This is a genomic window from Pseudalkalibacillus salsuginis, from assembly GCF_021646685.1.
Lineage (GTDB): Bacteria > Bacillota > Bacilli > Bacillales > Fictibacillaceae > Pseudalkalibacillus > Pseudalkalibacillus salsuginis.
This window is the reverse complement of sequence record NZ_JAKJHW010000001.1, coordinates 173,015-634,387: the sequence shown is the minus strand read 5'-3', so window position 1 is coordinate 634,387 and position 461,373 is coordinate 173,015. Positions and strand designations below refer to the sequence as shown.

The following is a 461,373-nucleotide window of genomic DNA, read 5'->3' as shown; positions in this document are numbered from 1 at the left end:
GACCACAACTAGAGGTTTAGAAGGCATTGTAGCCACTACATCTTCGGTAAGTTCCATCATCGACGGTGTGTTGACTTACCGCGGCTACAATATTGATGATCTTGCAGATTATGCAAGTTTTGAAGAGGTTGTTTACCTGCTTTGGTATGGTAAGTTGCCTAACCGAAAGGAACTGGATGACTTCAATGCTGAGTTATCCAAGCACTATGCTTTGCCAGAACAAGTATTGGATATGATGAAAAGCTTTCCGCTTGATGAAATCCACCCAATGGCCGCGGTGAGAACTGCAGTATCAGCGTTAGGATTATATGACAGCGAAGCTGATGAAATGAGTGAAGATGCGAATTTCACGAAGGCGATCCGCCTTCAAGCGAAGCTTTCATCCATCGTCGCTGCATTATCCCGCTTACGTGATGGGCAGGAAGTCATCCAGCCGAATTCAAAACTTAGCTATGCTGCAAACTTTTTGTACATGCTTAACGGAAAAGAGCCTGATGAGATTTCCGAAAAAGCGGTCAATAAAGCATTAGTACTTCATGCGGATCATGAGCTAAACGCTTCTACATTTACAGCCCGTGTTTGTGTGGCAACACTATCCGATGTATATTCAGGTGTAACAGCTGCAATCGGTGCATTGAAAGGACCTCTTCACGGCGGAGCCAATGAAAGGGTCATGAAGATGCTTACGGAAATCGGTGACCCGGAAAATGTAGAATCCTATTTGAAAAAAGCGCTTGAACGCAAGGAAAAAATAATGGGATTTGGACACCGCGTCTATAAGGATGGAGATCCTCGGGCAAAACACCTTCGTGAAATGTCTAAACAATTGACGGACATCACGGGTGAATCAAAATGGTACGATATGTCTGTGAAACTTGATGAATTGATGAAAAATGAAAAGGGCTTACTACCTAATGTCGATTTCTATTCAGCATCCGTCTATCACAGCCTGGGTCTAAAACATGATCTTTTTACACCGATTTTTGCAATGAGCAGGGTTTCCGGCTGGCTTGCACACATCCTAGAACAATATGAAAATAACCGTCTAATTCGTCCGCGTGCTGAGTACACAGGACCATCAAAGCAAAAGTATGTTCCGATCGAAAACCGCTGATTGGAATGAACGTATCGGCTCACTTCAAAAGTGTCGGATGAGATTGAGCATGGGAAGTCCAACTTCATCAGATACCTTTTATGAGTCATTTCCAAGTGTTTTTGTTACGATAATAAATGAAAAATTAGATTTCTTAGCAGGAGGTAATTAACTTGTCAAACGGAGAACGTATTACAGTAGATAATGGGGTACTGAATGTACCGGACAAGCCGATCATTCCTTTCATCGAAGGAGACGGTATTGGACCGGACATTTGGGCTGCAGCGTCTAAAGTATTGGAAGCAGCAGTTGAAAAAGCATATAACGGAGAAAAAGAAATTGTTTGGACGGAAGTCCTTGCAGGACAGAAAGCTTTTGACCAAACTGGTGAATGGCTCCCTGACGAAACTCTTGATATGATTCGTGAATACATACTCGCGATCAAAGGACCATTGACAACTCCTATTGGTGGCGGTATCCGCTCATTGAACGTAGCATTACGCCAAGAATTGGATCTTTTCACTTGCTTGCGTCCGGTTCGTTATTTCACTGGAGTTCCATCACCACTTAAAAAACCAGAAGATACTGACATGGTTATTTTCCGTGAGAACACTGAGGATATCTATGCTGGAATCGAATTTGCCAAAGGGACGGATGAAGTCAAGAAAGTCATCAAATTCCTTCAAGAGGAAATGGGTGCAAATAAAATCCGTTTCCCTGAAACATCTGGAATCGGGATTAAACCGGTATCAGAAGAAGGGACGAAACGTCTTGTGCGTGCTGCAATCCAATATGCATTGAATGAAGGACGCAAGAGCGTAACACTTGTCCATAAAGGAAACATCATGAAGTTTACGGAAGGAGCATTCAAGAACTGGGGTTATGAAGTAGCCGAACAGGAATTTGGAGATAAAGTGTTCACATGGGCTGAATATGACCGTATTGTAGAGGCAGATGGTAAAGAAGCTGCAAACAAGGCACAAGCTGATGCTGAAGCTGCTGGCAAGATCATCATCAAGGATGCGATTGCGGATATTTTCCTTCAACAAATCCTTACACGCCCTGCAGAATTTGATGTTGTAGCAACTATGAACTTGAACGGTGACTATGTGTCTGATGCCCTTGCTGCCCAAGTAGGTGGAATCGGTATTGCACCAGGAGCAAACATCAACTATGAAACCGGACATGCAATCTTTGAAGCGACACATGGAACAGCTCCAAAATATGCTGGGTTAGATAAAGTGAATCCATCTTCAGTCATCCTTTCAGGTGTTTTATTATTAGAACATATCGGATGGACTGAAGCAGCCGAATTAGTTATGAAATCAATGGAGAAGACGATTGCAAGCAAAGTCGTCACATACGACTTCGCACGTCTTATGGAAGGCGCTACTGAAGTGAAGACTTCTGAGTTCGGTAATGAACTTATCAAAAATATGGCGTAAGGGGAGATGGACATGGCAAACAGACGTAATAAAATTTCCGTAATCGGCGGCGGCTTTACTGGAGCCACTACAGCATTCATCACTGGTCAAAAAGAACTTGGTGATGTTGTCCTTGTAGATATTCCCGACATGGAAAACCCTACGAAGGGTAAAGCGCTTGATATGCTTGAAGCAAGCCCTGTTCAAGGGTTCGACGCGAAGATTACAGGGACTGCAAATTATGAAGATACTGCCGGTTCTGACATTGTCGTAATTACTGCAGGTATTGCCCGCAAGCCAGGTATGAGCCGTGATGATCTGGTCAATACGAATGCTAAGATCATGAAGAGTGTAACGCAGAAGATTGTAAAATATTCTCCTGATTGTACGATCATCGTATTGACGAATCCGGTTGATGCTATGACTTACACAGTGCTTAAAGAATCTGGTTTCCCTAAACACCGAGTGATCGGTCAGTCTGGCATTCTTGACACTGCTCGTTTCTGTACTTTCGTTGCGGAAGAACTCAACCTTTCAGTAAAAGATATCCGTGGATTCGTCCTTGGTGGACATGGAGACGATATGGTTCCATTGATCCGTTACTCCAATGCCGGAGGAATCCCATTAGACAAGTTGATCAGCAAGGAGCGTTTGAATGCAATCATCGAGCGTACACGTAAGGGTGGAGGGGAAATCGTACAATTATTAGGTAACGGCAGTGCCTATTATGCACCTGCTGCCTCTCTTGTTGAAATGATTGAAGCGATCCTCAAAGACCAACGACGTGTACTTCCTGCCATCGCTTATCTTGAAGGTGAGTATGGATACGATGGAATCTGCTTAGGTGTACCGACTATCCTCGGCGGGAATGGCTTGGAAGAAATTATCGAGCTTGACCTTACAGAAGATGAGAAAGCTGAATTGGATAAATCGGCAGACTCAGTCCGTACCGTCATGAATGTTTTAGCTTAATAATGGAACACTGAAAAGGAGGAATTCGGGAATCTTTCTCGAATTTTTTCTTTACACCTTAAGAAAGTATAACTTTTCAGCGATGTAGCTAACCGACGTAGCAGAAAAGTTTACGAACTAAGTATAAGTGTAACTAAGGCTCAGCCTTCGCCTAGGCTTGGCTTTACCAAGTATTCTATACACGATAAGAAAGCATAAATATTTTGTTGCAATGAAGCAATGTCCAGCTCAGCGCCCAGCCACTTGGATCATTTCAGTCCTCCTTCGTGGCTGATCAGGGCGTTTGCGCATTTCTTACACCACAATGTCAGAATGTTTCTATTCATCTGGCATTTCCTTTTTTAAAATGGTGTAAACGCTTACTTCACGAGGAGGGAACTGACATGCTACTAGGTAAAAAACGCAAGCTTGGAAGAAAAATTGATGAAATGAACGTTGGGGAAAAACTAGAAATCACGGAAACAATTCATGATAAAGATCTTCTCCTCTATCTAGGTTTGACGGATGACAATAATCCGCTATATATCCAACATGATTATGCTTCACTGACACCGTTTAAAAAACCAGTCGTCCCGCAGATCATGCTGACCGGTTTCATAACTTCTGCTGTGAGTAAATACCTTCCAGGTCCGGGAAGTTCAATTTTAAAACAGACGATTTCATTTCCGAAGCCTGTCTACCATTATGCAACGATTGTACTCAAATTCGAAATCACGAATGTAGATTCGGAGAAACATCTTGTGACAGTCATAGTCAAAGGTTATGATGAGGACGAAACTCTCGTCATCGACGGAGAACTCGAAGTATGTCCGCCTTATGCACCACGCTCGATCACATCTAGAACCTTCGATAATTTTTAAGCCAGTGTAAAAATTCGGTAACAAAAGAGACGTTTTCGTCTTTTTTGTTTTTTTTTCGGCTCTAATGTGTAAAAATAAAATCAAAATTATGTCCAATATGAGGTGGAGCTTAAGATGAAAGAGAAAATACTAGTAATTGAAGATGAGGAGTCAATCAATACCTTATTACAATTCAACCTTGAACAAGCAGGTTTCGAAGTGATCACGGCTATGGATGGTGTTACCGGACTTGAGCTAGCTCGTGAAGAACACCCTGATTTGATCGTATTGGACTTAATGCTGCCCGAAATGGATGGATTGGATGTCTGTAAGAATCTCCGTCAATCACAGCATCTTATTCCTATTCTTATGTTAACTGCTAAAGATGATGAGTTCGACAAGGTTTTAGGTTTGGAGCTTGGGGCTGATGATTACTTGACCAAGCCATTCAGTCCTCGTGAAGTTGTAGCTCGGGTTAAAGCGATTTTAAGAAGAAGTCAATACGTTTCTTCTCAAAACCAAAACCGGGATGATCTTGAGTCTATGAAAGTCGGGGAATTGAAGGTGTTTCCTGACAATTATGAAGCCTTTTTTGAGGGAGAGCCGCTTGAACTTACACCAAAAGAGTTTGAACTTCTCGTCTATCTGGTCAAAAACCGTGGAAGAGTCCTTTCCCGTGAACAATTGCTGAATGCGATCTGGGATTATGATTTTGTCGGGGATACGAGGATTGTCGATGTGCATATCAGCCATTTGCGGGAAAAGATAGAGCATAACACAAGGAAGCCAATTTATATTAAAACAATTCGCGGGTTAGGGTATAAATTGGATGGGCCTCAATAAATGGTTAATTTTCGCGGAAGGATCTTAAATTCTTTCATCATTTTTACAAGCGGTATTTTCTTATTGCTAAGTTTTGCGATTGCTAATCTCTCAATAGGAGCAATGGAGCGAGAGCAGTTTGAGTCCTATGTCACCCAGCTTGAACTTGTTTCTCGTGCTGTCGATCCTGAAACAGAACAGCTGCAGTCCGCATTGACTTGGTATAAGGAATACATTGATGGAGAGATTTCTTACATAACAAAGGAGGGAGAGGTTTCGGCAACGACATTTGAGAAGCCTCCTTTCACCAATCAAGATCTATTCAGTCCATCTGATCACGTAGAGAGAGTCGAGAGGGATGACAGGGTTGATTTTGTTTTGACCCTTTCACCTGGACAGCCATCTTCTGATTACCTGGTCATTTCCACTGAGAAGCGCAAGTTGACGAATGAAGTACGTCGTTATTGGATTCCGATCTTATTGACCATCCTGGTTAGCTATGCTCTGTTGATCGCTGTCACCTTCCGATTGACTGGTAAGCTTGCAAAGCCTGTCGATGATGCAATGCGGGTGGCGAAAGAACTGGCTCGTGGTAATTTCAAAGCCAGGACGCATGAATATCAGTTGAAAGAGACTGGTGAACTGAACCATTCCCTTAATATCCTTGCCCGAAATTTGGAGCAGATCACGGAATTGAGGGAATCGGAACAAGAACGGATGTCCACCGTTATCGAGAATATGGACAGCGGATTATTATTGATTGATTCTAAAGGTTATATCAATTTGATGAACAGAGCCTACAAAACCATTTTTGGAATTGATTCGAAGGCATGGAATGATAAGCTGTATCATGAAATCATTCCGAACAAAGATGTCATTGGTCTGGTCGATGAAGCGTTCCTTACAGAATCGACTGTCAGAAAACAGGTGACATTGTCAATCGGGATTGACCGAAAACATTTTCATATCACGTGCGTTCCGATCCTTGGGCATAAAGATAAAATCAAAGGAATCGTTCTGGTTTTCCATGATATCACGGAATTAAAGAACCTTGAACAAATGAGGAAAGATTTTGTAGCGAATGTATCCCATGAGTTGCGTACCCCAGTCACGTCGCTGAAAGGGTTTACTGAAACCCTATTGGATGGAGCAATGGAAAGCAAAGAGTTGCGGAAGAAGTTTTTAACGATCATCTGGAAAGAAAGTGATCGTCTTCAAAATCTAATACAGGATTTGCTTGAATTCACGAAAATGGAGCAATCCAATTTCCAATTGAACTGGCAGTCGATCAATTTGGAAACGATCGTCAATGATACGGTTACGTTGCTTGAGCCGAGTGCGGAGGAGAAACAGATCAAGGTGTTCGTCGAGTTAGAGGGGGACCTTAGGATCGAGGGTGATTCTGCGCGTCTTAAACAAATCTTGATCAATTTGTTGAACAATGCTTTTTCCTATACTCCGAATGGCGGGACTGTATGGATTACTGGAAAAGATGATCATGAAAAGGTCTACCTTGAAGTTAAAGATACGGGGATTGGTATCAATGAAGATGAAATTCCTCGTGTCTTTGAACGATTTTACAGAGTCGATAAGGCTCGGAGCCGTAACTCTGGTGGAACAGGACTAGGTCTTGCGATCGTCAAGCACTTGGTAGAAGCCCATAAAGGGCAGGTCAAGGTGACGAGCAAGAAGGATGTTGGCACAACGTTTACATTAGCCTTTTTCAAAATGAGACAAGACTGAAAATTTACACAACATTAACACCCATGAGATTCGTGCTTCATAAACCTTTGCTAGACTGAATTTGAAAATCCTTTTCAAAAGGATCCCCTTATTGATGGCGAGAGTGTACCTACGGACTCTCGTCTTTTTTTTTTGGTTATAAATGGATAAAATTTGTATCGATGAAGGAATGTCTAGCTCCAACGCCCAACCACTTGGATCACTTCAGTCCTCCTGCGGCGGCAACAGCCTCCTCGTCGGACTTCCAGTGACCTTCGTGGCTAATCAGGGCGTTTGCGCTTTTCTTTAGGCGTAGACATTTATACTAGTCGGACAATTGTGTCCAAACGTGCTCGATCATCCGCCATGTATTTTCCAACTTCGCTCATAGACTTACTCGATACACTCTAAAATCTACTCGACATAGTTTGGACAGCACAGTGGACGGAATCATCCCTTGACACTCCCTTTTTCCCTTCTAAATCCAAACATGATAAAATGAAATTAGTGTTGAACGAGGAGGAAATCGAATGAGCAAAAAGAAACTCGTTTTAGTAGATGGGAACAGTATCGCATACCGTGCATTTTTTGCATTACCCCTTTTGAACAATGATAAAGGAGTTTACACGAATGCAGTGTACGGGTTTACAACGATGTTATTGAAGGTGCTTGATGATGAAGCACCAAGTCATATGCTGGTTGCATTTGATGCCGGAAAGACAACGTTTCGTCACAAGACCTTTAATGAATATAAAGGCGGACGGCAAAAGACACCGCCAGAACTTTCAGAACAATTACCTTTGATCCGTGAATTGCTGGATGCATTCGGTATCAAGAGATATGAATTGGAACAATATGAGGCGGATGACATCATCGGTACATTATCGAAACAAGCAGATCCTAAGGAATGGGATGTCAAAGTCATCACCGGGGATAAGGACTTGCTCCAATTAGTGGACGAGCATGTCCATGTTGCATTGACGAAAAAGGGCATAACAGATATGGATACATATGACATGAAGCTTGTCGAAGAACGCTATGGCCTCACACCCGATCAGATCATCGACATGAAAGGACTTATGGGGGACAGTTCGGACAACATTCCTGGAGTTCCAGGTGTCGGTGAAAAGACTGCGATCAAGCTGTTGAAGGAATTTGGGACAATTGAAGAAGTGCTGGATTCAATTGATAAAGTTTCTGGTAAAAAGCTGAAGCAAAGGCTTGAAGACAACAAAGAACAGGCTGAAATGAGCAAAAAACTTGCTACGATTGAAATAAAAGCCCCGGTAGATGTCAAGCTCGACAGCTGTGAGTTTGTGAATGAAATCTCTGACAAAGTCATTAAACTGTTCAAAGAGTTAGGATTCAATTCACTTCTTGATAGGGTTGACAGCGGAGAATCAGAAGAAGGGGATACACCGACTGATGAGATTGATTATGAAATTTTAGAAGAGGTTACGATGGCAGATTTCGGTTCAGACGCGGCGGTGGTCATCGAATGCTTAGCTGAAAACTATCATCATGGGGATATTCTAGGGATGGGTATTGTCAGTGAAAAGGGAAAATACTTTATTCCAACTGACGTAGCTTTAAAGTCAGAAGCCTTCATTGAATGGCTTGAAGATGAAAAGATAGAAAAGTATGCAGCCGATGCAAAGCAGGCAACTGTATCGCTTGCTTGGAAAGGCATCGACCTGAAAGGGGTCAAATTTGATGCTCTTATCGCTTCTTACTTGTTGAATCCTTCTGACTCCTCACATGATATTGCTTCGATAGCAAGCCGGTTTGGATTGAAAGGCGTATCAAACAATGAAACGATTTATGGAAAAGGGGTAAAGCAGAAAGTTCCAGAAGGAAAGTTTTTAAGTGAACACATTGTACGCAAAGCGAATATGCTTCTTCAAGTCGTCCCTCGTCTTCAAGAGAGCCTTAAAAAGAATGAACAAGATCAGTTGTTCTATGATTTGGAGATGCCGCTGTCCATTGTCCTCGGTAAAATGGAGCAGCAAGGTGTCCAGGTCGATGTGAAGCGGCTGGAGGAGATGGGCACCGAGTTGAATGACCAATTGGAAAAGATCGAAGCGAAAATTTTCGAACTTGCCGGAACCGAGTTCAATATCAATTCCCCTAAACAGCTTGGTGAAATCTTATTTGAAAAAATGCAGCTTCCAGTCATCAAAAAGACAAAGACAGGATATTCAACGTCAGCTGATGTTTTGGAAAAACTGAAGGATAAGCATGAAATTGTTGAGGAAATCCTTTACTACCGCCAGCTTGGCAAGCTCAATTCGACTTATGTAGAAGGGCTTCTGAAGGTGGTGAACCGTGCTACGGAGAAAATCCATACACGTTTCAATCAAGCGCTGGCACAGACTGGCCGCTTGAGTTCTATCGATCCGAACCTTCAAAACATCCCGATCCGTCTGGAGGCGGGAAGAAAGATCCGCCAGGCATTCATACCATCAGAAAAAAATTGGGTCGTGTTCGCCGCGGATTATTCACAAATCGAGCTGCGAGTCCTTGCTCATATCGCACAGGACGATAAATTGATCGATGCATTCAATAATGAAATGGATATCCATACGAAAACAGCAATGGATGTCTTTCATGTTGAAAAAGATGAAGTGACGTCGGATATGAGAAGGCAAGCGAAAGCTGTCAATTTCGGAATCGTATATGGAATCAGTGATTATGGACTTTCGCAAAGTCTTGGCATTACCCGGAAGGAAGCTGGGCAATTTATCGAACGGTACCTCAAAAGCTTCCCAGGCGTCAAACAGTACATGGATGATATTGTCCAACAGGCGAAACAGGAAGGCTATGTGACGACGATGTTGAACCGTCGCAGATATCTTCCGGAAATCACAAGCCGTAATTTCAACTTAAGAAGCTTTGCTGAACGTACAGCCATGAATACACCGATACAAGGCTCAGCAGCAGATATCATCAAAAAGGCTATGGTGGAGATGGCCAAACGATTAGAGAAAGAAAAGTTGAAGACAAGGATGCTGTTGCAGGTGCATGACGAATTGATTTTCGAAGCACCGAAAGACGAGCTTGAAAAACTGGAGAAGATTGTACCGGATGTCATGGAGCATGCTGTACAACTGGATGTCCCTTTGAAAGTCGATTATTCATATGGGGACACCTGGTATGATGCGAAATAGTAAATTGGATAGAAGCTAAGTCTGCCCCTGCTGCAGGCAGGTATTAGAGATAGGGAGATCAGAAATGCCAGAATTACCTGAAGTGGAAACTGTCAGACGTACCTTGGAAAATCTAGTGCTTGGTAAAAAAATCGAAAATGTAACGGTCAAGTGGGCGAAAATCATCAAACATCCAGATGATTTGGGAGATTTCAAATCCTTGTTGATCGGCCAAACGATCCGCTCCATCGGAAGAAGAGGAAAATTCCTGAAAATCATTCTCGATGATGTAGTTCTTGTTTCGCATTTGCGGATGGAAGGACGATATATTTATGTTGAGGGCGGTGAAGAAGCTGATAAGCATACGCATGTGATCTTCGCTTTTAGGGATGGATCTGAATTGCGTTATCGTGATGTACGTAAGTTTGGAACGATGCATGTATATCCGATCGGGAAAGAAGAGGAACATCTACCTTTATCCCAATTAGGCCCAGAACCATTCGATCCGGACTTCAAACCAGTAGAGCTCTGGAATAAGCTTCAAAAGACGACTCGTAAAATCAAGCCTGTTTTACTGGATCAGACGGTATTAGTGGGACTCGGCAACATTTATGTGGATGAAGCCCTTTTTAAAGTCGGACTCAACCCTGAAGCTGAAGCAAGATCGTTATCGAAAAAGAAGGCAGAAGCGTTGCATCAAGCCATCGTCGAAACATTGAATGAGGCCGTGGATCAAGGTGGAAGCACGATTCGTTCTTATGTGAATTCCCAAGGAGATATGGGGATGTTTCAGCAAAAGCTTGCTGTTTATGCTCGGAAAGGTGAACCCTGTCTCAATTGCGGCTCAGAAATCGTGCGTATTGTTGTAGGGGGGAGAGGTACACATATTTGTCCAAGCTGCCAAAAGTGATGAGAAATTCATGAAAAAGTCGTACGTCGGATAGGCCCTATCCATATACTATCCTAGCGTTTGAAGCAAGGAGGATGTGTGGAAGTGACAGGATGGATAGCCTTACTGACTTTGACGATTGCTGTGAGCATGGACAGCTTCGGGGTCGGTGTAACATACGGTGTACGACGAATGAAAATCACTTACTTCTCCATTATTCTGATTGCAATATGTTCAGCTTTGATGTTGCTGTCTGCTATGAATGTAGGGACAATCATCAGCACATTCATTTCTCCTGTTTTTGCAGGCAAGTTGGGTGGAATGTTGCTGATCGGTTTAGGGATGTATGTCTTATGGCAATTCTTTAAAACCAGCGATGAACGTGAAGAGGCATCAATCAAAAAGCATGAATCGGAATATATTTGGAACATGGAGATCCGATCGTTAGGTATCGTCATTCAAATTTTACGTACCCCTGCAGCCGCGGATATTGACCGTTCTGGAACCATTACAGGATTAGAAGCATTGTTACTCGGCCTGGCTTTATCGTTAGATTCGTTTGCTGCTGGACTTGGGGCATCACTACTCGGTTTCCCCCATCTGATGACAGCCGTATTTGTAGCAGGTATGAGTGTACTGTTCCTTGTGATTGGTATGAAGCTTGGAAGAGTGTTGTCTGCCATACCATCCATGAGGTTGATCAGCTTTTTGCCAGGTGTCATGTTGATCGTGTTAGGTATATTCAAACTGTGAGGTGTTATAAATGATTGTAGGTTTGACCGGTGGGATTGGAAGTGGGAAAAGCACGATTTCCGTTATGATTCAAGAGCTGAATATCCCTGTAATTGATGCCGATAAAATCGCCCGGGAAGTTGTATCGCCGGGCGAAGCAGCATATGCGCAAATCGTAGAATTCTTTGGCGGAGATATTTTGGAGGAAGATCGGAGCATCAACCGCAAAAAGTTAGGTGCAATCATATTCAATGATGAAGAAAAGCGTCTAAAGTTGAACAGTTTTGTCCATCCTGCTGTCCGGGAACGAATGCTTGCTCGCAAAGATGAATTGCTGGAAGTACAGGAGTCCGTCGTCATGGATATACCATTATTGTTTGAGAGTAAATTATCCCATATGGTGGATCGTACATTACTTGTCTATGTGGATAAAAAAACACAATTGGAAAGATTGATGAAACGTGATCAATCTTCCTCTGCGGATGCACTATCCCGAATTCGCTCCCAAATACCGTTGGACGACAAGACAAAATGGGCAGATGGAATCATCGACAACAATGGGACGGTGGAAGAGAGCCGTCAACAGTTGATACATATATTCACGAAATGGGACATACTCTAATTCTGAGTTAGAACCAGCAGGTTAATCGACAAAAGAGACAATGAATTCCGATCAACCGACACACTAATAGCAGAATGTGTAATGTTTTTGTCGATTTTTTGAACTTTAGGGGCCAGGCACCGGCCTCTTTTTTTTATATTGATAAATTTAGTGTTCCCTTTTACATATAATATGTTATACTAATTTTAGATTTTTAGAAAAAAGTATAGCACTTTATATAGTGGAGGGATTTCAACATGAAAGCTAAAGTAGCTATTAATGGATTTGGACGAATTGGACGGATGGTATTCCGTAAAGCGATGAAAAACCAACAATTAGATGTTGTTGCGATAAATGCAAGTTATCCTTCTGAGACATTAGCTCATCTTATCAAATACGATAGCATTCATGGTACTTACGATCTCGAGGTTGAAGCGAATGAGAATTCTCTGTTTGTAGATGGTAAAGAAATCAAGTTGCTCAGTAATAGGGATCCTAAACAATTGCCATGGGGGCATTTGGGCATTGATATCGTCATTGAAGCAACAGGCAAGTTCAAATCAAAAGAGACTGCCGCTTACCATTTAGAAGCTGGTGCCAAGAAGGTTATCATCACTGCTCCAGGTAAAGATGAAGATCTTACAGTCGTGATGGGTGTAAATGATGACGCTTACATTCCGGAAGAGCACCATATTCTTTCCAATGCCTCATGTACGACAAACTGTCTCGCACCGGTAGTAAAAGTTATTGATGAACAATTTGGGATCGAAAACGGTGTGATGACGACCGTTCATGCCTATACAAATGATCAGAAGAATATCGATAATCCTCACAAAGACCTAAGACGTGCTCGTGCTTGCGGTCAATCGATCATACCTACATCAACCGGTGCAGCGAAAGCAATCGCGAAGGTTATGCCTCAATTAGAAGGTAAACTTCACGGGATGGCGCTTCGGGTGCCGACACCGAATGTATCTCTAGTTGATCTTGTTGTCGACGTGAAGCGTGATGCGACGGTTGAAACTGTCAATGCAGCCCTCGAAACAGCGTCTAAAGGAACTTTGCAAGGAATCCTGGGTTATACGAAAGATCCACTTGTCTCAATCGACTTCAACGGAAATGAAAATTCTTCAATCATTGATGGGTTGTCTACAATGGTGATCGAAGATCGAAAAGTTAAAGTTCTTGCCTGGTATGACAACGAATGGGGATATTCTTGCCGAGTAGTCGATCTTGCGGAGAAAGTTGGAGAAACACTTGGTGCGTTATCCAATAAGCGCTTGTCCGGAACTGCGTAACAATCCTTATAATCAGAAAGTGGAACGGGGTAGACCTTCATGGTCAACTCCGTTTTTTATATTGTGTAAAAGACTGCTTAGTCTGCTGCCAACGGATTAACATTGCTTGTGGGAAACATATGATCATCCATACTTGAAGGGATTATATGTTTTTTATTTCTTTCATTGTGGAATGAGGAAGTACAAGGGTGTATTTTTTATGGAGGTGGAAAATCGAAAAATCAACTTGCAAAAAATGATGAAAAGCAGTATACTGTTCTTCGTGAACTTCATGTTATAAGCAATTCAGGAACTGGATACTACTTAAAGGGTTAGGACCTCTTTGGACTAACTTTCCCCCGTGGTAAAATTCCATTTCCGCATGCTTTTGAAGGCATGATTAATTTTAAAGGGGGACTATGCAAATGGATACAATGGGACGTCATGTGATTGCTGAGTTATGGGGTTGTGATGTTGAGAAATTGAACAATATGCCTTATATTGAACAACTTTTTGTAGAGGCTGCACTTAAATCAGGTGCAGAGGTAAGAGAAGTTGCTTTTCATAAATTTGCACCTCATGGAGTTAGTGGAGTTGTGATCATTTCTGAATCACACCTAACCATTCACAGTTTTCCAGAGCATGGTTATGCAAGCATTGATGTTTATACATGCGGTGACCTTGATCCAAATGTCGCTGCTGATTATATTGCAGAGGCCCTTGGTGCTACGTCCAAAGAGAATGTAGAACTTCCAAGAGGTATGGGTCCGGTTAAAGTTGACCAGAAAAAGGTCTCGGCATATTTGTAATCACAAAAAACCAACAAGGTGTGCAGCTGCACACCTTTTTTAATCGTTAAGAAAGTATAACTTTTCAGCGCTGTAGCTAACCGAAATAAACAATAACCTGTAACAGAGCCAAATGGAAAAACGGCGAGGACCTCAGTTGATTTGAAAATATCTTGTCACAGGGACACCTTTCTACTATCATTATAGTTGAGGATAATTTTACAATTCGACTATATATGACAGGATATAAAGCAAAGTTTATCGATATGGGGTTGGTTACATGCGTTGTCCAAATTGTCAAAATAATGGTACCAGGGTGTTGGATTCTCGCCCGGTTCATGGTGGACGTTCGATTCGCAGACGTAGAGAGTGCGAAAAATGCAATTATCGGTTCACCACTTTTGAAACAGTTGAAGAGATTCCTCTTGTCGTTGTAAAAAAAGAGGGTACCAGAGAAGAATTTAACCGGGACAAGCTGTTACGTGGTTTGATAAAGGCTTGTGAAAAACGTCCAGTTCCGCTTGAGGTTTTAGAAGAGGTCGTAAATACTGTCGAAAAGGAATTACGGAATGATGGCTCTTCAGAAATCCAAAGTAAAGAAATTGGTGAACGTGTAATGGACCATTTAGCAAAGATCGACGAAGTCGCTTATGTCCGTTTCGCGTCCGTTTACAGGCAATTCAAGGATATCAACGTATTCATCGATGAACTGAAAGATCTATTAAAACGAGAGAACGAGTAAAGAGCTTACCTATACATAAGCTCTTTTTTCACTTGCACATTAGAAAGTATAAATCCTTTCTTTAGAATAAACGTAACTATGCTCGATTAACCCAATTATGGGATGATAAAGGTGAAGTAAATGCAAAACCATTGGAAAGAACTACTTCCTGTCGACCGCTTTCAAGTATATAGCAGGGGAAGGATACAAGCTGAAGAATTGAAGATGGTTACCCTATTATATCAACCATTGGTAGGTGCGAAAGCATATAGCCTATACATGACTCTTTTCAGTGAAAACCTAAATGGAATGACTTCTCATCATACATTGATGAACCACACGCAAATGAATATGCAGCAGATTTTTGAAGAGCGAAAAAAACTTGAGGCAATCGGACTTTTAAAAACATATCGGAAACGAACTGACGATGACCGGATTTTCATATATGAACTACAACCGATAATAAAGCCAGAGCAGTTTTTCCAGGACGATGTTTTAAGTGTCTATTTATATGGACGTTTAGGGAAGCAAAGATATCTTGAAGTAAGAAACCGTTTTGTCCTGAAAACAGAACAACATGACGAATTCGATAATATTACAGCTAGCTTTAATGATGTGTTCTCATCATTACATGAATCTGAGATCAGAGCGGCAACAGACTCTGAAATCCATCAGGCTATCTCGAATACCCAAAATGGAAATGTTACGGGAAGTGCGCCCAACTTTTCTGAAGATGACTTCGATTTCAATGCGCTTGAACGGGACTTGAGCAGTTTCATCATTCCTTCAGAGGTGTTGACGGATACCATCCGTGAATCCATTCATCGACTTGCGTTCATTTATCAAATATCTCCGATTGAAATGAGCAGTATCGTCCAACAGGCTTATTTCAGGGATGAGCAATTAACACCTTACTCTTTAAGGCAAGAGGTGCAACGGTGGTATAAAATCGAAAAGCCAGGGCATTTGCCACGATTAAGTGAACGGAGCCATACGAATGCTCCGCCTCAAAAAAATTCGGAGCATCTATCACCAGAAGAATTGATGATCCAGACGTTCGAGACGATCTCACCGCGAACCTTACTTGAAAAATACAGCGAGGGTGGGCGTGCTGCGAGCGCTGACCTTAAACTGATCGACTCCATCATGTTTGATCAGAAACTTTCAGCAGGGGTCATCAATGTACTGATCGATTATGTATTAAATACTAATGATATGAAGTTGATTCATGGGCATGTAGAAAAGATCGCAAGCCAATGGAAACGCAAAAAGATATCTTCAGTCAGAGAAGCGATGGAACTGGCGAAAGCGGAGCATAAAAGTTATCAATCCTTTAAACAGCAAAAAACAAAATCAGGCAGACCAGCCCAACAGAAGAATGTCAGAAAGGACAAACTTCCTAAATGGATGGACTCACCTAAACCAGATAAGGAAAAACAAAAAGTTTCAGAAATGGATGAAAAATGGCTTGAAGAATATTTGAAAGGGCTATAGGGGGTGACAACGTGAAATCCATATCAGAATCGATGAAAGGTTTTACCGAGCGTTCGAATGTAGAAAGAGAATTAATCGAACTGAAGAAGAAGGTGTTGTCGCACCCTGATTGGAAGGCGTTCCATCAAGCAAACCCAGAAGTTACGATTGATATGATCAACAGGAGCCTTCCGAGACTAGTGGAGTTTATAGAAGGAACAAGGGATTGTAAAGGATGTGTGGACCTGAAAAGTTGCCGAAACATGATCAAAGGGTACGAGCCCCAGTTGTTCATTAAAGGTCAGATCATTGATGTTACGTACACTCGGTGTCCTAGTAAAGTGGCTAACGAAGAGATGGAAAATTTACAGTCGTTAATCAAAAGCTATTTCATCCCAAAGGACATCCTGACTGCCACCTTTGATCAATTTGATAAGAAGGACCAGGAGAGATATCAAGCGACTCTGAAGGCTGCAGAGTTTGTGAAATCAGTCTCTGGCCCTGAAGGCCCTGCCCAAGGCCTCTATGCACACGGTGAATTCGGGGTGGGAAAGACCTTTCTTATGGGGGCGATTGCAAACGCTCTGGCTAAAAAGAACATCCAAACAATTCTCGTCTATACACCTGACTTTTTTAGAGAAATGAAATCCTCTATCGGGGATCAGACCGTAGATGAAAAGTTGAATGTGATTAAAAAAGCACCAGTATTAGTACTTGATGATATCGGGGCTGAAACGATGTCCAGCTGGATACGAGATGAAGTATTAGGTTCAATCTTACAATATCGGATGATGGAGAAACTGCCAACCTGCTATACATCAAATTACGATTATGAGGAACTTGAAGATCATCTCGCCTATTCCCAAAAAGGCGGTATAGAACAATTGAAGGCAAAGCGTATTATGGAACGGATCAAGCACTTCACAACGCCAATTTCACTCGGCGGGGGAAATCGACGTCAAAGATAAATAGAACAGGCTCTGTCATTCTTACAGGACAGAGTCTTTTTCTTTTGACAGCTTTCGTTAGAATAATCTTTCTTGATGTTCATATATTGTAACAATGATTGTGGACAAGGAGGATTAAGGTTGGTTACGATTCACTTTTTGGATGAAAAGGAAGGCCATTATTTGTTTGAACGAATCAATAAACTACTTAATAACCAAAACATATCCAACCGGTCGACTCCCATAAGGATTCAATATACAGATGAAAACGCATTGGAAATTGATATGGATCACCGGGATCCGGTCAGTGACATGTTAAGGCCGACGATTTTACTTTTTCTGGCGAAGCATATCATTCGTACAAGGGAAGCAGCCTGGATAATAAGAATCTTGGAAAGTAATTTTTATTTTACGGATATAGATGAACAACTCCAAATTTTATCCATCGCTCAATCCCTTATCGAAGGGAATTCCGAAAATATACCATTAGTCAGCAAGTTCCCATCAAGAGAAGATATGATCGTCGATGCATTGGAGGACTTTTTTGATTCTGAAATGATTTTTTCCTATGAATCATTTTTGCAATTCCGCTTGAAGCCATACCAGGAACTATTAACAAGGTATATCGAATGTGCGATCGATGAATTTAAGTACGAACAAGAGTACCAGGATTTCATCAACCAATTGCGGCAATTTGTCAAATCAAGGGTCTCTTTGTTTTCAACTGTGCATCTTAAGCATGAGCGGAATCAGTTCAAGATTTATAATGAACATTATTATGAATTAACTAAACAAGATATCGAACAGCTTACAAAGGGGAAAGGAAAAGCCTATTTACAGTCCATATTTTCGGATTTATTGAAGATATTGGTCGAGATCGCTCCAGAGAGAATTTATCTGTATACCGATGCTGAAGACGACTCGATGAACCGTACCATTCAGAATGTATTTCAAGAACGCGTCCACATCCTTCCTAACCGTAAATTTTTAGTTAGATAACAAAAAACTTATATTTGGTATTTTCAGGCTTGATTTTCTTTGGTAGACTGCATATAATACTACATAACAATTAACAATACCAAAGTAATGACGAGGATATGGGCCTTTGGATACTGGTTTCCAGAGAGAAGAGAATCAGCTGAAATCTCTTCACCAAGTAAAAAGTGCTTACCACCTCTGAACTTCAACGGGGAAATCGTAAAATAACCGTTGACGGTAAATGACCGTTAAATGATTCCAAGTGCCGGCATGTGAGTCGGAACGAGGGTGGAACCGCGAGCAAACACTCGTCCCTTTTCCAGGGATGGGTGTTTTTTTAATTCCATTTTGTTTGACGGGAGAAAGTGTTTTTCTGGTTTACGCAAAGCTAGTTGACTAATAGTTGTATTAATTAATGTAGGAGTGTGAACGACCATGTCTAAGGTGAAAATTACTTTCCCGGATGGAGCAGTAAAGGAGTTTAAAAAAGGCGTGACAACAGAAGAAATAGCCGCATCAATCAGCCCAGGCTTGAAAAAGAAAGCCATCGCCGGAAAACTTGATGACCAGTTGCTTGACCTGCGTCAACCGATTGAGCATGACGGAACAATCACAATCATCATGCCCGATTCTGAAGAAGGGCTTGAAATCATCCGTCACAGTACAGCTCATCTGATGGCACAAGCAATTAAGCGCGTTTTTTCAGATCAGAAAGTCAAACTTGGTGTAGGACCGACGATTGAAAATGGGTTCTACTATGATATCGATATGGAGCACCGCCTCACTGAAGAGGATTTTCCTAAGATTGAAAAAGAAATGAAAAAAATCGTAGATGAAAACCTTGAAATCACTCGCGAGGAAGTGAGGCGGGAAGAAGCAATCCGCCGGTATGAGGAAATCGGGGATGATCTTAAAGTAGAGTTAGTCGAGGCGATTCCAGAAGGAGAAAAGATCACTTTCTATCATCAGGGAGAATTCTTTGATCTTTGCCGGGGTGTCCATGTCCCGCAAACAAGCAAACTGAAGGTTTTCAAACTGATGAACATCTCTGGGGCTTATTGGAGAGGTGACAGTGATAACCAAATGCTTCAACGAGTTTACGGGACAGCGTTCAATAAAAAATCAGAACTTGAGGAGCATCTGTACTTCCTCGAGGAAGCGAAGGAACGTGACCACCGTAAACTAGGAAAAGAATTAGAGATTTTCACAATCTCACAAAAGGTCGGCCAAGGACTGCCGATCTGGCTTCCTAAAGGTGCAACAATCCGCCGGGTCATCGAACGATATATCATCGATACGGAAGTAAAGCTCGGCTATGACCATGTATACACACCTCATCTTGGCAGTGTTGAACTATACAAGACTTCCGGCCACTGGGACCATTACCAGGAGGATATGTATCCGGCAATTGAAATGGATAACGAACAGCTCGTTCTCCGTCCGATGAACTGTCCGCATCATATGATGATTTATAAAAACGCATTGCACAGCTACCGTGATCTGCCTGTCCGTATTGCTGAGCTCGGCACTATGCATCGCCATGAAATGTCTGGAGCACTTGCAGGGCTACAACGGGTACGCTCCATGACGTTGAATGATGCCCATATTTTCGTAAGGCCAGATCAGTTGAAAGAGGAATTTATCAGGGTGGTGCAACTTATCCAGAAAGTTTACAAGGACTTCGGAATCAAGGACTACAAATTCCGTCTATCCTATCGTGACCCTGAAGATAAAGAGAAGTATGTGGATAACGATGAAATGTGGGAAAAGGCACAAGCCCTCTTGAAAGAGACAATGGAAGACATGGATCTGAATTATGTGGAAGCAGATGGGGAAGCAGCCTTCTACGGGCCGAAACTGGATGTCCAGGTGAGGACAGCGCTTGGAAAAGAGGAGACGCTCTCTACTGTACAGCTTGACTTCCACTTGCCAGAACGCTTTGATCTTACTTACAAAGGCAGCGACGGCCAAGACCATCGCCCGGTCGTCATCCACAGAGGAGTCGTTTCAACAATGGAACGCTTTGTCGCATTCTTGATTGAAGAATATAAAGGTGCGCTTCCTACCTGGTTGGCTCCAGTCCAAGCGAAAATCATCCCTGTATCTGCGGTGCATATGGACTATGCATATAAAGTACAGGAAGAACTGAGGACGAGTGGAATCCGTGTCGAGGTAGATTCCCGTGAAGAAAAGATCGGATATAAGATCCGTGAAGCACAAATGCAGAAAGTCCCTTACATGTTGGTAGTGGGAGACCAGGAAATCGAGTCCAACGCTGTTAATGTTCGTAAGTACGGGGAACAAGATTCCGAAACAGTTTCACTAGAGGACTTCAAAGCAAGTCTTAAAGCAGAAATAGAGCATAGTTGAAGGAAGAGGGAGATGACTGAATCGGTCATCTCCTTTTCCTAGAAGGATAAGAAAGCATAAAAATTTGGTTGCGATGAAGTGATGTCCAGGGTTCACCGCCCAACCACTGGATCACTTCAGTCCTCCTGGGCGGTCGACACATTGATTTAAGTCGAAGTGTTTACCCACGCAGAACCGAACTTTGTTTGGTTCGAGCCTCCTCGTCTGACTTCCAGTGACCTTCGTGGCTAACCAGGACGCTTGCACTTTTCTTTTGTAATTCAAAAAACGATTTGTTATTGCCTTTCACAAAATAATCCTTGATTTTTCACATGAAATCATTTACGCTATAAAGGTTGAAACGAAGCCAGAGGGCTTGACATCAATATGACATCGATGATATGATTCTAATGTAAATATAATCGTATATTCTTGTAAACAAGCAGAAGCACCCGCTTCTCACCTGATTGGCGTACAAAAGTACAGCTGACAGGTATAAATGATACAGTTTTCGACAATAGTTGGAACCTTTCAGTGTGGGTGTGGTATGCGCCGACGCTTTTTCTATTTGTTTTGTATTAAATTGAAATAGATTTGCTTTACTTTACAAGAAAAGATTAGGTTGTAAAAATCGATGGAGGTGGCTCATTATTAGTAAGGACATGATGGTCAACGACGGCATTCGCGCCCGCGAAGTTCGCCTGATTGGCGCTAATGGAGATCAAATTGGCGTAAAATCTCGTCAAGAAGCACTTGAAATTGCAGCAAATGCAAATCTAGATCTTGTTCTTGTTGCACCTGGTGCGAAACCGCCAGTCTGCAGAATTATGGACTATGGTAAGTATCGCTATGAGCAACAGAAGAAAGAAAAAGAAGCGCGTAAGAATCAAAAGACTATTACGACGAAGGAAGTTCGTCTTAGCCCGAATATTGAAGAACACGATTTCAACACAAAACTTCGTAATGCGAGAAAGTTCCTTGAAAAGGGGAACAAAGTCAAAGCGTCCATCCGTTTCCGAGGACGTGCGATCACTCACTCTGAATTAGGACGTGACGTGCTTATGCGTATGGCCAAGGAATGTGAGGATTTTGGAACGATTGAATCCAAGCCTAAAATGGAAGGCCGCAGTATGTTCTTGATCTTAGCTCCGATTGAAAGTAAGTAACTTTTGATAACGGTAGGGATCTTGAACGAAATTTCTTTGAACTAGTAATTAAAGGAGGAACTTTTACCATGCCTAAAATGAAAACTCATAAAGGGACTGCTAAGCGATTCAAGAAAACCGGAAGTGGCAAATTGAAGCGTTCACACGCATTCACCAGCCATATGTTCCGTAACAAGTCTCAAAAGCAAAAGCGTAAGCTCCGTAAATCTGCACTTGTGTCCAGCGGAGACTACAAGCGTATCAAAGACATGATCTAAATCATCATATGTTCAGAAAGCTACTGTACGCCTGCTTTTTGAACAAGAAATAATAACTGAAAAATCTAGGAGGGATTACAATGCCAAGAGTAAAAGGTGGCTATGTAACACGTCGTCGTCGTAAACGCGTCTTAAAACTTGCTAAAGGTTATTTTGGTGCGAAACATAAATTATTCAAAGTTGCTCAACAACAAGTATTCAAATCATTGCGCTATGCATACCGTGACCGTCGTCAAAAGAAGCGTGATTTCCGTAAATTATGGATCACACGTATCAACGCGGCAGCTCGTTTGAACGGAATTTCTTACAGCCGTATGATGCACGGTTTGAAGCAAGCCGGAATCGACGTTAATCGTAAGATGCTAGCTGAACTTGCTATAAACGATGAAAAAGCTTTCTCGGAACTTGCAAACAAAGCTAAAGATAGCCTTAAAGCATAAATAACAAAGGGGTTGACTATATAAATAGTCAGCCTTTTTTATATATGCAGGTCTCTAAATACTTTACGAGGCGGAAAAGTTGGGATAAGTTACTCAGTAATGCGATCTGAGACCCTGAAAATGCGAAAAATGAATTTTGGGATACTCATTAAGCCGTCAAACGCGAAATAAGTGAGTCCAGATGTTTATTTTTTCTAAATAAACGAAACACAAAGGAACAGGGAGATCAATTATGGCTTCAATTACATCATTATGTGAACTGTACGGCCGAATGAAGAACTAGCCACCTTATATCAAAAATTGATATCCTTTCGTACAAAACGGGCAAATACATAAATGCGTAAAGCGGGTCTGCAAAACCAGCCTGCAATCACCAGTCCGATAACTAAAAATCCAACGAGAAGAAAAAGGAAGCGTAAACGATGATCATTTATACATTGATTTTGATAAATTTATATGGTCTAATCATCATGTTCATTGATAAACAAAAAGCAAAGAGACAGCAATGGAGGATCTCTGAAAGTCATTTATGGATCGTTTCCATAGTGGGCGGCGCGATCGGAATTTTTGCAGGTATGCATCTCTTCCGTCATAAAACGAAGCACCTCTCCTTCCGAATAGGACTCCCGGTCTTGATCATCCTCCAGATCAGTCTTTACCTATACTTGTCTGCCAACAGGCAAGGTCTAAGTCCGTTTCCCTTTTCATAAATTGTTTATGGGGGGGATGGAGATGGAACAGCATGCAATGCAACTCATCCATTGGCTCGGTAAAAGCGGTGCATTGGCCCCAGTCCTGTTTATTTTCCTGCACATTTTACGGCAATTTTTATTTATTCCAGTCGGATTCATCTGTATTCTTGGCGGTGTCGTTTTTGGTGTGGTTTTCGGAACGATCTATTCCATCATTGGTGTAACATTGGTCAGTGTCTATTTTTATGCACTCGTAAAATCGTTGCCGAAATCTTTCAGTAAAGTCATGTACATGAAAGAAAAATGGTTTGGAAAACGTTCAGAACTCTCAATCGGACAAATCACCATCTTACGCTTGGTCCCCTTTCTTCATTTTCATCTCATTTCTCTCTGTATCATTGAGATTGCAAGAAATTTCAAGGACTACACCAAGCTTTCCATATTTACGAATGTGCCTTTAGCTATTGTCTATACATCGTTTGGAAGCTGGTTGAACCAATTGACGCTCTATTGGATGATCAGTATCCTCTGTATCTTAGCAGTGTTGTTTTATGCACTAAGGCGTAAAGAATGGGTCTACAAATGGCGGGATTTCTTTGCGGAAGCACGCTGAGGGTATAGTGCCGGTATACTCTTAAAAAGAGGTTCCGGCTTTTTTAAAAGGTAAGAGATGAAGGAATGTCCAGCTGCAACCCCTCACCACGGGTCTCTTCAGTTTCCTGTAGCGTCCAGGGGTTTACCCACGCAGAACCGAACTTTGTTTGGTTGAGTCTCCCCGTCGGACTTCCAGTGACGTTCGTGGCTGAACAGGGTGTTTACACTTTTCATATTAAGAAGAATTCTTTAAGGTTCATGATGTTCCTTGTTATACTGGAGAAAGTATAAAGAGAGGGGATATTCTATGGACCTGGAACTTCAACAAATGTATAAGATGCAAAATGAATTGGATCGACGAATTGAATCTGAAAGAGGCTTGGAGAAAGAAGATTTATTAGATGAAAAAGTACTCGCATTACTTGTGGAAATTGGTGAACTCGCGAATGAAACGCGATGCTTCAAATTCTGGAGCTCCAAGCCGCCTTCACCTAAAGAAACCATCCTGGAAGAATACGTGGATGGAGTCCATTTTTTGCTTTCAATTGGGTTGATTCTTCCTTATGAAGTACCACAGCAAGTAACTCTACCCAAAGTTGCCGACATAAATCCTGTCCATGCTTTCTTGAAGGTTTATGAGAGTGTGTCCATATTTAAAAACAATGAGGATGACATCAATAATTACAATCGATTAATGGAAGACTATCTGATGATCGGACGGGTTTTAGGTTTTACTATTGAAGAGATAAAAGATGCTTACTTATCAAAGAATCAGGTGAACCACGCACGTCAAGATGAGGGGTATTGATACATCACGATTAGACATCAGGAGGGTCTTCATGAATAATTCAGATGAAACACTTACCATGCTGAAGGAATTGACAGATGCAAACGGAATCTCAGGGGACGAATCAGAACCGCGGGAGGTTATGAAAAAATACATCAAACCCTATGCTGATGAGGTATTTTACGATAATCTCGGAAGTTTGGTTGCTAAGAAGAAAGGTTCCAAAAATGGCCCGAGCATCATGCTGGCAGGACATCTGGATGAAGTTGGATTTATGGTTACAAGAATCGATGATAAAGGCTTTTTGCGTTTTCAACCTGTTGGGGGCTGGTGGGAGCAAGTTTTGCTCGCCCAGCGTGTCACAGTTAAAACGAAAAAGGGAGACGTTGTAGGAATAATTGGTTCTAAGCCGCCACATATCCTTTCACCTGAAGCGAGGAAGAAGCCTGTACCGATCAAGGATATGTATATTGATATTGGTGCTTCGGATAAGGAAAATGCCTTGGAAATTGGAGTGCGGCCAGGGGATTCCGTCATACCTTACTTCGAATTTACAGTCATGAGCAACCCGAAAATGCTGCTTGCCAAAGCTTTTGATAACCGGATTGGATGTGCAATCGTAATTGATACGTTGAGGCAGTTGAAAAAGATCAAGCATCAGAATACCATTTATGGTGTAGGGACTGCCCAGGAAGAAGTAGGTTTACGTGGTGCTAAGACGGCAGCTCATATGATCCAGCCTGATATTGCATTCGCCATTGATACAGGCATTCCGGGTGACACTCCTGGGGTGACAGAGCGAGATGCACTATCCAAGCTTGGGGAAGGACCACAGATTATCATTTATGATGCAAGGACGATTTCTCATAAAGGGTTACGGGACTTTGTCATTGAAACAGCAGAAAAAAATAAAATACCTTACCAGATCGATACAACACCTGGAGGAGGTACGGATGCAGGAAATATCCATATCAGTCATGAAGGAGTACCCACCATTTCAATTACGATTGCTACGAGGTACTTGCATACTAATGCATCGATCATCCATAGAGATGATTATGAACAAGCTGTACGTTTGATGGTAGAGCTTATCAAAGGCCTGGATGAGAAAATGGTACGCCAAATCAAAGAATCCTGAAATGAAGAACAGGACTCCTTTTTATGGAGTCCTGTTCTTCATGACTTTCTAATTCTAATTATTGAAGACCTTCTGCAAGAATTTCAAGTATTTCGTTTTTCTCTGATTCGTCACAGTTCTGCCAGATGACTTCAAAAAGTACACCGAGTCCAGGGAGCATCTTTTCTTCTCCGCTGTTGATCGCTTCAACAATCGTACTTTCAAGCTCTTCGTGGCTATTCCCAGAAACATTCGCTAAAACTGCTTTCCTTAGGTTTAGATCCATACTTTTTCACCTCATATTTTCGTTTAGGAGTGATGTACATAGCATTTGTATGTTGATAGTTTTTATCCAGTTGTATTGGATTATGTATGATTATCACGTATAATAGCATTATTATTTTGGTAAGGAATGAAAAAGATGAATCGAATTACATCACCTAAAAACAGCAGGGTAAAGGAATGGAATAAATTAAAAAGAAAAAAGGGCCGGGACAAAGCCGGTGCTTTCATTATCGAAGGACCTCATTTGATTGAGGAGGCTTTAAAGCATAAAGCTGAAGTAACTGATCTGATCATCGATAAATCATTCCGTATCCCATCTGATTGGCATACAGGGAATATGACGACCTGGGTTGCAACATCTTCTGTGATCGAGGAACTGGCAGATACTGAGACTCCACAGGGTGTGGTAGCGATTGTCCAAGCGGGATCCAAGGAAATGGAACTCAGTTCTGATGGGAGCTACCTTCTACTTGACGGGATTCAGGACCCAGGTAATTTAGGGGCGATTATCCGGACTGCAGATAGTGCAGGTGCTGACGGGGTGATTCTCGGAAACGGAACGGTGGATCTATACAACAGTAAGGTTCTGAGATCGACACAAGGATCTTTATTTCACTTGCCTATTGTAAAAGGAAATTTACTAGAGTGGATTCCGCGAATGAAAGAGAAAGGAATCCAGGTATTCGGGACCTCTCTCAAGGGCGGCATCCCTTACACTTTATCCGACAGAATAAGCGGTTATGCCCTGATTTTAGGGAATGAAGCGAACGGTGTGCATGAAGACCTTCTGGCATCCTCGGATCAGAATCTTTTCGTACCGATTTATGGGCAGGCAGAATCACTAAATGTGGCTGTGGCTGCGGGGATTCTGTTATATGGTCTAAAAGAGGGTAAATAAGACGATAATAGTTGCAGGAACGTTATTGATTCCTTATAATACAGTATAGTTAACAAAATAGTTGAAAATGACGATGATGGAAACTAGTACATCATAGGTCGCCATTCAGGGAGAGGACGCCATAGACTGGAAGCGTGCTTATGGTAGAGATGGTGGAATTCATTCCGGAGTTGCCTTTCGAACACTGATCGGATTTCCGATGAGCTAAGATTGTGCCGGGAAACCGTTACATAATGGAGTGAACAGCTTCTTGATTTAATGCTGTTAATTAGGGTGGTAACGCGATACCTTCGTCCCTTTCTGGGATGAAGGTTTTTTTATGGCATTTTTACTCCCTATCATGGCTCTTTCGTATCAGCAAGGTTTTACATGGGAGGCTGACACCCTTGCCTTTCCTCAGAGTCCTATTGCACCGCCACACTTGGATAGGGCACAGAGAAGCATACTTGCTCATAAGTATTCGAAGGTTATGACACAAGATTAAAATGAAAGGCTTATCCAGGAAATTTATGAACCTTTTATAGGTCAAGTTTACGAAGATAAAGGAGGAACAAGTTATGCAAGAGCGTTTGATGACCCTGCAAGAGGAAGCTGTTGAAAAAATTGAACATGCCTCTTCATTAAAGGAATTGCAGGATATCCGGGTTGAATATTTAGGCAAGAAAGGCCCAATCACAGAAGTTTTACGAGGTATGGGCAAGCTGCCAGCTGAAGAAAGACCGAAGATGGGCCAATTAGCAAATGAAGTAAGAGAAGTCATCACGACAAAAGTGGATTCCAAACAGGAGAAGCTTGAGAGGGAAGAACTTGATCGCCAATTAAGTAATGAAACGATCGATGTAACTTTGCCTGGACGTCCAATCCGTCAAGGGAACGCACATCCGCTTACAGCAGTAATTGAAGAAATTGAAGATCTTTTTATCGGCATGGGTTTTTCAATTGCTGAAGGTCCGGAAGTTGAAACGGACTACTATAATTTTGAGGCGTTGAATCTACCGAAGAACCACCCTGCACGAGATATGCAGGATTCTTTTTTCATCACGGAAGACCTTCTCTTACGTACACAGACATCACCGGTACAAGCCCGCACGATGGAAAAACATGAAGGGAAGGGTCCTGTCAAAATCATCAGTCCTGGTAAAGTCTATCGCCGAGATACAGATGATGCGACACACTCTCATCAGTTCATGCAAATTGAAGGACTTCTCGTCGATAAAAATATCCGAATGAGTGATTTGAAAGGAACATTGACGTTGTTTGCACAAAAGCTGTTTGGAGAAGAACGTGAAATCCGACTCCGGCCAAGCTTCTTCCCATTCACTGAGCCATCTGTTGAAGTCGATGTGTCTTGTTTCAAATGCAACGGAGCAGGATGTTCAATCTGTAAAAGGACCGGTTGGATTGAAATTTTAGGAGCTGGGATGGTTCACCCGAATGTACTTGAAATGGCTGGGTTCGATTCTAAAGAGTATACGGGCTTCGCGTTTGGTATGGGTCCTGAAAGAATCGCCATGTTGAAGTTCGGAATTGATGACATCCGTCATTTCTATACGAATGATCTTAGGTTCTTGGAACAGTTCAAACGGGCATAAATTCGAAATGATGATGGAACAAATCTATATGGGGAGTGTAAATCATGTTAGTATCCTATAATTGGTTGAAAGAATATGTTGATCTCGATGGTATTCAACCAGATGAGCTTGCTGACCGGATCACGAAAAGCGGCATCGAGGTTGAAGGAGTCGAATCTTTGAGTCAGGGTATTTCCGGTGTTGTTGTCGGCCATGTGGAAAAGTGCGAACAACATCCGAATGCTGATAAATTGAATGTGTGTCAGGTGAAAATCGGAGAAGGAGAGCCAGTTCAAATCATCTGCGGAGCCCCAAACGTCGGTACGGGCCAAAAAGTCCCGGTTGCCACAGTCGGAGCGGTTCTTCCAGGTAACTTCAAAATCAAAAAAGCGAAACTCCGTGGGGAAGTTTCGAACGGGATGATCTGTTCCTTAGAAGAACTGGGAGTAGATGTGAAAATGGTACCGAAGGAATTTGCGGATGGCATATATGTCATGAAGGAAGATGCAGAAGTCGGGAAGAACGCACTTTCCTACCTCAACCTCGACGATCATATTTTAGAATTGGGTCTTACTCCGAATCGTGCTGATTGCTTGAATATGATCGGAGTGGCTTATGAAACAGCCGCTGTATTTGAACGAAAATTGACGTTACCAAAGCCGTCATTGAATGAAAACAATGAATCTGCATCTGATTGTATCTCGGTCAAGGTGGACGACTTTGGGGATAATCCGTATTATGGTGCGAAAGTGATCCGTAATATTAAAGTGGGACCGTCTCCTGAATGGATGCAAAGTCGTTTGATTTCAGCAGGGATACGTCCGATCAACAACGTGGTGGATATCACAAACTATGTACTGCTTGAATACGGTCAACCTCTTCATGCTTTCGACTATGACCGATTCGGATCCAAAGAAGTACTCATAAGACGTGCGGAAGCTGGAGAAGAAATCAGGACATTAGATGATGAAATGCGAAAGCTTGAAGCACATCATCTCGTCATCACTAACGGGATGAAACCCGTAGCTGTAGCTGGTGTAATGGGAGGCGCATATTCAGAAGTTTCAGATGAGACGACGACGATTTTACTTGAAGCTGCTTACTTCAACCCATCTATTGTCCGTCAAGCTTCGAAAGACTTGGGGCTTCGAAGTGAATCATCTACACGATTCGAAAAAGGGATCGACCGCAACCGTGTTTATGAGGCGGCCAATCGTGCTGCTGAATTGATGGCTGAAATAGCGGGAGGCGAGGTTCTAGAAGGGATTGTAGAAGCAGGACCAAGGTTCGTGGACCCAGAAAAGGTCATTGTGCGCGGTGAGCGGGCCAATAAAGTATTAGGGACAAATATCGAAACGAAAGAGATTCACGAAATATTGGAACGACTCAGGTTTTCGTATGAACATGAGAATGATGAAATTACGGTTGAGGTTCCGGCCAGACGCCCGGACATCACACTGGAAGAGGATTTGATTGAGGAGATCGGGCGTATTTATGGCTATGATAAAATTCCTGCAACACTACCAGAAGGTGCCACTACAACGGGAGGCTTGACCCCATCCCAAATGAAAAGACGTAAAGTACGCCGCTATTTGGAAAGCGTAGGCCTTTATCAGGCACTCACATACTCACTGACGACAAAAAAGAAAGCGAACGCCTATCATGGCCTGGCTACAGAGGAAGAACCAGCTTTCATTTCTGTCTCGATGCCAATGAGTGAGGAACGAGCAGTCTTGCGCCGTACGATATTACCTCAACTACTTGAAGTGGTCCAGTACAACCAAAATCGCCAGTTGAACGATGTGGCTGTATACGAAATCGGTTCTACTTATTTGACGGATGAAAGGAACCTGGAAAAGCTCCCGAATGAGCATCAAAAACTAGCCGCTGCTTTTTCAGGATTATGGCACTTCCACCCATGGCAGCAGGAGAAGAAACCTGTAGATTTTTATGTCGTAAAAGGAGTGCTGGATGGTTTGTTCAAAAAGCTTGGAGTCAGTGAACGAATCGAGTTTCAACAAGTGAAACGTGAAGGGTTCCATCCTGGCCGAACGGCTATCGTGTTGCTTGATGGGAAACAAATCGGAGTTATCGGACAACTGCACCCTGCAGATCAAAAAGAATGGGACATCAAGGAAACATACCTGTTCGAACTTGACCTCGATATCGTCTTCGATATAGATGTGGAACCAGTGGTGTACTCTGCTTTACCACGATATCCATCAATTTCACGTGATATTGCGTTGATCCTTGAACAGGATGTAAGTGCTGGAGAGGTACAATCTGGTATTAAAGCTGCAGGCGGCGAATTGTTGAAAGAAGTATCGATCTTCGATTTGTATGAGGGAGAACATATGGATGAAGGGAAGAAGTCAGTCGCATACTCTCTCACCTATTACAATCCAGAAAAAACACTGACAGACGACGATGTGGAAAAAGTCCACAGCAAAGTGCTCGGCTACGTGAAGGAAAAGTTTAACGCAACCATGAGAGGTTGATAGGAAACAGGGTAGGCACCAAGTTGGGGCCTACCCTGTTTTATAGGACAAATTCACTCTTGAAAAACATTTTATGTGTAAGCCCACGCAAAACCAAGTCTTTGTTTGGTTCGAGCCTCCTCGGCTGTTTTCCAGTGACCTACGTGACTAATCAGGTCGTTTCCGCTTATCTTTAGCCTCAGGAAAGGGAGTGGAATCTGTAAAACGGATTCTAGGCTCTTAGTTCAGCCTTTCCGCTTCTGTTGCGCAAGTTTGATCGCCTTTTGGGTGTTGGCAAAGTGGGCTTTGCTCACTTTTTTCAATCCTTCGAGCCCATGATTGAAAATGATCCTTGCAGCAGCTTCGTCAACGAGTGATCCAGCTCCTTTCGGCAGTGGAAGTCCGAGAGAATCAGAAAGTTCATCCATTTTTTTTAAGAAAGCATAGCGAGCGATGATGGAAGCTGCTGCGACAGAATGGTGGAGCGTTTCCGCTTTCGTTTCGAAAAAGTAGGGCGGATTTTTGCCAGGCTGTGAATTCGTATGCTTGAAATAAATGGTCGGTTCACAAAATTGATCGATCAAAATACCTTCCACAGCAGCAGAAACTGATACTTTTGAGAGTACGTTGCCGATCGCCTTATGATGGAGCATCGCCTTCATTTTTCCTTGTGACATTCCTTTACTCTGAAGATCATTGTACTTGGGATTACCGAGCACCAATAGACTATAGGGGATGCTTTGGATCAGGTCTTTTGCAATCTCAATGATTTGCGGATCCTTTAAAAGCTTAGAATCCTTGACACCCAGTTCTTTTACAAGCGGAAGCTGTTCTTTTGATACGTAAGCAGCTACGACAGTGATCGGTCCAAAGAAATCTCCTGTTCCTACCTCGTCTGAACCGATCAAAGACATTGAGCCGACATTTTCTGGTGGAAGATAGGCGTGTTTTTTTCGAGCTTTTGATTTTCCTTGGGCGTTTGAGTTCGTTTCTCCTTCACCCCAACGAGAGGATTCCTGTTCTGCAGCCGGTCCCTGGAAAAGGATTTTTCCTGATTTGTAAGCGGTGATTGTACAGCCTTCCACTTTTGCAACGAATAAGCCGCCCTGGGGAACGTTCGATTGTATGTATGGTTGATATTCATTTTTAATTTTATCGATTTGAGCTTGATCCAATTTTAGTACAGCATGAGACATTTCATCTGTCACCTTCGTTCCTATGAAATTAATGACTTTAAACTTGATAGCCCCAACACCATTATAACGGAGGCAGGCGAAGCACGCGAATAGAAAATAGGTTGAAATCATATTCACATATTCAGTAAAATAAAATGGAAGGGTTATCGTTTTGTAATAATATGTAAAACCTTGGAGTCTCATTATTCCCATTCTCGGTAGTTCGTGTTAATATTATGATTAGTTATTTTCGAGTTAGGAGGCTTGTGGGTGTCTAACGGTAATCGAACAATTGTCCATATTTATGGTCAGCAATATACTATTGTAGGTGAAGAGGACCCAGGGCATGTCAATAGAGTGGCATCAATAGTCGATAAAAAAATGAGAGAGATTCGACATCAAAGCAATAACCTTGATGCTAAACAATTAGCTGTCCTTACATCGGTCAATATTACGAGTGATTATTTGAAATTACAGGAACGTGTCAGACATTTAGAGAAACAGAAAGAGGAATAATATATGATTGATTTGATTTTAATAGGGGTACTGGTGGTCGGCTTTCTGATCGGGTTAAGAAGGGGATTGATCCTGCAGCTTGTTCACTTGACTGGGTTCATCGCTGCATTCATCATTGCTTACCTTTATTTCGATGAATTGGCTCCTAAATTGAGGCTTTGGATACCTTATCCTACAGTCTCAGAGGAAAGCAGCCTAGCCATGTTTGTGAATGCTGGGTTTTTAGAAGATGCGTATTATCGTGCCATTGCATTTGCAATGTTATTCTTTGCAACAAAAATAATTCTGCAAATATTAGGTTCGATGTTAGACTTCCTGGCGGATCTTCCTATATTGAGGACGATCAATGGCTGGTTGGGAGGAATCCTTGGATTTGTAGAGGTATATTTGGTCATCTTCCTTTTCTTATATATTGCTGCGCTTGTTCCGCTTGCATCAATACAAACAGCCATTGCTGATTCTGTTGTAGCTAAAGCAATGGTAGAACATACGCCGGTTTTTTCTGAAAAAATAAAAAGTATGTGGATTGCTGAAATCAATACGAAGATCTAATTGAGAGTCCGGGGGCTGACGCTTTTGAAGTCACGCCCTTTTCTACATTCCGGCCTTTTTTGACATACCGGCAAAGGGAGGGGTCATCTGATGAATAAAAAGCAAATTGTCAGGATACTCGAGCAGATTGCTCTTTATATGGAAATAAAAGGTGAAAATAGTTTTAAAATATCAGCATATCGGAGAGCTGCACAGGCGTTGGAAAGTGATTCAAGAACGATTTCTGAAATGGACGACCTTTCGAAAATCAAAGGCATTGGGAAAGGGACATTATCGGTAATTGAGGAGATTTTGGAAACAGGTGAGTCTTCCCTTTTGGAAGAATTGAAAGAAGAACTGCCTGCAGGCTTACTTAGCTTGGTCCATTTGCCAGGGTTAGGAGGCAAGAAGATCGCCAAGCTTTATCATGAACTTGGAGTCACAGATATCCAATCATTGAAAAAAGTATGTGAACAAAATCGAGTACAGGAAATGCAGGGGTTCGGGAAGAAGACTGAGGAGAAGATCCTTGTAGCTATTGAAGACTTCGGAAAACGACCTGAACGTCTCCCGATTGCGGTGATGCTGCCGATCGCTGAAAGAATTGAAGAACAACTCTCAATGCTTGAAGGGATCGAACGTTATTCACGTGCAGGGAGTATACGGCGTTTCAGTGAAACGATTAAAGATATCGATTTCCTCATTGGTACGAATACCCCGGAAAAAATCGCTCCCGAGCTTGAGAAGCTTGAAAATGTTACGGAGGTCATTGCATCAGGATCGACGAAAGTGTCTGTGGTCATCACGTATGATTATGACATAGCCGTCGACTTCCGTCTTATAAAGCCTGAGGAATTTGCCAGTGCTCTGCATTATTTTACAGGCTCCAAAGATCACAACATCAAAATGCGCCAGCTCGCTAAGAAGCGCGCTGAAAAATTGAGTGAATATGGCGTGGAAGACACAGAGTCTGGAAAAATCAAGACTTTTGAGACCGAGGAAGCGTTTTTTGCCCATTTTGGATTGGAGTTCATTCCTCCTCAAGTTAGGCAAGGGAGAAATGAGCTTGAACTTTTTAAAAACAAAGTCGACTACCTGAAGCGTGACGATATAAAAAGCGATCTCCACATGCATACGACATGGAGTGATGGTGCGAATTCGATTGAAGAGATGGCAGAGGCTGCACGAAATAGAGGATATAGCCATATCGTTATCACCGACCATTCACAATTTTTACGTGTTGCGAATGGTTTGACACCAGAGAGGGCCAAGGAACAACAGGCAGAAATCAGACGGGTTAATGAAAAATGGGATGACTTCACTATTTTTTCCGGTATCGAGATGGATATCTTACCTGATGGTTCCTTGGATTATGATGATGCTTTTTTAGCAGAGCTTGACTTTGTGATTGCATCGATCCATTCCTCTTTTTCACAAAGTGAAGGGATGATCATGAAACGTTTGGAAATGGCATTCCGTAATCCTCATGTCGACCTGATTGCTCATCCTTCTGGAAGAATCATCGGACGCCGTAAAGGTTATCCAGTGGATTTTGATCGATTGATAGAAATGGCAGCAGAAACGGACACAGCATTAGAATTGAATGCGAACCCAAACCGGCTGGATTTGGCACCGGAATGGTTGGAAAAAGCCCAGGAACGGGGTGTTAAGCTGTCCATCAATACAGATGCCCATGTCAAGGAGACCCTTGAACATATGGGCATCGGTGTATGTGTCGGTCAACAAGCGTTATTAAGAAAAGAAAACGTTTTAAACGCTTATAGTTTGGAAGAGTTCCGTACTTTCTTAGACCGGCATAAGTAAGTGAACTGTTAACAGGAGGCTTTCAAGTGAACGAACGAATATTAAGAGTTTTGGAATATACGAAGGTTAAAGAACAATTACTCGAGCATGTCTCCTCATCCTTAGGAAAAGAAAAGATCAACGCATTGGTGCCGTGGACGAATTTTAAAGATGTTGCCCATCAACAAAGCAGTACGGACGAGGGTGTCCAGGTTCTGCGGTTGAAAGGGAATGTGCCATTAGGTGGGATACGTGACATACGTGCTTCTGTCAAACGAAGTGAAATCGGAGGCATTCTCAATCCAGAAGAATTAGTTGATATTTCAACGACTATATATGGGGGCAGAAGGTTCAAAAGATTCATAGAAAGTATGCTGGAGGATGAAATCGAACTACCGATCCTGCAAGATCTTGTTGAACAGATCGATCCTTTGATGGAGGTCGAAACGAAAATCAAAGATTGCATCGATGACCAAGGGCATGTGATGGATACTGCAAGCCCGGCCCTAAGGACGATCCGGCAGCAGTTGAGAAGCTATGAGTCTCGAATTCGTGAAAAATTGGAATCGCTCATCCGTTCTTCAAAATCCCAAAAGATGCTTTCTGATGCAATCGTTACCATTCGAAATGATCGATATGTGATCCCGGTCAAACAGGAGTATCGTTCCGCATTCGGTGGGATGGTCCACGATCAATCCGCTTCAGGAGCTACATTATTCATCGAACCACAGGCAGTTGTGACGATCAACAACCAGTTGAAAGAAGCAAAGAGTAAAGAATATCAAGAAATCCAACGGATTTTAAAAGATTTGACCGAGAGGGTTGCTGAAGTATCCGGCTTCCTGACCCATAATGTTACGGTCCTTGCTGAGATTGACTTCATTTTTGCAAAAGCTCGTTATGGTCACTCCATCAAAGCGACGAAGCCGGTTTTGAATAACAAAGAGTTTATCCGTCTGAAACGTGCACGGCATCCTCTGATTCCAGCTGAAGAAGTTGTACCGATCAATGTTGAACTAGGCGGTGAGTATAACGCTCTTGTCATCACAGGTCCGAACACTGGCGGGAAGACGGTTACACTTAAGACGATCGGCCTTCTTTCATTGATGGCTCAATCCGGCTTGCAAATACCGACAGAAGAAGAATCTGAGGTGACAGTCTTTGATGCGATCTATGCGGATATCGGGGACGAACAATCGATTGAACAAAACTTGAGTACGTTCTCTTCCCATATGACCAACATTGTTAATATTTTGGACAGGGTGGATTTCAAGTCCCTTGTGCTTTTCGATGAATTAGGAGCTGGAACGGATCCTACAGAGGGTGCTGCCCTCGCCATCTCAATCTTGGATTATGTAAATGACCGTGGGGCAAAAGTTGTCGCTACGACCCATTATAGTGAATTGAAAGCTTATGCATACAACCGTACGGGTGTTATGAATGCGAGTGTTGAATTTGATGTGGAAACTCTACGACCTACGTATCGATTATTAATTGGAGTTCCCGGTCGGAGTAATGCCTTTGAAATTTCGAAACGGATCGGGTTGAATGATAAGATCATTGAAAATGCCCGTAGTCATATTAGTGCCGACAACAATAAAATCGATGTTATGATCGCATCCTTGGAAGATGTTCAGAAAAAAGCGGAACGTGAACGTTCGGAAGCAATCGAGTTCCATCAGGAAGCCGAGGCATTGAAAAAGGATTTAGAGAATAAATTGCATGAGTTCGAACGGTTCAAAGATAAGCTCTATGCGAAAGCTGAACAAGAGGCTCAGCAATCGGTGGAAAAAGCACGTAAAGAAGCCGATGCTATCTTAAAAGAGCTCCGAGCTTATCAGAAAGAATATGGGAATGTGAAAGAACACAAATTGATCGAAGCACAAAAACGTTTAGACGAAGCGATGCCGGATTTTGATCCGAAAACGAAAAAGCAAGTAAGGCAAACGGACAAAACACTGGAAAATCTTAAACCAGGCCAAGAAGTGAAAGTGTTGAGCGTAAATCAGAAAGGCCATATTGTTGAAAAAGTCGGAACAGATGAATATCAAGTCCAAATCGGAATCATGAAAATGACAGTTAAAGCGAACGAGCTGGAGCCGATCAAAACAAAAAAGAAACGTGAACCTAAACCATTCGTAAAAGTAGAAGGTTCATCTGTCACCAAGCCGGAATTGGACTTGCGAGGCGAACGTTATGAAAATGCACTGCGAGCAGTTGATAAATTTTTGGATGAATCCTTATTAGCAGGTTATCCGCAGGTTTCGATCATCCATGGGAAAGGGACTGGGGCTCTCAGGAATGGGGTCCAATCCTTGCTCAAGGAACATCCGAATGTGAAAACGACTCGGTTAGGTTCTGCAGGTGAAGGCGGAAGCGGTGTAACAATTGTTGGATTGAAATAGAAGGTGGGGCGGAAATGGTTAGTTGGTTGACGAATCCATACATTGAGACCGTAGCAAACTATAGTGTAGTCGTTTTAAGTTTAGTTGTTTTCCTGGCTGTTTTTGAGGTTGTAACCAAGTATAAGAATTGGGAAGAAATCAGTAAAGGGAATCTCTCAGTTGCAATGGCGACTGGAGGAAAAATATTCGGGATAGCCAACATTTTCCGCTACTCGATTGAGCATAACGATACGATCATTGATATGATGGCATGGGGTGCCTATGGATTTTTATTGATGTTGATCGGATATTTCATATTTGAATTTCTGACACCCCGCTTCCGTATCGATGAAGAAATTCAAAAGGACAATAGGGCTGTCGGTTTGATTTCCATGATCATATCTGTTGGATTATCATTTGTGATCGGCAGTGGAATCGGATAGGTGAAAGCATATGGAAACATTATGGAAGGTTCTGTTGGTTTGTTGTGGGTTGTTCATTTTGGCAGGGGTGATCTACCTCTTTTTTTAGAGGAATTTTAAAAGCCCAACAAATGAAACTTTCTTTTGCTGAGAAGACCTTTACTAGGTATTTATGCCTGGGAAGGTCTTTTTTATCGACATTTTCATATATTTAAATTAGGAGTAGTGGCTGCTATAAATCTCCTTAAAATGGAAATGGTAAAAACTATAAATGAAAAAATATTCTAAAAATATGTAAAAATGAATCCGTTTTCATTATAATGGGAATAGAGAGTGAGTTTTTAATGGAAAGGAGCGGTATAAAGGAGGAGATTAAGGTGGAGAAAAGATGGTTACAGCAATATCCCGAAGAGATCCCTCAAGAAGTCGAAATCGACGAGAAGCTGTTGCAATTTTATCTGGAGGATGCCGCTAACAAGCATCCTGGAAAACCTGCTTTGGAGTTTTTGGGCAAAAGGATGACATATGGCGAGGTGTACGGAAGTGCCCTGAGAATGGCGAATCAACTGCGTTCGCTCGGTATTCAGAAAGGTGACAGGGTAGCAATCATGCTGCCGAATTCTCCACAATCCGTCATCAGTTACTATGGTGTATTGATTGCTGGCGGAATCGTTGTACAAACGAACCCGTTATACACAGAACGGGAGTTGGAGCATCAATTGATCGACTCTGGATCGAAAATCATCATCTGCTTGGATCTATTATTTCCGAGAGTAGAAGCTGTAAAAAACCGCACGGAATTGACACATGTGGTTGTGACTGGGGTAAAGGATTATCTTCCGTTTCCGAAGAATCTCATCTATCCGTTCATCCAAAAAAGACAGACCAACATCGTCGTCAATATCAGTTACAGCGATAAGGTCCATGCTTTTAAAAAATTGATGGATGAAGGCTCATCGAACCCTATTAAACTTGACATCGATCCCAAGGAGGATCTCGCCCTACTGCAATATACAGGAGGTACTACAGGACCTGCAAAGGGTGTCATGCTGACGCATTACAATCTTGTTGCAAATACCATGCAATGCCGGTCGTGGTTGTATAAGGCTAAATATGGAGAAGAGAAGATCCTTGGAGCACTGCCTTTCTTCCACGTTTATGGGATGACCTGTGTCATGAACTTTTCAATCATGTACTTGTCAGAAATGATCATTCTCCCTAGGTTTGATCCGAAACAGGTTTTAAAAGCAATCGGAAAGCACAAGCCGACCATGTTTCCAGGTGCACCAACCATGTACATTGCTTTATTGAATGAACCGAATATCAAATCCTATGATTTATCCTCGATTGCAAGTTGTATCAGTGGATCAGCACCACTGCCTGTGGAGATTCAAGAGAAATTTGAATCCATTACAGGAGGAAATCTTGTAGAAGGATATGGTTTGACTGAAACTTCACCTGTTACGCATGCTAACTTCCTGTATGATAAGCGTATGACAGGAAGTATTGGTGTACCTTGGCCGAATACCGAAGCAGCGATTTTGTCCGCTGAAACTGGTACGATAGCTGACGTTAATGAGGTAGGCGAACTGATGATCAAAGGACCACAAGTGATGAAAGGTTACTGGAATCAGCCTGAAGAAACGGCTTCAACCTTCCATGATGGCTGGCTTTTGACAGGTGATATGGGGTATATGGATGAGAAAGGATACTTTTATATCGTGGATCGGAAAAAGGATATGATCATTGCCGGCGGATTCAATATCTATCCCCGTGAGATTGAAGAGATCCTGTTTGAACATCCGAAGGTAAAGGAAGCAACCATCATCGGTGTTCCTGACCCATATCGTGGCGAAACGGTGAAAGCTTTCGTCGTATTGAAGGATAACACCGAATGTACCGAACAGGAACTGGATGAACATTGCAGAAAACACCTGGCTTCATTTAAAGTACCGCGCCTTTACGAATTCCGAGACGAACTTCCGAAGACAATGGTAGGTAAAGTATTACGGAGAGTGCTTGTAGATGAAGAAAAAGAAAAGCAAAAGCAAAAACAAAATGCGTGAAGGAATATGAAGGCCTCACAAAGGTGGGGTCTTTCTTTATTTGTTTGCGAACATTTACATATTAGAGATATTTTTGCAGTTGTAGAGGTAATTTTGTAGTTGTCGAGATAAATTCTGAGTTGTCGAGACTAATTCTGAGTTGTTTAGATAATTTCAAATTTGTAGTGGTTTGATCCTTAGTTGTAGCTGGTCGATAGCTTTATCAGGATAAAGTCGTTCTTTTTAAGCGTCTAATAAGGTGGAAACATGTATAAATCTCCAAAAAATCAGGTACACGACCAAAATGGGATCAACCAAAATCATCTTACCATCTTTATCAAAAAATTCATCATAAATCTGGAATTCATCGGTAGTCTTATAAAATTGACTAAATATAAAAAAGGACCTATAACTTTTGCCATGTCAAACAGTTGGTTGTATACTTGAAACAGGGTGCGAAAAATTCTGAAAAATACGAAAGATTCGTTGACTTTTCACCTTCAATTACAGTACAATTAACCCGAGTGAATGTTCATTCATTTTTTGTCACTTGAAGAAAGTATGTATCCTTTCTTCAATATAAGGATAACTAAGGCTCATCCTACGCCAAAGGCTTGATCTAGCCAAGTTTTCTTTACTGTGGAGGTAAAACAAATGACCGTAAAACGTAAAGGACCCAAATATGAAAAAATAATCGATGCAGCTGTAACGGTCATAGCAAAACATGGCTATCACCAATCACAAATTTCAAAAATTGCACGCGAAGCTGGTGTAGCTGATGGAACGATCTATCTCTATTTCAAAAACAAGGAGGATCTCCTCATCTCTTTGTTCCGCGAAAAGATGGGACGTTTTATCGACACGACAATAGATGAAATCGAACATCAGAAATCTGTTGAAGATAAGCTGTTAACTTTGATTGAAATGCACTTCAAACAGCTATCAGTGGACCATGGACTTGCAATCGTCACCCAGCTGGAGCTCCGTCAGACGAATCGGGAATTACGGGCGAAGATCGGGGAAGTGCTGAAGCGGTATTTGGAATTGGTCGACTCGATCATCCTTGAAGGCATCGATCAAAAGGTTTTCCAACCGGACCTTGATATCCGTATCGTCCGTCAAATGATTTTCGGCACGATAGACGAGACGACTACGAGCTGGGTGATGAATGATCATCGTTTTGATTTGATAGCGCTTGCAAAACCGGTCCACGATTTACTGATTAATGGCTTCCGTTATAGACCAAGTTAGAGGAGGAGAGATTTTGGAGTACTTATCCTATTCAAAAGAACACAACATATGCACGATCCTACTGCAGCATGCACCTGCAAACGCTCTCTGTTCCCCGATGATCAAAGAACTGAACTCGGTATTTGATGAATTGGAGAATGATTCAGAGGTAAAAGCGATTGTCATTCGGGGAGAAGGAAGATTCTTCTCTGCGGGTGCAGATATAAAAGAATTTACAACCGTCAAAGATGCGGATGGATTCTCGGAACTCGGAGCTTTCGGACAAAAGGTGTTTGATCGGATCGAACAATTCTCAAAACCTGTCATTGCTGCAGTACACGGTGCGGCACTTGGTGGGGGACTTGAACTCGCAATGTCTTGCCATATGCGGATTGTAACGGAAAATGCCAAACTAGGCTTGCCTGAACTGCAGCTTGGTTTAGTACCAGGGTTTGCCGGCTCTCAACGTCTTCCGCGGTATGTCGGTGCAGCTAAAGCGACAGAAATGCTTTTGACCAGTGAGCCGATTACCGGTACTGAAGCCCATCGTTCAGGTTTAGCCAATCACGTCGTTTCAGAGGATGAACTACTGGATAAGGTTTATGGACTGGCAGGTAAAGCAGCAGCTAAAAGTGCTGTCGCAGTGGACTTTGCTTTGAAACTGGTGGACTATGCTAGAAAAGGTAAATATGAAGCAGGAGCTGAAAAGGAAGCTGAATTTTTCGGTAGAGCCTTTTCCTCGCATGATGGACAAGAAGGGATCCAAGCTTTCATAGAAAAACGAAAACCAGAATTTAAAGACCGTTAATACTGGAGGGGAAGAATAATGAACATTTATGTGATTCTAAAACGTACATTCGATACGGAAGAGAAGATTGTAATCGAAAACGGCAAAATCAGTGAAGATGGTGTGGAATTCATTATCAATCCTTATGATGAATATGCCGTAGAAGAAGCTATCAAATTACGTGATGAGCATGGCGGAGAAGTGACTGTCGTTACTGTCGGTGAAGAGGAAAGTGATAAACAGCTTCGTACTGCACTTGCGATGGGGGCTGATAAATCAGTATTGATCGATGACGAAGATGTGGAGGATGGAGACCAATTCTCAACTGCAAAAATCCTTGCTGCATACTTCGAAGATAAGGAAGTAGATATCATCATTGGCGGAAACGTGGCGATAGACGGAGCATCAGGACAAGTCGGTCCGCGTCTCGCAGAATTACTGGATATTCCCCATGTAACGACGATCACAAAACTGGAAATTGATGGTACGAATGTTAAGATCGAAAGGGATGTAGAAGGGGACGTAGAAGTGATCGAAACTTCTTTACCAGTACTTGTTACTGCACAGCAAGGTTTGAACGAGCCCCGTTATCCATCACTTCCAGGGATCATGAAAGCAAAGAAGAAGCCGCTTGAAGAGCTGGAAATTGATGATCTCGACCTTGATGAGGACGAAGTGGAAGGAAAGACAAGAACACTAGAAGTATACTTGCCGCCTGAAAAGCAAGCAGGTAAAGTCCTTGAAGGGGAACTTGATGATCAAGTAAAAGAACTAGTGTCATTGTTACGTTCAGAAGCAAAAGTGATATAGAAGGGGAGAGGAACCATGGCTAAAAAAGTATTAGTATTAGGAGAAGTCAGAGACGGAGAACTACGCAATGTATCCTATGAAGCGGTTGCTGCAGCAAAAGAAATCGCTGAAGGCGGAGAAATCGTCAGTGTCCTATGCGGTGAATCTGTGAGCGGGTTAGCGGATAATTTGATCCATTATGGAGCAGATCGTGTATTGGTTATTGAAGACGAAAAATTAAAAACGTATACAACAGATGGATATGCACAAGCACTGTTGCAAGTGATCGATCAGGAAGATCCAGAAGGAATCGTTTTCGGCCATACAGCAATGGGGAAAGACCTCTCCCCGCGTCTTGCAGCCAAACTTGGGTCCGGGCTGGTTTCAGATGTCACTGGCATTGAAAATACCGGGGGAAACCTGATCTATACCCGTCCAATCTACTCTGGGAAAGCGTTCGAAAAGAAAATCATCACAGATGGGATTTCCTTTGTGACGATTCGTCCAAACAACATTGCAGCTCTTGAGAAAGATGAAAGCCGTTCAGGCGATGTAACGAATATAGACGTCTCAATCAAGGATCTCCGTACGATTGTTAAAGAGATCGTTCGGAAGACGACGGATGGTGTCGATCTTTCAGAAGCGAAAATCATTGTTGCAGGCGGACGCGGTGTAAAATCTGCAGAGGGATTCGGACCGTTGGAAGAACTTGCAGAAGTTCTCGGAGCGGCTGTCGGTGCATCCCGCGGTGCTTGTGACGCGGAATATTGTGACTATGGCTTACAGATCGGCCAGACAGGTAAAGTCGTGACTCCGGACCTTTATATCGCTTGTGGTATTTCAGGAGCCATCCAGCATTTGGCTGGTATGTCCAACTCGAAAATCATCGTAGCGATCAATAAAGACCCTGAAGCGAACATCTTCAATATAGCTGACTATGGTATCGTAGGGGATCTCTTTGAAGTCGTACCGAAGCTGACAGAAGAATTCAAGAAGGTACTTGTCTAATCCAGTTTGGTTCAATGAAGAATTGGGATCACAATGGTGGTTCACGAGATCGGCTCAAATATAGCTCTTTTACTCCTCACAACGTTTCTTATAATGTATAGGATGGAGTAACAGACATAGATGAGTCGATTCTTTTTCTTTGCTCCACGGATACAACCTAATGAAAAGGGTGTCTGAGTTAGGAAGAATCGGGTATGCTACAAGTGAAAACAAATTATTGGGAAGTTTTTTTGTAAGGTGATATACTTTGCATTGTAGCGAAATGATGAGGAGGCATTAATATGGCAATCGTGAAAGCAACAGACCAAAATTTCACTTCAGAAACAAGTGATGGCCTTGTATTAGCTGACTTTTGGGCCCCATGGTGCGGACCTTGTAAAATGATTGCACCAGTATTGGAAGAGATTGATAGTGAAATGAGCGATAGTGTTAAAATCGTAAAACTTGATGTAGATGAAAACCAGGAAACTGCAGGGAAGTTCGGCGTAATGAGCATTCCGACCCTGATGCTTTTCAAAAATGGTGAAGTAGTTGATCAAGTTGTCGGTTTCCAACCGAAAGAAGCACTAGTCGACTTGATCAACAAACATCAATAATCCATACAACCAACCAAATGGGGCTGTTTCCTTCCAAGGACCAGCCTCTTTTTCGTGTTTGAAGGTTATCTTTTTCCATATAATGTTCGAGAATGATACAATCAAATCAATGGTTAGATTCGGGATTAATACATATAAGGTTTTGCTTGAATTTCTTTAAGCAGAACTCGCGATATTCCTATGGGGAAGTTAGCCAGGCTAGACCCCACAGTTTAGATGCGGAGAAGTGATGTCCAGCTCAGAAACCAGTTACTTGGATCACTTCAGACTTCCTGTGGCGCTCGACACATTGATTTACATCTTATGTGGGAGCCCGAACGAACCGAACTTTGTTTGGTTTAAGCCTCCTCGGCAATTTCCAGTGACCTACGTGACTAGGCGGGTCGCTTCCGCTTTTCTTATGTCTGTAGAAAGGAAGTGAATCTTCCAATAAGCAGTTGGGTATGACAAGACCATATAATAAAGCAATGCCACTCCTTAAGGAGGTTGAAAGATGAATCAACGGTTGAAGCAAAAGCTTTCCGTCCTTCCAGACCAGCCTGGGTGTTATTTGATGAAGGATCGGAACGGCACGATCATATATATTGGAAAAGCCAAAAATCTACGGAATCGAGTCCGCTCCTATTTTTCCGGATCACATGACGGGAAGACACAACGGCTCGTCCTGGAAATACAGGATTTTGAATATATCGTCACGACCTCAGATCTAGAAGCCCTTGTCCTGGAGATGAATCTGATTAAAAAGCATGACCCCCGCTACAATGTAATGTTGAAGGATGATAAAAGCTATCCATATATCAAGGTCACGAATGAGAAACATCCTAGATTGATCACGACCCGAAAAGTGAACAAAGGAACTGGAAGATATTTCGGTCCATATCCGAATGTGTATGCCGCCAACGAGACAAAAAAGCTACTCGATCGGATCTATCCATTGAGAAAATGCAAAACGCTTCCTGATCGGGTTTGTCTCTATTATCATATGGGGCAATGTCTTGCTCCATGTGTCCATGAGGTCACGAAAGAGCAGAACCAGGAGATGGTCGAAGGGATTTACCGTTTTCTTAACGGCGGCCATAAAGAAGTCAAGCGCGACCTGCAACGGAAAATGGAAGAGGCTGCTGAAAAGCTTGAATTTGAACGGGCCAAGGAACTTAGAGATCAAATCAGGCATATCGAGTCGGTCATGGAGCAACAAAAGATGGTTCATACCGACCAGAAGGACCGGGATGTTTTCGGATATCATGTGGATAAAGGCTGGATGTGTATCCAAGTATTCTTTGTCCGCCAGGGAAAGCTGATTGAACGTGATGTTTCACTTTTCCCTGTTTACGGTGATCCTGAGGAAGAATTTCTCTCTTTTGTCGGACAGTTTTATTTGCAAAAGCACCATATCATGCCAAAAGAAATTTTCGTACCAAAACATGTTGAGCATCATCTGTTGGAGGAACTGCTTGAAATTCCAGTATCCCAACCCCAACGAGGAAAAAAGAAAGACCTCGTTAATCTTGCAACGAAAAATGCCGAGATCGCTTTAAGTGAAAAGTTCGAGCTCATCCAGAGAGATGAGGCCCGGACGATCAATGCGGTTGAGGGGCTAGGGGAAAAGCTGGGAATTGCAACCCCCCATTTAATTGAAGCCTTCGATAACTCAAATATCCAAGGAACCAATCCTGTTTCTGCCATGGTCGTGTTTACGGACGGGAAACCGAACAAAAAGCAATATAGGAAGTATAAAATCAAAACTGTAGAAGGCCCGGATGATTATGCATCAATGAAGGAAGTTACACGAAGAAGGTATTCACGTGTTTTGAAAGAAGACCTGCCGCTTCCTGATCTGATCATCATTGATGGAGGAAAAGGCCAGATCAGTGCAGCCATCGACGTTCTCGAAAATGAGCTGGGTTTATCCATCCCAGTATGTGGGCTGGTAAAAGATGAAAAGCATAATACAGCCCAATTGATGATGGGCGATCCACCTGAAACCATCCCCCTTGCAAGGAACAGTCAGGAATTCTACCTGCTGCAACGAATCCAAGATGAGGTACATCGTTTTGCGATTACCTTTCATCGTAAAATCCGTGAAAAGGGAATGGTGCAATCAAGCCTTGATAAGATCCCTGGAGTCGGTGAAAAACGCCGTAAAGCTTTGCTGCGTCACTTCGGTTCTTTTAAAAAAATCAAGCAGGCGTCCGTTGATGATTTACGAGACGCGAAGATCCCTACATCAGTTGCAGAAAGTATTGTCTCTTATTTTACAGACCAGGAAAAGGAAGAGGAAGAGACTGAATCTGAATGAACTTGGGTAGACGGAAGCGCAGGCGATTTCCTATAAGAAAGGAATCACCTGCGTTTTTTACTTTCACTTAAAGTATGTGTGGTAGATATTACTCTTCATGCCCTTTATTTAGTAGATAAGCTCAAGCTTAATAAAAGAAGCTCCTAAAGAAATTGAATTCTTTGGAGCCTCTCATATGTAAACCCAATCAACTTCAGACACTGGTCGAGTCCGATATTTCATCTTTCCGATCCCATTGGACGGTGAAAATAATCTTGTCTTCCTTGCCCCGCTTGATTTCTTCAAACGATTCAGTGATTCTCTCTTTTTTCCTTTGGATTTGCTCAGCCAGGAAACCTGCTTCCAATTGAAATCCCTCGTGCCTTCTTTTCCTCAGCAAGTCAGAAATCCGATCGGAAGTCAACTCGAAGGTTATCGTCTTAGAGGTTTCTTCTTTAAGACGCAACTCTCCGAAGTTGGCAGCAGCAAAGAATTGTATCAGTTCCTCTGATGTATCCATAGGGTATTTACGCGCAAGGGTCCTGCCTGCCCAATAGAGAAGACTATGATCTTCTTTACCTAACAGCTCAGGCAATAAAACATCCCTCATTAATTCGTAGCCGAACAAATAACCCTCTTTTTCATTCGTCGGTTGCGGAAGGACATCATTGTCTTTTTTCATATGCTTTCCCCTTTCCTTCACTCATCATTATTTCATTATACTATCTTTAAGGTGATTGACAAAGGTTAAACTTTCTGTGACACATTAAAGGATCAAAAGAAAGGTAAGGCTTTACATAAAGAGAAATAATCCCGATTCTTCAAGGATTGAAAGGGTTTTCGCCTTCAAGAAATTTCTGAAATCCAATGTATTCGTTTTCTTGACGGTCCTAAATGATGGGAGTACAATAGACATGTTATCAATTCTTGTCGGAGCTTGTCTTCGATTAACAGTATTCTGAACGTATGATCGGCTTTTCACATGTTGTATTTTGCAGCGGCAACACTTATTTAGAAGGGAGCACAGACATGGCAGACACAAGAGATTTTGCTTTAAGAAGATTACATTCGTTACTTGGTGTTATACCAATTGGTTTATATCTGATCCAGCACTTGACAGTAAACCATTTTGCGACCAGAGGTCGTGAATCATTCGATGCTGCAGCACATTTTATGGAGACACTTCCATACCGCTATTTCCTTGAAATTTTCATCATCTTTTTACCGATCATTTTTCATGCTGTTTTCGGATTGTACATAACGTTCCAAGCTCGCAACAATGTAAGCCGTTACGGTTATTTCCGTAACTGGATGTTTCTATTGCAACGTGTAACTGGGATCATTACACTTATCTTCATTTCATGGCACGTATGGGAAACACGTGTACAAGCCGCATTCGGGGCGAAAGTCAACTTCACCATGATGGAAGAGATTTTAGATAATCCTTTCATGATTGGATTCTATGTTGTTGGCGTACTCTCTACTATCTTCCATTTTTCGAACGGATTATGGTCATTCCTAGTAACGTGGGGAATTGTTCAATCACCACGCTCTCAGAGAATCGCAACGTTTGTAACGATAGGAGTCTTCTTCGCAGTTTCAATCGTTGGAATGAGAGCTATTTTTGCATTTGTAAATCCTGAATGGTTTGCTTTTGCAACAAACCTACCAATTTTATAAGGAGTGAGTCACGATGAGCAAAGGAAATATCATAATTGTAGGCGGAGGACTGGCCGGCTTGATGGCTGCCATCAAATCCGCTGAAGCAGGAACACATGTTGACTTGTTCTCACTCGTGCCTGTAAAACGTTCTCACTCCGTTTGTGCACAAGGCGGAATAAACGGAGCAGTTAACACAAAAGGTGAGGGAGACTCTCCTTGGGAACATTTTGACGACACAGTATATGGTGGGGACTTTCTTGCAAACCAACCTCCTGTTAAAGCAATGTGTGATGCCGCACCTGGAATCATACATCTATTAGATCGTATGGGTGTCATGTTCAACCGTACACCCGAAGGATTATTGGATTTCCGTCGATTTGGCGGAACACAGCACCATCGTACAGCATTTGCCGGGGCTACAACAGGCCAACAATTACTTTATGCTCTGGATGAGCAGGTCCGTCGTTATGAAGTGCAAGGACTTGTTACAAAATATGAAGGCTGGGATTTCCAATCAGCTGTACTTGACGGGGACAATGTATGCCGCGGTATCGTAGCCCAATATTTGAAGACATCTGAAATCAAGAGTTTCAAAGCTGATGCAGTCATCATGGCTACTGGTGGTCCTGGTGTCATATTCGGTAAATCCACGAACTCTGTCATCAATACAGGTTCAGCAGCTTCTGCCCTTTATCAACAAGGTGTCCACTATGCTAATGGAGAGTTCATCCAAATCCATCCAACCGCCATTCCAGGAGACGATAAGCTCCGGCTCATGAGTGAATCTGCTCGTGGAGAAGGTGGACGTGTATGGACATATAAAGACGGTAAACCGTGGTATTTTCTTGAGGAGAAGTATCCGGCTTATGGAAACCTCGTTCCGCGTGATATCGCAACACGTGAAATCTTTGACGTCTGTGTAAGGCAAAAGCTCGGTATCAACGGGGAAAATATGGTTTATCTTGATCTATCACATAAGGATCCGAAAGAACTTGATATCAAGCTAGGTGGTATCATTGAAATTTATGAAAAGTTCATGGGTGATGATCCTCGTAAGGTACCAATGAAGATCTTCCCTGCTGTCCACTATTCAATGGGTGGTATGTGGGTTGATTATGATCAAATGACGAACATTCCTGGCCTTTTTGCTGCCGGTGAATGTGATTATTCCCAACATGGGGCAAACCGCTTAGGGGCGAACTCGTTGTTATCTTCCATCTTCGGTGGTATGGTAGCTGGTCCTAAGGCAGCAGAATATGTCAGCGGCCTCGAAAAAACAATCGAGGATATTCCTGAGGACATTTATGAACGTCAAGTGAAAAAAGAAGAAGATCACTTAGCTCAAATCATGAAGATGGATGGTACCGAAAATGCCTATCAGCTTCATAAAGAGTTAGGTGAGTGGATGACAGATAACGTGACGGTTGTCCGTCACAACGATAAGTTGAAAGAAACAGATGACAAGATAGTAGAGTTGATGGAACGTTATAAGAACATCAACATCAACGATACATCAAAATGGAGCAACCAGGGTGTGTCGTTCACGCGACAACTGTGGCATATGTTACAATTGGCACGTGTCATCACACTTGGTGCACTGAATCGTAACGAAAGCCGCGGTGCACACTTCAAGCCGGACTTCCCGGATCGTAACGATGAAGAATGGTTGAAGACCACTATAGCGATTTTCAATCCAGAGAAGAACGGCCCAGACTTAGAATATGAACCTGTCGATACTTCTCTCATCAAACCACGTAAGCGTGACTATTCTAAGAAGAAGGGAGAGAAATAATTGTCATGGCTGAAGAAAATAAAGTGATCCAATTTATTATCAAACGTCAAGATGACCCCGATTCTGCAGCTTATGATGAAAAATTCGAGATCCCTTACCGTCCGAATATGAATGTGATTTCGGCTTTGATGGAAATCCGTCGAAATCCTGTAAATAGTAAAGGCGAGGCAACTACCCCAGTCGCATGGGAAATGAATTGCCTTGAAGAGGTATGCGGAGCTTGCTCGATGTTGATCAATGGAAAGCCCCGTCAATCTTGTACGGCGTTGGTTGATCAGCTTGAACAACCGATCCGACTAGAGCCGATGGCGACATTCCCGGTCGTACGTGATTTACAAGTCGATCGCAGCCGTATGTTCGATGCTTTGAAAAAGGTTAAGGCATGGATTCCAATCGATGGCACATACGATCTCGGTCCTGGACCTCGTATGCCAGAAAGCAAGCGACAATGGGCTTATGAATTATCTAAATGTATGACATGTGGGGTCTGTTTAGAGGCATGCCCGAACGTCAATGATAATTCTGACTTTATCGGTCCAGCTGCACTCTCGCAAGTTCGTTTGTTCAACGCACACCCAACTGGAGAAATGAACAAAGCCGAACGTTTGACTTCACTTATGGGAGACGGTGGACTTGCTTCTTGCGGAAATTCCCAAAACTGTGTCCAATCATGTCCGAAAGGGATTCCATTGACGACATCGATTGCTGCGCTCAACCGTGATACATCATTGCAATCTTTCCGGAATTTCTTCGGATCGGATGCACAATAATAGCTAATGATCTTCTGAGGACTGGCCTAAAAAGTGTCAGTCCTCATTTGCCGCCAAAAATGAATAATCATTCATTTTTGGGAATACATTGATCCGGAGGGGACCATGAAAGGGATAGATTACATACAAGACTGGAAGAGCTGGAGAACAGGTTTTCACTTTTATACCACGGTAGATGTCCGATTTTCTGAAGTTGATCCATTTAACCATTTGAATAATACGATTCCATTTGTCTATTTTGAAGATGCGCGTATACAGTTGTTCAAAGAGTTAGGGTTCATGGAAGAGTGGAACAAGGCAGGCAGCAAAACGATTCCAGTGGTAGCGGACCTTCAATGCAATTATCTGAAACAAATCTATTTTGATGAAACGTTGAAAATCTATGTAAAAATCGCCCATATCGGAAAAACGTCGGTCGATCTGCACTATCTGGCAGAGAACTCGGAAGGTGAGTCCTCTCTTGTAGGCAGGGGGCGTATCGTCCATATCGATAAACATAAAGGCGTTCCTGAAAAATGGACAGGCGATATGATCGAACGCATGGAGAGAATGAAGAGGTAAATCACGTTTTCTCAATTATTTTCATTGTGTCAAGTCACGACCGATTTCATCCCTTCATATGATATGTTGACTAAATATCTTTTCTGCATGAACCGCAGCTCGTTAGCCCATGCAAGGAGGGGTGAAATTCATTGAAAGATAAACACTACCGACCGAAGCCTCTACTTACAAAAAGGGAGAGAGAAGTATTCGAACTTCTTGTTCAAGACAAGACGACCAGGGAGATTGCCGAACAACTTTTTATAAGTGAAAAAACTGTTCGGAATCACATTTCCAATACGATGCAAAAACTAGGTGTCAAGGGGCGCTCCCAGGCTGTCGTCGAGCTATTGCGGCTTGGCGAGTTGGAAATTTAGAGGTTTGCGGCTTTCAACAATGAAAGCCGCTTTTTTCTTTGCTTAGTTAAACTTTAATGTTTCAAGTTACGGACTATAACTAGAACATTACTGTCAGACTGTTATAATGAATATTGACGGTAATTGTATGATCAGGTATGATGTTGTCGTTTGGAAACATGACGGACAGGTGAAAGGGGATGGCAGTGCATGGATAGGAAGTATACCATTTTAAAAGTATTGAACAACAACGTTATCATTGCACGTGATCCCGCTCTTCAGGAAGTCGTGTTGATTGGCAAGGGTATCGGATTCTCGAAAAAAAGCAATGATATCCTTGATGGTCCAAGTGTAGACAAGCTCTATATATTGCATGATATGGAGGAACAACAACAATACAAGCAATTGCTCTCACAAGTCGACGAATCCTTTATACTTGTCATGAATGAAGTGATCTTTTATAGTGAGAATCAATTAGGAGTGAAGTTCAACGAGCATATCCATATCGCATTGACCGATCATATTGCTTTTGCCCTTAAACGAATCCAGCAAGGTATCGATATTACGAACCCTTTTTCAAAAGAAACGGAACTTCTTTATCCGAAAGAATATACAGTAGCAGAAGAAGTCGTTAAGTTGATTGAGGAAGAAACCGGTGTTCATCTTCCGGAAGGTGAGATTGGATTCATAGCTCTCCATCTTCACAGTGCAGCGACCAATCGTTCGATCTCTAAGTTGAATCGTAACTCTCAATTGATCAATTCACTGATCCAGCTTATTGAACAGCACTTGGATATTTCGATTGATCGTTCAAGTATGGATTATTTAAGACTCGTTCAGCATTTGCGGCATGGCATCGACAGAATCGAAAGAGAGGAACAAGTTGGTAATCAAGATAAACTTGCAAAAGTGTTGAAAGAAGAATATCCAGTATGCTACAATCTTGCATGGAAGCTGATGAAAGTCATGCAGCAAAAGGTAGGCAAACATGTTTCTGATGCAGAAGCGGTATACTTGACTATGCATTTGCAAAGGCTTTCACCTCAATAGAATAAGAAAAGCTACACTTTACGTGTTACTGATACGATCAGGCATGAGTAAAGAAGATTATTGAAATGCTCAAAATAGGGGTAGTATATACCTTAGGTGCATTTTGGTCTTGTTTACTCATGTCTTTTTTTCTTTCATGTAACCGTATTCTTAAGCTATTGCGGACTACAATAACAATGGAGGTTTAGAAAATGCAAAAGGCTTTTGGCACTTTACAAAAAGTCGGTAAGGCATTGATGCTACCGGTTGCAATTTTACCAGCTGCAGGTCTTTTACTTGCGTTTGGTAATGCATTGCAAAACCCTACATTATTGGAAATGACACCTTTCCTGGATAATGGAGTGGTTGAAATGATTGCATCAGTCATGGAAAGAGCCGGGGGGATTATTTTTGATAATCTAGCATTGCTCTTTGCTGTGGGGGTAGCCATAGGTTTAGCGGGCGGTGATGGTGTTGCTGGTCTTGCAGCGACTGTCGGGTTCTTGATCATGAATGCTACGATGAGCGTCATCCAAGGACTTGAGATTGCAGATGTAATTGGTAAAAATGCTGACCCGGCATTTGCGCTCGTATTGGGGATCCCTACTTTACAAACAGGTGTGTTTGGAGGGATCATACTCGGTATAGTTGCTGCGTACATGTACAATAAATTTTATAACATTGATTTACCATCGTACTTAGGATTCTTTGCTGGGAAACGATTCGTACCGATTGCAACAGCAGCGAGTGCAGTCATCCTCGGTGTCATCCTGACATTCATCTGGCCTCCGGTACAGAATGGTTTGAACGCATTCTCTGAAAACATGGTGCATGCGAACCTGACGTTATCTGCGTTTGTATTCGGTGTCATTGAACGTGCGTTGATCCCGTTTGGACTCCACCATATCTTTTATGCTCCATTCTGGTTCGAATTCGGTTCTTATACCAATGAAGCAGGTACTCTCGTACGTGGAGACCAGCGTATTTTCTTTGAACAGATCAAGGATGGTGTACAAAACTTGACTGCCGGGACATTTATGACTGGTAAGTTTCCATTCATGATGTTCGGACTTCCTGCAGCAGCACTCGCCATCTATCATGAAGCACGACCTGAGCGAAAAAAAGTTGTTGCTGGTATAATGGCTTCAGCAGCACTGACATCGTTCTTGACTGGTATAACTGAACCTATTGAGTTCTCATTCTTATTCGTAGCTCCTATATTGTTTGGAATCCATACGATTTTTGCCGGATTATCATTCATGACAATGCATTTGCTGGATGTTAAAATCGGTATGACTTTCTCAGGAGGACTGATCGACTACATCCTGTTTGGCGTCATCAACCCTCAAACAAACTGGTGGCTTGTCATTCCAGTAGGACTAGTTTTTGCGTTGATCTATTATTTCGGATTCCGCTTTGCGATCCGTAAATTCAACCTAATGACACCAGGACGGGAAGACATCGCTGAAGATGATGAAGATACGACACAATCGAGCACTTCCGAGTTGCCGTACAACATACTAGAAGGACTTGGTGGACAGGATAACATCTCCCATTTAGATGCATGTATCACCCGTCTCAGAGTATCTGTAAATGATGTGAAAAAGGTGGACAAATCAAGATTGAAGAAATTAGGTGCTTCAGGTGTGCTTGAAGTAGGGAATAACATTCAAGCGATCTTTGGACCAAAGTCTGATTCCATTAAATCTCAGATGCAAGACATCATGAAAGGGAAGCGTCCTCGGAAAGTCGAAACAGATACCGGCGAGGAAGTTCAAGAACAAATAGAAGATGTGACTCCTGGTGCTTTGAAAAACCAAGTTGAGGTGGACAAAGAAACGATTGTATCACCAATCAAAGGAAAGATTCTTGAAATAACAGAAGTTCCAGACCAAGTCTTCTCTGGCAAGATGATGGGTGACGGCTTTGCAATTAAACCAGTGGAGGGAACCGTTGTTTCACCGGTCGATGGTAAAGTGGTCAATGTATTTCCGACAAAGCATGCTATCGGATTAGAAACTGCTGGCGGCCGCGAAATATTGATCCATTTTGGAATTGATACCGTCAACTTGAAAGGGAAAGGTTTCGAAATAATGGTTGAGCAAGGGGACGAAGTAAAAAAAGGTCAAACATTGATGAAGGCAGACCTTGATTACATTTCCAAACATGCAGCCTCGATCATTACTCCAATAGTGTTTACAAACCTCCAAGAAGGAGAAAAAGTGAGAATAAAGAAGTCTGGTTCAGTTGATCACAAAGAAGAAGACATTATCTCAATCGAAAAATAGGAAGGAAGATGGAAAATGGCAGAGAAAACTTTTACAGTAACGAGTGAATCAGGAATACATGCACGACCTGCGACCACATTAGTAAATAAGGCTGGGAAATTCAGTTCTGACATTGAGCTTGAGCACAAAGGGAAAACAGTAAACTTGAAATCGATCATGGGTGTCATGTCTTTAGGAATTCAACAAGGTTCTGAAATTACAATTAAGGCAAACGGAAACGATGCGGACGAGGCACTTTCTGCTTTGACAGATGTATTAAAACAAGAAGGGCTTGCTGAGTAATGAGCCAGCGCATCACAGGAATTGGAGCTTCTGCAGGAATCGCCATCGCAAAAGTATTCAAGCTTGAAAATCCTGCTCTTGAAATAGTAAAAACAACGATAAATAATCCGGAGCAAGAAGTAGAGCGATTTAAAGAAGCGATCAGCCAATCGAAAACTGAACTCGAAGTTATCAAAGACCATGCAGAAAAAGAGCTAGGAGAAGACAAGGCAGCAATATTTGCTGCCCATCTTCTTGTTCTGCAAGACCCAGAATTGATCGATAACGTAACGAGCAAGATCAATGAGGATAAGACCAATGCAGAAAGTGCTTTGGATGAAGTTTCAGGTATGTTCATCTCTATGTTCGAAAATATGGACAATGAATATATGAAGGAAAGAGCAGCAGACATCCGTGATGTTCGAAAAAGGGTGCTGGCTCATTTGATGAATGTTGAATTCAATACGCCAAGTATGATTACTGAAGAAGTGATTATTATTGCTGATGACTTGACTCCTTCTGACACAGCCCAATTGAACAGAACATTTGTAAAAGGTTTCGCCACTGATATTGGAGGAAGAACATCCCATTCAGCAATCATGGCTCGCTCAATGGAAATCCCATCTGTAGTTGGTACAAAGGAAATCACTGGATCAGTTGAAAATGGAACGACTGTTATCATCGATGGTATAGATGGCGTTGTAATCATCGATCCAACAGAAGATGAAAAGGCATCGTATGAGCAAAAGCGAGTACGCTACGAAGAGCAGAAGAATGAATGGGCGAAGCTAGTCGATGAATCGACAAAATCGGCAGATGATAAACATGTTGAGCTTGCTGCAAATATCGGTACTCCAAAAGATCTCCCAGGCGTATTAAACAACGGGGCAGAAGGAATCGGGTTATACCGGACGGAATTCCTATATATGAATCGGGATCAATTGCCGACTGAAGAGGAACAGTTCGAAGCGTATAAAGAAGTTCTCTCTAAAATGGAAGGTAAACCTGTCGTCATCCGTACATTGGATGTAGGAGGAGACAAAGAATTACCATACTTGAACCTTCCGAAGGAGTTGAATCCATTCTTAGGCTACCGGGCCATCCGGCTTTGTCTCGATCAACAATCGATTTTCAGGACACAACTTAAGGCATTGTTACGCGCAAGTGCTTTTGGTAATTTGAAAGTGATGTTCCCGATGATTGCCACACTGGATGAATTCCGTCAAGCGAAAGCGATTCTTTTAGAAGAAAAGGAAAAACTTGAGCAAGGTGGAGTTGACGTATCAGATTCAATTGAAATCGGAATGATGGTGGAAATCCCATCCACTGCAGTAATGGCAGACCTTTTTGCGAAAGAGGTGGATTTCTTCAGCATCGGTACAAACGACCTGATTCAGTATACGATGGCAGCTGACCGTATGAATGAGCAGGTATCCTATCTTTACCAACCATATAACCCTGCTATTTTAAGATTGGTGAAGAATGTGATCGATGCAGCTCATAAAGAAGGCAAATGGGCTGGCATGTGTGGCGAAATGGCTGGTGATGAAATCGCTATCCCTATCCTGCTTGGATTAGGATTGGATGAATTCAGCATGAGCGCAACATCGATTCTACCTGCTCGAAACCAGATTCGAAGATTGAGTAAAGGGGAAACTGAGACTCATATGGGAGATCTCCTGCAACTCGATACAGATGAAGCAGTAAAGCAATATGTCCAACAACATTTCCTAAAGTAAAGTAAACAGATGACCCATGAGGAGTATCCTTTAGGGTCATTTCTTTTATGGATAACCGTATTTTAAAAATAGTTTTTGATTTTCAGATCTTTGCCAAGATTTTATATACGTTAAAACCTATTGTTTAAGGGGATTCAGGATTTTGTATCATTTTAAGAGGAAAAATGCAGTCTTATTCTTACCTTTAATGACGAAATATTGCACATTAACAGGAATTGTAGTTGAAAAAAACCACTAAAGACCGCAAAATAGAAAATAACAGTTTGTTCAGGAGGTTACATAGTTGGAGCTAGCTAAACAAGAAAAAATCAATGAGATGGAAAAAGCACTAAGAATGATTTCAGCACATATAAAACAGAAGGGTAGGGAAATCTTGAATGATTTCTCTATTACACCGCCGCAATTTGTGGCATTGCAATGGTTATTTGAACAAAATGAAATGACGATCGGGGATCTTTCAAACAAAATGTACCTTGCATACAGCACGACTACGGACTTGATCGACCGTATGGAAAACAACGGACTCGTAAAAAGAATACGGGATCCGAAAGATCGTCGTGTGGTCCGTATTCAGAAACTTGATAAGGGCTACGAAATAATAGAAGAGGTTATTAAACGGAGACAGAATTATCTTAAGGATTTGACTGAGCAATTTTCCGATGAAGAAATTGAAAATCTTCACCAAAGCTTGCATCTCCTTTATGACAAAATGAATTCACATACTACCAACTAGACTTAACAGAGAAATTGAGGGGATTTTTTGAATAGTCCTATAGGAATTATTGATTCTGGTGTTGGGGGGATGACTGTAGCTCGGGAAGTCATGAGGCAGCTTCCTAAAGAAAAAATTTATTATTTAGGCGATACTCTGCGTTGTCCATATGGTCCAAGACCCATAGAGGAAGTCCGAACGTACACTTGGAGAATGATCCATTACTTTTTAGAGAAAAATATCAAGCTGCTTGTGATCGCCTGTAATACAGCTACTGCTGCAGTATTGGAGGAGGCTCAGGAAAAACTTCCGATTCCTGTGGTAGGTGTCATTCATCCAGGGGCTAGAGCGGCAATAAAGAACACCTTGAACCGAGAAATAGGTGTAATCGGGACAGAAGGAACTATCAATAGCCGGGCTTATGTAAAGGCATTACGAAATATTGATAGCGAGGTCAATGTCCATGGTCTTGCGTGCCCTGAATTCGTGCCCCTAGTTGAAAGTGGAATGATCGACAGCCACGAAACATTGCAAGTGGTCTATGAAAGGCTAGCCCCTTTGAGTGATTTTCCGATCGATACGTTGATTCTCGGCTGTACACATTATCCGATTCTGGCGCCTGTCATTGACAAAGTGATGGGAAGTAATGTCCGGATCATTTCATCTGGAGCTGAAACAGCGAGGGAAGTAAGTACACTCCTATATTATAGTAATCGTCTATACACAGGCAGCCGAACACCTGAACATCGTTTTTTCACTACAGGTTCCAGTCAGATCTTCAATCGTCTGAGCAATGAATGGTTTGACCAAAGTGTAAAACATATTGAGCATATCGAATTATGAGGCGGCACAGCATTCATTGTGCCGTTTTTCTTTTTGAGTCCTTTTATCGGATATTTTTATAGAGAAAATTGTTTTTAGTGAAATTCGCGACACTCCTGCGGTAAAAGCGAGATCCTATGAAAGTGATCCAGCTCAGCGACCAGTCACTTGGATCACTTCAGACTTCCTGCGGCGGTCGACACATTGATTTACATCTTATGTGAGAGTCCACGCAGAACCGAACTTTGTTTGGTTCGAGCCTCCTCGTCAGTCTTCCAGTGACCTGCGTAACTAGGCGGGTCGCCACTTTTCATTAGTCCGCGCAAAGGTCAAGAAAATAGACAATCAGATCCCTTCCTTCCATTTCCTTAAAATTATAGAACGATGGTCTAATTGGACGGATAGCTCGTATATATAGTAGTACAAACCATTGTAGGAGGGAATGGAATGAGGAAGAAGCAGAGGAAAATAATCTTTGTTTCTCTTTTAACAGGTCTATTACTGCTTATGTCTGGGTGTGGCTTGTTAACAGAAAAAACAAATAACGAAATCGATCCACCCCAAGAAGTCAACTTTCTGGATGATGGCGAGTCTCTGGAGGAGACTGGTGAAGACAAAGATGCTTTGGCAGATGGGAAGGATGCCCCAGCAGGTGCTACTGAATCGCACCAATTACAAGTATACTTAATTGATGAAAATGGGCTGGTCGTTCCACAAACGATGAAAATGCCGAGTGCGGAAGATCCAGCAAAGCAGGTTGTCGAGTACTTAGTGAATGATGGAAAAGCGTCCAATTATATTCCAAATGGTATGCGAGCCGTTTTACCTGCAGGAACCGAAGTCTTAGGCATGAACATAGACCAGGGGACGGCAACGGTCGACTTTTCTAAGGAGTTTAAAGAGTATGCAGCTGAAGATGAACTTCGCATTTTGCAATCTTTGACCTACACGCTTACACAATTCGATAATGTGCACGCAGTCAAGATCAAGATTAACGGAGAAGACCAGAAAGTCATGCCGGTCAACCAGACTCCAATCGGTGAAAACATGACTCGGGCAGATGGAATCAATATTGAAACCAATGGGGTCGTCGATGTAACAGGAAGCAAGACCGTTACGGTTTACTTTATCGGTCAAAATGGTGATGATGAATTCTACTATGTTCCTGTCACAAGAAAGGTGAATTCCAATGAAAATTTGGTGAAAGCCACTGTTGATGAATTGCTGAACGGCCCATCCATTCAATCCGGCCTGCTGACCGATATGAGAAACGAAGCTGAACTTGTAAGTGCCCCAGTTGAAGAGGGGGGAGTCGTAACATTAGACTTCAATGAGGCGATCCTCGGTGAACAGAAAAATACAGCTATATCTGACGCTGTCCTGAACTCACTGGTCTTATCATTGACTGAGCTTACAGGTATCGAAAAGGTACAAATCAAAGTGAATGGCACGAATGAAGTCGTCAGCCAAGATGGGAAATTACTGACTGAGCCTGTTTCTAGACCAGTGAATGTGAATACTGTAGAATTTTAAAATGAATAGAAAAGGTAAATGTGTTACGATAATAGAGTCAGGCGGTTAACAGCCGCCTTTTTCTTTTGCCGAACACAAAGGATCACCGGGATACTTTATAGATTGTGTTGGTCATACTAATCAATAGTGTAAGTTACAGAGGAGGAATTTCATATGAGAACAGATGGTAGGTTGAAGGATCAATTAAGAAAAATACATATCGAAACGAATTACATTAAACACCCGGAAGGCTCTGTATTGATCTCAGTGGGGGATACAAAAGTTATTTGTACAGCCAGTATTGAAGATCGTGTTCCACCCTTCATGAGAAATCAAGGGAAAGGTTGGATTGCAGCAGAGTATTCTATGCTTCCACGTGCTACAGAGCAACGGAACATCCGTGAGTCGAGTAAAGGGAAAGTATCCGGACGAACAATGGAGATTCAACGGTTGATTGGTCGTGCACTCCGGTCGGTTGTAGAGCTGGATAAATTCGGAGAACGCACATGCTGGATCGATTGCGATGTCATACAAGCAGATGGAGGCACCCGTACCGCAAGTATAACTGGTGCATTTGTTGCTATGGCATTGGCTTTCAACAGACTCATTGAGCAAGATGTCATCAAAAAATTGCCGATAAAGGAATTTTTGGCTGCAACATCTGTAGGGGTGGTACCAGAGAACGGGGAAATCTTAGACCTTTGTTATGAAGAGGATTCTAAAGCCCACGTGGATATGAACGTCATCATGACTGGCGGGAAAGAATTTGTCGAATTGCAAGGTACAGGCGAAGAAGCAACTTTCTCATACAGTCAATTACAGACAATGCTTAACCTTGCAGATAAAGGAATTACTGAACTTATAGAATACCAAAAAGAAGCATTGGGGAAAATTCATAATCTGATCGGTGAAAAGTAGGTGCCATAATGGAAAAGATTATCATCGCTTCCCATAATGAAGGGAAGGTCAAGGAATTTCGAGAAATGTTTGAAAAGTTTAACGTAAAGGTGGTTTCTTTAAGGGACCTGGATTTTCACGATGAAATCGAAGAAAATGGTTCCACTTTCAAAGAAAATGCCAGTATTAAAGCGGAAACCATCGCCAACCATTTCCATGAGCCTGTCATCGCTGATGACTCCGGCCTTGTAATTGATGCACTGGATGGCAGACCGGGAGTCTATTCAGCACGGTATGCAGGGGAAGAGAAAGACGATAAAGCCAATCTACATAAAGTATTAGCGGAAATGGAACATGTTGCGGAAAAGGATCGATCTGCTCGATTTATTTGTGTTTTAGCGGTTGCACAACCAGGGAAAGAAACAAGTAGTGTGGAAGGAAAGTGTGAAGGATTCATCCTTCACGAAAAAAGAGGTGATCACGGTTTTGGCTATGATCCGATTTTTTATATTCCGGCATTGGGAAAAACATTGGCTCAATTGGAACCTGGGGAAAAAAACAGAATCAGTCACCGCGCCAACGCTTTGAAGGAGTTACGTTATCATTGGTCTGATATCTTTTCTTAAAGGCAAATAAAGCTCAGTCTTTGCCATAGGTGTGGCTTTGCTAAGTTTCTTAGCTTTTAAAAGGAGGACCTTTCATTGAATGTACTAGTCGTAAGTGATAGTCATGGACTGACAAAGGAACTGAAGGAACTCGCTGAATTGCATAAAAACCATATTGATGCGATGATTCATTGTGGTGATTCTGAATTGCCTTCCGACGATCCGATGCTAAAACCTTTTTACAATGTTCAAGGGAATATGGATCTCGGACATCATGATTTTCCGAATGAAACATTGGTTGAAGAACAGGGTTATCGCTTGTTTGTCACACATGGACACTTATACAATGTGAAAATGTCCTACATGAATTTAGCCTACAAGGCTGAAGAACAAGGAGCGGACCTGGTTTTCTTCGGGCACTCTCACATCGCTGAATCGTTCGAGGAAAATGGCATGATTTTTGTTAATCCAGGAAGTTTCCGTTTGCCAAGAGGGCGGAAAGAAAGGTCTTATGCAATCTGTGAATGTAAAGATCGTCATAACATACGGGTCCGTTTTTTTGAATTTGATGGGGACGAACTAACAGATTTATCAACTGAATATCAGCTATAATGGAAATAAACTCACGATCACCAAAAAAACCTTGACATTTATATCAGAATTCGGTATATTAAATACTGTCGCTGATTGATGCGGGTGTAGTTTAGTGGTAAAACAAGAGCCTTCCAAGCTCTGGTCGTGGGTTCGATTCCCATCACCCGCTCCATTACATGTCCCAGTAGCTCAGCTGGATAGAGCAACAGCCTTCTAAGCTGTCGGTCGGGCGTTCGAATCGCTCCTGGGACGCCATACTTCATACATACGATCGCTTCTTTGCATAGCAGCAGAGAAGCGTTTTTTTTATTATGCTGCTGATTCTTTCATTAGACAACTCGGGTACGAAAATTCAAGTGATGGAATCCGTATAATTGTCCGTATGAAAGATCCGGATCGGCATGATGACATCGTATGCAGTTGAATGAATTTGTAAAGACAAGTGTAATATAGACTTAATGTGTTACGATTTGTTTTTAGGAAGTTAAACTGCTAAACTTGCTTTAAACGATTGATAAAAAGCGGGGAGATTGATTTGGAAAAAGACCATAAAGGGCCGCGTGAAAGTAAAATCGTTTACTTCCCAAACCTTACTGCAAAGCTTGTGAATAAGGGAATGTCAGCCCTCAAACAAAAAAAATTCAAAGAATCGCTGAATTTTTTCCAACAGCTGATCGAGATGGAGCCGGATCATCCACAAGGGAACGTTGGCGTTGTCTTAAGTCTGGTTGAACTTGGTGAATTAAGCGAAGCAAAGGAAAAGTGTGATGCGATTCTGAAAAAAGACATCGGTGAGTATTATGATGTCCTGCAAATTTACATATCCATTCTCATCCAATTGGGTGATTATGAAGAAGTTGTCGATATTCTCGAAGCAGTCATTCAAGAGCAAAGCCTGCCGCCGCAAATGGCGGAGAATTTCTATCAGCTTTTGTATTTCAGTCGGAAAATGGCAGAGGATGAACCGAGTGATGACTTTGTTTTTGAAGCAAAATTTTCAGAGCAGGAGATAGACCATCTTTCAACACAATTGAAATCAACTGACTCTAAGAAACAATGGCAAGCAGTCCAATCGATTGAAAAACCAGATCAACCAGCAGTACGTAATGAGTTGAAGAATTTTCTTACATATCCTGACGCCAATCCATCTTTAAAAACAATTGTGCTACAAATGCTGAAAGAGGGAGACGCGTCAGAATCGATCAGTATACATAAGTTCGGCAAAACGATGACGGTCAGTACAGATCAACTTCACGACATACCGGATGGACAATTTTATAGACTGGTTAAAACAATCATCGAACATCAATTGGAACAGCAGAATCCAACATTGTTAGAAATGGCTGTGCAAATCTGGGACCATTACTTATTTATGATCTACCCGTTTCAGCCAGAGCCCCTTAATGAACAATTATGGGCAGTCGCTGTTCTCGAAGTTGCACATAGGCTCAACGGTATAGATTTTGATGGAGATGACCTTCAAGTTGCTTTTTCATTAGATGAAGAATTACTTGAGGATGTTGTCGGAAAGATTTTGGAAATTGAACGATTATCTATGAAAGAAGTCGGTCTTTCTGATGACCAGTCGAACTAGTTGAAAACCGATGTTCATGTGTTATAATGTAGTGGTTGTAAACTCATTCGGACGTTAATGTAGTTTAAGAAGATAAATGTTGGAGGGAATTATAGTCATGAGTGCAAAATGGGAAAAACAAGAAAGCAATCAAGGTGTATTAACCATTGATGTTGATGCTGAACGTGTAAATGAAGCATTGGATCAAGCGTTCAAAAAGGTCGTTAAAAAAGTGAACGTTCCAGGATTCCGTAAGGGGAAGGTCCCGCGTTCAATGTTTGAAAAGCGTTTCGGAGTGGAAGCACTTTATCAGGACGCTTTAGATATCCTGCTTCCTAGCGCATATACTCAAGCAGTTGAGGAGGCGGGTATCGAGCCAGTCGACCAACCTGACGTTGATATCGAACAAATGGAAAAAGGGAAAAACCTCATTTTCAAAGCAACTGTTACAGTAAAACCTGAAGTGAAACTAGGCGAATACAAAGGCCTTGAAGTAGAAAAACAAAATACAGAAGTGACAGATGAAGACGTCCAAGAAGAATTGACATCACTTCAAAAAAAGCATGCTGAACTAGCAGTCAAAGAAGAAGGTAAAGTTGAAAAAGGCGATACAGTCGTAATCGACTTTGCTGGATATGTTGACGGTGAGGCCTTCGAAGGCGGAACAGCAGAGAATTACTCTCTTGAAATCGGTACTGGATCATTCATTCCTGGTTTTGAAGAGCAGCTCGAGGGTGAAGAAGCAGGTGCTGAAAAGGATGTTGAAGTAACATTCCCTGAAGAATACCATGCTGAAGAGCTTGCAGGAAAACCAGCTACATTCAAGGTGAAAATCCACGAAATCAAGCAATTGGAACTACCGGAGCTCGATGACGAGTTTGCTAAGGACGCAAATGAAGAAGTGGAAACACTTGATGAGTTGAAAGCTCAAATCAAAGAGCGTCTTCAAAATGATAAAACAACACAAGCTGAAAATGAAATGAAAGATCAACTTGTACAAAAAGCATCTGAAAACGCTGAAATTGATGTTCCTGAAGCGATGGTCAATTCCGAACTTGATCGTATGATGAAGGAATTCGACCAACGTCTCCAAATGCAAGGCATGAACTTGGATATGTACTACCAGTTCTCAGGTACTTCCGAAGATCAGTTGAAAGAGCAAATGAAAGAAGATGCAGAAAAGCGTGTTCGTACAAACTTGACTCTTGAAGCGATCGCTGAAGCTGAAAACATTGAAATCACTGAAGAAGAAATAGAAGAAGAAATCAAGAAAATGGCTGAAATGTACCAAATGGAAGTTGAAAAAATGAAGCAAATGTTAGCGATGCAAGGTGGACCTGATCTCTTGAAGGGTGACCTGAAAGTTCGTAAGGCAATTGATTTTCTTGTGGAGAATAGCAAAACTGTTGCATAATATACAGTAAGATGTAAAACAAGGCGCGGAATTTCGTGCCTTGTTTTGTACAAAAATACCTTTATTTATATGTATGGGGATTTTATGTGAGTCAATTCGAGAATATTTTTTTAGCAGGAATCGCATATCTGAATTATGACTATACTGATATATATCGGACTTGGATTTTACATAGCAAAGCGTTATTATTTTTGTTTTACGGCTCTTCATGATAAAATCGTATGTACATAATAAAATGGAAGCCATCGACCAGATTTGTTACTCTGAAAACATATTGTAAATCTTTCAATGTGTAAAATACACGTGATGACAAATAACTAAAAGTAACAATTCATCCAAACCATTCTTAGGGGTGATTCAATGTTTAAATTTAACGAAGAAAAAGGACAATTGAAGTGTTCTTTCTGTGGCAAAACACAAGATCAAGTACGTAAACTGGTTGCCGGACCAGGTGTCTATATTTGTGATGAATGTATTGAATTGTGTACAGAAATCGTAGAAGAGGAACTCGGTACTGAAGAGGATGTAGAATTTAAAGATGTACCGAAACCTCAGGAAATCCGGAAAATACTCGATGATTATGTCATTGGTCAGGAGCAGGCGAAAAAATCGCTTTCCGTTGCGGTTTATAACCATTACAAGCGTATCAACGCTTCTAAGAAGTCGGACGATGTAGAGTTGGCTAAAAGTAATATTGCAATGATCGGACCGACTGGTAGCGGTAAGACGTTGCTGGCCCAAACGTTGGCACGTATCCTGAATGTACCGTTCGCAATCGCTGATGCTACATCATTGACTGAAGCAGGTTACGTAGGTGAAGATGTGGAAAACATCTTACTCAAACTGATCCAGTCAGCAGATTATGATGTGGAAAAAGCAGAGCGCGGTATCATTTACATTGACGAAATCGATAAGATTGCACGTAAATCCGAGAACCCATCCATCACTCGGGATGTATCTGGTGAAGGGGTGCAGCAGGCCTTGCTTAAGATTTTAGAAGGAACTGTTGCAAGTGTTCCTCCTCAAGGGGGTCGTAAGCATCCACATCAAGAGTTCATCCAGATCGATACCACGAATATTTTATTCGTTTGTGGTGGAGCGTTCGATGGAATTGAACAGATCGTCAAGCGTCGTCTTGGTAAAAAGGTTATCGGATTCGGAACTGAGACTACCGAAAAAGCGGATCTTAATCAAGGTGAGTACCTTTCAAAAGTATTGCCTGAAGACTTGCTTCGTTTCGGGCTTATTCCAGAATTCATCGGTCGTTTGCCAGTGACAGCAAGCTTGACGCCGTTGGATGAGGAAGCATTGGTAGAAATCCTTACAAAGCCGAAAAACGCTCTTGTAAAACAATACAAGAAACTGTTGCAGTTGGATGATGTTGAGCTTGAATTTACGGAAGACGCATTGAGCGAAATCGCAAAACAAGCGATTGAACGTAAAACTGGTGCACGTGGTCTGCGTTCCATTATTGAAGGGATCATGCTCGATGTCATGTTTGACCTTCCTTCACGTGAAGATATCAACAAATGTGTCATCACTGCGCAAACGGTTACGGATAAGGTTCCGCCACAACTTATTCTTGAAGACGGAACTGTTATCGATGAAAAGAAACCAAAAGAAAGTGCTTGATCAATTGTGTAAAAACACTCCGCGTGCATTCGGCGGGGTGTTTTTTTAATGATAAGGAAGTACAAAAGTTTTGTTTCGATGAAGAAGTAATGTCTAGCTCCATCGCCCACCCACTTGGATCACTTCAGCCCTCCTGTGGCGGCGACAGCCTCCTCGTCGGACTTCCAGCGACTTTCGTGGTTGAACAGGGCGCTTGCGCTTTTTTTGATGATTTAAAAGTACTTTTGGCCTAACATTATTTGAATACGATCATTCAAGGAGGGTGAACCTTAATTTTTAATCTGAAGTTAATCCTTTTCTTGTATTTGATCGAATAGCACCTCGACTAATACTCTGATTCAAATTCCTCGATTCATTTCTTAAAATAACGTTTAGTCCAACACATGCTCGGAGATACTAATGGATACGAAAACATACATATAGGAGGGGAAAGCATGAGTTGGACAGGAATAGCACTGGTCATCCAGCTGTTCTTCGGAATCATCATCGGTCTCTACTTCTGGAATTTATTACGAAACCAACGGACACAGAAAGTCTCGATAGATAAGGAATCACGAAAAGAAATGGATCAGCTTCGTAAGCTGAGAAATATTTCGTTAAGCGAACCGTTATCAGAAAAAGTCCGTCCTTCTCGTTTTGATGAAATTATTGGTCAAGCTGAAGGAATACGTGCGTTACAGGCAGCTCTATGTGGTCCCAATCCGCAACACGTTATCATTTATGGACCACCAGGAGTAGGGAAGACAGCTGCTGCGAGAATTGTACTGGAAGAAGCTAAGAAAAATAGACGGTCTCCATTTAAACCGACTGCTGTTTTTGTGGAACTGGATGCCACGACAGCCCGTTTTGATGAAAGAGGTATTGCCGATCCCCTTATTGGTTCTGTGCATGATCCGATCTACCAAGGTGCGGGGGCGATGGGCCAAGCAGGAATTCCACAGCCTAAACAAGGAGCGGTTACGAATGCGCATGGGGGTGTACTGTTCATTGATGAAATCGGTGAGCTTCATCCGATCCAAATGAATAAGCTGTTGAAGGTTCTTGAAGATCGAAAAGTCTTCCTGGAAAGTGCCTATTATAGTCAAGAAAACACTCAAATCCCCCAGCATATCCATGATATTTTCCAAAATGGATTACCTGCAGATTTCCGCTTAATTGGTGCGACTACTCGTACACCAGAAGAGATCCCACCAGCCATTCGATCACGGTGTCTTGAAATATTCTTTAAAGAACTGACTGCTGAAGATATCATCCGAATTGCAAAAAGAGCGGTGGAAAAAATCAGCTTTACAATTGAGGAAAGTGCTTTGACCCTCCTATCCCAATATGCGCGGAATGGACGAGAAGCTGTCAATAGTGTACAAATTGCAGCAGGGTTAGCAATCACGGAAGATCGAAACCATTTAACCAAAAATGATATCGAATGGGTTCTTCACTCAAGCCAGCTGTCCCCTAGGATGGAGTCAAAGATCCATCCGGTCCCGCGAGAGGGTTATATCAATGGGCTAGCTGTTTATGGACCGAATACAGGTGCATTACTCGAGATTGAAGCGACGGTGATTCCTACAAAAGAAAAAGGCTCGATCATGATCACAGGGATTGTTGAAGAGGAGAGTATCGGAAGTCAATCAAAATCGATAAGAAGGAAGAGCCTCGCAAAGAGCTCAGTCGAAAATGTATTGACAGTTCTTAGAAGAATGGGTGTCCCGTCCAACAATTATGATATCCATATCAATTTCCCTGGTGGCGCTCCAGTTGATGGACCTTCCGCAGGAATAGCGATTGCAACAGCCATCTATTCAGCGATAAAAGGGATCAAGGTCGACAACCAAATTGCCATGACAGGTGAAATCAGTATACATGGAAGTGTCAAACCAGTCGGAGGCGTATTTGCAAAGGTTTCAGCCGCAAGTCAGGCAGGCGTTCAGACCGTCTTTGTCCCTAAAGAGAACCAACAATCGATTTTAAAGGAAATCAAAGGAATCGAAATTGTTTATGTCGATCACCTAGATGAGGTTTTCGAACACGTCTTCAAGGAAAAGTATAATAAAGAAAGAGTCGATAGCATCACTGCGCAAGAGTCCTCGCCAAAGGTCGTTTGAGGCGGGGCTTTCTTTTTTAATTTGATTAGTGAAAACGTATTTCCTGGACATTGAATAATTCTAGAAATCATCTAAAATAAAGGCTGAATGGAATAGTACTTATTAGACAAAGATGTGATTTACGGGTAGAATTGATAAGATGAAATACCTATTTCAACTCATGATAATCAAGCTGATGTTCATCCACTCCGATCCCTGTATCATTGAAGAATATTTCGTGACTACTAGTATGGGTGAAGTTTTTTCAAATCAGTTTGTCAAATAGAATTTGGAGGTGTGTTTCTATGGCTCAAACGAGAACAATACCATTGTTGCCACTAAGAGGACTGCTTGTTTATCCAGGAATGGTACTACACTTGGATGTGGGACGCAAGAAGTCTGTTCAAGCCCTTGAACAAGTAATGATGGATGACCAGCACATATTTTTATCCACTCAAAAAGAAGTGGCCATAGAAGATCCAACGGAAGATGAAATTTATAAATTAGGGACGATTGTTAAAGTCAATCAGATGCTGAAGCTCCCGAATGGAACGATCAGGGTACTAGTTGAAGGTGTACAACGCGGAGAAGTCACTTCTTATAAAGACGATGATGAAATCGGATATATCGAAGTGAATGTAAAATTGATCGAAGAACGCGTAGAGGCAGATGCTGAAGAAATGGCATTGATGCGTACATTGCTGCACTATTTTGAACAATACATAAACCTATCAAAGAAAGTGACAGCCGAGACCCTCGCTTCTGTTCAAGACATTGAAGAGCCCGGCAGACTAGCTGATATCGTTTCTTCACATTTACCGTTAAAAATAAAACAAAAACAAGAAATTTTAGAAACACTTGAAACCAAAGAACGGCTTAATAAAATCATTAAGATATTGAATAACGAAAAGGAAGTACTCGGTCTTGAGAAGAAAATCGGCCAGCGTGTCAAAAAGTCGATGGAACGGACTCAGAAAGAATATTACCTTCGTGAACAAATGAAGGCGATCCAAAAGGAACTTGGTGACAAGGAAGGTAAAGCAGGGGAAGTCACATCATTAAGGGAAAAAATTGAAGAGTCTCAAATGCCTGAAAATGTCCAGAATACCGCGCTTAAAGAATTGGACAGATATGAAAAGATGCCGCAAAACTCTGCTGAAAGCGGTGTAATCCGAAATTACATCGATTGGCTGCTTAACATACCTTGGGTGAAAGAGACAGAAGACAACCTTGATATCAATCATGCCGAAAAAATCTTGAATGAGGACCATTATGGCCTTGAGAAAGTGAAGGAAAGGGTCCTTGAATACCTTGCAGTCCAACAGCTTACAAATTCTTTGAAAGGACCGATTTTATGCTTGGTCGGACCTCCTGGGGTTGGAAAAACCTCCCTTGCAAGGTCGATCGCGCGTACACTTGGACGGAATTTTGTAAGAATTTCACTGGGGGGTGTACGTGATGAAGCGGAAATTCGCGGTCATCGCCGCACATATGTAGGTGCGATGCCTGGACGGCTTATCCAAGGGATGAAAAAAGCAGGCTCTGTGAATCCTGTGTTCTTACTTGATGAAATTGATAAAATGTCTAATGATTTCCGCGGGGACCCTGCATCAGCTTTACTAGAGGTGCTAGATCCTGAGCAGAATAATACGTTCAGCGATCACTTCATCGAAGAGCCTTATGATCTATCAAAGGTTTTATTTGTAACGACTGCAAACAACATTTCAACCATACCTGGTCCGCTGCTGGATCGTATGGAATTGATACAGATCGCTGGATATACTGAAGTGGAAAAGCTTCATATAGCGAATCAATATCTTGTAAAAAAACAAACAGAGGCACATGGTCTTACCAAAGGCAAGCTTCAGATCCGTGATGAAGCGTTGATGCAAGTCATCCGTCGCTACACGCGTGAAGCGGGGGTCCGTAACCTGGAACGTCAAATCGCATCCTTATGCCGAAAAGCGGCAAAAGAAATCGTGGGTGGCGACAAAAAGCGTGTCATTATTACAGAAAAAACGCTGGGAGATTATCTCGGCAAACCTAAATTCAGGTATGGACAAGCTGAAGTGGAAGATCAAATCGGAACTGCCACAGGTCTCGCTTATACGACAGCTGGCGGTGATACACTTTCGATCGAAGTCTCAGTTTCACCAGGTAAAGGCAAGTTGATCTTGACTGGAAAACTTGGCGATGTCATGAAAGAATCGGCGCAAGCAGCATTCAGTTATATCCGTTCACGTGCTGAAGAATTGAATATCGATACAGAGTTTTCCGAAAAAAATGATATTCATATCCATGTCCCGGAAGGTGCAACACCAAAGGATGGCCCCTCTGCAGGGATTACGATGGCAACAGCGCTCATTTCAGCAATGACAAACCGTCCTGTGCGCAAAGAAGTCGGCATGACCGGGGAAATTACCCTTCGGGGACGTGTGTTGCCGATTGGCGGATTGAAAGAAAAGACACTGAGTGCCCATCGAGCAGGACTTGAAAGAATCATTTTCCCTAAAGAAAATGAAAAAGACTTGGATGATATTCCGGATAGTGTAAAGAAGGATCTTATCTTCATTCCAGTTTCTCATTTAGATGAAGTATTAAAAGAAGCATTGATAGGTGGACAAGAATGAAAGTAAATACAGCTGAACTGATTATCAGCGCCGTAAAAAAGGAACAATACCCGAATGACATGAAGCCGGAAATCGCACTCGCTGGCCGTTCGAATGTAGGTAAATCCTCTTTCATAAATAAAATGATCAATCGTAAAGCTCTTGCCAGGACATCTTCCAAACCAGGTAAGACACAAACTTTGAATTTTTACCTTTTGAATGAAGTAATGTACTTTGTCGATGTTCCAGGGTATGGATTTGCAAAAGTCTCGAAAAAAGAACGTGATGCCTGGGGGCGGATGATAGAGACCTATTTGAAGGAAAGCAAGAAATTGAAGGCTGTTGTTTTGCTAGTCGATCTACGCCATGCGCCAACCAAGGACGATCAATTGATGTTTGATTGGTTGAAGCACTTTGAAATCCCCGTAATTGTCGTTGCGACAAAAGCGGATAAGATTCCAAAAGGCAAGCACCAGCAGCATATCAAACAGATCCGTGAAACCCTTCAGATGGAAAAAGGGGAGTCAGTACACCTTTTTTCTGCAGAAACATCATTCGGTAAAGAAAAAGTCTGGTCAACAATCGAAAGCCTTTTATAAAGTGACAAAAACCTCCCTGTTTTAAAAAACAAGGAGGTTTTTTTGTTTTTATGTAGAAGGTATACAGTGGATACTTTAATAGAAAGCAGGGCTTTGGTGCTGTTTAGTTCGTCGCAGTTAAGGGAAATGTACAGTGGTGGAGAGAAATGTAGAGTGTGTGAAGTAGGCTGAAAGAATAAATGCCTCGTCTACATACTCTTTGAAAAATAATAGGATCGTTTTTTGTGACTGTTTACCACTGTATGTTTCTCTCGTAAGTAGTATCCAAAATTCTACAGAAAGAGGGTCAAAACAGAATGAGAAAAGTTAGCTTATGGGCAGTCATGATCTTATTGTTTTCAATGCTTCTGGCAGCCTGTGGAGGCGGTTCAGAAGATGGGGACGGAGCAAATGGGGAATACGATCTCAAGGAAGATGGAAAGTTCACTTACGCATCTTCGGGTGAGTTCAAACCATTCAGTTCAACGGATGCAAATGGTGAAATGACTGGATTTGATATCGAAGTAGCAGAGGCAATAGCCAAAGAATTAGGATTGGAGCCTAATCCACAAAAGTTCAAGTTTGCAAGTATCGTTGAAGGGGTAAAGACTGGACGATTTGATGCTGCGGTTGCAAGTCATACCATTAACGAGGAACGAGCAGAGCATGTGGATTTTTCCATTCCATACTACTATTCTGGTCCACAGATTTTCACAAGATCAGATAGTGATATTGAAACAAAAGATGACTTGAAAGATAAGGAAATCGCTGTCTCAAAAGGGTCGACATATGCAAAATCAGCGGAAGAAATGACCGATAACATCAAAATTTATGACAGTGACGTGACAGCACTTGAAGCTTTGAGTGAAGGGAAGCACGACGCGGTCATCACTGATTTTATTACTGGTAAAGAAGCGATCGGGAATGGCTTCAATATCGAAGGAAAAGAACTTTTAGGACGAAGTGAGCAAGCAATCGCTGTTGCCAAAGACAACGATAAACTACTTAAAGATATCAATGCAGCTTTAGAGAAACTTAGAGAAGATGGTACATTGAAAAAGCTAAGTGAAAAGTACTTCGGGGATGACATTACATCTGATCCTGAAGGTAAATAAATTTTGACTAGGAAAGAATGACGAATGTGCGCAGCTTTGCGCACATTTGTTTCTTATCATATGTATTGCATAACTTTTCCAAAGGCATGAACCATACAATCATACCAGCTTGATATCGGTGCTTTAAGGAGATGATACACCTTGCCAAGTTTTTCGCATTTTTTTGAAACGTTCATCGATAGTTATCCAGTCTTTTTCAAGGGGATGCTTTTAACCCTTCAAGTTACGGCAGTTTCTATCTTGATTGCAATATTTATAGGTCTTTTCTTTGCATTTTTGAAGATTTCTAAAATCAAAGTATTGGAAGCAATAGCGAATGTTTATATTTATATCGTCCGAGGGACACCACTGATCGTCCAAATCTTCATTTTTTATTTCGGGTTATCAGAATATAATATTTCAGGGTTCTGGTCTGCAACATTGGCACTTGCCTTTCACAACGGTGCCTATATAGCAGAAATCTTTCGAGGCACGATCCAATCGATCGATAAAGGCCAAATGGAAGCTGGGCGTTCATTAGGTATGACGAATGCTTTGACTATGCGAAGAATCATTCTTCCGCAAGCTTTCCGTAGAGCATTGCCTCCACTCGGTAATCAGTTCATCATAGGATTGAAAGACTCCTCATTAGCAGCCTTCATCGGTATGTATGAATTATTCAATGTTGCTACAACAGCTGGATCGAATAACTTTGATTCTATGACCTATTTATTGATTGTAGCTGTTTACTATCTGATTCTTGTCTTCCTATTAACAACCATTGTCAGCTTGATGGAGAAAAAGCTATCTGCGAGTGATTAAGGGAGTGAATGATATTGAGTGAAAAACGTGAAATGATCAAAATAGAAAAGCTGAACAAGAGCTTTGGTGATCTACATGTTCTGAAGGATATTGATATGGAAGTCAAAGAAAATGACGTTGTCGTTTTGATCGGGGCAAGTGGGTCTGGGAAAAGTACCCTGCTCAGATGCCTGAATTTCTTGGAAATTAAAAACGGTGGAAAAATTATCGTTGAAGGAAAAGAAATTGATCCTAAAAAAGACAATTTGAATAAAGTTCGTGAACAGATCGGAATGGTATTCCAGCACTTCAACCTGTTTCCTCATAAGACGGTACTTCAAAACGTCATGGAAGCACCACTTGTCGTAAAAAGGAAGAACAGATCCCAGGCTGAGAAAGAAGGGAAAGAATTACTGGAAAAAGTCGGGCTCGCTGAAAAAGCGGATGTCTATCCATCTAAACTTTCTGGTGGACAGAAACAGCGTGTAGCTATTGCAAGGGCATTGGCGATGAAACCGGACATCATGCTTTTTGACGAGCCTACATCAGCATTAGATCCTGAGCTTGTCGGGGAAGTCTTATCGACAATGAAACAGCTGGCGAGAGAAGGGATGACGATGGTCGTCGTTACCCATGAAATGGGCTTTGCCCGTGAAGTAGGTGATTGGGTCTTTTATATGCATGATGGACGAATTGTTGAACGGGGCGAGCCGCAAGAACTTTTCAACAACCCGAAAGAACAACGTACGAAGGATTTCTTAAGTTCCATACTCTAAAGTAAAAGGTGTGACCATCACTGGTCACACCTTTTTTCAAAGATAAGAAAGCAAAAATTTCGGTGAAGTGATGTCCAGCTTCACCGCCCAACCACTCGGATCACTTCAGTCCTCCTTCGCCGGTGACAGCCTCCTCGTCAGACTTCCAGTGACCTTCGTGGCTAACCAGGGGCGATTCCGCTTTTGATGTCCAGCTTCACCGCCCAACCACTCGGATCACTTCAGTCCTCCTGCTGCGGCGACAGCCTCCTCGTCGGACTTCCAGTGACCTTCGTGGCTAAACAGGGCGATTCCGCTTTTATAGGCAAGAGTCATTTTTTTCGTTTAATCAAATAAAATCCGATGACAATCAGGATTACTGCCCAAAATTGTTCGGTATAATTGATGATCGTACGGATGATTCCCTTTGTATTAGTTGAAAAAAGTGCAATCAGGGAAATGATAGTCAGGACTGCACCGATCCATAAGCCGCTCTGCTTCGTTCGATTATATTGCAGAAGAAATCCTGTGCCGATACTAAGAAAATATACGATCCATAAGGCTGGCCAATTGGCGATATTACCGCTGGCATAGTAATGGAAAGCAATACCGCAAATGACTACACCGGAAAACAGAGCGTAAGGTTCATTCCTTTGTAATAGGAATGCTATCCCGATGATCAATAAGAATGCAGGAAGGGCATCGATCTCACTAATAAAAGGAACAGACCATTGCTTTGACAAAAAATAGACACCTAAACCTGCAATCAATGTTCCTGGAAAAATACCTTGTTTCATAATCTCCTCCTCACAGAGCTCAAAAATCATGCTGTTCTTTTGCGAAAACCTTCGAAATTTGGTACATTAGATTTGTATGGAGCTTGGAAACCTATGAGATACTAAAATTTGGTGTAAAAGGGAATGCTGATTTTATCTATTAAAAATCATACCATAAGACTTTCAAACACTGTTCACATTTGTTTCGAATAATAATTGATTGGACATGCTATAATGGCTATTGGGAAATTATATATACTCATTTACATAAATACAGGGGGTGACGGACGATGCACATTTTAAAAGTTGGGCTGAACCATAAGACAGCTCCGGTTGAAATACGGGAAAAAGTATCTTTTCAACCTGGTGAATTGGAGTTGGCTTTACAGTCGCTTAGAAACACGAAAAGCGTACTGGAATGTGTGATCGTATCGACCTGCAACCGTACTGAAATCTACGCCGTCGCTGATCAGTTGCATACAGGGCGATATTATATAAAAGCATTTTTAGCGGATTGGTTTTCATTAGATAAAGATTTGTTGAACCCATACTTACAAATTCGTGAACGGGAGGATGCCATAGACCATCTCTTCAAGGTGGTTTGTGGACTGGACTCGATGATCCTGGGGGAAACCCAAATCCTTGGACAAGTGCGTTCAAGCTTTTTGACTGCACAAGAAACAGGGACAACCGGTACTGTGTTCAACGAGTTGTTCAAAAAGGCGATCACGTTGGCAAAGCGCTCTCATTCCGAAACTGAAATTGGAGAGAATGCAGTATCTGTGAGCTATGCTGCAGTCGAACTGGCTAAGAAAATTTTCGATGGACTTGAAGGAAAGAATGTATTGATCATTGGTGCCGGGAAGATGGGTGAACTTACTGCAAAACACCTATGCAGTAACGGTGTCGATCAAATTTCCGTCCTCAATCGGACATATGCAAAAGCGCAGGAAGTAGCAGCTCGTTTTAATGGGCAAGCTTCTACTATGGAAGAGCTGGAATCTTCGTTGAAGAAAGCGGATATTGTGATCAGTTCTACTGGTTCAACAGAGTTTGTGCTTACGAAAGCGAACGTTGCCCCAGTTTTGAAGAAACGAAAAGGGAAACCGTTGTTCATGATGGACATTGCGGTACCAAGAGACCTTTCTCCAGATCTGCAGGAGCTTGAAGGTGTCTTCCTATATGATATTGATGATTTAGAAGGAATTGTCGAGGCGAACTTAGCTGAGCGACAAGAAGAAGCGGCTAAGATCCGTTTATTTATTGAAGAAGAACTGCTTGCATTTTTGAACTGGATCAATACCCTCGGAGTTGTTCCTGTCATCACAGCCTTAAGACAGAAAGCACTTTCCATCCAGGCTGAAACGATGAAAAGCATCGAACGTAAAATACCTGATCTTACGGAGCGTGAACGGAAGGTACTCAGCAAACATACAAAAAGTATCATCAATCAATTGCTTCGTGATCCGATCACACGTGTGAAAGAGTTGGCAGCTGAACCTGATTCCAATAAGCATATAGATCTTTTCACACAGCTGTTCGGAATTGAAGAAGAGTTGGAACAGGTATTAAAAGAGGAGCGTCTTGCTCGCGAACAAAAGTTGCCTGAGGTAGAAGGAGAGAAGTCTTTTCAAACGATCTCCAACCCAGCGACGAATTAGTCTTGCTCCCAGGAGAGGAGTTGTATCGTGAGTATTATCAGGTGGATTTACGATATTACAATCATTTTATATGCACTCAGTGTACTAGGATATTTCATGGATTTCCTGCAAAACAACCGGAAGGCGAACCGAATAGCCTTCTGGTTGCTTTCTATTGTCTGGGTATTGCAATCATTCGTTCTAATATTACGGATTTTTGAAGCTGACCGCTTTCCGATACTCACACCTACGGAAGGGTTATTTTTTTATTCCTGGGTAATTGTCACACTTTCCCTTTTGATCAACTGGTTTTTCAGGGTACATTTCTTCGTGTTTTTTACGAATATCATCGGATTCATACTCATGGCTGTCAGCTGGTTTGCTCCGAACAGCCAAGTATCTGAAGCATTTTCAGATCAACTGATCAATGAATTAGCGATCATACATATTACGATGGCATTCATTGCGTATGGCGCTTTTACGGTATCGAGTATCCTATCGGTCATGTACCTGGTTCAATACAACCTGTTGAAAAAGAAGAAAGTAGGGAAATGGCTATGGCGTTTCGAAAGTCTTACACGACTTGAAAGGTTGCCTTTCATATTGAATATGATCGGTGTCCCGATCCTGTTTCTCAGTCTGGTACTAGGCTTGATTTATGGATACAAAGTATACATGACACTAGCAATCTTCGTAGATGCAAAAGTGATTAGTTCGTTCATTGTATTATCTGTATATGGAATCTATTTGTATCTGAAAGTAGGAAAAGAGGCGTACGGGAGGCAGCTGGCTTATTGGAATGTCGCCGGTCTTCTCGTCATCCTCATCAATTATTTTTTAGCTGCTACACTTACGGAGTTTCACCTATGGTATTAGAAGGTTTAGCGGATATCCACCACACTGGATAAGCTGATACTGTCTTTGTCATAGGACATGACGCATGTACCAGGCACTTTTCTGGATCGCTTGGGGCACAAGGGTCAAATTGTCGTGCCTGGCACCGTCTGAAATTCGAATCTACATTTGGAGGTCAATTATGCGCAAGCTCATTATCGGTTCTCGAAGAAGTAAACTTGCTCTTACTCAAACGCGTTGGGTAATCGATCAATTGAAAAAAGCGGGGGCGCCATTCGAGTTTGAAATCAAGGAGATTGTAACGAAGGGAGACCAGATTTTGAACGTCACCCTTTCAAAAGTCGGCGGAAAAGGTCTTTTCGTCAAAGAAATTGAACAGGCGATGATGGATAAGGAAATCGATTTTGCTGTCCACAGTATGAAAGACATGCCGTCTGTCCTTCCGGAAGGGCTTGAATTAGCTTGTACACCACCGAGGGAGGATGATCGCGATGCGCTCATTTCAGAGAATCATGTTCCTTTTGAAAAATTACCTGATGGTGCAATCGTTGGAACGAGCAGTCTTAGAAGAGGAGCACAATTACTTGCGAAACGTCCGGACCTCTCTATAAAATGGATCAGAGGAAACATTGATACAAGGCTTGCAAAGCTTCAGAATGAAGACTATGATGCCATTGTGTTAGCAGCTGCCGGGTTGAAGCGTATGGGATGGTCAGATGATGTGGTCACTCAATATTTGGAGAAGGATGTTTGTATCCCCGCTGTTGGGCAAGGTTCTCTTGCCATTGAATGCCGGGAAAGTGATCAGGAATTGAAAGATTGGTTGGAAAAAATCAACTGTCCTGATACCTTCGATACAGTCCGTGCTGAAAGAGCGTTCCTACGTACACTTGAAGGTGGCTGCCAAGTACCGATCGGTGGTCTTGCAGAATTGGCTCATGACTCAAGAACGATCACCCTGACAGGATTCGTTTCAACTCCAGATGGAAAAACGATAATTAAAGATACCATTCAAGGCACTAATCCAGAGGAAATCGGCATCGAACTAGCTAACAGACTAAGTGAACGGGGTGCCAAGGATATTTTAGATCGAGTAAAAAAGGAGCTTGATCAGTAATGGATACAGGATCGCCGTTTTCAGGTCATAAAATATTAATAACAAGATCTGAAGAACAGGCTCTTCCGCTTGTCCATTCAATTGAACAAAGAGGAGGGGAGGCTGTCGTGGTTCCCCTGCTCTCTTTTAAGACTCCAAGTGATAATACAGCATTAAGAAGAGCGATCCACGAGATTGAACATTTCCAGTGGGTCGTTTTTACAAGTCAGAACACGGTCCGGTTTTTCAAGAGTCAAATGGAGAAAGAAGGACGTCCGTTTGAACTTCTGGATACAGTGAAGATAGCTGCGATAGGCAAAAAAACCGTAGAACTTTTAGAGAAGTGGGGTATAGAAGTTGACTTCGTCCCTACTAAATTTGTAGCAGAAATATTTACAGAGGAATTCATCAATCATACGAAAATTGGCGACCGCATTTTGCTCCCACATGGGAATTTATCGCGCAGCATCATCATTGATAACCTGGGTGAGGCAGGAAGAAATGTTGAAGCCGTCATCACTTATGAAACTGTGCCGAACGATAATATGCGAATAGATCTGAAAGAGATGATGAGAAGGGGTGATGTCGACATTCTTACTTTCACTAGCCCATCAACCGTTCATTTTTTCTTTCAGTTGGGGGAAGAAGAAGTCATTCTGAAGGATCGGATATGGGCGTGTATCGGACCGATTACAGCTGAGACACTCAAAGGATATGGAGTAACTGCAGATATTGTTGCAGACGAATATACAACTGAAGGCTTGGTTGCTTCGATCGAGTCTTATTTGCAAAAGGAGGAACGACGATGAACAATGCCTTTCAGCGACATCGCCGATTAAGAAGAACTGCAAGTATGCGTTCGTTAGTACGAGAAACCTTTTTACGAAAAGAAGATATGATTTACCCGCTTTTTATTGTAGAAGGTGAAGGGATAAAAGAAGAGGTTGGTTCGATGCCAGGCGTTTTCCATTATTCCTTAGACCGTCTTCATGAAGAGCTTGATGAGATTACAGGAGTAGGTCTTCAATCCGTCATCGTTTTCGGGGTTCCGAAGCATAAAGATGAACGTGGTACTTCTGCTTACGAAGTAAATGGGATCGTTCAACGCTCAATCACGTACATCAAGGAAAACTATCCATCATTGACAGTGATTGCCGATACGTGCCTCTGTCAGTACACAGATCACGGCCATTGTGGTGTCATCCATGATGGAGATGTTTTGAATGACCAGTCGTTGGAGTTATTGTCACAGACCGCAGTCTCACAAGCTCAGGCTGGAGCAGATATCATTGCACCCTCCAACATGATGGATGGGTTCGTAGCGGCTATACGTGCAGGACTTGATGAAGCCGGATTTGAAGATATCCCGATCATGTCCTATGCGGTCAAATATGCATCTGCTTTCTACGGTCCATTCCGTGATGCTGCACATAGTTCACCACAATTCGGTGATCGTAAAACCTATCAGATGGATCCGCCTAATCGTCTCGAAGCGATTCGCGAAGCTCAATCGGATTACGAAGAAGGGGCAGACTTTCTTATGGTCAAGCCTGCGCTCGCTTATCTCGATATTCTGCGCGAGTTAAAGGATCGTTTCCCGCTTCCTCTTGTAGCTTACAATGTCAGCGGGGAGTACTCGATGATCAAAGCCGCCTCACAAAATGGCTGGATCGATGAAAAGGATATTGTCCTTGAAAAGCTTACGGGGATGAAACGGGCTGGTGCAGACTTGATTATTACTTATTTTGCAAAAGATGCAGCACGATACATTGATGAAAGATAATGGATAGGAAGGGTGTTAAGATGAATAATCGTACATTTGAAAAATCAAAGGAAGCTTTTTCAGAAGCGACACCGCTTATGCCAGGAGGAGTGAACAGTCCAGTCCGTGCCTTCAAGTCTGTTGATATGGATCCGATTTATATGAAACGCGGAAAAGATTCGAAGATCTATGACTTGGATGACAATGAATACATCGATTATGTGTTGAGCTGGGGACCTTTGATCCTCGGTCATGCGGATGATCAAGTTGTTGAAGCATTGAAAAAAGTGACTGAGTTTGGAACAAGTTTCGGTGCCCCACATGAAATGGAGACCAAATTGGCCGAATTGGTGATAGAGCGTGTCCCATCTATTGATGTCGTAAGAATGGTGAACTCAGGAACCGAAGCTACAATGAGTGCTCTTCGTCTGGCGCGCGGTTATACTGGCCGAAACAAGATTTTGAAATTTGGAGGGTGTTATCACGGGCATGGGGATTCCCTCCTTATCAAAGCTGGCTCTGGTGTAGCAACACTTGGATTGCCGGATAGCCCGGGTGTACCTGAATCGATTGCACAAAATACGATTGCGGTCCCTTACAATGATCAAGAAAGCGTACGTTATGCTTTTGAGCAATACAGTGATGATATTGCTGGGGTCATCGTTGAACCTGTAGCAGGGAATATGGGCGTTGTTCCTCCTAAAGATGGTTTCTTGGAATTCTTACGGGAAATCACCACGGACCACGGCACCTTATTGATTTTTGATGAAGTAATGACTGGTTTCCGTGTCGGTTATCAATGTGCACAAGGCCATTTCGGTGTGACACCTGACTTGACCTGTCTTGGAAAAGTGATTGGTGGTGGTCTTCCGGTTGGAGCGTATGGCGGTAAAAAAGAAATCATGGATCAAATTGCCCCGAGCGGACCGATCTACCAGGCTGGAACATTATCAGGAAATCCATTGGCGATGACAGCAGGTTATGAAACCCTTCGCCAGTTGACTGAGGAGTCTTATATCGAATTTGGGAAGAAAGCAGATCGTCTGGAACAGGGTCTTTCTGAAGCTGCAGAAAAGTATGGGGTTCCTCATCATATCAACCGGGCAGGTTCAATGGTCGGACTGTTCTTCACTGACAATGAAGTCATCAACTATGAAACAGCCAGTTCATCAAATCTCGGAGCATTCACCGTCTATTTCAAGTCGATGATCAATCAAGGCATCTCGATTCCTCCATCACAATTTGAAGGCTTATTCTTATCTACAAAACACTCCGATGAAGATATCGAACGTACGATCGAAGCAAGCGAAAATGCATTCAAGGCAGTCGCAGAATTTTTGCAAAAGTGAATACTAAAAATAAAGCAGGCAGGATATCAATGGTATCCGGTCTGCTTTTTTGTTTCAAGGGTCACACGAAGTCATTATGAGTACCTCAAATTCCGATTTTCGAGGGTCCTATGAGGCTGTAAGACATCATGGGGAGTTTATTCACCTAATCACCGAGAAGGCAGGGACAATCTATCTTCTCTATGTCATTTTTAAGCATAAAATCTTAGCTCATACATACACCTGTATTGTACAGGAATAATTGTGTTGAGAGGGGGAGCTTGCTTTGACAGAGCGTAATCAGTCTACGTTAGAGTTTTCAATAGAGGAATCAGTATGGCTCAATAAGGGACAGGAGGTTGAGGAACTTTACACGGTCGATTTGAATCCTGAAGTTACAATCGAAGAGGTGGATGATCAAATATGCATTAAAGGCTATCTCTGCTTAACGGGGGAATACAGGTGTGCGGATCAAACTGAGGAAGAGACTGCCTCAGAAGAATCTACTTATCTTGGTTATCGTTCATTTTCCCAATTGAATGAGGTCTCCGATGATGTAGTGAAACTGGACCACCGTTTTCCAGTGGATATCACCCTGCCGAAAAATCGCGTGCTTGATAAAGATGAACTTACCGTTACAGTTGATGATTTCAATTATGAAATGCCTACTCCTTCGTGTATTGAAGTTTTTGCAGCCGTCAGTGTATCAGGTGTATATGAAAATCAAGGATATGTTAGTGAAGGATTCGAGAACCAAGAATCGGTTTATGAAAATGATGACGTGTATGAGACTCGTGAAGAAGATGACGAGGACGATCATGAGTTATACGAAGGTGGATCAAATCCATTCCCGATTTTAGAGTTCGAATCACGCAGGTCTCCGGAACCTGACGAACACGAAGAAGAGATGGAGTATAAGGCCGAAAGAAGAGAACCTCAAGTAGAATTTTTAAGCAGAAGCGAAGAGCGCTATGATTATTCTGACGCATATGGCCATCTCAGTGACCTGCGTAACTCGGATACCTCTGAATATGAGGAAGAGTATGAAGAAGAGGAAGAGCCTTATCGTCCTGATGAGTATGAGTACGAGGAAAATGACGAGGAGTATGATTACGAGGAAGAAATTGAAGAAAATGATGATCATGAGGAAGTGGAGAGCTCCTCGCATCGTCCGCCGCGTGAAGAGAATGCACTATATTTAACAAAAATGCTGACAAGGGAAGATGAAGAACTAACGAAAATGAAAATGTGTATCATCCAAGCAGGCGATTCATTGGATTCAATCGCTGGAAGATATGATATCCCGGCAAGCCAACTTATGAGGGTCAATCGCTTGGAGAGCGAAGAGATTGAAGAAGGACAAATTTTATATATACCAGTCTCCGTACGTTAGGACGGTGTTGTTATGAGCATGGATATACTGGAGCTCATCGAAAAACACTACCCATTAAAACCTTTACATTGGAAACATAAAAATGAAGTTCTTGAAACAGATGCCGGTACGAAAAGAGTCCGCATCTGGACAGATGAGAGGACGATGACTTGGCATTTTAATTGGAGGGAGCAGCTGGAGAGCAATACATTGTTGACAGATCGTATGATACGGACATTGGATGCGAATTGGTTCCTCCCTTTTGAAGACCATTTCCTGACCCTCCATGATGAACGGTATGAACCTTTTCCGAAGCATAGCCATGAACAAACATGGGGTATGTTGCTCGGGAAATTATTGTCCCAGGGGATTGAACAACCAATATATGAAAATGAGCATTTCTCTGAAACAAGGGAACAAATGGTGCAGCAATATGGTGTAGACCGCTCAGACCTGAACATACCGATTCTTAACCGAAGCTTACCTGAGGCGAAGAGACGAATCAGGACCGTTGAAACGATAAGAAACCGGTATAGACATTTGAAAATCCCGTCATTAGAGCCTTCAATCCTGACCCATCAAGGAAAGCGTGTCCATGGAAGATTGTTTTGGCAAGGTGGTAATGAGCCTCCTGAGAGAAGCATGTACGGTTTATGCGATTTTCTTTCAGATTGGCGGTTAGCCACTGATACCAAATCTATGTATAAATTGTTGGATGCCATTCATGATCACTTTCCGCTTGAAGGCGGTTATGATCAATTGTTGGCTGCTGACCTTATTGCTCCACGAGAGGTGCAGAGGTGTGTACGTCGGCTCGACTCGACAGATGATCATTCTGTCAGTGAGATCTTGGATCAGTTTGAAAGGGAATGGGAATCGAATCGGACCCTCGTTGAAGAAGTTTGTCGCTGGATAGAGCACAGGGCAAAGAAGGTGATACGATGAAAGCAGCATCAATGTCAGTAGACGGAATCATCTTATATTATTATGATCTGTTCCCTGAAAAGATCGAGTCCTATGGTCGAGTTCAGCGTATCACCACAAAGCGGGGGACTTTTGCTCTTAAGGAAACGACGATGAACAAAGAGCAGATGGATTGGTTTTTACATTGTATGGATCGGCTCAATGAGCTTGGATACGACCATGTTGTTCCATTGACCTTGACTAAATATGGTGATCCCTATGTCATTGCGAAAAACCGTTACTTTTATGTGACAAGGTGGTATGAAAGCGACTCCCGTTCAAGCTTCCCATATGAAGATTTCATTATAGATGAGCTCGGAAAACTACATGCGAATACGGTTAAAGCCCAGTCGTTTACTGTAGATGTGATCAAGGATTCTTTCAACGGACTTTCAACACGTTTTGAACAACGGCAGCTTGAAATGGAGAGATTCACAGAATTAGCCGAGCGACAAACGTATATTTCTCCATTTGAACTTCGATATCTTTCGCAGTTTCATAAAATGATGCGGATTGCTGAAGAGGCGAAACAGAAAGTCTCAGAATGGTATAAAGGTTGCGAGGAGAATGAACGCTATCGAAGTGCCTTATGCCATGGACGTCCATTCAGAGGGCACGTCGTCCAGGATGGACTTGGCGAAGGAAGTTTCATCAATTTCGAAAGGGCAATTCTGGATACCCCGGTCAGGGACCTGGCATATTTCTTCAGAACCGCTGCCCAGTATCCGGAATGGAGTGAGCAAAGGGCTATAGAGTGGCTAGGGCGATATGAATCCCATCTCCCATTATTGCCGGAAGAAAAAGTCTTATTAGCAAGTTACTTGAAGTTCCCGGAACCAGTATTCTCGACAATCCAGCTGTACCAAGGTTCTTCTGACATCTCCCAGCTTGAACTTGTCCGTAAATTGGACCGGAAACTGAATGTGATGAAATCACTCGATCGATTTGCCGATCAATTCCTTTATACGATACCAAATTAATAACTCTGCTTATGGCAGGGTTTTTTGGTGTCTATAAAGAGAATAGGTTTGGATTGGAATTCAGACAGGCGTGTCACCAGAATTCATAATAAATCGCTAAATGGAGCGCTAAAAGGATAACCACAAGGATGATATCGAACGCAGAGGGGAATAGGAGGGTCCGGATCGCTTGGAAAATCAATAGTGGAAAGACAAATTGTTCACAGATGCTCCGAAACTGGCGTAGATGATATTGAAAACGATATTTGTTGAATCCTCGGCGTTTCCTCATCGGAATGCTCCTTTCTCTATTTAGTGGCTATACTATATGGTATGACACCTACCCATTTTCCGTACCATTTTCGTTTAAAAGAGAAAATTTGTGGAAAGCCTATTGACGATAAGACAATTCAAAAGGTAAACTATATACTACTAATAAATCCTAAATAGTAAGCTTCGATAGGGAAGAGTAAATTGTGAAACCTAAAGAGAGAGAAATCATCTGCTGAAAGATTTCTCAGGAGGTAACAGTTGAACGTCGCCCTTGAGCAACTTCTCTGAACCAATCAGTAAGAGGAGTCGGTATTGAAACCGTTATCGATTTGAGGTGTGCAGCCTAATATGATTTGTGCTGTAAACAAAGGTGGTACCGCGAACTTCTTTCGTCCTTTGAGGATGCGAAAGAGGTTTTTTTGTTTTTTGGCTCTGTTATTCTTGATCGTTGAACACTGGCTTCGCTGTTCCAGCAGGAGTGTCGCATATTTTGCTTAAAAAATCCCAATTAAAAAGTCAACAGGATCTACTATAGTTTCAACCCTTCCAGTATTTCAAAAAAATTTTAACAGTGTAGAAAGGTTTTAAGGAGGAGTAAAAAATGGCTAAGCAGGAACAAGAGATATCGATGCCGACTAAATATGATCCACAAAAGACAGAAGAAAAATGGTATCAATATTGGTTGGATGGAAAGTTTTTCGAAGCAAAGGGCGGTGAAGACAAGAAGCCTTACACCATTGTCATACCACCCCCGAACGTAACAGGAAAGCTACACCTAGGGCATGCATGGGATACGACGTTACAAGATATCATGATCCGTACCAAGCGTATGCAGGGCTATGATGCATTATGGTTGCCAGGGATGGATCATGCAGGAATCGCTACACAGGCGAAGGTTGAAGGGAAACTAAAGGAGGAAGGAACCTCTAGATACGATCTCGGCCGCGAGAAATTTCTTGAGGTATCTTGGGAATGGAAACATAAATATGCTGAGTTCATCCGTAAACAATGGTCGAAATTAGGGCTGTCCCTTGATTATTCACGTGAACGTTTCACGCTTGACGAAAGATTATCTGACGCGGTTAAAGAGGTTTTCGTTTCACTATACGAAAAGGATCTTATTTACCGAGGTGAATACATCATCAACTGGGATCCTCAAACAAAGACAGCTTTATCAGATATCGAGGTTATTTACCAGGACGTACAGGGTTCTCTTTACCACATGAAATACCCGTTAGCGGATGGAAGCGGTCATATTGAGGTAGCGACTACCCGTCCGGAAACGATGCTTGGGGATACTGCGGTAGCTGTCCATCCTGAGGATGATCGGTACAAGGATCTGATCGGCAAGAAAGTCAAGCTGCCGATTACGAACCGGAAAATAGAAATCGTAGCGGACGATTATGTCGATATGGAATTCGGATCAGGTGCTGTAAAAATTACGCCAGCACATGATCCAAATGACTTTGAAATCGGAAACCGTCATAAACTTCAAAGAATCCTTGTCATGGATGAAGGAGGAACGATGAATGAAGAGGCGGGGCCTTATCAGGGATTGGATCGCTTTGAATGTCGAAAGAGGATCGTCAAGGACCTTCAAGATCAGGGAGTCCTTTTCAAAATTGAAGAGCACATGCATTCAGTAGGACATTCAGAGAGAAGTGGGGCTGTTGTAGAACCTTATCTTTCCACACAATGGTTTGTCAAAATGCAACCATTAGCTGACCAAGCAATCCAGCTCCAGAAAAAAGAAAACAAAGTTCATTTCGTTCCGGAACGCTTCGAAAAGACTTATATGCATTGGATAGAGAATATCCGCGATTGGTGTATCAGTCGTCAATTATGGTGGGGACATCGAATTCCAGCCTGGTACCATAAAGAAACTGGTGAAATCTACGTTGGTCGTACAGCTCCAGAGCATCCGGAAAAATGGAATCAGGATGAAGATGTACTCGATACATGGTTCAGTTCTGCCCTTTGGCCATTTTCGACGATGGGCTGGCCGGATGAAAACGCTGCTGATTTCAAGCGTTATTATTCAACTGATTTATTAGTGACAGGTTACGATATCATATTCTTCTGGGTTGCACGTATGATTTTCCAGGGACTTGAATTCACCGGGGAGCGTCCGTTTAAAGATGTTCTGATCCACGGATTGGTACGGGATTCTGAAGGGCGCAAGATGAGTAAATCACTTGGTAACGGCGTCGATCCGATGGATGTCATTGATAAGTATGGTGCTGACTCATTACGTTTCTTCCTTTCTACAGGAAGCTCACCTGGAAACGATCTTCGTTTTTATTGGGAGAAGGTTGAGTCGACTTGGAATTTCGGGAACAAGATTTGGAACGCGTCTAGGTTTGCATTGATGAACATGGAGGGGATGACAGCAGACGAAATTGACCTCAGTGGTAAGAAATCACTTGCTGATGAATGGATCCTGACCCGTTTGAATGAAACGATCGAATCCGTTACGAAATTGATTGATGCCTACGAGTTCGGAGAAGTTGGCAGAGCCTTGTACAATTTCATCTGGGACGATTTCTGTGATTGGTATATCGAAATGGCGAAGCTTCCTCTTTATGGTGAGGATGATGGAAGAAAGAGAACGACCAGATCTGTTCTTGCTTATGTCCTCGATCAAACGTTACGATTGCTTCATCCATTCATGCCATTCATCACAGAAGAAATATGGCAGCATATCCCACATAAGGGCGAATCCATTACTGTCGCTTCCTGGCCGGAAAAGCGTAAAGATCTACATTTTGAGGAGTCGGCGAAAGAAATGAAGATCCTAACTGAAATTATCCGTTCGGTTCGTAATACGCGATCAGAAATGAACGTACCTCCAAGTAAACCGATCGAAATCCAGCTTAAACCACATAATGGGGACGTCCTTGAGCAGCTAGAGAAAAACCGTTCGTATTTGGATCGTTTTTGTAATCCAGAACCTTTGACCATGGGGCTTGAACTAGAGGCACCAGAAAAGGCTATGACCTCTATCGTAAGTGGTGTAGAAATCTTTTTACCCCTCGAAGGACTGATCGATATTGAAGAAGAAATAAAACGGTTGGAAAATGAATATAAGAAATGGGATTCGGAAGTTCAACGTGTTCAGAAAAAACTGAGTAACGAAGGATTCATCAAGAAAGCACCTGCAAAAGTCGTGGAAGAAGAGCGTCAAAAAGAGAAAACGTATCTTGATAACCGACAAAAGGTTGAGGAAAGAATCAAAGAATTAAAGAATTAAGTGTAGGGAGGCGGATCATATGATTCGTCTTCTTCACAGTTGCAAGGAGAAACGGGAAAATGAAAACATATGAAGAGACATTGCATTGGATTCATGAACTCCTGGCATTCGGTATGAAACCAGGGCTGCTGAGAATGGAATGGATGCTGAAAGAACTTGGCCATCCTGAAAAAGAATTGACGTCCATACATCTCGCAGGCACCAATGGAAAAGGTTCTACATTGACCTACATGCGTTGTATTTTACAGGAGGCTGGATATACTGTCGGTACGTTCACCTCCCCTTATATAGAACGGTTTAATGAACGAATCTCCATAAACGGTGAACCGATTACAGATGAAGAGCTTGTTATGGTTGCAAACGATGTAAGACCGATAGCGGAAACGCTGGCTGCTACTGATTTGGGAACACCCACAGAATTCGAAGTGGTCACGATCCTCTCGATTGTTTATTTCGCAAGGTATCGGAAAGCGGACATTATCCTATTCGAAACAGGTCTCGGAGGCAGGCTCGACTCAACAAATGTAATCCATCCGATTCTAACTGGAATCACCAATGTAGGGTATGACCACACTGCGATTTTAGGAAATGCCTTACATGAAATAGCCTACGAGAAAAGCGGCATCATCAAAAAAGGGGCTCCATTAGTTACTGGGGTCGAACAGGAGGAAGCCATTCAAGTCGTTGAAGAAAAGGCGAAGGCGAAAAATGTTCCTGTCACCCGGCTCAATAAGGATTATTTCATAAAAGGACATGAGGTGTTACAAGACGGGGAATTGTTTACACTTTGGACCCAAAATCGGACCTATGAAAATCTGCACATCAAAATGAAGGGCTTTCATCAGGTTAAAAATGCGGCAATGGGAATCATCATGATTGAGGTGTTGAAGGAACATTCCGAGTTTGATATCCAACACAATCATATTCAGAACGGATTGCTTCAAGCCGAATGGCCAGGCCGGTTCGAAAAGATGAGTCAGGAACCCTTGATCATATTGGATGGCGCTCATAATAAAGAAGGGATTGCAAGTCTGAGGCAAACCTTGATCACCCATTATCCTGAGCGGCGTAAAAGAATGATCTTCAGTGCGTTATCAGACAAACCGGTTAATGAGATGCTTTCAGAACTTTATGATTGTATTGATCACATCATGTTCACCTCATTCAACTTTCCGCGCGCAAGTTCTGCATCATCTTTATATGATAGATGTATTTATGATTCAAAAGACCTAGAAGAAGATTTTGAAACTGCATTGAGGAAGGAATTGGACCGAATGGAGAGGGAGGATGTCCTGATCGTAACCGGTTCCCTGTATTTCATATCAATAGCAAGGGAAATTTTGAAAAATATGAAATAAATAGAATATTTTAATTACAATTCCAAAGAACATTTGATAAAATATGATTAAGGTTAACTAGGACGTTAGACTTAAGTGGATGTTAGGCATAAAGGCGAAGGGGGATGAACATGGCGAAAGGTGCAAAACAAATACTCATCATAGTCTGTACGTTAGCTTGGGTCATGGTCCTTTGGGCATTTTTTTCATCCTCGGTTCCTTCGCTGGAAGGTTATTGGTTGGATATTATCGGCATGTTAATCATGATGGTGGTCGTGGCTTTGTTTCCGATCCACGTGAAAGGGACAAACATATCGTTGATCCAAGGAATTTCCCTCGCCGTATTCCTGCATTTCGGGCTATTAGTTGAATTGGTCCTCGTACAGGTTACGATCGTGGCTTCGATGATCCGTCTAAAATACCCTTTATACCGGATTGGTTCAAGTTCTATCATGTTCATGATCGTCTCTGCTTCTGCTGCATTGGTTTATTACTTGCTTGGTGGTGAGGTCGGCGGATTGGCTATGAATGAGTACCCGAAAATTTTGCCGGTTATCGGGTACTCCCTTACTGCCATCCTTACGAATCATATCATTCTTTATTTACTACGAAGATACATATACCAAGAATCGAGTTCATTGTTTGATAAGGATTTCCTTTGGGAGATGTTCCTGGAATCTTTCATCCTTCCTGTGGGAATCACCTTCTATATTCTTTATTCCCAGCTTGGTACAACTGCAATTCTATTTGTCGGTATCCCGTTTGTGGTCATCTCATTATTCATGAATATGTATCATTCCAGCCAAAAAATCAATCACCTGCTGAAGTTTACTAGTAAAATCGGTCAAGAATTGACGGAAAGCTTAAAAGTGGATGAAATACTAGATATCTATTTGAACCGGATTACAAGAATGTTGAAGGTGGATCATGCTTACATTTTGGATATCAAGGATACAACACAGCTTAGGGTCATCCGTAAATATGAGTCAAAGAAAGCACAAAATGTAAATCTTCCTTACTTGTTCAAAGGTGAAGGAATCAGTGGAAAGGTATGGGAGAGCGGTCACAGTCTTCGTTTTACTGCCCGGCACCAATGGCGGAAATATTCAAAAGGCCATCTTCCTATGATATCGCAATCAGTACTGTCCGTACCTATGATCCGGAATCATGAAGTCGTAGGTGTCATCACATTTGCTTCGAATCAAAAGAAAGCTTATGACAAAGCTCATGTTATGATACTAGAAATATTATCAAATTATCTTGCTGTCGCGATCGACAAGGCAAAGAATTATGAGGCAACAAAAAATAAAAGTGAGCGGTGTCATCTGACAAACCTTTACAATTACCGGTATTTTGAAGATATGCTATCGGAGATGTATGTGAATTATGAAAAGTCACATGAACCTTTTTCACTCATCTTGCTTGATATTGATCATTTCAAACGAGTCAATGATACGTATGGCCACCAGTCAGGAAACATCGTGTTATGCCAGGTGGCGGACAGGCTCGTGGAAATCATAGGTAAATATGGAACTGTTGCCAGATATGGGGGTGAAGAATTTGTCATCGTCCTCCCGAATATGGATCATGAAGAGAGCCTGGACTTTGCAGAGGCCATCAGGGAAGACATTTCAATTACACCATTCACCATTAAAAATGACCTTGGAGACATGCGTATTAAACGGATCCGCCTAACAGTCAGCATTGGTGTCTCAACTGCACCGTTACAAGGTGAGGATCCATTGACATTGATCAGAAATGCTGACAGAGCGATGTATACAGGTGCAAAACAGCAAGGCCGCAATAAAGTTGCAAGCTATAGCGGCTAGAAAAAGTGTTGAATAATTAAAACATCCTTTCCAACGGAGAGGCTAATTGTTAACTATGGAGTAGATAGAATGTACATGTTGTTTTTTATTTTAGGATTGGTGATGGGATCGTTTTTTAACGTTGTTGGATTAAGAGTTCCGAAAAAGCAATCAGTTGTACATCCAGGATCACATTGTGCCTCCTGTAAGAGAACATTAGAACTGATCGACCTTATTCCAGTTTTATCTTATATCTTAACAAATGGAAGATGCCGTCATTGCCAGAACCGAATCTGTCGTATTTATCCTATAACTGAATTGTCGACTGGATTGCTATTTGCCTATAGTTACTACCAATTTGGATGGTCTTCGATGCTTTTCGGTAGTCTCATTTTAGTTTCTCTTTTAATGATTACCTTCGTTAGTGATCTTTCCTATATGTTGATTCCGGATAAAGTGCTACTATTTTTCGCGCCATTTATTATTTTCTACAGGTTATGGTTACCGACAGACCCTTGGGTGGATGCGTGGTTAGGAAGTATCTTAGGATTCCTCCTGTTATTTTTTATTGCAATAATTAGTAAAGGCGGAATGGGGGGCGGTGATATTAAATTATTTGCGCTTTTGGGCATGATGTTCGGTGTCAAAGGAATTTTGCTTGTTTTATTTTTAGCATCCCTGTCTGGATCCGTTATAGGAATCGCCCTTTTCATGATGAAAAAGGTCAAACGTAAACAACATGTCCCGTTTGGCCCCTTCATTGTACTTGCTTCAATCATAACTTTGTTTTGGGGTGATCCAATTTTACGATGGTACTTAAATTGAAAGGAAATTGACGATTAAACGTGCATTTCAATATGAGAGGCTGTCAAAAAAACTCGAACGCTTTTAAGGACAAGACGACAGAGGTCTTGTTCTTTTTTAATTCCGATATGTTATGCTCACCCTACTACTCTACCATCCGAGTTCTAACAGGGGACTCTTGTACATAGAATGACATTGAGCATAGAAGGAGTTGATAGGGATGCAGAATGATCCGAACAAAATATCGATCAAAGTGAACGGGAAGGACAGGCCTGTGACCGAGATAAAGCAAGAGCAGGAAATAGCAGCAGCAATTGATCGAGAATCCATTGATACTCCCTTTGAATGGGTTCTCCCAAAAGATATACAATCATCGAATGCCTATTTTTTTCATCAAAGCCGCAGTGAAAAGCAATTGGAAGATTACGAGCCGATATCTTATGACCGTAAACCAGGTCTGCCGATCCATAGAAAGAAACAGCACATGTCTTTCAAAGGACAGCTTCCGACTCCAAAAGTACCTTTCCAATTTCCGAGACGCATGCTATTCCCTATTGGAGGCGCGGTCATCATCGGATGTATGATCGGATTGATCGTTTTGATGATTTTCACGGGAGAAGAGTTCCAGTCACAATCCCAAACTCAACCAGCTATGGTAGAACAGGATGATTCTGGTATCGCTACAGGATCATCCGAGACTCCAGCCGGGACTGCTGCCATGGATGTCAATGTCTCTACTTATATAGTTCAAGGGGGGGTGTTTTCTACAAGTGAAAATGGTAAAGAGTTTGTTGAGAAAATAAAAGCAAGTGGCTTTGCAGCCGCTATGGACCCAGAAGATAACCGAGTCTTGATCGGAGTCGGTGGGTCAATGGATATTGTGAAAAGTCTTGCTTCTGATTATCAGGCAATCGTTGAAGATGCCTATGCAAAAGAATGGACCATTTCAAGGGACGTTATTTCAGTTACAGGTGAGAATAAACTTCAATGGCTCAAAGGGGGAAAAGAACTTTTTGAGAAACTATTGATTGCAGAGGCGTCTGAAATCAATAATTTGCAACCAGAATTATTGAAGTGGAAGGATGAATCGTTGGACTCGATCTCTGTCCTTTCAACTGGACAACAGCAAAAATCAGTGGCGTTTATCAATGCCCTGAACACAATATCCGAAAATACCAACAACAAATGGGACCTCCAGCAGGCAAAACTGGATGCAGTCATCCACTATAAGTCCTTGATTAAAAGCTTTGACTAATCTCCCACGACATTTACAGTCGATAACCTCCAAAATTCTTTTATGATTCGACAAAAATATAGTCATAAAGCGGCCCTCCTTTACGAATTATAAAAAAGGAGGGTAATGACTAATTTTGGTTGTCTAACTGGAAGAGATTTGATATTCTGTAAATAATCCCTTCAATAGTAGTGAAATGACAATCATAACCTCTACTCTAAGACGTAAAGGGTGATTGCATGAAAAGCCTCATTTTAGCCTCAGGCTCACCTCGACGTAAAGAATTACTCGAAATTGCCCACCTATCTTTTACTGTCCAAAAAAGTTCTGTATCCGAAAACATAACTGGTGACTTCACTCCGGCGCAATTTGTCGAACTATTGGCTCTACATAAAGCTCAAGACATCTACAGGAAGAACCCGTCTCATGTTGTATTAGGGGCGGATACTGTTGTTGTGTTCAATAATCAGATTCTAGGGAAGCCCGAAAACGACAAAGAAGCTTTCGACATGCTGGCGGAGTTATCGGGGCAAACCCATCATGTATTCACAGGAACTGCTATTATTTCTGAAGAAAAAGAGATAATTTTTCATGGAATAACTGAAGTGAAGTTTTGGAATCTTACTTCGGAGGAAATAGAAGAATACGTGAGTACTGGAGAAAGCTCGGATAAGGCAGGAGCATATGGGATTCAAGGCTATGGTTCAACCTTGGTGAAAGAAATCAAGGGGGATTTTTTTAATGTAGTCGGTTTGCCATTAGCACGGACAGTGCGTGAATTGAAAAAATTCGGAATAACCAATGATCTTAGTCAGTCACGGAATAAATCCTAAGGAGGATGTATATTTGGGAATCAAACCCCTTACAATCCGTGATTTTCCATTGAGCGAAAGGCCAAGAGAGCGTATGCTGAAAGAAGGTGCCAGCGTCCTCTCTAACCAAGAACTGCTTGCAATCATATTACGTTCAGGAACAAAAGAAGAATCTGTTCTTCAACTCTCACATAGATTGATCCAGCAGTTTGAAGGATTAAACCTTTTGAAGGACGCCACGATCGATGAACTTATTGCTGTCAGAGGCATAGGGAATGCAAAAGCAGTTGAAATTCTGGCGTCTCTTGAACTTGGAAAACGAGTAAACAGGCTTCAGATTGATGAGCGATATATCATTCGTTCACCTGATGATGGAGCCAAGTATGTAATGGATGAAATGCGTTTCTTGTCACAAGAGCATTTCGTATGTATCTATTTGAACACGAAAAATCAAGTGTTGCATAAACAGACGGTTTTTATCGGAAGTTTGAATGCATCGATCGTACACCCGAGAGAGGTATATAAAGAAGCGATGCGCCGTTCAGCGGCTTCAATCATCTGTTTCCATAATCATCCGAGTGGTGATCCGAATCCGAGTCGTGAAGATATTGAAGTGACTCAGCGATTGGCAGAGTGCGGAAAAATCATCGGAATCGATTTGTTGGACCATATAATCATCGGTGATCAAAAATTCGTAAGTCTTAAAGAAAAAGGCTACGTTTAGACTGTTCAAGCTTTACTGTTTGGAGTATAATCAAAGTTATGAGTTTTGCTAGTTATGAAGGGAGATTTACATAAATGTTTGGTGGATTTTCAAGAGATATGGGAATTGATTTAGGTACAGCAAATACACTTGTATATGTGAAAGGGAAGGGTGTAGTTGTACGTGAACCTTCCGTAGTCGCAATCAATACGAAAAGCGGGGATATTGAAGCCGTCGGTAATGCTGCAAAGAATATGATAGGACGTACACCTGGAAACATCGTTGCTCGACGTCCGATGAAAGACGGAGTCATTGCAGATTATGACACGACTGCCACGATGATGAAGTACTATATTCAACAGGCTCAGAAGAATCGTTCGGTCTTTTCGAGGAAGCCATTTGTCATGGTTTGTGTACCATCCGGAATCACACATGTGGAAGAGCGTGCAGTGAAAGAAGCGACAAAGCAAGCAGGAGCTCGCGAGGTCGAAACGATTGAAGAACCTCTTGCAGCTGCTATCGGTGCCGATCTGCCAGTTTGGGAGCCTACTGGAAGTATGGTGGTAGATATCGGTGGAGGAACAACAGAAGTCGCGATCATCTCCCTTGGCGGGATCGTTGAAAAGCAGTCGATTCGTGTTGCTGGTGACGAAATGGATGATGCCATCATCCAATACATCAAGAAGACATATAATGTCATCATCGGTGAACGTACAGCAGAAACCATCAAGCTCGACATCGGCTCTGCAGATGTATCAGACGGTGCAGAAGAAATGGACATCCGTGGGCGAGATCTCCTCACAGGATTACCGAAAACGATTACGATTTCTGGGGAAGAAATTGCTGGGGCGTTGAAGGATACAGTCGATACGATTATGGATGCAGTCAAACTCGCACTAGAAAAGACTCCACCTGAGCTTGCAGCTGATATCATGGATCGTGGTATTGTGTTGACTGGCGGTGGTGCGCTTCTTCGTAACCTTGACCGTGTCATCAGCGAAGAAACTAAAATGCCTGTCATCGTTGCTGAGAACGCATTGGACTGTGTTGCGATTGGCACTGGTCGTGCAATCGAAAACTATCAACAAATCAGCAGTAAACCAGGATTTGGCGGCGGCCGATCTAAATTAAAATCGTAAGAGGTGTAAGCCGTGCCGCAGTTTTTCTCTAATAAACGATTGATTATTTTACTTGTAAGTATGATTGTCCTGGTGGCTATGATCGGATTTTCAATGAAAGAAAGGGAAAACATTTCATGGCCCGAACAATTTTTGCATGATACCGTTGGATGGACTCAATCTGTCTTTTATAAACCCGCACACTTTGTAGCGGGTTTCTTTGGGAATGTAGTAGAGATGAAAGAAATCTATGAACAAAACAGAGTCCTGAAATTACAGTTGAATGAATATGATAAACTCGCAAGTCGTGTGAAAGATTTAAAAAAAGAAAATGAGACGTTAAGAGATACGCTAGAGAAAGAGGAAAGCCTGACAGATTATACAGTTTGGCAAGCAACCATCGTCGGAAGGTCCCCAGAGAGATGGTACCAATCCGTCAAAATCAATAAAGGGAAGCAGGCTGGAATTGAACCGAATATGCCTGTGATTTCCTCCAAAGGGTTGATTGGAAAGATCGATAAGGTATCAGCCTTCCATTCAAGTGTCGAGCTCGTTAGCAGTCATGACCCGAACAGCCGTATTTCAGCTGTGGTCAACACTGATAAAGGCCGAGTCCATGGCCTGATCCAAGGATTCGATGAGAAAAAGAAAGTATTGTTGATGAAAATGATTCCGATCGACAGGGAATTGAAGGAAGGCCAAACGGTCACGACATCCGGTATGGGCGGCATCTTTCCAAAAGGCTTGGAGATCGGTAAAATCGTCGAAATAATACCTGATAAGGTTGAACCTACGCAAACTGCTTACATAGAGCCTGCTGCAGATCTTTATGATATCGATCATGTGATGGTGGTCAAGCGGAAGATGGAAGAAGTGGATATCGAACTTGATGATTCCGATCAAATAGAGGAGGAAGAAATGCCATGATCCGATTTCTTCTTCCTTTTGTTACATACCTTGTTTTTATAAGTGAAAGTACGGTCATGCAAGTGTTCACCCCGCAACATATGGAAAATGAGACAATTCTAATACCTCGTTTCGTTGTGGTCATGGTTTGCTTTATCGCCATGTATATTTCACCGATCCGGGGTGTTGTTTACGGGATTGCTTTCGGATTGTTATACGATGTGATCTTCACTGATTTGATTGGCGTATACATGTTTTCCATGGGTTTGACAGCATATGTGACAGCTTTCATAGCCAGGTATTTTCATAGAAACATATTTGTGACATTGTTCATCATGCTTATAGGCCTTTCTGCGTTTGAATTCTTGGTTTATGGATTATATAGCTTAATTGGTGTATCGAAGGTTATGTTGGAAACCTTCATCTATCAGCGTTATCTTCCAACCTTGATTTTAAATGGCGTATTCGTCGTTTTGGTCTATTACCCACTCCGGAAATGGCTGCTCGATATAGCCATGGAACTTCAAGAAAAATAGAGTGGAAAAAAGGAATCCCATTTGACATTGTCGAATTTGTGTATGTTGAGGTGAACAGGGTAATGGCACAGAAACAAAGACAAAAAAAATCAAATACGCATTACGTAACCATAAAGGGGACGAAAGAAGGACTCATCCTTCATCTTGATGATACCTGCTCATTTGATCAGCTTCTTGAAGAGCTTGAAACGAAGCTGATCCATCCAGGGACCGAGGATTCTTCAGAGAGCCCGAAAATCACCGTAAAAGTGAAAGTGGGTAAGCGATATTTGAATAAACCTCAAGAAGAGATCTTGAGAAATATCATTTATCAGAAGAAGAATCTGATCGTCGATATGGTCGAATCAGATGTTATTACGCGTGAAGAAGCAGAGTTCATGAAAAAAGAGAATGAAATCACTTCTGTATGCCGGATGATACGGTCTGGTCAGATATTGAAGGTCCAGGGCGACTTACTATTGGTAGGCGACGTGAATCCTGGAGGGACCGTCGCAGCTACCGGAAATATATTTGTGATGGGAACTCTGAAAGGAAATGTACATGCTGGCTGTGAAGGACGTAAATCAGCCGTTATTACAGCTTCTGTATTGAATCCAACCTTAGTTCGTATAGCAGACCAATTTATAAATGAGGAAGAAAATGATCAAGCGTATTCTGGTGAGTGTGCCTATTTAGATGAAGAGGACAATACGATCAAATTCGATCGTTTGCACATCTTACACCAGATGAGACCGGGTTTAAACCGATTGTAGGGAAAGGGGAATGTTTTGTGGGTGAAGCTATCGTTATTACATCTGGAAAAGGCGGAGTTGGAAAAACCACAACCACAGCCAACATTGGGACATCACTTGCACTTCTTGGAAAGAAGGTTTGTTTGATCGATACTGACATCGGCCTTCGAAACCTGGATGTGATCATGGGGCTTGAAAACCGTATCATCTATGATTTGGTAGATGTTGCTCATAACCGTTGCAAGCTGCATCAAGCTTTGATAAAAGATAAGAGATTTGAGTGTCTATATCTGTTGCCGGCAGCTCAAACAAAGGATAAAAGTGCCGTTAAACCTGAGCAAATGAAGAAAATGGTCACAGAACTAAAACAGGATTATGATTACGTCATCATCGATTGCCCTGCAGGTATTGAACAAGGATTCAAGAATGCAATTGCAGGAGCCGATAAATCAATTGTCGTGACGAATCCTGAAACCTCTTCGGTCCGGGATGCCGATCGAATTATCGGTCTGTTGGAACAAGAGGATATCGAAGCTCCTAAGTTGATCATTAACCGATTGAAGGCACATATGATGGAAAATGGGGACTCCTTGGATGTCGAGGAAATCGTATCGATTTTAGCAGTGGAACTATTGGGAATCGTAACGGATGATGAACTTGTGATTCGTGCCTCAAACCGAGGAGAACCGATTGCACTAAATCCGGATACGAAAGCCTCACAGGCATACCGGAACATTGCGCGCAGGATTCTTGGTGAATCCGTTCCATTAATGTCTTTAGAGGAAGATAAAGGACTATTGAAAAAAGTGAAGCAATTCTTTGGAATGAGAACATAAACCTAAGCCGGATCCTGCAGGATATCCTGATGATCCGGCTTTTGTATTTGGGTCATGGAAGGTTGAAAGATAAACAGTTAAACATATTGATTCCGCAATCCTTGGCACTACCAGTAATTCACATACGGAATAATGATGATGAAAAATGAACTAACGTATCCCGGTTTATTCTGGCTTCATCGTTGAAGTGGCATTTTATCCGGTCCTGAACGATATCGTCTTCTTAACCTGTCATAAACACTCCGGACAAGTCATAAACATGTACAAACTTGATGTAGAGGATGGGTGTTTATGAAAAGCAGAGCAGATGAGATACGGAAAAAGTATCACAATCATATAAAAAGCCAAAAGCCTGGTACCAATCATTCCTACCCAAACTATGACAAAGGTCCAAATAATGGGGGACACCCTTTATTTTCATCTCAAGGGTTCCTTTTTCGAGTAATGGCAGCCGTTTGTTTATTTTTGATTGTAGGAATTGTATTTAGGAACCCATCCGAAAACCTTAATCCTGTGCGTACTTTTGTCCATAATTCATTTGAACAGGAATTTCAATTTGCCTCCATTGCAAGTTGGTACGAAGATCGGTTCGGTCAGCCGATCGCCTTGTTTCCCACTGAAAACAAAGATAAAAATGTTGCCGGCACGAGTAAGAAGATGCAAAGTTACGCATTACCTGCAAACACGAAAGTCCTTCAATCCTTTGAAGACAACGGACAAGGCATTTTGTTGGAGACAGGGAACCAAACCGATGTCTCGGCCATTAAAGAGGGCTTTGTCATTTTTGTAGGTGAAAAAGATGAATTAGGTAAAACTGTTGTTGTCCAACATTTTGACGGAAGTGAATCGTGGTATGGAAAGTTAGATAAAATTGCCGATAGCATCAAACTTTATAATTACATCGATTTGGGTACGAATATTGGTAAAGTGACAAGAGAAGAAGGTTCAGAAGCGGGGATGTTCTATTTTGCAATCAAAGATGACGGCGGGTTTGTAGATCCTTTGAAAGTACTGTCATCTGAGTAATGTTATCGGTACTCAAATTAATTCGAATAAACCCGCTTCTTTGGCTGATTGCTTTGATTGGCGTCATCACCGGTCATTTTCGTGAATTCCTTATCTTATTTCTCGTAATTCTTATTCACGAGCTCGGTCATGCTTTAGCTGCAAGCTTTTTTAAGTGGCGATTGGTTAAAGTCGAATTGCTCCCCTTTGGCGGAGTAGCAGAAATGGATGAATACGGAAATCGTCCTTATCATGAGGAGATCATTGTAACAGCAGCCGGACCTCTCCAGCATATATGGATGATTGCAGGTGGTATGACCTGTCTCTCTGCTGGCATTGGGGATCCTCAATTGCTTGAACTTCTCATAGAAATGAATTGGATGATATTTTTGTTCAACCTTCTTCCGATCTGGCCGCTGGACGGTGGGAAACTCCTGTTTCTATTGCTTACATTGTTTTTCCCTTATAAAAAAGCAAAGGAATCCATGTTGATGCTCTCTTTCGGATTTCTTCTTATTTTTGCAGTGGTGTCATTTATTTGGTTTACCGTCCACTTGAACTTGATCATCATTTTATCCTTCTTGCTTTATGCCCACTATTTTGAATGGAAACACCAGCCGTATGTATATATACGCTTTTTGCTTGAACGGATGACTGGAAAGGAAAAAACGATGCGATCCAAGATCCTTACTGTGCAGCCGACGACAACTGTAGAGAATGTGCTGTCAGGATTCTATAAAGGCTGCAGTCATGATATATTAATAAAATCTGCTTCTCCTTACATGTGCAAAGAAAAAGATATATTGACTGCTTATTTCAAGCAGAGTGCTGGCACATGTGCAATCGAAGATCTTTTTCGTTAAAATATAAACAGATTCATATTTCAAGTAAACGTTGACTTTTAGAAGTGAGGAAGCATATTGATGCAGATTTTATTTAATGTAACGACATCTGAAAAGAGAGCTGCGATTGTCAAAGATGGAAAATTGATCGAAGTGATGATTGAACGACCCAATGCCTATCCAAAAGCAGGAAATATTTATTTAGGCCGTATTGCAAAAGTTTTGCCTGGTATACAAGCTGCCTTTGTGGATGTTGGTTTTGAGCAAAATGGTTTCATCCATGACACTGATCTGGTTGATAAAAATAAAGGAAAGAAAACGGACTCTATATCTGAAAAGATTCATGAAGGCCAATGGATCATAGTACAAGTTAAAAAGGAAGCTTCAAAAAGCAAGGGACCTCTCCTTACAGAAAACATCACACTGCCCGGGGAAAACCTTGTTTATTTGCCGTTCGGGAACTATACAGCGGTTTCTAAAAAGCTCTCAGATGAGGAAACAATTCGTATGAAAGACGTTGGGACTAGTCTTATAACCGGTCAAGAAGGGTTGATTATGCGGACATCAAGTACAGAAACATCTGTTGACATCCTAGAGCAAGAAGTATCGAGACTCAGGGAGCAATGGACCTCATTATCTGGAAAAGCGCGAAACATGAAGCGGGTTTCGCTCTTGTTTGAAGGGAACACGCTGATTGAGCGCGCTTTGGCACATACATCTAATGAGCAAGCAGCATATATTTTTGATGATTTCACCTATTACCAATCCTTTAAACAAAATTATCCGGAATTCTCTAAGCAGACCCAGCTATATAAAAGATTCGAGAATATTTTCTCCCATTATGATATCGAGCAGTCGATACATAAAGCTCTGCAGTCAGTTGTTTGGCTGAAGAATGGCGGGTATATCAATATCGATCCGACTGAAGCTTTAACGGTAATTGATGTGAACACTGGAAAGTATATTGGTAAACAAGATCGTAGCCAATCGATTTTAGAGACGAATCTATACGCTGCAGACGAGGCCGCGAAACAGTTGCGGCTTCGCAATATAAGCGGTATGATCGTCATCGATTTCATCCGGATGGACAATCAAGATCAACAAAAGAAAGTCCTCCAACTTCTTGAAGATCGGCTTAATCAAGATCCAATTCGAACGAGAGTACATGGATTTACAGCACTCGGATTATTGGAACTCACCCGACAGAAGGTAAAAGACAGCCTCTCTGCATTAATGACAGAAAAATGTCTTCTCTGTAAAGCAAGTCATAGACAGCTGTCGGTGGAATCGGTCTATTATGCATTTGAACGGACATTATTCGAACATCGGAATACAGATGAGGAAGGCATTTGGATCGAAGCGACGAATCCATTGCTGCTTTTTATAACAGATCCAGGAGAAAACAGGGAGGATAGACTCTCGAGCCTGGTATCTGCTAAACTGTATATAACTGAAAAAAAGGATGTTGAATATCCCATGTTCCATATCCGTCAAATTGGTCGATGCGGTGAGATTGAATCTCGTATAAGTATGGAATAGCATTGACAATACCTTTTGTTTTATGGTATGATTTTTTCGTTAGTCTTTGGAGCCTCATGCTCCAACCGCACAAAGCAGGTTTTCAAGCTTAACCCTTAAATTGAGCACAGAATTCGACGCTCAATTTATGTGAAATTGAACCAATAGAATCGAGTAGTTCGAGGTGCGAAAGTTGAGGACCAGATAATAGGAAGCTCTATTTGAGGACCGCAGTAACGGCGCATCAACGAAATACGATGGCTATATTGATTCAGAAGCACCTGCGATGGCGAGTCTGAGTAAAACAGGAGGTGCAAATAATGTACGCAATTATTGAAACTGGCGGAAAACAATTCCGTGTCCAAGAAGGACAAGAGCTTTACATTGAGAAAGTGAGTGCAGAAGCTGGTGACACAATTACATTCGACCGTATATTGATGGTAGGTGGAAATGACGTTAAAGTCGGAAGTCCGCTAGTAGACGGAGCGACTGTAACAGCAAAGGTCGATAAGCAAGGTCGTGCGAAAAAAGTGGTTGTTTACAAGTTCAAGCCTAAAAAGAACTATCGTCGTAAACAAGGACATCGCCAACCATACACTAAAGTTGTGATTGAGAAAATCAACGTTTAATCATGTTAAATGTCAATGTAGTTCGGGATCAGCGTAAAATCGTATCGTTCAGCATAACGGGGCATGCGGAATCTGGTCCATATGGCCATGATCTCGTCTGCGCAGCGGTTACAGCTGTTTCCTTCGGTGCTGTCAATGCCATTGAAGAGCTCTGCGAGGTTGAACCTGAAGTGGAGACCTTGGAGGACGGCGGCTATTTCACATTCAAAACACCTTCCTCTGTAAGTAAACAGACATCAGAGAAGATACAGCTTTTACTTGAAGGTATGCTGATAGCATTGAAGTCAATCGAACGTGACTATGGACAATATATTAAAATTAATTAGGTTTTAAGGAGGTGCATCTCATGCTTAAAATGAACTTGCAGTACTTCGCATCCAAAAAGGGTGTTGGTAGTACAAAGAACGGTCGTGACTCAATCTCTAAGCGTCTAGGAGCTAAGAGAGCTGACGGACAAACTGTTACAGGTGGTTCAATTCTTTTCCGTCAACGCGGAACAAAGATCTACCCTGGTAATAACGTTGGCCGCGGCGGGGATGACACTTTATTCGCTAAGGTTGACGGAGTCGTTCGTTTTGAACGCCTTGGACGTAACCGTAAGCAAGTAAGTGTTTACCCAGTAGCCAAAGAAGCGTAACACTTAAACTCTAACCGGACTGGTTAGAGTTTTTTTCTTCTTATACAGTTTTGATCATGAAGCTTGTTCGTTTATTTGATTTTCAGCTCCTTCGTGTGAATATATATTTTTTTTACGCGTCTTTCATCATGGTTGATCGTTACTGGAATTAGAAAAAGATCTTCATGGTGATGAAATGGAGCGTGAATGGGCTGAAATCAAAAAGTCACAGCATGACTTTCAATGACCAGATGGGAAACGATTAATTGTTTGGGAGTGCTGATATGAAGGGAAATTGGGATCCTGTAAGTCTATTGCGTCATGCACGGCATGATTGGCTGAACCATCTTCAATTGATAAAAGGGAATTTGGCACTGGACCGTACTGACCGCGCTAAAGAAATAATTGACAAGGTTGTCCGAGAGGCGAAAAACGAAGCGAAGGTTTCTAACCTTCGAATGCCCAAAATGGCTGAATTTTTATTGACGTATAATTGGCAGCAAAATGCCTATCGAATGGATTACGAAGTGATTGGTGAAGAAAAGGACCTATCCACGTTTGATGACGCCATATATGATTGGACGAAAGAATTCATCGGGCATCTTGACAATTTGGTGGGGGATGACGGTGAACCACATTTGATGATTACGATCCAGTTGGTGCATGACAGGACAAGAATTGCATATGATTTCGCTGGAAAGATCAATATGGATCATGGGAAGGCGTTAGACTCACTGAATACATTACATAATTCAATCAGAATCGTCGAAAGCTACTGTCAGGAAAATGAACTGTTGTATATCCTTGAGATAGGATAAAAAGGTGAGGTGAAAATATCATGTTTGTCGATCAGGTAACGGTTTTTATAAAATCTGGGGATGGCGGTAATGGAATGGTCGCTTTCCGAAGAGAGAAATATGTACCCGACGGTGGCCCGGCAGGAGGAGACGGGGGAAAAGGCGGAGATGTCATTTTCCAAGTGGAAGAAGGGTTAAGGACATTAATGGATTTCCGTTACAACCGTCACTTCAAAGCTCCCCGTGGAGAAAATGGAATGTCTAAAAATATGCATGGCCGCAATGCGGAAAATATGATTATTAAAGTTCCCCCGGGCACAGTCGTGACGGATGCCAGGACAGGGAAGGCTATTGCTGATCTCGTCGATCACGGCCAGCAAGCAGTTATTGCAAAAGGCGGCCGTGGTGGACGCGGGAATACACGTTTCGCAACTCCTAAAAACCCAGCACCAGAACTGTCTGAAAATGGTGAACCAGGTGAAGAAAGAGAAGTTACGTTAGAATTGAAGCTGCTTGCAGATGTTGGGCTTGTAGGCTTTCCTAGTGTAGGGAAATCCACGCTCTTATCCGTTGTTTCAGCAGCTAAACCCAAGATTGCAGAGTACCATTTTACAACTTTGAGCCCAAATCTAGGTGTTGTTGAAACAGATGATAACCGGAGCTTTGTCATGGCTGATTTGCCAGGTCTGATTGAAGGAGCGCATGAAGGAGTAGGCTTGGGCCATCAATTTTTAAGGCATATCGAACGGACACGAGTCATCGTGCATGTCCTTGATATGTCAGGGATAGAAGGTAGAGATCCTTACGAGGACTTTTTGAAGATCAATGAAGAGCTAAGGCAATATAATTTACGGTTGACCGAACGGCCGCAACTTGTGGTTGCAAACAAAATGGATATGCCGGATGCACAGGAAAACTTGGAACTATTCAAAGAACAGGTCGGTGATGAATACCCAGTTTTCCCAATCTCCGCGATTACAAAAGATGGGGTCAGGGATCTGTTATTTGAAATTGCGAATAAGCTGGAAACGACCCCAGAGTTTCCATTGATTGAAGATGAAGAAGAAAAGGATGATAGAGTCCTATATAAGCATCAACGTGAAGAGCAGCCATTTGAACTTTCCAGAGAAGATGATGGAACCTTTGTCATCTCCGGATTGAAAATTGAACGTCTCTTCAAAATGACGGACTTTTCTAGAGATGAATCGGTTCGACGATTTGCTCAACAAATGAGAAGGATGGGAATTGATGAAGCGCTGAGGAAACGCGGTGCTGAAGATGGGGATATCGTCCGGATAATGGATTATGAATTTGAATTTATCGAATAGACTGTCGCTATGACAGTCTTTTTTAAAGATAAGAAGTATATAAATTCTGTTTCGAAGGGCGTTTACGCTTTTCTTATTGTCTAGCTCCATCGCCCAACCACTTGGATCACTTCAATCCTCCTGCGGCGGCCGACACATTGATTTAGTTTGAAGTATTTGCCCACGCAGAACCGAACTTTGTTTGGTTCGAGCCTCCTCGTCGGACTTCCAGTGACCTTCGTAGTTGATCAGGGCGTTTGCGCTTTTCTTGATGCTTGCTAACAAATGCTAATCATTTTATACTGAAGTAATAATTCCTGACAGGAGGCTTTAAGATGAATTATAAAGGGGAACGTTTTTATCTGGTAAGGGAGGATGTCCTTTCAGAAGCCATGACGAAAACTCTTGAAGCGAAAATGCTATTGGAGACGGGAAAAGTAAATACAATCAATGAAGCAGTTAAAGCTGTAGATTTAAGCAGGAGTGCATTTTATAAATATCGTGATCGGATTTTTCCTTTTGAAACGATGGTCCAAAAGAAAATCGTATCGATCTCCATTCATTTAGAAGATCGTTCTGGATCTTTATCGTCCTTATTGGGGATTCTAGCTGAGTTAGGTTGTAATATATTGACGATTCACCAGACAATCCCACTGCAAGGAAGAGCGAATATCACGATGTCGATTGAAACAGCTTCTTCTAAGGAAGACATAAACGGCATTCTTAAATCGCTTGAAAAGCTGGAGCATGTAAGGCAAGTAAATATAATCGGGTCTGGAGCATAGAGTGTTTCAATTGGACCTCTGTCGGTTGAAAATTGAAAACACCCCCTTATCCATTCAAAATTATGAACGTGGCAACAAATAACCTTTATCCTCTAATGCAAGGCATACTTGATCAAGTTGATCTTCTGAATCTGCTTCTATCGTGTGCAAGTGGACTCCGCCTGTCAGTTCAAGCAGATATGAAGCGTTCGTCTCCTGTACCTTATTTATGAACTGTTCAACATCATGTCGATTTTTGAGCATGATCGCCCCTGTCAAATCTCCATAAACAGGATGTTCAATCGTCACATCTTTTACAGTTGCGCCAAAATCTACAATCGTGTTCAATTCATCCATTGTTTCTTCAGAAGAATGCTGGCATGCGATGATCCTTGTATATTTTTGATTTGTAGGACCTGCCTGAAAGTATAGGTACCCATGCGAAGTAGCCATGATTGGTTCATTTCTAGCCTTCAACAACGAGATATCTTGAACGATCACCTGCCGGCTCACATTTGTTTGCTTTGCGAGATAACTACCAGTCAACGGTGAATTGCTTTGTTTCAGCCATTGTAGCAAAAGGTCCCTCCGTTCTTCACCTAGGACCTTGTCTCCTCTTTCTTTCATCGTATCTCCTCCCAAAACAACAGTTTCGTTTTTAGAATACCATAACTCTTATGGGAATCACGAGCTTTACCAACAAAATTGAATATGAATTTCATGGGAATCATATATTGATTATGGTGAACAGCGCGTTTGTAAAATTGTAGCAAGATGCCCAATCTCTCATATACTGTGTAATGAATTAGGCAGGGAGGAGATCGTTTTGAAAATTCACATTGTGAAAAAAGGGGATACACTCTGGAAAATATCTAAAATGTACGGTGTTGAGTTACAAGATGTCATTAAAGCAAATCCCCAAATCAGTACACCTGATATCATTTATCCAGGTGCTAAAGTAAATGTACCGGCAAGTAATCCGCACGGAAAAGCGAATAAACCTGGCAATCTGAATCCCCATATCAAGCCTCATATGAAAATGAAAGAAAAGCCAATTGCAAAGGAAATACCGATTCCTAAACCAAAAAAAGAAATGCCAATACCTAAACTGAAAAAAGAAATGCCTATTCAAAAGCCTGTGAAAAAAGAAATGCCGATTAAAAAGGAGATGCCGATCAAAGAAAAACCGATAAAGGAAAAGCCGATTGTGAAGGAGAAACCGGTTCCTAAAAAACCTAAGGCACCGATTACAGAGGAAGAGTTTCAAATTACATTAGGCATACAACAGGAAGAAAAAACGACCACTTATGAAATTCCAAAGCCAAAGCCTATAGAGCCATGTCCTCCAGTTGAATGTGTTCCATATGACGATTATTGCATGCCGGATCCTTGTTCAGGTCCATGGGGCTACCATGATTCATACGGAATGATGGATCCTTGCTGTGATCCGATGATGCAACCATACGGATATTCGCCTCATCATATGGGTGATTACTCTATGTATGGGCATATGGACCATTACGGAGAAATGCCAACAGGTTACATGGGGCATCAAGGAATGTACGGTATGGAAGAAATGGCTCCAGATGATTATCAATGGATGAGCCAAGGTCATGGCGGAATGGGTCAATCATGGATGCAACATGGCCAGCAGGGAGCAGGGCAGATGCCATGGATGCAACATGGCCAGGAGGGAGCAGGGCAGATGCCATGGATGCAGCAAGATCAACAGGGAGCAGGGCAGATGCCATGGATGCAACATGGCCAGCAGGGAGCAGGGCAGATGCCATGGATGCAGCAAGATCAACAGGGAGCAGGACAGATGCCATGGATGCAACATGGGCAAAATAATGAAGCACAAAATCCCTGGCTAACCCAGGACCAAGCGGGAATGGGGCAGTTCCCAACGATGGGTCAAGGCCAGCAAGGCACAGGTCAATCGCCATGGATGCAACAAGGGCAAGCGGGAATGGGTCAGCTCCCGACGATGGGTCAAGGCCAGCAAGGCACAGGTCAATCGCCATGGATGCAACAAGGGCAAGCGGGAATGGGCCAGTTTCCGACGATGGGCCAAGATCAAGCAGGAGCAGGCCAAATGCCGTGGATGCAGCAAGGGCAAGCGGGAATGGGCCAGTTTCCGACGATGGGCCAAGATCAAGCAGGAGCAGGCCAAATGCCGTGGATACAGCAAGGGCAAGCGGGAATGGGCCAGTTTCCGACGATGGGCCAAGATCAAGCAGGAGCAGGCCAAATGCCGTGGATGCAGCAAGGGCAAGCGGGAATGGGTCAATTTCCGATGATGGGCCAAGACCAGCAAGCGGGACAAATGCCGTGGATGCAGCAAGATCAGGGCGGAATGGGTCAGCTTCCATTTATGGGCCAAACTCCTGGGAGAGATCCTTATTGGGACATCGACATCCAGATGCAGCCTCGAAAAGAAAAGAAAAAAGAACCTAAGGGCAAAAACAAAAGTTAATCATTTCCATTGTAATTGAGATTATTTTAAACCTCTGATTGCCATTCTAAATGGTGAAAGGAGGTTTATTTTATGAAAAAATCAATGGTTTTGACTTCGGCACTTATGCTGACAGTTACGATGTCAGCCTGTAATGCAGACGGTAATGAGGCAATGGATACCCGTTACAACAATGATACGCGGCCAATCGGGTACTACTCCAATAATACTGATGGTGAAGGTCCTTTAACTGAGATAGCTGATCGTGACCGCAACCGTAATGACTTGGATAGAGCAGAAGTCAATTATGCAGACGATTACAACGGTGGAGATCTAGCGCAGCGGATCCGTGATAGAGTCAAGGGCATGAATGACGTTAATGACGCTCGTGTCGTCGTAAATGGGGATACAGTTCTAATAGGTATCGATACGAACGATCGTAATGATCAAACGATCAGGGACAAAGTCAAAAACACTGTGCAACAAATGACAGATAAAAATGTTCGTGTAACAACGGATGAAGATATGTTTACAAGAATCAGAAACGTCGACGATGACTTAAGGGGCGGTAATGGTTTCGCTGAGGTGCGTTCAGATGTCAATGGAATTATGAACGATCTTGGCGATGAAGTACAACGCCCTTTTGGAAACAATCGTTAATCGGATGTTGATCGGGAGGTGGCACTTAGTGTGTCACTCCCATTTTCTTTTTACAGATAAACATATGTGCTATATTGATACTGAAGTGCATCAAAAGGGGAGAAACATTATGGCAGGACATTCTAAATGGAAAAATATACAGCGGCGGAAAAATGCACAGGATGCGAAACGCGGAAAAGTATTCATGAAGCTTGCAAAAGAAATTTTCGTAGCAGCGAAAGAGGGTGGAGGCGATCCAGAAACGAACCCATCGCTGCGATTAACCATTGATAAAGCCAAATCCGCGAATATGCCGAATGAAAACATCGATCGAGCCATCAAAAAGGCAACTGGGAATATAGAAGGTGCCAATTACGAAGAAATCGTCTATGAAGGGTATGGTGTCGGAGGGACAGCAGTGATGGTAGAAGTGTTGACTGATAATAAAAACCGTACTGCAGCTGAAGTGAGACATGCGTTTTCTAAAAACGGAGGAAACCTTGGAGAATCCGGATGCGTCGCTTTCATGTTTGATCGAAAAGGATTGATCATCATTCCTCAAGAAAATGTTTCATTATCTGAAGATGAATTCATGCTGGAAATCATTGAAGCAGGTGCAGAAGAGTATGAAGTAAAAGAAGACACCTATGAGATCCATACTGATGCAGAGAACTTTTCCAGTGTGAAAGAAGAACTGCTGGCAAAAGGTTATACACCTTCTATTTCAGAAATTACAATGATCCCTCAAACACTCACAAAGCTTGAAAGTGAAGATGCTAAAAAGATGTTTGGTTTGATTGATGCGTTGGAAGATCTGGAAGATGTACAAGAAGTGTATCACAACTTGGAAGTAGATGATGAAGAATACGAGGCGCATTTCTCTTGAACAAGATGGATAAATTATCCTAATACGGTAAAACTATTACTGAATGTATAATTGTCTGAAGAAGACAACGAGAGGTGATAGTTGGTGAAAGCCTTCTCCATGAAAACAGCATGGGTGTTTCCATTAGTTGTGACCGTTTTAGGGGCAGTTTATGTACTCTTGTTTCATTCGTTTGAGGATGAGGTGAAAGCAAATTTACCTTCGCAGGTTCAAACAGGAAGTCCAAAAGCACAAACTGTTTCCGGGCCACTTACGGTCGAAGTTCTTCTACAGCGAACTTATTTAGACGGGGAAAGCAGTCAAGAAGTCATCTATGAAACGATCTGGTCAATGGATGACTTTTGGGCAGCATATGCAGACTGGCAATTGGTTGACCAAGATTTGAGTCGAATCATATTTGAACAGGAAATAGACGATATCTCGCCACTATTGAAAGTAAATGGATATTTTGGTTTGACCGAAGATGGTATCCTTACGATCTTCAACGGTAGACCCCATGAAGACCAAGTTATTCAATCGTTCTATCAAATTGATGTCCATAAACTTGAAAGCAACCTTCTGAAAAAGTTAAGAGAGGGTATTCGAGTTGAGACGAAGACAAATTATCAAGAAGTAATCAATCAATATAAACCCTATGCAATAAAAGAATAAAGGGCTGATAACCTGGAGCCTTGGCCTACTGCCTTATTAGCAGTAGGTCTTTTAATGTTCATTATAAGGACTGAACTGGATATTAAATTGATTTTATGAGTGATCATACTTGGGTCGTTTTACATCTAGAGAATCCATCCTATCCAGGTCTATATTCCATCGACTTTTCTTCAACTGATATGCTACAATAAAAAATAAGAAGAAACGTTCGTATTTTCAATAGGAGAGAGATCATACGCACTACATAGGGGAGAAGGTTACTACCATTGATTGATTATATTACTGGTCAAGTAAAATACATACATACAGATCATGTCGTCATTGAATGCGGAAACATCGGTTATAAAATAAATTGTCCAAATCCGTTCGTTTATCAAAAGCAAATCGGAAACACTACAACAATTTATACCTATCAGCATGTCCGGGAAGATATTCTTGCGTTATACGGGTTTGAAAATCTGGATGAACGTGATCTTTTCATGAAATTGATTCAAGTTTCGGGAATCGGGCCAAAGGGAGCACTTGCCATTTTAGCTTCAGGGAAACCGGATCAGGTTGTTTCTGCGGTTGAGAATGAAGATGAAAAGTTTTTGACACGTTTTCCGGGAGTTGGAAAAAAGACAGCAAGACAGATGATTTTAGATTTGAAAGGGAAGTTGACGACTTGGACAGAAGTGAAGATTGAGGAAAGGCCAAGGGTCGAGGTTCCTCAAGATGGTTTGCAAGATGCGTTTGAAGCGCTTGAGGCCCTAGGATATGGTCATAGAGAAATCAAAAAGATTGCACCTCAGCTAGAAGGTGAAGGTGAATTGACAACCGATCAATACATCAAGAAAGCTTTACAATTATTATTGAATTAAACCTGAGGTGGGTGTGAGATGGAAGAACGGATTATTTCAAATGAACTCAATCAGGATGATGAAACACTTGAATTCAGTTTACGTCCGCAGTATCTCCAGCAATATATCGGACAACAAAAGGTGAAGGAAAACCTTAAAGTATTTATAGAAGCTGCGAAAATGCGTAGTGAACCGCTCGATCATGTGCTCCTTTATGGACCGCCAGGATTGGGAAAGACGACTCTTTCCTGCATCATCGCGAATGAAATGGGGGTCAATATACGAACGACCAGTGGTCCTGCCATTGAGCGGCCTGGTGATCTAGCAGCGGTTTTGACTGCGCTTGAACCTGGTGATGTCCTATTCATTGATGAAATTCATAGACTTCATCGTTCTGTGGAGGAAGTGTTATATCCTGCAATGGAAGATTTCTGCCTTGACATTGTTATTGGAAAAGGTGAAACTGCAAGATCTGTACGCTTGGACCTCCCGCCGTTCACGTTGGTAGGTGCGACTACCCGGGCAGGTTTATTATCTGCGCCACTTCGTGACCGTTTTGGTGTCCACAGCAGGCTTGATTATTACGAACTGGAAGATTTGACAGAGATCGTCATCCGGACAGGGGATTTCTTTGAGATACAAGTACAGTCTGATGCTGCTGAAGAGCTGGGGCGAAGGGCAAGGGGGACACCACGAATTGTGAACCGGCTTTTGAAAAGGGTCCGTGACTTCGCACAAGTACAAGGTGAGGGGATCATAACAAAGGATATTGCGGTCCAAGCACTTGAAAGACTGCAGGTGGACCGTTTAGGATTGGACAACATTGACTATAAATTGTTAAGAGGGATGATTGAAAATTACAAGGGAGGTCCTGTCGGTTTGAATACCATCGCTGCAACAATAGGGGAAGAGCCTCAAACCATTGAGGATGTATATGAACCTTACTTGCTCCAAATTGGGTTCATTCAACGTACACCAAGGGGGCGCATGGCCACGGGACTTGCTTACAAGCATTTTGACTTGGAGGAACCGAAAAGATCATGAGTAAAATTTTCATCGTAATCGGGATCGTATTTATTCTTTTTGGTATCATCGGCAGCTTTATCGGTAAGCTGCCAGGCGACATTGTTTTCAAAAAAGGGAATACGACCTTTTATTTTCCGATTGTTACCTCAATCGTCGTGAGCATTGTCCTATCGTTGATCTTTTATTTGATCGGACGATTCAGATAATGCTCTCTCTTGACCACATCAATGAAAAACAAAAAGCTTATGAATAAGGTGAACGATTATGAAAGTAAATGAATTCGACTTTGATTTGCCCGAACATTTGATTGCGCAGACACCGCTTAAAGATAGGACAAAATCGAGAATGTTGGTCGTCGATCCTGAATCAGGCAGTTTAGAACATAACGCATTCAGTGATATTACGAAATATTTGAAGCCTGGAGATTGCCTGGTTTTGAATGATACACGAGTTTTACCTGCAAGATTGTATGGTATAAAGCCTGATACAGGTGCGAAAATTGAGGTCTTGCTTTTAAAAGAAGAAGACGACGATACTTGGAAAACCCTTGTAAAACCAGCCAAACGTATAAAATCCGGAACCACTCTTTCTTTCGGAGATGGCCAGTTGAAAGCAACATGTCTTGAAGAAGGTGCTCAAGGGGAACGTTTATTAAGTTTTGCCTATGAGGGGAACACCTTTTATGAAATTCTCGACAGACTAGGTGAAATGCCTCTCCCACCTTACATAAGGGAGCAGTTGAATGATAAAGAACGGTATCAGACCGTCTTTTCAAAGCACATCGGTTCAGTGGCTGCACCGACGGCCGGTTTGCATTTTACGGAAGAGTTGATTGAGAAGCTTCAAGACCAAAAGATCCATGTTGCTTATATTACGTTACATGTCGGTCTAGGAACGTTTCGTCCAGTTTCTGCAGAGCTGGTGGAAGAACACGAAATGCACGGGGAATATTATCAGATATCCAAAGGCACCGCGAATCTATTGAATCAAGTAAGGGAAGATGGCGGTCGTATTATCGGGGTCGGCACAACATCTGCGCGGACTCTCGAAACAGTAGCCAATAATAGCCCAAAAGGATTCGAGGAACAATCAGGTTGGACAGATATCTTCATTTATCCTGGGTATACGTTCAAGGGAATTGATGGACTGATCACAAACTTTCACCTTCCACAATCAACATTGATCATGTTGGTAAGTGCATTAGCAGGAAAAGATTTGATTATGAGATCTTATAAAGAGGCTGTGGATGCTGAGTATCGTTTCTTCAGCTTCGGGGATGCAATGCTGATTCTAGAAGGGAGTATCAGTCACCGATGAGCGCCATACGCTATGAACATATCAAAACATGTAAACAATCAGGAGCTCGCCTTGGGAAAGTCCACACCCCGCACGGTACGTTCGAAACACCTGTATTTATGCCTGTAGGGACACTAGCGACGGTCAAGACCATGAGCCCAGAGGAACTTGAGGAAATGGGTGCTGGCATCATTCTTAGCAATACGTATCACTTATGGCTCCGGCCAGGACACGATATTGTCAGAGAGGCGGGTGGCCTACATAAATTCATGAATTGGGACGGGGCGATATTGACAGACTCCGGTGGATTCCAAGTATTCAGCTTAAGTGATTTAAGAAAAATCACAGAAGAAGGCGTCCACTTTAGGAACCATCTTAGTGGGGAAAAATTGTTCCTTACCCCAGAAGGTGCAATCGATATTCAAAATGCATTAGGCTCAGATATCATGATGGCGTTCGATGAATGTCCGCCCTACCCTGCTGAAAACTCCTATATGAAGCAGTCCGTAGAGCGGACAAGTCGCTGGGCAGAACGTTGTTTGGAAGCCCATCAAAGACCTGGAGACCAAGGATTGTTCGGGATCGTCCAGGGCGGAGAATATGAAGATCTTCGGAAACAAAGTGCCAAAGATCTTGTATCGCTTGACTTCCCGGGGTATGCAATCGGCGGATTGTCTGTCGGAGAACCAAAAGATGTCATGAACCGCGTATTGGAATTCACTGCACCTTGGCTTCCGGAGGATAAGCCAAGATACTTGATGGGAGTCGGGTCACCTGACTCACTTATCGATGGGGCGATCCGGGGCATCGACATGTTTGATTGTGTTCTTCCTACGAGGATTGCCCGCAATGGGACGTGTATGACGAGCGAAGGAAGATTAGTCGTACGGAATGCGAAGTTCAGCAAGGATTTCCGACCTCTTGACGAAAATTGTGATTGTTACACATGTCGAAACTATTCAAGAGCCTATATCCGGCATCTTGTGAAAAGCAGTGAAACATTCGGCTTCCGGCTAACGACTTATCATAATCTTTATTTTCTGTTAGAATTGATGGAGCGGGTCAGACAGGCGATACAAGAGGATCGATTGCTTGATTTCCGGGAAGAGTTTTTTGAACAATATGGTTTCAATAAACCTGATGCAAAAAACTTTTAACATATACTATGATTTGAAAGGGGGGAACAGCACATGGAAGGTTTAGGTGGATTGATACCAATTATTCTAATGTTTGTGATTTTCTATTTCATCTTGATCAGACCTCAACAAAAGCGTCAGAAAAAGACGGCTCAAATGCAGGCGAGTCTTGAGAAGGGAAATCGCGTCATTACGATTGGTGGTTTACACGCTACAGTCGAAGCGATTGACGAAGAAAACAACTCAGTCGTCCTTCGTGCAGGAGATGGATCGAAACTTACATACGATCGCTCTGCAATTCGCGAAGTGGTCGATAATAATCAGTAATCTAAAAAAGAGGCTGAAACAAAGCATGTGCCTAAAAGGTCAAGCACATGGTGAATCAGTCTCTTTTTTTGTTGCTGTCTTTTCGTTATGGTACCTTAATTTTTATGGGATGAGAGGTTCACCCCCATCATCCCCCCTAAAGCGGATGCAAGCAAATAGCCGAGATGATGCATGTATTGCTGTGGATCGAATTTGATCTGGTATCCAAGGTATTGGACAAGGAAGACTACAATCGTAAACAGCAGTCCTGTACCTGCCCCAAGCAGCCAGCCTTTTTCCTTTCCTTTTCTCCCCGAGACAATCCCTCCTATGAATAAAGCTATGACCGATAGTCCTAGAATTACCCAGGTCAAAGATTGCTCCGTCAAGCTGGAAAAACGAAGGATCATGGAAAGTATGAAGCTGCTGGACATGATGATCGCTAATACGACGATAAGCCCGAACCCCATTGCTGAAATCATACGTCTGGACATATTCCTCACCCCTTATAGGCATGTATATTCTTTAGTACAACTTATTCAGCCTCAGGATAAATTAGAAGTCGAACATGTTTACTTGATTCCTTACATACCATGTACTATTACGGACAAGTAGAGGATGGGAAATGTGAGCGTAACTTTAGCGTTTATCATTTTTTTAGCTAGTTATATTGGAATTATGACTGAAAAAATCAATCGTGCTCTTGTAGCTTGCTGCGGTGGCGTAATCATGCTCGTTCTTGGTCTTTTAGAGGTCGAACAAGCTTTTTTCGAGCATGTCGATTGGAATACGATCGCATTGTTATTCTCAATGATGGTTCTCGTCTCGATCACAAGCCAGAATGGCGTTTTTGAATACATAGCGATCCTATTGGCCCGACAAGTTAAAGGAAAGCCGATACCGTTATTGATCGTCATGTCCACGATTACGGCTATCGGCTCAGCGTTTTTAGATAATGTTACAACAGTATTGCTGTTAGTACCTATCATCATTACATTGACGAATATGTTGAATGTGTCCAGTACTCCTTTTTTGATCAGCGCTATCTTATTTGCGAATATCGGAGGGACAGCGACGTTGATTGGGGACCCTCCCAATATAATGATTGGTCAGGCTGTCGATCATTTGGACTTCAATGATTTTATCATGAACCTTGGACCAGTTGTCTTTCTTATCTATATCGTGGTCATCGGAGGGATCTCCCTTTTTTATCGGCGTTCATTGTTCATATCTAGTGAAAAGCGGTTACAATTGATGCAGCTTGATCCAAAAGAATTTTTGAAGAAAGGGCCGATGCTTTATAAATCAGTCACAGTCCTATTATTGACGATATGCGGATTTCTCCTTCATCCGCTCCTTCATTTGGATTTGACGACTGTAGCCATGAGCGGTGCGTTATTATTATTACTGATTACAACGGAAGAACAAGAGATCGAAGAGGTTTTTCGTTCAATTGAATGGGTGACGCTCTTTTTCTTTATTGGGTTGTTTATCCTGGTAGGAGGTTTGATCGAAGTCGGAATCATCGATGAGATGGCAAGAGGAATATTGTCATGGACAGAAGGGGATATCCCTAAAACTGCGATCATCATTTTATGGGGATCCGGTTTGCTTTCAGGTTTTGTCGATAATATCCCGTTTGTAGCGGCTATGATACCTGTCATCATGGAGTTCGAGGAATACGGGATCCAAAATCTGGACCCGCTCTGGTGGGCGCTGGCCTTAGGTTCATGTCTAGGTGGAAATGCAACACTGATCGGTGCATCAGCGAATGTCATTGTTGCAGGATTAGCGTCAAAGTCTAAACAGACGTTCAGCTTTGTACAATTCTTTTTGATCGGATTTCCAGTAGTGATCGTTTCATTAATCATTTCCACGATCTATTTGGTTTTACGCTATTTGTTGGCTTACTTCTAAAATTTTACCATTTGGAACTTTTCATATCTTCTCCTTAGTCGGTGAGACTATGTAAAGAAAGGAGAAGACTTCCATGGAAATCGGGATTATAATGTTTCGGACCCTATTCATTTATTTCATCATCATCGTTGTTTTCCGTCTAATGGGGAAGCGAGAAATCGGACAGCTTTCGATTGTTGACTTTGTCGTCTCCATCATGATTGCGGAAATGGCGGTCATATCAATTGAAAGTCCGGAAAAACCGATGATGCACTCACTGCTCGGAATCGGCGTCTTGTTGGTTCTACAGGTGTTTTTTGCCTATGTTTCCTTAAAAAGTGAAAAGATGAGGCATATTATCGATGGGAAGCCTTCCGTCATCATCGATCGGGGCCAGATTGATGAGGCACAAATGAAAAAACAACGATACAACTTCGATGATTTATTGATACAGTTACGTGAAAATGGAGTAAATAAAGTTTCGGATGTCGAGTTTGCGATTCTTGAGCCGACAGGAAGGCTTTCAGTAATCAAGAAGGAAGAGGAAGAAAAAGAGGAGGACCCTGGCAGTAATCTCTTTCCATTACCATTGGTTTTGGATGGGAAAATCCAGGGAGATCATTTGGAAAGGTTAGGTAAAACAGAATTTTGGTTACGCCAAGAGCTTAAGAAATTAGGTTTCCGAGATTTAAAAAAGATTTCTTTTTGCTCTTTAGAGTCCGATGGCATCTTTTTCATCGACCTCAGAGAAAACGATTGAAAAAATCAACCCTGGAATCGAATGCGGGTTGATTTTTTTTGACCGTACTATCGTACGATTTTCTTCAAAACAGGGATGTACTGGACATCTTCCTTCTTGACTAATTTGAGGCCGATCACAAGGAGCAAGTACAATAAAAGTGTGAAAGCGATCGTCAGTAGTGTCCGGAAAAGCAAGTCCAGGTCCAACATTTGATAAAAACCTGTAACGGCTACAGCTGTAATGGAAATGGCCATGATTGCTTTCAAATAATCCTTGACGACAACCGTGTAACTGATTGCTTTGACGATTGTGGCAAAATGAAGCAAGGTCACAAGAACGACATTGATGACAATGGCAAGCGCGACACCTATGATGCCTAAATCAGGACGTGATGCGAGAAGGAAGATTGCTGCCATTTTGATGATCGCTCCGACGATACTATTGATCATTGCTGCTTTGGCCAGGTCAAGGGCCTGGAGTACCGCCTGAAGAGGACCTTGGAAATAGAGGAAGAAGAAAAATGGGGCCATCAATTTTACATAGATCGCAACTCCAGGTGTGTTATACATCAGATCCATTAAGGGAGCGGCTAGGACATACGTAATGACGACTGACACTCCACCTGAGAGCATGGATATCCTAAGTGCCTGATTAAGCCTGTATTCCACGACGTGATGCTTTTGTTGGGCAGCAGCTTCGCTGATCGCAGGGACGAGTGAAACAGATAGGGAATAGGTGATGAACATCGGCAGAGTCAAAAAGGGAATGACATAACCTGCTAATGCCCCGTATTGCTGGGTAGCTACTGTTACACTGATACCAGCCAGAAGTAAACTGTTTGCTACGACAATCGGTTCGAAAAAATAAGAAACAGATCCGACCAACTGACTGGCCGTGGTCGGTAAGGAAATCTTCATCAATTGATTGAACGTTTCTTTCCCTTTTGTCACATAATTGAAAAATCCTTTCCTTATTCGGATACGCTTTTGGAGTTTGAATGCCGAAAACATATAAAGGAGGGATGCAAACTCACCGATCACCACAGAAATCATAGCGCCTGCAGCCGCATATTCGACCCCATATGGCAGCAATGCGCTTGTTAACAATGCCACAAGTGTTATCCGTACGACTTGTTCAATCACTTGTGAATATGCTGAAGGCTTCATATTCTGTCTTCCCTGGAAGTAGCCGCGCAAGACAGAGGAAAGGGCGACAATAGGGACGACCGGTGCAATTGCGATCAGCGGGTAATAAGTTCTGTGGTCAGTTAATAAGGTTCGTGATAAAATAGGTGCAAGTGCAATCAGCGCTAATGTAAAAATAAGACTTAGGATTCCTGTTATTGTCAACGACACGACGAGGATTTGTTTGATTTTTCTTGGATTTTTCTGGGCTTCAGCCTCTGCGACCAGTTTTGAGATCGCTACAGGCAGGCCAAGTCGAGTAAGAGCGATCGTAAGCAACAAGGTCGGGACTGCCATCATATATAATCCTACGCCTTCAGGTCCCATGATCCTGGCGATGACGATCCGGTTGATGAATCCTAGGACTTTTGTGATCAAACCAGCTACAATCAATATCACTGTTCCTTGTATGAACGTTTGTTTTGACATGAATTCGCCCCTGCCTTCTTTTACTGCATACTTCGTACATAGCAGTTATCGTGACTGAACATCCTTTTCTTTTCATGTATATGCAGAAAAGTGGGCCAAGCATGACAAGTATAAATTTTGAGGTGTAGACATTGAAGGAAGCTATTAAACAGTTTTTGGTAGAGAATCTCAGTTTTCTGCCGAATGAATTGATCGTGGTAATTGTATCTGCAATGCCGATACTAGAGTTACGTGGTGGTCTCCCGCTCGCCTATGGTTTTGGATTTGATTTCTGGCCAGCATTCAGCTTGGCGGTGCTTGGTAATCTGTTGCCGATCATCCCATTATTGATCTTGTTCCGTCCATTGAGCACCTTTCTGATGCGATATCGCTGGTACAAACGTTTTTACGATTGGCTATATGAACGAACATTGAAGAACAGCAAGAACGTCGAGCGATTCGGTGCAATCGGTTTGATTTTGTTTACAGCTATACCTCTTCCTACTACCGGTGCCTACAGTGCCTGTGTAGCCGCTGCCCTGTTCAACATTCGTTTCCACTATGCTTTTCTAGCAGTAGCGACGGGTGTTTTGATCGCAGGATTAGGGGTCGGTCTCGCCATCTATTCTATTTTTTAGGACGAATAAAAAATCGACAACCCTTAAAGTAAAGGAGGGAAAACATTGTGTCTGAGAAAAACAGTGAAACGATGGTTCTTGAAGAATGGTTACCTAAAGTGAGCCCTGCATTGGCTAGTAAAAAAGAAGAAATTCATTTCATGGGTTATGAGAGTGTGACAGAAGAAGAAATCTGGAATTGTGTCATCTCCCGTGCCAAAAAAACGAAAGATGATGATTGGATGATCCACCAGGTGGTCAACCAAATTTTAACCCTTTCGACGAATGATTTTATGAATTGGCTGACTATACAGGCTGTCACTGATGATAATTGGTATTCATTTGATACGCTGAAGGAAAATTGACATGCAATTTATCTGATGGATATAATAGGGTGTATTGTCATTACATAACATAAGGACGGACATCCAGATTGTCGGCATAATGGGAGGAAAATACATATGGTTAAAAGAGGACGGATTGTCGCCTTTTTCCTTCTTGTCATCTTGATTGCTGGAGCAATCGGGGGGACGACGAAGGACATCGTCAAGAACATCAAACTTGGTCTTGATCTACAAGGCGGATTCGAGGTTCTATATGATGTGGAACCAACGAATGAAGATCAGGAAGTAGACAAGCAATTATTGAACAATACTGTAAGTGCCCTTAACAAAAGGGTAAATGTACTCGGGGTCTCTGAACCTAATATCCAAATCGAAGGCAATCGGATCCGTGTACAACTTGCAGGTGTTGATGATCAGAATAAAGCACGTGAATTGTTATCTACACAAGCGGAGCTTACTTTCCGCGATGTGAATGATAACGTCATGTTGAAAGGTTCTGATCTGAAAGAAGGCGGAGCGAAAGTCGAGTTTGCACAGCAAGCGAACCGCCCGATTGTAGCCCTGGAGTTGAAAGACGGGGATAAATTCGGCCAAGTTACCAAAGAAGTCATGGAGATGGGACCGCCGGATAACCGTCTCGCCATCTGGCTTGACTTTGAAGAAGGCAAGGATTCCTTCAAGGAAGAAGTTAAAAAAGAAGGTAACGCTCCAGGGGAACCTAAATATATATCTGCTCCAAAGGTAACAGAGGTCATTAATTCAAAACAAGCAACCATTACAGGAATCGAATCTGTAGAAGAAGCACAAAAGCTTACAGATCTGTTAAACGCTGGATCCCTTCCAGTCAAGTTGACAGAGGTGTATTCGACTTCTGTCGGTGCGAAATTCGGGCAAGACTCTCTAGATAAAACAGTGACTGCTGGTGCGATTGGTATTGCGGTCATCTTCCTGTTCATGATCCTCTATTATCGTGTTCCAGGAATCATCGCGGTTGTTACCTTATCTACCTATATCTATCTGATCCTGCTTATTTTTGAATGGATGGAGGGTGTACTCACACTCCCTGGGATTGCAGCCTTGATCCTCGGGGTCGGTATGGCTGTCGATGCGAATATCATCACATATGAGAGGATCAAAGAAGAACTTCGTTCAGGAAAGTCGGTCATGTCTGCTTTCAAGGCAGGAAATAAACGGTCATTATCGACGATTCTTGATGCGAATATTACAACGATACTTGCAGCAACGGTCCTTTTCATTTTTGGAACAAGCGCAGTCAAAGGGTTTGCCCTTGTATTGATCATCAGTATTTTGACAAGCTTTTTGACAGCAGTCTATGGATCACGACTTTTCCTCGGTTTATGGGTGAAAAGCCGTATCCTTAATAAAAAGCCTCGATTGTTCGGAGTTAAAGAAGAACAAATCAGTGATCTGGATGATACAGACCGTCTTGATATTTCGAAAAATAAATTCAAGAACATCAATTTTGTAAAGCATCGCAAGAAATTCTTTACACTATCAGGCGTATTACTCGGACTTGGTTTGCTTTCCCTTGTGATCTTCCAGCTGAACCTGGGCATTGATTTTGAGAGTGGGAGCCGTGTTGAAATCACTGCAGATCAGGCCCTTGATAAAGAAACGATTGATGATCAGCTTCGTTCATTAGGTTTAGAGGCAGAAGAAGTCATTATTTCAGGGGAAAATCAAAATATTGCAGTAGCACGATACGTAGGTGTTTTGAAACAAGATGAAATTGGTGAATTGAAGTCATACTACAATGAAAAATATGGGCAAGAACCGAACGTAAGTACAGTCGACCCTACAGTCGGAAGGGAACTAGCAAAGAATGCCCTTTATGCAATTGCGATTGCGTCAATTGGGATCATCATCTATGTGACAATCCGTTTCGAATGGTTGATGGCTTTGTCGTCGATCATTGCCTTGCTGCACGATGCATTCTTCATTGTAGCGATTTTCAGTTTATTGAGGCTCGAGGTGGATCTTCCGTTCATTGCTGCCGTGCTGACCATCGTCGGTTACTCGATCAATGATACGATCGTCACTTTCGATAGGATCAGGGAAAACATGAAATACTCGAAGGTAAAGACATTCGAAGATTTATCAAGGATTGTAAACGTGAGTCTTGTACAGACCTTCGGCCGATCCATCAACACTGTTCTCAGTACGGTCTTTGCAGCGTTAGCCCTTATGATTTTCGGAAGCCCGGCAATCACGAATTTCTCATTTGCCCTGTTGATCGGATTGGTTGCAGGTACTTATTCTTCTCTCTTCATTGCTGCTCAAATATGGCTGGTATTAAAAGCGAAGCAATTGAAAAAGAAACGTGTGAAACCAGCACAATCTACTGATTAACTAAAAGAAGGTTGACCAGATTGAACTCTTCGGTCAACCTTTTTGGCTTTTCCCGCAGGAGTGTGGTGAATTTCGCGTAAATCCATTTTCTATATGTAAACACTATTAAAATTTAACAGAGCCTCCAAAAAGGACAGTGGCTCTTTGCCGTGTAGCAAGACATGTTTAAAATCATCTGCGGTAGCGTAAGTTATTATGGAGATTGTTGTTTGGAGTGGATATCGTGGACAATCAGAACAAAGAACGTTTCCGTCAAGGAGAATTTGCCGCTTGGGTAGGCATTGTGGGAAATCTTATCCTGGCAGTCATAAAAGGAGTGGTCGGGTATATCTCGAACAGTCGTGCATTGATGGCTGATGCGGTTCATTCTGCATCGGATGTTGGGGGGTCATTTGCGGTATTGCTAGGTCTTAGGGCTGCAAAGCTTCCTCCTGACCGTGATCATCCCTATGGACACGGGAAAGCTGAATCGATCGCTGCCATAATCGTAGCTGTCCTTTTATTCATCGTTGGTCTTGAAATTGGTTATTCATCGGTTGAATCCTTCTTCCATCCGATCGAAGCCCCCAGGATCTGGGCGATCTATGCTGTCATATTTTCGATCATCTCAAAAGAATTGATGTTTCAATATAAGTACCGTCTGGGTAAAAGAATAAATAGCGACGCGATCATCACAAATGCATATGAACATCGATCAGATGTCTTTTCTTCCATAGCAGCACTTATTGGTATCGGTGCAGCTGTCCTCGGAGGAAAATTAGGCGTCAATTGGCTCGAATATGCCGATCCGATCGCTGGATTAGCTGTTTCTCTTCTTGTTCTAAGGATTGCATGGAAGCTTGGGGCGGAATCGATTCATAATACGCTTGATCATGTCCTTCATGACGAAGACACAGTAGAAATGAGGAAAATCGTTGAAAGTGTCGAGGGTGTCATGAACCTCGATGAATTTTTTGCCAGGGAACACGGGTACTATGTCATCATTGATATCAAAATAGCGGTCGATCCTGAGATTTCAGTACAACAGGGACATGATATTGGGAAAGAGGTGAAAAGACGGTTAATTGAACAATCGTTGGTCCGCGACGTTTTTGTACATATTAATCCGTATCAGGAAGAAAAGGATGGTGATTGATGGTGAGAAAAGAATGGAGCTTCATCATTGTATTGCTCTTTTCAATTATTGTCGCTGTATTCGCTGTCATTAACGTGAAGGCAGTTGAAGTGGATTATTTAGTCGGGACCGCCCATTGGCCGTTAGTCCTGGTCATATTGGGCTCTGCTATGCTAGGAGCGCTGGTTGTCGGCTTTGCAGGCTCAGCAAGACTCTATTCCATGAAAAAAGAAATAAGGTCATTGCGTAAAAGGAACGAACATTTGATCAATGACCAGAGAAGCTCTGACCATAAAACTAAAAAAGACCGTGTATCAAAAAAGAATACGTCTCAGACTGCAAATTCTTCCGATAACTCAATATCATAGTCCAAATTACAATTTGCCACCTCTTGAAACACTCTTGTATAATGAGTGAGTTAAGAGGTGGTTTTATGTTGAATTCGAGGACACGATGGTGTGTCGCGGAAGTAGACCAGTCAAAAAGAAATGAACTGGTGGATAGTCTCGGTCTATCACCGCTAGTAGCGGGATTGTTAGTCAATAGAGGTAAGCAAGATATAGAGGAAGTCACGAACTTTTTACATACGGAAAATGTTGATTTTTATGACCCCTACCTGATGGATGGAATGGACTTAGCAGTTGAACGGATTAAGAAAGCAATCGAGCAAGAAGAAAAAATATTGATTTTTGGAGATTATGATGCAGATGGTGTCAGCAGTACATCGGTCATGATTTATACATTGCGTGAGCTTGGAGCCGATTTTGACTATTATATTCCCAATCGTTTCACGGAAGGATATGGTCCTAACGAAGCCGCTTTCAGATGGGCTCAGGACCAGGGATATACGTTGATCGTTACGGTCGATACGGGTATATCTGCGATTCATGAGGCAGAAGTAGCGAAGGAAATCGGACTGGATTTGATCATAACGGATCATCATGAACCTCAGCCTGAACTGCCGGATGCATATGCTACGATCAATCCGAAGAAACCGGGATGTACATATCCATTCAAAGGACTGGCTGGGGTAGGGGTGGCGTTCAAGGTATCTCACGCCCTATTAGGAGAAGCCCCGTTGCATTTACTTGATATTGCTTGTATTGGAACAATTGCCGATCTTGTCCCTCTTGTGGATGAGAACCGTTTAATTGTAAAGGTCGGTATACAGAAACTAGAAACCACACCTAAGCCTGGTTTACGAGCTTTATTGAAGGTCTGTGGATTAGTAGATAAACAACTTTCCTCTGAACACATCGGGTTCGGGATCGGTCCACGTGTCAATGCGGCTGGAAGACTGGACTCAGCTGATCCAGCTGTTGACCTGTTTACCACTTCAGACACGGATCAAGCTAAGATGATCGCTCAAGAAATAGATGCAGTGAATAAAGAAAGGCAAGACCTGGTCAATGGAATCACGAAAGAAGCTGTGGAAATTGTAGAAAAACAATATCCTCCAGACGACAATTCAGTGTTGGTCATTGCGAAGGAAGATTGGAATCCTGGTGTGATCGGCATCGTCGCCTCTCGTATCGTCGAGAAATTCTATCGGCCCACGATCATTTTGAGTATCGATCCGGAAAAAGGTGTCGCAAAAGGATCCGCTCGGAGCATCACAGGATTTGATATGTTTGAGAATTTATCAGAATGCCGGGATATCTTACCGCACTTCGGCGGGCATCCAATGGCAGCAGGTATGACACTTCAGCTTGAATACCTAGATCAGTTGAGGGAAAGGCTCAATCGGCAGGCGAAAGAAAAATTGACAGAGGAAGATTTTTCGCCGACAACCTCGATCGACCTTCAATGTTCTGTTGATGACATTTCACTTGATGTCATAGAAGAACTAAAAGCGTTGGAGCCCTTTGGAGTTGACAATCCTAAACCGAGGTTTCTCATCGACCAATGCAGATTGAAAGAGATTCGTAGGATAGGAAGCGACTCCAAGCATTTGAAACTATCGTTAAAAGGGGATCGTTCCAATTTGGATGTAATCGGTTTTCATTTTGGGGAGGTGTTCGAAGAGATCACTCCAAACGCTTCGATTTCAGTCGTAGGCGAGTTGTCGATCAATGAATGGAATGGTTTTAGAAAGCCGCAATTGATGATACAGGATATCGCAGTCAAGGAAAAGCAGCTTTTCGACTACCGTGGCATCAAAAATCTTACGAGTCGATTGGAGCTCCTTGATCGGAACAAGGTCCAATTGCTTTCTTTTAAAGAAGAAACGATAGAATCATTAAGCTTGAAGAATTGGGAGGATCGAATAATACAAATTTCTGAGGAAGTTTCCCTTGAATCACTTGAACTGGAAGGCCGATATTTGATTATTCTTGATTTGCCTTCCAGTAAGGATCAATTGAAGCAACTGATGAACTATGGTTCCTCCGTAGAACGGGTCTATACGGTTTTCCACCATGAAGAAGATCATTATTTCAATCCGATTCCGACAAGGGATTCTTTCAAATGGTATTATTCCTTTTTAAAAAAGCAGGGTACTTTTGATTATAAGACACGTGCAGCAGATCTGGCAGCTTATAAAGGTTGGACGAAAGAGTCTGTCTATTTCATGTCACAGGTGTTTTTTGAGCTTGAATTTGTTACAATAGACAATGGTGTTATAACAGTGACAGACCAACCAATGAAACGACCGCTTACTGAATCCGCGACGTATAGGAGAAAACAAGAGCAGGCAAGTCTTGAGAATGACTTATGTTACTCCTCCTATCGTGATTTGAAGCGATGGTTTTTTGAAGATGAAAAAGATGCTGTTCGATTTGAGGAGGCTTACTAGAAAGATGGATTATAAACAATATATCGAAGTTGTTGAAGATTTCCCTCATAAAGGAATTCGTTTCAAGGACATATCTACACTTATGCAAGAAGGTCAAATCTACAAACAAGCGATGGATGATATCGTTACATATGCAAAGGAAAAACAAATTGATGTGGTTGTAGGACCTGAAGCAAGGGGATTCATCGTCGGATGCCCGGTTGCATATGCGATGGAAGTCGGATTCGTGCCGATTCGTAAAGAAGGGAAATTGCCCCGCGAAGTGGTAAAGGTCGACTACGGGAAAGAATATGGTAAAGATGTATTGACAATCCATAAGGATGCGATTAAACCAGGCGAACGGGTTTTGATCACAGATGATCTCCTTGCGACAGGCGGGACGATTGAAGCCACGATCCAATTAGTAGAAAAGCTTGGCGGGATTGTAGTTGGAATCGCATTCATGATTGAATTGACTTACTTGAACGGACGGGAAAAATTGGACGGGTATGACATTTTCACACTCATGCAATATTAAATTCGATGACAAACAAACGGGCTCGTAGCAGGGCTCGTTTTTCTAATACTCGAAACTCCGGATTTCACAGTAAGTGAGGGGAAAATCCTTTAAAGCTGATTTCTGCAAAATTCGTGACACTCCTGCGGTGGCGACAGCCTCCTCGTCAGTTTTCCAGTGACCTATGTGACTAAGCAGGTCGCTTCCGCTTTTCTTTTTGTCTAGCTCAGCGACCAGTCACTTGGATCACTTCAAACTTCCTGCGGCGGTGACAGCCTCCTCGTCAGTTTTCCAGTGACCTACGTGACTAAGCAGGTCGCTTCCGCTTTTCTTTTAGCCAGCATAAAAGCAACATAAATTATCGGAGCGTTCCCATTTCACAAAGAATGATTCGACAAATTTCTCTTTTCGCTTTACAGGAAGTCAAATTTTAACGATAATAGAATTTATATACCAATCAACATATGATAGGTGATTGCATGGCCATTCAAGAAGTAATGAAAAAAGCGGCAAACTATTTGCCGAAAAAAGATACAGATTTTTTGCAGAGGGCGTATGTGTTTGCCAGAGATGCTCATGAGGGGCAATTTCGGAAATCAGGCGACCCTTATATTGACCATCCTGTTGAAGTAGCAGACATCCTTGTGAACCTGGAAATGGATGCACCTACGATTGCAGCAGGGTTTCTTCATGATGTCGTTGAAGATACAGACGTTACCCTTGAGGAACTGACTGAAACTTTTACTGAAGAGGTCGCCATGTTAGTCGATGGCGTCACAAAGCTTAAGAAAATCAAATTCAAATCAAAAGAAGAACAACAAGCTGAGAACCACCGCAAAATGTTTGTAGCGATGGCTCAGGATATCCGTTGTATTCTGATCAAGCTTGCGGACCGTCTTCATAATATGCGTACGTTAAAGCATATGCCCAAGGAGAAACAAATTCAAAAGGCGAATGAAACGCTTGAAATATTTGCACCGCTTGCCCATCGGCTCGGTATTTCAACAATCAAGTGGGAGCTTGAAGATGTTGCACTACGTTATCTTAATCCCCAGCAATATTATCGGATCGTAAACTTGATGAAACAGAAACGTAATGAGCGGGAGCAGTATGTCCAGGAAGTTATAGATGATATCCAATCCAAATTGAGTGAAGTGAACATTGATGCGGATATCTGGGGAAGACCGAAACATATCTACAGTATTTATCGCAAAATGACGAAACAGAATAAGCAATTCAACGAAATCTATGATTTGCTTGCTGTACGTGTGATTGTCGATAATATTCGTGATTGCTATGCCGTCCTTGGGATCATCCACACATGCTGGAAACCGATGCCCGGCCGATTCAAAGACTATATCGCGATGCCTAAGGCGAACATGTATCAATCCTTGCATACGACTGTCATTGGACCAAAAGGCGATCCGCTTGAAGTACAGATCCGCACAGAGGAGATGCATCGTGTTGCAGAATACGGGATTGCAGCCCACTGGGCGTATAAAGAAGGTATAAACAACGAGAATCATACATTCGAAGAGAAACTTACCTGGTTTCGTGAAATTCTCGAATGGCAGAATGATGCGACAGATGCTGAAGAATTCATGGAATCCTTGAAAGTCGATCTTTTCTCCGATATGGTTTTCGTCTTTACTCCAAAAGGAGACGTCATCGAACTTCCATCAGGTTCCGTCCCTTTGGATTTCGCTTATAGGATTCATACTGAAATCGGCAACAAGTGTATAGGTGCGAAAATCAACGGAAAAATGGTTCCCCTTGATTATAAACTGAAAACCGGTGATATCGTTGAAGTGTTAACATCTAAGCATTCCTATGGTCCGAGCCAGGACTGGTTGAAGTTGACACAAAGTTCACATGCAAAAAATAAGATCCGTCAATGGTTCAAGAAAGAAAAAAGAGATGAGAATGTAGCCAAAGGAAGAGATTTGGTAGAAAAAGAGATCAAAAATGACGGCTATGAATTGAAAGATATCCTTACTCAAGAAAACTTGAACAGGGTGGCCCAGAAATATAACTTCTCAAATATTGAGGATATGTACGCAGCAGTGGGATATAGCGGAATTACTGCCTCACAAATTGCAACCCGCCTTGCTGATAAAGTACGAAAGAAGAAGGATCAAGAAACCGAAAGCCTGATCCATTCGATAAATGAAACGAAAAGTACACCACAGAAAAGGAAAACAGAAGTTGGCGTCCAGGTAAAGGGTATCGACAACCTTCTGATCCGTCTCTCAAAATGCTGCAATCCGGTTCCCGGTGATGATATCATCGGCTATATTACGAAAGGCCGTGGTGTTTCGATTCACCGTAAAGATTGCCCGAATATCAGAGTTGAAGATGATGAGAGCCGCTTTTTACCAGTTGAATGGGAAGGCAGTACGGGCCAATCGAAAAATTATAGCGTCGATATTGAAATTAATGGATTTGATCGCAGAGGTTTGTTGAATGAAGTACTTCAGGCAGTTGCTGAAACGAAAACGAACATCAGCGCAGTGTCTGGGCGATCAGACAGGAATAAAATGGCTACCATCAGCATGACGATATCCATTCATAATGTCAGTCATCTACAAAAGGTGGTCGAGAGGATCAAGCGTATCCCTGATGTGTACGCAGTCCGAAGAGTTATGCAATAGGAGGTTACACATAATGCGAATTGTCGTACAGCGGGTGACGAGCGGAGAGGTCATTGTGAAAGACCAAACAGTAGGTCAAATCGAACAGGGACTTGTCCTTCTTGTCGGTATCTCACATGAGGATACGACAGCGGATGTTAAATCCTTGGCTGAAAAAATACCCAATCTGCGGATTTTTGAAGACAGGGAAGGAAAGATGAATCTCTCCCTGATCGATATTGGGGGGGCGATCCTTTCTGTATCACAATTCACACTCCATGGGGATTGCAGGAAAGGAAGACGTCCGAATTTCATGAGTGCAGCTAAACCGGAGAAGGCACAAGAACTTTATGAAGAATTCAATTCACGATTACGGGATAAAGGGATCCAGGTGGAAACAGGTAAGTTCGGTGCATTGATGGATGTCCGGATCCACAACAATGGCCCAGTCACCTTAATTTTAGATACCGTTGAAATGAAAAAATAAGCGAAAAAAAGCATGAGCTATAGGATGAAGACAACATGCTTTTTTATGTGGGAAAATCGTCATAAAACAATCAAATAAAGAACGAGCTTGATCAACAAGCCCGTTCTTGTTATTTATTTAGATGAAAAATATTTTGCAAGACCCCTGTAAATCGCATGTCCTGCTTTATCTTTATAGGTGGCAGTTCGTAAATAATGTTCTTCCTGTGAATTGGACAGGAAGCCAAGCTCTAATAGTACAGCAGGTTGACGGTTGTTCCTCAAAACTTGAAAATCCCCATGTGCGACTCCACGATTCGATAATCCCGTCTGTCTTACGAGCTCGTCCTGTAAGGAACTTGCAAGCGGTGCATCTTTCGATTTTGAATAATAAAACGAGTTGATGCCTTTCGCGCTTGGGAATATGGATGAATTGAAATGCAAGCTGATGAACGCATCGGCACTATTCGAATGGGACAAATAAACTCTGAATGGCAAACTTACAAATTGATGATCATTTCTCGTCATAACCACTTTTGCACCTGCAGCTTGTAATTTTGAAGATACGGTTTTCGCAACACTTAAATTCAAATCTCTTTCAATTGTACCATAAGTGATGCCAACTGCTCCTCCGTCATATCCGCCATGACCGGAATCCAATACGATGGTTTTCCCTTTCAAGTGGTCCCCTACAGTCGGATGAGTCACTTCTGGCATCGAAGTCCCGCTCAGTGAAACGATCCAGCCTGCAACATAAGCTTCCTGCTGCTTTGAAAGCTTAATTTTATACCAATCGCCTTGCTTCGAAAGAACCGGAAACTGATCTCCTTTATTTCCACGAGCTACAGCTTTATGACTAGTTGATGGTCCGTTCCTAAGGTTAGTTCCATCATAAAGTAAAGATACCGATGGGTTATTGGATAAATTTCTTTCAGTAGAAGGAGTTGTTGATGATTTAAGTTCTTCTAGAAACCAGGAAGCGACCCATCCCTTCTTGTTTCCATATTCGATATATGCCCAATCGTGTTCTTTTTTCACGATTTTGACTTCGGAATCTTTCATTACCTGACCAACGACTTTTCCATTCAAGGTTGCTTTGTCTCTTACATTCAATATCTTTGCAGTCACTTTTGCTTTGGCAGCAAGTGATGAAGCAGGGGGTGCTGATGGTGTCCCTGAAGAACGACCCGGGTTCAGTGCCTTTGTTACATATTTGCCTGCAACCCATCCTTTCCCTTGTTTCAGCTTGATCTCATACCAGCCGTTTTGTATATTCAGTATTTCAACCCCATGACCTTTACTGATCGACCCAATTACATTGTAATTTGTTCCTGGGCCACTCCGTACATTGAGGTTCGGTATATTGACGACAGACTGTCCCGTTGAGGTTGGATTTTGTTTGGTTGATCGTTTATTAGCAGATTCGGTCAGCCATGAAGCAAGCCAACCGGTAGAGTTTTTGTAACGGATTTTTGTCCATGATTCTTTAGTCTCGATTGCTTGATACTTTTCATGTGAGTGTATCTGCCCGAGAATCGAAAAGGATGTATCGGGCCCTGAACGGACATTTAATCCATCCACTATAGACGAGACCCATTGATCAGTTGGACTGCCAGTGGATTCATTGGAGGATTTATTGACTTTCCTTGCAAACCACCCGGCAATCCAACCTTTTTTATTGCCTACCTGGATTTGAAGCCATTCCCCTTTTTCGGAAAGAATCAGGTACTCCTTATTCTTATGTACTTGAGCAACAACAGAGTTGTCGAGTCCAGGACCTGACCGCACATTCAATGTATCGACGTTGATTTTTACATATCCCTGATTTGCTGCTGATACTGAACTAGTAAAAGCAGGGGTTACCGCTCCGAAAACCAGCCAACTCACGATAAAAACATTCCAAAACCTTTTCACCTATACACCTCCATGACTTGAGCTCTATTCCTTATATCGGTCCAGACCGGGGTGGTTTTGATATATGGGATTCTCCAATTTCATTAAAATACCTTTCTAATATGTAAAAAAATCAGATGAAAAGGCAATGATAGGTAGTAAATATAAAAACAGGTGGTTAAAGAGGATGAGGAAAAGCTTAAAACATGATGTGCTGGAACAACGTTCAAATTCATTGTTCGGTCTGGATTTCCATAAATTCATTGAAAGAGAACATTTGATGACGAATGACGAATTGGCCGAAGAGTTCGGAGTCAGCCTGGAGGCAGTTAGAAAATTAAGACAACGATTGAATAGATAACCGACTAAATTTATTTAGATTAAGCATGGGATAATTTAAAATGGAAAATACTCTTGACATCAGGAATAAAGGTCCGTATGATAGTAATCAATTCGAATGATACGAAAACAACCATGGATGGAGAAAAGTACTTCAGAAACTCATGTCTAGAGAGGAAATGCCATTGGCTGGAAGCATTTCCACAGAGAGCCTGGACGAAAGACACTCCGTAGGTTTTATCCCGAACCATACATAACATGCTCTTGCAGTAGGGGTCAAACGTAAGCAGGCGTTAACTGCAGCTTGAGTGGGAGCAATATTTGCTTCAACTAGGGTGGTACCACGGGTAAATACTCTCGTCCCTTCTAATTTATTTATTAGGGGCGGGAGTATTTTTAGTTTTAGGCTTTGTTACACTTGAAGAAAGTATAAAATACTTTCTTCAGTATAAGTGCAACTATGACTCAGCCTACACCTATGGCTTGGCTTTGCCAAGTTTTCTTTATCCTTTAAGGCTGTTTTTATTTGTCGCGAACTTCGCTTAATATAGAAGCAAATTACATTTAACTAATGAATCACAACCAATCATTTATCGTTTTCAAAAAAGTTGAGGAGTGAAATGGGATGAGTTTTCAAATTCCTAGAGGAACCCAGGATATTTTACCAGGGGAAGTCGAGAAATGGCAGTTGATCGAAGAAAAGGCGAAGGAGCTTTGCCGTAAATATAATTACCATGAAATTCGCACACCTATTTTCGAGTATACGGAGTTGTTCCAACGTGGTGTCGGGGATACGACTGATATTGTACAGAAGGAGATGTATACGTTCAAGGATCGGGGAGAACGTAGCTTGACATTGCGGCCAGAAGGTACCGCTTCCGTGGTCCGTTCTTTTGTACAAAACAAACTATTCGGCGAAGCCCAGCAACCGACGAAACTTTATTATATCGGCCCGATGTTCCGTTATGAGCGGCCACAGAAAGGACGCACAAGACAATTTGTACAGTTTGGAATCGAAGCGCTGGGAAGTAATGATCCAGCGATTGACGCCGAAGTCATGGCACTTGCGATGGAGCTTTATCAGGAGCTTGGTTTGAAACATCTGAAGCTGATCATCAATTCACTTGGTGATAACGAAAGTCGTACAGCTCACAGGAGAGCGCTGGTTGATCACTTCAAACCTGTATTGGATGAACTTTGTGAAGACTGTCAGAATCGGATCAATACGAATCCACTCAGAATCCTGGATTGTAAAAAAGATCGAAATCATCCGAAAATGCAGTCAGCACCTTCGATCCTCGATTATTTGAATGAGTCATCCCGGTTATATTTTGAAAATGTAAAAACTTATCTGGACGAACTAGGTGTTCCGTATGAAGTGGACCCGACATTGGTAAGAGGCCTGGATTACTATAATCACACTGCTTTCGAAATCATGAGCGAAGCACCAGGATTCGGGGCAATCACCACATTGAGCGGTGGAGGCCGTTACAATGGTTTAGTTGAAGAGATCGGCGGTCCTGAAACACCAGGCATCGGTTTTGCAATGAGCCTAGAACGTTTTCTAGTCGCACTAGAAGCTGAACAAATTGAATTGCCTGTTCAAAAAGGAATTGACTGCTACCTTGTTTCAATAGGTGAAAAGCCGAAGAAACGGAGTATGTCGATCCTGAATGAACTCCGTAGTGCCGGATTGACGGCTGACAAGGATTTCTTAGATAAAAAGATGAAGGCGCAGTTTAAAGCAGCAGATCGCTTGAACGCTAAATATGTTCTTATTTTGGGTGAGGATGAACTCGACAACGGAATCATCAATGTAAAAGATATGGCCACAGGTGAACAAGTGGAAGTACAACTCACAGATGCTAAAGACTATATATTGAAACAACTTGAGGGAGGATCACAATCATGATTGGAAGAACGCATCATTGCGGGAAACTAACAGAACAAGAAATCGGAGTGGAAGTACAATTGAAAGGGTGGGTTCAAAAACGAAGAGACTTAGGCGGGCTCATCTTCATCGATCTTCGTGATCGTTCCGGTATTGTACAGGTCGTGTTCAATCCCGAAACCTCCAAGGAAGCAGCAGACCTTGCAGAGCGTGTCCGTAGCGAATATGTCCTTGATGTCGTAGGGACAGTGGTCGGACGTGATGAATCGACGATCAATGAAAATATCGAGACGGGTAGAATTGAAATCCGAGCAGAAAAAGTAGAGATTCTCAATGCTGCCAAGACCCCGCCTTTTGTTATTTCAGATAAGGAAGAAATAACGGAAGATGTCCGGTTGCGATATCGTTATTTGGATCTTCGTCGTCCGTTCATGCAAGAGACACTCAAGACCAGAAGTAAAGTGACGAAACTGATTAGAGACTTCCTTGACGGATATGAATTCCTTGAGATAGAAACACCGATGCTTACGAAGAGTACACCGGAAGGAGCGCGTGACTATCTTGTGCCAAGCCGTGTGAACCCAGGTCATTTTTATGCGTTGCCACAATCCCCACAAATTTTCAAGCAATTATTGATGGTGTCCGGCATTGAACGCTATTACCAAATTGTCCGTTGTTTCCGGGATGAAGATCTTCGTGCAGATCGCCAACCGGAATTTACCCAGGTCGATATCGAAACTTCTTTCATGGATAAAGAAGACCTTTTCAAGATGACCGAAGAAATGATACGCAAAATCATGCAGGAGACGAAAGGAATTACCCTTGAAACTCCGATACCACGCATGACATATGAAGAAGCGATAGGTCGATATGGTTCTGATAAACCGGACACACGTTTTGGAATGGAACTGGTGAACGTTTCATCCCTGGTGGAAGGATCAGACTTCAAAGTATTTGTCTCTACTGTTGAAAACGGTGGATTTGTAAAAGGAATCAATGTAAGTGGCCATGCAGACCAATTCTCAAGAAAAGATATCGATCAATTGACCGACTTCGTAAAAGTATATGGTGCAAAAGGACTTGCATGGTTGAAGGTCGAAGAGGAAGGCCTAAAAGGTCCGATCGCCAAATTCTTTGATGAAGGATTGCAAAAAGAATTGATCAGGGCATTCAATGCAAAACCTGGAGACTTGCTGCTGTTTGTTGCCGATCAGCCAAAGGTGGTTGCAGAAAGCCTGGGGGCTTTACGCTTGAAGCTAGGAAAAGAATTGGATTTGATCGATAAAGAAAAATTCAATTTCTTGTGGGTTGTAGACTTCCCACTCTTGGAATTCGATGAAGATGCAAATCGTTATGTGGCAGCACACCATCCATTTACCATGCCGAAAGTGGAAGACGTCCATTTACTTGAAGAAGATCCAGTGAGGGTTCGGGCACAAGCATATGACCTTGTTTTGAACGGTTATGAATTAGGCGGCGGCTCACAGCGTATCTACCAAAAAGAAGTTCAAGAACGCATGTTCAAAGCGCTAGGGTTTTCGTTAGAGCAAGCTTATAAAGAGTTTGGATTCCTGTTAGAAGCATTCGAATATGGGACCCCTCCACATGGTGGAATCGCGCTTGGGCTTGACCGCCTCGTCATGTTGATTGCTGGCCGTAGCAATCTCCGGGATACGATCGCTTTTCCGAAGACAGCAAGCGCAAGCGATTTGTTAACCAATGCGCCAAGCAAAGTCAGTGACCAACAACTCTCTGACCTTCATCTTAAAGTAAAAGAAAAGACAGCAAGTGACAAATCATGAGTCCATGGTCACCTTCCTTTTGGAGGGTGGCTTTTTTATGGATTACCTTTAAACGGTTATATGATCATGGTCCTGGGAAACATAGGATTTGAAGGCATTGGACACTTTAGTGGACTACTTAGTAAAGAAGTTTGATTTTTTAGAAAACATTGATAAATGGATTGAAAGCGGTAAATTTCTATGCTATCCTATAACTACAATATCAAAGAGTCCTGGGGTGTACGTTTCTGCCGAACGTTTGAGCCAACACTTTATAAATGGGAGTCTGAGTTTATGATTTTGCGTGCAAGCCTTCGGTGAAAGGACGCATAAGGATTGTAACAGGACACCCACCTTTTCAGGCAGGTTCAACACAGAAGGATTTCGACGGCACATATGGGACTCTTGTAAGTTCAATCACTGAAGCAATCAGGTATAACTGGTTGCTTTTTAATTTGCCTTGGGGTATTGCAATCAAGTTCGGCTTTCGTATATGCTATTATGGACATTTGTTTGGAGTACTGGAGGAATATACAACATGTTACATCAGTTTTCACGTAATGAATTAGCAATAGGTAAAGAAGGGTTGGATGTACTTAGAGGTTCAACTGTTGCAGTATTGGGCGTTGGAGGCGTAGGGTCCTTTTCAGCAGAAGCGCTGGCTCGGTCAGGTGTCGGGCGGCTGATTCTGGTCGATAAGGATGACGTCGATATCACAAACGTCAACAGACAGCTTCATGCTTTATTATCAACCGTCGGCCATCCTAAGGTTGATCTGATGAAGGATAGAATCGCAGACATCAATCCTGACTGTAACGTAGAAGCTCTCAAAATGTTCTATACAGAAGAAACTTACGAGCAGTTTTTCAGTTATCCGCTTGATTTCGTAATCGATGCTTCAGATACAATCTCTTATAAAATCCATTTGATGAAGGAGTGCTTAAGAAGGGAGATTCCGATCATCTCAAGTATGGGTGTTGCGAACAAGATGGATCCGACACGCCTGCGAATCGAAGATATATCGAAAACAAGCTACGATCCGATCGCTAAAGTCATTCGTACAAGGTTACGGAAGGAAGGCGTCCATAAAGGGATCGACGTTGTTTTTTCTGATGAAAAACCCGTCCAAATCCGCGAAGAAATACGTAAAAGCATCGTTCCTGATGAAAATGCAAAAATCCGTAAAGCGAAAATGCCGCCGTCGTCAAACGCTTTCGTCCCATCGATTTCTGGATTGATGATGGCGGGACATGCGATCAATAGGATTCTGGTCAAGAACCACATTGAAGTAGAACGGATCAGATGAAAATATTTGAAATGTAGAAAGTGTGAACCGAAAAAGGAGCGCACTTTTTTTCTGGGTGTTTTCTAAAGGTTTGTTGCTAATTGAATGATGCCAAGGAGATGGAAACTGGAAATATGCCACCTTCGGGAAAGCAGGCTAAATGAGACCACACAAGCGAGTAAGGTCTCTGTTGTCCACTAAATATGAAATGGAAAAAGGGACTGCCCCATAAGTATCAGACATTTACGGTATCGAATAACATGATGGAAAACCGTGGTCTGGTGTCTGGCACTATTGTTATGGGCAGCCCCTTTTGCTGTGTCTATCGGTTCTTACTTTGCTACTTTTTCCAAATTACCGTTTTTATCCATTTTGAACTTGGATGCAGAAATTTCTTCCTGATCTTGAAGCAGGACCATACGCCTTGCACGATCCATGATTTGGAGGAGTGCTTGATAGTCTTCTTTCAATGATGCGAAGCTATCTTTCAATTCCTTCAATTCTGCTTCATACTCTTTATTTTGATTTTTCAGCATTTCACATTCTTGTTCTAGGCGTTCATTTCTTTCCTTTACCGATTGAGAACCAGTATTGTCACTCTTCAATTGATTCAAGAAGTGAATAACGGTATCAAGATCGATTGATTGTGGTTCAGCCTGCTGCTTGATTACAGGTTCTTGCGGTCTTGAAGCCGGTACCGGTGTCGGTGAAGTTTCAGGTTTTTCTTCGGCTGTATAATTTTTATGCTTACGTTCAGAAAGAGGATGATAGTTTTCAAAATCCATAGGCTCATCAAAGCGAGTTTGATAAGTCGTGGTATTGTCCGTCTGTTTCGGTTTTTGTGAATTGCTCGTAGCTGCGGCCCGTTTACGTTCCTTGCGTTGACGACGAGCGATTTTCAGTGCTTGTTCATACTTTTTTCGAACGATCGCATTCCATCTGAAACCGACTGCGGCAGATGTCCGATCCAATTTGTCACCAACTTCTTCAAAAGCTTGAAGCTGTGTGCTTCCTTCACGAACATGCCTTAACACCGTCTCAGCTAATAATAGATCGTCTTCTTCTGACCATGCATCTTGTCTTTGATTCGACATGAAAAATTCTCTCCTTTTTATCCCAGAAGGTTTTTAGCCTTATGTTGGACAAAAAAGAGAGAAACTATACAAGATTACTATATTATTTTTTGTAAAAGATTGATTGATAGGTTATTCAGCTGTATTCATCCCGGCTTTTATAATAATCAAGCCTTCTGGTGACTGTCTTTTCATACCCGCGTTCACTCGGATGATAGAACGATTTATGTTTGAGATGGTCGGGAAGATATTGTTGCGGCACATAACCATCTTTATAGTCATGAGGATATTTATACCCCACTCCCGAACCTAATTCCTTCGCCCCACTGTAGTGGGCATCTCTCAAGTGTGTCGGAACTTGCCCGGCTTTTTCATTTTTCACCGTATTCAATGCTCGGTCTATTCCTGTAATCACTGCATTGCTTTTAGGCGCAGTTGCGATATAGAGAGCTGCTTCTGCAAGTGGGATACGGGCTTCTGGCATACCGATGAAATCGACTGCCTGGGCTGCAGCTTGAGCGATGAGCAAAGCATTCGGATCTGCTAGACCAACATCTTCGGCCGCATGTACATAAAGTCTTCGAGCGATGAACTTCGGATCTTCACCGGCATAGATCATTTTTGCGAGCCAGTAGAGTGTGGCGTCAGGATCCGACCCCCGGATGCTTTTGATGAAGGCTGAAACCGTATCATAATGGTTGTCCCCTTGTTTATCGTATTGCAGGACACGCTGTTGAATCGATTCTTCTGCAATCTCCAAAGTAATGTGGATATTTCCTTCTGAATCAGGAGGAGTCGTCAGAACAGCTAGTTCCAGTGCATTCAATGCTGTACGTGCATCTCCGCCGGCTACATCAACCAGATGGTCAAGCGCTTTTTCCTCGGCGTTGATCGAATGGTTGCCGAACCCTCTGTCAGGAACCTTGATCGCTGTTTCCACTACTTTTTTCGTATGCTCTTCTGTCAGCGGCTCGAAACGGAACAATCTTGATCGCGATAATAGGGCCCTATTGATTTCGAACATCGGACTTTCTGTCGTGGCACCAATCAGGATGATCGTTCCATCCTCTACATATGGTAGAAGGGCATCCTGTTGGCTTTTATTAAAACGATGGATTTCATCTATGAACAATAAGGTTTTTTGGTCTTCCATCTTCAACCGTTCCCTTGCCTGGGTCGTAATGGTACGGATATCTCCTACACCAGAGGTGACCGCGTTGATTTGTTCAAAGTGGGCTGCTGTCGTATTCGCTATGATCTTTGAAAGAGTTGTTTTCCCAGTACCAGGGGGCCCGAAAAAGATCATTGCTGATAACTGATCAGCTTCAATTGCCCGCCGGAGCAGTTTGCCTTTTCCGACAATGTGTTCCTGTCCGATGAACTCATCCAGATTTCTTGGCCTCATCCGATCAGCAAGAGGTTTCCCATTTGGTCCATCTTCCATAGACACATCGAATAGATCCATATTTCCACGTCCTTTCAGGGACTATCTCTTCGAATCCGTTGTATCAATTCAACTGAACGATACTATACGACTCGATTCAATGCAAGAAGAACCTTATTCGTGCTATAATGTCATAGGTAAAAAATTCAGATACGATAATCGGAGAAACAAACACCAAATCATGGAATTATAGGATACGATAGAGGTATAACTGACCTTTTGGGTGTAGTAGAGTTGTCAATCGAGGAGGAAATTATGAAAATTTCAACTAAGGGACGTTACGGATTGACCATCATGATGGCATTGGCAAAAAAACATGGTGAAGGGCCAATCTCCCTCAAATCAATTGCAAAAGACCACGGATTATCCGAGCACTATCTTGAACAGTTGGTAGGTCCGCTCCGTAATGCAGGGTTAGTGAAAAGTGTACGAGGGGCATACGGCGGGTATACTTTAGCCCGGGATCCGGAAAATATAACAGCAGGAGATATCATCCGTGTACTCGAAGGCCCGATCACACCTGTTGAAATCCTGGATGACGAAGAACCAGCAAAAAGGGACCTTTGGATCAAAATCCGCGATGCGGTGAAAGGAGTCCTTGACAGCACCACTCTTGAGGAGTTGGCTTCTTATAGTGGCGGGGAGGATGATCAGGAGTCTTACATGTTCTACATTTAATGTGAGTTCAAAAGCGAACAATTGATAAACGTCGTCAATTGACGACCGTGGTTTAAAATAATCGTAAATGTTCCGGAGAATGTGAACATTACAATACAGGTGATTTTTATGAGTGCGATTTATTTGGATCATGCTGCAACCTCTCCTACGCGTGAGGAAGTTGTTGAGGCGATGGTTCCATACTTTACAACACAATACGGAAACCCTTCGAGCATCCATCAATTCGGCCGTAATACAAGACAAGCATTGGATGAAGCAAGAAGGGTGATCGCTTCGAGCATCAATGCCAATTTCAAGGAAATCATTTTTACGAGCGGTGGAACTGAATCCGATAATATGGCGATTATTGGAACAGCGCTTGCGCTACAGGAGAAAGGGAAACATATTATCACGTCGAAGGTTGAACATCATGCTGTTTTACATGCTGTTCAATATTTAGAAGAGAACGGGTTCGAAGTGTCGTACCTTTCTGCCGATGAGGAGGGGAGAATTGATCCTCAACAAGTTGAAGATGCGATCCGTGACGATACGATCCTGGTAACCATCATGTATGGAAATAACGAAGTGGGTACCCTTCAACCAATTGAAGAGATTGGAAAGATTACGAGTGAAAAAAAAGTACTTTTCCATACGGATGCGGTACAAGCATATGGAAGTGTCAGCATTGATGTGAAGCATTTAGGGATTGATCTATTATCGGTATCTGCTCATAAAATCAATGGCCCTAAAGGGAATGGGTTCTTATATGTACGTGAAGGTCTATGGCTAGAACCGAGAGCATTCGGGGGCGAGCAGGAACGTAAAAGAAGAGCGGGCACAGAAAATGTCCCGGGCATCATGGGCATGAAAAAAGCGGTCGAGTTAATTCAGGAAGAGAAGATCGGCCGTCATGAACAGCTTCTGAATATGAAAAAAAGGATGCTTGAAATTTTTGACGGAGAAGGTATTGAGTATATATTGAACGGATCAATCAATCTTTCGCTTCCGCATGTACTGAATGTGAGTTTTCCAGGTACGAATGTGGAAGCTATGCTTGTGAACCTGGACTTGGCTGGAATTGCAGCATCAAGCGGCTCTGCTTGCACTGCGGGTTCGATCGAACCTTCCCATGTACTGGCAGCGATGTTTGATGATCATGAGCGCATGACTTCAGCAATCCGATTCAGCTTTGGTCATGGCAATACGATGGAAGAAATCGAACAAGCAGCCAAAGAGACGGTCCGGATTGTCAATCGATTGACATCAATGTGATTTGATTTGGAGGTGAGATAAATGGAAAAAAGACCCGAAGATATACGTGTTGTCGTTGGAATGTCAGGAGGGGTCGACTCTTCAGTAGCGGCATTGCTTTTAAAGGAACAAGGGTATGATGTGATCGGGATTTTTATGAAAAACTGGGATGATACCGATGAAAATGGTGTATGTACGGCTACCGAGGATTATGAAGATGTCATCCGTGTCTGTAATCAACTAGACATTCCCTACTATGCTGTGAATTTTGAAAAGCAATATTGGGATAAAGTGTTCTCTTATTTCCTTGAAGAATATAAAGCAGGGCGTACGCCAAACCCTGATGTCATGTGTAACAAAGAAATCAAGTTCAAGGCTTTCCTCGATCATGCGATGAGCCTTGGAGCGGATTATGTTGCCACAGGCCATTATGCGAGGATCGGGGAACGCAACGGAGAAAAAGTCATGCTCCGCGGTGTGGATGACAACAAAGATCAGACGTATTTCTTGAATCAACTCAGCCAGGATCAAATTTCAAGAGTCATGTTCCCGATCGGTGAATACAAAAAGCCGGAAATCAGGGAAATGGCTGAAAAAGCGAACCTGGCGACCGCAAATAAAAAGGATAGCACAGGAATCTGCTTTATCGGAGAACGGAACTTCAAAGAGTTCCTCAGTCAATATCTTCCGGCACAACCTGGTGAGATGCAGACGCTATCCGGTAAGGTGAAAGGAAAGCATGACGGCCTCATGTATTATACGATCGGTCAACGCCACGGACTTGGCATTGGCGGCGACGGTGATCCTTGGTTCGTTGTCGGAAAAAGTCTTGAGAAGAATGTCTTATTTGTGGAACAAGGATTCCACAATGAACTCCTCTATTCGGATAAGCTTAATGCAACAAAGGTTAGCTGGATGACTGGTGAAGAGATGCCGGAAGAGATAAAGTGCACGGCGAAGTTCAGATACCGTCAGCCGGATCGTGCTGTGACTGTCCGAAAGACTGAAGACGGGACATATGATGTGATCTTTGATGAATCACAACGCGCGATCACTCCTGGCCAATCCGTCGTCTTTTATGATGGGGACGTATGCCTTGGCGGAGGGACGATCGATAAAGTCTACAAAAAAGAAGAAGAGATTTCTTATTTGTAAAATGAGCATGGACAGGAGTGGACCTTTTCAAATGGAAGTTTGACAAGGTCCTTTCCATTTGGATTTCGACATATTGATTCATTGGTTGCAATTCCCGACCGATTCGTGCAATTACAGGATCATTGATTCAATTCGTTTTGACTTGGCGTAATCCAATCTTCAAGCCGCACAATTATTTTTATATTCGTGCAATCATTCTTTGAAATCGTGCAATTATTTTTATTTCCGTGCAAATGCATTTCAAAATCGTGCAAATTGCCGTTCAGACACCTGAAAAGATAGGCTTCAATAAAGAAAAAAGCGCATATTTCCGCTTTTGAGCATAAAAAATCGGTTATGAACCTGGAATGAGCTGATTTGATTCAAACCTTTCACAGTAGATTAAAAGGAGGCTTACGATGGCTGAAAACAATAAACTCGGAATTCAATTGATGAAAGAAGGAAAATACGAAGAAGCAGCGAAGGCTTTCCATAGTGCTCTTGAAGAACAGCCGGACGATCCGGTCATTTATGTGAACTTCGGAAACTTGCTGGAGCTGGTAGGCGAGTATGAAAAAGCGATTGGCTTTTTCGATAAGGCCATCTCTCTGGATGAATCAATGGCTGCTGCCTATTATGGGGCAGGTGTCGTTTTTTATAAGCTTGAGCAGTATGATGATGCACTTGACCTTTTTCAGGAGGCGGTCAAGAAAGGCCTATCCGATGGAGATTCACACTTTATGCTAGGGATGAGTTTCTCACAATTAGGGGACATCAAGCGTGCACTTCCGCATTTCCAATTAGCGGCAGAAAAAAACGACCAGGACGCTGAAGCATGGTTTCAATATGGAATGACGCTAGGAAAGCTGAATCTGTTCGAGCAAGCCATTACAGCATTAGAGAATGTCATCAAGCTCGATACAACCCATTCAGACGCTTACTATAATCTTGGTGTAGCCTATTTGTACAAAGAAAATCTCCATAAAGCAAAAGGGATGTTCAACAAAGCGATTGAATGCCAAAACGATCATTTGCTTGCACATAATGGGATCAAGAAAATCAATGAGATACAAGAGTCCACTGAAACCAAAAAGTAGCGGGGCGAAATAATGGAGTTACAAGGCCATTTTGATTTAAAAACAGATGAAAAACGATATGTGAAAGGTTCTATTCTTCATATCATCTATCAAAATAATGATACTTTTTATTCGGTATTAAAAGTATCAACAAAGGAATCCAATTTAGACAGGATAGAAAAAGAAATGATCATGGTAGGCACATTTCCTGTATTGATGGAAGAAGAGACGTATATCTTCTGGGGGGATGTGAAAGACCATCCAAAATACGGGAGACAGTTTGTCGTGGAATTTTATAGGAAAAATCTGCCTCGGACTGAGGATGGCATGGTTCAATACCTTTCCAGTGATCTGTTCCATGGAATTGGGAAAAAGACGGCGGAAAAGGTTATCCGTACCCTTGGTGAAGATGCTTTTTCAAAAATCATCGAGGATCCTGAAGTATTGAATAAAGTCAAGGATTTATCGGAAGAGCGAGCAAGGACTATTCATGAAACGTTGATGGAACACCAAGGTCTTGAACAGCTGTTAAGTACATTGCATCGATACGGAATCGGTCCAGCCATTGCAATGAAAATCTACCAGTCGTATAAAGAAGAAGCCATTTCAGTCATCCAGTCGAATCCATATCAACTGATTTATGATATAGACGGAATCGGTTTCCGAAGGGCAGATGAACTAGGGAATGCTTTAGGGATCGAGAAAACATCATCAGAGCGTGTTCAAGCCGGTCTTCTCTATAACCTAAAAGAACTTTGTAACCAGCACGGACATACATACATAGAGGTTGAAGAACTGATAGAAGAAACAAAAAAGTTGCTCTTTAATAATCCGCGGGACATTGAAATGGATTTTTACAGTGAGATTGTTTCTTTACACAGTGACGGGAAAGTGATCATCAAGGATGAAAACGCTTATCTCCCTCCTCTTTATTTTGCAGAGTATGGCTTGATCCAAAAGCTTGAACGGTTATTGAAACAAGACGAATATGACCGTATAGAACTGTCGGACTTTTACAATGCACTTGGTGTGCTTGAAGAAAACCAGGGAATCGAGTATGCAGAAGCTCAGAAGGATGCGATTTATAAGGCGCTCATTTCCCCAATGATGATTTTGACAGGGGGACCGGGTACTGGAAAAACGACAGTCATTAAAGGCATCATTGAAACATACGCCGAAATTCATGGCCTTTCATTGGATATACAGCAGTACAAAGATGACGAATTTCCCTTCCTGCTTGTCGCGCCGACCGGGCGTGCAGCCAAACGGATGAGTGAATCAACCGGACTTCCGGCAGTAACGATCCATCGCTTACTTGGTTGGAAAGGTGGAAGTGGATTTGAACATCATGAAGAAAATCCGATTGCCGGGCGGCTTTTGATAATCGATGAAATGTCCATGGTTGATGTCCGTCTAGCGTATCGTTTGTTTGATGCTTTACCTGATGAGATCCAGGTGATCATAGTAGGCGATGAAGACCAGCTTCCCTCGGTGAGTCCAGGACAGGTCTTGAAGGATTTCATCAATTCAAAAGTCATACCGACCGTCAGGCTTGATGAAATTTATCGGCAAGCAAAAGGATCTACCATTGTACAGTTGGCTCACGAAATGAAAAAAGGTACTCTGCCAGAGGATCTCAGAGACCCCCAATACGACCGCCGTTTTTTCCCGTGTTCTCATGATCAAGTTACAAAAGCGGTCCTCCAAGTTTGTAAAAGCGCTATGACAAAAGGATACACAGCAAAGGATGTCCAAGTTTTAGCGCCGATGTACAGAGGGCGTGCTGGAATAGATGAACTTAACAAAGAATTACAGGCCATGTTCAATCCTCCCCATGAACAAAAAAAAGAAATCGAGTATTTTCAATCGGTTTACCGTGTAGGCGATAAAGTTCTCCAGCTTGTCAATGTACCAGAAGAGCAGATTTTCAATGGGGATATCGGAGAAATCGTCTCGATCATCTATTCAAAAGAAACGGCTGATAAAGAAGATCAGATCGTCATCTCTTTTGAAGGTATTGAAGTGACGTTCAAAAAGACGGACCTCATCCAGATCACCCATGCCTATTGCTGTTCTATCCATAAATCGCAAGGGAGCGAATTCCCGATCGTCGTATTGCCGATTGTAAAAGCGTATTATCGGATGCTGCGGCGAAATTTGATTTACACTGCAGTGACGAGAAGCAAAGAATATTTGATCCTTTGTGGTGAAATGGATGCGTTGGAAAGAGCAGTACAACAAAATGACTCAGGGAATCGAAACTCACATCTCAGCAAAAAAATAAGAGAAACAGTTGAAACCTCTCTCATCAACGGGTCTAAAAGCAGTAGCGTATAAAATAAAAGAAAGCGGGACATCCTATTCATAGCACTTTTTGATTTATTCAAGAGGAGGAACGAACATGAGATGTCCCAACTGCCAGTGCAAAGACTTAGGCAAAATCGGGGTTGATCAATATTATTGTTGGGGATGTTTCATCGAACTGACGGCTGTTGATGGCAAGCTGGCTCTCAATCAAGTCGAGGAAGACGGCAGTTTGACTTCTTTAGATGATCTGTTCGATGATGACGACCTAAGTATTTCGATGTAACTTCAAACTGGGATGGTGTTAAATGGTGAATCGTACAATCATGACTATAGCAACGACTTGTGCCGGCGCCTATCTTATCAAATCATTATACGGAAAAGACATGAGAAGAAATCGTTTATTTTCAGGTAGGAAAATGAAACGGTTTCGCAAAAGAATTGCTAAAGTGATTTCTTGATAAGGACTTGCGTTCAATTGAATGTCAGGTCTTTTTACTTTAACTTTGTTATTCTTCAATGTTGATTTCTTCCCAATTCACCCTGAAAAACGGAAGCAACCCGTCTGTCACGTAGGTCACTGGAAGACTGACGCAGAGGCTCGAACCAAACAAAGTTCGGTTCTGCGTGGGCTCACACATAAGATGCAAAAAATGTGTCACTGCCGCAAAAAGCTTGAAGTGACCCAAGTGAATAAGTTGCTGAGCGGTACATCCTTCTCTGCATCCAAAACTGCGTAATCTCTCTGGCCACTTACCCAAAGGAGCGTCGTGAACTTTAGCTTTTGCCATGTTTTCTTCATGGAGGTGAATAGGGTGTTCATTTAAGCGTACGTTAAAGGTACGAGAATATTGAGAAGAGATCCGGTGGCGCTTATGAAGAAACTTTTTACAATTGAAGCACTGGTAAGGCTTGGGATGGTCTTATTGGCTTTATTATGTGCCTTTGTCCTTATGAAACTGAAACCTTTTTGGGATCCAATCCTAGATATACTCCTTGTAGTATTCCTGCCTTTTTTCGTTGCACTCTTCATCACGTATCTCTTACATCCTATTGTTGAGTGGATTCATAGAAGGGGGATTCCACGATCAATTGCCATTTTGATCATTTATCTTACCTTTTTTGGCGGTATAGGATTTCTGCTTTTTAAAAGTATCCCTTATCTGATTGCCCAACTGAAGGATCTGAGTGACCAATTGCCTTATTTATCAGAAACCTATCGCACCTGGGTCATGGAATTTTACGAACATACCGACAATCTCCCGGAAGCTGTTCATATCGAGTTTGAAAAGACGTTGAACTCGGTAGAGAAGTACTTGAAAGGATTGATTGCTGGTGTGCTCGGAACGATTAAGGGATTCTGGCGTAATCTGTTCGCCTGGGTCGTCATTCCGTTCCTCGTTTTTTATATGCTTAAAGATTTCAAAGGGATTAGCAGGGCAATGTGGAACATAACGCCGAAAAAGTGGCAGGAACCGGGAAAGAAGATCATTGATGATGTTGATGTGTCGTTGGGGAACTACATACGTGGCCAATTGACAGTAGCTTGTATATTGGCTGTACTCGCAATCGCCTCGTTCTGGATAGTGGGGATCCCTTACCCGATCATTCTTGGTATCATTATTGGTGTCACGGATTTCATTCCTTATTTCGGGCCAATCTTAGGAGCCGTGCCTGTTACCTTGATTGCTGCTACGATTTCAGTCAATAAACTATTGATCGTCATAGGAATCATCATCATCCTTCAATTCATTGAAGGAAATATCCTTGGACCGTTGATCGTCGGTAAAACATTGCACATCCATCCGATCGGAATCATTTTTGCCCTCTTGATCGGTGGGGAAATCGGAGGGATTGTCGGGTTATTGCTTGCTGTTCCGTTGTTTGCAGTTGGAAAAGTCATCTTCCACCATGCAAGAGAACATTTTAGAAATGTTGACAATGCTGAAAATTAAAGTCTATAATTAACGACAGCAGAACATGTATATGTAAAGTGATGATGGAATGAGTAAGTCAAAGCCCTTCCTTGTAGAGAAGAACCTCCCAGGCTGAAAGAGGTTCTGGAATGAAGATTGACTGAACGCTGATCCGGAATGCAGGTAAACCCTGCCGGCGCACACCGTTAATGTGTCGAGGTGATGAATGCACATTTGTATTCATAACCAGGGTGGTACCGCGTGATAACTCTCGTCCCTGTTTTGAGGATGAGAGTTTTTTGTTTGCCTAAAAAAGCTGATTCGATTTCAAAACGAAAATAGGAGGGAATCAATGATGAAAACACTGACTTCAGCTGATGTAAGACAAATGTATTTGGATTTCTTTAAAGAAAAAGGTCATAGGGTCGAACCAAGTGCATCCCTTGTCCCACATGAAGACCCTTCATTACTATGGATCAACAGCGGGGTTGCAACATTGAAGAAATACTTTGATGGCCGTGTGGTTCCAGAAAACCCACGTATCGTCAATGCACAGAAATCCATACGTACAAATGATATCGAGAATGTAGGGAAAACGGCCCGACACCATACATTCTTCGAAATGCTTGGAAACTTTTCCATCGGGGATTACTTCAAAAAAGAAGCGATCCATTGGGCTTGGGAATTCTTGACTGACGAAAGATGGCTCGGAATCGACCCTGAAAAACTTGCAGTAACGATCCACCCAGAAGATGATGAAGCACATGACATCTGGCATAACGAAATCGGCCTTCCGAAGGAAAAGATCATCCGTTTAGAGGAAAACTTCTGGGATATCGGTGAAGGACCGAGTGGACCGAATACAGAGATCTTTTATGACCGTGGTGAGAAATACGGAAATGATCCGAATGATCCTGAACTTTTCCCAGGTGGTGAAAACGAACGTCACCTAGAAATCTGGAACCTTGTATTTTCCCAATATAATCATAATCCTGATGGAAGCTATACACCGTTGCCTAAGAAAAACATCGATACCGGAATGGGGCTTGAACGGGTCATTTGTGCACTGCAGGATGCGCCAACGAACTATGAAACAGACTTGTTCATACCAATGATTGAAGCAACGGAAAGAATTTCAGGGATTGAATACGGGAAAGATCCCGAGCATGATACTGCCTTCAAAGTGATTGCTGACCATATCCGAACAGTCACATTTGCAGTAGCAGACGGGGCATTACCTTCAAACGAAGGACGGGGCTATGTATTACGACGTCTCATCCGGAGAGCGATCCGATTCGCTAAACAATTGAACATCAGCAAACCGTTCATGTTTGAACTTGTTCCAGTCGTAGCTGAGGTCATGAAAGATTTCTATCCGAACGTCCTAGAAAATTCAGATTTCATCCAAAAAGTGGTCAAGAATGAGGAAGAACGGTTCCATGAAACCATCAACGAAGGCTTGGCGATTTTATCCGAAATGATAAAAAATGCAAAAGAGATCGGAAAAAATGAACTTTCAGGATCAGACGCTTTCAAATTATATGATACGTATGGATTTCCTTTCGAATTAACGGAAGAATATGTGGAAGAGGAGGGCTTGAAAGTCAGTCGCGAACAATTTGAGACCGAAATGGAAGCCCAGCGGGAGCGGGCGCGTTCGGCTCGGCAAGACACAGGATCCATGCAAGTCCAGAGCGGGGTTCTAAGTGATATCAAAACAGCGAGTGAATTCATCGGTTATGATCATCTTCATGGTTCCTCCAAGGTAAGTGTGATTGTAAAAGGAAGCGATGAAGTCAGTAGAGCAGAAGCTGGTGAAGAAGTTCTCGTTATTCTTGATCATACACCGTTTTATGCAGAGAGCGGGGGGCAGATTGCTGATAAGGGAACACTGCAAAATGACAAAGTGCAAGCTGTCGTTAAAGATGTCCAAAAAGCACCAAACGGGCAAAACCTCCATACGGTCTATATAGAAAAAGGCGAATTGAAAGTGGAGGATACGGTTGAAGCAACTGTCAATGAAATCAGCCGTGCCGGTATCATAAAAAACCATACTGCAACTCATCTGCTGCATCAGGCTCTTAAAGATGTCCTAGGTAAACATGTCAATCAAGCTGGTTCGCTAGTGACTCCGAGTCGTTTGCGGTTTGACTTCTCACACTTCAATCAGATCAGTCCAGAGGAATTGGAAAAGATCGAATCAATCGTCAATGAAAAAATCTGGAGTACGATTCCTGTAGAAAAAATGGTCAAGCCGATTGAAGAAGCGAAGGCGATGGGGGCAATGGCACTTTTCGGTGAAAAATACGGAAGTGAAGTACGTGTCGTAAAAGTTGGTGATTACAGTCTTGAACTTTGTGGTGGCTGCCACGTTGCAAATACGGCAGAAATCGGGTTGTTCAAAATTATAGCCGAATCAGGTATCGGTGCTGGAACACGCAGAATCGAAGCCGTCACAAGTGAAGGGGCATACCGTCATCTGACAGGACATGTACAAATCTTGAAGGATGCAGCAGAAGCTTTAAAAGCTAATTTGAATGATGTACCAGCAAAAGTCGGGGCAATGCAATCCCAAATTAAGGATTTGCAAAGAGAAAATGAATCACTGAAAGGGAAACTTGCGAATATTGAAGCTGGTTCGCTGATGGATCATGCTGAAGAAATCAATGGTGTAAAAGTATTGGCTAGAAAAGTTTCTGCAAGTGATATGAACAATTTACGTTCGATTGTCGATGATTTGAAAAGCAAAATCGGAAGTGGTGTGGTTGTCCTTGGCTCTGCTCATAATGAAAAAGTGAATATTGTTGCAGGAGTTACGGATAATTTAACGAAAGAAGGCTATCATGCAGGTAAAATTGTAAAAGAAGTAGCCACCCGTTGCGGAGGTGGCGGAGGCGGACGGCCAGACATGGCTCAAGCTGGTGGGAAACAACCTGAAAAGCTGGATGACGCATTAAATTATGTTTACGAATTGGTCAAATCCATTTCCTAAACCTGTATGTATAATGTACAATGAAGGTAGAAAATCAGGGGTTTCCCAATCAAACGCTAAAGAGAGGTGTCAAGATGAGCTCATTTGACAAGACGGTAAAGTTCAATTTTCAAGACGACTCGATGGATGCCAACGTCAAGCATGTTTTGTTGTCAGTATACGACTCATTGCAAGAAAAAGGATACAATCCGATCAACCAGATCGTAGGGTACCTTTTATCAGGCGATCCAGCTTATATTCCTCGCCATAATGATGCTAGAAGCAAAATCCGAAAAATTGAACGGGATGAATTGATTGAGGAACTCGTAAAATCCTATTTGGCACAACACCAGGAAAGTGAGCGATAATCACTGCTTATGCGAAAACTAGGATTAGACGTCGGTACAAAAACGATCGGCATTGCATTAAGTGATGCATTTGGATGGACGGCACAAGGAATCGAGACATACCGGCGTAAGGGAGACATCGACCAGGATTTGCAGTATGTGAAGGAACTTGCAGAGAAACATGAAGTCGACACAATCGTGGTAGGTCTACCGAAGAATATGAATGGTACAATAGGACCGAGTGGAGAAATGTGTCAAGAATTCGCCAGGCATGTTGAGGACACATTAAAAATATCCACAGTGCTGTGGGATGAACGATTGACCACAGCTGCGGCGGAACGGATGCTCATCGAAGCGGATGTCAGCCGTAAAAAGCGAAAAGGGGTCATTGATAAAATGGCAGCTGTGCTTATTTTACAGAGCTTTCTAGACAGCCCAGCAGCTAATTAAAAAAGAGGTGCTTAAAAATGCCAGAGGAAGAAAAAGAGCGTATTATTATCCCGGATGAAAATGGAGAAGAGCACTTATTTGAAGTTCTCTTTACATTTGATGTCGACGAAAAAGAACATTCCTATATGGTACTTGTTCCAGCGGAAACTGGCGAGGATGAGGAGGATGTTGAGGTTTTCGCATTCCGGTATGAGGATAAAGGCGAAAAAGATGACGATATCGAGCTATTTCCGATCGAATCCGATCAAGAATGGGATATGGTTGAAGAAATGTTGAACACTTTCCAAGAATCCGAAGAATTATAAACAGAACGATGTTTGGGCTGACCACAAAATGTGGTCAGTTTTTTATTTAAGGATAAGAAAGTTTAAAAATGTGGTTGCGGTGAAGTGATGTCTAGCTCCAACGCCCAACCACTTGGATCACTACAGTCCTCCTGCGGCGGCGCCAGCCTCCTCGTCGGACTTCCAGTGACCTTCGTGGTTGATCAGGGCGTTTGCGCTTTTCTAGTTGTCTAGCTCCAACGCCCAACCACTTGGATCACTACAGTCCTCCTGCGGCGGCGACAGCCTCCTCGTCGGACTTCCAGTGACCTTCGTGGTTGATCAGGGCGTTTGCGCTTTTCTTGTTCACTTGAAGAAATCAAAAAGGATTCCTTCAGGATAAGGGAGCATTTACGAAATCCTTAATTTGACAAAATCTAAAAAAATTGACGAATTTAAGCCGAAAAAGGACTAACTTATAGTATAATAGAAAAGATGTATTAGAGGGGGGATATTTAGGTGCTTCAACCAAATCTTGATCAAGAAACGATCGTGCGCCGTAATCAGGAGGCAAAGATTGTAAGACGTGTTGTCTTCATCGTGCTCACGCTTCTTGTTTTTTCGATCGTAGGCGTTGGGATCGGTGGCTATGTATATATTAAAGGTGCGTTGGAACCAGTCAATGCTACCAATGATAAGCCGGTAGAAGTAGAAATACCGATCGGGACTTCAACAGGGGGAATCGCAAAAAAATTAGAAGAGAGCGGTGTCATCAAAAGTGCCCTTGTATTCAAATATTATGTTAAATATAAAAATGAAGATGATTTTCAAGCCGGGAATTATGAATTGACCCAAGCTATGGAAATGAAAGATATCATCAATTCCTTGAAAGACGGGAAAGTATATAAGCAAGCTGAAATGGTTGTCCGAATTCCAGAAGGATTACGAATAAACGAAGTGGCAGAAAGAATTGCCGCACAAACGGATTACACAGAGGAAGAAGTACAAGAAAAAATGAAAGACAAGAAGTTCATAGAGTCATTAATGGCCAAATATCCAATCTTGGATGAAAAGATATTAGATGAAAAGGTAATTTGGCCGCTTGAGGGCTATCTTTTTCCTGCGACATATGATTTCTATGAAAAGAATCCTTCATTAGAATCCATCATTGAATCCATGGTCCAAAAAATGAGTAAAATCGTCATGTCCTACCAGGCTGATATACAAGACTCAGGTTATACTACCTATCAGATACTGACGCTGGCTTCCATCATTGAAGAAGAAGCCAAAGAAAAAGAAGACCGCTTTAAAGTGTCCGGGGTCTTCTATAACCGTCTGGCAGAGGGAATGCCCCTCCAGTCGGATGTGACGGTAACCTATGCGCAACAACAGTCTAAAATAACGGTGACGTATAAGGACACAGAAGTTGAGTCACCATACAATACGTATCATGAATCAGGGTTACCGATTGGACCGATTTCTGCACCTGGGGAATCAGCGATCAATGCAGCGGTGAATCCAGAGCCGAATCCGAACTATTATTTTTTTGCACGCCCGAATGGCGAAGTTCTTTATGCAAAAACATTGGACGAACATAATAAGATCAAAGAAAAGTATATCCAGGAGTGGCGTGACCTGGCAAATAAAGATAAAAAATGATACACGATTCAGGGGGAATGGGATTGACTCGCATTCCCTCTTTTCTTATGTTAAAATAGACCGGGTTAAGAGGAGGCTTCCACATGATTTCTGAAGAATTGAAACTCTATTTAGAGAGACTGATCCCTGGAAGGCAACACGAAATTCTACATATGGAGCAACAGGCACAGGAAGGGAACGTTCCAATCATGGATTTGATCGGGATGGAAGCTCTTTTGCAAGTCATGAGACTTCATAAACCAAAACGCATTTTAGAAATCGGTACTGCGATCGGTTATTCGGCGATCCGAATGGTACAAGCTGTTCCGGACAGCCATGTCATTACAGTTGAACGGGACCCAGAGCGGTTTAGCAAAGCCATCGACAATATAATTGAAATGGAATTACAGAGTTCCATACATGTGATTGAGGGGGATGCACTTGAAAAGGTATCCCAAATAGAAGAGGCGGGACCATATGATTTTATTTTTATAGATGCTGCAAAAGGACAATACAAACGTTTTTTCCAGGAGTTTGAGAGTATGCTCGTTCCAGGCGGGGTAATTGTAAGCGATAATGTATTGTTCAGAGGATTCGTCTCGAAAGGAAATGAGGAAATCGAGACGAGAAGGTTTCGGAAGCTGGCTGATAAAATTCGAGATTACAATGAATTCTTGATGGATCAAGATACCTTCCATACGACAATACTACCGGTTGGTGATGGAATGGCGATTAGTATTTTAAAAGATAAAGTATAAGAATGAAGGGGAAGAAGCATGGGTAAGAAACCAGTTGTAATAGGCGTTGCTGGAGGTTCAGGCTCTGGAAAGACGACTGTAGCAAAAGAGATTTTCAGACAGTTTGCTGATCAATCGATTTTAATCCTTGAACAGGATGCATACTATAAAGATCAATCCGATAAATCAATGGAAGAGAGGCTCGAAACGAATTACGATCATCCACTTGCATTCGATAATGATTTGCTGATCCAACATATCGAACTGCTCCAAAACAAACAGTCCATTGAAAAACCGGTTTATGACTATACAGCGCACACAAGAAGTGATAAAATAATTCCAATTGATCCAAAAGATGTTATTATATTAGAAGGTATACTTATTTTAGAGGACGAACGGTTGCGTGATTTGATGGATATTAAATTATACGTTGATACTGATGCAGACGTCCGTATCATCAGACGTCTACTTCGTGATATCAACGAACGGAGACGTACCATCGACTCTGTAATCGAGCAATATACAACGGTAGTTCGTCCGATGCATAATCAATTTATTGAACCGACAAAGCGTTATGCTGATATCATAATTCCTGAAGGTGGTCAAAACCGAGTAGCGATCGATCTGATGGTAACGAAAATCAAAACCATTTTGGAAACAAAAGAAATATTAAAACCATGACAGGGGATCAGTTCACCTCTGTTTTCAATATTTGGGGTGAAGATTTTCAACTCGTAATACACAATGTTTACGTTTACATTTTTTAATAATACGTCATTTGTTTGTATGCATATACTAGTCGGTAACGAGAAGGTTTTAGAGGAGTGAGCACATAATGGCAGAAGAAAAGAAACATTACATGACAGAAGAGGGCAAGCAGAAAATCGAAAATGAATTAGAATACTTAAAAACGGAAAAGCGTAAAGAGGTTGTCGAACGTATCAAAGTGGCGAGAGGTTTTGGAGATTTATCAGAGAACTCGGAGTACGATGCAGCTAAGGATGAGCAGGCTTTCGTTGAAGCGCGTATCCAACAGCTTGAAAAGATGGTCCGGAATGCCGAAATCATTGAAGAGCAAAATCAAAATCCTAACGTCGTCTCTATTGGCAAGTCAGTAAAATTCATCGAGTTACCTGATGGGGATGAAGAATCGTATACTATTGTCGGCAGTGCAGAAGCAGATCCATTCGAAGGTAAGATTTCTAATGATTCACCGATGGCTAAGAGCCTGTTAGGCCGTACAGTCGGCGATGAAGTAGCCGTACAAACGCCAGGCGGGGAAATGAACGTACGCATCGTAGAAGTAGGCTGATTAAAGGATTGACCCGTTTATCGAGTAGATGAACGGGTTTTTTAAAAGGACTTTTCAGCGATGAAGCTAACCGACGTTGTAAAAAAGTTTACCAACCCTGTGTCAACTCATAAAAAACTTTGTTTTAAAAAAAGCAGTTTCAGGTGAGAATGTTGATGAGGTGGATTCCCATGAACATTCCGAAAAGAATTTATCATTTCCTGATTGTACTCAGCCTGATGTTTGCTTTGCTGATCGGCAGGCTTGCTTTTATCCAATTGATTGATACACACTCTTTCTCAAAATACCAGGTAAACCTTGTTGAAGAAAGTGTGAAGCAACGGATCCACTCAATCGCTCTAGACGATGGGAGAGGGAAAATGGAGGACCGTTACGGGAATCTTTTAGTTAAAGTACATGAGCCTTCCATTATCCTTTTTCCTTTTTTAAATGAGAATGAAAAAGCCCTTAAGGAGATCGGCCAGATTATCGGCCGGTCCACTTTTGAATTGAAAAGCCAGTTAGAGAACCGTAAAGATCCACTTGTTATAAAAAATAAAGATATAAATGGCGAAACAGTCGATGAAGTGAATGAATTGAGGATTCAGGGAGCTTTCGGCCAAATGCTCTCAACCAATGAGGGAAGCACGTTTGCGAGGCATTTTATCGGTTCTATTCGAGAAAGTCCTGAAACGATACGGAACAAGTACCCTGAACGTATCGAGAAAGGACTGATAAGCCAATCCACAAAGGTCGGTGTCAACGGGGTACAAGAAGCTTTCGATCCATTCTTGATATCAGAAGGGGAATCGAAGCTCATCTACCATGTTGAACAATCAGGCAAACCGCTTTTTGGGTTTGACGTAAAATATACCGCACCATCCAATCCTTTTTATCCGGTTTCTTTAAAAACGACATTGGATCCAGTCGCGCAACAAATTCTTGAAGATGCAATTGATGAATTCAGGATAAAGAAAGGCGGAGCTGTTTTGTTGGATGTGGCGTCCAGTGACGTTCTGGCCATGGTCAGCCGTCCATTACCTCCAAAACATAACCCGCTTGCTGATGGAACGGAGAATCAGATGCTCTCCTCCCATTTCCCAGGCTCTGTCTTTAAAATAGTGACGGCAGCAGCAGCGATTGAAGAGGAACATCTTGCAAACGATCCGGAACGAACCTTCAATTGCAGCCAAAACACGTATAATGACGGCGAAGGGCAACGTGATCTGGGCTATCTCTCTTTCGAAGAAAGTTTTTTTCAGAGTTGCAACAACACATTTGCAACGCTGCTTAATGAAATGATGGAACAAGATCTGGATATTATAGAAGAATATTCAGGGAAATTAGGAATGGCAGACTATGCTGGTTGGAAAGGCGATGTGTTCCATCTAGAGGACTTCACGCACTTTCCTGATGAGCACCGAACTAAAATATGGAATAACGAACAGGACAAGCATGTTCCCCGGGGAATTGCCCAAACCGCAATCGGACAATTGAATGTGAAGGTTTCTCCTCTTTCTGTTGCAAATATGATGGCGACTATAGCAAGAGGAGGCACAAAAAAACAAGTGCGCTCAGCCCATTCAGTTCTCTACAAGAACGGGACGACACTTGCCGATTTCGAGGAAAAAGAAATGGATGGTGAAACTTTATCTCGCTATACCATCAAAAAGCTTCAAATGTTATTAGAAGGAGTCGTTACAGATCCAAATGGCACAGGACACGTATCCTTTAACGAATTACCCTGGACTGTAGCAGGGAAATCCGGGACAGCTGAAAAAGGGAACAAGGATCTTAAGGTTTACAACAAGTGGTTTGCGGGTTATTTTCCGGCTGATGCTCCAAAATATGCGCTGGCCGTTGTTGACTTGGATGCAGCTGAAGGAGAAACTGCAACGAACAAGACATTTGCACAGATAGTCCAACAGCTGTATGAAAGACAACAACAACCAGACTGAGCAATTATATATTATGTTTTGGTTTGGACAACTTTAACATCATGGTTGGGGAGAACATGGTCCTGAAGATGCTGTTCTTTGTAAGGCGCAAGGATAAATTCAAAGAGCCTTTGTTCAGATACATCAAGTACTTCAAGTGTGGAACCATCATGTAAACAGACATGTAACGTTTGCGTATCTTTTTGATAGCCGATCGTATGAAACGTTTTAAGATTCCAATCTTCTGAATGAAAAGTTGTAAACTGCATACTTCACCCCTCCTTATTACATATATTGGTCATGATATGGCGAAAATCCTCTTTAACGACAAAATTAGTTTCAAAATTACAAATATTCACATTATTAAACGAACAAAATTTTTTTGTACGGTATGAAAATTAATCCTTCATCGAATCTATGTAGAGTGGTAGAATAATATTTAGAATTGGAGGGGAGACCATGAGAGATAATTTTTCCAGCTCAAGATATGCACGGACAAAAAAAAATAAAAAGCAAACGCTTATATTGAATATATTGATCGGTATCGTCTTCATCGGGATCCTTGCCGTCGGCGCGTCTATGCTAATTGGTGATGATGAATCTGCAACTGAACAATCAAATCAAGAAAATTCCGCTTCGGTATCAGATCCAAATGGACAACCTGACGACTCAAGCAATGATGAAAACACAGATAAACAAGCAACAGGGGATGAAGAGAGTAAGGAAAATGAAGATAAAACTGACAGCGAATCCCAGAAAGATGAACCTTCCGTAAAAGAAGAAGAGGATTCATCTGATTCAAGCAGCGAAGATCAGGAAGGCTATAAGACATATAAAGATGAAACGGCTGGACCAGATGGTGATTGGGAGCCTGTAGGTACTGAACAGGAAGGTGCACACCAATCCAGTTTTGAAAAAGGGACAACAGATTGGAAAGAAAAAGAAAAAGCACTTCAATATGCGACTGGTCTATCACCTGATGAAATTGAATACTGGTGGATTGGAAATGGCGGGTCGCCGACTACAGCAAAAGGCATTGTAAGTACGGCGGCAGAGAAAGACAATCCTTACGTCGTCATGTTGGAATGGGTGGAAGGTGAAGGCTGGAAACCGACTTCTGTCACGCGAGAACCTGGAGCAGCAAATTAGTGAAATATGAAAAGAAATGACCCAAAGGATAGTTGGTTCCTAAGGGTCATTTCCTTTTATAAGTATCCAGGCAAGCCCGGCGTGACCTGCAATTTAAAGATCTCCGACTAAAAACAACCATGTCCTGGGGTGGGACGTCGAAGCCAGCACATCCTGTGGAGGTGAGGGCTTGCGGATTGACCGAAAAAATATCAACAATGAACTTTAATAGAGTTTTATATTAAATATCCTAATGCACTTTAATATTTCCGCTTGATACCGATAATACAATAAGGTGTTCTCCTGAACCATGTGTACCTTCAATGACTTTTCGATCCGATGTCTGGTTTTTTAAAGGAAAGTTACAATGAATGGCACCACTGCTCGTTTTTCCTTTCAACTTGAAGTCAGCCTCCTTTGGCAAATCCAGATTGGCAGAACCTGAACTGATCTCGACATCGACATCACCGGTCAATTCTTCCATCTGAATGTTGAAATTCCCAGAGGACATGTCAGCCGTCAATGCGCCAGAAAATTTCTTTACCTTTACATTTCCGGAGCTGATATCGAAGGAAGCTGATTCAGTTTTCAAATTATTGATATCTACATTTCCTGAGGATCCATCATGTATAAACTTTTCTGCATGGATATTTTTAAGATTAAGATTTCCGGAGTTCATATCGATTTCTAAGGTTTTTAATTTAATGGGGTCAGAGGATCCCGCAAATGAGAGGTTCCCTGAGCCGTTATCCAGATTCATTTTTTGATCATACTTTTCAGGTACATGGATGGTCAATTTGGAGCGATCAAATCCAAACCAATGGAACCAGCCTCTTCTTGCTTTCACATTGATATCATCACCGCGTCTATCAACATCTACGCTTCCTTTCCCTTTCAATTGCACCCTTAAGTCATCACGGTTTTCGAGTATGATTTCCGTGTTTACACCAGACACATCGATATCAATCAGCTTTGTATCATCCACTGTTTCTGAAAAGGTCTTGTCATCAGCAAAACCGAACCATTTGAATCTCGTTTCGGTGAATAGGAGATAGACTCCTATTACAATGATTAAGATTGCCAAAAGCATTTTCATAATAAAACCTACTTTCAATGATGTTTGTTAATTTCTTCCTTGTTTTAGATTAAGACAGTTTCAGAAATGAAACAACGAACCTCGGCACTATTTAAAAATCAGACCTGAGCCGTAGAAAAAAGGAGCCGACATGGTTTTGTCGACTCCTACATCTTTTTTCAGCCTTTATATCTGAAATGAATGACAGCTGAATACAAATGCCTCCCACTCGATGGATCGATGGTCACTTGGTGTGATACATGATGTACTCGAAGTAAAAGGGCTTTGTTCTGTTCGATCTTTTCTTGTATAATCGTTTCCAATTTTGAAAGTTCATTAGCTTCAAAGATCTCGACTTTGTCTTCGATGAAATCAAGGTGAAGTTCCATTATTCGCTCACACTCCTAGTCACAAATCTACACTTGGCTAGTTCCTTTTGAAAGGCAGCCAGTTGGCATTCCCGAATAATTTTACCATGACTGGGACGAACAACGGAAGAAGTACAAGTGCGTAAAGGAACAATCCGGTTAAAACGACTGTCGCGATTTGCAAGAGCGAAAGGACACCAGAAGGATACATCGCAGCGAAGGTACCCCCAAGGATCACAGCAGCAGATAAGATCACTGTACCCATATTTTTCATCGATAGGATCATCGCCTCTTTTACCGACAGCTCGTTGTATTCATTGAACCGGTCCATTAAAAAGATACTATAGTCCACACCTAAGGCAACGAGAATGACGAATCCGAAAAACGGTACTGTCCAGTTGATGCCTGGATAGCCCAAAATGTTGACGAAAATCGCTTCTGTCATCCCCATGGAAGTGAAATAGGTGAGAATTAGTGAAGCCACCAAATAGATTGGCATGATGATTGACCTAAGTAAAATGATCAGGATGATTGAGATTCCAATCAACATAAACAGTACTGTACGACTGTAATCAGCGTTCGATATTCCTTCCAAATCATGGTTAATGCTTGTTACACCACCGATGCCATAATCTGCTCCTTCCAGGGCTGTACCCTCAGTCGAATGCTCGATGGCCGATTCAATTTCACCCACCTTATCCATCGAATCGGTGGAATAAGGATTCTCCGAAAAAATGACATCGAATGTCGTGATCGTACGTTCTTTGGTCATATAGGCATCCAGAGATTGTTGGAATTCATTACTTTTTAAAGCTTCATCAGGGATGTACCAACCTGTCGCTTGATTGCCTGACCTACTCAATGAAGATAAATAATCTTGTGCTGAAGTCAATCCATTCGATATTTCGTCTAGGCCATCCACACTCTGGTCTAATCCATCCGTCAATTGATTAATCTGCGTATCCAAGCCCTCAAATCCGTCAAGGAGTTGTTGTTGGCCACTGTTCACTGAACGTAAACCGTTGGAAAGGGCAGGAACTTGATCAATGACCTGTCTTTGACCTTCAGCCGTTTGATTCAAGCCATTTTCCAATTTCCCGAGATGTTGTGAAACTTGATTAAGGCCGTTCACCAAATCCTTTTGCTTGAGGATCAGCTTATCAAAGCCATTGTTAGCTTTGAGGAACTTCGTATTTATGCTGTCTAAGTTTTGATTCAACGTGTTCATGCCAACTGTAAGTTTTTTTGCAGCTCCTGTTGATTGTTTACTCTTTTCCACAGCTGTTAGATATGTTTTGTCATTTTTCAATTCCGGATGATCTTCACCAAGCTTTTCCAAATCACCTTGCAAGGAAGATAGACCTTGGGACAGATCGTTTAAATTCCCTTGAATCAATTCATATTCATTATATAGAAGGGAAACACCATTTGAAATTTGTTGATACCCTTCAAGTAATTCCTTTTGTTTGTCAATCAACAATTGGGTACCAGCTTTAGCTTCTTTGATCGCTTTTTGTAATTCATCTGCACCAGCCGATCCGCTCCGTATTCCTGCTTCAATTTTCTCCAGGGAGCCACCTAGTTGATTGACGCCAGATTGTAAGTCTTGGGTTCCTGTTATGAGACCCTCGATACCAGAAGTTGCTTCTGTCAGTTCCGGTTCTGATTTTTTCAGTTCAGTAGTAGCCTCGGATAAACCTCCTCCGATCTGATTCAGTCCATTTTTCCCTTCACCGATTCCATTGTTCAATTGTTCAGCCTGGTTGGAAACGAAGAAGTCTTCAATTTGTGTGCCTGTTGGTTGAGTTGCACTCCGTACCGTTTCAATTCCGTCGACCCTTCCAATCGACTGTGTGATTTCTTCAATGATTGACAGATATTCTTTTGAATCAAGCTTTTCATCATGTTTAAGAACCACTTTTGTTGGTAATGATTCCCCAGGACCAAAACTATCTGAAATGACATCGAAAGCTTTTACAGAGTCATAATCATTTCCAATCTCATTCAGTGAATTGAAAGAAAGCTTCCCGTCATACGTAAGAAGGAACGGCAAAGTGAGCAAACCGACGATCAATAAAGAGATCATCGGACGGGCAAACGTAAAACGCCCAGCCCAGCCCCATATTCGACTCTGTTTATGTTCAAGATTCCCCTTAGAAGGCCAGAATAACTTTGCTCCGAACAATTTCAAAAAGAATGGAACGATCGTGAGCAAGGCAAGGATCAATACTCCGACACCGACTGCCACTGCAGCAGCAGATTGATACAATTTAAAGGTTGAGAGCCCGATCGATGAGAAACCGATCATAACAGCTAAAGCACTGAAGACAACTGTCCGCCCTGCGTTCTTATAGGTTGATAGGATTGCTCCATCAACTGTTTCATGATGCGGGATCTCTTCTTTAAATCGGCTCAAAAGTAAAATGCAGTAGTCTGTCCCAATCCCAAACAAGATGGCTACCAAGAAGATCTGGGTGAAATTCGATAGTGGAAAGTCGAACCGATCAACGAGAAAGCCGACGATCGATTGGGATGTGATATAAGTCACCCCTACAGTCAATAAAGGAATGATCGGCGCTGCGATTGACCTGAAAACCAGAAAAAGAACCAATAATATAAAGACGATTGTGATGCCTTCCGTCTTCTTCAGTCCTTCTTGTGAACTTGAAATCAAATCTTCATCGATCATCCAACTGCTCGTATAATAATGATCTACCTTTGCTGAATCGATCGTTTCATATAGATCATCGCGTGTTTCCGCTGGTGTACGATCATTGAATTTTACATCGATACCTACTAGGATCGTCTTCTCATCCTTTGCAACGAGTTGATCTTTCAAATCAGGTGTATCGAAATGCGTTGTTATTTCTGTAATTCCTAATTTTTCTTGATTGGTTTTTAATTCTCTTATACTACGTTCTGCCTCCGCTAATTCTTTATCTGTAAGTCCTTGTTCATTATGGAAAACGAGAGCTACCCGAGATCCGGTTTCATCTTCACCAGCCGCATCATCCAATATTTCATCTGCTTTGGAAGAGGTGTAACCGTCAGGAACGCTTATTTGTCCCTTATCCCTGACTAAGTCTTCCATATTGGGAGAAGTGGAGACTAAAGCGAAAATTGTTAGAACCCATAACCCGATGATGAACCATCTCGCTTTAACGACAAATTTCACTTCTCTTCCTCCTCGCCTTTAATCAAGTCAACAAGGTAACCATCCAATTTTTCATAAGTACTAATGAACTGCATGATTTCTTCCTTGTCAAACTTTTGGATAAAGGAAGCTACAAGCTGATGAACTTTTTCTTGTGATAGTTCAAATAGTTCCTCGCCACTCTCAGAAAGGGATAGGTATACGATACGACGATCATCCGTATCCCGCCTCCGCTCGATCAATCCCCGGTTTACGAGTCGATTGATGATGGCCGTAACAGAGCTTTTTTTGACATGGAAGACATCAGCAAGTTCTGTAGATGTACATTCTTCTTTTGAGTGGATGTATCTCAAAACGAAATGCTGATCGCTCGTCAAGTCTTCGCTTATTTCTTCTTTAATCAATGTTTCCGCTTTTTTCTGTACCGAAAAGGAAACACTTTCATAACGTCGAATGATTTCATTCAATAAACAACCGTCCATGAAAAAGACCTCCGTTCCTAAATGATTAGACAATCTAATAATTAACGAATCTAACTATACTCTCCGGACTTGTTTTATGTCAAGAGGTAGATGTCTGTAAAAGTTCGATCGGTAACTATATTGCCAGAGAACAAGGAATGTGGTATGTTGTAGCCATATTGAACTTAATTCATACTATAAAGATAGGAATAATAAAGATTAACAATAGGAGTGTGAATGACGTGGGGAGAGAGTTTATCGATCTCTTTGACAAATGGGCAGAATCTTATGATGAGACTGTTTCCAATAAAGATAACGAATATCATGAGGTGTTTGACCGATATGAAGAAATTCTTGATCGTGTCGCGATCGAATCAACCGGTACCGTTCTTGAGTTCGGGGTGGGAACAGGGAATTTGACGAATGTTTTGATCAATAAAAAGCTGAATGTAATCGGGGTAGAGCCATCACCGGTGATGAGAGAAAAGACACTAGAGCGTTTTCCCGATTTGAAGGTAGTCGATGGAGATTTCTTATCTTTTCCCGACTTTGATGAGACGATTGACACGATTGTCAGTACTTATGCATTCCACCACTTGACAGATAAAGAAAAAGAACAGGCCATTCATAATTATGGAAAGCTCCTTGGCAACAATGGTAAAATTGTGTTTGCAGATACCGTATATGAACATGAAGATGCAAAAAAAGGAATTCATGAACGAGTAAGAAACCAAGGTTATAAAAATTTGCTTCATGATCTGAAGACGGAGTACTACACTACACTGGGCGTACTAACAAAGATCTTCGAAAATAATGGTTTTAATGTAAGCTTTGAGCGTCTAAACACGTATGTATGGCTGATACAGGCTGTAAAAAAAGATATGTAAAGGATTGTTGTTATGAAAGTCGCTATTATCGGAGCAATGGACGAAGAAGTCATTTTGATGCAAGAGTTGATTGAGGATTGTCAAACGGAAACGATTGCAGGTTGCACGTTCTATACCGGAGAACTGTACGGACAGGAAATCATCTTATTGAAATCCGGAATCGGGAAAGTGAATGCAGCGATTGCGACAACGCTATTAAATCAATTATATAAGCCGGATTATGTGATCAACACAGGTTCAGCAGGCGGTTTCAACCCTGACTTGAATGTCGGAGATGTCGTGATTTCAACAGAAATACGTCACCACGATGTCGATGTGACGGCATTTGGATATGAATACGGCCAGGTCCCGCAATTACCAGCTTTTTATATGCCCGACCCATTGTTGGTGCAGGTTGCCGAAGAAAGCGCGAAGGACGTTACAGACATGCAAATCGTCAAAGGTTTGATTGCGTCTGGAGATTCCTTCATGAACGATGCTGATCGTGTGAAAGATATCGGAGGCAAGTTTCCGGAATTGTTTGCTGCCGAAATGGAAGCTGCCGCGATCGCCCAGGTATGCCATCAATTCAAAGTGCCTTTTGTCGTGATCCGTTCTTTATCTGATATTGCAGGTAAAGACGCACCGATGTCCTTTGATCAGTTTTTGAAGGTAGCTGCAAAGAATTCCGCTGAATTGATTTTAAAAATGGTAAAGGAGCTGAAGAAACATGGCTAAAAAAATGAATGTGGAAAGTTTCAATCTGGACCATACTAAAGTACGTGCACCATATGTACGTCTGGTAGGTGTAACGAAAGGGCAACATGGTGATGAAATTTCCAAGTACGATATCCGTTTCAAACAACCGAACAAGGCGTATATGGATATGCCAGGACTTCATTCCCTTGAACATTTAATGGCCGAAAATATCCGGAATCATCATGACCGGGTCATCGACATCGGTCCAATGGGTTGCCAGACTGGTTTCTATCTATCTGTACTGAACCACTCTGACCAAGAAGAAATCATGGACGTGTTGGAAAAGACGTTGAATGATGTCCTTAATGCAGATGAAGTTCCTGCCTGTAACGAAGTCCAATGTGGCTGGGCAGCAAATCACAGCCTTGAAGGTGCCAAAGAGATTGCGAGTGAAATGCTCGAAAAACGCAGCGAATGGAAAGATGTATTTGGAGAGGAATAAGTTGCATGAGGTATTTTAAAAACGTTCAAGAGCTGATTGGTCATACGCCGTTAGTGGAGATATCCAACTTCAACCTCCCTAACGGTGTACGGCTTTTCGCAAAACTTGAGTTTTACAATCCCGGTGGAAGTATCAAGGACCGGCTGGGAAAAGAACTGCTTGAAGAAGCATTCGTAAGCGGAAAACTTAAGACGGGCGGGACGGTTATCGAACCGACTGCGGGCAATACTGGTATCGGGATTGCACTTGCCGCTGTCAACAAGGGGATCAACGTCATTTTCGTCGTGCCTGAAAAGTTCAGCGTTGAGAAGCAAGAATTAATGCGTGCGTTAGGTGCCCAGATCGTGAATACTGAAAATGAAAAAGGGATGCTTGGAGCAATTGAAAAGGCAAAGGAACTTGAAAAGGAAATTGAGAATTCCTATTATCCGGCGCAATTTACCAATCCTGCAAACCCGAATACGTATTACAAAACATTAGGACCTGAAATCTGGGGAGCACTTGATGGAAAAGTGGATGTATTCCTTGCAGGAGCAGGAACTGGCGGCACTTTCATGGGCACAGCCCGTTATTTGAAAGAGCAGAATAAAGATATCAAAACGGTCATTGTTGAACCAGAGGGATCGATCCTGAATGGTGGAGAACCAGGCCCTCACAAGGCTGAAGGGATCGGTATGGAATTCCTGCCGGATTACATGGATACGAGCTACTTTGATGCAATCCATACGATTGAAGATGCGGATGCTTTTGAACGGGTCAAAGAGCTAGCCTCCAAAGAAGGACTGCTTGTTGGAAGTTCCTCTGGAGCTGCGCTTCATGCGGCATTGGCCGAGGCGGAACTGGCGAAGCCAGGAAGCCATATCGTTACGGTCTTTCCAGACAGCAGTGAACGTTACTTAAGTAAAAAGATTTACCAAGGAGGCATTTAGATGAAGCCGAAAACGAAAATGATCCACGCTGGTATCTTCGGTGATGAGCATACAGGTGCAGTAACCACGCCGATTTACCAGGTGAGCACATATAAACAAGAAAGCGTCGGAAACTTTAAAGGATATGAGTATTCCCGTACAGGAAACCCGACCCGCTATGCCCTGGAAGAATTGATCAAGGACCTTGAAGAAGGTGAAGCAGGCTTTGCATTCGGTTCAGGCATGGCCGCTATCAACTCGATCATGATGATGTTCAATACAGGCGACCATGTCGTATTTACCGATGATGTGTACGGCGGAACATACCGGCTCGTTTCGAAGGTACTGAACCGTTTAGGATTGGAATCTACGTTCGTCGATACGAGCAACCTTGATCATATTGAATCAGCAATCCAGGACAACACGAGAGCGATCTATATAGAAACGCCAACGAATCCGTTATTGAAAGTGACGGATATTGCTGGAGCTTCCAAAATCGCAAAAAACCACGGTCTGTTACTGATTGTTGATAACACATTTAATACCCCCTACTGGCAGACACCGATCAAACATGGCGCAGATATCGTCTTGCACAGTGCGACGAAATATATTGGTGGACATAGTGACGTTGTCGCAGGTCTGGCTGTCGTGAACTCGAAAGAATTAGCTGAAGAACTGCACTTTATCCAGAACTCAGCTGGAGCAGTTCTAGGGCCACAAGATTCATGGCTGTTGATCCGCGGAATCAAAACACTCGGTCTCCGTATGGAAGCGACAGAAAGTAATACTAAAAAGATTGCTGAATTTCTTGAATCCCATCCTGCTGTGGAGAAAATTTTCTATCCTGGCTTGCAATCCCACTCAGGTCATGAGTTATCCAAGCGTCAAGCAGGCGGCTTCGGAGGTATGATTTCGTTTGATGTTGGGAGCCAGGAACGTGCCGACCAAGTGTTAAGCAAGACGCGTTACTTTACACTTGCAGAAAGCCTTGGGGCGGTAGAAAGCTTGATTTCTGCACCAGCACGGATGACACACGCTTCCATTCCGAAAGATCGTCGTGATGAACTCGGGATTACTGACGGCCTTTTGCGGATTTCGGTAGGGATTGAAGATGCTGAAGACTTGATCGACGATTTGAAACAAGCATTGGAAGGCTGAGGAACGTAAGGATTTGCCTTCTCATTGAGTGTGAAGAATGCTGGAGGCAGTTCCATTTATCTATACCTTGGTAACTTAAGGAATTTTCTGATAATCTCTTATCCTATCAAACGAATCATGTTACGATGATACGAGTAAGGGGTGGGAGTATGTCAAAGGAAATGATCAAGGATACCAAAGATAAAATTGCGGATTTCAAACGTTTCAGTTTTGTACTCCTATCGTTAAGTGTATTTTTATATATTGGGAGTATGATCCCGTTTGAAGGTAAAGAGACGATAGACCGACTCGCGTTATTGATTACAAGTTATGTATCAATCGGAATCGCACTGCTATTTTATCGGAAAATCTCAAAATGGAAGAAACAATTGAATGAAGGATCATAGACTTATTAGAAAGGACGGTTGGAGTCCTTTCTTTTTTTGGTTGAAATGGTGAAAGTTACTCTCTAAAGCGATGCAATAACACAGAAAACTCAGCTGAAAGTATGGGTACCTTATGCCCGGTTCTTCCTCCTTCAAGGGTTCCATAGCGCTCGTATGAGTACCTTATATCCAGTTTTTCCTCCTTCAAGGGTTCCATAGCGCTCGTATGGGTACCTTATGCCCAGTTTTTCCTCCTTCAAGGGACCTATAGCGCTCGTTCTCGACTTTATAAGTATTTTTCGAAAACAAGCAGGATTTCCCCTGAGAAAAGCTAATAAGTGAATGAATACATATAAAGGAGATCCTAAACGATATGCTATTTTCGCAGTATCTGTTCCAGGACGGTAAACCATTTAAAACGACGATCCGGAACTATAATGAATCTGACTTCGATCAGCTTATCGATATTCAAAAAGAATGTTTTCCTCCTCCGTTTCCATCTGACCTATGGTGGAAGAAAAGCCAATTAGTTAACCACGTGCAAATTTTTTCCGATGGAGCGATCTGTGCAGAAGTGGACGGTGAGCTGGCTGGGTCAATTACTACCCTAATCGTGAACAATCATGGGGAAGATCACACGTGGGAAGAAGTTACGGATAACGGATCGATCGGCACCCATGATCCTAATGGAAATGTATTGTATGTGGTGGATATTAGCGTCCGCCCTAAATACCGGAAGTCGGGTATCGGAAAATTGCTCATGCAATCCATTTATCAGCTTGTTGTACACTTGCAGCTTGAAGCAGTTTTAGGTGGGAGCCGAATGCCTGGTTATAAAAAGGTTAAACATATAATGAGCCCGCAAAACTACATAGATGGAATCATTACTGGTGAACATGACGATCCGGTTGTTTCCTTTTTAATGAAGGCTGGGCGTTCTCCGATAAAGCTTCTTCCCAATTACCTTGAAGATCCGGAATCAGCTGATTTTGGGGTATTGATGGAATGGAAAAACCCATTTCTAAGAAAAAGCAACATTTTTTCTGAAAATTAGTTTACTTTTCATACTTATTTGATTATAATTTAATCCGAAGGTTAAATTTACCAAAGGAGGTCGAGCGACATGATGATCGCATTCACAATTGGAAAAGGCAATTCAGCTCAATTGAATAGTTTAAACGTTCGACCGGGGAAACAAGCGTAATTTTAACCGTTATTAAAACACGTTAAAAACGCCACAGGTCGACGACTGCCTGTGGCTTTCCTATGCCTTTTAGACGTATGAATATGTCTGGATGTGCCTAAAAACGCCACAGGGGGTTAATCCTGTGGCGTTTTTTAATGGGATCAGATGAAAGGAGGCAGACAGAATGTGGGTTGAGACATCAGGGAAAAAATATTGGCTAAAGAGAGGTAGTTCCCGAAACTGAAAGCACTCATAGAAAGGAGGGATCCGCTATGATGCCAGTACATTTATTTTTATTGACGATTTTAAAGAAAACATTGAAATCAAAAATGACATATGAAGATTACAATAAACAAAAGCAAGCAGAAGACTTGTATGACCAAGCTAGGGAAAAAGCATTCTATTACATTTCCATGATGTAAAAATATATGGGAGGTTGAAAACAATGATAAGAGGAAAGGTTTTTCTTGATTGGATAATTACGGAGAAAGATACGACCTGAAAGGAAATCGAAGATGACAGGAGGGATACGGTATGATGCCATTTCAATTATTCATTTTAACGATCATCAAGAAAGTGCGGAGTAATGAAACTGATTCAAATATAATTGAACACAATGCACGCGTTCAGTCTTTAATGGATGCAGCCCATGATAAATCAGCTCAATATATGAATATGATGTAACAAAGGAGCAAGCGGGGGTCGCCACCGCTTGCTTTTAAGTAATAAAATCCAAGTTTGGTTTCAATGAATTAAACTCGGATCTTAATAGATCCTGATACATGAGAAAGAACCTGTACGAACTTTTCGATCTTCATGCAGGTTCTTAAATGGTTTCACTATCGTATTCATTTTGTAATATAGCGTTAACTCAAATCCTGAATTTCATCAAAGTGGATATTTATTAATTGGTTGTTTTTCGGGTTAACCAATACATATACATTTACTTCTCTCTCTTTCGCATTCTGTTTTAGAATGAACTCGAAATTGTATTGGGTCCTCTCCTCAGAAATGATTACTTTTCCATCATACTCATAATTAATGACCTTGTAGTTTGGATACTTTTTCATTGTTTCCTGTAATGCCGTTTTTCCCCATTGAGCATAGTCTGGTTGCTGACCATAACCGACATTGGATAGACTAAACGACAATAGTAAGAGTACAATTACCATTTTGATATTGATCAGTTTTTTCATCATATCACCACCTAACACATTTTTTATAGTATTTTTTATTTATCATTTTCTATTCAGAAATAAATGAACTGTATAAGATAGTCCCATCGGCAAAATTTATCCTGCAATGTGGGAAGGATAGGTTGATGAGGCTCGAACAGAAGCACACCTTTTAACCAAATAACTCAATAAAGAAGAAAGGAACTTGGATCCCTCTCAAAAATGTAATATAATAATTCTTTATAATATCCCAAGAAATACAGTCTTAGTGTCGTTTTTTACATGGGCTGGTAATGACATTAGAATCTCATTTTCTATACACCTCGCTGCATAGGTTGCAAGCTTCGTCCCTTTCCCTCTTGAGTAACTCTCGATCGCCTTGATCAGGCCGATCGTACCGATGGAGATCAGATCTTCTGTATCCTCCCCTGTATTCTCGAATTTTTTACATATATGTGCGACGAGTCTCAAGTTATGTTCGATCAAGCGATTCCGGGCGTCTTCACTACCTTCAGCCATCTCCTTTAGATATTTTGTTTCTTCTTTCGGCGACAATGGCTGTGGGAACGCATTATTCTTCACATAAGAAACGAAAAACATGACTTCTTTGAAGAAATAAGCCAGTGCTGCGATGATGCTTGACACACCCTCACCTCCATAGGCTGCTATCACACATATTTAATCCTATGTATAGTTGGGCTTGGGTGTGTCTGTACAATTAAAAGAATAACGTCAAGCATTTATCCATGAAAATAATGGATGAATGAATAGGGAATTATAAGGATTGACGGAAGTTCTAATATTCTGGTTACCTTGGATCCACACCTAGAAAGGTAAAACGAGTAAAAATAGTTAGAAAGTATAAAATTTTGTTTCGATGAAGTGATGTCTAGCTCAACCCCCAACCACTTGGATCACTTCAGTCCTCCTGCGGCGGTCGACACATTGATTTAGTTCGAAGTGTTTGCCCACGCAGAACCGAACTTTGTTTGGTTCGAGCCTCCTCGTCGGACTTCCAGTAACCTTCGTGGCTGATCAGGGCGTTGACACTTTTTTTTATTGCTCTGAGTAAATTCATTCAAGAAAGCAGGCAAGCTGTACCTGCATACCTTTTAAAGAGGTGATGCGAGGTGCATGTCGAAATTATTGAAGGAAGTTCTACTGACCGGATTCGGTATTCTTGCTACTCTTATCTCAAGGAAAAATATAGAAAGGAGAAACTCAATGATTGCGATATATGCAAGGGTGAGCACAGAGGAGCAAGCGAAGAAGGGATTCAGCCTGGAGGATCAGCTAAAGGAATGCCGGAAGAAAGCAAATTCTGATGAAGTGATTGAATATGTGGATAGGGGAATGTCCGGTGAATTTTTAGATCGTCATGCATTGACTAAATTGAGGAATGACGTTCGTGAAGATCTGATTACTAAAGTAATATGTTTAGACCCTGACCGGCTTTCTCGGAAGCTGATGAATCAATTGATTATTACAGATGAAATTGAAAAACGCGGCGTAGAACTCGTTTTTGTGACGAGTGAGTATACCAAGACTCCAGAAGGAAATCTTTTCTATAGTATGCGTGGTGCGATCGCTGAGTTTGAAAAAGCAAAGATTAATGAGAGGATGAGCAGAGGACGACGTGAAAAAGCAAGGCAGGGCAAAGTCCTAAGAAACTTCCAGATTTACGGTTATGACTATGATAAAGAAACCTCCCAAATCATTATAAACGAAGAGGAAGCTAATGTGGTTAAGCTGATTTTTGACCTGTTTACTAGGCCGAATCACCATGTCGAAGGAATTAATGGAATAGCCAAGTACTTAACTAATAAAGGGATACCTACTAAACGAGGTGCGAAAGTATGGCATCGCCAAGTTGTACGCCAGTTACTGATGAATCGGGTATATATGGGAGAGTTTTATCAGAACCGATGGAACACAGAGGGGATGCTTGGCAATAAGTATAAGTCCAAAGAAGAGCGGGTTCCAATGAGAAAGCGTCCGAAAGAGGAATGGATTCCAATTGAATGTCCAGCAATCATTGATGCTGAAACATTCGAACATGCGCAATCAATACTTGAACAGTCAAGAAGACGTTGGGCAAAAAAAGCGAAACATGACTATTTGTTAAGTGGATTGATCCGTTGTGGAGACTGCAATAATACAATGGTAGGAGTCAAAACAACGAACTGGGGGGAAACCGTCTATATCTATACAGATTATAAAAACTATGCCGGGGCAAAACATCCAGGATGTGGCCGCAGAATCAACGTTTCAAAGCTGGATGGAGAAGTTTGGGAAACGATTCTAAAATGGTTGAATACCCCAGAAGAGATTGCAGCTGCGACTGAAAGGGATGGAGAAAAGGAAACACTGGACTTTGATGAAATCGAAAGTGAAAGGCTTCATTCAGAAATCAACAAAGTAAAAGTCGGTAGAAAAAAATTATTGAATTTATTCTCAGATGGATTGGATGTTTCTGAAGAAGAAATCAGAGAGACTTTAAAGGAGTTGAAGGACAAAGAAGAACGTCTTTCGAAGGATTTAAAAGAACTGGAGAAAGCAAGGGGAAATAAGGAACAGCACATATACGGAAAAAAGTTACTGCAAGAAGCTGTTGAATTCTATTTCTCAAAAGGACAGAATGACTTAACATTTGAAGATAAAAAATCACTTATCCGGCATGTTGTAAAAGAGATTAGGGTATACGAAGACCGTATGAATATTTACACATACTAACTAACATATTTCGAGAAAACATCACTTTTCCAATCCAAAATAAGACTTGTATTTATTTACCTATTTTTTGTGTATAATGTTTATAGGAGCAATCGTATAGGCAGGGTGGACGGTCAGTTATCCCCTAGGAAAGGGGGTGGTGGCCGTGAATCACAGTAATTTTGACCTAGCTACAGCTACGTTTATGATTCTGCTGATAACACTGGTGATTACTTTAATTGAACGAAAAAAGTAATCCACCCTGCCGGCAAGCCTGTGTGGATTACTTTCACTGAGTCTTGACCGTCCTCTAACGGTCTATACGGTTGTTCCGCCCAGCCAATTATACTATAGCTGGTTTTTAGATTATGCATTTTCTAATTATATTATAACCAAATATACCCTGAAAAACAAAATAATTTAAAGTGACATACATAAATATTCCTGCTTTTATTAATGTAAGTATAACATATATTATCGACCTGAATGAAATTTAAACAACGAACAGGCAACCTTGGATATTTCCATGTTGCAATTTGGTGAATGCCCCAGAAGGAATTGCAGCTTGACTGAAAGAGATGGAGAAGATGGTTCATGTAAAGGTTTGACGATAAATCCTTGACATTCCTGTTTTTTTCTATGTCAAATAGAATGACGGGGCTGTCCCATTAGTGTCTGACTCTCACCGTCCCTAGCAACATTTTGAGAAAAAGTGTGTTTTTGAAACAAAATGTTGTGTGGTGGTGTCTGACACTATTGTTTTGGGACAGCTCCGTTGTTAAGAGAATTATTTTGCCAGTTGTTTTTCAGAATAATAATTGTATGCTGTAAAGTCAAGGTTTTGAACACCATAATAATTTTTTAAAGCAACCATAGCTCCACCAAGGGAACATGCGCTCTTACCAAGTTTTGAAGAAAGAATTTTGTCATAGTTGTTAATTCGTGAGGTTAAGCGTGCTTTGACCTGGTCAATTAAACTTTCATTATTATTAAGTATAGAACCATTTAGAATAACCGTTTCTGGGTTAAAGATGTTAATTATATTATTCAAGCCAATGGCAACATTATCAAGAAAATCTCCCATTAATTTTGGATAACGGTTAAAAATATCATCGATTTTTACGTCTTCAATTTCATAAAGATCCAACCCCTGTGCTTTAAGTTCCTTCAATAAAGCTTTTTCGGAAGCATATAATTCCCAGCAGCCTTCATTGCCACATGTACATGATCTTCCGTTCCGCTCTATGGTCATATGACCTATTTCCCCAGCAAATCCATGAAATCCACGATATATTTTACTATTATGAATAATTCCTAATCCTATTCCAGAGTACATTGTAATACAAAATAAATCGGATATTGATGATGTATACACCTGCTCTGCATATGCACAAAGATTAGAATTATTGTCAATGAAAACAGGAACATTAAATTTATTTTCCAATTCAAGCTTGATTGGAAGCTTAGCTAAGTGCATTTTTGGTGTATAAATTATTTTATCATTGTTAGCTACAATTCCATGAATCCCTATCCCTATTCCAATAAGTCCAATTGGCGTGTGTCTGTTATCAAAAATAGTAATAACACTTGTTAATGCAGATGTAACTAGCCTTATGATATCTTCAGGATTATCACTTTTGTGGTTTACCCGTTGTGTATAAATAGAGCTCCCTGAAAGATTAGTGACTTGTATCTGTATTAAACTTTCATCTATATCAACTCCTATGGCATAACCACTCTCTCCACTAATTTCAAGAAGAATTGGCTTTCGGCCTCCACTTGAAACATCCGACTGTTTTTCAATAATTAAATTTTCTCTCATCATCTGTTGAACTTGGGCTGATACAGTAGATTTGTTTAATCCTGTCATGCGGGCAAGGTCACTTCTAGAAATCGAACGGTGTTTAATAATTTTTTCAATTAAAATTCTGCGGTTTAAAGCCTTTATATAGGTAGCATCACCTGTAGTCATCTAATATCTCCTTTCAAATAACACTTGAAAATTAAAGCGGTTTCATTTACTATAATACCAATAGTTTGTTGTCTAGACAAACAAAGTTTCTTGGAAGCGCATACATTCATATGAGAGGGGAATGGAAGTAATGAAAAAATGGTTATCGATGACAATGGTAATAGTAAGCTTATTATTCTTGATGGCTTGCGGGAATTCGGGGTCACAGACGGGTGATGATAAAGAATTACGTTTAGCTCACAACCTTGGCGAAGACCATCCTGTACATAAGGGATTGGAAAGGTTCGCTAAAAATGTAGAGGAAAAAACAAATGGTGAAATCACCATTAAGATTTTCGCTAATGGTGTTTTGGGAGATGAAAAGGAAGTACTTGAGCAATTGCAAAATGGTTCAGTTGACATGACAAAGGTTAGTGCAGGAGCTTTAGAAAGCTTTTCTGACGAATATAAAGTCTTCTCATTACCGTATATTTTTGAAAGTGAGTCCCATTACAGAAAAGTGATGGAGTCAAATATTACAAAAGATATCTATCAATCCACTAGTGATAAGGGATTTATAGGGTTGACCTACTTTGATTCAGGCGCTAGAAGTTTTTATACCAAGAATACTCCGATAAAATCTCCGGAAGATCTAAAGGGTATGAAAATTCGTGTAATGGACAGTCCTACAGCTATCGAAATGGTTAAATTGCTAGGTGGTACACCGACCCCAATGCCATATGGTGAAATTTATACCGGTCTACAACAAGGAGTTATAGACGGGGCTGAAAGTAATCCAACTGCACTTACCACCGGCAAACACGGGGAAGTGGCTAAGGATTTCTCTTTTAATGAGCACACAATCATTCCAGATATTGTAGTTATAAATCAAAATACTTGGGATAACTTATCTGATGATCAAAAAACCGCCTTTGAAGATGCAGCACATGAGGCAACAAAATATCATACAAAGCTTTGGGAAGAAGCAACAAATGAAGCTGTAAGTGAAGCAAAGAATATGGGAGTGGAATTCCATAAGGTTGATAAAGAGCCATTCATTGAAGCGGTTAAACCACTACATGAAGAATTTATGAAGAATAAGGACTTAACCGGGATTATGGAGAAAATTAAAGAGATGAAATGATTAATATAGAAGGTGCTCATTATAGGAGTACCTTCTCCTGTTTATTGGAAATAATGGGATTTTATGTATGTTGAGATAGAGAATTAATACAAATGAAAGGTAACTATAAAAGGTATTAAAGGATCTTTTTTAGGAAGTGAAAGGAGAAAAAATGTGGTCATAAAAATCAAACTTATCTTGGATCGGTTCATTCTTTTTATCACTGGATTCTTTTCCTTAGTGTTATTTCTAGGAGCTATTTGGCAAGTTGCTAGCCGGTATTTATTAAATACACCTAGTACATTCACTGAGGAGCTGCTCCGTTTTTTGCTAATATGGACATCCATCCTTGGAGCAAGTTATGCGTTTGGCTCCAATCAGCACCTGGCGATTACATTCCTTAAGGATAAGTTAAAAGGAAAAAATAAACTAGCAATCAGAATCATTAATGACCTAGTCATATTCGTATTTGCTTATCTCATCATGATTCGAGGCGGAATGGAATTGGTAGGAACCACTATGCTCCAAAAAACTCCAATTTTAAGCATTCCGATGGGTATTGTATATTCCATACTTCCGATTAGTGGGGTTATAATCATTATTTATAAACTACTGCTACTTTCAGAGTATAGGGGAAAAATGCCGTTTAGGGAGGAAAATTAAAATGGATATTTCTTTCCAAGCCGCTTTAATCCTATTTGGGGTCTTCTTTTTATTATTAGTACTTGGTGTCCCGATTTCAGTAGGTATTGGAGTTGCTTCTTTTGTTACAGCATTGACCATTGTTCCTATGGATATTGCCATATTTACTGCAGCGCAGAAAATGGTACAGGGTATTAATAGCTTTACCTTGCTTGCAGTTATTTTCTTTATCCTTTCTGGAAGTATTATGAATAATGGTGGTATAGCCATAAGATTGATCAATCTTGCTAAGCTGGTAGGGGGACGTTTACCTGGTTCTCTAGCCCATACAAATGTTGTTGGTAATATGTTATTCGGTTCGATTTCTGGTTCAGCAGTAGCCGCAGCGGCCGCTATCGGTAAAGTCATGACACCTCTTCAAGCGAAAGAAGGTTATGATAAATCCTATTCTGCTGCTGTAAATATCGCTTCATCACCTGCAGGGTTATTGATTCCTCCCAGTGGTGCTTTGATTCTATATTCACTTGTGAGTGGAGGTACATCAATTTCTGCATTATTCATGGCAGGTTATCTTCCAGGAATTCTTATGGGGTTAGCGGTCATGAGTATCGCATTTATTCTGGCTAAAAAACAAAAATACCCAGTAGCTGAACGCCCTTCATTAAATACAGGAATTAAAATTGTATTAGATGCCATTCCAAGTCTTTTAATGATTGTTGTCGTTATTGGAGGAATTGTGGGTGGGATCTTTACCGCTACTGAAGGTGCTGCTGTGGCTGTTTTATATTCCATCATACTCTCAGCCATCTATCGTGAAATCAAGTTGACAGATATTCCACAGATTTTAAAGGAATCCGTTGTTATGACCGGGATCGTACTCTTTTTAGTAGGAGCTTCTTCCATTATGTCTTGGGTAATGGCTTTTACTGGGATTCCAAGTGCGATTAGTGAGTTATTGTTGGCTTCATCAGATAACCCGATTATTATTTTATTGATTATGAATCTAATACTATTAATCATTGGAACATTTATGGATCTAACACCTGCGGTTCTTATTTTCACGCCAATTTTCTTGCCAATTGCTACAGAAATAGGAATGGATCCTGTTCATTTCGGAATCGTGCTTGTATTCAACTTATGTATAGGTATTATGACTCCACCTGTAGGCAGCTGTTTATTTGTAGGGTGTAGCGTAGCTGATGTTTCAATTGAATCAGTGCTACGTCCACTTACGAAAATCTTCGCAGCCCTGATTGTGGCTTTATTGCTGGTCACATTCATTCCATCCATTAGTTTGGCTATTCCACGATTGATGGGTCTATTGTAACGAGGGAGGCTATTGTATTGATTACCAAACCTAATTTTAAACTAGTCAGTGATCAAAAGAATCATCTTACATTCATTTCTGATAATGAAAAAGTAGATCTATATATTTTGGAAGAAGGGATTTTTCGAGTTTTTATACCTAATGATGAAGATATAAGACTAGAGCGAACTTGGTCAGTTGCACCTGGAATGGAAGATGTACCATACGAAGGTAGAAATCGATTTGATCTTACTCCATTCAGCTTACCTTCATATCAGGTTGTAGAACTTGAAGACAAGGTGGAAGTGTATACAAAGCATTTAAAGGTGGTTGTCTGGCTAGAAGGTTTTTATCTTGATTGGCTTACAAAAGTAGGAGAAAACTGGGTGAAAATAGCTGGAGATCGAAAGACCCAAAGCTATAATTTTGGACATAGCTTAGGTGATTATGTCTATCACTATATGGAACGGGAGCGTAATGAAAAATATTACGGTTTAGGTGAAAAAAGTGGGTTAATGAATCGTCATCACAAACGCTATCAAATGAGAACCATTGATGCAATGGGATATGATGCAGAAACAACAGATCCATTGTATAAGCATATTCCTTTTTACCTGGTGTATAAGCCTGATTTATCAATTTCTTATGGGATCTTCTATGATAACTATTCAGATAGTGTGTTTGATATGGGGGCAGAGCTTGATAATTACCATGGGTTGTATCGTTATTTCCAAGTAAAAAAGGGAGATTTAGATTATTATTTCATTCTTGGACCACGTATAAAAGAGGTTGTCCAAAGTTATACTTGGATGACTGGAAAAACAGCTTTCCCTCCGAAGTGGAGTTTAGGTTTTTCAGGTTCAACAATGACCTATACTGATGCTCCCGATGCCCAGAAGCAATTAAAGAAATTTGTTGATGAATGTCGTAATAATGATATTCCCTGTGATTCATTTCAGCTTTCATCAGGTTATACTTCGATTGGTGACAAACGATATGTATTCAACTGGAACCATTCTAAAATTCCAGATCCGAAACAAATGAATGATTATTTCCATATAAATGGAATCAATGTCTGTGCAAATATTAAGCCTTGTTTATTAGATGACCATCCCCAGTATGACTGGCTTAGTAAAAAAGGATTGTTTGTAAAAAATAAGTATGGAAATTCTCCTGAGCTTTCTCAATTCTGGGATGCATTAGGTTCATATCTGGATTTCACCAATATAGAAACAATTAAATGGTGGAAAAAGCAAATTAAAGAGACATTGCTTCACTATGGGATAGACGCAACTTGGAATGATAATAACGAATATGAAATTTGGGATGAGCAAGCCTGGGTTCACAATTTTGGTAATAAATTATCAGTCCAATACCTAAAACCGATACAAACTTTGTTAATGATGAAGGCTTCTTTCGAAGCGCAGCAAGAACATCAACCTAAATTGCGTCCCTATTCTATATCCCGATCGGGTGGACCTGGTATGCATCGATATGTTCAAACTTGGTCTGGTGATAATTATACAGAATGGAAAACCATTAGATACAATTTGAAAATGGGTTTAAGTCTAAGTATTTCAGGCATTTATAATTTTGGGCATGATATAGGTGGTTTTGCAGGAAAAGCACCTGAACCTGAATTGTTTATCAGGTGGATTCAAAACGGGATATTTCATCCTCGTTTTACCATTCATTCTTGGAATGAAGATAAAACAGTGAATGTTCCATGGATGTATCCAGAGTATAGGGATACAATTGGGAGTTTGATGAAAGAAAGGGTTAAATGGATCCCTTACTTATATCACTTATTGTACAAAGCACATACGTATCACCAACCAATTTTGACTCCAACGTTCTATCATTTTCAGGATGATAAAAATACTTTTGAGGAAAATGATGATTTCATGGTTGGTGAGGATTTGTTGATTGCATCAGTCATGGAGCGGGGGCAAAGAAAAAGAGATGTTTACCTGCCGGAAAATCTGCATGGATGGTATGACATAGACACAGGTATATGGTATGAAGGCGGGAATACGATACAGGTAGATGCACCTCTTAATGTAATTCCAAAATTTGCTCAGGCTGGAGCAGTGCTGCCTATTCGTGATGGAAAAATCACTTTTAACAATAAAAAAGATGAAGAGCAAGGGTTATTAATTTATCCACCACCAAAAGAAGGTAAGAGCATTAAGAAAATTTATGAGGATGATGGAGTTTCTTTAGATTACAAAAAGGGCATCAACTCCTGGATCATTGTAGAAATTGAGTCGATGAAGAAAGTTGTAGGAATAAACATCAGTATTAACGGTGATTACCAACTACCATATAAATTTATAAATCTATATTTCCCAGAGACTGAGAATCGAACAATCATTATTAACCATAACGATATAGGAAAAAACAAGTACTATCGATTGCAAATTTAGTTTTATTAGAAAGGCGGGACTAACAAATGACATTTATAAACGAGGACTTTCTTTTAAGTAATGATTATGCCAGAGAATTATATCATCAATATGCAAAAGACCTACCAATTATAGATTATCACAACCACCTTCCTCCTAGTGAAATTAATAGTAATAGAAGATTTAAAAACATTTCAGAAATTTGGTTGGAAGGTGACCATTACAAATGGAGGCTTTTACGAGCTAATGGCATTGAAGAAAAATACATTACTGGAGAAGCTCCGGCTAAAGAAAAGTTTATGAAGTGGGCACAAACTGTCCCCAACACTATCGGGAATCCGTTATATCATTGGACCCATATGGAATTACTTCGTTACTTTGAAATAGATGAACTATTAAATGAAGAAAGTGCAAGAAGGATATGGGACACTGCTAATGAGAGACTAAAAGATGAAAGTATGCATGCACAAAATCTGCTTATAAAAAGCAAGGTTGAATTCGTCGGTACAACGGATGATCCTACTGATGATCTCTCATTTCATGCCTCTATTAAAAAATCTGATTTTCCGATTATGGTCGCCCCCTCTTTTCGACCAGATAATGCCTTGGATATACAATCAGAAGCTTTCAATGATTGGTTAATTAAATTAGAGGAAGTCACAGGGATCAATGTAGATAAATTCCATAGTTTCTTAGGGGCTCTTTCTATGAGAATAGAATATTTTAATGACCATGGATGTCGAGCCTCCGATCATGGGATAAATGTAATGTTTTATGAAGAGGGTTCAGAAAAAGAAGTATCTGATATTTATGAAAAAAGTCGTAGAGGATGCGTTCTTACCGAAAAAGAGGTACATCAATTTAAAACGTATACCTTACAGTTTCTCGCGGAAAAATACTATGAAATGAACTGGGCGATGCAATTTCATCTTGGACCTCTACGTAATAATAACACCAAAATGTATAAGCAAATCGGTCCGGATAGTGGTTTTGATTCTATTGGAGATCAATTATTAGCTGATCCTCTCTCTAAGTTTCTAGATTCTTTAGAAATAAAGAATAGACTGCCAAAAACCATCCTTTATTGTTTGAATCCGCGTGATAATTATATCTTGGCGACAATAGCTGGGAATTTTCAGGATTCTAGTATTCCAGGTAAAGTGCAATTTGGGACAGCATGGTGGTATAACGACCATATTGATGGAATGAAAAATCAAATGAGCATCCTATCCAATGTTGGACTGATTAAACATTTTATCGGTATGTTAACTGATTCCCGCTCTTTTCTATCTTTTTCTAGACATGAATATTTTCGAAGGGTTCTCTGCAATTTATTTGGAAAGTGGGTGGAAAATGGCACCATTCCCCCAGACATATCACTATTAGGAAGGTATGTTGAGGATATCTCATATAATAATACAAAAAGATATTTCAATTTATAAGGGTTAATTTCATGAAGATTTCGCTATAGTAATGACATTAGAATGGAAATTCTCATGCATTTGCGGGCAATCAAAAAAACGAAGAAGGATGTTTCCTTACAGGACCCGATCGGAACAGATAAAGAGGGGAATGAAATCACCCTTATCGATGTCCTGAAAGCCGATCTCGATGACATTGTAGATACGATTCAGTTAAAGATGGAAAAGAAGCAGATCTACGAACATATCCATATTCTCGATGAGCGTGAAAAAGAAGTCATCGTCGGGCGCTTTGGACTCGATATGGAAAAAGAACGGACCCAACGAGAGATTGCAAAAGACCTGGGAATCTCAAGAAGCTATGTCTCTCGGATCGAAAAACGAGCCCTGATGAAATTGTTCCATGAATTCTACAGACAGAGAAATGACAAAGAAAAAGGCTAGAAAAGAACAGCCCTGGGCACGGTGCCAGGGCTGTTCTCCTTGAATTTATACAGGTATTTCCAGTCGCATTAATGGAGTTACTCGGTTTCCAGATGTCTATATTTGAGGAAGCCCGGGATTCAGCGAATGGATTTTTTCCCTTTTTGATAGTATTCCTCCATCACTTCTTCTGGTACCATGTTACCGCCCGTCCCCCAAATAAGGTGTGTTGCATTATTCATTTTTCCCTGCATGTTGTGCTTTATAAGATAGTTTTGACCTTCATGATGGCTTAGAAGCTGGATTGGTCCAAAAAAGCCAGCAAGAGCAGATGGTTCCAGATAAAGTTGTTCTCGATCAGCAAGTTCAGAGAGGAATGTGTAAAGTCGTTGATCCTGGACAGTAAAGCATCCGCTGAGCAAATGCCCCATCTCTTTCCCTACAAAGCTTGACGGTCTGCCGACTGCCAATCCATCCGCATCAGTTCGATTATCAATACCGAAATCCTGTACCGAAAATTGATCCTGTAATCCTGTCATTTGACCAATCAAGAAACATGGGGAATGTGTCGGCTCCGCAAAAAAGCAATGAACATGTCCACCGAATTCCTTTTTTAAGCCGAAAGTTATCCCTCCAGGCCCACCGCCAACGCCACATGGCAGATAAACAAATAACGGATGTTCTGTATCGACAACGATTCTCATTTCCTCAAGCTGCTGCTTCAACCTGGAAGCGGCTACGGAATATCCTAAAAAGAGATCTTTTGAATTCTCATCATCGATAAAATAACAAGTTGGATCAGAGGATGCCTGTTTCCGTCCTTCTTCCACCGCTTTACTGTAGTCGGATTGATATTCGATCACCCTGACCCCCTTGCTCTGCAGTAGTTCCTTTTTCCATTGTTTTGCATCTGCAGACATATGGACAGTTACTTTAAAACCTAAACGGGCACTGATGATTCCTACACTCAAACCTAAATTACCGGTTGAACCAACTGCTATCGAAAATTGGGAAAAAAACTGTTTGAAAGCTGGATCGTCTAATACCGTATAAGAATCAGAATATGACAGAAGATTGTGCTTGACTGCCAGCTCTTCGGCATATTTTACTACTGCATAAATCCCGCCTCTTGCCTTTATCGAACCTGAAATGGGCAAGTGGCTATCACACTTCAATAGGAGCATGGTTTTCAGATCGATCCCATAGTCTTTTTCCATACAGGTTTTCATATTCTTGATTTCAACCAGCGGAGATTCGATTATACCATTTGTCTTTACAGTTTCATTGAAGGCGACCTCAAAATATGGTGCAAATCGCTGTAACCTTTCTGATGCATCGGAAATATCCTGCCCTGTTAATGAAGTATCTTCGTATTCCGTAGTAACCTTCTGATTGATCCATAATGTTTCCTCTGTATCCATGATTCGTTTTAATAATGGATAGCCTTCAATCCATTCTTCTACACTTTTTCCTTCTATAATCTCTTTAACCATCGAGTTCCCTCCATATCTTGAAAAGGAAAGTAATTTTCATTTTATCCAGTAGTCTGTTAAATGTAAATGACTTATAAAGGGATCACATCAGAAGTTTTTTTGCGTTAAAAAGTTAGATAACGTTTCTGAAAGGGTATTGACTGAAGAACAGAGAGGAGGTTAGACGTGTTACAGTCAAAATTATTTCGTGCACTCATTTGGGTATTATTATTATTTATCATCGTTTGGATCGGGACGGAAATATCTTTTTTATTTAAGCCGATTGGAATCCTGATCACCACTTTATTCTTTCCAATCGTCGTGTCGGGTGTGTTTTTCTATTTGTTCAGGCCGGTGGTCAAATGGATCCAAAAATTAAAGTTACCTAAAGTGTTGGCCATTTTGATCGTATATCTGTTATTTGCAGGGATTGTCACAGGAATCTCCTTGTCAGTCGGTCCAATTTTACAGGAACAGGTGAAAGGTTTGGTGAACGGTGCGCCCGAGTTAGCCGAAGATTTTAAAAAGACTATGGAGGAGTGGAAGGAAAACCCTGCCGTTTCACGACTTCTTAGCAGTGAAATGATGAAAGAAGGGAATCTGCCTGAACGCTTATCGGGATCAATCGGTAATATCTCATCCACTGTAAGCAGTTATATTATTTCATTCTTAAGTATCCTGACGAACATCATCATCGTTCTCATCCTGCTGCCGTTCATTCTTTTCTACATGCTTAAAGATGGAGACAGGCTTCCAGATTCTATCCTTAGGTTTTTACCAGTAAAACACCGCGATGAAGGAATGACGATATTAAGAGATATGGATGAAGCATTGAGCGGATTCATCCAAGGACAGTTGATCGTCAGTTTGTTTATTGGAACATTCGTATATATTTGGTACCTCATCATCGGACTGGACTATGCGTTGATCCTCGCCTTGATAGCTCTCGTATTGAATGTCGTACCTTTCGTAGGCCCAATAATCGGGACGGCACCTGGTGTCATCGTCGGATTGATCCATTCACCGATGACCGCCTTGTACGTCATTCTTGGAGTCATTGTCATCCAGCAAATCGAAAGCAATTTGGTTTCTCCGCAAGTGATGGGTAGGCGCTTGGATGTTCACCCATTGACGGTTATATTGCTGTTACTTGTAGCCAGCGCAATAGGCGGTGTGCTGGGATTAATCCTGGCAATCCCTACTTATGCTGTTGGGAAAGTGATCGTCATCCATACGAAAAGGCTCATCAAATTGTATGGAAATGCTTCATGAAAAGAGAATGGGTTGACCGGTTTGGTCCACCCATTCTTACATCCAGTTCTTTCAAATAAACTATCTAATCGGATAAGATAGGCTCTGCCATAGGTATCCTTGCCTGGATTTGATTATCGGTTTTCAAACGATTTCCTTCAAATCTTCATATAGGGTATGTTCACTTTCTTGCGGTGATAGCAGTGTTATTGACAAGATGGTCACAATCGATACGGGGAGCCCGATGAAGACTGGATGAAGCCCGAAAGGATGTCCTGCTATTTGCCAAATGACAGCAACGACCAACCCGGACCACATCGCTATGATCCCAGCACTTTTGGTTGTCCGTTTCCAAAACAGTCCAAACAACACAGGTGCGAGAAGTCCTGAGACAAGCATCGCCGAACCTGTTATCCACAGAGTGACTAATTGTGGGATATAGAGGGCTAAAAGAAGGGCTATGACTGATACGACGGCAACAGATAAACGGCTGAAATGGAGCATTCTTTTATTATCGATTCCACCCATTCTTGGTTTGACGATGTCATTGACGATTGAGGAGGAGGCTGCTATGAAAAACGAGTCTGCACAGGATATGACAGTAGCCAACAAGGCGATCAGCATGACGATGACCATTGTAAAAGGCAATACAGCCCCAATGACTTCATAATAAATCAAAGCTGGATCTATGTTTGTCATATTCAAGCCGAATTTAGTGAAAACGCCAATTGCCACGACGATCGCAGCCGTCAAGAATCCTAGAATGATTGCTGCCCAATATCCGGATTTAGCTGTCTTGATATCCTTGGCTGCCCAGAAACGTTGCCAAAGATCTTGTCTGACGAATTGATAGGCTCCGATTGTCAGCATATAGATCAAGAAGTCTGATGTGGAAATATTAAAGATGCTCAGCATGTTTCCGTTTTCTGTATTCCTCGCGGTGTCAGCAACAGCCCCCCAGTCACCGACTGTATACAAAATGACCGCAAAAAGGATGAACACTCCGATCGTCTGTATAGTCCCATGGATTACATCCTGCCAGATGACCGACTTAAGTCCTCCGAAGTATGTTTTTAAAGTTAAAAGGACCCAGCTGATGAGGATTCCGACTGTCATGCTCATCCCAAGCGTCAAATTAAGAATGGTCGCGATGGCTACGAATTGCATCCCTGTTATCGCACAATAAGCAACCAAAATGCAGATCACAGTCGGTACTCTTGCTCCTTCTCCATAACGCAGGGCTGTGAAGTCACCAAGCGTGACCATGTTGTATTTTTCACCAAGTATACGAATCCGTTTCAACAAAAAGATTGCCAACACGATGGATGTCAAAGTGAATCCGATTGCCAACCACTGCTGGCCCATTCCGAACAGATAACCATTCGTCATATACCCGAGTAAAATCGATCCACCGATCGCTGTTCCAGTAAAAGTAAGGATAAGGGGGAGCAGGGAGACTGATCGGCTCGCTACATTGTAATCATCATATGTCTTGATTTTTCGATTAACATAGAGGGATAAACCGAATAGGAATAGGAAGTAAACCACTACGATTGAGATTAAAATCAACTGTTGCTGTTCACTAAACATCACATTCATCCTTTCATGGTTTCAAAAATGGTAGAGTCACTATAAATCAATCTTCCTTCCAAGTATGTCCTTTTAACTTTAATATCTGTTAAACTTTTCTACATCCACTTTTAACGGGTGATCCGAAATGACCATGAGATCCGCTTTTGCCAGCGGTTTGATGATCCCTATGGCATGTTCTCCAAATTGAACTGTATGCTTTATCCGTTGTATAAGCTCAAAGCATACGTGTCTCCTGATTTTTTTGATGCAGCCAATATGTGAAAAAGCCAGGAATATGGACAGCACAGGTAAATTTGACATACTTACCCCCAGTACATATAACTGGCTTTTACATCTAACGGGTGCCCTACTTTGCACCAGTAGAGTCGGTTAGACGAACAGTTATTTCGGTATTGGTATTTGAAGATATTAATAACCTATCAAAGATTAGGTTGCAAGGTCAATGTAATAGTTTGATAATTCACACTAAATTGAATATTAAGGATGAAAGTAACATTTGGTTCAGTGTAAATAGGACTAATCCCCGTATATATGGAACTACTTGAATGGTCAGACGTAAGTATATACAGAATAGAGGGAAAAGGAGGAATACATGAATATTCTTTGGGATTTTGACGGGACCCTTGTAGATAGTTATCGACTATTTGTAAAATTGTTTAAGGAAGTGCTACAGGATGATGCCACTGAGGAAGAGATCTTCAGACATTTGAAAATTTCCTTTACACATGCATTTGAATATTACGGTTTTTCAGAAGAGTTGAAAGAAAAGTTTCGGTACCTGGAGGATGAACTGGAACCTTCAGAATTCATTCCCTTTGAAGATTTGGAGAAAGTACTCGAACTTGCCGACCAAAATTTCATTGTGACGCATAACTCGAGAAAAGTCGTTACGGATGTATTGGATCATCACGGCTTGAAAGGGCAGTTCACAAAAATAATCGGCTATGAAGATGAATTTCCGAGGAAGCCGGATCCATCAGCTTATAAACACATTTTGAAAGAGTATTCTATCGATGTGGTTGTAGGTGACCGTGAATTGGATTTGATTCCAGCTAAGGAACTAGGAATTGCGACTTGCAGCTTCCAAAATGACTTGATTGAGGGTATGGATTACTATGTTCATACATATCAAGAACTGTATGATATTTTAAAGGCAAAACTTAGGATGTAACTTCGTACCATCTTTTTCGCTTCCATACTCAGAAGATTATAATGAAAAATTTAATTTATAAAGGGTAAAAGAAGGTTAATCAGCGGTGAATTGTGGAAATATACAGTATAATAATAGAAGAGGGGTGCAATATGGAAATCATATTCAATATAACTATGATATTAATGCTCGTCTACTTCATGTACGCTTGTGCCTATGATTAAAAAGCAGACACCTCAAGTGTCTGTTTTTTAAAAGAATAAAAAGGTATAAAAAATTTTGGTTGCGATGAAGAAATGTCTAGCTCCACCGCCCAACCACTTGGCTAACTTCAGACCTCCTGTGGCGGCGATAGCCTTCTCGCCGGACTTCCAGTGACCTTCGTTGCTGATCAGGGCGTCAGCGCTTTTCTTGTAATATTTTGGATATCGATATAAATAGGGAACTTCATGTCGAATGTATTCTCTTTTTAAATTTATGAATTTTCTTTATAATAAAAAGGTACTACATATTTTTTTAGGAGGATGTCAATGAAATTAACACAATTACCTCAGAAGTGGAATTTGGATAATATTTTTCCAGGTGGTAGTGCTTCCCAGGAGTTAAAGGCATACATACAATCGATCGAAGTACAGATCGTAGAAGCAAAGAACATAATCGATGAATGTAATCCGCAAAATCATCAGGATCTTGCAAAAGTGGTAGAAGAGATGAGTCTATTGTCGTCTCGCCTCCACGAAAGCAGTGCATATGTCGGTTGTCTGGTGGCACAGGATGTGAAGGATAAAGAGGCAGTTGCAATAAGAGGTAAGCTCGACCAAATCGGGGCAAAATATCATTCACTATGGACACAATTTGATGTCAAGCTGACTGAAGTAACCGATAATGAGTTGAAAACGCTACTCCAATACGATGAACTTTATCCATATAGCTACATCCTGAGTGAACGTCGAAAAAATGCGGTGGAAAAGCTCAGTTTCGAACAAGAATCACTCATTAACGACTTAGCGGTTGACGGCTATCACGCATGGTCCAACCTTTATGACTTGGTTGTAGGAAAGATGAGCATACCCTTTGAAGAAGATGGAAAGAAAGAAGAGCTTTCGGTCGGTCAATTGGATAACAAACTATCGAGTCAAAACCCGGAAACCCGCCACCGTGCGTTTGAAGCGTATGAAAAAGCCTGGGCAGAACAAGAAGATTTTTGTTCAGAGGCATTGAATCATCTGGCAGGTTTCAGGTTGAACACGTATCAACATCGTAATTGGGACTCTGTATTGAAAGAACCTTTAACCATCAACCGCATGAGTCAAGAGACGCTGGATACGATGTGGAAGGTCATCGAACAGCATAAAAATACTTTTGTGAAATATTTAGATCGAAAAGCAGAAATGCTTGGCCTGGAAAAGCTTGGCTGGACTGATGTCGATGCACCAATAGGAAAAGCAGTTACGAAAGTCTCTTATGATGAAGCTGCTAATTTCATTATTGAGCAATTCAATCATTACAATCCTAAAATGAGTGAGTTTTCCCGCCAAGCTTTTGAAAAAGCATGGATTGAGGCTGAAGATCGAGCTGGAAAACGTCCTGGTGGATTCTGTACAAGTTTCCCGAATGCGAAAGAAACAAGAATTTTCATGACATTTTCCGGTAATGCAAGCAATGTTTCAACACTCGCTCACGAGCTTGGCCATGCATATCACCAACATATCATGGATGAGCTCCCATACTTAAACCAAAATTATGCGATGAATGTGGCAGAAACAGCTTCTACGTATGCAGAGATGCTCGTTTCAGATGCGGCTGTCGAAGCAGCAAAGACAGAAGAAGAGCGGATCGTTCTCCTTGAGGATAAGATCCAGCGTTCCGTTGCATTCTTCATGAACATACACGCTCGTTACCTTTTTGAGACACGTTTTTACAGCGAAAGAGAAAAGGGACTCGTCTCAGTTACTAGATTGAAAGAATTAATGGAAGAAGCACAAAGAGAAGCTTATTGCGATGCTTTAGGTGAATATCACCCATATTTCTGGGCTTCCAAGCTGCATTTCTATATAACAGATGTACCGTTCTACAATTTCCCGTATACCTTCGGATATATGTTCAGTGCAGGAATTTATGCGATTGCAAGAGAACAGGGAGCAGCATTTGAAGAGAAGTACATCGCCCTGCTTCAAGATACAGGGACAATGTCAGTCGAGGATTTAGCTGAGAAACATCTAGGTGAGGATCTTACTAAACCGAACTTCTGGAAAAATGCAATCCAACTTGCAGTTGACGATGTAGATGAGTTCTTGAAATTGACGAAATGAAACCACTAAAAAAGGTGCTGTCCTAAGGACAGCACCCTTTTATCGATTTCAACGTTTTTTAACACTCACATTACTGATCATCAAGAATGAAAGGATAAGGATGAGGAACATGAATATAAAATTCGGCATCATATCCACTGTCAAAAAGGAAAGGGCAACGATGCATCCTGCTGCAGTAATCGGAACACCTCTGAAATGCCCGTCAAATTCAGTAATATTGAATCTAGCTAAACGTATTGCACCGCAAAGCATATAAATGATGATAAAGACGATGCCCGGTGTTCCAAAATCGTGTAAAATCGCTTGGTAGATCAAGAATGCTGGCGCAACTCCGAAAGAGATCAAATCACAAAGGGAATCAAGTTGCTTACCAAACTCTGATTCTATTTGCAGCTTCCTAGCTATCATCCCATCAAAACGATCAAACAAAGCACATAAAAATATGAACCAAAAGCTCATTTCCAATTGACCTTTTAAAACACATACAATGGCTACAGCACCAAATGTCATGTTCAATAGTGTCATTGCGTTAGCGGTCTGGCTCTTCATCCGCTTAAGTGTATGGTCAACCCGGTCCAAAAAGTACATTATACAAGTCACTCCTTATTGGTTTCTCATTAAATGAAAAATCCAATCCATTGAGCTGATTAAAACTATTATATGCCACAACTTCATAATAAGAAAGCCTTATTTTACAAATCCTTTACAATTCGAATTACGTTATATAAAAGCCATTCGTTTTTAGTGTTGATTTTCGCAATTCATTCATTCCCTTTCCAGACGATCTACAAATCTCCTGCTCGTTCTTCATTACGGTGTCCCGTCCGGTTGTTGTTTTACAATTCGGAAATATACACACGCTTTAAGGTTTAACATTTGAATCAGTTCATGGAAGCACAAGGTAAATGAAGGTCCAAATAAAACAGCTGACAGAGCACTAAAACCTGCCAGCTGACTGTTTTCTGTACTATGAAGTTTCCTTATTATCATATTTCTTTTGCAGCTCATCCTTTATCGTTCGCTCAGAAAGAGGCACCCCTGTCCGGTAGGCCGCTCGTGAAATCATATGTCCCGCTACTGGAGCAGTCATCAAGACGAAGAGGATTCCAAGAATCAATTTTCCGCTCATTACGTTTTCTTCGACAATAAAGAAAATGAAGGCAGCGATCAAGACACCTGATACGCCAAGTGTTGCACTTTTTGTAGCAGCATGTAGCCTTGAATACACATCTGGAAAACGCAGGATTCCCAGTGAGCTCGAAAATACAAAGAATGTTCCAATCAATACTAGGACACTAATCACGACTTCGATCAATGATAACACCCTTTTCCAAGAATTTCGCAATCGCAATCGTTGCGATGAATGTCAAAATACCTATCAATAGGATTACATCATTCAATCTGATTGTACTCAATTGTATAGCAACAAGACCTGTCATGGATATCAGATTGATCCCGATTGTGTCAATTGCTACCGCTCGATCAGGATTTGAGGGACCTTTGATGGCACGATAGAGCAGCATGAGGATTGAAATCGAATTGATCACCATACATAGCCAGATGACGTTGTGTAATAAGGAGCTCATCGTGTCACATCCTTTATCGCTTTCTCAAATGTTCCCTTGATCTGATTGATCGTTTCATCCACATCAGGGAGGTCCATGGCATGGATGTATAAGAATTTATTATCAACTGAAACATCTACGGATAATGTACCAGGTGTCAAAGTAATAAGATTAGCCAGCAGGGTTATTTCCCAGTTGGTCTTCAAATCGATCGGAAGCGCTACGATCCCTGGTTGCATATCCATCTTTGGTTTATAGATCATCTTCAAGACCTCGATGTTGGCAATCAGAAGCTCTTTAGCGAACAAAAGGATAAGCTTCCATATAGCAAACACATATCTTAAATAGAATGTATCAGGTATGAACCGGTTCAGTAAGAGCAATAGGAAAATCCCTATGATGAAACCGATCAGGAACGTGCCAAAATCGTATGTTTCCATCAAGAACATCCATATCAGCCCGATTGCAAGGTTGATTAAAAGTTGAAATGCCATATCTAACTACTCCTTCTTTAAGACCGCGTCGATATAGACAGAAGGATCCGTCAAATCAACACCGATTTGTTGGATATAGGGTAGAAACCATTCTGCTCCAACTCCCAAAACGATTGAAAAGATCAGTAGGAAGGAAATTGGGAAATACAATGGTCGGATTGACCGCGTATTTTGTGGTAAATCCATTCCTTCACCCCAAAATCCAAGGATGAAAATCCTCATGACTGATATTAAAATCAATAAACTAGTAATCAACGCGACAATGGCAACCACATAATGACCGTTCTCAAAAGCACCTTGCAACAACTGTAATTTACCGATGAAACCACTGAACGGCGGTAATCCTGCTAAAACAAGGCTAGCAATGAAGAACATCCAACCGAGAAAAGGGAATTCTTTGATCAAACCGCTGATTTTCCGAAGATCGGTTGTCCCTGCAACAATGGCGACTGCCCCTACTAACAAAAACAAGGCGGCTTTGATCACCATGTCATGGATCAAATAGTAAATGGAACCGGAAAGCGAAAGTTCGCTGAAGACTCCTACACCCATGATCATAAAGCCGATGGCGGGAATGATGTTGTAGGCAATGATCAATTTGATGTTGTTCGTCGATAGTGCGCCTGCAACACCAAAAATCAACGTGAAACCAGCCAATACAATGAAGAAAGTATGGGTGTAATCGATATTCCCGTTAAAGATCAATGTGAAAATCCGTATGATCGAATAAATCCCGACTTTAGTCAATAAAGCACCGAACAATGCGGAAATAACAGCTGGTGGTTTCGTATACGCGTTTGGCATCCAGAAATACAGCGGGAATAAAGCCCCTTTTGTTGCAAAAACGATAAAAAAGAGGATGCCGATTGTCGTTAAGATGCCGGTTTGATTGACATAACCTACACGCACAGATAATTGAGCCATGTTTACGGTACCCGTTACGGAGTACAGGAAGGCTACCGTCGTTACGAAAAGAATTGAAGAGAACAGGTTCAACAATACATATTTGATCGATTCACGAAGCTGTTGTCTCGTGCCACCGAGGGTAATGAGCCCGTATGAGGCCATCAACAATACTTCAAAGAAAACAAAAAGGTTGAATATGTCCCCGGTCAAAAACGCTCCGCTGACCCCACCGATAAGAATCAGGAAGAAGGTATAAAAGTAAAATTCTTCTCGTCCCTTATCTAAAGAATAGGGGGCATAGAATGCAGCGGCGACTGCAATGATGTTTGTCGTAAGGATCAGAGACATGGCCAGCCCGTCACCTACGAGTATGATCCCGTAAGGAGCATCCCACCCTCCTGTTTGTAAAACAAGTGTTCCATTTTCTAAAACATAATAAGTGACAAAAGCCGTGACAGCAAGGTTGAGAATTGTAACAATTTGAGTTCCAGCCCGGACCAATGGAAGTCTCTTTCTGAAAAAGACGAACATGGTGCCGGCGATGAGTGGTATCAAGATAGGTAAAAAAATTAAATTAGTCATGATCAGATCCCCTTAATTGCTCCATGTTGTCCGTTTTATTCGTTCTATAGGCCCTGTAAGCCAGCACGAGTAAAAATGATGTGACCCCAAAACTGATGACGATGGAGGTCAAAATCAGAGCCTGTGGAAGGGGATCCGTATAGGCTTTGATCCCTTCTTCCAGAATTGGGGGGTCACCTCTGTTCAACTTGCCCATCGTCAAAATGAGCAAATGTGCCCCATGAGATAATAAGGCGGTACCGAATACAATTTTGAGCAGTTGTCTTTGCAATAATAGATAGACACCGGCAGAAAAAAGAATACCAGCCAGTATCGACATGATGATTTCCATGATTAATCCATCTCCCCCTTGTCGCGGAGTCGAATCATTGCGTAGATCCCTAATGCAGCCAGTCCGAGTACGGTGATTTCAAACAAGGTATCCAATCCACGCATGTCAACAAGTATTACATTCACCACATTATTGCCGCCACCGAGATGGTGGGACTCTTTAATGAAATAATGGGCAATCGTTTCGAATTTTTTCGAGCTGTGTGATGCGATCGCAACCAAAGTAACTAAGACACCTACGGAAACGGAGACGATAATATTGAGTGTCTTTGCTCCAACAGGCTGCTTTTTCGTATCGAGTTTCGGCAAGTGGTAGAAGCACAGTAAAAACAGTGCAACTGTAACTGTCTCGACGATCAATTGGGTCAGGGCAAGGTCGGGTGCTCTGAAGAATACGAATAATAATGATAGACCATATCCGACAATCCCGAGAACCAGGATAGCTGCAATACGGTTCTTCATCAGGATCGTTGCAATTGCAGCGATCGCCATTACTAATCCGACTACGACTTCCGGCCAGGAAATCGGTGCAAGGTCACTCGTATCGATGACGAAACCATCTGTTACAAACAGCGTAACGCCTGTTGCACCTATAATGAAAATAAGGATATAGAGCATATAATGTCTGATCGATCCTGTCATGTAAGTCCGAGTTGTCCTTTCAGAAACACGGAACTGCATATTATATAGGTAATCGTATGTTTTATTTGCACTTAACACACCAGGTATCCAATTATAGACAGACTGCCATTTCGTTCTTGTCAAGAACAGGATGACACCTAATGCCACTACAATCATTGACATGTACAGGGCTGGTTCGAAACCGTGCCAGAACACGATGTGTTTATTAGGAAGTTCCCCATAGATCGCTGCAGTAGCAGGTGTCAAGATCGGCTCATTGATCATGTTGGGCAGCAGTCCGACTATAACAACGAAAAGGACAAGTACGATTGGTGAAATCAACATGCCGATTGGTGCTTCATGCGGTTTGACCTTCAACTGGCCACGCGTTTCTCCTGTAAATGTATGGAAGAAAAAGTACATCGAATATACGAAAGTGAATATACTTCCGAACACCGCAAGTGCGGGTACGAAAGGTGCAATACTTGCCACCAACGTTGATGTCGTTTCTAAATCCAGAGATGTCTGGAAGAACATTTCCTTACTCAGGAATCCGTTGAAGATCGGCAAAGGCACACCTGCCATGGAAAAAGCCCCGAAAAATGCCAGGGTCGCAGAGATCGGCATCAATGTCATTAAACCGCCAAGCCTGCGAATATCACGTGTTCCTGTTTCATGATCCACAATTCCAGCAACCATGAACAGACTCCCTTTGAAAGTTGCATGGTTGAAAATATGGAAAACTGCAGCGAAAGCAGCTTCTTTTGTCCCAAAACCGAGCATCGTCATGATCATACCCAGCTGACTGATCGTCGAGAAAGCAAGGATCGCTTTTAAATCAGTTTGCCGGACCGCCATATAGGATCCCCAACAAAGGGTCAATAGACCGAAGCCAGTGACTAGAACGAAAAAGATATCGGTGCCTCCGAACAATAGGAAGAGGCGTGCAGTCAAGTAGATTCCAGCTTTGACCATTGTTGCCGAGTGTAAGAATGCACTGACTGGGGTCGGTGCTTCCATTGCATCCGGCAGCCAGATATGAAATGGGAATTGTGCTGATTTTGTAAAAGCACCTAATAGGATCAACACTAATATGCCAGTGAAATAAGGACTTTCCAGCACTGTATCACTTGCTGCGATCATTTCCCTTATGCTGGTCGTTCCTGTAATGATCGAAAGGAGGATAAGCCCCCCGAGCATGGATAACCCGCCTAATACCGTTATGATCATAGATTTTAATGCGCCATAACGGGAAGCCTGGCGCTCATACCAATATCCGATCAAAAGGAAGGAGGAAATACTCGTCAACTCCCAGAACAGATACAACGCATAGATATTATCTGAAAGTACGACACCGAGCATCGCACCCATGAAAATATACAAAAATACATAGAAATTATTCAACTTTTCGTTTTTATCCAAATAAAAAATGGAATATAAAACTACAAGAGTCCCTATTCCGCTGATTAATAATGAAAATAGTAAACTAAGTCCATCCAAATAAAAACTGAAGTTCATTCCGAGCGATGGCACCCATTCGATTCCTGAAAGCTGAGTATGGCCTTCTGAAATATTCGTAAGCTGTGATAAAAAATACGCAAAGATCCCAAAAGGAATTGGCAGAATTAACCACCCTGTATGAATTGCCCGTATGTATCTAAACAAAAACGGCACTATCAATGCCGTAAGGAACGGAGCAAGGACTGCATATTGCAACATAAAAAAGATCCTCCTATCAAGATTTCCGTATCAAATATGTTATGTACCATTCCCATTGTAATCACATAACGCAGTATTATCAACAATTTTAACGTCAAATGACCTTAAAAAAAAGACAGTTGTTACAATCTGCTGACGATTTTTACATGAAGAAAGCCTATTACATTTTCTTCAGTATCAGCCAAACAAAGATACAATCCAGGGTAAAGCGAGTTTATTTCCTGATTATATTATCACCCAAGTTCCAGACTTTAACAGTTATGATTTTAACGTTTGAAAACGATTGGACAACACAAATGGATGGAAAAGAAGAAAAAAAGAACCAACAATGAATGTTGGTTCGGTTATAAGTGCGTTGAAATTAAGTTAGCAGACAAACGCCTTCGGTCAATCTCTTTTTTGATCAATGTAATGAATTCGTGGCTCAGTTTCAACTCTTTTGCTTTGTGATAGGATTCGATCAAAAGTTCATCAGATAGATTTTCCATAAGCAGCGCCGAAAATGGGCTTAGCACCTCCAGACTTATTTTAGAAATTAGAAGGATCGGTCCATAGTTAAAGTTTTTGTTTTTTATGAAAGTATAATTTCGAATATGATTAACTCAGAGGAAGCATGGGGTTGTCCAAAAGATAAATTGTAAGACATATTAGAATCGAAGTTAGCATAAACATTTATGTTATGATGTAAACCTAGCTTATCACGAAATAGTATGAGGAACAATCGTTCTCTTATCCACAAAAAGAAGTGGATAACTTGTGGGTAAGATGTTTATAAAGTAAATAATTGGTTAAATTTCAATGTGTATATTGTGAGTAAAGTTATCCACATATTCTGAAAATATCAAATTTTGTCGAAAAGTTTTTGTTTTTTTCATACATGAATGAATGACTTCGATAGTAAGTTCACTTTACATTAAAAAAAACTGTTTTTTTGATAAATTCTTCAAAGGTTTAAGAATCGGGAAAAAATCATTGTCGAAGGATAAAATATTGATACAATAAGGTAGGATTGAAGTAGAATTGGATACGAGGTGTTTGGGTAGTGTTTAAACAATTATTACCGAATGAACATGTTCCTTCTATCTATGATATAGATGCGAATGAGTTATTGGAAAGAGGCATAAAAGGAATTATTACTGATCTTGATAATACCCTGGTCGAATGGGATCGCCCCGAGGCTACACCTGAATTGATCAAGTGGTTTGCGATGCTGAAGGATAAAGGGTTACAAGTTACGATTGTTTCTAATAATAACGAGGAGCGGGTACGGAGTTTTTCTTATCCTTTAAACCTACCGTTTATATTCAGGGCACGTAAACCGATGACAAAAGCGTTCAAACGAGCTGCGAAAAATATGAAACTGCGACACAATGAAGTTGTTGTCGTAGGAGATCAAATCTTCACGGATGTCCTCGGAGGAAATCGACTCGGATTATATACCATCCTCGTCGTACCTGTCGCTAAAAGTGATGGGCTGGCTACAAAGTTGAATCGATATATGGAGCGTCATGTATTACAATGGATGAAGCGTAAAGGCTTAATTAATTGGGAGGAATGATTGTTGAGTAATCCGATTTTATGTGAGGGCTGCGGTGTTCCTATTCAGACTGAAAAGAAAGAACTGTTAGGATATACCCCTCCATCAGCATTGAAAAGAGAGCAAGTGATTTGCCAGCGTTGTTTTCGTCTGAAACATTATAATGAAATACAAGAAGTATCCCTAACAGACAAGGACTATCGCAAGATTCTGTCAGACATAGGCTCTAAGGAAGCTTTGGTTGTCAAGATTGTCGATATATTTGATTTTAGTGGAAGCTGGTTGACTGGGATCCATCGGTTCGTCGGTAAGAACGAGATCCTGCTGGTTGGCAACAAGCTTGACCTTCTGCCTAAATCGATCCAGCCTAATAAAATAAAACATTGGATGAAATATGAAGCAAAACAATTAGGTGTGAAGGTGATTGATGTAGAGTTGATGAGTGCAGAAAAGGGGATGAATGTTAAAGAGGTTGCAGCGACCATAGAAGAACACCGGAAAAATAAAGATGTATACATAGTCGGTGCAACGAATGTAGGGAAATCCACATTCATCAACCAACTGATCAAAGAATACAGTGAGGAAGCTTCCTCGCTGATTACAACCTCTCATTTTCCTGGAACCACATTGGATCTCATTGAAATTCCCTTAGACGAAAAAAGCTCACTTTATGATACACCAGGAATTATTAATCACCATCAGATTGCGCACTATATTAATGATAGAGACCTTAAAAAGATTATTCCGAAAAAAGAGGTCAAACCAAAGGTGTACCAATTGAATGAAGGACAAACTTTATTTTTCGGGGGGCTTGCTCGTTTTGACTTTGAATCAGGACCAAAGCAGTCATTCATCTGCTACTTGTCGAACGAATTACCAATCCACCGTACCAAGCTTGAAAAAGCTTCAGAACTTTATCAAAAACAAGTAGGTAACCTGCTTAGTCCACCTGATCCAGAAGACGTTGAACAATTGCCTGCATTGTCCAAACATGAATTTACGATTAAGCAAGACAAGACCGATATTGTTTTTTCGGGGCTCGGTTGGATCACTGTAACCTCCGCCCCTGCGAGAGTGGCAGCATATGCGCCTGAAGGGGTGGGTGTCCATGTTCGAACAGCCCTTATCTAAGTATGCGGTCATCGGTGATCCGATTACGCAGTCGTTGTCCCCAGATATCCATAATGCATGTTTTCATCAAATGGAAATGGAAGCGAACTACGACGCAGTCCATGTACGTAAAGAAGAATTGGCACCAAAAGTGAAATCGCTCATTCAATCGGGTTACAAAGGATTCAATGTGACCATCCCTCATAAAGTAGATATCATCGGACTATTGGATGAGATCGACCCCTTTGCTGATGCGATCGGAGCAGTGAACACAGTAGTCGTTGAAGGGTCTTCCTTGAAAGGATACAATACAGACGGTCCTGGGTTTTATCAAGCTTTGCTCCAGGTTCATCCTTTCAATCTAAAAGAAGCGAATATTCTCGTGATCGGTGCTGGGGGCGCAGCAAGGGCGATTGTAAAGACCTTCCTTTTGAAGGGGATCAAAAAGGTTTCTGTCACAAACAGGACAGCGGGTAAAGCAGAACAGTTGCTTGAAGGAAGCAGTGGTCTCCTCTTATCATTAGAAGAGGCCGAAGCGAACTTAGGACAATATGATATCGTCATCAATACGACCCCGATCGGAATGGTCCAAAACCTCCATGCAACACCCATTTCTACGGAGCATTTGGAATCCCATACAGATGTAGTCGACATCATATATAACCCATTGATGACGAAGTTCTTGAAACAAGGGGTGGAAAAAGGCTGTACGATCCAAAATGGCGTTCCCATGTTTATATATCAAGCAGCCCTTTCATTTGAACTTTGGACGGGAATGAAACCCGACCTCAGTTTGATGAAAAAAACAGTTGAACAGAAGCTTGGAGGGAAATGAATATGCTAACTGGTAAACAAAAACGTTTTTTACGTTCAAAAGCTCATCACCTTGATCCAATTTTCCAGGTTGGAAAAGGCGGTACGAATGAGAATATGCATTCACAAATCAATGAGGCACTAGAAGCGCGTGAGCTGATCAAGGTCAGTGTCCTGCAAAATTGTGAGGAAGATAAGGATACAGTCGCGGAAAACCTGACAGAAAAAACAGGGGCGGAGCTCGTTCAAGTAATCGGAAATACAATTGTTTTATATAAAGAATCAAAAGAGAAAAAAACGATAGAGCTGCCTTCCTGAACTGATATGGATAAGCAAAGGATTGGAATACTCGGGGGTACGTTTGATCCGCCTCACATCGGTCATCTTATCATGGCCCAAGAAGCGGCTGAGCAATGTAACTTGGATAAGGTATGGTTCATGCCGAATGCATCGCCTCCACATAAACAAGAGAATGGAGTATCACCCGGTAATGATCGGGTAGAAATGGCGAAAAGATTGATTGATAAGGTGGACAGGTTCAAACTTTTATTGATTGAATTTGAACGAGAAGGACCTTCGTACACAGTTGACACGATGAAAGAGCTGAAAGGTAAGCACCCAGATACCGAATTCTTTTTTATTATTGGCGGTGATAGCGTTGAAGCACTGCATACGTGGGATAGGATCGATGAATTGGTGGAAATCGTCACTTTCATCGGCGTAAAGCGACCTGGACATGAATTTGAAAGTCCATATCTTGATAAGATCATAGCCATCGAAGTACCATTGATCGGAATATCTTCGACAATGTTAAGGGAACGGTTCCGTCACGAAAAAAACACCAAATATTATGTGACTGAAGAAGTAAGGGAATACATCGAGGTGAATCGGTTATATGACAAAAGATGAAGCATTGAAAATTGTCAGGGAACAATTGACTGAACACCGTTATCATCATACGATTGGTGTTATGGATACAGCAATCCGATTAGCAGAAAGATTTGGGGAAAATTCGGAAAAAGCGATGATGGCTGCCATTTTTCACGACTATGCCAAATTCCGTCCGAAGGATGAAATGAAATCGATCATTCTTGAACAAAAGCTCGGAGAAGATATATTGCTGTATGGCTCAGAACTCTGGCATGCGCCAGTCGGTGCTTATCTTGTCAGAACGGAAGTCGGGATCGAGGATGAAGAAATCTTGTTAGCAATCAAGAGTCATACCTCAGGAAGACCTGGCATGACGCTGTTAGAGAAAATTATCTTCTTAGCAGATTATATCGAGCCGGGGAGACGCTTTCCTGGTGTAGATGATGTCAGGTCCACAGCAGAAGAAAATCTGGATAATGCCATAAAACAATCTTTGGTGAATACCATCATATTCCTAATGAGAAGAAATCAACTGGTTTACCCGGAAACATTACACACATATAACGATATGGTTCATCAACAAGGAGGAAAAAATGAATGACTTCAAATGAATTGGTAGAATCGTCCGTACAAGCTCTTGACGATAAAAGAGCTGAAAATATAGTCGTCTTGGATGTTCAAGGAATCTCTCTTGTAGCCGATTACTTCATAATTTCTCATGGAAATTCAGAAAAGCAAGTTGAAGCAATCGCTCGTGAAGTAAAGGACCGTGCTCTGGAAAAAGAATATCCCGTCAAACGTTTAGAAGGGTTGGATCAATCTCGCTGGGTACTGATCGATCTTGGGGATGTCATTGTCCACATCTTCCACAAAGATGAGCGGATGTATTATAACCTTGAGAAACTATGGGGAGACGCCCCGACCTTAAATATAGAATCTATGTTGACATAACGGGTGAAATCTATGAGCTATCAACATTTTGCAGGATTGTATGACCGATTGATGGAGGATGCGCCTTATGATATGTGGGTTACCTTTGTCACCAATGCTGTAGAGTCTTTCAGTAACGGCCATACCCATTCTTTACTTGATATAGGATGCGGGACCGGGGAGATATCAACCCGTCTAGCCAAAATCGGATATCATGTGACAGGGATCGACCTATCAGAAGAAATGCTTGCTGTTGCAAGAAGGAAAGCAGAACAAAACGGCCTTGAGATCCCTTTTTATCAACAAGACATGAGAGATTTGAATGGATTCACACACCAAGACATTGCCGTCATCTTTTGTGATTCTCTCAATTATCTTCGGACACCTGAAGATGTCAAAACGACATTCCATTCAGTTTACAAATCTTTGAGGAATGATGGCCTGCTTCTATTCGATGTTCATACGTTATATAAGATTTCAGAGGTCTTCTCTGGTCATACTTTTTCGATGAGTGACGAGGAAATCAGTTATATTTGGGAATGCCACCCAGGTAAAGAAGAGGGAAGTGTCTATCATGATCTCTCGTTCTTCCTCCATATTGGGGATGCCATCTACCGGCGATATGATGAAAATCATTTTCAGAAAACCTACGCTATAGAAACATATCGATCCTTACTGGGCGAAGCAGGCTTTGAGATTCTCGATCTTACGGCAGATTTTACGGATCGCAAACCAGTGGGAACCTCAGAGCGTGTGTTTTTTGTAGCAAGAAAAAAAGTTTGATGATGTGGGATTTAAATTTGCCATTCAAAATAAAAACTCGAATGATGACCAATGGAAGGCATCGATTCGAGTTTTTATATTTAAAATAAGATAAAAAAAAGGAAAAAGGGTCTCTTTTATAGAATTATACTTTGATCCTAATATTGCCTTGTGAATTGTTGTTCAACTGCTTCACAGTCTTCCTTGTATTTTTCATGGGTCCTTTTAATAACATTGTTGAACAGAGGACCAAGTTCCGCATCAAACACCTTCAACGCTTCTCCAGTCACCCCGCCTTTGACACATACCTTTTGAAGTAACGTGGGCAGCGTATAAATCTCCTTCTCTAACAATTTACCCATTCCTATGATCATTTCACTCGCAAGTTGAGTTGCTTGTTCTTTGGAGATGGCCGTCTCCTTTACAGCGCTATCGATATACGCTTGAAGTAAGTAACTGAAAAAAGCAGGACCTACACTGGATAAATCGGAGGCTACTCTCGTAATTGATTGATCGATCTCAATTGGAGTGGAAATCTTGCTCATCAATTTTTTCAGATTTTTCTTCTGTGTGGGTGTGCAACGTTTGCCATATGTCATAAGAGACGCACCAGAAAATGCTCTGTTTGTAACACTTGGTATTACTCTGGCAACAGAGCAAGGACTGACTTCTTCCAATTGTTCAACAGAAATTGGACTTGTAATCGATACGATTAACTTCTCGCTCGTCAAATAAGGAGCAATCGTTTCTATTAAAGCGTGATACTCGAGCGGTTTGACACATAGAAAAATGATATCTGAAAAGGAAGCGACTTCACTGTTCGATTTTCCGACATTCAGGCCAGGGTATTGAACTTTTAACGCTTCCGCTTTTCGAGCAGTTCGATTGATGATCATTAAATCGGACGGCCTTACAGCTAACGATTCCATAAAAGCAGAGATCAGTATCGTCCCCATGTTCCCTGTCCCTATAATGCCCACTTTCATATATACACCCTCCTTTTGACCGTCTTCTATCTTCAAATGTATGTGGGGCTGTTTCCATTTATGAATAAAAACACTGTACAAACACGATTGAGTGAAGAGGTGATACATTGAATTGGAATTCCTTTTCGAATCGGGAAAAAATTTTTATGTTCATGATCGTAGTTCTTATTGGAGGAATTCTCTGGTTGTCGCGTGGGACAACTGCGGATTCTGATGCTTCAGCAATACCGGCATCTATAGAAAAAAGAGATGACAGTTCACCACATGATTCAATTAAAGAGAAAGAGGCAGATATTACAAAAGAGACACTAGTGGTTGATGTAAAGGGGGCTGTACGTAAACCGGGTGTTTTTGAAATGAAATCAGGCCAGCGGGTGAATGATGTTGTTCAGCTTGCAGGAGGTTTCAGCGAGGATGCAGATGTCAACAGTGTCAACTTAGCGCAAGTCCTAGTCGATGAGATGGTCATATATGTTGCAAAAGTAGGAGAGGAAGCACTTCCTGTGGTTTCCAATGAAAAAGAAGATGGGAAGATTGACATCAACCGTGCAGAGGATACAGAACTTGAGACGATTCCTGGCATCGGACCTTCGAAAGCTGGAGCTATCATCGCTTATCGGGAAGAAAATGGACCGTTTTCTTCTATTGATGAGTTAGTGAATGTTCCAGGCATCGGACAAAAAACACTTGAACAATTAAAAGAATATATCACTGCAGGTAAATAGGATTGCACAGTCGACATTCTATCGATAAACTTAAAGGTATAAGGGAAGGGGGCTTTCGGTTTTGGGACGTATTTCTTGGAACCAATATTTTATGGCACAAAGTTCTTTGCTTGCATTGCGGAGTACATGTGAGAGATTAGCGGTCGGGGCGACGATCGTCAGAGATAAACGGATTATAGCTGGAGGTTATAACGGCTCAATTTCAGGCGGGGTCCATTGCCGGGATGAAGGGTGTTATGTGATTGAAGGACATTGCGTACGAACGATCCATGCAGAAATGAATGCGCTTCTTCAATGTGCTAAGTTCGGTGTACTGACAGATGGCGCTGAAATTTATGTGACTCATTTTCCATGTCTTCAATGTTGCAAGGCGATCATCCAGAGCGGGATCAAGAAAGTCTATTATGCTGCGGATTATAAAAACCACCCGTATGCAATCGACTTGTTTAAACAATCGGGCGTGGAAACTGAGCTAGTCGTGCTTGAAGATCAATATGATTTGACATCTTCAGCGAAACAGGATTTGGCTATAGAATTGCTGGAGGAACTATCAAAACACACAGATGACGAGGACATTTTGGGACGCCTGAATGAAAAATTCATTAAATTATACGAAGTCAATGGTTCTTCCTGATAATGAAAATACAAATTCATACGATTGCAATTGCAGCCATCTTCGGGATTTTTACTTCACCGTCCCAATGGTGGCTGTGCTCATTCCTCATCCTTCATTTATTTTTCACCAGGCACCGTTTATCCGTGTTTGCCCATATCCTCATGGTCAGTACGTACCTCTTCTTCCTCGTTTATACTCCTTTTTACATCTCACAACAGGGAACTCAGTTAACTCCGAATACTTCTATGATCACCGGAAAAATTATTTCAACGCCAGTCATAGATGGAAAACACATGACATTCCATTTCAAACTCCCGCATAAAGAAACGTTAATGGTCAATTATCAGATCCAGACCGAAATAGAACAAAAACAACTTAGGAAGCTTTATTATGGCGATCGGTGCAGTTTGTCTGGAACACTCGAACGCCCGCCAGTAAACCGTAATTTCTACGGATTCGATTATCGAACTTATTTGGAACGTTCATCCAATATCCATTGGATTTATAAGACCAATAACCTTTCATCACGCGAATGTACAAGGGGCAATGGTCTCCTGGTATCTTTATATCGTTTTCGTCAGAACGGTATTATCCTGATCAATGAAGAATTCCCAAAAGAACTATCAGGAATGATGAACACATTGATTTTTGGTGACAGAAGCGGAATTGACGAGTCATTGCAAGAACAATATCAAAGTCTTGGCCTCATTCATCTTTTAGCCGTTTCAGGGCTACATATAGGTACGATTTTAGGCCTTTTTTACTTTCTTATGATCAGAATCGGAATCGTTAAAGAAACAGCTTTATGGGTATTGCTTCTTATTATTCCATTCATCATAGTACTGACTGGAGGAGCAGCTTCCGTCATTCGTGCAGGTTTGATGGCTGTGGTCGTCTGCCTTGTTGCCTTGTTTCGTATAAAGATAACGACCTTCAGCCAATTATGTATGATCTTCCTCGGATTATTGCTTTATAAACCTACGTTTGCATACAACATCGGGTTTCAGCTCTCCTTTCTTATTACTGCTTCTCTGATCTTATCAAGTAAGGTGATATTACGCGAGATATCACTCTTCCGGCAGCTTCTTTACGGTTCATTTATTGCACAACTGGCTTCCCTACCGATTGTCATATGGAACTTTTATGAGTTTTCTTTTTGGTCACTTCCTGTCAACATGATTTTCATCCCTTTTATGACGGTCTTCCTTCTGCCCTGTGTTTTGACCACTTTCTGTATGTTTTTATTTTTCCCTTTTCCGGTTTGGGGTATTCTTAGTGATTTGCTAAGTGTTTGTTTTAAAATACTTCACGCTTTCATGCAATGGGTGGAAACCCTTCCGATAGGCGTTATCACCCTGGGCCGGCCCAATGTAATTCTGATGTTCGGATTGAGCTTATCCTTTTATTTATTTTTGATTGCCTGGGAAAAAGGTGGTAAACGGCTGATTTCACCATGTTTGTGTATTTTGCTTGTATTAGGTATCCAACTTTATTATCCGAAAATGAATGATAAGGCCTTTGTCACTTTCCTTGATGTTGGCCAGGGGGATTCGATCGTTATCGAGTTACCTTATCGGAGGGCAGTTTATGTGATTGACACTGGTGGGGCCATTACATTCAAAAAAGAAGAATGGATGGAAAGAAGACGTAAATTTGATACCGGTGAAGATATCGTTGCAGAATTTCTAAAAGCCCGTGGCATAAGGAAAGTGGATGCACTGATATTGTCCCATGGTGACTTTGATCATATCGGTGGTGTGGATGGGTTGCTGAAGAAGGTGAAAGTAGAGCGGATCGTCTATGGGAAATCGGATCATTTAGAAGCCTCAGAGGTGGAATTTCTAAAAGGTCTTGATGCTCCGATCGTCTTTTTAAATGAAAACATTTCCTGGAGAGTCGGATCGTCTTCTTTTCAGACCTTGAATCCGGGTCAAGCGAAAGAATCCCGAAACAATCGCTCGCTCGTTTTGTTTGTAAAAATTCATGGAAATTCCTTTTTGTTTACAGGGGATATCGACCAAAGAGTCGAAGCCCGGATTATTAGTCATTATCCTGGATTGAAGGTCGATAATTTGAAAATTGCCCATCATGGCAGCGAATCATCCACTTCATCATCATTCTTAAATGAAATAAATCCACAGACGGCTTTCATTTCCGTAGGCGAAAATAATCGATACAACCACCCATCAACAACCGTCATTGAAAGATTGGAGGAGCGAAGGACAGACATCTACCGAACAGATCGTCAAGGCGGTATAATGGTAATTATTACACCTGAAGGTAAGCGTATAAGCACTGTGCTCCCAAAGGATGATATTAACACAAAATAAAAAAGCGGAGGACATTTTCCGCTTTTCAAAACATATATGTACCCTTTCAAGAGTCCGGGTTCTTTATAGCGCTATAGCTTTAATGATTACTGCTGTAAAGAAAATGACGGTGAAGAATAAGAACGAGTAAACAAAACCTAGACCAGAGTCGACAACGTCATTGGTTTTTGCCTGTACATCTTTTTCATAATCATTCATTTCCGCAACCCTCCTGTTTCATCTCAAGTATACGGTATAAGTCGTAAAAAATCCATATATCTATTTTTTACGGTTAAATGAAACTTATACGATTCCATACATTTTTTGATTTCCTAAAATCTTGCCCATTTTGCTAAGAGTTGACACCTATACTTTCATCCTGCATAGGATAACATAACAATAAGCTTACGGGGAAGAGTTTTATCGTTAGTGGTGAAGCTTCCCGGGTCTTGACCGCTAACGTTTATATAAATGGAGGTTCGACTTTAGTGGTTGAGCCTCCTTTACCCTGTACCTTGGCAATTTTATCATATATGCTTAAGATATTATAGTGGGGTGATGAAATTGTCTATAAAGGATTTGACAAAAAAGCTGAAGAACAGATCATATTCTTCACTTTATTTATTATATGGCAAAGAAAAATACATATTAGAGTATACGCAAAAAATGATCGTACAAGCTGTTTTGGACGAAGGGACGGCTGACTTTAACCTTTCCGCTTATGATATGGAGGAGCAGTCTATTGCTATCGCGATTGAAGATGCAGAAACCCTTCCCTTTATGGGGGATTACCGGGTCATCATCATACAGAATCCATATTTCCTGACAGGAGCAAGGACCATGAGCAAAGTGGAGCATGATTTAAAACGGTTAGAAGCTTATCTGAACAATCCTTCAGAACAGTCCATTGTGATTTTCAATGCACCATATGAAAAATTGGATGAACGGAAAAAGATCGTCAAGACATTGAAAAAACAAGGGGAAGTAGTCCAAGCAGATAAAATGAATGTAAGACTTCAGAAAGAATGGATTGATTTTGCTGCTAAAGAAGCTAATGTTTCGATTTCAAATGGCGCGGCGGAAAGGCTTATTCAACTTCAAGGTGATAATTTGGCGCTTCTGATCAGTGAGGTCAAGAAAATGGCTCTTTATGTTGGCGAAGGTAAAGAAATTGATCCTCAGACTGTTGATGAATTGATTTCACGTTCTCTTGAAAGCAATGTGTTCACCATGGTGGAGCATGTCGCGAACCGTCGGATCGATGCAGCTTTACGGATCTGCTATGATCTATTGAAGCAGAACGAAGAACCAATCAAATTGATGGCATTGCTATCCAGGCAGTTCAGGATCATCCTCCAGGTCAAACAATTGCGTGCTCAGGGACATGCGGAAAAAGCAATCGCATCAACACTATCTATACATCCATATGCAGTTAAAATAGCTGCAAAACAAAGTTCATCCTTCCAGGAAGATGAGCTGAAAGCATTATTGATCAAATCGGCAGACGCCGATTTTGAAATGAAAACCGGACAACGCGACAAAACGTTGACCCTGGAGCTCTTTTTGACCGGTTTAGCTCAGAAGCCTCAAACCAATTAAGATGAAAGCTGACTCTCTGGAAACGGAGGGTCGGTTTTTTGTTTATCGGAGATTATAAGGATATATCGGTAAAACTACTTCTTCAACAGAAACGAATACAAATGAAAAACGACCCGATATGTAGGTCGTTTCAGATTCCGGTATTACATTCACGTATGATTATGCGCTAAGGCCGTTTAATTGCTTTGCAAGACGAGATTTTTGTCTAGCTGCAGCGTTTTTGTGAAGGATTCCTTTGCCAGCAGCTTTATCAAGCTTTTTGGTTGCAACCAAGAATGCACTTTTTGCACCTTCAGCATCGTTGTTCGCTACTTTCGTTTCAAAGTTCTTGATAGCAGTACGCATGGATGATTTCATCGCTGCATTGTGTGCACGACGCTTATCGTTTGTTTTAACTCGTTTAATAGCAGATTTAATATTTGCCAATTCCGTTCACCTCCTTGAATGCAACCGAAATTGCGAAAAATACAACACAAGATATTCTATCAAACCGTTCGTATAAATGCAATCTCTTTTGTACAAAGATAATCAGTTAAAAGATCTTTTTGCATTTTTTCGAGACGAAAGAATGAAAGAGACGGAAGACGGCTATCCTATTGAATAATGCTAACAACAATTCAGGGGTGAAATATGCCAATGGACAAAGATCTTGAAATATACAACGTCAGAACGGATTTGGCGATTGAATCCAAAGAGATGATCACGAAAGAACAAGAACAAGAATCGAAGCAAACAATCGATGGCGTCATTGTCAAAGAACGGGAAATAGACGGCATCAAACTGTCAAGAGTAGAGATTGAAGAGACTGGTCAAAAAGTGACGGGGAAAAAACCGGGAATCTACTTGACGATGGAGATGCAGGGGATCCGTAAGAAAGATTCAGCTCTCCAGAAACGAGTTCAAGAGGTATTCGCCCATGAGTTCGCCAGCTTTCTTGATGAACTGAACATTTCGAAAGAAGCTAGCTGCCTAGTAGTCGGGTTGGGGAACGTAAATGTAACACCAGACGCTCTTGGTCCTCGAACGACAAACAATCTTCTGGTTACGAAGCATTTATTTGAGCTTGCGCCTGAAAATGTAGAGGAAGGGTTCCGTCCAGTCAGTGCATTAGCTCCTGGAGTGATGGGGATGACTGGAATAGAAACGAGCGATATCATCGTAGGGGTCATTGAAAAATCAAAACCGGATTTTGTCATCGCGATTGATTCTTTGGCTTCAAGGGCGATAGAACGTGTAAATGCAACTATCCAAATATCTGATACTGGTATCCATCCAGGTTCAGGAGTGGGAAATAAACGGAAAGAGTTAAGTAAAGATACTTTAGGGATACCGGTCATTGCTATTGGAGTTCCTACTGTCGTCGATGCAGTCACGATTACGAGTGATACGATCGACTACATACTGAAGCATTTCGGACGGGAGATGCGTGAAAAGGATGATCCGACTAAAGCATTGACGCCAGCAGGAATGACTTTCGGCGAACGTAAAAATCTCACAGATGAGGACATGCCCGATGAAGAAAATCGCCAAGCATTCCTTGGTATGATCGGAACCCTCGAAGATTCGCAAAAAAGACAATTGATCAAGGAAGTTCTATCACCGCTCGGACATAATTTGATGGTGACACCGAAAGAAGTGGACGTTTTCATCGATGATATGGCAAACGTGATAGCAAGTGGTTTGAATACTGCCTTACATGGACAAGTCGATCAACAGAACAGCGGCTCATATACCCATTGAGTTCTAAGGGGATATCAATCGGCATAGGCTTGTACCAACACTGATTTTTTAATGTTTTCGAATGGTAGGAGGAAGTTGGATGGTTCGGTTTATGATGAAGAGCTTCATACTGATATCTGTCCTGTTGTTCGGTATTCTGATCGGAATGCAGCAAGTCGGTGTTCAAATGGACAAGATGAAAGGTTCTGAAGGAAATAGTGCATTAGAATGGAAAGTCAATGATAGCGGGAACATTGAAGCTGAAGTACTCGGCTCGCAAATTACAAGCCACGACATAAAAGAAAAACAGAAGAAGCTTGAAGAAGTTGAAGCTTTCAACTTGTTTTCCAAACTTGGCAAAATGGTATCATCGTTGATCAGTGAAATCCTCAAGGTCATCATGACAGTTGTCAGCACTGTCCTGGACAAGATCCTGCATTTTTTGTTCACTTGAATTTGAAGAAGGATCGGTCCTCTACGTATCTGTTCATTTTCGATACGAGAAGGCCGCTTCTTCTTTTTTATACGTTAAGAAAGTATAACTTTTCAGCGATGCAGCTAACTGACGTAGCAGAAAAGTTTACGAACGAAGTATAAGTGGAGCTAAGGCTCAGCCTTCGCCAAGGCTTGGCAAAGCCGAGTTTTCTTTATTCAGGCTCTGTAAATCTTAATTATGTTTTTCGCGAAAGAAATTCTTCCCCTCGCTTTTCCCACAGGAGTGTCGCAAATTTCGCCTAAGGAAAGGTCCAGTAAAAATCAAGGTCAGAACTTATATAACCTTTATGTTTGTAAAAGGTCATTTCTTCACCACACATTCGATTGAAGTTGAATACATAAACAATTGAATAAACAGAGTGCTATTGCTATAATCAATGCTAGTGTAATTGTACGACCTTAGGAGTGAAGAGAATGAGTAAAGAGAAAAAATCAGGGCGTCAATCAAGAATTCGCAACTTTTCGATTATCGCCCATATCGACCATGGGAAATCAACGCTCGCAGACCGGATTCTTGAGCAGACAAGTGCTCTGACACAACGTGAAATGAAAGAGCAAATGCTTGATGCAATGGATTTGGAACGTGAACGCGGAATTACAATCAAGTTGAATGCCGTTCAATTGACATATAAAGCAAAAGATGGAGAGGAGTATATTTTCCATCTTATTGACACGCCCGGACATGTCGATTTTACCTATGAAGTATCTCGAAGCCTGGCAGCATGTGAGGGTGCTTTATTGATCGTCGATGCTGCCCAAGGAATTGAAGCACAAACTTTGGCGAATGTCTATCTTGCGCTTGAGAACGACCTTGAGATCTTACCGGTCATCAATAAAATCGATTTACCAAGTGCTGAGCCAGAACGTGTCCGTAAAGAAGTTGAGGATGTTATAGGGCTCGATGCTTCGGATGCAGTATTGGCTTCTGCGAAAAACGGAATAGGGATTGAGGATATTTTAGAGCAGATCGTTGAAAAGGTCCCTGCTCCTCAAGGTGACCCTGAAGCGCCTTTAAAAGCATTGATCTTCGATTCATTATACGATAGCTATCGGGGCGTGGTCGCTTATATCCGTATCACGGAAGGGGCTGTAAAAGTCGGCGACAAAATCAAAATGATGGCGACTGGAAAAGAATTTGAAGTGAACGAATTAGGTGTATTCACCCCAAAACCAGTTATGAAGGATGAATTGACAGTGGGTGATGTCGGATTCCTTACTGCATCGATTAAAAATGTAGGGGATACACGTGTCGGGGATACGATCACCACAGCAAAAGGTGGAGCGGATACACCACTTCCAGGTTATCGGAAAATGAATCCGATGGTGTTCTGCGGCTTATATCCTGTCGACTCCAATAACTACAACGATCTCCGAGAAGCGTTGGAACGGTTGGAGTTGAACGATTCCTCCCTTCAATATGAGGCTGAAACCTCTCAGGCATTAGGATTCGGTTTCCGTTGTGGTTTCCTTGGCCTTCTCCATATGGAAATCATTCAGGAGCGTATCGAACGGGAATTCGGAATCGATCTGATCACGACGGCACCAAGTGTTATCTATCATGTAAATTTGACAAGCGGGGAGAAATTGATCGTTGATAATCCGGCTAATATGCCTGATGCTCAGACGATCGATTACGTCGAAGAGCCGTATGTGAAGGCATCGATCATGACACCGAACGACTATGTCGGTGCAGTCATGGAAATCTGCCAAAAGAAGCGTGGGAATTTCATTACGATGGAGTACCTGGATGATATCCGTGTCAATGTCATCTATGAAATTCCGTTATCTGAAATCGTCTATGATTTCTTCGATCAATTGAAATCCAGTACGAAAGGGTACGCATCGTTGGATTATGAATTGATCGGGTACAAGCAATCCAAACTTGTAAAAATGGACATTCTCTTGAATGGTGAGAAAATTGATGCGTTGTCTGTTATTGTTCACAGAGATTTCTCTTACGATCGTGGAAAAGCGGTTGTTGATAAATTGAAAGAGCTTATTCCGCGACATCAATTCGAAATCCCTGTGCAAGCAGCAATCGGACAAAAGATCATTGCAAGGACCAATATCCGGGCTTTGAGAAAAAACGTGCTTGCAAAGTGTTACGGAGGAGACATCTCACGTAAACGTAAGTTGCTGGAGAAGCAAAAGGAAGGTAAGAAGCGGATGAAAACAGTCGGGAATGTAGAAGTCCCGCAAGAAGCTTTCATGTCTGTATTGCGTATGGACTCAGACGATTGATAATATGCTGTTTGCAAGGATGGCTCGGGGACTTGAGTCATCCTCTCTTTATAAATTGAACCTACAATGATTATTCCTTTTGAAAGTGTGATGAACATGACGAAAGCGGCTTATATCCATATCCCTTTCTGTGAACAGATCTGCCATTATTGTGATTTCAATAAGTTTTTGATCAAAGGTCAGCCGGTCTATGATTATTTGGATGCAATGGAGGTTGAAATCAAAAAACTGTTGGATTCATATCCAGCAAGACCGATTGAGACAATCTACATTGGCGGAGGCACACCGACTGCACTTGAGGATGAACAGCTTAAGCGGATGTTGGACATAGTCACTACACATTTGCAGCCGATCGATGGAAATATCGAATTTACGGTTGAAGCGAACCCATCTGTAACTGAAAGGAAGAAACTCCGAATATTGAAAAATGCAGGTGTCAATCGCTTGAGCATTGGTGTACAAGCCTTCCAAGATTCCCTCCTTTCTGCGCTCAACCGGAATCATCGACGTGAAGATGTAGCGAGGATGATCCGTGAAGCCCATTCTGTTGGGTTTGAAAACATTTCAATCGACTTGATGTTCGGCTTACCGGGACAAACGCTCGAGATGTTCCAGGAATCCGTCAGCTTGGCACTTCAACTGAATGTTCCCCATATTTCCGCCTATTCACTCCAAGTGGAGAATCAGACCGTTTTTGGCATTCGGGACAGGAAGGGCGAGTTATCGCTTCCGGGGGAAGAGAAAGAATCGGATATGTTCGAATACTTGATCGATATTTTGAAGCAGAAAGGATTTCTACACTATGAAATCAGTAATTTTGCAAAAGCGGGTTTCGAAAGCAAACATAATCAGGTCTATTGGAAGAACGAACCTTATTACGGAATCGGGGCAGGAGCACATGGATATGTGAAGGATATTCGCTATGAAAACGTAAAACCACTTCCGCATTATATCCGTAAACTCGGTGAGGGTGGTTTTCCTCATAGAATCGTGACCAGACTTGACAACAAGGATCGAATGGAAGAGGAGATTTTTCTTGGGCTCCGTAGAAAGGGCGGCGTAAACAAAGAAACCTTCTATAAAAAATACAATCGTCCTATTGAGGATGTTTTCCCTGAACAGATTGACAAACTCACAGCTCAAGGCCTCCTAGTCAATGACACTCAGAGTATTCGACTGACAGAGAAGGGGCTTTTTCTCGGTAATGAAGTTTTCCAAGAATTCATTGGTGTAATATAAACATTGACAAAGTATTTTCTCATTTGGTAATTTATAAATTAGAATTAGCACTCAAACATAACGAGTGCTAACAAGGGGGATGAGACTCGATGTTAACGGATCGTCAGCTGTTAATTCTCCAGATTCTTATAGATGAATATATCCAGAATGCTGAGCCGCTCGGATCGAGAAGTATCTCTAAACGTCAGGATATCTCATTCAGTTCTGCCACAATTCGGAACGAGCTTGCTGATCTTGAGGAAATGGGTTTCATCGAAAAGACGCACAGTTCTTCAGGGCGGATCCCTTCTGAAAAAGGGTACCGTTTCTATGTCGATAACCTGTTATCACCAGTTGTGATGAGGAACAGGGACATGAAGCGAATCCGTTCTTTGTTTCATGAAAAGATGCTTGAATTAGAGATGTTGATTGAACATTCAGCAAATCTGCTTTCTGAAATCACGAATTATACATCAATCATCTTAGGACCTGAAGTTTATGAAACAAAACTGAAGCATTTACAGATCGTACCTATTTCAACAGGAACTGCCATATTCATATTGATCACGGATACCGGTCATGTAGAGAAATACACAGTTGAGTTACCAGATGGTATGGATGCTTCCGATCTTGAGCGCACTGTCAATATTTTAAATGAGCGATTAAAGGGAGTTCCCTTTTCACATCTTAAAATAAAGCTTTATCAAGAAGTTGAAGGTTTAATGAAAACACATCTCCGAAATTATGAAAAGACGCTTGATTTCTTAACACGGCTTTTCCAAAATGAGAAGTCGGATAAAGTCTATTATGGCGGGAAAACGAACATCCTTAACCAGCCTGAATTTCAGGATGTTGAAAAAGTGAAAGCTCTTTATAATGCAATCGAGAAACAAGACCTGGTCTATCAACTCCTTCATCAAGGAACTATTGAAGGGGTCAACGTCAAAATCGGGGCTGAAAACTCTATCCAAGAGATGAAGAATTGCAGCCTTATCACGGCCAGTTATTCGATTGGTGGCCAGCATATGGGGGCCCTTGCAATCCTAGGACCGACCCGCATGGAGTATCCTCGTGTCATCGGATTGCTCGATCTTCTTTCAAAAGATTTGACGAAAGTGCTGACACAACGGTATTATTCAAACTGATTGTGGTAATAGCTTTATCTATGGGCGAAAGCACCTGGCTTTGATATTGGTTTCCTCTAAGCAATGTTTTAGATGAATAAAGCCAAGCATTTAAAGGGTGGGAGATCTTTTCATCTCCCATTTTTAAAGGATAAGAAAGTATAAAAATTTTGGTTGCGGTGAAGTGATATTGGCTCCAACGCCCAACCACTTGGATCACTTCAGTCCTCCTGCGGCGGCGAAAACCTCCTCGATGGACTTCCAGTGACCTTCGTGGCTGATCAGGGCGCATGTGCTTTTCTTTATCATGCTTTTGATAAAAACCAATCGTTAAATTAGGTATTGACTAGTTCAGGGAGGTGAATGAAATGGAAGAAAACAAACAACAGCAAGACGTTCAAGAGAATGAAGAAGAAATTGAAGAATCCCAAGAGGAATCTGCGGAAGAAAAGGCCGAAGAATCCAGCGATGATGCAATTGATCTGGAAAATGAAGAAGACGACCGAGTGACTGAACTAGAAAAGGAACTCGAAGATATAAAAAATCGTATGATCCGTGTTCAGGCAGACTATGATAATTTCCGCCGCCGTACCCGAGAGGAAAAAGAAGCGGCTGCAAAATATCGAGCCCAGGGGATCGTAGAAGAGTTACTTCCAGTCCTTGATAACTTTGAACGCGCATTGAATGTACAGACTGATCGTGAACAAGTTGATTCTTATCATCAAGGAATGAAGATGGTTTATAATCAATTGATCGAGGTACTTCAGAATCAAGGGGTAGAAGAAGTACCAGGCGAAGGAGAGGCATTTGATCCTCACCAACATCAGGCTGTCATGCAAGTTCAAGAGGACGGCTATGATGACAACACGGTCGTTGAAGTCCTGCAAAAGGGCTACAAATTGAAAGATCGAGTTGTCCGTCCTGCAATGGTGAAAGTGAATTCCAAGTAGATTTCTAGATAAAGAATTTGAATTTCCAAACTAAAAATTAAAGCTACATACTAAAATAGGAGGAATTGTCATGAGCAAAGTAATTGGTATTGACTTAGGTACAACTAACTCTTGTGTTGCAGTAATGGAAGGCGGGGAAGCAACCGTCATACCGAATCCCGAAGGAAATCGTACGACACCATCTGTCGTTGCCTTTAAAGATGGAGAGCGTCTAGTAGGAGAGGTTGCCAAGCGTCAAGCGGTTACGAATCCGAACACCATCATTTCGATCAAGCGTCATATGGGAACGAATTATAAAGTTGATGCAGAAGGAAAAGAATACACTCCGCAAGAAGTTTCAGCAATCATCCTTCAAAAACTTAAATCTGACGCTGAAGCATATCTTGGGGAGAAGGTTTCGAAGGCTGTCATCACTGTACCTGCTTACTTCAATGACTCTCAACGTCAAGCTACAAAAGATGCGGGTAAGATTGCCGGTTTGGAAGTTGAACGTATCATCAATGAGCCGACTGCTGCTGCTCTAGCATATGGTCTTGAAAAAGAAGATGACCAAACGATCCTTGTTTATGACTTGGGTGGTGGAACGTTCGACGTTTCGCTTCTTGAGCTGGGAGACGGTTTCTTCGAAGTCAAAGCAACATCTGGGGACAACAAACTAGGTGGAGATGACTTCGATCAGGCCATCATCGACTATCTCGTCAGCGAATTCAAAAAGGAAAACGGGATCGACCTTTCTCAAGACAAAATGGCTCTACAACGTTTGAAGGATGCTGCCGAAAAAGCGAAGAAAGACCTTTCTGGAGTAACGCAGACACAAATTTCATTACCGTTCATCACAGCCGATGCATCTGGTCCTAAGCATTTGGAAGTGAACCTATCCCGTGCCAAGTTCGATGAGATGACTTCCGGGCTTGTAGAACGTACAATGGGGCCAACTCGTCAGGCGATCAAAGATGCTGGCCTTACACCTTCTGAAATTGACAAAATAGTCCTGGTTGGTGGATCTACACGTATCCCAGCTGTACAAGAAGCAATTAAGAAAATCACAGGAAAAGATCCTCACAAGGGTGTCAACCCGGATGAAGTGGTTGCATTAGGAGCTGCGATCCAAGCGGGTGTAATGACAGGTGATGTAAAAGATGTCGTTCTACTTGACGTAACTCCCCTATCTCTAGGAATCGAAACAATGGGCGGGGTGAATACGAAGCTTATCGAACGTAATACAACAATCCCTACAAGTAAGTCCCAAGTCTTCTCAACAGCTGCTGATAATCAGCCATCCGTTGATATCCACGTTCTCCAAGGTGAGCGTGAGATGGCTGCAGACAATAAAACGCTTGGACGCTTCCAATTGACCGATATTCCGCCGGCACCACGTGGAGTACCACAAATCGAAGTCTCATTCGATATTGATGCGAACGGTATCGTAAACGTTAAAGCGAAGGATCTTGGAACAAACAAAGAACAATCCATCACGATCACTTCCTCTTCAGGACTTTCTGAAGAAGAAATCGAAAATATGGTGAAGGATGCGGAAGAAAACGCAGAAGCGGATAAGAAACGCCGTGAAGCAGTAGACCTTCGCAATGAAGCAGATCAACTTGTTTTCACAACTGAAAAGACATTGAAAGATCTTGAAGGTAACGTAGACGAAGCTGAAGTAACGAAGGCGAATGAAGCAAAAGATAAAGTTAAAAAAGCTCTAGAAGGTGATGATCTAGAAGCAATCCGTTCTGCTAAAGATGAATTGCAACAGGTTGTCCAGGAGCTATCCACAAAGCTTTACGAGCAAGCTGCCCAGCAAGCTCAAGCTGCTCAAGAAGGCGAAGACAATCAGAAAACGCAAAATGATGATGTCGTAGATGCTGATTACGAAGAGGTAAACGACGATAACGAGAAGAAGTAAGTACGATAAGGAAAAGTCAAAGTCAGTCTTCAAGACTTTGACTTTTTCTATGAATGAAAAGAATCGATTCATTCTTTTTCAGTACTTCTGCGGCGACGAGTTTTCCAGTGACCTGCGTGACTATACGGGTCGCTTCCGCTTTTCGGAGTGAATTGGGTGTAAATCAGCAATGGAGTATAACGGAGCTTAATGCTTAAAACGAATTAACTGCAACATGTTGCGGAGTCATAGAGTATAGTGATATGATAATCGTTATGTAAAAGAACCGGGAGTGAGAGTGTTGAGTAAGCGTGATTATTATGAAGTTCTTGGGGTTGATAAGAACGCCTCGACTGATGAAGTTAAAAAAGCTTATCGAAAACTCGCTAGGAAATATCATCCTGATGTCAATAAAGCGTCGGATGCTGAGGAGAAATTCAAAGAAGTCAAGGAAGCTTATGATGTCCTGAGTGACTCACAGAAGAAAGCTCATTATGATCAATTCGGGCATTCCGATCCTAACCAGGGATTCGGGGCAGGTGGAGCTGACTTTGGTGGCTTCGGAGATATATTCGATATGTTTTTTGGCGGTGGAGGAGGACGCAGGAATCCGAATGCTCCACGCCAAGGGGCAGATTTGCAATATACAATGACTCTTAAATTCGAGGAAGCTGTTTTCGGTAAAGAGACAGATATTCAGATACCTAAAGAAGAAGAATGTGACACATGCTTCGGATCTGGAGCGAAGCCAGGAACGAAACCTGAAACATGTTCGCATTGCGGTGGTAGCGGGCAGTTGAATGTGGAGCAGAATACACCTTTCGGACGTGTCGTCAACCGCCGAGTATGCCATCACTGTAGTGGTACTGGTAAATTCATCAAAGAAAAGTGCCAAACATGCGGTGGAAAAGGTAAAGTTCGCAAACAGAATAAAATCCATGTGAAAATTCCGGCTGGAATCGATCATGGACAACAAATCCGTGTAGCTGGAAAAGGTGAAGCGGGTGAAAACGGTGGACCTCCAGGAGATCTATATGTTGTCGTACGTGTAACACCACACGAGCTCTACAAGCGTGATGGGGATGATATTTTCATTGATATGCCGCTGACATTCACTCAAGTTACATTAGGTGATGAAATCGAAGTCCCGACACTTCATGGTAAAGTGAAGCTGAAAATCCCTGCAGGAACACAGTCTGGAACAAGCTTCCGTCTTCGTGGAAAAGGTGTTCAGAATGTTCGTGGATACGGTCAGGGAGACCAGCATGTCAAAGTGAAAGTAGTCACCCCGAAACAGCTGAGCGATCGACAAAAACAATTGCTTCGTGAGTTTGCTGAAATCAGTGGTGAAACAGTAGATGAACAGCATGATAATTTGTTCAGTAAGGTGAAAAGAGCTTTTAAGGGCGAATGAAGAAAATGTGACTGGATGATCATGACGAATGAAAATGAAAGGAAGATGGTAGGTCTCATGAAATGGTCTGAAATAAGCATTCATACAACACAGGAAGCAATTGAACCGATTTCGAATATTCTGCACGAATCAGGAGCTAGTGGAGTAGTGATCGAAGACCCGCAGGACTTGATCAAAGTGTGGGATACCTCAATGGGTGAGATCTACCAACTAAATCCGGACGATTACCCTGAAGAAGGAGTAATTGTAAAAGCTTATTTGCCAGTTAACAGCTTTTTAGGAGAGACCGTTGAAGAAATCAAGGAAGCGATCAATGGGTTGCTTCTTCACAACATCGACCTTGGTCACAATAAGATCACAATCAGCGAAGTGCATGAGGAAGAATGGGCGACTGCTTGGAAGAAGTATTATAAACCGGTAAAAATATCTGAACGGATTACGATCATTCCAACGTGGGAAGAGTATGAAAAAGTAAGCACGGATGAACTTATCGTCGAACTCGACCCTGGAATGGCTTTCGGAACAGGCACACATCCAACTACGGTCATGTGTATCCAGGCGATTGAAAAGACGTTGAGGCCTGGCGATGAAATGATTGATGTCGGGACAGGTTCAGGCGTTCTCAGTATTGCTGCTGCCAAGCTCGGAGCTAAACATGTAACTGCACTGGACCTGGATGAGATCGCTGTCAAGAGTGCACGGTTGAATATCAAGCTGAACAAATCCCAGGAACAGATCACCGTCCGTCAAAACAACCTGCTGGACAATACCAGCGGTGAATATGACATCATCGTCGCTAACATATTAGCAGAAATCATCCTTCGTTTTGATAAAGATGCATTTGAATTACTTAAACCTAATGGGAAATTCATCGTTTCAGGGATCATCAAGGGGAAGAAAGATGAAGTGAAGAAATCTCTCACAGCGTCCGGATTCCAGATTGAAGAAACGTTATTGATGGAAGACTGGGTTGCCTTCATTGCCAGAAAGCCTTCTAAAAATGAAGTTCAGGAGAATCACTGATGCAACGGTACTTTGTACAGCCCGACCAAATGACAGATGAAACTGTGACGATTACCGGTGAAAATATAAAGCACATTTCGAAAGTGATGAGGATGGGGCCTGGCGATCAGGTGATTTGCAGTGACAATCAGGGACGTGTAGCCGAGTGTACGATCACCGAGATCACAGATGCTTCTGTTCATCTTTCAATTTCTGAATGGATCGGGGTTAAATCGGAGCTACCAATTTCTGTAACCATTGCACAAGGACTGCCAAAGCATGATAAACTGGAAATGATTGTCCAAAAAGGAACCGAGCTAGGTGCTGATCGATTCATCCCTTTTCAAGCATCCAGATCAATTGTGAAATGGGATTCGAATAAGTCCAAAAAGAAGACGGAACGGCTGCATAAGATCATTAAGGAAGCAGCTGAACAATCCCATCGAAATCGTATGCCAGAATGTCTGGAACCGGTAACCTTTGACAAATTAATTTCATTGAGTGATTCCTTTACGACCAAAATCGTCGCATATGAAGAACAGGCAAAGCGAAACGAAACTACCCGATTAGCCAGGCTTCTCCAGAATGTGGATATCGAACAAGATTCCATTATCGTCGTCATTGGCCCTGAAGGTGGTTTGACAGAAGATGAAATCCAGTGTCTTCGAGGTGCAGGATTTGTCGCATGCGGGTTCGGACCACGCATACTTCGGACTGAAACAGCATCACTCTATGTGCTTTCTGCTGTTTCCTATCAATTAGAATTACTGAGGTGACCAAAAATGCCTTCTGTAGCGTTCCATACATTAGGATGCAAAGTAAATCATTACGAAACTGAAGCGATTTGGCAGCTTTTTAAAAGCGGAAATTACGAACGTACCGACTTTGAAAAGCGTGCTGATGTGTATGTGATCAACACCTGTACAGTAACGAATACTGGGGATAAAAAAAGTCGCCAGGTTATTCGTCGTGCCATCCGTAAAAATCCAGATGCTGTCATCTGTGTTACAGGATGTTACGCACAGACCTCACCGGCGGAAGTCATGGCGATCCCAGGTGTGGATGTCGTCGTCGGCACCCAGGACAGAGTGAAGATGCTCGAATACATCGAACAATATAAACGTGAACGTCAACCGATCAATGGGGTAGGGAATATCATGAAAGCGCGTGTATACGAGGAGCTTGAAGTCCCTTCATTCACGGATCGTACTCGCGCTTCATTAAAGATCCAGGAAGGGTGCAACAATTTCTGCACGTTCTGCATCATCCCGTGGGCACGTGGCCTTTTAAGATCCAGAAAACCGGAACATGTCATTGAGCAAGCTCAACAGCTTGTCAACTCAGGCTATCAAGAAATCGTCCTGACAGGTATCCATACTGCCGGTTACGGAGAAGACATGAAGGATTATAACTTTGCACAGCTTTTATCTGATATCGATGAGCAGGTGAAAGGTTTGAAACGTTTAAGGATATCGTCGATTGAAGCAAGTCAGGTGACTGACGAGGTGATTGACGTCCTCGATCGATCTGAAATCGTTGTTCCTCATCTTCATATTCCCTTACAGTCAGGATCTGACACCGTATTAAAGCGGATGAGACGGAAGTATAGCATGGGGATGTTCGCCGATCGATTGAATAAGTTGAAAAAAGCCCTTCCAGGTCTTGCGATTACTTCTGATGTAATCGTTGGCTTCCCAGGTGAAACAGAAGAAGAATTCATGGAGACGTATAATTTCGTCAAGGAGCATAAGTTTTCCGAACTTCACGTATTCCCATTCAGTCGCAGGACAGGAACGCCAGCTGCAAATATGGAAGATCAAGTGCCTGAAGATGTTAAAAATGAGCGTGTGCATCGTTTGATTGAACTGTCTGATCAATTAGCGAAAGAATATGCTTCCCAATACGAAGGGGAAGTGCTTGATATTATCCCAGAGGAAGTTGACAAGGACGATTCGGATGGGAACATGTATATCGGCTATACCGCTAACTATATGAAGGTCCGTATTCCAGCTGCTGAAGACATGATCGGAAAACTCGTTCGTGTAAGGATCACGAAAGCAGGATACCCTTTTAACGAAGGTCAATTCGTAAGAATCCTGGATGGAGAGCAAACGACTGCTACTGCCTGATAATCATCTGAACTAAATATAAACTAAATGACAATGGAGGGGCTGCTAGTATGAATATAGCAAAAATGATTGACCACACAGCTTTAAAACCTGAATTGACATCGGCAGATATCGTTAAACTAGCTGAGGAAGCGAAAGAATATTCATTCGCTTCTGTGTGTGTAAACCCTACCTGGGTTGAAACGGCCTATGAGATTTTAAAAGATACTGATGTGAAGGTCTGTACAGTGATCGGATTTCCATTAGGGGCATCAACTCCTGAAACAAAGGCTTTCGAGACGAAGAATGCGATTGAAAATGGAGCGACAGAAGTGGATATGGTCATCAACATCGGTGCTTTGAAGAGTAAAAATTTTGAGCTTGTTGAAAAAGACATCCAAGCAGTCGTTGATGCTGCTGAGGGTAGAGCCCTGACGAAAGTGATCATTGAAACATGTCTTCTGTCTGAGGAAGAGAAGAAGCATGCTTGTGAACTTTCTGTTAAAGCTGGAGCTGATTTCGTCAAAACTTCAACTGGCTTCTCAACTGGGGGAGCGACTCCTGAAGATGTAGCATTGATGCGGAAAGTCGTAGGTCCAGAAATCGGTGTAAAAGCAAGCGGCGGTGTAAGAGGGCCTGAATCGGCAAAAGAAATGATCGATGCTGGAGCGACGCGAATCGGTGCAAGTTCTGGCATAGCGATTGTAAAAGGGGAAACATCCCAATCTGACTATTAATACATTCTAATGAGGGCTAACCCATAAGTGTCTAACACGATTATTTTGGGAGAGACCCTCTTTTTTTGAAGGATCAGAATTTATAAAAATTTGGGTCGCGGTGAAGAAATGTCAACCACTTGGATCACTTCAGACCGGCGGTCGACACATTGATTTAAGTCGAAGTGTTTACCCACGCAGAACCGAACTTTGTTTGGTTCGAGCCTCCTCGTCGGACTTCCAGTGCCCTTCGTGGCTGACCAGGGCGTTCGCGCTTTTTAGGTACGTTATGCTCTTTTTGCACCCCATTTGTTGAGTCAAACAACTGGTTGATTCACAGCTTTACCATTCTTTCTCCGTGCAGCTTTGTAATGATGGCAGCTAGAAGCCCTGCACACGGCAGCAGCAATAAGGAAGAAATCACATTGAATAAAACACTTGCATGAGCGATTTGCACATCGGGCAAATGCGTCAACAAAATGACGAAATTAGAGAAAAGATTCAGAAACGGTAAAAACAGAAACACCCCGATGATATTGATCCAAGTATGGGCAAAAGCGACAAGCTTAGCCTCGTGAATCGTACCGATTGAAGCGATCATGGCAGTGACACACGTCCCCACATTTGCACCTAACATGATTGCAATCCCTGAGGTCAAAGAAAGTATGTTTTCGTGCATGAGTGACATGATGATGGCAGTCGTCGCTGTACTGGATTGGATGACTGCTGTCATCGTCGTTCCAAGGCCCAGTCCATACAGAATATGCTTGTTCGTCAACTGTAAGAGGTGCTGGACCCATTCCAATTGGGTAATCGGACCGGCTAAAGCTTCAAACCCATTCATTGCGACAAACATGCAACCAAGGCCGAACAAGGCTGACCCGCAACAAAACGACCAATTTTTTGATTGGAAAATCATTATGAACCCGATAATTAAAAAAGGTAGGATTAATTGATCGATTTCAAAGGTGATGATCTCAGTTGAAATGGTCGTACCGATATTCGCCCCAAGTATGATTCCGATTGATTGCCGAAAATTCATAAGTTGCGCGGCTACGAGACCAATGACGATGACCATGACAGCAGAACTGCTCTGAATGACAGCTGTAATCAAAATCCCTAATAAAAAGCTTTTCCACGTTTTATCTGTATAGCGAAGCAACAACACCTTGAGCTTTTGTTTAGAAGCCGTATTCAGGCCGAGACGCATCACAGTCATTCCGAAAAGGAATATCGTCAAAAAGACCGCGAATAATGAGATTATCTGGGTCATCCATCTTCACCACCTAGTCTATCTTATGGACGAGGTGTTTTGGACATGACGAAATAATTGTGCGAATAACGGAAATAAAGTTGACTAAAAAAATAGGCATATATTATAATGTTTAAAGATATGGTTTTTCGCTCCTTTTCTATTTTTTTAAAGGAGCTTGGAGGGAGGGAAATATATGTCTATTAGAACAAGTGTTCGTAAGAACGAATCTATAGAAGATGCACTTCGTCGTTTTAAGCGCAACGTTTCTAAAGAAGGAACATTGGCTGAGGTACGTAAGCGTAAGCATTACGAAAAGCCTAGCGTAAAGCGTAAGAAAAAGTCTGAAGCAGCTCGTAAGCGTAAGTTCTAAGAGAGGGTGTTCTAATTGAGTCTACTTGACCGTTTGAATCAAGATATGAAACAAGCGATGAAAAACAAGGAAAAGCAACGGTTGACGGTCATTCGTATGGTGAAGGCTTCTCTTCAGAACGAGTCGATCAAGTTAGGACACGAATTGAATGGTGATGAGGAATTAACGGTTCTTTCACGTGAAGTTAAACAGCGGAAAGACTCCCTCCAGGAATTCGGTAAGGCTGGGCGTGACGACTTAGTCGAAAACTTACGTCAAGAGATTGCAATACTCAACGAGTATCTCCCAGAACAATTATCTGAAGAAGAAGTCGATCAGCTTGTGAAAGAAACGATCCAACAGGTTGGGGCCACTTCTAAACAGGACATGGGAAAGGTGATGGGAGCCATCATGCCTAAGGTAAAAGGAAAAGCAGATGGTGGTCTGGTGAACCGTTTAGTACAACAGAACTTATCCTAATAAATGAAGTGAAAGCGTCTTGCATCAGCAAGGCGCTTTTTTGCGGATTCACTTTCATCATTAGAAAGTTGCAAAAATCTCCATTATCGTGAACAATACACATAGATAATATTTCACTTCATAAAAGTGAAACCTAATTGTATGATTAAACGTAAGAAAGTGTAGAGACTAAAGGGGGTGGGCTTTTATGAAATTAAAGAAAAGAAATATAAAAATCTCTTTCTATCTTATGTTGATCTTATTACCGATGCTTATCGTACAAATGAATCCTTCTCATGCTGAGGAAGGTAAGCCGGTCGTTTATGTGGCACCAGTTCAGGATGCAGTAGAGCGGGGGTTAGAATCTTTCTTGAAACGTTCTATCAGAACTGCTGAAGAAAACAATGCCGAATATCTGGTTCTTGAATTGGATACACCAGGCGGACTGGTAGATGCGGCTGGAAACATCGCTAAAATCATGAGGGAATCCGAGGTGCCGATCATAGCGTATGTCACCAAGCATGCTTTATCTGCTGGGGCATACATCGCTTTGAACGCTGATCAAATCGTGATGAAACCGTCGACTACCATGGGAGCGGCTGGTGTAATCGATTCCCAGGGGAAAGCAGCAGGAAAGAAAGCAGAGTCAGCTTGGATAGCAACAATGGCAGCATCAGCAGAATTGAATGACCGGGATCCAATTTATGCAAGGGCAATGGCGGATCCAGATGTAGAGATAAAGGAATTGGGAGTAGAGAAAGGTGAATTCCTCACACTGAATGCAACACAGGCGAAAGAGGTAGGTTATGCCGAAGCTGTGCTTAACAATCGCAGCGAACTTCTCAGCTATCTTGACATTCCCAATGCTGAAATCAGGGAAATTGAGGTCTCTTTTGCTGAAACGATAGCTCGTTACGTAACGCACCCGGTCGTTGTCCCGATCTTACTTTCGATCGGTAGTATCGGTCTTGTGCTGGAACTCTACTCACCTGGATTTGGGATTCCGGGGATGTTAGGGCTCGGGGCTTTATTATTATTTTTCTTCGGACATATGATTGCAGGACTTGCTGGCTGGGAGTCTCTCATCCTGTTTGTTGTAGGGATCGGACTGATTATCGCTGAAGTGTTCGTGCCTGGAGGGATCCTCGGGATTGGTGGTATAATCGCCGTTTTAGTAGGGATTGTACTTGCCGGGGGATCTCTAGGGAATATCCTATTGTCGATTCTGATCGCTCTTGTAGCGACTGTTATTGTCTCAATCCTTTTCTTAAAATACTTTGGATACAATGGGCCATTGAAGAAAATCATACTTTTTGACTCTACTTCAAATGACAGAGGTTATATTTCCAATGTTACGAGAAGTGAATTGATCGGTTTGACAGGTACCACGTTGACACCATTACGCCCTTCAGGTACTGCTTTGATCGGGGATGAGCGGTATGATGTTGTCACTGAAGGAAGTTACATTGCCATTAATCGTTCAATAAAAATCATCAAAACGGAAGGTTCCCGGATCATTGTTCGAGAAATAAGAGAAGTAGAAAATCAAGGGGGTAATTAACCTAATGGATGCAAACATTTTAACCATGGTCGTTTTAATCGGGGCAGTCATCATCGCTCTTGCCGTATTGTTCACGTTTGTCCCTGTGGCACTATGGATTTCCGCACTAGCTGCAGGTGTAAGAGTCAGTATTTTCACGCTTATCGGAATGCGTTTGAGACGAGTCATTCCATCACGTGTCATCAATCCGTTGATCAAGGCAGTAAAAGCTGGCCTTCAACTCAGTACGAACCAGTTAGAGAGCCATTATTTAGCTGGCGGGAATGTGGACCGTGTCGTCAATGCATTGATTGCAGCTCACAGAGCAAATATCGAATTGAGCTTTGAGCGCTGTGCAGCAATCGATCTTGCTGGTCGTGACGTACTCGAAGCAGTACAAATGAGTGTCAACCCAAAAGTTATTGAAACGCCGTTCATAGCTGGTGTTGCGATGGATGGGATCGAAGTGAAAGCGAAAGCCAGGATCACTGTACGAGCAAACATCGAGCGTCTCGTCGGGGGTGCTGGAGAAGATACGGTCATCGCACGTGTAGGTGAGGGGATCGTATCAACAATCGGGTCTTCTGGTAACCACAAGAAGGTCTTGGAAAATCCAGATCTGATTTCACAAACTGTACTTACAAAAGGCCTTGATGCTGGCACGGCTTTTGAAATCCTATCGATTGATATCGCAGATGTTGATATCGGAAAGAATATCGGGGCGGAACTGCAAACCGAGCAAGCTGAAGCAGATAAGAATATTGCTCAAGCAAAGGCTGAAGAACGCCGTGCAATGGCTGTTGCACAAGAACAAGAAATGAAAGCGCGGGTTGAGGAAATGCGTGCGAAAGTTGTGGAAGCAGAAGCTGAAGTGCCAATGGCGATGGCTGAAGCATTACGTTCAGGGAACATCGGGGTTATGGATTATATGAATTACAATAATGTAAAAGCGGATACTGATATGAGAGGATCGATCGGAAAAGCTACTGACCCTAGAGATGAAGATGACAATCCAGGAGGAGGCACTTACTAGTGCTAGAGGCGATCATTGATCTACTGTTGTCAAATATCTTCTTTGTGATTTTGGTCATCGGTGGAATCCTCAGCTTCTTCAAGCGTCAGATCGAAAAGCAAAATGAACAACAACAAAGGCCTGGCCGTAGACCTCAGCAACAACGTCCCATTGAAACGAGACCAGTTCCCGCTAGAGAGAGGACTAGTTCAGAGAGACAGTGGAAGGAACGCGGCGAAAAGCTGACAACAGACTTACAAGAAATGTATAAGAAAAAGCGGCATGAATTGAAGAATACCATTCAGGAACAGCCATCACGGGATTATGTCCCAAGAGAACTGAAAGTGACAAGTCCAAAAAGAAAGCCAAGACCAAGGCCTGTACAAAGTCAATTACTGCCGAATCCGGACAACGTGGCCCAAGGTGTCATCTGGGCAGAAGTACTCGGTCCGCCACGTTCACGAAAACCACATTCAACAGCTCGAAGGAGACGAATGTAACCTTTAAAAGCCATGTGCATATACGCACATGGCTTTTTTTTGAAGGATAAAATTTTGGTTGGGGTGAAGAAATGTCTAGCTCCAACGCCCAACCACTTGGATCACTTCAGTCTCCTGCGGCGGTCGACACATTGATTTAGAGTCGAAGTGTTCACCCACGGAGAACCGAACTTTGTTTGGTTCGAGCCTCCTCGTCGGACTTCCAGTGCCCTTCGTGGTTGACCAGGGCGTTTTCACTTTTCTTAAATACAGGAACAAATGCTTAAAATATGTTCCATTAAATAATTTCACGTACCGTATTACCCCTCTAGTGTCTTTCAATTTCAATCCAATTCTTCCTAGTCGATCTCTTCTTCCCTATATTTTCCGCATGAATCCTTTGATAAAAAATATAATGATGAAATAGGATCCGAAGTGATAGTTTATACCTTTCCTTCATAAAAATGAGATGAGAGGGGGTTCGTTTATGGCGCGTTTGAAACAGAAAGTGAAAAAATGGATGACCAGATCATTAGAACTGCCAGCTGATGTCGTCATGGACCTGCCCAGGATTACGATGATTGGACACTTGCACATCTATATTGAGAATCATAAAGGGGTAAAGAAATTCACCAATGAAGAACTCAGGCTGAACTTACAGCAGGGTGAAGTATTGATTACAGGGAAGGACTTTGTTCTGAAAACGATTCTTCCAGAAGAAATCTTAGTAGAAGGTAAAATCATCGACGTACGTTACATAAATATTTCTTAAAAACAATAGGGGGAGGACTATGAAAAAATTTTGGACAAAATATCTAAAAGGCACTGTCATTGTACGAGTTGAAGGCGAGCATGCAGAAACCTTCCTCAACTACTGTTTGAATCATAATATTCATATATGGGATATAAAACGGATGAAAGAATCTGAGTTAGAGCTTCATATGTTCACAGATGATGCTCTTCACATAAAAAAAGCTCTAAGGGAAACAGGATGCAGATTAAGAGTGATTCAAAAAAATGGTGCTCCTTTCATTATTAGGAGGATGATTTCCAGAGGCGGTTTCATAATCGGAATGATGTCTTTTTTCGTGATTGTATTCCTCCTTTCCAATATGGTATGGAAAATCGAAGTAAGCGGAGCTGACCCGCAAACAGAGCATCATCTTCGTAAAGTGGTTGATGAGCTTGGAATCAAAAGGGGAAAGCTTTTATTCCGATTACCGGATCCTCGAGAAGTCCAATATTATGTAACCGAAAAAATGGACGAGGTCACCTGGGTAGGTGTCACCTTGGATGGGACGACCTTTAAATTCAAGGTGGTACAGAAAGAATTACCTGAAGAGGTCAAAGTGAGTGGCCCTCAAAATTTAATTGCAAAAAAGAAAGCATTCATCACAGATATGTTCATTGAACAAGGTCAACCTAAAGTCGAAAGGAATCAATTGGTACAAAAGGGAGAGCTATTGGTTTCCGGATATATTGGAAAAGATAAAAATACCCGGACTGTTGCAGCGAAAGGGAAGGTGTTCGGCGAGGTGTGGTATCTTACAGAGGTAACGTTACCGTTGGAGTCGACCTTTGAAACGTATACTGGAAACAATATGGATAAGCATTATTTGTCGATATTCGGTAAAGACATACCGATTTGGGGATATGGTGAAGTCCCTTATGAGCATTATCAAGTTTTAGAGGAAGAGAAGACATTCAGAATGTTCAAGTGGGAACTACCCATTTCTTATCTCCGCAGGGATGTACAGGAATCAGAACAAGTAGTCCGGAAGTATACCGAGAAAGAAGCCATTGGAAAAGCCAGGGAAATGGCTGATGAGGATATGGAAAACCAACTCGATGATGAATCGAAAATTAAAAGCGGAAAAATTTTGCACCATACAGTGGACAATGGTAAAGTAAACGTATCGATGTACTATAAAGTTATTGAGAACATTGTGAAGGAACAACCAATAATTGGAGGAGATTGAGCCATATTGTCAGAACACTTGAATATAAAGAATTTACAAATAGAAAATCCGTCTGAAGGTATTGCTCTTTTTGGTCCGAATGATTCACATTTGAAAACACTTGAGCAAACGTTGGATGTTGATATCGTTACGCGTGGTGGAGGAGTCGCGGTTACTGGTGAAGAAGAAACGGCACAGCTTGTAGAAGATGTGCTGAATGCGTTACTGTCATTGATCCGTAAAGGGATCAATATCACAGATCGTGACGTCATTTACGCAGTACAGCTTTCATATAAGGGGATTCTTGAAGAACTGGATCAATTGTTTGAAGAGGAGATCACGACAAATATCAAAGGGCGACCGATCCGTTCAAAAACTCTCGGTCAAAGACATTACATCAATGCAATCAAAAAGAACGACCTTGTTTTTGGGATAGGGCCAGCAGGTACCGGGAAGACATATTTAGCTGTCGTCATGGCGGTCAAAGCATTGAAAGAGGGCAAAGTGAAACGGATCATATTAACACGCCCTGCGGTGGAAGCTGGCGAGAGCTTAGGTTTCCTGCCTGGGGACCTGAAGGAAAAAGTAGACCCTTATTTAAGACCGCTTTATGATGCTCTCCATGATCTTTTCGGGGTTGAACATACTGAAAGGCTTATTGAGCGTGGAACGATTGAAATAGCCCCCTTAGCATACATGCGGGGACGTACGTTGGACGAAGCCTTCGTCATCCTGGATGAGGCACAGAACACCACTCCGGAACAGATGAAAATGTTTTTGACGAGACTGGGCTTTGGATCAAAGATGATCATAACAGGAGACATCACCCAAATCGATTTACCGCGCGGAAAAGAATCAGGACTGCGAAGAGCACAAAAAATCTTTAAAGATATTCAAGGCATCCGGATCATCCATATGCAACAATCAGATGTAGTTCGGCACCCTCTTGTCCAAAAAATCATAAATGCTTACGAAGTCGAAGATCACGACTGATAAGACCACTCCTGTTAAAACTGTCAGGTCATCTCTTTGGAAACTGGGAAGAGTCGCCTGACGGGATGTGTTGGATGGTCTTTTTCTTATTGTTTAGTTAAATTGTGATGTGATTTCATGTTTTCATAAACATCCATACCATCTTTTTAAATTATTGAAACTTTTTTCCTTTTTAAGAGGTATTAGAAGTATGCTTTCTTTTACAAATTTTTCTTAAGGTTTGCCCTATTATCCAAAATACGTGATAGAATGAAATCACAATACTACGGTGTAAAATGAGGCTGGATTTGACCTGCCATCGGATAAAAGGAGTGGGAATGAATGTCTCCCAAGGTGATCAATGAACTGAAATCAAAATGGAATCAAATAGAAAACAGCAAAATCAGTCGATTCCTTCTTTACATATCGCTGGCCTTTATCATGGTGGTTACGATGATCAGCAACGTTATCCCAGAAAAGCTGGATATCAGTTTAAATTCGATCGCTGAGGAGGATATTCATTCCCCCTATCGTGTTACCAATCCAAGAGAAACCAATGCCAAGGAAGCACAAGCTGCCGCCTCGGTCCCCGATGAGTATGTTGAGAAAGAAAATGTCGTATTGGACCAAGTGGTCTATATTGAAAAATTGTTCAATCAAATTCTCGAGCTGCAAAGCGAGAATAGCAAAGGGGAAACTGGAAAAGATCCAGCGAAGGATGAAGACACACCAGCAAACAACGATAAATCAAATACGACCGCTAAACAACAAATTACAGAACTTCGTAACGGTTTGCCAGAGTTCATTTCTAAAGACATCAGTGATGATTCACTCATCACATTTTTAAACGCATCAAAAGCTGATATTTCAATGGCTAAAGATGTCGCAAGTTCGACGATCAAAGCGGTCATGGATGACAAAATCACGGTAGAACAAATAAACGAAAAGAAAAAAGACGTGCAACCGTTCATTGAAAATGCTTTCATTTCTGATAGTGTAAAGCCAGCTTTAACCGATATTACTGGTAGTGCGATTACATCCAATTATACGTTCGATGCTGAAGCGACCAAGAAGTTGCGTGAAGAGGCGGTAGCGAACACTGAACCTGTCTGGATCCGTGAAGGGGAAACCATCGTTGAAAAAGGCAGCCAGATCACCAGTGATGATCTCTATAAACTAGAGCTTGTCGGTTTGTTGAAGGAAAGCTTTTCACCTTATCCCTATATCGGCCTCGGTATATTAGTTCTGCTGATCACATCGTTTTTGATTTATTTCTTACGAGACCTTATTGGAGAAAAGAAAAAAGAGAACATCAAATTGATCATTTATGTTTTGATGTTTTCAATCACGCTCATTCTTATGAAAATAACAAGTCTGCTCAGCATTTATTATCCTAGTGTAGCATTTATCGTACCAGTAGCACTTGGCACGATGATGATCAAAATGCTGATTGATGAACAGACTGCGATCATCTCAAGTATCGTTTTTGCAATTTGTGGAAGTCTAATCTTTAATGACAATGCGGCAAGTCCATTCAATTTTGCGATGGGAACCTATGTCCTGATCAGTTCACTTGCCGGTGTCCTTTTCCTGGGTAAAAGAAATGTAAAGTCGAAGATTTTGAAAACTGGATTTTTCGTGTCGATGATCAATTCGATTGTCGTTTTGCTTATTTTATCGCTAACGAATGGTAAATTTGAACTTCTCAGTCTTTCCTGGCAGGTTGGGTATGCCCTTTTCTCTGGCTTTTTATCTGCTGTATTGACACTTGGTCTTTTACCATTCTTTGAAGCTGGATTCGGAATATTGACGACGATAAAGCTTGTCGAGTTATCAAGTCCAAACCATCCATTGCTGAGGAAATTGCTGATGGAGACACCGGGAACGTACCATCATAGTGTAGTGGTAGCGAACCTGGCTGAAGCGGCTTGTGAATCGATTGGAGCGAATGGTCTGTTGGCAAGGGTCGGTTCCTACTACCATGACCTTGGTAAGACTAAGCGGCCGCACTTTTTCATCGAGAATCAAATGAATATCGAGAATCCACATGATAAAATTTCGCCTCAACTAAGTAAAACGATCATCATTGCTCATCCTTATGACGGAGCAGAAATGTTGGCAGAATATAATCTGCCTACTGAAATCATCGATATAGCAGAACAGCACCATGGAACAACCCTATTGAAATACTTTTATCATAAAGCGGTGCAGCAATCGGATAAACAAATCGAAGAATCGGATTTTCGTTACCCTGGACCGAAGCCACAAACGAAAGAAATAGCCATCATCAGCATTTCAGATTCCGTAGAGGCTGCTGTCCGGTCCATTGCAAAGCCGACACCGATTAAGATAGAATCATTAGTACGGAAGATAGTTGCTGACCGTTTAGAGGACGGACAATTCAATGAATGTTCGATTACCTTGAAGGAACTCGAAACCGTCACAGTCAGTATCTGTGAAACGTTGAATGGGATGTTCCATTCCCGTATTGAATATCCTGAGGAAATTCATAAAAAGAAAGTGAGTCAAGCATAATGCTAACCATTGATTTATATGATGAAACTGAACAACTGGATGAGCCGATAATAAGTAATGTTGAAAAACTTTTAAAGCATGCTGCAGAAGAAGAGGCTATCACTCAAGAATCGGAGTTATCAGTAACCTTTGTTACGAACGATCGTATCCGTAAGCTTAATTCCGAATATAGAGAGATGGACCGTGCTACAGATGTTATATCATTTGCCCTTGAAGATAAGGTAGAGGGTGAAATGGAAATCGTCTATGACGATACTCCGGTATTACTTGGTGACATCATCATATCAGTTGAAAAAGCTAGAGAGCAGGCTGAGGATTATGGCCATTCTTTCATGCGTGAACTTGGCTTTCTTGCAGTGCATGGATTTCTGCATTTGTTAGGGTATGATCATATGAATGATGAGGACGAAAAGGAAATGTTTACACGACAGGAATCGATCTTGGACTCTTTTGGATTGAAACGGTCATGAATAGAGATATTGCGAAAAGTTTTTGCTATGCGTTTGAGGGTTTGATTGAGGGCTGGCGAAAGGAACGGAATTTTCGCATCCATTGTATTTTTGCACTTTTTACAGTTATCATGGCTTTGCTTTTTGGTTTTTCAACTGTAAAGTGGCTGGTCCTTTTGCTTACCATTGGGATCGTACTTAGCCTGGAATTGATGAATTCTTCGATTGAGCGTGTTACTGATTTGATAACAGAGGAATATCACCCGGTTGCAAAAAAAGCAAAAGACTTAGCTGCTGGCTCTGTCTTTATTTTCAGTATTATTGCTGTTATAATAGGATTCCTTCTATTTGCTGGACCAATAATTGAAATCGTTTTTTGAGGTGAAAGATTTGAAGAAAGAAGAACTGATACAAGAAGCAATTGAAGCAAGAAAGTTTGCATATACACCATACTCAAAATTCCAGGTAGGTGCAGCATTACTTACCGAGGATGGTAAAGTTTATCGTGGGGCAAATATTGAGAACGCTGCCTATAGTCTTTGTAATTGCGCTGAGCGGACAGCATTGTTCAAAGCATACTCTGAAGGGGACAAGGTTTTCAGTGCTATGGCAGTCGTCGCGGATACGAAGCGTCCTGTTCCGCCTTGCGGAGCATGTAGGCAAGTCATATCAGAGCTTTGTAAACCGGACATGCCCGTTTATTTGACTAACCTGAGTGGCGATATACAGGAACTGAAAGTCAGCGAATTGCTGCCAGGAGCGTTTTCACCGGAGGATTTAAATGAACAGAGAAGGGTTTAAATCAGGTTTCGTTTCGATTATTGGACGTCCGAACGTCGGGAAATCAACATTGTTAAATCATGTCCTGGGACAAAAGATCGCCATCATGAGTGATAAACCGCAGACAACTCGCAATAAGATTCATGGCGTATATACGACGAACCAAGAACAAATTGTGTTTATCGATACACCTGGAATCCATAAACCGAAACATAAACTTGGGGACTTCATGACGAAGATTGCTCAAGAAACATTGAATGAGGTCGATATCATCCTGTTTCTGATCAATGCGGAAGAAGGATATGGACGTGGGGACCAGTTTATAATGGACCGACTTCAAAATGTAGAGCGACCTATATTCTTAGTCATCAATAAGATAGATAAAGTACACCCAGACGATTTACTGCCGATCATTGAACAGTATCGCGAAAAACTTGACTTTGCAGAAATCGTACCTATTTCCGCTCTTAACGGCAACAATGTTACTACATTGATGGAACAGCTCACAAAATACTTGGAAGAAGGACCACAGTATTATCCCGAAGATCAGGTGACAGACCATCCTGAACGATTTGTGGCAGCAGAACTCATCAGAGAAAAAGTCCTACACCTGACACATGAAGAAGTACCCCATTCTGTTGCAGTAGTCATTGATGAGATGAAACGTCGAGAAAGCGGAAACATGGTAGACATAACTGCGACGATTGTTGTAGAGCGTCCTTCGCAAAAAGGGATTCTGATTGGGAAACAAGGAGGAATGCTGAAGAAGATTGGCTCTCTGGCGCGTCAGGATATAGAGCATCTGTTAGGGTCGAAGGTCTATCTTGAACTGTGGGTGAAAGTGCAGAAGGATTGGCGGAATCGTCCGTTCAACCTGAGGGATTTCGGGTTCAGTGAGGATACGTATTGATTGGGAAGCGCTCAACATTTTTGAGTGGATTTCGCGAATATCAACGAAAGTATTGCAGAGCCAAATGCTTAAAGTGAAATTGTCAAAAATTCCATAACATTAAATCTGTAATCAAGGGTCACTCTAATGAAAAGGATTGCTTATTTTCTTTCGAAAGGTGGAGACATTCCATGAGGGACTTTACCTGGAAACTGTTTTGTGAGACAGGTAATATCGATACGTATCTCTTGTTAAAAGAACTTGAGAGTGAGAATGACCAATCATCTGACCTATTGGAAATCGAAGAAAGGAAAGGCGATTATTTAGAAACAGAGCTTTGATTGCATCACACTGATATCAGGCGGTGATCGTGATGTTGATCAAGTCAGAAGCGATCGTGATCCGGACATCGGATTACGGGGAATCCAACAAAGTTGTAACCGTTTATACAAAGGATTTTGGCAAAATGGGGATGATGGCTCGAGGGGCGAAAAAGACGAAAAGTCGCCTCTCTTCTGTTTCCCAGCTATTCACTCATGGACATTTCCTTATTCAAAAGGGAAGTGGACTAGGAAGCTTGAGCCAGGGTGAGATCATCAATACGTTTCGCGGGATCAAACAGGATATTTTTAAAACAGCCTATGCAGCTTACATGGTAGAATTACTGGACAAATCCACTGAGGATAATCAAGCCTCCCCAGCTTTATTTGAATTCTTGAAGAATTCCTTGACTTATTTAGATGAAGGGGTCGATCCTGATATTTTAAAGGCGATCTTTGATATGAAGATGCTAAGACTCTCAGGAGTGGGTCCTCAGGTTGATCGATGTGTCCTATGTGGAAGAAACGAGGGTATTTTTTCATTCTCCATAGCAGAAGGAGGCTTTCTCTGTGATCAATGCAATTATTCTGATCCGAATGCCCTTGTCCTGATGCCGAAAACTGCAAAGCTGCTGAATCTGATTTATCACCTGGATCTATCAAGATTGGGGAATGTTTCGGTAAAAGAGGAAACAAAAAAGGCGTTGAACAAAATCCTGACTGCTTACTTGGAAGAATACACTGGTATCCGTTTGAAATCGAAACGTTTTCTTGATCAACTTCAAAAATTCGAATGAGATTTGACAAAATGGATAAAAACGATTATGATACTTTCAACAAAATTGAATTTTTATGCGTTGATGGAGAGGAGTACTTACAACCTCAATTCAAGCGACTCTAGGATGGTGGAAGCTAGGGATTGATAAGTAGGGAAGGGCGCTCTGGAGCATTACAATAAAGCGGGGGTTGAGACACAAGCCTGTGTTCTGGAGATAACCAAGAAATGGTGTCTTGAGGCAGTCAACATCAACCCCAAGTAGGGTGGAACCGCGGGTGAACTCTCGTCCCTATGTCGAGTCAGACATAGGCATGAGGGTTTTTTTATTTGTCCGTAAACCTATGATTGACTAGGAGAAAGAAGAAATAAAAATTTGAACCGTGGAGGTGCGTCATGAATTTACAAAATATGATTCTTACACTGCAGCGTTATTGGTCTGATCAAGGATGTTTCGTCATGCAAGCTTACGATGTAGAGAAAGGTGCCGGGACGATGAATCCAATGACATTTCTACGAAGCATCGGACCAGAGCCATGGAATGTAGCTTATGTAGAGCCGTCTCGAAGGCCAGTCGATGGTAGGTACGGGGAAAATCCTAACCGTCTGTACCAGCATCACCAGTTCCAAGTCGTGATGAAACCATCACCGGATAACATCCAGGAACTCTACCTGCAAAGCCTAAAGGAAATTGGTATCGACGCAAATGAGCATGATATTCGTTTTGTTGAAGACAATTGGGAAGCACCGACCTTATCTGCTTCCGGCCTTGGCTGGGAAGTATGGCTAGATGGCATGGAAATCACCCAGTTCACTTACTTCCAACAAGTTGGCGGTTTAGATGCAAAGCCTGTTTCTGCTGAAATCACTTATGGGATTGAACGTCTTGCTTCTTACATACAAGACAAAGAGAATGTGTTCGATTTAGAATGGCATTCAGGAATTACGTATCATGATCTTTATTATCAATCGGAATATGAACACTCGAAATATACATTCGAAGTGTCTGATACCGACATGTTGTTCACCCTTTTTAACATTTATGAAAAAGAGGCCATGCGGGCGATTGAAGATCAACTCGTGTTTCCGGGTTATGACTATGTTCTGAAATGTTCCCATGTATTCAATCAACTGGACGCAAAGGGTGCTATATCCGTAACAGAACGGACAGGGTATATCGGTCGTGTCAGAAATCTAGCTAGAAAATGTGCAAATGCTTACTATGAGCAAAGAGAGCAATTAGGATTTCCGATGTTGAAGGGGGCGAAAATCGATGAGTAAACATGATCTTTTATTGGAAATCGGTCTTGAGGAAATGCCTGCAAGGTTTGTCACGGATGCGATGTATCAACTTTCTGATAAAATAGCAGGCTGGTTTTCGGAAAACCGGATTCCTTTTGGTGACGTCTTGCCATATTCAACCCCTAGGAGATTAGCTGTAAAAATTACGGAAGTTGCAGATAAACAAGAGGACCAGGAAGAAGAACTCAGGGGTCCTGCCAAAAAAATCGCTTTTGATGATGAAGGGAATTGGTCGAAGGCTGCCTTAGGTTTTGCCAGAGGTCAAGGTGTAAACCCGGAAGATCTCTTCTTTAAAGAAGTGAAGAATACAGAATATGTTTTTGCGAATAAGTTCACAACTGGGATATCTACAATGGATCTGTTACCTCAACTTGACAAAGTGATTCAAAACCTTCATTTTCCGAAGAATATGAGATGGGGTGACCAAGACTTTAAATTTGTTCGACCAATCAAATGGATCCTTTTCTTATATGGGGCAGAAGTACCGAAACTAGAAGTCGCAGGTGTTCGATCGGATCGAAAAACATACGGCCATCGTTTTCTCGGTGAGGAGATCGAAATCGAATCACCTGAACGATATCCTACGGATTTACTTGGTCAATTCGTTATTGCTGACCCGAAAGAACGGAAAGAAGCGATTCAGAATCAATTGGAAAACATTCAAGATGAAGAGAGATGGAAAATCCCGATCGATAATGGGCTTTTGGAGGAAGTAACAAATCTGGTCGAGTATCCAACTGCTTTATATGGAAAATTTGATGAGGAATTCTTAGAACTCCCGCCTGAAGTCCTCATCACTTCTATGAGAGAACATCAGCGTTATTTTCCTGTGCAAAACAAAGAAGGCGAGCTCCAACCATATTTTGTGACAGTTCGAAATGGGGATCATAATCATCTGGCGAACGTTGTGAAAGGGAATGAAAAAGTTTTGCGGGCAAGATTGAAGGACGCTCAATTCTTCCACAATGAAGACAAGAAAAAGCCCATCGATCATTATCTTAATAAATTAGAATCGATCGTGTTCCATGAAGAGTTAGGAACAATCGCTGATAAGGTTGGGCGTATAAAGATCCATGCTGAAAATTCAACTGAGTTGCTACACCTGGATTCAGATTCAAGAAGTTCCATCCAACGTGCTGCTTCAATCTGTAAATTCGATCTCGTCACTCAAATGGTGTATGAGTTCCCTGAATTGCAAGGTGTGATGGGGGAGAAATATGCAAAGCTTTTTGGAGAAGATGAACTCATAGCTGCGGCAGTCAACGAACACTATCAACCTAGATTTGCAGGAGATGCGCTACCAGGAACTGTCGTAGGATCAGTACTGAGTGTCTCTGATAAATTGGATACGATCGTAGGTTGCTTCGGTATAGGAATCATCCCGACAGGTTCCCAGGATCCATATGCACTAAGAAGACAAGCCGCGGGTGTTCTACAAATCTTGATCCAAAAAGGTTGGCCTGTAGAGCTTGAACAATTATTGAATGCAACTCTTGATGTTTATGAAGACAAACAATTATTGAAGAATGATCGCTTGGATGTCTTCAATCAGTTGATTGAATTTTTTAATGTCCGTTTGAAAACGATCCTGCAAGATCAGGGGATCCGTTATGATGTCATTGACGCTGTACTGACAGGAGAATTGGGACGCGTAGACCTACTGCTTAAAAGGGCAGAATTGATTGCTGAAAATCTGAAACACCATTACTTCAAGGTTGCGAATGTTTCATTGACTCGTGTCCTCAATATTTCAAAAAATCTCGATGAAGGCTTTGGAGAAATCAATCCTGGATTATTCGAGAATGATGAAGAAAAAGTATTATACGAATTTTATTTAAGCTGCAAAGGCCAGAGTGATGCCATTCAACAACCTGAGGATGTGACATTGTTTTATGATAAATTGATGGAACTGCCTGAGGTGATCGACCGCTACTTCGATCATACGATGGTCAATGCAGATGATGAGGGCATCAGGGAAAACCGCCAAGCTCAGATGAAAGGCTTATCAGAAGTAATCCGCTCCTTCGCCGATTTCAACCAGTTAGTGGTTTAATTCTCAACCAAAAAGGCTGTCCCACAAGTGTCTGAAACGATTGTTCTAGGACAGCCCTTTTTTCCATTCTTGAAAATTGCATTAAAATCGAAAAGGTGGGGTCGTTTTCAATATGCTTTACTATTGATGGATATAGGTTATATTTATTTAGAAATGCTTCCTATTTTGATTCTGTATAGGATATAATGTATCCAAAAGAGTATAGCATATACTGGGCAGTAAGGTGGTGGTACCAATCGAACTGAATAAAAGACAAGAACGAATAGTTGAAATCGTAAAAGATTTTGGTCCAATAACGGGAGAACGAATTGCAGATAAATTAGATCTGACAAGAGCAACACTTCGCCCGGATCTAGCTATATTGACAATGGCTGGCTATTTGGATGCACGTCCTCGCGTCGGGTATTTTTATACAGGTAAAACAAGTGCACAGCTTTTGACTGAGAAGATCCGTCAGATCAAGGTAAAGGAATACTTATCACTTCCAGTTGTTGTCCAGGAGTCAGCAACTGTTTATGATGCTATATGTACGATGTTTTTAGAAGATGTAGGAACATTGTTTGTCGTCAATAAAGAGGGAAAGTTAGCGGGCGTCCTATCCCGGAAGGATCTGTTACGTGCTAGTATGGGGAATCAAGAGCTCACATCCATTCCAGTGAATATCATCATGACCCGAATGCCGAACATAACGATGTGTACAAAAGATGATCTACTGATCGAGGTAGCAGAGAAATTGATCGATAAGCAGATTGACGCAGTCCCTGTTGTAAAAGATCCATCAGGGGAAGATGCATATGAAGTCATCGGAAGAATTACGAAGACGAATATAACAAAAGCACTCGTAGACTTTTCTGGTGATGCAATCATTTAAGTGATGAAAACTGGAAATATGCGAGACTCTACGGGATTGCAAGTATATTTTCAAATTGTAAAGCAACAATCTATATGAATAACACCTTTAATAATGAGATTAATATCAATGAAGGAGGTACCTATGCCAGACAAAATAGAACGACCAATTGTATATGTCGTTTCCGATTCAGTGGGTGAAACAGCTGAATTGGTTGTGAAAGCTGCAGCAAGCCAATTCAATTCGACCAACATAGAAATCAGACGTTTCCCATATGTTGATGATGAACAAACCGTAAGAGAAGTGGTTGCGTTAGCTAAGGATAACGAGGCGATCATCGGTTTTACCCTGGTTGTTCCAGAAATCAAAGACTATCTGAAACAGTTGGCTGCACGAGAAGATGTACCTGCTATTGATATTGTCGGGCCGATGATTACACAAATGGCAAATGTTTTTCAAAAGAGTCCACGGAATGAACCAGGACTTGTCCATAAACTTGATGAAGAGTATTTCAGAAAAGTAGAAGCGATCGAATTTGCGGTAAAGTATGATGATGGAAGAGACCCAAGGGGGATATTAAAAGCGGACATCGTGTTAGTCGGTGTATCACGTACCTCTAAGACCCCTCTCTCACAATATTTGGCTTTAAAACGTTTCAAGGTCGCTAATGTTCCGATTGTCCCTGAGGTGGAGCCGCCAGAGGAATTATACAAAGTATCTACCTCCAAATGTTATGGGCTCCGTATCAGTCCGGAAAAGTTGAACGATATCCGCAGGGAACGGTTAAAAGCTTTAGGATTGGATGACCATGCCAATTACGCGAACATGAACAGGATAAAAGACGAGCTGGAATACTTTGATAAAGTCGTCGATCGTCTAGGGTGCAGAGTAATAGATGTGTCCAATAAAGCTGTGGAGGAAACGGCGAACTACATTTTGAATATTCATAAAAACAGGTATCGGTAAGTAATAATCTTAGTGTGAAATGAATAGATTGAAGGGGTTGACAAAAAGTAGCCAGTCAGCCCCTTCTTTTTAATTACAGAAGACGAAAAGTATTACGGAATCTTATGAAAAGGTTTGTGTGAGGTTTCCAAATTGTAAAGCAACCATCTATAACGAAAATACCTTTTTACTTTTGTATACTGATAATTCAGTATGGGGTCTTGGTAGTACCCTATGGAAGCACTTATTCATACTTTCAATCTGAGGATTCTTTCAACTTTCTATAAAAGAATTAAAGGTTATTTGCATTATTTGTCGAAATATAATAGCAAAGAGTACTTTATGATGGTCAACTGATGGAAAATCCGTTATAATACTCTATTGTGTGGAATTTTTATGCTTGTTTGAGGTAACCAAATTTTGGGTATACTAAAAAAGCGAAATTCGACAATATTCTGAAATATAAAACATTGGATTGCTGGCAGGAATTATTGAGAGGATGTAGAAATTAAATACATGAAGAAAACGCGAAATGTGTTGGTTGATGCAGATGCTTGTCCAAATCAAATAAAGAAAGCAATCCTTGAAATCTCGAATTTCTATGAGTACAAGGTTTTTTTTATTGCCTCTTACTGTCATGCTACAGATCAACATCGAAACGCAGATTGGATCATGGTTGATGCAGAACCTGAATCAGTAGATATATACATCGTCAACCAGTCAATAGAAGGGAATGTTGTCATCACCCAGGATCATGGGCTTGCGAGTCTTTTGGTATCGAAAGGCGTGTATGCCATATCACCGCGCGGGAAACGTTTTACCGAAGAAGAAATGCCTTCATTATTACAATCCCGCTATTACTCAAGTAAACTGAGACGTTCAGGACATCGGACGAAAGGGCCACCCCGGTTTACAGAGGAAGATGCTCGAAGGTTCAGACAGAACTTTGAACTGATCTTATCTCAGGGCTAAATTTACTTCTTCTCAATTTCTTGTTTTAAAGTAGGATAGAACAGTAAAGAATGGTGATAACATGGGATCACGGATTCCTGAAGAAACAATTGAACAAATTCAAAAATCCAACGATATCATTGATGTTGTCGGGGAATATGTTCAACTTAAGAAACAGGGTCGTAACTATTTCGGCCTTTGCCCCTTCCATAACGAAAATACACCTTCATTCTCTGTCTCTGGAGAAAAACAGATTTTCCGGTGTTTTGGCTGTGGGAAGGGGGGAAACGTCTTCTCGTTCCTTATGGAGGTTGAGGGTTTCACTTTCATAGAGACAGTCAAGAATCTCGCTGACCGGGTAGGGATTGAATTGCCAGAATTAGCTTCGTTCAATCAAAACGATCAAGTCAGTAAGGAAAAAGAAATCATGAAGGAAGGACATGGATTGCTTGCGCGTCTATATCACCATTGTTTAACAAATACCGATTACGGGCAAAAAGCAAAGGAGTACTTGTATAATCGGGGATTTACCGATGATATGATCGATCATTTCCAAATCGGTTATGCGCCGGACTCCTGGGAATTCGTAAGTGCTTTCCTGCAGAAAAGGAACTATTCACTTCCTGTCATGCAAGATGCTGGGCTTGTAGCGAAGCGCGAGTTCGATGGGAAGTTCTTCGACCGGTTCAGAGATCGGATCATGTTCCCGATTTGGGATAGTCAGGGGAAAAACATTGCATTCGGAGGCAGAATCCTTGGAGATGGTGAACCGAAGTATTTGAACAGTCCTGAAACGAAGATTTTCAACAAAGGGAAGATTTTATACGGTTATCATCTTGCAAGACCTGATATGCGGAAAGAAGATAAAGTGGTCCTGTTCGAAGGTTATGTAGACGTCATTGCAGCATGGAAGGCTGGTATTTCGAACTGTGTAGCCACACTCGGAACTTCGCTGACACCGGAACAGGCAAAACTATTAACCAGGAATGTCACGTCAGTCATCATTTGTTATGATTCAGATAATGCCGGGATTACAGCAGCGTTCCGTGCCATAGAACTTCTCGAACAAATGAATTGTAATGTGCGGATTGCCCAGATGCCTCAAGGCTTAGACCCTGATGACTATATCCAAAAACACGGTGGTGAACGTTTTAAACAGGATGTAATAGGGGCTAGTTTGACGGTAATGGCTTTCAAGATGCAGTTCATGCGCAGAGGGAAAAATCTCCAAGATGAAGGAGAACGCATGCGCTATATCGAAGAGATACTACATGAAGTTGCAAAACTTCCTAAAGCTGTTGAAAGAGACCACTATTTGCGGCAAATTGCCGAAGAATTCAATCTCTCCTTAGACGCACTGAAACAGCAACAATATCAAGCATTTTTAAGTAATAAAAGGAAAAAGGATAATGATGGTCGAAATAGGGAGAATAACCGTAAGAAATATATCGGGCAATCCTCACGACTGTTACCTGCTTTTCATAATGCAGAAAGGATATTGTTAGCCCATATGCTGAAGGATGTGAGTCTTGCAGAGAAGGTAGAAGAACTGATGGGTGGCGCTTTCAACATTGAGGAATATAGTGCGATTGCAGCTTACTTATATGCTTTTTACGCAGAAGGTCATACACCTGATATCAGCTTGTTTTTAGAAAGGGTGGACGATCAACGTTTGAAGCAAGTCGTCACTGAATTAGCAATGCTTACAATTAATGAGGATATATCGGATCAGGAATTATATGATTATGTCAATCAAATAAAAAAATATCCTAAATTAATTCAGATACAAGAGAAAGAGAAAGACAAAAAACGTGCAGAACGTGAACAAAAAATGGTTGAAGCTGCACAAATCGCGATGGAAATCGTCGAACTGAAGAAGGCTTTGAAAGTCAGCAACAGAAGTTAGAAGTATGGAAGGAGGGGATCGCATGGCTGAGAAACCTAATCGCCAGGAAGCGGAGGGTGAATTAACCATCGATCAAGTAAAGGAACAATTAGTTGAACTCGGTAAGAAGAGAGGCGTCCTCACTTATAATGAAGTTACCAATAAACTTGCCCCATTTGAACAGGACTCGGAACAAATGGATGTATTCTATGAGTATTTGGGTGATCAAGGTATTGAAATAGTGGATGAAGAGGATGGAGATGACCCAAATATTCAAGAGGTAGTGAAAAGTGGGGATGACGAGTTCGACTTGAACGATTTAAGTGTACCTCCTGGAGTGAAAATAAACGACCCAGTCAGGATGTATTTGAAAGAAATCGGTCGAGTGGATCTATTATCAGCCGATGATGAAATCAGCCTTGCGCAAAGAATCGAACAAGGTGATGAAGAAGCAAAACGTCGGTTAGCTGAAGCAAACCTCCGTCTTGTAGTCAGTATTGCGAAACGCTATGTCGGCCGAGGAATGTTATTCTTGGATTTGATCCAGGAAGGAAACATGGGTCTGATCAAAGCTGTTGAAAAGTTCGACTATCGTAAAGGATATAAATTCAGTACCTATGCAACATGGTGGATCCGTCAAGCGATCACACGTGCTATTGCAGACCAGGCACGTACAATCCGTATACCGGTCCATATGGTCGAAACGATCAACAAACTGATCCGGGTGCAGCGTCAGCTCTTACAAGATATCGGTCGTGAACCGACACCTGAAGAGATCGGAAAAGAAATGGAGCTTACTCCTGATAAAGTAAGAGAAATCTTGAAGATCGCCCAGGAACCTGTCTCGCTTGAAACTCCGATTGGAGAGGAAGATGATTCCCATCTTGGGGACTTCATCGAAGACCAAGATGCACTAGCTCCTTCTGATGCAGCTGCTTACGAGTTATTGAAAGAACAGCTGGAGGACGTATTAGATACATTGACCGATCGTGAAGAAAACGTCCTTCGACTCCGCTTTGGACTAGATGATGGACGTACGCGAACACTTGAAGAGGTAGGAAAGGTATTCGGTGTTACACGTGAACGTATCCGTCAAATTGAAGCGAAAGCATTGCGTAAGCTTCGCCACCCTAGCAGAAGTAAACGCTTGAAAGACTTTTTAGAATAGTTTGCGGTTGAAAACGAATCGTCTCTGAAAACGAGATGGTTCGTTTTTTGTATTCGATACAAAATCCGGATCGTTCTCCTGATATAATAACTTCCCCATTCAGATTTACCATCTATTAGAAAATACCACTCATCTTTGTCCTTTATTTTACTTATTTTCATCTCCATTTGCAAACTTTGTTCGGAAATTTTTGGTATTCGTTTTTCTACTCTGATATTTTCGGACTTTTTTTAACTGTTGAAAAATTGTTGTATTTATACGTATAATTGATGTAAGCGTATACAAACAGATACAAAAGAACAGTCAGGAGTGGAGTAAATGAACTTCGATTTAACAGATGAACAGAAAATGATTTACAAAATGATCAGGGAATTTGCTGAAGAGGAAGTAGCACCAGGAGCAGAACAACGGGATAAAGAGAAGAGGTTTCCAGTTGAAATGTTCAAAAAGCTTGGGGATCTCGGCTTGATGGGCCTTCCATTTCCAGAAGAATACGGGGGAGGGGGAGCTGACACCGTCAGCTTTGCTATCGTTGTAGAGGAATTGAGCAGGGCATGCGGCTCTGCCGGAATCACTTACTCCGCTCATATTTCATTAGGTGGAGCCCCCATCAACATGTTTGGAACGGAAGAGCAAAAACAAAAATATCTGACGCCGATCTGTACTGGGGAGTCCCTAGGTGCTTTTGGTCTCACTGAACCGAACGCTGGCTCAGATGCGGGTGGAACCGAAACAACCGCGATACATCAGGAAGGCGAGTGGGTCATCAACGGCAGTAAATGCTTCATTACAAATGCTAGCTATGCAAAAAACCTGGCTCTGACTGCAGTGACGGATCGTAAGGATGGAGAAAAGGAAATTACTGCATTCATCACAAGTACGGAGGCACCTGGATTCAAGGTTATCGATAATTACGAGAAATTAGGCTTGAACTCATCCAATACTACAGAATTGATCATGGAAGATGTCCGTGTACCTGAAGAAAACATGCTTGGAAAAAGAGGGAACGGATTCAGACAATTCCTAATGACGCTTGATGGCGGAAGAATCGGCATCGGTGCCATGGGGGTCGGAATTGCCCAGGCTGCGTACGAAAAAGCATTGTCTTATGCGCAAGAAAGAAAACAATTTGGAAAACCGCTATCAAAATTCCAGGCAACCCAATTCAAGCTTGCTGATATGGCGATGAAGATTGAACTCGCTAGAACTATGGTTTATAAAGCTGCATGGTTGAAAGATCAAGGGCGCAAGTTCGCAAAAGAAGCCTCAATGGCAAAACTCTATGCATCAGAAATCTGTATGGAAGTGTGCACTCAAGCAATCCAGATCCATGGTGGTTATGGTTATATGAAAGATTATCATGTTGAGCGATATTATCGCGATGGAAGGCTTCTTGAAATCGGGGAAGGTACATCTGAAGTTCAACGAATGGTTATTGCCCGGGAGCTGGGCTGTTAACAACTTTCAAAGAATAAGGGGGATTCTTTAGAGTCTTCCTCTCTTTTGACTTTTTTGAAGTCAACAAAACGCGGAGGTGCTGGGATGTATTTGAACCAAACAATTGGTCAATTATTGAAGGAAAAAGCACTGCGATTACCAGACCATGAGGCGGTTGTCTATAATAAAGAGGGTATAAGACATACATATGAAGGATTCTATGAGTTGACTGGACAAGTTGCAAAAGCCCTCATGGCTCTAGGTGTGAAAAAAGGGGAGCATATCGCAGCCTGGTCAACAAACAGATTTGAGTGGTTATTATTGCAATTCGGATCCGCGCGGATGGGGGCGGTGCTTGTAACAGTCAATACCAACTATCAGAAAAACGAATTGGAATATCTCTTGAAGCAATCTGATACGACGACCCTGTTCATGATGGACAAGTTCCGAGATACTTCATATGTCGAAATCGTCCAATCCATTGTGGGGACAACCGACATTAACGGCAAGGTCAGCTCGAACAGCCTTCCAAAGCTTAAGCAGCTTGTTTTTATGGAGGAAAAAGCCGAAACTGGGTTGCTCTCATGGGAAAACTTTATGAAAATGGGAGAATCGATCAGCAATGAAGAATTAGCCGAGCGTGAGAACATACTTGAACCGCATGATGTGATCAATATGCAGTATACGAGCGGGACGACGGGCTTTCCGAAAGGGGTTATGCTGACACACCATAATATCGTCAACAATGGCTATCAGGTGGCAAACGCGATGAACCTTTCTGAAAGAGACCGTCTATGTATCCCGGTTCCATTCTTCCATTGTTTTGGCTGTGTGCTTGGAGTACTTGCTTGTGTATCAGTCGGAGCGACAATGGTTCCGATTGTCCAATTTGATCCTGAGCTTGTCTTAAAGACAGTTGAAAAGGAAAAATGTACGGGTTTACATGGGGTGCCAACCATGTTCATAGCAGAATTGAATCTGGATTGTTTTGATGATTATGATCTATCTACTTTACGCACTGGTATCATGGCTGGATCCCCCTGTCCGATCGAGGTCATGAAGAAAGTCATGAATCTGATGGGGATGGACGAAATTACGATTGCGTATGGCCAGACTGAATCTTCACCAGTGATCACACAAACCCGGACAGATGACCCTATTGAAAGACGTGTGGAAACGGTCGGGAAGAAACACCCAATCGTAGAGGTTAAGATTGTCGATCCGGCGACAGGGGAAGAAGTACCTGTAGGGGAGCAAGGAGAGCTTTGCACAAGAGGTTATCTTGTGATGAAGGGGTATTATAATATGCCTGAGGCGACAGCGAAGGCAATCGATTCAGAGGGCTGGCTCCATACTGGTGACTTAGCGACGATTGATGAGGAAGGTTATGTGAAAATCACCGGCAGATTGAAAGATATGATCATCCGCGGGGGAGAAAACATTTATCCAAGGGAAATAGAGGAGTTTCTTTATACGAATCCTTCAATAGTCGATGTCCAGGTGATTGGGGTCCCGGATGAAAAATATGGAGAAAAGGTAGCGGCGTGTGTACAAATAAAAGAAGGAGAATCTGTGGCGGATGAAGAGATCCGCTCTTATTGTGAAGGGAAAATCGCTCGGTATAAAATCCCTGAATTTATCTTTTTCGTTGATGAATATCCTATGACTGCATCAGGTAAAATACAAAAATATAAACTCCGGAAACTTGTAGAAGAATTAAAGGGGAAATAAATGGATCCAGCGGTAATGGCGGGGGAAACGTGTCCAATTCATGACAAATGTCTCGTCTCTCTAGTTAAGACTTTCCTTCCTATTGATTTTCAAGTAAAATAGTAAATGGCTTGTTTACTATTACATAGGTAGGAAACACTAACAACAGAATCAACCTGCATCACAAGGAGGACAAGAGATGAAAAGAAATCCATTGATTCCATTCGCCATTACTGCTGTATTCGGCATTGCAATTATGATTGTTTTATCTGCTGTAGGTGTGAATGAAGCGAAACAAGAAGCAGCTGGCGGTGGAGAAGAAGTAAAACCACAGGAAATTGTACAACAAACCTGTACATCCTGCCATGGTCAAAACCTTGAAGGTGGTATGGGGCCAAATCTTACAGATGTCGGTTCTAAGTATAAACCGGAAGAGATCGCTGAAATCATCCAAAATGGTAAAGGTCAAATGCCAGCTCAGTCATTAAGTGCAGAAGAAGCGCAAGCAGTCGCTGAATTCCTGGTTAATGGCGGAGAAGAAGGCGGCGGCGAAAAAGGCGGAGAAGAATAAGATAACAAGACTTCAGTAAAGGCTGACTCAATTTAAATGTCTGTCACCTCCAAGGATTTGGAACACAAACATTTAAGGGTCATGCCTTTTTTTGTGTCTGCTCTTTGGAATTGTAAGCGTACACGAACCAAAGTTGAAGAATACTTTGAAAAAAGCTATAGTAGGACTGTATTTCAGTATGAATAGTAGAATAGGTGAAAATAGATGATATCCATATCCAACCGTTTAGAAAAAGTGACAACATACATACCAAAGGGCTCTACCATTGCTGATATCGGCTCTGATCACGCTTTTCTTCCTTGCTATTGTGTCAAGAAAGGGATAATCGAAAAGGCGATCGCTGGTGAAGTCAACCAAGGACCTTACCAATCAGCCTATAACCAAGTCAAAGCGTTAGGATTAGAGGATCAAATTGAAGTAAGATTGGGGGATGGCCTTGAAGTCATATCCGCCCAAGAGGTATCCGTAGTGGTGATTGCTGGGATGGGCGGACAATTGATCAGTAACATTTTAGAAAGAGGAAAAGATAGGTTGCCTGGGGTGGATCTGCTTATTCTCCAACCCAATATGGGAGCCCGATTCATACGTGAATGGTTTGAAAAGAATAACTGGAAATTGACCGAAGAATCAATACTTGAAGAAGATGAAAAGATCTATGAAATTCTTGTTGCCAAACGAACAAATACGCCGTTTGTTTTCACTGAGTCCGAAAAGTTATTAGGCCCCCTATTGATGAAACAGAATAATAGCTCGTTCCAAAAGAAGTGGAAACGGGAAAGGGATAACTGGGAAAAAATTCTCGTCCAGCTTGAAAGAGCTCTGCCTACGGATGAAGTAAGTGAAAGAAAAGAGCAATTAAAGAAAAAAATCAATGCAGTTTCGGAGGCGATAAAGTGAGTAAAAAACACGCACACGCTCAAGAGATCATCCAACGGATGGAACAACTTGCGCCTAAATGGCTGGCTATGGAAGGAGATCCGATAGGACTTCAAGTAGGTTCTTTGAAAAAGCGGGTTAAAAAAGTCATGGTTACACTCGATGTCATAGAACCTGTCATCGATGAAGCGATCCGGGAGGAAGTCGACCTGATCATCTCGCATCACCCTCTCATTTATATGCCCTTGAGGAAAATTAATCCTGATACTTCACACGGCCGTACGATTCAAAAGCTTTTAAAGCATGATATCACGTTGTATGCAGCTCACACCAACCTTGATGTTGCCGAAGGTGGGGTGAATGATCTGCTTGCACATATAATTGGTATTGGAGATACAGAAGTCCTTGTTGAGACTGCAGAAGATCAATTAAAGAAACTGATCGTTTTCGTTCCTGGAACGCATGCTGAAGCTGTCCGTGATGCCCTTGGCAATGCTGGATCAGGTTTCATCGGAAACTACAGCCATTGTACCTTTAATACACCGGGAACCGGAACCTTCATACCTCATGAAGGAACTAACCCTCATATCGGGGAACAAGGAAAAATAGAATTTGTAGATGAAATCAAAGTTGAGACAATTTACCCGGCAAGTATTGAGAAAGAGGTAATTGCCGCATTGCGAGAATCGCATCCGTATGAAGAAGTGGCGTATGACCTTCTTACACTTGAAAATCCGGGGAAACCATTAGGGGTTGGACGAATTGGGAAACTTCAAGGGGAAATGACAGTAGGAGATCTTGCCGAACAACTTAAAAAGACCTTCAAGCTAGGAGGAGTTCGAGTTGTCGGTGACCTACAGAAGCCCGTGAAAAAAATAGCGGTTTCTGGCGGTGAAGGTAATGATTTCATCCGTAAAGCGAAGTTAAAAGGAGCAGATGTATTCATTACAGGGGATATTAAATATCATTATGCACATGATGCCTGGATGGAAGGCATGGCGATCATCGATCCTGGTCACAATATCGAAAAAGTCATGATTGACGGGGTGGCCGACATTTTGGAAGGCTGGTTGGACGAAAAGAATCTCGAGACCAAAGTCTATCGATGTAAAGAAAAGACGGATCCATTCCAATTTATCTAGGTAGCTAATACGTGAAGATTTTTCCATTTGTCGAGATAATTTTAAAGTTGTAGAGAAAAAATTTGAGTTGTCGAGATAACTTTTGAGTTGTAGGGATAATTTTGATTTTGTTGCGTTTTGTTCCTGAGTTGTAGGGATAAATGAACTGATTGGCCATCCCCAGGCGGTCTTTAACAGAAAAATTGTCTCTGTAGACTGGTTAAGTCTTAAAAGTTTGAGTGGAAGAGGGATTTGACTTCGCTAGCTCGTCAAAAATCGAAAAACGTGGTACATCTTAACTAAAAACTGTGAAAAAGCCCATATACAAAAAGGACTGCCCAAAATGGCAGTCCTTTCAATGTTATTTCTTAGCTACTTTAACTTTAGGCAGGATTTTGCTTGATTTCACCTTTCGTTCTCTCATCCAGGTAGACTCATCTTCCGGGTTATACTGGTCAAGGAACATGATGACTTCTTTTGTAATTGGCGTCGGAGTAGATGCACCAGCTGTCACAGCAACCGTATCAACATTTTCCAACCACTCGAGTTTGATTTCCGTCACATCTGCAATCCTGTGTGATGGGGTTCCTGCAATTTCCCAAGAAACCTGTGCTAGGCGGTTGGAGTTATTACTACGAGGATCCCCGACCACGAGAAGCAAATCCGCTTCAACTGCTTGTACGGCAACTGCTTCCTGTCTGACCTGGGTTGCCTTGCAGATTTCCTCGTGGACCTCAGCTTGGGGGTATTTTTCTTGAATCATTTCAATGAGATGTTGGACATCCCATTGACTCATTGTCGTCTGATTGGTTATCAAGATTTTATCCGCTGTAATGTCGAGTCTTTTGACATCATCTTCATTTTCGATCAAATGAACGATATCTGGAGCTATCCCTATTGCCCCTTCAGGTTCGGGATGGCCTTTCTTTCCAATATAGGCTACGTGATACCCTTCTTCTTTCTTCTCTTTGATCAGGTCATGTGTGACAGTCACATCTGGGCAAGTCGCATCAATCGTATGCAGCCCTTTTTCACGAGCAACCCGTCTGACCTCCGGGGATACACCGTGGGCTGTAAAGATGACAGTGCCTTGATCGACTTGTTTCAATATTTCCAGACGATTAGGACCATCAAGAGTGATGATCCCTTCTTCTTCAAAGGCATCGGTCACATGTTTATTATGAACAATCATACCAAGAATGTAGATTGGTCTGGGTATTTTAGGATCATTCGCAGCATGTCTTGCAATGACCATCGCATCGACAACACCATAACAATAGCCGCGAGGTGAGACTTTGATTACCTTCATAGGAAAAGGTCCTCCTTTAGTTACAAACACTTCTCGCTTTATTATAAAGGAGGACCGATACCGTTGACAAATGTATATCGTCTATATATAGAGTTTAGGAACCGAATCGCGTTTAATGGGTTGGGGTGCAGGTTTGACATGAGCCACCTTTGGAATGGATTTTTTCTTGGTCGGTTTCTTGGAAGATTTCTTGCTGCTGACTGGTGCAGAAGTTTTTTTAGCGCTCGATGAAGTTTTTTTCTCCTCAGTGGTTGAAGATTTCTTCTTTTTCACAACGGGAGACGATTTTGTCTTTTTGTCATCGGCATTTTTTATCTCTTCTTTTTTGTCATCTTTTTTTTCCTCTGTCGAATTAGAATCAGAAGAATAATTCTTGTATTCTTTTAATAATTCAAGCATAGATGGTATATTCTTCACCATAGGACCATATTGCTGGATCAACGGCCGAACAGTATCAGCCATTTTCATCACTTTTTGTACATTTTCAACCATACCTACGAGATTGAGTCCACCGCTCGGATTGGGCGAAAGAAACCGAGTCAAAAAGCCGGCTGATCGTGCAGCGGGAAATCCCCCTCTAAATGGCATCATCTGTCCGAATGGCGACATTAGCCCAATACCATAGGGTCCATATCCTGGAGGCATACGGTACATAAAGATGCTCCTTTCTCCTACTCTCGATAACATTACAGAAAAGTGGTTATTCTGATAAACAAGATATGCGAAATTCGTATGAATGGTGTCCATCCAACAAAAGATTGGGTATATCCCCAAAAACATGGAGATTTTTTCTTCTATCCTCTATAATACTTAAAGTGGGAAATACATCTGAAGGTGATAAAAGAAATGAAAAATAATGTGTTTGAACAACGATTCCAATTAAAACCGTTTTTATTTGAGGCATTAAGAAAGCAGAACTTTCAAAGACCAACTGAAATTCAGGAACGTCTCATCCCAAGCATCATCAAAGGAAATGATGTCATTGGTCAGTCACAGACTGGATCAGGCAAGACGCTTGCCTTCTTGCTGCCGATTTTAGAAAAAATCAACCCTGAAACCCAGAAAGTACAGGCTGTCATTACAGCACCAACAAGGGAGCTTGCGAGACAAGTATACAACGAAGCCGTTAAACTGGTTGAAGATTCTCCTATTACCGTTAAGACCGTGGTAGGCGGTACAGACCGGAAACGTATGGTCGATCAATTGAAGAATGAACCACACTTGATCGTAGGTACACCTGGCCGTATCAAGGATCTTGTCGTTGAAGAGGGGATATCGATTTTCAATGCTGATATGCTTGTAGTCGATGAAGCTGATCAAATGCTTGATATGGGCTTTATCGAGGATGTCGACCAGATTGCTTCGAGAATGGCACATAACTTGCAAATGATGGTGTTTTCAGCAACCATCCCTGAAAATCTAAACCCATTTTTACGCAAATATATGAATAACCCTAAACATATTCATGTTAAACCTGAAGAAACCTCACCTGCCGAAATCGAACATATTGCGGTTCCTATAAGACACCGTGATCGAATCCAATTGACGATTGATATTGCAAAAAAATTCAATCCATATTTGGCCATCGTTTTTACGAATACAAAAAAGGATGCCGATGAGGTGGCAGATGCCATGATTCAAGAAGGTTTGAATGTCGATCGGCTTCATGGGGACCTCCCTCCACGTACACGGAAGCATGTCATGAAACGTGTGGCGGATGCTGAATGCCAATATCTCGTCGCAACCGACTTGGCAGCTAGAGGGATCGATATAAAGGGGATAAGCCATATCATCCATTATCAAATTCCAACCGACCTCGATTACTATATCCATCGGTCTGGCCGCACGGGGCGTGCTGGGATGAGTGGTATTGCAGCTGTTTTATATGGACGTGATGAAATTGATAAAATCGAAAAGCTTGAAAAGAAAGGGATTTCCTTCGAGCATAAGGATCTTAAAGATGGGGAATGGGCGAATGTGAATGTCCAACGTTCACGACCAAGAAAGAAAGCGAAGGATCCTAATGAGTTCACCATGCCGAAGCCCAAACAAGTCAAACCAGGTTATAAGAAAAAGTTTCAAGAGAAAAAGAAACAGTATAACCGTAAAAGAAATAAATAGAGGGGGAAATTTATAATGCTTAAATTAGGATCTCATGTTTCCATGAGTGGGAAAAAGATGTTGTTAGGTGCAAGTGAAGAAGCGGTTTCATATGGAGGAAACACCTTCATGATTTATACCGGCGCTCCCCAAAACACACGCCGTAAAGCCATTGAAGAACTCAATATCGAGAATGGCGTCGCTCATATGAAAGAGAACGGAATCGAGGAGATTGTCGTTCATGCCCCTTATATCATCAACATCGGGAATACATCCAAACCACAGACATTCCGATTAGGGGTGGACTTCTTAAGATCGGAAATTGAGAGAACAGAAGCGATCGGGGCAAAACAAATCGTTCTCCATCCTGGAGCTCATGTAGGTGCAGGTGCAGAAGCAGGTATCCAAAAAATCATTGAAGGGTTGAATGAAGTCATCACCCCTGAACAAAATGTTCAAATTGCATTAGAGACTATGGCAGGGAAAGGATCTGAATGCGGTAGAAGGTTTGAAGAACTTGCTGCGATCATAGATGGTGTCACCCACAATGAAAAGCTCTCAGTATGTTTTGATACATGTCATACACATGATGCCGGTTATGATTTGATCAATGATTTTGATGGTGTATTGAATGAGTTCGATAAAATTATCGGGCTCGATCGATTAAAAGTACTTCATATCAATGATAGCAAGAATGAATGCGGTGCTTGCAAGGATCGACATGAAAATATCGGATTTGGAAAAATAGGATTCAATACATTGAATTATGTCGTGCACCATCCGCAGCTGGAGGATATACCAAAAATACTTGAAACCCCTTATGTAGCAATCAATGGGGACAAGAAAAATAAGAAACCTCCATATAAATTTGAAATCGATATGCTTCGTGGAAAAACATACGATGACCAATTATTAGAAAAAATCGTACAAGCATAAGGATAATCATTTCAAACTTCATTACCATTCGACTATAAACAAGAGCTGACCCTACAGAGGTATGCCTAGGCCATCCCCTTTCAGAAAGGAGGTGCCAGACGTTAGAGGGGTCAGCTTTTTGATTACCATATGTTCATCGGATGATCGACTGAAACATTACTTTGACGGTTTGGGCAGTGTGTGGACCAACAACAGCTTCGATTTGTTTGATGATCCGTTCTCTTTGTTGAAGATCTGCAACGTCAATTTTTTCTTTCCTAAGAATACGGATGATCTGCACTGCTTGAGTATCCGTCAATTGGATATTGTATTGTGAGGCCAGCGCAGTCAGTTCTTCAGCGGACAGATTATTGAGTTTGTGGTTGATCATTTGTTGTAGAAAAGGATTCATCCCCCGTTCCCCTCCTCTTTGCATAATGTATGAGGTGGGCGGAATTTATGTGCTTGTATGAAAACAAAGCATAAAGGATGAACTTTAGGATTGGATATGTTGGTTTTTGCCGATATATGTCTAGGGATTTATTAGTTGTGGCACTAGGTATTGTAAGGGTTATTTAGTATAATAAATATACTATGTCAATTATAATCGGGGGCGTGCTATGCAATATTGTCAATCTGACAACACTTTTGCAGCCTTTCAACATATTATGAATGATCTAACGGACGATATCTATTTATTAATCAAGCCGAATGGCTCGATCATAGAATCCAATAGGATAGCTCAAGAGTCGATTTTGAGTGAAAGACAAACAAATTTCTATGATTTATTCTTAAAAGAAGACAAACCAGCCGTTTTTAGTTTCATTGAAAAGCTCACCCCAAAGAATGCTTCTAAAATGACTTTCAACCATTATTTAAATGAGGAGAAGATTACAATCAAGTATCTTGGGAAAATGATCGAAGATGAAATTGTCCTTCTTGGAAAAGTACTCGGAGAGTCGAAGGCAGATGAAGCGGACGATCACGGTTATAAAGAAAAATATGAAAAAGAGTATGAATTCCGCAAATTCATGTTTCGCGAATTAGAGATCGGTATCTTGACAATCACATCAGAAAATAAGATTGATTGTTGCAATGAACGCATGAAATTGTTTGTCGATTTGGAATGTGTCAATCAGTTGATCGGACAAAACCTCCTCCAATTGGACTATGATCATCCCTTATTGTCACAAATGCGTCAAATGACCAGGGAAATACGGAACACGAAGATTGTAAATGAACGCTTTTATTACGAGGATGATTGTTTATTTCAGGTGAAAGGGATGTATTTTGATTCTGATGAAAGCATCCGTTTTGTGTTATATGATCGATCACATCAACAACGTTTCGAAAATCTATTGATGTACAAAAAGCAAATGGAATCTGTATCTCATCTTGCAGCAGGGGTAGCTCATGAATTACGCAATCCGTTGTCGGTGATCCAAGGATTTATCCAATTATCAGCAGTAACGAAAGATTTCAGCAAGTATTATGATACCGTGTTATCAGAATTGGCCCGTATGAATGAAATCATCGAAGACTTCTTGTCTGTTTCAAGACGGAAAATGCAGAAGCAGAAGCAGAGGCCAGATCTTATCATTAAATCACTGATCCACATCATCCAGTCAGAATGTTTGTTACATAATCTCTTGTTTGAATGGGATGTGGAAGAGGTTGACGTCTATACAATGGTCAATGAATCAATGATTAAACAGGTCGTTTTGAATCTACTCAGAAATTCCATAGAAGCATACAATGTGAAACAGACGAACCGTCGAATCCATTTGCAAGGAAAAGCAACGAGCCATCATTATGAAATCACTTTTAAAGACCAAGGACCAGGGATGGAGAAAAGTGTGCTTGAGCAGCTCGGGAAACCTTTCTTCACTACGAAAGAAAAAGGGAATGGTATCGGCATCCCTTTATGTAAAAAAATCATTGAAGAACATGGTGGTACATTTAATATCATCAGTAAACTTGGTGAGGGAACGACGATAAGATTCCGTTTGCCTTTTTTATCAGAAAAGAACAGCTGAAATGTCAGCTGTTCTTTTATCGTTAGATAAGTGTGTTAAACACTCAGTCAGCGATTCCGCTTTTCTTGATGTCCAGCTTCATCGCCCAACCACTTGGCTCACTTCAGACCTCCTGCGGCGGCCGACACATTGATTCAGGTCAAAGTGTTACCCACGCAGAACCGAACTGTTTGGTTCGAGCCTCCTCGTCGGACTTCCAGTGACCTTTGTGGCTAAACAGGGCGATTCCGCTTTTCTTGTCATTACATATAAAAGTGGAATACAAAATTCAAGATAAACAATGATGCCATCACGTACATGGTCCTCGGAACCTGTTTAAATTGTCCAACCGCCATTTTGATGATTGGGTAGACGATGAATCCGAAGGCAAGTCCATCAACGATGCTATAAGTTAACGGAATCAATGCGATGATCATGAATGCCGGAAAACTTTCCGTAAAATCATCAAGAGGAATATGTCGGATCGATTGCATCATTACTCCGCCTATGATAATCAGTATCGGAGCAATTGCCGCATCAGGTATGCCTGTAAGGACTGGAATGGTGAATATGGAAAGTATAAATAACAAGCCGGCTATGACCGCTGTCAACCCTGTCCGTCCGCCTTCAGCAATACCTGAAGCACTTTCAGCTGTTGAAATTGTAGGACTTGTCCCGAAAAATCCAGATAATACACTGGAAAAAGCACTTGATTGGAAGGATCGATCGAATTTGGATGTATCTGGAAGCATTCCGTGTAACAATCCCATATTTTCAACAATCAATATGAGTGCCAACGAAAATGAGGCAATCCAGAATTCTGTTTCCATCCAACCGGATAAATCAGAACTGAAAAGAATCAGTGCTGATTCTTGACTTGTTTCTTTCGGTACAGGTGTAAGATCAAAGAAATGAGCCACCAATGTGATGAAAATGACTGAGAGGATGAAACCTCCCTTTACCTTTTTCACAAACAATGTCAAACAAATCAAGAACCCTGCAAGAGCCAACAATGTTGATGGTTCGCTCAAATCCCCAAGTTTAACGAACGTATCCGGACTCTTTTCTACAATACCAGCTTTCTGTAAGCCGATGAATGCGAGGAACAAACCGATGCCTACCGTAATTCCATGCTTTAGGGATTCTGGTACAGAACGAGACAATAACGATTTGATCGGTGTGAAAGCTGCAATACAAAATAGTACTCCCGCCATCATTACTGCTCCAAGTCCTTCTTGCCATGTCAATCCCATACCTTGAACAATCGTATAGGTGAAAAAAGCATTAACGCCCATGCCAGGAGATAATATGATTGGTGCATTTCCGTAAATTCCAATGAAAATACAAGAAATGATACTGACTAGGATGGTTGCCATTAAAGCGCCATAGTATGGGATGCCGGCATCAGCCAGGATTAACGGATTGACGATAATGATATAACTTATCGTAAAAAATGAGGTGATCCCCGCTATCAGTTCCTTCTGTATCGTTGTGCCGTGATCAGCCAATCGGAACCAATTTTCAATAAGTTGTTTCATCATAACCTTTCTTTCTAAAATGATCCCTCTCCCACCCATGGCAGAACATATGCCACGATTGTTAATTATAGCGAAAATTTCAGGAGTTTCAAGTAATCATGCTATAATTATTTCATGTAATACAAAGAAAAAGATTTTTTGAGGAGTGACCAATGGAACCAATTAAACAACATAAAAAAGAAAGTATTCCACATCTGATTTACCGATTCACGATGATTATTTTAGGAGCCGGTCTTGCAGCAGCCTCGATTGAGCTGTTTCTGATACCAAATCAAATCATCGATGGAGGGATAATCGGAATTTCCTTGATTTTGGATTATATCACTCCCCTTAATTTTGCTATCCTTGTGATCGTATTGAATCTTCCATTCATGTTTTCAGGTTATAAACAGATCGGGAAGACGTTTGCTATTTCATCATTGGTAGGAATTGTATTTTTAGCGATTTTCGAGACTCAATTCCATCATTTCGAGGCTTTTACCTCAGAATTAATCCTAGCAACAGTCTTTGGGGGGCTGACATTAGGTGTTGGAGTAGGGCTTGTCATCCGTCATGGAGGATCATTAGATGGCACGGAGATTTTTTCGATCCTTATCACGAAAAAAATTCCTTTCTCTATTGGCGAAGTTGTCATGTTCTTAAACATTTTCGTATTTGCCTGGGCAGGTTTCGTATTCGGACCAGAACGTGCGATGTATTCAATTCTTACCTACTATATCGCATACAAGACAATTGACACCGTGATACAAGGGCTAGATGAGACCAAAGCCGTTCTCATTGTTTCAGACCATTATGAGGAAATCTCAAGTGCCATTCTAGATCGATTGGGCCGGGGGACGACGAAACTAATGGGAAAGGGTGGATATACCGATGCCCAGAAAGAAGTGATCTATGCAGTTATCACAAGGCTTGAAGTGACGAAGCTTAAGAATATTGTTTACGATATCGATAAACAAGCCTTCATAACAATCATGAATACACAGGAAACGAAAGGAGCAAAGTTCAAGTCCCCAATCCATTAAGTCTGCTTAAATACAGGGGAATGGGATACTGATTACAGTCTCTTTTTTTGTTCTTATAGCCAATATAAGAATTCATTCCATATAAAAATGGGCCAAAGGCTCGTGTTTTCTAAGTATTCTTTATATTGAGCAGGTCCCTTTACAAATGATTTATTTGAGATATACTTATTAAAGTAAATCGGAATCATTCCTAATTTTATATTAGAATTACATTACTGAAAGGGGATTACGATGAACTCGTCTATCGTGTCCATAAAAAACGTTTCATTCAATTATCAAGAGCGTAGAGTGCTCGAAAACATAAACTTGGATGTTCCAGAAGGATCCTTTCTCGCTTTATTAGGACCAAATGGTTCTGGTAAATCGACACTTATCAAAATGATTCTGGGACTGTTGCCGATACAGAAAGGTACGATCTCTTTGTTTGGCCAAAATGTGAAAAAGTTCAAAAACTGGCCCTACATCGGATATGTGTCCCAAAAGGCGAACAGTTTCAATAGTGGTTTTCCTGCAACTGTATTTGAAGTAGTCTCAATGGGGCTTTTTGGGAAGGTCGGAATTTTCAATTTCTTAAAAAAACATCATAAAAAGAGGGTTATTGAAGCGATAGAAACAGTAGGTTTAACAGAATATACGAATCAAAATATTGGTGAACTTTCAGGTGGTCAGCAGCAGCGTGCTTTTATCGCTAGAGCTTTGGTGAGTGATCCACAGTTGTTGATTTTAGACGAACCTACCGTAGGTGTCGACGCTTCTTCAGTGGAAAGTTTTTATGGACTTTTAGAGCAGTTGAATCAAGAAAAGGGAATCACCTTGATTCTTGTTACACATGATATCGGACCTGTAACAAATTTGGTAACCCATGTAGCTTGTCTGAACAAACAACTGCATTTTCATGGTGACACATATGAATATGAGGTCCTCGACAACCGTGAATGGTCATCTTTCTACGGTCATCCAGTCCATCTGGTGGACCACCAGCATTAATGAGGAGTGCACATATATGATCCAAGATTTTTTACAGTATGATTTTATACGGAATGCTGCGTTCGTTGGACTGATGATTGGCTTCTTGGCACCGATGTTGGGTGTCTTCATCGTTGTCCGCAGGCAAGCATTGATTGCAGATGCTTTATCACATATCACATTGGCAGGAATTGCAGCCAGTTTGTTATTAAGTAAACAAGTCACCGCTTTTAAAATGTTGAATCCAGTTTATCTGGGAATGGCCTTCTCAGTAGCGGGTTCAATATTGATCGAGCGTTTACGAAAAGAATATAAACACTATCAAGAATTGGCAATACCGATCATCTTATCGGTCGGGATCGGATTAAGTGTTGTTTTTATTTCACTCGCAAACGGCTTCAACACTGATTTGTTCAATTATTTATTCGGCAGTATCATCGCCGTAGGAACATCTGATGTTTGGATGGTACTTTTTATATTGATCCTTGTTGTAATTGCTGTCGTCCTGTTTTATAAGGAGCTTTTTCTGCTGTCTTTTGATGAAGATCAAGCACAGGTCTCAGGGATTCGTTCACGTTTCATCCATTCCATGTTCATGGTGATGGTTGCGCTTGTCATTGCAGCTTCGATGAGAATCGTCGGTATTTTACTTGTATCATCGCTTATCACATTACCAGTTGCAGCAAGTATCCGGATTGCCAGAGGCTTTAAACAGACGATCATCATTGCAATTATCTTCGGTGAAACATCCGTAATTACAGGATTGGTATCAGCTTACTATTTTGATTTAGCTCCTGGTGGTACAATAGTATTACTAGCAGCATTGATTCTTGTTCTTGTGATTATCTGGAAAAAATTCAGGTATTCTTTCGGGACAAACAGTAAAGTGGGGGAAGAAGCATGAATGTAAGTGAAGCTCTCGACATCCTTAAAGAAAATGGTTACAAGCATACAACCAAACGGGAAATGTTTCTAGAGCTCTTTTCAAATGAGAGACGTTATTTAACGGCAAAGGATGTACTGGAATACATGAAACCATCTTATCCAGGTCTTAGCTTTGATACCATTTATCGTAACCTGTCTGTCTTTACCGAGTTAGGGATTGTTGAAGAGACCGAACTTGATGGGGAAAAACATTTCAGGTTCTCTTGTTCGACAAAAGGTCACCACCACCATATGATCTGTCTTCAATGTGGAAAAACAAACGCTATTGAAGCATGCCCAATGAAAGATATCACACCCGATGAATTTATGATTACCGATCATAAATTTGAAATATACGGCTATTGCCAGGAGTGCCAATGAAATGTCGTATATATTAATGAATTAGCCGGGAATGTGGCATTCTAACCCTTAAAGGAGGAGATTAAAATGCCAGAGGTAAAATGTAATGTATCGAACTGTGTATATTGGGCTGAAGGAAACAATTGTCATGCTGATACTATTTTGGTTGAAGTGGACCAACATGCGAATGAAGATTACGATATGTCTGCAGCTGGACATTTTGTGGACGATGCTCTCCATAAGGACAAGGCGAGTACTGTTGCAGAAACATGCTGCCACACGTTCCGTTCCAGGCATTAACTCTTTTCTTGAAATCCATCCAGATCTAACAATCGGGTGGATTTTTTCTTTATAGGATAAGAAAGTATAAAAATTTTGTTTTCGAAAATGGGATTCTAGCTCCAACGTCCAACCACTTGGATCACTTCAGTCCTCCTGCGGCGGTAAACAGGGGCTTGCATTTTTCTTTATCCCTGTTCCTACCTGTAAAGGAATTTTAAAGAGAAAAAATTCCCAAGTGTTGTTGGGGTTTAGGTTAACAATGATTGACATTATGAAACCCTGGTAAGTGACTAATAATAAAAAGGCTCCTCCACTTTTGAGAAAGAGAGGGATCCTGATGGAAAATCGATACGATCGTGAAAACGGAAATCACCGAGAGTATGAAGAGGATTTCATGGAAGAAACAGCAGCGGAGGTTCTCCCTCTACCTGAGCAAGAACGAGTTATGGATAAAGAACGTGAAGATGCGTATAATGGTGATGCGGATCAAGAAGATACCGGAGGTCGAGGCGTAGGTATATTTGCCCTTGCCTTATCGATCCTATCCTTATTCTTCCTTCCCGTTTTATTAGGTGCCGCTGGCATCATTGTAGGATTTTTTGCAAGACGACGAGGAGCGCAGACACTTGGGAACTGGGCAATTGGACTTGGTATCGCATCAATTGTAATCAGTCTGATATTCGTTCCATTTTTCTAAGTGTAAACGAAGGCAGTTTTTCTGCCTTCGTTTTTATATATGTTTTTATGGATATCATTTGGAAGGTGTAACTTCTTCATTTAAAATAAATACATAGGATAGTGATAATGAGTATCAATTAGAGGTGAACCTTATGGATGTCATGAAAGCGATAATAACAAGAAGAACGATTGGAAAGGTTACAGAGCAAGTACCTGATAAGGAAATGATCGAATCCATCCTGGAAGCGGGAACATGGGCACCTAGTCATTATCGGACGGAACCCTGGAAATTCATCGTTCTCTCTGGCAAAGGCAGAGATGCATTAGGTGAACTATATGGTGAAATTGCTGTGGAATCATTAACGGAACCCACAGATGAAGAAGTTGAACAAGCGAGAGAAAAAGGTCTTAAAAAAGCAAGAAGAGCCCCTGTGATCATTGTCCTCATAATGGAGCCAAGTAATAACGAGAAAGTTGTTTGGCTTGAAGAAATAGCTGCATGTGCTTGTGCTGCACAAAATATGATGTTAGCGGCACATTCTCTCGGTTTAGGGTCTATTTGGCGTACAGGTCAACCAACGTACAAACAGAAAATGAAGGATAGATTCGGGGTTTCAGAAAAAGGTCATCTGATGGGATTTTTATATGTAGGTTATCCTGCTGCGGAACCGAAACCTTCTCCACGAAGACCGGTTGCAGAAAAAACACAATGGTGGGATGGAAGTTAAATCAAGGGGTTAATCACCTCGGAAATTCCAGATTATATAGGAAAAAGCTGAACGATTTGTTTTCGTCCAGCTTTTTTTCAATTAAACCTGTTGTTCTGCTTCTTCTTTTGCTTTTTTCTCGTGGTACTCTTTTGCCAACTTATCAACTTCTTTTTTCAACTCGTCAACCATAATATCTTCAGGAATCTTACGGATGATTTCTCCGTGACGGAAAAGGAGTCCTTCCCCTCGTGCTCCGGCGATTCCAATATCTGCTTCACGCGCTTCACCAGGACCGTTTACTGCACATCCTAACACGGCAACCTTTAAAGGAGCTTTGATTTTCGAGATGTATTCCTCAACTTCATTGGCAATTGAAATTAAATCAATTTCGATACGCCCGCATGTCGGACAAGAAATAAGTGTTGCTGCATTAGATGCTAAACCGAATGTTTTCAGCAATTCACGAGCAACCTTCACTTCTTCCACAGGATCTGCACTCAAGGAGATCCGTACGGTGTTTCCGATTCCTTTATGCAGAATAATTCCGAGTCCTGCAGCGCTTTTGACCGTTCCAGCGAAAAGTGTACCAGATTCAGTAATTCCTAAATGCAATGGATAATCAAATGCTTTCGCTGCTTTTTCGTACGCTTCAACAGCTAAATTTACATCAGATGCTTTCATAGAAACGATGATATCATGGAAATCAAGGTCTTCTAAAATTTTAATATGGCTTAAAGCACTTTCCACCATGCCATCTGCAGTAGGATAACCATATTTTTCAAGGATTTTTCGCTCCAATGAGCCGGCATTTACACCGATCCGAATTGGAATCCCTTTTTCTTTTGCTGCTTTAACTACGGCTTCAACCTTCTCTTTCCTACCGATATTCCCCGGGTTGATCCGGATTTTATCAGCTCCGCCTTCAATTGCCTTGAGTGCCAATTTATAGTCGAAATGGATATCGACCACTAAAGGAATGTTTATCTGCTTCTTAATTTCTGCGATCGCTTCTGCTGCTTTCATATCTGGACAAGCTACACGTACAATCTGGCAGCCCGCTTCTTCTAATCGATGAATTTCCTTGACTGTTGCTTCAACATCATGTGTTTTAGTAGTTGTCATACTTTGCACAACAACTTCATTATTGCCGCCAATTGTTAGATTACCAACTTTTACAGGCCTCGTTTTCGTACGGTGAGTCATTTCACTCATGTATATATCGCTCCTTTAAGGACGTAAATGACATTTGTTACCGACTTCATTTTAGCAATGGATTGAAGGTTTTGGCAAGGAAATGTGTTTTATTTAAATAATGGGAAGCGATATGTCTTATTTGCCTGGACCGAATGAGCGGATGTATTCTGATTCAAACGTTCGAATTCTGTAACTGCTTCTTCTATAGAAACTGGAAGGCTTCCATTATGAATCCGTTCAAGAATAGTCAAGACGGTCTCTCCAGGCTGGACTTGGATTTCTTTGAAAGCTGCCTCTTTTGTCGGTACAGAATTTGCCACTTGAACCTGTATGTCATTTTTAGCTTCTGTCGGCAAAGTTCCGATCTTCAAATCGAAATAGGCGCTATAAAAAAATAGAATGATCAAACATGTGATGATGAATTTCTTCATAACCAATCCCCTCCATAGCGGGTAGAAATCAAATCTATTAATCCTTCTAGTAAATGTATATGCCTGTCCAACTCTACTATTCATAAAAAGACAAAGTGTATACCAATTTTTATCAAATTCACTTGAAACGATTTTCTCTTTAAAGCGTCTATTATCATTAAGGTATCCTGATAAATAGATATAGCCATGCGGGGGTGGGCATTGTAAAATATAAACAGTACCTACAAAAAAACAAATAATAAACGTATGGTATAAGGAATTGTTTCAATCAAAGGAGAGAAAACATGAGATTTAAAAAATGGATTGCAATCATGATCTTAGTAGCTTGTATGGTTCCAGGAATTGCTTTTGCAGATGCAGCACCTGGAGATATCATCGTCACTCTAGGGGAAGATTTAACAGATAGTGAAAAACAAAACTTACTAAAAGAAATGGATGTTCCGGCAGACGTAGAAACAGTGACCGTTACTAATGACGAAGAGCATCAATATTTAGGTGAATATATATCGAAAGCACAAATCGGTTCAAAAGCAATTTCATCTACTAAAATTACAGTCGGTGAAAAAGATTCCGGACTGAATGTCGAGACAAACAATATCAATTGGGTAACCGAAGAGATGTATGCGAACGCTCTGACGACTGCGGGTGTCACTGATGCTGATATCTATGTAACAGCTCCATTTGAGGTATCAGGTACAGCTGCACTGACAGGTATTTTAAAAGCTTATGAAGTGAAAGCTGATGTTAAAATTCCTGAAGAGAAGAAGCAGGTTGCCAATGAAGAGATGGTGAAAACGGTTAAGCTTGGTGATCGTGTCGGTGCTGAAAAAGCTACTGAACTGATGACGAAAATCAAGCAGGAATTAGCTGAAAACCCTGTTGAGACAGAAGAAGATCTTCGTGCATTAATCCAACGTGTTGCAGAGGATGTCGGCATTCAATTGACGGATGAAGAACTTGATGGGCTTGTATCCCTGTTCAATCGTATGAAGGAACTGAACATTGATTGGGATCAAGTGAAAAGTAACCTTGAAAATGTTCGAAACAACCTGGGCGAATTTTTGAATAAGGAAGAGACACAGGGATTCATTCGAACCATTCTCGATTTCTTGATCTCATTGATCGAAGCACTGAAAAACCTTTTCAAATAATGATTGAGAGGATGACGCTATTGTCATCCTCTTTGTCAAAGGGTAAGAAAGTATAAAAATTTTGTTGCGGTGAAGAAATGTCTAGCTCTAACACCCAACCACTTGGATCACTTCTGTCCTCCTGTGGCGGTCGACACATTGATTTAGGTCGAAGTGTTACCCACACGCAGAATCGAACTTTGTTTGGTTTGAGCCTCCTCGTCGGACTTCCAGTGACCTTCGTGGTTAACAAGGGCGTTTGCGCTTTTCTTTATGTCTACATAATCATTCTGTTTCTTTTGGCTTGGGAAGCGGTACAAATTTAATGACTTGTGACAAGAAAAAGATGGCTACTGCCCAATAAAGGAAGAATTGACCAGGAATCGTAATACGTAAAGCATCTATAATCGCAAAAAATAGGGTCGGCAATGTAACTGAATAAGCGGAGAGGATCCATAATTGTCCGTAGGATATCTTTCGCTTCATTATATTTTTAACAATCAACCCAATTAATGCAAGAATCGTGATTCCGATGAATTTGAGTGCAGTCATGAAAATATACGAAATAAGGATTATCACACTGATGATCAAGGGTAATAAAGTATTAGCCGAGTTCAAGAAATTGACAATATCGCTCTTTTGGAAATTTACATCCCTCATCATTCCATAATCGAACGAATCTGCACTTCCGGCTGTTACAACAATTAATCGATCATCCAAAACCGCAATGGCATCCGAGTATTGATCCAAATCATCTCGAGTAATTGTACCAGTCGTATCAAAAATGATGGTTTGGTTCCCATCCTGACGAATGATCGGTTCTGAAATATCCGAATTCAATTCTCCATTTTGGAATTGGAAGTTCGGGATGTCCTCCTTAAGTGCGTTATCAAATTCATTGACTGCATTCGTGATGGACACTGCTATATTGATTCCTATGAAGATAAAAGAAATCAACATCATGACGAAAACATAGCCGATTGTCTTGCCTATTTTTTGGAACCGAAACATGGCTATGGTTTTCGGAGAGTACAAGCTCATCACAAACTGTTTGAAAATGTTCATTGGTATCCTCCTTCAAGTATCTAAAATCATTGTATCTTTACTGTATCAAACGGACAAGATAAAAAATGGGATTAAGGGAAAAAATACCATAGTCCCACAGGTTAATTTACAAAACAATTAAATAACACTAAAAGTCTTTACAAACAAAATAAAGTTAGTTAATAATGAATGGGGCAAATTCTGTCGAATAAATGCGTAGGAGTTGAAAAACTTTGGATTTAGATATTCAGAAACTGATATTTGAATTTCTTGGGGGACTAGGTATCTTCCTATTCGGTATCAAGTATATGGGAGACGGACTTCAAAACACTGCAGGCGATCGTTTAAGGGATATTCTTGATCGGTTTACGTCAAATCCTTTCATGGGAGTACTTGCAGGAATTATCGTAACAATCTTGATTCAATCAAGTTCGGGTACGACCGTCTTGACAGTAGGACTTGTCAACGCTGGATTCATGACATTGCGACAAGCAATCGGGGTAATCATGGGTGCCAATATCGGTACTACCGTAACTGCCTTTATCATCGGTATCGATATTGGGGAATATGCATTACCTATCATTGCGGTTGGTACATTAATGATATTCTTCTTCAGTTCAAAAAGGGTGAAGAATATCGGTCAGATCATTTTTGGTTTTGGTGCGCTGTTTTATGGCCTTGAGCTGATGGGTGAGGGAATGAAGCCATTACGCAGCCTTCAAGCATTCCAGGACTTGACCGTTAGTATGAGTGAACATGGAGTGTTAGGAGTCGTCATCGGAACTTTGTTTACAGTCATCGTCCAAAGTTCAAGTGCAACAATCGGAATACTCCAAGAGCTATATTCACAAGGATCCTTGACTCTCGATGCAGCTTTACCTGTCTTATTCGGTGACAACATCGGTACGACAATTACGGCAGTCCTTGCAGCGATCGGAGCTAGTGTCGCAGCAAGAAGGGCAGCATTGACTCATGTTATCTTCAACTTGATCGGAACAACGCTTTTCTTACTTTTACTCATTCCATTCCGAGCATATGTTGATTTTCTTACTACTTGGTTAGGGTTAGGTCCGAAAATGCAAATAGCTTTTGCCCATGGATCGTTTAATATAGTGAACACTCTCATTCAAGTATGGTTTATAGGAGCTCTTGCATATATCGTTACGAAAATCATCCCTGGTGATGATGGAGTGATTGAATACAAAGCAAAACATCTCGATCCGATATTCCTAGAGCGTTCCCCAGCAGTTGCCTTAGGACAAGCTAAGATGGAAGTCATGCGTATGGCGGACTATGCTAAAAATGCACTGACAGAATCATTCGAATATCTAGATACAAATAATAAGAAGAGCGCTGAAAAAGCGTATCAATATGAAGAAGCAATCAACAATTTGGACCAGCGTATTACAGACTATCTCGTAAAATTGTCATCTTACACGTTGTCCGCTCACGACTCTGAACAACACTCAATTCTTATGGATTCCGTACGTGACATAGAGCGTATCGGAGACCATATGGAAAATATCGTTGAATTAGTGGACTACCAATTGACACATAAAGTGATTATTTCAGAAAAGGCGAAAGCGGATCTGGAGGAAATGTTTCAGTTGACCATGTCTACGATTGATGAAGCATTCCATGCAATGGAAAATAATGATAAAGAAAAAGCACGTAAGGTTGTCAAAATGGAAGACGCGATTGACAAAATGGAGAGAACCTTGCGTAAACAACACATCCTTCGTTTAAATGAAGGAAAATGCAGTGGGGCTGCTGGTATCGTCTTCGTCGATATCATCAGCAACCTTGAACGTATCGGGGATCATGCAGTAAATATCGCAGAATATGTTTTAGGAGAAGAAGAGTAATATGACGATCATTGCTTGGCTGGTAATCGGATCATTATTTGTCCTGTCTTTCATTGGACTTGTTTATCCGGTTTTACCGGCCTCTCTTTTTCTTATCGCTGGCTTTCTTGTCTATGGATGGATGTTCAGTTTTGACCCTTTAGGTCTTTGGTTTTGGATCATTCAAGGAATTCTCATCCTTCTTTTATTTGCCACTGATTATGCGAGTAATTATTTCGGGGTGAAAAAAAGGGGCGGAAGTAAACACGCTATATGGGGAAGTACAATCGGTATTATTGTCGGTCCTTTTATCATACCAATCATTGGAATTCTGATCGGTCCTTTTGTCGGGGCGATTGTAGGAGAATGGATACACCAAAAAGGCGACTTGAAACAGGCTGTCCGAGTGGGTATCGGTTCTTTGTTAGGTTTTATTGGCGGTGGTGCCGTGAAATTCATCATTCAAAGTGGAATGGTCATTTATTTCCTAATGAAAGTCTTATAATACGTATTGCATACAGGGGAAGAACATGATATATTAGTTCTTGTCCCTGTTTTCCTTTTGTCGAAAGATGAGAAAAAACATTGACATCTAACACAAAAAATGTTATGCTAAATCTTGTCGTTAAAATTATTTTATTCCACAGTAGCTCAGTGGTAGAGCTATCGGCTGTTAACCGATCGGTCGCAGGTTCGAGTCCTGCCTGTGGAGCCATGGCGGTGTAGCTCAGCTGGCTAGAGCGTACGGTTCATACCCGTGAGGTCGGGGGTTCGATTCCCTCCGCCGCTACCATTAACAAAACGCATGGCGGTTGTGGCGAAGTGGTTAACGCACCGGATTGTGGTTCCGGCATTCGTGGGTTCAATTCCCATCAGCCGCCCCATCAACCCTGTTTACAAGTACATAATCATGGACCCTTAGCTCAGTTGGTCAGAGCAGTCGGCTCATAACCGATTGGTCGTAGGTTCGAGTCCTACAGGGTCCACCACTCACCATATGGAGGTATACCCAAGTCTGGCTGAAGGGAGCGGTCTTGAAAACCGCCAGGGGTGTAACAGCCCGCGGGGGTTCGAATCCCTCTACCTCCTCCATTTTTATTTTTATAGCATAATTTATTGTATATCGTCGCGGGGTGGAGCAACGAACGTTACTTCATGAATAAGCGATGAGTTGTCCCGACGCAGCTAACTTCGATAGAAGGAACTTGTAGAGGAAGGGACAGGTAGTATCCAATTTTTTAATACTTCAACATCATTGAAACAAAATCATCGTCCGTATACTATTATCGTCGCGGGGTGGAGCAGTCTGGTAGCTCGTCGGGCTCATAACCCGAAGGTCATAGGTTCAAATCCTATCCCCGCAACCAATTTAAGTTCATTGCCAACGTCGGATAGCCTGACATTCAATGAACATATGGAGTACCCGGAGGGGTGTAACCAATTTAATAAGTTTAACTGTATATGGCTCGATAGCTCAGTCGGTAGAGCAGAGGACTGAAAATCCTCGTGTCGGCGGTTCGATTCCGTCTCGAGCCACCATATTTCAAACTTCTTGAAGATAAGAAGTTTTTTGTGTTTTATAAAGGTTTTTGTAGACTCAATTTCAATTTATGCAGGTATTTTCCCATTTTGTTGGCAATGTTAACTTTTTGTAAGGCTCACGCTTTCTCATGTGGATGATTCAAGCATATCCAGCAATCAATTTACAAAAGTCCGTATGTATAAACATCTTACTAGATGACCTCTTCATCCCCTGATAATCCAACCTGCCTCCACCTCTCAGTGTTTTAAAATTGAATCCTCTGGGTAAATTTGATATTGTTAGGTTTAAAGGCACAGTTTTCGTGCTTTGAACTACATACTTTTAAAGGAGGAGATTCAAATGGCAAAATACGAACTACCAGCACTACCATATGAGTTTAACGCTTTAGAACCACACATCGACGAAGAAACAATGAAAATCCACCATGGTAAACACCACAACACGTATGTAACAAAGCTGAATAGTGCACTTGAAGGACATGCCGATCTACAAGACAAAGGAATTGATTCACTTGTCAGCAATTTAGACGCTGTTCCTGAAAACATCCGAACGGCTGTACGTAATAATGGTGGAGGACACGCCAACCACACATTGTTCTGGCAACTTTTAAGCCCGAATGGTGGAGGAACTCCTACAGGGGAAGTAGCGGATGCCATCAATTCTAAATTTGGAAGCTTCGAAAAGTTCCAAGATGAATTTACTGCTGCAGCAACTGGTCGTTTTGGATCGGGCTGGGCATGGCTTGTTGTCAACAATGGTGAGCTTGAAGTGACAAGCACACCGAACCAAGATACTCCATTAATGGATGGTAAGACACCAATCCTTGGACTTGACGTTTGGGAGCACGCTTACTACCTTAACTATCAAAATCGTCGTCCTGATTATATTGCGGCATTTTGGAATGTTGTCAATTGGGATGAAGTTGAAAAACGTTTCCAAGAAGCTAAGTAAATTTTTACTAGTAGGGCACACCCCGACCTGTATTCCAGGCGGGGTGTTCTTTTGGTTTCATAAAAAGGTTAACGGACACAAGAGCCTTAAATTCATTTAAAATCACAAGCCTTGTTCACGGGTAACGGAACAATGGTCCTCAAATTCTCCAAAACACGCCTTTCTGTCACAATTAGCGGAACATATGTCCTCTAATTTTTGTGTGCAGGACATTGGACAAATGGATTAACTTGATCCAATAATTTTCCTTCAGACACATTCCGATGATCTCATCCAGCAATACATTCCCATCTTCAAAATCTTCATCTGAACGCAATACATACTGATCGCCATTGTAAAATACGGTTACAGTCTCATTTACGACGCGATAGAGTACTTCCCAGCCCGCTTGTTGTTCGAAATAGTCACATTTTTTCTCTTTGGCATAATTCATCACTATTGCCTGAATCATATGTTCTATATCTGTCCTAAAACAATCTTTTGAACGAAAAATGTAAAATTCGTATATGGTCATCCCTCCTTTTTTTTACATCTTTGCCATAGATAGTTGTGTTTACACAGCGATTTCCGACTTTATCCAAATCCTTAATTAAGAATAACGTCGTCAGTTTAAGGAAAACTAGGGTTGTAAGTAAAGGGGAGTCGTTCTTATGAAGGCATTACAAAAAATGATCGGCAATATTGAAGTAACAAAAGATTTGATGTTTCTTTTGATTATCGGCGGTTTATATGCATTGAGCATTGCTTTATCAAATACATTCGTCAATGTTTTTCTTTGGAAACAGTCGGGTAAATTCATTGATATAGCAATATACAACTTATCTATTGTGATCTTTCAACCCATTACATTCATATTTGCAGGGCGGTTAGCTAAACGGATCGATCGTGTTATTGTCTTGAGATTAGGGGTTATCAGTTTATCGATATTTTACTTAACTGTCTTGTTACTCGGTGCAAGGGCAGAGGATTTCCTTATCCTCCTCGGGGGTTTGCTTGGTATTGGAATGGGGTTTTATTGGCTTGCGTTCAATGTTCTTACGTTCGAAATCACAGAGCCTGATACGAGAGATTTTTTTAATGGATTTCTAGGACTGCTTACTTCTTTTGCGGGCATGGTCGGACCTTTTCTAGCCGGTTGGATTATTACGAGGATGGATAAGATGATCGGTTATAAAACCATTTTTGCGATATCTTTAGGCTTGTTTTTTGCGGCAGTGATCATGAGTTTTATGCTGAATCGTCGGACTGCGAAAGGGATTTATTCTTTTGTGCGGATCATTAAAGAACGGAAAAAAAATCCGAATTGGAACCGTATCCTGTATGCCCATTTCTTTCAAGGGTTACGTGAAGGGACCTTCGTCTTTGTCATCGTCGTGTGGGTATTCATCACCACAAATAGTGAATTGGCGTTGGGGACATACGGTTTGATCAACTCTGCTGTATCTTTTTTAGCCTATTATATGGCTACACGGTATATAAAGTCTTCTTACCGGAAAAAGGCGATATTAGTAGGGGGGATCATCTTATACGCTGCTTTAGCCTTGATTATCTTCGAGTTGACATTCGCCAAACTGCTGACATATGGAGTGATCATATCCATCGCTTATCCGATCCTGTTGGTGCCTTATGTCTCCTTGACATACGATGTAATAGGACGAAGCTGGAATGCCAGGGAAATGCGTATCGAGTACATTGTCGTGCGGGAATTATATCTCAATTACGGAAGAATTACTTCAATTGTACTGTTTATTATTACTATTACATTATTTGATGAGCAAAAAAGCATACCCTATCTAATCCCGATCATTGGAATGGGACATTCACTCATCTATTTATTTGTCCGGAAAATCAATTTGAACCCGATTCCAGAAGAACCAGTCGTACTATCGAACGAAAATGGATCAAATGTATAAGTTAATCTTTTTTTTAATATATAACTGCGTTACAATATAATGGCGTTTCCGTCATATAAAGGCACCTTTCGAGGTGTCTATTTTACATAAAAGGAGAGAGGATATGGAGGCGAAGAAAAAAAAGAAAAGCCACGTTCCTTTTCGCTTGAACATACTGTTTTTAGCAGTTTTTTTATTGTTTACGACCCTGATTTTAAGATTAGGGGTCGTTCAGATCGTCTACGGTGATTCTTTCAAAGCCGAAGCAGAACGGCAAGAGAATGTCACCGCAAAATTGGATGCGCCTCGCGGTAAGATGTATGATCGATATGGACGGGTAGTAGTAGATAACGAACCAGTGTTTTCGATTACATTTACTCGAACTGATAATATGAAGCCAGATGAGATGTATCAAATAGCAAAAAAATTATCCGGATATATTGAAAAGGACACAGATGAGCTGACAAAAAGGGATAAGAAAGACTTTTACTTATCCTATAGAGCTGATCAGCGTAAAATTTATGAAAAGCTTCTCACAAAAAAAGAAATGGATGAACTTAATGATAAAGAACAATATCTCCTCGTCATTGATCGCCTTGAAGCAGATGAATTGAATCTTTCAAAAGAAGATAAAGAAATCGCGGCAATTTGGCGTGAAATGATAAGAGGCTATTCCCTGACACCACAGCGTGTAAAAGTCGACGTGCCTCAAAAGGAAATTGCAGTGGTCAGCGAGCATCTGGAGGAGTTTGATGGAAAGATCGATATCAAACCGGATGCACAAAGAACCTATCCTTACGAAGGGACACTTAAATCGATCTTTGGAAAGGTTGGCCAAATTCCAAGTGAATTGATCGACGGCTATGTATTAGAGGGGAACGACCGTAACGACTTAGTAGGGACCAGCTTTCTTGAGGAACAATATGAATCGGTCCTTCGAGGAACGAAAACGAAAATCAACTATGTTACTGATAAATCTGGAAATCCAATCGGCAAGCCAATAGAGGATCAGGGCTCAAGAGGCCAGGATATCATTCTGACCTTCGATATGGAACTTCAAAAGAGAGTCGAAAAGATCGTAGAACGTGAAATCTTGGATGCCCGGCAAAAATATGCAGCTAACAATAAGTTAAGCAGTTCTTTCGTAATTATGGCTAATCCTCATACAGGTGAAATCTACTCTATGGTTGGTAAAGTATTAGAAGATGGTAAGTTCCAGGATGCCCCATTCGGGAATGTCTACAATCAGTATCCGATGGGTTCTACAGTAAAAGGGGCCACAGTTTTGACAGGGTATCAAACGGGTGTAATTGAACCCGGTACAGTATTATATGATACACCCCTGGAATTACCAGGCACACCGATTAAAAAATCCTATCGGAATATGGGATATGTGAATGATATTGAAGCACTGCAGCAATCTTCCAACGTTTACATGTTCCGTATTGCAATGAGGATCGCTGGTTATGATTTTGAGAATAAAAGAGGATTCAATAATCGTCAGGAAGCTTTTGAAACGATGCGATATTATTTTAATCAATTCGGTTTAGGAGTTCCTACAGGGATCGATCTACCATATGAAGATGATGGCTATAACGGAGGATCTCAAGCACTTGGTAACTTGATGGATATGGGGATTGGACAATTTGATACGTATACACCGATGCAAATGGTCCAGTATATCTCGACAATTGCCAATGGCGGCTATCGTATGCAACCCCATCTATTAAAGGAAATCAAAAAACCAGGTATTAGCGCTGATGAACAAGGCGATACAGCTTATGAATTCCAACCAAATATATTAAACCGTATTGATATGAAGCCAGAATGGATCGAAAGGGTCCAAAAAGGCCTTTATATGGTTATGAATACGACGAAAGGTACAGCCGGCTCTTATTTTAAAAATACGAAAGGATACGAAGCTGCTGGTAAAACAGGTACAGCACAATATGATGGTGATTCTTACCTGCTCTCACTAGTCGGTTATGCTCCATATGATAATCCAGAAGTCGCATTTGTCGTTGTCAGTCCATATGCTGAAGAAGGCGGGATCAACAATAAGATCGGCCGGGCAATCTTGGATGCTTATTTTGACATTAAAAAAGAGGGGCATAAGAAAGAGATCATTAAACAACCTGACAAGAAACCTTCAGACAATAATCAAGACCCATATTAATAATGAACAGCAAGGATTACCCTGTATGCCAGGGTGATCCTTTTTCTTTTTACAAGGCTGGTTTCGTATAGATTGTTGTTTAACAATTTGGAAATATACTCGCTTTCCACGGACGAAAGAAAAGCGCAAACGCCTGGACATCATTCCCAGAATTAGCCTGATTATGCAAGCACGCTTAGGCTTCCTTCCCGCAGGATTCTCGCATAATTCCAGTTTTCATCTCGTTATCAGCATTCATTTTTAGAAATACAGCCTATTACAGAAAAATATACATGATTCGACACATCTTTACAAAACCTTAACAATTCGTTTATACATGCTTAATAAGTCCAAGTTACTATAGGCAATGTAGGGCATTCGCCCATAGGAGGTTAAGAGAACCATACTTTTCTCATAAATACCTCCATCAACCAATAAAAAACCAGGGGGATTTCAAAATGAAAGCTTTTAAACGCAGCACGTTCTTCATGATGATGGCAGCTTTACTCATCGTTGCGACAGCATGTGGAAATGGTGATGGAAGCGGATCTGCAAACGGTGATGAAGAACTCGAAGGTAGTGTAGTTGTAGACGGATCTGGAACAGTTTATCCATTGATGGCGAAAATAGCAGAGAATTATATGGTAAATGAACAAGAAAATGTCTCTGTTGAAGTAGGACGTGCCGGTTCAAGTGCTGGATTTAAAAAGTTTCTAGCTGAAAATGGTACGGATCTCAGTAATGCCTCACGCCAAATTAAAGACGAAGAAAAAACAAAAGCTGAAGAGCTTGGCATGAACTATAAAGAGTTAAAGCTTGCATTAGATGGGATCACGATTGTAGTCAATAAAGATAATGATTGGATTGACGACCTTACGGAAGAAGAAGTAATTGACATCTTCCTTGCTAGCGGAAATAAAAAGAAATGGTCTGATGTACGCTCAGACTTCCCTGATAAACCAATCAAGGCTTATGGACCGAATGAAAATCATGGTACTTATGAATTCTTCTACGAAAAAATCCTGGATGAGCAACCTTTAAGAGAAGATGTGAGTCTTCAACAAGAATACTCAACACTTGTAGATATGGTTTCAAAAGATAAAAATGCGATCGCATACTTCGGTTACGGTTATTACGAAAGTAACAGTGACAAAGTGAAGGCAGTTAAAATCGATTTCGGTGATGGACCAGTCGAACCTTCCATCGACACAATCAAGGAAGATGGTGAATATGGTCCGTTTACACGACCAGTATTCACATACTTGAACGAAGACCAGGCTAAAGAAAAACCACAAGTATTAGACTTTGCAATCTACGCTATGGAAAATGCTGGTGAAATTGCTAAGGAAACTGGATTTGCCCCATTAAGTGATGAAGAATACAAAAAAACAGTAGATGAGCTAAAAGAGTTGCAAAAATAAACTATTCACTTAATTGGAAAATACAGGGGGATGAGGGGTCGTTGCACTTCTCATCTTCTTGGCTTGTTTATATAAAAAGACAATGAAATTCCCTAATATATAGAATGTCTAGAGTGAGAGGGGTCCTAAATTGGAAAAGAAATTGAATGTCAACGAAATGATCCAAAAGAACAGAAGTACAATGAATTTTACAAGAATATGGGAGAAGATCATCCCGAAAATTCTATTAGCAATTGCAATCATATCCATTCTTACTACGGTAGGTATTTTGTCTACCTTATTAGTCGAGACGATCGCTTTTTTCAAACAAGTCCCATTTCTTGATTTCTTTACTGGAACGAAATTAAAACCTTTAGGTGCAGATGCACAGTTCGGCGTATTGCCGTTATTGACCGGTACCTTGATTTCTACGGTCATTGCTATGATTGTTGCGATACCGATCGGCCTTATGACAGCCGTTTATTTAAGTGAATATGCTTCAGATAGGATAAGAAGGACGTTTAAGCCTTTATTAGAAATCCTTGCAGGTATTCCAACTATCGTATATGGTTTTTTCGCCTTTACATTTGTTACGCCTTTATTACGGTCGATCATACCGGGATTGGAACCAACCAATATTTTAAGTCCTGGTATTGTGATGGGGGTAATGATCATTCCGATGGTAGCCTCACTTTCAGAGGACGCAATGAGTTCTGTACCATCAGAGATGAGGCAAGGTGCATCAGCACTCGGAGCTACAAGGCTTGAGGTTACTTTTAAAATCGTCATTCCTGCTGCGATCTCCGGTATCGTTGCATCGTTTGTACTAGCTATATCACGTGCGATTGGTGAAACCATGATCGTGACAATCGCAAGTGGGAGTTCAAAAAACTTTACCTTCGATGTCACTCAGTCCATGCAGACGATGACGGCGTATATTGTTGAAGTTACCGGTGGAGAGGCACCAGCAGGTTCAACTCTATACTACAGTTTATATGCTGTTGCTATGACGTTATTTGTCTTCACACTAATTATGAACTTGATTGCACAGTATGTTTCTCGTAGGTACAGGGAGGAATATTGATTATGAAATATGTTGATACGGCTCAAGTACAAAAGAGAATGAACTTACGCCTTACAACCAATAAATTAGCCAAGTCATTGTTCTTTTTATCAACGATGTTTGGCTTGATCGTGCTAGTTGTTTTGATTTATCGTGTGTTTTCACAGGGAATCCAATGGATCGACCTCCAATTCCTGACTGGTAAATTATCCACCTTTGCCGAAAATGCTGGGGTAATGGGTCCGCTTTTAGGATCTTTCTGGTTGATGTTAGTCGTTGCCCCACTAACCATGATTCTTGGCGTTGGAACTGCGATTTATTTAGAGGAATACGCAAAAAAAGGGCGTATTCCATCACTTATACAAACCAATATTGCCAACCTGGCTGGTGTTCCTTCCATCGTCTTCGGTTTATTAGGTCTAACTGTGTTTGTAAAAGGCTTTAGTTTAGGAAACGTAGTGTTAGCCGGTGGATTGACGATGTCCCTGCTGGTTCTTCCGATCGTGGTAGTGGCTAGTCAAGAGTCTATCCGTGCTGTCCCACAATATTTAAGGGAAGCCTCTTATGGTATGGGAGCTACCAAATGGCAAACGGTAAAGAATGTTGTCTTGCCTGCATCACTCCCAGGAATATTGACTGGTGTCATCTTATCGTTATCCCGTGCCATTGGTGAAACGGCTCCACTTGTTGTTCTGGGAATCCCAGCATTGCTGATTCCATTTCCGGATAGTATTTTTGATAAATTCACTGTCATGCCGTTACAGATCTATTATTGGACAATAGATTCTGCACTGACTAAGGAATATGCAAACTTGGCTGCAGGAGCAATTGTCGTGCTGCTTATGCTTTTATTCTTGATGAATTCAATAGCGATCATCATACGGAACAAATATCAAAGAAGATTATAAATGTGGAGGGATTATCAATGACCACTCTTACTATAGAAAAAAAGAACAACAAACGAAAAATAGAAAAGAATCAATCAACCAGCAATGCCAGCAACAAAAAGAATGTTTTCGAGACAAAGGATTTGAATCTCTGGTATGGAGAAGAGCACGCATTAAAAGAAATTAACCTCTCGATTCCTGAAAATGAAGTGACAGCAATTATTGGACCATCCGGTTGCGGAAAATCGACTTTTATTAAAACATTAAATCGTATGGTAGAAATGGTTCCTATCGTAAAAATATCCGGTGCGATCAAATATCGTGAGAAAAATATTTTTCAACCTAAATATCGTGTGGAAGAATTAAGGACTCAAGTAGGTATGGTCTTTCAAAAGCCGAATCCGTTTCCAAAATCCATTTACGATAATATTGCCTATGGACCACGTATCCATGGCATACGCAACAAGAAGATACTCGATCAGATTGTTGAAAAAAGCTTGCGGGGAGCTGCGATTTGGGATGAAGTGAAAGACCGTTTGAATGAAAATGCATACGGTCTTTCCGGTGGACAACAGCAACGTATCTGTATTGCTCGTTGCCTTGCAATCGAACCGGATGTCATTTTAATGGATGAACCTACCTCTGCACTTGATCCGATTTCAACTTTAAAAGTGGAGGAATTGGTGCAAGAACTGAAGAAAGACTACAGTATTGCCATCGTCACCCATAACATGCAACAAGCAGCAAGGATTTCCGACAAGACCGCATTCTTCTTGAATGGTGAAGTTGTGGAATTCTCAGGTACAGATGCATTGTTTTCCAATCCAGAAGATAAAAGAACCGAAGACTATATCACAGGTCGATTCGGATAGGGGAGTGTGTTGAATGGTTGTGAGGGAAAGTTTCCAAACCCAGTTGGATGAATTGAGAGAAATGTTGGTTCAATTAGGTCAGCTGGCAGAGAATGCATTGGAGGAAGCGATTGACGCGCTGAAAAATCAAGATATCGATCAAGCATTGCGTATTATTGATAATGATTACCGAATCAATGATCTTGAAGAAGAAATCAATGATAAAGCGATTCTCCTAATTGCGAAACAAGCGCCAGTTGCAAGTGACCTCCGTCGTATCATCGTGTCCATCAAAATTTCTTCTGATATAGAACGGATAGCAGATTTTGCAGTAAATATCGCAAAATCCGTTATCCGCATTGGAAATGAACCATTGATTAAACCGCTCATAGATATTCCTGCTTTGGCAGAAACGGCTAAGGAAATGCTGACTGAAGCCATCCAAGCCTATAAAGAAGAGGATATTGTGCTTGCGAAGAGAATGGCGGATAAGGATGATTACGTGGATGAAAAATATGGTCAATTGATCCAGGAGATTCTTAGCATGATGAAGGAGTATCCAGATTCAACAAATCAGATCATCCAGTTAAGCTTTGTTTGCCGTTATATAGAGCGTACTGCAGATCATGCAACGAACATCGCTGAAAGCATCGTTTACCTCGTAAAAGGTAAGCATTATGATTTAAATGAATAACGAACAGAAAGGGACTGTACCCCAGATGTCTGAACAAAGACTTAGGGGGCAGTCCCTTTTATTAATTTAAAGAAAGTATAAATTTCTTTATGGTGAAGTGATGACTTCTGCGATTTCAGCTATCGTCATCTTGCTGTTCACTTCATAATTTCCGAATCTCACTTTGTTTTCCAAGTTGTTGGAACGGAGATAATTTAACAATTCATCACTGCTTTTTATGATTTTTTCACTCTCTAAATAATCTGTGACCTGCCCAGTGGACGTTCCTTTTGAAATCACCACTGTCGTTTTGACAACGGTTTCCTCCTCAGGTTTTTCTGTTGGAGCTTCTTCTGCTGTCTTTTCATCTTCAGTATTTTGATTACCTTCCAGCTGATCCAGCTTTCCCTGATCGATCGCTACAAGACCTTCTTTTTCAAGGAATGTGTTTACTTCCGAATATGTAATTTCTTCAGCTGATTCTGCATTGGCTTCGGAATCCAATTTATCTGTTCCCTGGAAATGAACTAATGCCAGAATACCAGAAGCAATGATCAGCCCTGCACCAAACCCTCTTAAACCACTGTTCATCATGCTATTTAATCTCTCTTCTATCTGTGATCATCATTTCTTCTTCTAGAACTTTGATTTTTTTATTAATTTGATAAAGTTCTTTCATCAATTGAATCGATACGTTTTCGAGTTGGGTCTCAATCTGCTGAGTCCGGTTCTGTTTGAAAAATGATAGAACGATTAAGACTATTCCAGCAACCAATAGTGCCAATATTGTGAATTCCATCCTGCTCCCCCTATAAAAAATAATCTCACATACTTTTATATCACAGACTTTGTCGATGGGGTAGCTTTTTCACTAAATCTAATCCTAAATTCCTATTAAAATTCGACAATTTCTACCGCTTATCTTTACTCTTTTCGTCCAACGAAAGAAAAATAAGTAAAAATATAGCGTAATCTGTATTGCATGCGTTTGCAAAAATAAAATAAAACCTCTAGTAAATTGATGTACATACAAACCGCAACTTTCTACATTTTACGCTTATTGATGGGGGTATCAACCGGTGATACGATGTTGAAAACTATTCATATTACTGTCATAGGAGGTAATCATGGTTGAAAAGATTTTAGCGCTGAAGAACAAAGGCTACACAATCAAACAGATCGCAGAAGAGATGGACAGCACTGTCGGGAAAATCCAATACCGTCTTCGGAAATTACAAAAACTTGATAGAACCTCTTCATTCAAAAAAAATCAGCTTCCAGAGACCCGTGTTCATATATCAAGAAAGATCCCTTCTACTTACGAAATGGATCGCCTTGCCCTTTTACCGCAAGGCCCTCACACCGTCTATGCATATTGGGATCTGAAAACTATTACGAGTAATATGGTTGCTCATCATTTTAGGAAACCGTGGTCGGATCTGAATAAACAATTGAGAGTTTATGATATCAGTGACTTGCATTTTAACGGTCATAACAGTCACTGGTATTTTGATATCAGTTTGCCAGAAATGACGGATAACTGGTTTATCAACAATTTGGAAGATAACCGGACGTTTATCGTTGATTTCGGAATACAGTGTGAGTGTAGTGGATTTTTTACAGTATTACGTTCTGCCCCTATAGAAACACCGCGGACTGCAGGAGGTTCTATGAGACATAATGAGGCGGTGGATAGATGGAAATCGGGCGCCCAAAAGTCTCCTGAATGGTATGAACAATTCTCAACCTACTCGATCTATAGTTTATTAAAGTGAGGCGAACAGATTGAACAGTTATTTTTCATTGGTATTACATGCGCATTTACCTTTTGTTTTACATAGGGAACCTGATCGTCTTGAGGAAAGATGGTTATTTGAAGCAGTTTCTGAAACCTATATTCCTCTCCTGTGGGGGTTGGAATCATGTTCATCAGAAGTGAAATATACACTTTCACTTTCACCTCCATTACTTGAAATGCTCGCTAGCAATACGTTCCAAGAACGGTATTTGGCCCATATTCGAAATACACAAGAGCTTTTGTTGAAAGAAAGGGACTTTGTTAAAGAGCCTGAGGAAAGCAGAGTCGTAGAATTTTACATAGAACGTTTCAAGAAAATCAAAGAAACTTTTCTTGAATGGAACTGCGATCTCATTTCAGCTTACAGATATTTCATGACTCAAGATAAAGTAGAAGGCATCACCTCATCCGCTACACACGCTATCCTTCCTTATATTCAAACGGAACAAGGAATCCGTGCACAGATCAAAGATGGATTGAAATGCTTTGAGCATCATTTTGGGTTTAAGCCAGATGGTTTCTGGCTGCCGGAATGTGCTTTTTCGCCTGGTATTGATAAGGTGCTTTATGAAGATGGGGTCCGTTATGTATTTGTGGACGAGGATACGATCAGAAAGCTGGATCCAGAATCTCAAAGAAAAAATACACCCGTTTTCTCACCGCATGGAATCGTTTTATTCCCGAGATGTGTGAGTACATCTAAAAAGGTGTGGGATGCAAGGACGGGTTATCCAGGTGATTATGAATACCGTGAATTTTATCGTGACGTAGGGTATGGCCGAGACCATGACTATATTGCACCTTATATCCATCCAGATGGGATCAGGGTCGATACAGGGTTGAAATATTATCGCATAACTGGGGATACAGAAGCTAAAGAAACCTATATTAGAGAAAAGGCAATTAGAAAGGCGGAACAACATTGTGAAGACTTCCTCCATACTGTGAGCGAAAGAATAAAGGAATGCGGCACTGACTCGGCTAGCGTGACGCTTGCAGCTTTTGATGCTGAGCTGTTTGGACACTGGTGGTTTGAAGGTCCTGAATGGCTTCAAATGTTGATGAAGTCTGAAAAAACAAATATTCCATGGATCACACCTAAAGAATTCATCAAGCGCCATTACCAAGAATTGCAGACCCATCATACATGTTTTTCAACATGGGGAAGAAATGGGTACGGTGAAGTCTGGCTAAATGAATCCAATGCCTGGATCTATAGACATCTTCACGCAATGGAGCATGAACTTGTAAAACAAATGACGATTCATAAAAACCCTGCCCCCCTTACACAGAGGGCTTTGGATCAATTGAAGCGTGAATGGCTGTTGGCAACGAGCAGTGACTGGTCATTCATTATGGATCAGCAGAGCGCCTCAGATTATGCTGTTTCAAGATTGAAAGAGCATATCTCTGTATTCAATGAACTCGTAAAAGAACTGAATGATAAAAGGGTTTTCGAGAGTGATTTGCAGGATTATGAAGAGAGATATCCATTTCTCCATTGGCAGAAGGGATCGAGTTTTTCGTCACGGCACGATGAATATATCCTTTCGAAACCAAATGATAGAACCGGAGAAAAGAACCTCAACATTTTGATGTTGTCATGGGAATTCCCACCAATGGTCGTTGGCGGTTTATCCAGACATGTTTTTGATTTATCAAGGACACTTGTCAAGCAAGGACATCAAGTATATGTCATTACTTGTGCCGTCGATGGCTATCCGGATTATGAAATCAATCAAGGTGTCCATGTTTTTCGTGTAAGTGGGAAACAACCTCATCATGACGATTTTTATCACTGGGCCGGTAGCTTAAATATAGCGATTTCTGAACTCGGATCACAATTAGGCGAACAAATCACATTCGATTGCATCCATGCGCATGATTGGATCGTAAGTGTTGCCGCCAAAGGGTTGAAACAACGGCTGAAAATCCCGCTTTATTCGACAATTCACGCAACGGAATACGGTAGGAATAAAGGGATCCATAATGACCAGCAGGCGGAAATCCATCATAAAGAATGGGAATTAATGTATGAGTCGAGGCATATCATTGTTTGCAGTGAATATATGAAACGAGACTTAATCGAAGTCTTCCAGGTTCCGAGAGACAAAATGACGATTATTCCGAACGGAGTAGAGTCTGATTTATTTAAAACCGGAAACCAGATTGTAGATTGGAAAACGAATTTTGGAGGGCGGTCTTGCTTTCATGTTTTTTCACTTGGAAGGATGGTGCCGGAAAAAGGTTTCCTAACACTTATTGAAGCATCCGCATTATTGAAAAACGTATACCCCGACATAAAATTCATCATCGCTGGGAAAGGACCGATGCTTGAAGAGTACCGGAATAAAGTGAGACATAGAGGTTTGGAAGACCAGGTATTTTTTATCGGTTTTGTATCCGATGAGGAACGGAACAACTATTTACACGAATCGGATGCTGTCATTTTCCCTAGCCATTATGAACCGTTCGGTATCGTCGCGTTAGAAGGGATGGCAGCGGGTACGCCCGTCATCGTCAGTGACACAGGAGGATTAGGCGATATCATCGAGCATGATGTGAACGGATTGAAAGTCTATCCAGGCAATCCTCAAAGCATCCGGGATCAAATCATCCGTCTATATAAAGATGCAGGGCTTTCATTTCGCATCTGTAAACAAGCCCAAGAAGATGTTCATACGAAGTACAGTTGGGAAGATATCTCCATAAAAACTGGTGAAGTGTTAGCAAGTGACAAAAAGAAACCGACAATGGCAGGAGTGAAGTGAATTGAAGGCAGTCATAATGGCAGGCGGTAAAGGAACACGTTTACGTCCGTTAACATGCAATTTACCTAAACCGATGGTACCGATTCTCGAAAAACCGGTCATGGAGTATACCATCGAACTTCTTAAGAAATATGGAATCACTGAAATTGCAGTGACTGTTCAATACTTGCCTGAGCATATCAAAGAATACTTCGGCAATGGCAGCCATTTTGGAGTCGATCTCCATTATTTCGAAGAAACGACACCTTTGGGAACAGCTGGAAGTATTAAAAACGCCGAAAGCTTTCTAAACGAACGATTTATCGTAATAAGCGGTGATGCACTTACTGATTTTGATTTACAGACTGGAATCAATTTCCATCAAGAAAAAGAAGCACTCGTAACGATCTTCATGAAACAGGTTGAAAATCCGCTTGAATACGGTGTCATCATGACTGATAAAGATCAGAGGATTATTAGATTCTTTGAAAAGCCGAGTTGGAATGAAGTTTTCAGCGATACAGTCAACACTGGAATCTATGTATTGGAACCGGAAGTTTTCAACTATTTGAGCGCAGGGGTACCGACAGATTTCAGTAAAGATCTGTTTCCATTATTGATGAAAGAACATAAGCCGCTATATGGATATCCGGCAGAGGGGTATTGGTCGGATATTGGAAGCCTGAGTCAATACCGTAAAAGCCATGAAGACTTTCTGGATGGACAGATCAATCTGCCTCTTCCAGGTAAGGAAGTCCTCCCAGGTCTTCGGATCGGGGAAAATGTGGTGATCGAGCACCATGCATCGATTAAGACCCCTGCCTATATTGGAAGCGGAACGACAGTCCGTCAGAATGCGAAAATTTATCCTTATACAGTGATCGGTTCCAATAGCATCATTTCTTCTAACGCATCCCTGAAACGATCGATTTTATGGAATGATGTATATGTTGGCGCCAATTCAGAATTACGTGGCTCAACCATTGCAAACGGAACATTCATTGGTGAAGGAACGAGTATGTTCGAACATAGTGTGATCGGGAATCAAGTCCAAGTCGGTAAAAAGGTTACCGTCAAACCTGAAGTCAAAGTATGGCCGAAAAAGGAGATTGTCGATAACTCGACCATTCACACCTCCTTGATCTGGAGCAAAAGGATTTCAAGGTCCTTATTCACTAATCGAAGCATAAGAGGTATTGCAAACATCGAAATCACACCTGATTTTGCGGCTAGAGTAGCTTCAGCATATGGAGCCTGCCTCATGCAGGGCAAAAAGCTGGCCATCGCATCTGATAACCATCCGTTCTCTCAACTGATCCTACAATCATTTGAACAGGGATTGCACTCTTCCGGCATACACACTGTTGATCTTTCCCCTTCGCTTAGCCCAATTCTAAGGTATTCGGTTGAAAAAGAGGGGTGGGCAGGAGGTGCATTTATACGATTCGGTAATCAACAAACGGCCATCGAGTTTTATGATGAAGATGGATACCCGGTTTCCACAGATTTTGAACGTAAAATAGAAAACGCATTCTGGCAGGAAGATTATCGCCGAGCGCCGTATGACCGGATTGGTATGCAGGAATCGGACCATAGCAAAAATGAAGAATATGAAAAGGCTATCTTACAAAGAATCAACCAGTCGAATATCCAAGCATGTGAGTTCAAGATCGTGACGAATATAGCATCGAAATCTCATGACTCTGCGGTATCAAGGGTTTTGGAGCGTCTAAAATGTCAAATTGTTTCAATACCGATGAATACGACTGCCACTCAAATGCATGGTGTATTGAATGTTACAGATGCACATCTTGGGGTATGGATTGATGAGACGGGAGAAAAACTGAAGTTACTGACAGAGGAGGGTGATTGGCTGAGTGATGATCAACTGCTCTCGCTTTATGTTCTATTATCGCTAGGGGACTTAGAGTTTGATGAATATGCCATTCCTGTTTACGGTTCATCCGAGCTCGATCACTTAGCTGATTCCCTGCGTGGAAAATTAGTCCGTACGAAGGCTGATGCTCGTTCCATCATGAAAATAGGAGGGACAGTCCTGAATGTCCAATACGATGCAATCCTTGCCCTCACTTCTATACTGAATATGATGGCCAACCAACAGAAGCCTTTATCTCAACTTGTCAAAATGCTTCCTAACACCAAGTTGATCCGCGAACAGGTTGAATGTCCTTCAAGGGTAAAAGGCAGAGTGATGCGAAGATTGATGGAAGAAACACGCGATCAAATGACTGATCTTGTAGATGGCATTAAAGTATATCATCCGAACGGTGGATGGACCCTGATACTGCCAGACATCGTAGATCCTACATTCACGGTATATTCCCAAGCGCCAGATTTGGAGTTTGCACGGCGTACATCCGAATCTTTCATCCATAAAATAAAGACTTTCCAACAGATGTAAGCCGCGCCTACCACCTGTGTGGCATGGGATCCCTTCATTTTATCTTGATTGTTGTGAAAAATTTTGGTATGATACTAAAGGTGTCATTTAGCGATTAAAAAAACATGTAAAGCGATCGGTCATCTCGGGATGATCGTTTCATACGCTTGGAACATTGAAGATAGTTTGGAGGGAAACGAAATGCGCGTACAAGTAACATTAGCTTGCACAGAAACTGGTGACCGTAACTACATCACTTCTAAAAACAAACGTACAAACCCTGATCGTATGGAGCTTAAAAAATACAGCCCACGATTGAAGCGTCACACTTTACACCGTGAAACGAAGTAAAACAGCAGGAATTCCTGCTGTTTTTTCTATATCAAGCTAGTACTTCAAATTATTTTTTCAAGTAAGGTGGATGAATTGATGATGGAGGAGAAGAGCGAGCTCAGAAAATCTACCCAGATAAAATTATCTGCACTCTCTAAATCCGTAAAGGAAATTAATGAAGAAAAGGTCAGGGAACGATTATTTCAGCTTGAAATATGGAATATGGCCACTACAATAGGGGTAACTGTTTCAAGAGGAAATGAATTCAATACATATCCGATCATTGAAAAAGCCTGGGAACAAAAGAAAACTGTAGCTGTACCAAAATGTAATTCCAATGATCACTCGATGGATTTCAGGAAGCTTACCTCATTTGACCATCTTGAAATTGTTTATTTCGGACTTAAAGAACCTATCGTGTCAAAGACAGTAAGAGTAGAACCTGTTGAAATCGATTTATTGGTCGTCCCGGGTTTATTATATGATTTGAACGGTTATCGGATTGGGTTTGGCGGTGGCTATTTCGATCGTTATTTGAAGCGATACAATGGTGCCACTATCTCGCTTTTGCATCCAGTGCAAATGACAGCAAGGGTTCCTACAGAGCCGTTTGATCAACCTGTTGATCGATTGGTTCTGCCAGATGAAATTATAGAAACTTAAAGGGAGGGATCATATGGTAACGACGTATGCAGGGATTGTATTGGCAGGTGGAGAGTCAAAACGGTATGGAAAACCGAAAGCCTTGGAATCGGTTGACGGCATCCCTTTTTATAAAAAAGCGATGGACGTGCTTGAACCATTCGTTCAACATCTCGTGCTCGTTGTCCACCCCTCTATAAAAGAATCCATAGAACCAGAACACAAAGGTGTTACAATCATCATGGATGAACCGAAGATCAAGGGTGAGGGTCCGCTTGCAGGTATCTATAGTGGAATGAAAGCTTATGAAGCCTCTCACTATTTAGTCCTGGCATGTGATATGCCCCTCATGGAGCGACGAATCTATCAGCAGTTGGTAGGTATTCACGCCTTCTTAAAATCTGAATGCAATGTGATTCCATGTGCAGACAATCATGTTCAGCCCTTAGCTGCTTTATATTCATCAACGAGTCTCCCCTACATTGCTGGTCTGTTGGAAAACGAAAAAAGACGGTTGACCGATTTACTTGATCATATAGTATGTGCTTACGTTTCCTATGAATCGAAAGAAATGATCGCATGTTTTAAAAATGTCAATAGACCTCCAGATTATACAGAAATATTCCGTTGAAACACTTTTACAAGATCATTGTGAAAGTGTTTTTTTAAAAAGATAAAAATGTATAATAACTTTATTTTCGATAAAGTAATGTCTAGCTTCAATGCCCAGCCACTTGGATCACTTCAGTCCTTCTGCGGCGGCAACAGCCTCCTCGTCGGTCTTCCAGTGACCTTCGTGGCTAATCGGGCGTTATCGCTTTTCTTGATGTCCAGCTCCAACGCCCAGCCACTTGGATCACTTCAGTCCTCCTGCGGCGGCAACAGCCTCCTCGTCGGTCTTCCAGTGACCTTCGTGGCTGATCAGGGCGTTATCGCTTTTCTTGATGTCCAGCTCCAACGCCCAGCCACTTGGATCACTTCAGCCCTCCTGCGGCGGCAACAGCCTCCTCGTCGGTCTTCCAGTGACCTTCGTGGCTAATCGGGCGTTATCGCTTTTCTTATTATGTTGTGAAAAATCCCTTGACGTCTAATGGAAAAGGTTTTATAGTAGAAATACATTTACACTTGAACGCACAAAAGCATAAAAGCATTGAAACGAACATAGTAGTTGGTATTCTTCAAACATCAGAGACTTAGCGGTTGGTGCAAGCTAAGGAAGGGACAGAACGAAATTACATTCGTGGAGCTTATAGGTTCATAACCTTTATCACTGAAGAGTTGATGCTGTTGAACACGTCAAGCAGGGTGGTACCGCGATAAATTCGCCCCTGTTGCCAAGTCGACAGCTTTTTTCTTTGATTAATGGTTAATCTAAAGAAAGATATTAATTGAAGGAAGGACTAGAAAGATGACATCTAAGAAAAGCTTAACTTTCTCACTAATTTCATTTATTTTGCTGGCATGCATTATTTTATACGCTATCCTGATTTTAAAAACTGAACCCCATATCCCTCTCCTTCTTTCCCTTGTGTCTATTGCCATTCTTGCAAAAGGATTCGGCTACACGTGGGGCCAGATGGAAAAAGGGTTGATAGATGGGATCATCGTTGGAATCAAACCGGTTCTCATATTAATGGTGATCGGCATGTTGATCGGGACTTGGATGATGAGCGGGACTGTACCGACAATGCTATTCTATGGAACTGACTTTATTTCACCCCAATTCTTTACGATAGGTGCTTTGCTCGTCACGATTATCGTTTCAAGTTTTACAGGAAGTTCTTTTACAACGATCGGTACGGTAGGTGTCGCCTTGATGGGTCTTTCTGCAAGTCTAGGTGTCCATCCTGGTCTTGCAGCTGGAGCCATCATTTGCGGGGCATGTTTTGGTGACAAAATGTCTCCGCTCTCAGATACAACGAATTTTGCCCCTGCAGTTGCTGGAGTTTCATTATTCAACCATATCAAACATTTGATGTGGACGACGATCCCAGCATTAATCGTTACAATCGTTATTTTTGTTATCATGGGTACAGGAACAAGTGAGGGAGCCTTGACTTCGATAGAGAATGTACAAGGGCATCTTTCGCAAACTTTTAACATCAGTGGGTGGACTTTAGTTTCTCCTCTTGTGGTCATTATATTAGCCCTTATAAGGTTCCCTACTATTCCAGCACTAATGATTGGGGTCATTACAGGAATCCTCACCATACTGCTTGTTCAGGGACAAATGTCTGGTTCTGCCATCATTGATATGCTGCAGAATGGATTCCAGATGCAGACAGGTGACCAAACAGTCGATGAAATCGTCAATCGTGGGGGAGTCCAGTCTATGATGTGGTCCATTTCACTCATTTGGATAGCTTTAGCATTAGGCGGGTTGGTCCGAGCCTTAGGCATGCTTGAAACATTCGTGAATTTGCTGGAAACAAAGATCAAAAGCCGGGGGAACACAATTGCAACAACGGCTCTCTCTTCTATCGGTGTGAATGTACTGACTGGAGAACAATATTTATCGATTTTGATTCCCGGGCAATCGTTCAGACCTCATTTTGAAAGACAGCAAATTGATTTGAGGAATTTATCGAGGACGTTAGAGGATGCAGGAACACTCGTCAACCCATTGATTCCATGGGGTGTGAGCGGTGCATTTTTTGCATCGACTCTAGGGGTCGATGTAATAGGTTATTTGCCGTATGTATTCTTCCTTTTTCTATCGCCCCTGTTTACAATTCTGCTCGGTTATACAGGAATAGGTGTAGGAAACGATGTGAGACATAGATAGAAGATATAATCTTGCACTGCTTGGAACTCTGATCCAGGCAGTTTTTTTATATGAAGAAGGTTAATCAGAAAAGCGTAAACGCCCTGATCAGCCACGCAGGTCACTGGAAGCCCGACGAGGAGGCTGTCGCCGCCGCAGGAGAACTGAAGTGATCCAAGTGGCTGGGCGTTGAAGCTGGACATCAAGAAAAGCGTAAACGCCCTGATCAGCCACGCAGGTCACTGGAAGTCCGACGAGGAGGCTGTCGCCGTCCCTATCTAAAGTCCAGTTGAAGGCAATGGATGTCGACTCTTAAAGTAATACTTTCGATCATTGAAAACATAAAATCAAGTAAGGCGAAGTAAGAAATCCTAATTTAAAGGGAGGGCTGGTCTTATGGAGATTTTATTTGGGTATATATTATATCTATTACCACTCTTTATCATCCTGTATGTCCTGTATAGCCTATCATTGATTAAATCTAAACTGGACACGGTCATGAATCATCTTGAAATTAACGAATATGCCGAAGAAGTCGTTTCTGATGAAGAAATTGAAAAGGTATTGGAAGAGCAAATGGAGAAAGAGTAATGATCAGTCATGCGAGTTTTCACGAAATGGGGGATGAGCAGATGTGAATAAGTCTTTATGTGCGGGTCTGATGTTATTGGTCATTGCAATCATTACAAGTATAGTAGTGGATGACCCGGCTCTCGTATACAAAATTTGCGGTACAGTCGGACTCATATCTGTCCTTTTAGGCGGAATCCTTTTAGGTGCTTTTATCAGTGGAACTCAGCTAAGGGCAAATTACAACACCGAAACGAGGGATCAAAGACACAATCGAAACAAGTGTGCATATTGCATCCTAGTATTCGGAATACCTAACCTGGCAGCAGCCATCATACAAATCACATGGGTAATATCGTAGTCGGCATTATTATGAAAACGGAGCCCCCTTAAATCTCTGCCAGCTTACATCAATAAGGGGGTGTCTTTGTTGACTAACGATATACATAGCGGTATGTTTCAATAGAATAATATTAAAAAGGTTGTGGTACACAATGAATCATCGTTTACAGCAATTTTCAAATTGGCTGCAAGAAACAGAGCAAACCTTCGCATTTGTTCATTCCTCAGCCAATGTATTCTATCTCTCGAATTTCAACTGTGAACCTCATGAAAGATTATTGGGTCTATTCATCTTTCCAGAACATGAACCGTTTCTGGTTTGTCCTGGAATGGAAGTATCTCAGGCGAGAGATGCAGGGTGGGAATATGAGATCATCGGGCATGGGGATGCAGATAATCCTTGGGAAATGATCCGATCAGCCCTTAAAACAAGAGGCATAACTGCTGCAGATCATGTGGCCATAGAAAAAGAAACACTTTCTTATGAGCGTGCAGAGCAAATCATGAATATGTACCCATCTGTAACTTTTACGAGTGCAGAGGAAAAACTCCATGAACTAAGGCTTATAAAAGATGAAAAAGAATTGGAAATCCTCCGTAAAGCTGCTGAATTAGCTGATTTTGGTGTTGAAACAGGTATTGGTGCATTACGAGAAGGATGCACAGAAATGGAAGTCCTTGCGACGATTGAATATGAATTGAAGAAAAAAGGGATTCGCGAAATGTCTTTTTCAACAATGGTTCTTTTCGGTGAAAAATCGGGGCAGCCTCATGGTAATCCTGGTAGTCGAGAACTTAAGAAAGGTGATTTTGTCTTGTTCGACCTTGGAGTCTTATTGGATGGCTATTGTTCGGATATAACGAGAACGGTCGCTTTTCAGGAGGTCAGTGAAAAACAAAAGGAGATTTATGATATCGTCTTGAAAGCCCAGCTTGAGACATTAGAGATTTCGAAGCCAGGTACTCGTCTTGGTGATCTTGATAAAAAAGCGAGGGAAATCATTACGATTGCAGGTTACGGTGACTTTTTCCCTCACAGGATCGGACATGGGATCGGAATCGATGTACATGAATATCCATCATTGAGTGAAAATAATGACAATCTATTAAAAGAAGGCATGACCTACACAATAGAACCAGGAATTTATTTACCTGATATTGGCGGTGTTCGGATAGAAGATGATGTCCTTGTCACTTCAACAGGATATGAAACACTGACCAGATTTCCGAAAGAGCTTCAAATCATAAGGGGATAATGATGAAGGGGTACTCCCAAAAAAATCGTGTCAGACTTTCACAAACAACATTTAGTATCAAAACCACGCATTTCTCTAAAAATGTTGTTAGGAACGATGAAAGTCGAACACTTATGGGACTGCCCCTTTTTACAATTGCTCAAGCAACTCAATTAGGGGTGTATTTCTTGCAAAAAAGTTGCATAATTCCTTTGCCAATATCAGATAGTATAGAGGAAAGGAAAGGTGGTTTGGATGATGAGATACGGTATAATGAAATGGATGATCCTTGCAGTTGCTGCATTCATGATGTATCAGAATCGCTACAAGTTGTTAAATTTGATTCTTGGTATGAGGCTTTTACGTACACTGGCAATCCGCGGATTCTTAAAAATTCCCGGTGTTCGTGATAAAATTGTGCAGGACATGTTTTAGCAAATGGAAATGTTGCTTGTTATCTTGCACTTTAGCCATCGCATTTCTTCTTATTTAATTCATCACGGGTTGATATATTGAATAAGTTGAACGTTCTCTCCTGATTTTGATTCTGTCAGGAACATCAAATGACTCATATCCTTACTGATCAAAATAAGTGGCAAACTACTGCCGATTGGTGATTCGATTTGTCCGTTAGGCAATTTGATCCCTAGAAAATAATTCTTATAGATTCCTTCCCACAAACCGCCGATCACCTGGTCGGTTTTTTCTTTCGAAAGGCCTGGTAAAGGCAGCAATGAATAATCATAAAGTTTGGTCAAAGGAAGTACATAATAATTTTCGATAGGCACATTGAAATAACGTATCAAGTTATGCCAAATAACCTTAAGCTGTTGATTCGTGGCATGATCCAACATCTTTTTATTGTTGAGGTCCTCTTCGTTTTCAGGAGTTTTGAATGACTCCAGCGGCTGGAGCGGAGTATCGATAACATAGAGTTGATCATAGCTCATGGTTTGTGCGCTTTTGATTACGTCATTCGGGTAATGTAATTCAGCATGATGGAAGCTGATTGCCTCAAAGTGGCCGCTGTCTTCATTCGTGACAACTTTTCTCTGTTGAAGTGTATCGGTGTTTTCTTCCCATTTAGACAACGTATCTTTTAACATGCCATCTTCATACAATAGGGATATATCTTGCCTTAAATAAGCTTTAGTACCGAGAGAAGAATTCACTTTCCATCTTATTTCATATTCGTCTTCATCCTTTTCCTCAAGAAGGATGACTTCTGTTTCTGCAGAAGCAAAAGAAACTGAAGGATCGATTGGAAAATAGATAATGCTTTCCTTTACTTTGGAAGTTTGGTTATTATACATATACAGGGACGTTGCCGTAATTATCCCTAGAATAAGAAAGATGAGCACTTGTTTTTTCATACTTTTTAAACCTCCATGGACATCCTATCCATATAAAATATGAACTTGTCCGGAAGTTTAGAAGGAAATAGTTTTGAGGGGGAACGGAAAATATGAGTCAAAAAGTCAATACGAAAGAAATAACGGATTTGATCAGAGGTTTGGTATCAATTCCAAGCCCATCGGGTAATACGGAACAAGTCATCAGGCATGTAGATGAATATTTCAACAAACTTGGTTTGGAAACGAAACGAAATCATAAAGGCGGATTACTCGTCACCCTACCTGGAGAAAATGACGACCGTCATCGATTTTTGACAGCCCATGTTGATACACTTGGTGCGATGGTCAAAGAAATCAAACCGAACGGAAGGTTGAAATTAACGATGATTGGTGGTTTCAGGTGGAATCACGTTGAAGGGGAATACTGTCAAATCGAGACGGCTGATAACAAGCTTTTTACGGGCACAATCCTCATGCACCAAACTTCGGTACACGTGTACAAAGAAGCAGGCAATGCCAAACGTGATGAAAATAATATAGAAGTCCGTATAGATGAGCGAGTGGAATCAGAACAGGATGTTAAAGAATTAGGGATTTCAGTAGGGGACTTTGTGTCGTTCGACCCTCGTGTCGAAATTACAGAGAGCGGATTCGTCAAATCCCGACATCTTGATGATAAAGCCAGCGTGGCACTATTGATGCATGTCATCAAACTGTTAAAAGAAGAAGGTACAAAGCTTCCATTTACAACCCATTTTTTGATCTCCAATAATGAAGAAATCGGCTATGGAGGTAACTCTAACATTCCGAATGAAACAGAAGAATATCTGGCAGTTGATATGGGGGCGATCGGAGATGGACAAACTACAGATGAATTCACCGTATCCATTTGTGCAAAGGACTCTAGTGGGCCCTATCATCTAGGATTGAGAAAGCACCTTGAGAACCTTTCAAAAGAGAATCATATTGAATACAGGATAGACATTTATCCTTATTATGGATCTGATGCTTCTGCTGCAATCCGAGCGGGCTTCGATTTGAAACATGGTCTTATCGGTCCGGGGATCGATGCATCTCACGCATTCGAACGTACACATGAAACGTCACTATTACATACAGCACGGTTGATCTATCACTATCTGAAATCTGATATGAATTCTTAAAAGAAAGGGGCTTGAAGTGATCCGAATGACTGGTCGCTGAGCTGGCATCACTTCTTCATCCAAACTGCGGGGTCTTGCCTGGCTCGGTTTCCCGCCGGATGTAAATTCCGCTAAATGCAGTATTCTATGTCAACATTAAAATGAACCAGTCTAACGAAAAAGCACTGAACTCATCAGTGCTTTTTCGTTTTCCCACAATATACCCCTGTCCAAGTATGCAAATATTATGATTGGTTAATGATGGTAATTGAAAGGATGGGGAAAATGACGCGAGATAAAAAAGTTCCACAGATCAAAGATTACGATGCAACCATTGCTTATATTAAAGAAGAACTCGGAATTGACAAAAGCTTCGATCAGATCCATCTTGAGCTGGATTATGCCGGAAAACGCATGAGTCTTTTCATGATTGATGGATTTGTTAAAGATGATATCATGCACTATTTGATGAAGCTGCTATCAAAACTTGATCCTGAGGACCTTGACCCCGATCCTTTGACGAAATTGATGCGTACACATCTTCCCTACATGGAGATAGAAGAACAAGCGGATCTTGAAAAAGCGATTGATTTCTCACTAGGGGGACCAAGTCTATTGATCGTTGAAGGGGTAGACACTGTAATCGTAATCGACGCAAGGACCTATCCAGTCCGAGGGCCATCGGAACCTGACTTGGAAAGGGTTGTGCGTGGATCTCGGGATGGATTTGTAGAGACGATCGTCTTTAACACCTCTTTAACAAGGAGACGGGTTCGTGACCGTACCTTACGTATGGAATACATGAAGATCGGAAGAAGATCACAGACAGACATCTGTATTTCCTATATAGAAGATATCGCCGATGAGAAAATTGTTGAAAAGATTAAAGATTCATTATCAAAGATCGATACCGACGGGCTTCCGATGGCTGAAAAGACCATTGAGGAATTTGTATGTGGACAGCATTGGAATCCCTATCCATTAGTAAGGTATACGGAACGGCCAGATACTGCTGCTGTCCATCTTTATGAAGGTCATGTGCTGGTTTTTGTCGATGGTTCCCCGAGTGTCTTGATAACCCCAGCAACTTTTTGGCATCATTTGCAACATATGGAGGAATATCGACAAAAACCTGTCGTCGGAGCATATCTCAGATTTGTAAGATTTTTCGCAGTCTTATTGTCGATCTTTTCTCTCCCTCTTTGGTATTTGTTCTCAATCAGTCCTGAGATGATGCCTGCACAATTGGCCTTTATCGGTCCGGAAGAAGCAGGGGATATTCCTCTGTTCGTCCAACTCATCCTGATTGAAATTGGTTTGGATATCATGAGGATGGCAACTGTACATATCCCATCATCTTTAGCGACTGCTTTAGGGCTAGTTGCAGCTATACTTATTGGCCAGGTGGCAGTTGAGGTTGGATTGTTCCTGAATGAAGTCATTTTGTATATTTCAATCGCAGCGATCGGTTCATTTGCAACCCCTTCATATGAACTCAGTCTTGCGAATCGATTGACAAGGCTGATGCTTTTGATTTTGACAGCCCTGTTCGCCCTGCCCGGCTATATGATAGGAACCACATTGTGGATCATTTTACTTTCACGGCTCAAGTCGTTCCACATTCCTTATCTTTGGCCCTTCCTTCCATTTTCATATAAAGGGCTCAGGGATGTACTGATCCGTTCCCCGATTCCACTCAAGAATCGAAGGCCGACAGTATTACATCCGAAAGATCCCGATCGTTAGGGAAGCAGCTACTGCTTCTCTATTATTTTGTCTACTATCCATCATATTCTTCTGTCTTTTTAAAATCAGTAATAATGATATAATACGATTGGGTGAATTTTATGAAAACGATATTGGACGTCCAACAATTCTTGAAGCGCTTCGGTACATTTATATATACTGGCAACCGCAGCGCTGACTTGGAAATGTATGTATCTGAAATACAAGAATTATATCAAAATGGGATGATCAGCATCGAGGAATATAGAAAAGCGATCCTAATTATTAAAAGTGAACAGAATAAATTGAACTAAGGGATGAGTTATATGACGGAAACAGTGTCAATCGGAATCGATTTAGGTGGGACAACGATCAAAATGGCTATCGTAGATCAACAGGGTAACATTGTAGATAAATGGGAAATCCCTACGGATACAAGCAATAATGGTAGAAATATATCACAAAATATTGCAGATTCGATTAAAGAGAAGACGGAAAACGGTGGATGGAAACTGAAGGATATAGATGGGATCGGAATTGGAGCGCCTGGTTTCATCAATATGGAAAACGGTTTCATTTTCCATGCAGTAAATCTTGGATGGAAAAACTACCCTCTTAAAGATGACTTAGAGCGTAAGACCGGTCTTAAAGTAGTGGTAGATAATGATGCGAATACTGCTGCACTCGGCGAAATGTGGAAAGGAGCGGGAAAACAAGCATCTGACTTGATTTGTATCACTTTAGGAACTGGAATTGGGGGTGGTATCATTTCAAATGGAACCATCCTGCATGGAGCGAATGGTATGGCTGGGGAAATCGGCCATATAACGTCGATTGTTGAAAGTGGCGCACCATGTAATTGTGGAAAGACAGGCTGTCTCGAGACGATCGCATCGGCCACTGGAATCTCAAGAATCGCTACTGAAGGTCTTGAAGAAAACCTTAGTAGTATGCTTTATAAAAAGTGGATTGAGAAGGGAAGAGTTACGGCTGAAGATGTATTTACATGTGCCGCTGAAGGTGATGATTGGGCCAATGAGGTGGTTAAGACCATCACCCACCATCTCGGCCTAGCGATTGCAAATATGGCGAATGTAATCAATCCTTCACGGATTGTCATTGGGGGCGGTGTATCAAAAGCTGGTGACCATCTGATGGCTCCTTTGAAAAAAGTATTCGGGAAGTATGCACTGCCAAGAGTACATGTAGGTGCTGATTTTGCAATTGCCAGCTTAGGAAATGATGCAGGGGTCATCGGCTCTGCTCGCCTTTTGACCCTAAGAAACAGTAATTGATATTCATATCCACGTAAAGTACTTGGATTAATCGAATACTATACAAATCTACAGGAGAGTCATTTTTGACTCTTTTTTTTCATATAATGGCTTGTCTTGAATCATTGATTATAGGCAAAATGTAATGACATGTCGCCGGTTTAGTCATAAACTCCCAAAGCCATTACATAAAAAGTATGAACAAAGTGTGAAGTTACTTCAAATCGTATACAAACTTAAAACTTTTTTCTTATTTGATCGTCTATAGGTTTAACGGTATTTTCAACAGGGGATAGTTAACTTAACATAGGTGTAATATAATTTACAAATTATTGAAAAAGGCTAAATTTCTCTTGAAAAAAAATATAAAAGGGAGTATTATAACAATCATGTGAAAAGCGAATGGAGAAAAAACAATTAAGAAAACTATACTAATTCAAACAAGAGAAAGAATGAGTCATCAAGTCAAGGAGGTAACTGTACGATGTTGAAAAACACCCTATCAAAATATCAGATTATCATCATCACAGGTGTTTTACTATGGTTGAAATCGTATCTGGTATATAAAATTTCGTTTGATCTGAAAATAGAAAATGCTGTTCAAGAAATCATTCTTTTGATCAATCCGCTTAGTTCAGTAGTATTCATTCTAGGTATTGCCCTCTTTTTCTCAGGAAAAGCTCGCAATATCGTGGTTCTACTATTGAATTTCGTAGCGTCATTCATTTTATTCGCAAATATGGTCTACTACCGGTTCTTCAATGATTTCATTACAATTCCGGTATTATTCCAAACAAGTAACATGGGTGACCTGGGGAGCAGTATTACGTCGTTAATTTATCCATATGATCTTTTATTATTCGTGGATATTATTGTTCTTGCAGTTTACATGAAATTACGCAAAATTGAATCGCCAAAACTGTCATCGAAGAAAATTGGGCTTGTGTTTGCGACAAGTTTGATCATTTTCATCGTCAATGTTGGAATCGCCGAGACGGAGCGCCCACAATTATTGACACGTTCTTTTGACCGTGAAATGTTGATTAAGAATATCGGAGCATACAATTACCATGCATATGATGCGATCATCCAGTCAAAAGCGAAAGCGCAACGTGCCTTAGCTGATGGCAGTGAAATCGCTGATATTGAAAACTATGTTAAAGCTGATTATAAAAGCCCGGACCCAGAGATGTTCGGAGCTGCAAAAGATAAAAATGTCGTTATCATTACATTAGAATCAATGCAGAACTTTGTAATTGATAACAATTTAGAAGGAAAAGAAATTACTCCATTTCTTAATGAATTGAAGAAGGATGAAGACACGTATTATTTTCCTAATTTCTATCATCAGACAGGACAGGGAAAAACATCTGATTCAGAATTCTTATTAGACAACTCTATGTATCCTTTACCAAGTGGAGCAGTTTTCTTCACTCATTCACAAAATGAATATCAAGCTACACCAGAACTTTTAAAAGAAGAAGGTTACCATACGGCAAACTTTCATGCGAACAACAAAAGTTTCTGGAATCGTGATATCATGTACAACTCGCTTGGTTATGATAAGTTTTACTCAGCGACGGATTACGATATAAAACCTGAAGAATCAGTTGGTTGGGGTATGAAGGATGAATTCTTTTTCCAACAATCAGTGGATCATATGAAAGAATTACCTGAACCTTATTACACGAAGTTCATCACGTTGACAAACCACTTCCCATTCACTTTGGAACAGGAAGACGAATTCATTCCGGAGTGGTCGTCTAACGATGGTACGGTAAACCGTTATTTTACAACAGTTCGTTATACAGATGAAGCTGTTAAGATGTTCTTCGATAGTCTAAAGAATGAGGGTATGTACGAAGATACCGTATTTATCCTTTACGGAGATCATTATGGAATCTCAGAAAACCATAATAAAGCTATGGGAGAATATCTCGGTAAGGAAATCACACCATTCGAATCGACACAGCTGCAACGTGTACCGATGTATATCCACATTCCTGGAGATGGAAATGGTAAAGTGATGGATACTGTCGGTGGTCAAGTTGACTTAAGACCAACGATCATGCACCTACTAGGAAAAGATACCAAAAATACTATCCAATTTGGATCTGACTTGTTCTCTAAAGAACGTCAAGACTTTGCAGTATTGCGTGACGGAAGCTTTATCACTAAAGATCACGTATATACAGATAACACTTGCTACGATAAAGAGTCTGGTGAAGAAGTAGAGAAAACAGCTTGTGAGCCATTTATGGAAAAAGCGAAGAAAGAACTTGATTACTCTGACCGTATCGTTTATGGAGACTTGCTACGTTTCTTCGATCCGAAAACGGGAACAATCAAAGAAGAATAGATATAACAGAGACCGTGTCAACCAAATGTTGGCACGGTTTTTTATAATGCTTTGTCGTACCTTGATTGTTGATGAAATATTCTCCTCTTCCACATGGGGTCCACAGGACTCCTCACCCTTTCCTCGCTGGGGTTGGCTTGTTCGTTTTTCCTGCAGGAGTTATTGAAAGGTTAGCTTTTTTCCTAAAGAAAGTATGAAATACATTCTAGCAGTGAAAAAAATCAAGAATTAAAATTAACCTAAAGCCCTGCGGATTCTTCCTGTAATCATACATAAAATGATTCATAACTGTATATCCAAACCATATATATGGTGGGAGAATGGTTATTAGGGGGGAAGTTATAATGAAGGTGAGCGTACGTAAAGGAGATACACTTTGGTATCTTGCTAAATTGTTCAATGTGCCACTCCGACTTGTAATCGATTCAAACCGAAAGCTCAATCCATCTAGTCTACAGGTAGGTTCAGAGGTAGAAATACCTGCATATAGAACGGAAAAATATACAATCCAAAAAGGAGATACCTTTTACAAGATTTCACAAAGAAGAAAGCTGGCACTTGATGCCCTCACAATCATGAATCCAAACACTTCTCCAAGTAATCTTCAAATTGGACAAATCATTAACGTGCCTGTTAGGGTAGTCACTCCATATGTGAACCCTAAAACGAAATATGATTGGGCAGCGATGCAGAAAAACGTGAGTTCTTTAAAGGAGGCTTATCCTTTTATTCGGGTGAAATCAATTGGCAAATCAGTACTCGGAAAATCAATTCCTGAAATCCAAATTGGCAACGGAGAAAAGAAAGTCCATATGAATGGGGCGTTTCATGCTCAAGAATGGATTACAACAGCAGTCATAATGAATTTCTTGAATGACTATTTGTTAGCTTTGACGAACCAATGGATGATACGGGGATTAAACATGTCACCTTTTTATGATGGGGAAACTTTATCGATTGTCCCCATGGTCAATCCTGATGGTGTGGATCTTGTTCTTAATGGCCCCCCGGAAAGTGAGTATTACAGAGACTTTGTGCTTGAACTGAATCAAGGAAATACAGATTTCTCTAGGTGGAAGGCGAATATAAGAGGAATAGATTTGAACAATCAGTTCCCTGCAAAATGGGAGGTAGAAAAACCTAGGAAGCCACAATCCCCTGCACCTAGAGACTATCCAGGAGAAAGACCCTTAACCGAACCGGAAACGATCGCTATGGCAGAGCTGACTCGTAATGAGGATTTTGACCGGGTCATCGCTTTTCATACACAAGGAGAAGAAATCTATTGGGGATATGAAGGGGTAGAACCTCCATACACTGAGACAATTGTGAATGAATTTGAACGGGTAAGCGGTTATAAAGCAGTTCGGTATTTAGATAGTTATGCAGGTTATAAAGACTGGTTCATTAAGGAATGGCACCGCCCAGGATTTACTGTTGAACTTGGGGAAGGGGTTAATCCCCTTCCATTAAACCAGTATGACGAGATCTATCAAGAAACTTTAGGAATCATGCTTGCAAGCCTATATATGTAAAAATCACACTTACTGGTGTGGTTTTTACTTTTTACAAAAATAAGAAACGAGAACCTGTGATGGCGTATACGATCAGCCTATCAAAAACAACAACCATCATGAAGAACCATAATCCTTAGGTAAAGGGGAATGACTATTGAGTATAGTATTTGAAAAAGATATCATTGAAATAGTTGAGAATGACGCTTGGATGATAGGTTACTTGTATGCAGTAAAGCAAATGATTCTCCCTGATTGGTGGATTGCACAGGATTTGTCCGTACAAAAATTTGGGACACCTTACATGAATTCAACTAACGGACGAAATTTGGCGGATATCGATGTCCTCTGCTTCAATTCAAATTACATTTGATGAGGGTCATGAATAGAAATTAGAGAACGATTTGGACATGTTCTAGCCTGATATCCCCCATGGTCAGTCAAAATGAAGCAAGAATGTACCTTGTGAAGGACATTCCGCCTTATATATCAACTGTAGACGCAATTTCGAAATTTCCCGAGACTGCTACTGCGTTAGGTCTCAAAATAAATGAGCATGGGTTGGAAGGTATCTGGAAGCGATTAAAAATAACGTATATTGGATGAGGTTCAGCAGAAAGATGGTCCTTATATATAAAACATTTCCCTTGTGGTTTGTAAAGTATACGTTTCAGGTAAAGACTATTTGATAATATAGGATATTGGAGTCGGAGGTATATGGACAAGAATCAATCGATCATCACTTGTAAAGATGTATCTACAGATCGCTTGAAAGACATTTCATTCGAGCTTAGACGTAAACAGATTATGACAATTGTCGGTCCTTCTGGAGCGGGAAAAAGCAGCTTGCTATTTTTATTGAACCGATTGGAAGAACCGATCTCTGGCAAAATTTATTATTTAGGCCAGAACATCAAAGATATACCTGTTACTCAATTGCGATGTGAAATTGGGATGGTTTTTCAGTCGGCTTATCTATTTGATGGAACTGCAGAGGAAAATATACAATATGGTCCGAAAATGAGTGGAAAATTAGAGGACTGCAATGTTGACCGCTTACTTGATTTGGTAGACCTTCCTAAGTCCTTCAAGATGCGCCACGTCACATCATTATCAGGCGGAGAACAGCAGAGGGTCGCCATAGCGAGGACTTTTGCCAATAAACCTTCAGTGCTATTGCTTGATGAAGCAACAAGCGCATTGGATATAAAGACAACGGAACATATAGAAGAGCTTTTGATCCGTTTAAGGGATGAGAAAGAAATTTCTATATTGATGGTCACTCATAATCTTAAACAGGCGGAACGAATGGGAAGCCAAACTCTATATATGGAAGAAGGAAAACTTATTGAAAGAGGGATGACGACTAGAATGTTCGCACATCCTGAGACAAATCATTTTGAGAAATTTTTAAAGGAGTAGGACCCGATGGAAGGTACTGAACTATCCAACTTATCGTTATTATTCATTATTGTTTTCGTTTTCATTCCAGTATCGCTTTCTTACTGGTTTTCGCTGAACCTATCAAAAACGATCATATGGTCATCCATACGTGGAGTGGTACAGCTATTCATCATCGGTTATGTATTGACCTTTCTATTTGATTTGCCTAATTGGCAAGGGATCGGTCTATGGGTGGCAGTCATGGTTGTTGTAGCAACGATAAACGCTGCCAGAAAAGGCAAAAATATTCCTTTCGTATTCCCAGTTGTATTCATCATCATTGCCCTCACGGAAGTGTTTATCATTTCGTTATGGTTATTATTTGGATATATCCCTTTTTCTGCTGAAAAAGTGATCCCTATCAGCGGCATGATAATAGGGAATAGCATGATCGCCATTGGACTTGCCATCGAACGGTTGCAGAGTCAATTCAGAGAAGAGAAAGGAAGGGTATTAGCAGCCTTATCTTTAGGAGCAACTCCACAGCAAGCTTCTTTACAAATTGTACAAAAGACATTGAAGGCAGCTATGATTCCGAATATAGACGGTTTGAAGACGATCGGCTTAGTCCAATTGCCTGGCATGATGACAGGCCTGATCTTAGGAGGCGTTTCACCAATGGATGCAGTCCGTTATCAAATCGTCATCTCACTAAGTATTTTTGTTTCTGTGGCGGTCTGTGCGATGATGGTGACCATATTACTTTACAGATTTTATTTTAATGATAAAATGCAACTAATCAATATAAATTCTTAGAGGAGGGTTACAATGGCAATAGTTGATGTAACAGTAGTACCGCTAGGAACGAAAACCCCGAGTATGAGTGAGGATGTAGCTGAAGTCCAAAAAGTTCTTGACCGAAACACGGACAAGATCACGTACAAACTCACACCGATGAGTACCTTGATTGAAGGGGAACTTGATGATCTATTCGATGTAATCAAACAAATTCACGAAGTACCGTTCAAAAATGGCATAGAGAGAGTTTCAACGAATATCCGCTTAGATGATCGCCGGGACAAAAAAGTGAGTATGGAAGATAAAGTAGAATCCGTTGAGCAAAAATTATAAGAGTAATAAAAAAGATTGACCGAAACGGTCAATCTTTTTTCCTGTGGACGGTTTAGTGTCCGCCGCCCCAACCACCAGTATGGAAGATGTCAATTACGGTCATCACCGTAAACCATCCGAATACTGCAACAGTCAAGAAGGCAAAACCTAATGCAAAAATATTTTTTCTTTTAAATTCTCTAAATAACGCCCAAATTGCGAAAAGGGTTACAAGGCCAAAGATGATTGCCAATGCCATAAACTTTCCCCCCTTATGTTGTTGTTAGTTTTACTATAACCTAATTTTCCGAAAACAATCTATGTAATAGAATGATTGCCTACCCTATTGTACCTGTTTTTTGTTTGCTTGTCGAGATTCCATTCCTTACAAAAGTGTGACGGACACTTGATAGGCTGAACCGATTTGTTTGATAAGATCCCCCTGTTGCCGATCTGCAAAATAGACGAAAGGATTTACAGATTCATCGACTGCAACTAAATGTTCTTCCATTTGGAGCATGGCCATTTTGATATCATCTTCTTCCTCATCATTTATACGAAAGGGTACCGTCATTTCTTTATACAAGTAAACACGATTTGAGGATGAAACAAACCCATAATCCGTATTGAAAGAAGCTGCTGGTGACTGAAGCGGGTATAGCTCAAATGTCTCTTCATATAGATTCTCTCGTTCAAAAAGATCTTTAAGTGCTTGTTTTTCGGATTCTGTTTGGACAATACACAAACGATCATCACGATCAAGGATCGATGCCGTTTCGGCTATTTTACGTACAAATTGGCTGGAAAACCCTGAGGAGTGCCCCTTTAAATCCCGATGTTCAACGCCATAGAGAATTTGCATAGTTCCCTCACTTTCCTTATAACAATAGAATTGGTATTGTAGAATGGAATACATACTTCAATTTTGAATTTCTTATAGTGTAGAATAAATGAAGAAGTTTAGCAATGGAGGCGATAAGAATGGAATGGAAACAACTCACGGTCGGTCCTGTACAGGCAAATTGCTATTTACTGTGGAATGGGCAAAGGGAAGCATTGATCATCGACCCAGGAAGTGAGGCGGATCGGATAAATCAGGAAATAGAAAGGTTAGGGTTGAAACCGGTGGCCATTCTCCTGACGCATGCTCATTTTGATCATATCGGGGCACTGGATGAGGTCCGGTCCAGATGGAAGGCCCCAGTCTATCTCCATAAAGAGGAACTGGAATGGTTAGGGGACCCGGATCTGAATGGTTCTAGTTTTTTCCCGATGGTCCAGTCGATCGCCATGAACAAGGCGGATCATGTATTGAAAGGTGGACAAGACCTTGAAGCAGGTTTCTTTACGTGCCAAGTTCTACATACTCCTGGACATTCACCAGGAAGTGTTTCGTTTTATTTTAAAGAAAGTGATTTAGTTGTAAGTGGAGATGCGTTATTTATGGGCAGTATCGGGCGAACGGATCTACCCGGAGGTGATCATAAGCTCCTTCTGAAAAGCATCCACAATCAATTACTATCATTGGATGAGGAGACACTTGTACTTTCAGGACACGGTCCTACTACAACGATTGGTGAAGAAATGGATTCAAACCCATTCTTAAATGGCTTTTCGTTATGAAGAAAGAGCAATTGACGATTGAAGAGGCTCTGTATGGGAGGATCCAATCGACTGAGGATCAAAGAATAAGCTATGCCGATTATATGGAGACTGTCCTTTACCATCAGGCCGGGTATTACCAAAAAGAAGATACAAAAATCGGGAAAGAGGGGGATTTTTACACGTCCAGCTCAATCCATCCTGTATTTGCCTGGGTGTTTGCCGATTACTTCGATAAATATTGTAGAGATCATGAGCTTCCGTTTCATATTTGTGAAATTGGGGGAGGAAATGGGACATTCACAAAACAAGTTCTCGACTATCTGAAAGGAACGAAACCAGTTCGATATCGTGAAATAATCTTTTCCTTCATTGACGTAAGTCAAGACCATCTGAAAACAGCCCAGATGAACCTGTCTGACCATGAAAACATCAAATATTATTCATCGCTTTCTACGTTCCAAAAAGACAACATTGGATTTAAAGGGATCATTTTTTCGAATGAACTGTTGGATGCTTTCCCTGTTCATGTTGTCGAGAAACGAGAAGATGCCATTCATGAAGTGAAGCTTACACTCGATAAGTGGTATACCTTAAAGGAAGTATTGGATCCAGCGGTTAACAACGAGCTCTTGCAATGGTTGGAGTGGAGCGGTATAGAGCTACCAGAAAAACACCGATTCGAAGTTCCGTTGAAGATGATGAATTGGCTTTCTGATATGGCGAAGCTCCTTAAATCAGGGTTAGTAGTAACAGTGGATTATGGGTATAAAAACGATGAACTATTGGATCCTGCACTACGCAATGGAAGCCTTAGGGGGTATCTCGATCATCAACTGATTGAGAATCCACTTTCATACCCTGGGCAGATGGATTTGACGACCCATATCCAGCTGGATGCCTTGATTAAAAAAGGGGGACAACTGGGTCTTCAAAATAGATATGTTGGGAAACAGAGGGATTTTTTACTGGAAAACGGCTTGTTCAATCATTTGGTCGAACATGACAATCGTAATCCATTTTCAGAAGAAAACAGATTGAATCGTGCAATCCGTTCCTTTGTAACTCCAGGAGGGATCAGCGATGCATTTTATGTAATCGTACAAGAAAAAGGGCGTTAAAAAAAGATGGACTGAGGGTCCATCTTTTTTTTGCGCTCAAATTAATGTCCGCCTGAACCAGGTGTCATCATAAAAGTGCTCCAGTATGTGAAGCCGATAAAGAAGACTGTTAGGTAGGCACCGAAAATATAAATATACATTCTTTCAGATAAATTAAGGTATCCAAGTGCAACAAACATGACCGTTTGTCCTACGAACAGAAGGGAAAATGCCTGCATGTCACCTACATAAGCCATTACAGCGATGACTGCCGTCCAAAATCCCATCATGCGGTACATTCTTGCCATATGTAATCCTCCTTTGCAGCAATGATCATTACGGATAGATAAGTGCGGTTGAACGATTCTCCATCCAAAATTAAATGGACTCTTTTAGTATTATAAATCAAATGAATCAAAAAAGTAAATTACATTTGCTGTGTTAATTTTGTGTCGACACTCTAATTTTTTCAAAGCTATATATAGTATAATGGCAATATGAAAAAATATACAGGAATTTGAATTTTAAAAAAGGATAAATTTCATATCTGTCGAATTATTTATATACTTCCCGAAAGAAGGTGGTTTTATAGAAATTAGTGTCGAAACAAAGAGTGAAAAACTAATCTTACAAGCACTAGGCATGCAAGCATCCGACATACATGTGATCCCGAAGCGTCGGTTCGCAGCCATTCAAGCGAGAGTTGATCAACGTCTATTCACCCTTGAAGAGATGCCATTGAAGCAAAGTGAACGTCTGATTTCCCACTTTAAATACTTAGCAGGTATGGATATTGGAGAAAGACGAAGGCCACAGAATGGCTCCATCCACCATTACCTACCTATCAATGGTAATATCCACTTGAGGTTGTCAACCTTACCATCCGCTTATAATGAAGCCCTAGCCATACGTTTTTTACCTCAAGATGATTTAAACACCTATACGAACCTTTCCATATTCCCCGGTTCCATCAAAAACATCTTCAAACTCCTCTCAAAACCACAAGGTCTACTTTTGTTCGCAGGGCCTACTGGATCGGGAAAAACAACACTCCTATACTCCTTGTTGAAAGAATCCCAACATCAACTGAAGCGACAGATTATTACGTTGGAAGACCCTATTGAAAAAAGAATGGACAGTTTGCTGCAAATTGAAATCAATGAGCCAGCAGGTGTAACCTATCTTGATGGATTCAAGTCGATATTGCGTCATGACCCGGATGTCATCATGATCGGGGAAATAAGGGATGACGCGACGGCACATTTAGCGATACGGGCCTCTTTAACCGGTCATCTAGTCTTATCAACCCTCCATGCAAAAGATACGATTGGATGTCTCTTCAGACTGCTTGAATTCGGATTGAAATTGGAAGATTTGAAACAGACATTACTGGGCATCGTCTCCCAAAGGTTATGTGAAATCGAGTGTCCGTATTGTGGCTCGGATTGTTCGCTCTATTGCATACTTAGGAGAAAAAATCGGCGGATGGGGATTTATGAAACGTTGCAAGGTGAACTGCTGAAGGAGACGATGGCTTCTATTGAGAAGAGAGAAAGCAACTTTAAACGTTTTCCCCAATTGGATGATTATCATATACGTGCTATGGCAATGGGTTATACTCCCTTGCGGCCATTTGGGGTTAAGAAGGCTATCGGCTATGAGAAGGCGTAGATGGTCAAATTCCCAACAAGCCCTGTTTTTGAAAAGTATGGGTACATTACTCGAAAAAGGTTATTCAATCTCAGAGTCACTTACTTTACTCAGTCTTCTGGATAATCGTCAGCTAAACTTTCCGATTGATTCGATAAGAAGAGATCTTGTCAAAGGAATTCCTTTATTTGAAGCGCTTGAACATCAAAGAGTGCCTCCAGACATACTTGGATACCTTTTTTTCGCTTCAGAACAAGGACATTTATCATTTGGATTATTAGTAGGAAGTTCCATCCTCCAAAAACGCGAAGATCTAAAAAAATCGTTTCTGCAATCCATCCGTTATCCAACCGTTCTTCTTGTCACATTAACGGTGATGATGTTTTTAATGCTCAAATTTCTATTTCCCCAGTTTTCGAAGCTTTTTCAATCCGTTGATCTATCACTCCCGTTTTTTACACGTTTTTTAATTACTTTCCTGGAGTTCATCCCAATACTCATGTATCTAACGTTGATTTTCAACTTAGTGTTTTTCCTTGTCTACCATTTTAGGTTCAAACATAGAAACACACATGACAAGGTTTCTTTCTGGTTACGATTCCCTTTCTTGGGTGAAGGTCTGAAAACGGTTCTTACCCAATATTTTTCATTTCAACTTGGTCATCTATTAAAAGGGGGATTGTCGATATCCCATGCGTTCCAATTGTTTGAACAACAAAGTTATTCACGGTTGCTCCAGGAAGAGTCTGCCTTGTTTATGGCTGATTTAAGGGGAGGTAAATCGCTGAGTGAAACTTTAAAAGCCAAGCCTTATTTTTTACCAGGTCTGGCCCAGGTCACTTTCTTAGGTCAGTCAAATGGAAGATTAGGAGAGGAGTTAATACTGTACAGTGAAATGTTACTTGAAAATGCCGAGAATCGTTTGATGCGGTTGATGGCACTATTACAACCTGTTCTGTTCGGTATTATCGGGACGATTGTATTGGCACTTTTCCTATCAGTCATGATACCGGTTTTTCAACTTTTTCAATCACTATAGAGATACGAAGGGAGTTATATTATGTCTGGTCGAAGTCCTAATGAACATGGATTTACGTTGATCGAGATGCTGATCGTCATTCTAATCATTTCAATTTTGCTATTGATTGCTGTCCCGAATATGGCGAAGAACAATGATGTCGTCAAGGACAAAAGCTGTAATGCCACAGTTAAATTGATTCAAAGCCAGGTAGCAGCTTATGAAGTGGAAAATAATACATTGCCTGAACGTATTGAAGATTTGTCAGAGTATATCGATTCAGAGGATATGAAATGTCCCGGTGAGGATGGAGACCTGAATTATGATCCTGCTACAGGGAAAGTCAGCAGACCATAATGAACAAGGATATACGATGATCGAGCTCTTAATGGTCCTTTCGATTGTTGTTGTCATGACTGTGATAGTTGTCATCAGCATGATTCCATTGAAGGAAAATAGGGAAGTACATCAGTTCATCCAACTATTGACGGCTGACTTACACTACGCACAACAGTATGCATTGACAGAAAAAACCAAAGTCCAGATCAAGTTCAATAATGCTGATGGAATATATATCATTGAAACAGACTCGATGAAAAGGGAAAAGCTTAAGACGAACAACTTTCCGGAAGGTGTTTATTTTCAAGACCTGACATCGGGTTTGATACTGGAGTATGGAGCTAATGGAACGATTCAGAAGGGCGGAACGATGTTATTACGAACAAAGAAAGAGACATATAAAATCGTCTTCCTGTTGGGGAAGGGAAGGTTTTACATTGAAAAAGTGTAACGGTTTCACACTTATTGATGCGATGTGTGGCATGAGCATATTCATGTTTGCTGTACTTTGGATCATTCCCCAACTTACAACGGTTTATGAAGAAAGGATTTCTATTCGACAAGAGGAGTATGCCATAGGAAAATGCCATAACTTGTTGCAGGAATGGAAACTGACAAAAAGGATTCAAGAAAATAACACAGCTCTAGAAGCAAACGGCATAGAATATAAGATCAAATCAACAGAGTATCCGGATGATCATGTTAAAATTTGTTTAGATTGGATTGGATCAAATGGAAGACAAAAGTCGATTTGTGGAGAAGCATGAAGCGGGATATACGTTGCTGGAAATGATCTTATCCTTAAGTATTTTTCTCACATTGGCAGCCTTGACTCCCTTGATGTTTTCTGCGATATTTTCAACAAGCCTAAAAACGCTGCATTACCAAGAAATCAGTTTGTTTTTTGAACAGGCTGATAAAGAAATCCAGGGTTCGCTCCATGCAGAAAGCCGATGGAATCGATTGTATTTATTACAATCGGATGGCAACGAGGTAACGTATGAAAAAAATGGTGAGCGTATTGTAAGGAAGGTGAATGGAAGGGGTTTTGAAATCATTTTACAAAAAGTGAATGATTTCAAAGTCATACATACCCAATATTCAGTCCAACTGCTGATCCATTCGTTTGACCAGGAATACGAACATAAGACGATCCTTGTCCAACCTCATGCCAATCAATGGAGGAATCAATGAACAAGGAAAGCGGTTATATAACCGCTTTCTCAATCATCATTTCTTTGCTCCTGGTTTCAGTAACGCTTTTCAATATTAAGATTTTGGATAGTGAAAGGCAATTTCTACAGAAACACTATGTCTGGTTTAAAGTGAATGTAACCTTGGAGTTGTCTCGGGGCGAGGTTTTCAACGGACTGCAATCCGGAAGCATCCCTGCAGATGAGCATGGATCAATCACTTACAAAGATGGAACGGTACACTACAAGGTTACACAAATATCAGAGGAAGTTTACATGGTCAGTTTTGATGTACAATTAGACAAGACTGGAAAAGGATCTGGTTTAATGTATTATAATTATGTTAACAAAGAAGTTATCAAATGGGTGGTGGTATAGTGAGAGCAATTTATCTTATTGGTTTCATGGCAGCAGGGAAAACATCTGTAGGCAAAGCGTTAGCTGAGAAAATGGAGGTACGGGTCATTGATTTGGACAACTACATTGAAGAGAAGCTAGCATGGGATATTCCCTCAATATTTGAGCGAAAAGGGGAAGTTTACTTTCGGGATGAAGAACAAAGTGCACTGCAGGAATTACCGACCTCTAATATCATTGTCACAACAGGCGGAGGGGTTGTTTTAAGGAAAGAAAACCGGAATCATATGAAAGAAAACGGATATGTCGTCTATTTGGAAGCTACTGTCGACACCATATTCGAGCGGCTTTCACAACAGGACGGCAGACCACTTGCTAAAGGGAAGTCTAGAAGCGATATTGAGAAATTAGCTGAAAAAAGGCAACCATATTACGAAGATGCTGATTTGACGGTCCAGACAGATGGCAAAACGATCGAACAAGTTGCAGATGAAATTTTTGCATGGATAAAATCCATAGAGATTGCCTAAAATGTGTAATAAAAACGGGTGATTCCTGTGTCGACGAATGATTTCGTAAAATTTCTGACGCAACAATTTGTAAGGTATGTTGACCAGCCCAAGAAAGACCGGGTGGAGAAAAAGAAGGAACGAAAAGAACAGAAACCTCCATTGTCAGTAAAATGGTTTGGTTTGTTGCCGATGGCCATTTCAATGTTAATCAGACGGAAATGAAAAATGAGGGATGTACTATAAACGGTGCATCCCTCATTTTTATATCAATTCAAATTCATCATTGTATGATTAGATAGATAGAACATTCCACCATTTATGATCTGTATCACAACTTTTGGCTCATACAGTTCCTTCAGTGCCTGCTTTTCGACATGATAGCTCTCTGGAAGCTCTTCAATATCCTGATAGAAGTGGTCCAGCAGCTCCTCATCTTCCTTCCATCGTTTCCTTGCATCAATCGACCATTGTGGGTCATCTTCTTGTATAACTTGCTCAATATACTGTTCAATACGTTTGATTCCGCTGCCAGGTCTTATCAAAGTGCTCATCGTATAGCAATAGTCAGGGATTTTTGGTGTCAAAGGCTTTGATTCTAACAAGCCCTGGAATTCACTGACCATCATCCCGTTGATCAGATTAAGACCTATAGAATAGAGGAAATCCTTCTTCCTGTCACATTGATAGGATACTTTTATGTTCAAACCGAGCCAAGGCACAAGTGGGACATAGGCATTTTCATTTTGTTGGACGTTCTCGTAAAGCCGGATATAAGAGCCGAGCTGTCGAGTTGATTGGAAAATCTGATGTAACCTAGGTGATCCAAAATGGACGAACTCCCCGTCTGAATCTTCTTCAGACTGCTTTGTTCGAAGCTTCAGTTTCATAGGGTTGGGTTCTGCACCTGTCAGCTCCTGATAATGCCAATAAAAAGGTCGGTTCATCAACAGTTTATCAAGTTCGATCGTCAATTGGACATGAAGAAGGTCATTACCCTGCTCGAGCATTTCACAGTCATTTGCAGTAAAATAGCGGTCCAGAAAATCATGAATGTCCTTCTGAAGCATATGCATCCCCCTCACTATTCGGATAAGTCAACAATGAAGTCAAATTGTCCATTTTCACTCTGATTTCTCCCTCGGTATCAGAATCGTAAAAAATATCCCGTATATGTTGTTCAATGTTTTTCATCCCCACACGGGAAAGGATTTCATCCAAGTCACCAATCACATTTTCAAATAGATTGATTTTTTCATATAAAAGGCGGAGGATATGTTCTTCAATCGTGTTTTCTGTCGCAAAATTGTAAATATGCACGTCATGCTCCTGGCCGATTCTGTGAATCCTTCCAATCCTTTGCTCGATCCGCATCGGATTCCAAGGCAAATCATAATTGATGATATGCTGACAAAATTGAAGATTGATACCTTCACCACCTGCTTCAGTGGCAATCAGCACTTTCGCGTGATTTTTGAAAAGTTGTGTCATCCAATCTTTCTTATTCCGTTTAAAACCGCCACGGAAAGGTACAGATTTGATGCCATGCTGTTGAAGGTACCATTGCAGATAAAGTTGAGTAGCCCGGTATTCAGTGAAGATGATCACTTTTCCATCAATGGACTGGATGATTTCCAGCGCTTTTTCCGCTTTTGAGTTCCGATCGACATTTTCGATTTCGTGCATTAAGGAGATTGCTGTCTCCCTTGCACTCTCACTGATACCTTCTTTTTCAGCCATCGCTTTCAACGTTAAGAAAACCGCTTCACGACTGCTGCAGACTTCCCGTTGAAGGGTAATCGTCGAAAAAGCATGGTGTTGTTCATAAGCGGTATTTGACCGAGCTTGTGTAATGGATTCATAGAGTTTACGTTCTGTAGGTGAAAGTGTGATCGGAACAGTCTTTACGATACGTTTCGGCCATTTCAAACCAGTATCTTCACGCCTGTTACGAACCATCACTTTATTGATCAACTGCTTGAGCTTTTCTTCATTTTGAACATCATACCGTCCTGATCTATAGGCTTCGTCAAAATACTCTTCATTGCCCAGATGACCAGGCTTTAATAATGAAACAAGGTTGAAGACCTCCTGGATCCGGTTCTGGATTGGTGTTGCAGTTAGTAGAAGACAGTACTTTTTCTTTAAATGCTGCACGAAATCATAGTTTTTCGTCTTTTTATTTTTCAATTTATGTGCTTCATCGATAATGATCAAATCATAATCCTGGTCTAAAACAATTTCACGGTGCGGGCTTCTCTTCGCTGTATCGATGGATGAAACGACCACATCATATTGCTCCCAGACATAAGCTTTCTTTTGGGGAACAGCAGGGATGAGGAACTTCGTATTCAATTCATAGGTCCATTGCAAAACAAGGGAAGCGGGGACGAGAATTAAGATTTTTTTTGCTAAACCACGAATCATGTATTCTTTCATTATCAAACCGGCTTCGATCGTTTTTCCCAGACCTACTTCATCTGCCAAAATCCCTTTTCCATTCATATCCTCAATGACTTTTCGGGCAACCTCCAGCTGATGAGGAAGTATTTGGACATGGGGGATATGCTTCGGTGCCTGCAGGCCGAGAAAATCGGGTATTATCAAACTCTCTTCTGCCTCTAATGCAAGCTTGTAAAGTTCCCAATTTGCCCATGGACCATCTTCATCCAGGCGCTTAATGAAATCGGTACTCCAGGATTGATCATGCTGGATTTTAAAAGTCATAGACGAAAACCCTTTCCGAATGTAAAATTAGATTGATTTTCGAACGAATTTCGATGATTTATGCCATAATGTTCGTCAATATCAAAAATAGTAACGCTTCCATAGAAAAGATAATTGCGATTATACGTTATTCGATGATAAGATATAACTAGATTCATCCTTAGTATGAACAAGTGAACTGAGAAATATAATAGCTGTTACCGATTTAGTCTTTATGGTGTGTGGAATTTGTATGTTCAATCATATATTTGCGAGTGAGAACAAGGGGAGAGTCTACCCTTCAAGGTAGCGCCGAAGGAGCAAGCAAACGCGAATCTCTCAGGCAAAGGGACTCTTGTTTGACGCAACTCTGGAGAGTGCTCCGCTTTTGGAGCCACCAAAGGGGAAAGTCGCAGGACCAGAAGTTCTGTGATCAAACTTTCAGGTACGAGGACAGAGAGGGCTTGTGTTATTAAAAGTCTTCTTTGTCCTCTCTTTTTTTAGAGGAAGTTCAAAAAGTATCCAAATGATAAACAGCGAATTTCGACGCACAGGACGTGATGGGTATAGCCGGCTTCATTATCAGGACTCGGACCTAAAATCTGCGTGCCTCGAATTACTCGTTTCTGCTTCGTTAATTAAACTTAGAAGAACAGAGATTGATCCAGCAGCTGAATAAAAATTTTAAATTGAAGGAGAGATGCTGATGTCATCCTTAAAACGAACACCTTTGTTTGAATTATACAAAGAATACGGAGCAAAAGTAATCGATTTTGGTGGTTGGGAATTGCCAGTCCAATTTTCGAGTATTAAAGAAGAACACGAAACTGTACGTACGAAAGCTGGACTATTTGATGTTTCTCACATGGGGGAAATCACGGTTAAAGGCGGGGAAGCGGAAGCTTTTCTTCAATTTCTGATGACGAACGATGTATCCAAGCTGAAGGATGGCGGCGCCCAGTATACCGCAATGTGCTACGAGGATGGTGGAACGGTAGATGATCTTCTAGTCTATAAGCGTGGCGAAGGTGATTATCTTCTAGTTGTAAATGCTGCAAACATTGAAAAAGATTATGACTGGCTTATAAAGAATAAAAAAGGAAATATTGAAATTCAGAATATTTCGGATGATATTGCTCAATTAGCTCTACAGGGTCCAGTAGCAGAAGCTGTCTTACAGAAGCTTACTGAATACGATCTTTCCGGAATCGGTTTCTTCAAGTTTGCAGAAGACTTAGAAATCGATGGAAAGAAAGCGCTGGTTTCACGGACAGGATACACTGGAGAAGATGGTTTTGAAATCTATACCGATAGTAAAGATGCTCCACATTTATGGAAAGCGATTTTAGAAGCGGGTAAAGAAGATGGTGTTCTTCCAATTGGGTTAGGTGCCCGTGATACATTACGCTTTGAGGCGAGACTCGCTTTATACGGCCAAGAGTTGACTGCTGAGATTTCTCCGCTGGAAGCCGGAATCGGCTTTGCAGTCAAATTGAACAAAGAGCCCGATTTCATCGGAAAAGATGCTTTGCGCAAACAGAAAGAAGATGGTTTGAAACGCAAGTTGGTCGGAATTGAAATGATAGATAAAGGTATTCCACGGACCGATTATGATGTTTTCAAAAATGATGAGAAAATCGGAGAGGTTACGACTGGTACGCAATCTCCTACATTTGGTAAAAATCTTGGGTTAGCTTTGATCGACTCGAAGTATACGGAGCTCGGCACTGAAGTAGAAGTCCAAGTCCGTAAACGACGCCTGAAAGCAGAAGTCGTAAAAGCACCTTTTTATAAACGTTAAGGAAGAGGGGGAATAAAGGTGAAATTTCGTTATTTACCAATGACAGAGCAAGACGAAAAAGAAATGTTAGCAGAAATCGGCATCGATTCGATCGATGAATTGTTCGGCGATATCCCTGAGAATGTACGATTTAAAGGGGATTTGAACATCACCGAGGCGATTCCGGAAAATGACCTTTTTAAAAAGATGTCGCAGCTTGCGGCAAAGAATGTAAATACGAAGGACTATACCTCTTTCCTGGGAGCAGGGGTATATGACCACTACATCCCCTCGATCGTCAATCATGTGATTTCACGTTCGGAATTTTATACGGCATACACACCATACCAGCCAGAAATTTCACAAGGTGAACTTCAGGCGATCTTTGAATTCCAGACGATGATTTGTGAGTTGACGGGAATGGAAGTTGCCAACTCCTCCATGTACGATGGCCAGACTGCCCTGGCAGAAGCAGCTTTCTTAAGTGCTGCGCATACTCGTAAAAAGAAAGTCGTCGTTTCTAAAAGTGTCCATCCAGAAGCGTTGAGTGTCCTTCATACGTATGCGAAAGGCCCGAACCTCGAGGTAGTGGAAGTAGAAGCAGCGAATGGCACGACTGATCTGGAAGCATTGAAAGCAGCGGTCGATTCTGATACAGCATGTGTCATCGTCCAATATCCTAACTTTTTTGGCCAAATCGAGCCCTTAAAGGACATTGAGGAAATTGTCCATCAAGAAAAAGCGATGTTCGTCGTTTCCAGCAATCCGTTATCACTTGGGGCACTCAAGCCACCTGGAAAATTCGGTGCAGATATCGTAATCGGGGATGCTCAGCCATTCGGTATCCCTGCAGCTTTCGGAGGACCTCACTGTGGTTATTTTGCGACGACGAAGAAATTGATGCGTAAAGTACCAGGCCGATTAATCGGACAAACAACTGACGAAGAAGGCCAACGTGGTTTTGTTCTTACACTTCAAGCGCGTGAACAGCATATCCGCCGTGACAAGGCGACCTCCAATATCTGTTCGAACCAAGCGTTGAATGCTCTAGCTGCTTCAGTGGCCATGACGGCTCTTGGCAAAAAAGGCATTAAGGAGATTGCTGTTCAAAATCTTCAAAAAGCACACTATGCAAAGAAAAAGCTTGAAGAAAACGGCGTTGAAATTCATTTTAATGGGGCATTCTTCAATGAGCTTGTCATCAAAGTCTCAAAGCCTGTAAGAGAAGTAAACAAAGCGCTTCTTGAAAAAGGATTCGTCGGTGGTTATGATCTCCGCCAATATTATCCCGATCTCGATCAGCACATGTTGATCGCTATAACAGAACAACGGACAAAAGAAGAAATCGATACATTTGTAAAAGAATTGGGGGGAGTCCAATGAGCCACAAAAAGGATCAAGCACTCATTTTTGAACTGTCTAAACCAGGACGTGTAGGATATAGTTTATCAGCTCTTGATGTGCCTGAAACTCCCATTGAAGAACTGATCGATTCTGAATATATCCGGGATGAAGAGCCTGAATTGCCAGAAGTATCCGAGCTTCAGATCATGCGCCATTACACAGCTCTATCAAAACGCAACCACGGTGTTGATTCAGGTTTCTATCCACTTGGGTCATGTACGATGAAATATAATCCAAAAATCAATGAAGATGTTGCTCGTATTCCAGGCTTTGCGCACACCCATCCTTATCAGGACGAAAACACAGTCCAAGGGGCAATGGAAATGCTGTACGACTTGCAAACATCTCTGGAAGAAATCACAGGTATGGATGAAGTCACCCTTCAACCGGCTGCTGGTGCACATGGGGAATGGACTGGCTTGATGATGATCAGAGCGTATCATGAAAAGAATGGGGATCAGCACCGTACCAAGGTAATCGTTCCTGATTCAGCACATGGAACGAATCCAGCTTCCGCAACTGTGGCAGGCTTCGACTCGGTTACAGTGAAATCCGATGAGAATGGGCTAGTCGATCTTGAAGACTTGAAACGTGTGGTCGGAGACGATACGGCAGCATTGATGCTGACGAATCCGAATACACTGGGTCTTTTCGAAGAGCATATTCTTGATATGGCACGAATTATCCATGAAGCAGGTGGAAAGCTCTATTATGATGGAGCGAACATGAATGCGATCATGGGAAGAACCCGCCCTGGCGATATGGGATTTGATGTTGTTCACTTGAACCTTCATAAGACGTTTACTGGTCCGCATGGTGGAGGAGGTCCCGGGTCAGGCCCGGTCGGGGTCAAGAAAGATCTGATCCCATTCTTGCCTAAGCCTATACTTGCCAAAACAGAAGATGGGTACGTGTTCGACTATGACCGTCCTGATTCAATAGGGCGAGTAAAACCGTTCTACGGAAACTTCGGAATCAATGTCCGTGCCTATACGTATATCCAGACGATGGGCCGTGAAGGATTGAAAAAGGTGAGTGATTACGCTGTCTTGAATGCAAATTATATGATGCGTAAGCTCGCACCCCATTTTGTCCTTCCTTACGAACAGCATTGTAAACATGAATTTGTTATTTCCGGTAAGCGTCAGAAGAAGCTTGGGGTAAGAACATTGGATATGGCGAAACGTCTGCTCGATTTCGGGTACCACCCGCCGACGATCTACTTCCCTCTGAATGTTGAGGAATGTATGATGATTGAACCGACAGAAACGGAATCGAAGGAAACGTTGGACGAATTCATTGATGCGATGATCCAGATAGCGAAAGAAGCGGAAGAATCACCTGAAGTCGTTCAACAAGCACCTCATAATACAGTTATCAAACGTATGGATGAGACAACCGCAGCACGTAAACCGATACTACGTTATGAAAAACAATAGATTTAAGCAATATGAAAACCCTTATCGAGACTGATGAGGGTTTTCTCATATTCAGTATCGGCTAATCGTGCAAATCCTTTCTTTGCGATGCAATTGAGTATGACAAGGTGCAATCCATTTTCCAGGGTGTGCAATTATTCTTTAAAACAGCGCAAATGCTTTTCAAAGTCGTGCAATTTTTCTTTAAAACGGTGCAATTGGCTTTCAAAACCGAGCAATTCCATCTATGCTCATGAATGGGGGTACACGAAAATCATATGAACGTGCTTTTTGATAAATAATCTTGATGAATCCATTGGAAAGATGGTAAAAAACTGCTCCCACCCCTTATCACTATAAAAAAGACTGCAAGTTGTACGTCAAAATCTGTACAATGCAGTCCTTTTGCTAAATCAAAAATCTATTTTCCCTTTTTCACTTTTCCGTTCCATTTCTTGAACCCGCCCTTAAGGCTGTACAGGTCTTTGATACCTTTCTTCCTTAAGACAGCTGCTGCACGGACAGTACGCATTCCGCTTTCACAATACATATATACAGGCTGATCATTACGGATCTCTTTATAGCGCATCCGGAGCTGCGACAATGGGATATTCCGTGCTCCGAGGATATGGCCATTATCATATTCTTTTTGTTCCCGTACATCTATCAGTTGTGCTTTTCGATAGCCACTGCGGAATTCTTCTTCTGTCAATGTTTTCAGATGTCTACGTTGTAAGAGGCCAGCGACGATCATATACGCGATGATAGCTGCTGGAAGTACCCATAAAATCCATTCCATTTCATTTTCCCCCTAAAAACTTTCTACCACTATCTAAAATGATGCCATGTCCATTATATACAGGAATTTTCTTATTCGCAAAACAAAGTTATCCAATTCCAATGGATTATCTGAGTTAAGTATTGAAAGGGTTTCATATGTTAAGTGAAAATAAAGTTGTTTACTTTTTACAGTGTAAAGCTGCATTCTTCCGTTGAAAAATGCGGACGATTGCCTGCAGGATCTGCAAAGAAAGGAGTGAACCACGATAACAAGCAGTAGTTCTGCCAATGATGATATTTGGAGGAATGGAATCATGGTAGAAGGACAAGCAATAAAAAGTACTTTGACATCTGTAGAAGATCGGCACTCATTCAAAATACCCAAAACTAAAAGGAGGTAATAAGATATTTACGAAGAAAATTATAGTAGGCTACTGGTTTTTTACGGGACTGTTAGCGGCAACAAAAATTTATTGGGGGGAATTAAAATGTCCAACAACGCTATGATTTCGAGGGTAGAGAACGATCGGGTACTCGTGCTTGAGCGTATTTTCGATGCTCCTCGTGAGCTCGTGTTCAAAATGTTTAAAGATCCCGAGCATCTCAAACGCTGGTGGGGGCCTAGAGGCTGGGAGCTTCCAGTCTGCAAAGTCGATTTCCGGCCGGGCGGCGTTTGGCACTACTGCATGAAGTGCGTTGATCAAAACCAAGGTGAATTTTACGGTATGGAATCTTGGGGGAAAGGGGTTTATAAGGAAATCATCGAGCCGGAGAAGATCGTTTACGTCGATTTCTTCTCGGATTCCGAAGGCAGTACGAATGATTCCATGCCATCGACTAATATTACATTGGAATTCATCGATCTGGGCGGTAAGACGAAGCTGATCAACCGTGCTGAATATGCGTCCGCGGAGGGCCTCAATACTGTCATGGACATGGGCATGCTTCAAGGAATCACCGAAACTTGGGACCGCCTGGAAGAGGTTCTTTCAGCAGTGAAATAAGGAAATATCACGAACGGCCGCCTTACTGAATGAAGGCTGCATACGAGTTAGAAATCATTAAGGGTCGATGATTTTAGGCCGTTCAGTAAAGAAACCTGTACCGATAGTAAGGATTAGGAGCATTGAGTTTGGTAATTACTTATACAAGGGAGTGGGGTGCGAAAATACCCTTAGACAAAGATTCTCTAAGGGAAAAATAGCATCAAAACACTTTTATACACATCGCGACTTTATTTTAAACATCGTATCTTTTTTACAAACATCGTCCCATCATCCATAATGCTACTCCTTTTATCAATTTACTTCGTTAACTATTCCATATTCTTTTAACAATCAAAATGAGTTGTAAAAATAGTATGAATTTATTAAACTAGTAAATAACAACGTTGTTATTCTAATAAAGGAGAGGATTATTGAATGGGTCGATTTGTAAAAGCGAATGATCAAAAAGGATATATCGACATATTTGCTGATGATTATGAACGCTTGGAATACCTTGCTTTTGGAAAACTTGTATTGGAAGCAGGTGACTCCTATAAGGCTGAGACGAACGGTTATGAGCATGCACTGGTCATATTATCCGGTCAAGCAGATATCATTGCAGAAGAACATTCTTGGGTAAAGCTTGGGGGAAGAAAAAGTGTTTTTGATGGGAAGGCGACAACAGTCTATGTGCCATGCCAATCCTTTTTTGAAGTACAGGCAACAACCGATGTCCAAATAGCTGTCTGCAAAGTCAAAGCCGAAGAAAAATATGAAGCTTTCGCCGTATTGCCAGATGAGGTCGTTTTACATGAACGCGGTGAAAAGCAATGGAATCGGAGGGTGTATGATATCATTGCCGATAATGCCAATGGTTGTGTCCATCGTATGATTATGGGAGAAACGATCAATCATCCGGGTGAGTGGTCAGGATATCCTCCACATAAGCATGATGGTGAATTTTCTCCTGAAGAACCGAATCTTGAAGAAATCTATCATTATCAAACCAATCCTGAACAAGGATTTGGAGTGCAGTTCCATTATACGAAGGATGGCTCGATCGATACTGCTTACCCGATTCGCCACGGTGACAGTTTTGCGATTGACGTTGGCTATCACCCTGTCGGAGGAGCAGGAGGGTATGAAGTCTATTATCTTTGGTTCATGGCAGGGGAATCTGGCCGTAAATTGAATCCATATGAAGACCCTGATCATAGGTGGCTGCATGAAAAGTAATCACCGTTAATTCGGAAGGCAGTATATCGACAATCGCTGAAGGAAGGGTTTTGATTGAAAAGTGATGTGAATGATCAATATTCCTATAAGCAATTAGCGGCGTTCTTCATCCCTCTAGGTTTTTCAGCAAGTCTTACGTCCATCACTCATGTCATCATCAACGGTACTTTAAGCAGGGGTGAAAATGCAGCTTTCATCATCGCCTGTTATGCGGTGGCCTTTTCCCTTTTCGGGATCATTGAACGCCCGATTATCGTCTTCCGCCAAACGTGCTCTGCATTAGTCAAGGATAGAAGATCATTTCAATTACTTTCAGCTTTTTTGGTTCTGGTGATGAGCCTGGTCATTGGATTCAGTATGCTCATGGCTTTCAGCAGGTTTGGAGACTGGGTGTACATCAATTTGTTCAATGCGAATGCAAACATGGTCAGTACCATCTCATTGACCTTCAAGGTGATTGCGTTCGTTATCATATTTTCAGGAATCCGTGGCCTATATCAAGGTGTCATCATCAAACATCTTGAAACGAAATGGCTTACAATCGGGGTCATCGTAAGACTTTGCGCCATGCTTATTACGGCTTACTTGTTCGTCGTATTCGATTATGTCACCAGTGTAAGTGGAGCTATCATTTTCCTGACTGGAATGTTGATCGAGTGTATCATCAGTGTTTGGAAAGGACATGAAATTTTAAAACAACATTTTCGACGAAAAGTATCTGAGTTACAGAAAATTGAGATTTCCAATTTTTATTTCCCTTTGGTTTTCTATTTCATAATCCAAACGATTTTGGTTCCGATCATCTATGTTTTCCTGGCAAATTCAGAAGATATTGAATTGAGTATCGCTTCTTTCGCATTAGCTTATAGCATTACTCAGATGATGTTGAGCTTTTTCATGTATACTCATCAACTAGTATTGCAAATGTATCAAAAAAACAGGTTGAAAGTGATCCGGTTTATGGTCATAGTCAGTATCCTCCCTACATTGTTGCTTGTGATTCTCTGCTACACCCCGACCGGCATGTGGTTTATGGCAGAAGTCATGGGGGCTGAAGATGACCTTGCCATTGCTACACTTACTGTATTGAAATTTTTCATAATTAAAACGATTGTGTTTCCATGGGTCGATTTTTTGAATGGGTACCTCATGCTTTATCGAAAGACGAGAAGGATGCTTATCGCCCAGGTTGTGAATATATTAACAGCAATCTTTATTTTATGGTTATTGGTCAGTAAGTTTCCTGACTGGAATGGAATAAATGGTTCAATCGCTGCATCGATAGGTGAATTGGCTGGTTTTGGGCTTATTTTATTCATCGTGATCCGGATATGCCGTGAGAGCCGTCAGGTTGAAGACAAAATGAGAACAGGTTAAGACTTGATAGGGGAATCTTTCAAGTTGGTTACTGTGGAAGAGTGGTATAATTGAGAAAACGAGTATGGAGAAGGGAGGATAATATGAATGTAACACCCTTCTACAGGAAATTCAAAATTAAAAATAAGATTTTCTCCATTTCCTTACTTCTCCTGCTGATTTTCTGCTTGATTGGGATCGTCACCTATCATTATTTCACGACAATCTATGAAAAAAGGATATACGAAGAGTCAGCAGACATGCTTCAATTGTCTTCAACAGTTCTTGATAAGGAATTAAAAAAAGTGGAAGGCCTTTCCTTTCAGGTGAGTACTGATGAGCTTGTCCAGCGGTATATGGATAGGATTAACAGCAACATCATTGGAATCGAGGATTATCGGACGAAAACGAGTTTACTAGAACGATTATTGATTTTTGCTTCTGCAGAAAGATACATTTCCTCCATGCAAGTGATTGATATTTATGGGAATAAATACACCACTGGTTTTAATACGAGTATCGAGGCAGATCCAACCAGATTGAATCGATTAGTCTATGAATCAGCTGGTTCCAATTTCTGGACAAGAATTAAAGAAGAAAATACCATCGCCGCTGCACGATTAATCCGGAAAAAGGAAAATGTAAGTCTGGAGCATTTAGGCATTTTGGTTATCACACTCGATATGAAAGAGTTCATCGACCGTACATTAAATTTCTCTCCAAACAAAAATTTCATTATCACGAATGGTGAGGATATTTTTTTCCAGAATGAAAACATGGATATCAAGATATCTGATTTACCTAAAGAGAAGTATGTAAACGGTTACAGAACGACTGAAATAAACGGGAATGACTACTTAGTAACATTCAAGCATTCACGATTTTCAGATTTGACATATTATCACCTGCTTCCATTCGATAGTATAACGAGGCAAACAGAGACGATCAGAAGCATCATGATCATCTGCTTTTTGTTCATGCTTACACTGACAATCATTTTAAGCAGACGAGCTGCAGATAATATTTCTAAGCCTTTGGAAGAATTGTCTTTGCGGATGAAACACGTACAGAGTGGAGATTTTGAAGAGCCTTTTGAAATACCGGCTAAATATTATGATGATGAAGTAGGTCAATTACATGTAAATTTCCGTCTAATGCTCGATAAGATCAATGAATTGATCAAAGAAAACTACACCAAGCAATTGATCATTAAAGAAACTGAATATAAAGCTTTACAAGCTCAAATCAATCCGCATTTCCTATACAATACACTTGATTCGATCAATTGGCTGGCAAAAATCAACCAACAGGAAAAGATTTCAGTGATGGCTGAGGCATTGGGGAATATGATGCGAAATATTATTAGTAAAAAGGCTGCTATGATTACAATCAAAGAAGAACTCGAAATCGTAAAAAACTATATTACGATTCAAAAATACAGGTATGATCAACGTCTTAATTTCACCTTGAAAAGCATCTCAGAGCTTGAAGATAGTAAAATTCCAAAATTGTCGATACAGCCGATTGTCGAAAATGCCATTCAGCACGGTCTAGAAGAGATGATCACCGAATGTCGCATTATCGTCGACATAACTACTGATGAAGATGATTTACTTATTGTGGTAGAAGACAATGGTCCTGGTATTGAAGAGAATAAACTGGAAGGAATTTACCGAGGGGAAATTCGGTCGAAAAGCTCTGGTATCGGGTTGAACAACATTAATGAACGTATAAAGATGATGTTCGGTGAAAAATACGGCATTAAGATTGAAAGTAAAGTTGGTAAAGGAACAAAGGTCAAAATACGATTACCTTATTTGTTGGGGTGAGGCACTTTGTATAAAGTTTTGATAGTCGATGATGAAGTTAACATTTTGGAGGGAATCGCAACTCTGGTTGACTGGGAAAGCTGTGAAACATCTCTTCATTTCAAGGCTTCAAATGGAAAGATGGCCTACGAAATGATTACAAAAGATGCACCTGATATCGTCATTACGGATATTAAAATGCCTGGTATGAACGGAGTGGAATTAATTCAAAATGTATATAGGGTTCACCCGGATATCAAATTTATTGTCCTCTCTGGATATGACGAATTCCAATTTGCCAAAACAGCAATGGAATGCAATGTAAAGCATTATCTGCTGAAGCCCAGTAATGAAAAGAAAATTGAAGAAGCCTTGAAACAAGTCGTTGCGGAACTTAAAGATAAGGAACAAAAAGAAGACTTTTTAGAAAAAATGCGGACCAATCTGAAAAGGGTACTTCCTAAGGCGAAAGAGCAATTCTTGAAAGAGTATATCACGAACAAAAAATACGGGGTAAAAGATTGGCGATATTACAGTCAATTATTCGGTGTGGATACAACAGTAGATGATTTCAAGTTGATTGTGTTGACGATTGACAACAAATACGAGTATGAACATTTATTTGCCTTGAAAGAGATGATAACTAACAACATCAGTGAAAATCGGATGATACCATTGTCTACAACAATAGGTGAGAAGATCGTGATCCTGACGGAAGATCGGCCAACTGTTGAATTAGTTGCAAAGCTGAAGCAGACCTCCAGTACGTTCAAAGAGATATTTGGTAAATCTAATACGGCTGCCATTAGTAATCCTGGTCCTATTATCCGATTAAGGACAATGTATAATGAAGCATTGAACTGTTTGACACAGCGGTTTTATTTAACAGAAGGAAGCATCATTACAGCTAACGATATCGAGAATATAGACGCCACCAATGAATTGCAGTATGATCATGAAGATGTAATCTTCATGATCCGAAGCGGTAATTTAAAGAAAGTTCAAAAATATTTGGATGATTTTTTTAAAAACATACAAAATGAAATGTATGAAGCAGGATTAGTCAAATCACACTGTCTGGAGTTGTTCTTGGCTATCATTCGTCAGGCAAACAGGGGAAAAATGGATGCTTTATTCAAGCAGACCATTCATTTCCATAAATTCTCGACCTTTGAAGAAATAAAAAAATTCATTGAAAATGTGGCAATTGAAATTACAGAATATCATTTCAAAAAAACAAGACAAAACCACAGTCAACAGATCAATCGTGTAATAGAATATGTGGATGAAAATCTGTCAGATACAGAGCTTTCATTATCAAGAATCGCAAACAATATATTATATATGAACTCAGATTATCTAGGTAAATTATTCAAAAAAGAAACCGGTGAACGGTTTTCGAATTACTTGATCAATCGCAGGATCGAAAAAGCAATCAAAATAATCGAACAATCGGATAACTGGAAGGTTTTCGAGATTGCAGAAGCAGTAGGCTTTGGGAATAATCCTCGGTACTTCGGGCAAGTATTTAAGAAATATACTGGGGTGACCCCATCAGACTATCATTTAAGCAAACCAATGATAAATTAAAAATATGTCCTTTTAGTATCAAGAGCTCTCTTGGAGGAGTCTGATACTTTTCTTTTTGTTTTCTGAAACATGGCGAAAAAATAGAAAACTGTTTTTTAAACATAGATGTCTGAAAATTTTATTTATTTAGAAGAGTGGGTATTTTAAGATGGAATCAAGCGATGGAAACCGCTTACAAAAGAATCAAGGGAGGTAAGGTGTAAATGAAAAAATACATATTGTTATGCATGATACTCGTTCTTTCGGCACTTTTGTCTGCTTGTTCAGACACAACTTCTGAGGCTGACAGTGCAGATGGGGATCAAGTGACGCTGCGGATGACTTGGTGGGGCTCGCAAAGCAGGCATGACCAGACACAGGAGATCATCAAGAAATTTGAAGAAGAGTATCCAGACATTAAGATTGAACCTGAATTCACTGGGTTTGATGGGTACTTCGAAAAGATGGCCGCACAAGCTGCGGGGAACGACCTGCCTGATATCATGCAACAAAACTTTGGTGAATATTTAAACCAATATGCTGATAAAGGTTTGTTGGCTGACCTTTCTGGATTTGTTGAAGACGGGACAATTGATGTCGAAGGTGTCAGTGATACGGTAATGGAATCTGGAATGAAAGATGGGAAGCTTTTAGGAATTCCGACTGGTACAAACGCTTTGGCTGCATTTTATAACAAAACCTTGCTTGATGAAGCTGGTGTGGAAGTACCAAACGAAAATTGGACATGGGAAGACTATGTCGATGCTGCCAAAAAAGTTCACGATGAAACAGGCAAATTTGGTACTCGTCTGATGGAACCTAAGAACTTATTTGAATATTACCTAAGGGAAAAAGGGTACAAGCTGTTCAATGATGATGGGACAGACTTAGGTTATACGGATGATAAGCTGCTAGAAGGCTACTTTACGCTTAATAAAGAGTTGATTGACGACGGAGTAGCCCCAGGATATGACACGATCCAGCAGATCAAAGGTGTAGAAGATGAGCTGATTGTCCATGGTGAGGCACCATTTGATTTCAGATGGTCCAATCAGGCCACCGCACTAACCAGCGCTGCTGGTGAACAGGAGCTTGGGATGACTTTATTGCCTGGTTCCAACAACACTCAAGGTATGTATTTGAAACCAGCAATGCTGTGGTCGATCAGTGAGAATTCTGAACATAAAGAGGAAGCTGCAAAGTTCATCAACTTTTTTACAAATAACATTGACGTTTATGAAATCGGCGGCTCAGACCGAGGTGTACCAATAAAAGAGGAAATCCGTTCTGAAATGTCTTCAGATTTGAATGAAACGGATCAAAAAGTATTCGATTACATCGAATTGGTGACAGAAAACAGTTCCCCTATCGATTCGAACTATCCTCCACAATCTACAGAAGTATTGGCGGCGTTATCAGAAGTGGATGAGTTAGTCATGTATGGGGAGTTGACACCTGAAGAAGGTGCAAAACAATTCAGGGAAAAAGCAATGAGTATATTAGGGAGATGATGAATAGGAAGGAGAATGGTCCTGACCGAGGTTATCAGGGCCATTTTCATTAACAAAGATTTATATTCATTTGCTCTTTGTTACAAAATCATTTGATAAATATTATTCAGAAAGAGATGAGGGCGATGATACCTAAAAAATCTGAACATAGTCCAGCTCCATTAGAGGAAGTCTCGACGAATCCAGATTTGAAGAAGAAAGTGAATTCCGTAAAACCTAGAAGAAAAGTGAAATCAGATAATCATAATGTAACAGGTTATCTATTCATATCTCCATTTCTTATCGGCTTTTTCTCATTAACAATATTCCCGATCCTCTACTCCTTTTATCTATCTTTTACGGATTATGATTTATTAGGGACGCCGAATTGGATCGGTTTCGATAACTATGTCCGGATGTTCACGGCGGATCCGACATTTTGGAAATCGATGAAAGTGACGTTCTTCTATGCTGGTGTGGCGGTTCCGATCCGGCTCGTATTTGCACTTCTTGTTGCTTTGGCCTTAAACAAGGTTGTCGAAATGGTCGGTTTGTACCGCACACTTCTATATTTGCCGTCCATTGTCGGAGGAAGTATCGCAATCTCCATCATGTGGCGTCAATTATTTGGAAATGATGGAGCCGTAAACTCAATCCTAGCTTCTATTGGATTGCCGACACATTCATGGTTGGGTGACCCAGATACAGCGATTTGGACACTTATCATTTTATATGGATGGCAATTCGGGTCTTCCATGTTGATTTTTTTAGCAGGATTGAGAAATATACCGAACACCTACTATGAAGCGTCTAGTGTGGATGGTGCAGGGCCGATCAAACAATTTTTCATCATTACACTCCCGCTTTTGACCCCTGTCATACTTTTCAATACAATCATGCAAGTCATCCAAGGATTTATGGCATTCACACCCAGCTTCGTCGTAACGAATGGAGGACCTGTGAACAGTACATTACTCTATGTTCTATACATGTACCGGCGGGCATTTGAATACTTCGATATGGGGTATGCATCTGCTATGGCATGGGTGATGCTGGTGATCATCGCCATTTTTACTGCAATCATTTTCAAGAGCTCACCACATTGGGTCCATTATGAGTCTGAAAACAAATAAATGGAAAGGGGATCAAATAAATGAACAACAAGAAAACGAAAAAAATAATCCAGCATACGATCATGATCATCTTCACATTAATTATGATCTATCCATTGGTCTGGATGTTCAGCAGTTCTTTGAAAGAAAGCTCCAGTGTATTTGTCGATGCCCATTCCTTGATTCCTGATGGGTTCCATTTTGAAAATTATATCCAAGGTTGGAAAGGCTTCGGAGGTATTTCTTTCTCAACCTTCTTCTTCAATTCCGCTATCATTTCGATAATAGCGACGATAGGAAGCATAGCATCTTCAGCTGTCATCGCTTATGGATTTGCTAGAATCAAATTTGCAGGGAAGACGATCTGGTTCGTATGTATGATGCTGACGATGATGCTGCCCTTCGAAATGGTTATGATCCCGCAATATATCATGTTCAATAAATTCGGGTGGATTGATACTTACTTGCCATTGATCCTGCCAACTTTCTTCGGTATTCCGTTTTTCATATTCCTGATCATGCAATTTATCCGAACAATCCCGATGGAATTGGATGAAGCAGCTAAAATTGATGGCTGCAACAACTTCAGCATCTTTTTCCGGATAATTGTACCTTTGATCGTACCAGCGATGATGACATCTGCGATCTTTTCTTTCTATTGGCGCTGGGATGATTTCATGGGGCCATTGATTTATCTATCTACACCAGAAAAATATCCAGTATCACTGGCGTTGAAACTTTTCTCGGATCCAAACTCTGTAACCAACTGGGGTGCCATGTTTGCGATGTCTTCACTCAGTATTGTGCCGATTTTCATCATTTTCTTTTTTTTCCAGCGTTATATCGTTGACGGTATCAGTACGAGTGGATTGAAATCTTAATAAAAGGAGAATGGATTATGGTTACAACAAATGTAAATGAAAAAAAAGCGCAGTTGAAGTCTCCACTTGAATGGGCGAAATCAGCCTGTAATTCCCTGATGAATACGTACGAACCTTCGGAACTTCCGCCGGATGGACGTTGGCATTATCATCAAGGTGTCTTTCTTGTCAGCATGCTGCAATTGCGTGAGAAGATAGGCGGGGGTCATTATTTCGATTACATCAAAGCTTATGTTGATCATAACATTGATGAAAATGGGAACTTTTTATGGAACCGTAAAGAACTGGATGCAATCCAAGCAGGACTTTTGTTATTTCAACTGGATAAGGAAACCGGAGATTCGCGATATCAAACAGCAGCTGGGAAGCTGAAAAACATGTTCCCAACCTTGAACCGGACATCTGATGGCGGTTTCTGGCATAAAGACCACTATCCTTATCAGATGTGGTTGGATGGATTGTACATGGGGGGCGTTTTCGCAATGAACTATGACAAGGAATATAACGAACCAGCCTTACTCGATATGGTTTTGGAGCAAGAACGCTTGATGAGGGAACATACGAAAGATGATGTGACAGGACTCTATCACCATGCCTGGGACGAAAGCAGAAAGCAACCTTGGGCAGATTCCGAAACGGGAAAATCACCTGAGTTCTGGGGTCGAGCGATCGGCTGGTATGGCATAACGTTCAACGAAATACTTGATTTCTTGCCAGATTCACATGAAAACCGGCCTGAAATAGAAAAAGCGTTGAAAGATTTGGTTCATAGTTTGATAAAGTACCAGGATCCCCAAACGGGCATGTGGTATCAGGTGGTCGATAGAATGGATGACGAAGATAATTGGCTGGAAACTTCATGCTCTGCCTTGTTTGTTTATACGATTGCTCGGGCTGTCAAGGGTGGTTTTGTCGATCCTGAACTTAAAGAATATGCGGTCAAAGGATATCGAGGGCTTTTGAAGCAAATGAAATTTGATTCGGAAGGATTGTTCGTCATGCCTGAAATCTGTATTGGAACAGGTGTCGGCGATTATAAACATTACGTAGAGCGACCACGGACAGATAATGATCTGCACGGTGTAGGATCTTTCGTGCTTGCAAGTATTGAAATGCAAGATCTTTTACCAGAACTTTAATTCTGGCTGTCAAAAAATGGAGAAACGGAACTGGAGTTGTGGAAATGAGGAAAATAGCGGTATGCGGTGTAAGTAAGCGTGCGATCGGCATGTTCATCAAACCGATGGTAGAGACATTTGCTTCCACTAATGAACTGGTTGCACTGCTAGACAGCGATCCGAAACGATTTAAAGTCTGCAAGATGGAAGTGGGGTCGATCAATCATGTAAAAGAATTTGGGGAAGAGGATTTCGAGGTTATGGTTAAGGAAACCAAGCCTGATGTCGTTATTGTGGCAAGCAGGGATGACACCCATGTCAAGTATATCGTCCAAGCACTTGAACACGATTTGGATGTAATTACGGAGAAACCGATGACGACGACTGCAGCAGACAGCAAAGTAGTTATGGATGCTGAAGCGAAAAGCAAAGGGACTGTAACAGTGACGTTCAACTACCGCTATAGTCCATATCACACGAAAATCAAAGAGCTTATCCTCAATGGGAAGGTTGGCAGGATCACATCTGTTGATTTGAATTGGTATATTGATACGTATCACGGTTCCAGCTATTTCCAGCGCTGGAACCGAAAAAGGGAGTATTCAGGTGGACTTTCGATACACAAAAGTTCTCACCATTTCGATCTGGTCAATTGGTGGCTCGATCAAAAGCCTGTCGAGGTCTTTGCCTTCGGTGCCCTGAACTATTATGGTCCGTTCAGTGAGCATAATCCTTCAGTAGAGGATGGCCGATACTGTAAAACCTGTGAGGTGAAACACGAATGCGCCTACTATTCAAGGTGGAATTCACGGAGCAACAGCATGATCGTCAAGGATGACCATATCAGTTCCGACGAAAACAGGAAAGAAACCTATACAGGTTACCGTCCAGACCAATGTGTCTTCGATTCTGAAATTGATATCGAAGACACCTATACTGCAACGGTCAGATACGATGAAGGTGCTTTGCTAAGCTATTCGATCAACTTCTCTTTACCTTATGAAGGCTATCGCCTCGCAATCAATGGAACAAAGGGAAGGCTGGAAACGACAGAATTCCATGCTCCTACAAGGGTACCGTTTCCCATTCCGGAGCAGACGATCGATTACTTTCCTCTTTTCGGCTCAAAAGAAACGATCCAGATTGTCAAAAGAGAAGGAGGCCATGGAGGTGGTGATCCTGTGATCCTGGAAGATATCTTTCTGGGTGAAGACCCACGCCGAGGATATCGGATACTTTCAGGAAGTGAAGATGGCGCTTATGCAGTAACGACGGGTGAAGCGGTTTGGAAGTCCGTAAAAGAAAACCGTCCAGTTAAAATCAAAGAGTTGATTTCTCAGTATCCAGTGGAAAGCTGAGGGACCCAAACAGTCGGTCATCATTATTAAGGAGTGTATTGAATGGAAATGGGACGTTTACTTAATGGGGTCATGAACTTTTGCAAATGGGTCACACATTTTGCGGTATTGAATCTTATGTGGATCGGCTGCACTTTGCTGGGGGGTGTCATTTTCGGAATTGCCCCGAGCACAGTTGCCATGTATGCAATTTCCCGTAAAGCTGTCGAAGGGGAAGGGGAGATTCATGTGGTGAGGCTTTTTTGGTGTATCTTTCGGAAGGAATTCTTCCGGGCGAATGGCTTAGCCGGAGTATTGACTGTCTTTGGATTACTATGGTATTTCGACATGCATTTTTTCCGTCAGTTCGAAGGCGGCATCTATACGGTGATGGATTATTTCATGATGATACTAGGACTGGTCTATATCATCCTGTTGATGTATATCCTGCCCGTATATGTCCACTATGATCTCAAATTGTTCCAATACTTCAAGCAGGCTTTGATGATCGGGTTCTTACGTCCCGGAAACTTGATTCTTATGCTTGTTTGCGTCCTATCGACTTATTACTTTTTCATTTCTTTTCCCGGTTTCATACCGATTTTCGGCTTTACGATCTTCGCTCACTTGAATATGTGGCTTGCATTCAAATGTTTTGAGAGTATTGAAGAGGTAAGTGTTGATATGACATAGACATAAAAAATCACCAAAAGAAGGCTTTTCCTAGTTGATAGGACGGCATGATTGTGAAATATGAAGTTCGGGTTCCAGATAAATCACCTGGCTCATTTCTTTTTCTTTATTGTTGATCGTATCCATAAGGACTTCTGTCAATTTTTCAGTAATGGTTTCCAGGGGCACTCCTACAGTTGAAAAAGGGATGACCAGGTTATTCATTTCAGGGATATTATCATAGCTGATAATCGATATGTCTTCCGGAACCAATAACTCAGATTCATGAATCGCCTGAAGGATTCCTCTCGTCAAATCGTGACTCCCGCTAACGATTGCAGATGGTATCACTTCGCTTCGTAATAGATCTTTTGCAGCGACATATCCGTCATATTGTTCTAAACCATTGACTGGGATCAATTGTCCTGAGAAAGTTTCGAGTTTACAATCAAGCACAGCTTGTTTAAATCCTTCAACTTTTTCTTTTTGGAGATGGTCCCTCTTTTTAAGATCGCCGATATAGCAGATCTTCATATGACCGAGCCGGCAAAGATAATCCACAGCATAAAAAATCGCTTTTTTTCGATTTACATCAACTGTAGGATATAACGGGTCTTCAGCAATACCATAAGTGACGATCGGGACGGAGGATGGTGAGGAGTATCGTTCAGGCCCGTCATCGAAAACCAGGATGGCATCAACCCTATATCGATTGAATATATCGATGGCTGTTTTCATTTCGTTGATTGAAATCAGGGTGGTATATCCATATTCCTCAAGCCGTTTATTGATACTTGTGATCAATGCTGAATGTGCAGCACGTTCAATGGTCGGCCAAACGATACCGATCGTAAATGATTTCTTAGAAACTAAGCTCCGAGCGGCTACATTCGGTTGGTATCCTAACTGGTTCGCAATTTGGATGATCCTTTTTTTTGTCGGCTCTTTCACCAACGGACTGTCACGCAAAGCTTTTGAGACAGTCGAATAGCTGACACCAGCATATTTGGCAATATCTTTGATCGTGACTCCCATGATTACCTCCGGATTAATTATTTCCAATCCAGTATAGAAAGGAAAAAAGCATTGGCTTTGATATCATTATACTTTTTCTCGGATATTTTAACAAAACAGTGGAAACCTGCTATAACGTTTTATTAATTGACAATTGAAAATAGTGGCAATACAATAATAACAACGTTGTTATTATATTTCAAGATGATTTCGAGGGGGCTTTAAGTGAAATCTTCAAATATCGTGATTAATCAGCGGGATAATGTACTAGTCGTGCTGGAGGATTTCAATGCGGGTGACATTATTGCAGTAGAAGGCGAATCAATAAAGATAAAAGAAGATGTTCCGGCTGGACATAAAATAGCAAGATGGACGATCGGCGAAAATGAAAACGTTCTCAAGTTCGGATACCCGATTGGTCGGGCAAAAAGGAAGATCACGCAGGGGGAATGGGTCCATACACATAATGTGGTGACCAATTTGGATGGGACACTAGAATATATCTATAAGCCAACGAAGGATAAAGTGATCGGAAAACCAGATTCTGACAGAACCTTCCTTGGATACGTCCGCCCTAATGGTGATGTCGGTATCCGTAATGAAATATGGATCATCAACACAGTCGGTTGCATTAATAAAACAGCCGAAATAGTTGCGAAGATGGCCAATGAACAGCATCAAGATGAAAATCTTGATGGCGTGTTCCACTACCCTCATCTATTCGGGTGTTCACAACTTGGTGATGATCTCCACAATACACAGAAAATATTGAGCAATCTTGTCCATCATCCAAATGCAGCAGGCGTTCTCGTTATGGGGCTAGGGTGTGAAAACAATTATATTGAAGAATTCAAAAAGGTTATTGGAGACTATGACGAAAATCGAGTGAAATTCCTGGAGGTACAACAAACTGAAGATGAAATTGAAGATTCGTTATCCCTCATAGAAGAGCTTGTCCTACAGGTGAAGACGTACAAGCGGGAACCTGTGCCTATTTCTAAGCTGAAGGTTGGGCTGAAATGCGGGGGATCCGATGGTTTTTCAGGAATCACTGGAAATCCCTTGGTCGGTGCATTTTCAGATAAGTTGATTTCCAAGGGGGGATCAACAGTGCTGACCGAGGTGCCGGAGATGTTCGGTGCAGAGGCGATTCTGATGGAGCGGGCGAAGGACGAAACCATCTTCCAGAAGATCGTTGACCTTGTGAATGATTTTAAAACCTATTTCATAAAGCACGGACAGAATGTCTATGAAAACCCATCGCCTGGAAATAAGAAAGGCGGGATTACAACACTTGAGGAAAAGTCGCTTGGAAATGTCCAAAAAGGAGGATTCGGTGAAATCATCGATGTTCTGCCTTATGGAGGCAGGATGAAATCCGGTGGACTTAACCTCCTTCAGGGACCTGGCAATGATCTGGTATCTGTAACAGCGTTGGCTGCAGCAGGTGCCCATATCGTATTATTCACGACAGGGAGAGGCACTCCGTTTGGAGGGCCGGTACCGACAGTAAAGATTTCGACGAACTCAGCTTTAGCTCACAAAAAGAAAAACTGGATCGATTTCGATGCAGGTGAGCTTCTAGGAGGCAAGGATAAGGAAGAGCTTACGGACGAGTTTTTTGAGTATATCATCGAACTAGCTTCAGGCAAGCAAAGGACGAACAATGAAAAACATGGTTTCAAAGAGATTTCTATTTTTAAAGATGGTGTCATTCTATAATCGTTACAACTTCGAGGAGGTGTATGGATGAAAAGATTGGACAAGTCTCTATCTGGAGCGGATTTTTCAGCGCAAGTTAAATACTTCGAACCAAAGAAGTTCCCAGAAAAGGTTTTGCAGATCGGGGAAGGAAATTTCCTTCGTGCATTTGTCGATTGGATGATCCACCAGATGAACAAACAAGGGTTATTCAATGGATCGGTCGTGGCCGTCCAACCGACCCCGCATGGTAAAGTCCTGCCTAAACTGATCAATCAAGATTGCCTTTATACCGTTGTTTTGAAGGGCGTTCAGGATGGCAGAATTGTCAATGATAGTGAAATCATTTCTGTCATTTCAAGAGGGATCAATCCTTATGAGGAGTGGGGGAAAGTCATCGAGGTGGCTGAATCAAAGGATTTGGAGTTCATTTTTTCCAATACGACAGAAGCGGGAATCACCTATTCACGGGAATCGTATACGAAAGACAAAGCACCTTTATCCTATCCAGGTAAGCTAACGGCACTGTTATTCCATAGGTTTGAAAAGTTTTCAAGGATTTCAGATGCCGGTCTGATTATCATCCCCTGTGAATTAATTGAAGATAATGGTCAAAAACTGAAAAACCTAGTACTTGAATATGCGAATGATTGGGACCTCCCTGCTGAATTTTCAAAATGGGTTAAGGAGTGTAACACCTTTTGTGATACCCTTGTAGATCGGATCGTTACAGGCTATCCAAGGGATTCGATAGTGGAATTCCATAGTCAACTAGGTTATGAGGATCAGATGCTGACAGTCGGAGAACCCTATCATATGTTTGTAATCGATGCCAATGAGCAAGTAAAAGAAAAACTCCCCTTTGATCAGGCCGGGTTGAACATAAAATGGGGAGGGATCCAACAGCATCGTGAAATGAAGGTCAGGCTTCTGAACGGTCCTCATACGTTAATGGCGGCGACAGGATTTCTATATGGAGCAGACACAGTATTGGAAGTCATGGAGGATCAGGTGCTGGGAAAGTTCGTTGAAAAAGGATTTGAAGAGATCATCCCTACGGTACCAATGAGTATGGAAGAAAAAAAAGAATTCTGCGAATCTGTTAAGGAACGTTTCCTGAATCCATATAACAAGCATTATTTGACCGATATTGCAATGAACTCTATCAATAAATTCAAGTCAAGACTGTTACCTAGTCTGAAAAGATATGTTCAACAAAATGGTGAAATACCCCAAGCAATTGCCCTTTCCTTAGCTGCTTTATTGGTCTATTACAAGCCGGTACGGCGTGAAAGAAAGGGATTGATCGGTCGACGTAATGAGATTGAATATACGATGCGGGAAAGTGAATTGGTCGCTGAAGATTTGGTCCGACAATGGAAACTTTATGGCACTGGGAAAACAACCATTTTTGAATTTGTGCAATCCCTTTTTGAAAATGAATCGATTTGGGATGAAAATTTAAATGAAATCAGTAATTTGAATGAAACGATTGCAGCATATATGGATCAGATCCTTCATGAAGGTATGCAAACCACTATTGAAGGTATGCTGCGGAATAAAGCTCCATTGGGCTGATCTGCCCTGTATATCACTTGAAGGAGGTATTCTTTGTACACGATGAAATCCTTATTCTCATTAGAAGGTAAAACAGCACTTGTCACAGGAGCAAGTCGGGGTTTAGGACAAGGCATGGCGCTCGGACTCGCTGAAGCAGGAGCCGAAGTGATCGGTGTAGGGACCAGGAATTTAGACGAAACCAAAAGCAAAGTAGAAGAAGCAGGAGGGAAATTCCATCAAATCTTGAAGGATCTATCAGCGAAAGTTGCTGCAGCAGAATTAGCTGCTGAGGCGATAAAAATCAATGGGCATGTTGACGTTTTGGTCAATAATGCTGGAATTATCCGTCGTTCAGATTTGGAGGATTTTTCAGATGAAGATTGGTTCAAGGTAATCGATATCAATCAACATGCCGTGTTCCAGTTGAGCAGGGAAATCGGGAAGCATATGCTCGAAAACGGTGGAGGAAAAATCATCAATATCGCCTCGATGCTAAGTTTTCAAGGGGGGTTGAAAGTACCAGCTTATACAGCAAGTAAACACGCAATAGCCGGATTAACAAAATCATTTGCAAATGAATGGTCAGGAAAAGGAATCAATGTCAATGCGATCGCCCCTGGCTATATGGCGACTGATAATACCGCACCGATCAGAGAAGACAAAGCAAGGAATGCTTACATCACTTCACGGATTCCTCAAGGAAGATGGGGGACTCCAGAGGATTTGAAAGGGGCGGTCATTTACCTGGCATCAAGTGCTTCCGATTATGTAAATGGACATATACTTTGTGTAGATGGTGGATGGATGAGCTCGTAATTCAGAAAGGAGAAATTGAAAATGGACATCAGATACGCTACAAACCCTACAGATATCAAGCAATATGACACTGAAAGGATCAGAAAAGAATTTCTGGTGGAGAATCTCTTCGTTGAAGGAAAAATCAATTTCGTCTATTCACATTATGACAGATTGATCACTGGTGGTGCGATCCCTACAGTAAATCCACTGAAGCTTGAAGTGGAGGACCTGTTGAAGACCGATTACTTCCTTGAACGCAGAGAAGCCGGCATCATCAATATTTCAGAAGGTGTCGGAAGGGTGACAGTCAACGGGGAAATCCATGAATTGAATAAAAGAGACTGTCTTTATGTGGGACTCGGAAATGAAAAGGTGACATTCGAATCCTTGGACGCAGCAAAGCCGGCCCGTTTTTATATCGTTTCCGCGACAGCCCATAAAAATTACCCGACTCAAAAACTGGCGATCTCCGAAGCTACTCCGAACCATTTAGGGTCCGACAGCGAGTCGAACAACCGTACGATCTATCAGTATATCCATGCAAATGGGATCAAAAGCTGCCAGTTGATGATGGGAATGACGCTTCTCCAGCCGAATAACATGTGGAATACGATGCCCCCACATCTTCATGATCGCCGTATGGAAGCCTATTTGTATTTTGATATGGATGAGGACTCCCGAGTATTCCATTTCATGGGGAAACCTGAAGAGACGAGACATATTGTCGTCAAGAATGAGCAAGTCGTTTTATCTCCACCGTGGTCGATCCATTCTGGTGTCGGTACAAACAATTATACTTTCATTTGGGCAATGGCGGGTGAAAACTATACGTTTACCGATATGGAAGGGGTAACTATGGAAGAAATAAGGTAGATGTCGGGAATTGAAAGTATTTCGGATTCTTTTAAGGAAGAAATTTTGCTTTGATAAAGGATGTCTAGCTCCAACGCCCAGCCACTTGGATCACTTCAGTCCTACTGTGGCGGCCACAGCCTCCTCGTCGGACTTCCAGTGACCTGCATGGTTGATCAGTGCGCTTCCGCTTTTCTAAGAACCCTAGGTTATGAAAGGACAGAAAAGAAGATGAACCTTTCTCCAGATCATTTTTTCCAATCTGTTATACAGGCTTCCGTTGATAAAAGGCCAGAATGCCATGATCCATCTGAACAAAGACTTTTGATCAAGGATGCTTTGAAAGAGGTGCTTGGAGATTTTTCCGATTTCGCCAATGACGGTCCTCATGTAGGTGCTTTAGAAATTACCGAAAAAAACGAATTTGCCGACTATATCCGTGAACGGGCTGTATTCGAAACTTTATCAGGATTGTATACATCGATGTATGTTCTGACTCCCCGAAAGCAATCAGGTAAATATCCAGCTGTATTAGCGTTACATGGTCATGGTGTCGGCGGCCATAAGGAAATCGTTGGCATTGCTCAGAAGGAGAATGATTTACCTTCAAAGGATCCTACGCCTCAACAGTTTGCTGTACATTTGGTTAAAAAAGGGTTGAAGGTGTTTGCTCCAGAGATCATTGGTATGGGGTCACGTTTGCTCGCGAGGGATAGAAAGTCATTGAAGGTTAAGTCTTGTGAGACGATGGCTTCAATCCTTTTAATGACTGGAAGAACTCTTACTGGATTGAGGGTTGAAGAAGCCATAAGAACAATGGATCTCATGAGTGGATTTGAAGATGTAGACTCGGACAGGATGGGTGCTATCGGGTTTTCGGGCGGTGGGCTTATTGCAGGATATACATCCGCTATTGATCTGCGTGTAAAAGCGACTGTTTTATGCAGCTGCGGCAATACCTACGAAGGAAGCATCCTACCTATCCAACATTGTGTGGATAATTATCTTCCGGGTATTTTAAACTATGCTGAACTGCCTCAAATAGTAAGCTTAATTGCACCAAGGGCTCTATTCATAGAGTCAGGAAAAAATGATCTGATTTTCCCTGTTCAAAGTGCAACCGAAGCGATCCTGACTATTGCAGGAGAGTATGATCGGCTGCTTGGAAACAGGAAGGCTGAAAGATTTTCATTTCATTTCCACGATGGGGCTCACGAAGTAGATGGTAGATTTGCATTCGACTGGATGAAAGAAAGATTGATGTGAATTGAAATGAATATTCTCGAAAGGGGGAGAAGAAGATGGATGTTGTTACTTTAGGAGAAAGCATGGTGCTTTTTACTCCAGATATGGAAGGACCTTTACGTTTTGCCGGCGGATTTCGCAAGACGATCGGTGGTGCAGAAACAAATGTTGCGATTGCGCTGTCTCGTCTCGGTCACCAGACAGGTTGGATCAGCAAACTGGGGAATGACGAATTTGGAGTATATGTGAGAAATTTCATTAGAGGAGAAGGGGTTGATACTTCCCGCGTCTTATTTGATGATCATGCTCCTACAGCAGTTTTCTTCAAGGAGCTAGTGCCGAATCAAGATCCTAAAATCTATTATTATAGAAAGAACTCAGCAGCAAGCACGATGACACCAGAAGACTTGGACCCAGGGTACATAAAGGAGGCGAAATACCTGCATCTTACAGGAATCACACCAGCTCTGAGCAGTTCTTGTAAGGAAACGGTTTTTCATGCAATAGAAATCGCTAGACTCAACGCTCAGAAAGTTATTTTTGATCCGAATGTCAGGTTGAAACTCTGGTCAAAAGCCGAAGCAAAACCGGTATTATCGGAAATAATCGAAAAGGTGGATATTTTATTACCTGGAATCGAGGAAGGGGAACTTTTGACAGGTGAATCGGACCCTGAAAAAATGGCTTCCATTCTATTGAGGTCAGGTCCTGAAATCGTCATAATCAAATTAGGGCAGGAGGGAGCCTTTTACGCCACCGAAAATGAGCGTCTCCATATACCGGGTTATAAGGTTGAAAAAGTTGTCGACACAGCAGGGGCCGGTGATGGATTTGCAGCTGGTTTCTTATCCGGCTTAATCAGGGGATGGACCCCTCAAGAAGCAGTCAAGCTCGGAAATAGGGTCGGAGCTTTTGCATTAACGGTACCTGGAGATACAGAAGGTTATCCATTCTGGAAACAAGTTGATCCCAATGGTGCACAGTCTGAGATATTGAGATAGGACTTTGAACTTAAGTATGTTTGCAACTATAAACTTCCAACGGTATGGTCTAAATGGCTGAAAACCCATAGTGATTTCAGTCATTTTTTTGACAATTTTTCAGACTGGATGCCCTTATGTATTTCTGTTAAACTATGAACGGTAGTATAGGATGGTTTACGGAAAGAGGCGTACATAAAGATGAAGGAAAAATGGAATTTCATTGATTCTGGTGCATGCTCTCCAGCTTATAATATGGCATTGGATGAAGCCCTTCTGGACTGGCATAGCAAAGGAGAAATCCATCCAATAGTCCGGTTCTATGAATGGAATCCTGCTACGCTATCAGTCGGCTATTTTCAAAAAGCAGAGAAGGAAATCAATCTTGATGCAGTGAAAAAACATGGATATGGATTCGTCCGCCGGCCAACCGGGGGAAGAGCTGTACTTCACGATAAGGAATTGACTTATAGTGTCATCGTTTCAGAAGAGCATGCTAAAATGCCTCAATCAGTAACGGAAGCATATCGGGTCATATCTGAAGGGATTTTAGGCGGTTTCCGTAACCTGGGATTAGATGCTTACTTTGCGGTTCCCAAAACAGAGGAAGAAAAGGCTGGGCTGAAAAACCCTCGTTCAGCGGTTTGCTTTGATGCGCCATCATGGTATGAACTCGTGGTTGAAGGAAGGAAAGTAGCCGGAAGTGCGCAAACAAGACAAAAGGGTGTCATTTTACAGCATGGATCGATATTACTTGATATCGATGAAGACAAACTCTTCGATTGCTTCAAATTCGCAAATGACAGAGTAAGAGAACGGATGCAAAAAGCGTTCAGTAAGAAAGCTGTAGCGATTAATGATCTCCGTACAGAAAGGGTGACCATCGAGGAATCCAAGAAGGCTTTTAAGAATGGATTTGAAGAAGGCCTTGATATTGAATTTATACCGTTGGAATTAACTGAAGAACAAAATCAATATATTGATGAAATTATTAAAAGACGTTATGCGAATGATGAGTGGACTTTTAGACGTTAACTCAAAACTGTGGCCAAAACGGTCGCAGTTTTTAAATTTTTTTCTGGAGAAAAAAGAAGGATATCTGCAAAGTTCAATGCTCATCTGAGAATCAAAAAAGACTCTTTCCTGCAACATGGCAAATTTCTCTTTTTTGAATGTCTTGGGGGTGTATTGCGCACTTTTCACCGATATTCTACATTTTTTGTATGTTTTTGCTTTTGACAAGATTAACTTGATTTGTTCTATGCGACACAATATATTGTATTATTTTAAAATAATATATACTATATATTGATGTTTTGGGTTTTACTATGCTATCATTTGGGTAACCTGAAATTAAACTACTTAAAAGAATAGAAATTAAAAAACATATCAAAAGGAGGATCCTGGATGGCGATTGTAACAGGGGAGCAACGACATCAAATCAACATTGAACGGTTGAATGAAGACATTGCTAAATTCGAGCAGGTGCATCCGATCACACCGGACATGCATACCACTCACAAAGGGGTATCAAGATTGGTGATGTTGGACCGGTATTCGTTCAAGGATACTGAGAAACGGACATTGCGTGAAGGAGATTTTGTCATCTTGACTGTCAAAGATGATCCGAAGTTTCCTGCGAGAGGGTTAGGATTCATCGTTTCCATAGACCGTGAACAGAAAATGGCAGAGGTAAAGGTGGATGAAAATTACCGCGGCGTGCTCGAAAAGCCGGGTGAAGTGGAGACAGGAATCGTAAAAAGATCTCTTGATACGATCGATAAACCATTAGAAATCTATTATGAGCAGATCGCGAAACGAAATGCGACAGGACTTGCTTCCGTAGAAAAGACAGAAGAAAAGAAACAAGAATCATACAAAAAGTTCTACCATGAACTTGTGAATTTGAACTTTGTTCCTGCGGGCCGTGTCCTATACGGTGCAGGCGCAGCTACAGACGTAACGTACTTCAACTGTTATGTCATGCCATTCGTCCAAGATTCAAGAGAAGGAATTTCAGACCACCGGAAGCAAGTGATGGAAATCATGAGCCGGGGTGGTGGAGTCGGAACGAACGGATCGACGCTCAGACCGAGGAACACACTTGCAAAAGGCGTAAACGGAAAGTCATCCGGATCGGTGTCGTGGCTCGATGATATTGCTAAGCTTACACACCTTGTTGAGCAAGGTGGATCCCGTTAACCAGCTCCAAACGGCGGGATTAAAATCTCGTGAATTGCTGGAACACCCTAAAGCCTTGAAAGCTACAACGCGGCTGGCAACAGCGAACGTGAAAGCGTAAAAATTTCAAGGATAAAACAATGGGCAATCAGCAGCGAAGCGTCTTAGGAAACTGAGATGAACGTTCAGAGACTATTGAAAGCACCTAATTTTCTAACGATTTATGGTGCAAGTAAATCAATAGTACGGTAAACGTGCTTTTGAGGCGCGGGACAAGGTATGAGAAAAACATCCTTGATGATATAGTCCGAACTCATGTGAAAGCATGAGAGTCAGGCAGAAATGACCTGGCCCCTCCGTATTGAGGAGTAACAAATTGCGTGGAGCACAAATGATCATGTTGGCGGATTAGGTTACTAGTCCGCGTCATTCAGACAATGAGTGACTAGGAAATCGGGTGAATTGCTGAAAAGTCCTGAGAGCCATTCAAGCTACAACGTGACCGGGAACGGTGAGCGTGAATGCAGAAAATTGATTGGATTGGATAATCAGCAGCCAAGCACCTATTCAGGTGAAGGTTCAACGACTATCGAACCCTGACAATTTAATTGTCAAGGAAGTAGAGTAGGGGATCTAAAAGATCTTCGAAGTGCCCGGCCCCTAACAGATGATGCTGAGGGTGATGATATAGTCTAGACCGTCTGCATTGGCAGAGTTCAAGTATCCTGAAAAGGACGGTATAAACGTGGCATCCAGACATTATCGAATTCATCATTTCGAAAATGCAAAACCCTAGAATCCTTAGGTTCCTTGTTGAAAATACAGAAGATGAAACAATCAAGCAGTTAGCGTTGGACAAACTTAAATTTACACCGTTGACTGAAACAGAACGAGATATGTATCAAAGCATTGTGAACTATAAAGCCATCCCTGGACACGGAGGTTTTACCGAAAAAGCTATTAAAGAAGCTGAAGAAAAGCTTCAAACCGGTGGTACGTACAGTGTTCATAACTCAGAATTTTTGACCGGTGCGAACATTTCGGTATGCGTAACCAAAGAATTCATGGAAGCTGTTGAAAATGATACAGAGTACGAACTTCGATTCCCAGATGTGGAGAATTACACATTTGAAGAAATGCTCGAGTACAACAACACATGGCACGAATACGGAGATGTACGAGAATGGGAAGCTGAAGGGTACGGCATTCGAGTCTATAAACGGATCAAAGCGAGAGAGCTTTGGAACCTGATCAATATCTGTGCAACTTACTCGGCAGAACCAGGAATCTTCTTTATCGACAATGCCAACGACATGACCAATGCAAAAGCATATGGACAGAAAGTAGTAGCAACGAATCCGTGTGGTAGAGTAGCTTGATTTGCCTCACGTAAAAAATTGCGGAATGAAGCGGGAAGCCTGAGATGGTAATCCGAACCGAAGGCTAAGTGTAATGACTTAGTCAGGGGCAACGCATAGGCAGTGAACCTCGAAAGAGAATATAATCTGCCCACGAGGCCGCAACATCACAAATAAAAAGCTTCCTAGCAAAATTGAATTAGAGGAGTATGCTCATGAATAGAGGGTATGCAGGTTTTTACAAAGGACACTATCTAAGAAGTTCCTATGAATATGCATATGCTAAATCTCTTGAACATCATTCAATTCAATGGAGCTATGAAGACGAAGTTTATGACATTGGTTATAGGCTATATAAACCAGACTTTTTCTTCTATGATAAAAATGGTGAAGTTACAAAGATAGTGGAAATCAAATCAAGGAACGAACAAGAAAAGAAAAAAGCAAGAAAAGCCCTATACTCTATTAAAGAACTGTATTCAATAGAATGCAAACTAATTTCGTATGAGGAGCTATTAGACCTATATAAAAAGTTGCCGTTTTCATTAACCTCTGTTTTAACAGAATGGATAAAGTCGAAAGATACTACTGTTAATAAAGCTGCTTTTGGGAAACTAAACGGACATTATAATTTGAAGCATAATGAAAGAACCAAAAGAGTAATTGGCGACCATACAAAGAAATTATGGGCTTCTAATAGCATTGGGAAACAAAGGATGATGAAGGTCTAAGAAAAACAGGATTGGTACAAAAGGGTAAGTTTAAAAAGCCTAGGGAAATGAAAACCTGTTTAGAATGTGGAAGACCTTTTGATGTTATCATAACTTCTCATAAGAAATTTTGTGGCCGTACCTGTTCAGGGAAAGTAGCAATAAAACTTGCTACTAACTCTAGTGTTAATAAACGAAAACAGGTACACAAGAAGATTAAAGAATACATCATACAATGGGCGAAGGATAATAAAGAACTTGTTCTAGGAACTCCTTATAATAAGATTAAAACCACTATCAGACCATTAACAGATGATATCGAGAGACAGTATGGAATAAAAGACATTAGAGTGATTTCTAAGGCTGTCTTAGGCGAAGATCTTGGGAGAAAAGAACTTCTTAGGTTTATGAAAGGTATTTGTGATGAAAAGTTATGCTGAACTTACAGGAATGAAACTGTAAGAACTATCGGATAAAAAGCCGGTAGGATAACAAAATTGGAACAACCACTCGCACCATATTCTGTCTGTAATTTGGCTGCCGTAAACCTGGCTAACGTTGCAGACAAAGATAATAAACGTGTTGATTTTGACAAGTTGAAGCAAACAGTTAAAACGGGTGTCCGGATGCAGGATAATGTGATCGACGCTACCCCATATTTCTTAGAAAAGAACCGTGAACAAGCTCTTGGAGAGCGTCGTGTCGGATTAGGTGTAATGGGCCTTCACGATCTCCTTATCTATTGTGAAACGGTGTACGGATCAGAAGAAGGAAACAAACTGATTGATGAAATTTTTGAAACGATGGCGACAACTGCTTATCGTGAGTCGATTGAACTGGCAAAAGAAAAAGGAAGTTTTCCATTTTTAGTTGGTAAGACAGATGAAGAAACGAGAGAATTACGGCAAGCCTTCATCAACACAGGGTATATGAAGAAGATGCCTGAAGATATCCGCGAGGGTATTTTGGAACATGGCATTCGTAATTCACACTTGTTGACTGTTGCACCAACTGGATCCACAGGAACGATGGTCGGAGTAAGTACAGGATTAGAGCCTTACTTCTCGTTCTCTTATTTCAGAAGCGGACGTCTTGGTAAGTTCATTGAGGTGAAGGCAGATATCGTGAACGAATACTTGTCACGTAATCCGGAAGCCGATGCAGAAAACTTGCCGGATTGGTTCGTATCAGCAATGGATCTAAAGCCGGAAGCACATGCAGATACGCAATGTGTCATCCAAAACTGGATCGACAGTTCCATCAGTAAAACCGTCAATGCGCCGAAAGGGTATGCAGTAGAGCAAGTACAAGCCGTTTATGAACGTTTATATAACGGTGGAGCAAAAGGCGGAACAGTATACGTGGATGGTAGCCGTGATTCACAGGTACTGACACTAAAAGCCGAAGAAAATACGTTCAATGATGATTCTGTTGCAACAAAGACGGAAGAGAAGAAGAAAGTCGTACTTGTGGATACGATCTCTGATCTTCGCTCAACAGATGTCACGATTGGAAATGAAGTAGGAAACACATGTCCAGTCTGCCGTAAAGGGAAAGTAAAAGAAATCGGCGGATGTAATACATGTACAAACTGTAATGCTCAATTAAAGTGCGGAATCTAAGTAAAGTGGACGAGCCGAGTTTGATGATCGGTTCGTCCTTTTGTATTTTATATAAGATTTTTAAGCTTTAAACCCATATGTTTAAACTCAAGGTCTTTAATTTTAGGCATATTTACGTCTATTCATAACCTTAGTATACTATTATTTCAACAACTGAGCCCCAAAACCCGACAAGTAAAAAAATATCCCAACAACACCTGAATTATCCCAACAACTCCGCCATTATCTCGACAACTCCAAAATTTCCCTGAGAACACTTAAATTCAAATACCTCGAAACATATCCTTTAACCCCGTAAACTGAGCAAATGGGGCCGTGGCAAATACGTCTATCAAAAGGTTGAGGCCCAAGAATTGAAAGAGACGATCGCCAAGAACGCTTGTCACTTACCTGTTATTATTGTATCCTTTTAGTATGCTTTGATTTTGTATAACCTACAAAATCAGCGGTATTGGAGGGGAAGAACATGCCAACTCCAAGTATGGAGGATTATATTGAACGTATATACCAATTGATTGATGAAAAAGGATACGCAAGGGTTTCAGATATTGCAGAAGCACTGGAAGTTCACCCATCATCGGTTACGAAAATGGTACAGAAACTTGATAAAGGCAAATATGTCGTTTATGAAAAATATCGTGGGTTCGTACTGACACCGAATGGTAAGAAACTTGGAAAACGTCTTGTATATCGACATGAACTTTTGGAAGATTTCCTGAAAGTCATCGGAGTGGATCAAGAAAACATTTACGAAGATGTTGAAGGAATTGAACATCATTTGAGCTGGAATGCGATTGACCGCATAGGGGATTTGGTACAATATTTCGATGAAGATACGTCCCGGATTGATGGGCTACGGGAAATTCAACGTAAAAATGAAGAAGAACAGGAACAATCATGACCTTGTGTTGTGGTTGTTTTTTATTTTTGGCTGTTTTCGTATAGATGGTTGTTTTACAATTTGAAATGATAATCGCTTTCTGCGGGCGAAAAAAAGCGGAAGCAACCCACATAGTCACGAAGTTCACTGGAAGTCCGACAAGGAGGCTCGAACCAAACAAAGTTCGTTTCTGCGTGGGTAAACACTTCGAACTAAATCAATGTGTCGACCGCCACAGGAGGACTGAAGTGATCCAGGTTGGACGTTGGAGCTAGACATCACTTCCTTAAATTAGCCTTATTCGGCAAGCCCGCTTAGCTGGTTTTTTTTGCAAAATCTCATCTTTTTCCAGTTTTCATTTCCTTATCAGCATTCAATTAGCAACCATTTTTTAGATTCAACCTTACTTCTTCGATGCTGGATGGATGAATTCTCTCCTCTATTCAGTCATATATAAAATGGAGAGGGGTGAAACGATGGATGTAGATGGCGTATTCTCAGGTGGTGGTGTAAGAGCGATCGCATTTATTGGAGCCTTGAAAGCTGCGGAGCGGAAAGGTATCACATTTAACAGAACAGCCGGAACGAGTGCTGGGGCTATTTTCGCAGCGGTAGTGGCAGCAGGTTATAAAGCAGATGAAATCAAGTCGTTACTCCATGAAGTGGATATTAGAGAATTTCTTGATCCAAGAAGGCTGTCTATAGCTTTTCCTTTCATGAAATGGCTAATGTTGTACTGGAAATTAGGTCTCTATAAGGGGAGGCGGTTGGAGCAGTGGGTGGATGAGGTACTTGCTGCCAAGAGAATAAAAACTTTCGGTGATCTTCCTGAAGGCTCCCTGAAAATCATCGCTTCTGATATTACGAATGGGCGTCTTATCATTTTACCGGATGATTTAAAACGATATGGCATTTTGCCGGAACGCTTCAAAATTTCAAAAGCTGTCAGGATGAGTGCGAGTATCCCTTATTTTTTCGATCCGATGAAATTGTATGACGCAACGGGTAAAAAGAACATCATCGTGGATGGTGGAGTATTAAGTAATTTTCCGATTTGGTTATTCCAGAATGGGAAAACGGAGATCACGCGGCCGACACTCGGCTTTCAGCTAAAGCCTTCACAGTACGAGCAAAAACCGAATAATGTCAAGAATGCAATTTCTTTATTCCATGGGCTGTTCGATACGATGATGGATGCCCATGATGCTAGGCACATTTCGACAGCCCACAGTGCTGATATCGTTTTTATCCCTGTAAAACAAATTTCAATGATTAATTTTGACCTCTCTTCAAAAGTGATTGATGAATTGACTGATTTCGGGATAGACAGTACAGAGAAGTTTTTAAGGAATTGGCGCCATTACCGGCCTAAAACAAGTCTTTCAACAAAAAAATCGAGCATCTTATAGTGCTCGATTTTTTTTCTTCCCTTTTTTACCTTCTATTACTTTGAAGTTATGATCATTTGTTCGTTTCTTCATTTTCGATAAGGAGGATTTTGTCTTTGGACTTGGCTTTACCTTCGACGGTTTTTTGATTGATTTCCCTGGTTGATTCTGATATTTCTGTGCAGAATAGCGAGCCGCCTGCTTGTATTTATTGACATCTTTACCGCCACCGCCACCAAATCGCTTTAAAAGAAATCGTTTATACAAGAAGTATAAGATTCCACCGACTGCAGCGGCAATCAGCACCATTCGTACAAGGTACATCGGATTGGTGATTAAGGTTATCACAAAGCCAAATGCTGCAAGACCAAGTATCAACATGACCAATACGTTGAACTTTCGAAACAACATGACTCACCTCCTTAAAAAATTAAACGACTTCAGCAGTCTTTCCGGTGGCCGCTTTTTCATAACGTCCATCACGTTCAAGCATCTCATTGAATGATGCGATGGCTACCTCGGTCTGTTTATCAGTCGGTTCCTTAGTAGTCAATAGCTGGAGCCATAGGCCAGGGTAACCAATGTAACGTAGTACAGGGATGTTTCTCAATTTATTTGTACCTTGCAGCACTTCATAAGAAACGCCTAATACAATAGGGATCAGTGACACTCTGGAAATCAACCGCAGCCATAATGGTTCTGATGGTACAAATAAATAGATAAAGACCCCGATAGCGACGGTGAACAATATGAAACTGCTGCCGCATCGATAGTGTAATCTCGATTGCGCTTGCACATTTTCGACTGTCAAAGGCAATTTGTTTTCATATGCGTTTATTACTTTATGTTCAGCACCATGATATTGGAATACCCTTTTAACTAATGGTGCCATTGATATGAAATATAAATAAGAAAGCAATAAGATCAATTTAAGAAAACCTTCAATAATATTCTGTCCGACATGCCCTGAAAATATAGGTATCGGTCGAAATGCTTCAGCCGCAATAGCAGGGAGCAAAGTGAACAAAAATTTACCGAAAAGGAATGAGAGGACACCGATCAATGCTGTTCCAAGAATCAAAGTCAATTTGGAAGGTTTATTTTCTGCCAGGACCTGCTCATCATCCTCTGGTGCCACATCGTATCGATCTGTAGAGAAATTCAAATGCTTCACACCGTTCGCGCTAGCTTCAATGATTGCCACAAACCCTCTGATCAATGGTATTTTTTTTAGAGAGTTAAGAACGGGGCGATGCTTCTTTTTAACTTCGAAGTACTCGATTGAGTCGTCTTTCCTCCGAATTGCTGTTACGTAAGTATGTTTTCCAGCGAACATGACACCTTCCATTACGGCCTGGCCGCCATATGCTGGAGTTTTATGTTTAGACATACATCCACCAACCTATCTATGCATTACCATTCTAACTCTATTCTACATGATAGTCTGTAAAACCGCTATATGTGTGGACTCCATGTTATTCAATTTTCAATCCTCCAGGCTTATAACTTACTGGTAAATGGAACATATTATCAGTGAGAGCCCGCTGGAAAAATTTTTATATAAGTAGGTGGACTTTAGTATATATGTTCCCTTTTCCATTTATTTAACACATTTAAACTGGATTTTTTCAATTGATTTTCATCATGGTGAGACTGAAGGGTAATTTTGGAGGTGCAAAAATGAAGTCTGAACGTAATGGTCAGGAAGAAACTGATCACAGAGAGCCTTTAGAACAGAATCAAACGGAAAAACAAGTTTCCTTTACTGGAAGGGTTTTAACCATCGGATTCATAGGTGGGTTATTCTGGAGTCTAATTGGTTATCTATTGTATCTATTGAACTTTACGAAAATAAAGCCTGCCCTGGTTTTAACCCCCTGGGTAGTTGCAGATTGGAAAGATCAAGCATTAGGGAATTGGATCGGGATTTTCATTATCGCCTTTTTATCCATGTTAGTGGCGATGGCGTATAAAATCCTGCTTGCCAAGTTCAAGCATATGATTACGGGGGTAATTTATGGAATTATACTCTGGGGTATCGTCTTTTACTTATTACGGCCGATTTTTCCAGCTTTAGAGCCGATTCAGGAATTAGGGACGAATACAGTGACAACCACTTTATGTTTGTATGTGTTATATGGATTGTTTATCGGTTTCTCGATATCATTCGAGTATGATGAGCTGACCAAAGCGCGGCAGGAAGGGCATTGAACTATTCAAAAACAATGACCTGTGATAGAATGTTCCATGGAACATTCTGTTTTTTTGTATATGCACTCCTATAAATAAAAGGGGAGAAGTACATAATGAAAATCATGGTGTTGAACGGTCCAAACCTGAATCGGTTAGGTAAAAGGGAACCTGATATCTACGGACGGGAGACGTTGGAACAGATCATGGCCTCGCTCGAATCTGCTGCCAAGGATAATGGATGTGACATTGAAGCTCGTCAATCCAATCATGAAGGTGATCTTATCGATTGGATCCATGAAGCTGGCGATAAGTATACTGGATTAATTCTCAACGCGGGGGCATTCACACATTACAGCTATGCAATCAGGGACGCACTTGCAAGTATTGACATTCCTTCAATAGAAGTTCATTTATCCAATATATATGCACGTGAATCGTTCAGACATACGTCTGTCATTTCAGAAGTTACGATCGGGCAGATCTCAGGTTTTGGCAGTATTGGGTATGAACTGGCTTTTAAAGGGCTTTTACATTATTTAAAGGGGGAAGAATATTGAATCGAATTGAACGTTTAAGAGCATTGTTCAATGAATATGGAATTGACGGAATGTTAATCACAAGTGCAAGCAATCGTCGGTACATCAGCCAATTTACAGGTTCTTCGGGAGTTGTGCTCATTTCGGATCGAGAGGCGAAGTTGATCACGGACTTCCGTTACATCGATCAAGCAAATACGCAAGCGAAGGGTTACGAAATCGTCAAACATACCGCTCTGATTCCTGATGAAGTCGCCATACAAGCGAAAAAAATGGGGATATCAAAACTGGGATTCGAGCAAGACCACCTTACATATGCGGCACATCAGACATATAGTGATAAGGTTTATAGCGGCCTCGTTGCTGTTTCAGGCATGATTGAAAAGCTCCGTTTGATAAAAGATGAAGAGGAGTTGCAGATTTTAAAAGAGGCAGCCGATCTTGCTGACAAAACATTTGAACATATCTTGACATTCATCAAACCTGGTATGCGAGAAATTGACGTTTCAAATGAGCTGGAATTTTTCATGAGGAAAAATGGTGCAACCTCATCTTCATTTGATATCATTGTAGCATCTGGAGAACGTTCATCCCTACCGCACGGTGTGGCAACTGAAAAGGTTATTGAAAAAGGCGATATGGTGACTTTGGATTTCGGAGCGCTTTATAAAGGATACTGTTCAGATATTACCCGTACCATTGCAGTCGGTGAACCGAGTGAAAAAATGAAGGAGATCCATCAAATTGTCCTTGATGCCCAGTTGAAAGGATTAGAAGGATTGAAACCGGGAATGACTGGTAAAGAAGCAGATGCATTGACAAGAGATTATATCAAGGAAAAAGGTTTTGGTGAAAATTTTGGCCATTCAACAGGACATGGAATCGGTTTGGATGTCCATGAAGGTCCAGGTCTTTCCTTTAAAGTTGATACAGTTTTGGAGCCTGGCATGGTGGTAACGGTTGAACCAGGCATCTATGTTTCCGGGCTGGGCGGTGTCCGAATTGAGGACGATGTCGTCATCACGAAAACAGGCTGTGAAAAATTATCAACCTCATCAAAAGAATTATTCATCATTGGTGAGTAAAAACAGGAGGAAACAATATGATTTCAGTCAACGATTTTAAAACAGGATTAACAATAGAGGTAGACGGAGGGATCTGGACAGTCCTTGACTTCCAACATGTAAAACCTGGTAAAGGGGCTGCTTTCGTACGTTCAAAACTTCGCAACCTACGTACTGGGGCAATCCAGGAGAAAACTTTCCGTGGTGGAGAGAAAGTAGCGAAGGCACACATCGACAACCGACGTATGCAATATCTTTATTCCTCAGGTGATGTGCATACGTTCATGGATAACGAAACGTACGAACAGCTTGAACTTCAAACGGACCAAATTGAAGAAGAGCTGAAGTACCTTCTTGAAAACATGACAGTACAGGTACAAATGTATCAAGGAGAGACAATCGGTGTTGAACTTCCGAACACGGTAGAACTTGAAGTGACAGAAACTGAACCTGGCATTAAAGGAGATACGGCATCTGGTGGTACGAAGCCTGCTACTCTTCAAACAGGACTATCTGTTCAAGTTCCTTTTTTCATCAACGAAGGAGACGTACTTATCATCGACACCCGTTCTGGAGAATATGTGTCTAGAGCATAATTTATATAATATCGAAAAGGAGACCCGGACCAATCTTGGTTCGGGTCTTCCTTTTTTAAAGGATAAGAAAGTATAACAATTTTGTTCCGATGAAGGATGTCTAGCTCCACCGCCCGACCACTTGGAACACTTCAGTCCTCCTGTGGCGGCCGGCACATTGGAGTACTACTTAAAAAGTTACCCACGCAGAACCGAACTTTGTTTGGTTCGAGCCTCCTCGTTTGACCTCCAGTGACCTTCGTGGTTGATCAGGGCGTTTGCGCTTTTCTTGATGTCTAGCTCTAACGCCCAACCACTTGGATCACTTCAGTCCTACTGCAGCGGCGACAGCCTCCTCGTCGGACTTCCAGTGACCTTCGTGGTTGATCAGGGCGTTTGCGCTTTTCTTGTGCGATTTTATAATTCTGTTACATGATTTTAAAAATTCCTCTAAAGATCATTAAAAACAAGGAATTAATTTTGCGTATGTCCACAACTTATAATTCCCCATATAAAAAGATCCAGTTCACTAGTCTACTTCTGTATTTCAGAACATAGGTTGTACAAAAAGTGGAGGAAGTTATGAAGTATCTCATTGATCATTTTGATCCTACTGTACTTAATATGGCTGGTTTGAGACTATTGTCTGCCACCTTCGAACTTACTGCTGTTTTCCTAATGATCTATTTCAATTCAATACAGAAAGCGGTCCTGATAAATGCTTCTTTGGCCTTTGTGGGACCTGTGATCTTCATTTTTACGATGGCGCTAGGTCTGATGGGACTCGCAGGGGATCTTTCATTCAGTAAATTAGCTCTCATTGGGATCGGTGTGCTCATGATTTTAATAGGGGTTTTGAAATGAGTGTTCTTCATTTACCAGTGTCATAAAAAAGCTTGTTCAGCCATACATTGGGAACAAGCCCATATAAAGAAATGGGGATGTACCATGGAAGAAATTCTTGATATGCTGCCAGATTCATTAAGGGATCTCCTATATTCCCCGATCAAAAATCCAGAGGAGTCAGTTGAGGAAGTGAGGGTTCGGATCAACCGTCCGCTTGAGATTATTTGTGGGGGAAAACCGGTATATCCGAAAACAGGACTAGGGGATCCGTATATTGTTACATTTCAAGATGGAATCCAACTCATGAACAAGTTGAGCCAATTTTCTTTATATGCCTTTGAAGAAGAACTGAAAAGGGGTTATATCACGATAAAAGGCGGCCATCGTGTTGGACTTGCCGGCAAGGTCATTACAGAAAAAGGACAAGTCAAAGCTATTAAAGACGTCAGTTCTTTCAATATCCGGGTTGCTCGGCAAAAAATAGGGATTGCAGAGCCGGTCGCCCCTTTTCTTTTCAGAAAAAGGTGGTTGAACACCTTGATCATCGGACCGCCTCAATCTGGTAAAACAACGCTTTTGAGGGACTTGGCAAGAGTTGCAAGTACAGGTATGCCAGAACGGAACATTCCAACATCAAAAGTTGGAATTGTGGATGAGCGTTCTGAAATAGCGGGCTGCATCAAGGGTGTTCCGCAGCATGACTTTGGAACGAGGATCGATGTGCTTGATTCATGTCCGAAGGCAGAAGGGGTCATGATGATGATCAGAAGCCTCAGTCCAGAAGTCATCATCGTTGATGAGATCGGCAGGCAGGAAGATTCTGAAGCCATTTTAGAAGCTATGAATGCAGGGGTGCAGATGATCATGACAGCACATGGATACAGTATCGAAGATGTCTTGAAACGACCTACGATCAACACGCTGTTAGACATTCAATTGTTCGACCGTTTTATAGAAATGTCTCAAACCAATAGCCCAAGTCGAATCAAACGAGTCTTAGATAGTGGATTCAAGGTGATCAACTATGAACAGGAACGAACCGCTACATGAATGTGATTGGAGCTGTCTGTATCATTCTTGCAACCACTTGGGCAGGATTCGAATGGGCTAAGCGTCTCCAAGAGCGACCGAAACAGTTGAGGCAATTAAAGGTTGCTCTTCAATCACTTGAAGCTGAGATCGTTTATGGACTGACTCCCATCTATGAAGCAAGCATGAATCTTTCCAAACAAATGAAAGCACCGCTCTCCCTTTTCTTTGAAGAAGTAGCCGGCCGTTTGTATACGGGAAGGTGCACTGTTCAAGAAGCATGGGAGGAGAGCCTAGAAATCATAAAAAAGCATACTGCCTTCCAAAAAGGTGAAATCGAAGTTTTGAAGCAGTTTGGAGCTACATTAGGCCGACATGACCGCGATCATCAACAGAAGCAGATCCGGCTTACGATCGTGCATCTTGAGCGGGAAGAGAAAGAAGCAGAGGATATACAGCACCGCTATGAAAATATGGTCAAGAGTCTTGGGGTTTTAGTAGGGTTATTGATTGTCATTTTGCTGATTTAGCTAGAGAGGAGAAAGCAGGATGCCTTACGATGTTAATACTATTTTTCAAATTGCTGGGATAGGTATTGTGGTTGCCATGTTACATACCGTGTTGAAACAGATGGGAAAAGAAGACATTGCCCACTGGATTACATTGATAGGATTTGTTCTTGTCCTTTTTATCGTCATTACATTGTTAGACGATCTGTTCCAACAAATAAGAGGTGTGTTTCTCTTCCAGGGATGAGGAGGGGGTTCCAATTGAGATCATCCAGATTGTAGGGTTCTGCCTGATCGCTACATTTCTCACGATTATCATTAAGGAACAGAAGCCTGCTTTTTCTTTCCTCGTGATTCTTTTTGCCGGTGCGACTGTTTTCTTGTTTTTAATAGGAAAAATACAAGCTGTGATCATGATGTTGGAGCGTCTTGCAACCAACGCCAATCTGAATATGGTGTATGTCGAAACGATCTTGAAAATCATCGGTATTGCCTATATCGCTGAATTTGGAGCTCAGATCACTCGGGACGCGGGACAAGGATCGATTGCTGCGAAAATTGAATTGGCTGGTAAGGTTCTGATTCTTGTAATGGCGATCCCGATCCTTACTGTTTTGATAGAAACGATTATCGATTTCCTGCCAAATTAGGAGTGAATGACATGCCAATCAACTCAAAGATAAAAGTCGTGTTCGGGATCGTTATGGCTGTCATTTTTTGTATATATGTGGGACAACCTTTCAATCATGTAAATGCGCAAACGGGTGATAAAGAACAGATCAAAGCGAGTTTGAAGGTGGAAGACGAACACCTCGATGATATTCGTGAATACTGGAACAAAATCCGAAGTGAATATGGCGGGTTTTTACCGGAAAGCCAAAAGGGCAGTATACTAGAGTTCATCCAAAGCGATCAAGATTTTTCATTGAAAGAATGGGCGATCGGTCTTCTTAAATATCTATTTCATGAGATCCTGACAAATGGGAAGCTTCTTGGGATGCTGATCATGTTAACGGTTTTCAGCATGCTCCTTCAGACGATGCAGAACGCCTTTGAAAACCAGGCAGTAAGTAAAGTCGCTTATGGGATTGTTTACATGGTGTTGATCGTCATTGCACTTAATAGCTTTCATGTTGCAGCTGACTATACCATTGATGCGATCAAAAATATGAATTCATTCATCATCGCACTTATTCCTTTATTACTAGCTTTGATGGCAACAACAGGGAGTATTGCATCGGTTGCTTTTTTCCATCCCTTCATCATTTTCCTTGTGAATACGAGCGGGTTGTTGATCCAGCATTTCGTCCTCCCTCTCTTGCTCCTTTCAGCATTGCTCAGTATCGTGAGTACGCTGACCGATCATTATAAAGTGACCCAGCTCGCTAATTTGCTACGCGGTATAGCGATAGGAACTATGCTTGTTTTTTTTACTGTTTTCTTAGGAGTCATAAGTGTACAGGGGGCAACTGCTGCGGTTGCCGACGGAGTGGCGATCCGGACCGCTAAATTCATAACTGGGAACTTCATCCCTGTTATCGGTCGGATGTTCACGGACGCCACAGACACCGTCTTAAGCGCCTCATTATTATTGAAAAACACAATCGGAATTGCAGGAGTTGTTATTTTGATCCTGCTTTGTGCGTTTCCTGCGCTGAAAATCCTATCTCTCGTATTGATCTATCAAATTGCTGCTGCGGTTTTACAACCGTTGGGTGGTGGTCCGATCATCCAATGTTTAACGATCATCAGCAAGAATGTCATGTTTATTTTTGCAGCGCTGTCCATCGTTTGTTTCATGTTTTTCCTGGCGGTAACGATGATGATTGCAGCTGGAAATCTCACACTGATGATGAGGTGAGCGGAGGAGGAATCCGAGTGTCTTTTATTAATGAATGGGTGACGAACATCATTCTGATCATCCTGTTGGCGACCATCCTGGAATTACTGCTGCCCTCTAATGCATTTCAAAAATATGTGAAAGTCGTCATCGGGCTGCTCTTGATCATCGCCATCCTGAATCCAATGATCAAGATGTTTTCCGTAGATCTCAATCAAGAACTGGCATCATTGGGATTAAGTGAAACTGTGATAAACGATGGAGAGATGAAAAATTTGATAGAAAACAAGAAAAGTGAAATACAAGCCTCACAAGATGCATATATTTTAGAACAAATGGCTGTCCTACTACGACAAAAAGTAGTAGATAAGCTGGCAGACCAATATGAGAAAAGGTTAAAGGATGTGGTGATACAGGAAAAATCCCAAGCTGGTCCAGAAAAGAGTCAGTGGCTCATCCGTGCCACTTTGGAAAGTGAATCGAGCGTTGAAGATGCGATTGAAACCATCCAAAAGGTGGAGATCAATACAGGAGAAATCAAAGAGCCTGACGAGGAATCGTCCGACTTGAAAGAGATCAAGGCTTTTCTTTCCAAAGAGTGGGAAGTGTCACCTGAGCAAATCGTTCTTGTAGAGGAAGGAGGATCGTAATGCCAAATGTCTGATAAGAAAAAACAGAATGAATGGTTGAAATCGATTCTGAAATCCAACAAAGATGGCATGAAGCTGAACCGTAAATCCCAATACATTTTACTTATCCTCGGCTTCGGGATTGCCATGATGCTCATCCAAAACCTGATAAGTACACCAGATGCGACTCCAGCTATGAACTCAACAGAAGATGACGAGGAATCCAAGTCGACATTCTCAATAAAAAAATCAGACGATCCTTCTTCGATAAGAGAGATGGAAGAACATTACGGGAACCAATTGAAGGAAATCCTCGATGAAATGATGGGAGTTCAAGATACCAGTGTAATGGTCTTTCTTGATTCCACTTCAAAAACAATTTACGAAAAGGATACCTCAAAACAAGATTCTACCACTGATGAAACTGACCAACATGGGGGGAAGCGTAAATCCACAAACCTTCAAACGGAGGAAAAAGTCATCATCATCCAAGGTGAAAACGGTGAACAGCCGATTGTAGTCACTACCGAAAAGCCGGAGGTGAGAGGCGTACTTATTTTAGCTGATGGGGCACAAAACATGAAAGTGAAAAGTTGGATTATCGAAGCGGTCTCGAGGGTGCTTGACGTACCCAGTCATAAAGTGAGTGTTGGACCGAAAAAGCAGAAGGGGGAATAATGTATGTTATTGAAAAAACAAACGGTTTGGTTATTGACAATGTTGAGCTTGATTATCGTTTTATCCGTGTATTACATCACTACACCGGAACAATCTCCGACAGACTTCGCTGCTCAGAATGAGGATAAGAAAGAAAGCGCTAAAGAAGCGACTGGAGATTCGGTCGTGACAGAGGTTGACAGCGACGAGATGTTTACAGAACTCCGAATGAAGATCGAAGACAAGCGCTCTGAGCTTCAAGACAAATACAATGAGGTCCTTGCTTCTACCAGTGTTTCAGCCGAAGTCCAATCACAGGCCCTTGGTCAGTTGGAAGAATTACAAGAACTAGCGATGAAGGAAGAAACCCTCGAAACGTTGATCAAGGGAATGGGCTATGAAGATGTCCTCGTCAATACGATGGATGCAGAAGTTCAGATCATTGTACGCGCTAATGAAGAATTAAGTAAAAGTGAAGCGAATGCAATCATGCGCAAGGCTCAAGAACAACTTGGCAACAAACATGTAGCGGTCCAATTCCAAGTCGCGAAGAACTAATCAATCATAGAAGGGAGGCAGTCCTCTGGGCTGCCTTTTTCCTATTTGAAGGGTTTAAAATAATTTATCGGATACAAGGGCTCGTAACGTGACAGAAAAGATGTAAAAAATCAAATTTCAGTTTCCTTATGACCAAATAAAGGAACAAATACCCTATATATTAATCAGCCGCACTTTCTTTTCGGTACGATGCGACTAAAAAATATAATCGGTACCCTCCCCAAATAGAGTGTGTTATGATATAAACGAATTAGTACCAGCTCACATAGTAAGGTGGTAAGTTTTAGAAAGTTTGAATTATGCTATAATGATTATAAAATAGTAGAAACAATGAAGGAGTGGAAATTATGCTCAAAATTCAAGAAATTCGTGAATTGATCAAATTAATCGATCAATCTTCTATTAATGAATTCGAATATGAACAAGAAGGTGCAAAGATCACAATGAAGAAAGGTGTAGAGGAACAGCCGGAAGTACAACAAACACCTCAAGCAGTAACCCAGGCACCTGTTCAAGCGGAAGTACCACAACAAAATCCGCAAACAGTAGAAGAAAAGCCTGAACCAAAGAGCGAAGATGAAAAGCCTGGAAAAGAAATGGATGAATCACTACATAAGATCGAATCACCAATGGTCGGTACATTTTATGCATCTCCCTCCCCAGATGAAGATTCATACGTTAAGACAGGCGACAAAGTATCCAACGACTCGATCGTCTGTATTATCGAAGCGATGAAGCTCTTCAATGAAATCGAAGCGGAAGTGAATGGGGAAATAGTAGAAATACTCGCAGAAAATGGACAGCTGGTCGAGTATGGACAACCCTTATTCCTTGTGAAAAAACAATAAGGTGATTTCAATGATAAAAAAAGTACTCATAGCGAACCGAGGAGAAATTGCTGTCCGGATCATCAGAGCTTGTAAGGAAATGAACATTGAAACGATCGCTGTATATTCTGAGGGCGATAAGGAATCATTGCATGTACGTTTAGCAGATGAAGCCTATTGTATCGGCCCCATACTGGCGAAGGAAAGTTATTTGAACTTTACAAACATCATGAGTGTTGCAACATTGACTGGTGCTGATGCCATACACCCTGGTTATGGGTTCTTGGCTGAGAATGCTGATTTTGCTGAAATTTGTGCTGAATGTAATATTACTTTCATTGGACCGAGCCCTGAAGCGATCAGTCGAATGGGGACGAAGGATGTTGCCAGATCGACGATGAAGGAAGCTGGAGTTCCGATCGTTCCAGGCTCTGAAGGGATCATTGAAACCAAAGAGGAAGCGATAAAATTAGCAGAGGAAATGGGGTACCCTGTCATCATCAAGGCAACGGCCGGCGGCGGAGGTAAAGGAATCCGTGTCGCCCGTACTGAGCAAGAGCTAGTAAAAGGGATCAACATGACTCAACAAGAAGCTGCATCAGCTTTCGGAAATCCAGGTGTGTACATTGAAAAATACATTGAAGATTTCCGCCATGTTGAAATCCAGGTGCTTGGTGACAACCATGGAAATGTAATACACTTGGGTGAACGTGACTGCTCGATTCAGCGTCGTTTGCAGAAACTGTTAGAAGAAACCCCTTCTCCAGCCCTCGACCCTGAAAAACGGGAAGAAATGGGAAAAGCTGCAGTGCGGGCAGCCCAATCAGTGAATTATTCTGGAGCGGGTACGGTAGAATTCATTTTCGAGCACAATACCGGTGATTTCTACTTCATGGAAATGAATACAAGGATCCAAGTAGAGCATCCTGTTACAGAAATGGTCACAGGTATCGACTTAATCAAAGAACAAATTCGAGTTGCAAGTGGTGAGCGGTTATCTTATAGCCAGGATGACATCAAGTTTGAAGGCTGGTCGATCGAATGCCGAATCAATGCAGAGAATCCGGATAAGAACTTTATGCCTTCTGCTGGCAGGATCGAAATGTATTTGCCGCCAGGCGGGCTAGGTGTTCGTGTCGATTCAGCCGCCTATCCAGGTTATTTCATTCCACCTTATTACGATTCGATGATCGCGAAAGTCATCACTTATGGGAACACACGGGAAGAAGCGATCCGCCGGATGAAACGTGCATTGAGTGAGTTTGTCATTGACGGTGTTGATACAACCATTCCATTCCACCTGCGCTTACTAGATCATGAAAAGTTCAATAGCGGTGAATTCAATACCAAATTTTTAGAGAACTATGATTTAACATCAAAATCATCAAAGCGGACTTCAAATGGAGGTGAGTAGTATGAACGAATATCAAACATTTGAAATGGAAGAAAAGGATGCGAATTTAGGCAAGGTTGAAATCTCACCAGAAGTAATTGAAGTGATCTCTAGTCTTGCTGCTACGGAAGTAGAAGGAGTTTCCGCAATGCGTGGGAACTTTGCTTCCGGGGTAGTTGAACGTTTCGGCAAAAAATCACTTGGTAAGGGTGTAAAGGTCGAGCTTTCTGAAGAAGGAATCAACATCGATGTTTTCGTAACGATGAGTTTCGGTGTATCGATCCCAGATACAGCTGAAAAGATCCAGGAAAACATTAGACACACACTCCATACGATGACAGCTTTAGAACCAAATCGTATCGATGTACATGTGGTCGGTGTGCAATTTGAAGGTAAAGTGAATCCGGCAATGGAAGAAGATCAAGAATATTGATCAGCGAACTGGCTCAAAACAAACAGTAGACTCCTCCTATTACCACCATTGGAGAACGAGAGGAGTCTGCCCGTTTCGAGTCAGTTTTTCGATTATAACGTATTAAACATGTGTATGCTGTAAAGGTAATGGTCTCTATGCTATCATCGGATAGAGAAGAAATGAAAGGAAGTATCACGATATGAAAAGAAGGAATGCAAGGGAAAAGGCTTTACAGTCTTTATTTCAAATAGATGTAAGCCAATTAGACCGTTCTGAAGCGATTGGCCACGTTCTTGAGGAAGATCAAGAACGAGATGAATTCCTTGTCCAGTTAGTCGAAGGGACAACAGATCATAAGGAAGAAATTGATACACTTATTAAGGAACATCTCGAAAACTGGAGCTTTGAACGAATCGGGAACGTAGACCGTACTGTACTGCGGCTAGCTGTCTATGAAATGTTATATATTGATGACATTCCGATCAAGGTTACCTTCAACGAGGCGATTGACCTTGCCAAAACATTCGGAGGGGACGAATCTGGTCGCTTTGTGAATGCCGTACTTTCAAAAATAAGCAAAACGATCCAATAGTGGAGGGGATATTGATGGTTGCAGAGCTTATAAAGGGAAATGAAATTGCAGAAGTAAAAAGGAATGAAATGAAAGAGGAAGTACAAAAACTGAGAAGTGAGGGGATCATCCCTGGTTTAGTTGTTATTATCGTCGGCGATAATCCTGCTTCTTTATCCTACGTTAGAGGGAAAACGAAAGCATGTAAGCAAGTAGGTATAGATGGTAAGCTCATTGAACTTTCTGAGGATACCTCAGAAGACAAGCTGCTGGAAATCATCAACCAATATAACAACGATGATGAATGTCATGGGATCCTCGTACAGTTGCCATTACCTGAGCATATCTCGGAAACAGCAATCATCGAAGCGATTTCGCCAGAAAAGGATGTAGATGGTTTCCATCCGATCAATATCGGCAGGATGATGACTGGACAACGCGCGTTCTTGCCATGCACACCTTATGGAATCATCGAAATGGTGAAGGCAAAGGGTATCCCCATTGAAGGAAAACATGTCGTCGTGATCGGACGAAGCAATATTGTAGGAAAGCCTGTTGGACAATTGTTCCTAAATGAAAATGCTACTGTTACATATTGTCACTCCAGAACAGCCAATATGAAGGAGATCACAAGGCAGGCAGACATATTGATCGTTGCTGTAGGTAAGATGCACTTTGTTGGAAAAGAATTCATCAAACCAGGTGCTGTAGTGATTGATGTTGGAATCAACCGAAAAGATGATGGTAAATTGACAGGGGACGTCAATTTTGAAGAAGCTGAGCAGGTTGCATCCTATATCACTCCAGTTCCGAAGGGTGTAGGCCCGATGACGATCACGATGCTCCTTCAAAATACAGTCCAGTCAGCGAAGTGGAGTCATCAAATAGAAGGTGTGCTTTAATGCAACAGGATCCATATATAAGCATCACAGAGCTTACCCGCTATATAAAACGTAAATTCGATATGGATGGAAAGCTCCAAGACATTTGGCTTAGAGGTGAGCTGTCAAATGTAAAACACCATAGCCGCGGGCATATGTATTTTACTGTAAAAGATCAAAACAGCCGGATCAACTCCGTCATGTTTGCCGGGAACAACCGTTTCTTGAAATTTCGTCCTGAAGAAGGGATGAAGGTTTTGATCCGAGGGGAAGTATCCGTCTATGAACCGCATGGGCAGTATCAACTTTATGTGAAAGAAATGCAGCCTGATGGAATCGGCAATTTGTTTCTGGCATTCGAAGAATTGAAAAAGAAGCTTGAAAAGGAAGGGCTTTTTGCACCTGAACGAAAAAAGAAGATCCCAGCAACCCCTAAACGGATAGGGGTTATTACTTCTCCTACAGGAGCGGCAGTCCGAGATGTATTAACCACAATTAAACGGCGCTTTCCAATTGCAAAGGTCACTGTTATGCCTGTGCTGGTTCAAGGTCCGAATGCAGCATCGAGCATTTCAAGAGCTATTGATTTTGCTAATGAACAAGGGAACTGGGATATACTGATTGTCGGCCGTGGCGGTGGCTCCATTGAAGAGTTATGGGCTTTCAATGAGGAAATCGTCGCCCGTAGTATATTCCATTCCATCATTCCGATCATCTCTGCGGTAGGTCACGAAACAGACTTTACGATTGCTGATTTTGTAGCTGATATTCGAGCCGCCACTCCGACAGCAGCTGCTGAAATAGCTGTACCTCATATTGAAGAATTGCAAGAAAGAGTAACACAGCGACAGCTAAGATTGACAAGAGCTATAACGGAGCATGTAAAAAGGTTGCGGAACCTACTGGATAATCATCAAAAGTCTTATGCTTTCAGATACCCGCTTCAACTCGTTAAACAGAAAGAACAAGACCTTGACCGGACCATGGAACGTCTTCAAAAAACACGTTCAAGAACCTTCGACCGAAAAGCTGAACAAATCGATCAGCTTATAAGCCGTTTGGAACGCAATCATCCTGAAAGACGATTTAACCTATCAAAGGACAAGCATCAAGTATTGGTCAGAATGTTGAAAAAGGAAATGCGAAATATATTGGATCATAACAGCTCGGATTTTCAAAACAAAATCGGGAAGCTGAACGCTTTAAGTCCATTAAGTATTATGGAAAGAGGTTATAGCCTGGCTTATGACCAGGGAACTGAAAATCTTATTAAAAGCGTGAAACAAGTACAACCAGGTGATCAAGTCACTGTCCGCTTGAAGGACGGGAAATTGGATTGCCAAGTATGGGGACTTGAGGAGAGTGAGAAGTGATGGAAGAGAAAAAAGACCAGAGCTTTGAAGAAGCGATGGTGAAACTCGAAGAAATCGTCGGCAAATTAGAAGAAGGTGACGTACCTCTTGAAGAGTCCATTCGTCTATTTCAAGAAGGGATGAAGCTTTCAAAGCTATGCCACGATAAGTTACAGGATGTTGAAAAGCAGATGGATGAGTTATTGAAGGAAAATGGGGAAACAGAACCCTTTACGATACAGGAGGAAGACTGAGGTTGGACAAAAATACTTTCTTGCAGCTCCTTCAACAAAAGAAAAATTTAATTGATGAAACCTTACCAGGGAAGGTTGATAGGCTCCAAGGGCATACAAGCTTAAAAGAGGCGATGCTGTATTCGATTTTAGCTGGTGGCAAACGGCTTCGTCCCACCTTATTGCTGATGACGATCGAAGCTTTTGAAAAGGATAGCAAGTTTGGTCTGGATGCTGCTTGTGCTGTCGAAATGATCCATACCTATTCCCTCATCCATGATGATTTACCGGCAATGGACGATGATGATTTCAGAAGAGGCAACCTTACCAATCATAAAATTTATGGGGAAGCGATGGCAATACTTGCGGGGGATGCTTTACTGACCTATGCATTCGAAGTGATTTCCGGTTGTAAGCTATTAAATGATGAATTGAAGGTTGATTTGATCATGAACCTTTCCAAAGCTGCGGGTCCAGAGGGAATGGTAGATGGCCAGGCAGCAGATCTTGAAGGAGAAGGAAAATCGCTATCTTTAGGCGATTTAGAACAGATCCACCGTAAAAAAACAGGAGCACTCTTGGGTTACGCTATTTATGCAGGTGCTCGGATCGCAGGGGGAGAAAGACGGCAACTGGATCATCTTATCCAATTCGCCCATCACCTAGGACTTGCTTTTCAGATCCAAGATGATATTTTGGATGTAGAAGGTGATGAAGCAAAAATCGGAAAGCCAATTGGCAGCGATGTGCAAAACAACAAGAGTACATACCCGAATCTTTTGACCATTACTGGGGCGAAAGACCAGTTGTTCAGGGAAGTGGATTATGCAAAGAAACACTTATATAAAGCAGGCATCAAACATGAATGGTTAGAGCATTTCACAGACTTTATGATCAGCAGGGATCACTAGAAATATTGAGACATAACCGTTCCTGTGGTATATTATAATTACATGAGGAGTGGTGCAGTATTCTAGTCAGTCTCCCATTTCTGAGGGCGGGCCTAAAAATCCGCCAAAGGGCACATCGATGAAGTTCCTTGTATAGGCTCGAAGCGCCCAGCTTTGGGTCTACACTGGGAGTTAAGGCTGAAGGGCGATCCACAATGGCATGTGGGCGTTGACCCTTTTGCCGCGGAGGACCTCAACTTTGCGGTTTGTGTGCTAATACCTTATTGCGAACTGGGGTTATAAACCTGATTCAACGGTTTTTTCGGTCGCTAGAAACTACTGTTGAGCAGCGTAGCCTGCCTTGAGTGGAGTTTGAGGGGATTATGGAAGAGGAAAAATCTTCGGTTGGCCGCTGAAGAGTATTCTATACCATATGAAATCGACTCTGCGAAAGAGGCTAGGGAATGGTAAAGACTGTTGAGGAAAACTCCTAGACTGTTCCATGTGACGTTCAAAGGGGATTATAGTGCGGACTAAGTGGTAATCTAGTCTGACGATTGGCGACAACGTCAAGGGAGGATTAAAGGGAAACCTCCAGTGTGGCAACGCATTGGTACCTCTCTGGGAAAACCTACTGGACCTAAGCCGCAGTGTTTACTCTTTGAATGACCACTCCACAATACATATAATGAAATTCTAAACAACTATTAGGATAACTAATTATCGATGATGATATATTCAAAAGGAGTACCGATGAATAAAGTTTTCAATAAATCCTTAAAATGGAGTACTGGAATCGCCGTTATCACGCTCGTGTTAGCGGCTATTTTTTCAGTTGTTTCAACCTTGTCCCTAGAAGGCGTCAATTGGGCCGCCGGCATGATTATTGTATTTATGATTGTGCTGATAGGCGTTATATTTGATATTATAGGAGTGGCTGCTACAGCTGCAGATGAAGTCCCTTTCCATGCAATGGCGTCAGAGAAAGTAAAAGGCTCGCGACAAGCGATTGCCATCAGTCGTAACGCCGATCGGGTTGCAAGCTTTTGCAACGATGTTATTGGGGACATATCTGGTATAATAAGCGGTACGGCTTCTGCCGTAGTCATCGTACAGTTGACTGATGCCTTTGGCGGGGATGACGCGACTGCTTTTCAATATATCGTATCAATTGTATTTACCAGCGTAGTTGCTGCGCTTACTGTTGGAGGGAAGGCATTTGGTAAATCATTTGCCATTCATTTTTCCACTTCCATTATTTTTCAGGTAGGACGAGTAATCTATTTCTTTGAGGAAAGATTAAAGTTAAAGCAATTGATCTCTCAGCCCGCCCGAACTAAATTTAAACGCAATACAAAAGGAAAGTGAGGATGTTCCATGAATTTGGAATCAATCAAAGATCCTAAATTTTTGAAAAAACTAGATGGAGAACAACTTGAAGAGTTGGCCTCGACCATTCGCACTTTTTTAATCGAAAAGATTTCAAAAACAGGCGGGCATCTAGGTCCTAATTTAGGGGTAGTTGAGTTGACTTTAGTCCTGCATAAACTGTTTGAAAGCCCGAAGGATAAATTCATTTGGGATGTAGGACATCAAGCGTATGTCCATAAAATTTTAACAGGAAGAGCGGCGCAGTTCGATACATTGAAACAATATAAAGGATTGTGCGGATTTCCGAAACGCTCTGAAAGTGATCATGATGTCTGGGAAACCGGACATAGTTCCACTTCCCTTTCTGCTGCTATGGGAATGGCGTCAGCACGGGATTTAAAAGGGACTGATGAAGATATCATCGCAGTTATTGGGGATGGGGCTTTGACAGGTGGTATGGCTTTGGAAGCCTTGAACCATATCGGCCACGAACAAAAAGATCTGATCGTCATTTTGAATGATAATGAAATGTCGATTGCCCCGAATGTTGGTGCACTTCACAACGTTTTGGGCCGTTTAAGGACGGCAGGGAAATATAAACGGGTAAAAGAAGAATTCGAAGCATTGATCAAAAAAGTTCCTGCAGGTGGGCGTCTTGCTTCAACTGCAGAGCGATTGAAAGATTGCCTTAAGTACTTGCTAGTATCAGGGATTTTCTTCGAGGAACTAGGTTTTACTTACTTGGGACCAGTGGATGGACATAATATGGATGATCTGATGGAAAACATCAAGTACGCCAAAAAGACCAAAGGACCTGTATTGGTACATGTCTTGACACAGAAAGGAAAAGGATATAAGCCTGCCGAAACAGATGCGGTCGGGACTTGGCACGGCCCTGGGCCTTACAAGATCGAGTCAGGGGATTTCATCAAACCGGCTGTAGCTGGACCAGGGTACAGCAAGGTCGTTTCCGAAACACTAAGGACCATAGCCCGTAAAGATGAACGGCTCGTCGTATTGACTCCGGCTATGACAGTTGGATCCAAGTTAGAAGCGTTCGGTGAGGAGTTTCCAGATCGGCTTTATGATGTCGGTATTGCAGAACAGCATGCTACGACGATGGCAGGTGGCCTTGCTACCCAGGGGATGAAACCGGTCCTTTCAATCTATTCCACTTTCCTTCAGCGTGCCTATGACCAACTTGTCCATGATGTTTGCCGCCAAAACCTGAATGTCGTCTTTGCAGTGGATCGCTCCGGATTAGTAGGTTCAGATGGTGAAACACATCAGGGTGTATTTGATATTGCGTTTTTACGCCACTTACCAAACATGATTGTCCTTAATCCGAAAGATGAGAATGAATTACAGCATATGGTCTATACAGCAACGGAATATGATGAGGGGCCTATCGCAGTCAGGTTCCCAAGAGGAACGGGCCTCGGTGTTCCGATGGACAAGGAATTGAAAAAGATCGAAATTGGTACATGGGAAGTTTTGAAGGATGGGAAGGATATTGCAATCCTTGCAGTCGGAACGATGATTCCTGTAGCTCTAAAAGCAGCAGAGAAATTGAAGACACTGGGGATTACAGCGATTGTCATCAATGCCCGTTCCATTAAACCATTGGACAATGGCATGATTACTGAACTTATAACGAAGCATATTCCGATTCTGACAATCGAAGAAGGGATCCTCCAAGGCGGATTCGGAAGTGCTGTACTGGAATTCATTCATGACCTTGGTATACAGGGTGCCGTTATTGACCGTATGGGCATTCCAGATCGATTCATTGAGCACGGAAGCGTGTCTCAATTGCTTGAAGAAATCGAATTGACACCAGAAGGGGTCATCGAACGCGTATCACGGATGATTCCGAAGAAACAGCAAAGGGCCTATTAAGTATGAAAAAGAAAGAACGGCTTGATGTGATGCTCGTGGAACGAGGTTTGATCGAAACGAGAGAAAAGGCCAAAAGAGCAATCATGGCTGGACTTGTCTATTCAGAACAAGAGCGATTGGACAAGCCTGGTCAGAAGGTTGAAATAACTATACCCATCGAATTGAAGGGAAATCCACTTCCATATGTAAGCAGAGGCGGATTGAAGTTGGAAAAAGCGTTGGAAACCTTTCACTTTGATGTAAAAGATAAAATCATGATTGATATCGGGTCATCGACAGGGGGATTTACCGACTGTGCACTGCAAAATGGGGTGCAGTTCGTGTACGCCGTCGATGTTGGGTACAATCAATTGGATTGGAAGCTTCGGAGTAATTCCCGTGTGCGAGTGATGGAAAGGACCAATTTCAGATATTCAAAACCTGAAGATTTTGATAATGGCTTGCCTCATGTCGCCACGATTGATGTTTCGTTTATATCATTGAAGCTTATTCTGCCTGTATTAAAAGAGATCCTCGTCCATAATGGAGAAGTCGTTGCCTTGATTAAGCCCCAATTCGAAGCGGGACGTGAAGAAGTCGGAAAAAAGGGGATCGTACGCGATCGGAAAATTCATCAGGCAGTTATCGATCGGATGATCAAATACAGTCATGAAACGGGATATCATGTATTAGATTGTACGTACTCGCCAATCCGCGGTGGAGAAGGAAACATAGAATTTCTGCTTCATTTGAGAAAGCCTGATTTTAACGAATCTGCTTCGATCAAATGGACAGGTGAAACAGAAACGGTCGTAAATGAAGCGCACGAATCGAAAAAGGACTGAAAAAAGAGCTGATCCAGTTCATCTTCTGATGGATGTAGGATTAGCTCTTTTATTTTAGTTCTATTAAAGCCATTTTATTGACCCAAAATACATCATATTTACGAATGTATATTAAGGGGTTTTTCTTCTCCATCTGGAAAAACTAAATAAGAATGATTTTTTTAAATTTTTCTATTTAGGATGAAAACCACCATTTTAGGGTAAATAAAAGCCAAAAGTATTTAAGGAGCAAAAAGCCTGATGGATTTACAGTACTTAGTTGAAAGTTTAGTTGATGACGAACAATATAGAAACCTTCCTCCTATTCGAATAAAAAGGATAACCGACAGTTCACTGGATGTTGAACAAGGCTTTTTATTTGTGGCCATTAAAGGGGAAAAAACAGATGGCCATTCATTTATAAACGATGCGATTCAAAAAGGGGCTGCAGCTGTAATAGGGGAAGCTGATATTACCGGCCTTCCTATACCATATATAAAAGTGAAAAATAGCAGATTAGCGCTTGGAGCAATATCTAAAAAGTTTTATGATAATCCTGCAAAAGATAAAATCATGATCGGAATTACTGGGACGAACGGAAAAACGACAACAAGCTATCTTTTGAAACATGTTCTAGAATCGAATGGAATTTCCTGCAGTTTATTTGGCACAATAAAAAATATTATTAATGGAGAAGAAATTGATACATGTAATACGACGCCGAGTGTGTTGAAACTGAATGAATTGCTTTATAAAAGCAATGATCAAGTAGTGATTTTGGAGGTTTCTTCTCATGGGTTATCACAATATCGTTTAGAAGGTTTGACATTTGATTATTGCCTTTTTACAAATCTATCTCATGATCACTTGAATTACCATGGTACAATGGAACGTTATTTTGAAACAAAGGCGAGTCTCTTCTTTAAAATGAAAGAAGGTGGCAAGGCGATCATCAATATAGATGATCCATGGGGTGATGAACTAGAAAAAGTAGTAAGGCAAAATAATGATGAGGTTTACACAATCGGACAATCTTCAAAAGCTGATTTGTGCATCGAAGAGTTTAAACATTCGAGCTTGCAAATCACAGACGGATATTCCAGTTTTCAGCTTGATTCCAATATGCCGGGATTGCACAACCTGTACAATGCTGTGATGGCTTATGCTGGTGCATCCCAATTTGATCTGACTAGAGTAAAAATCTTATCATCACTAGTTACATTTCCGGGAGTTCCAGGTCGATTCAATGTTTATAAGTACCATAATGATGCCACTGTGGTCATTGATTATGCTCATACAGCAAATGCAATCTTGCATTGTTTAAAAGCGGCAAATGATTATGGGGCTGATAAAGTCATCCATGTATTTGGTTTCCGGGGAAATGCAGATACTGATAAAAGAGGAGACATGCTCAGAATCGCATCAGAACATAGTGATCATTATATCCTGACCTTTGATGACCTTAACGATGTGTCTGAAAACGAAATGATTGAAACACTGGAAAATTTGAATCAAGCATACGGCAATCAAAAAGGGATCATCATTCCGGATCGTACAGAGGCGATCAAATATGCACTTGAAAAAACCAGTTCCCGTGATTGGGTGGTCATAACGGGGAAAGGACATGAGACCTATACACAAAGCTATTCACTTCCGACTTCATCGGATGCAGAAACGATTGAGTATTTAACCAATTAAATCCTTCAAGGGGAATGACCTATCAGAGATTGTAGCTATACAAACCCTCAGGGCATCCCTTTTTTTCTTGGAGGAAAAATTGAAAGTATATATTTCAGCCAAATCGGGAACAAAACAATATACAGCAATATTCATGTTTATTCATAAAAGATGTACAATTTTAGCTACTTCATATATGATAAGCATATACATGTTTGTACAAATTTGTGGAGTGATTGAGATGAATAAAGGACAAAGGCATATAAAAATTAGGGAAATTATAACAAATTTCGATATTGATACACAGGATGAACTTGTTGAAAGGTTGAAAAATGCAGGATACAATGTTACACAAGCTACTGTATCGCGTGATATTAAAGAATTGCATCTTGTAAAAGTCCCGATGCAGGATGGACGATATAAGTACAGTCTGCCAGCTGATCAGAGGTTCAACCCCCTGCAAAAGCTGAAACGTACATTGACCGACAGTTTCATCAATATCGACCATACAGACCACCTTATTATCATGAAGACATTGCCTGGTAATGCGAACGCAGTAGGTGCTTTGATTGATAATCTTGATTGGGAAGAAATCATGGGTACAATCTGCGGTGATGATACGATATTGATCATTTGTCGCTCTGCTAAGGATAGCCCTGATATTACACGACAGTTTTTGGATATGTTGTAACGGTGGGAGGGGAAATATGCTTACTGAAATTTCAATTAGAAATTTTGCAATCATTGAAGAAGTGACGGTCCCCTTTGACGACGGGCTTACTGTTTTGACAGGGGAGACAGGCGCGGGGAAATCAATCATTATTGACGCCATCGGATTGTTGATCGGTGGGCGCGGCTCATCAGAGTACGTGCGCCATGGTACTGATCGTGCAGAAATTGAAGGCCTCTTTTATATTCCTGAAAATCACCCTGTAATCGAGAAAGCACAAGGGCTTGGGATTGAAGTAAGCGATGGAATGGTCGTCCTGAAACGTGATATGACAAGTTCAGGTAAAAGCATTTGTCGTGTAAACGGGAAATTGGTGACACTAGCAATCCTTCGTGAAGTTGGCCAATCACTCATTGATATCCATGGTCAGCATGAACACCAGTTTTTATTGCAAAGTGATAAACATTTAAGTTTATTGGATCAATACAATTCGGGTGATATGAAACGGACAATACAGGAATATCAGCAATTGTACAAACGTTACATAGAGGTGCAGAAACAGCTGAGGAACTTGACTGAAAATGAGCAGGAAATGGTACACCGTATTGATCTGATCCAATATCAATTAGAAGAGATCGAGCAAGCGAATCTACAACCCAAGGAAGATGAAGAATTACAGGAGGAAAAGCAGCGTTTGAGTAATTTCGAACGGTTATACCAGTCTGTTACTGATGCATATCAAGCATTATATGGGGAGCAAAAAGGCATCGATGTATTAGGACTCGCTATGAGCCACTTGGAAGATGTTTCAGATTATGATCCAGAGTTGAAGCCGATTCAAGAGGCAGTGACGAATGCTTATTATACATTGGAAGACAGCGCACACCAACTCAGAAATTACGTCGAATCGATGGAATTTGATCCGGGCCGATTGGACGTTATTGAAGAGCGTCTACATGAAATCAATTCATTGAAGCGGAAATATGGAAATTCTGTTGAAGAAATTTTAGAGTATAGTTCCCGAATAGAAGAGGAACTCGATACCTTTACAAACAAGGATGATCGGATCAGACAATTGGAAGAAGAACTTAAAGAAATCGGTAAAGATCTATACTTGGAAGCAAAACAATTGAGCACCCTAAGAAAGAAAGCTGCTGAAAGACTTGAGAAGAAAATTCATCAGCAATTGAAAGATCTTTACATGGAGAAGACAACCTTCAAGGTTTCATTCGAATTGGTTTCTGGGGCTTCAAACGTTTCAGCGGATATAGATGGAAACAAAATCAGTTTCTCGAAAAGTGGAATGGATGAAGTCGAATTCCTTATTTCAACGAATCCGGGAGAACCATTAAAGCCACTGGTGAAGATTGCGTCTGGGGGAGAACTATCGAGAATCATACTTGCATTGAAAGCGATCTTCTCTAATCAGCAAGAAGTCGCATCCATCATTTTCGACGAAGTCGATACTGGAGTAAGTGGCCGTGTTGCACAAGCAATTGCTGAAAAAATCCAAAAGCTTTCTACAGGTTCACAGGTTCTTTGTATCACCCATCTCCCACAAGTTGCTGCAATGGCTGATCGGCATCTTTACATCAAAAAAAGTATCAAAGGCAATCGCACATTGACAATTGTCAAACCTTTGTCGTTTGATCAGAAGGTAAAAGAAATCGCACGGATGATTTCTGGAGTGGAAGTGACAGACCTTACAAAACGACATGCGAAAGAAATGATCCAGTTTGCGGACGAAGCGAAAATCACTTCATGAAAAGCTATCCATTTAAGGGTAGCTTTTTCTTGTAACTTATAGTTATAGAAACACTCTCTAAAGGTCAAATTATAAATGCAACCCAAAAAGTTGTAGGGTAAGGAATGAGGAGAGTGACTGGATGAAAAGAATCAAAATCAGACAAATAGTCGGCATTCTTCTCCTTGGATTCCTCATAAGCTTGGGTTTCATAAAACCCATTCAGGACTATCTCAGTATCCCAACTGATTTAACCGTATTCCAGGGAGAGAGATTAACGATAGATCAGAAACATTCAAATGCTACGGTTCATTCGTCCGATCAGGATGAAACGATTTTGTCGCTTGGAAGTGTTGAAAACAACCCTCACTCCTTTTCTATAGAGGCAAACCAGGATGGAGACACTGAAGTCACGATGGAGGTATCAAATATACCTGTCAAGAAAGTGAATGTAAAGGTGCTTCCTGAATTCAAAATCATTCCTGGTGGTCAAAATATCGGTGTCCGGTTGAATACGGCAGGTGTTTTAGTGGTAGGACATCATTTAGTCGGCACCTCAAATGGAGATGTTTCACCTGGTGAAAAAGCTGGAATCCAGGTTGGAGATATGATTACAGCAATCAATGGGAAAACCATACAAAAATTAAGTGATGTTGGCCCTTTCGTAAAGAGAAGTGGCGAAACTGGTCAGTCACTTGATATGACCATCAAGAGAGATAAACAAACAATTCACAAAAAATTGACACCCGTAAAAGACGGCTCTGATGAAACATATCGAATCGGTCTATATATCCGTGATTCAGCCGCGGGTGTAGGTACAATGACGTTTTATCACCCAGAAAGCGGTAAATATGGTGCTTTAGGACATGTCATTTCAGATATGGATACGAAAAAACCGATCGTCGTAAATGATGGACAAATCATTGAATCAACGGTTACTTCGATTGAGAAAGGAACTCACGGGAGACCTGGGGAGAAACTTGCCCGCTTTAACAACGATGAAAAGATTCTTGGTTCAATCTACAAAAACACACAATACGGTATATTCGGCAAACTGAAGGATCCGATTCGGAATGGCATTATGGATAAAGCAATGCCGATTAAATTATCACATGAAGTAAAAGAAGGCCATGCTCAAATCTTGACGGTGGTCAAAGGTGAGGAAGTAAAAAAATACGACGTGGAAATCGTAAGCTCAGTTCCTCAAAAATTTCCGGCTACAAAAGGTATGGTGGTCAAAATCACAGATCCGGAATTATTGGATGCAACTGGTGGAATTGTACAGGGGATGAGTGGAAGTCCAATTATCCAGGATGGAAAAATAATCGGAGCAGTAACGCATGTATTTGTTAATGATCCGACTTCAGGATATGGTGTTCATATCGAATGGATGCTGCAAGAAGCAGGGATCAATATTTATGAAGAAAAAAGAAATGGCGATAAAGTGGCGAGTTGAATGCTCGCCTTTTTTTAAAAGATAAGGAAGTTATAAATTTGATGAAGTGATGTCTAGCTCCAACGCCCAACCACTTGGATCACTTCAGTCCTCCTGTGGCGGTCGACACATTGATTTAGGCTGAAGTGTTACCCACGCAGAACCGAACTTGGTTTGGTTCGAGCCTCCTCGTCGGACTTCCAGTGACCTTCGTGGCTGATCAGGGCGTTTGCGCTTTTCTTGATGTCTAGCTCCAACGCCCAACCACTTGGATCACTTCAGTCCTTCTGTGGCGGCGACAGCCTCCTCGTCGGACTTCCAGTGACCTTCGTGGCTGATCAGGGCGTTTGCGCTTTTCTTGTTGAAGGAAGTTACGACAAATTAGAGTAAAATTTGATTGGATAAATTAGAAACCGCTACAATTTGCATGTGAAATAACATTTTTAACTGATGGATATTAAGAGAGAAAAAAGTGAGTAATCCTAGATGTTTTAACTTTTTCTCGGAATAAATAACGGCATTTGATATAATGAAATAAAGAAAATTCGACAAGGAACACTTAAATATGAGGTGTCAAATGCCAAATAAGGTCGAAAATCAAAGAAAAATAAAGTATGAATAAGTATAGAATATTTTTCGATAATAATTTAAAATTATTAAAGGAAATGTGATTTTTATGTGGAAATCATACATAAGAAGTTGAAAGAGAGAATCATGAAAAATGATTTAGTTATGAGGAGGAACAGCGTTGCAAAAAATTAAAGTTTGTTTAGCGGATGATAACAGGGAACTTGTTGGTCTTCTTGATGAATATATTTCTGCACAGGAAGACATGGAAGTGGTTGGTGTTGCTTACAATGGAAAAGAATGTCTTGAGTTACTGGAAGAAGAAACGCCTGATGTATTGGTTCTTGATATCATTATGCCTCATTTAGATGGACTGGCCGTTCTTGAAAATATGCATGACTTGAATTTGAGCACAAAACCGAACGTCATCATGTTGACTGCCTTTGGACAAGAAGATGTAACGACAAAAGCTGTTGAACTTGGAGCTTCCTATTTTATTTTGAAGCCATTTGATATGGAAAACTTGACGAACCAGATCCGTCAAATCAGCGGATCGAAAAAGTCCTTTATCAAAAATTCTTCCACTACAACCTCCCGTTCATTTTCAAAAGAGTATAAGCCGAAAAATCTTGATGCGAGCATAACGAGCATTATCCATGAAATCGGGGTTCCTGCGCATATCAAAAGATATATGTACCTCCGTGAAGCAATCACTATGGTTTATAACGACATTGAACTGCTTGGCTCTATTACGAAAGTCCTTTATCCTGATATCGCAAAGAAATTCAATACTACTGCTTCGCGTGTTGAACGTGCAATCCGCCATGCTATTGAGGTTGCTTGGAGCAGAGGGAACATTGATTCGATTTCCAATCTCTTCGGGTACACAGTGAGTATGTCGAAAGCAAAACCGACAAACAGCGAATTTATAGCAATGGTGGCTGACAAATTACGTATTGAACACAAGGCTGGTTGAAAGGGTAAGGGATTTGGCTCTGCCAAAAACTGATATTGTTATGTCGTTGCAAAAGCATAGATAATAGAAAAATGCACGAATAATAAACGAAAGACACCATCATATTGATTTTCGATAAGTGGTGTCTTTTCATTGTGTTTTTGGAAACCATTATGAGCGATAATTTTGATAGGCGGTATTCAAATTTCGAATACGTTTTACAAGCTCTGAATTCTTGTTGATGTTATCGTTGATAATAGTCGACACCATCGATACGTAATAACTATTCATTGCTTGTTGTTTGGAAAATACATCTTCATTCTGCTCTACAAAGGTTTTGAAATTCTCTTCGAAAAAAGCGACACTGAATTGTTCCATGTTCAATTCCTCCCTCTGTTCCGGAACCTTTGTTGGACTTTGTTTCGTTTCCTGTCTCTATAAAAAATAAATCCCCCTACAAATCCAAAGCCGACCAAGAACATAAGGATACCAGCCACCAATTCAATGATGAAGTTAGGGAAAATCGGATGCACGACACCGAACAAAGAATCACGTATCAATTTTATTCCGACTACACCGGCAATCCCAGGTATCACTAATATCAAGAGTGCGATCATTCTTATCATGTCAATCATCCTTTTCTGTCGCTACTCATTGTACCGATTTTATCGCTACCTGTCTATATGTGTTTGCGAATGTGTAAAACAAAGGGTAAAATGAGGGTGTGAAAAAAATTGCATGGTAAAAATAGGTGTAGATAATGAAAAATGTAATTATCATTGGTGCTTATAAAGTAGGAACTGCACTCGTCAAGATCATCGAAAAGTCCCAAGCGCTGAACTTGATGGCTGTCATTGATCAAAATGAAGATGCTCCCGGAATCCGCTTAGCTCAGGAAAAGAATATTGCGACCGGGACGAATTGGAAAGAATACTTGGACCAACCGGTAGATGTAGTCATCGAAACGACTGGGGATGAAGAAACCTTCACTTCTTTAAGGGAAGTGAAAGATCGCCAATGGGTGATCATCCCTCCCTCAGTTGCGATCCTGGTCTCTAATTTGATTGAGGAACAGGAAAATCTGATCAATCAAATATCAAGGCAATCGAGACAACAGGATCTTGTATTAAGTTCATCGCATGATGGTGTCATCGCCATAGACAATAGCCGAAGGATCATCATCTTAAATAAAAGTGCCGAGATCATGACAGGTCTCACAGGTGAAGAAGTACTAGGGAAAGAAATTGCAGAAATCATTCCTTCCAGTGAATTGCCTCGGATCCTCGACAACGGTAAAACCGAAGTAAATAAAGAGCAAGTACTAAGCAATGGGAGAAAAATCATCACGACTCGTACCCCGATGATAGACGACGGTGGAAATATCATTGGAGCTTTTGCTGTTTTCAAAGATATTACCGAAGTTGTCGAAATGGCAGAAGAAGTCACAAGCTTGAAGAGTGTGCAGACAATGCTTGAAGCAATCATACATTCCTCCCAAGAAGCGATAACCGTTGTTGATGAAGAAGGAAAAGGTCTTATGGTCAATCCAGCATATACGAGATTGACCGGACTGAAATCCGATGATATCTACGGAAAACCGGCGACTACTGATATTTCCGAGGGAGAAAGTATGCATATGAAAGTCTTGAGGACCCGCAAACCAGTCCGAGGTGTGCGTCTTAAGGTTGGTCCAAATCGAAGGGATGTTGTGGTGAACGTTGCACCTGTCATAGTTGATGGCAAATTGAAAGGGAGTGTCGGTGTCATTCATGACATTTCTGAAATCCAGTCATTAACAGCAGAGTTGCAAAGAGCCAGACAAATCATCCGTACCCTTGAAGCGAAATATACCTTTTCGGATATCATCGGTGATTCTAGAGAAATGAATTTTGCGATCGATCAGGCAAAATTAGGTGCTTCCACACCAGCAACTGTGCTATTGCGAGGAGAGTCAGGAACCGGCAAAGAATTATTTGCACATGCTATCCATAATGGGAGCAGCTTGAAATACAACAAGTTCGTTCGTGTAAATTGTGCGGCTATTTCTGAATCGCTGCTTGAAAGTGAACTGTTCGGCTATGAGGAGGGTGCATTTTCGGGAGCGAAAAAAGGCGGTAAAAGAGGGCTTTTTGAAGAAGCTAACGGCGGAAGTATATTTCTGGATGAAATCGGAGAGTTATCAAGTGATACTCAGGCAAAGCTTTTACGGGTACTCCAGGAAAATGAAATCATCCGCGTGGGTGGTACCAAACCTATCCCGATAAAAGTGCGTGTGATCGCTGCAACAAATGTAAATCTGGAAAAAAGAATAATCGAAGGCTCTTTTCGGGAAGATTTATATTATCGGATCAATCGGCTTCCAATCTTCATACCTCCTTTAAGAGAACGTAAAGAGGATATCGGTAAACTATGTGATCACTTGATAAGGAAATTGAATCAAGATTATGGAAGGAACATTGAGGGGATTACAGAGAAGGGAATCGAGTATCTTTGTAAATACCATTGGCCTGGAAACGTCCGTGAACTAGAAAATATTTTAGGGAGAGCGATCATTCATCTTTCCTTCCATGAATCATGGATTGATGTCACATCGATACCTTCATTGGATACTGGAGTACAACGTAGTTCAGATCCACAAGCTTCACATCACGATGACCAACCGTTACAAGAGCAAGTAAATCAATTTGAAAAAGGGTTGATTCAGAAAACGCTTAAAGAATGTAACGGGAATAAGACGAAGACTGCAAAAAGGCTCGATGTGTCATTGCGAAATCTCTATTATAAAATCGATAAGTACAACATTGAATAAAACGGCACGCAAAATATTTCATACTACGAAAAAACTTGCATAGGTCAATTTCTGATAACGCTATCATACCAAGGGATGAAAAGTTGGCATGAATCTTGCAATACCTATACGGTGGAAAAAGATTATGTTTTAGAAAGGGTTGAACTCAGGTCATGTATTTAGAAAAACTCATCGAAGAAGCAACCCAATTGCCAAATAAAATCGTTGCGGTAGCCGCTGCAGAGGATCACGAGGTTATCGAGGCAGTCAAAATGGCGTTAGATAAACAAATTGCTTCTTTTCGATTATTCGGTGATGAAGATAAGATGATGTCTCTCCTTCAAACCTTAGGATTAGATGTATCGGAGCGTCTGAAGGTGATTCCTTGTGGTGATCCAGATGAAGCAGCCGCAAAAGCAGTCCAAGCTGTCAGCGATGGTGAAGCGGATGTGTTGATGAAGGGGATGGTTTCGACAGCTCGTATCCTTAAGGCGGTTCTGAATAAAGAGTATGGGCTAAGGACCGGGAAAGTACTTTCACATGTTGCAGCCTTCGAAGTGACAGGGTACGACCGTTTGGTATTCGTTACGGATGCTGCTATGAATATTGCGCCAGATTTACAGCAAAAAGCAGAAATCGTCCAGAATGCAGTAGGTGTAGCGGTCAGAATAGGCGTGGAAAATCCAAAGGTTGCCCCGATTACTGCAATAGAAGTCGTCAATCCATCGATGGAAGCAACACTTGATGCAGCAGCTCTTACCCAAATGAATATTAGGGGGCAAATTAAGAATTGTGTTGTGGATGGTCCACTTGCCCTCGATAATGCGGTTTCTATGGAAGCTGCAGAACATAAAGGGATAGGAGGACAAGTCGCTGGACAAGCGGATATCCTTCTAGTTCCTAATATCGAGACTGGAAATACGCTATACAAATCATTGATTTATTTTGCCCGCGCTAAAGTCGGTGCTGTCATTGCTGGTGCAAAAGCCCCGATTGTATTGACATCCCGGGCTGATACTTCAGAGAGTAAGTTGTATTCGATTGCGCTGGCAGTACGTTCAATTTAGGGTTGCTACTTTTACACAGGCGGTTACGGTCCGTCAAACAATAGATCGATTTCAGGGAGGAATATGAACATGGAAATTTTCAAATATATGGAGACTTATGATTACGAACAATTGGTGATTTGCCAAGATAAGCAGTCCGGTTTAAAGGCAATCATCTGTATCCATGATACGACGCTGGGTCCTGCGCTCGGTGGTACAAGAATGTGGACATACGAAACAGAAGATGCAGCGATTGAAGATGCTCTTCGACTTGCAAAAGGTATGACGTATAAAAATGCGGCAGCTGGATTGAATCTAGGCGGTGGAAAGACAGTCATCATCGGTGACCCCCGAACAGATAAAAATGAAGAAATGTTCCGCGCGTTCGGTCGTTATATCCAAGGCTTGAATGGACGTTACATAACTGCAGAAGACGTTGGCACAACTGTTGCAGACATGGATCTTATCCGTCAAGAAACAGAATTCGTAACTGGAGTATCACCTGCATTCGGTTCCTCGGGTAATCCGTCACCGGTAACAGCGTATGGTGTTTATAGAGGAATGAAGGCTGCTGCTAAAGAAGCATTCGGTACAGATTCACTTGAAGGGAAGGTAGTTGCTGTCCAAGGTGTCGGCAATGTGGCTTATAATCTTTGTAAGCATCTGCATGAGGAAGGTGCACAACTGATCGTTACAGATATCCATAAGGAAGCAGTACAGCGTGCAGTAGATGATTTCGGAGCAAAAGCTGTGGATCCAGACGACATCTATTCTGTTGAATGTGACATCTATGCGCCATGTGCACTTGGAGCGACTGTGAATGATGAAACAATTCCACAATTGAAGGCGAAAGTCATTGCTGGTGCAGCAAACAACCAGCTGAAGGATACGAAACATGGAGATGCGATTCATGAAATGGGTATTGCATATGCTCCGGACTACGTGATCAATGCTGGCGGTGTAATCAACGTTGCAGATGAGTTATATGGATATAACCGTGATCGGGCGATGAAAAAAGTTGAAACGATCTATGACAACATTGCAAGGGTGTTTGAAATTTCAAAGCGGGATGCCATTCCTACATATATGGCTGCAGACCGTCTTGCAGAGGAACGTATCGAACGAAACAAGAATTCCAGAAGCCAATTCTTACTAAACAGCAGACATATTCTATCCCAACGCATCGGCCAATGAATTAGCTCTTTTAAATTCAATGTTGATTCTTAAAGCTCCTGCCTAGAAAAATACCAAACAAGACCCCATAGTGTGGCACAATCAGGATGCTTGTAGATTCGCGCATAATAATCAACAATGAAGAATAACTAGGCCTAATTATAAAAAATCGTTTTTAAGAGTCATCAATGGAGGGTTCCGTTTTGCAACAAAGAGAATATCGATTACTTGTAATCAACCCAGGATCAACATCTACAAAAATCGGAATATTTGATGATGAAAATTCTGTGTTCGAAAAGACCATTCGCCATGATAGCGAAGTGATCAATGAATTCGACCATATCATCGATCAATATGAATTCCGCAAAAACGTCATTCTGGAAACATTGGACCACGAAGGTATCAATATCTCGAAGTTAAGTGCTGTCGTAGGACGAGGTGGCCTTCTCCGTCCGATTGAAGGCGGTACTTATAATGTGAATGACTTGATGCTTGAGGACCTTCGAAAAGGTTATTCAGGAGAACATGCTTCGAATTTAGGTGGCATCATCGCATATGAGATCGCACGTGGGTTGAATATTCCCTCTTATATTGTCGATCCGGTAGTGGTTGATGAATTGGCACCGCTTGCTAGAGTCTCAGGTGTTCCTGAAATACAAAGAAAAAGTATTTTCCATGCTCTGAACCAAAAAGCAGTCGCACGAAGAGTAGCGAAACAGTTAGACCGATCATATGAAAATCTTCGCTTGATCGTTACACACATGGGCGGGGGAATTACGGTCGGAGTACACAAAGAAGGAAGAGTCATTGACGTAAACAATGGTTTGCATGGTGAAGGACCATTTTCTCCTGAGCGGGCAGGGACAGTACCGGTTGGTGATCTTGTATCCATGTGCTTTTCAGGAGAATATTATGCTGAAGAAATCATGAAAAAACTTGTAGGAAACGCAGGCTTTGTTGGCTACCTTGGCACGAATGATGCTGTGGAAGTCGAAAAGAGAATTGAAGCTGGCGATGAAAAAGCCAAGTTGATCTATAAAGCTATGGCTTATCAAGTGGCAAAGGAAATCGGTGCAGCGAGTGCGGTATTGCATGGAAAGGTCGATGCAATCGTCCTTACAGGCGGTCTCGCATACGGTAAGGATTTTGTGAATGAAATTACGGAACGGATTGAATGGATCAGTGATGTGATCGTACACCCAGGCGAAAACGAACTCCAAGCTTTGGCTGAAGGTGGTTTGCGCGTCCTACGTGGCGAGGAAGATGCGAAAGAATATCCGAATCAACTGATTGAACAAGGTATTTAACTGAAAGGGGAATGAATCATGGCTGAGAATTATGATCTCGTCATCCTCGGTGGAGGAACTGGCGGATATGTAGCAGCAATTCGAGCTTCCCAGCTTGGGTTATCTGTCGCTATCGTTGAAAAAGGAAAATTGGGTGGGACATGCCTCCATAAAGGGTGCATCCCAAGCAAAGCGTTATTAAGAAGTGCGGAAGTTTTTGCGACTGCTAAAAAAGGTGAAGAGTTCGGTGTGATTGCGAAAGAAGTAGGCTTGAACTTCGAACGTGTCCAACAAAGGAAACAGGGAATTGTGGATCAGCTTCATAAGGGTGTCCAGCACCTTATGAAAAAAGGGGAAATTGATGTTTATGAGGGACACGGACGCATTTTAGGGCCTTCGATCTTTTCTCCGATGCCTGGTGCTGTTTCAGTCGAGTACAACAATGGCGACGAAAATGTCATCCTGGTCCCTAAAAACCTCCTCGTCTCCACTGGATCACGTCCAAGAACATTACCAGGACTTGATATCGATGGTGAACTGGTCATCACTTCGGATGAAGCATTGGAACTTCAAGAGCTTCCATCTTCCATCATCATTGTCGGAGGGGGTGTAATCGGAATCGAATGGGCTTCTATGTTTATAGACTTCGGCCTTGACGTAACCGTTCTAGAGTACGCTGATCGTATCGTCCCGACAGAGGATAAGGAAATTTCTAAAGAGGCGACACGCATTTTGAAAAAGAAAGGCGTAAAAATCGTCACCGGAGCCAAAGTACTGCCAGAAACTCTTGAAAAAGGTGAAGGGGTAACGATCAAAGCGGAATATAAAGGAGAAGAGAAATCCTTCTCTGCAGATAAATTGTTGGTATCAGTCGGACGCCAGCCGAATGTAGAAGACATCGGTCTGCAAAATACGGAGATCCAAGTTGAAAAGGGGGCAATCCAAACGAACGAATTCTATCAGACGAAAGATTCACACATCTATGCAATCGGAGATGTAATCGGCGGGCTTCAACTCGCGCATGTTGCATCTCATGAAGGGATCGTGGCTGTCGAGCATATGGCAGATAAAGCCCCTCAACCGATCGATTACACGATGATCCCCAAATGTATCTACTCGAATCCTGAAATGGCAAGTGTAGGGTTGACAGAGGACGAAGCGAAAGAACAAGGCTACGACGTCAAAATTGGCAAGTTTTCATTCAAAGGAATCGGTAAAGCGCTCGTTTATGGTCAATCTGATGGGTTTGTAAAACTGATTGCTGATAAAGAAACAAATGACTTACTTGGTGTCCATATGATAGGACCTCATGTCACTGATATGATCTCGGAAGCAGGGCTTGCGAAGGTTCTAGATGCAACACCTTGGGAAATCGCACATTCAGTCCACCCGCATCCGACATTATCAGAGGTGATCGGCGAAGCTGCATTAGCTGTTGATGGTAACGCGATTCATAACTAAATAGATAAAGGTATCTTAAGGAGGGCAATGTGATGACCGCAAATCGTCATGAAAAATTAGGTTTATCCGATGAACAAGTTATCAAAATGTATGAAACGATGTTGATGGCAAGAAAAATCGACGAAAGAATGTGGCTGTTGAACCGTGCTGGGAAAATTCCTTTCGTCATTTCTTGTCAAGGCCAAGAGGCTGCGCAAGTAGGTGCAGCTATGGCACTCGATAAAGAAAAAGATTATGCTCTTCCATACTACAGAGATATGGGTGTGGTACTTTGGTTCGGTATGACTGCACGTGACCTGATGCTTTCAGGCTTCGCTAAAGCTGAAGATCCGAACTCAGGGGGCCGGCAAATGCCAGGTCACTTTGGCCAAAAGAAGAATAATATTGTTACAGGTTCTTCACCAGTAACAACTCAAGTTGGACATGCTGTTGGTATTGCGCTTGCAGGTAAGATGGAAGGAAAGGACCTTGTGACATTTACCACTTTTGGTGAAGGTTCATCTAACCAAGGTGACTTCCATGAGTCTGCAAACTTTGCGGGCGTACATAAGCTTCCTGTCATTTTCATGTGTGAAAACAATAAATACGCGATTTCAGTACCTATTTCCAAGCAGCTTTCCTGTGAAAAAGTATCTGATCGTGCAATCGGTTATGGTATGCCAGGGGTAACGGTGGATGGGAACGATCCGCTGGCGGTATATGAAGCTGTGAAGGAAGCTGTTGAACGTGGACGTCGCGGAGAAGGTCCTTCATTGATCGAGGCGGTATCTTACCGTTTGACACCTCATTCAAGTGATGATGATGACCGTGCATATCGTGAGCGTGAAGAAGTAGAAGAAGCAAAACAAAAGGATTCCCTCATCACTTTTAAAAAGTATTTAGAGGAAGTCGGAGTCCTTGATGATGAAAAAGTCAAAGAGATCTCTGATCGCATTGATAAAGAAGTGGATGAAGCGACGGATTATGCCGAAGAAGCACCGTATGCAGATCCTGAAAGTGCGCTCAAATATGTGTATGCGGAATAGGGGGACGAACAAATGCCAATAATTTCATATATTGATGCTGTAACACAAGCTTTGCGTGAAGAAATGGAACGTGACAACAAAGTATTCGTACTTGGGGAGGACGTCGGTGTACGTGGAGGTGTGTTCCGCGCAACCGCAGGTCTTTATGAGCAGTTCGGTGAAGAACGTGTAATCGATACACCATTGGCCGAATCTGCCATTGCCGGTGTAGGAATCGGAGCAGCGATGTACGGGATGCGCCCAGTTGCTGAAATGCAGTTTGCTGACTTCATTATGCCTGCTGTCAACCAGATTGTTTCTGAAGCAGCTAAAATCCGTTATCGTTCAAACAATGATTGGGACTGCCCTATCACTATCCGTGCACCTTATGGTGGAGGTGTTCACGGAGCTCTTTATCATTCCCAATCTGTAGAAGCCCTTTTTGCAAATGTGCCTGGCCTTAAGATTGTAATGCCCTCTACACCTTATGATGTAAAAGGTCTGTTGAAAGCTGCCATCCGTGATGACGATCCTGTGCTTTTCTTTGAACATAAGCGTGCTTATCGCCTGATCAAAGGGGAAGTGCCAGAAGATGATTACACACTGCCGATCGGTAAGGCTGATGTGAAGCGTGAAGGTGATGATATCACTGTCATTACGTATGGTCTTTCTGTACATTTCGCTCTACAAGCTGCTGAAAAGCTTGATAAAGACGGTATTTCAGCACACGTTCTTGACCTGCGTACGGTTTATCCACTTGATAAAGAGGCAATCATAGAAGCAGCATCCAAGACAGGGAAAGTATTGTTAGTGACTGAAGACAATAAAGAAGGAAGCATCATCAGTGAAGTATCGGCAATCATCGGTGAGCATTGCTTATTCGACCTCGATGCCCCGATCCAACGCTTGGCTGGACCTGATGTACCGGCTATGCCTTATGCGCCGACAATGGAAAAATACTTCATGATCAACCCTGATAAAGTTGAAAAAGCTATGCGTGATTTAGCGGAATTTTAATCTCCAAGGAGGGAAACAAAAATGGCAACGGAAAAAATATCCATGCCCCAGCTTGGTGAGAGTGTTACAGAAGGAACGATCAGTAAGTGGCTCGTTCAAGTTGGAGACGAAGTTAAAAAATACGACCCGATTGCAGAGGTCATGACAGATAAAGTAAACGCTGAAATCCCCTCATCCTATACAGGAACGATCAAAGAACTTGTTGTTGATGAAGGAGATACGATCGAAGTGGGTGAGCTCGTCTGTTACATTGAAACAGAAGGTGGGGCAGGCGCAGAACAAAAAGAGGATGCGCCGATAGAGGTTGATCCAGTAGAGGACTCTACAGCTAAAGATCAACCAGCGGAAACAGCTCCGACAGAAAAGTCCAAACAACCGAAGGACGGTAAAGCTAGGTATTCTCCAGCAGTATTAAGGTTGGCGCAAGAGAATGATATCGACCTTGAGCAAGTAGAAGGTACAGGTCGAGGAGGCCGTATCACTCGAAAGGATTTACAGAAGCTGATTGATTCGGGTGACATTCCTGAAGCTGGAGAAAAAGCGAAGGAAGAAGCAGCACCTGCACCTGGGGAAGCACCAAAGACTGCTCAACAATCTGCAGCAGCTAAGCCAGCTGCGAAAGCTATGAACATCCCAGTTGAAGATGGTGATGTCGAAATTCCAATAAGCGGTGTCCGTCGTGCAATCGCTGATAATATGGTCCGCAGTAAGCATGAAGCACCCCACGCATGGATGATGATGGAAGTGGACGTAACAAATCTTGTAGAATATCGGAACAGTGTGAAGGGTGACTTCAAACAGAAAGAAGGATACAATATCACTTTCCTTCCTTTCTTTATCAAAGCAGTCGTTGAAGCACTCAAAGAGTTCCCGATGATCAATTCAATGTGGGCTGGTGACAAGATCGTCCAGAAGAAGGCGGTCAATATTTCAATCGCAGTCGCTACAGAAGATTCCTTATTTGTTCCTGTCATCAAGAATGCGGATGAGAAGAGTCTGAAGGGTATAGCTAAAGATGTCAATGAACTAGCATCCAAAGTACGCAGCGGCAAACTTTCTGGTGATGACATGAAAGGTGGAACCTTCACAGTCAATAACACGGGATCATTCGGTTCGATCCAATCTACACCAATCATCAACTATCCTCAAGCGGCGATTCTTTCTGTGGAATCAATCGTGAAGCGTCCAGTCGTAATGGATAATGGCATGATTGCTGTCCGTGACATAGTCAACCTTTGTATGTCACTCGACCACCGTGTCCTTGATGGACTGGTTTGTGGACGTTTCCTATCCCGTGTCAAGGAAATTGTTGAAAATATCAGTAAAGAAAATACATCAATTTATTAATTAATTTGAGAGGAAAACGTGCAACGGAGCGCCGCAGCACGTTTTTTCTACTTCTATTATCGAGTTTTTAATACTATGAATGAGATAAAATCCTTGAAGATCGTAATGGTTACGATATAATAGTATTGTTTCTAAAAGTATCGGTATCATTACGAAAGGAGCACCAGTATTGAGAATACTTACATTTTTACTAACATTCACCCTTATCCTGTCAGGGTGCGGACAAAGCGAGTCGGACGGAGAAGCGGATCAGGGTGCTGACTTTACAATCTATACATCCATTTACCCATTACAATACTTTGCAGAGAGGATTGGCGGCGATTCGGTTAAAGTTAAATCGATGATCCCACCAGGTTCAGATGGCCACACTTATGAGCCTACGACAAAAGAATTAGTAAAGGTTTCCGAAGCTGATTTACTTATCTATAATGGAGCAGGTTTCGAGGGATTCATCAACAAGGCGAAAAAGTCTTTGGAAAAACAAGATGTCACCTTCCTGAATGCATCTTCTCATATTACGGAGGAAAACTCAGAGCATGACGAAGAGCATGGAGAAGGTCATGAGGATGTTCACGAGGAAGATGCCCATGAGCATGGGGATCATGAGTCGGGTGAGATCGATCCACATTTGTGGCTGGACCCTGTATATGCCATTGAAATGTCCCATAGGATAAAGGACGAGATGATCAATCAACATCCTGAAAAGAAAGAAGAATTCGAGAAAAATTTTGATGCGTTGAAAAAAGATTTGGAGGACTTGGACGGGAAGTTTAAGGAGATTACTGAGAATTCAGATCGTAAAGAGTTCATAGTTGCGCATAGTGCCTATGGAAACTGGGAAGATCGCTACGGACTTAAGCAAATCTCTGTTGCCGGCATATCGCCTTCCCATGAACCATCCCAAAAAGAAACACAGAAGATTATCCAATACGCACGTGAAAATAATATTTCTTATATCATCTTAGAAAAAAATATCAGCTCCAGTATCGCTGAAATGATCCAAAAAGAAGTGGGCGCGGATGTCCTTTATCTGAACAACCTGGAATCACTGACTGAAGACCAGATAGAGGCAGACGAAGACTACTTCAGTATCATGGAAGAGAATTTGCAGACACTGAAAAAAGCGCTGAATAACGATTAAAATTTATGGAAAAAAGTTTTAAATTTTGGGAATGGGGTAAATAAGTAGCACAACACCTCTATACCCCCTAACCCCTTTCAAAAGCGAGCCATGTGCTTGCTTTTTTTTTGGTTCGATTCATTTAGGAATCTGAAAATTTGCGATACCTGCCTTTTTTCGAATAGAATAGAATGTAACAGGATTCGGAAAGGTGTGAATGGTTTTGAATATGAATTTCAACATGTTCATGAATGATGTTGTCGTCACTGCACGTAATGAAGCAAAAGAGGCAGGATTTGCCGAATTGACGACTCCTGAAGAAGTAGAGGATGCATTCGGTAAAGATGGTACCACGCTTGTCCTGGTGAACTCGGTTTGTGGTTGTGCTGGTGGAATCGCTCGGCCTGCTGCCGCTTACGCTTTGCAAAAAAGTGATACAAAGCCTGACCATACAGTTACGGTCTTCGCAGGTCAGGATAAAGCAGCAACTGAAAAGGCAAGATCTTATTTTACAGGATACCCACCGTCATCTCCGTCTTTCGCTCTGCTCAAGGATGGGAAGCTGATGACAATGGTAGAACGGCATGAAATTGAAGGATCTGAACCGATCGAAGTAGTCCACAAGCTGCAAGACGCGTTTAAAGCGCACTGTTAAGATGAGTGTCACCGGTTCATTTCCGGTGACATTTCCTTTTAGGAGACAAAATCTTGACAGGAAATACGAAATGTCGTACACTAAAATCCTGTCAATTAATATGCGTCCATAGTGAAATGGATATCACACGAGATTTCGGCTCTCGTATTCTGGGTTCGAATCCTGGTGGGCGCGCCATATTGAATTTAAACCGCAAACTCCGCATAAACGGGGTTTTTTGTTTTTTAGGAGGGTGTTTATATGATGAGGAAAATGTCGAAATATGCCTCTTCGTCGTTAAACTGACTGTCGTCGTTAAAAAGCCATAGTTCGTCGTTAAGAATATGGCGATTTCATAAAAAGGAAATCTTCTATCTTTTAGAAAATTCATTTTATAAGTTAAGAGGAGTGTGATTGCTTGATTGTAAAAAAGAAAGAGCTACCTATATATCTTCAGCAATTAGATGCATTAAATAAAAGCATCCAATGCGGTCAATTATTGAAGATAGTCTTTATAAAAGTAAAGCTGGCTACAAAGGTGAAAAAATGCTTGAACATTATCTTGGTTTTCTTTCTGATGAAAATTACTTCATATTCCACGTTCTTCGGTTAACCTCTAACGATAAATACTTCCAACTAGACATTTTGCTTATCTCAGTAAACATGATGGTTATCATTGAAGTGAAAAATATATCCGGAATTCTTTTATTCGAAGGTTTCCTAGTCCAATTAACCAAGTGTGGAACCAAAAGGAGCAGCTTACTAAGTGGTTACATAAACATGGTGCCAAAATTCCCCCGATTGAAACCTTAGTCGTAAACAGTAATCCAAATACAATATTGAAATCTACATCTAAATCCTCTGTTCAGTCCCCATTATTCATTTCGAGAACTTACCGGGTTTTATTTCTCAGTTAGAAAAAATATATTCCAAAACTGTACTATCGAAACAACATATCATTAATATTTCTAATATATTATTAAAAGGACATACCGAATTGAAAATGAATGTTTTGGATAAATTCAATCTTACGTATGATGAACTGATAAAAGGTGTTCTTTGTAAAAAGTGTTCCTACACACCGATGATTCGATTACGGGGGAAATGGAAATGTAATGTTTGCGGGACTATTTCGATTGATGGACATTTATCAGCCATGAGAGATTATGCACTACTGGTAAACGAAGTGTTTACGAATCAGCTTATCAAGAATTTTTTGTTGCTACCCTCAAGCAGTATTGCAAAATATTTACTTACCTCTGCCAACCTCACCAGCACTGGAATGAAAAAACAGAGAAAATACCGCCTTGACCTCAGCTCCTTCCATCCTGAATGTTGGCTTGATTTTTTCCACATAGGTATCTTTATTTCACGAAAACCAGGGTATGGTTTACAATAGGAATTGTTCTTATTCTAGCATGTCTTCTTTACATGACTGATCAAAACCAACATACACAGAAGAAAGGAGGCTAATATTGTGACTTTTCCGATTGGATACCGTACGTTGAAAACTGCGGTTGCAGCACCTCTAGCCATTTTGATTGCCCAGGCTTTCCAACTGGAATTTTACGTATCTGCAGGTATCCTTGCGATTCTCTGTATTAAAGTTACGAAAAAGAAATCCATCATTAGTTCCTGGGAACGATTTGCATCTTGTGTGCTCGGGATCGGCTTTGCCTTCATCTTTTTTGAAGGGATTGCCTATAATCCTCTCGCGCTCGGTTTGCTTTTATTGGCCTTCATCCCAACGCTTGTAGCACTCAAACTAAAAGAAGGTGTCGTAACGAGTGCTGTCATTATCCTTCATTTTCTTGTCATCAAGGATTTCTCGATATCGATCGTATTGAATGAGTTAGCCATCATCGTCATCGGAATAGGTATGGCCTTGGTCATGAATTTGTACATGCCGAGTATGGAACGGCAACTTAAGAAATATCAAGGGGAAGTGGAAAAGAATTTCGAAAGGATCCTCAAAGAATATTCAAGATTTTTGAGGGAAGGGGACAGTGACTGGGATGGTAAGGAAATCGTTACTGTAGACAGGCTTATAAAAGAGGCCAAAAGTCTCGCCTTCCGAGATGTCGAAAACCATCTGACGAGACATGAAAACCAATACTACAATTATTTTAAAATGAGAGAGAAACAGTATGAAATCCTGGGGCGTGTCATGCCAGTCATTTCATCACTGGATCGTACCTACGCCCAAAGCTTCCGGATTGCGGACTTTCTGGATGATTTAGCAGATGCAATTCACCCGGGGAATACTGCCCAACAATTTCTTGATGAGCTTGAAAAAATGAGGCAAGCTTTCAAAAACGCGGACTTACCTAAGGATCGGGATGAGTTTGAGACGAGATCTTCACTCCATTATTTTTTACTGGAAATGGAACAATATTTAATTCTGAAAAGATATTTCAAAGCTAGAGATTAGTGAGTATTCCATTGCCCCTCTCGGCAAACTAATGAAAACGGTTTACAAGGGAGGATCATGGTATGGGACAATTATCGCTGTTTCTAGCATCATTTATTTTCGTAGTGTCCCCGATATGGCCGTTGGGAGAGAATCCACTACCTGGGGACCCTTATGTGATTGTCAATAAGTCGAATAATACATTTGCTTACCTTCACGATGGTGAAATCGAAAAGGTGGGGAGAGTCGCAACAGGAAAGTCAAAAGAGCTGACACCTGAAGGAGTATTCACAATCATCGTGAAAGCGGTCGATCCCTATTATCGTAAAATGGACATACCTGGCGGGGATCCAGATAACCCATTAGGTTCACGTTGGATCGGGTTTGATGCCAAGGATACAGATGGTCGGACTTACGGTCTTCATGGTACGAATACCCCGAAAGCAATTGGGCGCTTCATTACAGCAGGCTGCGTCCGGTTTTATGAAGATGACATCCGCTGGCTGTATGATCATGTTCCACTCGGTACGAAAGTTCTTATCGTCGACACTAATAAATCGTTTGAAGAGGTCGCTAGCGATCAGGGTGTCCTTCATTAATAGAAAGACCTTACTTCAACCGGCTCTGGCAAGCGAGACGGAGTCCTTGAGCAACTTGGCTGTCAAGCTTTTTCTTTTCCTGTTCGTTAGGCTCGGACAGGGAAGAGGCCCCCTTCAATAAAAGGACTTTACATCTTCCGCAAGTCCCTTTTTTACATTTGAAATCTAGTTCATTCCCTTGTTTCAGAGCTGAATCCAGTAAAGTCATATCCGGTTCAGGATGTATAGAGTAAGCCCTTCCTTGTTGAATAAGATAAATTTTGTTTGCATCCAGGTTTTTTTGTTGTTTTAAAACGGCTTCTGAAAACTCCTTCTCAAGAATTTTTCCGTTACCTGCTTCTTTCGATTTCGTGGAATATCCCTTCAAAGAACCGATTGTCAAAGACTTTTTCATATTAAAAAGACCCTCCATTCTAAAATAGTAAATATTTTCGCCCAAAAAGGGTATTGACCTGAGAATCATTTTCACTTAAAATGAAAGTACTTACCGTTGAGAATGATTATCATGATTACTTATAGGAGGCTTTTCAAATGGGTTACGATGTAAATGGCTTCACTGATATGCATACACTTTTGACAAATGAACGGAAAATTGGTGGAGCAATTGAAGCAAGTCGTATACGTTTGAGCACTGGGGAAGAATTTACATATCCAGTCATCACGAACATCGATTTTTCCGGTTCAACATTTTATTCGGTCGGATTCGTAACCGATGATGGTGAGAAATACATTGTGAACGTCAAGGACATCAGTATGATGGCATCCTGTCAGCACTGTCCGATTCAGGAATTGAAAAACAGCCACTATAAAGAACTTAAAACAAAACAACGGATCGAATATTTGAAACGATTATGCGAAATCAACGAAGGTGCTTGTACACCAATATTTGAAGAAGAGGTTGCGACCATCATCAATGATATTGGTGAAGATGCAATCGACCGGGATTCGGAACTGACCCACTTGAAGAAAGAGCCGCTTAAGAATACATTCAAAATCGCTTAGTAAAAAAGTAGAATCCTATTCAGGATTCTACTTTTTTGGTGGTGAATCAAGTGTGCATATCGCAGAAGGGCGCTTGATCCGAAGTACTGAACTTTCATATACACGGAAAAGGTAGTTCATATGTTCAGTATCCATGAAAGCAGAATCAAAGTCTTCTGCAATTGCAAGATCAAGGTTTTCTCGGCCAGTTGTGATCAACACCCCAGAATCTTCTTTGATTACAGGTGACTGATAGATCCCATCCGTCACCAATTCACGGATATGTTCGATTTCCAATACGTGCGTTCCTTCGTGGACACGATGGATCAACGCATAAAGGGAAGGGGATAGCACCAAAGCATACGGGCCGCTATGTCCCATTTTCAAAAGTTTGTTCCTTGCCTCGACGACATCGGTAAACGCATTACCTGATTTCATCCAATCTTCACGAATGTGAGTCAACCGACCTTTTACATTCATTAAACCTTCTAGATCGAATCTCTTTGCACCGTTGAAGATCATATCATCTTCAAGAAGAGCGGATTGTGCCGCAGCGTTTGCAGCCGCAGAAAAGTCGACTGGGATGTCTAGAGTTTTCGCTTGTTCGATATCACGCCAATAGAGGATGAAGTCTTTATAAAGCAACGGAATGGTGAGGTTGACACGTTTTGTCGGTTCAGAAAGCTGGAGGTTCTCACCGTGATAGCCCATTGAGCCGATTTCTTTATCTTCATACACATCGTTCGTCACCGTTTGGACCCCCTGGCCTAGAGGGCCATAGATATCGATGAATCGTCTGCCGATCAGCTGTCGTTTGATACTGTCCATAATCGTTGTGTCCAATTGCTTCCAATCGCGATCACTTAATGGCGAATCTGCAAATACATCAACTTTGTTCATTCTATTTACCTCCCTTTAAGGCTTCCTATTGTAAGTCCTTTTTTGTAGCGTGTTGCTTCTGATGATGTTTTCCTCGTATCCTGCTGCGAAGGCTGGTCTGTGTACATGTCCACTTTCAAATGTCCGGCTTTATCTTCCTTTTCATCAGTCGGGATCGACGCTTGGGTGCTCACAACTCCTTCAAACTGCTCATTCAAATCGTTCAGCATCGCTTTGATCATTTGATAATCTTCATAAGTCATATCACGTAAGCTTTTCAAGCTTGTCTCATGCTCTGTATCTTTGAATTGGAACAACGCGAGATCCAAATGCTCTAAGAAATTATGAAGGCCAAACTTTTCAAGACTGATATCTTGCAAAAGCCTTATGAATTCATGATTGGATGAATGAGAAGCCTCGGGATTACTGATAAAATAATCGAGTTTGGGATTCACCATCGCTAAACGATCCTGACGGTGTTCTTCTTCTTCATAAATATGATGGAAATAAAGTCGTTCATGTTCATCTTTAGCATTTTCGATTGTCGGTTCAAGGATACCCATGAAAACTTTTAGTGCATCCTCAGTTCTGGAAAATATGTTTTTCAACTCCTGGAAGTTTTCAGACATTATTCCTCACCTTCCTTTTACATTTAAAGAAAGTATAATACACTTTCTTCAATAATGGGTGATTAACGCCAGCCTAAGCAGGGGGCTTGGTGTTGGCCAAGTTTCTTATGAGATAAGAAAGGATAAGATTCATGTACATTGAAGGGATATGCCCAACCCCTTGGTTCACTTCAGACTTTCGGCGGTCGACACATTGAAGTGCTACTTAAGCGAAGGTACCCACACAGAAGGTTCGATCCTCCTCGTCGGACTTCCATTGACCTTCGTGGTTAACTCGAGCGCTTGCACATTTCTTTATGAATTTCTCTACCCTCAACCATCATTGCCCTTTTCTTCTCTTTTTATCCGTATCAAAACATGAATGCCAGATTTGCAAGAAGTGAGATAAACATGGCGATAATCATCAGATAAATCATGATTTTCATCCATTTATTGCGCATCGATTATACCTCCTACGATTCTTACATCTTATTGTACAGACAAATAGATTGCGGTACAAGAACAAAGCATATCGAGTTTTTTCGTGAAAATGCAGGAGTTAACCGCTTTCATAGAGAAGAGAGATAGGTGGGAGACATGTATTAAAAGGAGGCTTCTAGAATGGAACATGAAAATGATTTTGAGCAATTGTTTAAAGAGTGGCAAGAGACGACAAAAAAGTTGATGGATCGTTTTCCAGAACGGAAGGAAACGTTCCAAACTTCTTCCAGTATTGAAATTGAGCGTTTATATCTGCCTGAACAATTAGATTCAACATATATGGAGAAGCTAGGTCTTCCAGCACAATTCCCTTATACAAGAGGAATTCAACCGACGATGTATCGTGCAAGGCATTGGACGATGCGCCAATATGCAGGCTTCGGTTCTGCCGAAGAAACGAATAAAAGGTTCCGTTACCTTCTTGACCAGGGACAGACAGGTTTGTCAGTCGCATTCGACCTTCCGACCCAGATCGGCTACGATTCGGATCATTCCATGTCAAAAGGAGAGGTTGGTAAAGTCGGAGTTGCAATTGACTCTTTGGAAGACATGGAAGCTTTGTTAAAAGGTATTCCGTTAGATAAAGTAAGTACCTCTATGACGATCAATGCCCCTGCTTCTGTACTCCTGGCTATGTACATCGTGGTGGCAGAAAAGCAGGGGATATCGCCAGACAAAATCTCGGGCACGATCCAGAATGATATCTTAAAAGAATATATTGCTAGAGGAACCTATATTTTTCCACCTAAACCTTCCATGAGATTGATTACGGATATCTTCGCCTATTGTGCGGAAAACGTACCGAGGTGGAACACGATCAGTATTTCAGGCTATCACATTCGTGAGGCTGGGGCGACGGCAGCTCAGGAATTAGCCTTCACTATTGCAAATGGGAAGGCGTATGTAGAAGCAGCTCTCGAGGCTGGATTGGATATCGACCAGTTTGCACCTCGACTAGCATTCTTCTTCAATGCACATAATGAGTTCTTTGAGGAAATCGCAAAATTCCGGGCTGCACGGAGAATGTGGGCTAAAATCATGAAGGAAACATACGATGCGAAGAACCCGAAAAGCTGGCAGCTGCGGTTCCATACTCAGACAGGCGGATCGACGCTTACAGCCCAGCAACCAGATAACAATATCGTCCGTGTCACTGTGCAAGCACTCTCTGCGATTCTTGGCGGTACGCAAAGCCTGCACACGAACTCACGGGATGAAGCTCTCGCGCTTCCGACCGAAGAATCTGCTAGAATTGCCTTAAGGACACAACAGATCCTTGCTAATGAAAGCGGAGTAGCGGATACGGTTGACCCCCTTGCTGGATCATACTTTGTAGAAGCTTTGACAGACGAATTGGAGAAAGAAGCGCATCGTTATTTAGATAAAATCAAGGAATTAGGCGGTGCTGTATCTGCTGTCGAACAGGGATATATGCAGCGTGAAATACACCATACCGCTTATGAAACGCAAAAAGCCATCGAAAAAGGCGATCAGATTGTTGTCGGTATGAATGCATACCAATTGGATGATGAGCCGAAGCCTGAACTTCACCGGCTCGACCCGGAATTAAGTGCCAATCAGGTGAGAAAATTGAGCAAAGTACGGTCTAAGCGGGACCAACAACGAGCGAGCGCTCAGTTAGAAAGGCTGCGCAGGGCAGCCCAAGGCTCTGAAAACCTCATTCCCCATATTGTGGAATGTGTTCGCACCTATTGTACGATTGGTGAGATTTGCGGGGTTTTACGTGAAGAATTTGGAGAATACACAGGGATTTGATACAGCACAACTGTGACTAAAACCTGCACAAATGAATGATAAGCAGGGATACGGAGGTAGTGGAGATGAAAAAGAAAATACGTGTATTGATCGCAAAGCCGGGTCTCGATGGGCATGACCGTGGAGCTTTGATCATATCACAGGCTTTGAGGGATTATGGTATGGAGGTCATTTATACTGGGTTGAGACAGACGCCAGAGCAAATCGTCGCATCCGCTATACAGGAAGATGTCGATGCGATTGGTTTATCTTGTCTATCGGGTGCCCATAATGAACTTTTCCCTGAAATTGTAAAAGGATTGAAAGCGCAAGGGGCGGGTGATATCATCGTCATCGGCGGAGGGGTGATTCCATGGGAAGACATTCCATTTCTAGAAGAGCAAGGTATCAAAAAAATCTTTACGCCTGGAACACCTTCCATTGAAACCGCTAAATACATTGAAAAAGTCGTGTGCCAACGTGACGGGATTTCTCTTGAAAACCCTGTGGATCTGATTGAAAAGGTCGATCACATAGGCATTGCTGTCCAGTCCCTCGATGAGTCATTGCCTTTTTATTTAGATATACTACAACTGAAGCTGGTAGGTATTGAAGAGGTTGCTTCAGAATCTGTGAAAGTGGCGTTTATTGATGCTCGTAACGTCAAGTTAGAATTGTTGGAACCGATTTCACAATCAAGTCCCGTCCATGCCTTTTTAGAAAAACGCGGGTCTGGTATTCATCATGTGGCTTTTGGAGTAGGAAACATCCAGGAACGAATAGATGAAATAAAGAAAAAAGGGATCCAGATGATTCATGATGCACCTAAGCCCGGTGCAGGTGGGGCTTCCATTGCATTCATGCATCCGAAATCAACAAATGGTGTACTTTATGAGTTATGTGAGAAACCATCGAAGGAGCGTTTGTAGGAATGGACATCTATGATAAAATCAATGAGCTTTATGATCGACGCCGCAAGGTTGAGATGGGCGGCGGAGATGAACGAATTGAAAAGCAGCATGAAAAAGGGAAGCTGACGGCAAGGGAACGGATCGACCTCCTTCTGGATAAAGGGAGTTTCGTAGAAATCAACCCGTTTATAGAACATCGCAGTTCTGACTTCGGCATGGATAAAAACCATGCACCAGGAGAAGGGGTCGTCACAGGATATGGAACGATCCATGGTCGATCCGTCTATCTTTTCGCACAGGACTTTACCGTTTTCGGAGGAGCACTCGGGGAAATGCATGCGCAAAAAATAGCGAAAGTGATGGATCTAGCGGCAGAAAACGGTGCTCCTTGCATCGGTCTGAATGATTCAGGAGGCGCCCGGATACAGGAGGGGGTCGTTTCTTTAGATGGCTATGGCCAGATTTTCTATCGAAACTCCATTTATTCAGGGGTCATCCCACAGATTTCTGTCATCTTAGGACCTTGTGCTGGAGGTGCCGTCTATTCCCCTGCAATTACCGATTTCGTCTTCATGGTCGAAAAAACGAGCCAAATGTTCATCACTGGACCGAAAGTGATCGAAACCGTGACAGGTGAAAAAATCAGTTCGGAAGATTTAGGTGGGGCAAAAGTTCATGGGACGAAGAGCGGTAATGCCCATTTTACAGCACCGACTGAAGAAGAAGTGTTGAATCAAGTGCGGCGACTGCTCGAATATCTGCCGCAAAACAGTGAGGAAAAGCCTGAACCAAAGCAAGTTGAAAACGAAACCGACTACCGGGAAAACCTCGCCGATGTTGTTCCTTTTGAAACAATTCGCCCATATGATGTGAGAAATGTCATCCTTGAAGTTGTAGATGAAGACTCATTTATGGAAGTGCACAAAGAGTTTGCAAAAAATGTCGTTGTTGGGTTTGGTCGAATAAACGGGGAAGCGATCGGGTTGATCTGTAACCAACCCAAGGTGATGGCTGGAGGATTGGATATCGATTCCTCTGACAAAATCGCACGGTTCATCCGTTTTTGTGACAGCTTTAATGTCCCATTGATCACATTTGAGGATGTCACAGGGTTTTTTCCTGGTATCAAACAGGAACATGGCGGTATCATAAGGCATGGTGCTAAGATTCTGTATGCCTATTCAGAAGCTACTGTACCGAAAATTACCGTGATCACCCGAAAAGCATATGGTGGAGCTTATGTGGCCCTGAACAGCAAGTCGATCGGAGCGGATCTTGTGTTCGCTTGGCCGAATGCGGAAATTGCCGTCATGGGACCTGAAGGAGCAGCGAACATCATATTTGCACGCGAAATTAACAGTAGTGAAAATCCTGAGCAGACAAGACAGGAAAAAATCGCAGAATACCGCGAGAAGTTTGCCAATCCTTACATCGCTGCAGCCAGAGGGATGGTAGATGATGTCATCGATCCTAGGGAAACCCGAATCAAGCTCACCCAGTCCTTACATATGCTGCGAAACAAAAAAGTGAACCGCCCTTACAAAAAGCATGGGAACATTCCGCTATGAATCATTGGGAAATAGGCAGAATACAAAACAAGGGACTTCAAGACAACTGAAAGGAGAAAAGAATGATAAATCAAGACCGCCTCGTCGAAGAGTTTTTAGAGTTGGTTCAAATCGACTCTGAAACAAAACATGAAGAAAAAATTTCAAACGTGCTTAAAAAGAAATTTTCTGATCTAGGCTTGGAAGTATTTGAAGATGAATCAAAAGAAAAGACAGGTCACGGAGCTGGAAACCTGATTTGCACGTTACCAGCTACAAACGAAAAAGCCGACTCGATCTATTTTACTTCTCATATGGACACGGTCCTTCCAGGGAAAGGTGTAAAACCATCCGTTGAAGATGGATATATCAAAAGTGATGGGACAACAATCCTCGGTGCAGATGACAAGGCAGGATTGGCAGCTATGTTCGAAGCGATCAGAGTACTGAAGGAACAGGATATCCCTCATGGTCAGATCCAATTCATCATTACAGTCGGAGAGGAATCTGGACTTGTAGGAGCGAAGGAGCTTGACCCAGCACATATTGATGCTAAGTACGGATTTGCGCTTGATTCCGATGGAAAAGTCGGGAATATCATCGTTGCTGCGCCCACCCAGGCCAAAATAAAGGCAAAGATTAAAGGTAAAACTGCACATGCAGGGGTTGCTCCAGAAAAGGGGGTATCTGCAATCACGATTGCTGCCAAGGCGATCGCAAAAATGCCTCTCGGTCGTATCGATGAAGAAACGACTGCGAATATAGGAAGGTTTGAAGGCGGTGCAGGCACCAATACGAACATCGTCATCGACCATGTCGATATTTTAGCCGAAGCTCGGTCATTGAATCCTGAAAAAATGGAATCACAAGCCCAGAAGATGAAGAATGCGTTCGAAAGCATAGCCGAGGCAATGGGCGGAAAAGCACAAGTGGAAATAATCATCATGTATCCAGGGTTTAAATTTGATCATGGGAACCATGTCGTTGAGGTAGCGAAACAGGCCGTTGAAAAAGTAGGAAGAAAACCAGAGCTTCAACAAAGCGGCGGTGGAAGTGACGCCAATATTATTGCTGGTTTCGGTATTCCAACGGTAAATTTATCTGTGGGATATGAGGAGATTCACACTACGAACGAACGTATGCCGGTTGAAGAACTTGTTAAAACAGCTGAATTAGTCGTCAGAATAATAGAAGAGGCAGGTAGTTCAAAGTAATGAATCGATATAATGGTTGACTGGACAGGGGCAGAGCCTTCTCCGGTCAGCTTTTTTTTCTTCTGAAGAAAGTGACGGGGTACTATGGAGCATCTAAACATGTATTAAGCTTACTTTATCCTAGTTAATGCTTTATCGTATATCCTTCCATAGTTCTAGGCAAATTCAGGTCTTAAGCAGCGAATTTTGTAAGATAAGCATTGAAAGGTGTCGGTTCTTACAATATATGTTAATATAAAACTACCTTTTAATGCCTATGAAATAGAATAGAGAAAGCGAGGCGCTGGTAGTAGTGAATATACCTAATCTACATATCATGATGAATTATTTGAGAGGAACCTATAAAGTACTAGAGGAAGAGTGGCAGAAATCAGCGAGAAGCATCGGGGTTACACAGGCAGAACAACATGTGCTTTGGATCGTACACTTAGAGAAAGAAGCAACCATAACGAAAATCGCAACGATTGGATTGTGGGATGTATCAACGGTCATGCAAGTTATTACACGTCTCAAACAAAAAGGCCTCATCACACTCATTAAAAAGAGCTCTGACCGCAGGGTATCTTACGCTGTATTGACGGACAAAGGCCAGGAAAAATACGAAGAATCCACGCAATTTTCTTATAAATTGTATGAGTATCTTGAAAACTTCAGGGAAGATTCACACGAAAATAAAACGTTTGTTGAAGAATTGTTGATATTTCATCGGGAATTGAATAAACATTTCCATGGAAGTGAGTTCATCGAGTGGACAGAACAGACTGCAAAAGCTTTACAGAATCGAAGTTAATGGATCAAGAGGATCGTACTTCGATCGTATTCTTCAGTGTAATGACTACTGAAATCCATAGCTTCAATGATCAATTCAACTGATATACCGATGTGGAAGGAAAGCTCATAAATCGTGGGGGAGCGTTGGTGGAAAACTCTCAGGTGTTCTAAAGAATCCAAAACCTTCGACTGGACGGCTGGGTAAGGTGTACTTGAATAATGTCGGATTCGATTGTACATACAAATTGACCTCCCCTCTTTTATAGCTTCACTTTATCATAACTTTATGTAATATTCAAAATATTCCTACGATAATGGGTTTGACGTTTTGTAACGAGGTGAGGAGGTTCATGTTGAAAAAGACAAAAACAGCCAGAATAATCTTCCATGTTGATATGAACAGTTTCTACGCGTCCGTAGAATGCTCTATTAACCCGGATTTACGTGGGAAACCCCTTGCTATAGCAGGTAATGTCGAGGAGCGAAGAGGGATTGTCGTTACAAGCAGTTATGAGGCGAGAGCACAAGGTGTGCACACAACGATGACGGTTTGGGAGGCGAAACAAAAATGCCCAGGCTTAATCGTTATGCCGCCATCTTTTGAACGATATCGTACAGCATCCCGGAAAATGTTCAATTTATTATCCGAGTATACCGATCTCATCGAACCGATTTCAATTGATGAAGGATATATGGATGTTACAGAACGGTATTCCGATCATTCACCAATCGAAATGGCGGAGGAAATTCAGAACCGGTTGATGAATGAACTGCATTTACCATGCAGTATTGGAATCGCACCGAATAAGTTTTTGGCAAAAATGGCATCTGACATGAAGAAACCACTCGGAATTACGATATTAAGAAAAAGAGAATTACCTGGAAAACTTTGGCCTTTACCGATTGAAGAGATGCATGGTGTAGGAAAGAAAACGATGGAAAAATTCCATAAGATGAACATATATACGATTGGCGATCTTGCATCCAGGGATCTTCAGGAAGTCAAATTACATCTTGGCAAGAATGGAGAAAAGCTCTGGAACCGATCAAAAGGGATTGATGATCGACCTGTAGATCCGGAGGCATCAAATGAATTCAAATCAGTCGGTACGTCCACGACTTTACCTGAAGACATCGTACAAATTGATGAAGCTGCAAATGTCCTTAAAGAACTTTCCCAGTCACTCGAACAACGATTGAAGCGAAAGAAAGTCGTTACCACCTCGGTCCAACTCACCATTCGATATGCTGACCGCAAAACAATCACCCGGAGCCAGACATTTTCCAATCCAATCCAACAGAAAGAAGAATTATTCAAAATCTCAAATAACCTGTTCAAGGAACATTGGGATGAACGACCTGTCCGGTTGTTAGGGATCACGGCGACCCAGGTCATTGATAAAAGCAATGCCACCAGACAATTGGACTTGTTTTCATATAAAGAGCATACGAAAGATGAGCAACTTTTCGAAACGCTGGAACGTATAAATAGAAGGTATGGGGAACAATCCATTCAAAAAGGTATAGAGAAAAAGGGGGATGTCAGTCATGGAAATGAAAATGAAACTGGAAGAAATGAAGAAGTCGATCGGGAAGGTATTAATCGGCAAGGAAGAAAGCGTTGAATTTATCCTCGTAGCTTTATTGGCTAGAGGACATGTATTGATGGAAGACGTCCCGGGCACCGGTAAGACGATGCTTGCGAAAAGCATCGCAAAATCGATTGCAGGCTCGTTCCGCAGGGTTCAATTTACACCAGATGTATTGCCATCAGATGTAACGGGGATTCAATACCTTAACCCGAAAACACGAGAATTCGAAACAAGATTCGGTCCTGTGATGACGAATGTCCTCCTGGCAGATGAAATCAACCGTGCTACTCCAAGGACACAATCGAGTCTGCTGGAAGTGATGGAAGAAAGACAGGTAACGATTGATGTCATTACGAATGCTCTCCCCGATCCTTTTATCGTATTAGCTACACAGAATCCGATCGAATCACATGGAACTTTCCCATTGCCTGAAGCGCAAATGGACCGATTCCTCCTGAAATTGAATGTCGGTTACCCCTCTTTACAGGAGGAACGACAAATGATGAGAGCTTATCGGAATGAAGAGCCGATTGAAAAGTTAAAGCCGGTTTTTACTACAGAAGAGATTGTATTCATGCAGAAGATGATTAAAGAGGTTCGATTATCCGAGGAAATTGAGGAGTACATACTAAGAATCATCCTTGAAACCCGAAAATCGAAAAATATCGAGGTAGGGGTAAGCCCACGTGGAACGTTAGCCTTCATGAGAGCATTACAAGCCTATGCATGGCTCCATGGAAGAGATTATGTCATCCCGGAGGATTGTAAGAAGCTTGCACCGGTCGTTCTGGCACACCGCCTTGTTTTATCGATGGAGGGGGAATTACGGAAGACACAGTTACAAATCATCATGGATATTTTGGATGTTATCGAGGTTCCAGTCGAATCTGGAGCGATCAATCAATGATCTGGAATAAAATCATGGAGTCGGATCGAAGTCAGAGGATCCTTCAACTCCTTGCAGTCCTCCTGATTATTTTTGCAATATACGGAAAATCGTATCTGGTGTTTTGGGCAGGGATATTGATTGGGCTAAGTTCCTATTTTTCTTTTTTGTATATGAATATAATTACAAGGAAGCTCTTTTATCCGAACCCGAAAGAGAAATTACGGATGTTTCCGGGGGATGAAGCTCCTTGGAGACTGTCGATGTCCAACCATAGCAGATTGCCAGTGTTCAATGCAAAGGTTAGGCTTTTAATGACTAATGATGTGGAATTAACAAATGTAAAACCGAGTGAAGAACGAAGAAATGCAAACGAATATATCTTGCCGGTTTCCTATTTCCCTAAAGAGGAAAAGAGCATTGTATTCAATGTTAAAGGGGTTAAACGTGGAGTAGCTAAGATTTTGAGTTTCGAATTTCAAATATCCGATCTACTTAGTTTAGCATCCGTCAAAATGATCAACGATCGCTTGGTCCAGACAGAATTCATTGTTTATCCTACGCTTCTTCCAGTATCAGGTGTAGAAGATCTATTCAAATTGCGGCACGGTACTCGGCCGATCCCGACCTCATTGCATGAAGACCATACCCTGGTTGTCGGTACCCGTGATTATCTGCCAGGTGATTCGTTCCAAAGAATCCATTGGAAAGCTTCTGCAAGAATGGCAGAGATGCAGACAAAACTTTATGAAAAGACCGTTTCACAATCATGGACAATATGTTTGAATGTGATCCTTAATCCTAAGGAAGTTGCACGTGTTGGCGAATCAGAACTATTGGAAAGGCAGATCAGCTATACGGCTTATTTATGCCAATATGCCGTACAGCACCATATCCCGTTTGAAATCTACATCAATATTAAAGCGATGGGCAGACTCCCTTATTTGCATTTGGAGATGGGGGAAGGGAAACCTCATCTGGTAAAAGCGTTAGAGCTTTTGGCAAGAGTGAATATCAACAGCATCAAAATGCCGATGTTCAGAGTCCTATCTCTATTCAATAGACAACAGATTGACTCTACGGTAGTCATTCTAATTGGTGATGATCAAACAGATTCAGTGTTATATAATCGATGGATCCGGCAAGGGGCCAATCTACAAAAAGTTATCATTGATGAAGATACAGCAAAGCTGGATAGGTATACGGCGAGGAGGTCGATTTCATGAGCATATGGACTTCCATCCGATCCCGATGGTTGAATTATTCCATGGATATCCTTCTTATCTTGATGGTTACGATGTGGTTATATGCTCCATACAAAGATAATGTATTTGTCCCTACAGTGGTCGTTATGATTGGTAGCGGGATACTTTATGAATTGGTCTATTCAAGACTACGGCTGACGAGTGGTCAAGTTCTGTTATCGATTCCGGTTGTTTGGACGATTGGTTACTTCAGCGGTTTAGACGGGGAAATGTTTTATTTGGCAATCCTCGGGGCAGTCACTGCTTTCCGTTTCACCAAGCATTACACTGATCCTGACCTGCAACAAGAATTTCCGATCTTCGTTTCTACCATGATCGGAGCGATGTCATTCTTTTTTCTATATCAGACCAACGATCAAATGTTTTTTGTGCTTTGGATATCAATCGTACAGTTCTGTTTGTTCGCATTCATCAGGCTGAACAGAATGATGACCCATCAGCCTGGTAATAAAAAGCTTGTACGATTCTTAGTTTACTTAATTTCAAGCTTTTTCCTTTTATCTATGATCATTGCTGTATTCCTTCCGGTGACCAAAGCAACTGCTTTCTTTATATTAAAGATGATCACCATTGTTTTAACGGGGATCTTCTACTACCCCCTCAATGCATTTTTCACTTGGTTCGCTTCCATTATCGATCCTAAGGCGATAGAAAATGAAGGAGAAGAGGGTCAAGATGATTCAGTGGAAGTGCAGGAAGGGGATGTAACGTTAACGGAGCCACCAGACCTGCTCATCAACATGCTCATTTTGCTTAGTCTCATCCTTGTGGTATGGCTTGGCTATAAATTTTATAAGAATAAAATCAAATTGATGAATTACTCGACAATCACAGGAACAATGGAATCAGGAAAAATTGGTGAAGCAGAACATAGCACCCATGTTAGGTTCAAAAAGTCGAAACCACCATCCAATCCCATACGAAAACAGTTATTCAAGTTGGAAAAGAAAATGGGTAAATACACGTTTGGTCGTTACGTACATGAATCAGTCTCTGAATGGATGGAACGGATCAATGCACCAAAAGAATTACAAGGTAAAATCGACCCGATCTATCAAAAAGTCAGGTACGGGGAACAGAACGTTTTGAATAAGGAAGCCGAAGAATACCGCAAGTCGATTTATGAGATGATGGATTGGGCTAAAAGGAAACACCGTTCGTTTAAAAAAGATAAACAATAGTAAAAGGGACTGTCCCATAAGAGTTTGACACGATTGTTTCGGGACAGCCTTTTTTTGAGAGATAACAAAGTATAGTAATTTTGTTTCGATGAAGTGATGTCTAGCTCCAACGCCCAACCACTTGGATCACTTCAGACCTCCTGCGGCGGTCGACACCCTGATTTAGTTCGAAGTGTTTGCCTACGCAGAACCGAACTTTGTTTGGTTCGAGCCTCCTCGTCGGACTTCTAGTGACCTGCGTGGCTGGTCAGGGCGTTTACGCTTTTCTTTTTATGTGTGATAATCAGTATGAAATCCCACGCATTGCGCACAAATGGGGAACCAGATGTCCACTCAATTTTTTATTTCTGATGCACATCCTCATATCAGCTAATCTTTTTACCAACCACGTAAATATTGCTTTGGCGGATTCAGTTGCACGTTCAATTCTTGAGCCGCTCTCCTAGGCCAATAAGGATCTCGTAACAGTTCCCGTGCTAAGAAGATAAGATCTGCCCGCCCGTTCTGTAATATTTCTTCCGCATGCAATGGTGAAGTGATCATACCGACAGCTCCAGTTGCAATTGATGCCTCAGTTCGAATCTTCTCAGCATACTGGACTTGATACCCTGGATAAGGCTTGATCTTAGCGGGGACGACACCACCCGAACTGCAATCAATGAGATCGATGCCAAGCTCCTTCATCCAGTGTGCATAATCTATGTAATCATCGACTGAGTATCCTGCAGTATTGTAATCATTGGCAGAAATCCGTACAAAGATCGGTCCGTTCCATTCAGATTTCACAGCAGTGATGATCTCACGCAAGATATTGAACCGTTTCTCCTTCGTGCCGCCATATTCATCGGTCCGTTTATTGATTAGTGGGGACAGGAACTGATTGATCAGATACCCATGGGCTCCATGTATTTCAATGACATCAAAACCGGCTTCCCTGCTCCTTCTGGCAGCTTGACGGAAATCTTCCACCGTTTCCTTGATCTTATCGACGGTCATTTCCGTCGGGACTTCCATGTCATCTTTAAAAGGAACTGGGGAGGAAGAATAGATCGGTCCTTCGACAATCGCTTTACGTCCTGAATGAGCAAGCTGGATACCGATTTTGGAATCTTGTTCATGAACAAGATCAACTAGGTTTGCAAGACCTTTCACGTGTCCATCATTCCAAATGCCTAAATCCTCCATGGAAATTCGTCCTTGGGGATTTACTGCTGTGGCTTCCACGAAGATCAGTCCCACCTGTCCTACTGCACGGGTCGTATAGTGCGTCGTATGCCATGTCGTCACCTTCCCATCTTGTGCATGACAAGAATACATGCACATTGGAGACATGACGATCCGGTTTTTCAAGACCATGGTTTGAAATGTAATAGGTTCAAACAATTTTACAGCCATACTTCCAACTCCAATCACTCTTTTAAAAGAAAGTTTACCACAATGGACAGCAAGGTTGATTGAATTTGCTTGACTAAAAAAGCAGGTGACTTGATCGTCAGCCTGCTTCAAAGGTAACTTTTCGGGTTGATCTTATGGAAAACATTACCGATTACGGATGGTTTGACGACAAGGGATCCGTCAAGTACGGATCGAGCGATATCAGGCACATCGGTTATGAGTGCTTCCACCTTCTGATCAAATAACCATCTCATCTTTTTCGGGTCGTTCACCGTATACGGTCTGACTTTTATTCTGCAATCCCTGAACCCTTTCAAAATGGCAGGATGCAAGGTCTTCCAATGCGGGTGCACACAATCAGTCGACAGACTATTGACGTAATTCCATGGTTGGTATAAACCTGAAGAATAAAGGGGTGCAATCTCTACAGTTGGATCGATCTTTTTTAGTTCCTGTAAGCTATAGTGATTGAAGGAAGAATAGATGACCCGATTCTTCAATTTGTGTTGCTCCACTAAATCGCAGATGATTTTTTCCATGCCAAAATAGGGGATGATTGTATTTTTCAACTCGATATTCAACAAAAGCTTTGTCTGTTTCATCCAGATGAGAAACTCTTCTAAAGAAGGGATCCGTTCCCCGGTGAAATGTTTTGAAAACCATTTCCCTGCATCTAGGTTTTGTAATTGTTTATAAGTGAATTCGCTGACAAATCCTTTACCATCGGTTGTCCGTTTAACAGTCTCATCATGGATGATGACTGGAACTTTATCTTTTGTAAGCTGGACATCAAGTTCAATACCGTCTGCTTTCATTTCAAGTGCTCTCTTGAAGGATGACATGGTATTCTCAGGTGCATATTTACTTGCTCCACGGTGCGCATAAATATAAGTCAATGGTGATCGCTCCTTGATAGAAGACTTGGTTTATGTTTCTTATTGACAATCAGTTTAACATAGTTCTATTTTTATAAGTATATATCGCTTTCTTCAGAGGAATGGAACTATGGCTAAGCCTTTTGTGAAGTGGCGGCTCTACATAGTATACTTCATTAGTATATCCGATTCCTTTAGATTTTGCTTTTCGTGGTACATTAATCACAATTAAAGTTTGATTAGGGTAAAGGATTTCAATCTGGAATACCGAAACTACTTCTATATAAGTACCAAATTCGACAAAAAAAACAGTGTTGCATGGGAGTGAACATCTATGAAGAAATGGCAGGATAAAGAAAGCCTGAAGGAATTGCTTTGTCATTTAGTAGAGTTTCCAAGTATTACGGGATCTGATGCCGAAATTGCAATCAGTGAATACATCCATATGAAGCTGAATGATCTTCCTTATTTCAAGGACAACCCCTTGGATCTGCAAATCCATCCGACAAATGATGGTCGTAAGTTTGTCACAGGATTGATCCGAAATGGAAACAGTTCTGATACAGTGATCCTGATTAACCATATGGATGTCGTAGATATTGAAGATTATGGCGAATATAAAAACCTCGCTTTTCGGCCAAAGGATCTGACTGCCGAATACATGTCGATCAAAAATGATCTTCCGCCTGCAGTTCAGGACGATCTGAAGACTGGTGAGTGGTTGTTTGGAAGAGGGACGATGGATATGAAGGCAGGTTTGGCTCTCCAAATGGCGATGATGGAAAGAGCGAGCCTCGGCGAATTTGATGGAAACATCCTGTTACTTTCCGTACCGGATGAGGAAGCGAACTCTACAGGAATGATGGAAGCTGTGGAGGTTCTTCTTGAGATGTCCCAGACACACGGTCTGCACTATAAAGCATGCTTGAACTCAGAGCCGATTTTCACAAGGTATCCAGGAGATACGAATCAGTATGTTTATACTGGTTCAGTAGGCAAGCTGTTACCAGGCTATTTGTGCTTCGGCATGGAGACACATGTCGGAGAACCCTTTTCGGGTATCAACGCCAATTACATGGCGGCCGAGTTGACGCGTGAACTGGAGCTTAACACGGCGTTTTGTGAAATGATCGACGGAGAAGTTACGCCACCTCCAACCAACTTGATGCAAAAGGATTTGAAAGAGGAGTATTCAGTCCAAATCCCTCATGTAGCAGTTACACTTTTTAACATGATGGTGATGGAACGTACCGTACATGAAATCAACAAGGACTTGTTGTCCCTCGCACACAAAGTAGCTGGACGTATAGAAAAACAGCTGCATGATAGAGCCGCTGCTTTCAACAAATGGGAACAATTCGAGCCGATCGACAGCAAGATTTCCGTTTACACGTATCAAGAGTTACTCGAAAAAGCGATTGAACAATATGGAGAAGCGGAAATTGTCCGCCGCCAAGCCTATATCGCAGGAAATTTCAGAACGATAGGGGATCGGGACCTTTCAACCCGGCTCGTTTTCGACCTTGCTTCACTTTGTAAAGAACAAGGTCCGATGATTGTTTTGTTTTACAGTCCGCCGTTTTACCCTGCCGTATCCTCGCGGGAGAACTCCCATATCAAGCAAGTGGTAGGGGAGATGATCGAGTATGCGGAAACAAAACATAATGTTGTTTTGAAGAATCAGCATTACTTTGCAGGATTGTCCGACTTGAGTTTTACTAGTCTCTCACAACCGGTGGAAGGGCTCGTACCCTTATTCCGCAATATGCCGCTTTATGAAAACGGTTATCATTTTCCGCTTGATGAGCTGAAGCACCTTAAAATTCCAGTTATGAACCTAGGTCCTTTAGGTCGAGATCCTCATCGCTGGACAGAACGATTGAATATCGACTACTCATTTGGAGCTTTCCCTGATATTCTCAGTGTTGCCATCCATAAATTGCTTAAATAGTAGGCTTTGCGGATCATCCATATACAAAATGAAAATTACGTATAACAGAACCAAATGAAAAAAGGGCCCAAAAGGGCTCTTTTTCCTAAGCTTAATACTTGGCTGGATTTTTCTCTATCGAGGAAAAATGTCTTTGAAGCTCTTTGGAGCGCTTGGCTGCTTCCAAGATACAGCGTTTGAACGCCTCATCAGCATGGTGTTCCATCAAGGCATCCAACCCAGCTGCAGTCGTACCGCCAGGACTTGTAATGTTGATCCGGAGCTGAGCAAGGTCAAGCGATGATTCTTTCATCATATGGCCAGCCCCTATCATTGTGTCGGCAATCAATTCCCTCGCTTTATCTTCTTCCATTTCAAGAGATTGGGCGGCTTGTTTCATGGCTTCCGCAATATAGTATAGATAGGCAGGCCCACTTCCTGCCAGAGCAGTAGTTGCATCCATGTCGCGTTCTTGGACGATGGTTACTGAGCCGATGGCTTTAAAAAGCGCTTCGACAGCTTGAGCATGTATGATCGTTGTGTTTTTACCCATACATAGAGTTGTGGTCGACAAGCCGATCTCTGAAGAAGTATTCGGCATTGTCCGGATGACAGGATAAGGGCCGTCAAGAATCTCTTCAATGAAGCCTGTCGTAATACCGGCCATGACAGAAGCAATGATATGGGATTCTTTTACGTAAGGACGAATGCGTTCAAGACCCGATTGTGCGTCTTTCGGTTTCATCGCCAGGATGATGAGATCCGTATCTGTCAAAATACGTTCGTCCTCATAAGAAATCTGGATACCATATTTCTCTTCCAGGCATTCCAACCGTTCATCATCGGTCCGGTTGGTTGCAATGATATTTCGAGAGGGAATCATTTTCTTAGAAATCAGCCCTTTTATGATTGATTCTGCCATTGATCCTGCGCCAACAAAGGTGATGCGATTGATTGTAATCATTTTAAATGATTCTCCCTTCTGCTAAAATGAAAGCACTCTATCTTTCCGAGAGTACAATCAAGTTTAAAGTAGTATTTCCCAATTTTTTAGACTACTTGCTTCAGTCCTAATATACGGAGGCGTTTTTACTTTGAATCAAACATCGAATATTCACTGTATTACGTTACCGACTCCATTTGCAGTTGGTGATGTTAATGTATATCTGATAGAGGATGAAAAACTGACACTCGTTGATACCGGCCCGAAGACGAAGGAGGCATGGGAAGCTTTTCTTACCCAGATCAATAAATTAGGTTTCGGCGTATCTGAAATCGAACAGGTCGTGCTCACACATCATCATCCTGATCATGTAGGTCTATCAGACTACTTGAAAGACAACGGGACCACGTTTATTGGATTAGCATACAATGAACCCTGGTTACGTCAGGACCCTGAATTCCTCGATCATCATGACGCGTTCTATTTGAAAATTTATAAAGAAATGGGTATTGAAAAATTTCATGAAAAAGCAATGAAACAGATTCGCGGTTATCTGGCCTACTCATGTTCTATCAACATACATACCATTGTAAAAGAAGGTGATCGAATTGCAGGTTTACCAGGATGGATTGTGATCGAGACACCCGGCCATGCTCAAGGGCACTTATCCTTGCTAAGTGAAAAAGATGGCATCATGATCGGTGGTGACCATCTCATCCAGCACATTTCCTCTAATGCATTGATCGAACCTCCACCCATCGGTGTTCAAGAGCGGCCGAAAACCTTAATTCAATACAGGAATTCACTGAGGAAACTGTTAGATTTGAAAGTGAACACCGTGTATCCGGGCCATGGTAATCCAGTTGTTCATCCGAAAGACCTGATAAAGGAACGATTGATGAAACAAGAAGAGCGTGCAAAAGATATTTTGAACCTGATTATCGACCCGCCGTTGACGGGTTTTGAAATCTGTCAAAAGCTCTTCCCGTCCATATTTCTAAAAGAACTCGGTCTTACCATGTCGGAAACACTCGGACACCTGGATTTGCTGGACAGTAAGGAACTAGTACAAATTACAGAGAAAAATGGTGTCCTTTATTTCAAAGCGAAGGAGGTTGTATAAATGAGCAATGTTAAGATCGTCGTCATCACCGGCGCCTCGAGTGGAATTGGAGCAGAAATGGCAAGAATGATTGCATCCAAAGGTTGGACTCCTGTATTGATGGCTCGATCGTTCGATAGGCTTGAACACCTTCGTAATGAAATTAAGAACGATTATAAAACGACTGCGCATACTTTTCAACTGGATGTTCAAGACAAAATTCACGTCGATTCGGTATTTAACCAGATGTACCAAGAAGTTGGAGCGATTGATGTTCTTATAAATAATGCTGGATTCGGTGTCTTCGATTATTTTCAAGATGCAAAAATGGAAGATATCGAGGGGATGTTCAACACGAATGTCTTAGGAATGATGGCATGCACCAAAGCGGTTTTACCTGGAATGATCGAGCAGAAAAGGGGGCAAATCATCAATATCGCTTCCCAAGCAGCCAAAATTGCTACGGTGAAAGGAAGTGTTTATGCAGCGACAAAACATGCTGTTCTAGGTTTTTCTAACAGCTTACGAATGGAAGTGGAAGACTTCGGCATCCAGGTGACGACCGTCAATCCAGGTCCTATTAAGACCAACTTCTTAAAGATTGCAGACCAAACCGGTCAATACGAGAAAAATATAGGGAAATGGATGCTTCGACCATCAGAAGTGGCAAGCAAGATTGTCGGTGCAATTGAGAAGCCGGTAAGAGAAATCAATCTTCCTGGTTGGATGGAAGCAGGAAGCAAGATGTATCAGCTCATGCCCACATTAATGGAAAAGGTAGGGAAAAAAGCGTTCCGTCAAAAATAGGGAAAATGGCTGCTTCTCACATTATGTTAGGGAGCAGTCTTTTTCTGATTCAACAAGTAAACCCATGTGGACATTTACAAGTCCGTTTAATGGCTAGTCGCCAGGTAAGAATAGACCTTGTCATGTACAATAGCGAATACATCTTCATGAGGTTGGTTGTGCACCTCTGAAATAATGTCTTCAATCAGTGCATCATATTCCGACTCAGAGATGGGTGAAAACTGCAAATCGCCGAAATAATCCAGTAAACACCGATCGATCATTTTTTTGACCAGTTTTTTCTCCATGTCATTCACCGCCCTGCATTTACGATAGAGCAGTATAGACTGCCAGTCAACAATATTTTTTGGGAGATCGTCAGTATAGAAGGAAATGAATCGATCTCCTGCGAATATAGTTATAGAAGTGATAAAGAGGAGGAGTTTAGGATGAGAATAAAAGTTGTGATGAATAGTGGTAAAGAATATGTCCTTCAAATGGAAAAATACGATTTCCATTCAATGGTCATGACAGAAGATGATGCTGTCCGTGATGAATTGGTTGAAATCCATCCTTCGCTTTATATCAATCCTTCCCATATTTCTTCTTACGAAATTCTCGAGTGAATCAATTCCCGTTTTTTCTTTGTTTTGGAACTATTTTGTTTACATACTAAAGAAATAATAAAAACTAACTGGTCAGTTTTATATGAGGAGGAACAAGGGATGATTGAAATCAAACGGCTCCTATCCTGCCCATTAGAAGATGTCATCGAAGCCTGGAATTCAGGTTTCAAAGGGTATTTCACCGATATGACGATGACTGTGGATCGTTTTTTACAACGGATGGTCCAAGAAGGGTTGTCAGCTGAAGACTCAGTCATTACATATGTGAATGGAGTTCCAGCTGGTATTGTGTTGAACGGATTCAGGACAATTGCTGGAAAAACAATCGGTTATAATGGCGGAACAGGTGTAGCCCCGGAGTATCGCAGAACAGGGATCGGAAAACAGATGATGGAATACGTAATGGAAATTTATAAAAAGAGAGATGTCGATATTGCCACGCTTGAGGCGATCAGCGAGAACACAGGTGCGATCAAACTTTATGAATCGTTAGGCTATGAAATTAACGACCATGTTGAATTTATACAACAAGATGGGCGGTTACAAGTATATTTTGAAGACTTTGCGTTGGGTCCTCAATATCAATTCGAGTGGACCTCGCCTGAAAACGTAAGTCATTTACCTTTTTATCATCAAGGAGGCCCCTGGCAGACACAATGGCAAAGTGTGGTCAATGGAGAGGGGATGATCGTTTCATATGAAGGCAGGCAGGTAGGTTATACGCTGTCCAAACGGAATCTGAAATCAAATGGATGCTTAGCTTCAATCGTGCTGTATCAGCTTGGTGTCCGCCCTGACTTTCGTGATCCAGTAACCCTGGTCGACACGATGTTATATAAATCCTTAGTGCCGCAGAAGGCGTGTAAACGTTTGGTCATCAACCTTTCCAGAGAGGCGAAACCACAATATGAAGCAGTCAAAAATCGGGGGTTTTCAACGGTGGTCCAACAGGTTTGTATGAGAAAAGTCATAAAGGAGTCAACAAAGGTAAATGCCGAAAGTATCAAAAAAATATAAAGAAGAAAAGGTAGCAGCCATCTTAGACGCTTCAGCGCATTGCTTTGCAGAAAAGGGCTACAATGACACGACGGTCGATGACATCGCAAAAGCTTCTGGAACGAGTAAAGGGTCAATCTATTTGTACTTCTCCAGTAAAGAGGAGATCTTTTACAGGTTGAACGAAAGGCGTACCGAAAAGTTCTTTGAGATAAAAAAACAGCTTGTTGAACAAAACAGCGCCTCAGCTAAATTTGAATACCTTTTCCGGCATTTATTGAGCGGGGCGATAGAGAAGGAGGACTTGAATACGATTGCCGTCCAGTTCGAGTTTTGGATCTATATATCAAAAAATGATAAAGAAAGCCTGTTTGATGCGAGGGTGAAAATGTTCACCACTCTCATAAAGGATATCGTAGAAGAAGGAATCGAGACAGGTGAATTCCGGAAAGATGTCAATACCGATGAGTTTTCGAAGCTTTTCTGGTCCATGATGGATGGCATCGTGCTGCATTTACTTTTCCATAAGAACGATTCAGAGCATAAGCGAATGGTCCGGTTATATGAACGAATGGTGTCCACATATCTGAAAATTCAGCCTTGAGACTGATTCCAAAAACCTCCTCGAGACAGTGCAAAGGTTTTGGCCATTAGAAGAAAATGGTAGGGAGTCGATTAGTTGGAGGCGATCATATGGAAGCAGTTGTTGAAACAAGGACACAAGGGGAAGAATCCACAGCAATATGGAAAAACAGAAATTTTTTATGGTTATGGATTGCAGAACTCTGTTCCAGCTTCGGTTTATCCATCTTCATGTTCTCCCAATCCTGGTATGTCGTTGAAGTCATGAATCTACAGGCATCTCTTGGGCTGGTATTCATTGCGTCAAGTATTCCTAGGGTGGTATTCATGATATTGGGTGGAGCGGTTGCTGACAGGTTCAATAAAAATGTCATCATGTTTTTATCAGACATTCTCCGCGCAATTGTAGCTTTAGCCCTTGTAGTATGGCTTCTGCTAGGAGATGTATCGATCTGGTCGTTCGTTATGTTCGCCCTTGTATTCGGGGTGCTGGATGCGTTCTTCTGGCCTGCAAACAGCGGCCTTTTACCATCATTGATAGATAAGCAGCAACTGACGAGAGCGAATTCCGTCATTCAAATGACAAGCCAGTCTTCCTTCATTATAGGACCGATGCTCGCAGGTGCAATCATCGCCTTGGGGAGCTATGTACTGGCTTTCTCCATCACTGCTGTATTATTGGTGATTGCAAGTATCGCTGTTTTCCTGATCCGGATTAAGAAGAAGGAAGGAACATCGGAAAAGCAATCCCCGTCAAATTTGCTCTCTTCCATCAAAGAAGGGATCGATTATGTTAAGCAATCAGCCTTTTTATGTTCACTTTTGTTGTTTGCGATCTTCATCAATCTATTCATGGTCGGGCCGCTGCAAATGGGATTGCCGTTATTTGTGAAGAATGTCATTGGTGGAAATTCCCTTGACTTCAGTTATCTTGAGGGGTCTTTTGCAGGGGGGATGCTGGTAGGTTCTATACTCATCGGTATTTTGAACATCCAAAGGAAAAGAGGTCTTGTCGTCATCTATGCCGTTTTGGGATCAGGCTTGTTTTTCGCACTATTCAGTTTTACCGACGTTTTATGGCAGAGTCTGGTGCTGATTGCGTTGTTAGGGAGTACGTTCTCGGTGATCAATATTCCGATCATTGCCGCTATCCAGTCGGTTGTGAAACAAGAGATGATCGGTCGTGTGATGAGCTTGCTTTCAATGGCATCACTCGGGCTCGTTCCCGTATCGTTTGCAATAACGTCAGGTGTTCTTTCGTTCGGTGTCGATATCACCTCGGTCATGCTGACTGGCGCAACACTGATCATTATTTTTGCAATCGTGGTTTTTATGAAAGTGCCGGGACTGCGAAATTTTGAATGAACCTTCATGAAGGTCTACTGGGCTTATGCTCGGTAGGCCTTTTCCGATTTTATAAAATGGATGCTTTGATTTGCAAGACAAATAGTGGAATTTGCAAGACAACTCGGGAGTTTTGCAAAACTAGTCGGCAAAGTCGGGAATTGGCCCCTTATTTGAACTCCTCATTCCAGTTGATGGCTTTCTCTGGTCTAGACAACTGTACCAGTATTTTTATATACTGGACGAAAGAGGTGAAGTTGATGGCGATTCAGACAATTGTTGGGGGCCAGGTTTTTGTAGGAGAACAAGGTTTCCAACCAATCAAAATACATATCGATGCAGGAAAGATCAAGGAATTGAGCGATAAGGAAATTCCGAAGCCATGTATCCAGCTTGACGATCAAGATCTTGTTTTACCTGGTCGGATTGACGGGCATATCCATGGGGCAAATGGACATGATGTCATGGATGGTACTGTAAAAGCGATCGATGAAATGGCAAAAATCCTGCCTTCTGAAGGAACAACCAGCTTTCTCCCGACAACGATGACAGCCCCTGATCATGAAGTCGAGCAGGCATTGACTTCCGTTCTTACGTATTTGTCTACAAAAAATGAAACTGGAAAAGCAGAAGTGCTCGGGATTCATTTGGAGGGTCCATTCATTTCTGAGGAAAAAAGAGGCGCACAAAACCCGAAATACATCAGGAGGCCGAATCTCGACTCATTCAATCATTGGAATCGATTATCAGGGAGGAACATAAAGGTTGTTACAATGGCGCCTGAAATAGAAGGGGCCATCCCTATGATAAAAGAACTTGCAGGACATGGAATTGTTGTATCAATCGGTCATAGTGATGCTGCTTATGAAGATGTTAAGAAGGCCATTGAAGCAGGAGCGAATCAATTCACCCATCTCTACAATGGCATGCGAGCCATGCATCACCGTGAGCCCGGCGTTGTCGGGGGGGCTTTTTTAAGGTCAGACACACTTGCAGAAATCATTGTGGACGGCTTGCATTGCGCACCTGATATGGTCCGGTTAGCCTATGAGATAAAGGGCAAGGAAGGACTCCTGATGATCACGGATGCAATGAGGGCAAAATGTTTAGGGAATGGTACTTATGATCTTGGCGGTCAAGAGGTACAGGTGCGGGATGGACAAGCGACTTTGCAGGACGGAACTTTAGCTGGAAGTGTCCTGACGATGCAAGAAGCTTATGAAAAGATGAGATTGTATGCTGATGCAGACCATGCAGCACTCGTATTCATGTCATCGATCAATCCTGCGAAGCAATATGGAATTTATGACCGGAAAGGGTCTATTGCTATCGGGAAAGATGCCGATCTGACCATACTTGATCAGGATGGTAAGCTGAAAATGACGATTTGCCGTGGAGAAATAGCATACACAAGGGGCTGGAGGAATTGAATGTAATCGCCGTGGATGATAAACAGGAAATGAGCGAAAAGGCTTCTGCCATTCTCTTCAATGAGATTAAACAGAATCCTGAGCTTGTGTTGGGTGTCGCAACTGGCGGGACACCTACAGATACTTATGATAAGCTCGTCGAAAAAGTGTTGGCAGCCAGTCTTGATTTATCCAAAATCACGACTGTAAACCTGGATGAATATGTCGGTTTGGCTCGTGAACATGAAGAAAGCTATTGGTATTATATATACACCCATCTATATGAACCGCTTGGCCTGTCTCCCGATCGTGCTTTGGTTCCATATGGCTTAAGCGATGATTTACAGGAGGAGTGCATCAGGTATGAAAAGTCAATTGAAAAGGTTGGCGGTATCGACCTCCAACTTTTAGGTGTCGGACGGAATGGCCATATCGGGTTTAATGAGCCAGGGACACCTTTCGAATCAAAAACACATTTGGTCGAGTTGACGGACAGTACGAGACAAGCGAATGCAAGATTCTTTGAACATAAAGAAGAAGTGCCGACCAGAGCGATCACAGTTGGTATATCAACAATCATGAAAAGCAGATCGATTCTTTTATTGGCATCAGGAGAGGAAAAAGCTGAACCTGTCAATGCGCTATTGAGAGGGGATGTAGGTGAGAAATGGCCTGTTACTGTTTTGAATCAGCATCCATCCGTTACATTGGTTGTTACGAAAGATGCTCTAGAGATTGAGGAGGATTTAGATCATGATCAATAAACATTCCTCTCTGCCACTGTACACACAGGTAGAACGTTATTTGACCACTGAAATAAAAAATGGTGGATACCATTCTGGCGATCTCATCCCTTCAGAACGCGAGTTGTCCGAGAAATTCCAGATTAGTCGGATGACAGTCAGGCAGGCAATCAACAACCTGGTGAATAAGGGGATCTTGTATCGCGAGAGGGGGAAGGGGACTTTTGTTGCAGCCCCTAAAATCGGCTATCAACTGAAAGGGATTGTCAGTTTTTCAGAAGATATGAGAAGGCGTGGTCTTGAGCCTTCGACAAAAGTGGTCTCATTTAAGACAATGTCCAATCCACCAGAACATATCCTGAACAGACTAGCTTGCAGGGATGAAAAGAAAGTGATCCAGCTTGTACGGATCCGCTTTGCAAACGAAGAACCAGTTGCTATCGAAACAGCTTATCTGAGTTATAATCTATTTGCCAACCTTTCCGAGAAAGATACAGGTGGATCAATCTATGATTTTGTAAGGAAAGAATTGAAACTTGAGATCCACCGTGCCGAACAACAAATCGAAGCGGCTATCGTGGGTGAAAAAGACGGATTCCTATTGGACATCAGTCCAGGTAGTCCAGTATTGATCGTGAACCGGACAACTTATTTGAGTAACGGCGTTCCATTCGAAACGGTAAAAACAGTTTTCCGGGCTGATCGATATCATTTTTCTATTGAAATGAAAAATGAACAGGAGGATGATCATGTATTTTCTAGGGATTGATGGTGGTGGATCCAAGACAACTGCTGCACTGGTAGATCATAAAGGAAAACTTATCGCATGTCATACGGGAGGACCGAGTAATCCGATATCTGTGGATATGGTGAAAATAGGAAACACATTGGATGAGCTATTTAGACGATTCATAAGTGAGGATCACGAAAAATTTTCTCAGATCAAAAGTGTATGTGCAGGGATCGCAGGGACAGAAAACAGTCACTTGAAAGGTGAATTACACCAATTATTGAAATCGAAGTTTCCTGAGCAAACAAGTGTGCAACTTTGCCATGACGCTTTGACAGCCCTTTATTCAGGGACAAACGGAGATCCTGGCATTGTTAACATTGCTGGCACTGGTTCGATCACATTCGGTTTGACTCCCGATAAAAACGTTGTCCGCTCAGGTGGATGGGGTTACTTATTGGATCATACTGGGAGTGGATTCGGCATCGGCAGGTTGGCACTTCAAAAGGTTTTTGAAGCCCACGATGGATTCATCAGCCCGACGTTGCTTACTGAGCTTGTCCTCAAAAGGTTCAATGTCAAATCCCCACCGGAGCTCATCTCGTTGATCTATGGTACAAGTGAAAGCAGGAGACGGATCGCTTCTGTTTGTGAGGATGTTTTTGCTGCAGCCCAGTTAAATGACAAGAAAGCTGTAGAAATAGTCAACCAATGCGCTGATGACATGGCAGTAAGCATTGCACACTTGATTGAACGGTATTTTAAAAATGTGCCCCAACCGAAGGTCGTTCTGACTGGCAGTATTTTCAAAAGCAGCGACCTCCTGCTGCCATTATTACAAAAACACCTGCCTGGAGATGTACAGTTGATTTTGCCGCAATGCCCTCCAGTAGTTGGTTCTGTAATTGAAAGCTATCAAGTGATAAATGGACCCTGCCCTGAGAAATTTGTAGATCAATTGCATGATTCGTTCTCCAGGAGGGTACAAGGATGATACGGAATTGAAGATCGGGCTCATAATAAACCACATTTCTGTCAACGATGAGCTGGAAAAGGTCGGTCTGTTGTTGTTTGGTATCCAGGCATCTGCTTTTAGACATATATCTACACACTGGCAAATACAATGTAACTGGCAGGAAAATCAGGTGAAAAGTGTATCGTATGTGATCGTCCCAATCCGATTTCCGGTGACAGGATCGTAGGCAATCCATTGGATTTGCAATTTGCATCCTTCCTAGGGGTTGTCAGCTGCCGATCAGGCATGGGATGACAGTTGGCGAATTGGCAGGATAAATCAATAAACAAATTCGGATATGAAACAGACCTCACAGTCATCCAGATGAAAGGTTGGAAGCGGAAGATATGGTTCGAAAAGCAGAGTTGCAATGGGACCCCCATCTCCCAGTGTCCTTCATTAGAGATGGCTACCCTGGGACATGTTTTTTTGAAGGAGGGATACCAGTGAAATTTGTTCGATGGGATGAAGGGGATTTGCCTGTAGAAGCGTTCTGTGAACTATGGAACGCAGAGCTTGCAGCCCATTTTCCGATTTCAAAAAGGTTGTTCATTCAAAATAGCATAGATTGCCCACATTTATTTTCAGATGGTTCGTGGTATGCAGTTGCAGAGGATCGAGTCATCGGTTTTGTCACAACGAAGTATACCAATGAACAGGAGGATCTACTGCCCACTGAGGTTGGATGGATCCAAGCTTTGCTCGTTCAGAAAGAATTCAGGAATCATGGTATCGGTAGTCAGTTGCTGGAAAAAGCTGAACGAGCATTATCCGACCTTGGAGTCGATAAAGTCTTGATCGGCGGGGATATCCATCATTACTTTCCAGGTGTTCCATCTCTTGTATCAAACATGGGGCAATGGCTTGAAAATAGGAAATATAGCAAGGTCAATGAGGTCAAAGACTTTTACAGGGCCGCACCCTCTCAAGCGGAAGAAATCAGTGTGACAAATATTACCTTATCTTCCGTTTCAAAGGATGAAGAGGTTCCATTTCTCTTATTCATGGAGGACGCGTTTCCAGGGAGGTGGGAATACGAGGCACGAGAGTATTTTAACCGGGGCGGAGATGGCAGCCATTTCATAGCTGCAAGGTATGGGGATGAAATCATAGGATTCGTTCATCTTAATGATTTGGATAGTCCTGTCATCGGCCCCAATTTATATTGGTATGGACTGTTTAAGGAAAAGCTTGGTGGTATCGGTCCATTAGGAATAAAGGAAGATTACCGGAAGAATGGGTATGGTGCAGCGATTGTGCAAAAAGCAATCAACACAGCGATTGAGCGGGGGTGCAAACACCTGGTCATCGACTGGACAGAGTTGGATGAATTCTATATGTCCTTTGGTTTTGAACCTTGGAAGGAATTTCTCCAATATGAAAAATGTATGAACAATGGATGATTTTTTCAGTACCTTCCTCCTCGGAGAGGTACTTTTTAAATTAGATTGTTTTAAAAAATTTTATCTTAAATGTTTGGCCTTTTGGGTATTGAAAACCAAACAGGCAGACGAAGGATGTAAAGTAGTATTTTAGAGGAGGACATCATGAAAATTATAAATCCATTAAGTTTATCAGCTATCATTCTTTTAGGTATAAATTGTATTCTGGTGTTATTTGCAATGTTCAGCTACTCACTGTCAAGAGAATTGATCTTATTAGTCAGCCTGATCACCCTTCTTCTTGCTCTTTTCGCAAAAGTAAAAGGGGAGGAAGGTTTTGTCCCTTCAGTCGGACTCTGGAGTGCGGCAGCCTTTTGTATTCTAGTACTCTTATACGCGTTTATTCCCTTTTTGTTAATTTGAATGTTTAGTATGTTATTTTCCCCTTTTAGCTAGTAAGATGGAAATATTAATCAAATACATAAGGGGAATCCTATGAATAGAAAACCAGTTGTCATAATCGCTCTCATCACTGCAGTTTGTGTCCTGGGGGATGCAATGCTTTTCATTGTTTTACCGCTGTATTGGCATGACTTCGGACTGACATCCCTCTGGCAAGTCGGAATCCTGCTCTCAATCAACCGTTTCATCCGCCTTCCGATCAATCCGTTGGTCGGTTGGTGTTATTTAAGGATAAATAAACGGACAGGAGTTCTTCTTGCTGTGATATTAGCGATGTTGACAACCTTTTCGTATGGTTGGCTGCAGAGCTTTTGGCTCTTATTCATGATGAGGAGCTTGTGGGGCGTTGCATGGGCATTTCTTCGTCTAGGGGGATACCTTACAGTCATTGACACTTCAACAGACAACACCAGAGGCCACCTGGTCGGACTATATAACGGATTGTGGGGGTTGGGTGGTTTAGTTGGAATGCTCGCCGGAGGGGTACTTGCAGATTTAGTCGGGATCGAAACGGTCACCAATACATTCGGTTTGGTGGCGTTAATCGTCCTTCCTTTTGTATGGAAGTATGTACCTGCAACCAAGGCTTCATCTGAAGGTCCTTCTAAGCTACAAGGAAGTCTATCGGAAGTTGAATATTCTCTCTTCAAAAAACGTGAAGTCGTCATCGTTCTCATTTCTGGGCTTCTCATCCCATTAATTATTTTTGGGATATTTGCCTCAACACTAAGTGCAGTGATTGACACCCAGTTATCCTCGTCATTTATTTTTCTAGGGATGGCAGTTGGAGCCGCCTCCTTTGCAGGGATTATCCAGTCGATCCGTTGGGGATGGGATCCGTTTTTAGCGCCGTTCGTTGGAAGGATATCCGATCTCAAATGGGGGAGAAAATCATTATTGATCTTCGCGTTATTCGGCGGGGCAGTGTTTTTTGCGTTGATTCCGTTCGGTGTTTCGGTTTACAGCTTGTTATTTCTGTTACTGGGTTTCCAGTTCATGTCTACCATGATGGTGACGCTTAACGATTCGATCGCCTCTGATGTCGCCTCCAATACATCGAAGGTCAAAGTGATCACCGCTTATACTATCGCAGTGGATCTCGGTTCTGCGTTAGGACCATTATTGAGTTACTTGATCCTGGAGTGGACAGGAATCAATGTCTTGTACTGGTTAACAAGTGGATTATTGTGTCTCGTAGGCGTGTTTTGGATCAGTCAGTTAAAGAAAACCAGGCAATCCCATGCCTTTGGAGCAGGTTGTGGATCATGATTCCTGTGAAATCACGAAAAGACCTCGATTTCACATTCCAGGTAATGTTGAAATGGTTGACCACAAGTACGATTCAAAGACAGGCAAGTTAGGTCCAGCATACTTTACGAGCCATATCAGCTCCTGTAAATGAAATACTTGTATCATGCTATGACACTTATGTTATAATCAGCTTGGTAACTGGTACTAACACTAGATATAAATTTTCATTTGGAGGACATCATGGAAGATTTACTTAAATTAAAAGACAAGAATATTGTGATCATGGGGGTCGCGAATGAACGGAGCCTTGCATGGGGTGTTGCAAAGTCCCTCTACAAAGCGGGAGCAAACTTGATTTTTACATATCGGAAAGAACGTTCACTAGGAAAATTGAACAAAATCCTTGAAAAAGATAACCACGAAGCTAAGCTGATCGTCGAATGTGATGTGAACAGCGATGAAAGTATCCAGACAGCTTTTACGAAAATTGGAGAGGAAGTGGGCACAATCCATGGGGTCCTGCATTCCATCGCTTTTGCCTATGCCGAAGATCTGAAGGGCGATTTCATCGATACATCCAGAGAGGGTTATGCATTTGCCCAGGACACGAGCGCTTATTCCTTGATCGCTGTAGCGAAAGCAGCCAAACCTCTTATGACCGAGGGTGGATCGATTATCGCAATGAGTTATTTAGGTGCAGAGCGTGTGGTCGAAGGGTACAATTTGATGGGTGTCGCGAAAGCTGCCCTCGAATCCTCCGTAAAATATCTAGCTTTTGATTTAGGAAAACATAACATCAGGGTCAATGCCATTTCAGCGGGAGCAGTCCGTACACTCGCTGCTAAAGGCATCCCGTCATTCAACCAGATTCTTCATGAAATCGAGGAAAACTCTCCGCTTAAAAGGAATGTTACCCAGGAAGAGGTCGGCGATATGACGCTGGCTTTAATGTGCCACCTTTCAAGAGGTGTCACTGGGGAAATCGTCTACGTGGATTCAGGTTATAATATCATGGGTTGACTTTTTGCACTGCTTCCTTAAAGAGGCAGTGTATTTTTATTGATATATAATTCAATTTGTTTGAAAAAGACTGGACAAAAGTGAAAAATAAAAGTGACCGAGGAGTCGGCCACTTCCTTTTAATACTGTCACTAAAATGATTGAGCCTGTCAATTGGCTCGGGCAGAGTGAAACGGCACTTCCGACTCTAAAAAATCATTAGACTGCTTATTTATATCATACTCATTTTCAGGGCAATCGTTTCATTACTCCTCTTATCGGTATTTCAACATCGCTTCAATTATCAGAATGAAATGATGGAAGAACCGTAAACTATGTAGAATCGAGTCTACGGAAACTTTATCCGGTAGTTCCATCAGCGGAAGATGGCGCAAAAGCAGTTAAGGATGATTGCAATGTGAGTGATCGTATTCTTTCTCTGATTCCAGCGTTATTTTGTAAAAGGATATTAATGGGCGAGGTGAAACATTAATGGATTTAAGGCAGAAAATCGGACAATTGATGGTGTTTGGCTTCAAAGCGGAGCATCCATCCAAGCTTTCAGATGAAATCAAAGACTTGATTGAAAATCACAATGTCGGCGGCATCATCCTGTTTGGTCGGAATATTGGAACGCCTGAGGAGATCCAACAATTGACAACCACTTTGCAAGCCGCGACAAAAAATGCTGGTCATCAACAGCCGTTGTTCATCTGTATTGACCAGGAGAATGGAGTTGTACGGCGTTTAGGGGAAGGGACCACGGCATTCCCTGGGGCAATGCTTATCGGTGCGACAAGGGACCCGAAGCTAGCATATGAAATTGGAAAAGCGTCAGGGGAGGAACTGATCGATTTAGGGATCAACTGGAACCTCTCTCCTGTAGTCGATGTCAATAACAACCCGAACAATCCTGTTATCGATGTCCGATCGTTTGGAGAAAAACCTGAAATGGTAGCTGAATTCGGAAAGCAGTTGATGAAAGGCATGCAATCTTCCGGTGTGATCACTACCTTGAAACATTTTCCAGGGCATGGAGATACGACTGTTGATTCCCATCTTGCATTGCCTGTCATCCGGCATGATCTTGATCGGTTACGACGTGTAGAGCTGCTCCCATTTAAAGAGAGCATAGACAGTGGCGCCGATACGGTGATGTCCTCCCATGTCTACTTTCCGTCAATCGAGCCTGAGGAAAAACGGCCAGCAACGATGTCGAAGGCTGTGATGACAGGGCTTTTGCGGGATGAACTGGGTTTTGATGGGGTGATTACGACCGATTGTATGGAAATGAAGGCAATCGGGGATGGAATAGGGACTCCTCAAGGAGCGGTCGAAGCGATCAAAGCTGGGGTCGACCTCATCATGATCTCCCATTTGCCATCTTTACAGTATGAAGCGATCGAGCGCGTCTACCAAGCTGTCATTTCTGGTGAAATCGAAGAAAAAACGATAGATGAAGCCTATGAGCGAGTGATGAAGCTGAAGCGTACGTTGGAATGGAATGTTGAACTGGAAGAGTTTTCGACCAAAGGGGCACACGAAAAAATAGCAGAGGATGTCATGAGGAAAGGCATCACCATACTTGAACATAAAAAAGGCACCCTTCCGTTATCAAAAGAACGTGGTCACCGTGTCCTCGTCGTCTATCCAGAAAATAGTTACCTTACCCAGGTTGAAGATGAGCGCTTTTCTGAAAATGCGCTTGGGAATTTGGTTAAAGAGATCAATCCGGCAGCAAAAGTGGTCTCAGTTCCACAACTTCCAGAGCAAAGTGAAATCGATTTTATCAAGGTCCTTGCGAACAGTGCGGATACGATCATTGTCGGGACACTTTCAGCTACACGCTCCGAAGGTCAGCAGAGGTTGATGCTCGATATGTTGAACCATGACAAACCCGTCATCCATATTGCGATGAGAAGTCCATATGACCTCGGGCTTTTTCCAGGGACAGATGTCTCTGTAGCGACCTATGAGTTTACGCCCCCTGCCTTGCGATTGGCTGTACGTGCTTTATTCGGGCTGGATAAGGTGAGCGGTTCACTGCCTGTTTCAATCAAGGATATGAAATGACTGTTTTTCGCGTTGGAATTTATCGGTGCAGTTTCAGAATATATCGTAGCGGATTGAAAAAATATCGGTGCAAATCAAAATTTTATCGGAGCAAACTCAAAATATATTTCGGTATTTCTAGGACTGTGACCCTATTTTACGGTCGTCATCGGCAGAAAAGTAGGACTACGGTGGAAATTTCCAGTGGAAAGAGAACGTATATTCCCTTACAATAAGACATAAGATATAGAACAAATGTTCTTATTGGGAGTGACTGAGGATGGAGATTGATTATTCGACCTTTGAAAAACGAACGATCCTTTGTATTGATATGAAAAGCTTTTTTGCAAGCTGCAGTGCAGTGGAAATGGGGCTCGATCCCTTGACATGTCACCTTGTCGTCGTAGGAGATACGGGGCGGCAAGGCAGTGTTGTGCTGGCTGCATCCCCGATGATGAAAAAGGAATTCGGGATACGCACGGGAAGTCGATTGTTCGAAGTACCTGATGATCCGCGGATTCATGTTGTCAATGCACAAATGCGTTTGTACCTAAGACGTTCGACCGATTTGACACGTCTGTTTAACCGATATGTCCCGAAGGATTCCATCCATACGTATAGTGTTGACGAAAGCTTCCTCCAGATGGATGGGACCGAACGCCTCTGGGGAGATGGGTGGGAGGTTGCGGGACGGATCCAAGAAGAAATTTGGGAAAAGTACGGCCTCCCATGTGCCATCGGGATAGGACCGAACATGCTGCTCTCGAAAATTTGTCTCGATCTTGAAGCGAAGAAGGCGGGGATTGCGGAATGGACGTATGATGACGTGGAACGGAAGCTTTGGAAGGTTTCCCCGCTCAGTAACATGTGGGGGATCGGTCCGCGTTTACAACGCACCTTGAACCGGATGGGAATCATGTCCGTCGGGCAGCTTGCGCACTATCCGTTAAAAATGCTCGAGAAGAAATTCGGGGTGATGGGCAATCAGCTTTATTATCATGCATGGGGGATCGATCTCTCAGAAATCGGTGCTCCGATCATGCAGGGCCAAATCAGCTATGGAAAAGGCCAGATTTTACTACGCGATTATAAAGACCGTAAAGAAGTACAGCACGTCATCTTGGAAATGTGCGAAGAAGTCGGCAGACGGGCGAGGACTGCCCGCAAGGCAGGACGTACGATCAGTCTTGGAGTTGGCTACAGTAAAGATGAAGCTGGCGGCGGCTTCCATCGCTCACGGACGATTGCAGAGCCGACGAACATCACGATGGACATTTATCGTGTCTGCCTTGAGTTATTTGATGAATTTTATACTGGAGAAACCGTCCGTAAACTTTCGATCACACTTTCAAACGTTTGCCCGGATGATGAGATGCAGCTTTCCTTGTTTGAGCTCGATCGTCCGAAAAAGCGTGTTCTCGGATACACGATGGATCAGATCCGTGAAAAATATGGTGGGGACTCCCTTTTACGCGCAGTATCGTATACACCTGCCGGGACCGCAAGACACCGCAGTCGTCTTGTCGGTGGGCATAAAGCGTAGAAAGGAGTGTCAGCTGAATGGGGATTCGTGACCGCGGCAACATCAAATGGACAGCAATGATGCTTCCGGAGCATGTGAAGCTGCTCAGAGATTGGAAGGAAGAGGATCGGATACAGAAAAGGCCAGAACTTGATGAACAGAAACTTGAGGAAATGAATGAAATCATCCACGAAGCGATGGCTTTCAACCAGACATTGTCTTTCGTCTATTTTGAAAGGGAAAGATACCGTATTCTCGTCGGCGACATCCATTACGCTGATCCTGTCAGGAAAGAACTACGAATCGTCGATGAATTCGGCGACCGTCATGATCTGAAATTGAAAGACATTCTTGATATCCGTTACTTATGAACGGAAAGAGGCTGCCCAGAACATTCGTGTCAGACACTACAACACAACATTTTGTGTCAACTTACTTTTTCTCGAAAATGTTGTTCGGAACGGTGTGAGACAGACACCTATGGGCACCCCCTTTTAAAAAGATAAGAAAGTAACGCCCAACCACTTGGATCACTTCAGACCTCCTGCGGCGGTCGACACATTGATTTAGTTCGAAGTGTTTGCCCACGCAGGACCGAACTTTGTTTGGTTCGAGCCTCCTCGTCGGACTTCCAGTGCCCTTCGTGGCTGACCAGGGCGTTTGCGCTTTTCTTGATGTCTAGCTCCAACGCCCAACCACTTGGATCACTTCAGTCCTCCTGCGGCGGCATAGCCTCCTCGTCGGACTTCCAGTGACCTTCGTGGCTGTTCAGGGCGTTTGCGCTTTTCTTGAAGGCAAATTTAATAAAACCAAAAGAAAAACTCACCTTTTTAATAAATCTTATCGCCGTTAAAAATGGAATTCTTTACAACGACATAATCTACATTACGGATTGCTTCCAGCTTGTTTCCTCCTGCATATGAAATGGCAGATTGCAGATCTTGCTCCATTTCGATCAACGTATCTTTCAAAGACCCTTTGTGTTCTACATACATTTTCTTGCCTTCTACATTCTTCTTTTCACCTTTTTGGAATTCAGAAGCAGAACCAAAGTATTCTTTAAAGAGCTTTCCGTCTTTCTCAACCGTTTTTCCAGGAGATTCTTCATGCCCGGCGAACAAAGAACCGATCATGACCATAGAAGCGCCAAATCGTATTGATTTTGCAATATCCCCATGGGTACGGATTCCTCCGTCAGCGATGATCGGTTTGCTTGCGGCTTTTGCACACCAACGTAACGCAGCCAATTGCCAACCACCAGTCCCGAATCCAGTTTTGATTTTCGTAATGCATACCTTTCCTGGCCCAATACCGACTTTTGTCGCATCTGCACCAGCATGTTCCAATTCCCTTACGGCCTCTGGGGTTCCGACGTTACCAGCAATGACGAAGCTCTTTGGCAGGTGTTTTTTGATATGCTGAATCATCTCGATTACAGCATTGGAGTGACCGTGTGCAATATCGATCGTAATGAAATCAGGTGCAAGGTGTTCATTTGCCAGTTGTAAAATAAATCTATACTCTTCCTCTTTGACACCCACACTGATGGAAGTGATCAATCCACGTGATTTCATCTTTTCAATAAAGGTTAGTCGCTCCTCTGGTTGAAAACGATGCATTATATAGAAATATCCATTTTCCGCTAAGGAAATGGCGATCCTCTCATCTATGATCGTCTGCATATTTGCAGGCACCACAGGCAATTTGAATGTATGTTCCCCTAACCTTACCGATGTATCACACTCGGATCGGCTATTCACTACACATTTTGCAGGAATCAATTGAATATCCTCATAATCAAACACATTTTCCATCCTTTACACCCCTAAAAACGAATGATTTAACTGAAAATAAAACAAAATGTTCGTCTATTATGTAATTTACATCATATTTTTCTGGATGTCAAAGTTTCTTGTAGTCCACCATAGAGGCGCTTTTTAAAGGGAGAACATTACATTAAAGGATAGAATCAAGTTCATACTAATGATGGGAGGTAATACTATGATCTATATTTGGATGGCTGCCCTATTGACATTTGTACAGCCTATCGAGCAGCCTGACAGTTTAACGGTGACACAGCAGGAAGAGACCATTGCAGTCGTCAACCGGGAAGACTTTTCAATACAGATTCCCAATACTCCGATGCTTGACATCGAAAAATACAATCGATTCATCAAAAAACTTGATCAACAAATTTACCGTGCTCCTGTAAATGCAAAGCTTGATGATCTAGGGCGAATCATTCCTGGAGAGGTGGGTTACCGGCTTGATCGACAAATGTTCAGGGAGCAGTTTTATACCTATTTCTATGGGGAGGGTTCATCTGAAATAGAAGTCCCAGAGATGGATATCTACCCAAGAGTCGACAGTGAATTGCTTGCTCATATCCGTGTGCAGCAGATCGGTCAATACGTAACATACTTCAATTCTAAAAATGAGAACCGATCCCACAATATAACGCTTGCCGCAGAAGCGATTGATAATCACGTCATCTATCCTGGTGAGACTTTCTCGTTCAACAAAGTTGTAGGGAAGCGAACACAGGGAAAGGGCTATATGCGTGCCCCTATTATTGTAAGGGGTGAACTGTCCGAGGGAATAGGGGGAGGAATATGCCAGGTTTCTTCAACTTTATTCAATGCGGTTGACAAGGCCGGGCTCAAAATCGTGGAACGGTACTCCCACAGTAAACGGGTTCCCTACGTACCTTCAGGACGTGATGCAACAGTAAGCTGGTATGGACCCGATTTCCGTTTTCAGAATAAATACAACCAACCGATTCTGATACGTGCTAAACGATATGGTGGAAGCATAGTCATACAACTTTATTCTTCCGAAGTCATCAATTTTGAGCCGCGGAAAGTACCTAAAGCCTCAACCACTCACCAGAAAGAAATCGATACTTCCGATCCGCAAAATGAAGAATGATCCTTTCTACTTAGTTGAATGAATTCATGAATAAGGGGTTGTCCATAAGTGTTGACATGAATGGTTTTAGGACAGCCCTTTGTAATCGAATTATTCGGCACGCAATATTGGAAGTGTACAGCAACGGAAAGATCCCCCGGATTTGATGATTTCAGAGATATCCACCTCTATTACCTCAAAACCTTTCTCACGTAACTTTCCGTTTACTTTTTGGTTGACCGGAAGGCTTAAGATTTTTTGATTTCCGATCGCCAATACATTCGTCCCGAGTGTGAATTGTTCTTCACAGGTTACTTCTATCAATTCATAACGAGAAGCGAAAAAGTCGACCTCTTTTTTATTCAGGGCAGATGGGAAGATCAAAGCCACTTCAGGAGAAATGACATTGAAGATACAATCAAGATGCAGATATTTTTCTGTAAATGGAATGGCGATCACGTCGTATTGGGTTAATACGCTCTTTAAATGGTCGACTGCTCTTTGATCTGTGCGGTTACTTAAACCTACATAAATGGACTCCCTGTCAATGAGGACATCTCCGCCTTCGATTTTGTCTTCACCGATTTTGAAATAAGGCAGTTCCTCATCGTCCAACCATTGTTTGACGACATTTTCCTCTCCTCTTCTTATATCACTTCCCATCCTGGAAACAAAAAGGGTCTGCCCCAATGTAAAGCCAATATCCCGTGTAAACACTTGTTCAGGGAATTTTTCATGATAAGGGAGCAGGATTACCTCCACCCCATGGTTCTGTAAGGTTTTAATGAAATGGTTATGTTGTTCGACTGCGCGGTCGATATGTATGCCTTCATTCTTGAACTTTTTTTGAGTTTCATTGATGACATCACGGATCCTCATGTAATGAGGTTCACAGAGAATGACTCTTTTCAATACGTCATACTCACTGTTGCAATACGTTTTATGCCTTTTTTGAGAATGAGCTTCCATTCCGATGGCTCCTTCAACTGTTTTTCTGTAGACAGAGCGACTGACACTTGAGAGGTGGTTTAACGATCAAACGACCTAGGAATAGTATTAACAGATACTTGATCAAGTATTTCAGTATTGCAAAAGAATGAATATAAAAATGCACCCAAAGAATTTGGTCAATAAAAACAAAAGCAGATAGGGGGAAGCAATGTTGGTTTCTCTATACATCATTCTGGCTTTCTTCATTTTTGTTATCTCGATAGTAGTGAGATTCATTATAATCACGGGTACGACTAGAATCTTTCCTTTTTGGCGGAAGAAGATCACTGGAAAAGAATCACTGCTTCTTAGCTGGGTTGGAATGAAAGGGTCCATGTCTGTATTTTTACTATTGAGCCTCCAATCAAAAGGCGGCTAGGGTACAGAATTCATCATTTCCCTTACATTTGCCGCAGTCCTCATCTCTTTGGTTGTGCAAAGCATAGGTGTATATCCTTTATCAAAGAAACTCCTGGACTGATCAATCCAAAACAGTCGTTCTAACCCCTTTATACAAAGCTGCTCTCAATTCGAGAGCGGTTTTTTTCATAGAATTACCCTACTTGATAAATGAATTTCTTTTCACTTTGTAAATTTTTCTTTTCAAAGCAGAAAAGTTCGTATATAATGACAACTGTACTATTAATAATAATACAGTTAATACACTTAGTACAGTTATTGCAGATGGGAGGGTGTCGATGTTTGACCTCGATGTTCGAAGCCGCAAGCCGATTTACGAGCAATTGGTCGAAAGATTCAAAGTACTCATCATCAATGATGTGATGAAGACAGATGAGCAGCTTCCGTCTGTAAGAGTGCTTGCACAGCAGTTGACGATCAATCCGAACACAATTCAAAAAGCGTATCGGGAACTTGAGTCACAAGGTTATATCTATACAATCAAAGGAAAAGGAAACTTCGTTAGTGAGACAAAACATGCTATAAACACCGAAAAGTTGGAAAAGGTGAAATCCGATTTTAAAAAGCTGGTATCGGAAGCTCTTTATATTGGTATGACAGCAGAAGAGCTCCAAGCTTGTATTTCAGACATAGAGAAGTCGATTGGGGGAGGGGAACAAGATGATTCAAGTTCATAATATAGCAAAAAGGTTGGATGAAATTGAAGCTTTATCAGACGTTTCCTTTACGGTCAAAAAGGGATCGATTTTTGGGTTGCTCGGCTCAAATGGTGCAGGGAAGACGACGTTATTACGTATCGTGGCAGGCATTTTACGTGAAGATCAAGGAAGAGTGACGATCAATAAAGAGCCGATTTTTGAAAATACGAAAATGAAAGACAGGATGATTTTCATCCCGGATACGTTGTATTTCTTTTCGCAATACACCATTCAACAGATGGCGAACTTTTACAAAAGCATCTACTCTGAATGGAACGAGGAACGTTTCCAGCAATTGAGGGAAGTATTCGATATCGGATTGGATAAGAAAATCCAGAAGTTTTCAAAAGGGATGCAACGGCAGGTGGCGTTCTGGTTATCAATGTCGACAATGCCGGATTTGCTGGTTTTGGATGAACCGATTGACGGGCTTGACCCTGTCATGCGGAAAAAGGTGAAAAATCTGATTTTGCAGGATGTCGCAGAAAGGGAAATGACAGTCCTTATTTCTTCTCATAACTTAAGGGAGATTGAAGACATTTGTGATCATGTCGGGGTTCTACATAAAGGAAAGCTTTTGCTTGAAAAAGAGCTGGACGATTTGAAATCGGATACCCAGAAGATCCAAATAGCCTTTAAAGGAAAAACGCCAGAAGAGTTGTTCGATGGGATCCAATTACTTTATAAAGAAGAACGCGGAAGTGTGATGCTCTGTATCGTAAGAGGTCAAGCAGATGAGGTTACAACTCATTTCGAAAAGTACAAACCGGTAGTCTTCGATCTTCTGCCGCTTTCACTAGAGGAAATCTTCATATATGAAATGGGGGATGTCGGGTATGCAATCAAAAACGTCCTGGTTTAGTAAAGAAATGATGATCCAAAGCTTTTATAGTGTCGGATGGATTGCGCTCATCTATCTTGCAGGTCTCTTGTTGACATTGCCGATGCGGATTTTGATGATATGGAGCAGTGATAATCCATCTGATTATTACGCCTATCATGAAAATCTTTTCGACTATAACGGTGAAATTCAGCTTATATTGGTCTTTATCGTGCCTGTCTTGCTTTCTATCTTTCTATTCCGTTTTTTACAAGTAAAGAATGCATCGGACTTCATGCATAGCCTTCCGATTAAAAGAACCCGCCTTTATAACGTCTATGTCGGGATGGGGGTTATTTATCTAGTCCTACCGGTATTGATTACCGGTTCGATCCTTATGATCATGAACGGAACAATGGATTTGGAAAATTATTATTCAATGAAAGATATATGGAGTTGGATCGGATTAATCCTACTAGTATCTCTTCTGATTTTTGTTTCAGGTGTATTCGTAGGGGCGATGACGGGTATGTCAGCTCTTCAAGGTGTTCTTACTTATATCCTTTTACTGCTGCCAGTCGGGTTTACGACACTGATTTTCATGAACACGACCTACTTCCTGTATGGATTTTCACCAGATTACTATCTAAGCAGCCAAATGATCCGCTATTCTCCAATCACATCATTTTTTACCTATGTAGTGGCACGGGGTGATGAAGTATTCAGTTGGTTGGACATCATCCTCTATCTGATCATGATCATTGTCTTCTATACGGCTGGAATAGTGGTTTATAAAAAAAGACATCTTGAAGGGGTTTCCCAAGCTTTTGTATTTCAATCGTTGAAACCATTCTTCAAATACAGTGTGACCTTCTGTGTCATGTTATTGGGTGGGATGTATTTCAGAGAAACCCAGCACTCATTTGTATGGCTGATCGTCGGGTATGTATTGGGAAGCATTATCGGTTACCTCATTGCTGAGATGCTTTTACAGAAGACATGGCGGGTCTTCACCCATCTCAAAGGTTATTTATTGTTTGCCGTACTAGTGGCCATTGCCATTGTGGCTTTCCGGTTTGACCTTACGGGATATGAAAATAGAATTCCTGAATTGGACGAAGTAGAGCAAGTCTTTATTGGTCAGGGAGTCTGGCATTATAAACATAAGGATGAGATGTCTTCTATCAATGGTCCTGAGTATTATCAACCAACTTTGACTAAAAAAGAGAACATCAATTCAGTCATCCAATTACATGAGTTTCTTGTAGAAAACAAACAGTCTTATTCACGCTCATACCATTATACCCGCGTATTCTTCATCGCTTATGAAATGAAGAACGGTGAGAAAGTGATAAGAGAATATCAAGTTCCGGAAACAGAGGAACTGCTGACGTATATGAGACCGATTTATGAAGCAAATGAATTCAAAGAAAAAACCAATCGAATATTCCACATTGCAAGTGAAGAAGTCACAAGGATTGCTGTGGATTCAAGAGAAGGACAGGTCATCATCCATGAGCCAGAAAAGATCGCGACCGCTTTAGAAGCTTTGAAAACAGATGTGAAAGAAGCCCCCTTTGAAGAGGAGCGTAGTAAGGGTCCTTTTGTACCTTCCATCAATATTTACCTTTCGAGCGGCGGTGATCATAATGAAGTGCATTTACAATTCGAATCGTCATATGAGCAATTTGAAAAATGGCTTGAGGAAGAAAATTTACTAGACGAGGTTTCACTCGACCCTGATGAGATCGAGTATGCTGTCATCGCCCCATCAAAAGACATAGATTTCAAAAGGGATGATGCTGAAGCAACTAAGCAGGTCATTAAATCCCCAAATGCTTTGAAGATCACTTCGAAAGAAAAAATACAGGTCAGCTTGGAGAATTCAAATTGGGCTGACCCTGGCAATGAATACGTCATTGTGTTCAAATTCAAGAATTCTGAACCAGCTCAACTAGTAAGTTTTCAAAACAAGGATGTTCCGGAATTTGTGAAAGAACATTATGAGAAAGGTGAGGTGAAATAATGGAGGGCCAAATACAAGTGCAGAGACAAGAAATTGATTTGAATCTTATATATGAAATGTTCAAGCATAAAGTGTTCAAGGTAGCTGTCATGATTACACACGACAAATACTTGGCGGAAGATATCGTACAAGAAACATTCATTAAAGCTTTCAAAAAAATCGATTCGATATTGGATATTGAAAAAATAGGCTCTTGGCTCTCGACAATTGCATCAAGGACAGCGATCGATCTAATCCGTAAAGAAAAAAGATCAGGTACAATACTGGTAGAAGATGTCATCTATTCTGTAAATGAACATGCCCAGGAAAAGAATGCTGTCGAACAGATCGTAGAGCGTGTATGGATGGAGAGAGAAATCGAACAAAAAGTTGCGCAGCTTAAACCAGCTTTGCGGGATGCGTTTCTCCTCAAATACGAAGATGGCCTGAAAGAAGAAGAGATTTCCAAGCGGCTCCAATTGCCGATCGGAACGGTCAAATCGAGATTATACCGTGCGAGACAACAGATCAAGACTGAACTTAATAAACAGATCAGTGCATGATTTATGGAGGCGCCCTTCGATTAACGGGTTCTGTTTTGAAGTACACCTATATCCGATCCAATAACAAGTGAAGGTTTAAGAATTTTATTTGGTCTAACTTTCTTTATTGCAGGTTTACTTTTACTCGTATTATAGTGGATTCTGATCGGTGTATATTTTTGCCGGGTCAACAATTCGAGCTTTGAGTATCTCAATTTTAAGTATTCCATAAAGTGGGGGGCTTATCCGAAATAGGGTAAGCCTCCTTATTATGAAATTAATGGTTGTTTTAGATTCAACAGTTTGAATTAATTGTATTAAGAAATCGGACAGGTTAGGTGAACAGGGATGTGAAACTTTTTGTTATTGATGTCGTATAACCAATAAGGAGAGGTGATGTCATGAAAAAGTTATATGTATCGTTTATCATAGTCTTTTTTCTGATCGGTTGTTCAAACGAGGCAGTGGAGCCAACTATCACAGAAAGTCAAACACTAGAAGAACAGATCATCAATGTTATGTCAGAAAACGAATTAAGCAATAAAGAGATTATTGATTATGACATAAAAGATAATTTTGTTTACGTGATTTTTAAAAATAAACATGAATCCAACACTCATAATCCTGATTTAGTTATTTTAAAGAATAGTAATGGAAAATTAGAATGGGTAGCAGGCCCAGAGGACCGTACTGCGTCAATTGGTCTTCAGGAAGCGGATGCTTTGATTTTTGGAAGGGATGAAGCTCCGACTGTAACGATACTTTTACCAGATAAAAAGCCAGAAGATACGAATGTTAAGGGGATTAAAGTCTTAGGTGAATCTGCTAAATCTGTAACTTACGTAGAAGAACTTACTAATGATTTATATATGCAATATATGTATTGGATTGCATATACAAACGAAGAACCTACACATGACGATTTTGAATTTATAACTCATTAAATAAGCTGAAAAGAGATGGCTTCTACAACTATTGGTGATCTTGAGTTGTTAGGAATTTTCTCGGGTTCAGAATAATACTTCAGATATCAATTGGCGATGAATTATATAGTTACCGACTGTTTTACCAAAGTAGGAATGTTTTTTTATTTGTTTCTGCTATAAAATCTTATTCAACGATTGATACATCAAGCTTTACATAAGTTTTTATACTGCGAAAGTTGAGAGAATAACAAAAAGGACACTTTGAATGCAGGGGATGCTACATCCGAAGTGTCCTTCCATAATAACTTTTAAGGGGGTTGTGGTAATAAGTTTCGGGTCATTTGATATGCCTGTGGGGGTTGAAGAAAAACAATCTAAATTTTTATTTAACCAAGTTGAAAGGCGAGGAGGTTTGTGGATCGTACGCGGAAATGGGAGTGAATTGCCGGGAATCAACAATGAGTATAGCATAGCCAAAATTTTTGAAGTAATTTAGCTCAAATTGACGATGAGGAAAATGATGGAACCGTGGTATAATAGTAATGGTGCAGTAGAGGATACTCGAGGGTGGAAGGCTTATCCCCAGCAACTGTGTCAAGCAGTGTAGGAAGGGGGTGCAGCCCTTGACAACGTTCGAAGCAATTAGTCTGATGATCACATTCGGACTGTTCGTCGTTACGTTGTTGTCTTTTCCTGATAAAAGAAAATAACCACCCTTGAGTTTGGAACCTGTACAGGGTGGTTATCCATCTCAATAGCCTCCCCCTTTGAGGGAAATCTATTGCGCTATCTATCCGCAGGTGTTGGGAGCACCTGCGGTTTTTATTAGTATATGTTGTCCTATTATTAGAATACCACAGTTTTACATAATCGTAACCTTAAATGAGATCATTACAAATATATATGGCCATTTCTAAGTTTTGTGAATTAAAATTTTTCTATGGGGTGAAGTCTATAAGGAATTTGTTGTATTTCAGGCTGAGTGATAACATCCAGGTTTCAGGGGACATAATGAAAGGGCAGGGTTCTATGATCATATGGACTAAGGATTTTACAAAAACGCTGTTTTCTTGAAATTTGTTGCTAATTGAATGTGATGTGGAAATGATAACCGGAAATATGTAAGACTCCCGCTGGAAAGTAAGCTAAGCGAGACCCCGTACCAGCCCACAAAATAAAAAGATCTTCGACTAAAAAATACCACGTCCTGTGGTGAACGTCGAAGCCGGCCCATCCGTGTGCAAGTAAGGAGGCTTGCAGATTAACGCGGAAAGGGTGTATATTTCCAAAATCTAAAACAACAAACTATACGAAAACAGCCTTACAAAAAGAGGGAACGCACAAGATGGACAAACGAAAATGGATACGCAAAGGCACGATATTCATCATTATCATTGGATTTTTCATTTGGCTGAACCAAGCTTTTTTGGAAATCCCACCATGGAAAATACGTAATTGGGTGATGTCTTTCGGTTGGATAGCACCAGGCATTTATCTTATCATGTTTACAGTACGACCGCTTGTTTTGTTTCCGGCCTCTTTGTTAGCAATAGTCGGAGGATTAGCTTTCGGCTTTTGGTTTGGGGTCCTATTGACAATCATCGGAGCGTGTCTGGGAGCGATCCTCTCGTTATTTGTTATTCGTAAATTAGGAATCACATATGGTGCAGTGCCCTCTACTGAGAAATATGATGCTTTACGCCAACAAATTGATAAAAAAGGGTTCATCTTCCTATTGATCCTCCGTCTGTTGCCATTTTTGCATTTTGACTTGGTTACATATCTTAGTGCGGTATCGAATATCCGTTTTTCCCATTATTTTTTTGCCACCTTACTTGGGCTCGTTCCAGGGGCAGTTATCTATTGCGGTATCGGTAGCAGTACGTATACTGGGGAAAATGAATTGATCATCCTTTCAATTGTAAGCCTAGTCGTTTTGACAGCACTGCCGATCCTATTTAGAAAAAAATTGTCCTCCCTGTTAGCTGTGAGATTTGATCAAGAGTGAAAGGTAAATAGTGGTTATTCAAAGTACTTGGAATATTGCTGGAGCAAAAACATTCGGTATAGTCGCATGGATCGGTCGCTCAGGTAGGGTCATGGATGAAATTTGGTAAACAGCTAGACCTTTGATAGGGGGTCTGACCGAATTGTTGATTGAGGAGAATTTGATGTCAAAAAAACTTTTATTGATCGGTGCTGGTCAAGCCCACCTTTCTTTATTGAGAAAACTGAAAAGAAACTCTTTACAGGATTGTGAAGTCTCCCTGCTCAATCCGACTAATACCTTTTATTACTCTGATATGTTTGCCGGGTTTGTGGAAGGGATTTACCAGTTGGAGGACCTTCAGATCGATTTAGCAGAACTTGCAGAGAAGGCAGGAATTCAACTGATTCATGGGACCGCGCTTTCTATTGATGTGAAACAGAAAAGGGTCCTTACCGATAAAGGGGATATATTATCTTTCGATGTCTTATCCTTTGATATTGGTACACGGCGGAAGGGAAATGAACTACTTCCAGAACAAGAGAAGATCGTTCAATATGACCGAAAACATCACATCCGACGTTTTCAAAACGATGAGAGAAAAAAAGGGACGGTGGCAATAGTTGGAGGGGGGACGCCAAGCATTGAAATGAGCTTTGCGATCCAAGCGTGGAAACAGAAACATGAAGTTGATGGTGAAGTCATTTTAATCAGTTCAGAAAACGGCTGCGAACAGAATGGGAAGAAAGGATTACAGAGATTAAAAGGAATGTTGCAAGACACAGGCGTCCAGGTGTTGGAAAATGAACAGGTCGTCGACGTCAGTGGAGGAACGATTACCACAGATAAGCGAATAATAACGTATGATTGTCTTTTATGGATGACAGGTTTGGAATCACCGAAAATATATAATAGTTCCAAGCTTCCTACAGATGATCAAGGATATTTGCTTGTTGAGGACACTCTTCAGATCAAAGAATTTCCGTTTATATTTGGAGCTGGAAAAGGTGTGACAATCCGTGATCATCCAAACCTACCTAGAACTACTGATTCGGCTGCAAGACAAGGAGAAGTGTTGGCTGAGAATCTCAAAGGGTACATTGGGTCAGGTGAGGGGTACCATTTTCATCCGCAAAATCGAGTATTATCGATCGTTTCGGTTGGTCACCGGAAAGCGTTTTTGGAATTGGGCTCTTTCTCGACTACTAACAAACTTGCATGGAAACTGAAAGATAAAATCGACCGTCGTTTTGTATCTTCTAATCAATGAAGGAATATTTTTTGCTGAAGCAAAGCAGAACATAAATAAAAAACTCCTTATGCTGAAAGCCGAATTAGTGAAAACTTCAACATCCGAATAATAAAGAATGTGGCCTCTCCGTTAATGAGGCCACATTTCTCTTTTTTCAAGATGAGAAAAAATAAAATTTTTGCGCAGTAAAGGAATGCCTAGCTCCAACGTCCAGCTGCTTGGCTAACATCAGTCCTCCTGCGGCGGCAAAAGCCTCCTCGTCGGACTTCCAGTGACCTACGTGGCTGATCAGGGGTGTTTTCGCTTTTCTTGTCAATAAAAAGACTGCTAAGGGTAGCTCCTAAAGTTGATTATGTGTGGGAAGCCTTTTTCTCTGCTAAATTATAATACTTGGTTTCAATGTTCCTTGTTACATGTTCGGAGATTCCTTGGATCGCTTTGTGGAGCCCTTTTAGGTCAATACCTGTTCCGATCCCCATCTGATGGAGCATGAAAACGACATCTTCAGTGGCAACATTCCCTGTGGCACCCGGAGCGAATGGGCATCCCCCCAACCCACCAGCCGAGGTATCGAATCTCGTAATCCCAGCCTGAAGGCAAGCATAAATATTTGCTAAAGCCATGCCTCTTGTATCATGGAAATGTGCAGTCAGCAGGACCCTGTCTCCTAATTGTCTTTGCAATTCATTGAATAATTGATAGCTTTCGAGTGGATTTGCCATTCCGATCGTATCAGCTACACTTAACTCATCTACACCGAAGTCTGCAAATTGCGTACATAAGGCAATGACATCTTTGGGGTCGACCTTCCCATCATATGGGCAGTAGAAGGATGTGGAAATGCATGCCCGAACAAAATACCCTTTCTGCTTCAACTCAGCGAGAATCGGTTTCAAATCAGCCATGCTTTCCCCGGTTGTCTTGTTGATATTCTTTTTATTGAAGGAAGAACTGACACCTACGAATACCGCGACATCCTTTCCATCTGTTTCATAAAGCCGTTCGACCCCTTTCCGGTTCGGTGCAAGCACAAAGTTCCGCTTATCGTCAAGGCAAGCGTCTATGACCTCTTTTGCATCACGCATTTGGGGAACCCACTTCGGGGACACGAATGAGGTCAATTCGATTTCAGTAATCCCAGCGTTTTTCAGGTCTTTTATAAACGTTATTTTTGCATCTGTAGGGACTTGATTTTTTTCATTCTGCAAACCATCCCTTGGTCCAACTTCAATGATTGTGACTTTCTCAGGCAAGTTCATAGCGAGACCTCCATTTAACAACATATGTAAGCGTTTTATATACATTATCTTTCATTGTAACGTGAAGAAATTTTAAAGGGCAAGTATTTTCCTTCTTTCGGAGAAATATTGTTTGATAAGAAGGAGAATTCGGAAATGACTGAGAAATAGACAGGGTAAGACAGATAACAACAAATTTAAGGAGGCAACAAAGGGATGGAGAGAGAAGCTGTCATAGTAAGCGCGGTTAGAACACCGATCGGGGGTTTTAGTGGTAGCTTGAAATCAATATCTGCCACAGAACTCGGTGGAATCGTGATAAAAGAAGCTTTGAGACGTGCAGGGATATCTGAAGTTGATGAAGTGATCATGGGGAATGTCCTCCAGGCCGGACTTGGCCAAAACCCCGCAAGACAAGCAGGTATGAAAGCAGGGCTAGCTGATACGACTTCGTCGATGACGATCAATAAAGTATGCGGATCCGGTTTGAAGGCAGTCCATCTAGCTGCTCAATCAATCCTTTTAGGGGATGCGGATATTGTAGTGGCCGGGGGAATGGAAAATATGAGCCAAGCTCCCTATCTTTTAAAAGGAGCACGTGACGGATATAAAATGGGGGACCAGAATGTTGTCGATTCAATGATCCATGACGGTCTCTGGTGTGCTTTCAATGACTACCACATGGGGATTACGGCAGAGAATTTATGTGAAACACATGGCTTGAAGCGTGAGGAGCTTGATGAATTTGCAGCATGGAGTCAGGAAAAAGCAGCGAGTGCAATTGAAAGCGGACGTTTTAAAGAGGAAATTGTTCCTGTAAAAATTCCTCAGCGGAAAGGAGATCCAATCGTTTTTGACACAGATGAACACCCGAAGAAATCAACAGCTGAAAAATTAGCGAAGCTTCTACCTGCTTTCAAAAAGGACGGCATGGTGACTGCAGGAAATGCTTCCGGAATCAACGACGGAGCAGCAGCCGTGATTGTCATGAGCCGTCAAAAAGCAGAGGAGCTTGGTTTGAAACCATTGGTGGTCATCCGTGCAAATGCATCCGCTGGCGTTGATCCAAGCATCATGGGTATCGGTCCTGTTCCAGCAACGAGAAAGGTGTTGGAAAGAGCGAATCTGACAATGGATGCTATGAATCTGATTGAAGCGAATGAAGCTTTCGCAGCCCAATCTTTAGCAGTAGGGAAAGATTTGGGTCTCAATAAGGATATCCTCAATGTAAACGGCGGGGCGATAGCACTCGGACACCCGATCGGGGCAAGCGGAACCCGTGTTCTCGTGACATTGATCCATGAATTGAAACGAAGGAATGAACAATATGGGCTTGCGACTTTATGTATCGGCGGCGGCCAGGGAGTTGCGACAATCATAGAAAATGAAGCTTAAAAAGGAGATGAAAAAATATGAAACCAGTTGAAACAACATTTTTAGAAGCGGTGAAGGTTATTAAAGATGGAGATACAATCATGGTAGGGGGCTTTGGACTTGTCGGGATTCCAGAGAACTTGATTCTTGCACTTGTTGAAAGCGGTGTCAAAGATTTGACCGTGATCTCCAATAACTGTGGAGTCGATGATTGGGGGCTTGGCCAGCTTCTAAAGAACAAACAGATCAAGAAAATGGTAGGCTCTTATGTCGGTGAAAACAAAGAATTCGAACGTCAGGTCCTGTCTGGGGAAATTGAAGTCGAATTGATTCCCCAGGGTACGCTTGCTGAGCGGATCCGTGCAGGCGGTGCGGGCATCCCCGCCTTCTATACGCCAGCGGGAGTAGGTACTCCATTAGCTGAGGGCAGGGAAGTCCGTAACTTTGACGGTAAAGATTATCTGTTGGAATATGGCATGACAGCAGATGCCAGCCTGGTCCGAGCGCAGAAAGCAGACAAAATGGGGAACCTCATTTATAACAAGACTGCCCGGAACTTCAACCCTATGATTGCTGCAGCTGGTAAAATCACGATTGCTGAGGTGGAGGAATTGTATGAGATCGGTGAATTGGATCCAGATCGAATCCACACACCAAGCATCTATGTTCAGAAGTTGATCGTTGGTGAGCAGCAAAAGAAAATTGAACGCCTGACCGTTACGAAATAACTGCAGAGGAGGAAATAACAATGACAAAAGTAGACAAAGCACTTGTACGTGAGCGCATAGCAAGGAGAGCGGAAAAGGAAATAGAGGATGGATTCTACGTAAACCTTGGCATCGGTATGCCGACCTTAGTTGCGAATTATATTTCAGATAATAAACAGGTTGTTCTTCAATCCGAAAACGGTTTGCTTGGGATCGGACGTTATCCGACTGAAGATGAAGTTGATCCTGATTTGATCAATGCAGGGAAAGAGACAGTGACTGCGACAAAAGGAGCATCATATTTTGATAGCTCAGAGTCATTCGGTATGATACGCGGTGGCCATATCGATCTTGCCATTCTGGGAGGTATGGAGGTTTCAGGCAATGGCGACCTTGCCAATTGGATGATTCCAGGAAAGATGATCAAAGGTATGGGAGGAGCGATGGACCTCGTACACGGTGCCAAGAGGATCATCGTCATCATGGATCATGTCAATAAAAGCGGACAGCCGAAAATCCTCAATAAATGCTCATTGCCGCTGACGGGGAGCGGTGTGGTGGACCGTATCATCACAGATCGGGCTGTCATCGATGTCACGCCTGAAGGTCTCAAGCTTGTTGAGATAGCTGAAGGATTTACTCCTGAAGAAATCCAGGAATCGACTGAACCGACCTTGATCATTGCAAATGACGTAAGAACAAATGCATTTTAATTTTATTTGAGTTTAAGAAAGTGGGGGGGACTAAGTGAAGAGGTTAACAGCACTTTCAAATCGGATCATGCAGCGATATCTACCAGATCCATTCTTATTCGTGGTCATCCTAACACTAGTCGTTTTTGTAATGGGAATGATCATTACAAGAAGCAACCCGGTAGAAATGGTCACCTTCTGGGGGGAAGGATTCTGGAACCTGTTGACGTTTGCTATGCAAATGGTCCTTATTCTTGTAACGGGGTACGTCTTAGCGAGCAGTCCTTTATTTAAAAAAGGGCTGCGGAAGTTGGCCTCTCTCGTTTCGAAACCAGGGCAGGCAATCATATTCGTTACAATCGTATCCCTTGCAGCTAGCTGGATCAACTGGGGGTTCGGGCTTGTCATCGGTGCACTATTCGCTAAAGAACTGGCAAAAAAAGTGGAAAAAGTGGATTATCGGTTATTGATCGCGAGTGCATATAGCGGCTTTTTAGTCTGGCATGGCGGTTTTTCTGGATCGATTCCTTTGACGATTGCAACGCCAGACCATTTTACAAGTGATATCATCGGTGTCATTCCTACCTCAGCAACGATTTTTGCACCGTTCAATATCTTCATCGTAATTGCCTTGTTTATTACATTGCCGATTGTAAACAGGCTGATGATGAACCAGAAAGATAACCAGTTTTACATCGATCGTTCTATTTTAGAAGATAAGAATGTCGAGGCTGCATCAGTAGAGGCGAACACCCCTGCAGAAAAGTTGGAAAATAGTTGGATCCTGTCCATGGTCATCGGTATATTGGGCTTGGCTTTCATGGTTTATTATTTTACGACAAATGGATTCAGCCTGAACTTGGATATCGTCAACTTTATTTTCCTTTTCTTTGGAATCTTATTGCATGGGACGCCTAGAAGATTCATCAATAGTGTATCTGAAGCTGTCAAAGGTGCGGGCGGGATCATCATCCAATTCCCTTTCTATGCAGGGATCATGGGGATGATGGTGGCAAGTGGATTAGCTGCTGAAATGTCAAAATGGTTCGTGAACATTTCAAATGAACTTACTTTTCCATTCTTTGCATTCTTAAGTGCAGGGATCGTCAACTTCTTCGTTCCATCAGGTGGAGGCCAATGGGCAGTTCAAGCTCCGATCATGCTGATGGCTGGTGAGGAGCTTGGTATCGGGGCCGCGAAGACGGCAATGGCGGTAGCCTGGGGAGATGCATGGACGAATATGATCCAACCATTCTGGGCACTTCCTGCGCTAGCGATCGCTGGGTTATCTGCCAAGGATATCATGGGCTTCTGTGTCATCGCAATGCTAGTCAGTGGATTATTCATATCGATAGGACTGGTGTTCATTTAAGGATTACCTAAGGGGGAAGGTGAACGGATTGGACGGTATTTACATTTTAGAGGGAGCTAGAACAGCTTTCACATCATTCGGTAAGTCATTCGCAAGTATTGGTCCTACAGAGTTAGGTATAGTCACAGCGAAGGAAGCGATGAAACGTTCACAAGTATCTCCGGATGAAATCGATCAGGTCATTTATGGGAATGTGATCCATAGCAGTACAAATGCGCCATATGTAGCCCGTCATATCGCTACTGGATCAGGGGTTCCTGTCAGGACGCCAGCCATGCTCGTAAACCGTCTTTGTGGATCAGGCTTGCAATCTGTCATCTCTGGTGTGCATTCCTTGCTTTTGAATGAAGGGACCGCAGCTCTTGTAGGTGGGGTGGACAACATGTCGATGAGTCCCCACGTATCATTTACAAATCGATTCGGCCATCCTAAGCTGGGGAATGTCCAGTTCGAGGATATGTTGCTATTGACCTTAAGGGATGAAGCGATTGGAAATGGGATGGGGATCACCGCAGAGAACCTTTCTGGGCAGTACGGCATATCAAGGCAAGAGCAAGATGAATTTTCGACCATCAGCCATCAACGTGCATCCGAGGCAATCAAGTCAGGCCGTTTCAAGCGAGAAATCGTCCCTGTTGAAGTACAAGAGCGTAAAGATGTACGGACTGTAGAGACTGATGAGCATGTCAGGTCTACAACTTCTGTGGAAGGGCTGGCGAAACTGAAACCAACCTTTAAAAAAGGCGGGTCCGTTACAGCGGGTAACTCCAGTGGAATTAACGATGGAGCTGTTTCGTTGGTCATCGCAACTGAACCGTTCGTAAAAAAGAAAGGTATGGCTCCTCTTTCAAAAATCCGATCGTGGGCTGTCTGCGGCGTCGATCCAGCAGTCATGGGGATCGGCCCGGTTCCAGCAATCAAGATTGCCTTGGAACGAGCTGGTCTGTCAATTGATCAGATTGATTTGTTTGAGGTTAATGAAGCCTTTGCTACTCAATATTTAGCAGTTGAAAAGGAACTTGCCCTGGATCGTGAAAAGACCAATGTAAACGGTGGTGCTGTTGCACTTGGACATCCAGTCGGTGCTAGCGGATCACGATTATTGTTATCGCTTGCTTATGAACTACAGCTTCAAAACAAACGATTTGGGGTCGCAAGTCTTTGTATCGGTGGCGGCCAAGGAATCGCAATGGTCATTGAAAACGAAAATAGATGATACAAGAACCTCGAGTCATGTCTCGAGGTTCTTTTTTTGAAGGATGAGAAAGCATAAAAATTTTGGTGCTGTGAAGAAATGTCTAGCTCCAACGCCCAACCACTTGGATCACTTCAGACCTCCTGCGGCGGCGACACATTGAAGTACTACTTAAAATGTTACCCACGCAGAACCGAACTTTGTTTGGTTCGAGCCTCCTCGTCGGACTTCCAGTGCCCTTCGTGGTTGACCAGGGCGTTTGCGCTTTTCATTAGGCCGTTTCACAAATATAAATGTCAGTTTTACTAAATCAAAAGTTAAGTTTTCATTCTTTAGTCACGATGCTTATCATAGTATGTCTGCTTCGTCCATTGTTTGAATAGACTGATTTCCTCATCACTCAGGTCAACATTAGAAGCTTCCGTATTATCATCCACCTGTTCGACTGAACTGGCTCCAGGAATTGTCGTTGCGACAGCAGGATGATGCAATGGATAACGGAGTGCGAGATGAGACAGCATCCTTCCATCGGATATATCTTTCACCTTTATCATAAGATCATTGATTTCAGAAGGTACGTAGTCGAGGAATCCTTTTTCCGAAGCTTTTCCTGTAAAAATCCGGTCAGTAAGGTTCCCTTTTGCAAGCGGCCCCCTAGCGATTACAGATACACCATGGGCCTGGATCATGTTCAACCATTCTTCAGGTCTCCGATCCAATAGACTGTACTGCATCATGATACTGACAATATTGGAACGTTTAAGGTATTCTTTGATCACATTGGGGCGGATGGAGGATATACCATACTCACGGATCAATCCTTCTGCTTTTAAATCCTCGAATGCCTCGATGATTTCATCGATCGGATCATTGATCGTACCGCCGTGAAGCTGATACAAGTCGATGTAATCCGTGCCCAATCTCTGCAAGGAATGCTTGACAGCTGTTTTTATGTAATCTTTACTTGGTGCCCATTCCCAGCCTTCTTCAACATGGTCCCAACGGTTTCCCACCTTTGTTGCCAATACACATTGCTCCCGTTTTCCTTTCAAGGCTTTACCTACTAATTTTTCATTTTTCCCAAAATCGTAAAGATCAGCGGTGTCAATTAATGTAACGCCTTTATCAAGTGCTTTGTGGATGATCTTTGTCGCTTCTTTTTCATCAGATCTTAGTGACATGCACCCTAGTCCGAGTTCTGATACTTGTAATTCTGAAGATCCAAGTCTGTTTAATCTCATTAAGAGCACCTCCTGATTAGTACATTACCACGAGATGGAACCAGAAAACATCTTTCTTGATCTGGATGTATCTGTCTGACTCAGTTTATTCGAAAATATCGGTGCAGATTTCAAAAATATCGGTGCGTTTTCAAAATATATCGGTGATAACGCGGATTTTTTAGTCAATTCTTAATATAGAAGTAAAAACAACACCTAAGCGAAGGTGTTGTCTCATACCTGTTTCTTATGACGCCCTTCGATCCAATCCTGGACCGTGTTGTATTCCGCCATATATTTTTTCAACATGTAGCGTACTTGCCATGCTTTCCCGACTAATGTCACACTGTTTGGCTGCAAATAAACCTTCATGAATTTGACTCCCTTCGTCTCTCATAATTAGGATTAGGATAATCGCATATGATAGACTTTATGTATGGAAAGGTAGATTTAGCACAAGGAGTTATGTGATATGAAAAAGTTAGAAGAAAAAACGATCAATTCTGAGGTCATATATAACGGTAGAATTATCGATCTCCACCTTGAAGAGGTCGAACTTCCTGACGGAAAGACAAGCCAAAGGGAAGTCATAAAGCACCCAGGGGCAGTAGCCATTTTGGCGATTACATCAGAGAATAAAATCGTCCTTGTCCGTCAGTACCGGAAGCCGTTGAACCGGGAAATTATCGAAATACCTGCAGGAAAGCTTGAAAAGGGTGAAATTCCCGAAGTATGTGCACACCGTGAATTGGAAGAGGAAACAGGTTATCGGAGCAAAGAGCTGACATATCTCCAATCATTTTATACATCTCCAGGTTTTGCTGATGAACTCATTCATATTTTTTATACGGATCAGTTAGAGCAGGGTGAAGTCCAGTTGGATCAAGACGAGTTTGTCGAGAGGATGGAAGTGACCCTGGAAGAAGCGATTGAACTTGTTAAAACTCAAGAAATATATGATGCAAAAACAGCTTTTGCCATCCAATACCTACAGCTTAAGGATGCTGGATCTTAAATGGAACGAATCTTTGCAGACTTCCATATCCATTTAGGAAATACATTGTCCGGTAACCCGGTAAAAATATCAGCTTCTAAAAATTTGACGCTCCCTAATGTTTTGGAAACCTCGTTCCATGATAAAGGGATCCAGATGGTCGGGATCATCGATTGCCATGTGCCAGAGGTCATCTATGAACTGGAACAAATGATGGAAAAAGGCGAGTTGACTGAGCATCGTGAGGGTGGTTTGATACAAGAAAACGGTTGTTTGATTCTAGGTTCAGAAATTGAGATTTATGATGAAAATTGCCGTGGACCTATCCATGTATTAGTCTTTTTACCTTATTTAAGAAGCATGAAACATTTCAGCAATTGGTTGGTAGAACGGATGACAAATCGTAATCTTTCCTCGCAACGTTTTTACGGTGAAGCTGCTGAATTGCAAAAGAAGACGAAAGAACTGGATGGATTGTTTGTTATCGCTCACGCATTCACTCCTTTTAAAAGCTTGTATGGAAAAGGTGTTGAAAAAAGTTTGGTGGAAGTTTTCCAACCTGAAGAAATCGATGCAATCGAATTAGGCTTAAGTTGTGATACCCGTATGGCTGGCCACGTCGGAGAGTTAGAAGGTTATCCTTTCCTATCAAACTCAGATGCTCATTCACTGGAAAAGATCGGGCGGGAATACCAGTCACTCGAGGTTAAAGAGCTTTCGTTCAGGGAATTTTCCCTAGCGCTGAAAGGATTGGAGGGGAGAAACATAACTGGCAATTATGGACTCCATCCGCAACTTGGAAAGTACTTTCGGACCTGCTGTGCAAAATGCGGTACGTTGATCACTTCTGGGGAAAGCATAACATGCCCGCACTGTAAAAAAGGCCGTATAGTCAAAGGGGTCTCCAATCGGATTAATGAATTGTCGGACTCTGATAAACGGAACTCCATCTCAACTAGACCACCCTATACCCATCATGTACCTCTCGAGTTCATTCCCGGTATCGGACCAAGGATGCTGAATAAATTAAGAGAGAGGTTCGGAACAGACATGGAGGTCATTCATTTTGTTTCAGATGAAAATCTCTTGGAGGTTCTTCCAGCACGACTCGTAGATAAAATCATAGATTCAAGGAATGGGAACCTGAGTTTGAAAGAGGGCGGTGGAGGACGTTATGGGAAGCTTGATTAAAGAAATCTTTAAATAAACAGAACCCGGTCATACTCTATGATTTCCTTTCATAAATTGAAAGTAAGAGATCATGAGGGAGGAAATAGGATGGAGCATCGGGTTACTTATGGTATGAAACGAACATTTTCGCAACATTTACAAGAACATTCTTCCTTATATACATTTACTACCGTTTTACTCATGATGGGGATTGTGTTCGGTGCAGTCATTGTCAATAGTTTAAGTTTGATGCAGAAAGAAGATTTATTCCATTATCTGAACCGCTTTTTTGGACAAGTTTCGGGTGGGGAAGTGGCGAGTGCCTCTGCAATGTTCACACAAAGCTTCTTTCATTATATAAAATATATGGGATTGATCTGGCTTTTAGGTCTATCGATCATCGGGGTGCCGGTCATCCTTGTATTATTATTTTTAAAGGGGATGGTTGTCGGATTTACTGTCGGTTTTCTAGTTAATCAAATGGGCTGGCAAGGATTCCTGTTGTCTTTCGTTTCAGTCATGCCTCAAAACTTGATTCTGATTCCCGCGTTCATTTTGCTGACTACAGCAGCGGTTGCTATCTCCTTAACCCTGATCAAAGCCCAATTCTCAAACAGGATGAAGACGCCGTTGATGCCATTGTTATTAAGATACACGGCCATGGTGATCATTATTATGATTCTAGGGGCAAGTGCGTCTTTTATTGAAGCATTCCTATCCCCAACATTAATTAAAGCGACAATCGGTATTTTCAATTAATGACCTTATTAAGTAATAATAATTCTAATATCCAATTTAAAATAATTATAATTTGACACCCCCTATACCCGTGCTTATAATAAGAATATACATAGAGTGTGGGAGGGGTCGTCTTGGAAAATCGTATCAATCGTATCAAAAAACAGCTCCATTCACAGAGCTATAAACTTACCCCCCAGCGCGAGGCGACAGTCCGCGTTCTACTTGAGCGGGAAGAAGACCATTTAAGCGCCGAAGACGTGTATCTACTCGTCAAGGATAAAGCACCAGAGATCGGATTGGCTACTGTATACCGAACCTTGGAACTGCTTACTGAATTGAAAATTGTCGATAAAATCAATTTTGGGGATGGTGTATCAAGGTATGACCTTCGCAAAGAAGGGGCAGCCCACTTCCATCATCATTTAGTATGCATTGAATGTGGAGCAGTCGATGAGATTCAGGAAGACTTGCTTGGAGAAGTGGAACAAGTGGTCGAAAAGGATTGGAATTTCAAAATAAAAGATCATCGGCTTACCTTCCATGGAATCTGCCATCGATGCCATGATAAAGCAGATGTTGAAAATGAAGAAGAAGTGACGACGAAATAAGGAAAAGACTCGCTGAGATACCATGTTGCATGGAAAGACTGACCCGCATAGAATCATAGCAGAGGGTCAGTTTTCTTTTCGCTATACCGTTATGTAGTGGAGGCTTGGTATTGCTTTGTTTTCTTGTTACAATCCCAGTTTTGACGTATAATCTGCCAGTTTACAGGCATATCCTGTAAGAAGGACAAACTGGGAGGCAATACGATGGTTTCACTCATTCGTTTATTGTGGAGCTCATGCAAGGTTTTTCTTGCTTTTGCATGCTGTACACTTTTATTTTATTATGGCCTTTTATGGTTGAATGGACAATATCAAGATTTCCATCGATATGATGAGCCTGAAGGACGAGCAGTTAAAGTGTTCCAGGCTTATTCGGATGAAGAGGATGGATTTGATTGGATTGAAAGGCTACAACTATTTTATGAAATTGGGGAATAAGGAGCGTTTGCTCATGAAGGACGAGGTTCAGGATTATCTGCATTACTTGACCGTTGAACGTGGACTCTCTGACAATACACTGCAATCGTACCAGCGGGATTTGAAACAATACACGGCTTTTCTACAGAAGGAATTGGATCATAAGGACTTAAATCAAGTACGCAGAAACGATATCATGACGTATTTATACCACCTGAAAGATTCAGGACGAGCGTCAACGACGATTGCGAGGACGATCGCTTCTATACGATCGTTTCACCAATTTCTTATCCGTGAAAGGGTCACTGACCAGGACCCATCTGTACATATTGAAACACCGAAAACGGAGCGAAAGTTACCGAAGATTTTATCTTCACAAGAAGTAGAGAATTTGATGGAAGCGCCAGAAAGCAATTCAGCGTATGGTATAAGAGACCGTGCGATGATCGAACTATTATATGCGACAGGTATTCGTGTCTCTGAACTTATCCATTTGAATCTATCAGATGTTCATTTGACAATGGGATTTGTAAGATGCCTCGGAAAAGGGGACAAGGAGCGTATCATACCGGTGGGGAGGATGGCGACAGAAGCTTTGACAGCCTATATCGAAAAGGGACGGGGAAAGCTGCTGAAAAAAAAGACTACGGACGCATTATTTTTGAACCATCATGGAAACCGGCTTACGAGACAAGGCTTTTGGAAAATCTTGAAGAAACTGTCTCTAGCAGCGAATATCCAGAAAGAATTGACTCCTCATACATTAAGACATTCGTTTGCAACGCATTTGCTTGAAAATGGTGCCGATTTAAGAGCGGTACAGGAATTACTAGGTCATGTTGACATCTCTACGACACAGATTTATACACATGTAACGAAATCAAGATTGAAAGACATCTATTCAACCTATCATCCAAGAGCTTAAAAATAGATGAAAATACGTGAAAACGCTTTTAAAACATGATACACTTTTAAAAGTGCCCTTGGTGGGTACTTTCAGTTCTTTAAGAGGTCAGACTTCTGACCTTTACCTGTTGTTGTTTGATAAAACTTTCCAATGGAAATGGTATAAAATAGCGTAGATCAGGGAGGAAAATGTTATGACGGACTCGAAATTCAAACGGGTATTTTTGATCGTCATGGATTCGGTTGGAATTGGTGAAGCACCGGATGCAGCGAGATTCAATGATGAAGGGGCGGATACATTAGGCCACATCGCTGAAAAAATGAATGGCCTGGAAATGCCGAACATGGCAAAGCTTGGTCTTAGTAACATCCGTGAGATCAAAGGTATTGAGAAATCTGATAAGCCTGCAGCACATTACGGAAAAATGCAAGAAGCCTCTAATGGAAAGGACACGATGACAGGCCACTGGGAGATCATGGGCCTCCATATCGAGCAGCCATTCAAGACATTCCCGGATGGATTTCCTCAAGAACTTCTTAATGAACTAGAAGAAAAAACAGGTCGAAAAATCATCGGAAACAAACCAGCTTCAGGGACCGAAATTCTGGTGGAGCTAGGAAAAGAACATATGGAAACAGGGGCGTTGATCGTTTATACATCTGCGGATTCGGTCCTTCAAATTGCAGCTCATGAAGACGTGGTTCCAATCGAAGAGTTGTATGAGATATGTAAAATCGCCCGGGAATTGACACTGGACGAAAAGTATATGGTCGGTCGTATCATCGCACGTCCTTTCATTGGTGAGACGGGTGCGTTCGAGCGAACGGCAAACAGGCACGACTATGCGCTGAAGCCTTTCGGTCGTACCGTCATGAATGAGATGAAGGATGCGGAGTTTGATGTCATCGCCATTGGTAAAATCTCAGATATCTATGATGGTGAAGGGGTTACTAAGACAGTTCGGACCACATCGAATAGGGATGGAATGGATCAGATTGTAAAAATCGCTGATCAAAATTTTACTGGAATCAGTTTTTTGAATCTGGTTGATTTCGATGCTAAATTCGGTCACAGAAGGGATCCGATCGGTTATGGCGAAGCGTTGGAGGAGTTCGATGCCCGTCTACCTGAATTGCTTGGAAAGCTAAAAGAAGACGATCTGTTGCTGATCACGGCTGACCACGGGAACGATCCGGTCCATCATGGTACGGACCATACGAGAGAATATGTGCCGCTCCTTGCGTACCATAAGAATATTGAAGAAGGAAAAGAGCTTCCTTTGCGTGAGACATTCGCAGATGTAGGCGCAACGATTGCGGATAATTTTGAAATTACAGCTCCACAATTCGGAAAGAGCTTTTTAAAAGATTTATAAATGGAGGGCCACATGACATTGACAAACTCAATTCAACAAGCAGCAAAATATATAAAAGACAAAACGGATGTCAAGCCGACGATCGGATTGATACTAGGGTCGGGGCTTGGCGTTTTAGCAGAAAGAATCGAGAATCCGGTTTCGTTCCCCTATTCAAAAATCCCATCCTTTCCTGTATCGACTGTTGAAGGGCATGCTGGAGAGCTGATCATCG

450 protein-coding genes, 10 tRNA genes, 1 other RNA gene, 6 pseudogenes, 1 riboswitch and 6 other annotated features (2 of these 474 only partly in view) are annotated in these 461,373 nt (G+C 41.7%); of the genes and pseudogenes, 397 read left to right on the top strand and 70 right to left on the bottom strand.

Features of this window, described 5'->3' with window-relative positions:
* The 24 genes from citZ to L1611_RS03110 form a co-directional block, all read left to right on the top strand.
* Positions 1–1,114, top strand: the 3' portion of a protein-coding gene (gene citZ / locus L1611_RS03225) for a citrate synthase (RefSeq protein WP_236311631.1). The gene continues 2 nt to the left of window position 1, outside the view; the window shows 1,114 of its 1,116 coding nt (coding positions 3–1,116); only part of the start codon is in view: it crosses the left edge, with 1 base visible at position 1; the stop codon is at positions 1,112–1,114.
* 152 nt (positions 1,115–1,266) lie between these two features.
* Positions 1,267–2,538, top strand: coding sequence for an NADP-dependent isocitrate dehydrogenase (gene icd, locus L1611_RS03220; RefSeq protein WP_236311630.1), 1,272 nt, complete (start codon positions 1,267–1,269; stop codon positions 2,536–2,538).
* Between the two features lie 12 nt (positions 2,539–2,550).
* Positions 2,551–3,489: a malate dehydrogenase gene (gene mdh, locus L1611_RS03215; protein WP_236311629.1), complete on the top strand. Its 939-nt coding sequence runs from the start codon at positions 2,551–2,553 to the stop codon at positions 3,487–3,489.
* Positions 3,490–3,872: 383 nt separating this feature from the next.
* Positions 3,873–4,349 carry a MaoC/PaaZ C-terminal domain-containing protein gene (locus L1611_RS03210; protein WP_236311627.1) on the top strand — a complete coding sequence of 159 codons (477 nt, stop codon included), beginning with the start codon at positions 3,873–3,875 and terminating at the stop codon, positions 4,347–4,349.
* 114 nt (positions 4,350–4,463) lie between these two features.
* Positions 4,464–5,171 carry a response regulator transcription factor gene (locus L1611_RS03205; protein WP_236311626.1) on the top strand — a complete coding sequence of 236 codons (708 nt, stop codon included), beginning with the start codon at positions 4,464–4,466 and terminating at the stop codon, positions 5,169–5,171.
* Positions 5,172–6,893 carry a two-component system histidine kinase PnpS gene (gene pnpS, locus L1611_RS03200; RefSeq protein WP_236311625.1) on the top strand — a complete coding sequence of 574 codons (1,722 nt, stop codon included), beginning with the start codon at positions 5,172–5,174 and terminating at the stop codon, positions 6,891–6,893.
* 509 nt (positions 6,894–7,402) lie between these two features.
* Positions 7,403–10,039 (top strand): DNA polymerase I, encoded by a 2,637-nt coding sequence (gene polA, locus L1611_RS03195; protein WP_236311624.1) that lies wholly within the window; start codon positions 7,403–7,405, stop codon positions 10,037–10,039.
* 64 nt (positions 10,040–10,103) lie between these two features.
* Positions 10,104–10,928: a DNA-formamidopyrimidine glycosylase gene (gene mutM, locus L1611_RS03190; RefSeq protein ID WP_236311623.1), complete on the top strand. Its 825-nt coding sequence runs from the start codon at positions 10,104–10,106 to the stop codon at positions 10,926–10,928.
* Positions 10,929–11,012: 84 nt separating this feature from the next.
* Entirely contained in the window at positions 11,013–11,660 is a 648-nt protein-coding gene (gene ytaF / locus L1611_RS03185; RefSeq protein WP_236311622.1) for a sporulation membrane protein YtaF, read from the top strand.
* Positions 11,661–11,670: 10 nt separating this feature from the next.
* Positions 11,671–12,261 carry a dephospho-CoA kinase gene (coaE, locus tag L1611_RS03180; protein WP_236311620.1) on the top strand — a complete coding sequence of 197 codons (591 nt, stop codon included), beginning with the start codon at positions 11,671–11,673 and terminating at the stop codon, positions 12,259–12,261.
* Positions 12,262–12,497: 236 nt separating this feature from the next.
* Positions 12,498–13,538: an ArsJ-associated glyceraldehyde-3-phosphate dehydrogenase gene (locus L1611_RS03175; protein WP_236311619.1), complete on the top strand. Its 1,041-nt coding sequence runs from the start codon at positions 12,498–12,500 to the stop codon at positions 13,536–13,538.
* A gap of 404 nt (positions 13,539–13,942) precedes the next feature.
* Positions 13,943–14,326 (top strand): adenosylmethionine decarboxylase, encoded by a 384-nt coding sequence (speD, locus tag L1611_RS03170; RefSeq protein ID WP_236311618.1) that lies wholly within the window; start codon positions 13,943–13,945, stop codon positions 14,324–14,326.
* A gap of 259 nt (positions 14,327–14,585) precedes the next feature.
* Positions 14,586–15,047 carry a transcriptional regulator NrdR gene (nrdR, locus tag L1611_RS03165; protein WP_225064176.1) on the top strand — a complete coding sequence of 154 codons (462 nt, stop codon included), beginning with the start codon at positions 14,586–14,588 and terminating at the stop codon, positions 15,045–15,047.
* A gap of 120 nt (positions 15,048–15,167) precedes the next feature.
* Positions 15,168–16,520: a replication initiation and membrane attachment family protein gene (locus L1611_RS03160; protein WP_236311617.1), complete on the top strand. Its 1,353-nt coding sequence runs from the start codon at positions 15,168–15,170 to the stop codon at positions 16,518–16,520.
* Between the two features lie 11 nt (positions 16,521–16,531).
* Positions 16,532–17,467, top strand: a complete 936-nt coding sequence (dnaI, locus tag L1611_RS03155; protein ID WP_236311615.1) for a primosomal protein DnaI — start codon at positions 16,532–16,534, stop codon at positions 17,465–17,467.
* A 120-nt stretch (positions 17,468–17,587) separates the two neighbouring features.
* Positions 17,588–18,445 (top strand): sporulation protein YtxC, encoded by an 858-nt coding sequence (ytxC, locus tag L1611_RS03150; RefSeq protein ID WP_236311614.1) that lies wholly within the window; start codon positions 17,588–17,590, stop codon positions 18,443–18,445.
* A gap of 78 nt (positions 18,446–18,523) precedes the next feature.
* Positions 18,524–18,743: a binding site (T-box leader), on the top strand.
* 116 nt (positions 18,744–18,859) lie between these two features.
* Positions 18,860–20,794, top strand: a complete 1,935-nt coding sequence (gene thrS / locus L1611_RS03145) for a threonine--tRNA ligase (protein ID WP_236311613.1) — start codon at positions 18,860–18,862, stop codon at positions 20,792–20,794.
* 413 nt (positions 20,795–21,207) lie between these two features.
* Positions 21,208–21,344: a sequence feature (ribosomal protein L20 leader region), on the top strand.
* 91 nt (positions 21,345–21,435) lie between these two features.
* A complete protein-coding gene (infC, locus tag L1611_RS03140) occupies positions 21,436–21,939 on the top strand; it encodes a translation initiation factor IF-3 (RefSeq protein ID WP_236311612.1) in 504 nt (167 codons plus the stop codon).
* Between the two features lie 68 nt (positions 21,940–22,007).
* A complete protein-coding gene (rpmI, locus tag L1611_RS03135) occupies positions 22,008–22,196 on the top strand; it encodes a 50S ribosomal protein L35 (RefSeq protein ID WP_225064171.1) in 189 nt (62 codons plus the stop codon).
* A gap of 80 nt (positions 22,197–22,276) precedes the next feature.
* Positions 22,277–22,636 (top strand): 50S ribosomal protein L20, encoded by a 360-nt coding sequence (gene rplT, locus L1611_RS03130; protein WP_236311611.1) that lies wholly within the window; start codon positions 22,277–22,279, stop codon positions 22,634–22,636.
* A gap of 422 nt (positions 22,637–23,058) precedes the next feature.
* A complete protein-coding gene (locus L1611_RS03125; protein ID WP_236311610.1) occupies positions 23,059–23,346 on the top strand; it encodes a DUF1294 domain-containing protein in 288 nt (95 codons plus the stop codon).
* Positions 23,347–23,368: 22 nt separating this feature from the next.
* Complete coding sequence (locus L1611_RS03120) at positions 23,369–23,941, top strand: TVP38/TMEM64 family protein (protein ID WP_236311609.1); 573 nt, start codon at positions 23,369–23,371, stop codon at positions 23,939–23,941.
* A 288-nt stretch (positions 23,942–24,229) separates the two neighbouring features.
* On the top strand, positions 24,230–24,730 hold the full coding sequence (locus L1611_RS03115; protein ID WP_322972505.1) for a dUTP diphosphatase: 501 nt from the start codon (positions 24,230–24,232) through the stop codon (positions 24,728–24,730).
* A 31-nt stretch (positions 24,731–24,761) separates the two neighbouring features.
* Positions 24,762–25,847 carry a M42 family metallopeptidase gene (locus L1611_RS03110; RefSeq protein ID WP_236311606.1) on the top strand — a complete coding sequence of 362 codons (1,086 nt, stop codon included), beginning with the start codon at positions 24,762–24,764 and terminating at the stop codon, positions 25,845–25,847.
* 58 nt (positions 25,848–25,905) lie between these two features.
* On the opposite strand, the gene sspI is transcribed toward L1611_RS03110, so the two are convergent.
* Positions 25,906–26,112 (bottom strand): small acid-soluble spore protein SspI, encoded by a 207-nt coding sequence (gene sspI, locus L1611_RS03105; protein WP_225064166.1) that lies wholly within the window; start codon positions 26,110–26,112, stop codon positions 25,906–25,908.
* A gap of 135 nt (positions 26,113–26,247) precedes the next feature.
* Between sspI and L1611_RS03100 the strand changes: the two genes are divergently transcribed.
* From L1611_RS03100 to pheT, 3 genes are all read left to right on the top strand, one after another.
* On the top strand, positions 26,248–27,009 hold the full coding sequence (locus L1611_RS03100; RefSeq protein ID WP_236311605.1) for a TrmH family RNA methyltransferase: 762 nt from the start codon (positions 26,248–26,250) through the stop codon (positions 27,007–27,009).
* Positions 27,010–27,073: 64 nt separating this feature from the next.
* Positions 27,074–27,310: a binding site (T-box leader), on the top strand.
* Positions 27,311–27,566: 256 nt separating this feature from the next.
* Positions 27,567–28,601 (top strand): phenylalanine--tRNA ligase subunit alpha, encoded by a 1,035-nt coding sequence (gene pheS, locus L1611_RS03095; protein WP_236311603.1) that lies wholly within the window; start codon positions 27,567–27,569, stop codon positions 28,599–28,601.
* 44 nt (positions 28,602–28,645) lie between these two features.
* Positions 28,646–31,078, top strand: a complete 2,433-nt coding sequence (gene pheT / locus L1611_RS03090) for a phenylalanine--tRNA ligase subunit beta (protein ID WP_236311602.1) — start codon at positions 28,646–28,648, stop codon at positions 31,076–31,078.
* Positions 31,079–31,302: 224 nt separating this feature from the next.
* Here the strand turns inward: pheT and rnhC are convergent, their stop codons facing one another.
* Positions 31,303–32,253 carry a ribonuclease HIII gene (rnhC, locus tag L1611_RS03085; protein ID WP_236312025.1) on the bottom strand — a complete coding sequence of 317 codons (951 nt, stop codon included), beginning with the start codon at positions 32,251–32,253 and terminating at the stop codon, positions 31,303–31,305.
* Positions 32,254–32,502: 249 nt separating this feature from the next.
* On the opposite strand from rnhC, the gene zapA reads away from it, so the two are divergent.
* The 12 genes from zapA to uvrC all read left to right on the top strand — a co-directional run bounded on the left by zapA (position 32,503) and on the right by uvrC (position 46,642).
* A complete protein-coding gene (zapA, locus tag L1611_RS03080; protein WP_236311600.1) occupies positions 32,503–32,748 on the top strand; it encodes a cell division protein ZapA in 246 nt (81 codons plus the stop codon).
* Between the two features lie 3 nt (positions 32,749–32,751).
* Positions 32,752–33,300 (top strand): CvpA family protein, encoded by a 549-nt coding sequence (locus tag L1611_RS03075; protein WP_236311599.1) that lies wholly within the window; start codon positions 32,752–32,754, stop codon positions 33,298–33,300.
* Between the two features lie 90 nt (positions 33,301–33,390).
* The gene (polX, locus tag L1611_RS03070; RefSeq protein WP_236311597.1) at positions 33,391–35,103 is read left to right on the top strand and encodes a DNA polymerase/3'-5' exonuclease PolX; all 1,713 of its coding nucleotides are present in this window, start codon (positions 33,391–33,393) and stop codon (positions 35,101–35,103) included.
* Positions 35,104–35,129: 26 nt separating this feature from the next.
* A complete protein-coding gene (locus L1611_RS03065) occupies positions 35,130–37,487 on the top strand; it encodes an endonuclease MutS2 (protein WP_236311596.1) in 2,358 nt (785 codons plus the stop codon).
* 14 nt (positions 37,488–37,501) lie between these two features.
* Positions 37,502–37,909, top strand: a complete 408-nt coding sequence (locus L1611_RS03060; RefSeq protein ID WP_236311595.1) for a DUF350 domain-containing protein — start codon at positions 37,502–37,504, stop codon at positions 37,907–37,909.
* A gap of 323 nt (positions 37,910–38,232) precedes the next feature.
* On the top strand, positions 38,233–39,954 hold the full coding sequence (locus L1611_RS03055; RefSeq protein WP_265738335.1) for an AMP-binding protein: 1,722 nt from the start codon (positions 38,233–38,235) through the stop codon (positions 39,952–39,954).
* A gap of 633 nt (positions 39,955–40,587) precedes the next feature.
* Positions 40,588–41,184: a fatty acid metabolism transcriptional regulator FadR gene (gene fadR / locus L1611_RS03050; protein WP_236311594.1), complete on the top strand. Its 597-nt coding sequence runs from the start codon at positions 40,588–40,590 to the stop codon at positions 41,182–41,184.
* A gap of 13 nt (positions 41,185–41,197) precedes the next feature.
* The gene (locus L1611_RS03045) at positions 41,198–41,971 is read left to right on the top strand and encodes an enoyl-CoA hydratase (protein WP_236311592.1); all 774 of its coding nucleotides are present in this window, start codon (positions 41,198–41,200) and stop codon (positions 41,969–41,971) included.
* An 18-nt stretch (positions 41,972–41,989) separates the two neighbouring features.
* Entirely contained in the window at positions 41,990–42,760 is a 771-nt protein-coding gene (locus L1611_RS03040) for an electron transfer flavoprotein subunit beta/FixA family protein (RefSeq protein WP_236311591.1), read from the top strand.
* A 15-nt stretch (positions 42,761–42,775) separates the two neighbouring features.
* Positions 42,776–43,747: an electron transfer flavoprotein subunit alpha/FixB family protein gene (locus L1611_RS03035; protein ID WP_236311590.1), complete on the top strand. Its 972-nt coding sequence runs from the start codon at positions 42,776–42,778 to the stop codon at positions 43,745–43,747.
* Between the two features lie 281 nt (positions 43,748–44,028).
* Entirely contained in the window at positions 44,029–44,343 is a 315-nt protein-coding gene (trxA, locus tag L1611_RS03030; protein WP_225064153.1) for a thioredoxin, read from the top strand.
* 493 nt (positions 44,344–44,836) lie between these two features.
* Positions 44,837–46,642, top strand: a complete 1,806-nt coding sequence (gene uvrC, locus L1611_RS03025) for an excinuclease ABC subunit UvrC (protein WP_236311589.1) — start codon at positions 44,837–44,839, stop codon at positions 46,640–46,642.
* A 193-nt stretch (positions 46,643–46,835) separates the two neighbouring features.
* On the opposite strand, the gene L1611_RS03020 is transcribed toward uvrC, so the two are convergent.
* Positions 46,836–47,303 (bottom strand): YslB family protein, encoded by a 468-nt coding sequence (locus tag L1611_RS03020; RefSeq protein WP_236311588.1) that lies wholly within the window; start codon positions 47,301–47,303, stop codon positions 46,836–46,838.
* A 347-nt stretch (positions 47,304–47,650) separates the two neighbouring features.
* Between L1611_RS03020 and L1611_RS03015 the strand changes: the two genes are divergently transcribed.
* The 26 genes from L1611_RS03015 to L1611_RS02890 all read left to right on the top strand — a co-directional run bounded on the left by L1611_RS03015 (position 47,651) and on the right by L1611_RS02890 (position 74,758).
* Positions 47,651–48,301: a succinate dehydrogenase cytochrome b558 subunit gene (locus L1611_RS03015; RefSeq protein WP_236311587.1), complete on the top strand. Its 651-nt coding sequence runs from the start codon at positions 47,651–47,653 to the stop codon at positions 48,299–48,301.
* Positions 48,302–48,314: 13 nt separating this feature from the next.
* Positions 48,315–50,075: a succinate dehydrogenase flavoprotein subunit gene (sdhA, locus tag L1611_RS03010; protein ID WP_236311586.1), complete on the top strand. Its 1,761-nt coding sequence runs from the start codon at positions 48,315–48,317 to the stop codon at positions 50,073–50,075.
* Positions 50,076–50,080: 5 nt separating this feature from the next.
* Complete coding sequence (gene sdhB, locus L1611_RS03005; RefSeq protein WP_225064148.1) at positions 50,081–50,845, top strand: succinate dehydrogenase iron-sulfur subunit; 765 nt, start codon at positions 50,081–50,083, stop codon at positions 50,843–50,845.
* 105 nt (positions 50,846–50,950) lie between these two features.
* Positions 50,951–51,406, top strand: coding sequence for an acyl-CoA thioesterase (locus tag L1611_RS03000; RefSeq protein ID WP_265738334.1), 456 nt, complete (start codon positions 50,951–50,953; stop codon positions 51,404–51,406).
* Between the two features lie 131 nt (positions 51,407–51,537).
* Complete coding sequence (locus tag L1611_RS02995) at positions 51,538–51,762, top strand: helix-turn-helix domain-containing protein (protein ID WP_221566329.1); 225 nt, start codon at positions 51,538–51,540, stop codon at positions 51,760–51,762.
* A gap of 189 nt (positions 51,763–51,951) precedes the next feature.
* Positions 51,952–52,791, top strand: a complete 840-nt coding sequence (glcT, locus tag L1611_RS02990; protein WP_236311584.1) for a glucose PTS transporter transcription antiterminator GlcT — start codon at positions 51,952–51,954, stop codon at positions 52,789–52,791.
* A 191-nt stretch (positions 52,792–52,982) separates the two neighbouring features.
* Complete coding sequence (gene ptsG / locus L1611_RS02985) at positions 52,983–55,058, top strand: glucose-specific PTS transporter subunit IIBC (protein WP_236311582.1); 2,076 nt, start codon at positions 52,983–52,985, stop codon at positions 55,056–55,058.
* 15 nt (positions 55,059–55,073) lie between these two features.
* Positions 55,074–55,340 carry a phosphocarrier protein HPr gene (locus tag L1611_RS02980; protein ID WP_225064145.1) on the top strand — a complete coding sequence of 89 codons (267 nt, stop codon included), beginning with the start codon at positions 55,074–55,076 and terminating at the stop codon, positions 55,338–55,340.
* Positions 55,340–57,058: a phosphoenolpyruvate--protein phosphotransferase gene (gene ptsP, locus L1611_RS02975; RefSeq protein WP_236311581.1), complete on the top strand. Its 1,719-nt coding sequence runs from the start codon at positions 55,340–55,342 to the stop codon at positions 57,056–57,058. The genes L1611_RS02980 and ptsP overlap by 1 nt, the downstream gene beginning before the upstream one ends.
* Positions 57,059–57,374: 316 nt before the next feature.
* The gene (locus tag L1611_RS02970; protein WP_236312023.1) at positions 57,375–57,791 is read left to right on the top strand and encodes a MarR family winged helix-turn-helix transcriptional regulator; all 417 of its coding nucleotides are present in this window, start codon (positions 57,375–57,377) and stop codon (positions 57,789–57,791) included.
* Positions 57,792–57,818: 27 nt separating this feature from the next.
* Positions 57,819–58,613 carry a glutamate racemase gene (gene racE, locus L1611_RS02965; RefSeq protein WP_265738333.1) on the top strand — a complete coding sequence of 265 codons (795 nt, stop codon included), beginning with the start codon at positions 57,819–57,821 and terminating at the stop codon, positions 58,611–58,613.
* A 426-nt stretch (positions 58,614–59,039) separates the two neighbouring features.
* On the top strand, positions 59,040–60,125 hold the full coding sequence (locus tag L1611_RS02960; RefSeq protein WP_236311580.1) for a GerMN domain-containing protein: 1,086 nt from the start codon (positions 59,040–59,042) through the stop codon (positions 60,123–60,125).
* Positions 60,126–60,278: 153 nt separating this feature from the next.
* Positions 60,279–61,022, top strand: a complete 744-nt coding sequence (gene rph / locus L1611_RS02955) for a ribonuclease PH (RefSeq protein WP_236311579.1) — start codon at positions 60,279–60,281, stop codon at positions 61,020–61,022.
* A gap of 8 nt (positions 61,023–61,030) precedes the next feature.
* Positions 61,031–61,627: an XTP/dITP diphosphatase gene (locus L1611_RS02950; RefSeq protein WP_236311577.1), complete on the top strand. Its 597-nt coding sequence runs from the start codon at positions 61,031–61,033 to the stop codon at positions 61,625–61,627.
* Positions 61,628–61,702: 75 nt separating this feature from the next.
* The gene (locus tag L1611_RS02945; RefSeq protein WP_236311576.1) at positions 61,703–62,218 is read left to right on the top strand and encodes a metallophosphoesterase family protein; all 516 of its coding nucleotides are present in this window, start codon (positions 61,703–61,705) and stop codon (positions 62,216–62,218) included.
* Between the two features lie 80 nt (positions 62,219–62,298).
* Positions 62,299–62,372: transfer RNA gene (locus L1611_RS02940), tRNA-Gly, on the top strand.
* 6 nt (positions 62,373–62,378) lie between these two features.
* Positions 62,379–62,455, top strand: a tRNA-Arg gene (locus L1611_RS02935).
* 280 nt (positions 62,456–62,735) lie between these two features.
* On the top strand, positions 62,736–63,794 hold the full coding sequence (locus L1611_RS02930) for a hypothetical protein (protein WP_236311575.1): 1,059 nt from the start codon (positions 62,736–62,738) through the stop codon (positions 63,792–63,794).
* Positions 63,795–63,891: 97 nt separating this feature from the next.
* Entirely contained in the window at positions 63,892–65,187 is a 1,296-nt protein-coding gene (gene tig / locus L1611_RS02925) for a trigger factor (RefSeq protein ID WP_236311574.1), read from the top strand.
* 360 nt (positions 65,188–65,547) lie between these two features.
* Positions 65,548–66,819, top strand: a complete 1,272-nt coding sequence (gene clpX, locus L1611_RS02920) for an ATP-dependent protease ATP-binding subunit ClpX (protein ID WP_236311573.1) — start codon at positions 65,548–65,550, stop codon at positions 66,817–66,819.
* Positions 66,820–67,253: 434 nt separating this feature from the next.
* Positions 67,254–68,921, top strand: a complete 1,668-nt coding sequence (lonB, locus tag L1611_RS02915) for an ATP-dependent protease LonB (protein ID WP_236311572.1) — start codon at positions 67,254–67,256, stop codon at positions 68,919–68,921.
* A 284-nt stretch (positions 68,922–69,205) separates the two neighbouring features.
* A complete protein-coding gene (gene lon, locus L1611_RS02910) occupies positions 69,206–71,530 on the top strand; it encodes an endopeptidase La (RefSeq protein WP_236311570.1) in 2,325 nt (774 codons plus the stop codon).
* Complete coding sequence (gene yihA / locus L1611_RS02905; RefSeq protein ID WP_236311569.1) at positions 71,527–72,108, top strand: ribosome biogenesis GTP-binding protein YihA/YsxC; 582 nt, start codon at positions 71,527–71,529, stop codon at positions 72,106–72,108. Before lon ends, yihA begins: the two co-directional genes overlap by 4 nt.
* Positions 72,109–72,404: 296 nt before the next feature.
* Positions 72,405–73,202: a transporter substrate-binding domain-containing protein gene (locus L1611_RS02900; RefSeq protein WP_236311568.1), complete on the top strand. Its 798-nt coding sequence runs from the start codon at positions 72,405–72,407 to the stop codon at positions 73,200–73,202.
* Between the two features lie 141 nt (positions 73,203–73,343).
* Positions 73,344–74,003: an amino acid ABC transporter permease gene (locus L1611_RS02895; protein ID WP_236311566.1), complete on the top strand. Its 660-nt coding sequence runs from the start codon at positions 73,344–73,346 to the stop codon at positions 74,001–74,003.
* Between the two features lie 32 nt (positions 74,004–74,035).
* On the top strand, positions 74,036–74,758 hold the full coding sequence (locus tag L1611_RS02890; protein WP_236312021.1) for an amino acid ABC transporter ATP-binding protein: 723 nt from the start codon (positions 74,036–74,038) through the stop codon (positions 74,756–74,758).
* Between the two features lie 311 nt (positions 74,759–75,069).
* On the opposite strand, the gene L1611_RS02885 is transcribed toward L1611_RS02890, so the two are convergent.
* On the bottom strand, positions 75,070–75,534 hold the full coding sequence (locus L1611_RS02885; protein ID WP_236311564.1) for a hypothetical protein: 465 nt from the start codon (positions 75,532–75,534) through the stop codon (positions 75,070–75,072).
* Between the two features lie 269 nt (positions 75,535–75,803).
* Between L1611_RS02885 and hemA the strand changes: the two genes are divergently transcribed.
* From hemA to L1611_RS02840, 9 genes are all read left to right on the top strand, one after another.
* On the top strand, positions 75,804–77,174 hold the full coding sequence (gene hemA / locus L1611_RS02880) for a glutamyl-tRNA reductase (protein ID WP_236311563.1): 1,371 nt from the start codon (positions 75,804–75,806) through the stop codon (positions 77,172–77,174).
* Positions 77,175–77,201: 27 nt separating this feature from the next.
* Complete coding sequence (locus L1611_RS02875; RefSeq protein WP_407681690.1) at positions 77,202–78,029, top strand: cytochrome C assembly family protein; 828 nt, start codon at positions 77,202–77,204, stop codon at positions 78,027–78,029.
* Between the two features lie 160 nt (positions 78,030–78,189).
* The gene (gene hemC, locus L1611_RS02870; RefSeq protein ID WP_236311561.1) at positions 78,190–79,125 is read left to right on the top strand and encodes a hydroxymethylbilane synthase; all 936 of its coding nucleotides are present in this window, start codon (positions 78,190–78,192) and stop codon (positions 79,123–79,125) included.
* Positions 79,125–79,913, top strand: coding sequence for a uroporphyrinogen-III synthase (locus L1611_RS02865; protein ID WP_236311560.1), 789 nt, complete (start codon positions 79,125–79,127; stop codon positions 79,911–79,913). The genes hemC and L1611_RS02865 overlap by 1 nt, the downstream gene beginning before the upstream one ends.
* Positions 79,910–80,887 carry a porphobilinogen synthase gene (gene hemB, locus L1611_RS02860; RefSeq protein ID WP_236311559.1) on the top strand — a complete coding sequence of 326 codons (978 nt, stop codon included), beginning with the start codon at positions 79,910–79,912 and terminating at the stop codon, positions 80,885–80,887. Before L1611_RS02865 ends, hemB begins: the two co-directional genes overlap by 4 nt.
* A gap of 20 nt (positions 80,888–80,907) precedes the next feature.
* Positions 80,908–82,215, top strand: a complete 1,308-nt coding sequence (hemL, locus tag L1611_RS02855; RefSeq protein ID WP_236311558.1) for a glutamate-1-semialdehyde 2,1-aminomutase — start codon at positions 80,908–80,910, stop codon at positions 82,213–82,215.
* Positions 82,216–82,480: 265 nt separating this feature from the next.
* Positions 82,481–83,587 (top strand): stage VI sporulation protein D, encoded by a 1,107-nt coding sequence (spoVID, locus tag L1611_RS02850; RefSeq protein ID WP_236311557.1) that lies wholly within the window; start codon positions 82,481–82,483, stop codon positions 83,585–83,587.
* 12 nt (positions 83,588–83,599) lie between these two features.
* The gene (locus L1611_RS02845) at positions 83,600–84,511 is read left to right on the top strand and encodes a hypothetical protein (protein WP_236311556.1); all 912 of its coding nucleotides are present in this window, start codon (positions 83,600–83,602) and stop codon (positions 84,509–84,511) included.
* Positions 84,508–85,509 carry a protein kinase family protein gene (locus L1611_RS02840; protein ID WP_236311555.1) on the top strand — a complete coding sequence of 334 codons (1,002 nt, stop codon included), beginning with the start codon at positions 84,508–84,510 and terminating at the stop codon, positions 85,507–85,509. Before L1611_RS02845 ends, L1611_RS02840 begins: the two co-directional genes overlap by 4 nt.
* A gap of 73 nt (positions 85,510–85,582) precedes the next feature.
* On the opposite strand, the gene L1611_RS02835 is transcribed toward L1611_RS02840, so the two are convergent.
* Positions 85,583–85,780, bottom strand: a complete 198-nt coding sequence (locus L1611_RS02835) for a hypothetical protein (RefSeq protein ID WP_225064121.1) — start codon at positions 85,778–85,780, stop codon at positions 85,583–85,585.
* 155 nt (positions 85,781–85,935) lie between these two features.
* Positions 85,936–86,161: a binding site (T-box leader), on the top strand.
* A gap of 201 nt (positions 86,162–86,362) precedes the next feature.
* On the opposite strand from L1611_RS02835, the gene L1611_RS02830 reads away from it, so the two are divergent.
* The 21 genes from L1611_RS02830 to L1611_RS02730 all read left to right on the top strand — a co-directional run bounded on the left by L1611_RS02830 (position 86,363) and on the right by L1611_RS02730 (position 107,335).
* Entirely contained in the window at positions 86,363–89,011 is a 2,649-nt protein-coding gene (locus L1611_RS02830; RefSeq protein ID WP_236311554.1) for a valine--tRNA ligase, read from the top strand.
* A 59-nt stretch (positions 89,012–89,070) separates the two neighbouring features.
* Positions 89,071–90,369 (top strand): bifunctional folylpolyglutamate synthase/dihydrofolate synthase, encoded by a 1,299-nt coding sequence (locus L1611_RS02825; protein ID WP_236311553.1) that lies wholly within the window; start codon positions 89,071–89,073, stop codon positions 90,367–90,369.
* Positions 90,370–90,479: 110 nt separating this feature from the next.
* Positions 90,480–92,177 carry a diguanylate cyclase gene (locus tag L1611_RS02820; RefSeq protein WP_236311552.1) on the top strand — a complete coding sequence of 566 codons (1,698 nt, stop codon included), beginning with the start codon at positions 90,480–90,482 and terminating at the stop codon, positions 92,175–92,177.
* Between the two features lie 69 nt (positions 92,178–92,246).
* Positions 92,247–92,981, top strand: a complete 735-nt coding sequence (locus tag L1611_RS02815) for a prepilin peptidase (protein ID WP_236311551.1) — start codon at positions 92,247–92,249, stop codon at positions 92,979–92,981.
* A gap of 199 nt (positions 92,982–93,180) precedes the next feature.
* On the top strand, positions 93,181–94,215 hold the full coding sequence (locus L1611_RS02810; protein ID WP_236311550.1) for a hypothetical protein: 1,035 nt from the start codon (positions 93,181–93,183) through the stop codon (positions 94,213–94,215).
* Between the two features lie 218 nt (positions 94,216–94,433).
* Complete coding sequence (locus L1611_RS02805) at positions 94,434–95,027, top strand: Maf family protein (RefSeq protein ID WP_236311549.1); 594 nt, start codon at positions 94,434–94,436, stop codon at positions 95,025–95,027.
* Positions 95,028–95,040: 13 nt separating this feature from the next.
* The gene (radC, locus tag L1611_RS02800) at positions 95,041–95,730 is read left to right on the top strand and encodes a RadC family protein (protein WP_265738332.1); all 690 of its coding nucleotides are present in this window, start codon (positions 95,041–95,043) and stop codon (positions 95,728–95,730) included.
* A 74-nt stretch (positions 95,731–95,804) separates the two neighbouring features.
* Positions 95,805–96,848: a rod shape-determining protein gene (locus tag L1611_RS02795; RefSeq protein WP_236311547.1), complete on the top strand. Its 1,044-nt coding sequence runs from the start codon at positions 95,805–95,807 to the stop codon at positions 96,846–96,848.
* A gap of 12 nt (positions 96,849–96,860) precedes the next feature.
* Positions 96,861–97,754: a rod shape-determining protein MreC gene (gene mreC, locus L1611_RS02790; protein WP_236311546.1), complete on the top strand. Its 894-nt coding sequence runs from the start codon at positions 96,861–96,863 to the stop codon at positions 97,752–97,754.
* A complete protein-coding gene (mreD, locus tag L1611_RS02785) occupies positions 97,751–98,269 on the top strand; it encodes a rod shape-determining protein MreD (protein WP_236311545.1) in 519 nt (172 codons plus the stop codon). Before mreC ends, mreD begins: the two co-directional genes overlap by 4 nt.
* Positions 98,270–98,331: 62 nt before the next feature.
* Entirely contained in the window at positions 98,332–99,021 is a 690-nt protein-coding gene (gene minC / locus L1611_RS02780) for a septum site-determining protein MinC (RefSeq protein WP_236311544.1), read from the top strand.
* Positions 99,022–99,038: 17 nt separating this feature from the next.
* A complete protein-coding gene (minD, locus tag L1611_RS02775; protein WP_236311543.1) occupies positions 99,039–99,836 on the top strand; it encodes a septum site-determining protein MinD in 798 nt (265 codons plus the stop codon).
* A 291-nt stretch (positions 99,837–100,127) separates the two neighbouring features.
* Positions 100,128–100,862: a peptidoglycan DD-metalloendopeptidase family protein gene (locus L1611_RS02770; protein WP_236311542.1), complete on the top strand. Its 735-nt coding sequence runs from the start codon at positions 100,128–100,130 to the stop codon at positions 100,860–100,862.
* A 53-nt stretch (positions 100,863–100,915) separates the two neighbouring features.
* The gene (locus L1611_RS02765; protein ID WP_236311541.1) at positions 100,916–101,704 is read left to right on the top strand and encodes a M50 family metallopeptidase; all 789 of its coding nucleotides are present in this window, start codon (positions 100,916–100,918) and stop codon (positions 101,702–101,704) included.
* 60 nt (positions 101,705–101,764) lie between these two features.
* Positions 101,765–103,222 (top strand): Rne/Rng family ribonuclease, encoded by a 1,458-nt coding sequence (locus L1611_RS02760; protein WP_236311538.1) that lies wholly within the window; start codon positions 101,765–101,767, stop codon positions 103,220–103,222.
* A gap of 299 nt (positions 103,223–103,521) precedes the next feature.
* Positions 103,522–103,830, top strand: a complete 309-nt coding sequence (gene rplU / locus L1611_RS02755; RefSeq protein ID WP_236311536.1) for a 50S ribosomal protein L21 — start codon at positions 103,522–103,524, stop codon at positions 103,828–103,830.
* Between the two features lie 2 nt (positions 103,831–103,832).
* Positions 103,833–104,156: a ribosomal-processing cysteine protease Prp gene (locus L1611_RS02750; RefSeq protein WP_236311534.1), complete on the top strand. Its 324-nt coding sequence runs from the start codon at positions 103,833–103,835 to the stop codon at positions 104,154–104,156.
* 20 nt (positions 104,157–104,176) lie between these two features.
* Positions 104,177–104,467 (top strand): 50S ribosomal protein L27, encoded by a 291-nt coding sequence (gene rpmA, locus L1611_RS02745; RefSeq protein WP_236311533.1) that lies wholly within the window; start codon positions 104,177–104,179, stop codon positions 104,465–104,467.
* Positions 104,468–104,730: 263 nt separating this feature from the next.
* A complete protein-coding gene (locus tag L1611_RS02740) occupies positions 104,731–105,264 on the top strand; it encodes a Spo0B C-terminal domain-containing protein (RefSeq protein ID WP_236311532.1) in 534 nt (177 codons plus the stop codon).
* Positions 105,265–105,284: 20 nt separating this feature from the next.
* The gene (obgE, locus tag L1611_RS02735) at positions 105,285–106,571 is read left to right on the top strand and encodes a GTPase ObgE (RefSeq protein ID WP_236311531.1); all 1,287 of its coding nucleotides are present in this window, start codon (positions 105,285–105,287) and stop codon (positions 106,569–106,571) included.
* Positions 106,572–106,885: 314 nt separating this feature from the next.
* Positions 106,886–107,335, top strand: a complete 450-nt coding sequence (locus L1611_RS02730; RefSeq protein ID WP_236311530.1) for an ACT domain-containing protein — start codon at positions 106,886–106,888, stop codon at positions 107,333–107,335.
* A 60-nt stretch (positions 107,336–107,395) separates the two neighbouring features.
* On the opposite strand, the gene L1611_RS02725 is transcribed toward L1611_RS02730, so the two are convergent.
* Positions 107,396–107,941 (bottom strand): transcription repressor NadR, encoded by a 546-nt coding sequence (locus L1611_RS02725; RefSeq protein ID WP_236311529.1) that lies wholly within the window; start codon positions 107,939–107,941, stop codon positions 107,396–107,398.
* Between the two features lie 199 nt (positions 107,942–108,140).
* On the opposite strand from L1611_RS02725, the gene safA reads away from it, so the two are divergent.
* From safA to yajC, 10 genes are all read left to right on the top strand, one after another.
* Positions 108,141–109,790, top strand: a complete 1,650-nt coding sequence (gene safA, locus L1611_RS02720) for a SafA/ExsA family spore coat assembly protein (RefSeq protein ID WP_236311528.1) — start codon at positions 108,141–108,143, stop codon at positions 109,788–109,790.
* A gap of 72 nt (positions 109,791–109,862) precedes the next feature.
* A complete protein-coding gene (locus L1611_RS02715; protein WP_236311527.1) occupies positions 109,863–110,429 on the top strand; it encodes a YhcN/YlaJ family sporulation lipoprotein in 567 nt (188 codons plus the stop codon).
* A gap of 109 nt (positions 110,430–110,538) precedes the next feature.
* Positions 110,539–111,294: a YebC/PmpR family DNA-binding transcriptional regulator gene (locus L1611_RS02710; protein ID WP_236311525.1), complete on the top strand. Its 756-nt coding sequence runs from the start codon at positions 110,539–110,541 to the stop codon at positions 111,292–111,294.
* An 84-nt stretch (positions 111,295–111,378) separates the two neighbouring features.
* The gene (locus tag L1611_RS02705) at positions 111,379–111,945 is read left to right on the top strand and encodes a BofC C-terminal domain-containing protein (RefSeq protein ID WP_236311523.1); all 567 of its coding nucleotides are present in this window, start codon (positions 111,379–111,381) and stop codon (positions 111,943–111,945) included.
* Between the two features lie 266 nt (positions 111,946–112,211).
* Complete coding sequence (gene ruvA / locus L1611_RS02700) at positions 112,212–112,805, top strand: Holliday junction branch migration protein RuvA (protein ID WP_236311522.1); 594 nt, start codon at positions 112,212–112,214, stop codon at positions 112,803–112,805.
* An 18-nt stretch (positions 112,806–112,823) separates the two neighbouring features.
* Positions 112,824–113,828 carry a Holliday junction branch migration DNA helicase RuvB gene (gene ruvB, locus L1611_RS02695; RefSeq protein ID WP_236311520.1) on the top strand — a complete coding sequence of 335 codons (1,005 nt, stop codon included), beginning with the start codon at positions 112,824–112,826 and terminating at the stop codon, positions 113,826–113,828.
* Positions 113,825–114,016, top strand: coding sequence for a DUF2905 domain-containing protein (locus L1611_RS02690; RefSeq protein WP_221566209.1), 192 nt, complete (start codon positions 113,825–113,827; stop codon positions 114,014–114,016). The genes ruvB and L1611_RS02690 overlap by 4 nt, the downstream gene beginning before the upstream one ends.
* Before the next feature lie 58 nt (positions 114,017–114,074).
* Positions 114,075–115,127, top strand: coding sequence for a tRNA preQ1(34) S-adenosylmethionine ribosyltransferase-isomerase QueA (queA, locus tag L1611_RS02685; protein WP_236311518.1), 1,053 nt, complete (start codon positions 114,075–114,077; stop codon positions 115,125–115,127).
* On the top strand, positions 115,124–116,263 hold the full coding sequence (gene tgt, locus L1611_RS02680; protein ID WP_236311517.1) for a tRNA guanosine(34) transglycosylase Tgt: 1,140 nt from the start codon (positions 115,124–115,126) through the stop codon (positions 116,261–116,263). Before queA ends, tgt begins: the two co-directional genes overlap by 4 nt.
* 33 nt (positions 116,264–116,296) lie before the next feature.
* Positions 116,297–116,569 (top strand): preprotein translocase subunit YajC, encoded by a 273-nt coding sequence (gene yajC, locus L1611_RS02675; protein WP_225064091.1) that lies wholly within the window; start codon positions 116,297–116,299, stop codon positions 116,567–116,569.
* Positions 116,570–116,664: 95 nt separating this feature from the next.
* On the opposite strand, the gene L1611_RS02670 is transcribed toward yajC, so the two are convergent.
* A complete protein-coding gene (locus L1611_RS02670) occupies positions 116,665–117,042 on the bottom strand; it encodes a TIGR04086 family membrane protein (RefSeq protein WP_236311515.1) in 378 nt (125 codons plus the stop codon).
* 124 nt (positions 117,043–117,166) lie between these two features.
* On the opposite strand from L1611_RS02670, the gene L1611_RS02665 reads away from it, so the two are divergent.
* Together L1611_RS02665 and L1611_RS02660 are read left to right on the top strand one after the other, a co-directional pair.
* The gene (locus L1611_RS02665) at positions 117,167–118,465 is read left to right on the top strand and encodes an ArsB/NhaD family transporter (protein WP_265738331.1); all 1,299 of its coding nucleotides are present in this window, start codon (positions 117,167–117,169) and stop codon (positions 118,463–118,465) included.
* A gap of 73 nt (positions 118,466–118,538) precedes the next feature.
* Positions 118,539–119,204: a DUF421 domain-containing protein gene (locus tag L1611_RS02660; protein ID WP_236311512.1), complete on the top strand. Its 666-nt coding sequence runs from the start codon at positions 118,539–118,541 to the stop codon at positions 119,202–119,204.
* A 47-nt stretch (positions 119,205–119,251) separates the two neighbouring features.
* On the opposite strand, the gene spoVB is transcribed toward L1611_RS02660, so the two are convergent.
* Complete coding sequence (gene spoVB / locus L1611_RS02655; protein WP_236311511.1) at positions 119,252–120,799, bottom strand: stage V sporulation protein B; 1,548 nt, start codon at positions 120,797–120,799, stop codon at positions 119,252–119,254.
* 131 nt (positions 120,800–120,930) lie between these two features.
* On the opposite strand from spoVB, the gene L1611_RS02650 reads away from it, so the two are divergent.
* The 9 genes from L1611_RS02650 (at position 120,931) to dtd (ending at position 131,630) form a co-directional block, all read left to right on the top strand.
* Positions 120,931–121,416: a COG2426 family protein gene (locus L1611_RS02650; protein WP_236311510.1), complete on the top strand. Its 486-nt coding sequence runs from the start codon at positions 120,931–120,933 to the stop codon at positions 121,414–121,416.
* A gap of 47 nt (positions 121,417–121,463) precedes the next feature.
* Positions 121,464–121,760 (top strand): post-transcriptional regulator, encoded by a 297-nt coding sequence (locus L1611_RS02645; RefSeq protein ID WP_236311509.1) that lies wholly within the window; start codon positions 121,464–121,466, stop codon positions 121,758–121,760.
* A 96-nt stretch (positions 121,761–121,856) separates the two neighbouring features.
* Positions 121,857–124,109, top strand: coding sequence for a protein translocase subunit SecDF (gene secDF, locus L1611_RS02640; RefSeq protein WP_236311508.1), 2,253 nt, complete (start codon positions 121,857–121,859; stop codon positions 124,107–124,109).
* A gap of 223 nt (positions 124,110–124,332) precedes the next feature.
* Entirely contained in the window at positions 124,333–125,244 is a 912-nt protein-coding gene (locus L1611_RS02635) for a cation diffusion facilitator family transporter (protein WP_236311507.1), read from the top strand.
* On the top strand, positions 125,244–125,591 hold the full coding sequence (locus L1611_RS02630; protein WP_236311506.1) for a LapA family protein: 348 nt from the start codon (positions 125,244–125,246) through the stop codon (positions 125,589–125,591). Before L1611_RS02635 ends, L1611_RS02630 begins: the two co-directional genes overlap by 1 nt.
* A gap of 65 nt (positions 125,592–125,656) precedes the next feature.
* Positions 125,657–128,017, top strand: coding sequence for a single-stranded-DNA-specific exonuclease RecJ (recJ, locus tag L1611_RS02625; RefSeq protein WP_236311505.1), 2,361 nt, complete (start codon positions 125,657–125,659; stop codon positions 128,015–128,017).
* 4 nt (positions 128,018–128,021) lie between these two features.
* Entirely contained in the window at positions 128,022–128,534 is a 513-nt protein-coding gene (locus tag L1611_RS02620; protein ID WP_236311504.1) for an adenine phosphoribosyltransferase, read from the top strand.
* 458 nt (positions 128,535–128,992) lie between these two features.
* On the top strand, positions 128,993–131,164 hold the full coding sequence (locus tag L1611_RS02615; protein WP_407681689.1) for a RelA/SpoT family protein: 2,172 nt from the start codon (positions 128,993–128,995) through the stop codon (positions 131,162–131,164).
* A 13-nt stretch (positions 131,165–131,177) separates the two neighbouring features.
* On the top strand, positions 131,178–131,630 hold the full coding sequence (gene dtd / locus L1611_RS02610) for a D-aminoacyl-tRNA deacylase (protein ID WP_236311500.1): 453 nt from the start codon (positions 131,178–131,180) through the stop codon (positions 131,628–131,630).
* Positions 131,631–131,743: 113 nt separating this feature from the next.
* Here dtd and L1611_RS02605 read toward each other — a convergent pair whose 3' ends face one another.
* Positions 131,744–133,522 carry an N-acetylmuramoyl-L-alanine amidase family protein gene (locus tag L1611_RS02605; protein WP_236311499.1) on the bottom strand — a complete coding sequence of 593 codons (1,779 nt, stop codon included), beginning with the start codon at positions 133,520–133,522 and terminating at the stop codon, positions 131,744–131,746.
* A 166-nt stretch (positions 133,523–133,688) separates the two neighbouring features.
* On the opposite strand from L1611_RS02605, the gene L1611_RS02600 reads away from it, so the two are divergent.
* The 5 genes from L1611_RS02600 (at position 133,689) to L1611_RS02580 (ending at position 138,818) form a co-directional block, all read left to right on the top strand.
* Positions 133,689–133,862 (top strand): RNA polymerase subunit sigma-70, encoded by a 174-nt coding sequence (locus L1611_RS02600; protein ID WP_236311498.1) that lies wholly within the window; start codon positions 133,689–133,691, stop codon positions 133,860–133,862.
* 105 nt (positions 133,863–133,967) lie between these two features.
* Positions 133,968–134,208 (top strand) — a binding site (T-box leader).
* Positions 134,209–134,465: 257 nt separating this feature from the next.
* Positions 134,466–135,752: a histidine--tRNA ligase gene (gene hisS / locus L1611_RS02595; protein WP_236311497.1), complete on the top strand. Its 1,287-nt coding sequence runs from the start codon at positions 134,466–134,468 to the stop codon at positions 135,750–135,752.
* Positions 135,749–137,533, top strand: a complete 1,785-nt coding sequence (gene aspS, locus L1611_RS02590) for an aspartate--tRNA ligase (protein WP_236311496.1) — start codon at positions 135,749–135,751, stop codon at positions 137,531–137,533. Before hisS ends, aspS begins: the two co-directional genes overlap by 4 nt.
* Positions 137,534–137,739: 206 nt before the next feature.
* Positions 137,740–137,919: non-coding RNA, 6S RNA (gene ssrS, locus L1611_RS02585), on the top strand.
* A 131-nt stretch (positions 137,920–138,050) separates the two neighbouring features.
* Entirely contained in the window at positions 138,051–138,818 is a 768-nt protein-coding gene (locus L1611_RS02580; protein WP_236311494.1) for a tRNA threonylcarbamoyladenosine dehydratase, read from the top strand.
* A gap of 311 nt (positions 138,819–139,129) precedes the next feature.
* On the opposite strand, the gene L1611_RS20760 is transcribed toward L1611_RS02580, so the two are convergent.
* Together L1611_RS20760 and L1611_RS02570 are read right to left on the bottom strand one after the other, a co-directional pair.
* The gene (locus tag L1611_RS20760; RefSeq protein WP_322972503.1) at positions 139,130–139,891 is read right to left on the bottom strand and encodes an RsfA family transcriptional regulator; all 762 of its coding nucleotides are present in this window, start codon (positions 139,889–139,891) and stop codon (positions 139,130–139,132) included.
* A gap of 115 nt (positions 139,892–140,006) precedes the next feature.
* Complete coding sequence (locus L1611_RS02570; RefSeq protein ID WP_236311491.1) at positions 140,007–141,335, bottom strand: AAA family ATPase; 1,329 nt, start codon at positions 141,333–141,335, stop codon at positions 140,007–140,009.
* 234 nt (positions 141,336–141,569) lie between these two features.
* Here L1611_RS02570 and cymR point away from each other — a divergent pair, with 234 nt between their 5' ends.
* The 17 genes from cymR to L1611_RS02485 all read left to right on the top strand — a co-directional run bounded on the left by cymR (position 141,570) and on the right by L1611_RS02485 (position 159,307).
* Positions 141,570–141,992, top strand: coding sequence for a cysteine metabolism transcriptional regulator CymR (gene cymR, locus L1611_RS02565; protein ID WP_236311490.1), 423 nt, complete (start codon positions 141,570–141,572; stop codon positions 141,990–141,992).
* A 108-nt stretch (positions 141,993–142,100) separates the two neighbouring features.
* On the top strand, positions 142,101–143,243 hold the full coding sequence (locus L1611_RS02560) for a cysteine desulfurase family protein (RefSeq protein WP_236311489.1): 1,143 nt from the start codon (positions 142,101–142,103) through the stop codon (positions 143,241–143,243).
* Positions 143,244–143,264: 21 nt separating this feature from the next.
* Entirely contained in the window at positions 143,265–144,377 is a 1,113-nt protein-coding gene (gene mnmA, locus L1611_RS02555; protein WP_236311487.1) for a tRNA 2-thiouridine(34) synthase MnmA, read from the top strand.
* A 398-nt stretch (positions 144,378–144,775) separates the two neighbouring features.
* Positions 144,776–145,453, top strand: a complete 678-nt coding sequence (locus L1611_RS02550; RefSeq protein WP_236311486.1) for a tetratricopeptide repeat protein — start codon at positions 144,776–144,778, stop codon at positions 145,451–145,453.
* Positions 145,454–145,465: 12 nt separating this feature from the next.
* A complete protein-coding gene (gene recD2, locus L1611_RS02545; RefSeq protein WP_236311484.1) occupies positions 145,466–147,769 on the top strand; it encodes an SF1B family DNA helicase RecD2 in 2,304 nt (767 codons plus the stop codon).
* A gap of 64 nt (positions 147,770–147,833) precedes the next feature.
* On the top strand, positions 147,834–148,022 hold the full coding sequence (locus L1611_RS02540) for a hypothetical protein (RefSeq protein WP_225064065.1): 189 nt from the start codon (positions 147,834–147,836) through the stop codon (positions 148,020–148,022).
* A gap of 22 nt (positions 148,023–148,044) precedes the next feature.
* On the top strand, positions 148,045–148,197 hold the full coding sequence (locus L1611_RS02535) for a hypothetical protein (protein WP_236311482.1): 153 nt from the start codon (positions 148,045–148,047) through the stop codon (positions 148,195–148,197).
* A 414-nt stretch (positions 148,198–148,611) separates the two neighbouring features.
* Positions 148,612–149,691, top strand: coding sequence for an AI-2E family transporter (locus tag L1611_RS02530; RefSeq protein WP_236311480.1), 1,080 nt, complete (start codon positions 148,612–148,614; stop codon positions 149,689–149,691).
* 316 nt (positions 149,692–150,007) lie between these two features.
* The gene (gene alaS / locus L1611_RS02525; protein WP_236312018.1) at positions 150,008–152,644 is read left to right on the top strand and encodes an alanine--tRNA ligase; all 2,637 of its coding nucleotides are present in this window, start codon (positions 150,008–150,010) and stop codon (positions 152,642–152,644) included.
* 74 nt (positions 152,645–152,718) lie between these two features.
* Entirely contained in the window at positions 152,719–152,991 is a 273-nt protein-coding gene (locus L1611_RS02520) for an IreB family regulatory phosphoprotein (protein ID WP_225064063.1), read from the top strand.
* Positions 152,992–153,000: 9 nt separating this feature from the next.
* Positions 153,001–153,420 carry a Holliday junction resolvase RuvX gene (gene ruvX / locus L1611_RS02515; protein ID WP_236311478.1) on the top strand — a complete coding sequence of 140 codons (420 nt, stop codon included), beginning with the start codon at positions 153,001–153,003 and terminating at the stop codon, positions 153,418–153,420.
* A 17-nt stretch (positions 153,421–153,437) separates the two neighbouring features.
* Complete coding sequence (locus L1611_RS02510) at positions 153,438–153,725, top strand: DUF1292 domain-containing protein (RefSeq protein ID WP_236311477.1); 288 nt, start codon at positions 153,438–153,440, stop codon at positions 153,723–153,725.
* Between the two features lie 477 nt (positions 153,726–154,202).
* On the top strand, positions 154,203–155,342 hold the full coding sequence (gene mltG, locus L1611_RS02505; protein ID WP_236311476.1) for an endolytic transglycosylase MltG: 1,140 nt from the start codon (positions 154,203–154,205) through the stop codon (positions 155,340–155,342).
* Between the two features lie 83 nt (positions 155,343–155,425).
* Complete coding sequence (locus tag L1611_RS02500; protein ID WP_236311475.1) at positions 155,426–156,079, top strand: O-methyltransferase; 654 nt, start codon at positions 155,426–155,428, stop codon at positions 156,077–156,079.
* Positions 156,080–156,097: 18 nt separating this feature from the next.
* Entirely contained in the window at positions 156,098–156,739 is a 642-nt protein-coding gene (udk, locus tag L1611_RS02495) for a uridine kinase (RefSeq protein WP_236311474.1), read from the top strand.
* 154 nt (positions 156,740–156,893) lie between these two features.
* A complete protein-coding gene (gene greA / locus L1611_RS02490; protein WP_236311473.1) occupies positions 156,894–157,370 on the top strand; it encodes a transcription elongation factor GreA in 477 nt (158 codons plus the stop codon).
* A gap of 170 nt (positions 157,371–157,540) precedes the next feature.
* Positions 157,541–159,307 (top strand): peptidoglycan D,D-transpeptidase FtsI family protein, encoded by a 1,767-nt coding sequence (locus tag L1611_RS02485; protein ID WP_236311472.1) that lies wholly within the window; start codon positions 157,541–157,543, stop codon positions 159,305–159,307.
* Between the two features lie 11 nt (positions 159,308–159,318).
* Here L1611_RS02485 and L1611_RS02480 read toward each other — a convergent pair whose 3' ends face one another.
* Positions 159,319–159,555: a KTSC domain-containing protein gene (locus L1611_RS02480; RefSeq protein ID WP_236311471.1), complete on the bottom strand. Its 237-nt coding sequence runs from the start codon at positions 159,553–159,555 to the stop codon at positions 159,319–159,321.
* Between the two features lie 190 nt (positions 159,556–159,745).
* On the opposite strand from L1611_RS02480, the gene L1611_RS02475 reads away from it, so the two are divergent.
* The gene (locus L1611_RS02475) at positions 159,746–160,435 is read left to right on the top strand and encodes a YrrS family protein (RefSeq protein ID WP_236311470.1); all 690 of its coding nucleotides are present in this window, start codon (positions 159,746–159,748) and stop codon (positions 160,433–160,435) included.
* Between the two features lie 229 nt (positions 160,436–160,664).
* On the opposite strand, the gene liaG is transcribed toward L1611_RS02475, so the two are convergent.
* From liaG to L1611_RS02455, 4 genes are all read right to left on the bottom strand, one after another.
* The gene (gene liaG, locus L1611_RS02470) at positions 160,665–161,510 is read right to left on the bottom strand and encodes a LiaG family protein (RefSeq protein ID WP_236311469.1); all 846 of its coding nucleotides are present in this window, start codon (positions 161,508–161,510) and stop codon (positions 160,665–160,667) included.
* 158 nt (positions 161,511–161,668) lie between these two features.
* Entirely contained in the window at positions 161,669–161,878 is a 210-nt protein-coding gene (locus tag L1611_RS02465; protein ID WP_236311468.1) for a DUF2536 family protein, read from the bottom strand.
* 37 nt (positions 161,879–161,915) lie between these two features.
* Positions 161,916–165,032, bottom strand: coding sequence for an MMPL family transporter (locus L1611_RS02460; RefSeq protein WP_236311467.1), 3,117 nt, complete (start codon positions 165,030–165,032; stop codon positions 161,916–161,918).
* Positions 165,029–165,493 (bottom strand): MarR family transcriptional regulator, encoded by a 465-nt coding sequence (locus L1611_RS02455; protein WP_236311466.1) that lies wholly within the window; start codon positions 165,491–165,493, stop codon positions 165,029–165,031. Before L1611_RS02455 ends, L1611_RS02460 begins: the two co-directional genes overlap by 4 nt.
* A gap of 221 nt (positions 165,494–165,714) precedes the next feature.
* Here L1611_RS02455 and L1611_RS02450 point away from each other — a divergent pair, with 221 nt between their 5' ends.
* The 9 genes from L1611_RS02450 (at position 165,715) to L1611_RS02410 (ending at position 171,840) form a co-directional block, all read left to right on the top strand.
* Positions 165,715–166,359, top strand: coding sequence for a class I SAM-dependent DNA methyltransferase (locus L1611_RS02450; RefSeq protein WP_236311464.1), 645 nt, complete (start codon positions 165,715–165,717; stop codon positions 166,357–166,359).
* A 12-nt stretch (positions 166,360–166,371) separates the two neighbouring features.
* Positions 166,372–167,076 carry a 5'-methylthioadenosine/S-adenosylhomocysteine nucleosidase gene (mtnN, locus tag L1611_RS02445; protein WP_236311462.1) on the top strand — a complete coding sequence of 235 codons (705 nt, stop codon included), beginning with the start codon at positions 166,372–166,374 and terminating at the stop codon, positions 167,074–167,076.
* Positions 167,069–167,539, top strand: a complete 471-nt coding sequence (locus L1611_RS02440) for an S-ribosylhomocysteine lyase (RefSeq protein ID WP_236311461.1) — start codon at positions 167,069–167,071, stop codon at positions 167,537–167,539. Before mtnN ends, L1611_RS02440 begins: the two co-directional genes overlap by 8 nt.
* 5 nt (positions 167,540–167,544) lie before the next feature.
* Positions 167,545–168,468 (top strand): PLP-dependent cysteine synthase family protein, encoded by a 924-nt coding sequence (locus tag L1611_RS02435; protein WP_236311460.1) that lies wholly within the window; start codon positions 167,545–167,547, stop codon positions 168,466–168,468.
* Positions 168,469–169,605: a bifunctional cystathionine gamma-lyase/homocysteine desulfhydrase gene (locus L1611_RS02430; protein ID WP_236311459.1), complete on the top strand. Its 1,137-nt coding sequence runs from the start codon at positions 168,469–168,471 to the stop codon at positions 169,603–169,605.
* Between the two features lie 149 nt (positions 169,606–169,754).
* Complete coding sequence (locus L1611_RS02425) at positions 169,755–169,991, top strand: YrhC family protein (RefSeq protein WP_225064045.1); 237 nt, start codon at positions 169,755–169,757, stop codon at positions 169,989–169,991.
* A gap of 352 nt (positions 169,992–170,343) precedes the next feature.
* Positions 170,344–171,024 carry a GNAT family N-acetyltransferase gene (locus tag L1611_RS02420; protein WP_236311458.1) on the top strand — a complete coding sequence of 227 codons (681 nt, stop codon included), beginning with the start codon at positions 170,344–170,346 and terminating at the stop codon, positions 171,022–171,024.
* 404 nt (positions 171,025–171,428) lie between these two features.
* A complete protein-coding gene (locus tag L1611_RS02415; RefSeq protein ID WP_236311457.1) occupies positions 171,429–171,578 on the top strand; it encodes a hypothetical protein in 150 nt (49 codons plus the stop codon).
* A 112-nt stretch (positions 171,579–171,690) separates the two neighbouring features.
* Positions 171,691–171,840 carry a YrzI family small protein gene (locus tag L1611_RS02410; RefSeq protein ID WP_236311455.1) on the top strand — a complete coding sequence of 50 codons (150 nt, stop codon included), beginning with the start codon at positions 171,691–171,693 and terminating at the stop codon, positions 171,838–171,840.
* 182 nt (positions 171,841–172,022) lie between these two features.
* Here L1611_RS02410 and L1611_RS02405 read toward each other — a convergent pair whose 3' ends face one another.
* The gene (locus L1611_RS02405; protein WP_236311453.1) at positions 172,023–172,352 is read right to left on the bottom strand and encodes a DUF3889 domain-containing protein; all 330 of its coding nucleotides are present in this window, start codon (positions 172,350–172,352) and stop codon (positions 172,023–172,025) included.
* Positions 172,353–172,583: 231 nt separating this feature from the next.
* Positions 172,584–172,976, bottom strand: a pseudogene (locus tag L1611_RS02400) (sigma-70 family RNA polymerase sigma factor); the annotation flags it as partial.
* A 579-nt stretch (positions 172,977–173,555) separates the two neighbouring features.
* On the opposite strand from L1611_RS02400, the gene L1611_RS02395 reads away from it, so the two are divergent.
* Complete coding sequence (locus L1611_RS02395; RefSeq protein WP_236312017.1) at positions 173,556–175,064, top strand: recombinase family protein; 1,509 nt, start codon at positions 173,556–173,558, stop codon at positions 175,062–175,064.
* 766 nt (positions 175,065–175,830) lie between these two features.
* Here the strand turns inward: L1611_RS02395 and L1611_RS02390 are convergent.
* The gene (locus L1611_RS02390; RefSeq protein ID WP_236311452.1) at positions 175,831–177,015 is read right to left on the bottom strand and encodes an ROK family transcriptional regulator; all 1,185 of its coding nucleotides are present in this window, start codon (positions 177,013–177,015) and stop codon (positions 175,831–175,833) included.
* Between the two features lie 130 nt (positions 177,016–177,145).
* Here L1611_RS02390 and L1611_RS02385 point away from each other — a divergent pair, with 130 nt between their 5' ends.
* The 6 genes and pseudogenes from L1611_RS02385 to L1611_RS02360 all read left to right on the top strand — a co-directional run.
* Complete coding sequence (locus tag L1611_RS02385) at positions 177,146–178,138, top strand: TRAP transporter substrate-binding protein (protein ID WP_236311451.1); 993 nt, start codon at positions 177,146–177,148, stop codon at positions 178,136–178,138.
* Positions 178,139–178,291: 153 nt separating this feature from the next.
* A complete protein-coding gene (locus L1611_RS02380; protein ID WP_236311450.1) occupies positions 178,292–178,780 on the top strand; it encodes a TRAP transporter small permease in 489 nt (162 codons plus the stop codon).
* A gap of 1 nt (position 178,781) precedes the next feature.
* Entirely contained in the window at positions 178,782–180,086 is a 1,305-nt protein-coding gene (locus L1611_RS02375; protein WP_265738330.1) for a TRAP transporter large permease, read from the top strand.
* A gap of 17 nt (positions 180,087–180,103) precedes the next feature.
* Complete coding sequence (locus L1611_RS02370) at positions 180,104–182,491, top strand: glycoside hydrolase family 31 protein (RefSeq protein WP_236311449.1); 2,388 nt, start codon at positions 180,104–180,106, stop codon at positions 182,489–182,491.
* A gap of 26 nt (positions 182,492–182,517) precedes the next feature.
* Positions 182,518–183,912, top strand: a complete 1,395-nt coding sequence (gene uxaC, locus L1611_RS02365; RefSeq protein WP_236311448.1) for a glucuronate isomerase — start codon at positions 182,518–182,520, stop codon at positions 183,910–183,912.
* A 36-nt stretch (positions 183,913–183,948) separates the two neighbouring features.
* Positions 183,949–184,335: pseudogene (locus L1611_RS02360) on the top strand (sigma-70 family RNA polymerase sigma factor); the annotation flags it as partial.
* Between the two features lie 119 nt (positions 184,336–184,454).
* Here the strand turns inward: L1611_RS02360 and dsdA are convergent.
* Complete coding sequence (dsdA, locus tag L1611_RS02355; protein WP_236311446.1) at positions 184,455–185,807, bottom strand: D-serine ammonia-lyase; 1,353 nt, start codon at positions 185,805–185,807, stop codon at positions 184,455–184,457.
* A gap of 165 nt (positions 185,808–185,972) precedes the next feature.
* Between dsdA and L1611_RS02350 the strand changes: the two genes are divergently transcribed.
* Positions 185,973–187,058, top strand: coding sequence for an AI-2E family transporter (locus L1611_RS02350; RefSeq protein WP_236311445.1), 1,086 nt, complete (start codon positions 185,973–185,975; stop codon positions 187,056–187,058).
* A gap of 123 nt (positions 187,059–187,181) precedes the next feature.
* On the opposite strand, the gene L1611_RS02345 is transcribed toward L1611_RS02350, so the two are convergent.
* Positions 187,182–188,627 carry a sodium:solute symporter family protein gene (locus tag L1611_RS02345; RefSeq protein WP_236311444.1) on the bottom strand — a complete coding sequence of 482 codons (1,446 nt, stop codon included), beginning with the start codon at positions 188,625–188,627 and terminating at the stop codon, positions 187,182–187,184.
* A gap of 78 nt (positions 188,628–188,705) precedes the next feature.
* A complete protein-coding gene (locus L1611_RS02340) occupies positions 188,706–188,930 on the bottom strand; it encodes a hypothetical protein (protein WP_236311443.1) in 225 nt (74 codons plus the stop codon).
* 292 nt (positions 188,931–189,222) lie between these two features.
* Here L1611_RS02340 and L1611_RS02335 point away from each other — a divergent pair, with 292 nt between their 5' ends.
* Entirely contained in the window at positions 189,223–189,801 is a 579-nt protein-coding gene (locus L1611_RS02335; RefSeq protein ID WP_236311442.1) for an HAD-IA family hydrolase, read from the top strand.
* A gap of 509 nt (positions 189,802–190,310) precedes the next feature.
* Complete coding sequence (locus L1611_RS02330) at positions 190,311–192,092, top strand: M3 family oligoendopeptidase (RefSeq protein WP_236311441.1); 1,782 nt, start codon at positions 190,311–190,313, stop codon at positions 192,090–192,092.
* A 48-nt stretch (positions 192,093–192,140) separates the two neighbouring features.
* On the opposite strand, the gene pssA is transcribed toward L1611_RS02330, so the two are convergent.
* The 8 genes from pssA to sda form a co-directional block, all read right to left on the bottom strand.
* Entirely contained in the window at positions 192,141–192,680 is a 540-nt protein-coding gene (pssA, locus tag L1611_RS02325; RefSeq protein WP_236311440.1) for a CDP-diacylglycerol--serine O-phosphatidyltransferase, read from the bottom strand.
* A 379-nt stretch (positions 192,681–193,059) separates the two neighbouring features.
* The gene (mnhG, locus tag L1611_RS02320; protein WP_236311439.1) at positions 193,060–193,407 is read right to left on the bottom strand and encodes a monovalent cation/H(+) antiporter subunit G; all 348 of its coding nucleotides are present in this window, start codon (positions 193,405–193,407) and stop codon (positions 193,060–193,062) included.
* On the bottom strand, positions 193,388–193,678 hold the full coding sequence (locus L1611_RS02315; RefSeq protein ID WP_225063550.1) for a Na(+)/H(+) antiporter subunit F1: 291 nt from the start codon (positions 193,676–193,678) through the stop codon (positions 193,388–193,390). The genes mnhG and L1611_RS02315 overlap by 20 nt, the downstream gene beginning before the upstream one ends.
* On the bottom strand, positions 193,675–194,151 hold the full coding sequence (locus tag L1611_RS02310) for a Na+/H+ antiporter subunit E (protein WP_236311438.1): 477 nt from the start codon (positions 194,149–194,151) through the stop codon (positions 193,675–193,677). Before L1611_RS02310 ends, L1611_RS02315 begins: the two co-directional genes overlap by 4 nt.
* A 6-nt stretch (positions 194,152–194,157) precedes the next feature.
* A complete protein-coding gene (locus L1611_RS02305; RefSeq protein ID WP_236311436.1) occupies positions 194,158–195,639 on the bottom strand; it encodes a Na+/H+ antiporter subunit D in 1,482 nt (493 codons plus the stop codon).
* The gene (locus tag L1611_RS02300) at positions 195,632–195,970 is read right to left on the bottom strand and encodes a Na(+)/H(+) antiporter subunit C (RefSeq protein WP_236311435.1); all 339 of its coding nucleotides are present in this window, start codon (positions 195,968–195,970) and stop codon (positions 195,632–195,634) included. The genes L1611_RS02305 and L1611_RS02300 overlap by 8 nt, the downstream gene beginning before the upstream one ends.
* A gap of 2 nt (positions 195,971–195,972) precedes the next feature.
* On the bottom strand, positions 195,973–198,309 hold the full coding sequence (locus L1611_RS02295; RefSeq protein ID WP_407681688.1) for a Na+/H+ antiporter subunit A: 2,337 nt from the start codon (positions 198,307–198,309) through the stop codon (positions 195,973–195,975).
* A 344-nt stretch (positions 198,310–198,653) separates the two neighbouring features.
* Complete coding sequence (sda, locus tag L1611_RS02290) at positions 198,654–198,797, bottom strand: sporulation histidine kinase inhibitor Sda (protein ID WP_236311434.1); 144 nt, start codon at positions 198,795–198,797, stop codon at positions 198,654–198,656.
* 554 nt (positions 198,798–199,351) lie between these two features.
* On the opposite strand from sda, the gene L1611_RS02285 reads away from it, so the two are divergent.
* The 8 genes from L1611_RS02285 to L1611_RS02250 are packed head-to-tail and all read left to right on the top strand — an operon-like array spanning position 199,352 to position 204,352.
* Positions 199,352–199,867 (top strand): YqeG family HAD IIIA-type phosphatase, encoded by a 516-nt coding sequence (locus L1611_RS02285; protein ID WP_236311433.1) that lies wholly within the window; start codon positions 199,352–199,354, stop codon positions 199,865–199,867.
* A 3-nt stretch (positions 199,868–199,870) separates the two neighbouring features.
* Positions 199,871–200,977, top strand: a complete 1,107-nt coding sequence (gene yqeH / locus L1611_RS02280) for a ribosome biogenesis GTPase YqeH (RefSeq protein ID WP_236311432.1) — start codon at positions 199,871–199,873, stop codon at positions 200,975–200,977.
* Positions 200,955–201,791, top strand: a complete 837-nt coding sequence (gene aroE, locus L1611_RS02275; protein WP_236311431.1) for a shikimate dehydrogenase — start codon at positions 200,955–200,957, stop codon at positions 201,789–201,791. The genes yqeH and aroE overlap by 23 nt, the downstream gene beginning before the upstream one ends.
* Before the next feature lie 2 nt (positions 201,792–201,793).
* Positions 201,794–202,087, top strand: a complete 294-nt coding sequence (yhbY, locus tag L1611_RS02270; RefSeq protein WP_225063558.1) for a ribosome assembly RNA-binding protein YhbY — start codon at positions 201,794–201,796, stop codon at positions 202,085–202,087.
* 6 nt (positions 202,088–202,093) lie between these two features.
* On the top strand, positions 202,094–202,678 hold the full coding sequence (locus L1611_RS02265) for a nicotinate-nucleotide adenylyltransferase (protein ID WP_236311430.1): 585 nt from the start codon (positions 202,094–202,096) through the stop codon (positions 202,676–202,678).
* Positions 202,665–203,240 carry a bis(5'-nucleosyl)-tetraphosphatase (symmetrical) YqeK gene (yqeK, locus tag L1611_RS02260; protein ID WP_236311429.1) on the top strand — a complete coding sequence of 192 codons (576 nt, stop codon included), beginning with the start codon at positions 202,665–202,667 and terminating at the stop codon, positions 203,238–203,240. Before L1611_RS02265 ends, yqeK begins: the two co-directional genes overlap by 14 nt.
* Complete coding sequence (rsfS, locus tag L1611_RS02255; RefSeq protein WP_236311427.1) at positions 203,237–203,590, top strand: ribosome silencing factor; 354 nt, start codon at positions 203,237–203,239, stop codon at positions 203,588–203,590. The genes yqeK and rsfS overlap by 4 nt, the downstream gene beginning before the upstream one ends.
* A gap of 12 nt (positions 203,591–203,602) precedes the next feature.
* On the top strand, positions 203,603–204,352 hold the full coding sequence (locus tag L1611_RS02250) for a class I SAM-dependent DNA methyltransferase (RefSeq protein WP_236311426.1): 750 nt from the start codon (positions 203,603–203,605) through the stop codon (positions 204,350–204,352).
* Between the two features lie 137 nt (positions 204,353–204,489).
* Here the strand turns inward: L1611_RS02250 and comER are convergent, their stop codons facing one another.
* On the bottom strand, positions 204,490–205,317 hold the full coding sequence (gene comER, locus L1611_RS02245; protein ID WP_236311424.1) for a late competence protein ComER: 828 nt from the start codon (positions 205,315–205,317) through the stop codon (positions 204,490–204,492).
* Between the two features lie 146 nt (positions 205,318–205,463).
* Here comER and L1611_RS02240 point away from each other — a divergent pair, with 146 nt between their 5' ends.
* From L1611_RS02240 to L1611_RS02230, 3 genes are all read left to right on the top strand, one after another.
* Positions 205,464–206,042, top strand: a complete 579-nt coding sequence (locus tag L1611_RS02240; RefSeq protein WP_236311422.1) for a helix-hairpin-helix domain-containing protein — start codon at positions 205,464–205,466, stop codon at positions 206,040–206,042.
* A gap of 61 nt (positions 206,043–206,103) precedes the next feature.
* Positions 206,104–206,676 (top strand): ComE operon protein 2, encoded by a 573-nt coding sequence (locus L1611_RS02235; RefSeq protein WP_236311421.1) that lies wholly within the window; start codon positions 206,104–206,106, stop codon positions 206,674–206,676.
* Between the two features lie 2 nt (positions 206,677–206,678).
* A complete protein-coding gene (locus L1611_RS02230; RefSeq protein ID WP_236311420.1) occupies positions 206,679–208,988 on the top strand; it encodes a DNA internalization-related competence protein ComEC/Rec2 in 2,310 nt (769 codons plus the stop codon).
* Positions 208,989–209,051: 63 nt separating this feature from the next.
* Here the strand turns inward: L1611_RS02230 and L1611_RS02225 are convergent, their stop codons facing one another.
* Positions 209,052–209,186, bottom strand: coding sequence for a YqzM family protein (locus L1611_RS02225; RefSeq protein WP_236311419.1), 135 nt, complete (start codon positions 209,184–209,186; stop codon positions 209,052–209,054).
* Between the two features lie 345 nt (positions 209,187–209,531).
* On the opposite strand from L1611_RS02225, the gene holA reads away from it, so the two are divergent.
* Positions 209,532–210,566, top strand: a complete 1,035-nt coding sequence (holA, locus tag L1611_RS02220) for a DNA polymerase III subunit delta (protein ID WP_236311418.1) — start codon at positions 209,532–209,534, stop codon at positions 210,564–210,566.
* 159 nt (positions 210,567–210,725) lie between these two features.
* Here the strand turns inward: holA and rpsT are convergent, their stop codons facing one another.
* Positions 210,726–210,992: a 30S ribosomal protein S20 gene (gene rpsT / locus L1611_RS02215; RefSeq protein WP_225063571.1), complete on the bottom strand. Its 267-nt coding sequence runs from the start codon at positions 210,990–210,992 to the stop codon at positions 210,726–210,728.
* 204 nt (positions 210,993–211,196) lie between these two features.
* On the opposite strand from rpsT, the gene gpr reads away from it, so the two are divergent.
* The 12 genes from gpr (at position 211,197) to deoC (ending at position 225,459) form a co-directional block, all read left to right on the top strand.
* A complete protein-coding gene (gene gpr, locus L1611_RS02210; RefSeq protein ID WP_236311417.1) occupies positions 211,197–212,306 on the top strand; it encodes a GPR endopeptidase in 1,110 nt (369 codons plus the stop codon).
* Between the two features lie 79 nt (positions 212,307–212,385).
* Positions 212,386–212,739 (top strand): DUF3679 domain-containing protein, encoded by a 354-nt coding sequence (locus L1611_RS02205; RefSeq protein WP_225063573.1) that lies wholly within the window; start codon positions 212,386–212,388, stop codon positions 212,737–212,739.
* Positions 212,740–213,194: 455 nt separating this feature from the next.
* Positions 213,195–215,021, top strand: coding sequence for a translation elongation factor 4 (gene lepA / locus L1611_RS02200; protein WP_236311416.1), 1,827 nt, complete (start codon positions 213,195–213,197; stop codon positions 215,019–215,021).
* A gap of 96 nt (positions 215,022–215,117) precedes the next feature.
* Positions 215,118–216,260, top strand: coding sequence for a radical SAM family heme chaperone HemW (gene hemW, locus L1611_RS02195; protein ID WP_236311415.1), 1,143 nt, complete (start codon positions 215,118–215,120; stop codon positions 216,258–216,260).
* Between the two features lie 89 nt (positions 216,261–216,349).
* Positions 216,350–217,384 (top strand): heat-inducible transcriptional repressor HrcA, encoded by a 1,035-nt coding sequence (gene hrcA / locus L1611_RS02190; RefSeq protein WP_236311414.1) that lies wholly within the window; start codon positions 216,350–216,352, stop codon positions 217,382–217,384.
* A gap of 347 nt (positions 217,385–217,731) precedes the next feature.
* Complete coding sequence (gene grpE / locus L1611_RS02185) at positions 217,732–218,313, top strand: nucleotide exchange factor GrpE (protein WP_236311413.1); 582 nt, start codon at positions 217,732–217,734, stop codon at positions 218,311–218,313.
* 70 nt (positions 218,314–218,383) lie between these two features.
* On the top strand, positions 218,384–220,219 hold the full coding sequence (dnaK, locus tag L1611_RS02180) for a molecular chaperone DnaK (RefSeq protein ID WP_236311412.1): 1,836 nt from the start codon (positions 218,384–218,386) through the stop codon (positions 220,217–220,219).
* A gap of 280 nt (positions 220,220–220,499) precedes the next feature.
* Complete coding sequence (gene dnaJ, locus L1611_RS02175; RefSeq protein WP_236311411.1) at positions 220,500–221,612, top strand: molecular chaperone DnaJ; 1,113 nt, start codon at positions 220,500–220,502, stop codon at positions 221,610–221,612.
* A gap of 57 nt (positions 221,613–221,669) precedes the next feature.
* Positions 221,670–222,635, top strand: a complete 966-nt coding sequence (prmA, locus tag L1611_RS02170; protein WP_236311410.1) for a 50S ribosomal protein L11 methyltransferase — start codon at positions 221,670–221,672, stop codon at positions 222,633–222,635.
* Positions 222,635–223,390: a 16S rRNA (uracil(1498)-N(3))-methyltransferase gene (locus tag L1611_RS02165; RefSeq protein WP_236311408.1), complete on the top strand. Its 756-nt coding sequence runs from the start codon at positions 222,635–222,637 to the stop codon at positions 223,388–223,390. The genes prmA and L1611_RS02165 overlap by 1 nt, the downstream gene beginning before the upstream one ends.
* A 6-nt stretch (positions 223,391–223,396) precedes the next feature.
* Entirely contained in the window at positions 223,397–224,743 is a 1,347-nt protein-coding gene (gene mtaB / locus L1611_RS02160; RefSeq protein WP_236311407.1) for a tRNA (N(6)-L-threonylcarbamoyladenosine(37)-C(2))-methylthiotransferase MtaB, read from the top strand.
* A gap of 50 nt (positions 224,744–224,793) precedes the next feature.
* On the top strand, positions 224,794–225,459 hold the full coding sequence (gene deoC / locus L1611_RS02155) for a deoxyribose-phosphate aldolase (RefSeq protein WP_236311406.1): 666 nt from the start codon (positions 224,794–224,796) through the stop codon (positions 225,457–225,459).
* A 313-nt stretch (positions 225,460–225,772) separates the two neighbouring features.
* Here the strand turns inward: deoC and L1611_RS02150 are convergent, their stop codons facing one another.
* On the bottom strand, positions 225,773–226,711 hold the full coding sequence (locus L1611_RS02150) for a Na/Pi symporter (protein ID WP_236311405.1): 939 nt from the start codon (positions 226,709–226,711) through the stop codon (positions 225,773–225,775).
* Between the two features lie 175 nt (positions 226,712–226,886).
* Between L1611_RS02150 and rpsU the strand changes: the two genes are divergently transcribed.
* From rpsU to L1611_RS02015, 27 genes are all read left to right on the top strand, one after another.
* Positions 226,887–227,063: a 30S ribosomal protein S21 gene (gene rpsU, locus L1611_RS02145; RefSeq protein ID WP_236311404.1), complete on the top strand. Its 177-nt coding sequence runs from the start codon at positions 226,887–226,889 to the stop codon at positions 227,061–227,063.
* A 15-nt stretch (positions 227,064–227,078) separates the two neighbouring features.
* Positions 227,079–227,522 (top strand): GatB/YqeY domain-containing protein, encoded by a 444-nt coding sequence (locus L1611_RS02140; RefSeq protein ID WP_236311403.1) that lies wholly within the window; start codon positions 227,079–227,081, stop codon positions 227,520–227,522.
* A gap of 187 nt (positions 227,523–227,709) precedes the next feature.
* Positions 227,710–229,062, top strand: coding sequence for an NfeD family protein (locus tag L1611_RS02135; RefSeq protein WP_236311402.1), 1,353 nt, complete (start codon positions 227,710–227,712; stop codon positions 229,060–229,062).
* A gap of 4 nt (positions 229,063–229,066) precedes the next feature.
* A complete protein-coding gene (gene floA / locus L1611_RS02130) occupies positions 229,067–230,074 on the top strand; it encodes a flotillin-like protein FloA (protein WP_236311401.1) in 1,008 nt (335 codons plus the stop codon).
* The gene (locus L1611_RS02125; RefSeq protein ID WP_236311400.1) at positions 230,074–230,553 is read left to right on the top strand and encodes a hypothetical protein; all 480 of its coding nucleotides are present in this window, start codon (positions 230,074–230,076) and stop codon (positions 230,551–230,553) included. The genes floA and L1611_RS02125 overlap by 1 nt, the downstream gene beginning before the upstream one ends.
* Positions 230,554–231,019: 466 nt before the next feature.
* Positions 231,020–231,304 carry a sporulation protein YqfC gene (gene yqfC, locus L1611_RS02120; protein ID WP_236311398.1) on the top strand — a complete coding sequence of 95 codons (285 nt, stop codon included), beginning with the start codon at positions 231,020–231,022 and terminating at the stop codon, positions 231,302–231,304.
* A 19-nt stretch (positions 231,305–231,323) separates the two neighbouring features.
* Positions 231,324–232,511 (top strand): sporulation protein YqfD, encoded by a 1,188-nt coding sequence (yqfD, locus tag L1611_RS02115; protein ID WP_236311396.1) that lies wholly within the window; start codon positions 231,324–231,326, stop codon positions 232,509–232,511.
* Between the two features lie 6 nt (positions 232,512–232,517).
* Positions 232,518–233,483: a PhoH family protein gene (locus tag L1611_RS02110; protein ID WP_236311394.1), complete on the top strand. Its 966-nt coding sequence runs from the start codon at positions 232,518–232,520 to the stop codon at positions 233,481–233,483.
* Between the two features lie 321 nt (positions 233,484–233,804).
* Positions 233,805–235,997, top strand: coding sequence for an HD family phosphohydrolase (locus L1611_RS02105; RefSeq protein ID WP_236311393.1), 2,193 nt, complete (start codon positions 233,805–233,807; stop codon positions 235,995–235,997).
* Positions 235,994–236,467, top strand: coding sequence for an rRNA maturation RNase YbeY (gene ybeY / locus L1611_RS02100; RefSeq protein ID WP_236312014.1), 474 nt, complete (start codon positions 235,994–235,996; stop codon positions 236,465–236,467). The genes L1611_RS02105 and ybeY overlap by 4 nt, the downstream gene beginning before the upstream one ends.
* Positions 236,464–236,826 carry a diacylglycerol kinase family protein gene (locus L1611_RS02095; RefSeq protein ID WP_236311392.1) on the top strand — a complete coding sequence of 121 codons (363 nt, stop codon included), beginning with the start codon at positions 236,464–236,466 and terminating at the stop codon, positions 236,824–236,826. Before ybeY ends, L1611_RS02095 begins: the two co-directional genes overlap by 4 nt.
* A 10-nt stretch (positions 236,827–236,836) precedes the next feature.
* Positions 236,837–237,247 carry a cytidine deaminase gene (locus tag L1611_RS02090; protein ID WP_236311391.1) on the top strand — a complete coding sequence of 137 codons (411 nt, stop codon included), beginning with the start codon at positions 236,837–236,839 and terminating at the stop codon, positions 237,245–237,247.
* Entirely contained in the window at positions 237,228–238,136 is a 909-nt protein-coding gene (era, locus tag L1611_RS02085; RefSeq protein WP_236311390.1) for a GTPase Era, read from the top strand. Before L1611_RS02090 ends, era begins: the two co-directional genes overlap by 20 nt.
* A 170-nt stretch (positions 238,137–238,306) precedes the next feature.
* A complete protein-coding gene (locus tag L1611_RS02080) occupies positions 238,307–238,456 on the top strand; it encodes a YqzL family protein (RefSeq protein WP_225063597.1) in 150 nt (49 codons plus the stop codon).
* A 32-nt stretch (positions 238,457–238,488) separates the two neighbouring features.
* A complete protein-coding gene (gene recO / locus L1611_RS02075) occupies positions 238,489–239,232 on the top strand; it encodes a DNA repair protein RecO (protein WP_236311389.1) in 744 nt (247 codons plus the stop codon).
* A gap of 374 nt (positions 239,233–239,606) precedes the next feature.
* Entirely contained in the window at positions 239,607–240,491 is an 885-nt protein-coding gene (gene glyQ / locus L1611_RS02070; protein ID WP_236311388.1) for a glycine--tRNA ligase subunit alpha, read from the top strand.
* Complete coding sequence (gene glyS, locus L1611_RS02065) at positions 240,484–242,565, top strand: glycine--tRNA ligase subunit beta (RefSeq protein WP_236311387.1); 2,082 nt, start codon at positions 240,484–240,486, stop codon at positions 242,563–242,565. The genes glyQ and glyS overlap by 8 nt, the downstream gene beginning before the upstream one ends.
* 223 nt (positions 242,566–242,788) lie before the next feature.
* Complete coding sequence (gene ccpN / locus L1611_RS02060) at positions 242,789–243,436, top strand: transcriptional regulator CcpN (RefSeq protein ID WP_322972501.1); 648 nt, start codon at positions 242,789–242,791, stop codon at positions 243,434–243,436.
* Positions 243,437–243,559: 123 nt separating this feature from the next.
* Positions 243,560–244,381: a pyruvate, water dikinase regulatory protein gene (locus L1611_RS02055; RefSeq protein WP_236311385.1), complete on the top strand. Its 822-nt coding sequence runs from the start codon at positions 243,560–243,562 to the stop codon at positions 244,379–244,381.
* 495 nt (positions 244,382–244,876) lie between these two features.
* Positions 244,877–245,332, top strand: coding sequence for a YaiI/YqxD family protein (locus L1611_RS02050; RefSeq protein ID WP_236311383.1), 456 nt, complete (start codon positions 244,877–244,879; stop codon positions 245,330–245,332).
* 61 nt (positions 245,333–245,393) lie between these two features.
* The gene (gene dnaG / locus L1611_RS02045) at positions 245,394–247,217 is read left to right on the top strand and encodes a DNA primase (RefSeq protein ID WP_236311382.1); all 1,824 of its coding nucleotides are present in this window, start codon (positions 245,394–245,396) and stop codon (positions 247,215–247,217) included.
* Positions 247,218–247,239: 22 nt separating this feature from the next.
* Positions 247,240–248,364 (top strand): RNA polymerase sigma factor RpoD, encoded by a 1,125-nt coding sequence (rpoD, locus tag L1611_RS02040; protein ID WP_221565630.1) that lies wholly within the window; start codon positions 247,240–247,242, stop codon positions 248,362–248,364.
* Positions 248,365–248,682: 318 nt separating this feature from the next.
* A complete protein-coding gene (locus L1611_RS02035) occupies positions 248,683–249,822 on the top strand; it encodes an acyl-CoA dehydrogenase (RefSeq protein WP_236311381.1) in 1,140 nt (379 codons plus the stop codon).
* Between the two features lie 84 nt (positions 249,823–249,906).
* Positions 249,907–251,532, top strand: coding sequence for an AMP-binding protein (locus tag L1611_RS02030; RefSeq protein ID WP_236311380.1), 1,626 nt, complete (start codon positions 249,907–249,909; stop codon positions 251,530–251,532).
* Positions 251,533–251,710: 178 nt separating this feature from the next.
* Entirely contained in the window at positions 251,711–252,082 is a 372-nt protein-coding gene (cccA, locus tag L1611_RS02025; RefSeq protein ID WP_225063607.1) for a cytochrome c550, read from the top strand.
* Between the two features lie 204 nt (positions 252,083–252,286).
* The gene (locus L1611_RS02020) at positions 252,287–252,979 is read left to right on the top strand and encodes a tRNA (adenine(22)-N(1))-methyltransferase (protein WP_236311379.1); all 693 of its coding nucleotides are present in this window, start codon (positions 252,287–252,289) and stop codon (positions 252,977–252,979) included.
* Positions 252,976–254,100, top strand: a complete 1,125-nt coding sequence (locus tag L1611_RS02015) for a Nif3-like dinuclear metal center hexameric protein (protein WP_322972500.1) — start codon at positions 252,976–252,978, stop codon at positions 254,098–254,100. The genes L1611_RS02020 and L1611_RS02015 overlap by 4 nt, the downstream gene beginning before the upstream one ends.
* Before the next feature lie 340 nt (positions 254,101–254,440).
* On the opposite strand, the gene L1611_RS02010 is transcribed toward L1611_RS02015, so the two are convergent.
* Both L1611_RS02010 and L1611_RS02005 read right to left on the bottom strand, forming a co-directional pair.
* Positions 254,441–255,388: a 4-hydroxy-3-methylbut-2-enyl diphosphate reductase gene (locus L1611_RS02010; RefSeq protein ID WP_236311378.1), complete on the bottom strand. Its 948-nt coding sequence runs from the start codon at positions 255,386–255,388 to the stop codon at positions 254,441–254,443.
* 81 nt (positions 255,389–255,469) lie between these two features.
* The gene (locus tag L1611_RS02005; protein WP_236311377.1) at positions 255,470–256,042 is read right to left on the bottom strand and encodes a YqfQ family protein; all 573 of its coding nucleotides are present in this window, start codon (positions 256,040–256,042) and stop codon (positions 255,470–255,472) included.
* Positions 256,043–256,234: 192 nt separating this feature from the next.
* Between L1611_RS02005 and L1611_RS02000 the strand changes: the two genes are divergently transcribed.
* Both L1611_RS02000 and L1611_RS01995 read left to right on the top strand, forming a co-directional pair.
* Positions 256,235–257,509 carry a DEAD/DEAH box helicase gene (locus L1611_RS02000; protein WP_236311376.1) on the top strand — a complete coding sequence of 425 codons (1,275 nt, stop codon included), beginning with the start codon at positions 256,235–256,237 and terminating at the stop codon, positions 257,507–257,509.
* Between the two features lie 15 nt (positions 257,510–257,524).
* Entirely contained in the window at positions 257,525–258,424 is a 900-nt protein-coding gene (locus L1611_RS01995) for a deoxyribonuclease IV (RefSeq protein WP_236311374.1), read from the top strand.
* Positions 258,425–258,557: 133 nt separating this feature from the next.
* On the opposite strand, the gene L1611_RS01990 is transcribed toward L1611_RS01995, so the two are convergent.
* Entirely contained in the window at positions 258,558–258,815 is a 258-nt protein-coding gene (locus L1611_RS01990; RefSeq protein WP_236311373.1) for a DUF2624 family protein, read from the bottom strand.
* 208 nt (positions 258,816–259,023) lie between these two features.
* On the opposite strand from L1611_RS01990, the gene L1611_RS01985 reads away from it, so the two are divergent.
* Positions 259,024–260,439 (top strand): ATP-binding protein, encoded by a 1,416-nt coding sequence (locus L1611_RS01985; protein WP_236311372.1) that lies wholly within the window; start codon positions 259,024–259,026, stop codon positions 260,437–260,439.
* A 242-nt stretch (positions 260,440–260,681) separates the two neighbouring features.
* On the opposite strand, the gene L1611_RS01980 is transcribed toward L1611_RS01985, so the two are convergent.
* Positions 260,682–261,956: an NCS2 family permease gene (locus tag L1611_RS01980; protein ID WP_236312012.1), complete on the bottom strand. Its 1,275-nt coding sequence runs from the start codon at positions 261,954–261,956 to the stop codon at positions 260,682–260,684.
* 152 nt (positions 261,957–262,108) lie between these two features.
* On the opposite strand from L1611_RS01980, the gene L1611_RS01975 reads away from it, so the two are divergent.
* From L1611_RS01975 to L1611_RS01945, 7 genes are all read left to right on the top strand, one after another.
* Positions 262,109–262,978: a YitT family protein gene (locus L1611_RS01975; protein WP_236311371.1), complete on the top strand. Its 870-nt coding sequence runs from the start codon at positions 262,109–262,111 to the stop codon at positions 262,976–262,978.
* A gap of 231 nt (positions 262,979–263,209) precedes the next feature.
* Positions 263,210–263,965: a metal ABC transporter ATP-binding protein gene (locus L1611_RS01970; RefSeq protein WP_236311370.1), complete on the top strand. Its 756-nt coding sequence runs from the start codon at positions 263,210–263,212 to the stop codon at positions 263,963–263,965.
* 16 nt (positions 263,966–263,981) lie between these two features.
* A complete protein-coding gene (locus tag L1611_RS01965; RefSeq protein WP_236311369.1) occupies positions 263,982–264,848 on the top strand; it encodes a metal ABC transporter permease in 867 nt (288 codons plus the stop codon).
* On the top strand, positions 264,845–265,249 hold the full coding sequence (locus tag L1611_RS01960) for a Fur family transcriptional regulator (RefSeq protein ID WP_236311368.1): 405 nt from the start codon (positions 264,845–264,847) through the stop codon (positions 265,247–265,249). Before L1611_RS01965 ends, L1611_RS01960 begins: the two co-directional genes overlap by 4 nt.
* Positions 265,250–265,315: 66 nt before the next feature.
* Positions 265,316–265,528: a DUF1540 domain-containing protein gene (locus tag L1611_RS01955; RefSeq protein ID WP_236311367.1), complete on the top strand. Its 213-nt coding sequence runs from the start codon at positions 265,316–265,318 to the stop codon at positions 265,526–265,528.
* Between the two features lie 319 nt (positions 265,529–265,847).
* Entirely contained in the window at positions 265,848–266,207 is a 360-nt protein-coding gene (locus tag L1611_RS01950) for a DUF308 domain-containing protein (protein WP_236311365.1), read from the top strand.
* 133 nt (positions 266,208–266,340) lie between these two features.
* Positions 266,341–266,916 (top strand): nitroreductase family protein, encoded by a 576-nt coding sequence (locus L1611_RS01945; RefSeq protein ID WP_236311364.1) that lies wholly within the window; start codon positions 266,341–266,343, stop codon positions 266,914–266,916.
* Positions 266,917–266,997: 81 nt separating this feature from the next.
* Here L1611_RS01945 and ispG read toward each other — a convergent pair whose 3' ends face one another.
* Positions 266,998–268,101: a flavodoxin-dependent (E)-4-hydroxy-3-methylbut-2-enyl-diphosphate synthase gene (ispG, locus tag L1611_RS01940; RefSeq protein WP_236312011.1), complete on the bottom strand. Its 1,104-nt coding sequence runs from the start codon at positions 268,099–268,101 to the stop codon at positions 266,998–267,000.
* A 98-nt stretch (positions 268,102–268,199) separates the two neighbouring features.
* The gene (locus L1611_RS01935) at positions 268,200–268,523 is read right to left on the bottom strand and encodes a hypothetical protein (protein WP_236311363.1); all 324 of its coding nucleotides are present in this window, start codon (positions 268,521–268,523) and stop codon (positions 268,200–268,202) included.
* A 284-nt stretch (positions 268,524–268,807) separates the two neighbouring features.
* Between L1611_RS01935 and L1611_RS01930 the strand changes: the two genes are divergently transcribed.
* Positions 268,808–269,674 (top strand): DUF1002 domain-containing protein, encoded by an 867-nt coding sequence (locus tag L1611_RS01930; RefSeq protein WP_236311362.1) that lies wholly within the window; start codon positions 268,808–268,810, stop codon positions 269,672–269,674.
* Positions 269,675–269,938: 264 nt separating this feature from the next.
* Here L1611_RS01930 and L1611_RS01925 read toward each other — a convergent pair whose 3' ends face one another.
* Positions 269,939–270,718, bottom strand: coding sequence for a DUF1189 domain-containing protein (locus L1611_RS01925; protein WP_236311361.1), 780 nt, complete (start codon positions 270,716–270,718; stop codon positions 269,939–269,941).
* Between the two features lie 212 nt (positions 270,719–270,930).
* On the opposite strand from L1611_RS01925, the gene L1611_RS01920 reads away from it, so the two are divergent.
* The 10 genes from L1611_RS01920 (at position 270,931) to L1611_RS01875 (ending at position 275,035) form a co-directional block, all read left to right on the top strand.
* The gene (locus L1611_RS01920) at positions 270,931–272,562 is read left to right on the top strand and encodes a Na/Pi cotransporter family protein (RefSeq protein WP_236311360.1); all 1,632 of its coding nucleotides are present in this window, start codon (positions 270,931–270,933) and stop codon (positions 272,560–272,562) included.
* A 1-nt stretch (position 272,563) separates the two neighbouring features.
* The gene (locus tag L1611_RS01915) at positions 272,564–273,046 is read left to right on the top strand and encodes a DUF456 domain-containing protein (RefSeq protein WP_236311359.1); all 483 of its coding nucleotides are present in this window, start codon (positions 272,564–272,566) and stop codon (positions 273,044–273,046) included.
* Between the two features lie 135 nt (positions 273,047–273,181).
* Positions 273,182–273,256: transfer RNA gene (locus tag L1611_RS01910), tRNA-Asn, on the top strand.
* Between the two features lies 1 nt (position 273,257).
* A tRNA-Met gene (locus L1611_RS01905) sits at positions 273,258–273,334 on the top strand.
* Between the two features lie 15 nt (positions 273,335–273,349).
* Positions 273,350–273,425 (top strand) — tRNA-His (locus tag L1611_RS01900).
* Positions 273,426–273,453: 28 nt separating this feature from the next.
* Positions 273,454–273,530 (top strand) — tRNA-Ile (locus L1611_RS01895).
* Between the two features lie 10 nt (positions 273,531–273,540).
* Positions 273,541–273,633: transfer RNA gene (locus L1611_RS01890), tRNA-Ser, on the top strand.
* 198 nt (positions 273,634–273,831) lie between these two features.
* Positions 273,832–273,908, top strand: a tRNA-Met gene (locus tag L1611_RS01885).
* A 96-nt stretch (positions 273,909–274,004) separates the two neighbouring features.
* Positions 274,005–274,080 (top strand) — tRNA-Phe (locus tag L1611_RS01880).
* A gap of 343 nt (positions 274,081–274,423) precedes the next feature.
* Positions 274,424–275,035, top strand: coding sequence for a superoxide dismutase (locus L1611_RS01875; RefSeq protein ID WP_236311357.1), 612 nt, complete (start codon positions 274,424–274,426; stop codon positions 275,033–275,035).
* 172 nt (positions 275,036–275,207) lie between these two features.
* Here L1611_RS01875 and L1611_RS01870 read toward each other — a convergent pair whose 3' ends face one another.
* Complete coding sequence (locus L1611_RS01870; protein ID WP_236311356.1) at positions 275,208–275,549, bottom strand: hypothetical protein; 342 nt, start codon at positions 275,547–275,549, stop codon at positions 275,208–275,210.
* Positions 275,550–275,685: 136 nt separating this feature from the next.
* Between L1611_RS01870 and L1611_RS01865 the strand changes: the two genes are divergently transcribed.
* The 7 genes from L1611_RS01865 (at position 275,686) to phoU (ending at position 283,977) form a co-directional block, all read left to right on the top strand.
* The gene (locus L1611_RS01865) at positions 275,686–276,948 is read left to right on the top strand and encodes an MFS transporter (protein ID WP_236311355.1); all 1,263 of its coding nucleotides are present in this window, start codon (positions 275,686–275,688) and stop codon (positions 276,946–276,948) included.
* A gap of 103 nt (positions 276,949–277,051) precedes the next feature.
* Positions 277,052–279,103 (top strand): peptidoglycan D,D-transpeptidase FtsI family protein, encoded by a 2,052-nt coding sequence (locus L1611_RS01860; RefSeq protein ID WP_236311353.1) that lies wholly within the window; start codon positions 277,052–277,054, stop codon positions 279,101–279,103.
* 437 nt (positions 279,104–279,540) lie between these two features.
* Positions 279,541–280,503: a PstS family phosphate ABC transporter substrate-binding protein gene (locus L1611_RS01855; protein ID WP_236311352.1), complete on the top strand. Its 963-nt coding sequence runs from the start codon at positions 279,541–279,543 to the stop codon at positions 280,501–280,503.
* 157 nt (positions 280,504–280,660) lie between these two features.
* A complete protein-coding gene (gene pstC, locus L1611_RS01850) occupies positions 280,661–281,566 on the top strand; it encodes a phosphate ABC transporter permease subunit PstC (RefSeq protein WP_236312010.1) in 906 nt (301 codons plus the stop codon).
* A gap of 2 nt (positions 281,567–281,568) precedes the next feature.
* Positions 281,569–282,453: a phosphate ABC transporter permease PstA gene (pstA, locus tag L1611_RS01845; RefSeq protein WP_236311351.1), complete on the top strand. Its 885-nt coding sequence runs from the start codon at positions 281,569–281,571 to the stop codon at positions 282,451–282,453.
* 17 nt (positions 282,454–282,470) lie between these two features.
* Positions 282,471–283,304 carry a phosphate ABC transporter ATP-binding protein PstB gene (pstB, locus tag L1611_RS01840; RefSeq protein WP_236311350.1) on the top strand — a complete coding sequence of 278 codons (834 nt, stop codon included), beginning with the start codon at positions 282,471–282,473 and terminating at the stop codon, positions 283,302–283,304.
* 13 nt (positions 283,305–283,317) lie between these two features.
* Positions 283,318–283,977: a phosphate signaling complex protein PhoU gene (phoU, locus tag L1611_RS01835; protein ID WP_236311349.1), complete on the top strand. Its 660-nt coding sequence runs from the start codon at positions 283,318–283,320 to the stop codon at positions 283,975–283,977.
* 87 nt (positions 283,978–284,064) lie between these two features.
* Here the strand turns inward: phoU and L1611_RS01830 are convergent, their stop codons facing one another.
* The gene (locus L1611_RS01830) at positions 284,065–284,550 is read right to left on the bottom strand and encodes a hypothetical protein (RefSeq protein WP_236311348.1); all 486 of its coding nucleotides are present in this window, start codon (positions 284,548–284,550) and stop codon (positions 284,065–284,067) included.
* Between the two features lies 1 nt (position 284,551).
* Positions 284,552–284,755, bottom strand: a complete 204-nt coding sequence (locus L1611_RS01825) for a hypothetical protein (protein ID WP_236311347.1) — start codon at positions 284,753–284,755, stop codon at positions 284,552–284,554.
* Positions 284,756–285,083: 328 nt separating this feature from the next.
* On the opposite strand from L1611_RS01825, the gene L1611_RS01820 reads away from it, so the two are divergent.
* The 11 genes from L1611_RS01820 to L1611_RS01770 all read left to right on the top strand — a co-directional run bounded on the left by L1611_RS01820 (position 285,084) and on the right by L1611_RS01770 (position 297,226).
* Entirely contained in the window at positions 285,084–285,731 is a 648-nt protein-coding gene (locus L1611_RS01820; RefSeq protein WP_236311346.1) for a DUF4912 domain-containing protein, read from the top strand.
* A 10-nt stretch (positions 285,732–285,741) separates the two neighbouring features.
* Positions 285,742–288,525: a 1,4-alpha-glucan branching protein domain-containing protein gene (locus tag L1611_RS01815; RefSeq protein WP_236311345.1), complete on the top strand. Its 2,784-nt coding sequence runs from the start codon at positions 285,742–285,744 to the stop codon at positions 288,523–288,525.
* A 1-nt stretch (position 288,526) separates the two neighbouring features.
* On the top strand, positions 288,527–290,926 hold the full coding sequence (locus L1611_RS01810; RefSeq protein WP_236311344.1) for a sugar phosphate nucleotidyltransferase: 2,400 nt from the start codon (positions 288,527–288,529) through the stop codon (positions 290,924–290,926).
* A 180-nt stretch (positions 290,927–291,106) separates the two neighbouring features.
* Positions 291,107–291,256: a 50S ribosomal protein L33 gene (rpmG, locus tag L1611_RS01805; RefSeq protein ID WP_221565576.1), complete on the top strand. Its 150-nt coding sequence runs from the start codon at positions 291,107–291,109 to the stop codon at positions 291,254–291,256.
* A gap of 78 nt (positions 291,257–291,334) precedes the next feature.
* Complete coding sequence (locus L1611_RS01800; RefSeq protein ID WP_236311343.1) at positions 291,335–291,901, top strand: 5-formyltetrahydrofolate cyclo-ligase; 567 nt, start codon at positions 291,335–291,337, stop codon at positions 291,899–291,901.
* Between the two features lie 13 nt (positions 291,902–291,914).
* The gene (gene mobA / locus L1611_RS01795) at positions 291,915–292,511 is read left to right on the top strand and encodes a molybdenum cofactor guanylyltransferase (RefSeq protein ID WP_236311342.1); all 597 of its coding nucleotides are present in this window, start codon (positions 291,915–291,917) and stop codon (positions 292,509–292,511) included.
* 510 nt (positions 292,512–293,021) lie between these two features.
* Positions 293,022–293,213: a binding site (T-box leader), on the top strand.
* Between the two features lie 75 nt (positions 293,214–293,288).
* Positions 293,289–294,665 (top strand): Na+/H+ antiporter NhaC, encoded by a 1,377-nt coding sequence (gene nhaC, locus L1611_RS01790; RefSeq protein WP_236311341.1) that lies wholly within the window; start codon positions 293,289–293,291, stop codon positions 294,663–294,665.
* A 375-nt stretch (positions 294,666–295,040) separates the two neighbouring features.
* Positions 295,041–295,235, top strand: coding sequence for a hypothetical protein (locus L1611_RS01785; protein WP_236311340.1), 195 nt, complete (start codon positions 295,041–295,043; stop codon positions 295,233–295,235).
* A gap of 43 nt (positions 295,236–295,278) precedes the next feature.
* Positions 295,279–295,575: a DUF5316 domain-containing protein gene (locus L1611_RS01780; protein WP_236311338.1), complete on the top strand. Its 297-nt coding sequence runs from the start codon at positions 295,279–295,281 to the stop codon at positions 295,573–295,575.
* A 133-nt stretch (positions 295,576–295,708) separates the two neighbouring features.
* Positions 295,709–296,812, top strand: coding sequence for a M24 family metallopeptidase (locus L1611_RS01775; RefSeq protein WP_236311336.1), 1,104 nt, complete (start codon positions 295,709–295,711; stop codon positions 296,810–296,812).
* Positions 296,813–297,049: 237 nt separating this feature from the next.
* The gene (locus tag L1611_RS01770; RefSeq protein ID WP_236311335.1) at positions 297,050–297,226 is read left to right on the top strand and encodes a hypothetical protein; all 177 of its coding nucleotides are present in this window, start codon (positions 297,050–297,052) and stop codon (positions 297,224–297,226) included.
* A gap of 62 nt (positions 297,227–297,288) precedes the next feature.
* On the opposite strand, the gene L1611_RS01765 is transcribed toward L1611_RS01770, so the two are convergent.
* Positions 297,289–298,164: a hypothetical protein gene (locus tag L1611_RS01765; RefSeq protein ID WP_236311333.1), complete on the bottom strand. Its 876-nt coding sequence runs from the start codon at positions 298,162–298,164 to the stop codon at positions 297,289–297,291.
* A gap of 92 nt (positions 298,165–298,256) precedes the next feature.
* Between L1611_RS01765 and L1611_RS01760 the strand changes: the two genes are divergently transcribed.
* From L1611_RS01760 to L1611_RS01715, 11 genes are all read left to right on the top strand, one after another.
* Positions 298,257–299,309 (top strand): M42 family metallopeptidase, encoded by a 1,053-nt coding sequence (locus L1611_RS01760; RefSeq protein WP_236311332.1) that lies wholly within the window; start codon positions 298,257–298,259, stop codon positions 299,307–299,309.
* Positions 299,310–299,573: 264 nt separating this feature from the next.
* Complete coding sequence (locus L1611_RS01755) at positions 299,574–301,034, top strand: spore germination protein (protein ID WP_236311331.1); 1,461 nt, start codon at positions 299,574–299,576, stop codon at positions 301,032–301,034.
* 101 nt (positions 301,035–301,135) lie between these two features.
* Positions 301,136–301,327: a YqgQ family protein gene (locus L1611_RS01750; RefSeq protein ID WP_236311330.1), complete on the top strand. Its 192-nt coding sequence runs from the start codon at positions 301,136–301,138 to the stop codon at positions 301,325–301,327.
* Between the two features lie 12 nt (positions 301,328–301,339).
* Positions 301,340–302,308, top strand: a complete 969-nt coding sequence (locus tag L1611_RS01745; RefSeq protein ID WP_236311329.1) for an ROK family glucokinase — start codon at positions 301,340–301,342, stop codon at positions 302,306–302,308.
* A 463-nt stretch (positions 302,309–302,771) separates the two neighbouring features.
* Positions 302,772–304,646: an LTA synthase family protein gene (locus tag L1611_RS01740; protein ID WP_236311328.1), complete on the top strand. Its 1,875-nt coding sequence runs from the start codon at positions 302,772–302,774 to the stop codon at positions 304,644–304,646.
* 344 nt (positions 304,647–304,990) lie between these two features.
* The gene (locus tag L1611_RS01735) at positions 304,991–306,181 is read left to right on the top strand and encodes a M14 family metallopeptidase (RefSeq protein ID WP_236311327.1); all 1,191 of its coding nucleotides are present in this window, start codon (positions 304,991–304,993) and stop codon (positions 306,179–306,181) included.
* 136 nt (positions 306,182–306,317) lie between these two features.
* Positions 306,318–306,533, top strand: a complete 216-nt coding sequence (locus L1611_RS01730) for a hypothetical protein (protein WP_236311326.1) — start codon at positions 306,318–306,320, stop codon at positions 306,531–306,533.
* 59 nt (positions 306,534–306,592) lie between these two features.
* On the top strand, positions 306,593–306,766 hold the full coding sequence (locus L1611_RS20880; RefSeq protein WP_407681687.1) for a nucleotidyltransferase family protein: 174 nt from the start codon (positions 306,593–306,595) through the stop codon (positions 306,764–306,766).
* Between the two features lie 111 nt (positions 306,767–306,877).
* Entirely contained in the window at positions 306,878–307,582 is a 705-nt protein-coding gene (locus tag L1611_RS01725; protein ID WP_236311325.1) for an ABC transporter ATP-binding protein, read from the top strand.
* Positions 307,583–307,588: 6 nt separating this feature from the next.
* On the top strand, positions 307,589–308,359 hold the full coding sequence (locus L1611_RS01720; protein ID WP_236311323.1) for an ABC transporter permease: 771 nt from the start codon (positions 307,589–307,591) through the stop codon (positions 308,357–308,359).
* Positions 308,360–308,371: 12 nt separating this feature from the next.
* The gene (locus tag L1611_RS01715; protein WP_236311322.1) at positions 308,372–308,674 is read left to right on the top strand and encodes an MTH1187 family thiamine-binding protein; all 303 of its coding nucleotides are present in this window, start codon (positions 308,372–308,374) and stop codon (positions 308,672–308,674) included.
* Between the two features lie 52 nt (positions 308,675–308,726).
* On the opposite strand, the gene L1611_RS01710 is transcribed toward L1611_RS01715, so the two are convergent.
* Positions 308,727–308,912, bottom strand: coding sequence for a DUF2759 domain-containing protein (locus L1611_RS01710; RefSeq protein WP_236311321.1), 186 nt, complete (start codon positions 308,910–308,912; stop codon positions 308,727–308,729).
* Positions 308,913–309,038: 126 nt separating this feature from the next.
* Positions 309,039–309,515 carry a hypothetical protein gene (locus L1611_RS01705; RefSeq protein ID WP_236311320.1) on the bottom strand — a complete coding sequence of 159 codons (477 nt, stop codon included), beginning with the start codon at positions 309,513–309,515 and terminating at the stop codon, positions 309,039–309,041.
* Positions 309,516–309,634: 119 nt separating this feature from the next.
* Between L1611_RS01705 and L1611_RS01700 the strand changes: the two genes are divergently transcribed.
* Together L1611_RS01700 and L1611_RS01695 are read left to right on the top strand one after the other, a co-directional pair.
* Positions 309,635–310,276 carry an MBL fold metallo-hydrolase gene (locus tag L1611_RS01700; RefSeq protein ID WP_236311319.1) on the top strand — a complete coding sequence of 214 codons (642 nt, stop codon included), beginning with the start codon at positions 309,635–309,637 and terminating at the stop codon, positions 310,274–310,276.
* Positions 310,273–311,376 carry an SAM-dependent methyltransferase gene (locus L1611_RS01695; RefSeq protein WP_236311318.1) on the top strand — a complete coding sequence of 368 codons (1,104 nt, stop codon included), beginning with the start codon at positions 310,273–310,275 and terminating at the stop codon, positions 311,374–311,376. The genes L1611_RS01700 and L1611_RS01695 overlap by 4 nt, the downstream gene beginning before the upstream one ends.
* A 41-nt stretch (positions 311,377–311,417) precedes the next feature.
* Here the strand turns inward: L1611_RS01695 and L1611_RS01690 are convergent, their stop codons facing one another.
* Complete coding sequence (locus tag L1611_RS01690; RefSeq protein ID WP_221565541.1) at positions 311,418–311,663, bottom strand: DUF2626 domain-containing protein; 246 nt, start codon at positions 311,661–311,663, stop codon at positions 311,418–311,420.
* 235 nt (positions 311,664–311,898) lie between these two features.
* Between L1611_RS01690 and comGA the strand changes: the two genes are divergently transcribed.
* The 9 genes from comGA to L1611_RS01645 are packed head-to-tail and all read left to right on the top strand — an operon-like array spanning position 311,899 to position 316,646.
* Entirely contained in the window at positions 311,899–313,026 is a 1,128-nt protein-coding gene (comGA, locus tag L1611_RS01685) for a competence type IV pilus ATPase ComGA (RefSeq protein ID WP_322972517.1), read from the top strand.
* On the top strand, positions 313,013–314,044 hold the full coding sequence (gene comGB / locus L1611_RS01680; protein WP_236311316.1) for a competence type IV pilus assembly protein ComGB: 1,032 nt from the start codon (positions 313,013–313,015) through the stop codon (positions 314,042–314,044). The genes comGA and comGB overlap by 14 nt, the downstream gene beginning before the upstream one ends.
* A gap of 21 nt (positions 314,045–314,065) precedes the next feature.
* Positions 314,066–314,380 (top strand): competence type IV pilus major pilin ComGC, encoded by a 315-nt coding sequence (comGC, locus tag L1611_RS01675; protein ID WP_236311315.1) that lies wholly within the window; start codon positions 314,066–314,068, stop codon positions 314,378–314,380.
* Positions 314,346–314,813: a competence type IV pilus minor pilin ComGD gene (gene comGD / locus L1611_RS01670; protein ID WP_236311314.1), complete on the top strand. Its 468-nt coding sequence runs from the start codon at positions 314,346–314,348 to the stop codon at positions 314,811–314,813. Before comGC ends, comGD begins: the two co-directional genes overlap by 35 nt.
* Positions 314,800–315,129 (top strand): type II secretion system protein, encoded by a 330-nt coding sequence (locus L1611_RS01665; RefSeq protein WP_236311312.1) that lies wholly within the window; start codon positions 314,800–314,802, stop codon positions 315,127–315,129. Before comGD ends, L1611_RS01665 begins: the two co-directional genes overlap by 14 nt.
* A complete protein-coding gene (gene comGF / locus L1611_RS01660; RefSeq protein WP_236311311.1) occupies positions 315,095–315,556 on the top strand; it encodes a competence type IV pilus minor pilin ComGF in 462 nt (153 codons plus the stop codon). The genes L1611_RS01665 and comGF overlap by 35 nt, the downstream gene beginning before the upstream one ends.
* Entirely contained in the window at positions 315,553–315,933 is a 381-nt protein-coding gene (gene comGG, locus L1611_RS01655; protein WP_236311310.1) for a competence type IV pilus minor pilin ComGG, read from the top strand. Before comGF ends, comGG begins: the two co-directional genes overlap by 4 nt.
* Positions 315,933–316,442 carry a shikimate kinase gene (locus tag L1611_RS01650; RefSeq protein ID WP_236311309.1) on the top strand — a complete coding sequence of 170 codons (510 nt, stop codon included), beginning with the start codon at positions 315,933–315,935 and terminating at the stop codon, positions 316,440–316,442. The genes comGG and L1611_RS01650 overlap by 1 nt, the downstream gene beginning before the upstream one ends.
* A gap of 27 nt (positions 316,443–316,469) precedes the next feature.
* Positions 316,470–316,646 (top strand): YqzE family protein, encoded by a 177-nt coding sequence (locus L1611_RS01645; RefSeq protein ID WP_225063666.1) that lies wholly within the window; start codon positions 316,470–316,472, stop codon positions 316,644–316,646.
* Positions 316,647–316,690: 44 nt separating this feature from the next.
* On the opposite strand, the gene L1611_RS01640 is transcribed toward L1611_RS01645, so the two are convergent.
* Together L1611_RS01640 and L1611_RS01635 are read right to left on the bottom strand one after the other, a co-directional pair.
* The gene (locus tag L1611_RS01640) at positions 316,691–317,491 is read right to left on the bottom strand and encodes a YqhG family protein (protein ID WP_236311307.1); all 801 of its coding nucleotides are present in this window, start codon (positions 317,489–317,491) and stop codon (positions 316,691–316,693) included.
* Positions 317,469–319,148 carry a DEAD/DEAH box helicase gene (locus L1611_RS01635; protein ID WP_236311306.1) on the bottom strand — a complete coding sequence of 560 codons (1,680 nt, stop codon included), beginning with the start codon at positions 319,146–319,148 and terminating at the stop codon, positions 317,469–317,471. The genes L1611_RS01640 and L1611_RS01635 overlap by 23 nt, the downstream gene beginning before the upstream one ends.
* 254 nt (positions 319,149–319,402) lie before the next feature.
* A riboswitch (glycine riboswitch) is annotated at positions 319,403–319,492 on the top strand.
* A gap of 341 nt (positions 319,493–319,833) precedes the next feature.
* Here L1611_RS01635 and gcvT point away from each other — a divergent pair.
* The 3 genes from gcvT to gcvPB are packed head-to-tail and all read left to right on the top strand — an operon-like array spanning position 319,834 to position 323,750.
* A complete protein-coding gene (gene gcvT / locus L1611_RS01630) occupies positions 319,834–320,928 on the top strand; it encodes a glycine cleavage system aminomethyltransferase GcvT (RefSeq protein WP_236311304.1) in 1,095 nt (364 codons plus the stop codon).
* 18 nt (positions 320,929–320,946) lie between these two features.
* On the top strand, positions 320,947–322,290 hold the full coding sequence (gcvPA, locus tag L1611_RS01625; protein WP_236311303.1) for an aminomethyl-transferring glycine dehydrogenase subunit GcvPA: 1,344 nt from the start codon (positions 320,947–320,949) through the stop codon (positions 322,288–322,290).
* The gene (gene gcvPB / locus L1611_RS01620) at positions 322,287–323,750 is read left to right on the top strand and encodes an aminomethyl-transferring glycine dehydrogenase subunit GcvPB (RefSeq protein WP_236311302.1); all 1,464 of its coding nucleotides are present in this window, start codon (positions 322,287–322,289) and stop codon (positions 323,748–323,750) included. The genes gcvPA and gcvPB overlap by 4 nt, the downstream gene beginning before the upstream one ends.
* 400 nt (positions 323,751–324,150) lie before the next feature.
* Here gcvPB and L1611_RS01615 read toward each other — a convergent pair whose 3' ends face one another.
* Positions 324,151–324,528 carry a rhodanese-like domain-containing protein gene (locus tag L1611_RS01615; protein WP_236311300.1) on the bottom strand — a complete coding sequence of 126 codons (378 nt, stop codon included), beginning with the start codon at positions 324,526–324,528 and terminating at the stop codon, positions 324,151–324,153.
* A 469-nt stretch (positions 324,529–324,997) separates the two neighbouring features.
* Between L1611_RS01615 and L1611_RS01610 the strand changes: the two genes are divergently transcribed.
* The 11 genes from L1611_RS01610 to L1611_RS01560 all read left to right on the top strand — a co-directional run bounded on the left by L1611_RS01610 (position 324,998) and on the right by L1611_RS01560 (position 338,095).
* Positions 324,998–325,513 (top strand): SRPBCC domain-containing protein, encoded by a 516-nt coding sequence (locus tag L1611_RS01610; RefSeq protein ID WP_236311299.1) that lies wholly within the window; start codon positions 324,998–325,000, stop codon positions 325,511–325,513.
* 417 nt (positions 325,514–325,930) lie between these two features.
* A complete protein-coding gene (gene iolB, locus L1611_RS01605) occupies positions 325,931–326,731 on the top strand; it encodes a 5-deoxy-glucuronate isomerase (protein ID WP_236311297.1) in 801 nt (266 codons plus the stop codon).
* 54 nt (positions 326,732–326,785) lie between these two features.
* The gene (locus tag L1611_RS01600; protein ID WP_236311296.1) at positions 326,786–328,108 is read left to right on the top strand and encodes a multi antimicrobial extrusion protein MatE; all 1,323 of its coding nucleotides are present in this window, start codon (positions 326,786–326,788) and stop codon (positions 328,106–328,108) included.
* 83 nt (positions 328,109–328,191) lie between these two features.
* Complete coding sequence (locus L1611_RS01595) at positions 328,192–329,916, top strand: sensor histidine kinase (protein WP_236311295.1); 1,725 nt, start codon at positions 328,192–328,194, stop codon at positions 329,914–329,916.
* Between the two features lie 6 nt (positions 329,917–329,922).
* Positions 329,923–331,485, top strand: a complete 1,563-nt coding sequence (locus L1611_RS01590) for a response regulator transcription factor (protein WP_236311294.1) — start codon at positions 329,923–329,925, stop codon at positions 331,483–331,485.
* Positions 331,486–331,688: 203 nt separating this feature from the next.
* Entirely contained in the window at positions 331,689–332,975 is a 1,287-nt protein-coding gene (locus L1611_RS01585) for an ABC transporter substrate-binding protein (RefSeq protein ID WP_236311293.1), read from the top strand.
* 125 nt (positions 332,976–333,100) lie between these two features.
* The gene (locus L1611_RS01580) at positions 333,101–334,087 is read left to right on the top strand and encodes a carbohydrate ABC transporter permease (protein ID WP_236311292.1); all 987 of its coding nucleotides are present in this window, start codon (positions 333,101–333,103) and stop codon (positions 334,085–334,087) included.
* 20 nt (positions 334,088–334,107) lie between these two features.
* Positions 334,108–334,947, top strand: a complete 840-nt coding sequence (locus L1611_RS01575) for a carbohydrate ABC transporter permease (RefSeq protein ID WP_236311291.1) — start codon at positions 334,108–334,110, stop codon at positions 334,945–334,947.
* 17 nt (positions 334,948–334,964) lie between these two features.
* Positions 334,965–336,086: a glycoside hydrolase family 88/105 protein gene (locus L1611_RS01570; RefSeq protein ID WP_236311290.1), complete on the top strand. Its 1,122-nt coding sequence runs from the start codon at positions 334,965–334,967 to the stop codon at positions 336,084–336,086.
* A gap of 44 nt (positions 336,087–336,130) precedes the next feature.
* Complete coding sequence (locus L1611_RS01565; protein WP_236311289.1) at positions 336,131–337,423, top strand: Gfo/Idh/MocA family protein; 1,293 nt, start codon at positions 336,131–336,133, stop codon at positions 337,421–337,423.
* 42 nt (positions 337,424–337,465) lie between these two features.
* Positions 337,466–338,095 (top strand): YesL family protein, encoded by a 630-nt coding sequence (locus L1611_RS01560; protein WP_236311288.1) that lies wholly within the window; start codon positions 337,466–337,468, stop codon positions 338,093–338,095.
* A gap of 30 nt (positions 338,096–338,125) precedes the next feature.
* Here L1611_RS01560 and L1611_RS01555 read toward each other — a convergent pair whose 3' ends face one another.
* Positions 338,126–339,109: a LacI family DNA-binding transcriptional regulator gene (locus L1611_RS01555; RefSeq protein WP_236311287.1), complete on the bottom strand. Its 984-nt coding sequence runs from the start codon at positions 339,107–339,109 to the stop codon at positions 338,126–338,128.
* A gap of 204 nt (positions 339,110–339,313) precedes the next feature.
* Between L1611_RS01555 and L1611_RS01550 the strand changes: the two genes are divergently transcribed.
* From L1611_RS01550 to L1611_RS01480, 15 genes and pseudogenes are all read left to right on the top strand, one after another.
* On the top strand, positions 339,314–340,810 hold the full coding sequence (locus L1611_RS01550) for a UxaA family hydrolase (RefSeq protein ID WP_236311286.1): 1,497 nt from the start codon (positions 339,314–339,316) through the stop codon (positions 340,808–340,810).
* A gap of 27 nt (positions 340,811–340,837) precedes the next feature.
* Positions 340,838–342,367, top strand: a complete 1,530-nt coding sequence (locus tag L1611_RS01545) for a tagaturonate reductase (RefSeq protein WP_236311285.1) — start codon at positions 340,838–340,840, stop codon at positions 342,365–342,367.
* A 42-nt stretch (positions 342,368–342,409) separates the two neighbouring features.
* Positions 342,410–343,165: a 2-dehydro-3-deoxy-D-gluconate 5-dehydrogenase KduD gene (gene kduD / locus L1611_RS01540; RefSeq protein ID WP_236312009.1), complete on the top strand. Its 756-nt coding sequence runs from the start codon at positions 342,410–342,412 to the stop codon at positions 343,163–343,165.
* 21 nt (positions 343,166–343,186) lie between these two features.
* On the top strand, positions 343,187–344,020 hold the full coding sequence (kduI, locus tag L1611_RS01535; RefSeq protein ID WP_236311284.1) for a 5-dehydro-4-deoxy-D-glucuronate isomerase: 834 nt from the start codon (positions 343,187–343,189) through the stop codon (positions 344,018–344,020).
* Between the two features lie 210 nt (positions 344,021–344,230).
* Positions 344,231–345,265, top strand: coding sequence for an alpha/beta hydrolase family protein (locus tag L1611_RS01530; RefSeq protein ID WP_236311282.1), 1,035 nt, complete (start codon positions 344,231–344,233; stop codon positions 345,263–345,265).
* A gap of 35 nt (positions 345,266–345,300) precedes the next feature.
* Positions 345,301–346,245, top strand: a complete 945-nt coding sequence (locus tag L1611_RS01525) for a sugar kinase (protein WP_236311280.1) — start codon at positions 345,301–345,303, stop codon at positions 346,243–346,245.
* Between the two features lie 180 nt (positions 346,246–346,425).
* On the top strand, positions 346,426–347,259 hold the full coding sequence (locus L1611_RS01520) for a lipoate--protein ligase family protein (protein ID WP_236311279.1): 834 nt from the start codon (positions 346,426–346,428) through the stop codon (positions 347,257–347,259).
* Positions 347,260–347,631: 372 nt separating this feature from the next.
* Positions 347,632–348,423: pseudogene (locus L1611_RS01515) on the top strand (ribonucleotide reductase N-terminal alpha domain-containing protein); the annotation flags it as partial.
* Between the two features lie 444 nt (positions 348,424–348,867).
* On the top strand, positions 348,868–349,005 hold the full coding sequence (locus tag L1611_RS01510; protein ID WP_236311277.1) for a hypothetical protein: 138 nt from the start codon (positions 348,868–348,870) through the stop codon (positions 349,003–349,005).
* A 146-nt stretch (positions 349,006–349,151) separates the two neighbouring features.
* A pseudogene (locus L1611_RS01505) lies at positions 349,152–349,772 on the top strand (vitamin B12-dependent ribonucleotide reductase); the annotation flags it as partial.
* Positions 349,773–349,978: 206 nt separating this feature from the next.
* Complete coding sequence (locus L1611_RS01500; RefSeq protein ID WP_236311276.1) at positions 349,979–350,494, top strand: PDDEXK family nuclease; 516 nt, start codon at positions 349,979–349,981, stop codon at positions 350,492–350,494.
* A gap of 11 nt (positions 350,495–350,505) precedes the next feature.
* Positions 350,506–350,913: a hypothetical protein gene (locus L1611_RS01495; RefSeq protein ID WP_236311275.1), complete on the top strand. Its 408-nt coding sequence runs from the start codon at positions 350,506–350,508 to the stop codon at positions 350,911–350,913.
* Positions 350,914–350,973: 60 nt separating this feature from the next.
* Positions 350,974–352,095, top strand: a pseudogene (locus L1611_RS01490) (vitamin B12-dependent ribonucleotide reductase); the annotation flags it as partial.
* Between the two features lie 466 nt (positions 352,096–352,561).
* A complete protein-coding gene (mntR, locus tag L1611_RS01485) occupies positions 352,562–352,996 on the top strand; it encodes a transcriptional regulator MntR (RefSeq protein ID WP_225063697.1) in 435 nt (144 codons plus the stop codon).
* A 455-nt stretch (positions 352,997–353,451) separates the two neighbouring features.
* Positions 353,452–354,384: a patatin-like phospholipase family protein gene (locus L1611_RS01480; protein WP_236311274.1), complete on the top strand. Its 933-nt coding sequence runs from the start codon at positions 353,452–353,454 to the stop codon at positions 354,382–354,384.
* Here the strand turns inward: L1611_RS01480 and L1611_RS01475 are convergent.
* Positions 354,379–354,774, bottom strand: a complete 396-nt coding sequence (locus L1611_RS01475; protein WP_236311273.1) for an SA1362 family protein — start codon at positions 354,772–354,774, stop codon at positions 354,379–354,381. The genes L1611_RS01480 and L1611_RS01475 overlap by 6 nt on opposite strands.
* 19 nt (positions 354,775–354,793) lie before the next feature.
* On the bottom strand, positions 354,794–355,753 hold the full coding sequence (locus tag L1611_RS01470; protein WP_236311272.1) for a DUF1385 domain-containing protein: 960 nt from the start codon (positions 355,751–355,753) through the stop codon (positions 354,794–354,796).
* A 290-nt stretch (positions 355,754–356,043) separates the two neighbouring features.
* On the opposite strand from L1611_RS01470, the gene L1611_RS01465 reads away from it, so the two are divergent.
* The 29 genes from L1611_RS01465 to spo0A all read left to right on the top strand — a co-directional run bounded on the left by L1611_RS01465 (position 356,044) and on the right by spo0A (position 382,503).
* Positions 356,044–356,574 (top strand): YqhR family membrane protein, encoded by a 531-nt coding sequence (locus tag L1611_RS01465; protein ID WP_236311271.1) that lies wholly within the window; start codon positions 356,044–356,046, stop codon positions 356,572–356,574.
* A gap of 92 nt (positions 356,575–356,666) precedes the next feature.
* Positions 356,667–357,113 (top strand): type II 3-dehydroquinate dehydratase, encoded by a 447-nt coding sequence (aroQ, locus tag L1611_RS01460; RefSeq protein WP_236312008.1) that lies wholly within the window; start codon positions 356,667–356,669, stop codon positions 357,111–357,113.
* Positions 357,110–358,177 carry a M24 family metallopeptidase gene (locus L1611_RS01455; protein ID WP_236311270.1) on the top strand — a complete coding sequence of 356 codons (1,068 nt, stop codon included), beginning with the start codon at positions 357,110–357,112 and terminating at the stop codon, positions 358,175–358,177. The genes aroQ and L1611_RS01455 overlap by 4 nt, the downstream gene beginning before the upstream one ends.
* A gap of 17 nt (positions 358,178–358,194) precedes the next feature.
* Positions 358,195–358,752 (top strand): elongation factor P, encoded by a 558-nt coding sequence (efp, locus tag L1611_RS01450; protein ID WP_236311269.1) that lies wholly within the window; start codon positions 358,195–358,197, stop codon positions 358,750–358,752.
* A 561-nt stretch (positions 358,753–359,313) separates the two neighbouring features.
* Positions 359,314–359,595 carry a YqhV family protein gene (locus L1611_RS01445; protein ID WP_236311267.1) on the top strand — a complete coding sequence of 94 codons (282 nt, stop codon included), beginning with the start codon at positions 359,314–359,316 and terminating at the stop codon, positions 359,593–359,595.
* 84 nt (positions 359,596–359,679) lie between these two features.
* Complete coding sequence (spoIIIAA, locus tag L1611_RS01440; protein WP_265738326.1) at positions 359,680–360,627, top strand: stage III sporulation protein AA; 948 nt, start codon at positions 359,680–359,682, stop codon at positions 360,625–360,627.
* A complete protein-coding gene (gene spoIIIAB, locus L1611_RS01435) occupies positions 360,624–361,136 on the top strand; it encodes a stage III sporulation protein SpoIIIAB (protein ID WP_236311265.1) in 513 nt (170 codons plus the stop codon). Before spoIIIAA ends, spoIIIAB begins: the two co-directional genes overlap by 4 nt.
* Before the next feature lie 19 nt (positions 361,137–361,155).
* Positions 361,156–361,362: a stage III sporulation protein AC gene (spoIIIAC, locus tag L1611_RS01430; RefSeq protein WP_236311264.1), complete on the top strand. Its 207-nt coding sequence runs from the start codon at positions 361,156–361,158 to the stop codon at positions 361,360–361,362.
* Between the two features lie 13 nt (positions 361,363–361,375).
* Positions 361,376–361,765, top strand: a complete 390-nt coding sequence (gene spoIIIAD, locus L1611_RS01425; RefSeq protein WP_236312007.1) for a stage III sporulation protein AD — start codon at positions 361,376–361,378, stop codon at positions 361,763–361,765.
* A 53-nt stretch (positions 361,766–361,818) separates the two neighbouring features.
* A complete protein-coding gene (gene spoIIIAE, locus L1611_RS01420) occupies positions 361,819–362,976 on the top strand; it encodes a stage III sporulation protein AE (RefSeq protein WP_407681699.1) in 1,158 nt (385 codons plus the stop codon).
* 17 nt (positions 362,977–362,993) lie between these two features.
* A complete protein-coding gene (gene spoIIIAF / locus L1611_RS01415) occupies positions 362,994–363,605 on the top strand; it encodes a stage III sporulation protein AF (RefSeq protein WP_236311261.1) in 612 nt (203 codons plus the stop codon).
* Between the two features lie 6 nt (positions 363,606–363,611).
* Entirely contained in the window at positions 363,612–364,262 is a 651-nt protein-coding gene (spoIIIAG, locus tag L1611_RS01410; RefSeq protein WP_236311260.1) for a stage III sporulation protein AG, read from the top strand.
* 3 nt (positions 364,263–364,265) lie between these two features.
* Positions 364,266–364,799: a SpoIIIAH-like family protein gene (locus tag L1611_RS01405; RefSeq protein WP_236311259.1), complete on the top strand. Its 534-nt coding sequence runs from the start codon at positions 364,266–364,268 to the stop codon at positions 364,797–364,799.
* Positions 364,800–365,146: 347 nt separating this feature from the next.
* A complete protein-coding gene (gene accB / locus L1611_RS01400) occupies positions 365,147–365,647 on the top strand; it encodes an acetyl-CoA carboxylase biotin carboxyl carrier protein (RefSeq protein WP_236311258.1) in 501 nt (166 codons plus the stop codon).
* A gap of 10 nt (positions 365,648–365,657) precedes the next feature.
* Positions 365,658–367,040: an acetyl-CoA carboxylase biotin carboxylase subunit gene (gene accC, locus L1611_RS01395; RefSeq protein ID WP_236311257.1), complete on the top strand. Its 1,383-nt coding sequence runs from the start codon at positions 365,658–365,660 to the stop codon at positions 367,038–367,040.
* A gap of 1 nt (position 367,041) precedes the next feature.
* Positions 367,042–367,452, top strand: coding sequence for an Asp23/Gls24 family envelope stress response protein (locus L1611_RS01390; RefSeq protein WP_225063712.1), 411 nt, complete (start codon positions 367,042–367,044; stop codon positions 367,450–367,452).
* 181 nt (positions 367,453–367,633) lie between these two features.
* A complete protein-coding gene (nusB, locus tag L1611_RS01385) occupies positions 367,634–368,026 on the top strand; it encodes a transcription antitermination factor NusB (RefSeq protein WP_236311256.1) in 393 nt (130 codons plus the stop codon).
* A gap of 14 nt (positions 368,027–368,040) precedes the next feature.
* Complete coding sequence (folD, locus tag L1611_RS01380; RefSeq protein WP_236311255.1) at positions 368,041–368,907, top strand: bifunctional methylenetetrahydrofolate dehydrogenase/methenyltetrahydrofolate cyclohydrolase FolD; 867 nt, start codon at positions 368,041–368,043, stop codon at positions 368,905–368,907.
* The gene (gene xseA / locus L1611_RS01375; RefSeq protein WP_236311254.1) at positions 368,907–370,259 is read left to right on the top strand and encodes an exodeoxyribonuclease VII large subunit; all 1,353 of its coding nucleotides are present in this window, start codon (positions 368,907–368,909) and stop codon (positions 370,257–370,259) included. Before folD ends, xseA begins: the two co-directional genes overlap by 1 nt.
* Complete coding sequence (locus L1611_RS01370; RefSeq protein ID WP_236312006.1) at positions 370,259–370,492, top strand: exodeoxyribonuclease VII small subunit; 234 nt, start codon at positions 370,259–370,261, stop codon at positions 370,490–370,492. The genes xseA and L1611_RS01370 overlap by 1 nt, the downstream gene beginning before the upstream one ends.
* 2 nt (positions 370,493–370,494) lie before the next feature.
* Complete coding sequence (locus L1611_RS01365; RefSeq protein ID WP_236311253.1) at positions 370,495–371,382, top strand: polyprenyl synthetase family protein; 888 nt, start codon at positions 370,495–370,497, stop codon at positions 371,380–371,382.
* A 732-nt stretch (positions 371,383–372,114) separates the two neighbouring features.
* The gene (locus L1611_RS01360; protein ID WP_236311252.1) at positions 372,115–372,729 is read left to right on the top strand and encodes a hypothetical protein; all 615 of its coding nucleotides are present in this window, start codon (positions 372,115–372,117) and stop codon (positions 372,727–372,729) included.
* Between the two features lie 9 nt (positions 372,730–372,738).
* Positions 372,739–374,631 (top strand): 1-deoxy-D-xylulose-5-phosphate synthase, encoded by a 1,893-nt coding sequence (dxs, locus tag L1611_RS01355; protein WP_236311249.1) that lies wholly within the window; start codon positions 372,739–372,741, stop codon positions 374,629–374,631.
* Positions 374,632–374,633: 2 nt separating this feature from the next.
* Positions 374,634–375,455: a TlyA family RNA methyltransferase gene (locus L1611_RS01350; RefSeq protein ID WP_407681686.1), complete on the top strand. Its 822-nt coding sequence runs from the start codon at positions 374,634–374,636 to the stop codon at positions 375,453–375,455.
* Between the two features lie 240 nt (positions 375,456–375,695).
* A complete protein-coding gene (locus L1611_RS01345; protein WP_236311248.1) occupies positions 375,696–377,132 on the top strand; it encodes a UDP-N-acetylmuramoyl-L-alanyl-D-glutamate--2,6-diaminopimelate ligase in 1,437 nt (478 codons plus the stop codon).
* A 220-nt stretch (positions 377,133–377,352) separates the two neighbouring features.
* A complete protein-coding gene (ahrC, locus tag L1611_RS01340) occupies positions 377,353–377,802 on the top strand; it encodes a transcriptional regulator AhrC/ArgR (RefSeq protein ID WP_236311247.1) in 450 nt (149 codons plus the stop codon).
* A gap of 16 nt (positions 377,803–377,818) precedes the next feature.
* A complete protein-coding gene (recN, locus tag L1611_RS01335; RefSeq protein ID WP_236311245.1) occupies positions 377,819–379,546 on the top strand; it encodes a DNA repair protein RecN in 1,728 nt (575 codons plus the stop codon).
* Positions 379,547–379,667: 121 nt separating this feature from the next.
* Positions 379,668–380,981, top strand: a complete 1,314-nt coding sequence (gene spoIVB / locus L1611_RS01330; RefSeq protein WP_236311243.1) for a SpoIVB peptidase — start codon at positions 379,668–379,670, stop codon at positions 380,979–380,981.
* A gap of 727 nt (positions 380,982–381,708) precedes the next feature.
* Positions 381,709–382,503: a sporulation transcription factor Spo0A gene (gene spo0A, locus L1611_RS01325; RefSeq protein WP_236311242.1), complete on the top strand. Its 795-nt coding sequence runs from the start codon at positions 381,709–381,711 to the stop codon at positions 382,501–382,503.
* Positions 382,504–382,653: 150 nt separating this feature from the next.
* Here the strand turns inward: spo0A and yvfG are convergent, their stop codons facing one another.
* Positions 382,654–382,860, bottom strand: a complete 207-nt coding sequence (gene yvfG / locus L1611_RS01320) for a protein YvfG (protein ID WP_236311240.1) — start codon at positions 382,858–382,860, stop codon at positions 382,654–382,656.
* Between the two features lie 2 nt (positions 382,861–382,862).
* Positions 382,863–383,108 (bottom strand): DUF2627 family protein, encoded by a 246-nt coding sequence (locus L1611_RS01315; protein WP_236311239.1) that lies wholly within the window; start codon positions 383,106–383,108, stop codon positions 382,863–382,865.
* Positions 383,109–383,242: 134 nt separating this feature from the next.
* Between L1611_RS01315 and L1611_RS01310 the strand changes: the two genes are divergently transcribed.
* The 16 genes and pseudogenes from L1611_RS01310 to L1611_RS01245 all read left to right on the top strand — a co-directional run bounded on the left by L1611_RS01310 (position 383,243) and on the right by L1611_RS01245 (position 398,367).
* Positions 383,243–385,291: a sigma 54-interacting transcriptional regulator gene (locus L1611_RS01310; RefSeq protein ID WP_236311238.1), complete on the top strand. Its 2,049-nt coding sequence runs from the start codon at positions 383,243–383,245 to the stop codon at positions 385,289–385,291.
* Between the two features lie 152 nt (positions 385,292–385,443).
* Positions 385,444–386,337 carry a phosphate butyryltransferase gene (gene yqiS / locus L1611_RS01305; protein WP_236311237.1) on the top strand — a complete coding sequence of 298 codons (894 nt, stop codon included), beginning with the start codon at positions 385,444–385,446 and terminating at the stop codon, positions 386,335–386,337.
* Between the two features lie 69 nt (positions 386,338–386,406).
* A complete protein-coding gene (gene bcd, locus L1611_RS01300; RefSeq protein ID WP_236311236.1) occupies positions 386,407–387,510 on the top strand; it encodes a Leu/Phe/Val dehydrogenase in 1,104 nt (367 codons plus the stop codon).
* Between the two features lie 167 nt (positions 387,511–387,677).
* Complete coding sequence (gene buk / locus L1611_RS01295) at positions 387,678–388,796, top strand: butyrate kinase (RefSeq protein ID WP_407681685.1); 1,119 nt, start codon at positions 387,678–387,680, stop codon at positions 388,794–388,796.
* A gap of 18 nt (positions 388,797–388,814) precedes the next feature.
* A complete protein-coding gene (gene lpdA / locus L1611_RS01290; RefSeq protein ID WP_236311234.1) occupies positions 388,815–390,236 on the top strand; it encodes a dihydrolipoyl dehydrogenase in 1,422 nt (473 codons plus the stop codon).
* A 32-nt stretch (positions 390,237–390,268) separates the two neighbouring features.
* A complete protein-coding gene (locus L1611_RS01285) occupies positions 390,269–391,261 on the top strand; it encodes a thiamine pyrophosphate-dependent dehydrogenase E1 component subunit alpha (protein ID WP_236311233.1) in 993 nt (330 codons plus the stop codon).
* A gap of 12 nt (positions 391,262–391,273) precedes the next feature.
* A complete protein-coding gene (locus L1611_RS01280; protein ID WP_236311232.1) occupies positions 391,274–392,257 on the top strand; it encodes an alpha-ketoacid dehydrogenase subunit beta in 984 nt (327 codons plus the stop codon).
* Positions 392,258–392,278: 21 nt separating this feature from the next.
* Positions 392,279–392,789 (top strand): annotated as a pseudogene (locus L1611_RS20875) (biotin/lipoyl-containing protein); the annotation flags it as partial.
* A 92-nt stretch (positions 392,790–392,881) separates the two neighbouring features.
* Positions 392,882–393,604: a dihydrolipoamide acetyltransferase family protein gene (locus tag L1611_RS20870; protein ID WP_407681698.1), complete on the top strand. Its 723-nt coding sequence runs from the start codon at positions 392,882–392,884 to the stop codon at positions 393,602–393,604.
* Between the two features lie 169 nt (positions 393,605–393,773).
* A complete protein-coding gene (locus L1611_RS01270; protein WP_236311230.1) occupies positions 393,774–394,745 on the top strand; it encodes a metal ABC transporter solute-binding protein, Zn/Mn family in 972 nt (323 codons plus the stop codon).
* Positions 394,746–394,947: 202 nt separating this feature from the next.
* Positions 394,948–395,379 (top strand): BrxA/BrxB family bacilliredoxin, encoded by a 432-nt coding sequence (locus L1611_RS01265; RefSeq protein WP_236311229.1) that lies wholly within the window; start codon positions 394,948–394,950, stop codon positions 395,377–395,379.
* A gap of 102 nt (positions 395,380–395,481) precedes the next feature.
* Positions 395,482–395,556: transfer RNA gene (locus L1611_RS01260), tRNA-Arg, on the top strand.
* 288 nt (positions 395,557–395,844) lie between these two features.
* A complete protein-coding gene (locus L1611_RS20865; RefSeq protein WP_407681684.1) occupies positions 395,845–396,171 on the top strand; it encodes a nuclease-related domain-containing protein in 327 nt (108 codons plus the stop codon).
* 184 nt (positions 396,172–396,355) lie between these two features.
* On the top strand, positions 396,356–396,757 hold the full coding sequence (locus L1611_RS01255) for a hypothetical protein (RefSeq protein WP_236311228.1): 402 nt from the start codon (positions 396,356–396,358) through the stop codon (positions 396,755–396,757).
* A gap of 78 nt (positions 396,758–396,835) precedes the next feature.
* A complete protein-coding gene (locus tag L1611_RS01250; protein WP_236311227.1) occupies positions 396,836–397,789 on the top strand; it encodes an aromatic acid exporter family protein in 954 nt (317 codons plus the stop codon).
* A 62-nt stretch (positions 397,790–397,851) separates the two neighbouring features.
* The gene (locus tag L1611_RS01245) at positions 397,852–398,367 is read left to right on the top strand and encodes a L,D-transpeptidase (protein ID WP_236311226.1); all 516 of its coding nucleotides are present in this window, start codon (positions 397,852–397,854) and stop codon (positions 398,365–398,367) included.
* Positions 398,368–398,377: 10 nt separating this feature from the next.
* On the opposite strand, the gene L1611_RS01240 is transcribed toward L1611_RS01245, so the two are convergent.
* Complete coding sequence (locus L1611_RS01240) at positions 398,378–398,761, bottom strand: 2Fe-2S iron-sulfur cluster-binding protein (RefSeq protein WP_236311225.1); 384 nt, start codon at positions 398,759–398,761, stop codon at positions 398,378–398,380.
* Between the two features lie 137 nt (positions 398,762–398,898).
* On the opposite strand from L1611_RS01240, the gene L1611_RS01235 reads away from it, so the two are divergent.
* On the top strand, positions 398,899–399,369 hold the full coding sequence (locus L1611_RS01235; RefSeq protein ID WP_236311224.1) for a hypothetical protein: 471 nt from the start codon (positions 398,899–398,901) through the stop codon (positions 399,367–399,369).
* A 27-nt stretch (positions 399,370–399,396) separates the two neighbouring features.
* Here L1611_RS01235 and L1611_RS01230 read toward each other — a convergent pair whose 3' ends face one another.
* From L1611_RS01230 to prli42, 3 genes are all read right to left on the bottom strand, one after another.
* On the bottom strand, positions 399,397–400,248 hold the full coding sequence (locus tag L1611_RS01230) for a family 1 encapsulin nanocompartment shell protein (RefSeq protein ID WP_225063747.1): 852 nt from the start codon (positions 400,246–400,248) through the stop codon (positions 399,397–399,399).
* 5 nt (positions 400,249–400,253) lie between these two features.
* On the bottom strand, positions 400,254–400,856 hold the full coding sequence (locus tag L1611_RS01225; RefSeq protein ID WP_236311222.1) for an IMEF encapsulin system ferritin-like cargo protein: 603 nt from the start codon (positions 400,854–400,856) through the stop codon (positions 400,254–400,256).
* A gap of 350 nt (positions 400,857–401,206) precedes the next feature.
* Positions 401,207–401,296 (bottom strand): stressosome-associated protein Prli42, encoded by a 90-nt coding sequence (gene prli42, locus L1611_RS01220; RefSeq protein WP_236311220.1) that lies wholly within the window; start codon positions 401,294–401,296, stop codon positions 401,207–401,209.
* Positions 401,297–401,519: 223 nt separating this feature from the next.
* On the opposite strand from prli42, the gene L1611_RS01215 reads away from it, so the two are divergent.
* The 5 genes from L1611_RS01215 (at position 401,520) to L1611_RS01195 (ending at position 407,553) form a co-directional block, all read left to right on the top strand.
* Positions 401,520–403,112 carry an acyl-CoA mutase large subunit family protein gene (locus tag L1611_RS01215; protein WP_407681697.1) on the top strand — a complete coding sequence of 531 codons (1,593 nt, stop codon included), beginning with the start codon at positions 401,520–401,522 and terminating at the stop codon, positions 403,110–403,112.
* Between the two features lie 65 nt (positions 403,113–403,177).
* Entirely contained in the window at positions 403,178–404,020 is an 843-nt protein-coding gene (gene mce, locus L1611_RS01210) for a methylmalonyl-CoA epimerase (RefSeq protein ID WP_236311217.1), read from the top strand.
* A gap of 2 nt (positions 404,021–404,022) precedes the next feature.
* A complete protein-coding gene (locus L1611_RS01205) occupies positions 404,023–405,570 on the top strand; it encodes an acyl-CoA carboxylase subunit beta (protein WP_236311215.1) in 1,548 nt (515 codons plus the stop codon).
* A gap of 62 nt (positions 405,571–405,632) precedes the next feature.
* Positions 405,633–406,763 carry a M20/M25/M40 family metallo-hydrolase gene (locus L1611_RS01200; RefSeq protein ID WP_236311213.1) on the top strand — a complete coding sequence of 377 codons (1,131 nt, stop codon included), beginning with the start codon at positions 405,633–405,635 and terminating at the stop codon, positions 406,761–406,763.
* Positions 406,764–407,055: 292 nt separating this feature from the next.
* Positions 407,056–407,553 (top strand): MarR family transcriptional regulator, encoded by a 498-nt coding sequence (locus L1611_RS01195; RefSeq protein ID WP_225063754.1) that lies wholly within the window; start codon positions 407,056–407,058, stop codon positions 407,551–407,553.
* Here the strand turns inward: L1611_RS01195 and L1611_RS01190 are convergent.
* Complete coding sequence (locus tag L1611_RS01190) at positions 407,550–407,774, bottom strand: hypothetical protein (RefSeq protein ID WP_236311211.1); 225 nt, start codon at positions 407,772–407,774, stop codon at positions 407,550–407,552. The two genes, L1611_RS01195 and L1611_RS01190, sit on opposite strands and share 4 nt — an antisense overlap.
* A gap of 113 nt (positions 407,775–407,887) precedes the next feature.
* On the opposite strand from L1611_RS01190, the gene L1611_RS01185 reads away from it, so the two are divergent.
* From L1611_RS01185 to L1611_RS01170, 4 genes are read left to right on the top strand one after another with little or no spacing between them, the layout of a single operon-like run.
* Positions 407,888–409,159 (top strand): DNA polymerase IV, encoded by a 1,272-nt coding sequence (locus L1611_RS01185; RefSeq protein WP_236311209.1) that lies wholly within the window; start codon positions 407,888–407,890, stop codon positions 409,157–409,159.
* Entirely contained in the window at positions 409,089–410,033 is a 945-nt protein-coding gene (locus tag L1611_RS01180) for an AAA family ATPase (protein ID WP_236312005.1), read from the top strand. Before L1611_RS01185 ends, L1611_RS01180 begins: the two co-directional genes overlap by 71 nt.
* Positions 410,030–411,238, top strand: a complete 1,209-nt coding sequence (locus L1611_RS01175) for a DUF58 domain-containing protein (RefSeq protein ID WP_236311207.1) — start codon at positions 410,030–410,032, stop codon at positions 411,236–411,238. Before L1611_RS01180 ends, L1611_RS01175 begins: the two co-directional genes overlap by 4 nt.
* Positions 411,235–412,458 (top strand): hypothetical protein, encoded by a 1,224-nt coding sequence (locus L1611_RS01170; protein WP_236311205.1) that lies wholly within the window; start codon positions 411,235–411,237, stop codon positions 412,456–412,458. Before L1611_RS01175 ends, L1611_RS01170 begins: the two co-directional genes overlap by 4 nt.
* Positions 412,459–412,836: 378 nt before the next feature.
* On the opposite strand, the gene namA is transcribed toward L1611_RS01170, so the two are convergent.
* Complete coding sequence (namA, locus tag L1611_RS01165; protein WP_236311203.1) at positions 412,837–413,853, bottom strand: NADPH dehydrogenase NamA; 1,017 nt, start codon at positions 413,851–413,853, stop codon at positions 412,837–412,839.
* Between the two features lie 107 nt (positions 413,854–413,960).
* The gene (locus tag L1611_RS01160) at positions 413,961–414,749 is read right to left on the bottom strand and encodes a glycerophosphodiester phosphodiesterase (protein WP_236311202.1); all 789 of its coding nucleotides are present in this window, start codon (positions 414,747–414,749) and stop codon (positions 413,961–413,963) included.
* 313 nt (positions 414,750–415,062) lie between these two features.
* Between L1611_RS01160 and L1611_RS01155 the strand changes: the two genes are divergently transcribed.
* A complete protein-coding gene (locus tag L1611_RS01155) occupies positions 415,063–416,679 on the top strand; it encodes a M20/M25/M40 family metallo-hydrolase (RefSeq protein ID WP_236311200.1) in 1,617 nt (538 codons plus the stop codon).
* A 91-nt stretch (positions 416,680–416,770) separates the two neighbouring features.
* On the opposite strand, the gene proC is transcribed toward L1611_RS01155, so the two are convergent.
* A complete protein-coding gene (gene proC, locus L1611_RS01150) occupies positions 416,771–417,622 on the bottom strand; it encodes a pyrroline-5-carboxylate reductase (protein ID WP_236311198.1) in 852 nt (283 codons plus the stop codon).
* Positions 417,623–417,752: 130 nt separating this feature from the next.
* Here proC and L1611_RS01145 point away from each other — a divergent pair, with 130 nt between their 5' ends.
* Positions 417,753–418,724, top strand: coding sequence for an MBL fold metallo-hydrolase (locus L1611_RS01145; RefSeq protein WP_236311196.1), 972 nt, complete (start codon positions 417,753–417,755; stop codon positions 418,722–418,724).
* A complete protein-coding gene (locus tag L1611_RS01140; protein ID WP_236311194.1) occupies positions 418,725–419,510 on the top strand; it encodes an SDR family NAD(P)-dependent oxidoreductase in 786 nt (261 codons plus the stop codon). It begins immediately after the preceding gene.
* An 86-nt stretch (positions 419,511–419,596) separates the two neighbouring features.
* On the opposite strand, the gene L1611_RS01135 is transcribed toward L1611_RS01140, so the two are convergent.
* Positions 419,597–419,797, bottom strand: a complete 201-nt coding sequence (locus tag L1611_RS01135; protein ID WP_236311193.1) for a YqzH family protein — start codon at positions 419,795–419,797, stop codon at positions 419,597–419,599.
* Positions 419,798–419,938: 141 nt separating this feature from the next.
* Here L1611_RS01135 and L1611_RS01130 point away from each other — a divergent pair, with 141 nt between their 5' ends.
* The 17 genes from L1611_RS01130 to L1611_RS01055 all read left to right on the top strand — a co-directional run bounded on the left by L1611_RS01130 (position 419,939) and on the right by L1611_RS01055 (position 434,973).
* Positions 419,939–420,115, top strand: a complete 177-nt coding sequence (locus L1611_RS01130; protein WP_225063766.1) for a hypothetical protein — start codon at positions 419,939–419,941, stop codon at positions 420,113–420,115.
* A 99-nt stretch (positions 420,116–420,214) separates the two neighbouring features.
* The gene (locus L1611_RS01125) at positions 420,215–421,132 is read left to right on the top strand and encodes a GNAT family N-acetyltransferase (protein WP_236311191.1); all 918 of its coding nucleotides are present in this window, start codon (positions 420,215–420,217) and stop codon (positions 421,130–421,132) included.
* Positions 421,107–421,715 carry a TetR/AcrR family transcriptional regulator gene (locus tag L1611_RS01120; protein WP_236311189.1) on the top strand — a complete coding sequence of 203 codons (609 nt, stop codon included), beginning with the start codon at positions 421,107–421,109 and terminating at the stop codon, positions 421,713–421,715. The genes L1611_RS01125 and L1611_RS01120 overlap by 26 nt, the downstream gene beginning before the upstream one ends.
* Positions 421,716–421,804: 89 nt before the next feature.
* Positions 421,805–423,058: an MFS transporter gene (locus tag L1611_RS01115; protein ID WP_236311187.1), complete on the top strand. Its 1,254-nt coding sequence runs from the start codon at positions 421,805–421,807 to the stop codon at positions 423,056–423,058.
* 239 nt (positions 423,059–423,297) lie between these two features.
* Complete coding sequence (nagA, locus tag L1611_RS01110; protein WP_236311185.1) at positions 423,298–424,467, top strand: N-acetylglucosamine-6-phosphate deacetylase; 1,170 nt, start codon at positions 423,298–423,300, stop codon at positions 424,465–424,467.
* The gene (gene nagB, locus L1611_RS01105; protein ID WP_236311183.1) at positions 424,464–425,210 is read left to right on the top strand and encodes a glucosamine-6-phosphate deaminase; all 747 of its coding nucleotides are present in this window, start codon (positions 424,464–424,466) and stop codon (positions 425,208–425,210) included. The genes nagA and nagB overlap by 4 nt, the downstream gene beginning before the upstream one ends.
* Positions 425,200–425,958, top strand: coding sequence for a GntR family transcriptional regulator (locus tag L1611_RS01100; protein WP_236311181.1), 759 nt, complete (start codon positions 425,200–425,202; stop codon positions 425,956–425,958). Before nagB ends, L1611_RS01100 begins: the two co-directional genes overlap by 11 nt.
* Positions 425,939–426,913: an N-acetylglucosamine kinase gene (locus L1611_RS01095; protein WP_236311179.1), complete on the top strand. Its 975-nt coding sequence runs from the start codon at positions 425,939–425,941 to the stop codon at positions 426,911–426,913. The genes L1611_RS01100 and L1611_RS01095 overlap by 20 nt, the downstream gene beginning before the upstream one ends.
* 7 nt (positions 426,914–426,920) lie before the next feature.
* Positions 426,921–427,121: a hypothetical protein gene (locus L1611_RS01090; protein ID WP_236311177.1), complete on the top strand. Its 201-nt coding sequence runs from the start codon at positions 426,921–426,923 to the stop codon at positions 427,119–427,121.
* Complete coding sequence (locus L1611_RS20860; protein ID WP_407681696.1) at positions 427,076–427,189, top strand: hypothetical protein; 114 nt, start codon at positions 427,076–427,078, stop codon at positions 427,187–427,189. The genes L1611_RS01090 and L1611_RS20860 overlap by 46 nt, the downstream gene beginning before the upstream one ends.
* Positions 427,190–427,380: 191 nt before the next feature.
* Positions 427,381–428,337 (top strand): GNAT family N-acetyltransferase, encoded by a 957-nt coding sequence (locus L1611_RS01085; RefSeq protein ID WP_236311176.1) that lies wholly within the window; start codon positions 427,381–427,383, stop codon positions 428,335–428,337.
* 144 nt (positions 428,338–428,481) lie between these two features.
* Positions 428,482–428,739 (top strand): hypothetical protein, encoded by a 258-nt coding sequence (locus L1611_RS01080; protein ID WP_236311173.1) that lies wholly within the window; start codon positions 428,482–428,484, stop codon positions 428,737–428,739.
* A gap of 72 nt (positions 428,740–428,811) precedes the next feature.
* On the top strand, positions 428,812–430,047 hold the full coding sequence (locus L1611_RS01075; RefSeq protein ID WP_236311171.1) for an MFS transporter: 1,236 nt from the start codon (positions 428,812–428,814) through the stop codon (positions 430,045–430,047).
* Positions 430,048–430,269: 222 nt separating this feature from the next.
* Positions 430,270–431,049, top strand: a complete 780-nt coding sequence (gene fabI, locus L1611_RS01070) for an enoyl-ACP reductase FabI (RefSeq protein WP_236311169.1) — start codon at positions 430,270–430,272, stop codon at positions 431,047–431,049.
* Between the two features lie 471 nt (positions 431,050–431,520).
* Positions 431,521–433,101, top strand: a complete 1,581-nt coding sequence (nagZ, locus tag L1611_RS01065; protein WP_236311167.1) for a beta-N-acetylhexosaminidase — start codon at positions 431,521–431,523, stop codon at positions 433,099–433,101.
* 259 nt (positions 433,102–433,360) lie between these two features.
* Positions 433,361–434,623 carry a Y-family DNA polymerase gene (locus L1611_RS01060; protein WP_236311165.1) on the top strand — a complete coding sequence of 421 codons (1,263 nt, stop codon included), beginning with the start codon at positions 433,361–433,363 and terminating at the stop codon, positions 434,621–434,623.
* Positions 434,624–434,640: 17 nt separating this feature from the next.
* A complete protein-coding gene (locus tag L1611_RS01055; RefSeq protein WP_236311163.1) occupies positions 434,641–434,973 on the top strand; it encodes a YolD-like family protein in 333 nt (110 codons plus the stop codon).
* 459 nt (positions 434,974–435,432) lie between these two features.
* Here the strand turns inward: L1611_RS01055 and guaC are convergent, their stop codons facing one another.
* Entirely contained in the window at positions 435,433–436,416 is a 984-nt protein-coding gene (guaC, locus tag L1611_RS01050; protein WP_236311160.1) for a GMP reductase, read from the bottom strand.
* A gap of 187 nt (positions 436,417–436,603) precedes the next feature.
* On the opposite strand from guaC, the gene L1611_RS01045 reads away from it, so the two are divergent.
* Positions 436,604–437,530: a VanW family protein gene (locus L1611_RS01045; protein ID WP_236311157.1), complete on the top strand. Its 927-nt coding sequence runs from the start codon at positions 436,604–436,606 to the stop codon at positions 437,528–437,530.
* A 90-nt stretch (positions 437,531–437,620) separates the two neighbouring features.
* Here L1611_RS01045 and L1611_RS01040 read toward each other — a convergent pair whose 3' ends face one another.
* A complete protein-coding gene (locus tag L1611_RS01040) occupies positions 437,621–438,478 on the bottom strand; it encodes a dimethylarginine dimethylaminohydrolase family protein (protein ID WP_236311154.1) in 858 nt (285 codons plus the stop codon).
* 190 nt (positions 438,479–438,668) lie between these two features.
* Here L1611_RS01040 and L1611_RS01035 point away from each other — a divergent pair, with 190 nt between their 5' ends.
* The 9 genes from L1611_RS01035 to L1611_RS01000 all read left to right on the top strand — a co-directional run bounded on the left by L1611_RS01035 (position 438,669) and on the right by L1611_RS01000 (position 447,167).
* On the top strand, positions 438,669–438,878 hold the full coding sequence (locus L1611_RS01035; protein ID WP_236311152.1) for a hypothetical protein: 210 nt from the start codon (positions 438,669–438,671) through the stop codon (positions 438,876–438,878).
* A 319-nt stretch (positions 438,879–439,197) separates the two neighbouring features.
* Positions 439,198–439,596: a GntR family transcriptional regulator gene (locus L1611_RS01030; protein ID WP_236311150.1), complete on the top strand. Its 399-nt coding sequence runs from the start codon at positions 439,198–439,200 to the stop codon at positions 439,594–439,596.
* Complete coding sequence (locus L1611_RS01025) at positions 439,580–440,479, top strand: ABC transporter ATP-binding protein (protein WP_236311148.1); 900 nt, start codon at positions 439,580–439,582, stop codon at positions 440,477–440,479. Before L1611_RS01030 ends, L1611_RS01025 begins: the two co-directional genes overlap by 17 nt.
* Positions 440,454–442,463 carry a DUF6449 domain-containing protein gene (locus L1611_RS01020; protein ID WP_236311145.1) on the top strand — a complete coding sequence of 670 codons (2,010 nt, stop codon included), beginning with the start codon at positions 440,454–440,456 and terminating at the stop codon, positions 442,461–442,463. Before L1611_RS01025 ends, L1611_RS01020 begins: the two co-directional genes overlap by 26 nt.
* A gap of 17 nt (positions 442,464–442,480) precedes the next feature.
* The gene (locus L1611_RS01015; protein ID WP_236311142.1) at positions 442,481–443,005 is read left to right on the top strand and encodes an RNA polymerase sigma factor; all 525 of its coding nucleotides are present in this window, start codon (positions 442,481–442,483) and stop codon (positions 443,003–443,005) included.
* 380 nt (positions 443,006–443,385) lie between these two features.
* Positions 443,386–443,928: a putative periplasmic lipoprotein gene (locus L1611_RS01010; protein WP_236311141.1), complete on the top strand. Its 543-nt coding sequence runs from the start codon at positions 443,386–443,388 to the stop codon at positions 443,926–443,928.
* Between the two features lie 596 nt (positions 443,929–444,524).
* Entirely contained in the window at positions 444,525–444,620 is a 96-nt protein-coding gene (locus L1611_RS20855; protein WP_225063790.1) for a putative holin-like toxin, read from the top strand.
* Positions 444,621–445,255: 635 nt separating this feature from the next.
* Positions 445,256–445,918 carry a TVP38/TMEM64 family protein gene (locus L1611_RS01005; protein WP_236311139.1) on the top strand — a complete coding sequence of 221 codons (663 nt, stop codon included), beginning with the start codon at positions 445,256–445,258 and terminating at the stop codon, positions 445,916–445,918.
* Between the two features lie 163 nt (positions 445,919–446,081).
* Positions 446,082–447,167 (top strand): FAD-dependent oxidoreductase, encoded by a 1,086-nt coding sequence (locus L1611_RS01000; RefSeq protein ID WP_236311136.1) that lies wholly within the window; start codon positions 446,082–446,084, stop codon positions 447,165–447,167.
* A 332-nt stretch (positions 447,168–447,499) separates the two neighbouring features.
* Here L1611_RS01000 and L1611_RS00995 read toward each other — a convergent pair whose 3' ends face one another.
* Positions 447,500–448,408, bottom strand: a complete 909-nt coding sequence (locus L1611_RS00995) for a hydroxymethylglutaryl-CoA lyase (RefSeq protein ID WP_236311134.1) — start codon at positions 448,406–448,408, stop codon at positions 447,500–447,502.
* Positions 448,409–448,603: 195 nt separating this feature from the next.
* Between L1611_RS00995 and L1611_RS00990 the strand changes: the two genes are divergently transcribed.
* From L1611_RS00990 to L1611_RS00970, 5 genes are all read left to right on the top strand, one after another.
* On the top strand, positions 448,604–449,782 hold the full coding sequence (locus tag L1611_RS00990) for an acetyl-CoA C-acetyltransferase (protein ID WP_236311132.1): 1,179 nt from the start codon (positions 448,604–448,606) through the stop codon (positions 449,780–449,782).
* 17 nt (positions 449,783–449,799) lie between these two features.
* Complete coding sequence (locus L1611_RS00985; protein ID WP_236311130.1) at positions 449,800–450,489, top strand: CoA transferase subunit A; 690 nt, start codon at positions 449,800–449,802, stop codon at positions 450,487–450,489.
* A 20-nt stretch (positions 450,490–450,509) separates the two neighbouring features.
* On the top strand, positions 450,510–451,181 hold the full coding sequence (locus tag L1611_RS00980) for a CoA transferase subunit B (RefSeq protein ID WP_236311127.1): 672 nt from the start codon (positions 450,510–450,512) through the stop codon (positions 451,179–451,181).
* 67 nt (positions 451,182–451,248) lie between these two features.
* The gene (locus L1611_RS00975; RefSeq protein WP_407681695.1) at positions 451,249–452,532 is read left to right on the top strand and encodes a short-chain fatty acid transporter; all 1,284 of its coding nucleotides are present in this window, start codon (positions 451,249–451,251) and stop codon (positions 452,530–452,532) included.
* A 28-nt stretch (positions 452,533–452,560) separates the two neighbouring features.
* Complete coding sequence (locus tag L1611_RS00970) at positions 452,561–453,748, top strand: thiolase family protein (protein WP_236311124.1); 1,188 nt, start codon at positions 452,561–452,563, stop codon at positions 453,746–453,748.
* Between the two features lie 311 nt (positions 453,749–454,059).
* Here L1611_RS00970 and L1611_RS00965 read toward each other — a convergent pair whose 3' ends face one another.
* Positions 454,060–454,968, bottom strand: a complete 909-nt coding sequence (locus tag L1611_RS00965) for an aldo/keto reductase (protein ID WP_236311122.1) — start codon at positions 454,966–454,968, stop codon at positions 454,060–454,062.
* Between the two features lie 213 nt (positions 454,969–455,181).
* A complete protein-coding gene (gene mciZ / locus L1611_RS00960; RefSeq protein ID WP_225063800.1) occupies positions 455,182–455,319 on the bottom strand; it encodes a Z-ring formation inhibitor MciZ in 138 nt (45 codons plus the stop codon).
* A gap of 100 nt (positions 455,320–455,419) precedes the next feature.
* Here mciZ and L1611_RS00955 point away from each other — a divergent pair, with 100 nt between their 5' ends.
* The 8 genes from L1611_RS00955 to L1611_RS00920 all read left to right on the top strand — a co-directional run.
* Positions 455,420–455,962 carry an NUDIX domain-containing protein gene (locus L1611_RS00955; RefSeq protein ID WP_236311120.1) on the top strand — a complete coding sequence of 181 codons (543 nt, stop codon included), beginning with the start codon at positions 455,420–455,422 and terminating at the stop codon, positions 455,960–455,962.
* A complete protein-coding gene (locus L1611_RS00950) occupies positions 455,963–457,132 on the top strand; it encodes an endonuclease Q family protein (RefSeq protein ID WP_236311118.1) in 1,170 nt (389 codons plus the stop codon).
* A gap of 87 nt (positions 457,133–457,219) precedes the next feature.
* Complete coding sequence (gene spoIIM / locus L1611_RS00945) at positions 457,220–457,870, top strand: stage II sporulation protein M (RefSeq protein ID WP_236311115.1); 651 nt, start codon at positions 457,220–457,222, stop codon at positions 457,868–457,870.
* Positions 457,871–457,983: 113 nt separating this feature from the next.
* The gene (gene fur / locus L1611_RS00940) at positions 457,984–458,460 is read left to right on the top strand and encodes a ferric iron uptake transcriptional regulator (protein WP_236311113.1); all 477 of its coding nucleotides are present in this window, start codon (positions 457,984–457,986) and stop codon (positions 458,458–458,460) included.
* 204 nt (positions 458,461–458,664) lie between these two features.
* A complete protein-coding gene (locus L1611_RS00935; RefSeq protein ID WP_236311111.1) occupies positions 458,665–458,898 on the top strand; it encodes a YqzK family protein in 234 nt (77 codons plus the stop codon).
* Between the two features lie 13 nt (positions 458,899–458,911).
* Positions 458,912–459,802, top strand: coding sequence for a site-specific tyrosine recombinase XerD (gene xerD, locus L1611_RS00930; protein ID WP_236311108.1), 891 nt, complete (start codon positions 458,912–458,914; stop codon positions 459,800–459,802).
* Between the two features lie 175 nt (positions 459,803–459,977).
* On the top strand, positions 459,978–461,159 hold the full coding sequence (gene deoB, locus L1611_RS00925; RefSeq protein ID WP_236311106.1) for a phosphopentomutase: 1,182 nt from the start codon (positions 459,978–459,980) through the stop codon (positions 461,157–461,159).
* 12 nt (positions 461,160–461,171) lie between these two features.
* Positions 461,172–461,373, top strand: the 5' end (the start) of a protein-coding gene (locus L1611_RS00920; RefSeq protein WP_236311103.1) for a purine-nucleoside phosphorylase. Its footprint extends 617 nt past the window's final position; the window shows 202 of its 819 coding nt (coding positions 1–202); its start codon is at positions 461,172–461,174; the stop codon falls past the right edge of the window.

Excerpts from the sequence above, each read along its gene's own strand:
- L1611_RS01345 (WP_236311248.1), top strand. The coding sequence starts at position 375,696 with ATGGATTTACAGTACTTAGTTGAAAGTTTAGTTGATGACGAACAATAT.
- spoIIM (WP_236311115.1), top strand. The coding sequence starts at position 457,220 with ATGGAGCATCGGGTTACTTATGGTATGAAACGAACATTTTCGCAACAT.
- glcT (WP_236311584.1), top strand. The coding sequence starts at position 51,952 with ATGGATAGGAAGTATACCATTTTAAAAGTATTGAACAACAACGTTATC.
- L1611_RS01390 (WP_225063712.1), top strand. The coding sequence starts at position 367,042 with ATGAACGAATATCAAACATTTGAAATGGAAGAAAAGGATGCGAATTTA.
- L1611_RS01240 (WP_236311225.1), bottom strand. The coding sequence starts at position 398,761 with ATGAAAAAGTCTTTGACAATCGGTTCTTTGAAGGGATATTCCACGAAA.
- L1611_RS02840 (WP_236311555.1), top strand. The coding sequence starts at position 84,508 with ATGAAAGCAGCATCAATGTCAGTAGACGGAATCATCTTATATTATTAT.
- L1611_RS02810 (WP_236311550.1), top strand. The coding sequence starts at position 93,181 with ATGCAGAATGATCCGAACAAAATATCGATCAAAGTGAACGGGAAGGAC.
- L1611_RS03205 (WP_236311626.1), top strand. The coding sequence starts at position 4,464 with ATGAAAGAGAAAATACTAGTAATTGAAGATGAGGAGTCAATCAATACC.
- L1611_RS02485 (WP_236311472.1), top strand. The coding sequence starts at position 157,541 with ATGAACATTCCGAAAAGAATTTATCATTTCCTGATTGTACTCAGCCTG.
- L1611_RS01010 (WP_236311141.1), top strand. The coding sequence starts at position 443,386 with ATGAAAAAGTTATATGTATCGTTTATCATAGTCTTTTTTCTGATCGGT.
- L1611_RS02035 (WP_236311381.1), top strand. The coding sequence starts at position 248,683 with ATGAACTTCGATTTAACAGATGAACAGAAAATGATTTACAAAATGATC.
- phoU (WP_236311349.1), top strand. The coding sequence starts at position 283,318 with ATGGTTGTGAGGGAAAGTTTCCAAACCCAGTTGGATGAATTGAGAGAA.
- sspI (WP_225064166.1), bottom strand. The coding sequence starts at position 26,112 with ATGGATCTAAACCTAAGGAAAGCAGTTTTAGCGAATGTTTCTGGGAAT.
- rph (WP_236311579.1), top strand. The coding sequence starts at position 60,279 with ATGAGAACAGATGGTAGGTTGAAGGATCAATTAAGAAAAATACATATC.
- L1611_RS01025 (WP_236311148.1), top strand. The coding sequence starts at position 439,580 with ATGATTCAAGTTCATAATATAGCAAAAAGGTTGGATGAAATTGAAGCT.
- gpr (WP_236311417.1), top strand. The coding sequence starts at position 211,197 with ATGCCAATGGACAAAGATCTTGAAATATACAACGTCAGAACGGATTTG.
- L1611_RS02230 (WP_236311420.1), top strand. The coding sequence starts at position 206,679 with ATGAAAATACAAATTCATACGATTGCAATTGCAGCCATCTTCGGGATT.
- L1611_RS01735 (WP_236311327.1), top strand. The coding sequence starts at position 304,991 with ATGAAGGTGAGCGTACGTAAAGGAGATACACTTTGGTATCTTGCTAAA.
- kduD (WP_236312009.1), top strand. The coding sequence starts at position 342,410 with ATGAAATCCTTATTCTCATTAGAAGGTAAAACAGCACTTGTCACAGGA.
- L1611_RS01585 (WP_236311293.1), top strand. The coding sequence starts at position 331,689 with ATGAAAAAATACATATTGTTATGCATGATACTCGTTCTTTCGGCACTT.
- L1611_RS01370 (WP_236312006.1), top strand. The coding sequence starts at position 370,259 with ATGGAAGAGAAAAAAGACCAGAGCTTTGAAGAAGCGATGGTGAAACTC.
- spoIIIAA (WP_265738326.1), top strand. The coding sequence starts at position 359,680 with ATGGAAGAAATTCTTGATATGCTGCCAGATTCATTAAGGGATCTCCTA.
- L1611_RS00935 (WP_236311111.1), top strand. The coding sequence starts at position 458,665 with ATGGTTTCACTCATTCGTTTATTGTGGAGCTCATGCAAGGTTTTTCTT.
- L1611_RS01545 (WP_236311285.1), top strand. The coding sequence starts at position 340,838 with ATGAAAAGATTGGACAAGTCTCTATCTGGAGCGGATTTTTCAGCGCAA.
- L1611_RS00980 (WP_236311127.1), top strand. The coding sequence starts at position 450,510 with ATGACAAAAGTAGACAAAGCACTTGTACGTGAGCGCATAGCAAGGAGA.
- L1611_RS02820 (WP_236311552.1), top strand. The coding sequence starts at position 90,480 with ATGGCGAAAGGTGCAAAACAAATACTCATCATAGTCTGTACGTTAGCT.
- obgE (WP_236311531.1), top strand. The coding sequence starts at position 105,285 with ATGTTTGTCGATCAGGTAACGGTTTTTATAAAATCTGGGGATGGCGGT.
- L1611_RS03055 (WP_265738335.1), top strand. The coding sequence starts at position 38,233 with ATGGAAAGGAGCGGTATAAAGGAGGAGATTAAGGTGGAGAAAAGATGG.
- alaS (WP_236312018.1), top strand. The coding sequence starts at position 150,008 with ATGAAAACACTGACTTCAGCTGATGTAAGACAAATGTATTTGGATTTC.
- L1611_RS02615 (WP_407681689.1), top strand. The coding sequence starts at position 128,993 with ATGGCCATTCAAGAAGTAATGAAAAAAGCGGCAAACTATTTGCCGAAA.
- L1611_RS01360 (WP_236311252.1), top strand. The coding sequence starts at position 372,115 with ATGAATAAAGTTTTCAATAAATCCTTAAAATGGAGTACTGGAATCGCC.
- L1611_RS01235 (WP_236311224.1), top strand. The coding sequence starts at position 398,899 with ATGGGTTACGATGTAAATGGCTTCACTGATATGCATACACTTTTGACA.
- L1611_RS01635 (WP_236311306.1), bottom strand. The coding sequence starts at position 319,148 with ATGACTTTTAAAATCCAGCATGATCAATCCTGGAGTACCGATTTCATT.
- comGD (WP_236311314.1), top strand. The coding sequence starts at position 314,346 with ATGATCCTGCTACAGGGAAAGTCAGCAGACCATAATGAACAAGGATAT.
- L1611_RS02310 (WP_236311438.1), bottom strand. The coding sequence starts at position 194,151 with ATGGCATTTCAACTTTTAATCAACCTTGCAATCGGGCTGATATGGATG.
- pstB (WP_236311350.1), top strand. The coding sequence starts at position 282,471 with ATGACCACTCTTACTATAGAAAAAAAGAACAACAAACGAAAAATAGAA.
- lon (WP_236311570.1), top strand. The coding sequence starts at position 69,206 with ATGGCTCAAACGAGAACAATACCATTGTTGCCACTAAGAGGACTGCTT.
- L1611_RS01120 (WP_236311189.1), top strand. The coding sequence starts at position 421,107 with ATGCCGAAAGTATCAAAAAAATATAAAGAAGAAAAGGTAGCAGCCATC.
- L1611_RS02830 (WP_236311554.1), top strand. The coding sequence starts at position 86,363 with ATGGCTAAGCAGGAACAAGAGATATCGATGCCGACTAAATATGATCCA.
- ispG (WP_236312011.1), bottom strand. The coding sequence starts at position 268,101 with ATGACTCACCGTACGAAAACGAGGCCTGTAAAAGTTGGTAATCTAACA.
- dnaG (WP_236311382.1), top strand. The coding sequence starts at position 245,394 with ATGGGATCACGGATTCCTGAAGAAACAATTGAACAAATTCAAAAATCC.
- L1611_RS02795 (WP_236311547.1), top strand. The coding sequence starts at position 95,805 with ATGTTTGGTGGATTTTCAAGAGATATGGGAATTGATTTAGGTACAGCA.
- L1611_RS01405 (WP_236311259.1), top strand. The coding sequence starts at position 364,266 with ATGTTATTGAAAAAACAAACGGTTTGGTTATTGACAATGTTGAGCTTG.
- L1611_RS02345 (WP_236311444.1), bottom strand. The coding sequence starts at position 188,627 with ATGTTTAGTGAACAGCAACAGTTGATTTTAATCTCAATCGTAGTGGTT.
- comGC (WP_236311315.1), top strand. The coding sequence starts at position 314,066 with ATGTCTGGTCGAAGTCCTAATGAACATGGATTTACGTTGATCGAGATG.
- mciZ (WP_225063800.1), bottom strand. The coding sequence starts at position 455,319 with ATGAAGGTTTATTTGCAGCCAAACAGTGTGACATTAGTCGGGAAAGCA.
- queA (WP_236311518.1), top strand. The coding sequence starts at position 114,075 with ATGAAAGTAAATGAATTCGACTTTGATTTGCCCGAACATTTGATTGCG.
- L1611_RS01785 (WP_236311340.1), top strand. The coding sequence starts at position 295,041 with ATGGAGATTTTATTTGGGTATATATTATATCTATTACCACTCTTTATC.
- L1611_RS01035 (WP_236311152.1), top strand. The coding sequence starts at position 438,669 with ATGTTGGTTTCTCTATACATCATTCTGGCTTTCTTCATTTTTGTTATC.
- L1611_RS01100 (WP_236311181.1), top strand. The coding sequence starts at position 425,200 with ATGATCAATAAACATTCCTCTCTGCCACTGTACACACAGGTAGAACGT.
- L1611_RS01740 (WP_236311328.1), top strand. The coding sequence starts at position 302,772 with ATGTTGAAAAACACCCTATCAAAATATCAGATTATCATCATCACAGGT.
- L1611_RS01865 (WP_236311355.1), top strand. The coding sequence starts at position 275,686 with ATGAAGGCATTACAAAAAATGATCGGCAATATTGAAGTAACAAAAGAT.
- L1611_RS02865 (WP_236311560.1), top strand. The coding sequence starts at position 79,125 with ATGGATACAGGATCGCCGTTTTCAGGTCATAAAATATTAATAACAAGA.
- L1611_RS03040 (WP_236311591.1), top strand. The coding sequence starts at position 41,990 with ATGAACATTTATGTGATTCTAAAACGTACATTCGATACGGAAGAGAAG.
- aroE (WP_236311431.1), top strand. The coding sequence starts at position 200,955 with ATGTTCGAACAGCCCTTATCTAAGTATGCGGTCATCGGTGATCCGATT.
- L1611_RS03075 (WP_236311599.1), top strand. The coding sequence starts at position 32,752 with ATGATTGATTTGATTTTAATAGGGGTACTGGTGGTCGGCTTTCTGATC.
- yqeK (WP_236311429.1), top strand. The coding sequence starts at position 202,665 with ATGACAAAAGATGAAGCATTGAAAATTGTCAGGGAACAATTGACTGAA.
- L1611_RS03020 (WP_236311588.1), bottom strand. The coding sequence starts at position 47,303 with ATGAAAAAAGACAATGATGTCCTTCCGCAACCGACGAATGAAAAAGAG.
- fabI (WP_236311169.1), top strand. The coding sequence starts at position 430,270 with ATGGAAGATTTACTTAAATTAAAAGACAAGAATATTGTGATCATGGGG.
- tgt (WP_236311517.1), top strand. The coding sequence starts at position 115,124 with ATGAGCGCCATACGCTATGAACATATCAAAACATGTAAACAATCAGGA.
- dnaK (WP_236311412.1), top strand. The coding sequence starts at position 218,384 with ATGAGCAAAGTAATTGGTATTGACTTAGGTACAACTAACTCTTGTGTT.
- L1611_RS01095 (WP_236311179.1), top strand. The coding sequence starts at position 425,939 with ATGTATTTTCTAGGGATTGATGGTGGTGGATCCAAGACAACTGCTGCA.
- L1611_RS01080 (WP_236311173.1), top strand. The coding sequence starts at position 428,482 with ATGAAAATTATAAATCCATTAAGTTTATCAGCTATCATTCTTTTAGGT.
- L1611_RS02225 (WP_236311419.1), bottom strand. The coding sequence starts at position 209,186 with ATGAATGATTATGAAAAAGATGTACAGGCAAAAACCAATGACGTTGTC.
- yqiS (WP_236311237.1), top strand. The coding sequence starts at position 385,444 with ATGTATTTAGAAAAACTCATCGAAGAAGCAACCCAATTGCCAAATAAA.
- rpsU (WP_236311404.1), top strand. The coding sequence starts at position 226,887 with ATGTCTATTAGAACAAGTGTTCGTAAGAACGAATCTATAGAAGATGCA.
- L1611_RS03175 (WP_236311619.1), top strand. The coding sequence starts at position 12,498 with ATGAAAGCTAAAGTAGCTATTAATGGATTTGGACGAATTGGACGGATG.
- spoIIIAE (WP_407681699.1), top strand. The coding sequence starts at position 361,819 with ATGGCTGTCATTTTTTGTATATATGTGGGACAACCTTTCAATCATGTA.
- L1611_RS02205 (WP_225063573.1), top strand. The coding sequence starts at position 212,386 with ATGGTTCGGTTTATGATGAAGAGCTTCATACTGATATCTGTCCTGTTG.
- L1611_RS02620 (WP_236311504.1), top strand. The coding sequence starts at position 128,022 with ATGGATTATAAACAATATATCGAAGTTGTTGAAGATTTCCCTCATAAA.
- L1611_RS02730 (WP_236311530.1), top strand. The coding sequence starts at position 106,886 with ATGAATTATAAAGGGGAACGTTTTTATCTGGTAAGGGAGGATGTCCTT.
- L1611_RS02030 (WP_236311380.1), top strand. The coding sequence starts at position 249,907 with ATGTATTTGAACCAAACAATTGGTCAATTATTGAAGGAAAAAGCACTG.
- hrcA (WP_236311414.1), top strand. The coding sequence starts at position 216,350 with ATGTTAACGGATCGTCAGCTGTTAATTCTCCAGATTCTTATAGATGAA.
- L1611_RS01200 (WP_236311213.1), top strand. The coding sequence starts at position 405,633 with ATGATAAATCAAGACCGCCTCGTCGAAGAGTTTTTAGAGTTGGTTCAA.
- trxA (WP_225064153.1), top strand. The coding sequence starts at position 44,029 with ATGGCAATCGTGAAAGCAACAGACCAAAATTTCACTTCAGAAACAAGT.
- L1611_RS02430 (WP_236311459.1), top strand. The coding sequence starts at position 168,469 with ATGAAGCCGAAAACGAAAATGATCCACGCTGGTATCTTCGGTGATGAG.
- L1611_RS03100 (WP_236311605.1), top strand. The coding sequence starts at position 26,248 with ATGAATCGAATTACATCACCTAAAAACAGCAGGGTAAAGGAATGGAAT.
- sdhB (WP_225064148.1), top strand. The coding sequence starts at position 50,081 with ATGGCTGAAGAAAATAAAGTGATCCAATTTATTATCAAACGTCAAGAT.
- L1611_RS02540 (WP_225064065.1), top strand. The coding sequence starts at position 147,834 with ATGAGATGTCCCAACTGCCAGTGCAAAGACTTAGGCAAAATCGGGGTT.
- L1611_RS01980 (WP_236312012.1), bottom strand. The coding sequence starts at position 261,956 with ATGAAACAACTTATTGAAAATTGGTTCCGATTGGCTGATCACGGCACA.
- L1611_RS03110 (WP_236311606.1), top strand. The coding sequence starts at position 24,762 with ATGAATAATTCAGATGAAACACTTACCATGCTGAAGGAATTGACAGAT.
- L1611_RS02105 (WP_236311393.1), top strand. The coding sequence starts at position 233,805 with ATGTCTCCCAAGGTGATCAATGAACTGAAATCAAAATGGAATCAAATA.
- efp (WP_236311269.1), top strand. The coding sequence starts at position 358,195 with ATGATTTCAGTCAACGATTTTAAAACAGGATTAACAATAGAGGTAGAC.
- glyQ (WP_236311388.1), top strand. The coding sequence starts at position 239,607 with ATGAATTTACAAAATATGATTCTTACACTGCAGCGTTATTGGTCTGAT.
- mnmA (WP_236311487.1), top strand. The coding sequence starts at position 143,265 with ATGGAAAAAAGACCCGAAGATATACGTGTTGTCGTTGGAATGTCAGGA.
- mutM (WP_236311623.1), top strand. The coding sequence starts at position 10,104 with ATGCCAGAATTACCTGAAGTGGAAACTGTCAGACGTACCTTGGAAAAT.
- rnhC (WP_236312025.1), bottom strand. The coding sequence starts at position 32,253 with ATGTCTCATGCTGTACTAAAATTGGATCAAGCTCAAATCGATAAAATT.
- L1611_RS01175 (WP_236311207.1), top strand. The coding sequence starts at position 410,030 with ATGATCTGGAATAAAATCATGGAGTCGGATCGAAGTCAGAGGATCCTT.
- L1611_RS01520 (WP_236311279.1), top strand. The coding sequence starts at position 346,426 with ATGAAGGAAAAATGGAATTTCATTGATTCTGGTGCATGCTCTCCAGCT.
- L1611_RS03210 (WP_236311627.1), top strand. The coding sequence starts at position 3,873 with ATGCTACTAGGTAAAAAACGCAAGCTTGGAAGAAAAATTGATGAAATG.
- L1611_RS03120 (WP_236311609.1), top strand. The coding sequence starts at position 23,369 with ATGGAACAGCATGCAATGCAACTCATCCATTGGCTCGGTAAAAGCGGT.
- L1611_RS02465 (WP_236311468.1), bottom strand. The coding sequence starts at position 161,878 with ATGGAACTTCACCTTGATTTCATCGAAGACAAAGTCGAGATCTTTGAA.
- xseA (WP_236311254.1), top strand. The coding sequence starts at position 368,907 with ATGCAACAGGATCCATATATAAGCATCACAGAGCTTACCCGCTATATA.
- L1611_RS01475 (WP_236311273.1), bottom strand. The coding sequence starts at position 354,774 with ATGTTGTTTCGAAAGTTCAACGTATTGGTCATGTTGATACTTGGTCTT.
- prli42 (WP_236311220.1), bottom strand. The coding sequence starts at position 401,296 with ATGCGCAATAAATGGATGAAAATCATGATTTATCTGATGATTATCGCC.
- recN (WP_236311245.1), top strand. The coding sequence starts at position 377,819 with ATGCTTACTGAAATTTCAATTAGAAATTTTGCAATCATTGAAGAAGTG.
- proC (WP_236311198.1), bottom strand. The coding sequence starts at position 417,622 with ATGATTACAATCAATCGCATCACCTTTGTTGGCGCAGGATCAATGGCA.
- hemW (WP_236311415.1), top strand. The coding sequence starts at position 215,118 with ATGACGAAAGCGGCTTATATCCATATCCCTTTCTGTGAACAGATCTGC.
- L1611_RS02435 (WP_236311460.1), top strand. The coding sequence starts at position 167,545 with ATGAGGTATTTTAAAAACGTTCAAGAGCTGATTGGTCATACGCCGTTA.
- L1611_RS03015 (WP_236311587.1), top strand. The coding sequence starts at position 47,651 with ATGGCAGACACAAGAGATTTTGCTTTAAGAAGATTACATTCGTTACTT.
- ruvX (WP_236311478.1), top strand. The coding sequence starts at position 153,001 with ATGCGAAAACTAGGATTAGACGTCGGTACAAAAACGATCGGCATTGCA.
- mobA (WP_236311342.1), top strand. The coding sequence starts at position 291,915 with ATGGTAACGACGTATGCAGGGATTGTATTGGCAGGTGGAGAGTCAAAA.
- L1611_RS01870 (WP_236311356.1), bottom strand. The coding sequence starts at position 275,549 with ATGACCATATACGAATTTTACATTTTTCGTTCAAAAGATTGTTTTAGG.
- L1611_RS02740 (WP_236311532.1), top strand. The coding sequence starts at position 104,731 with ATGAAGGGAAATTGGGATCCTGTAAGTCTATTGCGTCATGCACGGCAT.
- mreD (WP_236311545.1), top strand. The coding sequence starts at position 97,751 with ATGATCCGATTTCTTCTTCCTTTTGTTACATACCTTGTTTTTATAAGT.
- L1611_RS01205 (WP_236311215.1), top strand. The coding sequence starts at position 404,023 with ATGGACATCTATGATAAAATCAATGAGCTTTATGATCGACGCCGCAAG.
- folD (WP_236311255.1), top strand. The coding sequence starts at position 368,041 with ATGGTTGCAGAGCTTATAAAGGGAAATGAAATTGCAGAAGTAAAAAGG.
- namA (WP_236311203.1), bottom strand. The coding sequence starts at position 413,853 with ATGGCTGTAAAATTGTTTGAACCTATTACATTTCAAACCATGGTCTTG.
- L1611_RS01030 (WP_236311150.1), top strand. The coding sequence starts at position 439,198 with ATGTTTGACCTCGATGTTCGAAGCCGCAAGCCGATTTACGAGCAATTG.
- L1611_RS01820 (WP_236311346.1), top strand. The coding sequence starts at position 285,084 with ATGGTTGAAAAGATTTTAGCGCTGAAGAACAAAGGCTACACAATCAAA.
- nhaC (WP_236311341.1), top strand. The coding sequence starts at position 293,289 with ATGACATCTAAGAAAAGCTTAACTTTCTCACTAATTTCATTTATTTTG.
- L1611_RS00955 (WP_236311120.1), top strand. The coding sequence starts at position 455,420 with ATGAAAAAGTTAGAAGAAAAAACGATCAATTCTGAGGTCATATATAAC.
- rplU (WP_236311536.1), top strand. The coding sequence starts at position 103,522 with ATGTACGCAATTATTGAAACTGGCGGAAAACAATTCCGTGTCCAAGAA.
- spoIIIAB (WP_236311265.1), top strand. The coding sequence starts at position 360,624 with ATGAATGTGATTGGAGCTGTCTGTATCATTCTTGCAACCACTTGGGCA.
- L1611_RS03060 (WP_236311595.1), top strand. The coding sequence starts at position 37,502 with ATGGTTAGTTGGTTGACGAATCCATACATTGAGACCGTAGCAAACTAT.
- cccA (WP_225063607.1), top strand. The coding sequence starts at position 251,711 with ATGAAAAGAAATCCATTGATTCCATTCGCCATTACTGCTGTATTCGGC.
- L1611_RS01135 (WP_236311193.1), bottom strand. The coding sequence starts at position 419,797 with ATGGAGAAAAAACTGGTCAAAAAAATGATCGATCGGTGTTTACTGGAT.
- L1611_RS02815 (WP_236311551.1), top strand. The coding sequence starts at position 92,247 with ATGTACATGTTGTTTTTTATTTTAGGATTGGTGATGGGATCGTTTTTT.
- L1611_RS01945 (WP_236311364.1), top strand. The coding sequence starts at position 266,341 with ATGGATGTCATGAAAGCGATAATAACAAGAAGAACGATTGGAAAGGTT.
- L1611_RS01115 (WP_236311187.1), top strand. The coding sequence starts at position 421,805 with ATGGAAGCAGTTGTTGAAACAAGGACACAAGGGGAAGAATCCACAGCA.
- grpE (WP_236311413.1), top strand. The coding sequence starts at position 217,732 with ATGGAAGAAAACAAACAACAGCAAGACGTTCAAGAGAATGAAGAAGAA.
- L1611_RS02375 (WP_265738330.1), top strand. The coding sequence starts at position 178,782 with ATGGATATTTCTTTCCAAGCCGCTTTAATCCTATTTGGGGTCTTCTTT.
- L1611_RS01930 (WP_236311362.1), top strand. The coding sequence starts at position 268,808 with ATGAGATTTAAAAAATGGATTGCAATCATGATCTTAGTAGCTTGTATG.
- dsdA (WP_236311446.1), bottom strand. The coding sequence starts at position 185,807 with ATGGTTAAAGAGATTATAGAAGGAAAAAGTGTAGAAGAATGGATTGAA.
- L1611_RS02480 (WP_236311471.1), bottom strand. The coding sequence starts at position 159,555 with ATGCAGTTTACAACTTTTCATTCAGAAGATTGGAATCTTAAAACGTTT.
- L1611_RS02980 (WP_225064145.1), top strand. The coding sequence starts at position 55,074 with ATGGCAGAGAAAACTTTTACAGTAACGAGTGAATCAGGAATACATGCA.
- L1611_RS01970 (WP_236311370.1), top strand. The coding sequence starts at position 263,210 with ATGAACTCGTCTATCGTGTCCATAAAAAACGTTTCATTCAATTATCAA.
- yqfC (WP_236311398.1), top strand. The coding sequence starts at position 231,020 with ATGGCGCGTTTGAAACAGAAAGTGAAAAAATGGATGACCAGATCATTA.
- L1611_RS02390 (WP_236311452.1), bottom strand. The coding sequence starts at position 177,015 with ATGACTACAGGTGATGCTACCTATATAAAGGCTTTAAACCGCAGAATT.
- L1611_RS01955 (WP_236311367.1), top strand. The coding sequence starts at position 265,316 with ATGCCAGAGGTAAAATGTAATGTATCGAACTGTGTATATTGGGCTGAA.
- L1611_RS02630 (WP_236311506.1), top strand. The coding sequence starts at position 125,244 with ATGGTGAGAAAAGAATGGAGCTTCATCATTGTATTGCTCTTTTCAATT.
- L1611_RS01915 (WP_236311359.1), top strand. The coding sequence starts at position 272,564 with ATGACGATCATTGCTTGGCTGGTAATCGGATCATTATTTGTCCTGTCT.
- L1611_RS02500 (WP_236311475.1), top strand. The coding sequence starts at position 155,426 with ATGATTTCTGAAGAATTGAAACTCTATTTAGAGAGACTGATCCCTGGA.
- L1611_RS01225 (WP_236311222.1), bottom strand. The coding sequence starts at position 400,856 with ATGTCTGAAAACTTCCAGGAGTTGAAAAACATATTTTCCAGAACTGAG.
- buk (WP_407681685.1), top strand. The coding sequence starts at position 387,678 with ATGGAGGGTTCCGTTTTGCAACAAAGAGAATATCGATTACTTGTAATC.
- coaE (WP_236311620.1), top strand. The coding sequence starts at position 11,671 with ATGATTGTAGGTTTGACCGGTGGGATTGGAAGTGGGAAAAGCACGATT.
- L1611_RS00965 (WP_236311122.1), bottom strand. The coding sequence starts at position 454,968 with ATGAGATTAAACAGACTTGGATCTTCAGAATTACAAGTATCAGAACTC.
- secDF (WP_236311508.1), top strand. The coding sequence starts at position 121,857 with ATGGTTAAAAGAGGACGGATTGTCGCCTTTTTCCTTCTTGTCATCTTG.
- floA (WP_236311401.1), top strand. The coding sequence starts at position 229,067 with ATGGATGCAAACATTTTAACCATGGTCGTTTTAATCGGGGCAGTCATC.
- nusB (WP_236311256.1), top strand. The coding sequence starts at position 367,634 with ATGAAAAGAAGGAATGCAAGGGAAAAGGCTTTACAGTCTTTATTTCAA.
- nagA (WP_236311185.1), top strand. The coding sequence starts at position 423,298 with ATGGCGATTCAGACAATTGTTGGGGGCCAGGTTTTTGTAGGAGAACAA.
- L1611_RS02420 (WP_236311458.1), top strand. The coding sequence starts at position 170,344 with ATGCTATTTTCGCAGTATCTGTTCCAGGACGGTAAACCATTTAAAACG.
- L1611_RS02670 (WP_236311515.1), bottom strand. The coding sequence starts at position 117,042 with ATGTCCAGACGTATGATTTCAGCAATGGGGTTCGGGCTTATCGTCGTA.
- L1611_RS01055 (WP_236311163.1), top strand. The coding sequence starts at position 434,641 with ATGGGGATTCGTGACCGCGGCAACATCAAATGGACAGCAATGATGCTT.
- L1611_RS01950 (WP_236311365.1), top strand. The coding sequence starts at position 265,848 with ATGGAAAATCGATACGATCGTGAAAACGGAAATCACCGAGAGTATGAA.
- ruvB (WP_236311520.1), top strand. The coding sequence starts at position 112,824 with ATGGAAGAACGGATTATTTCAAATGAACTCAATCAGGATGATGAAACA.
- L1611_RS01230 (WP_225063747.1), bottom strand. The coding sequence starts at position 400,248 with ATGAACAAAGTTGATGTATTTGCAGATTCGCCATTAAGTGATCGCGAT.
- ahrC (WP_236311247.1), top strand. The coding sequence starts at position 377,353 with ATGAATAAAGGACAAAGGCATATAAAAATTAGGGAAATTATAACAAAT.
- accC (WP_236311257.1), top strand. The coding sequence starts at position 365,658 with ATGATAAAAAAAGTACTCATAGCGAACCGAGGAGAAATTGCTGTCCGG.
- accB (WP_236311258.1), top strand. The coding sequence starts at position 365,147 with ATGCTCAAAATTCAAGAAATTCGTGAATTGATCAAATTAATCGATCAA.
- L1611_RS02005 (WP_236311377.1), bottom strand. The coding sequence starts at position 256,042 with ATGTACCGTATGCCTCCAGGATATGGACCCTATGGTATTGGGCTAATG.
- L1611_RS01975 (WP_236311371.1), top strand. The coding sequence starts at position 262,109 with ATGGAACCAATTAAACAACATAAAAAAGAAAGTATTCCACATCTGATT.
- L1611_RS01280 (WP_236311232.1), top strand. The coding sequence starts at position 391,274 with ATGCCAATAATTTCATATATTGATGCTGTAACACAAGCTTTGCGTGAA.
- nrdR (WP_225064176.1), top strand. The coding sequence starts at position 14,586 with ATGCGTTGTCCAAATTGTCAAAATAATGGTACCAGGGTGTTGGATTCT.
- L1611_RS02475 (WP_236311470.1), top strand. The coding sequence starts at position 159,746 with ATGAGAGATAATTTTTCCAGCTCAAGATATGCACGGACAAAAAAAAAT.
- L1611_RS01755 (WP_236311331.1), top strand. The coding sequence starts at position 299,574 with ATGACGCGAGATAAAAAAGTTCCACAGATCAAAGATTACGATGCAACC.
- L1611_RS01190 (WP_236311211.1), bottom strand. The coding sequence starts at position 407,774 with ATGTACAATCGAATCCGACATTATTCAAGTACACCTTACCCAGCCGTC.
- pssA (WP_236311440.1), bottom strand. The coding sequence starts at position 192,680 with ATGTACTTTTTGGACCGGGTTGACCATACACTTAAGCGGATGAAGAGC.
- L1611_RS01480 (WP_236311274.1), top strand. The coding sequence starts at position 353,452 with ATGGATGTAGATGGCGTATTCTCAGGTGGTGGTGTAAGAGCGATCGCA.
- L1611_RS01695 (WP_236311318.1), top strand. The coding sequence starts at position 310,273 with ATGAAGAAAGAGCAATTGACGATTGAAGAGGCTCTGTATGGGAGGATC.
- aspS (WP_236311496.1), top strand. The coding sequence starts at position 135,749 with ATGATTGGAAGAACGCATCATTGCGGGAAACTAACAGAACAAGAAATC.
- L1611_RS01595 (WP_236311295.1), top strand. The coding sequence starts at position 328,192 with ATGAATGTAACACCCTTCTACAGGAAATTCAAAATTAAAAATAAGATT.
- recJ (WP_236311505.1), top strand. The coding sequence starts at position 125,657 with ATGTTGAATTCGAGGACACGATGGTGTGTCGCGGAAGTAGACCAGTCA.
- gcvPB (WP_236311302.1), top strand. The coding sequence starts at position 322,287 with ATGAGCCACAAAAAGGATCAAGCACTCATTTTTGAACTGTCTAAACCA.
- L1611_RS01935 (WP_236311363.1), bottom strand. The coding sequence starts at position 268,523 with ATGAAGAAATTCATCATCACATGTTTGATCATTCTATTTTTTTATAGC.
- L1611_RS01760 (WP_236311332.1), top strand. The coding sequence starts at position 298,257 with ATGAGTCAAAAAGTCAATACGAAAGAAATAACGGATTTGATCAGAGGT.
- L1611_RS02600 (WP_236311498.1), top strand. The coding sequence starts at position 133,689 with ATGAGGAAAAGCTTAAAACATGATGTGCTGGAACAACGTTCAAATTCA.
- L1611_RS01170 (WP_236311205.1), top strand. The coding sequence starts at position 411,235 with ATGAGCATATGGACTTCCATCCGATCCCGATGGTTGAATTATTCCATG.
- hemA (WP_236311563.1), top strand. The coding sequence starts at position 75,804 with ATGCACATTTTAAAAGTTGGGCTGAACCATAAGACAGCTCCGGTTGAA.
- liaG (WP_236311469.1), bottom strand. The coding sequence starts at position 161,510 with ATGAAAATGCTTTTGGCAATCTTAATCATTGTAATAGGAGTCTATCTC.
- rpmI (WP_225064171.1), top strand. The coding sequence starts at position 22,008 with ATGCCTAAAATGAAAACTCATAAAGGGACTGCTAAGCGATTCAAGAAA.
- pstC (WP_236312010.1), top strand. The coding sequence starts at position 280,661 with ATGATCCAAAAGAACAGAAGTACAATGAATTTTACAAGAATATGGGAG.
- L1611_RS01715 (WP_236311322.1), top strand. The coding sequence starts at position 308,372 with ATGGCAATAGTTGATGTAACAGTAGTACCGCTAGGAACGAAAACCCCG.
- L1611_RS01705 (WP_236311320.1), bottom strand. The coding sequence starts at position 309,515 with ATGCAAATTCTCTATGGCGTTGAACATCGGGATTTAAAGGGGCACTCC.
- sda (WP_236311434.1), bottom strand. The coding sequence starts at position 198,797 with ATGGAAAATCTATCTGATGAACTTTTGATCGAATCCTATCACAAAGCA.
- L1611_RS01725 (WP_236311325.1), top strand. The coding sequence starts at position 306,878 with ATGGACAAGAATCAATCGATCATCACTTGTAAAGATGTATCTACAGAT.
- L1611_RS01995 (WP_236311374.1), top strand. The coding sequence starts at position 257,525 with ATGCTTAAATTAGGATCTCATGTTTCCATGAGTGGGAAAAAGATGTTG.
- L1611_RS03000 (WP_265738334.1), top strand. The coding sequence starts at position 50,951 with ATGAAAGGGATAGATTACATACAAGACTGGAAGAGCTGGAGAACAGGT.
- L1611_RS02510 (WP_236311477.1), top strand. The coding sequence starts at position 153,438 with ATGCCAGAGGAAGAAAAAGAGCGTATTATTATCCCGGATGAAAATGGA.
- uxaC (WP_236311448.1), top strand. The coding sequence starts at position 182,518 with ATGACATTTATAAACGAGGACTTTCTTTTAAGTAATGATTATGCCAGA.
- lpdA (WP_236311234.1), top strand. The coding sequence starts at position 388,815 with ATGGCTGAGAATTATGATCTCGTCATCCTCGGTGGAGGAACTGGCGGA.
- pheT (WP_236311602.1), top strand. The coding sequence starts at position 28,646 with ATGTTAGTATCCTATAATTGGTTGAAAGAATATGTTGATCTCGATGGT.
- L1611_RS02715 (WP_236311527.1), top strand. The coding sequence starts at position 109,863 with ATGAAAAAATCAATGGTTTTGACTTCGGCACTTATGCTGACAGTTACG.
- mce (WP_236311217.1), top strand. The coding sequence starts at position 403,178 with ATGAAAAAGAAAATACGTGTATTGATCGCAAAGCCGGGTCTCGATGGG.
- L1611_RS01830 (WP_236311348.1), bottom strand. The coding sequence starts at position 284,550 with ATGATGAACAGTGGTTTAAGAGGGTTTGGTGCAGGGCTGATCATTGCT.
- pstA (WP_236311351.1), top strand. The coding sequence starts at position 281,569 with ATGAAATATGTTGATACGGCTCAAGTACAAAAGAGAATGAACTTACGC.
- L1611_RS02750 (WP_236311534.1), top strand. The coding sequence starts at position 103,833 with ATGTTAAATGTCAATGTAGTTCGGGATCAGCGTAAAATCGTATCGTTC.
- polA (WP_236311624.1), top strand. The coding sequence starts at position 7,403 with ATGAGCAAAAAGAAACTCGTTTTAGTAGATGGGAACAGTATCGCATAC.
- bcd (WP_236311236.1), top strand. The coding sequence starts at position 386,407 with ATGGAAATTTTCAAATATATGGAGACTTATGATTACGAACAATTGGTG.
- L1611_RS01555 (WP_236311287.1), bottom strand. The coding sequence starts at position 339,109 with ATGGGAGTCACGATCAAAGATATTGCCAAATATGCTGGTGTCAGCTAT.
- L1611_RS02960 (WP_236311580.1), top strand. The coding sequence starts at position 59,040 with ATGAGGAAGAAGCAGAGGAAAATAATCTTTGTTTCTCTTTTAACAGGT.
- L1611_RS01745 (WP_236311329.1), top strand. The coding sequence starts at position 301,340 with ATGACGGAAACAGTGTCAATCGGAATCGATTTAGGTGGGACAACGATC.
- L1611_RS02665 (WP_265738331.1), top strand. The coding sequence starts at position 117,167 with ATGGGAAATGTGAGCGTAACTTTAGCGTTTATCATTTTTTTAGCTAGT.
- L1611_RS00950 (WP_236311118.1), top strand. The coding sequence starts at position 455,963 with ATGGAACGAATCTTTGCAGACTTCCATATCCATTTAGGAAATACATTG.
- L1611_RS01285 (WP_236311233.1), top strand. The coding sequence starts at position 390,269 with ATGACCGCAAATCGTCATGAAAAATTAGGTTTATCCGATGAACAAGTT.
- L1611_RS01245 (WP_236311226.1), top strand. The coding sequence starts at position 397,852 with ATGGGACAATTATCGCTGTTTCTAGCATCATTTATTTTCGTAGTGTCC.
- L1611_RS01530 (WP_236311282.1), top strand. The coding sequence starts at position 344,231 with ATGAACCTTTCTCCAGATCATTTTTTCCAATCTGTTATACAGGCTTCC.
- yqfD (WP_236311396.1), top strand. The coding sequence starts at position 231,324 with ATGAAAAAATTTTGGACAAAATATCTAAAAGGCACTGTCATTGTACGA.
- hemL (WP_236311558.1), top strand. The coding sequence starts at position 80,908 with ATGAATAATCGTACATTTGAAAAATCAAAGGAAGCTTTTTCAGAAGCG.
- mntR (WP_225063697.1), top strand. The coding sequence starts at position 352,562 with ATGCCAACTCCAAGTATGGAGGATTATATTGAACGTATATACCAATTG.
- L1611_RS01990 (WP_236311373.1), bottom strand. The coding sequence starts at position 258,815 with ATGAATCCTTTTCTACAACAAATGATCAACCACAAACTCAATAATCTG.
- era (WP_236311390.1), top strand. The coding sequence starts at position 237,228 with ATGAACAGAGAAGGGTTTAAATCAGGTTTCGTTTCGATTATTGGACGT.
- rsfS (WP_236311427.1), top strand. The coding sequence starts at position 203,237 with ATGACTTCAAATGAATTGGTAGAATCGTCCGTACAAGCTCTTGACGAT.
- yihA (WP_236311569.1), top strand. The coding sequence starts at position 71,527 with ATGAAAGTAAATACAGCTGAACTGATTATCAGCGCCGTAAAAAAGGAA.
- L1611_RS01720 (WP_236311323.1), top strand. The coding sequence starts at position 307,589 with ATGGAAGGTACTGAACTATCCAACTTATCGTTATTATTCATTATTGTT.
- L1611_RS01750 (WP_236311330.1), top strand. The coding sequence starts at position 301,136 with ATGAAAACGATATTGGACGTCCAACAATTCTTGAAGCGCTTCGGTACA.
- lepA (WP_236311416.1), top strand. The coding sequence starts at position 213,195 with ATGAGTAAAGAGAAAAAATCAGGGCGTCAATCAAGAATTCGCAACTTT.
- L1611_RS01825 (WP_236311347.1), bottom strand. The coding sequence starts at position 284,755 with ATGGAATTCACAATATTGGCACTATTGGTTGCTGGAATAGTCTTAATC.
- L1611_RS00975 (WP_407681695.1), top strand. The coding sequence starts at position 451,249 with ATGCAGCGATATCTACCAGATCCATTCTTATTCGTGGTCATCCTAACA.
- L1611_RS02265 (WP_236311430.1), top strand. The coding sequence starts at position 202,094 with ATGGATAAGCAAAGGATTGGAATACTCGGGGGTACGTTTGATCCGCCT.
- ptsG (WP_236311582.1), top strand. The coding sequence starts at position 52,983 with ATGCAAAAGGCTTTTGGCACTTTACAAAAAGTCGGTAAGGCATTGATG.
- L1611_RS01960 (WP_236311368.1), top strand. The coding sequence starts at position 264,845 with ATGAATGTAAGTGAAGCTCTCGACATCCTTAAAGAAAATGGTTACAAG.
- spoVB (WP_236311511.1), bottom strand. The coding sequence starts at position 120,799 with ATGTCAAAACAAACGTTCATACAAGGAACAGTGATATTGATTGTAGCT.
- L1611_RS01470 (WP_236311272.1), bottom strand. The coding sequence starts at position 355,753 with ATGTCTAAACATAAAACTCCAGCATATGGCGGCCAGGCCGTAATGGAA.
- L1611_RS02970 (WP_236312023.1), top strand. The coding sequence starts at position 57,375 with ATGGAAAAAGCACTAAGAATGATTTCAGCACATATAAAACAGAAGGGT.
- L1611_RS01765 (WP_236311333.1), bottom strand. The coding sequence starts at position 298,164 with ATGAAAAAACAAGTGCTCATCTTTCTTATTCTAGGGATAATTACGGCA.
- L1611_RS01965 (WP_236311369.1), top strand. The coding sequence starts at position 263,982 with ATGATCCAAGATTTTTTACAGTATGATTTTATACGGAATGCTGCGTTC.
- L1611_RS02900 (WP_236311568.1), top strand. The coding sequence starts at position 72,405 with ATGAGAAAAGTTAGCTTATGGGCAGTCATGATCTTATTGTTTTCAATG.
- mtnN (WP_236311462.1), top strand. The coding sequence starts at position 166,372 with ATGAAAGTCGCTATTATCGGAGCAATGGACGAAGAAGTCATTTTGATG.
- tig (WP_236311574.1), top strand. The coding sequence starts at position 63,892 with ATGAGTGCAAAATGGGAAAAACAAGAAAGCAATCAAGGTGTATTAACC.
- rpmG (WP_221565576.1), top strand. The coding sequence starts at position 291,107 with ATGCGCGTACAAGTAACATTAGCTTGCACAGAAACTGGTGACCGTAAC.
- L1611_RS00985 (WP_236311130.1), top strand. The coding sequence starts at position 449,800 with ATGAAACCAGTTGAAACAACATTTTTAGAAGCGGTGAAGGTTATTAAA.
- ptsP (WP_236311581.1), top strand. The coding sequence starts at position 55,340 with ATGAGCCAGCGCATCACAGGAATTGGAGCTTCTGCAGGAATCGCCATC.
- L1611_RS02825 (WP_236311553.1), top strand. The coding sequence starts at position 89,071 with ATGAAAACATATGAAGAGACATTGCATTGGATTCATGAACTCCTGGCA.
- L1611_RS02150 (WP_236311405.1), bottom strand. The coding sequence starts at position 226,711 with ATGACCCAGATAATCTCATTATTCGCGGTCTTTTTGACGATATTCCTT.
- L1611_RS02300 (WP_236311435.1), bottom strand. The coding sequence starts at position 195,970 with ATGGAAATCATCATGTCGATACTGGCTGGTATTCTTTTTTCTGCCGGT.
- yhbY (WP_225063558.1), top strand. The coding sequence starts at position 201,794 with ATGCTAACTGGTAAACAAAAACGTTTTTTACGTTCAAAAGCTCATCAC.
- L1611_RS02055 (WP_236311385.1), top strand. The coding sequence starts at position 243,560 with ATGCCAGACAAAATAGAACGACCAATTGTATATGTCGTTTCCGATTCA.
- L1611_RS02335 (WP_236311442.1), top strand. The coding sequence starts at position 189,223 with ATGAATATTCTTTGGGATTTTGACGGGACCCTTGTAGATAGTTATCGA.
- mtaB (WP_236311407.1), top strand. The coding sequence starts at position 223,397 with ATGCCTTCTGTAGCGTTCCATACATTAGGATGCAAAGTAAATCATTAC.
- L1611_RS02250 (WP_236311426.1), top strand. The coding sequence starts at position 203,603 with ATGAGCTATCAACATTTTGCAGGATTGTATGACCGATTGATGGAGGAT.
- L1611_RS01615 (WP_236311300.1), bottom strand. The coding sequence starts at position 324,528 with ATGGAATGGATTTTATGGGTACTTCCAGCAGCTATCATCGCGTATATG.
- L1611_RS02950 (WP_236311577.1), top strand. The coding sequence starts at position 61,031 with ATGGAAAAGATTATCATCGCTTCCCATAATGAAGGGAAGGTCAAGGAA.
- spoIIIAG (WP_236311260.1), top strand. The coding sequence starts at position 363,612 with ATGTCTGATAAGAAAAAACAGAATGAATGGTTGAAATCGATTCTGAAA.
- L1611_RS01075 (WP_236311171.1), top strand. The coding sequence starts at position 428,812 with ATGAATAGAAAACCAGTTGTCATAATCGCTCTCATCACTGCAGTTTGT.
- L1611_RS20880 (WP_407681687.1), top strand. The coding sequence starts at position 306,593 with ATGGTCAGTCAAAATGAAGCAAGAATGTACCTTGTGAAGGACATTCCG.
- deoB (WP_236311106.1), top strand. The coding sequence starts at position 459,978 with ATGACGGACTCGAAATTCAAACGGGTATTTTTGATCGTCATGGATTCG.
- lonB (WP_236311572.1), top strand. The coding sequence starts at position 67,254 with ATGAGTTGGACAGGAATAGCACTGGTCATCCAGCTGTTCTTCGGAATC.
- prmA (WP_236311410.1), top strand. The coding sequence starts at position 221,670 with ATGAAATGGTCTGAAATAAGCATTCATACAACACAGGAAGCAATTGAA.
- xerD (WP_236311108.1), top strand. The coding sequence starts at position 458,912 with ATGAAGGACGAGGTTCAGGATTATCTGCATTACTTGACCGTTGAACGT.
- L1611_RS01045 (WP_236311157.1), top strand. The coding sequence starts at position 436,604 with ATGATCTATATTTGGATGGCTGCCCTATTGACATTTGTACAGCCTATC.
- L1611_RS02165 (WP_236311408.1), top strand. The coding sequence starts at position 222,635 with ATGCAACGGTACTTTGTACAGCCCGACCAAATGACAGATGAAACTGTG.
- L1611_RS03125 (WP_236311610.1), top strand. The coding sequence starts at position 23,059 with ATGATCATTTATACATTGATTTTGATAAATTTATATGGTCTAATCATC.
- L1611_RS02340 (WP_236311443.1), bottom strand. The coding sequence starts at position 188,930 with ATGTCAAATTTACCTGTGCTGTCCATATTCCTGGCTTTTTCACATATT.
- L1611_RS00995 (WP_236311134.1), bottom strand. The coding sequence starts at position 448,408 with ATGAACTTGCCTGAGAAAGTCACAATCATTGAAGTTGGACCAAGGGAT.
- L1611_RS02455 (WP_236311466.1), bottom strand. The coding sequence starts at position 165,493 with ATGGACGGTTGTTTATTGAATGAAATCATTCGACGTTATGAAAGTGTT.
- L1611_RS02410 (WP_236311455.1), top strand. The coding sequence starts at position 171,691 with ATGATGCCATTTCAATTATTCATTTTAACGATCATCAAGAAAGTGCGG.
- L1611_RS01125 (WP_236311191.1), top strand. The coding sequence starts at position 420,215 with ATGATTGAAATCAAACGGCTCCTATCCTGCCCATTAGAAGATGTCATC.
- L1611_RS20870 (WP_407681698.1), top strand. The coding sequence starts at position 392,882 with ATGAACATCCCAGTTGAAGATGGTGATGTCGAAATTCCAATAAGCGGT.
- L1611_RS01310 (WP_236311238.1), top strand. The coding sequence starts at position 383,243 with ATGAAAAATGTAATTATCATTGGTGCTTATAAAGTAGGAACTGCACTC.
- L1611_RS00990 (WP_236311132.1), top strand. The coding sequence starts at position 448,604 with ATGGAGAGAGAAGCTGTCATAGTAAGCGCGGTTAGAACACCGATCGGG.
- comER (WP_236311424.1), bottom strand. The coding sequence starts at position 205,317 with ATGAAAGTGGGCATTATAGGGACAGGGAACATGGGGACGATACTGATC.
- L1611_RS01140 (WP_236311194.1), top strand. The coding sequence starts at position 418,725 with ATGAGCAATGTTAAGATCGTCGTCATCACCGGCGCCTCGAGTGGAATT.
- recO (WP_236311389.1), top strand. The coding sequence starts at position 238,489 with ATGTTGATCAAGTCAGAAGCGATCGTGATCCGGACATCGGATTACGGG.
- L1611_RS01770 (WP_236311335.1), top strand. The coding sequence starts at position 297,050 with ATGAGATACGGTATAATGAAATGGATGATCCTTGCAGTTGCTGCATTC.
- comGG (WP_236311310.1), top strand. The coding sequence starts at position 315,553 with ATGAACAAGGAAAGCGGTTATATAACCGCTTTCTCAATCATCATTTCT.
- rpoD (WP_221565630.1), top strand. The coding sequence starts at position 247,240 with ATGGCTGAGAAACCTAATCGCCAGGAAGCGGAGGGTGAATTAACCATC.
- recD2 (WP_236311484.1), top strand. The coding sequence starts at position 145,466 with ATGGAGTTACAAGGCCATTTTGATTTAAAAACAGATGAAAAACGATAT.
- udk (WP_236311474.1), top strand. The coding sequence starts at position 156,098 with ATGGGTAAGAAACCAGTTGTAATAGGCGTTGCTGGAGGTTCAGGCTCT.
- L1611_RS02520 (WP_225064063.1), top strand. The coding sequence starts at position 152,719 with ATGAGCTCATTTGACAAGACGGTAAAGTTCAATTTTCAAGACGACTCG.
- hemC (WP_236311561.1), top strand. The coding sequence starts at position 78,190 with ATGCGCAAGCTCATTATCGGTTCTCGAAGAAGTAAACTTGCTCTTACT.
- L1611_RS03115 (WP_322972505.1), top strand. The coding sequence starts at position 24,230 with ATGGACCTGGAACTTCAACAAATGTATAAGATGCAAAATGAATTGGAT.
- polX (WP_236311597.1), top strand. The coding sequence starts at position 33,391 with ATGAATAAAAAGCAAATTGTCAGGATACTCGAGCAGATTGCTCTTTAT.
- L1611_RS01445 (WP_236311267.1), top strand. The coding sequence starts at position 359,314 with ATGAAGTATCTCATTGATCATTTTGATCCTACTGTACTTAATATGGCT.
- yvfG (WP_236311240.1), bottom strand. The coding sequence starts at position 382,860 with ATGGAACAATTCAGTGTCGCTTTTTTCGAAGAGAATTTCAAAACCTTT.
- comGF (WP_236311311.1), top strand. The coding sequence starts at position 315,095 with ATGGAAGACAAAAGTCGATTTGTGGAGAAGCATGAAGCGGGATATACG.
- L1611_RS01180 (WP_236312005.1), top strand. The coding sequence starts at position 409,089 with ATGAAAATGAAACTGGAAGAAATGAAGAAGTCGATCGGGAAGGTATTA.
- L1611_RS02240 (WP_236311422.1), top strand. The coding sequence starts at position 205,464 with ATGTTCATGATCGTAGTTCTTATTGGAGGAATTCTCTGGTTGTCGCGT.
- gcvT (WP_236311304.1), top strand. The coding sequence starts at position 319,834 with ATGTCATCCTTAAAACGAACACCTTTGTTTGAATTATACAAAGAATAC.
- sdhA (WP_236311586.1), top strand. The coding sequence starts at position 48,315 with ATGAGCAAAGGAAATATCATAATTGTAGGCGGAGGACTGGCCGGCTTG.
- L1611_RS01570 (WP_236311290.1), top strand. The coding sequence starts at position 334,965 with ATGGTTACAACAAATGTAAATGAAAAAAAAGCGCAGTTGAAGTCTCCA.
- L1611_RS01560 (WP_236311288.1), top strand. The coding sequence starts at position 337,466 with ATGGAAATGGGACGTTTACTTAATGGGGTCATGAACTTTTGCAAATGG.
- L1611_RS02560 (WP_236311489.1), top strand. The coding sequence starts at position 142,101 with ATGAGTGCGATTTATTTGGATCATGCTGCAACCTCTCCTACGCGTGAG.
- minC (WP_236311544.1), top strand. The coding sequence starts at position 98,332 with ATGGCACAGAAACAAAGACAAAAAAAATCAAATACGCATTACGTAACC.
- L1611_RS02095 (WP_236311392.1), top strand. The coding sequence starts at position 236,464 with ATGAATAGAGATATTGCGAAAAGTTTTTGCTATGCGTTTGAGGGTTTG.
- L1611_RS01775 (WP_236311336.1), top strand. The coding sequence starts at position 295,709 with ATGAATCATCGTTTACAGCAATTTTCAAATTGGCTGCAAGAAACAGAG.
- L1611_RS02725 (WP_236311529.1), bottom strand. The coding sequence starts at position 107,941 with ATGAAAGAAAGAGGAGACAAGGTCCTAGGTGAAGAACGGAGGGACCTT.
- L1611_RS02395 (WP_236312017.1), top strand. The coding sequence starts at position 173,556 with ATGATTGCGATATATGCAAGGGTGAGCACAGAGGAGCAAGCGAAGAAG.
- hemB (WP_236311559.1), top strand. The coding sequence starts at position 79,910 with ATGAACAATGCCTTTCAGCGACATCGCCGATTAAGAAGAACTGCAAGT.
- deoC (WP_236311406.1), top strand. The coding sequence starts at position 224,794 with ATGAATATAGCAAAAATGATTGACCACACAGCTTTAAAACCTGAATTG.
- L1611_RS01710 (WP_236311321.1), bottom strand. The coding sequence starts at position 308,912 with ATGGCATTGGCAATCATCTTTGGCCTTGTAACCCTTTTCGCAATTTGG.
- L1611_RS02020 (WP_236311379.1), top strand. The coding sequence starts at position 252,287 with ATGATATCCATATCCAACCGTTTAGAAAAAGTGACAACATACATACCA.
- spoIVB (WP_236311243.1), top strand. The coding sequence starts at position 379,668 with ATGAAAAGAATCAAAATCAGACAAATAGTCGGCATTCTTCTCCTTGGA.
- L1611_RS02010 (WP_236311378.1), bottom strand. The coding sequence starts at position 255,388 with ATGAAGGTAATCAAAGTCTCACCTCGCGGCTATTGTTATGGTGTTGTC.
- L1611_RS02415 (WP_236311457.1), top strand. The coding sequence starts at position 171,429 with ATGATGCCAGTACATTTATTTTTATTGACGATTTTAAAGAAAACATTG.
- fadR (WP_236311594.1), top strand. The coding sequence starts at position 40,588 with ATGACCGTAAAACGTAAAGGACCCAAATATGAAAAAATAATCGATGCA.
- L1611_RS01465 (WP_236311271.1), top strand. The coding sequence starts at position 356,044 with ATGAAGTCTGAACGTAATGGTCAGGAAGAAACTGATCACAGAGAGCCT.
- L1611_RS02885 (WP_236311564.1), bottom strand. The coding sequence starts at position 75,534 with ATGAAACAAGGTATTTTTCCAGGAACATTGATTGCAGGTTTAGGTGTC.
- L1611_RS02135 (WP_236311402.1), top strand. The coding sequence starts at position 227,710 with ATGAAATTAAAGAAAAGAAATATAAAAATCTCTTTCTATCTTATGTTG.
- L1611_RS01060 (WP_236311165.1), top strand. The coding sequence starts at position 433,361 with ATGGAGATTGATTATTCGACCTTTGAAAAACGAACGATCCTTTGTATT.
- L1611_RS02530 (WP_236311480.1), top strand. The coding sequence starts at position 148,612 with ATGAAGAAACTTTTTACAATTGAAGCACTGGTAAGGCTTGGGATGGTC.
- L1611_RS01215 (WP_407681697.1), top strand. The coding sequence starts at position 401,520 with ATGGATCGTTTTCCAGAACGGAAGGAAACGTTCCAAACTTCTTCCAGT.
- L1611_RS01565 (WP_236311289.1), top strand. The coding sequence starts at position 336,131 with ATGAGGAAAATAGCGGTATGCGGTGTAAGTAAGCGTGCGATCGGCATG.
- L1611_RS01500 (WP_236311276.1), top strand. The coding sequence starts at position 349,979 with ATGAATAGAGGGTATGCAGGTTTTTACAAAGGACACTATCTAAGAAGT.
- L1611_RS02405 (WP_236311453.1), bottom strand. The coding sequence starts at position 172,352 with ATGAAAAAACTGATCAATATCAAAATGGTAATTGTACTCTTACTATTG.
- L1611_RS02580 (WP_236311494.1), top strand. The coding sequence starts at position 138,051 with ATGTTACATCAGTTTTCACGTAATGAATTAGCAATAGGTAAAGAAGGG.
- pnpS (WP_236311625.1), top strand. The coding sequence starts at position 5,172 with ATGGTTAATTTTCGCGGAAGGATCTTAAATTCTTTCATCATTTTTACA.
- L1611_RS01525 (WP_236311280.1), top strand. The coding sequence starts at position 345,301 with ATGGATGTTGTTACTTTAGGAGAAAGCATGGTGCTTTTTACTCCAGAT.
- L1611_RS01985 (WP_236311372.1), top strand. The coding sequence starts at position 259,024 with ATGCAATATTGTCAATCTGACAACACTTTTGCAGCCTTTCAACATATT.
- rpmA (WP_236311533.1), top strand. The coding sequence starts at position 104,177 with ATGCTTAAAATGAACTTGCAGTACTTCGCATCCAAAAAGGGTGTTGGT.
- L1611_RS02535 (WP_236311482.1), top strand. The coding sequence starts at position 148,045 with ATGGTGAATCGTACAATCATGACTATAGCAACGACTTGTGCCGGCGCC.
- L1611_RS02890 (WP_236312021.1), top strand. The coding sequence starts at position 74,036 with ATGATCAAAATAGAAAAGCTGAACAAGAGCTTTGGTGATCTACATGTT.
- pheS (WP_236311603.1), top strand. The coding sequence starts at position 27,567 with ATGCAAGAGCGTTTGATGACCCTGCAAGAGGAAGCTGTTGAAAAAATT.
- speD (WP_236311618.1), top strand. The coding sequence starts at position 13,943 with ATGGATACAATGGGACGTCATGTGATTGCTGAGTTATGGGGTTGTGAT.
- L1611_RS02690 (WP_221566209.1), top strand. The coding sequence starts at position 113,825 with ATGAGTAAAATTTTCATCGTAATCGGGATCGTATTTATTCTTTTTGGT.
- cymR (WP_236311490.1), top strand. The coding sequence starts at position 141,570 with ATGAAAATTTCAACTAAGGGACGTTACGGATTGACCATCATGATGGCA.
- iolB (WP_236311297.1), top strand. The coding sequence starts at position 325,931 with ATGGGTCGATTTGTAAAAGCGAATGATCAAAAAGGATATATCGACATA.
- uvrC (WP_236311589.1), top strand. The coding sequence starts at position 44,837 with ATGAATCAACGGTTGAAGCAAAAGCTTTCCGTCCTTCCAGACCAGCCT.
- greA (WP_236311473.1), top strand. The coding sequence starts at position 156,894 with ATGGCAGAAGAAAAGAAACATTACATGACAGAAGAGGGCAAGCAGAAA.
- spoIIIAC (WP_236311264.1), top strand. The coding sequence starts at position 361,156 with ATGCCTTACGATGTTAATACTATTTTTCAAATTGCTGGGATAGGTATT.
- L1611_RS01860 (WP_236311353.1), top strand. The coding sequence starts at position 277,052 with ATGGAGGCGAAGAAAAAAAAGAAAAGCCACGTTCCTTTTCGCTTGAAC.
- L1611_RS01350 (WP_407681686.1), top strand. The coding sequence starts at position 374,634 with ATGAAAAAGAAAGAACGGCTTGATGTGATGCTCGTGGAACGAGGTTTG.
- L1611_RS01925 (WP_236311361.1), bottom strand. The coding sequence starts at position 270,718 with ATGAACATTTTCAAACAGTTTGTGATGAGCTTGTACTCTCCGAAAACC.
- L1611_RS02080 (WP_225063597.1), top strand. The coding sequence starts at position 238,307 with ATGAGGGACTTTACCTGGAAACTGTTTTGTGAGACAGGTAATATCGAT.
- L1611_RS03035 (WP_236311590.1), top strand. The coding sequence starts at position 42,776 with ATGGCTAAAAAAGTATTAGTATTAGGAGAAGTCAGAGACGGAGAACTA.
- clpX (WP_236311573.1), top strand. The coding sequence starts at position 65,548 with ATGTTTAAATTTAACGAAGAAAAAGGACAATTGAAGTGTTCTTTCTGT.
- nagZ (WP_236311167.1), top strand. The coding sequence starts at position 431,521 with ATGGATTTAAGGCAGAAAATCGGACAATTGATGGTGTTTGGCTTCAAA.
- L1611_RS02050 (WP_236311383.1), top strand. The coding sequence starts at position 244,877 with ATGAAGAAAACGCGAAATGTGTTGGTTGATGCAGATGCTTGTCCAAAT.
- yajC (WP_225064091.1), top strand. The coding sequence starts at position 116,297 with ATGGAAGGTTTAGGTGGATTGATACCAATTATTCTAATGTTTGTGATT.
- L1611_RS02845 (WP_236311556.1), top strand. The coding sequence starts at position 83,600 with ATGAGCATGGATATACTGGAGCTCATCGAAAAACACTACCCATTAAAA.
- L1611_RS01020 (WP_236311145.1), top strand. The coding sequence starts at position 440,454 with ATGCAATCAAAAACGTCCTGGTTTAGTAAAGAAATGATGATCCAAAGC.
- L1611_RS01580 (WP_236311292.1), top strand. The coding sequence starts at position 333,101 with ATGATACCTAAAAAATCTGAACATAGTCCAGCTCCATTAGAGGAAGTC.
- L1611_RS20760 (WP_322972503.1), bottom strand. The coding sequence starts at position 139,891 with ATGTCGAATCAAAGACAAGATGCATGGTCAGAAGAAGACGATCTATTA.
- L1611_RS02295 (WP_407681688.1), bottom strand. The coding sequence starts at position 198,309 with ATGTTGCAATATGCAGTCCTTGCTCCGTTCCTTACGGCATTGATAGTG.
- L1611_RS02660 (WP_236311512.1), top strand. The coding sequence starts at position 118,539 with ATGGAAATCGGGATTATAATGTTTCGGACCCTATTCATTTATTTCATC.
- guaC (WP_236311160.1), bottom strand. The coding sequence starts at position 436,416 with ATGGAAAATGTGTTTGATTATGAGGATATTCAATTGATTCCTGCAAAA.
- L1611_RS01130 (WP_225063766.1), top strand. The coding sequence starts at position 419,939 with ATGAGAATAAAAGTTGTGATGAATAGTGGTAAAGAATATGTCCTTCAA.
- mdh (WP_236311629.1), top strand. The coding sequence starts at position 2,551 with ATGGCAAACAGACGTAATAAAATTTCCGTAATCGGCGGCGGCTTTACT.
- L1611_RS02760 (WP_236311538.1), top strand. The coding sequence starts at position 101,765 with ATGCAGATTTTATTTAATGTAACGACATCTGAAAAGAGAGCTGCGATT.
- L1611_RS01640 (WP_236311307.1), bottom strand. The coding sequence starts at position 317,491 with ATGCTTCAGAAGGACATTCATGATTTTCTGGACCGCTATTTTACTGCA.
- L1611_RS01800 (WP_236311343.1), top strand. The coding sequence starts at position 291,335 with ATGATGGAGGAGAAGAGCGAGCTCAGAAAATCTACCCAGATAAAATTA.
- L1611_RS02425 (WP_225064045.1), top strand. The coding sequence starts at position 169,755 with ATGTCAAAGGAAATGATCAAGGATACCAAAGATAAAATTGCGGATTTC.
- L1611_RS01875 (WP_236311357.1), top strand. The coding sequence starts at position 274,424 with ATGGCAAAATACGAACTACCAGCACTACCATATGAGTTTAACGCTTTA.
- L1611_RS01005 (WP_236311139.1), top strand. The coding sequence starts at position 445,256 with ATGGACAAACGAAAATGGATACGCAAAGGCACGATATTCATCATTATC.
- L1611_RS02770 (WP_236311542.1), top strand. The coding sequence starts at position 100,128 with ATGAAAAGCAGAGCAGATGAGATACGGAAAAAGTATCACAATCATATA.
- L1611_RS02550 (WP_236311486.1), top strand. The coding sequence starts at position 144,776 with ATGGCTGAAAACAATAAACTCGGAATTCAATTGATGAAAGAAGGAAAA.
- rplT (WP_236311611.1), top strand. The coding sequence starts at position 22,277 with ATGCCAAGAGTAAAAGGTGGCTATGTAACACGTCGTCGTCGTAAACGC.
- thrS (WP_236311613.1), top strand. The coding sequence starts at position 18,860 with ATGTCTAAGGTGAAAATTACTTTCCCGGATGGAGCAGTAAAGGAGTTT.
- L1611_RS01690 (WP_221565541.1), bottom strand. The coding sequence starts at position 311,663 with ATGGCAAGAATGTACCGCATGATGGGATTTTGGACGGCAGTCATCGCT.
- L1611_RS03160 (WP_236311617.1), top strand. The coding sequence starts at position 15,168 with ATGCAAAACCATTGGAAAGAACTACTTCCTGTCGACCGCTTTCAAGTA.
- L1611_RS01700 (WP_236311319.1), top strand. The coding sequence starts at position 309,635 with ATGGAATGGAAACAACTCACGGTCGGTCCTGTACAGGCAAATTGCTAT.
- kduI (WP_236311284.1), top strand. The coding sequence starts at position 343,187 with ATGGACATCAGATACGCTACAAACCCTACAGATATCAAGCAATATGAC.
- L1611_RS02710 (WP_236311525.1), top strand. The coding sequence starts at position 110,539 with ATGGCAGGACATTCTAAATGGAAAAATATACAGCGGCGGAAAAATGCA.
- L1611_RS02440 (WP_236311461.1), top strand. The coding sequence starts at position 167,069 with ATGGCTAAAAAAATGAATGTGGAAAGTTTCAATCTGGACCATACTAAA.
- L1611_RS02805 (WP_236311549.1), top strand. The coding sequence starts at position 94,434 with ATGAAAAGCCTCATTTTAGCCTCAGGCTCACCTCGACGTAAAGAATTA.
- L1611_RS02570 (WP_236311491.1), bottom strand. The coding sequence starts at position 141,335 with ATGGATCTATTCGATGTGTCTATGGAAGATGGACCAAATGGGAAACCT.
- L1611_RS01610 (WP_236311299.1), top strand. The coding sequence starts at position 324,998 with ATGTCCAACAACGCTATGATTTCGAGGGTAGAGAACGATCGGGTACTC.
- L1611_RS02330 (WP_236311441.1), top strand. The coding sequence starts at position 190,311 with ATGAAATTAACACAATTACCTCAGAAGTGGAATTTGGATAATATTTTT.
- dxs (WP_236311249.1), top strand. The coding sequence starts at position 372,739 with ATGAATTTGGAATCAATCAAAGATCCTAAATTTTTGAAAAAACTAGAT.
- glyS (WP_236311387.1), top strand. The coding sequence starts at position 240,484 with ATGAGTAAACATGATCTTTTATTGGAAATCGGTCTTGAGGAAATGCCT.
- L1611_RS02835 (WP_225064121.1), bottom strand. The coding sequence starts at position 85,780 with ATGAGGAAACGCCGAGGATTCAACAAATATCGTTTTCAATATCATCTA.
- L1611_RS01315 (WP_236311239.1), bottom strand. The coding sequence starts at position 383,108 with ATGATAAGAATGATCGCACTCTTGATATTAGTGATACCTGGGATTGCC.
- dtd (WP_236311500.1), top strand. The coding sequence starts at position 131,178 with ATGCGAATTGTCGTACAGCGGGTGACGAGCGGAGAGGTCATTGTGAAA.
- L1611_RS02000 (WP_236311376.1), top strand. The coding sequence starts at position 256,235 with ATGAAAAATAATGTGTTTGAACAACGATTCCAATTAAAACCGTTTTTA.
- L1611_RS02315 (WP_225063550.1), bottom strand. The coding sequence starts at position 193,678 with ATGAGCTCCTTATTACACAACGTCATCTGGCTATGTATGGTGATCAAT.
- L1611_RS01000 (WP_236311136.1), top strand. The coding sequence starts at position 446,082 with ATGTCAAAAAAACTTTTATTGATCGGTGCTGGTCAAGCCCACCTTTCT.
- infC (WP_236311612.1), top strand. The coding sequence starts at position 21,436 with ATGATGGTCAACGACGGCATTCGCGCCCGCGAAGTTCGCCTGATTGGC.
- L1611_RS02305 (WP_236311436.1), bottom strand. The coding sequence starts at position 195,639 with ATGACTAATTTAATTTTTTTACCTATCTTGATACCACTCATCGCCGGC.
- L1611_RS20865 (WP_407681684.1), top strand. The coding sequence starts at position 395,845 with ATGCGGTCAATTATTGAAGATAGTCTTTATAAAAGTAAAGCTGGCTAC.
- L1611_RS01155 (WP_236311200.1), top strand. The coding sequence starts at position 415,063 with ATGAAGAAATGGCAGGATAAAGAAAGCCTGAAGGAATTGCTTTGTCAT.
- L1611_RS02385 (WP_236311451.1), top strand. The coding sequence starts at position 177,146 with ATGAAAAAATGGTTATCGATGACAATGGTAATAGTAAGCTTATTATTC.
- hisS (WP_236311497.1), top strand. The coding sequence starts at position 134,466 with ATGAGTTTTCAAATTCCTAGAGGAACCCAGGATATTTTACCAGGGGAA.
- L1611_RS01575 (WP_236311291.1), top strand. The coding sequence starts at position 334,108 with ATGAACAACAAGAAAACGAAAAAAATAATCCAGCATACGATCATGATC.
- L1611_RS01040 (WP_236311154.1), bottom strand. The coding sequence starts at position 438,478 with ATGGAAGCTCATTCTCAAAAAAGGCATAAAACGTATTGCAACAGTGAG.
- comGB (WP_236311316.1), top strand. The coding sequence starts at position 313,013 with ATGAGAAGGCGTAGATGGTCAAATTCCCAACAAGCCCTGTTTTTGAAA.
- L1611_RS01855 (WP_236311352.1), top strand. The coding sequence starts at position 279,541 with ATGAAAGCTTTTAAACGCAGCACGTTCTTCATGATGATGGCAGCTTTA.